Here is a 456,543-nt window from a genome sequence, read left to right as displayed (position 1 = left end):
GGCACCGACCCTGGCCTCGGCGCTGGCGACCTCGGCGTTCAACGTCGGAACCGCCATCGGATCTGCGATCGCCGGTATCGCCCTGGAGTCCGCGCTGGGCGCGACCGGCCCGGTCATCGTCGGCGCGGCGATCGCCGCGCTGTACTTCCTGCCCCTGGGCGTGCTCATCGTCAAAGACCGCCATCCCGTCCGGAAGGCCACCCCGGTCGCCGTCTGAGCCACGCCCCCTCCCTCTCACCTGTTCTGTCACAAAGGAGAATCCGATGCGCACCGTCAACGCCTACGCCGCATTCGCCCCCGCCGATCCGCTCGCTGCGACCACGATCACCCGGCGTGATGTCGGTCCGAAGGACGTGCTGATCGAGATCGCCTGGGCCGGGGTGTGCCACTCCGATATCCACACCGCCCGCGGCGAGTGGGGCGAGATCGCCTATCCGCTCGTCGTCGGCCACGAGATCGCCGGCACCGTCACCGAGGTCGGCGCAGAGGTGACCCGGTTCGCGGCCGGGGAGCGGGTCGGGGTCGGCACGATGGTCAACTCCTGCCGGGAATGCGACAGCTGCCGTGACGGGCTGGAGCAGTATTGCCTGAACGGCAACACGCAGGCCTACGGGTCGGTGGATCGCGACGGCACGATCACCCAAGGCGGCTACTCCACCCATATCGTGGTCGACGAGGACTTCGTCCTGCGCCTGCCCGAGCAGATCCCCTTCCACGCCGCCGCGCCGCTCCTGTGCGCAGGGATCACCACGTACTCGCCGCTGCGGCACTGGGGCGCGGGCCCGGGCAAGAAGGTAGCCGTGGTCGGGCTCGGCGGGCTGGGCCATATGGTAGTCAAACTCGCCAACGGTCTCGGCGCGGAGGTCACCGTCCTCTCCCGCACCCTCGCGAAGCAGGACGACGGGCGGCGCCTGGGCGCAGACCACTACTACGCCACCGAGGACCCGGCGACCTTCACCGAGCTGGCGGGCACCTTCGATCTGATCGTCAACACCGTCAGCGCGCCCCTGGACATCGACGCTCACCTCTCGCTGCTGGCCCGCGACGGCGCCCTGGTCAACGTCGGGCACCCGCGGACCCGCAGAGCCTGCACGTGGGCTCCCTGATCGGCCGGCGACGCACCTACGCGGGCTCAGCCACCGGATCGATCGCCGAGACCCAGGAGATGCTCGACTTCTGCGCCGAAAACGACATCGCCCCCGACGTCGAGGTCATCGCCGCCGATCAGATCAACCAGGCCTGGGAACGGGTACTGGCCTCGGACGTGCGCTATCGCTTCGTCATCGACGCCTCAACCCTGGCCTGACCCAGGACACCACAGAACGGAGACGTGATGGCACGCATCCTGATCACCGGGTCCTCGACAGGCCTGGGCCACAGCGCCGCCGAGGCGCTGCTCGACCACGGCCACCAGGTCACCGTGCACGCCCGCAACGAAGAGCGCCTGGCCGCTGTCGGCGATCTGATCGACCGCGGCGCGAGCAACGTCACCGGAGACCTCGGTGATCTCGGCGAGACCGTGCAGCTCGCCGAGCAGGCCACCGCTCTCGGCGCCTTCGATGCGGTCATCCACAACGCCGGAGTCATCGACGGGTCGGGTCTGCTGCCCGTCAACGTCGTCGCCCCCTACGTGCTCACCGCACTCGTCCCGGCCGGTCGGCTGATCTATCTCAGCAGCAGCATGCACCGCGGCGGCAGCCCGGATCTGACCGGGATCGACTGGACCGGGGCACGCCCGAATAGTTCCTACTCCGATTCCAAGCTGTTCGTCACTACCCTGGCTGCTGCGGTGGCGCGACTGCGGCCCGAGACCGTGGTGCACACCGTCGATCCGGGCTGGGTGCCCACCCGGATGGGTGGCTCCCAGGCCAGCGATGACCTGCGCGAAGGCCACCGCACGCAGGTCTGGCTGGCCACCACCGACGATCCCGCCGCGCTGGTGAGCGGAGGCTACTGGCATCACCACCGCAGGCAAGAGCCCCACCCGGCCGCGGGCGATGACGCCTTCCAGGATGCGCTGCTGGCCAGCCTGACCGAGCACACCCGCATCGCCCTGCCCCTGTCCTGATCTCCGCACCCGTGATAGCGGATGAGCGCTGCCGGGGAACTCGACCACGCCCGGGAGCCGTCGGCCCGAGGACGTCCCGTCTGTGTTGCTCAGGTGCGCGTCGGCCCTGACTCACTCGTCGTCTCTTGCGCTCGCATCTCCGAGAGCTCAGAGGCGGCCCAGGAGGCGAGCAGCGCCATCCGCTCGGCGGAGTCCGACCCCGGCTCAGCGGTGTAGATCGTGACTGTCAGACCGGGTTCGGCTTCCATCTGCATACCCTCGTACGCCAGGGTCATCTCACCGACCACCGGGTGATGGAAGGTCTTGAACCCGGAACCGTGGTGGCGGACGTTGTGGGCTCCCCAGCGGCGACGGAACTCGTCACTGCGGGTGGAGAGTTCCCCGATCAGATCGTGGAGTTCCTTGTTATGCGGGTCGCGGGCGGCCTCGGTGCGCAGGATCGCCACGGTGACATCGGCGAAGGCATCCCAGTCTGGGTAGAACACCTGGGCACGGTCATCGAGGAACGCGTGCCTGGCGATGTTCGGCGGTTGACCGGGCATGTCGTAGAGCTCGGAGTAGAACGCGCGGGCCAGTGGGTTCACCGCGAGCAGGTCCATGCGGCCGTTACGGACGAAGGCGGGGCCGGTGGTCACCGCGTCCAAGGCCCATTGCAGGGCCGGATGCGGGCTCCAGCACTTCGATGGGCGCTTCCGGGGAGGCCGAGCGACTGGATTAGCCGCATGGGCCAGGTCGAACAGATGGGCTCGCTCGGCGTCGTCGAGGCGCAGGGCCTTGGCGAGGCTGTCGAGGACCTCCGGGGACGCGCCGCTGATCGCTCCGCGCTCGATGCGAGTGTAGTACTCGACGCTGACCCCGGCCAGGGTGGCCACCTCGCTGCGGCGCAGGCCCTTGACCCGTCGGTTGGTCCCCGCTGGCAGGCCGACCTGTTCGGGGGTGAGCTTCTCGCGGCGAGTGATCAGGAACTCACGAACCTCGACTCGGTTGTCCATACCACCACCGTAGGCCACGCCACGGTCGTGAAGGAGACCCTGACGATACCCCCCTGGACGGGGACTCCCATACGCGTTGAATCAATGATGGAGTATATGCAGATCAATCTGAGACGACGAGACAAAAGGAGTGCACATCATGCGTGGTGTCATTATGGACGCCCCCGGTCAGATCAGCGTGACCGAGCGCGAGGACCCGCAGATCATCGACCCTACCGATGCGATCGTGCGGATCACTGCCGCGTGCATCTGCGGCTCAGACCTGTGGCCCTACCGCGGTGTGGAGCCGGCCGATCATCTGCTCATGGGCCACGAGTACGTCGGCATCGTCGAGCAGGTCGGCGACGAGGTGACGACCGTGACGCCCGGAGATTTCGTGGTGGGTTCGTTCGTCATCTCCGATGGCACCTGTGAGATCTGCCGAGCCGGGTACCCGTCGAAGTGCGTGAATGCCGAGTTCGTCCACGGCGGTATCGGCACTCAGGCCGAGAAGGCTCGCATCCCGTATGCCGATGGCACCCTGGTCGCCACGCCCGGTCAGCCCGATGAAGATCTCATCCCCTCGTTGCTGGCTGCCTCCGATGTCCTGGGCACCGGCTGGTTCGCTGCCGATGCCGCTCAGGCAGGCCCCGGCAAGACCGTCGCGGTGGTCGGCGACGGAGCAGTCGGGCTGATGGGGGTGCTCGCGGCCAAGCAGCTCGGGGCTGAGCGGATCATCGCCATGTCCCGGCATGCCGACCGGCAGGCCCTGGCGCGTGAGTTCGGCGCGACCGACATCGTCGAGGAGCGCGGCGAGGCCGGTGTGGCAAAGATCAAAGAACTCACGAACGGGCTCGGGGCACACAGCGTGATCGAGGCTGTCGGCACGGAGGAGTCGTTCATGCAGGCCATCCACGCCGCCCGCGGGGGTGGACATGTCGGTTTCGTCGGTGTCGCCCATGAGGGCGTGAAGCTGCCGATGGACGAGGTGTTCTTCGCCGAAGTCCACCTCCACGGCGGTCCCGCTCCGGTGCGCCGCTACCTGCCGGAACTGATCGACCTGATCTGGAAGCGCGAGATCAACCCCGGCACGGTCTTCGACCTCACCCTGCCGTTGGATCAGGCCGCGGCAGGCTACGAAGCGATGGTCGAGCGCCGCGCGACCAAGGTGCTGCTCACCCTCTGACTAGTAGTCGGCGGGCTCGATGCCGGCCGGTTCCTCGTCGCCGATGCCCGACTCTGAGGCTTCGGGCAGGATCACAATGCATACCAGATTTGACAGGAGTGTCTTCTATGTCCATCACGTTTGACTTCACTGACAAGACCGTGTTCATCACAGGTGCCGGCAGCGGTATCGGCCGGGCGACTGCGGAGGCCTTCGCCGCAGCCGGCGCCGATGTCGCGGTCACCGGCACTGAGGAAGAGCCGCTGCGCGAGACCGCGAAGCTCGTCGAAGGCTACGGCCGGAAGGCCCACGTCGCGTTGGCCGACGTCACCGACAGCCACAGCGTCGAGCAGGCTGTGAAGTCCGCCGTCGAGGCGCTGGGCCCGATCGATATCGGCGTGAACAACGCTGGTATCGAGCAGCCGCCGAAGCCGCTGACCGAGACCAGCGACGAAGAGTGGGACAAGCTGATTGCGGTCGACCTGCGCGGGGTATTTGTGGCGATGAAGCAGGAGATCCTCGTCATGAGCGAAACCGGGGGCTCCATCGTCAACATCTCCTCCGGTGCCGGTGTCATCGGCATCAAGGGCCAAGCCGCCTACGCCGCGGCGAAGCACGGCGTCCTCGGGCTGACGAAGTCCGCAGCTCTCGACTATGCCGATCAGGGCATCCAGATCAACGCGATCTGCCCCGGCATCATCGAAACGCCGATGATGGGTCGTTTCTCCGGCGGCACCCCAGAGGGCCGGGCCAGGGTCATCGCCCAGGAGCCCATCGGCCGCATGGGCACGCCCGAAGAGATCGCCTCGGCTGTCCTGTGGCTGTGCTCCGACCTCGGCGGCTTCACCATCGGCCACGCCCTCGTCGTCGACGGCGGTCAGACCATCGGCATCAGCTAAGGAGCACGTTATGAGCAACGTCCTCATTGTCGGCGCGAACGGCCGATCCGCTCGGCAGATCATCCCGCGCTTGGCCAAGCAGGACGACGTCGCCCTCACCCTCTTCCTGCGCAATCCCGAGCGTCTGTCCGCCGTTGCCCCCGAGACAGCGACGCTCGTCGCCGGCGACGCGCACGACCGGGACGCGCTACGCAATGCACTGGCCGGGCAGCACATCGTCATCGTCGCGCTCGGCGGCAGCGATCTGGACGAGACCACCGCCAATGTCGTCCGCGCTGCGGAGGAGACTGGTGCCGGCCGGATCATCACGATCAACGCCGGAGGCGTCTACGACGAACTGCCCGAGCCCTTCAACACCTGGGACTACGAGCATGCCGGGGCGACCCGACCTGTCAACCTGCGCGCAGCCGAGGTGGTCGAGCAATCGTCGCTACACTACACGATTCTGCGACCGGTCTGGCTTACCGACAAGGACACCACTGAGGTCCAGCTCACCCGCAAGGGCGAGACGTACAAGGGCACTGAAACCTCACGGGCAAGTCTGGGAGCGTTCATCGCGGGTCTCGTTGCAAACCCCGAGGAGTACGTCGGCGAGAACCTCGGCATCACCCAGCCCGGCACCGAAGGCGACAAGCCTGCTGCGTACCGATGAGTTCGCCGAAATGGGGCACGTTCGAGAGAGGCATTGGAGCGTATTCTGGCGCTGGTCCAGTCCAAGCACCACGCCGAAGATCGTCCTTCGCAAGAGGAAAAGTTCCGAAGCGCGCACAGGCTTGCCAACTCTGACCACGTGCCGATCCTCACCACCAGTCCGCTTGGACGGCGAAGGTATATGGGTTGCCGACCAGCGCGGTGCGGATGACCGATGCGTCTAGCACCCGGAACCGCCCTACCTCCGTTCTGACTATGGCAGACGACGATTCACGGGCGTCCATGTGCTCACTCGGTGATCGGCGTGAACCCGTCTTTGATGCGAAGCACGGGGCGGCCCACGTTGGTGCCTGCCGCTATCGCGCTGACGACCTCGGGCAGCTCAGATACGGGGTACTCGGTCGTCAGGAGATCGAGGTGCTGTGGTCGTAAGTCATCGCTCAGGCGGTTCCACAGCTGCCGTCGTTCCGTGATCGGCACCTGCACGGAATCGATGCCGTGCAGAGTGACCCCGCGCAGAATGAAGGGAAGCACGGTCACCGGAAGAGATATCCCGGCGGCGTTCCCGCTCGCGGCGACGTGGCCACGGTATTTCAGCGTGCGCAGTATGTGCGCGAGCGTTTCCCCTCCTACCGTGTCGATCGCCCCGACCCAGGAGGCCGATTCCAGCGGTCCGGACTTTGCGTCCGGATCTTCAGGGATGCGACCGATCACCTGTGCCGCGCCCAGCTTCCGGAGCAAGTCGCCTGCTCCGTCCTTACCACTGGAAGCGGTGACCGTGTATCCCAGCGAAGCGAGGATGTCGACCGCGACAGTGCCCACACCTCCGCTTGCTCCGGTCACCAGTACCGGGCCGTCATCGGGACGTATCCCGGCGTCGAGCAGGGTCACGACGCTCATTGCGGCGGTGAACCCTGCCGTCCCCAACGCCATCGCATGCCAGGTCGTCATGCTGTCGTGGAGGGGAACGACCCACTCGGCGGGAACTCGGGCGTATTGCGCGTAGCCGCCGGCTCTCGCCGTGCCGAGCTGGTAACCATGCGCGACAACCGGCTGCCCGACACGCAGCGAAGCGTCCGTGGAGCTCACCACAGTCCCGGCGAGATCGATCCCCGGAACGATGGGGTATCCGCGCACTACCTTCCCGTTCGGTGTCAGCGCGAGCATGTCTTTGTAGTTGACCGTGGAGTATTCGACTTCGATGACCACCTCACCCTCAGGAAGAGTGGAGCTCTGGATCATCTGGGGCGCGAAGGCAATTTCGCCACCCTGGTCTTCGGCGACAACGGCCTGAAAAGCTTCCGGGAGCACTGCTTCTACTTCACTCGTCCCACTCATGCATCTGCCCCGATCATTGCGTCCGTGGCAGAGAACTCGTAGACGACGTCATGGAACGAATTGACGGCGAAAACGTAGCTGAAGTGCAGGGGCTCCTCGCCATCGTTCCTGATCCCGTGCTCGCTTCGAGAGGGGATAAACACGACGCTGCCCGCGGACACGGGATAGGGCACTCCGTCGATGGTGACTGTTCCCTGGCCGGACGTGATCAGGTAGACCTCCGCGGGGTCGTGGCGGTGCTGCGCGAGCCACCCGTTGACGGGGACCTCGGCGCTGCCCGCGGTGAAGCTGTGGGCGTGGAGCTCGCCGTCTCCGAGCAGCGTGCGAAACGAGATCAGCCCGCGGTCAGGGTGATCCCATGTCTCCACTGGTGCGGACATGGCTGTGGCGACGAAGGGGTTGGGGGTCATGGGCACCTCCTTGCGGCGGAGTTAGATAGCTTCCGCCTCGGGCTCATAAGGGTTCTGGTCACCACCCACAGGTGCAGAGCCGCTCACCGATGGTGTCGGAGTACGGACTCTCCACTGGGGCGTTGAACACCAGCATGACACCCATGCTGCGGTAAGAAAAGTTCGCTCTACTACCCCTGTGATGTAGTCTGGCTGAATGCCAATGGATGCGCATCGCCTACTGGTCCTTCGAGCGGTCTCGCGCACCGGGAGCGTCGCCGCAGCCGGCCGCGCACTGCACCTGACACCCTCGGCCGTCTCCCAGCACCTCGCCAGATTGGAAGCCGAGGCAAAGGTCGAGATCATCGACAGGACCAAACGCGGGGGCGGGCGCCCTGTCACATTCACCGTCGCCGGCCGCGCCCTGGCCGAACAAGCAGAAAACATCGCTCAAGCTCTCGTGACAGCAGAGCGAGAACTCGATCGCTACCGACACCGCCGGCATGGAACCGTCCGGATCGGCGGCTTCGCCAGCGTTCTTACTGCCCTCGCGGCACCCGTCGTGGCGAACCTGGCGATCTCCGATCCTGAGATCGAGCCAGAGATCTACGAAGTCGACGAAGACGAAGGCATCGACTCACTGAGAACGGGTGCCCTTGACCTCCTTCTCGCCGAACGCACACACCCGGATCGCGAGATGCATCTGCGTGGCCTGCAAGAGACGTTCCTGCAGCGCGACCCCTACCGAGTCGTCGTTCCGGCAGCTTGGCCCTTCGAGATGAGCCAGGTTGAGCTCTTGAGTGCGCCATGGGTGACCTCCGACGCAGAGAACGCATCGCGGAGAACACTCGAACAACTCTGCGCAGAGAACGACCTGCGACTCCACGTCGCCCACCGATGCCGCGAGTCCGGAACGATGCTCAGCCTCGTTGCAGCAGGCCTGGGAGCCGCACTGGTTCCTCAGCTCACATTGAACCGGCAGATGCCATCGCAAGTGCGTCTGGACAGCGGACGACTCGAAGTCGGCGCCCGCGGGCTCAGCGTGCTGCGCACGCGTACAGGTGCCGCCTCGCCAACGACTTCCTACATCGTCGACCAACTGATCGGACTCGCGACGCATGGCGGCTCCGAATAAAAGATTCGGGAAGAGCGGCCCACGCATTGGGGTGCATCATTTCCGCTGTGCTGCCATCGTCCAAATGGGTTAGGAAGCACGCCCCTTTCGCTGATGCCGCCCACTCGTCTCACGCGCGACATCAGACGCCTTGCTCGGCCATTGGTCTCCGCTAGCTCCACACCTTCCATACGCAGATCGCTCCTTGCCGCCGACTCCTGTTTCTCCCGCATGCCTCTTCTCTTCTCTTCTGAATGGACGTATGCTACCATGGTAGGTAACAGAGTTGCTGTACTAGAAACATCAGGTGGTGATCCTCATGCATGGCGGCGTGATCCTGTTCCGGGGAACCGGAGCCGACGCGCGCCGTTATGTCGAGTCTGACCGTTCCCGCGCCGATGACTACTACCTCGGCGACGACGCCTCCGTTGCGCAGTTCACGACCCTCGACAGTGAGGGCAACGTCACCGCTGCGCTCGGGCTCGACCCGGAGGCCTACGCCGGATGGGTGGACTGGACGAACCCGGTCACGGGCGAGTCGATGGGAAAGCCGCGACTGCCGGGTCAGGGGCGGCAGGGGTCGCCGCGGTTCGCGGAGATGGTCGTCAACGCCCCGAAGTCCTTGACGATCGCCGCGGCGTTGCACCCGGAGGTCTCCGATGCTCTCGATCTGGCGCAGCAGGACGCGGTAGCGGAGATTCAGCGATGGATTGCCCAGCACTCTGTCACTCGCGTCGGCCCGCGTGGGAAGCAGGAGGTCGTGCCCGCCCGCGAGGTGCAGACGGTGGCGGTGTCGCACCGCACGAGCCGTGCGGGTGATCCGCATCGGCATATCCATTTCCAGATCGGCACCCGCGTGCAGGCGGCCGGGAAATGGCGTGCGCTCGATACGGCGGCGTTGTTCAAGCAGCAGGGCGCGATCCGTGCCCTCGGCACCGCCGTCATCGCCGCGCACCCCGAGCTCGCTTCGGTGCTCGATCGTCACGGCCTCACGCTCGACACGATGACTGGGGAGGTGGTCGAGCTCGAACGGTTCAACCCGGTGATGAGCAAGCGCGGCGAGCAGGTGCGCAAGCATCTGGAACGGTTCGAGGCCGAGTGGGAGGCGGCGCATCCGGGCGAGACGATGGGGCCGGTCGTCTCCGCCTGTCTCGCGGCGAAAGCGTGGGCGCACGAGCGCCCCGCGAAGAAGCCCACCACCCTGCACGAAGAACAGGCGTGGATCGCGGAGTTGCGGGAGGCCGGCTACGACTCCGACACGTTGCAACGACCAGCCCCACGTGCACGAGTAAGGCTCGATGACCTCTCTGTGCAGGAGGTGGCGAGTCGTGCGCTGGATCGGTGCGCGGCGGGCGGGTCGGCGTGGACGCGGCACACCGTGCAGGAGCACGCGACTCGCATCATGACCGACTACGGCGTGCACGCAACCCCTGCCGAGATTCGCGAGTTCGTCAGTATCGCAACGGGGTTGGCGTTGGAGGATTGCTTCTCGATCCTCCCGCCCGGCGCACCGACCCCCGAGCATGTTGCGCACCTCACGAGCCTGCGGGTGGTGCAGGCCGAGACCGAGCTGCGCGACCTCCTCACCCAGCGCACGCCGAAGCGCGAACCGCGCCACCCCGACCTGGGCGCGACCGCGCACGCGCACGGCCTGGACGCCGGGCAGACAGTCGCGGCTGCGGCAGTGGCATCGCGTGATCCGCTCGTGGTTGTGGAGGGTGCTGCCGGGGTGGGCAAGACCACGATGCTCGGCGCGGCAATCGAGGTCGCAGCGCAGCACGGTCGGGCGGCGCGGGTGGTGGCGCCGACGTTGCGTGCCGCGCAGGTCGCGCATGACGAACTCGGCGTGCCCGCGACGAGTGTCGCAGCGCTCGTGCACGCCCACGGCTGGCGCTGGAACGACGACGGCGTCTGGACGCGCCTCACCCCCGGCGATACCGACCCGGAGACGGGCCGCACCTACAACGGCCCGAACAGAGAGGCGCGGCTTGTGCGGGGTGAGCGGGTGATCGTGGACGAGGCTGGAATGCTCGACCAAGACACCGCCCTCGCCCTCTTCACCATTACCACCGAAGCAAAAGCAACGGTCGCTCTTGTTGGGGATCGTGCGCAGCTTCCCGCGGTCGGGCGTGGCGGGGTGCTCGATATGGCCGCGCAGATTCGGGGGCGCACGTTCGACATGGCCGAGGTGCACCGCTTCACCGGCCCCGCCTACGCCGACCTCACCTTGCAGATGCGCGACAGCCGCGACCCAGGCGACGTGTTCGACCGACTCGCACAGCAGGGCCTCGTGCGGCTTCACGCCAGCAGCGAGGACGCGCACGCCCATGTCGCCCGGCAGCGGGAGGATGGGGAGGCGGTGACGGTGAGCACGAACGACGAAGCCCGCACCGTCAACGCCGCCATCCGCGAGGAAAGGGTCGCTCAGGGTCTCGTCGACGACACCCGCACCGCCTACGGCAGCGACGACCTCACCATCGGGGCGGGTGATCTGATCCAGACGCGGCAGAACGACTCCGGTCTTGGGGTGGCGAACCGGCAGCAGTGGCTCGTGCAACGAGTTGAGGACGACGGTGCGCTCCGCGTCCGCGAACACGGGAACGGGCGCAAGCAGCAGCACACCGTACGCCTGCCCGCCGAGTACGTGGCCCAACACGCGCACCTCTCCTATGCGGCGACCTCCTACGGGGTGCAGGGCGCGACCGTGGCCGGAGCGCATACGCTCCTCACCGATACCACGAGCGCCGCGGGCGTCTACGTCGGCATGACCCGTGGCCGCGAGACGAACCTGCTGCACGTCGTCGCGGAAGACGAGGCGGATGCGCGGGCGCAGTTCATCGAGGCGATGGCACGCGACCGCGCCGACCGCGGCCTCACCACCGCCACCCAGCGCGCCACGGAAGCCGTAGCCGGGCTGACCGACGACGGGCCGGTGAAGTTCGTCAACGAGGAGATCGCCGTGCTGATGCACCGCGCCCAAACTGCCGAGGCACAGGTGGAACGGTGGCAGCGGGTCGGCACCACTCTCGCCGACCTCCGCGAACGCGAGGGCGCGACGCGGGAACGGGCACACGCCGCTGAGGAAGCAGCGAAACAGCGTGTCGCGGAGGTACGTGCCGAGGTCGCCGCCCCGATCGTCTCAGCGGCAGAGGCGGCGCTGAGCGGCTGGCAGGACGCCGACGCCTCCGCGCAAAGGGCAAGCGATCAAATACAGGCGGCCTCGTGGTTTGGGAAGCGTCGCGCCCGCACCGACCACGAGACCACCCAAGCCCGCGCCCAGCAGGCACGCCAGCACCTCACGGACGAGTGGGGCGGCCCGCCAAGATGGAGTGAGACGAGTGAGGCGTGGGTGCAGCGCGTCACCAGGCCGCTGGTCGACGCCGACTCTCGCGTGACCGACGCCGAGCACGAGCACCGGGAAGCACGCGATGCCCTGATCGGTCGGCCCGAGCAGGCGCAGATGGCTCGGTTGGCCGCGTACGCGCGCGTGTTCGGCACAGACAACGTGCTCCGCAATCGACAGGGCTACCTCAGCGCCAATCCCGCCCAGCAGGGGGCGCGGGCGGCGCAGGCCGCGAAGCAGGCGCGGGAGGAAGCCGAGCTGCTCGCCACCCTCACCCCGGCTGAGGCGACGGCGAGGATCGAGCAGACCCGCGCTGAGCAGGACGCTCGCATGGCACAGCGTGCCGAGCGTGAGCGCGCGCTTCTGCACGATGTCGAGCAGGGGCACCGCACCACTCCCCGCCCTGAGGGGCCGGGTCTGAGCCTTTAAGAGAGCGCGTTATCGTCCGAGGGTCGGCGGTTCGCGGCGGCTGGTCGGGCCGGAGTGTTCCGGCCAGTCCGGCAGCTCAGGCGGCGCTGCGGGCCGTCTTTGGGGCGGCAGTAGCCCGTCCGGGAGCGCCCGTTCCAGATGCGTCCGCCGTGCCCGTTGTTCCCGTTCGAGTTGACCGAGCGGTGCGCCGGGCGTCTGGGTCAGGGTGTGGATCATGGTCTGCGCGTTGCCTTGGAGGCGGACATAGGCCGGTGCGGTTTCCTGTCCGAGGTAGCCGGGGCGTGCCTGGGCTTTGGTGAACACGGCGGCATAGTCCTGCAACCAGTCGAACGCCTCACGTACGTCCAGGGGGCGGTGCTGTTCCCGGCGGAGCGCATCTGCTGCCTCAGCAGGCTGTGCCCATTCCCCGGCGTCGGTGCGGGCGTTGTCGAACAGGAGCTGTTCGCGGGAGAACACCTGCATCCGTTGGACGTGCGGGAGTGCTTCGAGCGCGGCCACGACACCCGCCGACCCTGCCAGGGCGGACTCGTGGGCTTGGGGCGGTGTCCAGCGACCCACGGCCGGGTATCCGGCGTCGAGGGAACGCATCTCCGCCGACAATCTGGATACCGCGGCCGGGGTCGCCACGGCGACGACCTCGACCCGATACCCGGCTTCGGCGAACCGGATTGCGGGCTCATCGCAGATGAGGGTGTAGCAGGGGTCTGAATCCTCCAGTGTCCAACAGTGCTCGGGTGATGTAGTTAGTGAGGTTTCGGAAGCCCAGGGCGGTGCCGCGTAGGTGCTCCAGCCGTCCGTTGATCGCCTCAGTGGGCCCGTTGGAAGTGCCGGGCCTCTCGAAATAGGCCAGGATGTCGACTGCCCGGCGGTTCAGGGTCCGGCCCAGCTTCTTCAGCTCGACCAACCTGGCGGGGATCCCGCGCCGCAGCGAGCTGATCACTTCTTCGAGCATCGCCTTGCCGGCAGGCTTGGAGCCGCACCGGTAGGCGGCGACGACCTTCTGATACACGCTCCAGGTGGCCTCGACCTCGACATGCTCATCAGAACCGAAGACTCGATCGAGCTTCTCGCCCTGGTTGAGGGTGAGCAGATCGGCCCCGGTGCGCAGCGTCTTCCGTGCCCCGTAGAGCGGATCTCCCGATCGGCCCCGGTGGCCGGTGGTCTCACGCTGGATGCGTTGCCGGGCCTGGTCCAGGGCGTCGCCGGCCAGTGCGACCACGTGGAAGGGATCCATCACCGCAGCAGCCTCGGGCAGTTCCTCGGCTGCGGCGGTCTTGAACCCGGAGAATCCGTCCATGGCCACCACCTCGACCCCAGCGCGGAATGCTGTGCTGCGGGCGGAGAGCCAGGTGGTGAAGATCTTCTTCGAGTGTCCTTCGACCATGTCCAGCAGCCGTGCTGGACCGGTTCCATCACGGATCGGGGTCAGATCGATGATCACGGTCACGTAGTGGGATCCGCGGCCGGTGTGGCGCCAGCAGTGCTCATCGACCCCGATCACCGCGACCCCATCGAACCGGGCAGGGTCATTGATCAGCAGCTGACGGCCGGCGGCGAGCACCGCCTCGTTGACGGTGTGCCATGAGCAGTCCAGCGCGGCGGCGACGCGTGCGATCGACATCCTGTCGATGACTACAGACTTCAGCGCCCAGAGTACCGCGTGCCGGGAGAGCTTCGCCCGCGGGGCCGCAGCCTCGGTGGTGTCCTGGCGCCAGACTCGGGCACAGTCGCGGCACCGGTACCGGCGCACCCGCACCCACAGGGTGGTCGGCCGCCACCCCAGCGGCAGATGCGCCAGGCGACGGACCACCGTGCCGCATGGCACCCCCTCTCCGCCGCAGGCCCGGCACCACGGATCATCGGCGGTGACGCGACATTGAAGCACTGCTCTCTCGGGTTCGAGGTGCTGGCCGGTGACGGTCAGGCCGAGCGCGTCGACCATGCAGAAGGTGTCGAGATCTGGGGCGGTGAACGTAGGCTGGGGCACGTCGAGGTCTTCCAGGTGGTCAGTGTAGGAGCTTCCATCGTCGGAAGGCCTCGACCTCTATCCAGGCACCGCCACGCCCAGACCATTGGGCCCTGCCTCTACACCCTCATCTGCGAAGAGCCGGATTGCGGTGGCGGTGACCATGCCCGCGTCGCGGAACGTGCCCTCCAACAGCACCGAGTACCGATGCGCGAGCGCGTGGTCCAAGGCCAGGCTGACGAGGCCGCCGGAGACGGGGGCGGTCGCGGTGGGCATCTCGAGCGGTGCGTGATCGGCCAGGCGCGCATAGTCCGGGTGATACTCGCGCAGATCATCGCCGGTGATCTCGACCAGATCATCGGCGGCGTGCTCGCGGAGGATCACCTGTTGTGCCCGTGTCTTGCCCGCTGCCGGTTGTCCGCCGAGGAGCACCAGCACGGGGGCGGCTTGGTCGGGTGCGTGTCCGGTGAAGAGTTCGTCGCGGGCGTCAGCGTTGAAGACCTGGGTGAGCCAGGCTTGGGAGCCGACCGGTTCGGTCACTCGGTGCCGGTGAGGGCGAGCTTTTCCAGCCGCCACACTTCGTCTTGCGCGATGAGCCCGGCCCGATCGTCCGCGTCCAGCGCACGCACTTGCTGCTTGACCAGGCGGCGGCGCGCGGCCCAGTGGTCGCGCTCGGCATCGTCGGCGGCAGTGTTCTTGCGGGTGAGGAGGATCGAGGAGAGCACCGAGGCGGTGTGCCGGGCGATGTCGTAGAGCATCGCGTCGGAGACGTGATCGAAGTCGGCCCGTGCCTGCGGCGGCTGGGTCAGGATGGTGTCACTCATGCGTTCCTCCGTTCCTCTCTACCCATGAGTTTACCGCGGTGGGCTGACCGTGCCCAGGGCGGTGGTGCCGAATCGGCACGCCCGGCCCCGCCTCATTGATCGTCGGGGCGGGCGTCGGCGAACAGGGCGAGGAACTTCTCGCGCGGGATCACGACACGGCGGCCGAGCTTGACCGAGGGGATGGTGCCCTCGTTGATGCTCGTGGTGATCGTGCGGGGATCGACCCCGAGCGCTTCGGCGGCTTCTTTCCGGGTGATGACCAGGCTGCGTCGCCTGCGCAGGTCTTCCATGTCGAGAGTGCTCTGCCGCATCATCACACCATCCGTTCCAGTTACGCGCGCGAGGGGTGCATACCAAGATAGAACGACAGGGCTTGCACTGTCAAGCATAGCGTTGTAGATTTCTTGCATGGAAACAGAACGGGTGCGGGGTAACCCCGCAGGCATCACGAACACGCACGTCGCCACCAACATCCGCACCGCCCGGCAGGCGATCGGCATGGACTTGCGCACCCTCTCAGACGGGATGGCGCAGGCCGGGCGGAAGCTCTCGCCATCGGGGATCAGCAAGCTCGAAGCCGGAGACCGCCGCGTGGACGTGGACGACCTCACCGTCATCGCGTACCTGCTGCGCACCACCCCAGCCGCGCTCCTGACGCCACCGGACGAGCAGACGACACTCACGGGCGTACCCGACGACTACGAGCCGGAAGAGATCGACCGATGGATGCGCGGGGAACTCGTGCTCACCGACGAGGGCCTGTTCAACTATTGGCAGCAGGAATGGGTGATCTGCACCGACCGCATTAACTACCTCGAAACCACGCTCGCGGGCATGACCGCACCGAGACCGGACGAGCCGGAAAAGACGCGAGCACACCCCAAGACGATCGCCGCGTATCAAGAACGCCTCGAAACCGCGCGCGAACGCGCGCGCGTCATCCAGGAACGTGGGGTGCAGATCGACCCCGAAGGGCGTGTGTTCAACGCCGCCGACTACAGCGCGAACTACGCCGACACCCACCAGCCCGGACAAGTCACCGCGAGGAAGACACTCTCATGACCACAAGGAAGCAGCCCGACCAGCCCAGCGGCGGGGGTGAGAAGCAGCAGCGGCGCTCCCGTTCCCGGCAGCCCGGTTCGATCCAGGACTACGACACCGACAAGGGCAAGCGGTGGCGGTTCCAGATCTACGTCCTGAAAGACCCCGAGTACCCCGAGATGGGATCACGACGCCTGACCCGTTCCGGGTTCACCAGCACCGACGAGGCCAACGACGCCTTGCAGGAGGCGTTGAAGCAGCGCAAGCAGAACGAGAAGTTCGGCAACAAAGTACCCACACTCGGCGTCTACGCCGACGAGTGGGCGGCGGGGTTGAAGCTCGCAGCGTCCACGATCAAGGGGTACAAGAAGATCATCCGCAACCACATCAAGCCACAGCTCGGCATGATCCGGCTCGACAAGCTCACCGCCACGAGGATCGCCCGCCACTACCGCGACCTGGAGAAGTCGGGGCGCAAGGACGAGTACGGCAAGGGCAAGCCGCTGTCGGCCAACAGCGTGCATAAGGTGCATGTCGTGCTCGGAGCGATCCTCGACGCCGCGATCGACGACGGGCACCTGACGGTGAACGCGACGAAGAAGAAGCGCACCGTCAAGGCCCCGACCACGAGCGAGGTACGAGCGCAGAAATCCGAGATCATCACCTGGACAAGCGAACAGCTCGCCCGGTTCCTCACCTGGAACGAGGACGAGCTGAAAGACGAGCTGTTCCCGCTGTGGCGACTTATCGCCTACACGGGCATGCGCAGAAGCGAAGCCCTCGCCCTGAAATGGTCAGACATCAATGCGAAGCGGATGACGGTCAGCATCCGCCGCGCGGTCGATACCGACGACTGGACGAAGACCAAGCCCCCGAAAACTGGCAACGCGCGCGTGATCGACGTAGACGAGGACACCCTGAAAGTGCTCGCCTCCTACAAGGTCGCCCGCGCGGAACTCTCGTTCACGCTCGCTAAGGCCGACGCCTACGTGTTCGGCGACGATGACGGAAAGCTGCGCTCACCCGACGCGATGACGAGCCGCTGGGATCGCCGCATGAACTGGCTCACCAAGAAGTACGACTCCATGCACCGAGTCACGATCAAGGGGCTGCGTCACACCCACGCGACCCTGCTGCTCGAACTCGGCGAGCACCCCAAGGTCGTCCAGGAGCGTTTGGGTCACTCGACGATCACGACGACGATGAACATCTACTCCCACGTCACCCCGACCATGCAACGGTCGGCTGTGACCCGCTTCGCCGCCCATCTGGGCAAGGCTTAGCACTTTTTCTAGCACTTCTGACGAGAACGACCCCCAACCCGAGAGATAAAATCCCAGGTCAGGGGCCATTTTCCATTCGTGCGCGAGGGGGGACTTGAACCCCCACGCCCGTGAAGGCACTGGCACCTGAAGCCAGCGCGTCTACCAATTCCGCCACTCGCGCGAGCTGCCATCCAGGAAGCTTCTCGGCCCGTTATCCCACCGTCACCGGCGGGCCTCGTTCCGTTCACTCCTTCGAACAGCGATATCCATCCTAACCACAAGCGTGGCCCATCGCCTAATCGAGATGATGTGACGCCTGACACGCCGTCGACCCACCTGTCAGCGGGCCTGCCGAGACCTCCTCAGCAGCTGAGGACGAAGGGGCCTCATCGCGCTGACCAGGGCGTCAGCCCTCCCCCACGACCCCCACGACGACGTCCGCGGACTCCAGGATCTCGGCCGGGATCTCCAGCCCCATCGACTCAGCAGCCTCCGGATTGACGTGGAGCTCGTGGTCCTCTGCGGTCTCCACCGGCATCACAGCCGGGTCCTCGCCGTCGAGCAGGATGCGCAGCGCCATCTGGCCGGACTGCCGTCCGATCGCGTGGTGATCGACCCCATAGGTGGCCACCGCTCCCCGCTCCACCGAATCGGCGTCGGCGGAGAACAGCGGGATCTGCCGCTGCTGGCTGAACTGGACCACCGACTCCAGGGCGGAGACCACCACGTTGTCCGTGGGGATCCACAGCGCGTCGACCCCGTCGAGCGACTCGACACCCTGCTGGACCTCCGCCGAATTCGTCACCGTGGCCGTCCGGAGGTCGAGCCCCAGCTCCTCTGCGGCCTCCTCGGCCAGGTCGACCTGCACCTGCGAATTCGTCTCGCCCGAGGCGTAGAGGATTCCCACGGTCTCCACCGATGGGTCGACCCGGGTGATCAGCTCGAGCTGATCATCCACGGGGTTCAGGTCAGAGGTCCCTGTCATGTGTCCCCCAGGCTCCTCCCAGGAGTCGACCAGACCCGCCGCCTCGGGATCCGTGATCACCATGAACAGGACCGGGGTGTCGCCGCCCTGAGTGGCTGTCGCCACCTGCTGCGACTGCGAGGTGGCGATGGTGGCGATGAGGTCATGGCCCCCGCCCGCCAGCTGCGCGGCGATCGTCGCCTCGGTGGATGCGTCCCCCTGAGCATTCTGCTCCTCCCAGTCCACCTCCACTCCGGCCTCCTCGAACGCCTCCTTGAAGCCCTCGCGTGTGGCGTCCAGGGAGGGATGCGCGACCGGCTGGGCGATACCGATCGAGAAGCTCTCCTCCGCCGAGCCGTCTGCGTCACCGGCGCCTCCTGCGTCACCGGCGTTGGTCGCCCCGCAGGCGCCCATCAGCAGGGCGAGCACAGTCAGGCCCGTCGATCCCGCCGCCCGAGGGCCCGTCGATCCGCCGACCCTGCCGTTCCTGCGTGCTCGGTTTCTGCGCCCGGTTCCGCGCATCCTGGTCCTCCTCTGCTCCGACGGAGGTCGATCGTCCAAAGTCTGGAACGAGCCTGCGCTCCCTGACCCTCACGAGACCGACCCAGTGATCAGCACATATGCTCCCACGGATGGCAGGATCGCCGACCTGTGCAGGCGCCGACCGCTGACGGTCCGGGTCGATCAGACTCGATAGACTCGAGTCGTCATGCCTGAATCCACGCGCACCTCCTCACGACGCCCCTCGCGATCCTCCGCACGGGGCAGGGGCCCCCGTCCCGCCGTCGAGCGCCGACAGTTCTCGGTCGAGGAGCTCAACTATCCCGCCGCCCTGCCCGTCACCGGGGAACGGGAGACGCTTCTGGAGGCGTTGCGAGAACATCAGGTGATCGTCGTCGCCGGTGAGACCGGATCCGGGAAGACCACCCAGCTGCCCAAGATGTGCCTGGAGCTGGGGCTGCAGCACCGCGGAGTCATCGGGCACACCCAGCCCCGCCGACTCGCGGCTCGCACCGTGGCGGAACGGCTCGCTGACGAGCTGGACACCAGCATCGGCGCCGACATCGGCTACCAGGTGCGCTTCACCTCAGAGGTCTCCGAGACCAGCGCGGTGAAGCTCATGACGGACGGCATCCTGCTCGCCGAGCTGCGTCGCGACCCGCTGCTGCGCCGCTACTCTGCGCTCATCATCGACGAGGCCCACGAGCGCAGCCTCACCATCGACGTCATCCTCGGCTACCTGAAGTCCATCCTGCCGAAGCGGCCGGACCTGAAGGTGATCATCACCTCCGCGACGATCGACCCGGAACGGTTCGCCACGCACTTCAGCTCGGATCCGGAGCATCCGACAGTCCCCATCATCGAGGTCTCCGGACGCACCTATCCGGTGGAGGTCCGATACCGGCCCCTGCGCGACGCCGAGGACCCGGAGTCCGAGGACGAGTTCGACGATGCGTCCGCCGGAGCAGGCTCCTCCGAGGAACGCGACATGATCGACGCCGTCGGGGACGCCGTGCAGGAGCTCGCCGAGGAGCCGGACGGCGACATCCTGATCTTCTTCCCCGGCGAACGGGAGATCCGCGACGCCGCCGACGCGCTGGCCGACGTCGTCCGCCGCGACCGTCGCCTGGCGGGCGCCGAGATCCTCCCGCTGTTCGGCAGGCTCTCCCTGGCAGAGCAGAAACGCGTGTTCACCCCCGGAGGCCGACGACGCATCGTCCTGGCCACCAACGTCGCCGAGACCTCGCTCACGGTGCCGGGCATCAAGTACGTCGTCGACACGGGCACGGCGCGGATCTCCCGGTACTCCACGCGCACCAAGGTGCAGCGTCTGCCCATTGAAGCCATCTCGCAGGCCAGCGCGAACCAGCGCGCAGGACGCTGCGGCCGCACCAGCGACGGCATCTGCATCCGCCTCTATTCGCAGCACGACTTCGAATCCCGCCCGGAGTTCACCGACCCCGAGATCCTGCGCACCTCGCTCGCATCGGTGCTGCTGCAGATGTCCGCCATGGGGATCACGCGCACCCCGGACGAGCTGCTGGACTTCCCGTTCGTCGAGCAGCCCGACGCGAAGGCCGTCAACGACGCCGTCCGCCTCCTGACCGAGCTGGGAGCACTCCACGCCGCCGGCACGGGCGGGTCCTCGCGAGGGCCGCGCCGCGGCACGATCACCGACGTCGGACGCGCCCTGGCCCAGCTGCCGGTGGACCCTCGGCTCGGACGCATGATGGTCGAGGCGGGGCGCCACGGCTGCCTCGAGGAGGTCACTGTGCTCGTGGCCGCCCTGTCGATCCAGGACCCTCGCGAACGGCCCGCGGAGACCCGCCAGCAGGCCGACGAGATGCATCGCCGCTTCGCGGACGACACCTCGGACTTCTCCGCCCTGCTGAACCTGTGGCGGCACCTCCTCGAGCAGCAGCAGGAGCTCTCCGGCAATCAGTTCCGGAAGATGTGCCGCCGCGAGCACCTCAACTACCTGCGCGTGCGCGAATGGCAGGACCTGGTGGTCCAGCTCGCCGATCTCGCCCGACAGGCCGACCTGGGCCCGATCGCCCGACCCCGTCGACGCAGCCAGATGCCCGTGGATCCCGCCGCCCGACACGACATCGTCCACCGCAGCCTGCTGTCCGGTCTGCTGAGCCACATCGGACTGTACAACCCGCGCACCCGTGACTACCAGGGCGCCCGGGGCACCCGCTTCGCCGTCTTCCCCGGGTCGGGACTGTTCAAGAAGAACCACGACTGGGTGATGGCCGCCGAACTGGTGGAGACCTCCCGGCTGTGGGCACGCACGGTCGCACGCATCGATCCTGCCTGGATCGAGCAGCAGGCTCCGCACCTGGTCACGCGCAGCCATTCAGAGCCGCGCTGGTCGGCGAGGAAGGGCGCCGCCGTCGCCACCGAGAAGGTCACGCTGTTCGGGGTGCCCGTGGTCGCGGACCGGCAGGTGCTCTACGGCCGCATCGACCGGGAGCTCAGCCGCGAGCTCTTCATCCGGCATGCGCTCATCGAGGGCGACTGGACCACCCGCCACCACTTCGACCGGCGGAATCGTCAGCGGTTCCAGGAGATCGAGGAGCTGGAGAACCGCACCCGGCGGCGCGATCTCAGAGCCTCCGACGACGAGCTCTTCGCCTTCTTCGACGAACGCCTGCCGCAGGACGTGGTCTCGCAGAGGCACTTCGACTCCTGGTGGAAGACCCAGCGCCACGAGACGCCCGAGCTCCTCGACCTCCCCCAGGACCGGCTCCTGGCCGAGACCGCGGAGCAGGTCGACGTCGACGAGTTCCCGGAGCACCTGGAGCTCGACGGCCTTGACCTCGAGCTGCGCTACGAGTTCAACCCCGCCACCTTCACCGACGACGCACGCGGCACCACGGCCGACGGCATCACCGTGAAGGTGCCGGTCCTCTTCCTCAACCAGCTGCGGCCCGAGCAGTTCGACTGGCTGATCCCGGGCCTCCGGACGGAGCTGATCACCCAGCTGATCCGCTCCATGCCCAAACAGCTGCGGAAGAACTTCGTACCCGCACCCGACGTCGCCGCCCAGGCCCGGCAGCGGCTCGAGGAGGAGTTCAGCGCCGGCGAGGATCCGCTGGCGCCGTCGCTGGCCGCAGTGCTCCAGCGCCTCCGCGGGGTCCGGGTCGAGGCCTCGGACCTCGGGCTCGACCAGCTTCCCGCCCATCTTCGCTTCACCTACGCCGTGGTCAGCGAGCGCGGCCGAGTGCTGGACACCTCGCAGGACCTGGGAGAGCTGCAGCTGCGCTTCGCCGAGCAGAACCGCGAGGCCATCGCTCGTTCACTGGCAGCAGGTGACGCCACGGCGTCGACGGCGGCAGAGGCTCAAGCTCCCCACCCGTCCGACGGCTCCCCCGCTGGACACGGAGGCCACAGAGGCCACGGGCCGAAGAACACGCCCTCGGGAGGCCCTCGACCCCGTGGGCGGGCCGACACGAGGCAGTCTGCCTCCCCGGTGCCCACGCAGCGCGAGCAGACCACCTGGACCTTCGGCGACCTCCCGCGTGAGATCACCCGACAGGTGGCAGGGCGCGAGGTCACCGGCTATCCCGCCCTGACCGCTGAGGAGCCCGGTCGCCGGGGGGTCCGCTGCACGATTCAGGACTCTGCCGCCGATCAGCTGCGCATCCACCGACACGGCGTGGTCGCCCTGCTGCAGGAGGTGCTGCCCTCTCCCCAGCGCTACGTCGTCGAGCACCTGAGCAATCGGGAACGGCTGGCCTTCGGCCGCTCGCCCCACGGGACCGTGGAGTCCCTGGTGGCCGACTGCACGACGGCGGCCCTGGACCATCTGGTCCCCGAGGAGCTGCCGTTCACCGCAGAGGCCTTCGACCGGATCTCTCGTCATGCCCGGGCCGAGCTGATCGAGACGGTGCTGGAGCTCACCGACGTCATCGCCCAGGTGCTCGGTGCCGCCGCCGAGCTGCAGGCCCGCCTGGACGCAGCGACCTCTCCGGCCCTGAAGCCCGCTGTGAGCGACATGCAGGCACAGGTGGAGGTGCTGGTGCACCCCGGATTCGTCACCGGCACCGGGGCCGCCCAGCTGCGGCACCTGCCCCGCTACCTGCGTGCCATGGCACTGCGCTTGGATCGGCTCGAAGCCGGTCAGGCGATCACCCGGGACGCCCAGGACATGGCCACGGTCCAGCAGCTGGAGGACGAATACGACGCCGCCGTGGAGGCCGTGCCCTCGCAGCTTCCGGTGCCCGCCGACCTGGCCGCGGTGAAGTGGATGCTGGAAGAGCTGCGTGTGAACCTCTTCGCCCAGCAGCTGGGCACGGCCCAGACCGTCTCCGCCAAACGCATCCGCCGGGCCATCGCTCGGGGGGCGCGCTGAGGAATGCCGCCCTGCGCGGCATTCCTCAGCGCGACGGCGGTGCTCAGCGGTCGGCAGTGGCCCGCTTCTTGTTCCAGACGTCGAAGGCCACCGCGAGCACCAGCACCACACCACGCACCACGTTCTGCGTGGACTGGTCGATGCCCATGATCTGCATGCCGTTGGACATCACCGCCATGATCAGACCACCGATGATGGCGCCCTGCACCTTGCCGACGCCTCCTGTGACGGCGGCGCCGCCGATGAAGGCTGCAGCGATCGCGTCGAGCTCGAACATGAAGCCGGCACCGGGTTGGGCGCTGTTGGAGCGAGCGGAGTAGACGATCCCGGCCACCGCAGCCAGCAGGCCCATGTTGATGAACAGCAGGAAGTTCACCCGGCGGGTCTTCACACCGGAGAGCTTGGCGGCCTGCAGGTTGCCGCCCATCGCATAGATGTGCCGGCCGAAGACGGTGCGCTGGGTGACGAACCCGTAGAGCAGCACCAGCGCGGCGAGCAGGATCAGCACGACCGGCGTCCCCCGGGCGTTCGCAAGGCGCCAGGCGAAGGCCATGATGATGGCCGCCACCAGCAGCACCCGCACAGCGAAGAGCCACAGGGCCTCCACGGGCTGCCGGTACTCCAGCTTGCGCATCCGATTCCGCCACTGGGACCAGGCGAAGCCCACCGCCGCCAGAGCACCGATGACCAGGGTGAAGACGTCATAGCCGGGGCCGCCAAGCAGCCCGTTGAGGAACCCGCCGGCGATGTACTGATACTCCGAGGGGAACGGGGACAGCGAGACGTTGTCCAGCGTCTGCATGGTCAGGCCGCGGAAGATCAGCATGCCGGCCAGCGTGACGATGAACGCCGGAATCCCGACCACCGCCACCCAGAAGCCCTGCCAGACGCCCACGAGCGCCCCGGTGATCAGGGCGGCGAGGACGCCCACCCACCAGGGCATGCCTTCTCGGATCACGACCACCGCCGAGACCGCGCCGGTGAACGCGACCACCGACCCTACGGAGAGGTCGATGTGGCCGGCGACGATGATCATCACCATGCCGATCGCCAGGATCAGGATGTAGGAGTACTGCAGCACCAGGTTGGTCAGATTGCCTGGGCTCAGCAGAGTGCCTCCGGTGAGGACCGTGAACAGCAGCACGATGAACACGAAGGCGATGTAGATGCCGCTCTGGCGCATGTTGCGGGTCAGCAGCTCCCGCAGGTTCGACGTGCCCGTCATCGGTCGGTCTCCTTGGTCATGAGTTCCATCAGCCCCTCCTGGGTGGCCTCCGCGGCATCCACCTCGCCGGTGATGCGTCCCACGGAGAGCGTGTAGATGCGGTCGCAGAGTCCGAGGACCTCGGGCAGCTCGGAGGAGATCACCAGGATCGCCTTGCCTGCCGCGGCGAGCTCGTTGATGATCGAGTAGATCTCGAACTTCGCGCCGACGTCGATGCCTCGGGTGGGCTCATCGAGGATGAGCAGCTCCGGCTCGGTGTAGAGCCATTTGCTGAGCACCACCTTCTGCTGATTGCCCCCGGAGAGCTTCTCCACGACGGAGAGCACGGAGGGGGACTTGATGTTCAACGAGCTGCGATACCGCTCGGCGACGGCGATCTCCTCGTTGGCGTTCACCCAGCCGGCCGGAGCCAGCTTCTTCAGGCCCGCGGCGGTGACATTGCGCCGGACGTCCTCGATCAGGTTGAGACCATACTGTTTGCGGTCCTCGCTGACGTAGGCGATGCCGTGCTCGATCGCGTCGGAGACGTCACGGATCTGCACCGGCTTCCCGTGCATGGACACGGTGCCGGTGATCTCCCGGCCCCAGGACCGTCCGAAGACGCTCATCGCGAGCTCCGTCCGCCCGGCTCCCATCAGCCCGGCGATGCCCACGACCTCTCCGGCCCGGACATAGAGGGACGCGCCGTCGACGACGACGCGATCCGGCTGGGTGGGGTGGGTGACGTGCCAGTCCTCGATCCGGAAGATCTCCTCGCCGATCTCCACCTCCCGCTCCGGGTACATGTGTTCCATGTCCCGGCCGACCATGCCGCGGATGATCCGCGCGGTGGTCTGCTCAGGAGTGGAGCCGTCGTGCATGTCGAGGGTCTCGATGGTGCTGCCGTCCCGGATCACCGTGGTGGAGTCCGCGACGGCGGCGATCTCGCCGAGCTTGTGAGAGATGATGATGCAGGTGACCCCTTCCTCGCGGAGGTCCCGGATGAGCCCCAGCAGGTGCTCGGAGTCGTCATCGTTCAGCGCGGCGGTCGGCTCGTCGAGGATCAGCAGTCGCACGTTCTTCGACAACGCCTTGGCGATCTCGATGAGCTGCTGCTTGCCGACCCCGAGGGTTCCCACCGGTGTCACCGGGTTCTCCCTGAGGCCGACCCGCTCCATGAGCTCCACAGCCTTCACGTTGGTCTCGTGCCAGTTGATCACCCCGGCGGTGGACTGCTCATTGCCGAGGAAGATGTTCTCCGCCACCGAGAGATGCGGCACGAGGGCCAGCTCCTGGTGGATGATCACGATGCCCCGAGCCTCAGAATCATTGATCCCGCTGAAGGAGACCGGCTCCCCCTCCAGGAGGATCTCGCCGTCATAGCTCCCCGCCGGGTACACCCCGGAGAGCACCTTCATGAGGGTGGACTTCCCAGCGCCGTTCTCCCCGCAGATGGCGTGGATCTCCCCGCGCTGGACGGTCAGCGACACATCCGAGAGCGCCACGACTCCGGGGAATCGCTTCGTGATCGAGCGCATCTGGAGGATGGGATCCTCCACATGGGTCCGTACTGTCATTGGTCTCCCTCTCTGCCCCATCGGAATCGTCCCCGGCAGGTCCGTCCGGGGCCGCAGCCCCGGACGGTGCCCTGCGACGACGACGTCCCGACCAGGACCCAGACTCCTGGCCGGGACCTCACCGGATCAGAGCTGGCCGGACTCGACCTGCTCCTCGGTGTAGTAGCCGGAGTCCACCAGGATCTCCTCGTAGTTGTCCTGGAGCACCATCTCGACGTCGAGGAGGTACGAGGGCACGACGATCTCGCCGTTGTCGTAGGTCTCGGTGTCGTTGGGCTCCGGCTCCTCCCCCTGGAGGTAGGCCTCGGCGGCTCGGACGGCCTCCTCGGCCAGCAGGCGGGTGTCCTTGAAGATCGTGGAGTGCTGGATGCCCTGTTCGATCAGGGAGATCGAGGCGATCTCGGCGTCCTGGCCCGTCACGATGGGCATGCCCTCCTCGATGGTGGGACCCTGGCCGTCATTGCGCAGCGCCGTGATGATCCCCCGGGAGAGCGGGTCGGCCGGGGTGAGCACGCCGTCCAGCTCGGTGTCTCCGCTGTAGTGGGTGGTCAGCAGGTTCTCCATGCGCTCCTGGGCCGTCTCCTGCTCCCACCGCTGCGTGGCGGCCTGCTGGATCGTGTCCTGACCGGAGGGGATCTCCAGCGTGCCGTCCTCCAGATAGGGCTCGAGCGTGTCGATCGCGCCCTGCCAGAAGTGGTGGGAGTTGCTGTCGTCCAGCGAGCCGGCGAACAGCTCGATGTTCAACGGGCCCTCGGGCGCATCATCGGCCTCGTCGAAGTTCTCATCCAGGATGCCGAGCCCGTAGAGAAGGGACCGGGCCTGGTTGACGCCGACCTCGTAGTTGTCGAACGTGACGTAGAAGTCCACGTCCTCGGAGTTGGTCAGCAGCCGGTCATAGGCGATCACGGGGATTCCTGCCGCCGCGGCGGCGTCGAGCTGACTGGTCAGTGCGGAGCCGTCGATCGAGGCGACGATCAGGGCGTCGACCTCCTGGGTGATCATCTGATCGATCTGCTGGGACTGCGTGGGGATGTCGTCGTCGGCGTACTGGAGGTCGACGGTGTAGCCGAGGTCCTCCAGCCCCTCTTCGATGTTGCCCCCGTCCTGCAGCCACCGCTCATAGGTCTGGGTGGGCATCGCCACACCCACCGTCATGTCCTCCGGTGCGGCGTCGGCATCTCCCCCGCCTCCGCCGCCTCCGGCGCCCTCGCCCTCACAGGCGGTGAGCAGCAGGGCGAGTGCAGCTCCCGCCCCCAGGATGGTCGTCGCAGTGGAACGCATGTCTCCTCCATTCGTGGCCCTGATGGGAGCCGGTGTGAGTGTCGGACCTGGATCGTCCTAGGTGTTGTCTATCACAGTCCCTGAGCCAGCCGGTGGTATGCCGCGTTCCACCGCAGCTCCTGCGCGAATCCGCGGGTGGTCACGCTCTCATCGATGACGGCCAGCTCCATCTGCGCGATCTCCGCCAGGTCCTCGAAGGCCTCCAGACCCAGAGCCGTGGAGAGCACCGTATGGTGGGCCGCACCGGCGGTGAGCCAGCACTCCGCCGAGGTGGCGAAGTCCGGGCGGGGCTCCCAGACCGCGCGCGCCACCGGCAGGTTCGGCAGCTCCTCGTCCGGCTCGACGACGTCCACCACGTTGGCGGTGAGCCGGAATCGTTCGCGCAGATCCGCCATGGCCACCACCACGCCCTGTCCAGGGTCGGTGTCGAAGACCATCCGCACCGGATCCTCGCGGTCACCGATGCCCAGCGGATGGACCTCCACCCGAGGTGTCGCGGAGGTCAGGCTCGGGCAGATCTCCAGCATGTGGGCCCCGAGGATCTTCTCCTTCCCCGGCGTCATCTCATAGGTGTAGTCCTCCATGAGGGAGGCTCCTCCGGGCAGGCCGTGGCCCATGACCTTGGCGGCGCGCACCAGCAGCGCGGTCTTCCAGTCGCCTTCGGCGCCGAATCCGTAGCCGGAGGCCATCAGCCGCTGGACGGCCAGGCCCGGCAGCTGTCGCAGACCCCCGAGGTCCTCGAAGTTCGTGGTGAAGGCGCCGAAGCCGCCTTCCTCGAGGAAGGAGCGCATGCCGATCTCCTGTCGCGCGGCGTAGGCCAGCGACTCGCGGCGCTCACCGGAGGCACGGAGCTCCGCAGCGACGTCGTAGCGCTCGTCGTACTCCGCCAGCAGCGCGTCCACCTCAGCCGGGGAGACCGACTCCACCCTCTCGACGAGGTCGTTGACGGCCCAGGTGTTCACCGAGACGCCCAGCCTGATCTCGGCCTCCGTCTTGTCCCCCTCAGTCACGGCGACGTTGCGCATGTTGTCCCCGAAGCGGGCCAGTCGCAGATTCCGCAGGGCGTCCCATCCGGCGGCGGCGCGTGCCCAGGTGCCGATGCGCCGGGCCACGCGGGTGTCCGAGGCGTGGCCGACCACCGTCTTGCGCGCCGTGCCCATGCGGCTGGCGATGTAGGCGAACTCGCGGTCCCCGTGGGCCGCCTGGTTGAGGTTCATGAAGTCCATGTCGATCTCGGACCAGGGCAGCGCGGCGTCGGCCTGCGTGTGGAGGTGCAGCAGCGGCACGTCCAGAGCGTCGAGGCCCTGGATCCACATCTTCGCGGGCGAGAAGGTGTGCATCCAGACGATCACCCCCAGACAGTCCGGGTCAGAGTTCGCCTCCAGTGCCGCCCGGCGGATGGCGTCGCGCTCCTTGAGGACCGGCTTCCACTCGATGGTGACGGGGATGTCGTCGGCGGCGTCGAGGGTGGAGGCCACGCGCTGGGACTGCTCAGCGACCTGGCGCAGCGTCTCGTCCCCATAGAGGTCCTGGGATCCGGTGAGGAACCAGATCGTCTTGCCGATGAAGGGTGAGGTCATGGGTGGGGTTCTCCTGATGGTGTGAAGGCGTGGTCAGGCGGCGGGTACGGGTCCTGCCGACTCAGCGGGAGGACCCTGAGGCCTGCCCGTAGACGTTCTGGTAGCGGTCGTAGAGGGAGTCGATCTGCGCCTGGTCGATGCGGGGCGGCTCCCCGTGGACCCGGGCGAAGTGGACCGTGCGGGCCACCTCCTCGCACATCACGGCGGCCTTCACCGCGGCGCGGGCGTTCCGCCCCACCGTGAAGGGTCCGTGCTGGGCCATCAGCACCGCCGGCGAGCGGGACTCGCGCAGCGTCTCGACGATGCCCCGGCCGATAGAGTCGTCGCCGATGAGCGCGAACGGACCCACCGGGATGTCCCCGCCGAACTCGTCGGCCATCATGGTGAGCACGCACGGGATCGGTTCGGAGCGCGCCGCCCAGGCGGTGGCGAAGGTGGAGTGCGTGTGGACGACCCCTCCGACCTCCGGCATGTGCCGGTACACGTAGGCGTGGGCGGCCGTGTCGGACGAGGGGCGCAGCGCGTCGGCGGTGCCGTCGTCGATCTTCTCCCCGTCCAGGCTGCAGACGACCATGGTGTCGGCGGAGAGGTCATCGTAGGAGACCCCCGAGGGCTTGATGACGAACAGTTCGGGCGCGCCTTCCGCCGCGTCAGGCAGCACGACGCGCTCTGAGACATTGCCGGCGGTCCAGACCACCAGCTCGTTGCGGGGCAGCTCCGCGTGCAGCGCGGCGACCCGCTCCCGCGCACGCGCCACGGCCTCCTGGACTCGGACGCTCTGCTCGGCGAGCCGGATCATGCCGACACCTCCTGGGTCGTCGTCTGCTGGTCCCCCGGCGCGGGCTCGGCACGGACCCCCGCATGGGCCTCACGGCGGATGCGCTTCAGGCGTCGCATGATGTCATCGCCGCCGCGTCCGAAGTGGTCATGCAGGGCCTTGTACTCCGCGAACAGGGCGTCGTAGGCGGCCGCGGCCGCCGGGTCCGGTGTGTAGGCCTCCTTGATGCGCCCTCCCATGATGGGAGCCGCCGCCCGCACGTCCGCATAGGCGCCCGCCGCCACCGCGGCATGGATGGCCGATCCGAGGGCCGGCCCCTGCTCCGAGGTGATCGTGGAGATCGGCAGACGGGTGATGTCCGAGTAGAGCTGCATGAGGAAGCGGTTCTTCAGCAGCCCTCCGGCGACGACGAGCTCCCGCACCGGCACCCCGGAGGCGTCGAAGGCTTCGATGATGGTGCGGGTGCCGAAGGCCGTCGACTCCAGCAGCGCGCGGTAGACGTCCTCAGGCCGACTAGTCAGGGTCAGACCGACCACCATCCCGGAGAGCTCATGGTCGACCAGGACCGATCGGTTGCCGGAGTGCCAGTCCAGCGCCACCAGCCCGTGGGCCCCCACGGGCTGGACCTCGGCCTTCTCTGTGAGCAGCTCGTGCAGGCTCAGTCCGCGGGACTCGGCCTCCTCTGCGTACTCACCGGGCACCTGGTTGGCCACGTACCAGGCGAAGATGTCTCCCACGCCGGATTGGCCGGCCTCGTATCCCCAGGCGCCGGCGAGGATGCCGCCGTCGACGACTCCACACATGCCCGGCACCTCAGCCAGGACGTCCGCGTTCATCACATGACAGGTGGAGGTACCCATGATGGCCACCATCTGACCGGACTCGACCGCGTCGGCGGCAGGAGCCGTGACATGGGCGTCCACATTGCCCACGGCCACCGCGATGCCCTCCGGCAGTCCGGTCCAGGCGGCGGCCTGCGCGCTGAGGCCTCCCGCCCGGTCACCCAGCTGGCCGATCTGGTGGTCCAGCTTGGTCTCCACGAAGTCGGCGAACTCCGGATTGAGCGCGGCGAGGAAGTCCTTCGACGGATACTGCCCGTCCTGGCGGATGCCCTTGTAGCCGGCGGTGCAGGCGTTGCGCACGTAGCGTCCGGTCAGCTGCCAGACGATCCAGTCGGCGGCCTCCACCCAGCGGTCGACGGCGGCGTAGACCTCCGGATCCTCCTCGAGGATCTGCAGGCCCTTGGCGAACTCCCACTCGGAGGAGATGAAGCCTCCGTAGCGGCTGATCCACGATTCGCCACGGGAATGGGCGAGGTCGTTGATGCGGTCGGCCTGACCCTGTGCGGCGTGGTGCTTCCACAGCTTCGCGTAGGCGTGGGGCCGTCCCGCGAACTCGGGGACCTCATTCAGCGGCGTACCGTCAGCCGTGGTGGGCACCATGGTGCAGGCCGTGAAGTCGGTGCCGATCCCGATCACCTGCTCGGCGGACACGCCGGCGGCGCGCAGTGCGGCCGGCACCGCGTCCTTGAGCACGTCGACGTAGTCGGCAGGGTTCTGCAGCGCCCAGTCCGGAGGCAGCGGCTCGCCCTGGTGGGCGGTCAGGGCGGAGTCCATCACCGCATGACGGTACTCATGGACGGCGGTGCCGAGCTCAGCGCCATCGGCGACGCGCACCACGAGGGCGCGGCCGGAGAGTGTGCCGAAGTCGACGCCGATCACCACGGAGTCGGGAGAGGTCATCGAGTGTGCGCTCCTTCAGGATCAGGTGGGCGGGTGAGGTCAGGACGTCCGGCCCCTCCGCGGAGGGCGCATCGGCCACCCGAGACGGCGTCTCGAGGCGGGTGACGCCGGACACGACGATGTTAACGTTAACATTGTGATGTGGCCTGCGCCACCCCCACCCTGCTCCGGCGGTCGACCTCAACCCGAGGCGCGGACCACCAGGCGCGGCTGGATCAGAGACGGCCCGCGGCTCGATCCGGAGGACGCCCCTCGACGCACCCGGGGCACGGTGGCGCCGTCGGGGCCCCCCGCGCCTGCTCCGAAGAGCGCCCCGAGGGCCGCGGCCCCGGCCTCTTCGAAGGGCTGGCGGACCGTGGTCAGCGGAGGGGAGAAGAAGTCGGCGCCGTCGACGTCGTCGAAGCCGACGACCGCGACATCCTCGGGCACGCTCAGCCCAGCCTCCCGCACGGCCTGCACGACGCCGAGCGCGAGGTGGTCATTGGCCGCGAAGATCGCGTCAGGGGCCCCGCCTCCCCCCTGATCGCCGCCCTTGCGGGCGAGCACCCTGCGGGCGGCGGCATGACCGTCGGCGGCCGACCATCCCCCGGCCCGAGCCAGCGGCAGCAGCGGCAGCCCGGCGTCACGCAGCTCCTCGCGCCATCCGATGATCCGTCCCTGGGCGTCGTGGTACTCCTCCGGGCCGCAGACATGGGCGATGCGCTCCCGTCCGCCCTGCCGGAGGTGCCGCACGGCCATCCGCGCCCCGGCGACCTGGTCGATCCCGAGCACCTGCATGTCGGGGGTCTGCTCGGCGGCGGAGGCCAGCACGACCACCGGGACGGTCCGGGAGATCTGCCGTGCCGCCTCGGCCATCGCCACCACCGGGGCGATGACGACGATTCCGTCGATGCCGCGGTCGAGGAAGAATTCGAGCGCCTCGTCCACGGAGGTCGGATCCGGGTCCCGGACCACGCTCAACGCTGTCGCATAGCCGGCCTCGCGGGCGGCCTCCTCGATCGCGAGCGTCATACGGCTGGGACCGAAGGTCGAGTCGCCGGGACTCACGACGCCGATGAGTCCGGTCCGGCGGGTCTTCAGGGCCCGTGCCGTGCTGTTGCGCCGATACCCCAGGCCGCGCATCGCCTGCTCGACCCGACGTCGGGTGTCCTCGCGGACGGCGTCCGGGGTGTTGAGCACCCGAGAGACCGTCTGATGCGAGACCCCGGCCGCCCGGGCCACGTCGATCATCGACGGCGCCCGCCCGGAGGGGCGCCGGGAGCTGCTCGCCATGGGCGTGGCGCTCAGTCGGAGGGCACGGAGTCGGCATCGCCCATCAGGCGCAGGGCCACACGCAGCTTCTCTGCGGCCTCATCCATGGCCTCGGAGTCGGGTGCACTGATCGCCCGGGCGAAGTCATGGTCCGCCATCGAGTTCGAGGGCCAGACATGCACGTGAAGGTGATCGACCTCGAATCCGGCGATCGTCAGACCGGCCCTCTGCGAGCCGAAGGTCTCCACCTGGGCCTTGCCGATGCGGTGGGCGACATGCATCAGATGGGCCACCAACGAGGCGTCGGCATCGGTCCACCGGTCGATCTCCTGACGCGGGACCACCAACGTATGCCCGTAGGCCAGTGGAGCGATGCTCAGGAACGCCACGCAGACCTCGTCCTGCCAGACGAAGCGACCGGGCAGCTCTCCCTGGATGATCTTGGTGAACACGGTGCTCATGATGCGGCTCCTGTCGGGTCGGTCGGCTGACGCTCCTGCTTCGATCGTACCGGCGAGGAGGACTCTCGCACCTGGAGGATCCACGGGATGGTCTCCTCCCGCCCGGCCGGCGGGGAGCCTGCCGTCGGACCGTCCTGACCTCCGAGGCGCTCCAGCAGCAGCTCCACAGCGCGCCGCGCAGTCCACGACATGTCAGGGGCCACGGAGCTCAGCGACGGCACCGCCATCGCGGCCTCAGGGATGTCGTCGAAGCCGACCAGCAGCAGATCCTCCGGCACGCGGAGCCCTCCGTCGGCCAGGCCACGGACCGCACCGAGAGCCACCGAGTCGGTGATCGCGAACGCCGCCTCGATCGGGTCCCGGCCCGCGGCACGATCGGCGAGGATCCTCTCGGCGACCCTCCGGCCTGCGCGTCGTCCGGCCTCCATCGTGACCTCGGGGGCCTCGAAGATCAGCTCAGGACTGCAGGCGAGGCCCGCATCCTGAAGCCCTTCCCTCCAGCCTCCCAGACGCAGGCTGTGGATCGTCTGCTCGGCCGTCTCGGGCCCTCCGATGAAGGCGATGCGGCCCGCACCCTGAGCTGCCAGATGCTCGACCGCCGCCCGTGAGCCGGCATGGTTGGCCATGCTGACATGGTCTGCCGCGGTGGGATTCTCCCGCTCCCCCAGCAGGACGATCGGGAACGCCTGGCCGACGTCGAGCTTCTCCAGGTCCATGCCGACGGTGCTGAGGATGAGTCCGTCATAGTCCATCGCCTGCGAGAAGCGGATGGCGGCGACCTCGCCCGCCTCCTTGGCCCCGGTCTGTTCGACGGCCACCCGATATCCGCGCCGCTCGGCCTCCTGGGCGACGTGGGTCGCCAGCGCGGCGAAGTAGGGCACATCATGGCCGGGGACGGCCAGCCCGATGACGCCGCTGTGCCCGGACCGCAGATTCCGTGCCGAGACGTTCATCCGATAGCCGGTCTCGGCGAGCTGCCGCAGCACCCGCCGCCGAACCTCCTCGCTGACCCCGGGCCGGCCGTTGACGACGTTGGACACCGTCATGGTGGAGACCCCGGCGGCCCGCGCGACGTCGCTCATCCTCACCGTGGCCACCGCAGTGCCTCCTGTTCGCCGTCCTGCCGCCGATCACGCTCCTGGGCCGGAGCCGCGCGCACTTGGCATGCTAGCAATCTCCCGCGCCGCCCCCGCCGAGGCCCTGCGGTCAGCTGATCGCGTCCTGCATCTCTGCGTGCATCCGCTCCGCCGCCTCCGCCGGGCTCAGCCGGTCGAAGAAGACCTCGTCGCAGTAGCGGTAGGCGATGTCCTGCAGACCCGAGAAGCCCAGGGCCGGCACGGGCTCAGCCTCGCCGATCTCATCCTCGACCTCCTCGATGAACTCTGCCACGGCCAGCTCCTGGCCCTCCAGCTGGTCGAGCACCACCTCCCGACTGACCTCATTGGCCGGCAGACCACGATCCATGCCCGTGATCTCCGCGGCCTCCTCGGAGTTCACCAGGAAGTCCACGAAGGCCTGCGCCTCCTCCGGGTGCTCCGTCTGGGACGTCACCGAGAACATCATCGTGGCCTTGAACCACAGGCCGTTGTCCTCACTGCTTCCGGTGGCCGAGGGGTAGCGCAGCAGCTCGAAGTCGACGCCGGCGAGATCCGAGAGTCCCGGGACCATGTTGCTCCACCACCGACCGACGGCCTGCTCGCTCTGCTCGAAGATCGACTCCCCCGGGGCCGCATTGGACTCCTCCTGCATGATCGAGGCCGGCGGGTAAGATCCCCGTTCCACGAGCTCCTGCTGGAACTCGAGGTACTCCTCGGCGTCTTCGACGGTGAAGCCGAGCTCTCCGTCGTCGGTGGTCAGGTTCTTGCCCTGCTGCCTCAGCCAGATCTGCAGGTCCACCGTCTGCGGGACGCCACCATCACCCCAGTAGCCGTCACCGAGCGTCTCATTGAGCTCGGAGGTGAGGTCGGCGTAGTCCTCCCAGGTCCACGTCGTGTCGTCGGGGATCTCCAGCCCCGCATCCTCGAAGAGGTCCGGGTTGGCCAGGACTGCCATCGTGTTGATCCCGGTGGTGATGCCCATCAGGCCGTCCTCGGTGGTGCCGTTGTCGACCACGTCCTGCTCGAACCCGGAGGTGTCGAGGTCGTCCATCGGCAGCAGCGCACCGCGGTCGGCATATTCACGCAGGTAGGTGTCGTCCATCTGGATGACGTCGGGCGCGCCTCCTCCGGCAGTCTGCGTGGCCAGCTGATCCCAGTACCCCTCCCAGTCCGAGTACTCGGTGGAGATCGTCACATGCGGGTTCTGCTCCTCGTAGAGTGCGACGATCTCCTCGGTGAGGGCGTTGCGGTGCTCTGCGCCCCACCAGGCGAACCGCAGCGTGACGTCGCCGCCCTCCCCCGAGGCTGCCCCACCGTCGCCCCCGCAGGCGGTGAGGGCGATGACGCCGGCGCAGCCGACGGCGGCGAGGCGCGTCCAGCGGGGCCGAGGCGCCGATGGGCCGGTGTCGATGGCAGAGTTCCTGGTGGTCATGTGCTTCTCCCCTTCGATGTCCCGACGCCGACCGTGCGGACGGCGCGGACCGCTCATGCGGTGCGTCTGGTCTCGGCCCGGGCCTCCTGCAGCGGCCTTCCCCGCCAGGAGGGCCCGAGCTCCTGTGGCGTGCATCACAGGTTTATCGTGACAGTATTTGAATCGTTTCACCGCGTCAAGGGGTCGACGCGGATCCCTCGATCCAGAGATCCGCCGCCTCGGCTCATCGGACCCGGGCCTCAGCCGACCAGACGAAGACTCACATAGGAGGTGGGAGGAAGCTCCAGACGCAGCGTGCTTCCCGACCAGGTCGCCCCCTCGAAGGGCACGGGCGCCACCCGCTCCGGCTCCTCGGCCGTGTTGTGCTCCCGAGGGTCTCCTGCGGTCAGGACCGACGCCTGGCCGAGCTCCAGCGGCCCATGGCCCCGGAGCCGCAGCTCCACCGTCGCACCGGCATCAGGATCAAGGTTCGCAGCGGTCACCGTCACGGCTCCTGCCTTCGTGGAAGCCGTGGCGGTGACCGTGGGCACGACCCGCCCGTCCGCTTCTCGCTGCGCGACGTCCCCGACCGGACGCACGGGCAGATGGGCGGCGTCATGATGACCCACGTCCATCGCGAAGGCGTGATAGGTCGGGGTGAGCACCAGCCGGTGCCCGTCGGTGAGCACCATCGACTGGAGCACGTTGACCGTCTGGGCGATGTTGGCCAACCGCAGACGATCGGTGTGAGAGTGGAAGGCCTCGAAGTGGACTGCCGCCACGAGCGCGTCGCGCAGCGTGTTCTGCTGGTGCAGGAAGCCGGGATTCGTGCCGGGCTCGACGTTCCACCACGTCCCCCACTCGTCCAGGGCGAGCCCGACCTTCTTCGTCGGGTCATAGGCGTCCATCACAGCGGCATGGCCGGCGATCAGCTCCCCCACCCGGTGGGCGCGGGCCATCGTCGCCCAATACTCCCGGTCTGTGAACTCCGTGGCCGAGCCCTTGTCCATCCAGGAGCCGGACATCGTGTAGTAGTGGAAGGAGATCGCTTGGTACAGGTCCCGCGGTGCGGGGTCTCCCAGCCCGCTCGCGAGCTGCTTCATGAGCACCTCGGTCCAGGCATAGTCAGCCTCGTTGCCCCCGGCGGCCACCCGATACAGACGGTCCTTCCCGTGGTCCCGGGCATAGGTGGCATGTTGCCGGGCCAGGGTGCTGAACTGGTCCGCGGTGAGGTTTCCTCCGCAGCCCCAGGGCTCGTTGCCGATGCCGAAGAAGGTCACGTTCCAGGGCTCCTGACGCCCGTTCTCACCCCGGAGTCGGGCCATCGGCGAGTCCCCGGCGCGGGTCAGGTACTCGACCCAGTCGCTGGTCTCCTTCACGGTCCCCGAGCCGACGTTGCCGGAGATGTAGGGCTCGGTGCCGAGGAGTTCACACAGCGCCATGAACTCATGAGTGCCGAAGTGGTTGTTCTCCTCCACGTCACCCCAGTGAGTGTTGACCATCCGCGGGCGCTCACGACGGGGGCCGATCCCATCGGTCCAGTGGTATTCGTCGGCGAAGCATCCACCGGGCCACCGCAGATTCGGGATCGCGATGGCGCGCAGCGCCTCCACCACATCGGCGCGGATGCCGCCGATGTTCTCGATCTCCGAGTCCTCCCCCACCCAGAACCCGTCGTAGATGCACCTGCCCAGATGTTCGGCGAAGTGCCCGTAGACATGGCGGCTGATGGTGGGGCCTGGGACGTCGACGTCGACAACAGCCGTCAGGGCGGGGGCCGGCACAGGGTCGGGTGCGGATACGTCGGCAGGTCCCGCCGCAGTGGTCGCGGGAGAGGTCACGGGGGAGGTCATCGGTCTCCTTGGTCGGGGGTGAGTGGGTGGGAGGCGGTCACGTCCGCCTGCCGCTGAGCCTGGGCGTGGAGTCGCAGCGCCCGGGACCTCGAGAGGTAGACGGCCAGGCAGACGCTGAACAGCAGCACGCTGACCACATCCCGGGTCAGGAATGTCCCGACCACACAGGCGATCAGCCACCAGGTGACCGCGCGGCTGTGCTGGAGCTTCAACCGCCAGGCGACGACGGCGGTCAGCAGCGCCCCGAGGAGCACGGCGATGCCGTAGGTGCGCACGACGGCGGCCACCTCGGTGACCATGGACGCCGAGCCGAGGGCCTCGGCGTCCTCCAGCCCCTGGTAGCCGCTGGAGGCGAACCAATACTGATACGGAAACAGCGTCAGGACGGCCAACAGCCCGTTCCATCCGGCGGCGACGGCCAGCAGCGCCCGCTCTGCGCGGCGGCGCGGCGGACGTTCACCACGGACAGGTGCCTCATGCGCCGCGGGCCCGTCCGAGGGATCGCACGGCGCACCCGCTGCGTCCGTCACCGGAGGCCTAAAGCGGCGGAGCAGGCCCATGGCGCTCACCCCTTGATCCCGGAGGACATGCTCAGCGAGCTGACGAAGTACTTCTGGGCCACCAGGAAGAGGATCAGGGTCGGAATCATCGCCATCACCGCCGAGGCCATGAGCTGCCCTGTTCGGTCGTACTCGGCCAGCATGTTCTGCAGCAGCTGGAGCCCGGCCGTGATGGGCATCTGGTCCACGTCGTTGAACACGATCAACGGCCAGAGGAAGTCGTTCCAGGAGCCGGTGAAGGCGAACAGGAAGATGACGATGAGGATCGGCCGGATCATGGGCAGCACGATCCGGAAGAAGATCTGGAAGTCGCCGGCACCGTCGATGCGCGCGGCGTCGTCCATCTCCTTGGGGATCCCGGCGAGGAAGGCCCGCACCAGGAAGATGTTCGCCACTCCCGCCAGGCCGGGGACGATCATCGCCCACGGAGAGTTTACCCATCCCAGTCGGGACACGATCTCGTAGAGGGGAATGAGGTTCGCGATGACCGGGAACAGCGAGATGGCCAGCAGCGTGAAGAACAGGACGTCCTTGCCCGGGAAGTCCAGACGGGAGTATCCGTAGCCGGCGATGGACACCACCACGACGGTCAGCAGCGCATGCATGGTGGAGATGAACATGGAGTTCCAGAACCACCGCAGCACCGGGTACCCGGCCACATCGTTGAGCAGCGAGACGTAGTTGTCGGCCACCCATTGGGCCGGCAGCAGCCGGAAGGACTCGAAGGCGAACTCGGTGGGCGATTTGAAGGAGGTGGACAGGGCGAAGACCACCGGCAGGAGCCAGATGAGGGCCAGCGCCAGCAGCACCACGTAGGTGATGGTCAGGGCCAGCTTGGAGCGCATGGGGCTGCCGAGGGTCGAGCCCTTCCCCGGCCGAGGACGCCCCGCCACCGGGTGCGGCTGCCCGGGGACGCCATCGGCGCCGCCACGTCCGGGCGCCCGCTGGTCGGTCTGGATGACGGCCGTGTCAGACATCGGTCCTCCTGTACATGATGAAGAACTGGATCGCGGAGATCGCCATGAGCACCAGCCCGAGGAGCACGGCCATGGCGGAGGCGACGCCCGCGATCGAGGGACCGCCGCCGAAGGCCAGGTCGCGGACCTCCATCATCAGCACCGTGGTGCTGTCGGCGGGACCGCCGTTTGTGAGCATCAGCGGCTGGGCGAAGACGTTGAAGGAGACGGTGGTGGTCATCACCGTGGTGTAGAGCAGCGGCAGCCGGATCGAGGGCAGCGTGACGTTGAAGAAGGAGCGCACCGCCCCGGCGCCGTCGATGGAGGCCACTTCATAGAGCTCCTGGGGCACGGCGGAGATCGCCGAGCGATAGATGATGAGGTTGCCCCCGATGCCGGCCCAGACGGTGAGCACGAAGATCGTCGTCCAGGCCCAGGGCTGAGTCGTCGTGAAGCTGATGTCCGTGCCCAGATAGTGGTTGATCGGCCCGAACTCGCGGTTGAACACCAGGTTCCAGGCGATCGCCGCGGCGGAGACCGCGATCAGGCCGGGCACGAAGAAGATGCCCTGGAAGACATTGGCTCCCCGCAGGTCCTTGCGGGACAGCATGACAGCCAGCACCAGGGGCACAGCGATCAGCAGCGGAACGCCCACGACCACGAAGAGGATCGTGTTCCACAGGCCGTTCATGAAGATGCGGTGGAAGGCATGGTCGGTGTCGAAGAGCACCCGGAAGTTGTCCAGGCCGACCCACTGCGGATCCCCGATGAGGTTCCACTGCGTGAAGGCCACGTAGATGCCGAAGCAGGCCGGGAACAGCCCGAAGACGGCGAAGAGGACCAGGTGAGGCCCCATGAAGGGAATCGCGCGGAACCAGGTCCGCAGGCCCTGCGGGAGACGGCTCGGCGGCCGGGTCGCGCGGCGGTCGCCGCCGCGCTGCGCTCGTGCAGTCGTGGTCGTGGTCATGGTGCCTCCACCATCTCGATGCGGGCCCGGGTGGTCTCGTTCATCCGCTCGACGGCCTGCTCGATGCTGTGCCGTCCGAAGGCCACGTTCGGCGTCTCGTCCCAGATCGCCTCCCCGACGTAGGGGGCGTACTCGAAGTTGTCCGTGACCAGCAGCTCCTCATTCTCCGGACGGGTGAAGAAGGACTGGGGGTGATCCTGGTAGGCCTCGCTGTCGAACGTGTCCCGACTGGCCACGATCTGCCCCGCCTCGGCCCAGCCCAGCGAATGGGTGCGGACGAACTCCAGGAAGTCCGCGACTGCTCGATCCCGCTCGGGATCGCGGTCGTCGTCGGCCATCTGGACGAAGGCATGGGACTCAAAGTGGTTCACGGCGTTCTCCGGATCGATCTGCATGCTGTGCGTCAGGTCCCAGCTGAAGCCCTCGACGTCGTCGTGGCCGCTGATCTCCCAGGTCCCGGAGGGGTGGAAGAGCGCACGTCCGCTGCGGAAGACCTGGGCGGAGTCGGCGTCCTCCGGGGCCATCAGCCCGGCCTCCTGCATGCCCTGGATGGCTTCGAGGGCCTGCACATAGGGCTCCGCAGAGAAGTCGATGTCCTCGGCGCCGTCCCCGACGCCCTCGCCGATGTTGTACTGCCAGTTGTAGACCAGCAGGGGGGCGAAGAAGGTCGTCGTCGCGTACACCCCTTCAGGGAGCTGGCCCTCGAGATCCATGATCTCCTCGACCGTGACGAGATCGTCATCGAGGATGTGCTCGAGATCCAGGTCCTCCAGGAGTTCATCGTTGTAATACGTGACCAGGCCATGGAGGTCCAACGGCACCGCCCATTGCGCCCCGTCATACTCCCCCGCCTGCCAGGCCGGCTCCAGGTAGTTCTCCGCGGTGAGCCCGGACTCCATCTCCAGGAGCGGCTCGATCGGCGTGAGGATCTCGTTGCTCGCCAGCTCCGCAATGGCCAGATTGTGGACGAGCACGACATCGGGGATGTCAGCACCAGCCCGGGCCACCGAGTACATCCGCATGTACATGTCGTCCCGCGGCGCGGGTTGGAAGGAGACCGGAATCTCCGGGTCCGTGGCGTTGTAGTCGGCGACGATCTGCTGCATGAAGCGACCGTCGTCCCCGCTGAGCAGGTTCCAGAACTGGAGCGGCTCCTCGCCTTCTCCCTCGCCGCAGGCCGCCAGCGGCAGCACCAGGGCTGCGGCGGCGAGTCCGGCCAGGCGGGATCGTCGTCTCATGAGCTTCCCTCCGACGTGTTGTGCAGACCACAATGATTTATCGATAAAGTAATGGAGGTCACATACCGGAGTCAAGGGTGCGAGGGAGTCAGCTCGTCGGCCCGGCGCCACCCGGACGCCCCGTGAGCCGCTGTTAGGCTGGAGGGATGCCGGAGCCCACCTCACCCGAGCGAGGACGAGACCTGTGACTGCTGAGAACGCGACGACGCCCCCTGTGCGGGGGCGCTCCACCCGCCAGAAGCGGGCCGTCTGGGCCGCACTGAACTCGCTCGAGGACTTCGTCAGCGCGCAGGACCTGCACCGCATCCTCGAGGACCGCGGCGAGAAGGTCTCTCTGGCCACCGTCTATCGGATCCTGCAGGCCCATCAGGAGGAGGGCCTGGTGGACGTCCTGCGCCCGGACGACACCGAAGCGGTGTATCGGCTCTGCGCCCGCGACGAGCACCACCATCATCTGGTCTGCCGCGGCTGCGGGCTGGCAGTGGAGTTCGAGGCGCCCGACATCGAGGAATGGACGGAGACGCTGGCGAGGCAGCACCGGTTCACCGACGTGCGGCACACCCTGGAGATCTTCGGCCTCTGTGAGGCCTGCGCGGCCAGGCAGGCAGAGCAGGGCGAGAACGCCTGAGGCGGTCCCGGCCGGGCCTGCGCCGGCCCGGTCTCCGTCAGGCGCGTGCGGGAACCGTCGGCGAAGGCTCCTCGCCTGCGACACCGACTCCGGCCGGTCCGCCACCCCCAGGGCCAGCCATGACCCGGGCCGCCTGCTCCTGCCGGCGCAGACGTCGCCCCCGACCGATGAACAGACACACCAGGTAGATCATGAATGAGATCGTGGTGATGTAGGGGCTGATCGGAATCTGGCCGGTCAGGGCCAGCATGATGCCTCCGACGGCGGAGATCAGGGCGAAGACCATCGACAGCGCCACCGCCATCCCCGGGCGTGCGGTGACCTTCAGGGCCGCCGCGGCAGGGACCACGAGCAGGGAGAGCACCAGCAGGGCGCCCACGACCTGGACAGACATCGCCACTGCCCCGCCCAGCAGCACCATGAACACGAGCGACAGGGCATTCACGGGCACCCCCCGCGCCCGGGCGAGCTGAGGGTCGATCGAGGAGAAGAGCAGAGGCCGCCAGAGGAGGGCGACCACCGCGGTGATCACCAGGGCACCGATCACCAGCGTGCGGGTCTGCATATCGTCCACGCCGACGATCTGCCCCGTGAGCAGGCCGAAGCGGTTGGCAGAACGACCCTGATACAGCGACAGGAACAGGATGCCCAGCCCCAGGCCGAAGGGCATCAGCACACCGGTCACCGCACTGGTGTCCTTGTCCTTGAGGCTCAGCACGCCGATTAGCAGCGCAACGCCCACCGCGCCGATGGCCGAGCCGAGCACGACGTCCAGGCCCATGAGCAGGAACAGCGCCGCGCCCGCGAAGGAGATCTCCGCGATCCCATGCACCACCAGGGCTGTGCGACGCAGCATGATCAGCACGCCGATGACCCCGCCCATCAGGCCGAGGACCGCAGCGGTGATGACGGAGTTGCGGACCAGGCCGAACAGCTCCCAATAGCCGTCAGTGCTGAACGAGGAGGAGATCTGCTCGATCATCGGGCGGCTCCTGTCCTGCGGCCGGGCGTCGCACGCTCGGCGACGTCATGCGGGGCGGCATGCTGATGGGTCTCGTGGTCGTCGTCGTGGATGTGGGGCCCGACGCCGACCCGCGGGTCCTCCGGCGCCAGGCCGCCGGGCTCCCCGCCGTGAGCGGCGCTCGGGTCGGCACTGTGACCGGGCGCGCAGTGGTGGCCTTCGAGATGATGGGACATCACCACCAGACGCCCTCGATGCTCGATCACGTCGATGGGTGCGTCGTAGAGCTCGCTGAGCACCTCGGAGCGCATCACGTCACGGGTCGGGCCGATCCGATGTCTGCCGCGAGCGATGTAGAGCACCCGGTCCACATGCTCGACGACCGGATTGATCTCATGGGTGACGAAGACGACGGCGGCGCCACGCTCCGTGGCCTGACGTTGGATGAGGTCGGTGATGGCCTGCTGATGATGGAGGTCCAGGGAGTGCAGGGGCTCGTCGCACAGCAGCACAGCGGGATCGGAGGCCAGGGCCTGGGCGGCGCGCAGGCGCTGCTGCTCGCCCCCGGAGAGGAGCCCGACCGGCATGTCGGCATACTCGGTGGCGCCGACCTCCTCGAGAAGCCCGTCGACCCGGCGGCGTTGGGCGCGGGGGCGCATCCGGAAGCCGAAACGATGCCCGTCCAGCCCGAGTGCGACGAGGTCGCGAGCGCGCAACGGCGTCTCCGCCGGCAGAGCGTGCTGCTGAGGGATGTAGCCGACGTCGCTGCTGCCACGGCGCACGGCACGGCCGGCCACACGGACGTCGCCGGCGCTGAGCCGCTGGAGGCCCAGGAGGACCTTCAACAGCGTGGACTTGCCGGCCCCGTTGGGGCCGAGCACGGCGAGGAACTCCCCCGGGGACAGGTCCAGGTCGAGCCCCTCCCACAGCGTGCGGCCGTGGAAGGCGATGCCGGCGCCGTCGAGGGACAGCGCCGCCGAGGCACCGGCGCGATCACTCACCGGCTGCCTCCACGATCTCCTCGACCTGGTCGATGTTGTGCTCCATCCACTCGAGGTAGTCGTCGATGTCGTCAGGGAGGGTCTCGGAGAACTCCACCACCGGAACTCCGGCATCCTCAGCGGCCTGGCGGATCTGCAGAGACTGGTTGGTCTCCGTCTGCTCGTTGTAGGCGAGCATGTCGATGTCATCACCGGTGGCCGTGTCAAGCGCGTCCTGATAGATGCGCGGTGCGACGTCGTCGCCGTGCTCCACCGCCGCCAGGAACTGCTCCTCGGTGAGATCGTCGAAGCCGGCGTCGAGCAGCAGGAACTGCGAGACGGGCTCTGTGGCCAGATAGCCGAGTCCGTCGGCATCGAGGGCACGGTTCCGATCATCCAGCTCCTCGAGCTGCTGCGCAGTCGACTCAGCATTCTCCCCGTAGAGGTCGGCGTTCTCTGGAGCGAGGTCGCTCATGTGCTCGCCGAAGTCGCGGACGACCTCGGCCATCAGGGGCAGGTCGTACCAGACGTGCTCGTTCTCGTAGCTTCCCGTCCACTCGTGAGAGTGGTGGTTCTCCCCATCGATGACCTGGTAGACGAGGTCGTCCTTGCCCGCAGAGGAGGCCAGCCGGGTGATGAAAGGGTCATAGCCTCCGCCGTTGGCGATGATCACGTCCGCCTTCTCGATGCTCAGGCGGTCCTGCGGGGTTGCCTCATAGGAGTGCGGATCCATCGCCGGGTTGTCCACCATGGCGTCCACCTCGGCCGTGTCGCCGACGACCTTCTCCGCCAGATCCGAGTAGACGTCGGTGGAGGCGATGATGACCAGGCCCGTGTCCTCACCGTCGCTGGAGCCAGCGTCGTCAGCGGTCTCGCCGCCGCCCCCACAAGCAGTCAGGGTCAGGGTCACCGCCGTCAGCAGCCCGGCGGCACGCAGGGTGCCGACGCGCGTCAGTCCGGACGCTCGGCCAGCGACGGTCACGGCGGGCGCGGAGTCTGCAGAACGGCTCAGGGTCATGGTCGGACTCTCTATCTCGGAGGGTGGGTCGACCGGCGGACAGCTGCATGCCCGCGGCGCACTACAGCGTACGCCTGCTCGATGTTGAGAACAAATCTCATCTGCGCAGTGAATGCCGTCCTCTGTGGTCCGCCCGCACGCCCTCAGCCGTCCTCGCCGACCCGGTGCCGGCGGCGTGAATCCCGAGACTGGGTGGCGTCGTGGATCTCCCCCACCAGCACCTCCAGGACGTCCTCCAGGAAGAGCACACCCCGCGTCTCGCCGCCGGCGTCGATGACACGGGCCAGGTGTGAGCCCGTGCGCTGCATCTGGGCCAGACAGTCCTCGATCTCGTCCGCCGGGGCCATGTTGCCCAGCGATCGGACCGCCGTCACCGGCATGGGCTCCCCCACCTGGGACTCGGGCAGGCTCATCACGTCCTTGAGGTGGACGTACCCGGTCATCTCACCGCCCCCGTCGACGACGACGAAGCGCGAGAAGCCCGTGCGTCCCACCGCCTTCTCCACCTGCTTCGGTGTGACGTCGGCCGGCACGGTGACCACATCCTCGACAGGAACCATCACAGACTCCGCCGTGTAGTCGCCGAAGACCAGGGCACCGGCGATGACGCCGGCGTCGTCATGGACCGTCCCCCCGCGGGTCGACTCGGCCACGATCGACTGCATCTCCTCCAGCGTGAACGTCGAGACGACCTCGTCACGGGGGGTGACACCGAACAGACGCAGCACGAGATTCGCCGAGACGTTGAGCAGGACGATCACCGGCTTGAGCATCCGATAGAGGACGACCATCGGAGGCGCCAGCATGAGCACCGCGCGGTCCGCCACGGAGACGGCGAAGTTCTTCGGCACCATCTCCCCCAGCGTCACATGGAGGAAGGAGACGATCACCAGCGCCACCAGGAAGGCCACCACGGAGGCCGCCGTCGGGTTCAGGCCCAGCCACATCAGCGGCTCGGTCAGCAGATGATGGATGGCGGGCTCGGAGACCTGCAGGATCAGCAGCGAGCAGACCGTGATGCCCAGCTGAGCGATCGCCAGCATCTGCGAGACGTGCTCCATGGCATAGAGAGCGGTCCGCGCGGCCGTGGAACCGCCCTCCGCCTTCGGTTCGATCTGGCTGCGTCGAGCGCTCATCACCGCAAACTCGCCGGCGACGAAGAAGGCATTGCCCGCAAGCAGGAGGACCAGCCAGACGATCCCCATCACGTCGGAGATCATCGCGGGTCACCTCCGTTCCGGTCGGCGGCGGCGCGCATGTGCTCCGCACGCTCCGCCGCTGCCCGCCGGGCACGCTCAGCGGCGGCCTCGGCGGCTATCCGACGGGCCTCGGGATCGGGGACGAAACGGATCCTGTCGATCCGGCGCCCGTCGACCCCCGCGACGACGAGCCTGCCGCCTTCGACCTCGGTCTCGTCACCCACGCCCGCCACGCGGCCCAGGCGGTCGAGCATGAAACCCGCAGCGGTCTCGTAGGCCGGGTCCTCAGGGATGTCCAGCTCGAGGATCTGGGGGTTGATCTCATCGGGGCGGAGCAGCCCCGGGAAGTACCAGTCTCCGTCAGCGGCCTGGAGCACTCCGGGCGTGAGCCGGTCATGCTCGTCGGCGACCTCACCGACGATCTCCTCGATCAGGTCCTCCAGGGTGACGACGCCTGCCGTGCCCCCGTACTCGTCGACGACGACGGCGACCTGCAGCGGAGCCTCCCGGAGCACCGAGAGCAGCGAGTCCAGATGGATGGTCTCAGGGATCCGCGTGATCTCGGTCATCACGGTCGCGGCCACCAACCCGGCGCGCTTGTCACGCGGCACGGCCACGGCCTTCTTCAGATGGGCGATGCCACGGACGTCGTCCACGGACTCCCCCAGCACGGGGAACCGGGAGTAGCCGGTGCGCCGGGCGACATCGATGAGCTCGGTCAGCGGGGCCTCTGCGTCCACGGTCACCATACGCGGCCGCGGCGACATCACGTCCGCGGCTGTGCGCTCCGAGAACCGCAGGGTCCGGTCCAGATAGGCCGCGGTGCCCTCGTCGAGGGTGCCCAGCATGGCGGAGCGGCGCACCATCGAGGACAGCTCCTCCGGGGTGCGGGCGCCCGAGAGCTCCTCCTTGACCTCCAGGCCGAAGCGGTGGAGGACCTGGTTGGAGAATCCGTTGAGCACCACGATCAGCGGGCGGAAGATCGCGGTGAAGACCAGCTGCGGGCGGGCCAGCGCACGCCCGATCGCGAAGGCCTCGGCGATGGCGAGGTTTTTCGGGACCAGCTCGCCCAGGAGCATGGTCACCAGCGTCGCGATCGCCATGGCGATCGTCAGCGAGACGGCGCCGACCGCCTGGTCGGGCACGCCCAGCATGTCCAACGGACCGGCGAGGAGCACCCCGAGGGCAGGTTCGGCCACATACCCGGTCAGCAGCGTGGTAAGCGTGATGCCCAGCTGACAGCTCGACAGCTGGGTGGACAGCGACTTCAGGCAGCGCATCAGCGGCACCGCCCGGCGATCGCCGTCGTCGATGGCGCGCTGGACCGTCGGCTGGTCGAGGGCTACGAGGGAGAATTCGACGGCGACGAAGAATCCGGTGCCCAGGATGAGCAAGAGTCCGACGCCCAGGAGAATCCATTCCACGGGGTCAGCTGCACCTCCGCGACTCCGCGGACCGGCATACGGACGCCGGAGCACGGTCGGGGAAGCGGGGTGGTCCGGAACGGCTGCGGGCCGAGGCCCTGCAACCGGTGGACGGGACCGGAAGGCGAGCAGGAACAGTGAGAATCAGGCGCGAGCCCGGTTGTCGACACTCCATAAGACTTCGCAGTGTAGCGCGGGACGCCGGGGCCGCACCACTGCGTCCCCCGGCGCTGCGCCTCCGCCGCCCGGATCACCACGTCGTGGGGACCGGCTTGCCCTCCTCGTAGCCTGCCGCCGACTGCACACCTGCGACCGCCTGCTCGCGGAAGCGCGGCAGATCCCGGGCGCCCGCATAGGTCATCGACGAACGCACCCCGGCGGTGATCGAGTCCAGCAGGTCCTCCACACCCGGCCGCTGCGGGTCCAGGTACATCTTCGAGGTGGAGATCCCCTCCTCGAAGAGACTCTTCCGAGCACGGGAGAAGGCGTCCTCACCGGCGGTGCGATGCTGGACGGCCCGGGCGGAGGCCATGCCGTAGCTCTCCTTGTACCGGCGCCCGTCGGCTTCGGCGATGAGATCACCGGGGCTCTCGAACGTCCCGGCGAACCAGGAGCCGACCATGACCTGCGAGGCACCGGCGGCCAGCGCCAGTGCGATGTCCCGCGGGTGCCGCACACCGCCGTCCGCCCAGATGTGCCGTCCCAGCTCGCGGGCCGCGGCCGCACATTCGAGCACCGCGGAGAACTGCGGCCGCCCCACGGCCGTCATCATGCGGGTGGTGCACATCGCCCCGGGCCCCACCCCGACCTTGACGATGTCCGCGCCGGCGGCGACCAGGTCGCGCACCCCCTCAGGGGTCACCACATTGCCCGCGACCACGGGGACCGTAAGACCGCCCTCGGCGTGGGAGTCCACCACGGCGCGGACGGCCCGCAGCGCCTCGAACATCTTGCGCTGGTGGCCGTGGGCGGTGTCGACCACCAGCACGTCCACACCGGCGTCGAGCAGCGACTCCGCCCGCCCCGCGACATCCCCGTTGATCCCGACGGCGGCGGCGACCTTCAGCCGTCCCGCCGAGTCCAGGTTGGGGGCGAAGAGGGTGGAGCGCAGCGCACCGCGCGGCGTCAGCACGCCGGCCAGGGTGCCGTCGGAGGTGGTCACCGGCGCGTAGTCGCAGCCGAGCTCGTCCATGGCCAGGAAGGCCTGCCGGAGCCCGGCGTCCAGAGCCTCGGCGTCCTGGGCGCCGGCCTGCTCCTGAAGCCCCAGCTCGGCCGTGGTGAACCGCACCTGCGGCATGCGCATCACCGAACCGACGGAGGAGAAGCGGTCACGTCCCTCGCCGTCCTCGGCGGTGACGATCCCCGCCAGGCGCAGGTCCTCGTCCACCACGCAGACCGAACGATGGTTCCGCTTGTCCAACAGGTGCAGCACGTCGAGGATCGTGTCCTGGGGGCCGACCTTCAGCGGCGTCTCGAAGACCGGGTGGCAGGACTTCACCCATTCGGTGACCTGCCGGATCACCTCCAGCGGGATGTCCTGAGGCAGCACTCCGAGTCCGCCGCGGCGCGCCATCGTCTCGACCATGCGCCGGCCGGTCACCGCCGTCATGTTCGCCGCGACCAGCGGAATGGTCGATCCGGTGCCGTCGTCGGCAGAGATGTCCACCTCCATCCGCGACATCGCCTCGGACCGGGAGGGGACGAGGAAGACGTCGGCGTACGTCAGGTCGGTGGTGGGCTCGTTGAGGAACTTCATGGGGGTGGTCGTCCGCCCTTCGGGGTCTCGCGCTCGCGCCGCGGGGACACCGCCCCTCTGAGGACGTGTCGCACGGCATCAGACACGATACCGCGCACGGTGGCGGCTCCGTCAGGAAAGTCACTATGCTGGGACGAGGTGACCGAGAGGGTCTCCGGCCAGCCGGGGCGAGAGCCCGGCGGACGGCGAGGACGCCGTCGTCGTGACCCTCCTGGTGGGAATATCGCACCGCCGGCCGAGCATCTCGGCCGGACATGCACGCGCACGGTGCGGCGAACCGACACAACACATATGGAAGAGGCGTATCCACAGTGCCAGAGCTAACGTCCAGCCGTCTCGCGGAGGAGTTCCCCGGAAACGAATGGTTGGTCGCCGACATATACGACAAGTACAAGGCGGACCCGGACTCCGTGGACCGCAAGTGGGCTGACATCTTCCGTCGACTCGAGGGCGAGTCCCCCGCCGAAGACGCTCAGGCAGGCAACGGCGCCTCCGGAAGCTCCGCCCCCGCCTCCTCCGCCTCGTCGACCCCGGCCGGCGGCTCCGGCAACGGCACCGCAGCCGAACGTCGGGCCGCTGCGACGAACCAGCAGGACTCCCGGCAGGAGAGCACCCCGATGACGGCCACGCCCGCCGAGCCGGAGCACCAGCAGAAGCCCGCCACGGAGAAGTCCCCCACCGGCACCCGCCCCGTGGCGCCCAAGCAGCCCACCACCAAGAAGTCCAAGGACTCCGGTACCACTCCCATCCCCTCCGAGCCCTCCGACTCGCGGGGCGACGAGGCGCCGAAGGAGACGAAGCAGGACGAGGTCACCGTCCTGAAGGGGATGTCCAAGGCCATCGCCGCCAACATGGACGCCTCCCTGTCCGTGCCGACGGCGACCACGGTGCGGGCCGTGCCCGCGAAGTTGCTGATCGACAACCGCGTGGTCATCAACAACCACCTCAAGCGCACCCGGGGCGGCAAGGTCTCCTTCACCCACATCATCGGCTACGCCATGGTCAAGGCGCTGCGCGCCCACCCGTCGATGAACGTCACCTACACCGTCAAGGACGGCAAGCCCGCCGCCGTGCAGCCCGCGCATGTGAACTTCGGGCTCGCGATCGACATGCCCCGGCCCGACGGCACGCGCGCCCTGGTGGTGCCCAACATCAAGGGCGCCGAGGACATGAGCTTCACCGACTTCTGGGCGGCCTACGACGACGTCGTCAAGCGCGCCCGGGACAACAAGCTCACGCCCGACGACTACGCCGGCACCACGGTCTCCCTGACCAACCCCGGCGGCATCGGCACCGTGCACTCCGTGCCCCGGCTCTCCCAGGGGCAGGCCTGCATCGTCGGCGTCGGTGCCCTCGAGTACCCGGCCGAGTTTCAGGGCGCCTCTGAGAAGACGCTGAACAAGCTCGCCGTCTCCAAGGTCATCACGCTGACCTCCACGTATGACCACCGGGTGATCCAGGGCGCCGGCTCCGGCGAGTTCCTGAAGACCATCCACCAGCTGCTCCTGGGCGAGGACGGCTTCTACGACGAGATCTTCGAGGCGCTGCGCATCCCGTACCGTCCCGTCCGCTGGTCGGCTGACATCCAGGTCAACCCTGAGGACCAGATCAACAAGGTCGCCCGGATCCAGCAGCTGATCCACGCCTACCGGGTGCGCGGCCACCTCATGGCCTCGGTGGACCCGCTGGAGTACCGGATGCGGGAGCACCCGGACCTCGAGATCGAGTCTCACGGCCTGACCCTGTGGGACCTGGACCGCGACTGGCCCACAGGAGGGTTCGGCGGCAAGCAGATGCTGCCGCTGCGCAACATCCTCGGCGTGCTGCGGGACACCTACTGCCGCAACACGGGCATCGAGTACATGCACATCCAGTCTCCGGAGGAACGCCAGTGGTTCCAGGACGAGATCGAGCACCCCTACTCGAAGCCGTCGCGTGACGAGCAGTTCCGCATCCTGGGACGCCTCAACGCCGCCGAGGCCTTCGAGACCTTCCTGCAGACGAAGTTCGTCGGGCAGAAGCGTTTCTCCCTGGAGGGCGGCGAGTCGCTGATCCCGCTGATGGACGTGATCCTCTCCGAAGCCGCCGACGAGGGACTCGACGAGGTGGCCATCGGCATGGCGCACCGAGGTCGTCTCAACGTCCTCGCCAACATCGCGGGCAAGACGTACGCGCAGATCTTCCGCGAGTTCGAGGGCCGCGAGGCGGGCATCGGTTCGGGCGACGTGAAGTACCACCTCGGCACGCGCGGCTCGTTCACCTCTGACCGTGGCAATTCGACCAGCGTCTACCTGGCTGCGAACCCCTCCCACCTGGAGGCGGTCAACCCGGTGCTCGAAGGCATCGTGCGTGCCCAGCAGGACCGCCTGGACAGAGGACCCGATGGCCTGAGCTCCTTCTCGGTGCTGCCGCTGCTGGTGCACGGCGACGCCGCGTTCGCCGGGCAGGGCGTGGTCGCCGAGACGCTGAACCTGTCCCAGCTGCGCGGCTACCGCACCGGCGGCACCGTCCACGTGGTGGTCAACAACCAGGTCGGCTTCACCACCGCGCCGCAGTCGGGCCGTTCGATGACCTACTGCACGGACATGGCCAAGGCCATCCAGGCCCCGATCTTCCATGTCAACGGGGATGACCCGGAGTCGGTCGCGCGTGTGGCCTCGCTGGCCTTCCAGTACCGGCAGCGGTTCAACAAGGACGTCGTGATCGACCTCGTCTGCTACCGCCGCCGTGGCCACAACGAGGGCGACGACCCGGCGATGACCCAGCCGAAGATGTACAACCTCATCGAGGCCAAGCGGTCGACCCGTCGGCTCTACACGGAGAATCTGGTCGGTCGTGGCGACATCACCCAGGACGAGGCGGACCAGGCTCTGCAGGACTTCCGCCAGCGCCTGGAGCGTGTCTTCACCGAGACCCACGCGGCTCAGACCCAGCCGGTCTCGACCGTCAGCGTGCCCAGCGGCGGCGGCGACATCGTCGCCCCGACGGCCTCGGAGCTGGAGGAGGACACCCCGATCCGGGCTGCGGACGACACCGCGGTCTCCGAGGAGTCGCTGGCACACATCGGCGAGGTGCACACCAACATCCCGGACGGCTTCACCGCCCACCCGAAGCTGAAGTCCCTGCTGGAGAAGCGGGCGAAGATGGCCCGCGAAGGCGGCATCGACTGGGGCTTCGCCGAGATCGCGGCCTTCGGCTCGCTGCTGATGGAGGGCATCGAGGTCCGCATGGCCGGTCAGGACTCACGGCGCGGGACCTTCGTCCAGCGGCACGCGGTGTTCCACGACCGGGTCAACGGCGACGAGTGGTACCCGCTGAAGAACCTGACCGAGGACCAGGCGCGGTTCTTCATCTACGACTCGCTGCTCTCCGAGTATGCGGCCCTGGGCTTCGAGTACGGCTACTCGGTGGAGAACCCCCAGGCCCTGGTGCTGTGGGAGGCCCAGTTCGGCGACTTCGTCAACGGCGCGCAGACGGTGATCGACGAGTTCATCGCCACCGCCGAGCAGAAGTGGGGCCAGCGCTCCTCGGTCGTGATGCTGCTGCCGCACGGCTATGAGGGCCAGGGCCCGGACCACTCCTCCGGTCGGCCGGAGCGCTTCCTGCAGCTGTGCGCGGAGGACAACATGACCGTGGTCATGCCCTCCACCGGTGCGAACTACTTCCACCTGCTGCGCCGTCAGGCGGTGGCACGGCCCCGCCGGCCGCTGGTGGTGTTCTCCCCCAAGCAGCTGCTGCGTCTCAAGGCCGCCGCGAACTCCGTCGAGGACTTCACCACCGGCACCTTCCGTGAGGTCATCGGAGACGACGGCGTCGACAAGTCCCAGGTCAAGCGCGTGCTGATCACCTCGGGGAGGCTGTACTACGACCTCGTGGCCACGCGGGCCAAGCACGACGACCAGACGACGGCGATCGTGCGGCTCGAGCAGCTCTACCCCCTGCCGGTGGACCAGCTGCGCGAGGAGCTGGACTCCTACCCCGCCGACGCCGAGTTCATCTACGCGCAGGACGAGCCCGTCAACCAGGGTCCCTGGCCCTTCCTGGGGCTCAGCCTGGTGCCGCTGCTCGACCAGGAGCTTCAGCTGGTCTCCCGCGGGGAGTCCGCGGCCACGTCCGTCGGTCAGGCCCGGCGTCACGCCAAGGAGCTGGAGACGCTGCTCGCCCAGGCCTTCCCGCACCTGGACCTGTGAACGACGATCGCCGCTGAACGACGGAGGCCGCCGACCCGGAGACCGGGTCGGCGGCCTCCGTCGTTCCGGGGCCGCGACGATCTGTCCCCGTGGCGCGTCCGAGGCCGGCCCGGCGGCTCGGACGCGGTAACGTCAGGGGAGGAAAAGTCGGTGTCCGCCGGCCCTCCCCCGGGTTCCCGGGATCGGATGGCCACACAGAGGAAGGGACGACGTGGAACGCAGCATCAGAATCGTCGCCGTCGGCAATGAGCTGCTCACCGGAACTGGTGATCCCCGCGCACTGGGATGGCTGGGACGGGTGCTGGCGAAGACGCCCACCGAGGCGGTGCACCTGGAACACTATGTCCTCGCCATGCCCGGCGAGGGGACGGAGGCGCTGTCCCACCGCTGGCAGGCCGAGGCCGCACCACGCTTCTCGGAGGGCGCGGAGAACCATCTGATCGTCGCACTCAACGACATCGACCTGGACAGCACCTCCTCGTCGGCCCGTTCCCGACTCAACCTGGCCAACATCCTGGACCGGGCCAGTCAGGAGGGGATCCGGTGCCTGGTCGTGGGACCCGTCCCGGGGCTGGACCCCGAACGGAACCAGCGACTGGCGGAGCTCAACGTCGCGTACCAGGACGTGGCGTCGCGCCGCTCCCACGTCTACGTCGACACGTTCTCGCCGCTGGTCCAGCATGACCAGTGGCGCCATGATCTCGCAGCCAACGACGGCGCCCCCGGCCAGGCCGGCTACGGGCTGATCGCCTGGCTGGTCCTCCACCGGGGGTGGTTCCAGTGGCTGGGCCTGCGCGAGCCCTCTGCGTGAGACCCGCCGGCGCGGAGCACCACCTCCCCGGGCACCGCACCGATGGCCCCAGCACCACCGTCCGGTAGGATGGGGCGAAGCCGACGAAAGGAGTTCACCATGAGCAAGCGTGGACGCAAGCGCAAGGACCGCCGCAAGAACAAGGCCAACCACGGCAAGCGCCCCAACTCCTGACCCGTTCAGGTCCCTCACGGGCCCCTGACGCTCAGCAGCGGGCCGCCGTCGAGCGGCCGCGGCGCGCGCCGTGCGTGCTCCGGCGACGGAGCGCCACGGACAGCAAGCGCACACAGAAAGGCAGAGCCCCCGCGGGATCATCCCGTCGGGGGCTCTGTCATGTCGGACCTGTCATGCCGGAGGCGAGAGGGACGTGCGCGCTCCGGACCGGCAGACCCCTGGTGCGCGCTCCGGGTCGGACTCCCGGTGCGCCCCGGCTCAGCGGCTCTCGTGGCCAGCTTCCACGCGGATCTCGCTGATGCGCTCCATGATGGTGACCTTCAGAGTGTCGGGGGCACGTTCCACGCAGGACCGCCGGACCACGGAACGGATGATGCACTCGAGGTCGTACTCGGAGGCGCAGTCCGGGCAGTCGTGGAGATGGCCCCGGACCTCCGCGAGGTCGTCCCGGCTCAGCGCACCGTCGAGGTACTCGTAGATGCGCTCCATCCGCTCCTCGGCCTCCCGGCAGTCACCGCCGGGGCACTCATCCGTGGTGCGGTCTTCGCTCATTTTCGAGCCTCCTGCTTCTTGAAGCCTCGCTCGCGGGCGTAGTCGGTCAACAGTTCACGCAGCAGCTTGCGGCCGCGGTGCAGCCGCGACATCACCGTGCCGATGGGAATGTTGAGGATCTCGGCGATCTCCTTGTAGGCGAATCCCTCGACGTCGGAGAAGTAGACCGCCAGGCGGAACTCCTCCGGGATCTGCTGCAGGGCGTCTTTGACGTCCGAGTCCGGCAGATGGTCCAGGGCCTCCGCCTCGGCCGAGCGCAGTCCGGTGGAGGTGTGCTCCGCTGCCTGGGCCATCTGCCAGTCCTCCACGGTGTCCGTGTTGGCCTGCTGCGGCTGCCGCTGCTTCTTCCGGTAGATGTTGATGTACGTGTTGGTCAGGATGCGGTACAGCCAGGCCTTCAGGTTGGTCCCCGGCTTGTACTGGTGGAACGCGGAGTAGGCCTTCGTGTAGGCCTCCTGCACCAGGTCCTCGGCGTCCTGCGGGTTGCGCGTCATCCGCATCGCCGCGGAATAGAGCTGGTCGACGTACTGCAGCGCATCGGACTCGAAGCGGGCGCGACGCTGTGCGTCGGTCTCCTCGGCCACATTCACGTTCTCGTCACGGTCTTCCATCACAGACGAGTCTACGCGCACCCGGCGGATCGGGGCCTGCGTGCGCGGCTGAAGCGTGGCTGTGGTCATGGACAGGACAACGACCACGCGTGCTCTGCAATTCCCCGACAGGGGCTGATTGGGTAGATTGTCTTCTGGACGATGCCGAACGCCGCATGTTCCGGCACGCACAGCTCAACCGAGTTCACCGCACGTGGAGCCGGGGACGACCCCGACGCCGCGCCGCCACAGGAGGATTCCATGTCCCTGATCCGCAAAGTCGCCCGCCCGCTGCTCGGTGCCGGCTTCATCGCCGACGGCATCGACCGCCTCCGCAACACGGAGGAGGCCGCCGACAGGCTGGAGCCCACCCTGGAGGAGCTCGGCTCCCTGGTCCCCCAGGCGGAGGTCATCACCTCGGACCCCCGCCGCACCGTCCAGGTGCTCGGCGGCATCGAAGTCGTCGCCGGGGTCGCACTGGCGATCGGCAAGTGCCCCCGCATCGCCGCATTCACCCTGATGGGGGTGCACAAGGTCAACTCCTATGTGGAGATGCGCGCCGCAGGCCTCGATTCGGTGGAGGACCTGACCGCCCAGCGGGACACTCTGCTGAAGAACCTCGCCGTCCTCGGCGGCCTCGGGCTTGCCGTCGCCGATCTCGCCGGCAAGCCCTCGCTGAGCTGGCGTGCTGAGCACCTGGCGAAGCAGTCGAAGAAGAAGGGCGCCCAGTTCCGGGACAAGACCTACAAGTGGGCCGAGGAGTTCGGCGACGACGCGGTCAAGACCGCCAAGGCCTTCGAACGGGACGCGGCGAAGAGCTTCAAGCGTGCGGAGAAGGAGGCCGTCAAGGCCATCTCCGCAGCCGCCAAGGAGGGGAAGAAGAAGGCTGAGGACGCGCTCTGAGCACCGCCATGTCATCTGACGCTCTCCGGGTGCCCCCGACACCGTGGCCTGCGCCGCGAGCGGGGGCACCGGTGCGTGGAGAGGTCGTCGTCCCCGCTTCGAAGTCCCTGACCAACCGGCTGCTGCTGCTCGCAGCTCTGGCCGACGGCCCCTCCGTGGTCGTCAACGCGCTGGAGTCCCGCGACTCCTCCCTCATGCTCGCCGGACTGCAGCGGCTCGGGGCGCGCGTCGAGCACCTCGCAGACGGCGGGGGCACCGGTGAACCGGCCGTGCGGATCACTCCGCTGCCGCTGGCCGCACCCCCCGCCGCACAGGCACACGACGCCTCAGACGTGCAGGTGGACTGCGGGCTCGCCGGCACTGTCATGCGTTTTCTGCCGGCGGTCGCCGCCCTGACGGGACACGCCGTGCACTTCGACGGCGATCCCGAAGCGCGGGTCCGGCCCATGGGCGCCGTGCTCGAAGGGCTGGCCGAGCTCGGTGTGGACGTCCGCGACCCCTCGGCCCCGGAGGGCGCCGCACCGACCACCCTGCCCTTCACCGTCAGCAGCCCTGCTGGGCTGACCGGCGGCGAGATCTCCATCGACGCCTCCGGCTCCTCCCAGTTCGTCTCCGGGCTCCTGCTGGCGGCCCCCCGGATGACGGAGGGCCTCACGCTGCGCCACAGCGGCACCTCGGTGCCGTCTCTGGAGCACGTGGAGATGACGTTGACGGTGCTCGAGCAGCTCGGCGTCTCCGTCAGCTCTCCGGCCCCCTACACCTGGCGGGTGGAACCAGGCGCCATTCCGGCGTTCACCGCGCGGGTGGAGCCGGACCTGTCGAATGCGGGACCGTTCCTCTGCGCGGCCGCAGTGACCGGCGGAGAGGTGGTCATGCGAGGCTGGCCGAAGGACTCCACACAGATCGGGCGGCGCTGGACGCAGCTGCTGACCGACTTCGGAGCCGAAGTGGACTCCGTCGAAGAGCCCGGCGGGGAGACCGTCACGCTCACCGTGCGCGGCCCCGAACGCCTGGTGACCCCGGGCACCGTGGACGGCACTGCGGAGCTCACCCCCACCGTGGCAGCGCTGGCCGCACTGTGCGACGGTGAGACGACGTTCACCTCGGTGGCCCATCTGCGCGGCCACGAGACCGACCGCATCGCCGCACTGGTGGCGGAGATCCGCCGTCTGGGCGGAGCGGCGGAGGAGACCGATGACGGCTTCCGCGTCCTGTCCCCCATCTCCCACGGCGGCCTGGTGCACAGCTACGCCGACCACCGCATGGCGACCTTCGGCGCCGTCCTCGGACTGGCCGTGGACGGCGTGGAGGTCGAGGACATCGGCTGCACCGCCAAGACGATGCCCACCTTCCCTCAGCTGTGGGAGCGGCTGGTCCCGTGAGCCGCTGGGACAGCTGGGACGAGTCACGTGCCCGGGTCCGGCCGAACAAGAAGGGTTCGCGCCCCCGGACGAAGGAGAAGCCCGAGCACGCCGACGCGGAGCTGGGCCGGATCGTTCAGGTCGACCGCGGGCGCTACACCGCTGCCCTGGTGGACTCGGGGCAGGTGGTCACCGCCGTGCGGGCCAAAGCCCTGCGGCGCACCCCGGTGGTTCCCGGCGACGTCGTCGCACTCGTGGGCGACACCTCGGGCGAGGAGGGGACGCTGGCCCGGCTGGTGCGCATCGAGGAACGCTCCACCCTGCTGCGTCGCAGCGCCGACGACTCCGACGACGCTGAGCGCGTGGTGGTCGCGAACACGGATCAGCTGCTCATCGTGGTCGCCGCGGCGGATCCGGCCCCGCGCACCGGCTTCATCGATCGGGCCCTGGTCGCCGCCTACGACGCCGACATCGTTCCCATCCTCCTGATCACCAAGGCGGACCTGGCCGAGGATCCTGAGGATCCTGCAGGGCTGGTGAGCCACTATGCAGAGCTGAGCCTGACCACGGTGATCTCCGGCCATGCCGGTACCGAGGTCGGCGGAGGCGCCGACGCAGAGCGCACGCCGGGCTCCGCCCCGGGCTCCACACGGGATCCGGTTCTGGACCCGGCGGCCGTGGCCCGTCTGCGGTCCCTGCTGGCCGGGCACGTGACCGCGATGATCGGCCACTCCGGCGTGGGCAAGTCCACCATGGTCAACGCTCTGACCGGGGCGGATCGCGCCACCGGAGGCGTCAACGCCGTGACCGGCCGCGGCCGCCACACCTCGTCCTCCGCCGTCGCGCTGACCCTCGAGCCGTCGGAGGATCCGACATCTCCGCTGGGTGACCAGGACGCCCAAGAGTCCTGGATCGTCGACACCCCGGGGATCCGGTCCTTCGGCCTGGCCCATGTCGACCCCGATGACGTGCTCGCCGCCTTCGAGGATCTGGTGGAGGGCTCGGTCGACTGCGAGCCGGGATGCGCCCACGCATCGCCCGAGGGCGGCTGCGCCTTGGACGCCTGGGTGCAGGCAGGACATGCCGGCGCCCACGGACCGGCACGCCTGGCCTCACTGCGCGGGCTGCTCGCCTCGCTGGCCGGGTCTGCGGAGGAACAGGAGGAGAAGCGACTAGGGTTGAGCCCATGAACCATCGCACGAGCGCCTATACCGAGGACCTCCGCCTGGCCCACATGATCGCCGACTCGGTGGACGCCCAGACGATGTCCTTCTTCCAGTCGATGGACTTCGAGGTGGAGACCAAACCCGACCTCACCCCCGTCACCGAGGCCGACCGGAAGGCCGAGGAGACCATCCGTGCCCAGCTGAGCCGGGTCCGGGGGCGGGATGCCGTCTACGGCGAGGAGTTCGGCTCCTCGGGATCCGGACCTCGGCGCTGGGTCATCGACCCGATCGACGGGACCAAGAACTTCGTGCGCGGGGTCCCTGTGTGGGCCACCCTCATCGCACTCGTGGACCACGGCGAGCCGGTGGTCGGCGTCGTGAGCGCCCCCGCCCTGAACCGCCGGTGGTGGGCCGCCGCCTGCGGCGGGGCCTACACGGGCAAGTCGCTGGCCTCGGCCCGTCAGCTGGGTGTCTCCAAGGTCTCCACCTTGCAGGACGCCTCCTTCTCCTATTCGTCGCTGACCGGCTGGCGGGAGATCGGCCGGATCCACAACTTCCTCGAGATGACGGATTCGGTCTGGCGCACCCGGGCCTACGGCGACTTCTGGTCCTACTGCATGGTGGCCGAGGGATCTGTGGACGTGGCCGCTGAGCCCGAGCTGGAGCTCTATGACATGGCGGCCCTGGTCCCGATCGTCACCGAGGCCGGTGGCAAGTTCACCTCGCTGGACGGCGAGCCGGGCTGCTCCGGCGGTAATGCCCTGGCCACCAACGGACTGCTCCACGAGGCCGCGCTCGGTGCCCTGGCCCCGGACAGCCCCACCCCCTGGTCCGACGCCGGTTCGCGGTCCGAGGAGTCGGCTGATCCAGAGTCCTCACCCGACACGGCGGGCTCGCCCGCACTCTGACGCTCTCTCTGCCGCGCCCAGGGGCCGGGTCCGGTCCTCCAATCGGGAGGCCCGGACCCGGCCCCTGCTGCGTCCAGGCGGCGCGCCGGTTGCAGTTTTAGGTATGCCTAAACCATACTGGGGGCATGCCGCACACCACGACGACGACGTCCGCCGCTCTCCTGGCTCTCAGCACCCTGCTCGTGACCTCGTGTGCGAGCGCCGACGGCTCCGGCGACCCTTCCGAACGCCAGGGAGGCGTCGAGGAGCGACCTGTGGTGCTGACCACCTTCACCGTGCTCCAGGACATCGCGTCCGAGGTGGCCGGGGACCGCGCAGACGTCCGCTCCATCACGCCGCACGGTGCGGAGATCCACGAGTACGATCCCACTCCCGGAGACGTGCGCGACGCGGCCGAGGCCGACCTCATCCTGGCCAACGGCCTGGGTCTGGAGGCCTGGCTGGAGCAGTTCCTCGACCAGTCCGATGCTCCGACCGTCACGGTGACCGGGGACATCGAGCCGTTGCCGGTGACCCGGCTGCCCGGCCACCCCGATGATGCCGCGGAGATGCCCGTCAACCCGCACGCCTGGATGTCTCCCCGTCAGGGCATGAGCTACGTGGACGGCGTCGAGGACGCCCTGTCCGAACTCTCTCCCGAGGATGCCGACGTCTTCGCCGAGAACGCCGCGGCGCTGCGCGACGAGCTGGCGGCCCTCGACGTTGAGGCCCGCGAGCGCGCCGAGGAGCTGGAGGAGGTGCATCTGGTGACCTGCGAAGGCGCTTTCAGCTATCTGGCCGACGATCTGGACCTAGGCGAGCATTACCTGTGGCCCGTCAACGCCGATGACGAGGGCTCGCCCCAGCAGGTCGAGGCGCAGATCCGCTACGTCCGCGACCATGAGGTCCCCACCGTGTTCTGCGAATCCACCGTCAACGATGCGGCCCAGCAGCAGGTCGTCCAGGAGACCGGTGCGGAGCTGGGCGAGCCGCTCTACGTGGACTCTCTGACCGAGGCGGACGGCCCGGTGCCCACCTACGTGGACCTGCTGCGCCACGATCTGGAGCTGATCCTCGCCGGCGCTGAGGACGACGGCCGATGATCCCCACCGAGACCACCACTGCCATCTCGGTGGAAGGGCTCAGCGCCGGATATCCCGGGGTCCTGGCCCTGCAGGAGGTCAACCTGACCGTCCGGTCGGGGCGCATCTGCGCCCTGGTCGGGGCCAACGGCTCCGGGAAGTCGACGCTGTTCGCGGCCCTGCTGGGGCTGCGCTCCCCGGCCCAGGGTCGAGTCCGACTCTTCGGCCGCAGCCCCCATGCGGCGCGACGGAGGAACCTGGTCAGCTACGTCCCGCAGCATGACCAGGTGGATCCGAGCTTCCCGGTGACGGTGGAGCAGACCGTGATGATGGGACGGTACGGGCATCTGGGGTTCACCCGTCGCCCGCGGGCGGCGGACCGGGAACACGTCGAGTCCGCCCTGGAACAGGTCGGCCTGGCGGGCCTCCGCTCGCGGACCATCGGGGAGCTCTCGGGCGGGCAGCGACGGCGAACCTTTCTGGCGCGGTCGATCGCGCAGCGGGCGCCGCTGATGCTGCTGGATGAGCCGTTCGCCGGAGTGGACCGCGTCTCCGAGGAGCTGATCGTCCAAGTGCTGCATCAGCTGCGTGATGCCGGCACCACGCTGCTGGTCTCCACCCACCACCTGGAGGGGATCCCCGACCTCGCCGAGGAGGTCGTGCTGCTGCACCGCACGGTGCTGGCCGCCGGTCCTCCAGGGGAGGTCCTCACCGAGGAGCGGATGGCGGACGCCTTCGGCACCGTACTGGGACTCGGTGCGGCATCGGCCGAGCGGAGGCAGCCATGATGGACCTGCTGCGTGAGCTTCTTCTGGCCCCCCTCGAGTTCGGCTTCATGCAGAATGCGCTGCTGGTCTCCGTGGTGGCCGCCGCGGTATGCGGTCTGCTGTCCTGCTGGCTGGTGCTGATGGGCTGGTCGCTGATGGGCGAGGCGGTGGCCCATTCGATCCTGCCGGGGATCGTGCTGGCCTACCTCTTCGGCGTCCCGATGGCGGTGGGAGCCTTCGTGTTCGGCATGCTGGCGGTCGCCCTGATCGGCGGCATCAGCACCTCCTCCACGGTGAAGCATGACACGGCGATCGGCGTGGTGTTCACCTCGCTGTTCGCTCTGGGCCTGGTGCTGATCTCCCGGACGCCCAGCGAGACGCATCTGCAGCACATCCTCTTCGGCAACGTGCTGGGCACCTCCCGGACGGATCTGATCCAGGTGCTGTGCCTGGGTGCCCTGACGGCCGCAGTTCTGCTGATCAAGCGGCGGGACTTCACGCTGCTGGCGTTCGACCGCACCTTCGCCCACACCATCGGACTCTCTGCCACGGGTCTGTCCGCCGTGCTGCTGATGCTGCTGGCGCTGACCACGGTCACGGCCCTGCAGACCCTGGGGATCATCCTGGTGGTGGCCATGCTGGTCATCCCGGGAGCCACCGCGATGCTGCTCACCCGGACCTTCGGTCGGATGCTCATCGTGGCCTCGGCCTCGGCCGTGCTCTCCGCTCTGGTCGGCGTCTACCTCAGCTACTGGGGTGACGTCGCCACGGGCGGCACCATCGTCCTGGTCCAGTCCGCGCAGTTCGCCATGGCCTACCTGTTCGCCCCACGCAAGGGCGTCTTGGGGCGACTGGCGCACCGTCGTCGTCGACCGGTGGCCCATAGACTGGATCAGTCAGCCGCGACCATCGAGAGGATCCCATGACCCCGCGCACCTCCGCCCAGGGCCGGTCCACCCGCACGGACTCCGCGACGACGTCGGTGGAGGACTACGCCAAGACCATCTACGGCCTGGCGGAATGGGATGACACGGCGGTCTCCGCCTCGGCGCTGGCCAAGACGCTGGGGGTCTCCAACCCGTCGGTGACCCTCATGGTGCGCAAGATGGCGGATCTCGGCCTCGTGGACCACCAGCCGTATGCGCCGATCCGACTCACCGAACAGGGGCGGCAGCTCGCACTGGCGATGGTGCGGCGGCATCGGCTCCTCGAGACGTGGCTCGTCCGGGAGCTCGGGTACGGCTGGGACGAAGTGCATGACGAGGCCGAGCGCCTGGAGCATGCGGTCTCAGAGACGTTCGTGGATCGCTTGGACGCCCGGCTCGGCCACCCACGGGTGGACCCTCACGGCGACCCGATCCCCGGGCCGGACCTGTCCATGGACCACCCGGACACGGAGCTGCTGTGCCGGGTGCCGACCTCTTCCGCGGTGCGTCTCGAGCAGGTGGACGACTCGGTGCCGGACGCGCTGCGGGTGCTGGCCGAGCAGCAGGTGGAGATCGGTGCCCAGGTGCATGTCACCGCCTCGGAGTCCGGCGACGTCGTGGTGGCTCGCACCGACGCCGGAGAGGGAATCCGCCTGGCTCACGAGCTGGCCCATGCGATGCGGGTCTCCGTAGTGCGCTCTGACGGCTCCGGGGCCTCCGGTCCGGGGGACCTCGAGAACTGACGGCCTCCCCCGGGGTGCCCTGACCTGCCGGGCGCGACCGGCGTATTAGGCTTGGACAGTGCCTACGCGAGTCAATCCCGCCCCCGCCTCTGCGGCGCCGACGGCTCCCCCGCTGCCGGCGCTGATCCTGCTGGTCGCCTGCGCGGGTGCGGCAGGTGCACTGCTGCGGCTGACGATCGGGCAGATCATCCCGGAGCACGGGATGAAGTTCCCCTGGACCACGCTGGCCATCAACATCTCCGGATCCGGCATGCTGGGCCTGCTCACCGGCGTCGCCGCGGCCAGGCCGTGGCTGCGGCGCTGGGTGGTGCCGGTGCTGGGTACCGGCCTCCTGGGCTCTTACACGACCTTCTCCCTGGTGATCGTGGCGACCATGCCGTCTCTGCCCGGAGGCACGTTCGAGGGCCTGAGCGCCGTCACCTATGTCAGCCCCGGCACCCTGGAGATGCTGTTCTACCTGCTGATCAGCGTCATCGCCTCCACCGGGGCGGCCGCGGCGGGCGTCACTATCGGCCGTGCGCTGTTCGGCTGCGTGGAGGACCCCTACGGCCTCGGCGCGGTGGCTGCGCCGCCCGCCCGCGAGGCCGGGGACGGATCCGCCGACGCCGGAGGCGGGGCCCGATGACCACCACGCTCTCTCTGGCCGTGGTGCTCGGTGTGGCCCTCGGCGGCGCCGCCGGTGCCGTGCTGCGACTCCTGCTGGACCGGTACGCACGCTTCGGCATCCTCGTGGCCAACACGCTGGGCTGCCTGCTGCTGGGCTTCCTCTACGGCGAGTTCTCCGCGCTGACCTCGGCGGACGCCGTGCCGGACAACGGCCTCTTCTCCCCCGGCGTGGTCACCGTGATCAGCTATGGGCTCATCGGTGCGCTGAGCACCTTCGCCACCGTCTCGCTGCGCGCGGCTCAGCGCTGGGTGGACGGCCATCGGATGCAGGCCGCCTGGATCTGGCTGGTCAACGTGGTGTGCGGATTCGTCGCCGCGGGGATCGGCATGGGGCTCTCCGGACTCGTGGAGCTCTGAGCGGCACCTGCGCGAGCAGCGACCCCTGTGCCTCCCCTGACCATCAGGGTCACCAATCTCGGGGATCGTTCACCGACCCCGGAGATCCGCGAGTCGACGCACCACCGGGATGAGGTCCATCAGCGGCGATGACAGCCGCCGAGCCCCGAGGTTCAGCTCCGCACACAACCGGAACGCAAGCGCCCGACCCAGCATCTCGGCGGAGGCGCCGACCTGCACCGCCGCGCCTCCGTGTCCGGTTTCCCAGCCCATGACGTCGAGGGCGAGGACCGCCTCCGCCCAGGCGACCGGACGCCGATAGAGGCTGAGGTCGAGCACGCCGAGCCCGTGGACCGGATGGTCGATGATGTTGCCCGCCAGGTCCCCGTGCACGATCTGGAGGGGCTGCTCAGTCACGGGCAGCTGGTCCAGCAGCTCAGCCAGCGCCCCCGGTGCCTCCGGTGGCAGATCCTCCTGACCCCAGGCCTGCCGGTCGGCCCGGGCCCAGGGGTCCTGTCGAGTCGGCAGGTCCGCCGGTGCGGCCCCCGTCGCCCGGTGAAAGGCCCGGGCGGCCTCCGCGCGACGCCGCAGACTCAGCCCGGCCCCGGAGCCGGGCATCCAGCGGTTCGCGCCCCAGCCGTCCACCAGCAGGGACCCGTCGGATCCCGCCACGGGCAGCGCGATCCTCAGTGCCGTCTCACGCGGCAGTGACGGAGCCAGCCGGTGGTGCAGCCACGACCAGGTCTCCTGGCCCTGGACGGGCACCGGCTTCAGCACGATGTCTCCGGCCCGCCATGAGGTGCCCTGTCCCCCGCTCAGCGGCACCGCGGATCCGTGCTGCCCGAAGGCTCGCAACACGTGGTCCGGGACGGAGAGGCGCATCCATCCATCACATCATGGGGTTGACCATCGACCACGAAAGGACGTGACGCCCGCCACGTCCGACCCTCGGGGTGTATGATGGACAGTCGGCTCTCCGGCCGGCCATGCGGCCGTGAGCACAGATCGACCCTGCTGCGAGGAGGTGGCACCATGGCGAAGAAGAACGCCCGGAAAGGTCAGAAGGACCCGAACAACCACGTGGTCGCCACCAACCGGCGGGCTCGGCACGACTACACGATCCTGGACCGCTACGAGGCCGGGATGGTGCTCACCGGCACCGAGGTCAAGTCTCTGCGGGAGGGCCAGGCGTCCCTCACCGACGGGTTCGCCGCCTTCTCCGACGCCGGCGAGCTGTGGCTGGAGCAGGTGCACATCCCGGAGTACCTCAACGGCACCTGGACCAATCACAGCGCCCGCAGGAAGCGGAAACTGCTGCTGAACCACAAGGAACTGGTGAAGATCACCCGGCAGATCGAGTCTCCGGGGCACACGATCGTGCCGCTGCAGCTCTATTTCAAGGACGGCCGGGTCAAGGTCGAGATCGGCATCGCCCAGGGCAAGCGCGAGTTCGACAAGCGGGAGACCCTGCGACGCAAGCAGGACGAGCGGGACGCCCAGCGAGCCATGCGCTACCGCAACCGCGGCGCCGCCTGAGCAGCCCGGGAGCTCCCCCAGACACGACGAAGGGCCGCCGGCCGATGAGGAGATCCTCATCGGCCGGCGGCCCTTCTGGTGTGGTGGAGACGGCGGGAATCGAACCCGCGTCCGATCTGGCATCACATGGACTTCTCCGGGCGCAGTCTGCGCATCGGGTGTTGCTCGGCCCCAGCCATCTTGCAGACAAGTGGCTGACCCGGGCCCAGTCGTGTGATCGTCGAGCGACGCCCCCACGACGAAGGCGGCGCTCCAGTGGCTATCTAGCTGATGCCAGCTGCTGAGCCGATAGCAAGCTCAGGCTGACAGACTCGCGGTCGCTGCTATCAGGCAGCGAGGGCGAAGTCAGTGCGCTTAGAATCGGCACTTATTGGTGTGCAGAGGGGTTTTAGCGAGGGCACTCTACATCCTCGGCCCGCTTCCCCATGCTCAACTCAGATCGTCGAAACCGATCGTCCCCGTATGCGGTTGTCAAGAACCGTACCTGCTGGTCCACAGGCCGTCAGCAGGCCTTTCAGTATAGGACAACCGGCGTCCCGGTCACAATATTCCTGTCGGGCTCCGTCCTGCCGCCTGGTCCGCAGCCGATGTGGCAGCCCAGTGGCTCGGGTGTGGCCAGTCGCCGTCGTGCTGGCTCAGACACGCAGGTAGCGACGCACCGTCAGCCACGAGGACAGGACCGCCAGCAGCACGCCGACCAGCACCAGGCCCGGCATGATGATCCAGGACGCGGAGGAGTCGATGAAGGGGATCCCCGGCACCTGACGGGTCAGCCATTGACCCAGCAGGAACTCAGCCATGACCCAGGTGGCCGCGCAGGCCAGCAGCGAGCCGACGAGGGCGGCGATCACGCCCTCGAAGACGAACGGCAATCGGATCATCGACTTCGAGGCGCCCACCAGTCGCATGATGCCGGTCTCTCGGCGTCTGCTGAAGGCGGACAGGCGGATCGTGGTGGAGACCAGCAGCACCGCGCAGACGATCATCACCGCCGCGATGATCAGCGCCACAATGGTCAGGCCGTTGAGAATGGCGAAGACCTGATCCATGACCTCCTGCTGATCGGCGACCGTCTCCACGCCTGGAGCGGACGAGAACAGCTCCGTGACGATCGGGTACTGCTCCGGCTCGTGGAGCAGCACACGGAAGGACTCCGGCATGTCCTCGGCCTCCAGAGAGGCGGTCCGCGCGGTCTCGCCACGGGACTCCAGGAAGTTCTCCAGCGCCTGCTCCTGTGATTCGTGCCGGAAGCTGGACACGTACTGGCTGGCCGCCCCCTCCTCGAGTGAGTGCTCCAGTGCGTCGCGCTGGTCAGCACTGATCGCACCGGTCGGGCAGGCGGTCTGGGTGGAGTTGTCCGTGCAGAGGAAGACCGAGACCTCCAGCCGGTCATAGAAGTCATCGGTCATCCGGTCGACCTGGGTCTGCATGAGGGCGGCCGCCCCCACGAAGGTCAGGGAGATGAAGGTGACCAGCACGACCGAAGCCACCATGGCGACGTTGCGACGCAGCGAGGTGAACGTCTCGCGCAGCATGTGCAGCAGGCGATTCATCGTCTCCTCCTCAGCCGCCGCCAGAACGAGCGGCGCTCTCCGGTGACGCCGAGCTGTTCGGCGGTGCGACGGGTGTCGGCGTAGGTGGACTGGGACGCCGAGGACCGGGGCCGCGGCACCTGGGGCGATGCCTCGCCGGCCTCAACAGAGTCGGCATCGACGGTCTCGACGCTGGACGACGCCGACCTGCCGGATGCTGCTGATTCGCCTGCGGAGTCCTGGTCTGGGCTGTCCGGGTCTACGCTGTCCGGGGCGCCGGGGTGAACCTGCGTCGGTACCCCCTCCGTGAGATCCTCCACCTCCTCACCGTCGACGTCCACCGGCCGCGGCGGACGGTCGTCGAGGATCGGCGGCTCACCCTCCTCCGCCTCGAGCGGGGCGGACCGCGCAGAAGAGTGCTCGGACTCCGCCTCGGAGTCCAACTCCCGGACCTGCTCCGACGGCGGTTCCGGCTGCGGTTCCGGCTGCGGTGCGTCGGAGCTCTCAGACTCTCGATCAGGTTCGGCCAGGTCCTCCAGCACTTCCGGAACGTCTGCCGCACCGGGCTCGGCCGGGGTGGCCGCCGTGACGGCGGGCAAGGGCCTCGCCAGGCCGCCGTCGTCCCGGTCCGCCGGCGCCTCAGCCTCGGCGGGCGAGGCCGGAACCGGTGCGCGACGCCGCGGACCCTGCCCTCGGGTCAGAGGCAGGTCAGGATCGTGCACCGGGGGCTCGTCGTCGCCGCTCTGTCTGCGCAGCCGCTCGTCTTCGATCTCGTCCCCCCGGGCCTTGGCCGAGCCCGGTGCAGCCGGAGTGGCCGCGCTGCCGGGCCGATCCACCAGGCCCGGGGCCGCGTGGGTGAACCATGACTCGTGAGGATGCTCCGCCACGCCGTCCGGGCCCGCAGACATCTGGACGTGCGAGGACACTGCCTGACGCAGGGCATCGCGCAGCCGTTCGGGATCGGCGCCCTCTCCCTCGGGCTCCGTGTAGCCGTCACGCGCGAGGTTCGGCATCTCCGACCCGTCGAATCCGCCGACAGGCTCCGGAACGTCGGGGCCGTGCTGCTGGGGTCGCAGATGCTCCGGCCAGCGTACGCGCACCGGCTCGGCGAGGGACTGTGGTGAGGCGGTGTCGGCCGCGGTGCCGTCCGGCGCGGAATGCTCGGCCGTCGGTCCCTCCTCGGCGGAGGCACTCCCCTGGGCTCGGGCAGCGTGCTCCACAGCGTCGGCGGCGACCGGTACGTCTCGCCCGGCCGCTCGGGCGGCGTCGGCGGTGAGGGCTTCCGGTCCCGGCGCGGTGGCGCCGCCGTCGCCCTGCTCGCCGAGATCATGGGCGCGGGGGTCCTGGACACGGAGCGCCCCGCTGGACTCCCGCTCACGCAGAACGGTCCAGGCCTGCGAGCCCCGCGGCGGATCGTAGGTGCCGCGCTCGTCGTCGCGGACCAGTGCGCCGTCGTGGAGCTGGACCACCCGCCGGCGCATCCGGTCGACGATCACCCGGTCGTGGGTTGCCATGATGACCGTGGTGCCGGAGGCGTTGATCCAGCGCAGGATCTTCATGACCTCGTCCGAGGCACGAGGGTCCAGGTTGCCGGTCGGCTCGTCGGCCAGCACGATGGCTGGCTCGTTGACGATGGCGCGGGCGATGGCGGCGCGCTGCTGCTCGCCGCCGGAGATCTCGTGCGGGTACCGGCGGGCGAGGTCCTCCAGTCCGACTCTCTCCAGGACCTCGGTGACACGCTCGCGGATCTGGGTGCGCCTGGCCCCGATCACACGCATGGCGAAGGCGACGTTGTCGAACACGGTCTTGTCCGGCAGCAGGCGGAAGTCCTGGAAGACCATGCCGATGCTGCGCCGATAGTCCGGCACGCGGCGTTCGAGCATGAGGCCCAGGTTCTGCCCGGCCACGGTGACCTTGCCGCGCTGGGGCAGACCCTCGCGCAGGATCATCCGCAGCAGCGTGGACTTGCCGGAGCCGGACGCCCCGATCAGGAAGACGAAGTCCCCACGGTTGAACTCCACCGTGACGTCGTCGAGGGCCGGTCGGCCGTCGGGCTCATAGCGCCGTGTGACGTGTTCGAAGCGGATCATCTCTCACCAGCTGCCCCGACACGCACCGGCCGTTCGGGGCACAGGTCGGGGAAGACGGGCCGGTACGCTCTGAGCCTAGTTCAGCCGCGAGGTCTTCGGGACGATCAGGGGCGGCGTGCCGGAGACTTCTGTGCGCGTGGTCCCCCGGCGCGGGCGATCAGTTCTCCAGCAGAGACTGCGCGCGCCACCGGATGCCCGCGTCGATGAAGCCGTCCAGGTCGCCGTCGAGCACAGCCGAGGTGTTGCCGACCTCATGCTCAGTGCGCAGGTCCTTGACCATCTGGTACGGGTGCAGCACGTACGACCGGATCTGATCGCCCCAGGAGGCCTTGATGTCACCGGCGAGCTCCTTCTTCTCGGCGGCCTCCTCCTGCTGCTTGAGCAGCAGCAGACGGGACTCCAGGACCCGCATGGCGGCCGCACGGTTCTGGATCTGCGACTTCTCGTTCTGCATGGAGACCACCGTGCCGGTGGGCAGGTGGGTGATGCGCACCGCCGAGTCAGTGGTGTTGACCGACTGCCCTCCCGGCCCCGACGAGCGGTAGACGTCGATCTTCAGGTCGTTCTCGTCGATCTCCACGCTGTCCGTGCCCTCGATGAGCGGGATGACCTCGACGGCGGCGAAGGACGTCTGGCGTCGGCCCTGGTTGTCGAACGGACTGATGCGCACCAGACGGTGCGTGCCCGCCTCCACGGAGAGCGTGCCGAAGGCGTAGGGAGCCTTGACCTCAAAGGTGGCGGACTTCAGTCCGGCCTCCTCCGCGTAAGAGGTGTCCAGGACCTTCACCGTCCAGTCGCGGCGCTCCGCCCAGCGGGTGTACATGCGCAGCAGCATCTCCGCGAAGTCAGCCGCGTCCACACCGCCGGCTCCCGACCGGATGGTCACCACGGCGTCACGCTCGTCGTACTCCCCGGCGAGCAGGGTGACGATCTCCAGCGACTCCAGGGCCTTGCGGATGGAGTCGATCTCCTGGACGGCCTCGGTGAGGACATCGTCATCGCCCTCGTCCTGGGCCATCTCCACCATGAGCTCGACGTCGTCGATGCGCCCGGAGAGCTTGGTGAGCCGCTCCAGCTCGGACTGCTTGTGGCTCAGCTGGGAGGTGACCTTCTGGGCGTTGGCCTGGTCGTCCCACAGGTCCGGAGCCGCGGCCTTCTCGCTGAGCTCGGCCACCTCGGCCCGGAGCTTGTCCACGTCGGTGACGTCGGTGATGCGGGTCAGGGTGGAGCGCAGGGAGCGCAGCTCAGTGGGGAAATCAGTCTCTGCCATAACGACACCACCCTACCGGCTGGCGCGACGATTCGCCGCTCCGGCGCCGCCCGTCTCGGCGTCGGATCCTCGGCAGCCTCCGCGTCCGGTCGGTCACCGGTTGAGGCTCACTCTCGCATGGGACTCCGCGCTGATGGGCACCTCCGCGGGGAGGAACCAGCTGAGCAGCGGAAGCTCGGCAGAGGCGCCGAGCCGCACGTGTGCGGTCTCGCCGCCGTCAGCCACCCAGGCGTCGACAACCTCCACGCCGCCGAGCCTCCCGTGCGCGCCGGAGTCATCCAGGTAGCCCTGCGCCCTGGCCCGGACCTGAGAGGCCGTCAACGACGGCGCGGTCCCACCTGCCGCGGCACCCTGCGTGGCTGCCGAGGCCGCACCGTCGGCCACCGAGAGCAGCCGACGGGCTTCCAGGTTGACGGCCGTGGCTCCGGCCACCACGGAGACGAGCATGAGCACCACCAGGACCATGCCCAGGATCAGCACCGTCGACTGTCCGGCGTCCTCACGATGGGAGGCCTCGATGCGGGCACGGAGACGGCGCCACGCCGCGCGCAGGGGGGAACAGCTCAGCCCGATCATGACGCCATCAGCCTCCTTGGACCTGGACGGACGTGGACGAGACCGTGACCAGCGTGGGCTGCCAGTCGCCGAATCCCGGGAGCAGCGGCACCGGCACCCGGACCTCCACGGTGAAAGCCACGAGGTCACCGTCGGTGGTGCAGGTGCCCTGCGGGCAGGTCCGAGAGACGTCGGCACGATCCGGGTCGATGGAGAAGTCCTGCAGGGCGGCGAGCACGGCGGCCTCGCTGCGCGCGTCCGCCTCGGGGTCGCCGGCTTCGGCGGACACGTACATCTTCGCGGCCTGGTCGGCGGCTCCCGTCGTCGCATAGGCCGCGCCCTGCACCGCCGAGAGTCCCAGCACGAAGTACACGATCGGGATCAGCAGCAGGGTCGCCAGCATGATGAACTCCACGATCGACGAGCCTCCCTCGTCATCGGCGGAGCCGAGTCGTTGGGACAGCATCGCGCGAAGGCGCGCAGACGGACCAACGCGAAGGCGCGGAGACGGACCGCTCCGACCTTCCGGGGTTCTCCGGTCACTCGAAGTCATAGGCCCGCCCCTGCACCTCCAGCGTCCCGACGCCCGGACCGAGCCCGACCAGCGGGACTCCGGAGCGGACCGTGATCCGCAGCGTGCGCCCCTCCGCGGTGTTGACATAGGCATAGCTCACGTCCTGGGCGTGGTCCGCCGCGGCGGATGACGCGATCAGAGACCGCGTGCGTTCCACGCCGTCCTCAGCGGTGCGGTCGTGGAGGGCGCCGAATCGCGCACCGGCAGAGGCGGCGTCGATCAGAGTGTTGCGCACATGGACGTACGTGGTCAGCTGCATGACTGCCAGCGTCAGCAGGACCAGGAGCGTCGCGACCATCGTGAACTCGGCCGTTGCCGCACCCTCTTCTTCCCGGAGCCGCGCGCGGACCCAGGACCGACAGCCCCCGTCCTCCGTGTTCGCCGTGGCCACGCCTGGGTCAGCGGGAGACCTGGTCGATCGCATCGCTGAACAGGCCCTGCAGGGCAGGCTGGGCCACGGCCAGCAGACCTGCGACCAGCACCGCGCTCATCAAGGTGATCATGACCCAGCCCGGGACGTCTCCGCGTTCTTCGGTGTGCAGGCGTCGAAGCAGCGACGTCAGGCCCTCTCCAGCGGTGAGGGCGGCGCGGCCGGGGCGGCCGGCACGGACTGAGGCAGGGTGCTGATTCTTCATGGGGGTTCCTCTCTGTGGTGGATGGGTCGTTCAGGAATGGGAGGGTCGACACGTGGTGCGAGGTCGTCCTGTGGCGGGAGGTCGAGACGAGGAGCGGCGGCGCCCGGCGCGGCCGGCGGTCTCGGCTGATGCCAGTCATATGCCGATCGAGAGCAGCTCGAGGCCCGGGTACACGGCGAAGATCACGGTCAGGGGCAGCACCCCGAAGACGAGCGGCACCAGCATCGAGATCTCCTTCTTGCCGGCGGTCTCCATCAGGTCCCGCTTCGAGAGGTCCCGGACGTCTTGGGCCTGGGCCCGCATCACGTCGGCGAGCGGGGTGCCGCGTTCCATGGCCACGATGATGCCCTCCAGGAAACGAGAGATGGGCGGCGACTGGACCCGCCGTGACATCGCCTTCAACGCTTGGGAGAAGCCGTGCCCCGCCTGGGTGTCGTGCAGCACACGCGTGAGCTCGACATTGAGCTCACCTCGGGACACTCGGCTGACCCGTTCGAACGCCCCGGGGGCGCTCTCCCCTGCGCTCACGGCGAGCGCGATCATCTCCGCCACGGTCGGAAACTCCGAGAGCATGCGACGCTGACGTCTGCGGATCTGGGCGGAGAGCAGATTGTCCCGCAGGGCGAACCCCAGGACCGCCAGCACCAGGACGCTGAGGGCGGCCAACAGTCCATGGAACTGCCCCGAGACGAAGGCCACCAGATTCAGTCCTGCACCGAGCAGGGCGCCCGCGGCCGCCATGGCGACCTGCTGCAGGCGATATTCGGTGGGCGAGATCGAGGAGTCTGCCTGCTCGAGGCGACGCTGCAGAGCCGCCGTGTCGAAGCTGAACCGGTCGAGGTGGGCCACGGCGGCCTTCAGCAACGGTGCGAAGAGTCTCCCCACTGCCCCCAGGGGCATCACCGGGTGCCGGTCCGAGGTGAAGAGTCCCGAGTCCATCCCGGTGGAACGCAGGGCCGGAGCGACTCTGTCCACGAATCGGGTCCTGTTCATCGCCGGCAGGGAGAAGATTACGGTCACCAGGCCCAGTCCGAGTCCGAGACCTGCGATGACCGCCCAGGTGGTCGTCACCGTCACAGCAGCACCCGCTCTTCCTCCGGGAGCGCCCCGATCCGCAGCATGAGCCGGTAGCACACCAGAGAGACGACCAGGCCGACCGCCAGGACCGCCAGCCCTGTCATGCCGCGGTAGGCCTCAGCCGCCTCCGGCTGCGTGGAGAGCAGCAGGACGACGATCCAGGGGGCCGAGACCGCCAGTTTGGCGGCATTGACGGTCCAGGACTGCCGAGCTTCCAGTTCGCTGCGAGTCCGGGCGTTGTCCCGGAGGAACTCCGCCAGGGTCCCCAGCAGGCGGCCCAAGTCCGATCCGCCGACCTCGCGGGTGATGGTCAGAGCGACGATGATGCGGTCCCCGACCGGATCGGCCAGTCTCTCCTTCAGCCGGCGCAGGGACGTCTCCATGTTCTGGCCGGCCCGGTAGTCGCGGGTGAACTCCACGAAGGGCTCACGCAGCTGCGACGGACCGGATGTGCCCAACTGCATGATGGCCTCAGGAAGCGACATCCCGGCCCGCACGGCGGACCGCAGGTGGTCGACCACATCCGGCCAGATCTCGCGGAGCACTGCCCGCCGTCGCGCCGCCTGCCAGCGCAGGACCACCACCGGCAGCGTGGCGGCGAACAGGGCGAAGCACAGGGCCACCGGCACCGCCGTCGTCAGCAGCATCACCAGCAGGAACGCCGTGACGGCGCAGGCCGCGATCGCCGCGACGACGCCTGAGGCTCCGACCTTCTGGTGCCCCGCCTCCGCGAGCAGCCGGTGGATCCGTCCCGGGCGGCGACCCCGGCGGCTCCGCGTCGTCGCCGTTCGTGGGAAGAAGGACCACCAGACCAGCATCAGCCCCATCCCCAGGGCCGTCCCCAGCAGCAGACTCATCGGAGCACACCTGCCCGGGTGAGCTGTCCACGCTCCTCCTCGGAGAGCTTCGGAAGGTCGAACACCGCGCTGGGACTGACCTGCAGCTCACCATCGACCCGGTGGAACAGAGTGGAGGTCTCGATCCGGTCCTCCTCGACGCGGGAGCCCACGGCCAGGATCTCCTCCACGTGGCGGTGACCCGAGCGATCCCGTCCGCAGTGGACGACGAGGTCCACGCAGGAGGCCACCGTGGGCACGATGAACCCTCGGTCGATGTTCTCCCCCGCCAACAGCGGAAGCGTGCAGATCTTGGTGAGCGCCTCGTGGGCGCCGTTGGCATGGACGGTCGCCATCCCCGGAAGACCGCTGTTCAGGGCGATGAGCATGTCGAGGCTCTCGGCCTCACGCACCTCTCCGACGATCAGTCGGTCGGGCCTCATACGCAGCGCCTCCTTCACGAGTCGCCGCAACGGGATCTCGCCCTCGTTCTCGAGGTTCGGCTGTCGACATTGCAAGCCGACCACGTCGCGCAGAGGCAGCCTCAGCTCGAAGATCTCCTCAACCGTGATGACGCGTTCTCTGGCTCCGATGGCCGAGGCGAGGCAGTTCAGCATGGTGGTCTTCCCCGCCTGCGTGGCTCCGGAGACCAGGACGTTCATGCCCGCGGCCACGCAGGTCTCGAGGAACCGCGCACCCGACGTCGAGAGGGAGCCAAGTCTCACCAGATCGTCGAGGCTCGCGGCCCGGGCGATGAACTTGCGGATGTTCACAGCCCAGTGGCGCCGGGTGATGTCGGGGATGGCGACGTGGAGCCGCGAGCCGTCCGGCAGCGCGGCGTCGACGAACGGCGAGGACAGGTCGAGGCGGCGGCCGGAGGTCTTCAGCATCCGCTCGACGAGGTCCCGGATCCGGTCCTCGGTGAGCGTGATCGACGTCAGCTCCGATCGTCCGCCGCGGGCAAGGAAGACCTCCTGCGGCCCATTGATCCAGATCTCCTCGACAGAGCCGTCGTCGAGCAGCGGTTGGAGCTCCCCGAAGCCGGCCACCGCATCGAGCACATGCTTGACGGCGGCGTCGAGCTCGCCGACGAGTGGGAGGGAGCTCACCAGAGACCGTCGGTCATACTCGGAGACCGCCGCCTCGACCATGTCCCGCAGCTCCGCCAGATCCTCGGCCGGATCCAGTCCCCGTCGCCGGATCTGTTCCCGAACCTCGTCCTCGACAATCGTCAGGGCCTCCACGGGCCTTCCCCCTCCATGACATGTTCCTCGTGCCATCCCCCAGCGACTCTCCGGTCGACGAGGATGTGCGCCGACCGGCTCCGGTCGGTGTCACAGTGCAACACCCTAGCCAGCAGGGGCGACGTCGGCGACGCAGATGACGCAGGTTGTGGAGAAACCCAACCATCCCTGGGGACGGCACAGCGGTTCTCCACAGCCTGCCGCAGGTCGCTGTTCTGTGATGCTCCTGATGCCTAGGCTGAAGCTTTCAACCATGATCCGGACGCCGCTGAGGAGGACCGATGTCGATGTCGCTGACCGTGGTGCGCGCTCCCGGTGCACTGTCAGAGGCGCGATGGCGCGAGTTGCGCGATCAGTCCCCCGGACACGGCGTACATGACATCCGCCTGCGTGTCGACGGCACCTCTCAGCCCTCCGGTGCGCAGCTCGCCGAAGCACTGGCCACCTGGATGGGTCGCTGCGACGCTCCGGTGACCGGTGTCGTCGACGGCATCCCGTTGGCGTCTCTGCCTCGAGGGGCCCGCCAGATCCATCCGGGAATGGTCGTGGTGCTCCATCCTGGCAACACGCCTCCCGCGGGCCCGGGACATGGGTCCCTCGCTGCACAGCCCGGCGGAGCCGCACCCGCGCTGCAGCTGTGTCTCGACGAAGGGCCCGACGCTGGGCGGCTGGTGCCCCTGCTGCGGGGCCGGTACACCGTCGGGCGAGGCTCGGTCGACATCGCCGTGGCGGATCCGGACATCGCGCGGGAACACTGTGTGATCGATGTCGGCGAGCGCGCCGTCACTGTGTCCTCGCCCGATCAGCCACAGGGCGGGAGAGGCGCTGTCCGTTGGAGCGACTCTGAGCCGCTGCAGGTGGGGGACTCGACGTTGCGCCTGCTCACCGACGGTCCGCCTCCGGCGTCTCAGGGCAGCTGGCCGCCCCCGCCGGTGGCGGTCGACGAGGACCCTCCCGAAGGCAAGCACCGGATGATGCTCGTGATGGCCTGCGTCCCCCTGCTCGTCGGGATCGTCCTGGTCCTGGTCACCGGCATGTGGTTCTTCCTCCTGTTCTCCGCGGTCTCCGCGCTGGTGGCCGCGGCGACAGTCGTCGACGCTGCCCGCCGTCGTCGGAAGTTCCGGGCGGCCGTCGACGCCGCCGCCGGCCGTTGGGCCGATCGCAGTGACGCGCTCCTGGACACCCCGGGCGACCTCATCAGGCGCCTGCGTGAGCCTCCGGGGCTCAGCCCCGGCCCGGCGAGCGCGGCACCACACGACGCGGCGAACCCGTCGGCTGCGGCCCGGGCCCAGGACTCGGCAGCGGCCCGTCGTGTCCCGGTGGTCCGTCTGGGGCACGGCATCACGCGCCCCGCCGTCGACACCCCAGCCTCGACACGACGGGTCGACGCCGTGTCGGTGCACAGCGGGGTGGGAGCCCCACTGCGCCCTGGAGAGGTGGTCCACCTGGCCGGTCCGAGGCGACTGACTCGTCGTCTCCTGCGCTGGTTCCTGGCCCAGCTGGTCATCCGCCCTCGTCCGCACAGACCCGAGATCCACCTTCTCGCGGAGCCGTCGCAGTGGCCTCGTGTCCTCCTCGACGACCACGGAGTGGGTCTGACTCCCGGCGAGCAGGCCGACGTCGCGGACCTGCCCACAGTCGGTGGCCCTGCAGTGCTGCTCGTGGACGTTCCCGTGCCCACGGAGCTCATCGACGCGGCTCTCCTCGACGGCTGGTGCGTGGTCCACGTCGACGAGCCTCCGGGACCGTACCCGGCCGGGGAGGTCCCCGGCTGGGAGATCGACCTGACCACCCGGAACCTGCGTCGAGTCGCCGACGCCGCGCCGGCCTCCGCCGCCGACGAACCCTCAGACCGGTCCACGGATGACGCTGACCCGACGCTGACCGCCGGAGCCCACGACCTGGTGGCCGACGGGGTCTCCCGCCAGACCCTGGACCAGCTGCTGCGTCTGGCGCTGCCTCGAGGCGGCCCCATCGAGGGCACCGGGCAGGTCCCGGAGCGGCTCGAGATGCCGCTTCCCGCCGACCTGATGTCCCGCAGCGCCTCGACCTCCCTGACGTCGGTCCTGGGACGCAGCGCCACTGGTGAGGAGCACCTGGATCTGGTGGAGGACGGTCCCCACATCCTGCTGGCAGGGACCTCGGGGTCGGGGAAGTCCGAGCTGCTCAAGGCTCTGCTGCTCGGCTGGGCCGCCCGGTACAGTCCCACAGAGCTGTCCTTGGTGCTCTTCGACTTCAAAGGTGGCGCGACCTTCCAGCATCTGACCGAGCTGGAGCACTCACTGGCCCTGATCACCGATCTCTCGCAGGCGCAGGCGGAGCGCACGTTGGAAGGCATCCGTTCCGAGCTGGTGCGTCGGGAGTGGCTCTTCCTCGACGCCGGGGCCGGAGACTATCCCGAGTACCGGCGGCTGCGGCCGGATGACCCGTTGGCGAGGATCCTGGTGGTCATCGACGAGTTCCGGATCTTCTCCCACGAACTGCCCGAGACGATGGACGAGCTCATGCGCCTGGCCACGCTCGGCCGCTCCCTGGGCCTGCACCTGGTGCTGTCCACCCAACGCCCTCAGGGAGTCGTCACCGCAGACATCCGGGCAAACATCGGCAGCATCGTCACCCTGAGGCTGCGCAGCGAGGACGAATCACGGGACCTCGTCGGGACGGTGGAGGCAGGCAGGATCCCCCGGAACCTCCCCGGCCGGGGGATCCTGCGCCGCCCCGGAGACGAGCCCGTGGTCTTCCAGACCGGGCTGCTCTCCACCGCCGAAGCCCCAGTGGCCCTCCGACCGGCAGACCACCGGCCGCTGTCCCGGACGGTGTCGGCCACAGGGGCCTCCGCCCTCGACGTCGTCGCCGCCCTGGGCCGGGCCGTCGACGCCGGAGGGCTGACCCGCCGGCACACTCCCCTGCTGCCGTCTCTGCCGGAGACCATCGACGCCGACGCCGCCCGTGGCGGCCGTTCGGGGCCGCCTGCCCTGGGGAGACTGGACCTTCCGGCCGAGCAGGATCAGGTCCCGCTGCTGTGGTCCCCCCGGCAGGACGGCAGTCTGGGCCTCATCGGCGAAGGCGGCTCCGGTGGGCGGGAGGCCGTGGCGGCCCTGGCCGCGCAGCTGCTGCGGCCACCGTCGCCGGCCGACGCCCCAGCGTGGCAGGTCCACCTCCTCGACGGCGACCGCTCGCTGCAGACCTTCGCCGCGGACGCCCGCGTGGCGAGCCTGCTGACGGACGAGGACATGCCGGAGGTCGTCCACCTGCTGCAACTGCTGGTCGACGAGCTCACCTCCCGGCGCACCGACCCGTCCCTCCGCACCACCGAGGTCCCCGAGATCGTCGTGCTGGTCAGCGGCTACCCTCAGTGGCATCAGTCCCTTCAGGGCCCCAGCGGGGGCATGCTGGAACACCTGCTGGGGACGCTGATCAGCGACGGTGCCGACGTCGGGATCTCCGTGCTGCTCTCCGGGGGGCGCGAGCTGGCGAGCGGACGGGTGGGCTCACGGCTGCCCCGCCGGATCTACCTGCCGCACGGCGTCTCGCAGGACACCCAGATGCTCTGGCCCCGTCTGCGTCCGGTGGACCCTCTCCCCGGCCGCGGGGTGCTGATCAGTCCCGGGCACCCTTCCCCCGGCGTGGAGGTCCAGTTGGCGTCCTCACCCACCTCTGCGGAGACGGATCCCGCCGATGAGGGGGCCCCTGGCGCCGTCGACACGCCGAGCGTCTCGGTCCGGCCGCTGCCCCAGAAGGTCCGCCTCCACGATCTGCTGTCCTCAGCTCAGGAGCACCGGTCTCCCGACGCACCCGGGGATCCGGTGATCGGCGTCGCTCAGTTCACCCAGGCCCCGGTCCTCTGGAGGCGGGGTCCCGCCACGCTGGTCCTCGGAGCCCCGGGCACCGGTCGGTCGACGTGCCTGGAGGTCCTGCGCCAGGTGCTGCCGGACGCGACGCTGCTCTCTCCGCAAGGAACCTGGACTGAGGAGCCGGAGACCACGACCGTGCTGCTGGACGATGCAGACCAGCTCGATGCTCAGCGGCATCGCAGCGTCGATCGCTGGATCCAGTCCGGGATCCAGGTGGTCGGCGCCGCACAGCCGAGCGGGTCTCTGTACTCGCAGATACCGTGGTCGCATCATGCACGGTCGGCCCCCGGGAACATCCTGCTCAGCCCGACGCATCGGTCGCAGGGAGACTTCTTCGCCACGAGCGTGCCGGTGCTGGATCGGCCCATCCCCGGACGGGCGGTGCAGCTGCGAGCGGAGGGGCCCCGCATGATCCAGTGGGCCCTCCCCGGATGATCGTCGGCGCAGCTCTGCTCCTGGAGGGAACATCCAGGGACCATGGAGGTCTCCACGATAAGGATGGAGTCATGTTCAGTTCTTCCCGCAGCTCTGCAGCACTGGTCGCGATCGCCGTCTCGGCGAGTCTTCTGGCCGGGTGCGGCTCCCCCATCGACGAGGACGCCGCCGCACCCGAGGACACCGAGGGCGAGGCGCCCACACCGTCGAACGAACCGTCGGCGGAGAACCCTTACGACGCCGACGACGTCGACCTGTCCACCGATGTCGCGCTGCGGGCGGTCAATACGGCGCTCGGCGAAGACGGCGGCATGGCCGTGGGTTTCGACAAGGAGACCGACGAGGAAGCCGGGATGGAGGTGCAGCTGCTGGTGGACGGCCAGGACCTGCAGACCGTCGTGGTCGACCAGGAGGGCGCCTCCGAGGTGGACAGCCGGGACTCCGGTGAGGCCGAGGACTGGATGCAGGAGGCGGCGGAAGAGGTCCAGGTCCCGCTGCTGCGCGCCCTGCAGATCGCCCAGACGGAGTCCACCGGGGTGATCCTTGCCGCCGAGCTGGAGACCCGCGACGATGACCTGCTGGTGTGGAACGTCACCATCGAGGGCGCCGCCTCGGAGAACACGGTGATCATCGACGCCCGCAACAGCGCCATCGTGCCGGTCGGGGACAACCCGGTGGAGGACAACAACATCGGCGGAGATCCTGACACGCTCGACGATGACGAGTCCGACTGAGGATCCTCCGGCTACGGCGTCGCCGGCTGCCGCGTCGCCGGCTCGGCTCTCCACGAGTCGGTTCTCATCGAGATCTCACCGATCTCTCATGGCCTTCTCATCTGGGGTTCTGAGAATGATGGTCATGCAGCACGACAACATCCTGTCGGCCCCGAGCACCGCGCGGGCCGGCTCCTTGAAGGAGAACACCATGACCCGAACCCTGTCCCGCCCCACCGCCACCGCCCTGTCGGTCACAGCTCTGGCTTCCCTGGCACTGACCTCCTGCGGCCTTGATGACACGCTCGACACCTCCGCTGACGGGGAGCCCAGCACCGCGGTGACGATCAGCGCCGACGACGCGGCTCACGACGACGCGGCCGCTTCGGAGGACGGCTCGGCCGATGCAGGCGGCTCCGAGAGCTCACGCCCGGAGCACGACGCCCCAGCCGAGGGTGAAGGCACGGACCCGAGCGACGACACCGCGACGGACGCCGCCGCGGAGACCTCCCCCGCGGACTCCGACGACCACCCGCTGTACGGGGGCCTGGAGACGGTCCAGGCCGAGTACCCGGAGGGCGTGGTCTTCGAGGTGGAGTCCGATGACGGCCGCTATGAGTGGCACGTGCTCGTGGACGGCATCGAGCGAGAGGTGCACACCGACAAGTCCAGTCTGGAGATCGTCTACACCGAGGACGACGACGCCCCGGACAGCGACGACCTGCGAGAGATCGACTCGACCGAGATCGATATCGCCGAGGCTTTCCGGATCGTCGAAGACCGGGTCGGCGACCCCTCCGGCGCCTTCGTCGACGAGGCGCAGCTCGACTCCGAGTCGGGCACCGTCGTCTGGGAGATCGAACTCGACAACGGCCAGGAGATCGCTGTGGACGTCGTCACCGGCGACCTGGTCCAGGTGGACGACTGAACCGACCCGCCTGAGTCCCCGGTGCCGTAGACTGGACGAGCTCGAATCAGTCGCACGATCAGGGGACGCAGGAGGTGGCCGCGTGGACGCCGTCGCTGGCGAAGACGCCCAGGAACCTCAGGACGCCGCCCCTCCGGCACGGGACCTCACCGGCACGTCGCCCAAGGCGAAGGCGTGGCGCACGTTCCTGGAGACCTCCGCCATCGTCAGCAAGACGATGGAGAAGGGCCTCCACGCCGCCACCGGTCTTCGGCTCTCGGACTACAACCTGCTGCTGGTCCTCGCCGAGGCGGAGGGCAACCAGCTGCGCATGGGGGAACTCGCCGAGCGGATGATCTTCTCGCCGTCACGCCTGTCCTACCAGGCGAAGTCGCTGCAGACCCGGGGGCTCATCACTCGATGCGCCGACCCCAGCGATCGGCGCGGCATGACGGCCCAGCTCACCGACGAGGGACGGCGGGTCTTCCGGGACGCTTCACAGGTCCACGCCCGGCACATCCGGCAGATCTTCCATGAGACGCTCGACGACGACGAGGCCCTCGCCCTGCAGCGCACCTGCATGAAACTGCTGCAGACCGCCCAGGACACCGAGCTGACCTGAACTCCTGCGGCAGCACCCTGCGCCGGACGCCAGACGTCCCGTCGCCCCAGCGCCGACGCCTGTGAATCACCCGACGTCGCGCGCCAGGACCACCTCGACCGAATCGGCCTTCTCCTGCAGCGCCGGAACATCCTGCAGGCAGGCCTGCACGCTGGCCAGCGCCAGGCGGGCATCAACGGCGTCCACACCCGGCTCCAGCACCACACCGATGCTCAGCTCGGGTCCGCTGCCGCCGCCGGCCACGGGCGCTCCGGAGGCCGTCGCGGTGGCCACACCTTTCCCCGGCGCCACGACCAGCCGCACCACGCCCAGGCACTGGTCCACCACGTCCTGCAAGGCATCAGCCACCTGCGGGTCGCGGTAGGACGGCGTCCACAGCCGGCCCTGAGCCAAGGCCGCCACGGCCGGGCTGCGCACCACGAAGGTGAGCTCCGCCCCTGGATCCAGGACGACGAGCTCGGCTCCCTCAGCCAGCGCGGCCAGCATGACGCGCTCCGCTTCGGCGGCCACCGGGCGCGCTTCGGCGTGCCAGGCGGTCATCGACTCCACTGAGCTGAACACCGGCATGGTGGGACGCCCCGACGCCGAGGTGATCGTGACCAGGGCGATGTCCGCCTCCTTGTCCCCGGCCGGTCCGCCCGAGGGGGCATGACCGTGCTCGGCCACGGTGGCGATCACCGGTACGAAGAGGCGCTGACCCTGCAGGGACTCGACGAAGCCTGCCTCATCGAGGTCTCCGGCCAGCAGACGGTCCTGGGCCTCCTGGATCTGCGGGGCGATCAGCCCGTCGTCTCCGTCGAAGGTGTGCAGCGGGTTTCCCCCGCCGGAGAGGTCCCGCCCCTCCCAGGGGACGCCCGCCGAGTCCGCGGCTCGTCCGTCCGCCGAGCGGGCCTGCCGCTGCAGCAGCTTCGCGATGTGGGCCGGAAGCTCCCGACGGTCGGCGGCATCTGCGCCGTGGTGGTCGCCGTGGTGACTCATGCCGACGCGGCGGCCGCCTTCAGTGCCTCCGGGAAGGTGAACTTTCCAGCATAGAGGGCCTTGCCCATGATGGCACCCTCCACGCCGTGGGAGACCATCTGCGCCAGGGCGGAGACGTCCTCCAGCGACGAGATCCCGCCGGAGGCCACCACGGGCTTGGCGGTGCGGCGGCAGACCTCGGCCAGCAGCGCGGTGTTCGGTCCACGGAGGGTCCCGTCCTTGGTCACGTCGGTGACCACGTAGCGCGGACACCCGGCATCCTCCAGTCGTTCCAGGACCTCCCAGAGGTTGCCGCCCTCCTTGGTCCAGCCGCGGGCCGCGAGCGTCTCCCCCCGGACGTCGAGCCCCACCGCGATGGCCTCTCCGTGGCGTTCGATCGCCCGGGCGGTCCACTCCGGATCCTCCAGTGCGGCGGTGCCCAGGTTCACGCGGGTCGCCCCGAACTCCAGAGCGCGGTCGAGAGACTCATCGTCCCGAATACCGCCGGAGAGCTCGATCTTGATGTCCAGCTCGCGGACCACTCGGGCCAGGACCTCGCGGTTGTGGCCGCGACCGAAGGCGGCGTCGAGGTCCACCAGGTGGATCCACTCGGCGCCGTCCTGCTGCCAGGTCAGCGCCGCGTCCAGCGGGTCGCCGTAGCTGGTCTCGGAGCCGGCCTCGCCCTGCACCAGACGAACGGCCTGACCGTCGGCGACGTCGACGGCGGGCAGCAGCTCCAGGGCGGGCACGGTGGCGATCTCGGGGGCGTTCTCAGCCATGGGGTCGGGTCTCTCTTCCTGGGACAGGGTCGGGTCGGTGGTCAGCGGATCGGGGCCATGGCGGCCGGCCCGGGCTCTCAGAGGCTGTCGATCCAGTTCTTCAGCAGCTGCATGCCGGCGTCGCCGGACTTCTCCGGGTGGAACTGCGTGGCCGACAGGGGTCCGTTCTCCACCGCGGCGATGAAGTCCGCGCCGTGGTGGGACCAGGTCACCTTCGGCGCAGCCATCGATTCGACGGTCTGGTCGAAGTCCCAGGACTGCACCGCGTAGGAGTGCACGAAGTAGAACCGCTCATCCTCGATGCCGTCGAACAGCACGGTGCCCTCGGGGGCCCGGACCGTGTTCCACCCCATGTGCGGCACCACGACGTCGTCCGGCAGAGCGGTCACCTCACCAGGCCACTCCCCCATGCCGTCGGCCGCGATGCCGTGCTCCACTCCACGTTCGAAGAGGATCTGGTGCCCCACGCAGATGCCCAGCACGGGTCGGCCTCCGGCGATGCGGCGTCCGATCCAGCGTGGCCCGTCGATCGCCGTCAGCGCGTCCATCACAGCGGCGAAGGCTCCGACCCCGGGAACCACCAGGCCGGCGGCCTCCTGGATCCGGACCGTCTCGCGGGTCAGAGTCACCTGGGCACCGGCACGCTCCAGGGCACGGACGGCCGAGTGGACGTTGCCGGAGCCGTAGTCAAGGACGACGACGTCGGGCTTGGCCATCAGAGCGCTCCCTTCGTGGAGGGGATGCCCTCCACCCGCGGGTCCGATTCGACGGCGGCGCGCAGCGCACGGGCGAAGGCTTTGAACTGGGCCTCGACGATGTGGTGCGGGTCGCGGCCCGCCAACACGCGCATGTGCAGGCAGATGCCGGCGTGATAGGTGATGGCCTCGAAGGCGTGGCGCGTCATGGAGCCGGTGAAGTGACCGCCGATCAGGTGATACTGCTGCCCCTCCGGCTCGCCGGAGTGCACGAGGTAGGGACGTCCGGAGACGTCGACGACGGCGTGCGCCAGGGCCTCGTCGAGCGGGACGGTCGCCTCTCCGAAACGGCGGATTCCGGCCTTGTCACCCAGCGCGGTGCGCAGCACCTCGCCGAGGACGATCGAGGTGTCCTCCACCGTGTGATGCACATCGATGTGGGTGTCCCCGGTCGACTCGACCGTCAGATCGATCAGCGAATGCTTCGCCAGAGCGGTGAGCATGTGGTCGAAGAACGGCACCGTGGTGGAGATCTCCGAGGTGCCTGTTCCATCGAGGTCCATGCGCACGCGCACGCTGGACTCGGAAGTGACTCGTTCCATCTGGGCCGCGCGGCCCGAGATCAGTTCTGCTCCCATGGCTCCTGCTCGTGGGTACGGGGTGAAGGGTCTGATGACGCCGTGGACCAGTCTACGCACCGGCCTTCACGGCGTTCAGCGGCCTCGGGCGGAGTCTCAGCGGCCGAGATGCCGAGCCAGGGACTCCAGGAAGGCGGTGGTCTCCTCCTCGGTGCCCGCGGTGACCCGCAGGTGGCCGGGGATGCCGACATCGCGGATGAGGATGCCGTCGTCCAGCAGATGCTGCCACGCGGCCTTCTCGTCCTCGAGCCCGCCGAAGAACACGAAGTTCGCGTCTGACGGGGCGGGGCTGAGCCCGTACCGCGTCAACGTGTCGACGATGCGGTCACGCTGAGTCTTGATCCGCTCCACATTGGCCATCAGCGCCTCGCTGTGATCCAGGGCCGCCTCGGCCGCGGCCTGGGTGATCGCCGACAGGTGGTAGGGCAGGCGCACCAGCCGCAGCGCGTCGGTGACCTCCTCGGCCGCGGCCAGGTAACCCAGCCTCCCGCCCGCCAGGGCGAAGGCCTTGGACATGGTGCGGGAGACGATGAGCCGTTCACGCCCGGGCAGGAGCTCCAGCGCGGACGGAGTGCCGCTCTGCCGGAACTCGCCGTAGGCCTCGTCGACGACCACCATGGTGCCACCCTCGACGGCGGCATCGTAGGCCGCCTCGACGACGTCGAGCCCCAGCGCCGTGCCCGTGGGATTGTTCGGCGAGCAGAGGATGACCACGTCAGGCCGGTGCTCTCGGATCTGCCGGGCCACGTCCTCCGCGCCCTGGGTGAAGTCCTCGCCCCGGGTCCCTGCGATGTACCGGCTGTAGGTGCCTCGCGCATAGAGGGGGTACATCGAATAGGTGGGAGGGAAGGCCATCACGGAGCGACCCGGACCGGCGAAGGCCTGCAGGATGTGCTGCATGATCTCATTGGAGCCGTTGGCCGCCCAGATGTGCTCGGCGGTCAGCCCATGGGCCAGGTACTCGGCGAGCTTCTCCCGCAGACGGGTGAACTCCCGATCCGGGTATCGATTCAGCGTCTGAGCCGCATGCCTGACTTCCTTGGTGATGGCGTCCACGACATCAGCGGGGACGTCATAGGTGGTCTCGTTGACGTTGAGCATGGCCCACACCGGCAGCTGCGGCGCGCCGTAGGGCTCCTGGCCGCGCAGCTCCTCGCGGAGCGGCAGGCGCGCCAGGCGCTCTGATCTGCTGAGGCCGGCCGTCGACGTGGATCCGCCGACGCCGTTCTGGGGAGGAATCACGCGTCCATCCTACTCATCGGAGCCGTGGCGCTGCGGCGCCGTCACGGCGCTCCCGTCCCACCGCGTCATCTCTGTCCTGCTCCGACCTGCTCCGTCCCGCTCGGCTCTGATCGCCCACGGAGCCGCGAGTGATCTCCGCCGGAGCAGAACGCGTCCACCGGGCGCGACCTCAGTCCGCCACCGGAACGTACAGCGTCTGCCCGGGATGGATCTCGGAGCTGGTCAGATCATTGAGCTCAGCGATCTGCGTGATCAGCACCTGGGTGTCCTCCCCGGTACCCAGGCCCGAGGCCACGCTCCAGAGGGTGTCCCCGGGTGCCACCGTGACTTCGACAGCGGCGACTCCCGGCGCCCCATGGCTGGTGGCCTGCGCCATGTTGACGAAGCTGCCCACCAAGAGCGCCACGCCCACCAAGGCGGCGACGAGCAGCGTCAGCGCGGGAACCCCGAGGATCACCAGGCGGCCCCGCCGGGTGAGGTTGAGACGTCCTGGTGCACCGGCGGAAGAGGCGACGTAGGCCTGTCCGGCCGCGGAGGTGGTGAAGGAGGTGTGCGAGTGACGCATGGGGAAGAACCTCTCTCGTGCGGAATCTCGTCTCGGCATGGATTCGAAGATGTGTTCTATTTCTAGCACAGATGTTCGACCGGGCACCAGACATGCGTTCGAATATGCTGGTCTCGGCCGTCCGGATCCCGTAGCCTGAGACACATGTTCGAACCGAGTTTCGGATGCGATGTTCGACCGGATGTCCATGCAGGAGATTCCACCAGGACCCTCTGACATGACGAGCGGACGACGGGACCAGACCCTGCGGAGAGAGGCGTGAGAGATGGCCGTGGACAAGCGACCAGCCGAGGATTCCCAGCCGACGGAGACACCGGGGGACGCCGCGCCCCGGCTCACCGACCGGCAGCGCGGCATCGTCGACGTCATCCAGGAGGCCCTCGCAGAGCGTGGATACCCCCCGTCGATGCGTGAGATCGGCGACGCCTGCGGGCTCGCCTCGCTGTCCTCTGTGACGCATCAGCTCGCCCGCCTGCAGCAGATGGGCTACCTGCGTCGGGTGCCCGGCAAGCCGCGCGCCATGGAAGTCATCCGTGATTCCTCAGGCCGCCTCATCGCTGCGGACGTCCCGGACGAGCCGGCGTTCCCTCCCCCGAGCTCTTCCCCGGCACGTCAGGCCTCCGATGACGGTGCGGTCGTCGATCTCGACGCCTACCGCGAGCAGACGGACAGCCGGACGACCGACATTCCGGTGGTCGGTCGCATCGCTGCAGGTGGTCCCATCCTGGCCGAGCAGCAGGTCGAGGACGTCATGCCGCTGCCTCGCCAGCTCACCGGCGAAGGTGAGCTGTTCATGCTCCAGGTACGCGGCGACTCGATGATCGAGGCCGGCATCTTCGAGGACGACTGGGTGGTGGTGCGTCGCCAGCACACGGCCGAGAACGGAGACATCGTCGCCGCCCTGCTCGATGATGAGGCGACCGTGAAGACTCTCCGGCGGCGCGACGGGCATCAGTGGCTGCTCCCGCAGAACCGCAGCTATGAGCCGATCCTCGGGGATCAGGCCACCATCATGGGCAAGGTCGTCACCGTACTGCGGAGCCTCTGAGCCACGCAGCCTCGAGACCAGGCACCCTCACGGCCCCCAGCGCCGCCCGGAGACCATCCGGCAGGCCCGCACAGAAGGAGGGGCGCCGACCGCACGGTCGGCGCCCCTCCTTCTGTGTCCTTCTGCGCACGAGGACGCCGGTCAGGCGCTCGGATCGAGCCCCTGGCCGGCGAGCCGCCGCAGTGCCCCTCGCGCGACGTCTCCGTCGACAGTGGGCCAGAACTCCGGCATGGACTTCTTCAGGAAGCCGCCGTACCGTGCGGTGGCCAGGCGAGAGTCCAGGATCGCCAGCACGCCCCGGTCCTCGGCGCTGCGGATCAGTCGCCCAGCCCCCTGAGCCAGCCGGGTGGCGGCGTGCGTGGCCGCGACCTGCATGAAGCCGTTTCCACCGTTGCGCGCCACTTCCTGGGTGCGGGCGCTCATCAGCGGATCGTCGGGTCGGGGGAACGGGATGCGGTCGATCGCCACCAGTCGGCACGATCGGCCCGGGACGTCCACCCCCTGCCAGAGGCTCATCGTCCCGAACAGACAGGACTCTTCATCCTCGGCGAACTGGCGGACCAGGGCCGACATGGTGGCGTCACCCTGACACAGAATCGGCACCTCCAGGCGTTCCCGCAGCTCCTCGGCGGCCTCTTCAGCGGCGCGGCGCGAGGAGAACAGGGCCAGCGTCGCGCCCCGTGACGCCTCGATGAGCCCGGCGAGCTCGTCCCGCTGCCGATCAGCGGTCTTCAAGGACGGCGCGGGGAGGTCCTTGGCCACATAGAGCACGCCCTGCTTCGGGTAGTCGAAAGGGCTGCCGACGTCGATGGCGTCCCAGGCGGGGGCATTCTCCCCGCCCAGCCCGAGTGACCCCGCCACCGGGTCGAAGCTGTCGCCGATGGTCAGCGTGGCGGAGGTGAGCACCACCGTGCGCTCTCCGAAGAGGCCCTCCCGCAGGCGACCCGCCACCGACGTCGGTGCGACGTTCAGGATCGGCGGCTCCGTGATGTCTGCCTCGCGGTATCCCACGCCCGGGCTGAAGCTGCCCGGGCGGGTCAGCCAGATGACGTCCGGCGTCTCCCGGGAGTTCAGCATGCGCTCAGCGGTCTCCTGCACCGCCTGGACCCGTGCCCGTGCGGTGGAGCGTCCGGTGTCGGCCTCGGCCTCGCCGGACGGCTTGCTGTCAGACAGCGCGGTGCGGGCGGCGTTGCGGGTGATCTCCAACGCCTGGCTCTGCTGGGCGTCCAGGCCGCGTGCCAGCAGCCCCGACTCCTTGCCGTGGAAGGCAGCGTCGACGGCGATGGCCGCCGCCTGCAGGTCCTCGCCGCTGAGCGCGGTGTGACGCCGCAGCGTGGCCGCGGCCGTCTGGATCATCTGGACGGAGAGCTGTGCTGTGACCGCCGAGGTGACGCGATCAGCCAGCTCATGGGCCTCATCGATGATCACCGCGTCGTGCTCGGGCAGCACCTGCAGCCCCTCGAAGGCGTCGATGGCCAGCATGGCGTGGTTGGTGACCACGATGTCGGCCTCCTGAGCCTGCTCCCGCGCAAGCTCGGAGAAGCACTCAGCCGCCATGGGGCACTTCCGCGGACCGATGCAGTCGACGGCATTGACGGAGACCTGACGCCACGCCTTGTCCGAGACGCCCTCAGGCAGGTCGTCTCGGTCTCCCGTGGAGGTCTCTTCGGCCCATTCGCGCAGCCGCACGATCTCACGCCCCAGCCGTGAACCCGGTTCCGGCACGGAGTCCACGGCAGGCTCGTCGCCGAAGGAGAAGAGCGCCTGCTCGTCGTCCTGGTCGGGGAACCCGCCGTCCAGCTTGTGCCGGCACAGGTAGTTTGCCCGTCCCTTGACCAGGGCGATGGAGACCTCCTCCTCCAGCTCCTCCCCCAGATGGTCCAACAGTCGGGGCAGATCACGGCCCATGATCTGTGCCTGCAGCGCCAACGTCGCGGTGGAGATCAGCACCGGACGGTCCGCCTCCAACGCGTGCACCACAGCGGGCACCAGGTAGGCCAGCGACTTGCCGGTCCCGGTGCCCGCCTGCACGAGCAGGTGACGACGCCGGCGCAGGGCGTGGCTCACGTGCCGTGCCATGTCCATCTGCCCTTCGCGGTGCACGCCGCCCATCGCGGAGACCACATGATCCAGCAGCTCCGTGGAGCGCAGGTGCCCGGTGGACTGTGTCGTCGGCGCCTCCGGACTCACGCGGCGCCCGGCTCGTCGGTCGCCGCGGAGGCACCGCCGATGACATGCTCCTGCAGCTCCGCGGCGAGACTCGGGCGCACCTTCACGCTCATGCGCGTGCCCTCAGCCAGGTACTCGGTGCTCAGAATCTCCGCATCCGCCTCATGCAGTCGAGAGACCACGTCTCCTGCTGCATACGGCACCAGCAGCTCCAGGGACACGTCCGGCCGCGGGATCGACTCGCTGATCAGCTGCCGCAGCTCATCGATGCCCTGACCCGTGTGGGCCGAGACCAGCACGGTCCGCGGCTCGCGCCGTCGGATGCGGTCGACGACGACGTCGTCAGCCATGTCTGCCTTGTTCAGCACGATGATCTCGGGGACCTCGTGGGCGTCCACCTCGGCAAGCACGGTGCGCACCGCGCTGATCTGGCTCTCCGGCTCAGGATGCGAGGCATCGACCACGTGGAGGATCAGGTCGGCGTCGGCGACCTCCTCCAGCGTGGAGCGGAACGCCTCCACCAGCTGAGTGGGCAGCTGACGCACGAACCCGACCGTGTCCGAGAGCGTGTAGCCGATGCCGTCCGGCGTCACGGCCTTGCGGGTGGTGGGGTCCAGGGTGGCGAACAGGGCGTTCTCCACCATCACGCCGGCATCGGTGAGCCGGTTCAGCAGGGACGACTTGCCGGCGTTGGTGTAGCCGGCGATCGCCACCGACGGCACGGCATGCCGCTTCCGGTTGGCGCGCTTCGCCTCACGGGCCGGCTTCATGCCAGCGATCTGTTTGCGCAGCTTGGCCATGCGCGTGTTGATGCGGCGCCGGTCCAGCTCGATCTTGGTCTCACCGGGTCCGCGAGAGCCCATGCCGGCCCCGGCGCCGCCGACCTGACCACCGGCCTGCCGGGACATCGACTCGCCCCAGCCGCGGAGACGCGGCAGGAGGTATTCCAGCTGGGCGAGCTCCACCTGCGCCTTGCCCTCCCGAGACTTGGCATGCTGGGCGAAGATGTCCAGGATCAGGCCGGTGCGGTCGATGACCTTGACCTTGACGATGTCCTCGAGGCCACGACGCTGCGAGGGGGCGAGCTCGGAGTCGACGACGACGGTGTCCGCGCCCAGTTCGGCGACGGCCTGACGGATCTCCTCTGCCTTGCCGGAGCCGAAGAATGTCCCCGGGTCCGGGGTGGAGCGGCGCTGGACGAAGCCGTCCAGGACGGTGGAACCCGCGGTCTCCGCCAGTGCGGCGAGCTCCCGCAGCGAGTGTTCCGCCTCGGCGATGGGGCCCTCAGTCCACAGTCCTGCCAGCACGACGCGTTCGAGGCGCAGCTGGCGATACTCGACCTCAGTGACGTCTTCGAGCTCCGTCGAGAGACCCTCGACGCGGCGCAGCGACCGGCGCTCGAGCAGGTCGAACTGGTCGCCGTCGGCCTCGGTGTGCTCGGTCCTCAGATCGGAGAGCTCACGGGCCTGTTCCTCCAGCACGGAGCGGCGGCGCCGCTCCGCATCCTGGTCCTCGCGTCGATGCCCAGGGTCGGCGACGAAGCGGGTCCGCCCCGAGCGGGCGACCGTCTCGGCGCGTGCCTGGTCGGCGGCCAGGATCCGTTCGATGGTGGCGTCCACGGATGCCTGGTCCCCGCTCTCGGCCGCCGAGCCGGAGCCCGCCTGGTCCTGGGGCTGCAGGTCCTCGTCGCCCGTGCTGGGTGTGATGCTGTCATGGTGCGTGTTCGTCATAGTCTCCTCAAGGGGATCGCCGGTCAGCGGCGGATCCCGCGATGCCGGATCTCGGCTCCGGCGCACCCTCGTCAGAGGGTCCTTCCATCCTACGGCGCGGCCGTGCAGGGGCACTAGCGACCAGTGCCATCTGTGGACGACGAGGCCGTGGTCGCTTCGCAGGGCAGCCGTCGTCGTGGAGGCGTCTCAGTGGAAGGGTCGCCCGGACCGGGCCGCCCGGCGGGTTCGCCTGCGGCGGGCCGACCACGGGGACGGCTGGTGGGGCGCGGATTCGAGAGGTGGTGGTCCCGGGCCGTCGCGACGGAGCTCGCCGAGGGGCCGGGCGGATGATCATGCTGGCGGATGGTCGCGGGCTGGGCCGACTGTCCGCGTCAGCGCAGAGTGCCGGGTCGTCCGCGTGCTCGACCGTGGGCGGCCAGGCCGCCTCTCACGGGAGCATCAGAGGTAGATAATCCACATGGTGCTCCATTCTACGGGTTCTGACGGTGGACAGCGAATCCTGGACCGTGCAGGAGATAGCATCGACGGGTGAGCTCACAGCACTACTTCTCCTCCGCACCCTCGGGCCCCCTGAAGCGGCGCGAGATCGACGTCGATCTGGCAGGCCGTGCCGTCTCGGTGGTCACCGCCGGCGGCATCTTCTCTCCCGAGGGCATCGACAAGGGCACCGCCGTACTGCTCAAGCACGTCCCGGACCCTGCTCCCGCAGGGCATCTGCTGGACATCGGCTGCGGGTGGGGGCCGATCGCCCTGACGATGGCGCTCCGCTCGCCGGAGGCGGCCGTCTGGGCTGTGGACGTCAACGAGCGGGCCCGTGAGCTGTGCGCGGAGAACGCGCGGCGGCTCGGGCTGGACAACGTGGAGGTCCTCTCCCCTGACCAGGTGCCCGCGGGCGTCCGGTTCGACACCATCTGGTCCAATCCCCCGATCAGGGTGGGCAAGGCCGTGCTGCACGAACTGCTGGAGCTGTGGCTTCCCCGGCTGGCCGATGATGCCGAAGCCTGGCTGGTCGTGCAGAAGAACCTCGGCGCCGATTCGCTGCTGACCTGGATCCGTTCGATGCTGGCCGCCGTGGGCGACGACTTCGACGCGGACCGGCCAGAGACGGATAAGGGGTTCCGCCTCCTGCGGGTGACGCGGACCGGCGGCTGAGCCTTCCCGTGAGCGCTCATCCTTCTCGCTCCCCCGCGTCCCGAGTCCGCACGATCAGATGATGGTGCCGCGGTAGACGTTCTCTGCCGGGCCCGAGAGCTCCACGTCCTCCGCCCCGTCGGCACGGGAGAGGAAGCGCACACGCAGCCGCCCTCCGGGGACCTGGACGGTCCAGGTGTCGACGCCGTCCTCGGCCGCCCAGACCCGCACGGCGGCGGCCGCCGCACATGCACCGGTGCCGCAGGACAGCGTCTCTCCCACGCCGCGCTCGTGGACGCGCAGGCGGACCTGTCCCTCGCCGTCGACGACGAGAGGATCGGCCGGCACGACGAACTCCACATTGGTCCCGTCCGGCGGCACCGGGTCCACCTGGGGCGCCTGGTTCAGGTCCAGGTCCTCGAGCGCCTGCTCCGCGGACAGTGCGACGACCGTGTGCGGGTTGCCCATCGAGATGCTCAGCGCGGGCCGCGGGTCGGTGAGCCCCTGGGCGATGACCAACGAGTCGGAGGCGTTGGAGCTGGCGAGTTCGGGATCCAGGAAAGACCAGATGCCCATGCCGATGGCATAGCCCTCCGGGACACGTCGTACGGTCCGCGCTCCGGCCCGCGTCACCACCGGCAGCTGCTCCTCCTCCTCGAGCTGGACGAGGTCCTCGGAGACCAGGAAATGAGCGAACGCCCGCACACCGTTGCCGCACATCTCGGCCACTGTGCCGTCGGCATTCCAGTAGTCCATGAACCACAGGTCCTCGCCGCCATGCGCCGAGAGGTCTTCATCAGCGGCAGCGATGTCGCGCGCCTCCGCGACGTGCCGGACCGGGACGGCGCGGATGAGCCCGTCGCCGCCGACGCCCAGGTGCCGGTCGCACAGGGCCTTCACCACCTCGGGTGTGATGTGCCGTGTGCCGTCAGGGTCCGCGAACATCACGAAGTCGTTGCCTGTGGCGTGGGCCTTGGTGAAGGGGGCGCCACGCAGCGCGTCGAGGGCGGAGAGGTGGTGGGCCACAGGGGCTGCCTTCCTGAAGGGGTGGGGGGGGGTGAGATGCGGCGGGTGCGCTGCAGGCTGCAACTGCGCTGCAGGCTACAACGTCAGGAGGACTCCGGTCCTTCCCGCAGCGCGGGCTCAGCCTGGTCGGCGAGGGATCCGGCGACGTCGTCGGCCTCCAGGTCCACGGGAAGCCAGCGGATCCGTGGATCGGCGCGGAACCAGGTGTCCTGACGTTTGGCGAAACGACGGGTGGCCACGGTGGTGTCCTCCACCGCCTCCTCCTGGCTGATCCTGCCGTCGAGCACGTCGAGGAACTGCTGGTAGCCGATGGCCCGCGAGGCGGTGCGGCCCTCGCGGAGGCCTCGATCCTCCAGCGCCCGGACCTCCTCGAGGAGACCGTGGGCGGCCATCTCCTCGACGCGGGCGGCGATGCGGGACTGCAAGGTCTCCCGGGGAAGGCTGAGGCCCAGCTGGACCACCGGCTCCACCGTGGGCTCGTGGATCCGTCGCGGCATGAAGGAGGAGAAGGTCCGCCCGGTGATGGAGACGACCTCCAACGCGCGCACCAGCCGACGGTCGTCCTTGATGACGGCGGCCGACTCCGGGTCTGCCCGGCGCAGCTCCTCCCGCAGCGCGCCCGCACCCTCGTCCTCCAGCCGTTGGGTGAGCCGGCTGCGCACTCCCGGCTCGGTGGGCGGAAACTCGATGGCGTCGACGACGGCGCGCACGTAGAGCCCGGAGCCCCCGACGAGGATGGGTGTGCGGCCGCGCGACCGGATCTCACGGACCAGTTCCCGCGCCCGGTCCCGATAGACGGCCACGGAGGCCTCCTCGGTGACGTCGAGGACGTCGAGCAGGTGGTGCGGGACTCCGCGCCGCTGGTCCGCCGTCACCTTGGCGGTGCCGATGTCCATGCCGCGGTAGAGCTGCATCGAGTCGGCGTTGATGACCTCACCGTCGAGCCGACGGGCGAGCTCCACGCCGAGGGCGGACTTCCCGGTGGCGGTCGCCCCAACGACAGCGATCAACGGCGGACGGGAGGAACTCGCCACCGGCTCAACCGTCCGAGCGCAGCGTCGGCATGCCCAGGGAGACAGCCCCGGGCTGGGCGCCTCCGACCTGGGTGGTGCCGACTCCGCAGGATTCTGCCTGCGCACGATCCCACGCGTCGCCGGCCCGGGACCGGCGCAGATGGTACTCCTGGGCGGAGGCGGGATCGGCGAGCAGGTGGTGGGATCCGGCGTCGGTGATCGTCACGGAGACGAAGTCCCCTGGGCGGGGCGACTCGGCACCTGCGGGGACCGAGAAGTGCACCAGCCGGTTGTCCGCTGCGCGGCCCGAGAGGCGGCCGGTCTCCGACCCCTTGGTCCCGGCGTCGGCGGTGACCAGCAGCTCCTGCGTGGTGCCGATCTGGCGCTGGTTCTCCTCCGCGGTGATCCGATTCTGCAGCTCCACGAGTCGCTCGAAGCGTTCCTGGACGACCGCCTTGGGGATCTGGTCCTCCATGGTCGCCGCCGGCGTGCCCGGCCGCGGCGAGTACTGGAAGGTGAACGCCGAGGAGAAGCGAGAGGCCTCGACCACCCGCAGCGTGTCCTCGAAGTCCTTCTCGGTCTCCCCGGGGAAGCCCACGATGATGTCGGTGGTGACCGAGGCATGGGGCATGCGCTCCCGCACCTTGTCGAGGATGCCCAGGAACTTCTTCGAGCGGTAGGACCGTCGCATGGCCTTCAGCACGGTGTCGGAACCGGACTGCAGGGGCATGTGGAGCTGCGGCATCACATTGGGAGTCTCGGCCATGGCCTCGATGACGTCGTCGGTGAAGGAGGCCGGGTGCGGGCTGGTGAACCGGACCCGCTCCAGGCCGTCGATGTCACCGCAGGCACGCAGAAGCTTCGCAAAGGCCCCACGGTCTCCGAACTCGACTCCGTAGGTGTTGACGTTCTGCCCCAGCAGGGTGACCTCCACAGCGCCGTCGGCGACGAGCGCCTGGACTTCGGCGAGGATGTCGCCAGGGCGCCGGTCACGTTCCTTCCCCCGCAGCGAGGGAACGATGCAGAACGTGCACGTGTTGTTGCATCCCACGGAGATCGACACCCAGCCGGAGTAGACGGCGTCCCTCTTGGTGGGCAACGTGGAGGGGAAGGTCTCCAACGACTCGAGGATCTCGATCTCGGCGTCCTGATTGTGGCGCGAACGCTCCAGCAGAGTAGGCAGCGAGCCGATGTTGTGGGTGCCGAAGACGACGTCCACCCAGGGCGCCTTCTCCAGCACCGTGTTCTGGTCCTTCTGCGCCAGACAGCCGCCGACGGCGATCTGCATGCCCGCGTGCTCCCGCTTGGTGCCGCGCAGCATGCCGAGGTGTCCATAGAGTTTGTTGTCCGCGTTCTCCCGCACGGCACAGGTGTTGAAGACCACCAGATCCGGGGTGGCGTCCTCTTCCGCCGCCACGTAGCCGGCATCCTCCAGCAGCCCGGAGATGCGCTCAGAGTCATGGACGTTCATCTGGCAGCCGAACGTGCGGACCTCATAGGTGCGGCTCTGGGATGCCAGGTCCAGGCCCGCATCCACAGCAGAAGCCGTTGCGGAGCCTCGTGCCGGGTGGGCGGGGTCGGTGCGGTCCAACGTCGTCTCGGTCATGGTCACGCTCGCAGATCTCACGGGGGCGGTCTCGGACTCGGGCGCGGTCTTGAGCCGCGGTGCCGGTCAATTCTACGCGTCCAGGCAATCTGCTGCGGCCAGACGTCGGTGCTGCGGCTCAGCCACTGCCCCTCGAGACACGAGCGCCGCCTTCAGGACATCCCCTCGGCAGTGTGCTCCTCCAGTGCCTCACGCACCAGCTGGAAGGCCGCCCCGGGGCTGTGTCCTCGGCGAGCCAGCATCGAGACGAGGCGACGAGTCTGACGGTCCCGCTCCTTCCGGGCGGCGGCGTCATGGCCGGCAGGCAGAGCGACCCCGCGCAGCCTCTTGCCGATCAGCTCCCGGGCCATCGCATCCTCGTCCGCGACACTGAGCTGCTCGAGGGCCTCCTCGGCGAGTGCCTCCGCGATGCCGCGATCCTTCAGCTCACGCCGCAGGGCGGCACGCCCGAGGCCGCGCGTCTCATGCCTGGTCCGCACCCACATGCGTGCGAATGCGGCGTCGTCGATGAGCTGGACCTCCTCGAGACGGTCCAGGACCGCCCCGATGACGCTCTCGGAGAATCCCTTCTCTCGCAGAGTCTCCGAGAGCTGGTGGCGGCTCTTGGCCGAGCCGGTGAGCTTGCGCAGCACCACAGCGCGTGCCCGCTCGTGGTCATCGTCTCTGGGACCATCGCCGCCGATCGCGCCTACGGGCTCTGCTGACGGGGTTGTCTCTGCTGACGGAGTTGTCTCCGCCGGTGGGGATGACGCTGCCGGCGGGTTCGGCTCCGCCGTACCCGCCTGAGCCGAACCCGCCTGATCGGGCCATCGCGGCGCGACGGGAGCATCGGAGGACACGTCCGCGGACGAGACGGGGGCGTCGCCAGGCCCCTCCTGAAAGAGGGTCGAGGTCGTCCCCCCCGTCTCGAGGCGCGTCAGCTCCTTCCGCAGTGACGCGATGGTGTCCTCACGGGAGGCACGGGTCGGGTCCGGGCTCGCGGGGTCTGAGCTCGCAGGGTGTGGGCTGACAGGGTCCGGGCTGGCGTTCATCGGCCAGGATCAGGCGGGACCGTCGACGGCCTTCAGGGCCGGCCCGTCCTCGTCGGCGTCCGGGGCGATGATGCCGAGCTTCTGCTTGATGCGTCGCTCGATCTCATCGGCAAGATCCGGATTGTCCTTGAGGAACTGCCGCGCCTTCTCTTTGCCCTGACCGAGCTGGTCGCCGTCGTAGGTGAACCAGGCTCCGGACTTCTTGACCAGTCCGTTCTCCACGCCGACGTCGATCAGGCCTCCTTCGCGAGAGATCCCCTCGCCGTAGAGGATGTCGAACTCGGCCTGCTTGAAGGGCGGGGCCATCTTGTTCTTCACGATCTTGGCGCGCGTCCGGTTGCCCACCGCATTGGTGCCCTCCTTGAGGGTCTCGATGCGGCGCACGTCCACCCGGACAGAGGCGTAGAACTTCAGCGCCTTGCCTCCTGAGGTGGTCTCCGGGGAGCCGAAGAAGACTCCGACCTTCTCACGCAGCTGGTTGATGAAGATCGCGGTCGTCTTCGTCTGGGCCAGGCGTCCGGTGATCTTGCGCAGCGCCTGCGACATCAGACGGGCCTGGAGCCCGACGTGGCTGTCCCCCATCTCACCCTCGATCTCAGCGCGCGGCACCAGCGCCGCCACCGAGTCGATGACGACGATGTCCAGGGATCCGGAGGAGACCAGCATGTCCATGATCTCCAGCGCCTGCTCGCCGGTGTCCGGCTGGGAGACCAGCAGCGCGTCCGTGTCCACTCCGAGCTTGGCCGCGTAGGTCGGGTCCAGCGCATGCTCCGCGTCGATGAACGCCGCGATGCCGCCGTTCTTCTGCGCATTGGCCACCGCGTGGAGTGCGACCGTGGTCTTTCCGGAGGATTCCGGACCGTAGATCTCCACGACACGACCGCGAGGGAAGCCCCCGATGCCGAGCGCGGCATCCATCGAGATGGAGGAGGTGGAGATGGTCTCGATCGGCGCCCGGGTCTCGTCCCCCAGGCGCATCACCGAGCCCTTGCCGTACTGCTTGTCGATCTGGGCCAGGGCGGCTTCGAGAGCCTTCTCCCGGTCGGGGCTGACTGCCATGGTTCACCTCTGTGACGTCGTCTGTGCTGATGGACTCGCACCTGTGCGGTGCTGACTTCTCTGACACTACGCACCACCTCTGACACATCCGAGACGGTCAAGCCATCCTGTGGACGGCCAGGCGTGGCGCTCGTCGTCTGCAGCACCTTCTGTGGAGAACACTACCGCACTGCATCGAACACAGCTTCGAACTCGGCGCGCGTGTCGGTCCTCGCTGTGAGGTCGTCCGGAGGCCGCCGCGCGGTCACCCTCGGGACCGCTCCACGCTCAGCGCTTGGGCGGAAGGTCCCGGCCCAGGCGCCGTGAGGCGGGCACGTCCTGCTGATCGCAGACCGCTTCCCACACGTCACGAGGGCTGACGCCGGCGTCGAGGGCCTGCAGCGCCGTCTTCTGATAGTCGCTGAGCACCAGCGAACCGGCCAGCACATGGGCATACCCGGAGCCGAACTCCTCCTCCATGAGGAACCAGAATCTGCTCAGCCGCATGGGCGCGTCCTCTCCGTCGGCGCAGGGGCCGGCCAGGTCATGTCATGTCGAACGGGCGTCACCCGTCTCCAGCCCGGCAGCCGCGGGGCCGTGGCTCGGCACAGCACAGCCCCGCACAGTGCAATCCGGAACAGTGCGATCCGGAACAGTGCAGTCGGGATCAGTGCAGTCCGGATCCGATCAGTCCGGGGAGGCGGGAGACGCGACGTCGTCGCCCTCCGACTCCTCAGCACTGGCGGCGGCGGATGCACCGGCACCAGTGGGATCCAGCTCCGCATAGGTTCGGTTGAGCTTGGCCACCAGGGAATACAGCGTCTCGATCTCGTCCTCGCTCCAGGACTGGAGCATCGTCAGATAACGCTCGGCGCGCTCCTGCTGGGCGGCCTCGAGGCGGCGGCGGCCCTCGGAGGTGAGCGTGATGGTCTGAGCTCGGCCGTCGGCGGGATCCGTCTCCTTGCTCACCCATCCGCGGGACACCAGCGTCGTCAGCTGGCGGGACAGCGTCGGCTTGCCGATCCCCAGATACCGTGCGATCGACGTCATCCGGGCCGGGCCCTCGTTCTGCAGAGTGGCCAGCACGGAGTAGGAGGCGGGCTCGATCTCCGGGTCGATCCTTCGGGCCAGCTGCAGGGCGTTGAACCGGCGTCGTACGAAGAGCCGGTTGAACTCCCGCTCCAGCTCTCGGACCAGGGCAGGGCGGTCGGGCGTATCCATGCGCCTCAGTCTAAGGGGTGGAGAGCCGGATCACGGACCCGGGCGCGCGAGAAGACACGAGAGGGCCGCCCCGGGGCGGGGCGGCCCTCTCGGCTGTCAGGGGAGGCTCAGCCGCAGGTGCGGGCGAACTCCTCGTGGGTGAACTCCTCGGGGATGCCGTCGGGCACCACCCCGTGACCGAACTCCCGCTGGAACTCGGTGGGCACGGTGTCCGGCACGTGCAGCCCTTCCGCGACGGCGACCCGCTCGGCCACCTGACCAAGCATCGCCGACAGCGGCACGTCCAAGGCGGCGCAGATCGACGCCAACAGCTCAGACGACGCCTCCTTCTGGCCGCGCTCGACCTCGGACAGGTAGCCCAGCGAGACCCGCGCGCCGTGCGAGACATCGCGCAGCGTGCGGCCTTCGGCCTGGCGGATGCTGCGCAGGACATCGCCGATCTCCTGACGCAGGACCACAGCCTTGGCCTCCTTGGACTCAGCGGCCGGGGCGGCGTCGACGTCCAGGTCTTTCCAACGGGTGACGCCGTTGACGGTGACTGGCTGTCTCACCATGGGCTTTCTCCTTCGTGGACTCCGATGGCCCTCACTGCGTCTGCTCCTCGGTCAGGTGCTGGACCTTACCAGGAACGGTGCGATGCAGACGCTTCACCGGACGACAACTCGGTCGGGCCCGGTTTTGTTCCCCACTTTAGCGGGGATCGCCGAATCCGGGCGGCTCGGAGAGCAGAAGCTCCTCCACCAGTTTCAGCGCCCCCTCGACGCTCGCATCCCGGATGGCCGCCCGGTCGCCGTCGAGATCGAGCAGCAGGGAGCCGGCGATCCAGGACTCCTCCGCACCAGGGGCGTCGGCAGCCGAGGAGCCGCCCTCGTCGGGTTCACAGGACTCCGGAAGGCGGAGCCCGAGCCGCTCAGCGTCGCCCTTCCTGCAGGCCAGCCCCACATACACGGTGCCGACGTCCTTGCCCTCATGAGGCTCGGGCCCGGCGACGCCGGTCGTCGAGACGCCCAGCGCGGCCCCTGTGGCCCCGGCCGCACCTCGGGCCATCGCAGCGGCCACGGCAGGATCGACCGCGCCGCGCTCCTCGAGCACATTCTCGTCGACGCCGAGCAGCTGGTGCTTCACCGGATTGCAGTAGGCGACGACTCCGCCGACCAGCGTGGCGGAGGCGCCGGGCACATCGGCCAGGCGCGCCGCGAGCGACCCGGCGGTCAGCGACTCAGCCGTGGCCACGGTCAGACCACGATGCGCGCAGCGCTGGATGATCTCCACCGGGTCCGTGCGCCGCTCCGCCTCTCCCGCGATCTGCCGCGCTCCACCCGAGACCCTCCGGCCGTCATCGGCCCACCGTTCATGGGCCACGGCGGGATCCGGCCGATGCTCTCGGACCGGTGCCGGTTCCTGCGCGCGGTCCGGGCCTCGAGTCCCCGGACCACCGGGGCCGCGCTCAGCTCCTGTTGCCATGGTCACGCCTCCTGTGCGGATCAGCGGGCCTCACGGCGCAGCCTGATGGCCGAGAACACGTAGTCGATGCCGGTCACCACGGTGACGACCAGCGCGGCCATCATGATCCAGAACGCGACGTCGGAGAGCCAGCCGGCGATCACCACCAGCGGCAGCAGCATCAGCTGCAGACCGGCCGACTGCAGGACCGTCTTGAGCTTCCCACCCCGGGACGCCGGCATCACACCGTAGCGGATGACCACCATGCGCAGCACGGTGACGCCCAGCTCCCGGGCCAGAATCACGATCGTCACCCACCAGGGCAGCTCACTGAGGATCGAGAGCATCACCAGCCCCGCGCCGATGAGCAGCTTGTCCGCGATCGGGTCGGCGATCTTGCCGAAGTCGGTGACCAGGTTGCGCGCCCGGGCGAGGTCGCCGTCGATCTTGTCCGTGATCATCGCGACGGCGAACACTCCGGCGGCGGCCCATCGCCACCCCCCGTTGGTGGCCTCGATCCCGCCGGCGGCACCGCCGTCGGCATCCAGCAGCAGGAACCAGACGAACAGCGGCACCAACGCGATGCGCAGCATGGTGAGCACATTGGCGATGTTCAGCAGCGGAGGCTGTGCGGCGTTCGCCGGTTCAGGGGTGGACGGGCTCACGAGGCTCCTCTTCTCGGCGGGTCAGGGCGCGGCCCGGGGCTCGGTCTGAGCAGCTCATCGACCGGTGAGCTGCCAGGCGTCCTCCGAGGCGGTGGAGTCGTGTCCGTCATGATAGTCCCTCGCCTCCGGCAGAGCAGCAGTGCGCTCGGCCAGGTCGCGAGCGATCAGGTCCGCGGAACTCATGCCGGACATGGTCGCACCGCCCGACGGCGGCGCCCCCTGGCCCCGTGGCTGGCGGGTCGGCACCGCGTCAGAGCGCCCCCCGCCGCCGTGATGCTCCGCCTGCGGCGCCGCCTCGGTGGGCCCGGTCGGGGCAGGAGCTCCCGTCGGCACACCGGAGGCGGGATCCAGATCCACCGGGGCACCCTCATAGGCGCCCGGCGCATCCTCCGAGGGCGCCGCCGTGGGCGGGTCCTCGCCGCGGATGGTGGCCAGCACGCCGGGAAGCTCCTCCGGCGAGACGAGCACGTCCCGAGCCTTCGACCCTTCGGAGGGACCGACCACCCCGCGGGACTCCATGAGGTCCATCAGGCGTCCGGCCTTGGCGAATCCGACGCGCAGCTTGCGCTGCAGCATCGAGGTGGAGCCGAACTGCGTGGTGACCACGAGCTCGGTGGCCTGCAGCAGCAGGTCGAGGTCGTCACCGATGTCGGCGTCGATCTCCCGCTTCTTGGGCTCCATCGCGGCGACCGCGTCCTCGCGGTACTGCGCCTTCAGCTGCGACTTCACATGCTCGACCACCCCATGGACCTCGGACTCGTTGACCCAGGCACCCTGCACACGCATCGGCTTGTTCATGCCCATCGGCAGGAACAGGGCGTCACCCTGGCCGAGCAGCTTCTCCGCTCCCACCGAGTCCAGCACCACGCGGGAGTCCGTGGCCGAGGAGGTGGCGAAGGCCATGCGGGACGGCACATTGGCCTTGATGAGTCCGGTCACCACGTTGACCGAAGGCCGCTGGGTGGCCAGCACCAGGTGGATGCCGGCGGCACGCGCCAGCTGGGTGATGCGCACGATCGAGTCCTCGACATCGCGCGGGGCGACCATCATCAGGTCGGCGAGCTCGTCGACGATCACCAACAGATACGGGTAGGGGCGCAGATCCCGCTTGGAGTCCGGCGGCAGCTGGATCTTCCCGTTGCGCACCGCCTTGTTGAAGTCGTCGACGTGCTTGTACCCGAAGTGGGCGAGGTCGTCGTAGCGGTTGTCCATCTCCTTGACGACCCACTGCAGGGCCTCGGCGGCCTTCTTCGGATCCGTGATGATGGGGGTGACCAGGTGCGGCACACCCTCGTAGGCGGTGAGCTCCACGCGCTTCGGGTCCACCATGACCATCCGGACCTCGTCCGGAGTGGCACGCATGAGCACGGAGGTCACCATAGAGTTCACGAACGCCGACTTTCCGGCCCCGGTGGCGCCGGCGACCAACAGGTGCGGCATCTTCGCGAGGTTGGCCACCACATAGCCGCCCTCGATGTCCTTGCCCACGCCCATGATCATGGGGTGCTCGGTCTTGCGCGCGGCGTTGGAGCGCAGGACGTCGCCGAGGGCGACGACCTCCTTGTCCTTGTTCGGGATCTCGATGCCGATCGCGGACTTCCCCGGGATGGGGCTGAGGATGCGAACCTCGTTGGAGGCCACCGCCAGGGAGATGTTCTTTTCCAGGGAGGTGACCTTCTCCACCTTGGTGCCCGGTGTCAGCTCCACCTCGTAGCGGGTCACCGTCGGTCCCCGGGAGAACCCGGTGACCTGGGCGTCCACCTTGAACTGCGAGAACGTCTGGTTCAGCGCGTCGACGATCTCGTCATTGGCGCTGGTGTGCTCCTTCGGCGGCGGACCGGACGGCAGCATGCCCTGATCGGGCAGGGTGTAGGTGACATCACCGGCGAGCTCCAGCTGCTCCGAGCGGACCGGAAGGTCACTGACCGGGGCGGGGGTCTCCGCAGGGGCGGAGGGCACGACGGCGGGCCGGGCCGTCGCGGCCGGCTGTGTCGACGGCTGGGGGTCCGGCTGGGCAGGAGTCCCTTCGAACGCGCCCGCGTGAGCGCTTCCTGCGCTCCCGGCGACGTCCGCGGCGCTGGTCGCGCCCGGCACTTGGCCGGACTCGGCGGCCTTCTCCCGGGCCCGCTGGATGGCCAGTTCCTGGGCTGTGGGGCGGCGCACTCCGGGTGGGACCGTCGGTGCGGAGGCCTCCGTCCCCTCCTCAAGCACGGGGCTGTCATAGGCGCCCTCGCCGGCGAGTGCGGCCTGGTCGTGGTCCGCTGAGCCGAACTCCTGCGTCGGTTCCTCCGGTTCCGCCTTGGACCCGAGGATCTTGGCGAGCAGGCCCTTCTTCCCGGGCTCCGGGCTGTCCTCGAAGACGTCCTCAGCGCCGGCGTCGGCAGGTGCGGCATGCTGAGCTCGGGACCGCCGAGGCTTCCGAGCGGGCTTCTCCGCGGCCGCGGGGGCCGCGGTGTCCTCCTCCAGCGGCTTGGTCTCCGGCAGGGGCTCGGGCTTCTCCCCCACCACATAGGCCTTGGCGACGGCGACCCGCTGGGGGATGCGTCGCAGCGGAGTGTCGGTGAGAACCAGGATGCCCGCCAGAAGGGTCAGAGACAGGATCCCCCACACGGGGTAAGGAGTGATGAGGGTGGCCAGGGGCACGGTCACCAGGTATCCGATGATGCCGCCCGAGGCGAGCATGTTCTCGAAGGCGGCGTTGAGGGCCGGCATGCCGTGGGCCAGGTGCGCCAGCCCGGCAGAGGAACACAGGATCAGGGTCAGCCCGATGGCGACGCGGCTGTTGCCCTCATGCTCCTGGGGGTGACGGATGTAGCGGACCGCGGTGATGAGCAGCACCACCGGCAGCAGAGCCGAGGCCCAGCCGAAGGTGCCGGCGGTGCCGTTGTGGACGATGTCGATGGTCCAGTGGTCGTGCTGCCGCACGCCCCACCAGTCCACGACGGCCGTCACGAGGGCCAGCAGGATGAAGACCAGCGCCGCGCCGTCGCGTCGGTCCTCCGGATGGATCTTCACCTGGCGCCCGATGCCGCGGATCGCCGAGGCGACCGGGGTGGCGAACGCCATCCAGAGGCCGCGCAGCGCGGAGGCCACGAGGTTGCCCCGCTCCGGGTCCTGGGCCGTGGTGCTCTTCTTCGACGTCTTCGCGCGGCTGCCAGCGCCGGTGCCGGATGTCTTCTTGCGTCCGTCCGTGCTGGCGGCGCGCGAGGGGGAAGTACGTGTCGCCATACCCGCCAACTTACCCCGGAAGCGCCGGGATCACGGTGATGGCCACACCTTTGGGCCCAGATCGGCCGGCCCCGGGACCACGGCGGGAGCCCCGACGTCGACCCGGCGGCCGGCTGCTGTCGGGATCAGGTCTCCACGACCACCGGGACGATCATCGGCTTGCGACGCAGCTTCCGGTTGACCCAGGAGCCGATGGTGCGCCGGACGATCTGCTGGAGCTGATGGGTGGTGTGCTCCTTGTTGTCCTGGATGGCCTCGGTCAGCGCCCGGGCGATCTTCTCCTTGATGTCCTTGAAGACCTTCTCCTCCTCGGCCACGCCGCGGGCATGGATGTCCGGGCCGGAGACGATCTGACCGGTCTGACGGTTCACCACCGTGATCACCGAGATGAATCCCTCTTCGCCGAGGGTTCGGCGGTCCTTCAGGTCGGCGTCGGTGATCTCCCCGATGGAGGAGCCGTCCACGTAGACGTAGCCGCATTCGATCTGCCCGGTGATGCGGGCGACGCCGTCGCGCAGATCCACGACGGTGCCGTCCTCGCACTGCAGGATCCGCTCGGGGTCGATCCCGGTCGACTCCGCGAGCCGACCGTTGGCGATCAGGTGCCGGGTCTCGCCGTGCACCGGCATGACGTTCTTCGGCCGGACGATGTTGTAGCAGTAGAGCAGCTCACCGGCCGACGCGTGGCCGGAGACGTGCACCTTGGCGGTGCCTTTGTGCACCACTTCGGCGCCGAGCTTGAGCAGCCCGTTGATGACCCGGAAGACCGCGTTCTCGTTGCCGGGGATCAGCGAGGAGGCGAGGATGACGGTGTCGCCCTCCCCCACCTGGATCTGGTGGTCGCCGTTGGCCATGCGCGAGAGCGCCGCCATCGGTTCGCCCTGCGAGCCTGTGGACATCAGGACCACCTCGGAGTCGGGGTAGCTGTCCACCTTCTTCATATCCACCAGGATGCCCTCCGGCACGTCCAGGTAGCCCAGCTTGGCGGCGATGCCCATGTTGCGCACCATCGAACGCCCCACGAAGGCCACCTTGCGGTTGTGCGCGTGGGCGGCGTCGAGCACCTGCTGGACGCGGTGGACATGGGAGGAGAAGGAGGCCACGATGATGCGCCGGCTGGACGTGCCGAAGAGCTGGTCCAGGGTGGGGCCGATCTCCTTCTCCGGCGTGGTGAAGCCCGGGACGTCGGCGTTGGTCGAGTCCGTCATGAACAGGTCCACGCCCTCTTCGCCGAGCTTGGCGAAGTGCCGCAGGTCGGTGATCCGTCCGTCCAGGGGCAGCTGGTCCATCTTGAAGTCGCCGGTGTGCAGCACGGAGCCGGCTTCGGTGCGGATGTGCACCGCCAGCGCGTCAGGGATGGAGTGGTTGACCGCGACGAACTCACATTCGAAGGGCGCCAGCTCTTCGACGTCGCCCTCCTTGACCGCCAGGGTGTAGGGCTTGATGCGATGCTCGGCGAGCTTCGCCTCGATCAGCGCCAGCGTGAGGGTGGAGCCGATCAGCGGGATGTCCGGCTTCCTGCGCAGCAGGTAGGGCACCGCACCGATGTGGTCCTCGTGCCCGTGGGTGAGCACCAGCCCGACGACGTCGTCCAGGCGGTCCTCGATGTAGCTGAAGTCCGGCAGGATGAGGTCCACGCCGGGCTGCTCCTCCTCCGGGAAGAGGACGCCGCAGTCGACGATGAGGATCTTGCCGTCGAGCTCGAACACCGCCATGTTGCGCCCGACCTCTCCAAGACCACCGAGAGGCACGATGCGCATCGTGCCCTTCTTGAGCTTCGGCGGGGTGATCAGGCGCTGTGCTGCCAAGGTGATGGACCTCCTGGGTAGGGTGTCAAGTCTGCGATATGCGTGCCTTCGAGCCTACGTGCTCCTGGTGCTCCTCACCTAGGCAGTCCCTCAGACCGGCCCCGGTGGCGAGAGTGGGTCAGAGGTTCCAGCCGGCCTCACGGAGGTCGGCCAGGACCAGCTCCTTCTCGGTCTCATTGGCCTGTACGAGCGGAAGCCGCACGTCGGGGGCGATGGGGAAGCCGAGCCAGTCCAGGACCAGCTTCGAGGAGACCGCACCTTGGACACGAGTCATCATGGCGCGGATGACCGGGCCCAGCTCGCCGTGGACGATGCGGGCCTCCTTGAGGTCGTAGTTCAGCACCGCGTCGATCATCCGGCGGAAGTGCGGGCTGGCCACGTGCGAGGTCACCGAGACGACGCCGACCGCTCCCATGGCCATCCAGGCCAGGACGTTCTGGTCGTCGCCCGAGTAGACCTCCAGCTCGGTCTTGGTGAGCACCTCGGTGGTCGCGGTGATGTCGTTCTTCGCGTCCTTGAGCGACATGATGTGCGGGTGCTCGGCGAGCTTGAGGATCGTCTCGGTCTCGATGGCGATGCCGGAGCGGCCCGGGATGTCGTAGATCATCAGCGGCAGGTCGGCGGCATTGGCGACGGCCTCGTAGTGGGCGAGCACGCCGTCCTGGCTGGGCTTGTTGTAGTACGGGGTGACCACGAGCTGGCCGTCGGCCCCGGCACGCTCGGCACGCCGGGCCATCTCCAGGTCATGCGAGGTGTGGTTGGTGCTGGTGCCGGCGATGACCTTGGCACGGTCCCCGACGGCGGACTTCGCCGCCCGGACCAGGCCTTCCTTCTCATGGTCCTCCAGCGTGGAGGTCTCCCCGGTGGTTCCGGAGACCACGAGCGAGTCGTTGCCCTCCTCCACCAGCTTGACGGCGAGCGCCTCGAAGGCCTCGTAGTCGACGCGGTCATCCGAAGTGAACGGGGTGACCATCGCGGTGATGAGATGCCCGAAGTGCGGATCGGTCTGATCCGGGTGCTTGACCTCGCCCTCGGTGAGGTGAAGGTCGAACTCGTGTGTCAGCTCGTTGTCGCTCGCCATAGCACGTAGCCTACCGTCTGTGGACAGCCCCAGCACCGCCGGCTCGGCCCCGCGTCGCCGCCGCGCCCTCCGCTCCCCCTCCCGCATCTCCGGGGTCGACTCGGCCCGATGTCTGGCCCTGCTGGGCATGATGGCCGTCCACGTGCTCTCCACCACCGATGAGTTCACCGGTGACCCGACCGTCGCGGGGTGGCTGTTCACGGGCAGGCCCTCCGCCCTGTTCGCCCTGCTGGCCGGGGTCGGGCTGGCGCTGCTCTGCGGCGGAGCCGCGGGACCGGGCACGCGGGAACGCATGACCTGGAACCGGAAGGCGGTGGCGGTCCGGGCCGTGCTGATCCTGGTGATCGGTCTGGCTGTGGCGATGTTGGAGACCTCGGTGGCGATCATCCTGGTCCACTACGGGCTGCTGTTCCTCCTGGCGCTGCCGTTCCTCGCGCTGCAGGCCCGTCCGCTGCTGATGCTGGCCGCCATATGGGTGGTGCTGGCGCCGGTGGCGTACCGGCTGGTCTACCTCGCGCTGAGCGCCGAGCTGGACCATTTCGCGGAGTCCTGGCGGCTGTGGCACTCCCCCGAGTTCAGCGATCTGGCGCAGCCGGGTCTGCTGGCGATGGATCTGGCGGTGTCGGGCTACTACCCGCTCATCATCTGGCCGGCCTACCTGTTCACGGGTCTGGCGATCGGCCGCCTGCGGCTCACCGAGACGGCGGTGGCGGTGCGGATCGCCGTCGTCGGCGCGCTGCTGGCCGCCGGCACCTACCTAGTGGGACGGGTGACGCTGGCGGTCAGCGACATCGTGCCGGACCTCTCCGCGGCCACCGGCATGCCGGAGCCGGTGGTGCGCGGCGAGCTGCTCACCGGCACGCTGCTGCCCCTCATCGAGGATCTCCGCTGGCACCTGCTGGCCACGCCGCATTCGGGCAGCTCCCTGGACGTGCTCCACACCGTAGGCACCTCCCTGGCGGTGCTGGGCGTCTGCCTGCTGGTCACGGATCGGCTCGGCGCTCTGGCCGCCCCCGTGGTGGGCGCCGGCGCGATGCCTCTGACTCTGTATGTGGGGCACCTGGTGGTGCTGCACCTGTGGCGGGACGACGACGGCCCCCTGAACTCCCCGGAGGTCAGCGGGCCTGTGATCATGGTCCTGCTCACGGTCCTGGCCCTGGCCGGCGGGCTGCTGAAGCACGCGCTGGGACGGCGCGGCCCCTTGGAAGCGGTCACGCATGCGGCCGGAGCCGCGGCGGCAGGGCCCCGCCCCGCGTGAGGTGCACGGGTGTCCTGAGACCCGCCGCCGGACGGCTCGTCATCGCATGCCGTCGACGTCGCTGGTGGACGATACGCTGGTGTCCATGAGCCGAACTGAGATGCGTGTGGCGGTGCTCGGTGCCCGAGGGCGCATGGGCACCGAAGCGGTGAAGGCGGTCGACGGAGCCGATGACATGGAGCTGGTCGCCCAGCTGGGCCGGGGCGACGCACTGGAGGAGATCCGCGAGGCCGGTGCGACCCATGTCGTGGACCTCAGCGTCCCCGACGCCACCGAGGACAACGTCCGCTTCGCCGTCGAGCACGGCATCCACGCCGTGGTGGGCGCCACCGGCTGGGACGCCCCGCGCCTGTCCCGCCTGGAGGAGCTGCTCGCCCAGCGCCCGGAGACCGGGGTGCTCATCGCCCCGAACTTCGCCCTGGGCTCGGTGCTGGCCACCGCATTCGCCGCCAAGGCGGCCCGGTACTTCGAGTCGGCGGAGATCATCGAGCTGCACCACCCGGACAAGGTCGACGCCCCCTCCGGCACGGCGGTGCGCACCGCGGAGCTGATGGGGCGGGCCCGCCGCGACGCCGGCGTCGCACCTTCCCCCGATGCCACGGTCAAGGACCCCGACGGCGCCCGCGGCGCCGTGGTGGAGGACATCCACGTCCATGCGGTGCGGCTGCGCGGGCTGGTGGCCCACCAGGAGGTGCTGCTCGGCTCCGCCGGGGAACAGCTGACCTTCCGCCACGACTCCTTCGACCGGGCGTCCTTCATGCCGGGCGTGCTGCTGGGGCTGCGCACCGTCGCCTCCCGACCCGGGCTCACCCACGGCCTGGACGGCTACCTGGACCTGGGGCTGTAGGTCGCGGTGAAGGCGAAGATCTGGACCTCGCTGGTCATCCTGCTGCTGATCATCTTCCTCGGCGCGGCCGGGTACAACGCCTGGCGGCTGCTCACCGCGGAGGAGACCGCCGCGCAGCTCATCGGCGTCGGCGCGGTGCTGGTCATCGCCCTGGGCGCCTGGGTGCTGGTCCGTGAGCTGCTCTTCGGCCTCGGCTCCGAGCGGCTGGGGCGCATCCTCGACGCGGAGGGCGGCCTGCCGGAGGACACGGTGGAGCGCTCCCCCGGCGGCCGGCCGAACCGCCAGCAGGCCGACGAGCAGTTCGGCCGCTATGCCGCCGAGGCTGAGGCGAACCCCGAGGACTGGCGCAGCTGGTTCCGACTCTCGGTGGCCTATGACGTCGCCTCAGATCGCAGCCGGGCACGAAAGATGATGCGACGGGCCATCCGGATGCAACGGTCCGAGTCCCGCAGCTGAGGCTCGCCCGGTGACCAGCACCACCGCCTACGTCTGCGTCCACGGCATCGGGGTCCACGAGTCCGGTCATCTGGCCGCCCAGACCCACGACTCTGCGCGCCGCGGCGCCGAGGCCGCCGGTGGGACCCTCACCGACCTGCCCGTGGACGCCGCCGCTCCAGCAGAGCTGAGCCACCGGGCACGCGTGGAGCTTCCCGGACGCGAGCCATTCATCGCCGAGTTCCACGACGGCTGGTGGGACTCTGGGACGCGAGCCCCACATTTCTGGGCGGTGCTGATGTGGCTGCTGGAGGTCGCACCCTTCGCCCTGATCAGCGGCGTCGGCGGCTGGTGCGGCGACCGTTGGAGGGAGGCGGGCGACGGGGCCCGGCCCCAGACGGTGGCGGGACCGCTACGCACCGCGGGCCGCCGGGTGGGCGCCCTGGTGACCTCAGCGGCCATGCTGGCCGCAGTTCCGCCGGCGGCGCTGGTCCTGCTGGTGCTGCTGCCCCTGGCCGGGCTCATCCCGGCGTGGCGGCGTCGTCTCCGCCCGCTGATGGTCGAGGTCATCGGCGACGCCTGGCTGTACCGGTCGGCGGCCCTGGACGAGACTGTGCTGCCCCGACTGCGGCGCATCGTGGAGGAAGCCTCGGCCCGCGCCGATCGTGTGGTCCTGGTCGGACATTCCCAAGGCGCGGAGCTCAGCAGGCGAGTGGCACTGCAGACGACGGCGGCCGGGTGCGTCTGGCTCGGCTCCGGGGAGCACCAGCTCAACACCGTCCGCATCGTCGCCGCCTCCGGCTGGCCGACCCTGCTGGTGTGGCCCGCGGTCCTGGCCTGGCCGGCGCTGGTCCACCTGGTGATCTCTCGCAGCGGGGACGTGGTGGCGCTCGTCGTCGCGCTGCTGTACCTGCTGATCACAGCGAGTGTGGTGCGTTGGGTGCGCCGGCGACCGGACGACGTCGGGCAGGTCCCGCAGAGTCGGATCTGGCACGTGAAGTCCCTGCTGGACCCCGTCTCCTGGGGCACGGTGTTCCCCGCCCGGCTGGAGGCCGCCAGGGAGCAGGACGAGTCCGCCTCCCCCGGAGCCGGCGCTCTCGAACTACCCGTGGTGTGCGTGCGCTATGTCCCCAAGCACCCCCACCGTCCCTGGTGGGCGGAGCATGTCACCTACCTCGATCGGGCCGCCACCGGTGCGGTGCTGATCGAGGCGGGGCTGCCGCGCCCCGTCCCCGTGCTGCCGCCCACGCCGGCCCGGGTCCGCACCTGGGTGGTGCTCGCCGCGGCCTGCGCAGGCATCGTGCTGCTCTGGACCACCGCCCGACTCACCGCCTGGCCGCTGCTGATGCTGGGCTGAGGCGCTGGTCCGTTCCGCTCACCAGACCCGTCAGCGACCCGCCGCGTAGCCCTGCGCGCCGCGCGGGTTCGCCGCGGCCGCCAGTCGGCCTGTCTGCGGATCCCGGGTGACCACGGAAAGCCTCCCCAGCGACCACTCGCCGGCGCGAGTCACCCGGTGGCCGCGTCGCTCCAGTCCGCGGATGACCTCCTCGCCGAGCCGGTCTTCCACGACGGCGCCTCCCGGCTCCCAGGTGCGCGGCCAGAAGGACCCCGGTGCGGAGGTGGTGTGCAGGCTGGGCGCGTCGATGGCCTGCTGAGGCGTGTGCCCGCCGATGAGCAGCCGCAGCAGCAAGGGCAGCTGCCACTGGTCCTGCTGGTCCCCTCCGGGTGTGCCCATGGCCATGACCGGCTGTCCGTCGGTGAGGACCAACGTCGGCGACAGCGTGGTGCGGGGGCGCCGCCCCGGCTCGAGGCGAGACGGCGAACGCTCGTCCAACCACGTCATCTGCAGCCGGGTGCCCAGGCAGAATCCCAGCCCGGGGATCGCCGGGGAGGACTGCAGCCAGCCGCCGGAGGGGGTCGCCGAGATCATGTTGCCCCAGCGGTCCACCACATCGATGTGGCAGGTGTCGCCGCGGCTCGCCCCATCGGCGCCGACCGTCTGTTCTCCCGCCCGGCTGACGGTGGGCTCGCCGACGCCGGCCGGCCCTTCGGAGTCGCCGGCCTCGCGCAGGGGCGGCAGGACGGTCTCACGTCCGGGCAGGTCTCCGGGACGGAAGTCGACGGCGGCGGTCTCGCCGATCAGCGCCCGCCGGGCGGCCGCATGCTCGGCCGAGAGCAGGTGGTCCAGGTCCACGTCGTCGTGTCCGTAGTGGGCGTCCCGGTCGGCCAGGGCGAGCTTGAGTGCCTCCAGGACGAGGTGAGCTCCACGCTCGGTGCCGGGGTCCAGCTCTGTGTCGTCGTAGGCCTCGAGGATCTTCAGCGCCTGCAGGAGCACCGGCCCCTGCCCCCACGCCGGGGTCTTGGCGATCGTGTGGCCGCGGAACTCCACGGTGGCCGGTGCCTCGTAGCCGGCGTCGAAGGCGGCGAAGTCCTCGGCCGTGATCACCCCGGCGTGCTCTCCCCTGTCGGAATGCCGGTGCGGCGACGCAGCGAACGCCGCGGCCTTCTGCGCCACCCGTCCGGTCTTCCATTCGGCGCGGGCGGCGTCGATCTGGGCGGCGCGGTCGCCGGTGTCGGCGCCGGCGGCGATCAGCCCCCGCAGCACCCCGGCGTACTCCGGGTTGCGCATCAGGCTCCCGGCGGCGGGCACGATTCCGTCGGGCATCCACAGGGCGGCCGACGTCGGCCAGTGCTGGGTGAACAGGCCGGCCACGCTGCGGATGGTCGCGGCGATGCGGTCCAGCACCGGCGCGCCATGCTCGGCCAGGTCGATCGCGAACTCCAGGACCTCGGACAGCTCCCAGGTGCCGTGGTCGCGGAGCAGCACCAGCCACGCATCCACGGCTCCGGGCACGGCCGCGGCCAGGGCTCCGGCACCCGGGACGGTCTCCAGACCGAGCCCGCGGTAGTGCTCGATGGTGGCCGCCGCAGGGGCCGGCCCCTGGCCCATGAGGATCCTCGGAGATGACGGCTCCTCCGCCGTGGCGAAGACTCCGGTCATGTCCCCGCCCGGACCATTGAGGTGCGGCTCGACGACGTGCAGCACGAAGGCGCCCGCCGTGGCGGCGTCGAAGGCGTTGCCACCGCGCTCCAGCACGGCCTGAGCGGCGGCGGTGGCGAGCCAATGGGTGGAGGCCGACATGCCGAAGCGCCCCTCCAGAGTGGGGCGGGTGGTGTCGGCCGTGGCGTGGGTGAACGTGGTGCTCATCGGCGAGCAGGTCCTTTCGGCGTCAGGGGCCGCCCTGTCGGCTCCTGCGCGGAACCCGGGCGGGACGACCTTGGTTGTCCACCGCAACAGTATCGGATCGGGCGCGACCGCGGCCGCTCGTCACACCCGGACCTCGTCACACCCGGAGGTTCAGGCGATCCCCACCCATTCCTTCTCACCGTCGGCGAAGAACTGTTCCTTCCAGATCGGCACCTCCGCTTTGATCTGCTCAACCAGCTCCGCGCAGGCTGCGAAGGCCTCCGCACGGTGGGCAGAGGCGACGGCGGCCACGAGGGCGTGGTCGCCGATCCGCAGGTCGCCGATCCGGTGGGCGGCCCAGATCCGCACGCTCGGATGCGCGGCGGCCACGTCCCGGGCAACCCGGGTCAGCACCTCGTCCGCGCTGGGGTGGGCGGTGTAGGACAGCCGGTCCACCGAGCGGCCGCCGTCGTGGTCACGCACGATGCCGGAGAAGTCCACCACCGCCCCCGCCGTGGCGGCCCAGACCTCGTCGTGAGCCTGACGCGGGTCCAGCGGCTCCGCGCTCAGGGCGGCGCGGACCACCCGCTCCTCGGCGGGCAGCGCCTCGGCGTCGTGCGGGGCGCCCTCGCGGCTCAGCGGGGCGTGCGGCTCAGCGGTCACCGTCAGTTCCCCATTCGTCATGCTGGCGCAGGTCGGCCACCTGATCGCACAGATGCGGGAGGATGTCCACCAGCACCTGCATGCCCTCTCGGACGGCCTTGGGCGAGCCGGGCAGATTGACCACCACGGTGCCCTCCGCGACGCCCGCCACTCCCCTGCTCAGCGACGCCAGCGGATTGTGCGCCCGCCCATGGGCGCGCACCGCCTCCATGATCCCGGGGATCTCCTTGTCCAGGAGCGGCAACGTGTATTCGGGGGTGAGATCGTCAGGGGTCAGCCCGGTCCCCCCGGAGGTGATGATCACCGCTGGAGCCACCTGGACGAGCAGCTCGGAGAGCGCGGCGAGCACCCCCTCGCCGTCGGGGATGATCACCGGCGGCCGACAGCCGAAGCCGATGGAGTCGGCGAACTCGGCGATGATCGGCGCGCTGTGGTCCTCCCGCACTCCCTGGGCGGCGCGGGTGGAGACGATCACAGGGGCGATGATCCGTTCGCGGCTGCGGTCGTCCTCGGCGGGAGTGGCCGCTGAGAGGTGCTCATGGTCAGTCATGTCTGGTCCATTCTCCATGTCGTCCACCCGATTTGTGAATCACCTGCTGGTCGGTGATCACAGCGGCGCGGTCCACCGCCTTGATCATGTCGTAGAGGGTCAGCCCTGCCACAGACACGGCGGTGAGCGCCTCCATCTCCACCCCGGTGCGTGAGGTGGTACGCACCTCGGCGGTGATCAGCACGGCTCCGGGTTCGGGCTGATCGACGTCGAGGTCCACGGTGACCTTGCTCAGCGGCAGCGGATGGCACAGCGGCACCAGCTCGTGGGTGCGCTTGGCTCCCATGATCCCGGCGATGCGGGCGGTGGCCAAGGCATCCCCCTTGGGCAGCGCCCCGTCGGCGAGCTGGGCGGTCACCTCTGCGCGGGTGCGCAGGATCGCCTGGGCCCGCGCCGTGCGGGCGGTGACGTCCTTGTCCGAGACGTCCACCATGTGGGCGCTGCCGTCCTCGCGGACATGGGTCAGTCCGGTGCTGGACGGCTCGGCGGACGAGCTCTCAGGCTGGCTCATGGCAGTCTCCTTCCGGTGAGCAGCAGGGCGTGGCGTTCAGCTCCTGCCGGCACGTGGGTGTCGTCTTCGGTGAGCTCCACCAGCACGTCGGCGCGTGCCAGATGCCCCAGCAGATGCGAGCTCGGCCCGCCCACCAGGCGCACCGTCGGCGGCTGGGCGGCGTCGTCGGTGGAGGCGGGGCAGAACTCGGCGCGGCGGTACTGGGTCACCCCGGGACGGGACTCCACCGCCTCCGCCAGGGTGACGGCGATCCTGTGCGGCGGCGGACACGAAACGTCGAGGCTGGCGAGCGCCGGCCGGAGCAGGGTCTCGAGGCTGACCGCGCAGCTGACCGGGTTGCCAGGCAGGCAGACCACGGCGACGGCGGGTCGCCGCCCGTCGGCGGGGATCAGCCCCCATCCTTGGGGGCCGCCGGGCTGCTGGCGGATGGAGCCGAACTCGATGCCACGGTCAGCCAGGGACTGGCGGACCACCTCGAAGGCGCCGGCGCTGATGCCGCCGGCGGTGACCAGCAGCTGGGGGTCGTACTGACTGATCAGCTCCTCGACCACATCGGTGAACGTGGCGACGTCGTCGGAGGCCGCCGAGGCCGCATGGGCCTCCACTCCCAGGCTCTCCAATCCGGCCATCAGCAGCGGGGTGTTGGCATCATGCAGCTGGCCCGGTCGCAGCGTGCTGCCCGGTCGGCGGACCTCGTCCCCGGTGGAGAGCACGAGGGCGCGCGTACGGGGCCGGACGGACACCGTCGCCCGCCCCAGGGCGGCCAGCAACCCGAGCCGGGCCGGTGTGAGGACCTCACCGGCGCGCAGCACCGTCTCGCCGGCTTCGACGTCCGATCCGGCGGGACGGATGAAGCGTCCCGGGCTGAGATCCTCGGCGGTCAGCTCGGTGAACGTCACCGACCTCGCAGTCCAGCCGCTGGGCGGACCGGAGGCTCCGGGGTCTGACTGCGGCAGCAGATCCTGGAAGTTGCCGGCGGTGGTGAGCTCCACGGGGATGACGACGTCGGCGCCCTCCGGGAGCGGCGCGCCGGTCATCACCGCCGCCGTCGCGCCCTCGGGCAGCGACGGCGCGGCGGATCCGGCTGGGACGACGCCGGCCAGGGGCAGCGACCGTTCCTCGCCCGGGGTGAGGTCCGCGGAGCGCACGGCGAAGCCGTCCATCTGCGAGTTGTCGAAGCCCGGCAGCGGGGCCTCGGCGATGACATCGGCAGCCGCGACTCGGCCCACCAGACCGGGTTCGGTGACGCGGAGGGACTCCCCGCCGTGTCGCGCCGGGTCCTGCAGGGCGGCGGACAGCACGGTGCGCAGCCGGCCCACATGCTCGCTGACGGAGGCGCGCTCACGGGTGGTCGCCGACCCAGTGGTGGGCCGTGACGAGGGCCTGGGTGAGGAGGGTGACGGTGAGGAGGATGCGGGGGCGGGCGCCATGCCTGCGAGTCTAGTGCCCCGCGATGACACGGGTGTCCCCCGCGATGGCGGGGACGTCTCCCCGCGATGGCGCGGACGTTTCGCCGTCAGCCTCCGCTCCCCGGCCTGTCTCGGGGCGGATCCCGCAATGCGTACGACACACTGTGACCCGTAGCATGGAGGGCATGGAGGAACTGGCCGCCGACGCCCCCGACGCCGCCGATGCGCTGGGCCCCACCGTGATGCCCGACGACGGCGGATCCGTGCCTGCCCTGGCCGCTCCGGCGCCGGTGTCTCTGGGGATGCCGAGTCTGCCGTCTCGGCGCGGCGAGCCGCTGCCCGGCGCGGAGGCCGCCGACCCTGCGCGCGGCCTCATGGACAGCTTCGGACGGCGCGCCACCGATCTGCGGATCTCGCTGATCGACAAGTGCAATCTGCGCTGCACCTATTGCATGCCCGCCGAGGGACTCCCCTGGCTCTCCCGCGATCAGCTCCTCACCGCCGAGGAGATCCGTCGCCTGGTGCGCATCGGGGTGGACACCCTCGGAGTGCGGGAGCTGCGGCTCACCGGCGGGGAGCCCCTGGTTCGGGCCGATCTGGTCGACATCATCGCCGGGATCCGTGCCGACCACCCGCAGCTGCCCATCGCCATGACCACCAACGCGATCGGCCTGGAGCGCAAGGCCGAGGAGCTGGCCCGGGCCGGACTGGACCGGGTCAACGTCTCCCTGGACTCCCTGCATCCCGAGACCTTCGCCCAGCTGACTCGGCGGGACTCGCTGGACAAGGTCCTGGTCGGCGTCGAGGGGGCCGCGGCGGCCGGGCTGACCCCGTTGAAGATCAATGCGGTGCTGATGCGCGGGATCAACGACCACGAAGCCCCTGACCTGCTGGCCTGGGCCCTCGAGCAGGGCTTCGAGATGCGCTTCATCGAGCAGATGCCGCTCGACGGCGACCAGAACTGGCGTAGGGAGGGCACCGTCTCTGCCGCCGAGACCCGCGCGCTGCTCTCCGAGAGGTTCCAGCTGCGAGCCGACGCCCTGCCCCGGAACGGCGCTCCGGCGGAACGCTTCGACGTGCTCGACCTCGACGGGACCGTCCTCGGGCGAGTGGGGGTGATCGCCTCGGTGACCGAGCCGTTCTGCGCCGACTGCCGACGCACCCGCATCACCGCCGAGGGCAAGGTGATGAGTTGCCTGTTCTCCCGGGAGGAGTTCGACCTCGCCCCTCTGCTGCGCGACCCCGAGGCCGGTGATGAGGACGTCGCCCGGCGCTGGGCGGAGGCCATGTGGCTCAAGCCAGCCGCGCACGGCACCGACCGCCCCGGCTTCGACCTGGACAGCTTCACCCGCCCGGACCGTTCGATGTCCGCGATCGGAGGATGACCCGATGACCAGCACCCCACCGGTGAGCCGCGCCCGTGTGGACGGCTCCGAAGAGAGCACCGCCGGAGAACGCACCGCCTCGACGCTGACGGTGCGCCTCTTCGCCGCGGCCGCCGAGGCCGCCGGCGCCGAGACGCTTCATCTGCCCCTGGAGCACCCCGCTGCGCTGGGGACGGTGCTCGATCGGCTGCCCGCCAGCGCGTCCTCAGGTGATGGCGAGCAGCTCGGGCGCGTGCTGCGGCGCTGTTCCTTCCTGGTCAACGGAGTCCGAGCACCGTCGAACGATCGGGAGCTCGCCCCCGGCGATCAGCTCGACGTGCTGCCGCCGTTCGCCGGCGGCTGAGTCGCTCTCGAGGCCTGTGCCCGTCCAGGAGTCAGTTCCCCGCACATCTCCGAGTGCCTGACACGTCTCAGGGCTTCGCGGCGTACGGGATTCTGACCCCTGGATGCCCCACGAGCCCGATCAGTGGAGCTCGACGTCCTGCAGCTCGACCACATTCCGGTCGCCGAGCGGCTCCTCCAGCTCCACCACCACGGAGACGTAGACGGCCTCCTGCGTGCAGGGCTGGTCCTCCGCCTCGGGCAGTCGGCCGGAGACCGTGGCGATGCGGACCTCCTCGGCATCCTCCTCCACCACGGAGCGGACCCCGTAGCAGCTCAGATTGCCGGAGTAGAACATGACCTCCAGCTCGGTCTCGGAGATCTCCTCGTAGTCCTCCCAGGTGGCCTGCACCTCGCCGACCAGCTCGGGGGCCTCGTCCACCTGCCGCGCCTCGGGCTCCGGCAGGGTGGTCTCGCCGTCGTCAGCATCACCGTCGTCGCCCGAGGCCTGGCCGTCGTCGGTCGGCTCGTCGAGATCCGTCTGGGCGATGTCGGAGTCGGGCTCCTCCGGCGCGTCATCATCAGTGTCCTCCCCTGCCCCGCCGCATCCGGTCAGCAGCAGGGCGGCCAGGGCGGGCAATACCCACACCGCCGCAGGAGGGCCACGGCGCGCGCGACCCTCGGCCGCCCGAGCGCGAGGGGCGGTCTCATCGGGGGTCAGGCTGTGCTTGAGGTTCATGGGGCTCTCCTCGGCTCGGGGGAAACGGTGCGCAAGGTGTGCTCTCCGGGCCAGTGGGCGCTGAGCGCATGCATCGCGGCGCGCGGGTCCTCCACGCTGATCACCGCGGCACCGTCATCGGTGACCACGCGCAGGGTGGGGCCACCGACCACATACTGATCCTCGCCGGCGTTGCGTCTCCGGCCCAGCGGCGCGGTGAGTCGCGTGCGGCCGCCGGTGCGGATCTGCCGGACGGCGTCCCAGCCGATGGTCTCCGAGAACCAGACGCCGGCACGCAGGCGCAGGCCCGAAGACGTCACACTCAGCCGCACGCGCAGCACCGTGGACCAGGCGAAGATCAGGCAGCCCAGCAGAATCCCGGCCAGAATGGGCAGCGCACTGCCCGTGGACCACCCCCAGGCCAGGGCCGGCAACGCCACTGCGACGGCAGCCAGACCGGCGATCAGCTGCTGCCGCCCGGAGAGTCCGACGTCACTGATGAGGGTCTCCTCGCCGCGGCGGTCCGCCGTCATCTGCGCTCCTCTCCGGTGCTCGGCTGCGGGGACTCTCCAGTGTAGGAGCGGACCCGCGGCACGTCACCGCCTCAGCGGTCACCTCAGGGCCGCACCACGGTGGTGGCCCGCGGCGAGTCTGCCAGCCGAGCCGCCACCTGACGCACATCTTCGGCGCTGACGGCCTCCAACTGGGCCAACGTGTGGGAGACGTCCACGAACTCGCCACGGACCAGTTCGGCCCGGCCCAGCCGGGACATCCGGGAGGAGGTCTCCTCCATGCCGAGCACTGTGCCGCCGCGCAGCTGTCCCTTGGCGCGGTTCAGCTCCTCCTCGGTGACCGGTTCGGTGGCGATGCGCTCGAGCTCGGCGGCCATGACGTCGATGACACTGTCCACCTTCTCCGGCAGGCAGCCTGCGTAGAGCCCGTAGCAGCCGGCGTCGGTGTAGGCCGCGGAGAAGGAGTAGGTGGAGTAGGCCAGGCCGCGGCGTTCGCGGATCTCCTGGAACAGCCGGGACGACATGCCGCCGCCGAGGATCGCGTGCATTACGGAGAGGGCGAAGCGGTCGTCGTCGGAGGCGGAGAGGCCCCGCCCGCCGAGGATCACCTGCGCCTGCTCCACCGGCTTGACGTGGTCCTCGACCCCGGCGCGGACCGGGATCTCCACGTCCTGCCCCACTCGGCGCGGCGCCGGGTCCCGACGGATGCTGGTGTCCCAGGCGGAGGCGTCCAGGGCGGCGTCGACCATGCGGCAGAGCTCGTCATGGTCGAGTCCGCCGGCGGCGGTGATGACCAGCTCGTCGGGCCGGTACCAGCGGGTGAAGTGCGCGTGGACGTCCTCCCGGGTGGCGGCCCGGATGTCCTCGGGCGTGCCGCCGATGGGGCGGCCCAGCTCGTGGCCGTCCATGACCTGGGCGGCGAACCGTTCGTGGACGACGTCGTCGGGGTCGTCCTCCGCCATGGCCAGCTCCTCGAGGATCACCCCGCGCTCGGTCTCCATCTCCTGGGGGTCCAGGGAGGCGGAGGTGACCATGTCGGTCAGCACCTCCACCGCCATGGGCAGGTCCGCGTCCAGGATCCGCGCGTAGTAGCAGGTGGACTCCTTGCCCGTCATCGCGTTGGACTCGCCGCCGACCGCGTCGAAGGCGGCGGCGATGTCCAGGGCGGAGCGGCTGGGGGTGCCCTTGAACAGCAGGTGCTCCAGGAAGTGGGTGGAGCCGTGCTGATGCCCGGCCTCGTCCCGGGAGCCCACGGCGATCCAGAAGCCGATGGTCACCGACCGCTGCCCGGGCATCTCCTCGGTGAGGACTCGCACGCCGGAGGGCAGCACGGTGCGCCGGACGGTGGAGCCGGCGTCGGAGTTCAGGATGCCTTCGGTCCGGGGTTCGATGGTCACGCGCATGGGGTGGGAGTGCTCCTGGCGGGTGGTCGGCACGGCACGCCGGGCGGGCTTGCCTGGCAAGGTGCCAGGGTAACGCAGGCGCCCGTGCCAACGGCACTCACGACGACGGCGCCCGCGCCCACCGCACCAGGATGACCCGCCGGCCGCCGGTGCAGTCCTGGGCTCAGTCCTGCCCTGTAATCAGTCGTTCCCTGGGCGCCCGCCCCAGCCGGCGAGCACCTGCTGGGCGTGTTCCCCGAGGACGACCTGCAGCAGCGGACCGAAGCTGACCCGGGAGACGCCCAGCGCGGTGAGCCGTTCCAGACCGAGCCCGTCCGGAATGGCGCCGCGCTGCGGGTGCGCGGTGACGTTGACCGGGGTGTCCACCGCATCCAGGATCGCGGTGAGCACGTCCTCGCTCGGCAGGCCCACCGGGTAGAGACTGTCGGCGCCGGCCTGCTCCAGCAGGGCGAGTCGGTGCAACGTCTCCGCGAGCGGGTCGGCGAAGTCCCCGGCGTGCTTGTAGACGTCGGTGCGGGCGTTGATGACCAGGTGCACCCCGGCGGCGTCGGCCGCCTGCCGGATGGCGGCGATGTAGTCGGCATGCTCTTCGGCCGAGCGCATGGCTCCGCGGGAGTGCACGGTGTCTTCGATGTTGATGCCCACCACACCGGCCTCCAGGGTGCGCTCCACCAGCTCACCGGCCGGGGTGTCGTAGCCGGACTCCAGGTCGGCGGAGACGGGGAGGTCCACGGCGCCGGTGATGCGGGCGATCGCCGTCAGCGCCTGGGCCAGGCTCATCTGCTCCCCGTCGCCCGCTCCCAGGGAGTCGGCGAGCGGGTGGCTGCCGACGGTCAAGGCGGAGAAGCCGGCGTCGGCGATCTGCCGGGCGGACCAGACGTCCCAGGCCGTGGGCAGCACCACCGGAGCATCCTGGTGGTGGAGGTCGAGCAGGGTCTGAGCGCGGGCGGCGAGTGCGGTGCGGGGGTCTGTCATCGAGGGGTCCTGTCTGTGTGTCTGGTGTCTGTCTGGGGTCTGTGGGTAGTCAGTGGGAGGTCAGTGGGTCAGCGTCCGAGCACGTGGCGCAGCCCTTCGGCCAGGGTGTGGTGACGGAAGGCGTAGCCGAGCTCGAGCGCCTTGTCCGCACTGACGCGCTGATCGGCCATGACGAGCTCGCGGGCGCCCTGGGCGCCGAGCAGCAGCTTCGGCCCGAATCTGGGCACAGGCACCGCGGAGGGGCGCCGCAGCACCGCACCCAGGGTCCGGGCGTAGTCGCGGGCTGTGACGGGTTCCGGAGCCACGGCGTTGACCGGTCCGCGGGCCGCCGGGGTCAGCGCGAGATGGACGATGAGCGCTGCGACGTCGTCCAGGCTGATCCAGCTCTGCCACTGTGACGTCCCCAGCGGGCCACCCAGGCCGGCGGCGAACAGCGGCAGCATCTGCTGCAGGGCTCCCCCGGAGGGCGACTGCACGATGCCGGTGCGCACGGTGACCACCCGCACCCCGGAGCTCTCCGCGCGCCGGGCGGACTCCTCCCAGGCCCGGCAGGCCTCGGCCAGGAAGTCGGTGCCGCAGCGCAGGTCCTCGGTGAGCATCTCGGCCTGCTGGGTCCTGTCATCCGGGGTGGCCCCGTACCAGCCGATCGCCGAGCTGCTGATCAGCGTCCGACCGCGCGGCTGGGCGGCCTCCAAGCGGGCCAACGCATCGGCGATCAGGGTGGTGCCGTCCACGCGGGAGGCTCGGACCTTGCGCTTGTGCTCCTCCGTGAAGCGGGCCGCCAGAGGGTGGCCGGCCAGGTGGATGACGACGTCGACGTCGGCCAAGGCCTCCTCATCCAGCAGACCGGAGTCGGGGTCCCAGCGGATCTCGGCGGGATCGTCGGGGTCGGTCCCGGCCCCGCGGACGAGACGCCGCACCTCCAGTCCGGCTCCGCCGAGCAGCGCGCACACCTGGGTGCCGATCATTCCGGAGGCGCCGGAGACGGCGACCACCTGGGGGCCCGGAGTAGCGTCCTCGGTGTCGGAGTCCAGGTGGGAGCGGCGCTCGCGCTGCTGGGAGGCCAGGTGGCCGGTGCTCTGGTGGAAGGCCAGGTCTTGGACGCTCTGGTGCGCGCGGTGGTCGATGATGCGGCGCAGCTCGGCCTCGAACACCCGGTGGATCCGGCGTCGCACGGGTCCGGGCAGCCGTGGCGCGGCGGGCATCTCGTAGGTGATGGTCTCGTGGAGGACCGTGCCGGGGCCGTCGTCGTGGAACTCGCGCTCGTGCCGCCAGCTGCGCATCGGTCCGGAGACCATCACGTCGGTGAATCCGTGGCCCGGGCGGAAGTCCTCGTGGCGGGACACCCAGGTCACTCGGCGGGGGATCCTGCCGGGGAGCACGGTGCCCAGCATGCCCGCGGCGGCGTCGGCGCCGGTGCCCAGCAGGGTGGGGAGGGTGAGGCTCAGCCGGGAGATGGCCCCGTCGACGGGTCCGTCGACGGGCTCTTCGAGGACCTCGCCGGCGAAGGGCGGCACCAGGCGGGTCAGCGCGCCGGGGCGGGTGTACCAGGCGAAGACGTCGTCGCGGGCGAAGGGAAGGTAGGTCTCCTGCTCGAAGCGCGGCATCGTGCCTCCCTGGACTGGAACGTGCCGCCTGCGCACCGGCGGGACGCTGCGGCTCCCCGTCTTGGTGAATCTACCACTGCCCGCCCCTTCCTCGGGATGCCCCGACGGCGGCCGAGTCCCACACCCGGTTGCCGGGGTTTCGGCCCTCCGGGAGCGTGTCAGGCCCCTGTGGCAGAGTGAACGGCGTGAGCAACACGCAGAGCACAGACCCCGCCATGTCCCCTGTCCACCCCGACGACGGCGTCGGTCCGGCCCCGTCCAGCGTCTCCGTGGACGCGGCCTTCCACGCCGAGGCCCGCGAGCGCCTGGCCGCTCTGACCGGCCGAGACTCGGACTTCCGCCCCGGCCAGCTGGAGGCCATCGCCGCTCTGGTGGAGCAGCGCCGGCGGGTGCTGGTCGTGCAGAAGACCGGCTGGGGCAAGTCTGCGGTGTACTTCCTGGCCGCACATCTGCTGCGCCGCCGGGGCCGCGGGGTGAGCCTGATCGTCTCCCCGCTGATCGCGCTGATGCGGGATCAGATCTCCGCGGCGACGCGGGCTGGGGTGCGGGCCCAGGCGGTGAACTCTGCCAATGCTCACGAGTGGGACACGGTACTGGAGGCGCTGGCCGCCGATGAGCTGGACGTGCTGCTGATCTCCCCGGAACGGCTGGCGAACCCTCGATTCCGTGATGAGGTGCTGCCCGGGCTGCTGGATCGGCTGGGGATGCTGGTGATCGATGAGGCGCACTGCATCTCCGACTGGGGGCATGACTTCCGCCCGGACTATCGGAGGATCGGGGAGATCGTGCGCAATCTCCCGGCGGCGGTGCCGGTGCTGGCCACCACGGCAACGGCGAATTCCAGGGTGGTGGACGACGTCGCCGCCCAGCTCAGCCCGGCCGGGGATGCCAGTGGCAAGGAGGTCATGGTGCTGCGCGGCGGCCTGAGCCGGGATTCGCTACGGCTGGGGGTGCTGATGCTGCCGGACTCAGAGCAGCGGATCGCCTGGCTGACCCAGCATCTGGGCTCGCTGACCGGCAGCGGGATCGTCTATGCGCTCACCGTCTCTCAGGCTCAGGACCTGACACGGGATCTGCGGGAGCACGGCCATGAGGTGGCCGCCTACACCGGGCAGACGGACCCGGATGAGCGCCAGCAGCTGGAGGCCGCGCTGAAGGAGAACCAGGTGAAGGCGCTGATCGCCACCTCGGCTCTGGGGATGGGCTTCGACAAGCCGGATCTGGGCTTCGTGGTGCACCTGGGGGCGCCGTCGTCGCCGGTGTCCTACTACCAGCAGATCGGCCGTGCGGGCCGTGCCGTGGATAACGCGGATGTGCTGCTGCTGCCCGGCCGGGAGGATGTGCGGATCTGGGAGCATTTCGCGCAGGCCTCCATGCCCACGCAGGAGCGGGCGGATGCGGTGCTGGCCGCATTGGCCGAGCATCCGGACGAGCCGCTCTCGGTGGGTCGGCTGGAGGCGATGGTGGAGATCCGCCGGTCGCCTCTGGAGCTGCTGCTGAAGGTGTTGGAGGTCGACGGCGCGGTGCACCGGGTGCGCGGCGGCTGGGTGACCACGGGTGCGGGCTGGCGGTACGACGCCGAGCGCTATGACACAATCCTGCGGCTGCGCCGGGATGAGCAGCAGGCGATGTTGGACTATGAGCGGCTGCCGGCCGGTCAGTGCCGGATGGTGTTCCTGGCCGCCACGCTCGATGACGCCGCGGCCGTGCCGTGTGGGCGCTGCGACACGTGCGCGGGTCCCTGGTACCCGACCGCTCTGGATCAGAGCACGGTCTCGCAGGCGCGGGCCTCGATGGACCGGGTGGGGGTCGAGATCGCTCCGCGGAAGCAGTGGCCCACCGGGCTGGCGGCCCTGGGCATCACGCTGAAGGGTCGGTTGGGCCCCGGGGAGGTGGCCGAGGAGGGTCGGGCGCTGGCCCGGCTGTCCGATCTGGGCTGGGGACCGACGGTCCGGGAGGCCGTCCAGGGTGAGGACGCCGAGGTCCCGGACCGGCTGGCTGGCGCCGTGGTGAGGGTGCTCTCCGAATGGGACTGGTCACGCCGCCCAGACGTGGTGGTGTCCGTGCCGTCCCGGCGGCATCCGCGTCTGGTGGACTCGCTGGCCCGGGGCGTGGCCCAGGTGGGGCGGCTCCCCTACGCGGGCTCCTTGGAACTGGTGGACGGCGGACCCTCCAGCTCCCCGGAGGCCAACAGCGCGTTCCGGCTCTCGGGACTGCTGGGCCGGTTCCGGGTCCCGCAGGACATGGCCTCCCAGATGCAGGGGGCCGCGGTGCTGCTGGTGGACGATGAGGTGGTCTCCCGGTGGACGCTCACCGTGGCGGCCCGGGAGCTGCGCGGTGCCGGGGCCGAGCTGGTGCTCCCCTTCGCCCTGGGCATGCGCGGCTGACGGGGTCACCGGGGCGCGGTCCCTGTGAGGGGACCCAACACTCCCGGGGCTGTCAGCGCCGTGCGCCTGGCGGTGACTCACCGGGTGCGCCGGGCCCGCAGGAGACCGGCGACCGTGGCGACGATGAAGATCGCCGACCAGACGCCGAGAGCCTGACCTCCCGTGGGCTGGGACTCCTCGCGCGCGACGAACTTCCACCCGATCAGCAGAACTCCGGGGACTGCCACGACTGCCTGCCAGGTCGCCCAGAATGTCCGTGTCGCTGGGCTCTTGGCGTCAGGACGGGACAACTCGTCACCTCTCCCACGTGTCAGGGCTGCGGTTCGCGTCTCTCCGGGCATCGCCGTGCCGGGCCAGCAGGTTCAGTGCCGACGCAGCACGACGTCGGCGGCATCCTCCCGGCCGAAGGCCCAGAGGATCAGCTCGCCCGGGGCGCCTTCCAAGGAGATCATCGGGTCTTTGGAGGACCCGTGGGTGACCGATCCGTGACCGGGGCTGATGAATGTGATCCGCCGTCGGTGCTTCCGCGCGGCGGCCAGGAACAGGGTCCGGGAGGCCTGCCGCCACAGGCGCCGCTGGACCTCCTCAGGGACCCGGCGACGGCGCGGCTGCAGGGCGGTGACCGCACCGGCTGAACCGGCGTCGTCGGAGGGGGCGTCGCTCTCACCAGGTTCGACGTCAGCAGTGCCGCCGTCCCCGGTCTCACCCGGCGTGATCTCGGAGGCCACCCGGACGTCGGCGCGCAGCACGTCCTCGGTGTGGACGAAGAACTCCACCGTGTTGACCGCGTCGTCCACCGCCCGCGTCCGTGCCGGATGCCAGGAGGGCACGCCGTCCGCGATGCGGTCCATCAGCTGCTCGAAGCTCATCTGCTCGAACTGGTGGTACTGCTCCAGGGCTTTGGCCCCGACCACCGGCAGCTCCTGGCCGAACACCAGGTGGGGCCGCGCGTCACGGGCCGCCACATGCACGGCGAGGTCGTGGGTGGTCCAGCCCTCGCAGAGGGTGTCGGCGGTCGGGCCCTTCTCCCGCAGGGCGCGGACCAGGGCCTGACGTTCGGCTGCAGCGGTGGAGGTTCGGGGCATGCAGGGCTCCTGTCGATCAGCGGGTACGTATCGGTGCGTCACTCTTCGCAGTGACGTCCGGGAGATCTGTCTTAGGCCGGGCACCGGGAGCGATGTGCGGTGTGGGCCAAGACGCCCGACGCCACAAACAGCGCGGCGCCCAGCGTCTGCAGCGCCCCGGTGAGCACGGCGCCGTCCAGAAATCCGAGGACCGCAGCGACGCTGAACAGGGCCGCCGCGATCCCGCAGACGGCGGCGAGCGGCGTGGTGCGCGGCATCAGCGCCTCCTTTCGTCCGTCGCCGATCAGCTTATCGTCCGGCGATCCACCACGCCTCGGGCGGCTCACCAGGGCCGGGTCAGCGGCGCTGGCATTCCCGGGTGACCCTTGGGCGCGACCCACAGCTGCCCACCCACCGTGACCCGGCCGACCGCGTAGGCGTTGCGCAGGGAGGGCTGATTCTCCGGGTGGATCGTGCCCCACAGCACCGTGCCCGGACCTGGCGTCGGAAGGACTTCACAGAGGCGTTGCAGCACCGCCGGGCCGTAGCCGCGGCCACGGTGCTGCTCGTCCAGGCAGATCTCTTGGACCATGTGCCCGGTGAGTCCGAAGTCGTCGTCGCGGGGCGCGGAGACGACTCCGGCGGGCTCGCTGTTGGCGAAGATCTCGAACAGGGCGCCGTCTTCGGCTGCCTCGGCCAGCTCCTCTGCGCTGGCCGCGGTGGCCCACCGGCCGCTGTCGGGATGGGCCGCGTAGATCTCCTCGACCCTGGCCGCTGCCAAGGTCACGTCCATCGGCTCCAAAGAGATGCGCCGGTGCGAGGCTACCCGGGTGCGGTGGTTGATGTCCCGGACGAGCCCGGCCACCACATGGTGGTCCACTGAGACCGGGCCCGAATCCGGCAGCTCGTCGATCCCGGTGCGCAGCCCTTCGAGCTCCCCCACCGTCAACCGTGCCGTCAGCGGGCGGAAGGCGGCCAGATCCTCCACCGCGTCGGCGGCGATGGTCAGGACGTTCTGCGAGGTGGGGCTCAGAGTGGAGGCGATCACATCCACGAACGGGCAGGTGAGGTCTCGGCCACGGAACCTGATGCCGATCACGGACCAGCCGCCGTCTTCGTGGGTGATCCGCCGATCCGCCCAGAGCAGCGGATCCTCGACGTCGACGTGGACGTCCTCCGCGGAGGCGGACTCGTCAGCCTGCACGAGGTCGCGAACCTCCGCGCCGAACTTAGAGTTCTCCAGGCGCTCGGCATCGGGCTCCAAGGCGGTGCGCAGCTGGTCGATCAGCACCTCCTCGGCGTACCAGTCTGTGAGCTGCGGACCGATCCAGGCGGCCCGGGCGGCGGCGAGGTCATCGAGCAGTTGTCCCATGTCACGACACTACCGAAGATGCCGGACCCGCCCGAAGGACCGTCGCCCGCCGCCTGCCCGCCGTCTGCCTGCCGTCAGGGTCAGAACAGCTGCCTCCAGTTGGCCCGGCCGAGGTCCACCAGCTCGTCCCCGCGCCCCGAGAGCACCGTGCGGATCGCGTAGAGCGTGAAACCCTTGGCCTGCTCCGCGGTGATCGCCGGCGGCATGGACAGCTCCTGCCGCTCGGTGACCACGTCCAGCAGGGCGGGGCCGTCGTGGGCGAAGAACTCCTCCACCGCGGCGGGCAGCTGCTCCGAGGACTCCACCCGGATCCCGCGGATGCCCATGGCCTCGGCGACGTCGGCGAAGTTGGGGTTGGTCAGCCCGGTGCCGTAGTTCACGAAACCAGCGGCCTTCATCTCCACCTCCACGAAGTTCAGGGAGGAGTTGTTGAACACCACGGTCTTCACCGGCAGCTGGGCCTGGGTCAGTGTGAGCAGCTCCCCCATCAGCATGGTGAGCCCACCGTCGCCGGCCAGCGCCACCACCTGACGGTCCGGGTCGACCGCAGAGGCCCCGATGCCCTGGCTCAGCGCGTTGGCCATGGAGCCGTGGCTGAACGAGCCGATCAGCCGGCGTCGTCCGTTCATGGTCAGGTAGCGGGAGGCCCACACCACCGGGGAGCCGACATCAGGCAGGAACACGGCATCGTCCGCGGCGGCCTGGTCCACCAGCCGAGCCAGGTACTGGGGATGGATGGTCCGTTTGGACGGCGTGGCCAGCGAGTCCAGATCCTTGCGGGTGCGCCGGTAGTGCTTGGTGGCGGAGTCCAGATGCTTGGAACCCCGGTGGGCGTCCAGGCGGAGCAGCAGCGCCTGCACGGTCTCCTTGACCCCGCCGACCAGACCGACGTCGACCGGGGTCCGCCGGCCGATCTGCTCGCCGCGCACGTCCACCTGCACCACGGTGGCGTCCTGCGGGTAGAACTGCTGATACGGCAGGTCCGAGCCGAGTACCAGCAGGGTCTCGGCGGCCTCCATGGCGTGATATCCGGAGGAGAAGCCGAGCAGGCCGGTCATGCCGACGTCGTAGGGGTTGTCATACTCCACGTGCTCCTTGCCGCGCAGCGCGTGGACGATGGGGGCCTGCAGCCGCTCGGCGATCTGCAGCAGCTCCTCGTGGGCGCCGGAGGTGCCCGCGCCAGCGAGGATGGTGACCCGCTCGCAGCCGTTGAGGGCCTCGGCCGCGGCGGCGAGGTCTCCTTCGGCAGGGATGACCTGAGAACTGGCGGCCCGGATGGCCTGGGGCTCGGCCTTGATCTCCTGCAGGGCGACGTCTCCAGGGATCACCAGCACGGCCACGCCGCGCTTCTCCAGGGCCTCACGCATGGCGATGCGCAGCAGCCGCGGCATCTGCTCCGCGTGGGTGACGTGCTCCACGTAGACGCTGCACTCCCGGAACAGCTCCTGCGGGTGGGTCTCCTGGAAATAGCCGGAGCCGATCTCCTCGCTGGGGATGTGGGCGGCGATGGCCAGCACCGGGGTGCGCGAGCGCTGGGCGTCGTAGAGCCCGTTGATCAGGTGCAGGTTGCCCGGGCCGCAGCTGCCGGCGCACACCGCCAGCTCCCCCGTGAGCTGCGACTCCGCGCTGGCCGCGAAGGCGGCGGCCTCTTCGTGCCGGACCTGGACCCAGTCGATGGTCCCGGAGGCGCGCAGCGCGTCGGTGAAGCCGTTGAGCGAGTCTCCGGGGATCCCGTAGACCCTCTGGACCCCACTGGCGTGCAGGGTGTCGACGATGTGGCGTGCGGCTGTCGGCATGGGAGGTTCCCCTTTCCGTGACGGATCGCGGCCTCGGCTCGCCGGATCCTCGGCGGGGGCCGCCTCGGGCCGAGTCTAGGACTGTGCACCGCTGATGGCTATGAACGCCGTCACGGCGCTGCGGGCAGCTGCCGTCGTCTTGCGCGGGTTCGTCCCCGTGGACACGCCGCCGAGACCGCGGGCCCTGTGCGAGGTCCTAGCGGAGCCCACCAGCTAGCATGCAGGGATCACCCAGCTTCCGAGGACGTGAGCAAGGAGCACCCGATGATCGAGGTCTATATCCTCCTTCCCCTGGCGATCGCGGCGCTGACGGCGTTCGCCTATCTCCACACCGGACGTCAGGAGCGCTGATGGGCACCACACTGACCGCGTTCATCATCTACCTCGCCCTCATCTTCGCCGTGGCCATCTGGGCCGCCGTCCGAGGTAACCACACCACCACCGACTACTTCCTGGGCGGCCGCGGCATGCAGACCGTGGTGGTGGCGCTGTCGGCCGTGACCTCGGGGCGCAGCTCCTGGCTGATCCTCGGCGTCACCGGCATCGCCTTCATGGTCGGCGTCTCCGCCGTCTGGTACGTGGTCGGGTACATCGTGATGGAAGTGCTGCTGTTCTTCTACGTCGCCCCGAAGGTGCGCCGATTCACCGGGCGGATGGAGAACGTCACCCTCACGGACTACTTCGTCTCTCGGTTCGGTGGAGGCAAGGCTCTGCGCGCCGTCATCGCCACGGTGCTCCTGCTGTTCATGATCGCCTACGTGTCTGCCCAGTTCTCCGCCGGCGGCACCGCCCTGGCCGGGACCTTCGGGCTCGACCCGGACCTGAGCCTGGCGATCACTGTCGCGATCGTCCTGCTCTATGTGTTCATCGGTGGGTACGTGGCAGTGGCCTGGTCGGATGCCATCCAAGCGGTGTTCATGATCTTCGGCCTGGTGCTGCTGCCCCTGGTGGTCCTCAGCCAGCTGGGCTGGGAGCCCATGCTCGCCACCGTCCGAGCCCTCGATCCCTCCCTGCTGGACGCCTGGGCCCTGGCCACTGGTGCCCTCGTCTCCGCCATCGGCATCGGCCTCGGCTCCCCCGGCCAGCCGCACCTGGTGGTGCGCTACATGTCCATCGACGACCCCAAGAACCTGCGGGCGGCAGGCATCTGGGGCACGGTCTGGAACGTGCTGATGGGATGGGGCGCGGTCACCATCGGCCTGTTGGGCCGGGCGGTCTACGAAGACGTCGAGGGCCTCCCGGGCGCCCACCAGGAGCAGACGTTCCTGGCGTTGGCCGGCGACTACCTGCCGGCGATCGTCACCGGACTGCTGGTCGCCGCGATCTTCGCCGCGATCATGTCCACCGTGGACTCGCAGCTGCTGGTCAGCGCCTCCACAGTGGTGCGTGACTTCTATCAGCAGCTCATCCGCGCCGACCGCCCCACGGATGAAGCGGCGATGGTGCGCCTGTCCCGGCTGGCGGTGCTGGCCATGACGGGCCTGGCCGTGGCGTTCATCTACACACCCGGCGCCTCCGACCTCGTCTTCGAGCTGGTCCTCTTCGCCTGGGGCGGCCTCGGAGCCGCCTTCGGGCCCACCCTGCTGGCCTCGGCGTTCTGGACCCGGACCACCAGCAGCGGCGTCATGGCCAGCGTCCTGACCGGCACGGCCGTGGTGATCAGCTACTTCTACCTGATCAAGCCGATCATCGCTGATTGGCAGGCAGACGGGTCCTGGGAGTCTTTCCCCAATGATGAGCTGGTCTGGGGATTCCTGGTCTCTTCACTGGTGCTCATTCTCGTCAGCCTGGCCACCTCCCCGCCGGCAGACCGCGAGCGGATCAGCGCCGCTCTGACACCCGGTGGAGCGTCCGCCCCGCTCAGCGGCCGCTGAGAGCGCACGTCCCGCTCCTGCCGGCGCTCAGACCGACCCGGCGGTCCCGAATGACCCGTTCCTCGCATTTTTATACTGACCAGTCAGTTTAAGAGTATGCTGGGGTACATGCTGGAACTCCACGACGTCGCCTTCGATGGTCATCATGGCCGCCTGGTCGAGCCGACCTCCTTCTCCGTTCCCGACGGCGGGCTCGCCGTCCTGCAGGCGCCCACCGCCATGATGCGCACCGCCCTGGCACTGATCGCCTCGGGCCGCATGGCGCCGGATGCGGGCGAGGTCCGCATCGACGGGGTCGCCGAGCTGCGTCCGCTGCGGCTGCGCACGGCCCTGGTGGATGCGCCCACCATCACGGCCCCCGAGCACCACATGACGGTGAAGAACGTGGTCTCCGAGTTCCTCGCACTGCGCCCGCTGCGCAGCCGCGTGGGCAAGAAGGCCCGCCGCATCGGGGTCCGCGCCTGGCTGGCCGAGCACGACGCCGAGGATCTCGCCGGGGCTCGGATCGACACGCTGGAGCCCTTGGAGCGCGTCGGGCTGCTGCTGGAACTGGCCTTCTCCGACCCGCAGGTGCGCTTCGCCGTCGTGGACTCCCCCGACCGTCATGAGGTGGACCGCGACCAGCTGCTGGACTTCCTGGAGGACCGGTGCAGCGTGGAGCACGAGCGTGCCGTGCTGGCGGTGCTCGAGGAAGCGCCGGCCCGGGAGGACATTCCCTGCGGGTTCGCCGGGCACCACGAGGGGCCGTTCGTGCTCAGCGCGGAGCACGCCGAGGACCCCGAAGCAGAAGCTGCGGGCGTCACAGATGCTGCAGGTGAGACTGCAGCCGCAGCCCAGACGACCGACGATGACGTCGAGGCGACTGCTGCGGAGGAGATCGCCCCGGACGACACAACCCCGGACGAGACATCACCGGACGACACGGAACCCGACGACACAGCCCCGGACACCGACCTGGACGACCTGCTGGAGGACAAGCGATGACGTTCCTGCGCCTGGTGCGCTCCGAGTTCGCCCGGATGACCAGCAGCTTCACCCCGCTGATCACCATCTTCGGGCTGGCCCTGGTGCCGGTGCTCTATGCGGGCATCTACCTCTACGCCAACTGGGACCCCTACGACAACCTGGAGGGCGTGGATGCGGCCCTGGTGAATCTGGACGAGGGTGCGGACTTCGACGGCGAGCATCGCACGGTCGGTGACGACGTCGCCGAGGAGCTGATCGACGACGCCTCCTTCGGCTGGGAGGAGGTCGACTCGCGGGAGGCCGCGGAGGCCGGCGTCGCCTCGGGGAAGCACCAGTTCGCGCTGATCATCCCGGAGGACTTCTCAGAGGCGTTGGCCTCGCCGTCGAGCTTCGAGTCCGCCGATCAGGCGATCCTGGACATCACCACCAATGAGGCGAACAACTACCTGCTGAGCAACATCGTCTCGGTGCTGGCCTCGGAGATCCATGAGTCGGTCTCCAGCGAGGTCGGGCAGGAGACCGCTGATGCGATGCTGACCGGCTTCGGGCAGATCCACCGGCAGCTGGTCGACGCCGCCGACGGCGCCACCCAGCTCCACGACGGTGCTGGGGAGCTGCGCGACGGCATCAGCGAACTGCATGACGGCTCGGTGGAGCTGGCCGACGGCGCCGGGGAGCTGGACGACGGCGTGGACGAACTCGCCCTGGGCCTGGGGCAGCTTTCCGAGGGCACCGAGCAGCTCTCCGACGGTGCGAGCCAGCTGTCCACCGGCGCCTCGGAGCTGTATTCCGGCATGTCTGACCTGCAGGAGGGCGCGGATGCGGTGGACACTGCCGCCGGGCAGCTCTCCGACGGCGCCTCCGAACTGAACACCGGGATCAGCACGCTCCACGACGGCGCCGAACAGGTGGCCGACGGCAATGAGGCGCTGTCCGCGGCCTCCCATGAGGCCAGTGACATCATCTCCGAGTTTGAGGCCTCGGCCGAGGGGCGTGTGGATCAGGCGGTCCAGGATCTGCTGGACGCAGGCGTGATCGAACAGGAGCAGGTGGAGGAGGCGCACGAGGCGCTGGGCTCAGTGGCCGAGGATTCGGAGCTCCTGACCCGAGCCCAGGAGGCCCGCAGCGAGCTGGGTGAGGCGCAGGAGAACATCGACGCTCTGGCCGCCGGCTCCCGGGAGGTCGCCGACGGCGCCTCGGAGCTGCTGACCGGAAGCTCGGCGCTGGCCGACGGTGCCGCTGAGCTCTCCGCCTCCACCCCGGACCTCTCCGACGGTGTGGGCACCGCCCGTGATGGTGCCCTGCAGCTGAGCTCCGGCGCCTCGGACCTGTCCGACGGGGCCGATGAGGCCCACCAGGGGGTGGGCCAGCTGATTACCGGCACCGGTGAGCTCAACGAGGGCGCCACGGCGCTCTCCGACGGCGCGATCGCCCTGCGGGACGGGCTCGCCGAGGCCTCCGACGGCTCGGTGGAGCTGACCGACGGCGCCCAGGAGCTGGCTGAGGGACTCGACGACGGCGCGGACGAGGTGCCTAACCCTGACGAGGGTGAGCGCCAGGAGATCAGCGAGGTGATCGGCAATCCGTTGAAGGTCAATCAGACCGCGCAGGCGGAGGCCGGCAACTACGGGGCCGGGATGGCGCCGTTCTTCCTGGCGCTGTCGCTGTGGATCGGTGCACTGGTGATGCTGCAGGTGCTTCGGCCCACCTCCCCCCGGGTGTTGGCCTCGAATGCGCCTTCGGCTTCGATCGCCCTGGGCTCCTGGATTCCGTTCCTGCTGCTGTCGCTGACGCAGAGCCTGCTGCTCTACACCGCCGTGGTGCTGGGGCTGGGCCTGACCCCGGCGCATCCGTGGCTGGCGCTGGCGCTGCTGTTCGCCGCCTCCATGGCGTTCTCCGCCCTGGTCCAGGGCGTGGTGGCGCTGCTGGGGAACCCGGGCAAGATGCTGATGATCCTGCTGCTGGTGCTGCAGCTGGTGGCCTCCGGGGGCACATTCCCGCCGCAGACACTGCCGGAGCCGCTGCAGGCGCTGCACCCGGTGCTGCCGATGAGCTACGTGGTCGACGGGCTGCGGCATGTGATCTACGGTGCCGACCTGGCCACCCTGTCCACGGTGATCGCCGCGCTGCTGGCCACCACCGGTGTGGGGCTGACCCTGCTGGTGCTGGCGATCCGGAAGAAGAAGATGTGGAGCCTGAAGCGGCTCCAGCCGGCCATCGAGGAGGCGGCATGAGCGCGAGCACGGTGGAGCGCCCTGCGGGGCGGGTGCGCCGCGGCTCGGCCCGGGTGCGTCTGCTGCAGGCGCTGATGTCCCTGGACGATCACCGCAGTGTGCAGGAGCATTCGGTGGACGAGCTGGCGGCGATCGCCGGTGTGGCCAAGGGCTCGGTGTACTACCAGTTCGGTTCCAAGGAGAACCTGGTGCGCCAGATGCTGGTGCATGGGGCCGAGGAGCTGCAGCGCATCATGGATGAGCTCGACGACGGCGAGGGGTTGGCTGCCGTCCGGGCCAGCCTCACTGCGCAGATCCGTGCGGCTTTCGCCTTCCTGCGCGAGTACCCCTCCTTCACCGGTCTGGTGGCCTATGCGTTGGCCCGACGCCGGGACGACGAGTCCCAGCAGCTGCGCGCCGAGAAGGAGGCCATCGTGGGTCTGCTGACCGACCGGCTGGCCCGCCTCGACGCGGCGAAGGTGGCCGAAGGGCTCGCGGAGGCGCCGTCGTCGGCGGCCCGGCTGGAGATCATGGCGACCTCCCTGCTCTCGGCGGCGGTGACGTTGAGCATCGAACAGCACACCACCCACCAGGAGTGGTCCGAGGAGGACTGTGTGCAGGCGCTGGTGGCGATGTCCGCCGGCGGGCTGGGGTGAGTAACGTCGGGGCTTCAGCCAGACACGATGAATCCAACCATTGAGCATTCTCAGCTCAAGAGTTCCATACCCAGGTCAGGTCGCATGATCGTGATGAGCCCAAGTGTTCCCACTGCAACCAAGAAGACTGCTGTCGCGATTCCAAGAGCCACGAAGCTCCACTTGCGAGCTGTGCCGGAGGCCCCTGAATCCATGAGCGTGGCCATCGCGAGCAGACCTCCTACCGGGGGCACAACCGCCAACCACACACTGACCTTCGCCTGACGCTCCAACGGCCCCCCTGTCCTTCCCGCATGAGGCCGGTCAGCCGACGCCCTACGGTACTGACGCCAGCTTCTGGAGATTGCAAAGCTTCTCAGTGCGCCAGGTCCGAAGGAGGACATCCTGAGCGACGCGATCGTCACCGCCCCGGTTAGCAGAATCACCACTAGTAGCGCTATTGGAAGCACTCCGAGATGCTCGAACTTGACACCGTATCCTGCGCCGTGTGCATGCGAAACCATTGATATGCTCATCACAATCAATGCCAATATAATAAGTGATCCCATAATAAGCACGAATCCAAATATAGTCCAGTCTGCTCGTATTGTTGAAACCACGCCGGAATACACCGTGAAGACCACGACAGCAGTTGACAACACACTCAAGACAGCAAGCGGTCCTCTGGCGTATTGAATAGGAAACGTCAACAGTATCAAGACACTTGGAACAAGGAGCACACCGGCACCTATGGCAGCCTCGACGCGAAGTGCCGATTTCCCAAGAACCCTCCTCACATGAAGCGCGAGCTTCCCCCTCCCGACACACCAAGATGAACGCCCTCGAGCATGACCACCAGTGAACGAAGCTCTGGAAGGACGCTTTACCAGGCGCCGATATTCATCCCTCTTTCGAGAGACGAAGCGCTCACGTTGAACCTCTCCGAGAGTCTTCGGGTTGACGTGATCGTTGATCGCGAGGCTGGCATCAGCTGCGAAAACGGCCAAGATCAGGCCCGCAACAAGTGGGGTAAAGAGCTCCAAGAGAGGGATCTCATTGGGTGCTCTGCTCAACACGGATCCAGCCGCGTAAATTCCAGCGCCCAGTGATACTGGAACGAATGACCATGCGATTTTCGACAAGGCGCTCCTGCGAGCCAAACCTATATAGTCATCATCACTACTCAGGGCAATCCGGGTAGCTACTTTCAACGAAACGATCGATGCGAGCAAGAACGAAAAAACCACCTCATGACTGATGGAGGAAGGGTCCCGAACTGTCACCCGAGGTGAGCTGAATTGAGTAATGAACACGGAGAAGCCGATGCCGCCACCGGAAACTGCTACCACCAGGAGCCCCCAGGCGATCGCACGGACGATTTGCAATCGGTACTCGTCTTCAGTCACCAACAATCGGGCTGGTTCACATGTTCTCGAGCGCTTCTGTGCCATGCCTCAGATATAGCATCGTGCTCTGACAGATCATGCGATGCCGAGCACGCGACTTCATGCCTGGAAGAAATCTACGCACCCCTACGTTCATACTTGTAGCAACAACCAACCGGTGGCCGGACTGCGGGCACCGCCGACGCCGCAAGGATGAGCTCTCATGCCGAACGTCTCCCCCGATCCCGCCCCGGCCGCTGACGGCCGCGCGCTGAACCCTGCCACTGCCATGGATGCGGTCACCCTGCGGGTGGGCGATCTGGAGGCGATGTCCGCCTACTACGAGACCGCCCTGGTGATGGAGCCGTTGCAGGAGCGCACTCGGGGCCGGGAGGTCCACCGGGTGCTGGGCCGCGGTGCCACGCCGATGGTGCGCCTGATCCATACCCCGGATCTGCCCGGGGTGGACCCGCACGAGGCGGGCCTGTTTCACACGGCGTTCCTGTTCGAGGACGAGGCCTCCCTGGCGGCGACCGTCCATCGGGCCGCGCAGCACCCGCAGTCCCGGTACGTCGGCTCGGCCGATCACCTGGTCAGCGAGGCGTTCTACTTCACCGACCCGGAGGGCAACGGCATCGAACTCTACCGGGACAGACCCCGGGAGACCTGGGAGGCCACTGGGACGCAGGTCCGCATGGACAATCTGCCGCTGGACCCGGCCGCGTACCTGCGCCGCCACCTGGACCAGGAGGTGCTCGACGCCGGCGCCGCCCGCGCCGGGAGGGTCGGACATGTGCACCTGCAGGTGGGCGACGTCGCCAGGGCGCGTGAGTTCTATGTGGGCACGGTGGGCTTCGATCCGACCGCCAGCTGGAACAGCGCCCTGTTCGCCTCGGCCGGCGGGTATCACCACCACGTGGCGATGAACACCTGGAACAGCCGCGGGGCCGGGCCGCGGTCCTCTCGCCTGGGGTTGGGTGATCTGGCGATCACTGTGCCGGGCCGCGAGGATCTGGACGCCCTGGTGTCCCGGTATCGCGCGCAGGGCCTCGGCTTCGCCGACGAGGGGCACCGGGTGGTCACCGAGGACCCGTGGGGCACCCAGGTCTCGGTGGCCGTGCCGGGCACAGAGACCGAGGAGCTGCTCAGCCGGTGAGGCGCCCTATTCCTGGATGTGCATCGGCGCCACGTTCCCTCGAAGCCTGGGCCGACTGAGGCCCCGCCGGTGTAGGGTCAGCCCGAGTTCGCCGAGGATCCGGGAGGCGTCCCTGCCGGTGGAGGCGGGGACATGGGCGGCCATCCAGAGGACTCCTCCGTCGGTCGGCGCGACGCCGGGCCGGCGGGTGATGAGCACGGAGGTCCAGCCTTGGCCGCCCTCTCCCCTGCTGGCAGCCTGCCGGGATTCCAGCCCGGAGACCGTCCACTGCGGGACCTTCTTCGGCCCGTAGCCGGGCAACGCCCAGGCCAGCCCTGACGGTTCGAACACCTGGGACATCCAGCCCAGAACGCAACGTGCGGCTGCTGGGTTCAGTCCGAGCATTCCTCGGTCCGGCACCTCGACTTCCAGGAGTCCGCCGGAGGCGACCAGCATCATCAGCAGCTGGCGCAGCTCGTGGGCTGAGGTCTCCCCGGTCAGCAGGTCGCCGCGGGCGGTCTCGAGGTCCTCGAACCCGGTGATCTGGGTATGGAACGAGGGTTCGTCACGGAGCCTGAACCTGTCGAAGAATGCCCGGGTCTCCGCCGCGAGGTCCACTCCCCTGGTCTCCAGGGCGGCCCGGACGGCCAGGGACGCTGCGGCGTCGGCGGTGCCGATGATGAGTCCGAGCCCGTCATGCAGGCTCAGCGTCATCTCACCGGCCTGGTCGTCGGCGTGCCGCCCGGAGCCGGCCGGGAGCCGCAGGGGCCCGACGACAGCGGCGCACCGGTGCTCGGCGGCGATGGGCACCGGCATCTCCAGCAGGCCGGGGTCGGCGGCCTCCATCTCAGCAAGGGTGACGGCGGCGAGCAGCTTCCCCGCCCCGGCCAGCGGGTGGAACTCCCGATGGCCGAGGACGTCACGACCCACGGTGCCGCCGTCATCCCCTCCGCCGGTGACCCCACCGATGGCGGAAAGGACGCCGGGGTGAGCCGCTGTGGCTTCCCGCTGTGCGTCGCTGCCCGAGACGTCCTCAGGGATACGGAGCAGGCTCGAGACCCGGTCGGGCTGCGTGTCCCGCGCGTCCGACGGGGCGCGGAAACCCTCCCCGCGGCCGACTCCGTCGTACCAGTCTTCGATCGCCCGCCCGATCTGCCCGAAGAGCTCGTAGGCGGCGATCCGGCCGGGTGTGCCGTCGGGAAGCTCGGTGGGGATAGTCTCGGCGTAGACCGCGACGGCGGCGACCGGGGCGCCGTCGTCGGTGGCGGCCAGCCCGATCTGGGAGAGGCTGCGCAGCCCACGCCCGTTCTTCTCGGCGACGCGCAGCCGGGTGGTCTGCGCGTCGAGCAGCGGGGTGTAGAGCCCGTGCATGAGTTCGACCGCGAAGCGGCACAGCTGCGGGGTCAGGTGCAGAGCCTCGGCGGCCTTGGTGTTCTGGGTGCCGCGGCCGAGCTGGGCGAGCAGGTGGGCCTGGTCGGCGGCGGTGGTGACGGTCATCTGCTCGATGCTGTGGTGCCAGGTCAGCTCACCGCTGCGGGGGAAGATCTCCCGGTGGAGGGTGCTCCGCATGCCCACCCAGGCGCAGTAGTCGTTGACCTGCTGCAGCGCGGCGGCGGCCCGATCGTCATGGTGCAGGCTGGCAGGCCGGGCGGCCCCGCCGATGGCGTCGAAGACCAGCTGGGTGCAGATGTTGTCCGAGGTGATCATCATCTGCCGGAGGTGGTCCTCCAGGGTGAGCTCGACGCCGGGGGCGAGGTCCTTCATGATGCCGGCCTGGACGCCGGCCTTGAGGTCCTCGGTGATGGGCAGTCGCATGTTCAGGACCAGCCTGCCCTGGTGCACCAAGGAGAGGCAGGCCAGCAGGACGCTGACCTTACGGGTGCTGAAGGAGGGCACCTGGGCGTGGGCGCCGTCGCCGATGGTGGTGGGTTCCTCGGAGGTCAGGTCGCGGAGCTGCCAGTGGACCGCGAAGGGCTGCCCTGCAGTGAGTGCGTGGATCCGCTGCTCGAGGTCAGTCCCCTGGTCTGGCGCGCTCATCTCACTCCTGAAGGTTCCGGCAGTCCGCCCCGTGCTGGGCGCCTACTCCTCGACGCTACACGGTGGTGCTGACCTGGGCGCAAGAGTTCTTCATCAAGAAATGTCAGTGGTGGGTCTCATGATTTCTGTACGCGGAGAACCCGGGTTCTCGAGAGTGATTCCATCACCCGCTTCCCCATCGACGTCAACGGGTCTTCGCGCATGATGCACCGCACCGTTCTGTGAGGAGAAGACCATGTTCACCACCATCAGCGACCCGTTCAGCACTGGCACACGGACCCGGACGACGGCGCCCCGTCGCCTCGCCGCGGGATCCATCCCCCTGCTGGCGGCGTCCTTCGTCCTGACCGCCTGCACCGAGGCGGAGCCGGAAGTGGTCACCGAGACGGTGACCGAAACCGTCACCGAGGAGGTCGAAGTCGAGGTCGAGCCGGAGGACCTGGAGGAGCAGCGCGAGGCTGCCGACGCCCGGGACGAGGAGCTGGACACCCGTGAGACCGAGCTCGAGGAATGGGCCGAGGAGCTGGAGGAGTTGGAAGAGTCCCTCGCGGCGCGGGAGTCCGACGTGGAGACAGCCGAGGAGGCCGAAGTGGAGCCCGAACCGGACCCTGACGACAAGTCAGAGGCCTCCGGGCCGACGATCCCCGGTGACGGCGTGTACATGGTCGGCACCGACGTGGAGCCCGGCACCTACACCACACAGCCAGGCTCCTGGGGCTGCTACTGGGCCCGCCTGAGCGGCACCAGCGGCAAATTCCACGACATCATCACCAACGGCTTCGTCGACGACGGCCAGGCCCTGGTCACGATCGCCGAAACCGACGTGGCGTTCGAGACCTCTGGATGCGGGGTGTGGGAGAGGCAGTGACGAACATTGCGATCACGCTCGACTCATCCAATGCGATGCCTCTATAAGCGACTCATTGTCCGCTCGTGGCCAGTTTCTGGATGACAACGAGCCCTCGGATCAAGACTGCGACTGGAAGGGGATAATCCCACAGTTCTGAAGTCGAATGAGCTCAGCGTCTTCCCAGCACGGAGAGCGAATCTATATCACGCGAACGAGGAATTATATTAGGCTTACGACTAACTGTTCCACGCAGGACATTCACACTACGGAATCGCTGCTCAAGCGAAACTCCTGCGCTCGCCACACATGCAAGTGAAAACGGCTACCAGTATATCGCCACAACCTCAACATCAACCATCTTTAAGTCGGTAAAGTCCTCATGGGTCGCTACGTCAGCGACTCCGCCACCGGCTGCGGAGCTCGCATTTGGCACGGCCCCTTGGAATGTCGTCATAAGCCCAGCGTGCGCCCGTGCTCGTTGGCGGGCATCCCGATCCTGCTCTGGGGTCATGGCAAGGTCCGGATTCTGCAGGTCGATCAGTTTCCTGACGTCTGCGAATGCCCGCCTCTGTTCGCTTGGCGATGCCTCGTCAGAAACCTCAGCAGCGACTGCGATCAACTCGCTGACTTGAGGGGCTTCGAACGATTGGGAGTTGGCCGACTTGATCTCGTCAACGTACGCAGCAAGAGCGCGAACGAGAGCCAATTGAGGTTGACCGACGGACAGACTGGAGCCGCCGGAAGTTCCAACTCTTCCGGCTGCCTCGATTTGCTCGACCAGAGTTGGTGCAACATCACCGAATAGGTGCGCGACCTTGACCGGATTCCACGACTCATGAACACCAGACCGCGAAAGACGGCACAGCAGCTTGAACTGCCCCGATGAGAAGAGAACTCGGCGGATGTCCTTCCAGTAGCCGAGGTGCTCAGTCACGCCGACGATATCCAGCGGCTGAACTGCAAGGTCGAGTGCGTCGGCATCGGTGATTCGGACGATGAACCCCCTGTCGCTCACGGTCACGACCGAGAAATTGCAGGCACGTGCCCTGATGGGTATCAGCCCCGCCAAAAGTCGATCGAGGACCTTGTTGATGGGATCCACCTCGGCCAGCATTGCAAGACCGCCACGTCCGGCCATCTGGGGATACTCCGCAGCCATTGCTGAGAACTCCGAGACCATCGTCCCGAGTTTGTAGACCGGATCAGCATCGAGGACTGCCTCTACCTCAATCATCCGGCCACGGTGCAGGTCCTCAATAGGCCAAGCGCCAATCTCGTCAGCCCCCGGGAGCGCCACCGGCCCCTGGGCGTCTTCGGTCAAGAAGATCGGCAATGCATCGTCGTCGCGCAGTTCGTTGAACAAGGTCTGCACGACGGCCTTCCGCGAGCTCTCGACCGAACTTGAGTTGGCCGTCTGGTACCTCGTTGCACTTTCAACTCTTGCCGCGACAGCATCAACCGACGCTCGCGATGAGATCTCAGCTTGCTCCGAGGACGTGCGCCCGCTCGTCACGTGTTCGGGTACTGTGTCGCGCTGAGACACAAGCAAACTTGTCAGGCTGACCTCATCAAGATAGATGAACTCACGCAGTGGCCGATCTCTCTTGATTGGATTCTTCGCACGACGGTTCCGCCACCAATCCCGAACGGATCTCAACCAGCCCTTAAGCGCCATTGGTCTCTCTCCTAACCTCCCGCACGGGGCGGCCTGCGACTCGCTCGAAGGCCTGAGCGACGTCCTCGTCCACGATGGCCTTCCGCTTGTCAGCGGCCGCCAACAAGGCTGCTTCGGTCCATAATGACGAGAGTCGAGCGGCCGACCAGCCGTCGCTCGCGGCAGCTACTTTTTCCAACGACAGCGCACCGTCGGTCGTCATCTGGCTCGCCCCGAGCCGCAAAATCTCGAGCCGATCTTCATAGGTCGGCATCCCGAAAGCGATCTCCCAGTCGAACCGTCCCGGGCGAAGTAGCGCCTCGTCTACGCTCTCGATCCTGTTGGTGGCAGCGATAACTACCAGGTTCGCGGTACTCTGGTCGAAGCCATCAAGTTCTGTTAGTAACTGCGCCACCAGTCGCCTGGACGCTTCGTGAGACTCCTCGGTCCGACGCTCCGCGATGCTGTCGATCTCGTCGAAGAAAACGATCGCGCCTCGCTCGTGCTTCGCTGCAGCCCTGAAGATCCGGCGGATTGCCTGTTCGCTGTCCCCGACCCATTTGCTGACGATCGATGGCCCACTGACGAGGTAGAACGCTGCGCCTGACTCGTGAGCAATCACACGCGCGAGGTGAGTCTTGCCTGTCCCTGGCGGGCCTGTGAAGATCACGCCTTTTACCGGGCGGGCGCCGAGCGCAGCCAACTGCTCTCGATTCTGCAGTTGAGTCTCAATCAGCTCGACAGCTCGGCGGCGAACGTCGTGATATCCGGCGAAGGAAGCGAAGGTAGGACCATCGCCGTCCGGCTGGATGAGGTACTCGTCCAAGCTGCCATCGTCGGTACCCTCGTCTCGGTATCGGACTGGCCGTTGGTCGAGCACGCGAGTTATGCCGTCGACTTCGCTGAACTGCACAGTGTTTCCAACAGCCACGTCGACCGAAGGATTACCGGCGAGGTACCGGATCCCAGCACCATATTCGATCAGCAGCCCGTCCTCAATAATCCGCCGAACGATCGCAACTTCGGGAATCTCAGACCAAGCTGTATCGGGTAGCACCTCCCAAAAATCATCCCCAACGTATACAACTGAGCCTCTGCCGATATCTGCCCGCTGACCGAGCGAGAATCGGGCGGTGTTTCCGTTTGGGAGCCGACCGAGAAACGCCTCACCGCCATCGAGGGCCTCTATGACCTTGATCACGAGTCCGTCGACGCGCTGCTGTAGGTCGCCGGATGACGCGGTCATCCCCATACCTCCTCGGCCAGTGGAGATCCGTTCAGCTGGTCACGGCGGCTGCGCCAGTCGGGCAAGAGTCCGTCCATGAGCTTAGTGAAGCGTTCGCCGTGGTTGCGTTCGAAGTAGTGGGCCATCTCGTGGACGACGATGTACTCCAGGCAGTCGGGGTGCTTCTTGGCGAGCTCGACGTTGAACCAGATGTGGCGGGTCTCGCGGTTACATGACCCCCACTTGGTCTTCATGCGTCGGATTGTCCACTTGGGCACCGACACTTCGAGCTTGGCTTCCCACCTCGCGATGATGTCCGGAAGAACCTCGCGGAGCTGCTCGCGGTACCACTGGTCGAGGTTCTCGCGTCGTCTGTCGGCAGTGCTGTCGGCAGGCGTGTAGAGCACGAGCCGTTCACCATCGACCTCGAGGTGGGCACGCCCAGGTCGTTCCACGACCTTGAGTCGACGCCGAACGCCCCATACGTAGTGCGACTCTCCCGTCACCATCTCTCGCTCAGACTGGCGTGGCGTGTCCTGCAACTCCTTGCGTTGCCGCTTGATCCACGGCAGCCGCTGGATCACGGCCAAGCGGACTTGGTCGTCATCGAGCCGCTGCGGTGCGGCGACGCGGACGCGCCCCATCGGCGGGTAGACGCCGATGTGGAGGTTCTTGATGTCCTTGTAGATGACGTCGACGTCGATGCCACGGACGGTGAGGTAGGCGCTAGCGGTACTCATCGCGGGCCTTCAGCAGTTCGAACAGTTCATCCATCTTGTCGTAGTCGGCAGGGAGCTTGACCTTGATCGCATTGCGGACCAGGCGTTCCTTCATCGGGTTGCCGACCCAGTCGTGCGGCTTGTGCTGTAGGACCGCCTCGTCGATCTCGACCGCGAGGCTCTCGTCGGGGAATAAGAAGTCCACCAGTGCGCGCCGGGCGCCATTGTTTGCCCAGGTCGGGTACTTGGTGCCGGACTCCTTGGTGCCGAGCTTCTTCGCCGCGTCGAGCAGTCTGGCGAGGTACTCCTTGTACTCGATGGCGCCCTTGCGTCGCTCTTCGATGATGGCGTCGAGCAGTTCGCTCATGCGGTCGTAGTACTTCGGGTTCATCGCGCGCTCGTCGATGATCACCTTGCGCATGTTGTTGGTGATCGTCTCTGCGACCGCTTCGGGGTCGTTCTTGATGCCCTCGGGCAGCTTGTCGATCGCGCCCGCGCCGAGGTTGACGATCAGGTCGATCAGACCGGCGTCCTCGAAGTCCGAGACCGTCTCCGACGCACTGGCCTGGATGTAGGTGTCGAGCAGGAACCGCATGCCGGCTTCGTACTGCTTGAAGTCCACGTCCTCGCCGGCACCGAGCTTCACCTCGGCGCGAACGTCGACGTAGTGCGCGATCTCCTTCATGATCGCCTGCGCTTCGGCGTCGCTGTACCCGGCGGCGGTCATCTCGTTGGCGAGGTTCCCGTAGGCACGGCTCACTGCTGCGACGGCCTTGTAGAGCTCGACGCGCTTTGGCTCGTTGGCCTTGAGCTGTTCAGCGTTGCCGGACTCCGTGGCGCAGAAGTACTGCTGGTACTGCAGCGTGCCCTTGGGCGGAGCGACTGGCTCGCACAAGGCACGAATCCGCTCCAGGGCTTCATCGAGGTTCTCGCGCGCCTTGTCGATCCGGTCGGTCAGCAAGCCGTCGATGTCGCTCTTTTCGTAGCCGTCGAGTGCGCCTGAGGTGTAGTCGGTGATGGCACCTTCAAGCGAGTTGAAGAGGTCTTGGTAGTCGATGATGTAGCCGTAGTCCTTGTCCTCACCGTCGAGCCGGTTGACCCGGCAGATCGCCTGGAACAGGCCGTGGTCGCGCATCTTCTTGTCGATGTAGAGGTAGGTCGCAGACGGGGCGTCGAACCCGGTCAGCAGCTTGTCGACCACGATGAGGAGCCGCATCTGGCCAGGGTTCTCGATGAATTGCTTCTTGACCGCAGCCTCGAACTCCTCGACCTTGCCCATGGCGACCTCTTCGGGTTCGTCGAAGTAGTCGGCCAACATCTTGCGGTAGATGTCGTACTTGCGGATCTTCTCGGTCTTGCCCTCGCCGGAGTCTTCCTTGGAGATATCGCTGGCGTTGGGTTCGTAACTGGTGACGATGGCGCACTTGCCCTTGAACCCGGCCGCGACGAACATCTCGTAGAACTTGCACGCCTGATAGACGCTGCCGCCGACGAGCATGGCGTTGCCGCGCCCGTTCATCAGGCGGGGCTTAGTCTCCATGTCGAGCAGGATGTCGTTGACGATCTGTTTGGCGCGCGGCTCGCTGGAAACGACCTTCTGCATGGTGCCCCAGCGCTTCTTGAGCTCGGCCTTGGACAGGTCGGTCATGCCCTTGGTCTTGACCTCGAACCACTTGTCCACCTGCGCTGGGCTCGTGAGGTGCTGGTCGATGTTGCGGGCCTCGTACTGCAGATCGAGAACCACGCCATCAGTCACGGCCTCGTCGAACTTGTAGGTGTGGATGAAGGACCCGAAGGTCTCGATGCTGGTGGCCTTGTCAGCCTTCAGCAAGGGGGTGCCGGTGAAGCCGATGAACATCGCCTCGGGCAGGAGCTGCTTCATGGCCCGGTGCATCTTGCCCGACTGGGTGCGGTGAGCCTCGTCAACGAAGACGAAGAGGTTGCCCCTGGCCTTGAAGTCCTTCGGCATGGTCGCGTTGAGCTCTGCGATGAAGTCCTCGCTGGCCTCGTCGAGCGCCTTCTCGTCGTCGGGGCCGCGGAACTTGTGCACCAGCGAGCAGACCAGCCACTCCTGGCTCTTGTTCAGAGTGTCGAGCAAGTCGGCACCACTCTTGGTGCGGTAGATCTGCTCGTTGACGCCGTTGAAGACCTTCTCGATCTGGTCGTCCAGCTCGGTGCGGTCGGTGATCAGCAGGACCCTCGCATCGTCCTGGTTCTCACGGAGCCACTTGGCCAACCACACCATGGTCAGGCTCTTGCCCGACCCCTGGGTGTGCCAGACGATGCCGCCCTCGCGCTTGGCGATCCGCTCCTGGGCAGCCTTGACGCCAAAGAACTGGTTGTGCCGCGGGCCCTTCTTCACACCTGCGTCGAACACGATGAAGTCATGGATGAGCTCGAGGAACCGCCCCTGGCCGCACAGCTGCAGCAGCGCCCGATCCAGCGGCTCGGCGACGTCGGAAGGTTCCTTCCACTCCAGCCAGTACTTCTCCGGGGTGTCAATCAGTCCGTATCGCAGCCCCTCGACATCGTTGCCAGCGAACAGGAACTGCACGGTTGAGAAGAACGGACGGATGAACTCGTGCTTCTGGTTGCCGATCGACTGCCGGATCCCCTCAGTCACCGACACCTTCGACCGCTTCAGCTCCAACACACAGAGCGCCAAGCCGTTGACGTAGAGCACGACGTCCGGGCGTTTGGTGTGTTGTCCGAGGACGGTGACTTCCTCCGCGACGGCGAAGTGGTTGGCCCCGGGGTTGGACCAGTCGATCAGCCAGACCGTCTCGGTCTGCTCACCGACGCCTGGCTTGACCTTCACCCCGTAGCGCAGCAGCTGATAGACATCGCGGTTCGCCTCGTACAGGTCGTGGCCGGTGCCAACCGAGGCGGCCTTGCTGACCTGGTCAAGTGCGCGGGTGATCAGGTTGTCGTCGTACCTACGAGCGTGGAGGTTCTGGGTGAGCAGATCGGTCTCGATGCCCGAGGTGCGGTTGCCGTCGTGCCAGTCACCGAGGTACTCGTAGCCAAGCTCATCCCGAAAGAGTCTGACGACGCGCATCTGCGCCCTTCGTTCCACTTGTCCAACGGTGGTCATCTGGCGCCTCCGACCTCGACGTTGAGAAACTGGCGGATCACGGCCTTTTTCTCCTCGACGACAGCTGCTACAAACTCGTCGAACGTCTCATCGGGGTAGGCCGCGTTGCGCTCCCTCGTGTACATGCCCGCGTTTAACATCTCCGTGAGCGACGCGAATGCACTTCGGGTGTGAACGCGAGAAATCGCACCGTACAGCACCTTCAGGTGATCTAGGTGTTCGTCGAGGTCCATCGCTGGGTTCGATGAGTGGCCGGTCTCGATGCGCCGGCTGATGAGCCGCTGGAGATCGGCGTGAGTCGCGGGGCGGGACGAGGTGCCCTTGCGAACATAGACAGCCTTCGCCGAGATACCTTTGCCGTCCTTCTCCGCGAGGAACGGCAACTCCTCGGGCTTGTCCTCGACAACGAGGACCTGAAACTTCTTACCTTTGATCGCTGCGTACTCCGAGTCGTTGTACTCGAAGTCCAGCGTCACGTACTCAACGGTGTCAGGCAGGAAGGGTGCCACGCCTGAAGCCACATCAGCCTTATCGACAAACTCGGTTACCCCTATATGGTCCGCGCTACCGCCCTCGTTCTCGGCAACCCCGATCACCATGCAACCTCCACCAGAGTTCGCCAGTGCAAGTACGTGGCAGGCGACCTTCGGCCACTCGGGCCACATCTTCTTGAAGTCCATTTGGTCGAGCTCACCGTGATGTGTACGCAGCACATCCCGCAGGCCCTCCCGCGAGGGCTGTTCGAAGAACTTCGCAAAGTCCTCCTGGTACGCCTTCTTGCCAGTCATGCTGCGCCCTCCGCGACGGCCAGGCGGGTGCGGCCGGTCAGCAGCTCCTGCATCATGCCGGTCTTGATGCCTCGGGCCTTCTCCAGGCGGCCCTGGAGCAACGTCAACTCTGCCTCAGCGTCGTCCAGCGCATCAACGATGGCTTGCTGCTCATCGAGCGACGGCAATTGAAGCTCGAAGTTCTTGAATGTGGGCAGCCTGAGCGAGTCCACGGTTGCCTTCACGCTGTTCTCCATGGCATGGAGGCCGAAGTACTGATGCATGAAGTGGTATACGAAACGGCCACTTGCATCCAGCGCGAAGTCGCTGATCTTGTAGACCCGCTGGTGGACCTCGAATTTGCCATTGATGTAGTGGTAGATCGAACCGATACCTCCCTCGCCAGGAACGAGGATAGCCTCGCAGTCATATGAGTATGAGTCGATCCGTTCAACCGTAGCGGACCGGACGAAAAACGGATACCGACCGCTAGCCTTCTTGTCCTGGTTGTTTCTGGAACCAGTCTTGATCCGCGCCACGTCACCGAGAGAACGCTCGCTCCACGGCTCAGTGAAGCCGGGAAGGCGGGTCTCGCCGGTGAGAAGCTGCTGCATCATGCCCTGCTTGATCGCCTGCTTCTTGGCGATTATGCGTTCGAGGGTGGCGATCAGACCGTCAACATCTGAAAGGACACCGGCAATACGAGCTTGCTCGGCCTTGTCCGGGTACAGGAACCGCAGGGTCTTGAGTGTTCTAATCGACAGCTCCTGGCGCGTTGTGCCCACGGCAGCAATTTGCAGCGTCTGCTGAGCATGTTCCGACCGGAGAAGATGGAGCCAGTAGCGCGGATCGTGCTCGTCTCGCAGCCTGACTCTGGCGACGTCTCGGCTGATGTTCCCCGCGAATCCAGCTGGAACGATCCCGACACGTCCGGTGGTGCCCTTGACAGAGATCAGGACGTCTCCACCGCGGACCCGGCTTCGGCGGTACTGTGCTTCGATCTTCCGCGAACTGCGATGCAACGAATGCTCAGAAGGACTCAGCAGGTCGCGAATGGCCAATACCGGAACGCCATCACGGTCGTAGGGTCCGACCTGGACGATTCCGTATCCGATTGGAGCGTCCGGGCTCGCGGCTTCGGCCAACGATGCCTCATGCCACTGATCCGTAGTCTGACTCATGCCTCGAACCCCATGTCAGCGAGATGGCCAGCGACTTTCGCCTCAAGCTCCTCCAATGCAGCGTCAAGGTCGCCAACGGTCTCGGCGTAGCGTTCCCCGAGTTGCTGGATGCGAGCAACAAGGGCGAGCGTCAGTGCGTTGACCTCGCCGTCGATCCGCTTCGCGATCGTCGCGCGCCATTTGTCGTCGAGGACGAGCGTCTGGACATCCGCGTCGGTGAGGTCGCCGTACTTCTTGAGCGTGGCGGTGTCGAGCTCTGCCTGAGCTTCCTTTGCGGCCTTCTTGGCGGCGGCCTCGGTCCTCAACAGGTCAAGCGCCTTTTGAAATGCGGCCGCGCCTTCTTCGTCGCCTGCCGCCTTGACTGTTATGAGCTCGGCTTTCACCGCTTTCTGAGTGAGTTTGCCTTTGTCGTTGACGGCTTCCCATACGACCCCGTCTTCGGCCCCATGCTCCTCTGCGTACTCCACAACCGCTTGCGTGGCAGCTTCAGCATCAGCGTTCAGCTTGTCAACCCGGGCCTGGTTGCTCTCGAAGTACCGGGCGACGATGAGGTCGGGCGGGACGAGGTCCATGACCCATCGCTCGGTCTTCTTGCCAATGCCGCGCTTGAGGTGGATGTTCTCGTACTTGTTCGCGCCCTTGTCTGTTTTTCCGATGATTCGAGCCGGTCGAGGCTTGGCAGCCTCTGTCCAGCCTTCGTTCATGAGCAGGAAGGCGTCGTCGTGCATGACGTCGTGCCAGTAGGTCATGAGCTGCTGGTAGGCGTCGTACTCGTTAAGCAGCACGACAGGCTTGATCCGCTGGAGGAGGTCTTCGCTCATCTCGGTGATCAGGTCGGCGGGTTTGGTGTCGGCGCTGATGTCGACCAATCGCGGCCGCCAGGCGGCGAACCAGTCGTCGACGATGCCTGTGACTTCGTCCCGAAGCTTGTGGAAACCCGGTGCATCGAGGATGGCCTGCTGCACTTCGCTGACGTCGATGGCGAGGTCGCTGTAGCCGGGACGGTTGGGCTTGAACAGCTGGTCGCGGAGTTGTGGGAACGGATCCCAGTACTCATGCAGCGCGTCGAGGTCGCTGTTCGGGATGCCGCCGTGCAGGTGGGCGGAGAGGCATTGCAGGTCCTCGGGCTCGGATGAGTCGATGTAGCGAGGGATGTTGAGGTTGTAGTAGCTCTTCGGATCGGCGATCTCGCTCATCGGCACCATGCGTGAGTAGCGGTCGATCTCCATCTGCTTATTGAAGGTGTCGACGATCTTGTGGATGTCTTGGCTGCGGAGGCGGTTCTTGTTGCCGTCCTTGATGAAGCCCTTGGAGGCGTCGACCATGAAGACGCCGGTGCGGCTGACGGCGTTCTCCTTGTCGAGGATGACGATGCAGGCTGGGATGCTGGTGCCGTAGAAGAGGTTGGCCGGCAGGCCGATGACGCCCTTAATGAAGCCTTGCTTGAGCAGCCGCGTGCGGATAGTGGCCTCAGCGTTGCCGCGGAACAACACGCCGTGCGGCAGGATGATCGCGGCCTTGCCGGTGCTCTTGAGCGACTTGAGCGCGTGCAGCAGGAAGGCGTAGTCGCCGTTCTTCTCCGGCGGGCGGCCGTACTCGAAGCGGTCGTAATCGCTCTCCAAGCCGTTGCTCCACGACTTGACCGAGAACGGCGGGTTCATGACGACGTAGTCGAAGGTCTTGAGCTGCGTGCCGCTGGTGAACTGTGGGGTCGTGATCGTGTCGCCCTTGGCGATCTCGGCGATCTCGTTGCCGTGCAGGATCATATTCATTTTGGACAGCGCCCAGGTGGCGTTGTCCTTCTCTTGACCGTAGATCGTCATGCCACGCGGCGCTTCGTCGGCAGCCTTCAGCAGCAGCGAGCCAGAGCCACATGCCGGGTCGAAGACCGTCTGGTCCTGGCGAGTCTCACGGCCGATGCCGACGACCTTGGCGAGGACTCGGGAGACCTCGGCAGGCGTGTAGAACTGGCCCTTGCTCTTGCCGGACTCGGTGGCGAAGTGCCGCATCAGGTACTCGTAGGCGTCGCCGAGGAGGTCGTCGCCCTCGGCGCGGGATCCGCGGAAGTCGAGGTCGTTGAAGATGGTGACGAGCTTGGAGAGGCGGTCTTGCATCTCCTTGCCCTTGCCGAGCTTCTCCTCGTCGTTGAAGTCGGCTTGGTCAATGACGTTGCGCAGCCCGTTGGCCTCGGCGAGGCGACCGATGATCTTGTTGAACCGGTCGCCAATCTCCTTGTCGCCCTTGGCGGCGAGCATGTCATCGAAGGAGCCACCCTCGGGGACATCGATCAGGGAGCTGGGGTCGGTCTTGGCCTTGTCGGAGACGTACTTCACGAACAGCAGCGTGAGGATGTAGTCCTTGTACTGCGAGGCGTCCATGCCACCTCGAAGCTGGTCGCAGCTCGCCCACAGCGAGCTGTAGAGGTCTGACTTCTTGAGTGCCAACGCTAGCTTTCCTCACTCTCACGTTCCAGACTCACGGAAGGGCGTGAACAATCCCTCGTCGAATCTAGCGGCAACGATGTTCCCAAGCATCCGAATCATTCCAGTCGAGCCGAAGCCAGACGCTCGGTCAGGCTTCAGGATGGCACAGACACGCGCCGTCTTGCTCAGCTGGAGCGCAACCAGACTTGCCGAGCCGCCCGGACACACCGACAGTTCACTATAACCTCGCTCATGCATCCCCTTTATGGCTGGTTGAAATACTATCCGAATTCTGGGACTAATCGGCCATCTCTTTCAGCAGGGGGGGGTCAACGTCAGCGTGGATTCTACGTCGTGGTGGGAGTCTCATGATGTTTAGCCAGTCCCACAACCCCACGCACCAACCGCATCGCCAGCCCTTCCACCTGTTCGACCAACGCCTTGGGCGGCTGGTCCAGGTCCAGCGCATGCGCATGGATCTGGACGTCCGCTCCCGCAATGTCATGGATTGCTGGGTCCTCCGCCCCCTGCGCATAGATCAGGTGACCTTCCCGCAGTCCCATCACCGTGCAGTAGGCCAGCAGCTGATACAGGTCCGCGTTCGGGAACCCGGTGGGCTTCTCCGCCTTGTACTTCATGTCCGCCACCAGCGCCGGGACGCCGCCGCGGGTCCACACGAAGTCAGGGCGCATGGCCACCGTCCGGGCCTCGTCCAAGTGCAGGCGGTGCTGCAATGAGGACTCACCGCCGAAGGCTCCGAGGGCTTCCCGCATCGCCACACCGACGAAGTCCTCATAGATGCGCCACATGTCGAACAGGAACCCGGAGACCTGCAGATCCCCGGTGCGGTGCTCGAAGGACTGTCCGGCGAGCACCAGCTCCGCCAGGTGCAGCGCCGGTTGGTATCGCACATTGAGCCGCGAGGGCCGCCACGCGGGCATCCCGGTCCCCCGTGGCGGGAGCGTGACGTCGGCGAGCTGCAGCCTCAGCCGCTGCAGCCGACGTCGTGCGGTGGCGCTGACACCCATCCGCAGCAGCTGCACTGTGGCGGCCAGCAGCAGCCGGTTCTCCGGAATGTCCGCACTGAACTCGTCGTACCGGACCTCCAGCGGGAGGTTGCGTCCATAGCGGCGGCTGATCTGGTCGCCCACCCGGATGCGGCCGCGCATCACCGGCAGCGTCTCCTCCACCTCGCGGTAGCCGTGCAGCAGCCCTTGCTCCAGTGCTCGCGTCGCCAGCCGACCGAAGGCTTCGGCGAGCGCCTCGGGGAGGTCCTGCTCGACGTCGACGGCCACGGTGTGGTCCCGCCAGAAGTCCGGGGCCTGCGCGTAGCCCATCATGAACACCAGACGGTCGATCCGGACTTTGGGGGTGATGGCCAACTGCACCTCCCTCACCCGGGCGACGCCGATCTTCCGGCCGGCGGCCACACGCCACTGCCCGTGGCCTGCTGGTGCGATCTCGACGATGCCGCTGTCCGCGAGCGCCTGGGCGATCTCATCCGGCAGCTCCCAGGTGACCGGTGGAGCGCCCTCAGTCAGATGCAGCGTCTCCATCGCGCTCACCACCGTCGTCACCCTCCTTGGCAGGCGGCATCTCGGCGGAGCCGTCCTGCCCGGAGCTCCGGGTGACGGCGGCCCGGATCGAGCTCAACCCGTAGACCTGCTCGACGTCGACGCCGTCGCCATAGTGGTGCTCCTCCAGCAGCGGCAGGATCGACGTGCTCCAGGTGCGCTCCAGCCCGCCGGGCTGGGCGACGGCGTCGCGCATGAAATAGGACGGGCCGACCTTGAAGTCCGGATCCTCGATCCGCCGGTTCAGCTCCTCCAGCAGGTGCGCGTGCTCCGCAGGCTTCCCCTGGGCGGTGAGCCAACTGGCCAGCAGACCCGCCGTAGGTTCCTCCGAGGGATGCAGTGCGATGAAGGAGAACCGGCGCCTCATGGCGGAGTCCACCAGCGCGATCGACCGGTCCGCGGTGTTCATGGTGCCGATGACGAACACGTTCGGCGGCAGGGTGAACCCGGCGTCATCCGGGGCGTACATCAGGTCCACCGCCTCATCCCGGTATTCGAGCAGGAAGTACAGCTCACCGAACACCTTGGCCAGATTGCCGCGGTTGATCTCATCGATGATCAGCACATGCGGTGTGGCCGGGTCCTCCGGCGCCTGGTCCACGATGCGCCGCATCGGCCCTGGAGTGAGCGCGAAGCCGCCCTCCGGGGTCGGTCGATAGCCTTCGAAGAAGTCCTCATAGGAGTAGGCAGGATGAAACTGGACGAGTTTGACCTTGGAGGAGTCCCCTGCCGCCAGGTGCTGGGCGATCTTCTGCGCCAGATACGTCTTGCCCGTGCCGGGAGGGCCGTAGAAGATCACCTGCGGCCGGTCCCGCAGCAGCTCGATGACCTCCTGGATCCAGGATCGATCGACGTGGAGCCGGTCCGCCAGCTCGGCCGTCGCATCCGGCAGGATGAGGTCCTCACCCGTCCTGGTGGCGGCCTCCGACTCCTCAACGTCGAGCAGCTTCTTCAACGCCGCCATCTGCTGAGTCAGGTCGAGGACCTCATGCGGGGCCCGCATCCGGGCGGCCAACTCTGTGGGGAGGTCCGCGCTCGGGACCCCGCGAGTCGGCCCCACCCAGGTGACCGCCCGGCGGAGGTTGGAGGCGTCGTCGTCGCTGACGACCTGCTCCGGGGCGCCGACGATCTCCCCGATGTGGATGAAGCCCTGGCTCTCGGTGACCACGAGGTCACCCTCCTGCATCCTGTTCAGAAAGGTGTCGAACTCATCCAGCCGGGCCTGCTGGGCGGAATACCCGGCATGCCCGTAAGCGCTGGCGACGAGCTCCTTCAGCTCCTCCCGCGTGGCGCCGTCACCGACCGCCGGCAAGTACGCCGCAGCCAGGGAGACGAAGCCGGACTGCAGCCAGCCAGGGATGAGATCCTGCCCGCCGACGTTCGATCCGCGGACCAGCCACGCTCGAGTCTGCTCCCGCGGCGGGTTCCATCGCTCCAGCAGGGGCGGCAGGTAGAAGTCCACCCGTCGGTCGGGGTCCTCAGCCTGCAGGGCGTCGCGGATCTGCAGGAGCTGCTCGTCCCGGCTGGCGCTTGTGTCACGGACGTAGCCGCTGAACGCGGCACGGATCTCGTCCCGGTGGCTCTCGCTGACGACCTTGAGGTGATGGTCCGGGAACAGCATCCACCGCAGCGCGTGCCGCTGGGCGGGCTCCTTCGGCTCCGGCACACTGGCCAGCACGGCGTCGAACCGCATCGGATCCTCCACGGCCGCCACACGCTCGTCCTTCTCCAGGGAGAACAGGGCGTGGGCGACCTTCACCAGCAGCGCCAGCTGGAAGGGGCGGCGCGTCTTGAAGGCCACGCCGCCGCTGAAGGCCCGGGCATCCAGAGCCGCATCAACCGACACCGGCAGCTGGACAGGACGCTGCATCCGCTCCAGAACTTCCGTCACGAGCTTCCGCTTGGTGACGGGTGCGTAGTCCGCCAACGGTGCCAAGGACAGGCACCAGAGCTCAGCGAACAGCTGCACAGCGGTGTCCGATACGCCGTGGAGCTGGGCGGCAAGCTTCTCCTCGAAGGATCGGCTCCCGACGTCTGGCCGATCGACGAACGCCGCCTTGAGCTCCTGGGCCGCTTCTGAGGTCCACACCGGGGTTCCGGGAGAGAACACCGAGTCTGCGGCGATGATCGCCTCACGGTACGCGTCAGTGAGCGGCCTCAGCAGCTCCAGCGAGGTCTCCGGGTCGGCTCCCCGGGCGGTCGACGGGGCGTGGTCGCCGACGCGTAGGGCGGCACAGGTGGTGCACCACTCCCTCAGCGCATCGGCCGCCCCCTCCTCGCCCGAGTCCGTCGGTGCGGCATGCCAGCGTTCGATGACCTCGTCTCGCGGGATCACCGTGAACTGCGTCGACCCATGCCAGCACGAGGGGACATGGAGCTTATGGGACGCCATGTTCTGGCGATACTCTGGCGCATCGGCCAGCTCGTAGAGCATCTCATCGTCGAACCGGCGAAGCGTCCCGGGAACCGTCTGCACTGCCTCCTGCGTCATGACTCTCACGCACCCCTCCTGCGGACGTCGTGCCGCGTGGAAACTGGACATCTGCTGAAAAGCGTATCTTCCACCCCTGACAAACCCCAGGCCTCAAACAAGCTAGTCATGACCATCGAACATAGTTTCGATTCGATTAGAAACTCCCAAAGATGTCAGACGTGGGCCATAGTGTCGCCTCACACCACTCGCATTGCAGGAGGAGACATGAAGACTTATCCGGACACCCATGACGACGAGGTCATCGTCATGCCTGACGACGCCGACAACGCCACGCCGAAACTCCGATCGACCGGCGCCCCGAGCGTGAAGATCATCCGCACGCTCTGGCTGACCGTGATCGGAGTCAGCATGGTCGCGGTCTTCGTGACCGCTGCCGGAGCGGCCCTGCAGGGAGGCTCCGAGCAGTGGTCCGAGGAGGTCTCCGCGGCAGATCTTCGCCAGCAGCTCAACGAGGACAGCGCCACCGGGGCACCCCAACAGTCGGTGGTCAACGGCTGGCACACCACCGACCTGCTGGAGATCCAGATCGAGCAGACTGCAGATCATCTCGCCCTGGCCCAGGGACTGGTCACTCTCGCGCTGCTGCTGGGCCTCGGCCTGCTCGGCGACCGGGCGCTCAGTCTTTGGGACCGGCCCAGCGCCTCCGGTGCCGCGCCGTCGTCGCCAGCTGAACCGGCCGACGTCGCCGGCCCCACCGCCCCGGCCAGCGGCCTCCGCTCCGGGCCGATCGTGGGTCCAGCTGGGTCAGCGACTCAGGATGAGAGGCACCACCGATGACGATCGAACCACCGCCAGACCCGTCCGCAGACTCCGATTCCATCACCGGGTCCTGCTCCTTCGTTCTGCTGTTCCCCGTGCTGATGCTCATCTTCCTGGGGCTCATCGGACACCACATCGGCTTCCACGGATTCGGTGGGGTGGTGATCTCGCTGCTCGGCACCGCGGTCGCCTCGTTCTTCTGCTCCCTGATCATCGCCGGAATCGTCTCGGCCATCATGGGAGGGCCTGACGAGCCACCACAGATCGAATCCGCCGAAACCCATCCCCCGGCGATCCACTCCCCCGGACCCGGCACCCCAAAGCAGACCCCGAAACAGACCCCGAGGCGGACCGCGAAGGCACAGCCGGACCCGAAGCCGAGCTCCGCGCACACTCCGGACCGGGGTCGTCAGACACCGCCCACCTCGGCGCCGCGCGCCGCCAGCGTGTGGCGAGCTCACCTTCGCCGTCACGAGCCCGATGTGGACCGGGAACTGCGCAACATCGAGCTCATGGTCCGCGAGCGCCCCGAGTTCACCGGCGTCCAGCAGCAGAAGGTCCGCGACGCCGTCGCCCGCTTCAGCCGGCACCACCGCGAGCAGCAGCACATCCTCCAGGACTCCTCCCACCCGGACCACGTCATGGTCACGATCGAGATGGGTCGCTACCGCCGCACCGTGCTGAAGCTCCTGACGCTCCGCCGCGAGGAACTCGCCACCGGCGCCTACGGCGGCTTCGACTACCGGGAGGACCTGCGTGCCGCCGAGGGGATGGTCGAGATTTTACAGGACGAGTTCGAGCAGCTCCGACGCGACGCCGAAGACCACTGATCACCACGGCACCACCACAACCACAACCACAACCACAACCACCACCGCCACCACCATCTGAGGAGACACCATGACCACCCACCGAGCTGCACCCGCCGCACTCGTCGCCCTGCTGGCCCTGACCGGCTGCGGCTCCGGCGACTCCCCCACGGTCAGCGAAGCACCATCGGAGACGCCGGAGACCTCCGAGGCTCCCGAGCCAACTGACCAGCCGGAACCCGAGGAGGACCCCGACCTGCCCAGCGAGGACCAGCTGCAGGAGTTCGTCGACGCCATCGCGGCCAGCACGCCCAGCGCACTGCGGGACGCCGCCGACCTGGTGATGCCGGACTCGCCGGCTGCTGATTATCTGACCTACTACACCCACAACATCGAGGCCAGCATCGACGCTGGTCTCACCGAAGACGGCGGTGAGTCCTCTGACATCGAGGACGGCTACGAGGCCTGCGCGACCTACGACGGCGAGACCAGCTGCACGGCCTATACCGAGTCCACCGGCCGGGACGGTCAGATCTACAGCTTCCTCGTCGAGGGCCGGGAGATCGAGGACCGGCTCATCGTCGGTTCCGGGGAGTCCGTCGAGACCCTGGGCGGGTCCACCGTCGAGTTCATCGCCGCGTACCTCAACGCCAACGACACGCACCTGCTGGTCGCCTACGAGCTGCACACCGGCGACGCGCGACTGCAGATGCCGCTGACCAGCTACCGCGGCCCGTCAGGACGCCAGTCCCAGTCCGACGGCGATTGGGGCGCCCGGAGCCTTTCCCCCGACTCGATGAGCCACTACGTCGCTTCCTTCCCCAGCGCCGAGCTCGGCGGGGAGCTGCACCTGGAGCTGGTCGACGAGGACGGATGGGACATGGAGACAGTGGTGCTGCCGACGTCGGGGTGACCACAATGGAGTCCGGCACTTGAGCCCGACCAGACCGTCAGCCCCTGCGTGTCAGGGCGACGCGCGAGACGCTACTCCGCGACCTCGGTGTCGTCGTCCTCTGGTGAGAGCCCCACCGCCAGGGCCCACATCGTTCCTCGAGCGTCCGTCCCCTGCAGATGGATCTCCGTGCCGGTATAGGCATAGTCGGCCACGATCTCGCTGACCTCCCCCTCCTCGGAGCAGGGAAGCTCGCCGATCTCCTCGTCATCGATCGCCACCTCGGGGCCTGCGTCGTCGCCCTCGCACCACGCGAAGACCGCGGCTGTGCCCTCACGGGGGAGCGCGCTCGTCGTGCCTGTCGCAGGCCCTTCCCCGTAGCTGTGGAATGCGAAGGTGAACTCGTATCCCTCCTGCTCCAGGGCCCGCTGGGCTGCGGCCATACGTTCTTGGGCGCCCTCAGTGGGATCGACATGCTCTGCCCCACACGAGGCCAGCATCAAGGCGACGGTCGTCATCCCGAAGTATCTCAAGGTTCGCATCCTTCATCGTCCCAGATCACGGGCCCGCATCAAGCCCGTCGGTCTCTGTCGACGACACCGCCCCTGGACTGTTCCGCTCCTCCGCGACCAGGATGGGCGGCACACCATCCCCACGGCTCCGCGGAGGACACCATGCGCTCTCACTGGCTCGACGCCTCCCCCGCCATCAGCACGTCCGGCTCCGAAGGCCCCTACGAATGGCACGACGTCGTCGTCGCAGGGGCCGGGCTGACCGGGCTGACCACTGCGGTGCTGCTGGCTCGGGCCGGCAAGGACGTCGCCGTGCTGGAGGCGCGCAGCGTCGGGGCGCTGGCCACCGGGAACACCACCGGCAAGGTCTCCCTGCTGCAGGGCAACGTGCTCTCCCGCATCCGCGAGCACCAGTCAGATGAGATGCTGCGTGCCTATGTGGAGGCCAACCAGGAGGGCCAGGCCTGGCTGCTGCGTCACCTGGACGAACATGACGTCCCCTACCAGCGCCGGGACGCCTACACGCTGGCGTTCTCCGACGACGGCGTCTCCGCCCTCCGTGCGGAGCTCGCCGCGGCGCAGGCCGCCGGGCTCGACGTCGACTGGGCCGAGCCCACGGACCTGCCCCTCGACGTGGCCGGAGCGATCCGGTTAGCCGACCAGGCGCAGATCAACCCCATAGACGTGCTGCAGGTCCTGGCCGAGGAGCTGCTGGACCGCAACGGGCTCATCGTGGAGGGAGTCCGCGTCACCGGGCTCGGCACCCATCAAGAGGAGTACCTGACCGTCGACACCAGCGCCGGGCACGTCCACACCTACCACCTGGTGCTCGCCACCGGGGTGCCCGTGCTGGATCGCGGCGGACACTTCGCCACCGTCTCCGCCCACCGGTCCTACGCCTCCACCTACCGCCTGCCCGCCGACCTCACACCCCCGCAGGGCATGCACCTGACCGTCGACTCCCCCGACCGCACGCTGCGCAGCGTACCCACCCGCGACGGCGAGGAGCTGCTGCTGGTCGGCGGCAACGATCACCCCGTGGGACGCGCGGACTCCCCCGCAGCGGCCGTCGAGGACCTGGGCGCCTGGGTCCAGCAGCACTACCCCGGCGCCCAGCGCACCCACTCCTGGTCCGCCCAGGACTACCGCAGCATCCACCAGATTCCCCTGGTCGGCGCCCTGCCGCACACTGAGGAGCGGGTCCTCTCCGCCACCGGCTACGCCAAATGGGGCATGACCAACGCGGTGGCCGCAGCCCTGGCGATCACCGCCGAGATCCATGACCACATGCCCCGCTGGGCGGAGACCCTGAACGCGCACGCCACCAGTGCCGCCGACGTCGCCACCGGGATCAAGGACAACGTGCTGGTGGGGGCGCAGATGGCCACCGGATGGGCCTCCGCCGAGTTGACCTCCCTGCCGCATGAGGCTCCGGCTGAGGGTGAGGGCGTGGTGGGACAGCGGCACGGCAGGCCGCTGGGGGTCTCCACCGTGGACGGCACCACCTGCGCGGTCTCGGCGGTGTGCCCGCATATGGGCGGGATCCTGCGCTGGAACGACGCCGAGCTCTCCTGGGACTGCCCACTGCATGCCTCCCGCTTCGCCCCGGACGGCACCCGCCTGGAGGGCCCGGCGCTGCACGACCTCTCCCGGCCCCGCGAGGAATGAGACCACCTCCCGCGGGGGCGCCCGCTACCGGATGAGGTGATCGGTGCAGCGGATATGGAGCGCGCGCAGGACCGCGACGACGACGGCGGCCCCGGCCAGCACCACCAACGGAAGCGACGGGCCCCAAGCGGGGTCGAGAGCCTCCAGCAGCACGGGCAGCCCGAAGCCCAGATAGGTGAAGGTGTAGTACACCCCGATGACCAGACCCCGTGACGCCGGCGGAGCCAACCTGTCGACGTCGACGAGCCCTTCCCGCAGGCACAGCCCATAGGCCGCGCCCAACAGGACGATCGCGCCGAGGAACAGCCCTACCGACGGCACCTGACCACCCACGGCCACCAGGACGAACCCCGCGGCCGCCAGCAGCGCGCCGGCCACACCGGCGAACGGCCCCCAGCAGCGTCGCCGGGCCATCACCTGCACACCCAACCCCGTGGAGAACGCCAACGCGGCCGCAGCCCCGGGCAGCAGCATGCGCAGCTCCTCGGAGGCCGGCAGCCGAGCCGGCAGCACCACAAACGCCACAGTGGCGCAGGAGAACACCCACAGCGCCATCGGCAGCGCCGCCGCCAGCGCCCTGAACCCTCCACGCTGCGGCCCCGGGGCAGACCGGGGCTTCTCCCCCGGCCCAGCTCCGGGCCCAGAACCAGGACTCGGCGCGGTGGCGCCCTTGCCGGCGCGCAACGCCGCAGCCACGGCAAGAAGTGACAGCGCCGCCGTCGTCGCATACGGCACCGTCAACCGCGCGGCACCTGGCAGCACCGCGGCGAACGCCCCGGTGATCACCGGCCCGGCGGCGAAACCGGAGGTCAGGACCAGCCCAGCCAGGGCCGCACCGGGTGTGCCGCGCAGACCCGCCGCCCACGCGGTTCCCGCGCTCACCGCCAGGCCCACCCCGACGCCGACGATGAGCCGGCCGGTGAGGATGAACGGTTCGGTGAATCCGAAGATCATCACTACGTTGCCCGCCGCTGCGGTGAGGCTGCCGGTGAGGACCACCGGCCGCGGCCCGAATCGATCGGCGAGACCACCGCCGCCCAACAGCCCAGGCAGCAGACCCACCGCATAGACACCGAAAGCCGAGTTCACCGCCACCGCAGAGAGCGGGCCCTCCACGCGCAGCACCGGCAGCATCGAGGCGAAGTGATTCGCGGCCCAGCCCGCGCTGAACAGCAGCAGGGCCACGACCCAGAAGGGTGCGCCCGCTGCGCCGCGCTGCGCCTGTGCCATCTGCTCCGCCTCTCGTGTCTGCTGTGCACAACATACAAGCAGATGGGCGCCGGAGATTCGCGGGCCAGAGTTAGGCTGGCCCCATGGCGCTCCACGACACCCCTGCCCAGCACCCGGTCGACGCCTCGCGCCTCCACCATGACGCCCGCCTGTTCGCGCTGGTGGAGGACGAGTTCCGCTTCGGCAAGGCCCAGCAGACCCTGCACCGCGCGTACCTGAAGCACCTGGGTGCCGTGGCCGTCCTGCCGGTGGACGAGCAGGACCGGGTGCTGCTGATCCGCCAGTACCGGCACCCGGTGCGCATGCACCTGTGGGAGGTGCCCGCTGGGCTCCTCGACGTCGACGGCGAACCCATGCTGGAGACCGCCCAGCGGGAGCTCCTCGAAGAGGCCGATCTGCGCGCCGAGACCTGGCACACCCTGGTGGACTTCTACTCCAGCCCTGGCGCCTCCAGTGAAGCGATCCGCGTCTATCTGGCCGAGGGGATCAGCGAGGTGCCCGAGGCCGAGCGGCACACCCGGGACGGCGAGGAGGCCGAGATCGTGCCCACCTGGGTGCCCCTGGATGAGGCGGTCGCGGCCGTACTGTCCGGGCAGATCCACAACCCGTCGGCCGTCGTCGGCCTGCTGGCGCTGCACGCCGTGCGCACCGGCGGAGGACAGCTCCGGGACGCCCGCGCACCCTGGAAGGATCAGCCCCGCGGCATCGCTCCATAGACACGGCTCAGCCCAGCGCTGAGCCCAGTCGCTCCGGCTCCCACCGTTCAATTCCCCGGCCGCGGCTGTCGGTGAAGTCCTCGATGGTGGACTCCGGGTCCACGATCACGATGCGGTGCCCCTCGTCCAGCAGCTTCGCGGCCATCTCCGAGGAGGTCCGCCGGGCCACCGGAAGCACCTCGTCGACCCGGCTCATGTCGAACACGACCATCTCGGTGGTCGGCGGGGACTGGATGAGCTCATGGACCAGCGCCTCGATGCTGCTGAGCACCAGGTCCCCCTGCAGCACGTAGATGGTCGCCGGCTGGTCCTCCAGGGTGACGCGCAGCGTCTCCCGCAGGGCCGACCGGGCCGGCCTGCTCGCCTCCATCAGATGCAGGCCCAGGTCATCCGAGAGCCGCTGCATCATCTCTACACCACGCACGCTGTTGCCGTGCTGGTCCAGCCGTGGGGAGAAGACCGCCACGCCCACCTGCCCCGGCAGCACACCGATGATGCCGCCGGCCACACCGGACTTGGCCGGGATCCCCACACTGGTGAGCCAGTCCCCGGCGGCGTCGTACATCCCACAGGTGGCCATCACACTGAGCAGGTGCCGGGTGCTCTCCCGGCACAGCAGCCGCTCCCCGGTGCGCGGCTGGACACCGCCGTTGGCCAGGGTGGCCGCCATGAGCGCCAGGTCCGAAACCGTCACCGAGGCGGCGCACTGCCGGATGTACCCAGTCACCGACTCCTGCGGGTCCCCGGCCAGCTGCCCGGCGGAATGCAGCAGATACGCCAACCCGAGGTTCCGGTCCGCGGTGGCCAGCTCAGAGTCCGCCACGGCCTGGTCGAGCTGGACGTCCCGGCCGGTCAGCCGGCCGAAGAAGTCCATGACTCTGCCCAGGGCCGGCTGATCCTCCGAGCCGATCAGCGCATGGGTGGCGATCGCCCCGGCATTGATCATCGGGTTCCGCGGCCTGCCCGACTCCGGGTCCAGGGAGAGCTCGTTGAAGGCCTCCCCGCTGGGCTCCACGCCGATCTTCTCGCGGATCCCCTCCAGCCCGTGGTCCTCGATGGCCAGCGCGTAGGCGAACGGCTTGGACATGGACTGGATGCTGAAGTGATGCTCGGCGTCCCCGCTGGCATAGACGGTGCCGTTGACGGTGCACAGGGCCACGGCGACCGTGTCCGGGTCGGCAGCGGCCAGCTCCGGGATGTAGTCGGCCGGCTCGCCGTCCACGATGTGGTCGGTCTCGGCGATCAGGGTGTCCAGGTAGTCCAGGATCGGGGAACGCATGAGCTTCCTCTCGTGCAGTACGACGACGGCGGGCCGCTTCGGTCCGCAGGTGAGAGCCCGTTCAGAGCACCCCGTTCATCATCAGCCCGACCAACACCCCTGAGCAACCCCACCGGGTGACCCCACCGTGTGGCCATGAATCCCGGCATCTGACCTCTGACACGCCGAGAAGAGACCCGAGATACCGGCATTTGTGACCACTCGATGCCGGAGCCCCGCCCGGCACCCAGCATCGCCCAGACACGACGACGGCCGGCGGCCGCTCCCCGTGAGGGGAACGGCCACCGGCCGTCATCTGGGCTGACCCGGAGGTCAGCGCGGTGCTGGCGTCAGCTCAGAGCTGGCGTCAGACCAGCGGAATCACTCGGCGTCGACCAGGACCTGGTTGACCGACTGCTTGTCGTTGCCGTCGGTGTCCTCGTCCACCACCGGGGCCAGGGACAGCTTGCCGCGGTCGTCGATCTTGGTGATCTCGACCTGCAGCTTCTGGCCCACACCCACGACGTCCTCGACGTCGTCGACGCGCTTGCCATCGTTGAGCTTGCGCAGCTCGGAGATGTGCAGCAGCCCGTCCTTGCCGGGGGTCAGCGAGATGAACGCACCGAAGGTGGTCAGCTTGACCACGGTGCCCAGGTAGCGCTCACCGATCTCCGGGACCTGCGGGTTGGCGATCGCGTTGATCGCGCTGCGCGCGGCCTCCGCGGCCTCCCCGTTGGTGGCACCGATCAGCACGGTGCCGTCGTCCTCGATGGAGATGTCCGTGCCGGTGTCCTCCTGGATCTGGTTGATCATCTTGCCCTTCGGGCCGATGACCTCACCGATCTTGTCCACCGGGACCATCACGGAGATGATCCGCGGAGCGAACTCCGACATCTCGTCCGGAGCGTCGATGGCGGCGTTGATGACACCCAGGATGTGCAGACGAGCCTCGCGAGCCTGCTTCAGGGCCGCACCCAGCACAGAGGCGGGGATGCCGTCGAGCTTGGTGTCCAGCTGGATCGCGGTGACGAACTCCTCGGTGCCGGCGACCTTGAAGTCCATGTCGCCGAAGGCGTCCTCGACGCCGAGGATGTCGGTCAGCGCGGCGTAGCGGGTCTCGCCGTCGACCTCGTCGGAGACCAGACCCATGGCGATGCCGGCCACCGGGGCCTTCAGCGGCACACCGGCGTTGAGCAGGGACAGCGTCGACGCGCAGACCGAGCCCATGGAGGTGGAGCCGTTGGAGCCCAGCGCCTCGGAGACCTGGCGGATCGCGTAGGGGAACTCCTCGCGCGACGGCAGGACCGGGACCAGCGCGCGCTCGGCGAGCGCACCGTGGCCGATCTCGCGGCGCTTCGGGGAGCCCACACGACCGGTCTCACCGGTGGAGTACGGCGGGAAGTTGTAGTTGTGCATGTAGCGCTTCTTGGTCTCCGGCGACAGGCTGTCGATGGACTGTTCCATCTTCAGCATGTTCAGCGTGGTGACGCCCATGATCTGGGTCTCGCCGCGCTCGAAGATCGCCGAGCCGTGCACCCGCGGCAGCACCTCGACCTCGGCGGTCAGCTGGCGGATGTCCGTCAGCCCGCGGCCGTCGATGCGGACCTGGTCGCGCAGGATGCGCTGGCGGATGACCTGCTTGGTCACCGCGCCGAAGGCCTTGCCGACCTCGCCGCCGCGGCCCTCGAACTGCTGGCCCTCGCCGGCCAGCTTCTCGACCAGCTCGGCCTTCAGCTCGGCGTCGGCGGTCTCGCGGGCCTGCTTGTCCGCGATCTGGTAGATGCTGGTGAGCTTCTCCTCGGCGGCGGCCTTCACGGCCTCGAGGACGTCGTCCTCGTAGTCCAGGAAGAACGGCACCTCGACGGGCTCCTTGGTCGCGCGGGAGGCCAGGTCGGCCTGGGCCTCGCACAGGACCTTGATGAACGGCTTGGCGGCCTCGAGACCCTCGGCGACGATCTCCTCGGTGGGGGCGGTCTTGCCCTGCTCCTTGATGAGCTTCCAGGAGTTGTCGCTGGCCTCGGCCTCGACCATCATCACGGCGATGTCGTCACCGACCACACGGCCGGCCACGACCATGTCGAACACGGCGTTCTCCAGCTGCGAGTGCTTCGGGAACGCCACCCACTGGGGGCCCTCGGAGTCGTGGATCAGCGCCACACGCACGCCGCCGATCGGGCCGGAGAACGGCAGACCGGAGAGCTGGGTGGAGGCGGAGGCGGCGTTGATGGCCACGACGTCGTAGAGGTCGTCCGGGTTGATGGACAGGATGGTCTCCACGACCTGGACCTCGTTGCGGATGCCCTTCTTGAAGGCCGGACGCAGCGGACGGTCGATCAGGCGGCAGGCCAGGATCGCGTCGGTGGTGGGGCGACCCTCACGGCGGAAGAACGAGCCGGGGATGCGCCCGGCGGCGTACATGCGCTCCTCGACGTCCACCGTCAGGGGGAAGAAGTCGAAGCCTTCGCGCGGGGACCTGCCCACCGTGGTGGCGGACAGGATGGTGGTCTCCTCGTCGAGGGTGACCAGGACCGACCCGGCGGCCTGCTTGGCCAGCCGTCCGGTCTCGAACTCGATGGTGCGGGTGCCGAATCGACCGTTGTCGATCACGGCCTCGGCATAGTGAACCTCGGGACCCTGCATGGCAGGTGTCTCCTCTCTGTTGTCGAACAGACAGGCACGGTCGCCGGTGGGAGGAGGTGGATCAGGCCATATGACGGCCATCGATCGAAGCCCACGGGCTGCCTGCGCATCACGCGCGGCTCCCGGAGGCCACTACCGAGGACCGGAGCATATGGGGTCCAGCTCGGCACCGGCGTGCCTGTCTCTCATAGTCTCGCATACAGAACAGGTGACTCCCACGGTCATTCGACCGCGTGTGGAGCCACCTGTTCCGTCAGCTTGGTATCAGCGTCTGCACGCCTGCTCTGGTGCCTTCAGACACTCAGCGGCGGATGCCGAGGCGCTTGATCAGCGCACGGTACCGCTCGATGTCAGTGTTCTGCAGGTACTTGAGGAGGCGGCGACGACGACCCACCAGGATCATCAGGCCACGACGAGTGTGGTGGTCCTGCTTGTGCGACTTCAGGTGCTCCGTGAGGTCGCTGATCCGACGGGTCAGCACGGCGACCTGGACCTCAGGCGAACCGGTGTCGCCCTCGTGGGTCGCGTACTCCTTGATGATCTCCTGCTTGACAGCGGGATCCAAAGCCATGGGATTGCTCCTTGATGGTTGTACCGCGATCAGGTGCCGGAACCTGGGGAGCATCCGCCCCACAGGCATCCGGTGCTGGCCACCGCGGACTGCAGCACAGCAACGCTCCACTTTACCGCACATGCCCGGATCGGAGCGAATGGAGCCCTCAACGGTGCAGGCGCGAACCCTGCACCCAGCATGACAGCTGGATGTGATCCAGATGTGAGGAGGGTCCGTCACAGTGGTGCTCTCAGCGGCAGCGCCCCTGCCTGCCGCCACGAACGGACCCCTGACGAAAGGACTCCCATGAGGCATCACCGCAGACTGCTCATCACGGGCGCACTCACCGGCGCCGCCCTGTTCTCCGGAGCCGCACTGGCATCGGCCGCCACCGACGATGCCCAGCAACCCGACTACGACCGGGTGGGCGACGTCGAAGACATCGACTGGGGCCTGCTGAGCCCGTCGGAGCCGAACGCCCCCTCCGGAGAAAGACAGGCGTGAACAGCATGTGATCAATGTGTGAGGACGTTCAAGGATGCTGATGGTGTCCCCAAGAAACAGGCCCGCTCCGGGCCGCGGCCCATGAAAGGAACCCCCATGCGAACCATGACCAAGACCCTCTCCCTGGGCGCGGTCGCTGCACTCCTGCTGGCTCCGGCCGCCGCGGCGCATGCCGACAACGCCGGACCTCCGGAGGACGGCACCGCATCCCACTCATCCGCCGGCTCCGGATGGGACGAGGTCAACGCCGAGAATCCCTTGGCCCTCAGCTCGTCCGGAACGCAGGAGGTCCAAGCCTCCACCGGCTGCTACACGAACGCGGTGACGAGAAGTCGGAGCCACGCTCGCAGTGGAGTCATCGTGACATCACGCAATCTCACCACCAGCAGCCGGTGCCGCGACATCAATGTCCGCCACACTCTCGGCAGCGAGAATCGAGTGGAGGCTCGGGTGTGCTTCCTTCCCAGCTCCGGAGGGCGCACCTGCCAGTCGAGCTGGACCGACATCACCAGCGGCTGGCGTGTGGTCGCCAGCGACGTGATCACTGGCACCGCGTACGAGGTGCAGACTCGTGTCCGCTCGTTCGAGCCTCCGCCCACGGATCCTCCGATGGACCCCGACACCTATCCCTGGCGCGTGCACTACGCCTCGTGAGCGAGCCCTGACAGCGCCCGCCCCTGCCGGACCTCACCGGCGCCGCGCGGTGTGCAGCACGGTGAGGTACGGCAGCTCGACGACGTCGTCGCCGGCCAGCCCGGTGTGCTCGTCCAGGTACCAGTCCAGGTTCTCCCGACGCCGGGCACGTTCCTTCGGACCGGCCCGGAGCCAGGAGCTCATCGTGGCGGCCAGGCGGCGGACGCCGTCGGCGGTCAGCCGCCGCGACCAGGTGAACTCCTCGGTGCGCGGCGGCGCGAACAGCCGCTGGTCCAGCGGAGGGCTCCAGCCGGGACGGTGCACGTCCCCGGCGCGCATGATGCGGGTCAGCCGGTGCACCCACGGGTCCGAGGTGTCCAGGTGGTTGGATACGATCGCCAGCCCTCCACGCTCGGCCAGGATCCGATGCGCCTCCCGCTGCACGGCCCCGGTCTCGAACCAGTGCCAGGCCTGGGCGGCGACCACGACATCGACCGCGCCCTCCTCCAGCCCGGTGTCCTCCGCCGAGGTGAGGTGCACCTGCAGCCTGCGTCGCAGCTCCTCGTCGTCGCCAACGGTCTCCTGCAGCACCTGGGTCATCGGGCCACTGGGCTCCACCCCGTGCACGCGCACCACACGATCCTCGCCCGCCGCCAGCAGCTGGCGCGTCAGGATGCCGGTGCCCGCCCCGACGTCGGCCACCCGCAGCGAGCCGGCGGCCCTCGAGACCGACCCGAGGATCGCCTCCACGGCCTGCTGCGGGTACCGCGGCCGCAGCTCGTCATACTCACGCGCCGCCGCGAGACCCATCTGCTCGCCGTACGCCCCGCCCAGCAGGCGGCGTCGATCGGGATCGGCGATGATGACCTGCTCCCCCGGTCTCAGCTTCGGCCGATTCGGGACGGCACGGTGCGGAGGGTCCGCGGCGGGACTGCCCGGCTCAGGAGAGGGCGGCAGGGCTCAGCCCTCCACCGCCGGGACCGGCCGCGCATCCAGGTGCTCCGGGTCGTCGGTGCCCAGCGTGAGCTTCGCGCGCGCCACGTCCTCCTCCATCTGGCTGATCAGCTGTGGGATCCCCTCGAAGGCGACCATGCCGCGCAGGCGGTCGATGAATTCGACCCGCACCTGCTGGCCGTAGAGGTCGAAGTCCTCCACCTTCTCCTTGGGCCTGCCGATCACGAAGGACTCCACCACGCGCTGCACGCCGTCGAAGGTGGGATTCGAGCCCACCGAGATCGCTGCGGGCCAGCGCCTGCCGTGCCCATCGGTGAGCCACCCGGCGTAGACGCCGTCGGCGGGGATCATGCCCTCCGAGTCCTGCCCCAGATTGGCGGTGGGGAATCCCAGCTCCCGCCCTCGAGCGGCCCCGTGGACCACCTCGCCGAGCACCGCATGGGGCCGGCCCAGCACCTCGCGGGCCGAGGCGACGTCACCGGCGGCCAGCGCCTCCCGCACCCAGGTGGAGGAGCACCGGCGGTCCCGGCCGAAGTCCTCGACACCGACCACGGTGAACCCGTACTGCTCCCCCAGCTCCACCATCGTCTCGAAGGAGCCGGTGTTTCCGCGTCCGAAGCGCACATCATGGCCGACCACCACCACTCGGACGTTCAGCGCGTCCACGAAGTACTGCTTCACGAACTCGGCAGGGGTCAGGGCGGCCAGGTCGAGTGAGTAGCGGATCATCAGCATCGCATCGATGCCGGTGGTGGCCAGCCGATAGATCTTCTCCTGCACCCCGGTGATCATCTCCGGGCACTGGTGCGGCCGGTGCACCTGCGCCGGGTGCGGGTCGAAGGACACGGCGACGGCGGAGGCCTCATGCTCGGCGGCCGCGGCGGCCAGCTGGGTGAGGACCTCCTGATGCCCCAAGTGGACGCCGTCGAAGTTGCCGATGGTGACCGCCGTCGGACCGAGGTCCGCGGGAACCTCATCCAGGCCGTTCCAATAGTGCACGTGTCTCCTCAGTTCTGCAGGTGGTGCGTCGGCGTCATTGCCGCTCCCCATTATGGAGCACTCGTCAGCCGGCGCCCATTCCCGACGACGGCGGCGCCCCCGGCGCGTCCCGCCCCGGACGATGGCGCCACAGCCAGTACAGGCCGATGAACGGCAGCACCAGGGGCACGAAGCCATAGCCCTGCCCGAAGTGCGACCACACCGTGGCCTCGTCGAACAGCTCCGGATCCAGATACGTCCAGGCCCCGACGCCCAGCACCCCGACCATCTCGATCAGCACCGCCACCAGCGCGGCCCGCCACGCCAGTACCGACGTGCGGGCCAGGGCGAGGGTGGCGAACATGTAGACCAGAGCAGCGAACGCGCTCAGCAGATACGCCACCGGGGCATCCTCGAAATGCGCGAGGATCTGATAGAGCGCCCGCGCGGTGGCCGAGACCGCGAAGATCCCATAGGCGGTGATGATGAGCATGCCCACCCCCCGGTTCCGGGGTGTGGGTGATGACCGCCGCTCGACGCCGGGGGCCGAGTCGCGGCCGTCCTCAGAGCTCAGATGCTTGTGGACCATCACTCTCTTCTCTTCAGCAGGCGCAGGGGGCCGTCGCATTCCCCCACCAGATGACTTCCATGCGGTAGACCATCACGAACACCACCAGGCCGACGAAGCTCATCACCAGGTTCGACCAGCGGGTCTTGTCGATCATGGCCCAGACGAACACTCCCGCCGGCAGCAGCAGGGCGGTGAACACGTAGCCCCAGAACTCCCAGGCCTCCCCCGCGATGGACGCATCGAAGCCCAGCTGACGCACGGCGGCGTAGATGCCGTAGACCACCAGGAACAGCTCCACGGCGGCGAGGCTGATGATCGAGGAGTCCGCCGGGTGGCGGCGCAGCGCCGTCATGACCCAGCAGATCAGTGTGGAGGCGGCACACACGACCGTGCCGATGATGAACATCAGGGTCATGCTGCTCCTCCTGCCGGACGGTCCTGGACGATTCTCTCAACCTCTACAACCTGTAGAAACTTACGCCCTACTGCGGGGCGAACACCAGCTCCGGCTTCGCCTGGAAGCTGACCTGCTCCGCAGCCGCGGCGCGGGCCGCATCGCCCGAGGCAGAGGCGCCCTTCTTCGCCGGCACGTCCTGCAGCAGTGCGACCAGCTCACCATCGGGCCCGAACGCCGCGGTGAGCCGATCCGGCTCCCCCGCAGCCCCGGTGCCGGAGGCGGTGATCCGGCGCCCGTGGCCCAGGTTCTCCGCCTCCTCCTGGGTGAGCTCGCGCCGGGAGAAGATCCTCGCGGCCGCCTCCGCCAGACCGACATAGCCGAAGTCCTCAGCCAGCTGCTCCAGGGTCAGCGCATTCTCGATGCGGTACGGCCCCACCGCGGTGCGACGCAGCGCGGTCAGATGCCCGCCCACCTCCAGGGCCTCCCCCAGATCACGGGCCAACGCCCGCACATAGGTGCCCGAGGAGACGTCCACCTCCACGTCGACGTCGACCATCCGGCCGCCGTCGAGACGGCGCACCTCCAGCACGTCGAACCGGTGCACGGTCACCGGGCGGGCCGCCAGCTGCACGTCCTCGCCCCGGCGGGCCCGATCATAGGCGCGGCGACCGTCGACCTTGATCGCCGAGACCGTGGAGGGCACCTGCTGGATCTCCCCGGTCAGCGCCGCCACCTCGGCGTCCAGCCGCTCCCGGGAGACCGCATTGGCGAACCGCGTGGCCACCACCTCGCCGTCGGCGTCGTCAGTGGTGGTGGACTGGCCCAGCCGGATGGTCGCCGTATAGGTCTTGGAGACCCCCACGATATGGGTCAGCAGCCGGGTGGCTCGATTGATCCCGACCACGAGCACCCCCGTGGCCATCGGGTCGAGGGTGCCGGCGTGGCCGACCTTGCGGGTGCCCGCCAGCCGACGGATCCGCCCGACCACGTCATGGCTGGTCCAGCCGGCCGGCTTGTCCACCAGCACCAGGCCGGAGCCGACGGCGATCTCCTCGGCGCGCTGCTTCTTGCCCATAGGTGCGGCAGCCCCTCAGCGTCCGTCAGCGGAGTCGGTCCCCTCGGACGCGGCGCCCTCGGCGCCGGACCCTGCGGACTCACCCTCGGCGAGCGAACGGTACGGGTCCTCCCCTCCGGCGGGAGCGGCCTGCTCCCGCAGAGCGGCGACCTTCTCGTCCTGCTCCTTGGCCTTGCGCAGCAGGTCCTCCAGATGCGCGGCGGACTCCGGGATCTCGTCGGCGACGAACTCCAGAGTCGGGGTCAGGCGGATGGTCAGCTGCCGGCCGACCTCGTGCCGCAGCACACCCTGGTGCGCGGCGAGCACCTCCTCGGCACTCCGGCGGGCGTCGTCGTCGCCCATGACGGTGTAGTAGACGGTGGCATGCTGCAGGTCATTGGTGACGCGTGCGTCGGTGACCGTGATCAGCTCGGCGCGCTCGTCCTTGACCCGACGGCGCAGCGCCTCGGCGACGATCACCTTGATGCGCTGCGCGAGCCGTGCCGCGCGTGCTGGATCAGCCATGATGGCCTCCTCGAAAAGTCGAAAGATGAAACCCAGCCTAGGACAGTCCCAGACCAGACAGGGACACCTCCGGGGACCGCATCGCGTGGATGCAATCCCCGGAGGTGTCAGGCGTCACAGGACGCTCAGGAGCGCGGAATCTCCCGCATCTCCCAGGTCTCGATGACATCGCCTGCATTGATGTCGTTGAACGACCCCAGGCCGATACCACACTCGAAGCCGTCGCGGACCTCGGTGGCGTCGTCCTTGTAGCGGCGCAGCGACTCGATGGCCAGGTTGTCCGCCACCACATTGCCATCGCGCACCAGACGTGCCTTGGCGTTGCGGCGGATGACGCCGGACCGGACGATCGAGCCGGCGATGTTGCCGAACTTGGAGGAGCGGAAGACCTCGCGAATCTCCGCGCTGCCCAGCTGCACCTCCTCGTACTCCGGCTTCAGCATGCCCTTCAGCGCGGCCTCGATGTCATCGATGGCGGCGTAGATGACCGAGTAGAAGCGCATGTCCACGCCCTCCTGGTCAGCCAGGTCCTGGACGCGCTCCGCAGGACGGACGTTGAACCCGACGATCACCGCGTTGTCCACAGTGGCCAGGTTGACGTCGTTCTGCGTGATCGCACCCACGCCGCGGTGGATGACCCGCAGCTGCACCTCGTCGCCGACGTCGATGCCCAGCAGCGCGTCCTCCAGCGCCTCGACGGCACCGGAGACATCGCCCTTGAGGATCAGGTTCAGCGTGTCGATCTTGCCCTCGGCCACCACCTGGTCGAAGTTCTCCAGGCTCACGCGCTTGCGACGCTTGGCCAGCATCGCGTTGCGCTCGGCGGCCTCACGCTTCTCCGCGATCTGACGGGCCGTGCGGTCGTCCGGAGTGACCAGGAAGCTGTCACCGGCGCGCGGCACCGAGGACAGACCCAGCACCTGCACCGGACGTGACGGCACGGCCTCCTCGACCGCGTTGCCGTTCTCGTCGAACATCGCACGCACACGACCGAAGGCGGTGCCGGCGACCATGTTGTCGCCGACCTTCAGGGTGCCGGACTGCACCAGGACGGTGGCCACCGGACCGCGGCCCTTGTCCAGGTTGGCCTCGATGGCGACGCCGCGGGCCTCCTTGGACGGGTTGGCGGTCAGCTCCAGCGCCGCGTCGGCGGTCAGCAGGACCGCCTCGAGCAGCTGGTCGATGTTCGTGCCCTGGATCGCGGAGATGTCGACGAACATGGTGTCGCCGCCGTACTCCTCCGGGATCAGCTCGTACTCGGTGAGCTGACCACGGATCTTGTCCGGGGCGGCGCCCTCCTTGTCCATCTTGTTGACCGCCACCACGACCGGCACATCGGCCGCCTTGGCGTGGTTCAGCGCCTCCACCGTCTGCGGCATGACGCCGTCGTCGGCGGCAACCACCAGCACCGCGATGTCGGTGACCTTCGCACCACGGGCACGCATGGCGGTGAACGCCTCGTGACCGGGGGTGTCGATGAAGGTCAGGCCGCGCTCCTGGCCGTCGTGCTCCACGTGGACCTGGTAGGCACCGATGTGCTGGGTGATGCCTCCGGCCTCACCCTCGGTGACGTTGGAGTTCCGGACGGCGTCCAGCAGACGGGTCTTACCGTGGTCGACGTGACCCATGACGGTGACCACCGCGGGGCGGGCCTCCAGGTCGTCCTCGTCCTCGGCCTCGGCCTCGGCCGCCAGGTCGATGTCGAAGGACTCGAGCAGCTCACGGTCCTCGTCCTCGGGCGAGACGATCTGGACCTTGTAGCCCAGCTCCTCGCCGAGCAGCTGGAAGGTCTCCTCGTCCAGGGACTGGTTGGCAGTGGCCATCTCGCCGAGCTTCATCAGCACCGTGACCAGTGCTGCCGGCTCGGCGTTGATCTTCTCCGCGAAGTCGGCCAGGGAGGAGCCGCGACGCAGCCGCAGGATCGTGGTGCCGTCGCCCTTGGGGACGCGGACGCCGCCGATCTCACGGGTCTGGCGCTGCTCCATCTCCTGGCGCTTGGCGCGCTTCGACTTCCGGGACTTCGAACGGGACGGACCGCCGCGCCCGAAGGCGCCCGCCGTGCCGCCGCGTCCACGTCCACCACGACCCCGCGGCGGACCGCCGGCGGGAGCACCAGGACGGCCGGGACCGCCGCCGGGCCCGCCACGACCTCCTGCCGGAGCAGGGGTCTGGCCGGGCATCATGGACGGCTTCGGACGAGCTCCGCCGCCCTGGGCCGGGCCCGGACGCGGACCGCCGGGACGCGGGCCGCCCTGCGAGGGGGCACCCTGCCGGCCGCGGCCACCGCCGGGACGGGGGCCGCCGCCACGCTCGGAGCGCATGCCCTGCTGCGGGGCGAACGGGTTGTTGCCCGGGCGCGGGCCCGGACGAGGACCGGGGCGAGGGCCTCCGGATCCGCCCGGACGCGGAGCCGGACGCTCGCTGCCGCCCATACCCTGCTGCGGGGCGAACGGGTTGTTGCCCGGACGCGGACCCTGACGGGAGCCGCCGGGCTTCGGAGCGCCGGCACCCGGCTTGGCGCCGGGCTTGGGCGCGCCCTTCTGGGGGGCGTCGGTGCCCTGGGCGGGCGCCGAGGGGCCGCCGTCTTCGCGAGGAGCCTTCGGCGCCTGAGCCTGAGGCTCCTGGGCCTGCGGCTCCTGGGCGGCGGGCTTCTGCTCGGCCGGGCCGGGAGCAGGCTTCTGCCCCGGCTTGGGACCGGGCCTGACCGCACCGGGCTTGACCGAGCTGGGGGTCGGCGCAGAACCTGCGCCGGGCTTCGGGGCAGGCTTCGATGAGGCGCCTGCCGGGGACCCGTCCTTCGACGCGGGGGCGCCGGAGCCCTTAGAGGACTCCTTCTTGGCGCCGTCCTTCTTCGCGCCGGGGAACGCCGCGCGGAGCTTCTTGGCCACCGGGGGTTCCACCGTGGATGACGGGGACTTCACAAATTCGCCCATCTCCTGCAACTTGGCAAGAGCATCTTTGGACGTGATGCCGAGCTCCTTGGCGAGCTCGTGTACGCGGGCCTTGGCCACATTACTCCTTGTCTGGCCCGCACAGTGCCCCGCCGAGATCAGCGGGGCTGATGTCAGCGGTTCACCGGACGGAGCCGTCGAACGTTCTGAGATTCATGACGGAGTCACTCAGGGATGTCTTCACTGGGCACTCATCCGTCGGTGCTCATCGGGTGTCCATCTCTTTCCAACCCGCTTTCATCTGGTGTGTGCTGGGACATCGTCAGCTTCGGCGTCTCGACCGCGCGGCGGCCTCGACGTCGTCGAAGCTGAGGGACTCGACGCTGACAGGTCGGCGGAACGCCCTCGAGAAGGCCTTCCGCCGCACTGCTGTGTCGAAGCATTCCTGCTCCGGATGGATCCACGCCCCGCGGCCGGGCATCCGACCTGCGGCGTCGACCACCACGCGTCCAGGCTGTGAAGCCTCACGGCGCCGACCGGGCGACCGGTCGACATCGGGCTCCGCGGCCTCGGGCGCCAGCGCGAGTCTCACGACGTCTCCCTGCTCAACCCGTCGGCGACAGCCGACGCAGGTGCGGACAGGGACCATGACAGTCTACCCCCTCAAGGTGGTCACTGGAGAATCATCCTGCGACACGTCCCCCACGGGCGGCGCCGGTCACCGTCATGGCGGCGGTCCACCGGTGGGTCAGGGGACGCGGCGACTCCTCAGTCGTGATGGGTCAGGGGGCGTCCGGCGCAGCAGGGGCCGCCGGCGTGTTGGGGGCGGCGTCGGAGGCGATGTCGATCCGCCAGCCGGTCAGCTTCGCGGCCAGGCGGGCGTTCTGCCCCTCCTTGCCGATGGCCAGCGACAGCTGAGAGTCCGGGACGATCACGCGGGCGGAGCGGGCGTTCTCGTCCAGGATCGTCACGGAGGTGACCTTCGACGGCGACAGCGCGTGGGCGATGAACTCCGCCGGGTCGTCGCTGTGATCGATGATGTCGATCTTCTCCTCGTTGAGCTCCGTGGTCACCGCCCGGACCCGCGAGCCCATCGACCCGATGCAGGCGCCCTTGGCGTTGATGCCGGGCTGCGTGCTGCGCACTGCGATCTTGGTGCGGTGGCCGGCTTCCCGAGCGATCGCCGTGATCTCCACTGTGCCGTCGGCGATCTCCGGCACCTCATGCTCGAAGAGCTTCTTCACCAGGCCCGGGTGCGAGCGGGACAGCGTGATCGAGGGACCCTTGAGCCCCCGGTGGACGTCGACCACGAAGGCACGAAGCCGCGAACCGTGCGAGTACACCTCGCCGGGGACATGCTCCTGCGGGGGCAGCACCGCCTCGACCGAGCCCAGGTCCACCTGCACCATATGGGGGTTCCGCCCCTGCTGGACGATGCCGGAGATCAGCTCGCCCTCGCGGCCCTTGAACTCGCCGAGGACCTGATCGTCCTCGGCGTCCCGGATGCGCTGCATGATGACCTGGCGGGCTGTGGAGGCGGCGATGCGGCCGAAGTTCTTGGGAGTGTCATCGAACTCGCCCAGGACAGTGCCGTCCTCGTCGAACTCCTTGGCCCAGACGGTCACATGACCGGTGGACTGATCGATCTCGGCCCGGGCGTGCTTCAGGGCGCCCGGAGACTTGTGGTATGCCAGCACGAGTGCCTGCTCGATGGCCGGTATCAGCTTCTCGAGGGGAATGTCACGCTCTTTGACGAGCATGCGCAGGGCGCTCATATCGATATCCACTTGTTCCTCCAGTTCGCCCGGACATCTCTGGCCCGGTCCGATCGTTCTGTGCTCCGTCGCTGGTCATCCGACCGGGGGTCCGGTCGGCTCATCGCTCGGTATGGTCACTCCGTGTGGGAAAACTCTACCTGCACCCGGGCGCGGCTGATGGCATCGAAGGGAAGCTCCACCGGCTCGCTGTACTTCACCGGCATCCCCTTCTTCGGCGCCGGCCGCTGCTCGGCGACCACCACGCCGTCGTCGGTGACCTCCTGAAGACGGGCCAGCATGTCCGGCTGTCCCTCCCGCTCCAGCTCCAGCAGCCGGCCGATGTTGCGGGCGAAATGCCGCGGCTCGGTCAGCGGACGGGTAGCCCCGGGCGTGGAGACCTCCAGCTCGTAGGAGGTGAGGTCCTCCAGCGCCTCCGCCTCGTCCAGCGCCGCGGAGATCGCTTCGGAGACGGCGGCCACGGAGTCCAGGTCGACCTGCTCGGTCCCGGTGGCGTAGTCGACGACCACCCGTACCGTGGCGGTGGCCCCGTCGACCAGCTCCACTTCCTCCAGGAGCAGGCCCTGCGCAGCGACGATCGGCTCGATCACGGGGAGCAGCTCCGCGGCGCGGGGGTCGCGGGCCTTCTCCCCCTCACGGGGTCGGCGAGGGGCGGCCATGGTGTCTACCTCCGACATCGGGTGCTGGTGCGCCTCGATTGTATCGGTGCAGGACGCAGCGGCCGGGGCCCACAGTCCGCCTCACCCAGTCATGATGATCACACCCGCGCGCTGCGGTTTGTCCCCGTCGTCTTCGTCTGTCCCCTCCCGATTCGACGAGGACAGACGAAGACGACGGGGACTAACCGCAGGTGTTTTCCACAGATGCGCTGCTCGCACCCCATGGAGCATCGTCAGCGGTGACAGTTGAGTCATGAACGCTGCAGACCCGCCGACCAGCCATCCCCTCATCCACGCAGCAGATGCCGACGACGCCGCACTGGCCTCCCAGCGACTCAGCCGGGCTGTCGAGTCCGCCGAGCTCCTGCGGCTGCGCCGCGGCGTGTACGTGGACCCCGCCACCTGGCTGAGGTCCGCACCCTGGGACAGACATCTTCTGGCCACGGCTGCCACACACCTGGCCGACGACGGCGCCGTCTTCCGCCGCGAGACCGCCCTGGCGGTCCACGGCGTCCACCAGCTGCGCTCCCCCGAAGCCGTCCATGTGAGGACCTGGCGCCGGCAGGAGGCAGGCACACAGCGCCATCCGCCCATGACCGGCTCAGCCGCTCCCGCACGCGTCGACGCCGTGCTGCGCTCGACGCCGGGGCCCCACCGCGGTGTGCGACGCCGCGACACCGGCCCCGCGGACCTGCAGGGCGTGCCAGCGAAGAAGGTCTTCGCCTTCAGCACCATGCGTCGGCTTGCTCAGCGTGGACGCGTCCCGGACCCGGTGCGGCACGCGATGCCGGGGATCGACGAGCACACGCTGGACACGCTCTTCCCGAGGGTCGAGCCCCTGGGACTGGTCCTGGCTGACACGGTGTCACGCATGGACTCCACCTCGGCCGCCGTCGTCGTGGACTCTGTGCGCTCAGGGCGCTGCACCGGGGGCCACCTGTGGACCCGTGAGGACATGGAGCGGTGGCTGGCGATGATCCCCAGCAAGCGCGGGATGCTGCGTTGGGAGCAGGCCTGGGACCGCTCCGCCGCGGGCGCGGAGTCTGTCGGAGAGTCCCTGCTCCGGTTGCGGGCTGAGCAGCTCGGATTCGAGGTCCCGGAGACCCAGGTGGAGTTCGCCCTGCCCGATGGCCGTGTGGCTCGCGTGGACGCGTACTGGCGATCGGTGGGGATCGTCGGAGAGTTCGATGGCTGGACGAAGTACACGCGCAACGGGGTCCTCCAGGGGAGGGACGTCTCCGAGGTCGTCTATGGAGAGAAGGTGAGGGAGGACGGGCTTCGCGCGCTCGGACTGGGAGTCGCCCGGTTCACCTGGCAGGACGTGCAGTCGCTGAATCGGCTCAGCCGGAAGCTCAGCACAGCCGGGGTCCCCCGCGTCTGAGGCGGATTGTCCCCGTCGTCTTCGTCTGTCCCCCTCGACTTGGACGGGGACAGACGAAGACGACGGGGACAAACGGGAGGAGGAGCCGCTCAGCCGAACCAGGTGAGGATGAGGTCCCAGCTGAGATTCGCCACCAGCGCGAAGACCACGACCAGGAACACCACACGCACGAACCGCGACCCCTTGGCGATCGCCATCCGCGCGCCGGTGTATCCGCCGAGCATGTTCGCCACGCCCAGCAGCAGTCCGATCGCGATCAGCGCGTGGCCGGCGGGTCCGAAGTACAGCAGCGCGCCGAGGTTCGTGGCCGCGTTGACGATCTTGGCGTGCGCCGAGGCGTTGAGGAAGCTGTACCCGAGCACGGTGACCAACCCGATGATCAGGAACGTGCCCGTCCCCGGGCCCAGCACACCGTCATAGAAGCCCACCAGCAGGCCGATCAGCACCGCCCGGGAGACGTGCCCGAGCCCCACATGGCGCAGCTTCTCCAGCTGGCCCACGTTCGGCTTGGCCGCCGTGAAGATGCCCACGGCCAACAGCGCCAGCACGATCAGCGGCAGGATCACCGCCTCCGGAAGCCACGCGGCCACCATCGCCCCGCCGAAGCTCGCGCACAGGGCCGCGAACGCCGTCGGCCCGGCCGTGGTCAGGCTGGGTTTCACGCGGCGGATGTAAGTGATCGCCGAGGTGGTGGTGCCGAAGATCGACCCCAGCTTGTTGGTGGCCAGCGCCTGCACCGGGGTGATGCCCGGCACCGTGAGCAGCACGGGCAGCTGCAGCAGCCCACCGCCGCCGACGACGGCGTCCACCCACCCGGCGGCGAAGCCCACCACCACCAGCAGCAGGATCGTCAGCGGCGAGATCTCGGCGAATGAACCGAGAACGACCTCCACGTGCGCCGGCCGTCAGCGCAGCGAGGAGACACGCTCGACGACGGCCGTGACGGCGTCGTCGACCGGCACCTGCTCGGCCTGTCCGGAGCGGCGGTCCTTCAGCTCGATCGTCCCCTCGGCCAGGCCGCGGCCGACCACCACGATGGTGGGCACACCGACCAGCTCGGCGTCGGAGAACTTCACACCCGGCGAGACCTTGGGCCGGTCGTCGAACATCACGGACACACCCTGGGCCTCCAGCGAGGCCACCAGGGTCTCGGCGGCCTCAGCGATGGCCGGATCCTTGCCGGTGGCCACCACATGAACGTCGGCCGGAGCCACGGAGCCGGGCCACACCAGGCCCCGCTCGTCGTTGTTGGCCTCGGCGATCGCGGCCAGCACACGGGTGACGCCGAAGCCGTAGGAGCCCATGGTGACCGTGGAGAGCTTGCCGTTGACGTCCAAGACCTGCAGCCCCAGAGCCTCGGCGTAGCGCTTCCCCAGGTGGAAGATGTGCCCCAGCTCGATGCCGCGGCGGGTGCGCAGCAGCCCGGAACCGTCCGGAGCGGGGTCACCCTCCTGGACCACCACAGACTCGATGACGCCGTCCCAGGTGAAGTCCCGCCCGGCGACGAGACCGAAGACGTGCTGGTCCCGGTGGTTCGCTCCGGTGATCCATCTGGTGCCCGGCACCACGCGCGGGTCCACCAGGTACGGGATGCCGCTGGCGGCCTCCTCGCCGAGCACCTGCTTCTCCAGCTCCAGGCCGGGCCCGATGTACCCGCGGACCAGCAGGGGGTGGGCCTCCAGGTCCTCCGCGGTGGCCGCCTCCACGGTGACCTCACCGGCCGCACCGAGATGCTCGCCGACGGTGGCCTCCACGCGCTTGAGGTCCACATCGCGGTCACCGGGCACGGCGATCACCGCCACGCGCCGCTCCCCGTCGGGCATGACGACGGCGATGACCACGTTCTTCAGCGTGTCCGCCGCCGTCCAGGGCCGGTCGGCGCGCGGGTGGTCGGCGTTCGCCGCAGCCACCAGCGTCTCGATCGTGTCGGTGCCCGGCGTGTGGTGCACCTCGGCCGGGGGCAGGCCGTCGACGGAGATCTCCTGCGGGGGCACCGTGGTGACGGCCTCCACGTTGGCGCGGTAGCCGCCGTCGGACTCCACGAAGGTGTCTTCGCCGATCTCACAGGGGAAGAGGAACTCCTCGCTGGCGGAGCCGCCCATGGCCCCGGAGACGGCGTCCACCGGGACCACGTCCAGCCCCAGGCGCTCGAAGATCCGCAGGTAGGCGGCCCGGTGCGCGTCATAGGCTGCTCGCTGGTCCTCCTCCTCGAGGCAGAAGGAGTAGGAGTCCTTCATGATGAACTCGCGGCCACGCAGCAGCCCGGCCCGAGGGCGGGCCTCATCCCGGTACTTGGTCTGGATCTGGTACAGCGAGACCGGCAGGTCCTTGTAGGAGGTGTAGAGGTCCTTCACCAGCAGGGTGAAGATCTCCTCATGGGTGGGGGCCAGCAGGTAGTCCGCGTCCTTGCGGTCCTGCAGCCGAAAGATGTTGTCCCCGTAGTCCTCCCAGCGACCGGTGGCCTCATAGGGCTCCTTGGGCAGCAGTGCGGGCAGGTGGATCTCCTGGGCCCCGATCCGGTCCATCTCCTCCCGGACGATGGCCTCCAGCTTGCGCAGCACCATGATCCCCAGCGGCAGCCACGAGTAGACCCCGGGCGCGGCACGGCGGATGTAGCCGGCGCGCACCAGCAGCCGGTGGCTGGCCACCTCGGCGTCCGCGGGGTTGTCACGCAGAGTGCGGAGGAACAGATTCGACAGTCTCAGGGGCACGGTGAACTCAATTCCAGATCGTCGGGACTGCTGCCGAGAGGGAAGTCTACTAGGGCCCACCGTCAGTCCTGACCGTCAGGAGTCCTAGTCAGCGGAGTCCTCGTCAGCATCGGCGTCGGCGGCGTCGTCGGCACCCTCATCCGAGTCCTCGCCGTCGGAGTCCTCCTCACCCTCGCCGTCGGAGTCCTCCTCACCCTCGCCGTCGCCGTCGGTGTCCTCCTCATCCTCCTCCAGCGACAGGTCGTCGCCGGTCAGCTCCGAGAGCACCGCGGCCGCCTGCTCCTGAAGGTCTTCCACCAGATCCTCGACGTCGTCGTCCTCCGGTTCCTCATTCGGGGCTTCGGCCACGAGGACGATCTGCGAACCCTGGCGCAGCGCGACTGCGACCAGGTGGGTGCTCTCGTCTCCGACCGTCATCTCCTGGGTCAGTCCCAGCCCGGCGTCTGCGGCGGTGCCCACCGAGAGGAGCTCCAGCGCCACCTCCGTGGAGGGGGACTCGTCGCCGCCGACGTCACGGGTGACGGTGTAGGACTCGCACAGCTGCAGGCCGTCCTCCTCGCCCGCCAGGTAGGCGTCGGCAGAGCGCCAGTCCGTGAAGGAGTACACGGTGACCTCCCGCGCGCCGTCTGCCCCGTCGCTGTCAGAGTCGCCGTCCGTGTCGCTGTCAGAGTCGCCGTCCGTGTCGCCGTCAGAGTCACCGTCCGTGTCGCCGTCGGAGTCGCCTGACTCGCCGTCGTCCTGCTGGATCGCATGGGCCATCAGCGCACCGTCGGGCAGCGGGCTGGCGGACTCCACCACATACTGCTTGCACTCCTGAGGATTCACCCGGAGCCGCTGCAGCTCCGTCTCCAGGTCACGCAGCCCCGGCAGCACATCGTCGGTGTCCGTGATGCTCGCCCCGGAGAACTCGCTCTCGAGCGCCTCCCGCATCTCCTCATGGGAGAGCTGACTGCCCTCGGGCTCCGGAGCGCTCAGCTGCTGGGCACCACCCGGATCCCCGATGGCCCCTCCCCCGCCGCCGGAGTCCCGGACCGCGACGTCGTCCGCGCACCCGGTCAGCACCAGCGCCCCACCCACGGCCAGAACCGGGATGACACGACGGCGGCGGCCTGGGGCTGACTGGGACATCTCAGGGGCTCCTCGCAGGGACGGCGGACGGCTCGGCAGAACGCTGCGGGGCCCGATCGGCCCTCGCTCGCAGGACTCCGTGTCCAGTATGGGCCCCGCCGCTGGGCGCCACCTGACCCGACGCGCGGACGGGCCGCGTGTCAGCCGAAGCTCACACGCGGCCCGTCGTCGCCCGCTCCCTCAGGCGGTGGCGACGTCCAGCTGCACCACCGCCCAGGACAGCGGCGGCAGCGTCGCCCGCAGCGCGCCGTCCTCCAGCCCCACCTCACGCAGGGGGGTCAGCCCGACGGCGTTCTGGTCGTTCAGCACATTGGCGGCCTTGCGGTCACGGCCCTCCGGGATGCTCAGCACCTCGGCTGAGACCACCGCCGTGGCATCCAGCCCGTGCAGGTCCAGGGTGAGGTCGTTGGTCTCCTCCAGCGAGCGGTTGGCCACGAACAGCGAGAGCTTGCCGGTGGTCTCGTCCCAGGTGGCGGCGGCGTCGACGACGTCGACGTCACCGAACCTCGCCGTGGAGACCTGGTCGGCGTCCACCGCCAGGCGCAGGATCTGTCCACGAGCCATCGCGGCGATCCGGGCGAAGGGCCAGAAGATCGACTGCCGCCAGGCCGGGCCGTCCTGCTCGGCCAGGATCGGGGCGATCACGTTGACCAGCTGCGCCTGGTTGGCGATGCGCACCCGGTCACCGTGGCGCAGCAGCGAGTGCATCAGGGTGCCGACCACCACGGCGTCGGTGACGTTGTAGGAGTCCTCGATCAGCCGCGGGTGCTGCTGCCAGTCCTTCGCTACGTTGTGCGGCTGGTCCTCGGTGTCCAGGCCCCGCTGGTACCAGACGTTCCACTCGTCGAAGGAGATGTCGACCTGCTTGCTGTGCTTGCCGGCGGCCTTGACGGCGTCGATGGTGGAGACCACGCCGTCGATGAAGGCGTCCATGTCCACGGCCTCGGCCAGGAAGGACGCGGCGTCGCCGTCGTGCTCCTGGTAGTAGGCGTGCATGGAGATGTAGTCGACCTCCTCGTAGGCGTGGGAGAGCACCGTGTGCTCCCAGGACCCGAAGGTGGGCATCCCCCGGTTCGAGGAGCCGACGGCGACCAGCTCCAGCGTGGGATCCACCAGCTTCATGGCCTTGGCGGTCTCCTGGGCCAGCCGGCCGTACTCGTCGGCCGTCTTGTGGCCGATCTGCCAGGGGCCGTCGAGCTCGTTGCCCAGGCACCACAGCTTGATGTCGAAGGGATCCTGCGTGGTGCCGGTGGCCGCGCCGTTCTTCCGGCGCAGGTCCGACCAGTAGGTGCCGCCGGGGTGGTTGGCGTACTCCACCAGGGCGCGGGCCTCCTCCACCCCGCGGGTGCCGAGGTTGACCGCCTCCATGACCTCGACACCGGCCTCCCGGGCCCAGTCGACGAACTCGTGCAGGCCGAAGGCGTTGGTCTCGATGGTGTGCCAGGCGCCGTCGATGCGCACCGGTCGATCCTCCACCGGGCCGACGCCGTCCTCCCACAGGTAGCCGGAGACGAAGTTCCCGCCGGGGTACCGGACCACAGTGGGGCCCAGCTCCTTGACCAGGGCCATGACGTCCTGGCGGAAGCCGCGCTGGTCAGCCTGCGGGTGGCCGGGTTCGTAGATGCCGGTGTACACGCACCGACCCATGTGCTCCACAAAGGATCCGAAGAGCCGGTGGGGGACATCCGCGACGGTGAAGGCGCGGTCGACGGTCAGATGGGCCTTGGACATGAGTCTCCTGTTCTTAAAGGGTGAGGGGATGTCTGGAGAGAGCTGGGCGCCCGGCGGCACCGCCGTACGACGGCGCCGCCGGGGTGGGGAGGTCACTTCCCGCCGAAGCCGGTGGTGGCCACACCCTGGACGATCTGGCGCTGGAAGAAGAGGAACACCACGATCAGCGGCAGCGCGGCCAGCACGGCCTGGGCCATCACCTGGGCATAGGCGACGCCGTAGGCGCTGATCACGGTCTGCAGTCCGACCGGCAGCGTCATCAGCAGCGTGTCGTTGATGATGATGAACGGCCACAGGAAGTTGTTCCACGCTTGGATGAAGACGAAGATCGACACCGCTCCGAGGATCGGCTTGGACAGCGGCAGCACCACCGACCAGAAGACCCGCAGCCGTCCGGCGCCGTCCACCCGGGCGGCGTCCTCCAGCTCGATGGGCACTGCGTCGAAGAACTTCTTCAGGATGAACACGATCGGCGCCATGACCACCTGCGGCAGGATCAGACCCCAGTAGGTGTCGACCATGTTGAACGCCAGCATCTGGTAGTACAGCGGGATGATCAGCACCTGCGGCGGCACGATGATCGACGCGATGACGGCGAAGAACACGGTGGCCCGGCCGCGGAACTGCATCCGGGAGAACGCGTAGGCGGCCAGCGCGGAGATCGCCACGGTGAGGAAGGTGATCACCGCCGAGGTCCAGAAGCTGTTCCACGCCCAGATGTAGACGTTGCCCTCGGAGAGGACCGTGTCGAAGGCCGCGAAGGAGATGCCCTCCGAGCCGATGAGCGTCAGCCGACCGGAGGCGGCGTCGGTCTCGGTCTTCAACGAGGTGGCCACGGCCCACACGAAGGGCAGGAGCCAGACCAGAGCCATCACGGTCAGGGCGATGAAGGCCAGGATGCGGGCCGGTGTGAAGGGCCCCTCCCCCGGCTTGTAGCTGCGCTTGACGCTCCCGATCTGCGGGAGTGCTGCCGTGGTGGTCATCGCTGCCCCTTCCTGCGGTTGAGGATGCCCATCTGGATCACGCCGACCACGACGATCAGGGCGAAGAACACGTACGAGATGGACGCGGCATAGCCGAAGCGGTAGCCGACGAAGCCGGCCTCGAAGATGTACTGCACGATGGGCCGCGAGGTGTCCGAGGAGATCCCGCCGAGCATCTGGTAGGCCTGGTCGAAGAGCTTCAGCGAGGCCAGGATCTGCAGGATGAAGATCACCCCGGTCACGGGCAGCAGCTGCGGAATCGTGATCGACCACAGCTGGCGCCAGCGGCCGGCGCCGTCCACCGCCGCGGCCTCGTACTGGCTCTCCGGGATGTTCTGCAGTGCGGCCAGGTAGAGCAGGAAGTTGAAGCCGACCGTCCACCACACGGTGGCGATGGTGATGGAGATCAGGTCCAGGTGCGGGGTCTGCAGCCAGGCCAGCGGCTCCAGTCCGACGGCGGAGAGCACCGCGTTGGCCGCGCCGATCTCCGGGTTGAAGATCCACGCCCAGATCTGTGAGATCACGGTGGAGGCCAGCAGGAACGGCATGAAGAAGGAGAGTCGCCACAGCCACTGCCCCGGCAGGCCGGTGTTGACCAGCAGGGCCATGACCATCGCGAAAAGCACCAGGGGCACAGTGGAGATGATCGTGAACCACACGGTGTTGCGGATCGCGCCCCACATCGTGGAGTCGGCGAAGGCCTCGGCGTAGTTGTCCAGGCCCACGAAGTTCCCGCCCGAACCGGCCAGCGACTGGTCGGTGAAGCTCAGCCAGGCGCCGTGGAGCATCGGCCAGACGACGAACATCAGGAACGCGATCATGAAGGGGGCCAGAAAGGCCCAGGCCACCAGGCGCTCCTTCCGGCGTGCGGCCCGTTCGCCGACCTGGGCGATGCCGGTGCCGGGCGGTGCCTTCTCGTCGAGGCGGTCGGTCTTCTCGGTGGTGGTCATTCGGATGTCGCTCATACCTGCTCAGCCCCCTCCGGGTCCACGGGGTTGGGATTGGACAGGATCGAGTTCACGTAGGAACGGAACTGGTCCAGGGCGTCCTCGAAGCCGTCTCCGGCGGTCATCGCGCGCTGGAACATCTGCCCCAGCTCGTTGACGAAGTTCGACCCGGATCCGGTGAACCAGGCGGTGGGGTCGTAGACGATGTGGTCGGCGGCGTCCGCGTAGTTGGCCTGCGGCAGCAGCTCCTGATACTCCGGGCTGTCCACCACGGGCAGATAGGCGGCGATATGGCCGGCGGTCGCCCAGTTCACGGAGTCTTTGAGCAGCTGGGCGACGAACTCGTAGGTATGCTCGCGAGCCTGAGGGTCCGGGCTGAGCTGGTGCGGCAGCACGAAGGAATGCGAGTCCGCGTAGGTGATGGGCTCGCCGAAGATCGGCGGAATCATGTCCATGTCCACCGGGATGCCGGCGTTCTGCATCGTGGGCAGCTCCCAGACGCCGCTGAAGAACAGCCCGGTGCTGCCGGAGGAGAACTCCGCGACGGCGGAGTCGTAGTTGCCGCGGCTGGAGGCGATGGCCCCGTCGACCAAACGGCTCATGTACTCCAGGGAGCTGAGGAAGGCGTCATCGTCGATGACGGCTTCGCCTCCGTCGGGGAACTCCATGGTGACCCCGTGCTGGGCGTAGAAGGTGTAGAAGAGTCGCCAGATCTGCGGAGCGTCACCCAGGAATCCGTAGGACAGCGCGTTGCCGCCGGTCACTCCTCCGATCTCCTCACACAGGGAGATGAACTCGTCCGGGGACTGCGGGACGCTCAGGCGTCCGTCGCCTTCGAGGACGCCTGCCTCCTGGCAGATGTCGCGGTTGAACATCATCAGGAACGGATGGGCATCGAGCGGCACGCTGTAGAGCTCGCCGCCCACGAGGCTGTTCTCCCACATGGGGCCCGTGAAGGTGGACTCGTCGACGCCGAGCTCGGCGAGCTGTCCCTCGTCCCACGGGTCCAGGAGGCCGCCCGGCACATAGCCGGGCACCCGCGTGGAGTGCATGATGGCGACCTCCGGGGCCCGGCCGCCCGCGCCGGCCATGGCCAGCTTCGTGTAGTACGGGGTGCCCCAGGCCAGCACGGTGGGGCGGACGAAGAAGTCGTCCTGGGAGTCGTTGATGCCGTCCAGCAGCTCGGCCATGGTGATGCCGTCGCCGCCGCTGAGCAGATGCCAGAACTGCAGGGTGGTCCGGTCAGCGGGCCCGACGTTGGGCGCGCATCCGGCCAGCGCGGCAGCTCCTGCGCCGGCGAGCGCGCCGCCGAGGAGCTGCCTCCTGCTGAGGATGGGTCGTCTCATAGATGCTCATTCCTTGGTCGGGACCATGGGGTCCGCAGGTGCGCCCCCATCATCTTTACATCGATGTAATTCTGCCTCGGAGAACCCAGCCCCTTCCTTCCACGCTCGGCCGAGCGTGATCGAAGACAGGAATTCCATCGATGGAACTACGCCTCAGAGAATCTCCCTGTGGCGCACATCACGATGGGCACCATGCTACTGGAGACCTGACGCCCGTCAAGGCGAGCCCGTCGGGACATACCCCGCGGGGGTGCCCTGGGTGGACTCGCGGAGCACCAGCCGGTGCGGGATCACCACCGCCTGAGAGGGGCCATCGTCGCGCCGCCCCACCCGTTCCTCGAACCGCGCTGAGAGCAGGTCCAGGGCGGCACTGACGTAGTCGGTCCGGGTGAAGGCCACGGTGGTCAGCGGCGGCAGGGTGAACGCCGCATGCTCCACGTCGTCGAAGCCGGTGACCAGCACGTCCTCGGGCACACGGAGCCCCGCCCGGTGCAAGGCGTGCAGCGCACCGAAGGCCAACGTGTCGGTGAAGGCGACGACGGCGTCGAAGGGCACCTGCCGGGCCAGCAGCTCCTCCACAGCTGCCGCGGCCCCGCCGATGGTCCACTGCTCCACGTCCACCTGCAGCTGGGGGTCCGCCTCCAGGCCGGCATCGCGCAGAGCGTCCAGGTATCCCAGCAGGCGCAGACCGGCGGTGGCCTTGCCGTCCTGCCCGCGCACCGCGCCGCCCAGCGCAGCGATGCGACGCGCCCCGCGGGACAGCACATGCTCGGTGATCTCCCGGGAGGCGACGCGGCTGTCCACGTACACCCGATCAGCGCGATGCTGCTCCACCTCGCCGATGAGCACCACGGGCGGCAGATGGTCCACCCGTTCGATCACCGAATCCTCCAGACGGACCGGGTTGAGGATGAGCCCGTCGATCAGGTGGGTGCGCGCCCGGGAGACCAGGTCATGCTCCCGCTCCGGCTCGGCCGCGGTCTCCTCGAACTGCACGGCCAGACCCCGCTCATGGGCCTGCTCCACGATCGTGTGGGCGAGGTCGGCAGAGAAGGCCGTGGCGAGATCCGGAAGCGCCACCCCGATGATGCCGGTGCGCCCGTTGCGCAGCCCGCGGGCGCTCAGGTTCGGGACGAAGTCCAGCTCATCCATGGCCGCCTGCACCCGCTCCCGGGTCCCCTCCCGGACGGCCACCGCGCCAGTGAGCACGTTGGAGACGGTCTTCGGGGAGACTCCGGCGAGCTGGGCGACGTCCTTCATGGTGGCGCGCGTTCGAGGGTGAGGCATGGCTCCAGCCTACGCATCACCACCCGGGCGCGGATCGACCCGGGCCGTGTCGAGGAGACCGGCCTGTCAGAACAGGACCGTGGCGAAAGTGCCCACCTGGCGGAACCCGACGCGCAGATACGCTCGAAGGGCCGCGGTGTTGTAGCTGTTGACGTACAGGCTCACCGTCGGCGCCAGGGTGAGGGCATGGGAGACGACGGCGGCCATGCCGGTGGCCGCCAGGCCGCGCCCCCGGTGGTCCGGCCGCACCCAGACCCCCTGGATCTGCACGACGTCGTCGGTGACCGCCCCGTACTCAGCCTTGAAAATGACCTCTCCGGTGGCAGGATCCGTGAACACCTGCGAATGCCCTGCCAGGATCAGGGCGCGGATCCGCTCGCGGTACTGGGCCGAGCCCTGAGCATAGGGAGAGAAGCCCAGTTCCTCGGTGAACATGGCCGCACAGGCGGGCTCCACCTGGGGATAGTCCTCCACGGTGGCGGTCCGCACCCCGGGCAGGGGCTCCACCGTCGAGGACTGGGTGATCGTCAGCAGCGGCTGGTCGGCACGGACGTCGCGAGGACTGAGCCACCCGACGGCGTCATAGAGCTCCAGCACGGCCTCGGCGGGGCCATAGATGGATGAGACCCGGCGCCGCATGGCCCCCACCGCCAGGCCGAACAGCTCCGCCTGGGCGAGGTCGGCGCCGACCGGATTGATGTTGGACCCCACCCAGCAGGCGGCCGCGAGCTCCTTCCGGGTGACGGTGCCCCCGACGGCCGGACCCTCCTGTCCGGGCGGCCGCGTCGTCTCCGGGGGCGCGTCGATGCCCAGGAAGACCGCACCGTTGCGCCCCTTCCCCGGCCCGGCGCCGCCGCGGGCGGCGAGCGTGGTGATCACCGAGACGTTGGAGACGGGATCCGCCGCCATGAGTCGGCGCAACGCCGGGGTGTCTCCGGCGTCGAGCACACGGACGACCCCGCCGGTGGCCCGGTGGATCCGGCCGGCGAGGGTGTTAGCTGACGGAGACCACAGGGGCACCCGTTGCCTGAGCATCTCCATCGGTGTCCAGATCCATCTCTTCAGCGAGGCGGTTGGCCTCTGCGATCAGCGTCTCGACGATCTGGTCCTCCGGCACGGTCTTGATGACCTCACCCTTGACGAAGATCTGTCCCTTGCCGTTGCCGGAGGCCACACCGAGGTCGGCGTCGCGCGCCTCCCCCGGCCCGTTGACCACGCAGCCCATGACGGCCACGCGCAGCGGGACCTCCATGCCCTCCAACCCTGCGGTGACCTCGTCCGCCAACGTGTAGACGTCCACCTGCGCGCGTCCGCAGGACGGGCAGGAGACGATCTCCAGCTTCCGGGGCCTCAGGTTCAGCGACTCCAGGATCTGGCTGCCCACCTTGACCTCCTCGGCCGGCGGAGCGGACAGCGAGACACGGATGGTGTCACCGATGCCCTTGGCCAGCAGGGCGCCGAAGGCCGTCGCCGACTTGATGGTGCCCTGGAAGGCCGGCCCGGCCTCGGTCACGCCCAGATGCAGCGGCCAGTCGCCACGCTCGGCGAGCATCTCGTAGGCCTGGACCATGATCACCGGGTCGTGGTGCTTCACGGAGATCTTGAAGTCGTGGAAGTCATGCTCCTCGAACAGCGAGGCCTCCCAGACCGCCGACTCCACCAGCGCTTCAGGGGTGGCCTTTCCGTACTTGTCCATGAGCCGCTTGTCCAGGGACCCGGCGTTGACGCCGATGCGCAACGAGGTGCCGTGGTCCTTGGCCGCCTTGGCGATCTCGCCGACCTTGTCGTCGAACTTCCGGATGTTGCCGGGGTTCACGCGGACCGCACCGCAGCCGGCCTCGATCGCGGCGAACACGTACTTGGGCTGGAAATGGATGTCCGCGATCACCGGGATCTGCGACTTCATCGCGATGATCGGCAGCGCCTCGGCGTCCTTGTCCGTGGGGCAGGCCACACGCACGATGTCGCAGCCCGAGGCGGTCAGCTCGGCGATCTGCTGCAGGGTGGCGTTGATGTCGTGCGTCTTGGTGGTGGTCATCGACTGCACGGAGATCTGATGATCACTGCCGACGCCGACGCTGCCGACCTGGAAGTTCCGCGTCTTCCGGCGCGGAGCCAGGACGGGCGGAGGGGCGGACGGCATGCCGAGGTTGATGGCGGTCACGGACTCTCCTGGGGTGTTGACTGTGCTCGCGGGGAGGTTGTCCCGGCTGCTCCCATGGTACGCCGCCGAGCTGACGAGCTCCCATTCCTGGCCGCAGGGGTGGCCAGGCTCACCGTGTTCGGGTCGAGCCCGACCGCCCCTTCACGCTGACCGCCCCTGCACGCTGACCGGCACGGCTGCCCTGCCCGTTCGCCTACTGATTCGAGAAGGCGGCGTCGAAAGAGGCCTCAGGACGCTTCCACAACAGCGAGCGGATCCGCCCCACCGCCTCGGCGGCACCGTGGAGGCGGTCCATGCCGGCGTCCTCCCACTCGATGGAGATCGGTCCGGAGTAGCCGATGTGCTCCAGCGCGCGGAAGGCGTCCTCCCAGGGGACGTCCCCGTGGCCGGTGGAGACGAAGTCCCAGCGGCGGCGCGGGTCACCCCACGGCAGATGGGAGCCCAGGATGCCGTTGCGGCCGTTGGGCGGACGCAGGCGGGTGTCCTTGCAGTCGACGTGGTAGATGCGGTCAGCGAAGTCGGTGATGAACCCGACGGCGTCGATCCCCTGCCAGAACATGTGGGAGGGGTCCCAGTTCAGGCCGAACGCCTCCCGGTGGCCGATCGCCTCCAGCGCTCGGACGGTGGTCCAGTGATCATAGGCGATCTCGGAGGGGTGCACCTCCAGAGCAAACTTCACCCCCTGCTCATCGAAGACGTCCATGATCGGGTTCCAGCGGTCGGCGAAGTCCTGGTAGCCGGCGTCGATCACCTCGGCCGGCACGGGTGGGAACATCGCCACGTACTGCCAGATCTTCGAGCCGGTGAACCCGACGACGACGTCCGCACCGAGCTTGCGGGCCACCCGCGCCGAACGCTTCATGTCCTCCGCGGCACGCTGACGCACGCCTTCAGGGTCGCCGTCGCCCCAGACATAGTCACGCAGGATCGCCTGGTGACGGAAGTCGATGGGGTCGTCGCAGACGGCCTGGCCGCCCAGATGGTGGGAGATCGCCCAAACCTTGAGCCCGTGACGCTCCAGGACCTCCAGGCGCGAGGCCACGTAGTCGTCGTCCTCGTCGGCGCGTTTCAGGTCCAAGTGGTCTCCGCTGGCGGCGATCTCCAGGCCGTCATAGCCCCATTCGGCGGCGCGGGCCGCCAGCTCCTCGAACGGCATGTCGGCCCACTGTCCGGTGAACAGGGTGACGGGATGGGAGGCGTGTTCTGTGGTCATGTCTCTCCTTCTCAGATCCAGGGATCGGGGATTCGATGCGGTCGCTCCGGCGGAGGTCGCTGTGATCACAGGGCAGTGACCGCCTCGCTGACCGGTTCGCCGACCGGTGCGACGTCCACCCAGGCGCCCGACTCCGCGGAGGCCAGCACAGCGTCGATGATCCGGTTGGCCCGGGCACCGTCGGCGAAGGTCGGCAGCCCCGGGAGATGTTCCCCGCCGATGCGGGCGTAGGTGTCCCTCGCGAAGGCCGTGAAGGCGTCCAGGTAGCCCATCGGGTGGCCCGAGGGCACCACGGAGAGCCGCGAGGCGTCCTGACCCATCGTCGCCGGGTCGCGAGAGATCGTCACCGAGCCGTCGGTGCGGCCCAGCCACAGCTCGTCCGGGTGCTCCTGGTCGAAGAACACGCTGCCGTCAGCGCCGGCGAGCTCCAGGGTGAGCTGGTTCTTCCGCCCGGCGTTGACCTGGGAGACCATCAGGCTTCCCAGGGCCCCTCCTGAGAGCTCCACGTTCAGGGCGGCGGCGTCCTCGGTGACCACCTCGACGCCGCCCCGGCGGGGGTGGGCGATCGCGGTGGCCGCGCTGAGCCGGACGATCCGCTCTCCGGAGACGAACTCCAGCAGATCCACCAGGTGGGACCCGATGTCCCCGAAGGCCCGCGAGCGCCCCGATACCTGCGGGTCCACCCGCCAGTTCGACTCGCCGGCGTCCAGCAGCCAGTCCTGAAGATAGGCCCCCCGGACGGTCAGCAGTCGACCGACCCGACCCGACGCCGTCTCCTCCCGGGCCTGCCGGGCCATCGGGTGGAACCGGTAGACGAACGGCACCGAGGCGACCACACCGGCTTCTTCGGCCAGCGAGGCCAGGGCGGCGGCCTCCTCGGCATCGACGGCCAACGGCTTTTCGCAGACCACGTGCCGTCCCGCCTGGAGAGCAGCCCGGACATGCTCGGCGTGGCGGGCGTTCGGCGAGCACACGTGGACGACGTCGCTGCGGGAGATCAGCTCCTCCACACCGGCGACGGGCTCCACCCCCAGCGGCGCGGCCGCCGCCGCGCTGCGCTCCGGCGACGAAGAGGTCAGTCCCACGACCTCGGCGCCGGCCGCGCGGGCGGCGGCGGTGTGGGTACGGGCCATGAACCCGCCCCCGATGATGCCGACTTTCAGGTTCTGCATGGATGTCTCTTCCTTCTGTGGACCACGTCTGTGTCTGTCGTCCGGGCTGCTCAGCCCGGGATGCCGTCGTCGGGGACGGACCTCACTTCACGGCCCCGGCCGAGAGTCCGGTGACCAAGTGCCGCTGGACCAGCATGAAGCCGAGCAGCACGGGCAGGGAGACCACCACGGAGGCGGCCATCAGCTGGTTCCAGAACACGTCGGTCTGAGAGGCGTAGGCCCGCAGCCCGATGGCCAGGGTGCGGGTGTCCGCGTTGGTCATCACCGAGGCGAAGAGCACCTCGCCCCAGGCGGTGATGAAGCAGTACACCGAGACGGCGATGATCCCGGGCCGTGCGACCGGGAGCACCACTCGGATGAGCGCCCCCATGCGTCCGGTGCCGTCGATCATGGCCGCTTCCTCCAGATCCTTCGGGATGGAGGCGAAGAACCCGCTGAGCATCCAGATCGCGAACGGCAGCGAGAACGTCATATAGGTCAGGATCAGCCCCAGATGTGTGCCGTTGAGCTGGATCCCCACGGTGCGCTGGATCTGCGTGAAGATCAGGAACAGCGGCAGCAGGAACAGGATGCCCGGGAACATCTGGGTAGAGAGCACCATCATGGAGAAGGTGCGCGCCCCCTTGAACGGGAATCGGGACAGCGCGTAGGCGGCCAGGACCGCCAGCACCACGGAGCAGATCGTCGCGGTCACCACCACGATCAGGCTGTTGACGAAGTAGTGTGCCAGCGGAACGGTCGACCAGATGTCCAGGTAAGGCTGCAGGGTGACGGTGGTGGGCCACCAGCTGAACATCCCTCGCACATCCTCCAGCGGCTTCACGCTGGTCACCACGACCACATAGAGCGGCAGCACGACGATGGCGGTGAGGAAGGTCAGCCCCACGGCACGCAGGATCTTGAATCCCCGGGTCTCAATCATGGAGTGCCTTCCCCTTCGGCATGACCAGCTTGATGTAGAACGCCGAGGCGATCACCAGGGCCACCAGCAGCAGCACGCTCATCGCACCGCCGACGCCGAAGTTCCAGTAGTTGAACGACTGCTCGTAGATCAGCGGCGAGATCAGGGTCGCCTCCGGCGGTGAGGCCGGACCGAACAGCACATAGGGGATGTTGAACTGGTTGAAGATCCACAGCGAGAGGATCAGCAGCATGACCACATTGGCCTGCCGGATCATCGGCAGGGTGATGGAGGTGAACTGCTTCCACAGGCTCGCCCCGTCCATGGCGGCGGCCTCATAGACCTCGTCCGGGATGTTCTGCAGAGCGGCCAGCAGCATCAGGAACGCGAAGGGCCAGAACTGCCAGACGGTGACGATGACGGTCACCCAGAACGCGTTGCCGCCCAACAGCCAGAACGGTCCGGAGTCCAGGATCCCCAAGTCATGGACCAGGATCCGGTTGATGACGCCGTCGCGCTGGTTGAACATGAACGCCCAGGCGATGGCCCCGACGTACTGCGGCAGCGCATAGGGGGTCAGGAACAGGGTGCGCAGGAAGCCTCGACCCTTGACCTTGGAGGTCAGCAGGACGGCGGCGAACATCCCCAGGGCCCAGGCCGCGCCGACGCTGATCACCGTGTAGACGACCGTGCGCAGCAGCGCGGCGTAGAACTGGCTGCCGATCGGACCCTCCGGGTCCAGACCGGTGACGAAATTCTCCAGGCCGACGAACGGCGCCTGCAGCCAGTTGCCGATGGTGAACTGGTTCAGCCCCAGGAAGGCGATGTAGACGCCCAGCACCATCGGGATGATGTGGATCAGCATCTCCATGACGCTGGCCGGGGCGATCAGTCCGTACGGGAACAGCCGCGACCGGCGGCTGGCACCGGCAGTCTGCACCACCTGACTGGCGACGGCGGCCTGGGCACGACGCTGGTTCCTCTCACCGGGCGAGGGGCGCGTCGTCGATGCCTCCCGCCCTGCCCCGGCGACGCCCTGGTCAGGCTCCGGCGGGTCCTTCAACTTCGGTTCGACCGGCATGCTCAGCCTCCGTCACATCTGCGATTCGGCGGTGGTCAGAGCGTCGCGCACGTCGTCCTCGGTCACCTCGCGGCCCTGGGCGACGTCGGCGAGCAGGTCCCGCATCGCCGTGCCGACCACCGTCTCCATCTGGCTCTCGGACGGATAGAGCGGCATCGGCTGGGCGTGGTCCTGCAGGATCTGCTGCTTGAGCTGGATCTCGTCGGACTGGAACGCCTCGTCCTCATAGAGGTCGTTGACCACCGGCAGCCCGGTGAACTCCTGGTTCAGGTAGGTCTGCTCCTCGTCGCTGGTCATGTGGGCGACGAACGCGACGGCGGCATCGATGTTGTCGGAGTTCTCAAAGACACTCATGTTGATGCCCGCCACGTGAGACTGAGTGGCCTCCAGGCCGGTGGCGTCGGCGTCGAGCATCGGCATCGGGGCCGCCTGGTAGTCCTCGAAGCCGCGGTTGTCGAACACGTTGCCGGGCGCTTGGTCGAAGACCATCGCGGCCTGTCCGCTGGCGACCTGCTCCACGGACTCGGCGCCGTTGACCAGCTCCGCATCCGAGGGCGAGACCACGCCGTCTGCGCCCATCAGCTGAATCCACTCGTTGACCCCGGCGACCACGGCGTCATTGGTGAAGTCCGGCTCGCCGTCGTCATCGTAGAGCTCACCGCCGTGCTGCAGGCCCCTGATGAAGGCGGCATGCGAGTTGTTGGAGATGCTGGCCCCGGCCATGGTGAAGCCCCACTGATCGATGCTGCCGTCGTCATTGGTGTCCTGAGTCAGCTCCTGGGCGACCTCGACGAACTCCTCCCAGGTCGCCGGAGGCCCGTCGATGCCGTTCTCCTCGAAGATCTCCGTGTTGTAGTACAGCGAGTAGCTCAGCGCGTACAGCGGCACGGAGGTGGGCGCCTGGCCCTCGGCGCCGCCGGTGGCCCAGCTGGACGGGATGAAGCGCTCCTCACCGCCGATCGCCTCCAGCGCCTCACCCTCCCACTCGAGGAACGCCCCGGTGGCCTGCAGCGAGGTGGCCCAGGTGTTGCCGATGTTGAGCACATCCGGGGCGTCGCCGGAGGACACGGCGGTCAGGATGCGGTTCTGCAGGTCGTTCCACGGAATGACCTCCAGCTCCACCTCCACGCCCGTCTCGTCGGTGAACCGTTCGATGGTCTCGGAGAGGACCTCTTCGTCCTGGGTCACCGACTCGCCCTGGTTGGAGGCCCAGTAGGTGATGCTGCCGGAGAGGTTCTCCGTGTCCACCTCCTCAGCGGGGCTGGAGCCGCAGGCGGCCAGGGAGCCGACAGCGAGCACAGCCAGCGGCAGGGTGGTCATACGGCGGAGAGTCCGGCGCCGGAGCGCGGAACGACCGGTGAGTGCCATGACAGGGTCCTTTCATCAGAGGTGAGAGTGGTGACGAGCGATGGTGAGGGCCCTTGCTTCAGGGGCCCGGGAGAGCTCAGAGAGACGGCTGGGTGGGGTCCCAGTCGGCGTCGAGAGGGGCGGAGGACTCCACGGTGCTGGTGACCTCCACGAACTGACCGGACTCCACGGATTCGGCGATGGAGACCATCGCGTCCAGCACGTGGAAGGCCAGGTCGCCGGGGACGCGTTCCCGGCGACCGGCGCGGATGGACTGGGCCAGCTCCACCACCCCGGTGCCGCGGGTATGGAAGGAACCTGCGGCCGGGATCACCTGAGGCTCCTCACCGCCGGTGTGCAGCGTGGTCTCGCCGTCGAACATGTTGGGGTCGGGGAACACCGCGGTCCCTTCGCTGCCGGCGATCTCCACGAAGCCCGCCCGGGGCAGCTTCGAGTCGAAACTGAAGACCGACTGGGCGCTGGCCCCGGACTCGAACTCGATCAGGGCGCTCACGTGGGTGGGGACCTCCACCGGGAACTCCGTGCCGGCCTTCGGGCCGGAGCCGATGACCCGGGTGGCACGGGCTTGGGACCCGGTGGCGGCGACCCGCCGGATGGGCCCGAACACCTGGACCAGAGTGGTGAGGTAGTAGGGGCCAATGTCGAACAGCGGGCCGGCCCCGCGGGCGAAGAGGAACTCCGGGCTGGGGTGCCAGGACTCGGGACCGGGCACCTGGAAGAGTGTCAGCGCGGTCAGCGGTGTGCCGATGGAGCCGTCGCGCACGCTCCGCAGCGCGGTTTGCAGACCCGCCCCCAGGAACGTGTCCGGCGCGACGGCGACCCGCACCCCGGCCTGCTCCGCGGCCTCCTTCAGCCGGCGTCCGGACTCCCGGTCCAGCGCATAGGGCTTCTCCCCCCAGACGTGCTTGCCCGCGGCCACAGCCTGAAGGGCCACCTCCACGTGCACCGCCGGGATGGTCAGATTCACCACGATCTCGATGTCGTCACGCGCCAACAGCTCCTCATAGCTGCCGGAGTGCGGCACGCCCCAGGCCTCAGCCTGCTCGGCGGCCCGCTGCGTGTCGATATCAGCGATGAACCGCACCTCCAGATCGGCGAAGGCGGTCAGGTTCTTCAGGTACTCGTTGCTGATCACACCGGCGCCGACGACGCCGACGCCCACGCGGCCTCCTGCCGGGGAGGTCTGCTCGGCCGTCGGGGAGGCAGCAGTGGTCGTGCTGAAAGCCATGGGGGTCTCCTTGTGTCTTCTCATGGGGTGGTTCATCCTGCTCCGGTGGGTCAGGCGCCCTGCGGGGTGCCCGCCAGGTGGGCGTGGCTGGCGACGACGGCGTCGAAGATCTCCCCGGCGAAGTCGTCCAGCTCGACCACCGGCAGGGCCTGCGGGGCGGCAGCGAGGATCTCGGCGATGGGCATGCTGCCGGAGCCGACGGCCACCTGATCGGTGTTCTCCTTCGTCTTCGGCCCGTCCTTCACATGGATGGCCACGACGCGCTCCCCCAGACGGCGGAGCAGGTCCGGAGCGGACTCTCCGCCGACCTCGGCCCAGTAGGTGTCCACCTCGAGGTCGACGGCATCCCCTGCCGCCTCCGCGAAGACCTCGAGGGCGGGGACGCCGGCGATCCGGTTCTCCAGCTCGAAGGCGTGGTTGTGATACCCCACGCGCAGGCCCTGGTCGGCGGCGCGGGCCGAGGCCTCGCGCAGCTCGCGCGCCACCCCCTCGACACCGTCTCGGCTGCTCCAGCGGGCGGGGTCGATCATCGGATCGACGACGGTGCCGACGCCGAGCCGACGGGCGGCGGAGAAGACCGCATCCAGGTCTGCCCCCGCGAGCTTGACGTGGGCGGTGGGCGCCGAGAGCCCCAACCGGGCCATGGGCTCGGCAAGCTGATCGGCGAAGTCCACGAGACCGAAGGGCTCCACCTGGGTGAACCCGATGCCGGCCAGACGCTCCAGAGTCTCCCCGGCGTCGGCGGTCAGGTGGTCTCGTACCGTGTAGAGCTGGATGGACAGAGAGTTCACGATGATGGTGCTCCTTCGGGAGGGTGGACGGATGATGCGGGCGGCGCTGGTCGAATGCTGATGAGAGCGATCTCTCCCAGCTGTGAGGCGGGTCACTCTGCGTTCTCTGCACACAGTAGACGCACTTCTGTCGATCGTCAACAGAACTGTGACTCGGATCTTCAGAGGCGCCGCAGAATTCGATGGAAGTGTGCTTGACTGGTCCCATGCACGTGGCCAGAAGCATCAACGCCCTCGGCGGAACAGGAGCCTCCGACGTCTTCCAGCTCCTGCGTGACGGCGTGCCCAAGAGCCGCACCGAGCTGGCCGCGCTCACAGGGATGGCCCGCTCCACCGTCAACGACCGGCTCTCCGCCCTGACGGAGCTCGGGCTGATCGGCCCGGCCGCCGACGGCGTCTCCACCGGAGGCCGTCCCCCGCGGAGAGTCGCCCTGCTGCCGGACGCTCGTCTGGCGCTGGCCGTGGACCTCGGCGCCAGCCATGTGCGTCTGGCGGTGGTGAACCTGCTCAATGCCCAGCTGAGCGCCCATGAGGAATCTCTGGACATCGCCGCCGGCCCGGAACCGGTGCTGGCCCGGGTCATGGAGCTCGCCGACGAGCTGCTCGCCGGGCTCGGACGGGACCGCCAGGACATCATGGCCGTCGGCATCGGCCTGCCCGGTCCGGTGCACTTCGACTCCGGGCGCCCCTCCCGCCCCCCGATCATGCCCGGCTGGGACGGCTTCGACGTGCCCGGCTGGTTCCACCAGCACGTCCGCGTCCCGGTGCTGGTGGACAACGACGTCAACATCATGGCGCTCGGCGAGCACAGTCGGCTCTCCCGCCCGGTGGAACACTTCCTGTTCGTCAAAGTCGCCACCGGGATCGGCGCCGGGATCATCTCCGGGGGCCGCCTGCAGCGCGGCGCCCAGGGCATCGCCGGCGACATCGGGCATGTGCGGGTCCGCTCCGGCGACGGCGTCTTCTGCCACTGCGGCAACGAAGGCTGCCTGGAAGCGGTCGCCTCCGGCTCACGACTGGCCGAGCAGCTGCGCCGCGCCGGCCACCGGGACATCTCCGGCGGCCGGGACGTCGTGCGGCTCGTGGACGCCGGCGACCTGGACGCCATCCGCGCGGTGCGTCAGGCGGGCCGCGACCTCGGCGAGGTGCTGGCCGCCAGCATCAGCTTCCTCAACCCGGAGGTCATCGCCGTCGGAGGTCGCATGGCGGGCGCCGGTGAGCACCTGCTGGCAGGGGTGCGCGAAGTCGTCTACCAGCGAGCCATGCCGCTGGCCACCCAACGCCTGGACATCCACACCGCCGCCCAGACGCGCGACGCCGGCCTGCTCGGCGCCAGCCTGCTGGCGCTGCACCACGCGCTCTCCCCCGCCGGCATCGACGCGCTGGCCGACGCCTCCTCCGCCTGAGCCGTCGCCGCGCCTCCGCGGAGCCGGGCCAGTCCCGTCCGGGTCAGTCGCTGGGTCAGCCGAAGAGGCGTATGGGGTTGACGATGTCGGCATAGATGAGCAGCAGCCCCATCACCAACAGCATCCCGGCCACCACATAGGTCAGCGGCAGCAGCCGCGAGATGTCGAACGGTCCAGGATCCGGACGCCCGAACAGGCGCGCGAGACGCCGCCGGAACGCCTCATACAGGGCACCGGCCACATGCCCGCCGTCCAGCGGCAGCAGCGGGATCAGATTGAACACCATCAGCGCCACGTTGACGCCGGCGATCAGCGAGATCAGGGAGGCGAAGCGGGACTCCAGCGGGATCTCGTCCTGCACAGAGAGCTCCCCGGCGATCCGGCCGACGCCGACCACGCTCAGCGGCCCGTCCGGGTCACGCTCGGCCTCGGTGAAGGTGGACACGGCCACGTCATAGAGCCGCACCGGCAGGTTGGCCACCACTTCGAGCACAGCCTTGGACTGCGTCCACACCATCGGGCCGGCCTCCCAGGCGGGCTGGCGGACCAGCTCCTGCTCGGCCCCCATGCCGATGAAGCCCACCGGCTCGGTGACCAGCGCCCCGTCGCCGTCGCGTTCGACGCGCCCCAGCCCGTCCAGCACGGGACGCTCCGTGAGAATCGGGGTCAGGGCGGTGCTGTGCCGCTCGCCGTCGCGCACGTACTCCACGGGAGTCGAGGCACCGGCCGAGTCCCGGATCAGCCCGGTCAGCTCCTCCCAGTCCTCGACCTCTTGTCCTCCGTAGGCGACGATCTCGTCACCGGGCCGCAGGCCGGCCTCATAGGCGGGACCGGCGGGGTCGTCGTCGGTGCAGGCGGTCTGCCCGGCGTCGGCGGCCTCGGCCGAGACCACACACTCGTAGACCTCGCGAACCTGGGTGTTCGGCTCAGCGGTGCCGTGGACGGTGATCATCCCGGCGGTGAGCACCAGCGCGATCAGCCCGTTCATCGCCGGTCCGCCGAGCATGATGATGATGCGCTTCCACACCGGCAGACGATGGAACATGCGGTCCTCGTCGCCGGGCTGCAGCTCCTCGGCGGCCACTTCTCTGGCCTCGGCCGACATCTGCTGGAACAGCCCGGTGGACTGGGAGCTCACCGTCCGCACCGGGGCGTCCCCGGCGTCGGCGGAGCCTGGCACTGTGCCCGGTCCGTCCTGCGCGCCCGGCTGATCCTGCGTGCCGGGGCGGTCGGGGTCCGCGTACTGCGCACCGATCTCCCGAAGATACGGATCGGTGGGGCCATCGTCGGGAGCATCCGAACCCTGAGCCTCCGAGCCCTGAGCGTCCGTTCCAGCGTCCTGCTCCGGCGGCGGATACATGCCGATCATCGCCACGTAACCACCCAGCGGCACCGCTTTGACGCCGTATTCCGTCTCACCCCGGCGCTTCGACCACAGGGTGGGCCCGAAACCGACCATGTACTGGGTGACCCGGACCTTGAACAGCTTGGCAGGCACCAGGTGCCCGATCTCATGCAGGGCGATCGACAGGATGATCCCCACGGCGACGACCAGGATGCCCAGCGTCATGAGCAGAACGGTCATGCCTGGCCCTCCCCCACCTCGACGGCGCGGGGCGCCCGGTGCGTGGGCACCGTCACCGCGGCGGCGGCGATGAGCTCATCCGCGTGGGCCCGTGCCTCACGTTCCACCTCCAGCACCTCGTCCAAGGTCGGCGTCCCGGTGCCCGCCGCGTGAGCGGCGAGCACCTTCTCCACTGTCGGCAGGATCTCCGTGAAGCCCAGCGCACCGTCGTGGAAGGCGTCCACCGCCTGTTCGTTGGCGGCGTTGTACACGGCCATGTGGGTGGCGGAGGCCGCACAGGCCTGCTTGGCCAGACGCACGGCGGGGAAGGCGTCGTCGTCGAGGGGCTCGAAGTCCCAGCGCATCGTCTGGGTCCAGTCGATGGCGGTGTCCACCTGCGGCAGCCGCTCCGGCCAGGAGAGCCCCAGAGCGATCGGCACATACATGCGCGGCGGCCCGGCCTGCGCCAGAGTGGAGCCGTCCTGGAATTCCACCAGCGAGTGGATGACCTGCTGCGGATGCACCACGGCGGTGACGTCCTCCAGGGGGACGTCGAAGAGCAGATGGGCCTCGACCACCTCGAGCGCCTTGTTGACCATGGTGGCCGAGTTGGTGGTGACCACCCGCCCCATCGCAAAGTTCGGGTGACGGAGCGCCTGAGCGGGGGTCACTTCGGCCAGCTGAGTGGGGCTGCACCCGCGGAACGGACCGCCCGAGGCAGTGACGATCAGCCGACTCACCTCGCTGCGTCCGGTGACCACCGGGGCACAGAGGCCACGCTCGTGCCGTCCGGAGCTGAGCGCCTGGGCCAGGGCGGAGTGCTCGGAGTCCACCGGCACCACTTGGCCGGGACGCCGCTGGGCGGAGGCCACCAGCGCCCCACCGACCACCAGGGACTCCTTGTTCGCCAGGGCCAGCGTCGCCCCGGAGGCGAGCGCCGCCAGCGTGGGCCGCAGACCGATGGAGCCGGTCATACCGTTGAGCACGACGTCGGCGCCCAGCTCCCCCGCAGACACCACGGCGGCCTCTTCCCCGGTGAGGATCTCGACCTCGTGGGTCACACCTGCGTCCCGCAGCGCCTGGGCCAGGGGAGGCTGGTCCGGATTCGCCGCCGTGCCGCCGTCGACGGCGATGCCTGCCGCCCGGGCCCCGGTGGCGCGCACCTGGTCGGCCAGCAGCCGAGTGTTGGTGCCCGCAGACAGCCCGACGACGTCGAAGCGCCCGGGGTTCGCGGCGATGACCTCGAGCGCCTGGGTGCCGATGGAGCCGGTGGAGCCCAGCAGGACCACACGGGACGCGCCGTCGTCGCCGGGTCGGATTCTCGGCGCGGGATCCGGACGCTGCGGCCCGGCAGGATCGGAGGCGGGGTGGGAGGACATGGCCCTATTATCACGGTCCCGCCTGGATATCCGGGAATCGGGGGCCCGTCCCTGATGACGCCTGATGCCCCGGCGAGGAGACCTGATGCACGTCCGTGGAGCTTGTGCCGGTACCCTGGACGCACTGCACCTGTCCCCACCTTCGGCCGTGCTGCCGACGACGAGGAGCCACATGATGATCACGCTGCGGGAAGTACAGCCGAGCGACCTGGATCAGTTCTTCCTGTTCCAGCAGGACGCCGACGCCGCCCACATGGCCGGCTTCGCCTCCACGAACCCGACTGACCGCGGCGTCTTCGACCACCACTGGGGCGAGCTGCTGAACTCCCCAGACACGATCGTGCGCACCATCGACTTCGAGGGCCAGCCGATCGGCTCCATCGCCGCCTTCGAGGACGACGGATCCCGCGAGATCATGTTCTGGACGGACAAGCAGTTCTGGGGCCGCGGCATCACCACCGAGGCCGTCTCCAAGTTCCTCCACGATTTCCCGGAGCGCCCCGTGCGTGCCCGCGTAGTCGTGGACAACGTGGGAACCCTGAAGATCCTGCAGGCGCTGGGCTTCGTGGAAGTCGGCGAGGAGTCGAACTTCTCCAACGTGCGGGCCGCGGTCGTGCAGGAGAAGATCCTCCAGCTCAGCTGATCCCGGCGCACGCGGCCTCCTGACCACCGCGGTTCGCTGCTGGGGTTCACAGCGGAGCATGACGGGCGGCTCGGGCCCCGCGCAACGGCGAGAACACGATGATCAGCGCGGCCACCACGAACACCGCCACGGTGATCCAGAGGGTCTCCTGCAGGCCCAGCGCCCCTGCCGCTGCACCTCCCAGGACCGCACCGGCAGCCCCACAGCCCCGGTTCGCCGTCCGCATGGTGGAGTTCATCCGCCCCAGCATGCCCCGCGGCGTCACCGACTGCTGGAACCCGGCCTCGGCAGGATCCTCCACGCCCATGGCCAACCCATAGAGCGTCTTCGCCCCGGCCAGAGCCAGCACGGAGCCCGCTGAGGCGTCCGGGACCAGGATCACCGCCGTCCAGGCCAGGGGCATCAGAGTTCGCCCGAGCAGCACCGTGCTCCCCTCCCCCAGGCTGCGGGCGATCCACGGGGCCGCCAGCGCTCCGGCGAGTCCGCCCACTCCCGCGCAGGCCAGGACGACGCCGTAGAGGGCCGGAGAGATCCCCAGGTACCGCAGCGCGTAGAGCGCGAACACCGTCATCGCTGCACTGTTGGCCAGGAACCAGACGTGGGTGGACAGCGCCAGGGGCGCCAACGTCCGATGCCGGTACACGAAGGCCAGACCCTGACCCATGGAACGGGTGAGGCCGCCGTCGAGACCGCTCCGGCCACGGTCGCGGGACGGCGCGGGCCCCATCGCCACCGTGGCCAGCAGCCCCGCGGAGACGAGCCGGCCTCCCGCTGTGAGCAGCAGGGTCATCGGCGCGCCGACCCAGGCCACGAGCACACCGGCGGCGGCCGGCCCCGAGGTCTGGGCGACCGTGCGGGCCTGGCCCAGCCGGGCGTTGGCGAGCACCAGCTGCTCACGGCCCACCAGGTCCGGCACCGCAGACTGCTCGGCCGCCACGCTCATGACTCCGCAGGCGCCGACGAGGAACAGGACGGCCGCCGTCGTCGGCAGCGTGAGGTGCCCCAGCCACCAGAGCATCGGGACGGTGAGCAGAGCGAGACCTGCGGCAGCGTGAGAGACGACCAGCACCGGACGCCGCGGCCACCGGTCCACCAGGGCGCCGGCCAGCAGTCCCAGGAGCAGATACGGCAGGAACTGCACGGCGCGGATCAGCCCCACCTGCTGCTCGGTGGCCTCCAGCACCTGGACCACCAACACGTCCACGGCCACCACGCTGATGCTCAGCCCTGCCGCGGTGATGGCATCGGCAGAGAAGAAGCGCAGGAACGGCCGACGTCGCAGGGGCTCGGCCGGGGCTGGACGCGTCTCCCGCTCCCCCATGCGCGATCCCCCCCCCTCGACTCACCGTGCGTGTTCCTCGACCTCTGCACTGACCTCTGCACTTCTCCACGTGCATGCTGCACGCCTGCGGCAGGACCGCGGCAGGATCGCGGCAGGATGGCGGCGGCGTGATCATCATGCCACACAGGTGACGCGCATCACTGGCAAGCGCATTCCTCGGGTAGACTCGCCCATCATGACGTCATCACTGAGCTGGGGAATCATGGCCACCGGCGGGATCGCCCGCTCCTTCGCCGACGACCTGCATGCCGTGGAGATGGAGGTGGCGGCAGTCGCCTCCCGGAGCCGAGCCTCGGCTGACATCTTCGCCCGTCACCATGGTGTCCCCCGCGCCCACGGCTCCTACCAGGAGCTCGTCGAGGACCCAGGCGTGGACATCGTCTACGTGGCCACGCCCCACCCCTTCCACGCCGAGCACGCCCGTCTGGCGCTCGAGCACGGCAAGCACGCCCTGGTGGAGAAGCCCTTCGCCCTGAACCGGGCCGAGGCCGAGCAGCTGCGCGACCTGGCCCGCGAGCGCGGCCTGCTGGTCATGGAGGCCATGTGGACTCGACACCTCCCCCATATGGCCAGGATCCGTGAGCTGGTCAACGGGGGCGCGATCGGTGAGATCCGCGCCCTGTTCGCCGACCACACCCAGCGACTGCCCACCGAGCCGAGCCATCGGATCAATGACCTCGCCCTGGGTGGAGGGGCCCTGTTGGATCTGGGGGTCTACCCGATCTCCTTCGCCTGGGATCTGTTGGGCGCCCCCACCTCGGTGACGGCCCAGGCGCGCCTCGGAGAGACCGGCGCCGACACCGAGGTCGCCACGATCCTGCGGCACAGCGGCGGGGCGCTCTCGACGTCGTTGTCCTCCTCCCGCGGCGTCGGTCCGAACACGGCGCACGTCGTGGGCTCGGAGGGCCGCATCGACGTCGATCGGGTCTGGTACACCGCGGCGAACTTCACCGTCTCCGCGCCGGACGGCACCGTGGTGGAGCGCTATGAGTCCGACGTGGTGGGACGGGGGATGCATCTGCAGGCCCGTGCCGCCGAACGGTACGTCCAGCAGGCCACTCTCGACGGCGATGTCCTCACGGTGGACGACTCGGTGGGCATCATGGGCACCCTGGACGAGATCCGTGCCCAGATCGGCCTGCGCTACCCCTCCGAGTCCTGACCTTCGGGATCTCCCCACCCGGACGCGGATCACCGATCTCAGCCCGCAGGATGATGACACCGCGCCGCGACCCCTGATGAACTGGCCCTCACGGGGCGGAACGGACGGTCGCTGACGAGAGTCGGCTCAGCGAGGCCCCACAGCACAGACGAGGGGATGATCACTGTGCCCGTTGACCGCTCGATGACCAGGCCCTCCCCGGCTTCGCACCCCGAGCCGCCCGCACGGCTGCGCATCTGTGAGAGCTCGCTGGAGACGGTCTCGCGCCCGGAGCACGCCGCCTACACCTTCACCCTGTCGGTCATCGCGATCATCACATTCCTGCCGCTGGCCGTCCTCGGCGTCGCGCAGCTGGCACCGGGGGCGGAGCCGATGAGCTCCTGGACCCTGCCGACGCTGCTGGTGAGCTGCGCTCTGCTGGGGGCCGGGCTGTGGTGGATGATCAGCGCCTCCACCATCACAGTGCGCGCAACGGTGGAGGACGGCGTCGCAGTGCGCACGTGGCGCGTCGTGCGCACCGAGATCCCCTGGCAGGCCATCGAGTCGGTGCGCCCCGGCCCGACGGGAGGAACCATGGAGGTCGGTCCACGCTGGTACGGCCCCGGGCGCATCGGCTACACGGGCGGGAGCACCTCGGTGGTCATCCGCATCCACCCGCTGTATCGCAAAGCGGCCCGCCAGGGAAGCATCGGAGGAGACACGGTGCGACGACTCGCCGCCGAATATGTGGTCTCAGTCCCGGAGCCCGAGGCCGTGGCCTCCAAGCTCACCGCCCTGCGCGCCCGGGCACTCGACGCCGCATGAGAGTTCAGGTCCGGGCAGCACCGCCGCCGGCCGACTCCGCGGCGGCCCGCCGGGCGGCGTGATACGCCTCATCCAGGCGCTCCAGCACCGAAGGCCCCTCCGGGCCGGGACCGGCCTGCTCCTGCCCGAGGTGGTGGCGGCGCAGCTCATCCATGAACTCCTCCCACAGCTGAGGGCCGCCCTCCTCGAGCAGCTGCGCCCGGACGCTGAGCTCCTCCGTGGCCGGTCGATGACGTCGCCCCCAGGCGCCGAGCTGCACCAGCACAGGAAACAGCTGGATGCCGGCTTCGGTGAGGCTGTAGATGCGGCGCTGCCGATGAGACGGGTCGGGCTCACGAGTGAGGACCCCCGCTGCCAGCAGCCGCTTGAGGCGATCGCCGAGGATGTTCGAGGCGATGCCCTCCTCGGACTCCTCCAACAGGCGGCGGTAGTGCCTGCGGTCTCCGAAGATGATGTCTCGGATGATGATCAGCGACCAGGTGTCCCCCAACGCCTCCAGCGTGAGGTTGATGGGGCAGCCGGAGCGGTGCTCATGGGCGGGATCAGCTGACATGGACGGCGCCCTCCTTCCTCAGGGACAGGACTGCTTGCATTCTACACCCGGTTATGCTGGGATGTGACTCACCGCATGCACCACGCAAGCAGTTGTCCCACACATCTGGAGGCACCATGCAGTCCCCGTCCGAGACGACCTCCTCCACGCGGAAGATCTTCGCCTTCCTGTTCATGTCTCTGGACGGATACGTCGAAGGCCCGGACGGCGAGCTGGACTGGAACCTGACCGACGAGGAGTTCTTCACCTGGAACATCCGGCAGTCCCGCGAGATCGGCGCCCTGCTGCTGGGACGCCGCACCTTCGACCACTTCGCCGAGTTCTGGACCACCCCCTCGGCGGCCGCTGCCATGCCGGAGGTCTGGACCTTCATGAACACCGTGCAGAAGACCGTCGTGACCGGCCGCGACGCCCCGCCGCAGGACTGGGACGGAACCCGTGTGGTGGACGGAGACGACCTGGCCGGCGTCGTCGGCACGCTCCGCGACGAGACCGGCGGGGACGTCACCGTCCTCGGCAGCCCGACCCTGACCTGCGCACTGCTGGAGCAGGGCCTCATCGACGAACTGCGGCTCCTCGTCCACCCCGTGCTGCTCGGCGGCGGCCGCCGGCTCACGGACGCCCTGCGGCACCGGGTGCTGCTCGACGCCGGCCCCACCACCGTCTTCCGTTCAGGCAACACGTTGCTCACCTACCGCCCCCGCACTCTCGAGAGGACACCATGACGCGCCACACCGCCACACACCTGCTGATTCACCGCTTCGTCCCCGGCACCGGGCCCCAGGAGGGCACCACCGAGCTCGACGACGAGATGAGCGCCTGGGAGGCTCTGGACACCGAACTGCGCGAAGCGGGCCAGCTGGTGGCCGCCTACGCACTCCAGGAGCAGACGGTGCGCTTCGGCGCCGGGACTGACGAGGTCTCCGAGACCACCGACGCCGAGGCCACTGAAGGCCGCAGCATCGTCTTCGCCGTCCATGCCGTGGCCACCGCCGACGACGCCGAGGCCCACGCCATCGCCGAGAAGATGCCGCATCTGGACTATGGGTCCACCGAGGTGCGCCCCCTGATGACGGACCAGCGATGACGCAGTTCCTCTACGCAGCCACTGCGACGGTGGACGGGCGGATCGCCGGTGCCGACGGGGACATGTCCTGGCTCCTCCCCCACATGGGCCCCGACCCGATCCTGGACCGGCTGATGCCGCAGATCCAGGCCCTGCTGGTGGGGCGCACCACCTACGACGGGGACGACCCGCATGCCGGGGACACAGAGAAGGAGGGCGCATTCGAGGGATCCTGGTCGGGCCCGCAGGTGCTGCTCACCCACCGGCCGCCGGCCACGCCGCCACCGGGGATCACCGTCACCACCGACCTCGACGTCGCCCTGAGCACGTGCCGCGCCGCCGCCCCGGACGGCATCGTCTCCATCCTGGGCGCCGACGTCGCCCGTCAGTGCCTCGAGGCCGGAGCCGTGGACCTGGTGATGGTGACCACCGTGCCGGTGATGCTGGGCCAGGGGACACCCCTTCTTCAGGGCTCGACCGGCCAGATCGACCTGGACGTGGTGGACGAGAGTCCCCGCACCCGGCTCTTCCGAGTGCGTCGGGACGGGGAACCTCGAGACCGCAGCGACAGCTGACGGACCCCGGTGGAGCCCTCGGCGCCTCACCGCGAGAGGGCCTGGGCGGCCTCGGGCAGATGAAGGCGGGCCAGCACGGCCTCGGCACTGTGCGGCGGCGACTGCCGACCGAATCGGCTCACCGCCACGGTGAGGAGGAAGGACAGCGGGATGCACCACAGTGCCGGATACAGGAAAACCTGCGCCCCAGCCGTGTGCTCCCCCAGCCCCAGCCCGATGACCAGGGACAGCGACGACACCACCGCCCCGGAGACTATGCCCGCGATCGCACCGGCTTCGGTGAGCCCGCGCCACCAGATCCCCAGCAGGATCAGCGGACCCAACGCGGAGGCGGTGAACGTGAACACCATCGCCACCGCACCGGCGAGCGCCACCTGGCTGGTCACGGCGCCGACCAGCAGCGGCAGGCCCACCGCCGCCACGGCCCCGAGCCGGAACCCGCGGACGGTGCCGGAGAAGAACTCCTGGGACACGACTCCGGCGATCGAGACCACCAGACCGGAGCACGTGGACAGGAACGCGGCGAAGGCCCCACCCGCGACCACCGCGACCAGCACATCGCCGGCCGCGCCCTCGAAGACGGCAGCGGGCAGACGCAGCAGCGCCGCATCGGCGACTCCTCCGCCGACGTCCGCGGCGGTGCCGCCGGACGGCGCCGGGGTCACGGCGCCGCCGTCGTCCGCCGCGGGCCCCAGGCCTCCTTCGGCCACCGGCAGCACCAGCCGGGCCAGCACCCCCAGGATCACCGGCAGCAGATAGAACATCGAGAGCAGGCTGAGCAGCAGCAGCGTCGTGCGCCGGGCCGCGGCCCCGTCCGGGTTCGTGGAGAACCGCACCAGCACGTGAGGCAGCCCGACGGTGCCCATCATCAGCGCCAGCGCCAGCGATGCGGTCTGGTACAGGCCGGCGCCGCCGTCGAGGGCCTGCGGCAGCAGCCCGGTCTCCCAGACGTCGCCGAGCGGGGGCAGCGCGTCGGCCAGCGGAGAACCTCCGGTCGATGCGTCGCGCTGCAGACGGATCAGGATGAACACGCACGGGATCAGCAGGGCGCACAGCTTCATCCAGTACTGCACCGCCTGCGCGACCGTGACCGACCGCATCCCGCCGGCCAGCACCGTGGGCAGCACCACCAGCACCACCACCAGCGGGCCGACCCACCCGGGCATCCCCGCCGTCGTGCTCAGGGTCAGGGACGCGCCGTGGAGCTGCGGCACGACGTAGAGCCAGCCGGTCATGATGACGATCAGCGCGGTCAGGCGCCGCAGCTGCGCGGAGCGGAACCGCAAGGTGGCGAAGTCCGGCAGCGTATAGGCCCCGGAACGTCGCAACGGGGCGGCCACGAACAGCAGCAGCGTGAAGAAGCCTGCCGTGTAGCCCACCGGGAACCACAGTCCCTGTGCCCCGTAGGCGACGATCAGCCCGGCCACCCCCAGGAAGCTGGCCGCGGAGAGGTAGTCCCCGGCGATGGCCGAGGCGTTCATCCACGGCGGCACCCGCCGGGAGGCCACATAGAAGTCACTGGTGGTGCGCGACCGCAGACCACCGACGCTGATCGCCACCGAGAACACGCAGACCAGGGCGACCGCGAGAAGCACCGCAGACGGGGAGCTCATGGCCGCCGCTCCACCCCCTGCGCCTCTGCCGCGCCGATCGTGGTCAGCAGGCGACGCTCGGCGGCATCGCTGGCGCGCACGTGCAGCCAGCCGCCGAGGATCAGCAGCGGATAGAAGCAGACGGCCGGCACCACCCACGGCAGCGGCACCCCCAGCACCGTGACGTCCGCGAGCCCCGCCACGGTGGAGAGCAGCAGGTAGAGCACCACCACCAGCAGGAAGAAGCCCAGGCCCAGCAGCACGCCCAGTCGCAGCTGGTGCCGGATCAGCTCCCTGACCTGTCCGGGGGTCGCTCGCCTCCGGACATGCCCGCGCCGTGGGGCGAGCAGGACCTCCTCCTCCTCCGGAGCCGTCGCTGGCCCTCGCACACGCACCCGGGCCGCCTGCTGGGCGTCCAGGTGCTCTGCCCCGGACGGGTCAGGATGAGCCGGGTGGGTCATCCCTGACCGCCTCGACCGGCGCCGCGGACCCTGTGGACCTCCAGGCGTTCCCGGACGTGGTGCATCAGCCGGCGGCTGACCGCGATCTCCTGCTCCGTGCCGGCAGGATCCCGCAGCTGCACCGACATCCGGCCCTGACGGTGGAGCACCCGACGGACATGGTGGAGGTTGACCGCCGAGGAACGGTGCACCCTCACGAAACCGTGCTCGGCCCACTGCTCCTCCAGGTCGCTCAAGGCGATCCGCAGCAGATAGGAGCCCTCGGCCGTGTGCAGACGGGCGTAGTCCCCCTGTGCCTGGACCCAGCGGATGGAGGCGATGTCCAGCAGCACCGTGGTGTCACCCTGCAGCACCGAGACCCGCTGGGGCGCGCTGTCCGGCGCGGGTTCGGCGGCCGGCCGCAAGGCGTCGGACGCACGGCGCAGCGCCTCAGCGAGTCGAGCGGCGCGCACCGGTTTGAGGAGGTAGTCCCGAGCCGCGAGTTCGAAGGCCTCCACCGCCGGCGCGGCGTCCGCGGTGACGAAGATGATCTGCGGTGCGGCGTCGTCGCCGGGCAGCTCACGGGCCAAGGCCAGACCGGAGGGGCCCGGCATGTGGATGTCCAGCAGCACGACGTCGATCCGGCGGGTGTCCAGCTGGTGCTTCGCCTGAGCAGCATTCGATGCGGTGTGGATCTCCCCCACCTGCGGGTCGGCCTCCAGCAGCCACTGCATCTGTGCGACCGCCGGCGGCTCGTCATCGACCACGAGGACCCGCAGCGCCCGCTCCTGCGGAGCCGATCCCGACCGGGACGCTTCAGGACGGGACGCTCCTGACGGCACGGCACTCATGGGGCTCCCACCTCCGCGTCCGGGGCCTGCTGCGGCTGGAACTTGGGGATGCGCATGGACACCATCATGCCTGCTCCCACGGCGGTGTCGATCACCAGACCCTGGCCGCCGCCGTAGGCCTGGCGCAGCCGCAGGTCCACATTGCGCAGCCCGATGTGCGAGCCCTCGGCCCGACCGGCCAGCACGCATGCCATATGCTCCGGGTCTGCCCCGACGCCGTCGTCCTCCACGGAGATGAGCGCGTGGGTCCCGTCGTCGGCAGCCTTCAGCCGCACCGTCACCTGTCCGTCCTCGGAGTCGAGACCGTGTCGCACCGCGTTCTCCACCAAGGGCTGGACCGCCAGGAAGGGGATCTGCACTCCCAGGACCTCAGGAGCGACCTGCAGCTCCACCTGCACCCGGTCCTCGAAGCGTGCCTGCTCCAGCAGCACGTAGCGTTCGACGGCGTCCAGCTCCTCCTCCAGCGTGGAGAAGTCCCCCTCGGCCCGCAGGCTGTATCGCGTGAAGTCTGCGAAGTCCAGGACCAGCTCCCTGGCGCGGACAGGGTCCGTGGGGATGAACGCCGCGATCGCGTTGAGACTGTTGTAGATGAAATGCGGAGAGATCTGGGCCCGCAGCGTGCGCAGCTCAGCCTCCACCAGCTGTCGACGGCGCGACTCGGCCAAGCGTCGGTAGTCCGGTCCCTCCGCCTCGGCACCCGCGGCGCCGCCCTGACCGTCGGCGTCGGCGCCCTGGGCGCCCTCCGCGGCTGCGGCGGGTCCTTCAGACGGGCTGGTGCGCCGTGTGGCCAGCAGCAGCACGCAGGCGGTGAGGACACCGACCAGGCCCATCAGGGCGACCATCGCAGGGCTGACGTCGAACATGGGGACCATCGTAGGCCAGCCCTCCGTCCCCTCCTGCTGAGCTGCGGTGACCGCCGACGAGGACATGACCGCTCATCGCACGGATGGCGCCGCTCGTCGCAGGCACCCCGTGATCCGCTTCACGTGACCTGGATCACTGCGGCACTGTGGTCAGCGTGCACTGACGGGGAGACCCCTGTCACCGACCCGCGACGCCGCTGCTGCGGCGCCGCCCCGCCGACCGCTGACCGGGCGGCCGGCGCAGCGATGACCACGAGGAGGAGCGATGAGCTCACCGACCGCGACGCACGCGGCGACCGTCGACTATCAGGAGGTGCAGAGCCGGCCTGAGTTCCAGGAGCTGAAGAGGACCCACCGGAGCTTCGTGTTCCCGATGGCGGTGGTCTTCCTCGCCTGGTACCTGGCTTATGTGCTGCTGGCCGCCTTCGCCCCGCAGATCATGGCCATCCCGGTGCTGGGCAACATCAACCTCGGCATCGTGCTCGGACTGGCGCAGTTCCTGACCACCTTCCTGATCACCGCGGCCTATGTCTCGTTCTCCACCAAGGCCCTGGATCCGAAGTCCAGCGCCATCCGCCATGAGCTGGAGGCCGCCGGCGTCGGGCTTCCCGACGAGACCCCCACGGCCGCCGACAAGTCCGAGCCGACCCCGACGACCCCCGCAGGAGGAGCGAGCCGATGACCGACGCCCTGACATCATCGACACCCCTGGCAGCCCTGCCGAGACTCAGCGCCTCCGGCGAGGAGGAGGTCCTCTCCACCGAGGTCGGCAGCCCCTGGGCGAACATCGGGATCTTCCTGGTCTTCGTCGGCGTGACCCTGTTCTTCGTGCTGCGCGCCTCGAAGAACAACAACACCGCCGCCGACTACTACGCCGGCGGACGCTCGTTCTCCGGGACCCAGAACGGCACCGCGATCGCCGGGGACTACCTCTCGGCGGCCTCCTTCCTGGGGATCGTCGGAGCGATCGCCGTCTACGGCTATGACGGGTTCCTCTACTCCATCGGCTTCCTGGTGGCCTGGCTGGTGGCGCTGCTCCTGGTGGCGGAGCTGCTGCGCAACACCGGCAAGTTCACCATGGCCGACGTCCTGAGCTTCCGTCTGCGCCAGCAGCCGGTGCGCATCGCCGCCGCGGCCTCCACCCTGGCGGTGTGCCTGTTCTACCTGCTGGCCCAGATGGCCGGCGCCGGCGCGCTGGTCTCCCTGCTGCTGGGCATCGACTCCCATGCCGGGCAGTCGCTGATCATCGCCGTGGTCGGCGCGCTGATGATCGTCTACGTGTTCATCGGCGGTATGAAGGGCACCACCTGGGTGCAGATCATCAAGGCTGCCCTGCTGATCGCCGGTTCCGCGATCATGACCGTCTGGGTGCTGGCGCTCTACGGCTTCAACTTCTCCGACCTGCTGGGCGACGCCGTGGACCGCACCGGCCAGGAGGCCCTGCTCGAACCGGGGCTGCAGTACGGGCTGGACTTCCTGACCAAGATGGACTTCCTGTCCCTGGGCATCGCCCTGGTCCTCGGCACCGCCGGCCTGCCGCATGTGCTCATCCGCTTCTACACGGTCCCCACCGCCAAGGACGCCCGGAAGTCCGTGGTCTGGGCGATCTGGCTGATCGGCGCCTTCTACCTGTTCACCCTGGTGCTCGGGTACGGGGCCGCCGCCATGCTGAACCAGGAAGACATCCTCTCCGCCCCCGGAGGCCAGAACTCGGCCGCCCCGCTGCTGGCCTATGAGCTCGGGGGCACGCTGCTGCTCGGCGTCATCGCCGCCGTCGCCTTCGCCACCATTCTGGCCGTGGTCGCAGGCCTGACGATCACCGCCTCCGCGTCCTTCGCCCACGACATCTATGGGCAGGTGATCAAGAAGGGGAAGATCGACAACAAGGGCGAGGTCCGCGCCGCCCGGATGACCGTGGTGGTCGTGGGGATCCTCGCGATCCTGGGCGGCATCGGCGCCCAGGGCCAGAACGTGGCGTTCCTGGTGGCGCTGGCCTTCGCGGTGGCGGCCTCCGCCAACTTGCCGACCATCCTGTACTCGCTGTTCTGGAAGGGCTTCACCACCCGGGGCGCCCTGTGGTCCATGTACGGGGGTCTGGGATCCTCCATCCTGCTGATCGCCTTCTCGCCGGTCGTCTGGGGTGCCGAGACCTCCTTCTTCCCGGAGATCGACCTGGCCCTCTACCCGCTGACCAACCCGGGCCTGGTGTCCATCCCGCTGGCCTTCCTGCTCGGCTGGATCGGGTCGAAGACCTCCACAGTCCTCGAGGACCCCGCCAAACAGGCCGAGATGGAGATCCGTTCGCTCACCGGCGTGGGCGCGGAGAAGGCCTCCGAGCACTGACAGGCGGCTCCTCCGGCCCACTCCCGAGCGCACCGGAGCGCAGACGGCGAACGGCCCCCGCACGCGACGTGCGGGGGCCGTTCGCCGTGGATGCGGCGGAGAACTCCTGGCGGCAGGAGGATGAGACGCTCGCTCAGCCCACTGAGGCCATGATCTCGGTCATGCGATCCAGGAAGGCGTCCACCTGGGCCTCGTCGTAGCCGTTGGATCCATGCGCGCCGGCGAAGATGATGGTGCGGACCTCGTCAACACTCATCGGGTTCTCGCCGTCGAGGTACTGCTCGAGCTCACGGCAGAGCTCGTCCACCTGCTCCTTGCGGTAGCCCAGCGCCGAGGAGTGCGCAGGCTCCCGGAACCGCTTCCCGTCGGGACGCTCCAACCGTACGCGCAGGGGCGCGGCCCGCTCGGCCAGCAGCTCGTACCAGGCGTCCTCGCCGTGCTGCTCGATGTACCGGTCCCGCTCGGCGGCGGCGAAGGCGTCCTCCAGGCGGTCCAGGGCGCCGTCGACCTCCGCGGGGTCATAGCCGCCGGAGCCCATGGAGAAGCTGGCCTCCCGGATCTCCGAGAGCGCCATACCGGTGCCGGAGTCGTAGGCCACACGAGCTCGGGCCATGAACTCGTCGACCTCGTCGCGGTTGTAGCCCTGCTCCTCGGGGTCGAGCAGGGTGAACAGTGCGTTCTCTGTGTGCGCCATGTTCTCAGCCTAATGGAACTCCCCCGGAATCCCGGGTGAGCGCCACGATCACGAAATAGGCGGTGGGCATCGCGAACACCAGGGAGTCCAGCCGGTCCATCACTCCCCCGTGTCCGGGAAGCACCTGGGACATGTCCTTGAGCCCCAGCTCCCGTTTGACCATCGACTCGGAGAAGTCCCCTGCCGTGGCGGCGACGACGACGGCGGCGGCCAGCAGGGCCCCGACGTGCAGGGGTTCGTCGAAGATCAGCCATGAGGCCAGCACCCCGACGACGATGGAGCCGCCCATCGAGCCGGCGAAGCCTTCCCAGGACTTCTTCGGGCTGATCTTCGGGGCCATCGGATGCTTGCCGAACAGGACGCCGACGATGTAGCCGAACGTGTCATTGGAGACCACCAGCAGCACGACGACGGCGAGTCGCCACTGCCCGTCGGGCTGACTAAGCAGCAGCACCGCGAAGGAGATCAGATAAGGCACCCAGCAGGCCACGAACATCGAGGACATGATCGACCGTCCGGGGTCCTCCACATGAAGCAGCGCGGCGGTCACCGCGATGGCGGTGCAGGTCACCATCAGTGCCAGGGTGAGCGCCTCCACCCCGCCGAAGTAGGCGGACAGCGGCATGGCGGCCGCACCTAGGAACAGCGGCACCTTGGGCAGCCGCAGCCCCTGCGTCTCCAGGGCTCGGGCCACCTCCCAGACGCCCATGGAGAGCAGCACGACCGCCACCATGATCAGCAGCAGCGGGAAGAACATGATCCCCAGCACCGCCGGGATCAGCAGGGCGGCGCCGGTGATGATCGCCGCGGGCAGGTCCCGTCCTGCCCGCGGCGTGCGCACCGGCTTCGACGCCTCAGACGGCTCGTCGGTGCGCTCGGGTCCTGTCATGGGCCTCAGACCTCGAGGAGCTCGGCTTCCTTGCGCTTGGCCATCTCATCGATGCGCTCCACGTGCTTCTTCGTGGCCGCCTCGAGCTCCTTGAGGCCCCGGTCGCGCTCGTCCTCGCCCACCTCGCCGTCCTTGACGGCCTTGTCCATGGTGTCCTTGGCCTTGCGGCGTGCGTTGCGGACCGAGACCTTGTGGTCCTCGCTCTTGGCCTTGATGAGCTTCACGTACTCCTTGCGGCGCTCCTCGGTGAGCTCCGGCATGGTGATGCGGATCTGCTTGCCGTCGTTGGACGGGTTCGCCCCGATCTCGGAGTCCGAGAGGGCCTTCTCGATCTCTCGCATCGCGGAGACGTCATAGGGGGTGATGAGGATGGTCCGCGCATCCGGGACCGTGAAGGAGGCCAGCTGCTGCAGCGGCGTCGCGGCGCCGTAGTAGTCGACCATCACCTTCGAATACAGCGCGGGGTTGGCGCGGCCGGTGCGCACCGTGGCGAAGTCTTCACTGGTGGCCTCCACGGCCCGCTCCATGAGCTCTTCGGCTTCAACCAGGGTCTCGTCAATCACGTCGGTCTCCTTGAGGTGGGAACTTCCGTCTCAGTCTACGTGGTGCGGACCCGCTGAGGCGGGCCCACACCGGGGGTCGGCATCCGGCGGGGCCGTGCTGACCTGCACCGGGGCCGTCCGCCTCGCTCAGGTGGTCACCAGGGTGCCGATCTCGTCGCCCAGCAGCGCGCGGGTGACGTTGCCGTCGCCCTCCATGCCGAACACCCGCATGGGCAGCTCGTTGTCGTTGCACATGGTCATCGCCGTCTGGTCCATGACTCGGATGTTGCGCCGCAGCGCATCCGTGTAGGTCAGGTGGTCCAGCTTCTCGGCGTCGTCGTTGGTCTTCGGGTCCGAGGTGTAGACGCCGTCTACTCCGGACTTCGCCATGAGCACCATGTCCGCGCCGACCTCCAGGGCACGCTGGGCGCAGACGGTGTCCGTGGAGAAGTACGGCATCCCGGCTCCCGCACCGAAGACCACCACACGCCCCTTCTCCATGTGGCGGATCGCCCGGAGCGGGATGTAGGACTCGGCGACCTGCCCCATGGTGATGGCGGTCTGGACGCGGGTCGGCTGTCCGGCCTGCTCGAGGAAGTCCTGCAGGGCCAGGCAGTTCATCACGGTGCCGAGCATGCCCATGTAATCGGCGCGCGCCCGGTCCATCCCCGCCTTGGAGAGCTCGGCGCCACGGAAGAAGTTGCCCCCGCCGACGACGACGGAGACCTCCACCTTGCCGCCGACTGCGGCGATCTGCTCGGCGATCCCTCGCACGGTGGCCGGGTCGACGCCGACGCTGCCGCCGCCGAAGACCTCCCCGGAGAGCTTCAGGAGCACGCGACGACGCTCGACCCCCTCGGGGAGCTCGAGGTCGGTGGACTGGGCGGAGACGGGGACGGCAGGCTGTGTGGTCATCGGCGTCAGAGTCCTTTCGGGGCTCAGCCCGTCCGCTGGGCCGCTCCAGCGATGCTCGGTGCTGCAGACAGGATCGGCGGCGGGCGGCGAGAAGACGGTGTGGGCGAGGAGACGGTGTGGGCGAGAAGACGGCAGGGACGAGGGGTCGGCGTCGTACGGATGTGGTCGGGTTCCGGGCATGGAAAGGGGGTGACCACCGCGTGTGCGTGGCCACCCCCTGACGTCTCAGATCATGTGCTCTGCCTCATTGTAGGCATGAGCACGGTCCGAGACGAGCACCCGACGACGGGGTCGGGGTGCGTGGAGTGCGGGGCGTCAGTTGCCGACCCGGAAGCGGGCGAAAGCGGTCGCGCCGGCGCCGGCGGCCTCAAGGACCTGGGCGACGGACTGCTTCGGGTCCTTGGCGAACGGCTGGTCGACCAGGACGTGCTCCTTGAAGTACGCGTTGGTGCGACCCTCGATGATCTTCGGCAGGGCCTGCTCCGGCTTGTTCTCGGCGCGGGCGGTCTCCTCGGCGATGCGACGCTCGTTCTCCACGGTCTCAGCCGGGACCTCGTCACGGGTGAGGAACTGCGGCACGATGGCGGCGGCGTGGACGGCCACGTCGTGCGCGGCGGTCTGGGCCGCCTCGGAGTCGGAGTCCACCGCGAAGAGCACGCCGACCTGGGCCGGCAGGTCCTTGGAGGTCTTGTGCAGGTAGGCGTCCACGTAGGCGCCCTCGACCTTGGCCAGACGGCGGACGACGATCTTCTCGCCGAGCACGGCTGCGCCCTCCTCGGTCACGAAGTCGGAGACCTTCTTGCCGTCGACGTCAGCCTCCAGGAGGGCTTCGACGTCGCCGAGGCCGTTGGCCACGGCCACCTCGAGGACCTTCTCGGCCAGGCCCACGAACTTGTCGGACTTGGCGACGAAGTCGGTCTCGGCGTTGACCTCGAGCAGGTAGCCGGTGGTGCCGTCGACGACCTTCGCCAGCACCAGGCCCTCGGCGGCCGAGCGGCCCTCGCGCTTGGCGGCGCCCTTGAGGCCCTTGATGCGGATGGCCTCGATGGCCTTGTCGAAGTTGCCGTCGGCCTCGTCCAGTGCCTTCTTGACGTCCATCATGCCGGCGCCGGTGCGCTCGCGCAGTGCCTTGATGTCAGCGGCGGTGTAGTTCGCCATAAGTCCCGTCCTCCGTTGGGGTTCGATGGGGATCGATGAATCGGATCAGATCGATGAAAGTGCACTCTGCACAGCCCTCACGCCCGCCACCTGGACGGCGAAGCCCAGGTGACGAGCGTGAGGAGCTGACGCGACGAGAGTCTTACTCGGCGTTCTCGGCGGGTGCCTCGGCGGCAGCCTCGGCCGGGGCCTCGGCGGCCTCGCCCTCGGTCTGGCCGGCCTTCTCGGCGGCGTGCTGCTCAAGCAGCTCGCGCTCCCACTCGGCCATCGGCTCGGCGGCGGCGCCGGAGCCCCCGCCGCGCTTCTCCTCGCGGGCGATGAGGCCCTCGGCGACAGCGTCGGCGACCACACGGGTGAGCAGGTCGACGGAGCGGATGGCGTCGTCGTTGCCCGGGATCGGGTAGTCGACCTCGTCCGGGTCGCAGTTGGTGTCCAGGATGGCGATGACCGGGATGCCCAGCTTGCGGGCCTCGTCCACGGCCAGGTGCTCCTTCTTGGTGTCCACGACCCACACCGCCGACGGCGTCTTGGTGAGGTTGCGGATGCCGCCCAGGTTGGCCTGCAGCTTGTCCAGCTCGCGGCTGAGCAGCAGCAGCTCCTTCTTGGTGTGGCCGGAGCCGGCGACGTCGTCGAAGTCGATCTCCTCGAGCTCCTTCATGCGCTGGACGCGCTTGGAGACCGTGGCGAAGTTGGTGAGCATGCCGCCCAGCCAGCGGTGGTTCACGTAGGGCTGGCCGACGCGGGTCGCCTGCTCGGCGATGGCCTCCTGCGCCTGCTTCTTGGTGCCGACGAACAGGATGGAGCCGCCGTGGGCGACGGTCTGCTTGATGAAGTCGAACGCGCGGTCGATGTAGGACAGCGACTGCTGCAGGTCGATGATGTAGATGCCGTTGCGCTCGGTGAAGATGTAGCGCTTCATCTTCGGGTTCCAGCGGCGGGTCTGGTGGCCGAAGTGCACACCGGAGTCCAGGAGCTGGCGCATGGTGACGACAGGCATGGTGTTCCTTTCGATGCCGGGCTTCGAACACGCGGTAGACCGATCATCAGGATCGGAACAGGTGCGTGCAGCACCGGCTGGTTCTTTTCGGTTGGTCGGGTCGTGCCACCCCGTTCTCCGGGGCTCCTGGCAGAGCAGGGATGCGAGGATCGTGGATCCGACCGCACCGGACCCATGACGGGTCGGCCCTGGAGGGGCCATCCGATGCGGACCGAGCGGATCACCCTCCCTGCGACGCCCCAGGCGACGCGAAGGAGGCAGGCTCTGCGCGTAGTCAGCGTCTGCGGGCGCTCGTCCCTCCCGGATTCCTTGACGGGAAAGTCCCAGAAGTGGGCAGGGCGATAGAACGTCAGCGTCAACTGCTGGGGATCAGTGTACTACAGACGGATCGCATCCCCCGGCGCGCAGTCCTCCACAGCGCGACGGGTGACCGCGGTGACACGCCGGCCCCTCCACAAGGATGGCCGCGGCCGTTCCGAGAGACCGGCGAGCGGGCCAGCATGGCGCCATGGATCAGCACCCCACTCGCCGCTCCGGCATCCCCTCAGCAGACCTCTCGAACCGCCTGCCGGCCGGCACTGCGGAGGTCCGTGCGCCTCTCCCTCCCACCGGCGCCACAGTCTCCCGGAGCATGCCGAGCGGCCCGGCGGCCGCATGCCAACCGGTCGAACTCGTCTCGCCGCTGACCACGCCGCCGCGTGCGGGAGCCGTGCTGATCGTGGTGCTGCTGGCCTTCGCTCTGATCGGCGCCGGCGGTCCGGCGCCCTCGGCCACAGCCGCCCCGACGGAGCCCGTCGCACCCGTGTCACGGATCTCGGAGGGCCCCGGTGGGGCGGGGCCGTCCACCCCAGGGGCCTGGCGCCCTCCCCTCAGCGGAGCCCTGGAGGTGATCCGTCCCTTCGCCGCGCCGCCCTCTCCCTGGGCGGCCGGACACCGAGGCGTGGACCTGGCGGCCGCATCAGGCGACGTCCGAGCCCCCGCCGACGGCGTGGTGAGATTCACCGGTGTGGTGGTCGACCGGGAGGTGCTGACCCTGGACCACGGCGGCGGTCTGGTGAGCTCCTTCGAGCCGGCCCCGTCGGAGCTCGCCGCGGGCGACACCGTGGCGGCCGGCGACGTCGTCGCGGAGCTGGGAACCTACGCCGACGGAGGCCACCACTGCGACCGTCGATGCCTGCACTGGGGCGTGCGGCTCCAGGGGGAGTACATCAACCCGCTGATGCTCCTGGGCGACCTGGAGCCTTCCGTGCTCCTGCCGCTGGAGGCGGGTTGAGGGCCGCTCCGTCTCAGCGCCGTCTCCGCTCCGTCTCGGCACGGCGCCCGGCGGCTCAGTCCCAGGGATCGCTCCGTCGTCGCCACCGCTGCGCGAGGCCGTCGGCCAGGCGCACGAGCCGATCAGCCGAGTCCTCCCAGCTGAAGTCGAGGCTCCTGGCGCGGGCCGCCCGGGAAGCGGCGGCGAAGACCCCGGGCTCGTGCAGCCGGCGGACGGCGGCGGCGAAGGCCTCCGGGTGATCCGGGTCCACACACTGGGCCCCATGTCCTGCGCCCGCCTGCCCGACGATCTCCCGGAAGATCGGCAGATCCGAGACCACCGTGGGCGTCCCCTGAGCCATCGCCTCGATGACGGGCAGGCCGTAGCCCTCCGCGCGGGACAGCGTCACGAGGGCCGCGGACTCCCGGAGCAGCTGCCGGTACCCAGACTCGGAGATCCCGTCGTGGAAGATCAGCTGGTCCTCCCGCGGCGCGAGGTCCACCAGCTCCGCCCGGCGACGGTCGTCGATCGGGCTGCACAGGTGCAGGGTGTGGTCCGGCAGGCCACGCAGCCCGCGGATCACCCCCTCGACGTTCTTGTAGTCCATGAAGGATCCCATGTAGACCAGCTGCCGGACCGGTGCGACGTGCGGGTCGCGCGGCCGCTGGACCGGTTGCGGCGCGTTCGGAATGACCTCTATCGGCCGGCGAGTGAGCCGGTGGGCGCGCATGAGCCCGCGCGTCGTCTCGGAGACGGTGGCGACGGCGTCCGCTTGGTCCAGCACGAGCCGCTGCGGCCACGGACTGAGGTGGTACAGCCTCCAGCCCATGCGGATGGGAGCGGGCAGGTCCCGGGGAGGCGTGCGGTGCTCGTAGTAGATGAGGTCGTGCAGCGTGAGGATCAGCGGATAGCGCCGACCCCAGCCGCCCATGGTCTGCATCGGGGAGAAGACGACGTCGGGACGGTGCGGGTTGATCTGCCGGGCGACCCACGGCTCGGCCGCCGAGGTGGGGGCGCTGATCCGCAGCCAGGGCACCCCCGCGGGCAGCAGGCGCAGCTGCGCGGGATCGCTGATGAGCATGGTGACGTCCGCCCGGTCGGCGACCGCCTCGACCAGAGAGGCGGAGAAGCGGGAGATCCCGTCGTGGACCCGGGTGCGGGTGTATCGGGCGTCGAAGAAGAGTCGCAGCACAGGTGCCATTGTGCCAACCCGACGCGGTCCTCCCCTCCTGCACCGTCATTCCTCGGCGGGGCGTTCCAGTGTGCGGATGTCCACACCGAAGGAGAACGTCACCAGGGCCAGGCCCAACGCCACCGGAAGGGCCCGCAGCAGCAGCTCCAGCGGGAACTCCACCTCCCCCAGGTGCCACGGAGTCAGGTGCCACGGCGCCAGTGCGGCCAGCACCAGGATCCCCGGTGCCATGCCCAGCACCTTCCGTCGTCGGGAGTCCGGCAACGGGCGACGCCAGGCCGGTCGGATCCGAGCGCCCAGGGCGAAGCCGGGCCGCAGCAGACCCAGAAGTGCGGCCCACCATCCGACGGCGAGCGCGGCGGCCAGCGCGAGCACCATCAGCACCACAGCATCAGTGGTCTCGTCGTACCGGGCTCCGGCCGACGTTCCTCCCGCCCCGGCCCGGGCCACCGCGCCGTCGAGCCCGTCCATGAGGAGGATCACCCCGGCCAGCAGGATCAGCGGAAGCGGGAGACCGACGCCGGTGGGCACCGGGAGGTCACCGGACGCTGCGACCACCCCGGCGGCGAAGATGCCCAACAGCCCCGAACGCAGCAGGGTGACCGCATCGGCGGCACGGAATCCCCCGGCCCCACGGACCGCGTGCAGCTGGCACCCGGCGAAGGCCAGCAGCCCCGCCCCCACGGCGAGGCCGCCGAATCCCTCATGGGCCACGGGGCCGCCGTCGGGCCCGCGGGAGGATCCGGCCGTGAGAGCCGCCGCCAGGTGATCGCCGAGCCCCAGGAGGGCGAGCAGCAGCAGCGCCGCTGCCAGCAGGACGGCGAGGGTGCCGAGCACAGGCCGACGGCGATGATCCATGCCAGCGATCATAGGCCCGGCCGCCTCCGCACATCTCAGGGGCTCGCCCCGCGGCGGCCATGTCCTCCGCCCCCGCTGACGTGGCAGGATACGACCATGGAGGAACTGCACCAGAGCCCCGGCACCTCGCCGTCCGGCGCCCTGCGCAGCCGCCAGTACTGGACGACCGCCCCCGGGCGGGGTGAGGTCGTCAGCGCCCCCGTGCCCACACCGGGCCCCGGCGAGGTCCTGGTGGAGACTCTCCTGTCCGGGATCTCGCGCGGCACGGAGAGCCTGGTCCACCGGGGCATGGTCCCCGACGATGTGGCCGGGATCATGTGCGCTCCGCATCAGCTGGGCGAGCTGCCCCATCCGGTCAGCCACGGGTACCTGAACGTCGGCATCGTCCGTGACGGAGAAGGACCCGACGCTGCGGCTCTCCGCGGACGGACGGTGTTCACCCTGGCCGGCCACCGGGACCACGTGGTCGTCCCCGCCCAGGACTGCCACCCACTGCCGGACGGCTGCTCCGCGGAGCGGGCCCTGCTGGCCGGAGCCGCGGAGACCGCCCTGAACGCCCTCTGGGAGGCCGGCATCAGTCTGGGCGACCGGGTCACGGTGATCGGCGGCGGCATGATTGGCCTGAGCACCGCCCTGCTGGCGCACAGGATCCCCCTGGAACGGCTCGAGGTCGTCGACGTCGACGAGGACCGGCGGCAGCTCATCGACGCCCTGGGACTGCACGCCGTCGCTCCCGGGGCGGCCGCACCGGACAGCGACGTCGTCCTGCACTCCTCCGCCACCGCCGCGGGCCTTGCCGAGGCGCTGCGTGTGGCCGGCGACGACGCGCTGATCATCGAGCAGTCCTGGTACGGCGACGAGCGTCCGCAGATTCCGCTGGGAGGCGACTTCCACGCCCGCCGGCTGCGGATCATCGCCTCCCAGGTGGGCGAGGTGGCTCAGCCGCGCCGGCTGCGTCGGGACCGCCGCGCACGCCTGCGCCTGGGGCTGTCCCTGCTTGACGATCGCTTCGACGCCCTGATCACGGGACGCTCTCCCCTGGAGGACCTCCCACAGGTCATGGATGCCCTGGCCTACGGCGACCCAGCCTGGGCAGGGACCATCTGCCACGTGGTGGACCACCGATGAGAGCCAGCGCCTCCCGCGCCCACCCGCCGCCAGACGCCGACACGACAGGAGCACCCATGAGCACTACGAGCACGCCGTCGATGACCCGTTTCCGGCTCACCGTGGACGACCACCTGATGATCGCCCACAGCCTGGCGGACCCGTTCTTCGGGCCCGCCCAGAACCTGCACGGAGCGACCCTGCACATCCGGACGACCTTCGAACGCCCCGGGCTGGATCCGCACGGGGTGGTCATGGACATCGGAGCCGCCGCCGAGCTGCTCTCCGGCGTCCTGGATCCCCTGCGGCACCAGAACCTGGACGAACACCCCGCCTTCGAGAACAAGCTCAGCACCACCGAGGTGATCATCGCCTACCTGGCCCAGCAGCTGGCCCAGGTGCTGCCGGCCGACCACGGGCTGACCGCCATCGAGGTCGAGGCCGAGGAGAACCCGCGGGCCAGCGCCTCCGTGCGGATCGAGCTGTGACTCCTCCGGACCGACTGATCTGGGTCGAGCCGGATCTGCCCGGCCCCAGCGGAGGCTCCCTGTACAACGCACGGGTCATCGCCGGCCTGGACCGCCTCGGCCTGCCCACCGAGGTTCTGCGCATCCCTGGCGCCTGGCCCTCCCCGGACGAGGACAGCCGCGCGGCGCTGAGAACCACCCTCACCGCCCGACGGACTCAGCACCCCGCCGCGGCCGTGGTGGTGGACGGTCTCATCGGCTCAGCCGCACCGGAGCTGTTCAGCCCGGACCCGGACGGTCAGGCGCGCCCCGTCGCCGACATCCTGCTGATCCACCTGCCGCTGGAGGCCGAGCACGAACGCCCCGGAACGGAACCCGCCCAGGTCCCGGGGCCGGCGCCTTCCGATCAGTCGGCGGCCGAGCAGCGAGCGGTGACCTCCGCCGACCGGGTGGTGACCACCAGTCAGTGGGCCGCCGAAGACCTGCACCGACGTCACGGACGGGACGACGTCGACGTCACGGACGGGACGACGTCGACGTCGTAGTCCCCGGGGCGGACCCTGCCGATGCGCCGCCGGGGCGCACCACCCGGGCTTCCGGGGACGACGGGCCGTGGCGGCTCACCGTGGCGGCCTCCCTGACGCCGCGGAAGAACCATCTCCTGCTCGCCGAGGCCCTCGGGAGCCTGCTCGACCAGCCCTGGGTCCTCCAGGTGGCGGGCCCCGGCGGCGAGACGGACCACGGCTCCCACGTGCTGACGGTGCTGCGACGCCGCCTGCCCGGCCGGGTGATCCACCACGGTGCCCTCACTCCAGGGCAGATGAAGGCCCTGTGGGAGGACACCGACCTGGTGCTGCTGCCCTCCTGGGCCGAGACCTACGGGATGGTGGTGGTCGAGGCCTGCGCCCACGGCGTGCCCGGGATCGTCTCCGCCGGTACCGGCGCAGTGGAGGCGCTCGGCGCCGCCGGCGATGTCGCGGACCCCGCCCGGCCCGAGCAGTGGGCCCTGCGTCTGCGCCGTTGGATGGAGGATCCCAGCCTGCGCGGCCGGTGGGCCGAGGCTGCCCGCACCCGAGCCGATAGTCTGCCCACATGGGAGAAGACCGCGAACCACTGGCATCGGCTGATCGGATCTCTGCCGAATGGCTGAGCCTCCGCGAAGCCGCCGACGCCGCCGCCCGGGAGCCCACACGCCCAGAGGTGGCCGCCCTGCTGGCCGAGCTGCGTCCCACCACGGTGGTCGACGTCGGCTGCGGCACAGGGGCCGGCGGCCGGTGGCTGCTGCCCCTGCTGTCCGGCGATCCGGGCTGGCTCCTGCTGGACCATGACCCAGACCTGCTCGCCGACACCGCCGAACGTCTTGCTGCGCGGGGTGCGACGGGTCCGGTGGAGACGCGTGAAGCCGACGTCGCCGACCTCGACGCCGCGCTGGACGGCGCCGCCGGGCACACCCTGACGATCGCCTCCGCACTGCTGGACCTGCTCACCCCCTCCCAGGTCCAGGAGCTGGTGCACACCTGCATCCGGCGCGGCGCTCCCCTGCTCGTCGCCCTCACCGTGACCGGCCGGATGACGGCGGACCCCGGGCACCCCGAGGACGGACTGGTCACCGAAGCCTTCAACCGCCACCAACGACGCGGCGGCCGCTGCGGGCCCGACGCCGTCGCCGTCCTGACGGAGGCCGCCCGCGGCCAGGGGACTCCGGTGCGCACCTGGGAGACCCCCTGGCGGCTCGGCCCAGACGACGCCGTTCTCCTGCGGCAGCTGGTGGAGGACCGGGCCGCCGTCGCCGCGGAGCAGCTGGACGCTGAGGGAACCGCCCCTGCCGACGGCGCCGAGCGGGCGCGGCGCTGGCGCGACGACCGGCTGGGGCAGCTGGCGGCCGGCCGGCTCCACCTGGAGATCGGCCACCAGGATGTGCTGGTGGGGCGTGCGGGGCTTGAACCCGCGACCAAAAGATTATGAGTCTTCTGCTCTGACCAGCTGAGCTAACGCCCCGGATCGGTCACCCGTCCCGGCGCCTGGACGCCGAGGGGGAACCGAGGACATCCTATCGGGTGCGCCGGCGGCGCGGGCGGCGAGCCGCCGGACGCCACCCCTGAGCCTTGCCGTACTGCCCGGGGTCCACCCAGTCGGCACCGCGATAGAGCTGTTCGAAGGCCTCCATGGTCTTGGCGATGCTGTGTCGCGAGGCGATCTCCCGGCTGCGACGACCCATCGCCTGCCGCTGCTCCGGGCTGCGGGTCACGATGTCCTCCAGCTTCGCCGCCAGGTCTGCGGCGTCCCCCGGGGCGAACAGGTGCCCGTTGACGCCAGGCTCCACCAGATGCGGCAACGCCAGGGCGTCGGCCAAGACCACCGGGCGGCCGGCCGACATCGCCTCCAAGGAGACCAGTGACTGCAGCTCGGCGGTGCCCGGCTGGCAGAAGACGTCGGCCTCCAGGTACGCCAGGCGCAGCTGGTCCTCGTCGACGTGGCCGCGCATGCGCACCCGGTCCTGCAGGCCCAGCGCCAGGATCTTCTCCGCGAGCACATCACGCTGCTCGCCGTCGCCGACGATCTCCAGTCCGATGTCGAGGGCAGGATCGGTGGCGGCGACCGCGTCGATGAGCACATCGACGTTCTTCTCCACGGCCAGCCGACCCACGAACAGCACGGTGGGCCGCTGCCCAGGTGCGATCTCCTCGCCCGGCCGCAGCTGATAGTGGTCCACGTCGATGCCGTTGGACAGCGGCAGCACGTGGTCGAAGCCGGCACGCTCCCGCATGGTCTGCGCGGCCAGAGGCGTCGGGGTGGTCACCACCGAAGCCTTGCCCATCAGCCGGCCCATGTCCCGCCAGGAGTTCTCGGCCACGATGCGGCAGAACCAGTCGGGGAACGGCAGGAACGGGTCCAGGTTCTCCGGCATGAAGTGGTTCGTCGCGATCGTGCGGATCCTCCGCCGCTCAGCGGCCTCGATCGCGGCCTTGCCGATCATGTAATGGCACTGGACGTGGACGACGTCGGGCTGGACCTCCTCCATCAGCCGGTCCATGGCGGGTTCCACGAGCCAGGGCAGGCACAGCCGGTAGTACTCGTGCGTGGGAGCCTTGAAGGACCGGAACCGGTGGACCGTCGCATCCTCGGTGTGCTGGACCAAGTCCGGTCCGGAGTCGTTCCGGGCCGCTGCGATATGGACCTCGTGACCCATGCGGGTCATATGCCGAGCCAGCCGATGACAGAACACGGCCGCCCCGTTGACGTCCGGCGGGTAGGTGTCCGCCGCGATGAGGATGCGCAGCGTGTCCTGGGTCCTGGGCATGAGCCGCTCGTGTCCTCCTGGGATAGTCACCCGCCCGACTCCCGCGCCCACTGGGCACGATCGCGGGGCCTGATGCCCCGGCTTCGGAGCTGGCGCGCTTTGCGGTGCGCCTTCACAAGATAATCGATGGACGCCAGGATGTGCATCAGACATCCCGCCGCGAGCACCAGCTCCGCCGTGATGACCAGCACAGTGCCCTCCAGCTGCGGTGTGCGGCCCAGGAGGATCAGCGGCGCACCCACCAGCAGACAGGCGGTGCGGATCTTGCCCAGCACCGAGACGGTCAGCTGCGGGGAGCCGGCGAAGCGCACGGCCGCGTGGACGAACAGCACCAGATCAGGGATCACCACAGCGAGCACCACCCACAGCGGCGCCACCGAGAACACCACCAGCGTGATGGTGACGATCACCAGCGAGAGCCGGTCCGCCAGCGGGTCCAGCCACTGCCCCACTGTGCTGAGCTGGTCGAAGCGCCGCGCGATGTACCCGTCCACCCAGTCGGTGGAACTCAGCACCGCCAACACCCAGAACGCCCCGAGATAGGAGCCGGTGGCGACCAGCCACACGAAGACCGGAAGCAGCAGAAAGCGCACGACCGTGACGACATTCGGAACGGTCCAGAATGTCTCATGCAGGGTGTACTCGAAACCCTCCCGGGTTCCGGCACCGATGAATCTCACAGGGTCCTCTGCTGGTCTCGGCGGGGAACCCCGTCGACGATCGCCGACGGGGACGGGTCGTGTGAAGTTGTGGTCAGAGGCAGCGCGACCGTGTCACGCGAGCTCGAGTCTGCCAGGTCCGTCTCAGCCGAGTCCCGTGCTCAGCGCTTGGTCAGTTCACGCAGGAACACCGCGCCGGCAGCCGCGGAGGCGCCCAGCACCGCCAACGGCTTCCACCGGGCCGCGACGAAGTCTCCTGCCGACGGTCCCTCGTGGTCGGCGCCCGAGCCCTGTGGGGCGTCACCGGCATCGGCGTCGCCCGCGGAGCGGCCGGCGCCGCGCAGCTTCTCCTTCAGGCCGGCCACGCCGCCCTGGGCCTCGGACTTGAGCGACTCCTTGTCGCTGCGCTCACGGATCTCATCATGCAGGGACCCCAGGTGCTCCCGTCGCTGAGCGGTGCGCCGCAGCAGCTCCCGGTAGCTCGGCTTCTTCGGGCTGCCCTCGCCGGGAGTCTTGGCCTGCTGCTTCTTGCGCTCCTGGGCCTCCCGCTTGGCCTCCTCCTTCTTCCGGCGACGCTCGGCATCCTGCCGGTCCAGCGTGCGCGGGTCGAAGCTGCTGCCCTCCTTGGCCACCCCCAGGTCCAGTCGGAGCCCTCGGATCGCGTCCTCGGGCATCAGCGGCATGGCTTTCTTCAGGCGCAGCAGGCCGATGAGCACGAAGACCGCCGCGATCAGCAGGAAGATCCCGGCGACGATCAGGGCGGCCGCCCAGAGCTCGAAGATCAGTCCGAAGGCCGCCACGGCGGCGACGATCAGGGCGACCACCAGGAAGGTCAGAAAGACCAGGCCGACGACCATCAGGGCGGCGGCGATGCCTGCCGCGATGCCCTTGGTCTTCATCTGGCCGATGGCCAGCTGGATCTCGTCATTGATCTGCTTCGGCCCCAGGCGCAGGACGACCTTGATCAGGTCGACGAGCGATGGGCGGGGGGCAGCGGTGCGGGTGTGCCCTGCTCCTTGCTGAGCCAAGACAGCGCCTCCATCCTGAAATGACTGGTCGGACCTGTGGGACTGGCACAGCGGGCTGCGCAGCCTTCCGTGACCAAACTACCACCAACGCCCCTGGTGACCGGGACAGGGCTCCGCCGCCACCATCCCGTGCGCCGAGCGCTGGGCGGCGGGCACTACCATGGAGGCATGCCCGAGCAGCTGGACCTGAACGAGCTCTACGCGAACACCTTCACAGCGGAGGATCGCGCCGCCTTCGAAGCGCAGCCCACGTCCGAGAAGAAGTTCCTCGTCGCATGGGCGTTGGCGCTGTTCCTCGGACCGATGGGCGCCCAGCGCTACTACCTGGGCCGACTCCCCACCGGGGTTCTCAAGACCCTGATGTTCGGCACCGCGATGGTCGGCTTCGCCACGGGCGCGGTCAACCTCGGTTTCATCTTCATGGGCGTGGTGGGCGCTTGGACGATCATCGATCTGTTCCTGCTGCTCAGCGGCACGATGTCCGACCGTCAGGACGTGCGGCTGGACGGCTTCCGCCGTTGGGCCGGTCCCTGCGCCGCCGTGACGGTGCTGTTCCTGGTGGGCCTGCTCATCGCCGCCCTGGTCATCGGCACCAGCTCAGCGGTCAGTGGCTGAGCATCCTTCGTACGCCGACCCCGGTCAGGCCGGGTCGATCTGACCCACCGGGGTCCGCTTCTCCGCCTGGAACTGGTCCTCCACGCGCCCGAAGGCCCAGTAGGCCGAGAGCGACATCCCCCGGCGGGGCAGTCCCCGCTCCTCGACGAGCAGCCGTCTCATCCGCTTCATCTGCTCACGCTCTCCGTGGACGAAGACCTGCACGTCCCCGGCAGGGATCTCCAGGCTCGCCACCGCCTCGACCAGCCGGGTGCTCTCCGGCGTGAACTCGCCGCCGCGATGCAGCCAGCGCACCTCCACCCCGTCCGGCGCAGCCAGCGACACCTGGTCTTCGACGGAGGGCACTTCGAGCACGACGACGCCGCGGGCGTCGGCCTCCAAGGCTTCGACCGCCGCCGCGATGGCCGGCAGGGCGGACTCATCCCCGGCCAGCAGGTGCCAGTCGGCCTCCTCGCGCGGTGCGTAGGCGCCCCCGGGCCCGAAGAAGCTGATCAGCTCCCCCGGGCGGACCTGCTGGGCCCAGCCGCCGGCGAGGCCCTCCTCGCCGTGGGTGACCATGTCGACCCACAGCTGGCCGGCGTCGTGATCGATGTGACGGACCGTGTAGGTGCGGGTCACCGGCATCTGCTCCATCGGCAGACGCTCCCGCAGGGCATCGAGGTCATAGGGCCGATCGAGCCCCAGCGCCGGATGAGCGAAGAGCATCTTGATGTACTGGTCCGTGGCGTCCTTGAACTCGAGGGCTGCGCACCCCTCGCCGCCGAGCACCACACGCACCAGGTGCGGAGACAGCCGCCGCACCTGCTGGACCGTCAGCACATGCTGGACCCGGGGCTTCCGGGCACCGCCGGCGTCGGGTCGCACAGGCGCCGGCTGATCCGGTGCGGACGGTGGGGTCTGAGGAGACATACGGCAGGTCCTTTCCACGGGTTCTGCACCGCGGAGTCTACAGGAAAGGCATGCCTCACCTGCCTGGCCCCGATAACGTCACTCATCCGTAATGGAATCCATGCCCGTCGGGCCGTCGCTCAGAAGACGATGGTCGTCTGGCCGTTGCGGATGACGCGGTCCTCGCAGTGCCACTGCACCGCCCGGGACAGCACTGCACGCTCCACGTCAGCGCCGAAGCGGGTCAGCTGCGCGACGTCGTCCTCATGGGAGACCCGGATGACGTCCTGCTCGATGATGGGCCCCTCGTCCAGGTCCTTGGTCACGTAGTGCGCGGTGGCGCCGATCAGCTTGACCCCGCGCTCCTTCGCCTTGCGGTACGGTCCGGCCCCGATGAAGGCGGGCAGGAAGCTGTGATGGATGTTGATGACCGGGGCGCCCACCTCGCGGAGGAAGTCCTCGGAGATGATCTGCATGTAGCGGGCCAGCACGATGAGGTCCACATTGCCCTTCAGCAGCTCCAGATGCCGGGCCTCGGCCGCTGCCTTGTCACCCTTGTCCACCGGCACGTGGATGTAGGGAATGCCGAAGGGCCGGACGTCGTCGGCGAGGTCCGGGTGGTTGGAGATCACCATGGCGATGTCCATCGGGATCTCCCCCCGGCGGTGCCGCCACAGCAGATCCAGCAGGCAGTGGTCCGCCTTGGAGGCGAAGATCGCCACGCGCTTGGGCGTGCCGGCGTCGGTGAGACTCCACTCCATGTCGAAGCGCGCCGCCAGACGCGTCTGGACCGCCTCCTCGATGCTCGGCCGGGCGGCGGCGAGTCCGGGCAGGTGGAAGACCGTGCGCTGGAAGAAGCGCCCACCCGCGACACCGGTGCTGTACTGGTCCAGCGAGATGATGTTGCCGCCGAGATCGGTGATCACATCCGAGACGGCGGCGACGATCCCCGGCTGGTCCGGGCAGCTGATGATGAGCCGGGCGATGTCGGTCGGCGACGCGTCGACGGAGGTCATGGTCACTCCTGAGGTGAAGGCGGCGGGGCGGTCCGAGGACGACGACGGCGGCGACGCCCCGATGAGGAGCGGCCCGACCGGCGTCGGGGGTCGTGGGAGAGGATAGCAGTCGCTCCGAGGGCGACGGCCTCAGGCTTCCGGCGGTGTCGGCTCCAGTGACACGAACGCCCGCAGCCCTGTCGGCGAGACGTCCCGGACCTCGGTGAACCCCAAGGCCTCGTAGAAGGCCCGCTGCCCGGGCTCGGAGTCGGTGAGCAGGACCCTCTGCCTCACCTGACGCACCGGCGCCAGCACCTCCTCGACCAGGCGTCGCGCGATGCCGCGACGGTGCAGCTCCGGCCGCACCAGCACGTCCTGCAGATAGGCGATCGTCTCACCGTCGCTGAGGATCCGGGCCAGGCCGACCAGGCGGCGTCCTCCGTCGGCTCTGTCGGCTCTGTCGGCTCTGTCGGCTCCGTCGGCTCCGTCGGCTCGAGGAGCCGAATCGGAGGCCCAGGCGGTGGCCACCGCGAAGGAGCCCGCCACCGCTCGATGCAGCCGGGCGGGGTCCCCGGTGTAGGCGGTCCATCCGACGGACCCGTAGAGGTCCTCCAGCTGGGCGGCCTCGGGGACCTCTCCGGCGAGGATCTCCACCTCCGGGTCGGCCATGGGACTCAGACCTCCGTCAGATCGGTCACGGAGGCGGCCAGCCTGTCCACAAGTTCTGGGACCTGATCGTCGACGATCAGCGCCTCCCGCCGGGGACGGGTGAGGAATCCGGCCTCGACCATGTGGTCCACCATGGCCAGCAACGGCTGCCAGAAGCCTCCGACGTCGAAGAGCGCGACCGGCTTGCGGTGGAGGCCCAGATGCTGCCAGGTCCACACCTCGAAGAGCTCCTCCAAGGTGCCGGCGCCGCCCGGCATGGCCAGGAAGCCGTCGCCCAGCTCGGCCATGCGGCGCTTGCGCTCGTGCATGTCGGCGACGACGTCCAGACGCGTCAACCCGGGGTGGGCGACCTCACGGTCCACCAGCCCCTGCGGCATCACGCCGTGGACCTCTCCCCCGGCCCCCAGGGCGGCGTCGGCGAGGACACCCATGAGCCCGACGTTCCCCCCGCCGTAGACCACCGTGATGCCGCGGCGCCCCAGCAGAGCACCCAGACGGCGCACCGCACGGGCGTGGGCCGGGTCATGCCCGTGCCTGGACCCGGTGAAGACGGTCAGGGATCTCACGCCCTGGTCTCCTCGCCCTTCAGCGCCGGGAGGACCTCCTCGGCCAGCAGGGGGGCCAGGTCTTCCGGCATCGGCTCAGCAGCCGGGGAGAGCCAGCGCAGCTCGGCGATCTCGGACGCCGGGGCGGCGTCGACGGCGGCAGGTGCGGCGTCGTGGAGGAAGATCTCTCCGGTGACCAGCCGACCGGGCTCATTGGCCGCTGCGGCGTGGAAGGTCCCCAGCTCCCGCAGATCCTCCGGCCAGAGCTCCACGCTGAGCTCCTCAGCACATTCACGCACCGCGGTCTGCACGGGGGTCTCGCCGGGCTCCGGCTTGCCGCCGGGCAGCATGAACCGGTCGGTGCCACTCTTGCGCACCGTGAGCACTTCGCCGTCCGAGTTGCGGATGACCACCGCACTCACATGGATGGCGTCGGCGGACTCTTCCCGCCCCGGAACGGGCGCCGTCAGCGCCACGTCCGAGAGGGCCGCATGCCTCGGCGGGGAGGCGTCCTGGGGATGTTCAGTGGTCAGCACGGCGTCCATGGTAACCACGGATCATGGCGAGGTCAGGCCTCCTGCCGCCTGCAGACCCGTCGTAGAACGTGATCAGCGGCACGGTGGCAGTCCGCCGCCGCCGCGTGATTCCGCGGGTCTCGACCCTCGGCAGAGGCTCGGCGAACCCCAGCACCCCCGCCCGGCGTGTTGTGATGTGCGCCTCCTCGGCCCGTCCGATTTCCCTCGGCCGAGATTCGACTGCTACACTCTTTCAGTCGCAATCCTCCATAGCTCAACGGCAGAGCACTCGACTGTTAATCGAGGGGTTGCTGGTTCGAATCCAGCTGGGGGAGCTCATCGCATGAGGGCCTCGACTCGCCACGAGTCGAGGCCCTCTGCCATTGCCGCTCGCTGACACCGTCGCCCTCTGCTCTCGTCATCGCCGGCGCCTATCGCCGCCGGGACTCCTCGCATCGCCGGTCAGAGCCGAGCAGCCACCCCATCGCGGATCCGTCGGACGGACACCGTCCCCGGGCAGGCGGTCGCCACCACATCCCCGTGAGGGATGATCTGAGTCTGCGGGTCCAGACCGCGCTCGCGGCATATCCGGGTGCACAGCTCGATGGAGATCTCGTAGGTGTCCTCGCTCGGCGCCCGCTCCGGGTCCGCAGAATGCTCGATGCCGATGCTGCGCCGATTCATCGCCAGGTCCCCCGCATGCCAGGCGGTGTTGATCTCGCTGACGTACTGGTGCAGAGCGCCTTCACCGATGCCGTAGTGCGCGCTGACCCCCGAGCCCGGGTCGGCGAACGTCGCATCCGCCGCGGCCAATGTGCCGACGATGTAATGGATGACGATGCGGTCCACCGACGTGCCCTCGCGTCCCGCCGAGTAGTTCTCCGTATGCTTCCACACCGGCTCCATGGCTCAGTCCCCTCGGCCCAAGGGGCACCCCAGGGCGTTCGCCGGATTGCGGCGCCGCCCGTCCTCGTCATACGCGGTGGGCCGGATCAGCCCCTCAGCGCCCTGACCCGGATCCGTCGAGGAGCTCGCATCGGACGCACGGGCGGGGGCAGCCCCGACGCTGAGCCCGACGGCCGCCGCTCCGGCACCGCTGACGAGGAACAGAGTTCGCCGTGTGAGATCCATGGGGTGCAAGCTACTGGAGCGTTGCGCAGGGATCAAGGGGTCAGGAGGCGGGTCACAACGGATCATCGGGCGCGGAACGTCGCCGGCACGTCCCCGTCGCCGGTCGCCGCGGCCAGGACCAACTCTCCGAGCAGCGGGGCGAACTTCGCCCCATGACCTGAACAGGGCGAGACCACGGTGACCCGCTCATGCCGGTCGATGAGGAAGTCCTCGTCGGCGGTGGTGGTGAACAGACAGGTGGTCTCCGCATACGGGGTCGGTTCCACCCCGGGCAGCCTGTCGGCCACGAACCTGGTCACCCGGGCCCGTCCGGCGTCGTCGATCCTGCCGTCCTGATCCGCGGCAGACCCGATGACCTTGCCGCCGTTGAACTCGGCGACCTTCTGGCCCCTATGGTCGGCGTCGCGCCCGCCGGGCAGCCCATAGACGGTGATGTCACGGTCCCCGTGGATGAACGTGGGCCGGGCGGAGGCCTCCGCCGCTCCCCCGCGGTAGGGGTAGTGGAAGGCCTGCTCCTGCCGGACCGTCAGCCGGCGGTTCGCCGGGAGGAAGCCGGCGGGCAGCGGCAGCTCCCCCAGAAGCCGCGGAAGCCAGCCGCCCGCGCAGACGACCAGATGCTCGGCATCCCAACGGCGCCCGTCCGAGGAGGTCAGCCGGACCCCGGAGGCGGTCTCCTCCACCCGGCTGACCTCCCAGCCGGTCTGCAGCCGCGCACCGGCCCGCTGGGCCATCCGCAGCATGGCGGCCACCGTACGTTCGGCGTCGAGCACCCCTGCCCCGGGGTGCCACAGCACCTCCGAGTCGAAGGCGAACATGGGCCACCGGTCAGCGGCCTCGGCGGCGCCGAGCAGCTCGTGGTCGACTCCGGCCCCGGCGAGCACCTGTGCCAGCTCAGCGGGCCTGCGCGCCTCCCCGTGGTCCACCGCCCCGGTCAGGGTCAGCAGCGGCTCCTCCGCCTCGCGCTCCAGCTCCTGCCAGCCCGCGGCCGCCTGCACCACCAGATCGGCGTAGAACCGGTCCGGATAGGCGTAGCGAAAGATGCGCGCCGATCCGTGGGAGCTGCCCAGAGGCCCGGCGGGCACGTCCCGCTCCAGGACGGCGACCTCGTGCCCGGCCTGCGCCAGGCGCCACGCCGCCGAGGCCCCGGCCAGACCCGCCCCGATCACCACGTGACGGCTCGACTCCCCCATACGTCCCAGCTCCCTTCACCGTCGCCGGCAGACACACACCCCGGTGAGACCGGTGTGCCTCCGGCCGGTCACAGGAACCGGCCCAGGGTGACCACGTCCTGCTCGGTATAGTCCAGACGATCATAGAAGGCATGCACCGCCTGGTTCTCCCGGCGCACCATCAGCATCAGCTTCGGGATGCCCCGGGCACGGAGCCAGTCCTCGGCGGCTCTGACCAGACGCTCACCCAAGCCCTGACCCCGCAGATCATCACGGACGGCCAGATAATAGATCCATCCCCTGTGCCCGTCGTGGCCGACCATGACGGTGCCGCGCAGCCGACCTCCGCTCGCCCCGTCAGAGGCCCTCGACGTCGGCAGGCACAGCACTGTGGACTCTTTGCCCTCGAGGGCGCGACGGCAGTCCCCCTCCGGGTCGTTCCACGGTCGGGTCAGACCCGCCTCATGCCACAGCGCAACCGCGTCCGGCACGGCGTCGGTCGGGAGCTCGACGACGTCTCCGGGAGCCGCTCCCGCCGGCTGACCGGTCACCGGTGCACCGGCCGGATGGAGAGCTCCTCCACCATCGAGGCCTCCGGCATGTCCACCGCCAGTCGAACGGTGTCCGCCACGGACTGCGGGGCGATGTAGATGCTGCCGTCATAGTCCGTGTTGCCCATCTGGGTCTGCAGGTCACGTTGCATGTCCGTGTCCACCCTGCCCGGATGGATCGAGGTCACGCGCACCGTGCCGCGCTCTTCGTCACGCAGCGCGTCGGTCAGCGCCCGCAGGGCGAACTTGCTGCCGGAGTAGATCCCTCCCCCGGCCCGGGACGAATAGCCCGCGCCGGAGTTGATGGCGATGACCTGGCCGCGGGCCACCCGCAGGGCCGGCAGAGTCAGACGGGTGAGCTCCGCCACGGCGAACACGTTGACCTCGAACACGTGCCGCCACAGCTCCGACGTTGCCGCGCCGACCTCTCCGGAGTCGGCGACGCCGGCGGAGTGGACCAGCACGTCGAGGCGCTCGAGCCCGGCCGCCTCGACGGCGGCGGCCACCGCGGCGGAGTCGGTCAGATCCACCGCGAAGCCAGAGGCGCTCGGCAGCGCGGCGACCACGGCCCCGACACGATCGGGCGTCGTCCCGCCGACCAGCACGTGATGGGTGCGGCCGAGGTCCTCGGCGATGGCCCGGCCGATGCCGCGCGTCGCGCCGGTCACCAGCGCCAGGGGACGTTCAGTGGCTGCTGCAGTCGATGTGCTCATGGGCCTCAGCCTATCGAGCTGGACTGACCCGTGCTCACGGCATGTCAGGCGCGGGCGGCGCCGTGGTCGGCCGGGTCCGTGCCGTCGGAGACGCCGCGGCTCGAGTCGGAGGCCGCCCCGGGCCCGCGCGAGGCCCCGCGACGCACGATCTGCATGATCACCGCGAGGCCCATGGCGGCCAGCCCGGGCATGGAGACCAGCAGATCGGGATAGATCAGCGCCAGGCCGCCGCCGACGAGCAGGAACCGTTCGGGCAGCGTGCCGCGCACCACCAGATGCCCGGCCAGCCCCGAGGAGACTCCGACCATGCCCACGATCACCGTGCTCAGGGCGATCACCAACTCCTGCCAGGAGCCCTCCAGCAGCAGCGCCGGCTGGAGGATGAACACATACGGGATGAGGAATCCCGCGATGGCTATTCGCAGCGCCGAGACGCCCGCCGCCATCGGATTGGCGTTGGCGATGCCCGCACCCGCATAGGCGGCGAGACACACCGGTGGCGTGATATCGGCGAGGATGCCGAAGAAGAACACGAACAGGTGGGCGGCGATCAGCGGGACGTCGAAGTTGTTGTAGAGGATGGGTGCGGCCACCGTCGCGGTGACCACGTAGTTCGCCGTGGTGGGCAGCCCCATGCCGAGCACGATGCAGGCCACCATGACCATCACCAGGACCAGCAGGAAGCTGCCTCCGGCGATGTCCACCAGGCCCCGCCCCAGCTGCCCTCCCAGCCCGGTGGCGGTCACCGTGCCGGCCACGATGCCAGCAGTGGCACAGGCCGCGATCACCGGCAGGGCCGTGCGCGCACCGGCCACCAGCAGCTCCACCATGCCCCGCGGCCCCAGCCGTGTGGAGGAGCGCAGGAAGCTCAGCACGAACGCGGTGGCGATGCCCAGCAGGGCCGCCCGCATCGGCGACATCCCCGAGAGCAGCGTGCCGATGATGACCGCCAGAGGCAGCAGCAGGTCCGCCCGGGTGATCAGCGACCGCAGCGAGGGCAGCTCATCGATCGGCAGTCCCTTGATGTGGTTGCGCTTCGCCTCGAAGTGGATGGAGAGGAACGCGCCCAGGAAGTACAGCAGGGCCGGGATCACGGCGATGACGATCAGGTCGTTGTACTCCACGTCCGGCACGTTCTGCGCCATGATGAACGCCGCGGCGCCCATGATCGGCGGCATCATCTGTCCACCGGTGGAGGCCGTGGCCTCCGTGGCGGCCGCCACATGAGGCTTGAACCCGGCCTTCTTCATGATCGGGATCGTGAAGGACCCCGACGCCACGGTGTTGGCCACCGAGGAGCCGGAGACCATCCCCTGCAGCCCCGAGGCCGCGATGGCCGCCTTCGCCGGTCCGCCGGTGAACCGTCCGGCCGCGCGGAAGGCCAGGTCGTTGAAGAACTGACCGATGTTGGTGCGCAGCAGCACCACGGCGAAGAACAGGAACAGGAAGATGAAGTTCGAGGACACCTGGATCGGCGTGCCGAAGACCCCCTGACCGGTGGACAGGAACGTGCTGGTGGCGAAGTTCTCCACGGACATGCCCCGATGCGGGAACAGCGGGCTGTGGTTGCCGAAGATCGCATAGACCATCGCCAAGGTCGCGATGATGACGATCGGCAGGCCCACGCAGCGCCGCGTGGCCTCCAGCACCAACAGGATGCCGGCGACGGCGACGACGTGGTCCAGGTCCGAGTAGCCCAGGATCTGCACGGCGTTGCCGGTCAGGCGCTCATACTCGACGAAGATGTACAGGTTGCAGTACACGCCGGCCGCGGCCAGCAGTGCGTCGTACCACGGCACTCCGCGGCCCCGCCCGAGCAGCGTGTCCTTCCAGAGCACCCCGGTGGCGGGGCGGTCCAGCAGACGCCTGCTCGCCGGGTACAGCAGGAAGATCAGCGACGTCGCCCCCGCGAGATGGAGGGAGCCGTGCATCCAGTTGTTGAACGGTCGCTCCAGCGCCGCGTACAGGTGGTAGAGGGTGAAGACGACCGAGATGGCCCCCACGAGCCAACCCCACCAGCCCAGGTCCGTGCGGAACCGGCTGGAGGTGTCGTGCTCGCGGAGGACCTTCTCGGCCTTCGCCTCTGCGGCAGGATCGACCTGCCCACCTGCCGGGAGGGCGTCCCGACCAGGTGCGTCGCTCACGGCAGGTCGATGCCCTGCTCGTCGTAGTACCGCTCAGCACCGGGGTGCAGCGGCACGTCACCGATGCCCAGCAGGGCCTCCTCCATGTCGATCGACTCCCCGACATCCAGGGTGATCTCGTCCGCGTGCTCGAAGATCGCCGCGGTGATCTCGTAGCCGAGGTCCTCGCTGACCTGGGTCGTGGAGGCGGCCAGGGCGGCGAACACCGACACGGTCGCGACATCCTCGTCGAGGAAGTCGTAGGCCTCGGCGGAGATGTCATACGGCTCCGCACCGGAGTCGCCGGAGATCTCGTCGGCGATCGCGTCGTCGAGGCCCAGCAGATCCACATCCGTCGACGCGGCCAGCTGCGTCAGCCCTGCCACCGGGGTGCCGACGACGAAGATCGAGGCGTCGATCTGGTTGTCGGCCAGCATCTCGGTGGAGGCCCCGAAGTCGGTGACCTCCGGGGTGTAGTCCCCTTCCTCCAGCCCGTGGGCCGCGAGGATGGCGTCGGAGATCGCGCGCGTGCCGGAGCCGGCGTCGCCGACGGCGATGGTGGCGCCCTCCAGGTCATCGACCGAGTCGAAGCCCGAGTCCGCCCGCACCACGATGTGGGCGGCCTCCGGGTAGAGGTTGGCGATCCAGCCGATGTTGTTCAGCTCGACGCCGTCGAGGTCGTCCAGCTGACCGTTGACGCCGTCGTTGGCGGTGTCGTTCTGCGTCAGGCCGAGCTGCCACTCCTCCTGGAACATCTGGCCCAGATTCTCGCCTGAGCCCCCGGACTCGACATAGTTCACCGAGTCAGCGCTGGTGTTGGCCTCGAAGATGTCCGAGAGCTCACCGCCCAGCGGGTAGTAGGTCCCTGCGGTGCCCCCGGTGCCGAAGGTGAGATCGGTGACGAAGTCCTCCTCGCCGCCGACCTCCACGTCCTCACCGTTTCCCTCAGCGTCGTCGCCGCAGGCGGACAGGGCGACCATGGCTGCGGCCGCTGTGACAGCGGCGGCAGTGCGTCGGATCCTCATGGGGTGTCCTCCTCATTCACGTGTGCGAGCAGGTCAGAACGGGGGTCCCCCTTCTGACCTCGTCCAGTAAGGCTATGCGGACACAGCGCTCTGCAGGAGGATGGGAGGCCCTGGTTACGGAATCGTTACCTCCGCCACATCGGCCCCGACGGGATCGTCACCGTGCCAGGTCAGACGGATCGGCGCTGTCGGCCCGGCCGACACGCCCCAGACATCCCGGTCCCCAGAGCAGCCGGCGACTGGGTCCTCAGAGCAGCCAGCGGCGCATCGACGCCAGGCACGCCCGCAGATCTCCGGCCGTGACGTGCTCGTCGTCGGTGTGGGCCAGCAGCGCGTCGCCCGGGCCGAAGTTCACCGCCGGCACGCCCAGCGCGGAGAACCGGGCCACGTCCGTCCATCCGTACTTCGGCTTGGGCTCCCCGTCGACGGCGGCCAGGAAGGCCTCCGCGGCGGGATGCTCCAGGCCCGGCCGGGCCCCGGGAGAGGAGTCGGTGACCTCGATGAGCTCCTCGTCCACGCCGGCGGCGCGCAGCACCTCACGGACGTGGTCGTGGGCCTGCGCCTCGGTCTTGTCCGGGGCGAAGCGGTAGTTGATCTCCACGGTGCAGGCGTCCGGGATGACATTGCCGGCGATGCCGCCGGTGATCGAGACCGCGTTGAGGCCCTCCCGATACGCCAGGCCGTCGACGTCGACTGTGCGCGGCTCATACGCCTCCAACGCGGCGAGCACCGGCGCGGCGGCGTGGATCGCGTTGCGACCCTTCCACGCGCGGCCCGAGTGCGCGGCGACCCCCGGCACGGTGACACGCAGCCGGCACGTGCCATTGCAGCCGCCCTCCACGGCACCGTGGGTCGGCTCCAGGAGCACCGCGAAGTCAGCCTCCAGCAGCTCCGGAGTGCTCCGCAGCACCCGCCCCAGGCCGGATTTGGCGGCCTCGACCTCCTCGTGGTCGTAGAAGACCCAGGTGACGTCGCATGCCAAGCTCTGTGCGGCCGTCATCGTCCGCAGCCGGTCCGCGACGTCGGCGGCCAACGCCAGCTGGACGGCCACCCCGCCCTTCATGTCGGTGGCTCCGCGACCGTAGAGGACGTCGCCGTCGGGGCGCTCGCCGTCATCGGCGGATGCGTCCGCACCGTCTGCGGCGACCCACTGCGGCGGGACCGTCCCGCGGAAGCCCGGGGTGCCACGGGTCTCCGGGTCGCTGGGCAGCGGCACCGTGTCCAGGTGCCCGGCCAGCACCACCCGCTGGTCCGCGCCGGTGTCGGTGCGGGCGATCACCGTGTCGCCGTCCCGGTGCACCCGCAGGCCGCCCAGGCCCAGCAGGGCAGACTCCACCGCATCGGCCAACCGGGTCTCGTTCCCGGAGACCGACTCGCAGGCGATCACCTGTTCGGTCAGCTGGGTGATCTCTGCGGTGAGGTCCAGCATCAGCGGAGCGGCGGGGGCGGAGGCACCGCCGGGAGCAGAGTCGGAGGACGTGGCGGAGGAGGTGCCGGAGGTTCTGTCAGCGGAGGTCTCATCGACGGGCATGACCCCACTGTAATCCGTAAGATGGGCGGCATGACTTCGACCGACACTGCTGCATCCGCCTCCCGCATCGCCTCCGGCCACGGCCTGGCCACCGTCACCGCCGACGGGACCGTGCTCGACACCTGGTTCCCTGCCCCCGTGCTGGCGCCGCTGGCCCAGAACGAGGACGCCGCGCTGCTGGCCTCCCTCGAGGCCGCCGTCGGCGAGGACAGCGACCGAGGAGTGCGCACCGAGGTGGTCTCCGTCGAGGCGGACCTCGACGCGCCGGCCGCCGGCACCTCGGACGTGTGGCTGCGTCTGCACCTGCTCTCGCACCGTCTCGCCCAGCCGAACACCCTCAACCTGGAGGGCATCTTCGGCCACCTGACCAACGTGGTCTGGACCAACTTCGGGCCCTGCGCGGTGGACGGCTTCGAGGCCACCCGTCTGAAGCTGCGCTCGCGCGGTCACGTCACCGTGCACAGCATCGACAAGTTCCCGCGCCTGGTGGACTACGTGACGCCGGTGGGCGTGCGCATCGGTGACGCCGACCGCGTCCGTCTCGGCGCACATCTGGCTGAGGGCACCACGGTCATGCACGAGGGCTTCGTGAACTTCAACGCCGGCACTCTCGGGGTCTCCATGGTGGAGGGCCGCATCTCTGCAGGCGTCGTGGTGGGCGACGGCACTGACGTCGGCGGCGGCGCCTCGATCATGGGCACCCTCTCCGGCGGCGGCACGGAGCGTGTGGCCCTGGGTGAGCGGGTGCTGCTCGGCGCCAATGCCGGCGTCGGCATCTCCATCGGCGATGACTCGGTGGTGGAGGCCGGCCTGTACGTCACCGCCGGCACCAAGGTCTCCGTGCTCGACGACCACGGCAACGTGGTGGAGGTCGTCAAGGGCTCTGCCCTCTCCGGCGTCCCGAACCTGCTGTTCCGTCGCAACTCCGTGTCCGGCCGCCTGGAGGCCGTGCCGCGCAAGGGCCAGAAGGTGGAGCTCAACGCGGCCCTCCACGCCAACTGAGCCGCAACGTCGTGACGCCGGACCGCCCGCCCCTTGGGCGTCCGGCGTCACGACGGTGGGCGGTTCCTGACACTGCGGCGGAGACGGACGAACACCTGATGGTGAAGCAGAGATGATGAGCAGACACCGGGCGGAGCGCCCGATCGTGGCGACCCGCGAGATGGTCCGCCGCCGGCGCCGTCGCCGCGCCCTGGCGGTGCTTGTCCTGCTGGCGATGGTCCTGGCGGGCGTCGTCTGGGCCACCTGGCGTCACATCGACGAGCAGGAGTATCTGCTGGACGCCCGCTGCGAGGTGCAGGTGGGCGGGGAGCTCCACGTGCTGACCCCGCACCAGTCGGCGAATGCCGCACTGGTGGCGGCACTGGCGGTGGACCGGGGACTTCCGCGGGAGGCCGCCGCCGACGCCTTGGCCATCTCCCTGCAGGAATCTGACCTGCAGGTCCTCGAGGCCACCGACGAATACGACGCCCGCGAGCTGTTCCGCAGCGGGTCACCCAGCTGGTCGGACGATGACGGCCCGGTGGAGGTCGCAAGCTCCGTGGAGGGCTTCTACGACGCCCTGGAGTCGGCTCGGGACCACGAGGACGACCCGTGGACGCCTGAGCTCAGCGTCTCCGAAGCCGCCGACGTGCTGGAGCGTCCCATGGACCCCAGCTTCTACTCACGCCACGCGGAGCGCGGCAGGGCCTTCGCGGCGCCGCTGACCGGTGCGCAGCCGATCGGCATGACCTGCCGCCTCACCCGCAAGGACGCCCCCAACCCGGACCCTGACGGCCTCGCCCACGAGGTGGCGGGGGTCCTGGGCACCGCCCTTGAAGTGCCCGACGACGCCCAGGAGGCACTGGAGGCTCTCGGGTCCGAGGACGAGGACGAGGGCGCCGATGAGGACGAGGGCGCCGATGAGGACGCGCGGGACGAGCTCGAGGAGTTCGGGCCGATCCTGATCGACCGCAGCGCCGCCGCCGGTGATGACGCGGACGGTGCCGGTCCAGAGGCCGGGACCGTCGTCACGGTGAGCATGCCCGGCGGCGATGAGGACGACGAGCAGGCCGACACGACCCGGGAGCTGTGGACCCTGGCGCACTGGGCCGTGGCCACCGCCGACGTCTACGGCACCCAGACGGTCCACGCCGGGGCCTTTGAATGGAGTCGCGACTCCGGACGCTGGTCACGGGTGGAGGAGATCTCCGACGACGCCGTCGTCATCGGCTTCTGAGCGGCCCGCACCACGCAGATCGAGGCGTCACTTTCCCGGACAACTCCTGGTACTCAAGCGCTTCGCCTGGCGTGCGATCTGCGGGAAGATGACTCCTCGTACAGCTCCCTGCGGCGGCTCTGCCGCAGGCCCCACCCAGACCGCGGCCACCCGCGCGATACCCGTGCGACCCACGACAGCAGAAGACCCCGCCGCCGTGCTCCGGCTGCGGGGTCCTGCACTGACGGCGCCTCGGCCTCGGGTCAGGCGCCCGGGTAGCTGCGCTCCGGCTCACCGATGTAGAGCTGACGCGGTCGCCCGATCTTGGTGGAGGGGTCCCTCATCATCTCGCGCCACTGGGCGATCCAGCCGGGCAGGCGACCGAGGGCGAAGAGCACGGTGAACATCTTCTCCGGGAAGCCCATCGCCTTGTAGATGAGGCCCGTGTAGAAGTCGACGTTCGGGTAGAGCTTGCGCTCGATGAAGTAGTCGTCCTCCAGCGCCTTCTGCTCGAGCCGCTGGGCGATGTCGAAGAGCTCGTCGTCGCCGCCGAGCTTGGCCAACATGGAGTCGGCGATGCCCTTCACCACCCGGGCACGCGGGTCGTAGTTCTTGTACACGCGGTGCCCGAAGCCCATCAGACGGACGCCGTCCTCCTTGTTCTTGACCTTCTCCATGAAGGCCTCGGGGCTGACGTCGCCCGCCTGGATCTGGCGCAGCATCTTCAGCACCGCTTCGTTCGCGCCGCCGTGGGCCGGGCCGAACAGGGCGTTGATCCCCGCGGAGATGGAGGCGAACATGTTCGCCTGCGAGGAGCCCACCAGACGGACCGTGGAGGTGGAGCAGTTCTGCTCGTGGTCGGCGTGCAGGATCAGCAGGGTGTCCAGCGCCTTGACGATCTCGGGGTCCAGCTCGTACTGCTCGGCGGGCACACCGAAGCAGCCGCGCAGGAAGTTCTCCACCAGGTCCAGGTTGTTGTCCGGGTAGAGCATCGGCTGGCCGATGGACTTCTTGTACGCGTAGGCGGCGATGGTGGGGACCTTCGCCAGCAGTCGGTAGGTGGAGCGCTCGACGTGCTCGTCGTCGAAGGGGTCGAGCGAGTCCTGGTAGAAGGTCGACAGGGCCGAGACGGCCGAGGACAGCACCGGCATCGGGTGGGCGTCACGCGGGAAGCCGCCGAAGAAACCCTTGAGCTCCTCGTGCAGCAGCGTGTGGCGGCGGGTGACGTTGTCGAAGGCGTCCAGCTGCTCCGCGGTGGGCAGCTCGCCGTAGATGAGCAGGTAGCTCACCTCGAGGAAGTTCGAGTGCTGAGCGAGCTGCTCGATCGGGTAGCCGCGGTAGCGCAGGATCCCCTCGGCACCATCGATGTAGGTGATCGCCGACTTCGCGTTCGCGGTGTTCATGAATCCGGGGTCGTAGGTGACCGCCCCGGTGGTCTTCAGCAGCGGAGCGATGTCGAGCCCGTCATTGCCTTCCACGGCATTCTCGACGGGTAGCTCGAGCTCCTGGTCCTGATAGCTCAGGCGGGCTGCTGTCTGCTCAGTCATGCGGTCTCCTCATCAGAAACACTCGTACGCAACTCTGACAACCTACCTGGTCGTCACGTCGCGTCGCCAGTTGTGTCACGTTTCACGTCGGGCGCCGGGACGGGCCCGGCGCGGGGTCATCTCAGCCGTGCGGAGGCGGCGGCGATCCGCTCATCGGAGGCGGTCAGCGCCACCCGGATGAACCCGTCCCCGTGCTCCCCGTAGAACACACCAGGGCCGACGACGATGCCGCGCGCGGCCATCTGCTCCACCAGCGTCCACGAGTCGGAGGCGCCGTCGGTGCACCACAGGTAGAGCCCGGCGTCGGAGTGCTGCACCTGCAGACCGGCGGCCTGCAGGGCGGGCAGCAGCCGCTCCCGTCGCCGACGGTAGACCTCCCGCTGGGCGTCGACGTGCGCGTCGTCGCTCAGCGCCACCCGCAGCGCCTCCTGCACGGGTGCCGGCATGATCATCCCCGCATGCTTGCGGGTGTTGACCAGTCCGGCGATCAGCTCCGGGCAGCCGGCGACGAACGCCGCACGGTACCCGGCCAGGTTCGACTGCTTGGAGGCCGAGTAGACCGCCAGCAGTCCCGTGTGATCGCCGGCGCTGACCCGGGGGTCGAGCACGGAGGGGACGTCGTCGACCGTCCACGGCAGCTCGGCGTAGCACTCGTCGGAGGCGACGACGGCGCCGAGGCGCCGAGCCAGCCGAACCACCGCGGCCATGCTCTCGACGCCCGTGACCGCACCGGTCGGGTTCGACGGCGAGTTCAGCCAGATCAGCTTCACCCGTGACAGGGTCTCCTCGTCGACCTGGGCCGGGTCCTCGACCGCCAGCGGGGTGGCCCCGGCGATCTGGGCCCCGATGTCGTAGGTGGGATAGGCGACCTTCGGCCGCAGCACGACGTCGCCCTCCCCCAGCCCCAGCAGGGTCGGCAGCCAGGCGACGAGCTCCTTGGAGCCGATCGTGGGCAGCACGGCCTCCGGGTCCAGGCCCTCGACGCCGCGGCGCCGAGCGAACCAGGAGACCACCGCCTCGCGCAGCTCACGCCGTCCGTGGGTGGTCGGGTATCCCGGTGCATCCGCGGCGGAGGCCAGTGCCTCCCGGATCACTGCGGGAGTGGGATCCACGGGGGTCCCGATGGAGAGGTTGACCGCGCCGTCGGGGTGGGCGGCCGCCTGCTCCAGGTACGGAGCCATGGCGTCCCACGGGTAGTCAGGAAGCGTGAGCATAGGCGGCAGTCAGTGCTCCTGCGGAGGCAGTGCGGAGATGACCTCGTGGTCCTTGGCGATCATGCCGACCTTCGCCGCACCGCCCGGAGAGCCGATGTCGTCGAAGAACTCGACATTGGCCCGGTAGTACTCGGACCACTCCTCCGGGACGTCGTCCTCGTAGTAGATGGCCTCCACCGGGCAGACGGGTTCGCAGGCGCCGCAGTCTACGCACTCGTCGGGGTGGATGTAGAGCGACCGTTCGCCCTCATAGATGCAGTCCACCGGGCATTCCTCGATGCAGGCCTTGTCCTTCAGGTCCACACAGGGAAGGGCGATGATGTAAGTCATGGACTCCTCTGTCTCTCCTGGCCACCGGACGGTGACCCGGGAATGCCGGTCGGTGGGCGAGGCGACCGGCGACTGTACTCAGGTGCACGCGGCACATGGCGTGCCGGTGGACTCCAGTCTACCGATCCGGAGCTGCGGATGTCCCAGCGGGCGCCGGTCTCTGCGTCACATGAGGAAGCCCTCGCCCGGGGTCGGGCGGGAGCGGGCGACGGCGGCGTCGCGGGCGAGGATCCACTTCACCAGCACCATGGACACCAGCGTGATGCCCGCACTGCCCAACCACCAGATCAGTGAGGCGATCGTCGGCCCGGGCAGCAGCTCCATCGCCTCGGCGCTGTAGGGCACCATGAGCTGGTCCGGACCCGGCCAGAGATAGGCGACGGTGGCCACGGTGAAGGTGGTGATGCCCATGAGGGTGGGCTCCAGCAGCGAGTCGGCCCGCAGGCCGGCCCAGAGCTGGGCGAGCAGGCACAGCAGCAGCGCCACCGCCGCGCCCCAGGGGATCACGAACCCGCTGTGGGTCTCCCCCAGCATCCACAGGTTGCCGTGCACCGCAGTGCCCAGCACTCCGATGACGGCTCCGGCGGAGAAGCAGATCCCCATCAGCACGGGGCGGTTCCGCGGGCGGTTGCGCGCGATGCGCTCCGGACCTGCCGGGTCCGAGGTCGCACCGTGGGCTGATCCGTCCGCTGCTCCGTGCTGATGGGGAGGGGTCGTCACTGGGCCGCGCTCTTCTTCTTCCGGGATTCCTTCAGGCGGTCCGAGGCGTTGAGGGTGACCTTGCGGATCCGGATGGACTCCGGGGTGACCTCCACACACTCGTCGTCGTTGGCGAACTCGAGGGACTCCTCCAAGGTGAGCTTGACCGGCGGGGTCAGGCCCTCGAAGCTGTCGGCGCTGGCGGCGCGCATGTTGGTCAGCTTCTTCTCCTTGGTGATGTTGACCTCCATGTCCTCGTTGCGGGAGTTCTCCCCCACCACCTGGCCCTCATAGACCTCGGACTGGGCCTCCACGAAGAAGGTGCCGCGCTCCTGAAGGTTGATCATGGCGAACGGAGTGGCCGATCCGGCGCGGTCCGCCACCAGAGAGCCGGAGATCCGGTACTCGATCTCGCCCTTCCACGGCTCGTATCCGGCCGCGTAGGAGGAGGCGATGCCGGCCCCGCGGGTCTCGGTGAGGAACTTGGTGCGGAAGCCGATGAGCCCGCGGGCGGGAACCATGAACTCCATGCGGATCCAGCCGGTGCCGTTGTTCGTCATGGTGGTCATGGTGCCCTTGCGGGCGGCCATGAGCTGGGTGATCGCACCCATGTGCTCTTCGGGGGCGTCGATGGTCATGTTCTCCATCGGCTCGTGGAGGACTCCGTCGATCTCACGGGTGACCACCTGCGGCTTGCCCACGGTCAGCTCGAAGCCCTCACGGCGCATCTGCTCCACCAGGATGGCCAGGGCGAGCTCGCCGCGGCCCTGGACCTCCCAGGTGTCAGGACGCTCCGTGGGGAGCACCTTGATGGAGACGTTGCCGATGAGCTCCTTGTCCAGTCGGTCCTTGACCTGACGGGCGGTGACCTTCGCGCCCTTGACGCGGCCGGCCATCGGGGAGGTGTTGATGCCCACCGTCATGGAGATCGCCGGGTCGTCCACGATGATGTTCGGCAGCGGCTTCGGGGACTCCAGGTCGGTGAGGGTCTCGCCGATCATGATGTCCTCGATGCCGGCCACTGCCACGATCTCGCCGGGCCCCGCGGACTCGGCGGAGACCCGCTCCAGGCCCTTGGTGGCCAGCAGCTCGGTGATCTTGACGGTCTTGACCGAACCGTCCTTGCGCGCCCAGGCGACCTGCTGGTTCTTCCGCAGTGTGCCGTTGAAGATGCGCAGCAGCGCCAGGCGGCCCAGGAACGGCGAGGCGTCCAGGTTGGTCACGTGGGCCTGGAGGACCTCGTCGGCGTCGTAGCGCGGGGCCGGGACGTGCTCCAGGATGGTGGAGAACAGCGGTTCGAGGTCCTCGTTCTCCGGCAGACCGCCGTCGGCGGGCTGCTCGGTGGAGGCCCGGCCGGCCTTGCCGGAGGCGTAGACCACGGGGACGTCCAGCACGGAGTCCAGGTCCAGGTCAGGGTTCTCCTCGGCGACGTCGGAGGCCAGCCCGAGCAGCAGGTCCATGGTGTCGGAGACGACGCCGTCGATGCGGGCGTCGGGGCGGTCCGTCTTGTTGACCACCAGGATGACGGGCAGCTGGGCGTTGAGCGCCTTGCGCAGCACGAAACGCGTCTGCGGCAACGGCCCCTCGGAGGCGTCGACGAGCAGCACGACGCCGTCGACCATGGACAGCCCGCGCTCGACCTCGCCACCGAAGTCGGCGTGTCCGGGGGTGTCGATCACGTTGATGGTGACCTTCTCGGTCCCGGCATGCTCAGCGGCGGCCGGACCGGAGTAGAACACGGTGGTGTTCTTGGCCAGGATCGTGATGCCCTTCTCCTTCTCGAGGTCCCCGGAGTCCATGACTCGGTCCTCGAGGTCGCCATGGCCACCGACGGCCTTGGTCTGACGCAGCATGGCGTCGACCAGGGTGGTCTTGCCGTGGTCGACGTGGGCGACGATCGCGACGTTGCGCAGGTCCTGACGCTCGTCAGTGCCTGCTTGTGCGCGTACGGCAGCAGTGGTCATGTCGGGGCAGCGCCTTCCGGAGTAGAAAGAGGTGTGGATGGGGCCCCGCACCGCCGCTGAGCGGCGCAGGCACCCGATCCAGTGTACTGCCCCGGTGCAAACCGCCGGTGCGGCGTCGATCACCGTTCCGATCGGCTCGGGGCCGCACGCCCCGGGAGGCGGCCCGGTGGTCGCACCCTGTCCCACCGGGCCGCCGGTCCATGGACCGACGCGATCGCAGGTCAGCCGGGCAGCCGCCCCTGGTCGGCGAGCAGACGGAGCCGTGCCGCGCGACGTTCGGCCTGGGTCACGGGGTTCGGGACGGGCGCGGCGGCCAGCAGACGCCGGGTGTAGTCCTCCCGGGGCGCCCGCAGGATCTGGTCCTTGGTCCCCTGTTCCACGACTCGTCCGTTCTGCATCACCAGGATCTGGTCGGCCAGCTGGTCCACCACGGCGAGGTCATGGGTCACGAACAGGCAGGCGAAGGAGAACTGCTCCTGCAGCTCGGCGAACATCTCCAGCACGCGTGCCTGCACGGACACGTCCAGGGCGGAGGTGGGCTCGTCGGCGATCAGGATCGACGGGCTCAGGGAGAGTGCTCGGGCGATGCTGATGCGCTGCCGCTGGCCTCCCGAGAGCTCGTGCGGATACCGGTTGATCACGCTGGTCGGCAGCTTGACCGCCTCCAGGAGCTCCTCAGCGCGCCGGATGCGCTCCTGGGCTGTGCCCACCTTATGGATCACCATCGGTTCGGTGATGATGTCGCCGATCGGGAATCGGGGGTCCAGGGACGCCGCAGGGTCCTGGAAGACGACGCCGATCTCGCGCCGCAGCGCCTTGCGCTGCTTCCGCGGGAGCCGGGGAAGGTCCTGACCGCGAACCAGCAGCTCCCCCTCCTCGACCTCCAGCAGTCCCAGCACCGCCTTGGCGACGGTGGACTTGCCCGACCCCGACTCGCCGACCAGTCCGAGGATCTCGCCCGGCTGGACCCCGAAGTTCACCCCTTCCACCACGCGGATGGACTTCCCCCGGAACCTGTAGGCCAGAGCGAGGTCCTTGCCCTGCAGCGCGAACTCCGGCTCGATCGCTGCGGGGATCTCCTGCTCGCGGACCTCCACGGCGTGCTCACCGAGGTGCGGCATGGCGTCGAGCAGCCGCTGCGTATACGGGTGCTGCGGTCGAGTGAGGATCTCCTCGGCGGTTCCGTGCTCCACCACTTCGCCGTGGAACATCACCACGACACGATCGGCCATGTCCGCCACCACTCCCATGTTGTGGGTGATGAGCACGATGCCGGTGTTCAGCTCGTCCTTCAGCCGACGCAGCAGGTCCAGGATCTCCGCCTGGACGGTCACGTCGAGTGCCGTGGTCGGCTCGTCGGCGATGATGACTTTCGGCCCGCAGGCAATGGCCATCGCGATGACGATGCGCTGCCGCTGGCCTCCGGAGAACTGATGCGGATATTCGTGGATCCGTTTCTCCGGGTCAGGGATGCCGACCTGTTCCAGCAGCTCGATTGACCGCCGCAGCGCGTCCGTGCCGTAGGCCTTCCCATGGATCTCCAGCACCTCCACCATCTGGGTGGAGACCTTGAGCACCGGATTGAGGGCAGTCATCGGCTCCTGGAAGACCATGGAGATGTCATTGCCGCGCAGCTTCCGCAGCTGAGACGCCGACATCGCCGTGACGTCCTTGCCGTCGAGCAGCACGGTGCCCTCGACGGCGGCATTGTCCGCCAGCAGGCCCATGGCGGTCGAGGAGGTCACCGACTTCCCGGACCCCGACTCTCCGACCACGGCGACGACCTCACCGGGGTGCAGGTCGAAGCTGACGCCTTTGACGGCGTCGATCTCCCCGAACTCCGTGGCGAAGCGGACCTTGATGTCCTGATAGCTCAGGATGGGCTGAGTCACTTCTTCCTCCTGCTCCGCCGCGTCGCCGCGGTGGGATCGGTGACCGAGGGGGCGGTCGTGGAACTTCCCGGGCCTCCCGGGGCCTCCCCGGCTCCGCCGATCCGCGCCTTGTGGCGCTGGGAGAACCCGCGCAGGCCCAGGGCGGTCAGCAGGCTCGGGCGCCGGTCCCCCACACGCTGCTGGCGCGGGTCGTAGGCGTCCCGCAGCCCGTCCCCGATGAAGTTCACGGTCAGGGCGATGATGATGATGAAGATGCCCGGGAACCAGAACAGCCAGGGCCGCGTCCCCGAGGCGTTCTCATAGGTGGTGATGAGCAGACCCAGGGAGGTCTCCGGAGCCTGGACGCCCAGGCCGAGGTAGGACAGCGAGGACTCCAGCAGCACCGCTGCGGCGATCGAGAACGTCGCGTTGACGATGATCACGCCCACACTGTTGGGCAGCATGTGCTTCAGGATGATCCGCGACGGGGAGGACCCCATCGCCACGGCGGCGGAGACGTACTCCTTCTCCCGCAGGGAGAGCACCTCTGCCCGGACGAGCCTGGCGAGCCCGGTCCACGTGAAGCAGCCCAGGGCGAAGCCCAGCAGCACGATGTTGCCCTGGACCATCTGCCCGGCGATCGCCGCGAAGACCAGCAGCGGCACCACGATCACGAGGTCGGTCAGGCGCATCAGGATCGTCTCGATCCACCCGCGGAAGTATCCGGCCATCGCGCCGACGAGCACTCCGATGCCCGTGGAGACGACGCCGACCATGAAGGCGATGGTCAGCGACTGCTTCATCCCCTGCATGGTCAGGGCGAAATAGTCGCGTCCCAGGTTGTCCTGACCGAAGGGGTGTTCGCCGAGGATGGCGCCGTCCCGGAACATGGTGGGCACTCCGCCGTCGAGGATGGGTCCGGTCTCCCGGTAGCCCTTGTCCCACCAGCCGGGAATCCCCAGGAACCCGAGGGAGCTGAACGCGATCACTGTGCAGAACACCAGCACGATCAGCGAGATCACGGCCGGCTTGTGGGCGAAGAAGCGACGGCGCACCAGCTGCGCCTGGGAGAGGGACTGGCCCTTCTGCTCCAGCTTGGAGTCCTCGACCTCGGTGAGGTCGACCATCTGCTGGTCCAGGCCGTCGGCCGGGAGGTCCTGACCCGGCTGAGCCGACTGGTCCAGGTCGTCGGGGGGTCTGTTGATCGTGTCGCTCATACTCGAATCCTCGGGTCCAGGACGGCGTACATGATGTCCGCGATGAAGTTGAAGATCACGGCTACGAAGCCGGTGATCATCACGAAGCCCATGACGGGCGCAGGGTCCACGTTGCGCAGCCCGGTGATGAAGACTCCGCCCATGCCGTTCCAGTTGAAGATCGACTCCACGATGACGGTGCCTCCGATCAGTCCGGCGAAGTCGAAGGCCACGATGGTCGCCAGCGGGATCAGCGCGTTGCGGAAGGCGTGCTTGAAGACCACGGTGCGCTCGTTGGCTCCCTTGGCCCGGGCGGTGCGGATGTAGTCCTGGCGTGCCACCTCCAGCATCGAGGCGCGGGTGTAGCGGGTGTAGGTCGCCAGCGAGACGATCATCAGCAGCATCGTGGGGATCCACAGCTGGGTCAGCTGGTCCAGAGAGACCTGCCAGAAGGTCACGTCGTCCTCGGTGAACCGCCGGGTGTGCGAGCCGATGGTGCTCACCGGTCGGGACTTCAGGCTCAGCAGGCTGGGCCAGTGGTACATGAAGTGGTCCAGCAGGATCAGCCCGGAGGTCAGCATCCCGGTGATCACCGCGACGGCGGTCGCCTGCCCCTTGGCGTAGCCGCCCATGGTGCGGGCCAGCACCAGGCAGATGGCGATGGTCAGCAGGAACAGCCCCAGCAGCAGGAACCACCCGCCGGCGGGTTCCGCGAGCAGCTCCCAGGTGGCGTAGTAGGACACGATCCCCAGGCCCGACACGGTCAGTGCCGTATAGAGCACCCTGCGGTTCCCGAGCCCGGCGAGCAGCGCCGTGAGCCCGACGGCGAGGCCGAGGCTCAGCACGATGATGCCGACCGCGCCGAGGCGCGGCTCATGGGCGAAGTTCGAGGCGTCGAAGTACCAGAGGGCCCCGACGCTCGCCACGAACGTCATGCCGGCGGTGATGACCCGGCGGAGAGGCTCCCCTCCGATGATCAGGGGCAGGGCGATGGCCAGGACCACGGATATCCCGAGCATCTGCCCCCAGCTGTAGCTGCCGTCAGCCATCCAGTTGTTGTAGCGGATGGCCAGCCACTCCTTCCCGAGCACCGCGGCCCAGAAGATCGGCAGGGAGAAGAACACGAACACGATGAACGAGACCGTGTAGTCGAACAGGGAGTACTGGCGGATCGCGGAGATGATCCCGATGAGGATGCCCAGCACGATCGAGGCGATCGTGGCGATGAACACCAGGCGCAGAGAATCCTGAGCGGCATTGGCCAGGATGCTGTTGAGATGCTGGCCGTCCCGATTGGTGCCGAAGTCGCAACTCAGGGTCACGCAGCCGGCCACGCCGCGGAACCACCACCAGTAGCGGATGTACCAGGGCTGATCCAGATTCATGGCCTGGGTCCGCTGCTCCATCTGGTGCGCGGCGTCAGGATCGTTGCTCTCGCGGAGGTCGGACAGAGGGTCGCCCGAGTGGACGACCATGAAGAAGACCAGGACGGAGGCCCCGAACAGCACGATGATCGTGCTGCCGAGGCGTTTGAGGATGTATGTCAGCACAGCTGAGGTTCGCCTTCCAAGGGTCGAGGAGACGGGGCGGCGGGGCCTGGCAGATTTGTGGTCTGTCAGACCCCGCCGCCTACGTGCTCAGCAGGAGAGCGGTCGCCGCTCCTGCCGTCTCGGCTGGTGAGAGTCAGTCAGGGACTGGTTCTCACTCAGCGCTGCGCTGCCACTGATCGGCGTTCCACGTGATGCCTGTCTGGGCGGAGGTGGCCCGCACGTTGTAGATCTCCGCATCCGAGGCGAAGATGCCGGGGTGGACGTAGAGCGGGATGCTCATGAGGTCATCCCACAGGATCTGCTCGATGCCCTGCAGCAGCGGGATGCGGTCCTCCTCGTCCATGGTGATCACCAGCTCGTCCCAGAGCTCGTCCAGCTCCTCGTTGCTCCAGGAGCCGTCGTTCTGGCCGCCGGTGGAGTGGTACATGTTGCGGCCCGAGGCGATCTGCCCGGAGCCGGCCCAGGCGAACATCGCCACGTCCCAGTCCCCGCTGGGGATGACCTCGGCGAAGAACGCCTCATGACCACCGTCGGAGATCTCGAAGCCGGCCTCTCCGCAGGCCTCGGCGATCAGCTGCACCTGGTCGGAGCGCCGCGGGTTGGGCGACTGGTAGCCGATCTCCACCTCGGCGCCGACGGCGTCGGCCTCTTCGAGGAGCTCGGCGGCGCGCTCGATGTCCTGCTCATCGTAGCGGCCGTCGTAAGCCTCGCTGATGACCTCGTCATAGGTGTCCTCGAAGTTGAGCACTTCGCGGCCGTTGAGCAGCTCAGCCTCCGGGTAGAGCGGCTCGATGAGGTTGTCCAGGATCAGCTGGCGAGGCACGCAGAGTGCGAAGGCCTCACGCACGGCGTGGTCCTGGAAGACGGAGTCCTCGCTGTGGTTCATGTCCAGGTGCTCCCAGGTGGCGAGCTCCTGCTCGTGGATGACGATCTGGTCGCCCATGTTCTCCAGCTGCTGGAGGGTGTCCAGCGTGGCCTGGGGCGCGATCACATCGAGGTCGCCGTTCTCCATGGCCTGCGGCATGGATCCGTCGTCCACGAAGTGGAAGGTGATGCGCTCGGTGCCCGGAGGGGTGCCCCAGAAGTCCTCGTTGGCGACTAGCGAGACGTACTCACCGCTGACGAAGGAGTCCACCACGTACGGACCGCTGGACGGCATGAGGTCGGCGTCGGGGAGGTCGCCGTCCTGCACGTGCCACCCCTCGTTCCAGAACTCTGCGGCCTCCTCCAAGGACGCGGAGTCCTGGTCGCGGAACGCCTCGGAGAGCTCCTCCACGCTCATGCCCGCCTGCTCGGCCACGATGTGCGCCGGCTCGGGCCAGGTGATGATCAGCTGCCAGTCGACGTAGGCGTAGTGGTCGGAGTACTCGACGGTGAACGTCTTGCCGTCCAGGTCGCCCTGCGGGCCGTCCGGAATGTAGGTGCCGAAGTTCTTGCTCACGGAGTCGAACAGGTAGTTGGCCTCGCCGTCTTCGGTCTCCGGCTCGTCCTCGTTCACGATGCCGGGGTGCTGAGCACCCCAGGTCAGCACGTAGTCGGCGACGGTGATGGGAGTGCCGTCGGACCAGGTGGCGTCGTCACTGATCGTGTACTCCACGATCAGCGGGGTGGACTCCTCCTCGTTGATGACCGGCTCACCGGTCTCCTCATCGAGCAGCGTCTCGCCGTCCTCGTCCTCCTCGTAGACGGTCTCGCCCTCCTGGGTGATCTCGAAGGAGCCGAACTCCTCGTTCTGGTTGATCGAGAGGTCTGTGCCGTAGTACCAGAAGCTCGAGCTCTGCAGTCCAGCGATGGCCGAGTTCGTCGTGTTGTTCGACGTCCGGGCGTTGTTGTTGTAGGAGACGTACTCCACGTCCGCCACCGCGACGTTGATCTCATCGTCGGTGGTCTCGAAGTCCTCGAAGGAGGCGCGGGTGCCGTCGGTCGGCTCGACGGTGTACTGCTGGCCCTCCTGGGTCTGGTCGGCGGCCGCGCCGTTGCCGTTCTCCTCCGCGTCGCCGTTGCCGTTGTCGTCCGAGCCCGGGGTGCACCCCGAGATCACGAGTGCGCCGGCGGCGGTCATCGCCACGGCGGCTGAAAGCTTCCTGATCTTCACAGCTTCTCCTCACTGCTGATGCGAGTGTTCACCGGTGCCGAGACGTCTGCCGCGCCTCCCTGCGGCGGACCGCGGGCAGGAGGTGGGTCGTCCCTTCGGGCTCTCGCCCGACGCGACCGTGACTGTGACGCATCTGACACCGGATCAAGGTGTGCACCAGAATACGGGCGCAGGGAGACCTGCCCGCACCCCCACAGGACCCGTGATCGAATTGTTACTGCGGTCACATTTTCGCCCAACAGGCCTGATAGGACGCGGGAGGTCACTGTCAACCCCACGCCGTCAACATGAGCGAAACACAGCCCCGATCAGCAGACGTGCAAGACATCTTTCAGAGTTCCGCGTCATTCCAGGGATCCAGGCATCCAGATCATCTCCAGTCGTCGCACAGCTCGTGTTCACCATCACATTTGTCTCATGGGGGCGCGAAACATCGCCGTCACAGCAGCGGGGCCCCGGAGTGTTCCCCGGGGCCCCGCTGCTGTGACTGAACATGTCAGGATGTTACGGACCAGTCGTCGCCATCATCGGGCGCTCGCCCAGATGCTGCGCCGAGAGGGCGCTCACGCCGTCACATCCTCGTTGGCCTTGGCGTAGTGACAGGCCGCCTGCTGAGTGATGCCCGGCCGGGTGATGAGCTCCGGCACCTGCGTCTCACACAGGTCTGTGGCCATCCAGCACCGGGTGCGGAACCGGCACCCCGAGGGCGGGTTCGCCGGGTTCGGCGGATCGCCCTTCAGGACGATCTGCTCCCGCTGACCACGCAGTGTCGGATCCGGCACCGGCACCGCCGAGAGCAGCGCCTGGGTGTAGGGATGCGCCGGGGCCTGGTAGATCTCCTGCTCCGTCCCGATCTCCGCCAGCTTGCCCAGATACATCACACCCACGCGGTCGGAGATGTGGCGGACCACCGAGAGGTCATGGGCGATGAAGATGTACGAGAGCCCCAGTTCGGACTGCAGGTCCTCCAGCAGGTTCATCACCTGAGCCTGGACGGACACGTCCAGTGCGGAGACCGGCTCATCGCAGATGATCACCTCCGGGTTCAGGGCCAGGCCGCGGGCGATGCCGATGCGCTGCCGCTGACCCCCAGAGAACTGGTGCGGATAGCGGTTGATGTGGTCCGGGTTCAGGCCCACGAGGTCCAGCAGCTCCTTCACCCGAGGCCGGATCCCCTGCGCCGGTTTCGCATCGGGGTGCAGCCGGAAGGGCTCCCCGATGATGTCGCCGACCGACATGCGCGGATTCAGCGAGGTGTAGGGGTCCTGGAAGATCACCTGGATCTTGCGGCGCAGCTTCCGCAGCTCCTCCCCCTTCACCGCGAGGAAGTCCTCTCCGCCGAAGCGGATTGAGCCCTCATCCGGCTCCTCCAGGCGCATCAGGAGTTTGGCCAACGTGGACTTGCCGCAGCCGGACTCTCCCACGATGCCCAAGGTCTCGCCCTTGCGCAGCTGGAAGCTCACACCGTCGACGGCTTTGACCGCCCCGATCTTCCGCTGGAAGATGATCCCCTGCGTCAGGGGGAAGTGCTTGACGAGGCCGTCGACGTCCAGGACCACCTCTGCGTCCGCGAACGGATCGGCCGGGCGGCCAGCCGGGCTGTGGTCATACAGGCTCATTCTGGGCCTCCTCGAGGGTGTGGATCTTCTCCGCGTAGTGGCAGGCCGAGGTATGGCCCGAGGCCACCTGACGCAGCTCGGGCCGCTCGGTGCGGCACCGGTCCGTGGCGAACTCGCAGCGGGGGTTGAACGGACAGCCGGGCGGCATGTCGGTCAGCATGGGCGGGAGCCCGGGGATGGCCTTCAGACGGTCCTCCTGGCCGTCCACCCGGGGGATCGACTGCAGCAGGCCGCGCGTGTACGGGTGGGCCGGCTGCCGGTAGATCTCATAGACGTCGGCGGTCTCCATGACGCGGCCGGCATACATGACCGCGATCTTGTCGGCTACATCCGCCACCACGCCGAGGTCATGGGTGATGAGGATCAGCCCCATGTTGTACTCCACCTGCAGCTCCTTGAGCAGCCGCATCACCTGCGCCTGGACCGTCACGTCCAGGGCGGTGGTGGGTTCGTCCGCGATCAGCACGTCCGGGTCCAGCGCGATGGCCATGGCGATCATGATGCGCTGCCGCATCCCGCCGGAGAACTGGTGGGGGAAGTCCCCCACGCGCTCCTCCGCGGCCGGGATCCCGACTCGGCGCATCATCTCGATGGACTTCTGACGGGCCTCCTTGCGCTTCATCCCCCGGTGCACGCGGAACATCTCCGCGATCTGCCAGCCGACCGGCAGCACCGGGTTCAGCGAGGACAGCGCGTCCTGGAAGATCATCGAGATGCTGGCGCCGCGCAGCTTCCGCCGCTTCTCGGCCGGCATCGTCAGCAGGTCCTCGCCGCGGTAGCGGATCTCTCCGCCGGCGATGTGCCCTGGGGGCATGTCGAGGATCCCCATGATCGTCTGGGCGGTCACGGACTTCCCGGAGCCCGACTCCCCTAGGATCGCCAGGGTCTCTCCGGCGTTGAGGGTGAAGTTCAGGCCGTTGATGGCCTGGGCGACTCCCGCTTTGGTGCGGAACTCGACCTGCAGGTCCTTGACCTCCAGCAGGGGGCCGTGGCCGTTCTTGGCCTGCCCGGTGGCAGGCTGTGTCTGATCCATGCTCATGCTCTCCTGCCTCACTTCTTGGCCTTGGGATCGATCGCGTCCCGCACCGCATCACCGAGCGTCATGAAGCCGAAGACGGTCAGCCCCACGAAGATCAGCGGGAACAGGATCAGGTGCGGATGCGACTGCAGGTACGGCTGGGCGTTCTGCAGCTGCAGGCCCCAGGAGATGGAGGGCAGCTGAAGCCCGACGCCCAGATAGGTCAGCGTCGCCTCCGCGCCGACGATGATCCCGACGAACACCGTCGCGTAGCCGATGACCGGACCCAGCGAGTTCGGCAGGATGTGCCGACGCATGATGGTCAGATGCCCGGCACCGAGAGCCCGGGCGGCCACCACGTACTCGCTGTTGACCACCGAGAGCACCGAGCCTCGCATCAGACGCATCATGGTCGGCCAGGTGAAGAAGATCAGGATCCCGGCCACTTCCGTCACGCCGCGGTCCTCGATGGAGTTCAGGAAGACCAGGGCGCCCAGGATGTAGGGCACGGCGAAGACCATGTCCGCCGTGCGGGCGAGCACGGTGTCCACCATGCGGCCGAAGTAGCCGGCGAGCAGACCCATGACCACCGCGACGACGAACACGCCGATGGTGGTGATGAAGCCGATCGCGATGGAGTTCCGGGCGCCATAGACCACGCGGGTGTAGTAGTCGCAGCCCTGGACGTCGGTGCCGAACCAGTGCGCGGCCGACGGGCTCTGACGGCTGCGGCTGAGCAGGCATTCCCGCGGATCCGTGTTCGTGAAGAGCTGGGGGAAGATCGCCATGGTCAGCAGCACCACCAGCAGCGCCGCGGCCACGATGAACCAGGGGTTCTTCCGCAGCGTGCGCCAGGCATCGGCCCAGAGGCTGGCCTCTTCGGTGTGCTTCGCGTCCTGCACCTCAGCCTGGCTGGGCTGGTGGGGGTCGCGGGAGGGGTCCTGGGTGTGCAGTGCAGTGTCACTCATAGCGGATCCTAGGGTCGAGCAAGCCGTACAGGAGGTCGACGACGAGGTTCACGACGACGAAGAACATCACGAACAGCGTCACGATGCCGACGACGACGGTCCCCTCCTGCGCCTGGATGGACTGGAACACCTGATTGCCCAGGCCCGGCAGGTTGAAGATCGATTCGACCACGATGGAACCACCCATCATGGTGGCCAGGTCGGCGCCGAGGAACGTCACCACCGGGATGAGCGAGTTGCGCATCGCATGACGTCCCACGACGCGGCCCCGCTTCATGCCCTTGGCCGTGGCGGTGCGCACATAGTCCGAATGAAGGGCGTCCATGAGCTCGCCGCGCAGCAGCCGCGCCACCATCGCAGTGGAGACCGCGGCCATGGTGAGCCCAGGCAGGACGAAGCTGACCAGCCCCTCGCGGGCCCCAGCGATCGGGAACCAGCCGAGGTTCAGGCCGAAGACCAGCTGCAGCAGGAAGCCGATGGCGATGACCGGCAGCGCCACGACCACGACCGTGGAGACCTGGACGAGGCGGTCGATGAACCGGTCACGGTAGATGGCGGCCAACGCGCCGGCGATGATGCCGATCACGGCCTGGATGACCAGGGCGACGGCGGCCAGCTGCAGCGTCACCGGCAGGCGCTGCTGGATGATCTCCAGCACGGGACGCCCGGTGAAGGTGGTGCCGAAGTCGGCGGCGGTGAAGACTCCCCAGATGTACTTGCCGTACTGGACGAGGAAGGGGTCGTTGAGGTTGTACTGCTCACGAAGCGTCTCCCGGACCGCGTCGCTCATGGGCCGGTCGCCGGCCAGGGCGCGGATCGGGTCTCCCGGCATGAGGAACACCATCGCGTAGACCAGCAGGGTCGCGATGAGGAGTACCGGGATGAACTGGAGCAGACGCCGAATGATGTAGCGGGTCATTGGTGTCCTAGGGTGGGTGCGCTTACAGAGGGCTTGTCAGGCGGAGGCCCGACGTCTCAGACCGCGAAGGGTCCGTGACGCCGGGCTCGGCCGCGAAGGTCAGGTGGTCTCTCAGTCGGTCACCGTCACATCCTCGACACGCACGAAGCTGCGCAGATCCATGTCCACATCAGTCACACGGTCGCTGTGCACGATGAAGTAGTCCTGGAACCAGAGGGGAATGACCGGCAGATCCTCCAGAAGCACGTCCTCGGCCTCCTGATAGATCGTGTCGGCCTCCTCGACGTCGGCCGCGTTGGCCTGGTCGATGAGCTCATCGAACTCCTCGGAGGCGTACCCCGAATAGTTCGACGGCGCCCCGGCGGAGTACAGCGGCTCCATCGCGTACTGCGGGCTGGGATAGGCCAGCAGCCAGCCCAGCCGGTACGGGCCCGTGACGCCCTCGGACTCGTGCAGGTCCAGGTACTGGGCGAAGTCCAGCGACTCGTAGCGGATCTCCTCGATGCCCAGGTTCTGCCGCCACTGATTGCCGATGGCCTCGACGTACTCATCATGTCCGGTGCCGGAATCGGTGTAGAGCGTCAGCTCGGACGGCCCTCCCGCGTCCTCGTACAGGTCTGCCGCCGCCTCGGGATCGAAGTGACAGTGCTCGCAGGCGTCGTCGCGCCCCTGCGGCAGCACCGGCGGCAGGATGGACCGGGCCGGGGTCTGGGAGCCGTCGAAGATGTTCTCGATGATCTCCTCGCGGTCGATCGCCAGGGACATCGCGTGACGAAGGTCCGGGTCCTCGAACTCCTCCTGGTACAGCGGGAAGCCCATGTACACGAAGCGTGAGGACTCGTGCTGGGACCAGTTGCCCCCGAAGTCGTCCTCGACGCCGGCGATCCGGTGCGGGGGAACCTCACCGAGGATGTCCAGGTTCCCGGCGAGCACATCGGTGTAGGCGGTGTCGACGTCGTTGTAGATCATCCACTCGATGCGCTGCGGGGCACCCGGGTCCTCCCCCGGCCACTCCTCGTAGCGTTCCATGGCGATCTCGACGTCGTGGACCCACTCGCCGTCCATCTGGTAGCGGCCGTTGCCGATCGGGGAGCTCTGGAACGCCTCCATATCGTCGAAGGCGACCTCGGGCATGGGGAAGAACGACGTGTAGGTCAGCACGACAGGCAGCTGGCCGAACGGCTCGCTCAGCTCCAGTTCGAGCGTGTGCTCGTCGACGGCGCGCACCCCCTCCATCTCCTGAGCCTCCCCTTCGACGACATCGTCATAGCCGACGAACTTGTCATGGAACGTCGCGCCGGCCTGGGCGTTGTCCGGATCCACCACCCAGTTGAAGGTGTCCACGAAGGTCTGCGCGGTGACGGGGTCCCCGTTGTGGAAGGTGAAGTCGTCCCGCAGGTGGAAGGTCCAGGTGGTCTGGTCCTCGGTCTCCCAGCTCTCGGCGACCGCAGGCACGGCCTCGTAGGTCTCGTAGTCGATCTGGGTGAGCCCGGTGAACAGCTGCTCCAGGACCCGGGAGCCGCAGTTCTCGGTGTTGTTCCCCGGCATCAGGTTCTGCGGCTCGCAGTTGTAGATGCTCAAGGTTCCGCCGTCCTCGGCGGACGCGGTCTCTGCGCCGTCGTCGCCACAGGCGGTCAGCAGCAGGGCCGCGCCGGCTCCGACGGCGGCGAGGCGGGAGCCTCCGGTATGCGTCCTCATCAGGTGGTCGCCTCCTTCAGGCGTGTCACTCGGTGACCGTGATGGACTCGACGCGCGGCAGCCCTCGCGGGCTGACCTCGACGTCGGTGATGCGGTCAGTGTGGACCACGTGCTGCTGGTTGAACCACAGCGGAATCACCGGCAGATCCTCAAGCAGCACGTCCTCCACCTCGTGGTAGAGCGGCTCGGCGTCCTCGACGTCGGCCGCATTGGCCTGCTGGATCAGCGAGTCGAACTCCTCGCTGGAGTATCCCGCGTAGTTGCGGGAGGCCCCGGTGGAGTAGATGGGCTCCATCGCGTACTGAGCGCTCGGCGAGGACAGCGTCCAGCCGAGTCGGAACGGCCCGGAGGCGTTCTCCTCCGCGAGATCGTCGAGGTACTGGGCGAAGTCCAGGGAGCGGAAGGTGATGTCTTCGATGCCGAGATGCTGCTGCCACTGATTCGTCACAGCCTCCACCCAGTCGTCATGCCCCGCCCCCGAGTTGTAGTAGATCTCCATCTCGGAGGGCCCGCCGGCAGCCTCATAGAGGTCTGCGGCTGTCTCCGGGTCATACTCGCAGGCGTCGCAGGCGTCCTCGCGACCCTCGGGCAGCACGGGAGGGATGATGGACCGGGCCGGCTGCATGCCGCCGTCGAAGATCGTCTCCACGATGGAGTCGCGGTCGATGGCCATCGACAGCGCTCGGCGCACGTCCGGGTCCTGGAAGTCCTCCTGGTACAGCGGGAAGCCCAGATAGGTGAAGGTCCCGGTCTCGAAGGCTCCCTGGTTCTCGCCGAAGTCGGCCTCCATGTTCGGGATCTGCTCCGGCGGAGCCTGCTCCAGCAGGTCGAGCTGACCCGCCTGGACGTCCATATAGGCGGTGCCGACGTCGGAGTAGATCCTCCACTCGATGCGTTCGGCATTGCCGGGCACCTCACCCGGCCAGTCCTCGTGGCGGGTGACGGCGATCTGCTCGTCATGCACCCACTCGCCGTCCATCCGGTAGCGGCCGTTGCCGATCGGCGCCTGCTCGAAGGCGTCCATGTCCTCGTAGGCCGCCGAGGGGATCGGCGAGAATCCGAGCAGTCCCAGATGAACAGGAAGCTGACCGAAGGGGTCGGAGAGCTCGATCTCCAGGGTGTGGTCATCAATGGCTCGCACGCCGGAGAGCTCGTCGACGTCGTCGTCCTGCAGCTCGTCATAGCCGGCGATGATCTCGTAGAACTCCGAGTTGACCTGGGCGTTGGACTCGTCGGCCGTCCAGGTGAAGGTGTCCACGAAGGTGTGGGCGTCGATCTCCTCACCGTCGTGGAAGGCGTAGTCGTCGCGCAGGTGGAAGGTCCAGGTGATGTTGTCCTCGGACTCCCAGGACTCCGCCACTCCCTCGGTGGCCTCGAAGGTGTCGTAGTCGATCTCGGTGAGACCGGTGAAGAGCTGCTCGAGCACACGGGCTCCGCAGACCTCCGAGGTGTTGCCGGGCGTGAGGCTCTGCGGCTCACACGTATAGGCGGTGAACTCGCCGCCGTCGGCGGAGGCGTCTTCGCCGCCGCCTCCCTCGGCACAGGCGGTCAGCAGCAGCGCGGTGCTCAGCCCTGCGCCGGCGAACAGACGGCCGCGGGCGGGCGTTGGACTCGGCGTCGGCTGAGATCGCTGGTCGGAGGCGGACAGTGCAGTCGGGGGCGGCTGAACGTTCGGCTCGGGGTTGTTCACGGGGCTCCTCGCTGGGTCCGGCTTGTGGCCGGCCCGGTCGGGGTCATCGGTGCGTGGCGGGCAGGGTGTGCCGCGGATGACGCCGCGGCAGTGCGGCAGTCGTGCCGGAGAGGCGTGAAGGGTGGACACCTCCCCGGCATGGGACGCGGCCCGCACGGGCTTCTGGGCCGGTACGGGCCGCGTCCTCAGGGGTGCTGCGGTGGCTGGCTCAGTCCTCGGTGACGACGAGCTGCTCGACGCGCAGGAAGGTGCGCGGGTCCATCAGGACGCTGTCACCATCGATGTTCTCGCTGTGGACCACGCCGAAGTTCTGGAACCACAGCGGGATGACGGGCATGTCCTCCAGCAGGATGTCCTCGGCCTGCTGGTAGAGCTCGGCCGCCTCGTCCTCCTCCAGGGCGCCGTTCGCCTGGTCGATGAGGTCGTCGAACTCCTCGTTGGAGTACCGCGCATAGTTCGAGGAGACACCGGTGGTGTAGATGGGCTCCATCGCGTACTGCGGCGAGGGGTACGAGAGCACCCAGCCCAGACGGTACGGGCCGGTGACCTCTTCGTTGTCGTGCAGGTCCAGGTACTGGGCGAAGTCCAGCGACTCGAAGCTCACGCTCTCCACGCCCAGGTGCTGCTGCCACTGGTTGGTGATGGCCTCGACCCAGTCCTCGTGACCGGCGCCCGAGTTGAAGTACACCGTGATGTCCGTGGGACCGCCAGCCTCCTCATAGAGGTCCGCGGCGGTCTCCGGGTCGAACTCGCAGTACTCGCAGGCGTCCTCGCGGGCCTCCGGGAGCATCGGGGGGATGATGTTCGACGCCGGGGTGAACGCCCCATTGTGGATGGTGTCGATGATCTCCTGACGGTCGATCGCCATGGAGAGCGCGTGGCGGACGTCCGGATCCTCGAAGTCCTCCTGGTAGAGCGGGAAGCCCATGTAGGTGAAGGAGGAGGTGTCGAAGGTGTGCTGGTTGTCGCCGAAGTCCGCCTCCATGTTGGGGCGCAGATGCGGCGGCACGGTGTCCATGATGTCCAGGTTCCCGGCCTGCACATCCATGTAGGCGGTGTCGATGTCCGCGTAGATCTTCCACTCGATGCGCTGCGGCAGACCCGGGTCCTCGCCGGCCCAGTCCTCGAAGCGCTCCACGGCGATCTCCTCGTCGTGGACCCACGCGCCGTCCATCTGGTACCGGCCGTTGCCGATCGGCGCCTGCTCGAAGGACTCGATGTCCTCGTAGGCCTCCTCCGGCAGCGGGTAGAAGCCGGTGTAGGAGAGCATCAGCGGCAGCGGGGAGAACGGCTCCGTCAGCTCGAGCTCGAGGGTGTGGTCGTCCACGGCACGGACGCCTTCCATCTCCTCGGCATCGCCGGCGGCGACCTCGTCATAGCCGACGAACTTGTTGTGGAAGTTCTCGTTCTGCTGGGCGTTGTCCGGATCCACCACCCAGTTGAAGGTGTCTACGAAGGTCTGGGCGGTGATCTCTTCGCCGTTGTGGAAGGTCCAGCCGTCCCCGAGGTGGAAGGTCCAGGTGACGTTGTCGTCAGTGTCCCAGCTCTCGGCCACACCGGGGCCGGCCTCCATGGTGTCGTAGTCGACCTGGGTGAGACCGGTGAACAGGTTCTCCAGGACCCAAGATCCGCAGACCTCGGTCGAGTTGCCCGGGACCAGGAACTGGGGCTCACAGTTGTAGACCGACACGGTGCCGCCGTCGGCGGCCGCCTCACCGTCGCCGGTGCCGCCGTTGCCGCCGCATGCAGTCAGCGTCAGGGCCGCCGCCGCAGAGACGGCCACCGCCCCGCGGCTGAACGTCGTATGTGTTCGCATCTGCGATTCTCTCCTCATGGGTGCGAGCGGCAGAACCTGACCAGACTCTGCCGCGACTGCGGTCGAGCGGATCGTCGGTGCGGCGACCCGCTCAGGGGTGCGGTGAGCTACGCCGTCCTGCCACGCGCCTTCGCGTCACGATGTTGCGTACGTCACCTGGTGATCGGAGTCTATCAAGCAAATCTTTCACAAGTGTTTCAGGACTGCACCATCAGCCGTGGTGCAGGTTACGATCCGGTCACCGTCGCCAGACCTCGTCAGGATCAGCGGTCCGGCCACCGCTGAGCCGCAGAGCCTGGCCCTGGGCCACCATCCGCTCGTGCTTGGCGGCCGCCTTCTCGGCAGCCTTGACCGCGCGCGGGGTGAGCATCAGCGTCCGCTCCGCCTCGATGCCGGCCTGCAGCTGCCGGCCCCGCTCCAGCTCAGAGTCGAGTTCAGCGCCGAGGAGGAGCACCACGTTCATGATGTAGATCCAGAACAGGAAGATGATGATCCCGGCCAGCGCACCGTAGGTGGCCTCGTAGTTCGCGAAGTTCCCGATGTAGAAGCCGACGCCCATGGTGGCCAGCACCATCACCAGGATGGCGACGACGGCGCCCGGCGCGATCCACAGCGGGCCAGGCTGCCGGATGTTCGGCGTGGCGTAGTAGAGCAGGCCGATGCAGGCCGCCGCGACCAGCAGCAGCGCCGGGTAGGTGGCATAGTCCCAGACCACTACGGCCGTCTCCCCCAGACCCACGGTGCTGCCGATCGCCTCCGCCAGCGGCCCCGAGACCACCAGCATCACCGCCGAGAGTGCGACCAGGACGATCAGTCCCACCGTCACCGAATACAGGATCGGCCGCAGCTGCAGCATGGAGCGGCCCTCCTCCACCTGGTGGATGCGGTTCATGGCGCGGGAGAAGGCATTGACGTAGTTCGACGCCGTCCACATCGCCACCAGGATGCCGACCGCCAGACCCAGCCCCGCCCCGGGCGCCGAGGTCACCACGCTGACGATGTTCTCCACCGTCTCCATGAACTCGTCCTCCACGAGCTCGTCGAGCGTGCCCAGGATGAAGTCCTGCGTGCGCTGGGCCTCTCCGATCAGCGAGAGCAGCGAGACGAAGGCGATCAGCGCCGGGAACAGCGAGAGCACCGCATAGTAGGTCAGCCCGGCGGCCAGATCGGTGCACTGGTCGCGCCCGAACTCGGACAGGGTCCGTTTCAGGCTGTACCGCCAGGTGGACCCCGTCAGCCGCCACGGGGCGCGAGGCCTGACCGGGACGTCGTCGGACTCGGCGAACTCCAGACGCTGGAGGTCCTTGACACGATGCGGCTGGTCCGCGGCCGCCGCCACCGTGCCGGGCCGGGCGCCGTCCTCATAGGTGGCCTGCTCGTCCGCGACGTCGGAGGGTTCCTCCTGCGTCCGCCGCACGCGGTGCGGGGGCAGGCCGTCGTCGGAGGTCCGGGGGTCCTGCTGCGACTCCGTGCTCATGGGGCCACACTAGCGGCAAAGACGCCCCAGGTCAGCGGGTGATGCCGAGTTCGTGATCGTACATCTGCTCGAGGAGTCAGTCAGCGGTGGCGTCTCGCCGCGTCAGGCGCAGCTCATCAATGTGTGTGATGGCCGCGGGCAACGAGTTGTTGAGGTAGCCGGACCGGGCGATCGCCATGGACCCCACCGCTGAGGTCAGCAGCTGCGCGATGACCGCGATGAGGGCCTTGACGAGGTTGAGCCAGGAGAAGTCGACCAGCAGTGCGCCGACCACGATCGTCGCCACCCCCAGGCCCGCGGAGGTGCCCACGCCCGAGGCCCGCAGGTACAGGTCCGGGAGCTTGAAGAGGCTGATCGCCGAGACCATGATGATGAAGATCCCGAGGAAAACCAGCACCAGGCCCACCACGTGGGCGCTCATGTCGAGGATGTGCAGATCCATCAGCGCTGTCCCCCCGATCCGAGTCGTGCCATGGAGATGGCGGCCATGAAGCCCAGCAGCGTGGCGATGAGGATGATGTCGAACAGGGCCTCGATGTCGATCCTCAGGCCGATGAGCGCGATGAAGCCGATCATCGCGAAGAAGATGAGGTCCGAGGCGACCGCGCGGTCCGAGGTGCGGGGCCCCAGGAACCCGCGGACGCCGGCGATGAGCATGGCCGCGCCGAGCAGGACGAGAGCCAGCTCCAGAGTGATCTCCGTGATCACAGCGGATCACCTGCCTCGTCCTCGTCGACGTCCACCGGGGCCACCACAGGAGCCTCCAACGGACGGGTCAGGTCGCCGACGTCGCGACGGGTCGCATGCAGCAGACGGTCCTCCATCTCCTGGATCTCGGTGACCAGCGACTCGCGGGTGTCCACGAACATGCCGTGCACGTAGAGGATGCCGTGCTCCTTGGACAGGGTGATGGTCAGCGTGCCGGGCGTCAGCGTGATCAGCGCCGAGATGAGCGTCCATTCGGTGTCAGTGCGGGATGCGGCAGGCACGGCGACGATCGCCGGGGTCATCCGCATCCTGCGGCGCGGACGCAGCACGTCTGCGGTGACCTTGAGGTTCGCCAGGAGGAACTCCTTGGCGTACCAGAGCAGGAAGCTCAGGATGCGCAGCGGCCAGGGCTGCCGGGAGAGTCTCTGGATGCTCATGCGCCGCTCACCGCCCTGACGTACTCGATCGGGTTCAACAGGTTCTCCGCCGCCGTGGCCGAGAGGCTCATCAGCAGCTCCGCGCCCAGCCCGAAGAACAGCGTGACCGCGGCCAGCAAGGCCCCCGGGATGATGAGCTTCGGCGGGATCTTCACCGCACGCTCACCGGCCAGGACCTTCGTGGTGGTGGTCGTCGGCGGCCCGATGCTCAGCGTCGGCGTCTCCGCCTGGGCCTCCACCCGCAGGTATCGCCTCCCATGGGTGCGCTGCTGGTGGATGAGAGCGCGCTTCTCCAGGTTCTCCGGCTCGGAGCCCATGAACACCCCGGTCCAGATCTTCAGCATGGAGAGCAGCGTGAACACGGAGACCACGACGGCGGTGGCCGCCACCCAGTAGTGCGACTGCTCCAGCGTCCCCTGGATGATGGTGAACTTCGCGACGAACCCGGAGAACGGCGGCAGGCCCGCCAGGGACAGTGCGGCGACCATGAAGGTGATCGCCACCAGCGGCTCCCGCTTCAGCATGCCGCCCAGCTTGTCGATCTCCCCGGTGCCGTAGGTCTCCTCGATCGCCCCGGTGGAGAGGAACAGCGAGGCCTTCACGATCATGTGGTGCAGCAGGTAGAAGATCGCCGCGGTCAGCCCCAGCATGGTGAACAGCCCGACGCCGATGAGGATGTAGCCGATCTGGCTGATCATGTGGAACACCAGGATCGAGCGTGTCGTCTTCTCCCCGATCGCGCCCAGCACACCGATGAGCATGGTGAGGCTCGTGATGAGCAGCGCCACCCACAGGAAGCGCTGGTCGCCGTCGAAGAGGAGCGAGTAGATGCGATAGATCGCGTAGATGGCGACCTTGGTGTGGATGCCGGAGAACAGCGCGGTGACCGCCGGCGAGGTCAACGTGTAGGTGCGGGTCAGCCAGCCGTGCACCGGCACCACGGCGGCCTTGATGGCGATCGCGGTCAGCACCACGCCGCCGCCGACCGCCACTGCAGGGTCGTCCACGGCCGCACCGTGCAGCTCAGCCAGGTTGACCGTGCCGGCGGTCGCATAGACCAGCCCGACCCCTGCCAGCAGCAGCGTGGAGGCCATCAGGTTCACCGAGACGTAGATGCGGGCCCCGTGCGCCCCGAGCTTCGCCCCCATCATGGAGAGCAGCCCGTAGGAGGGCAGCAGCATGACCTCGATGAACACGAACAGGTTGAAGATGTCGCCGGTCATCAGCGCCCCGGAGACGCCGGCCATCAGGACCAGGACGAAGGGGTGATAGAACCGGGCGCGAGCCTCGTGGGTGGCCATCGCGAACAGCACCGAGGCGATGCCGAGGATGGAGATGATCATCAGCACCAGGGCGGAGAGCGCGTCGACCACGAAGGGGATGGAGACCCCGTAGTCCCACAGCCCCACCTGGTGGGCGATCACCGTGCCGTCATGGGTGACCACGACCAGGAGGATCGAGAAGGCGAAGAGGGCGGCCAGAGTTCCGAGGCTGATGATGTGGCGGACCAGCTTGTTCTGCCGGAACAGCGCACCCAAGGCGCCCAGGAACAGCGGGATGCCGACCAGCAGGGGCAGCAGCGGGGCCAGAGTCTCGCTCATCGGGGACCTCCGTCTCCGCGCTCAGGGGCGCCGTTGCCGTGCCCGGGGAGCACGTCAGGGAGATCCTCCGGGCCCTCGAAGTCGTGGACCGGGCTCAGCGGGCTGGCGTGCGCCCCGCCCGTGCCCGCGCCCGCGGCACCGGTGCACTCGACGTCGTGGCGCATCATGCCGGCGTCGTTGATGTCGCCGGTGCCGCCGGTGAGCACCATGATCGGCGACTCCTCCTCGTTCTCGGTGTCGTCGTCGGTGGTGGTGGTGATCGCCAGGGTCACCATGAACATGGTGATGGAGAAGGCGATGACGATCGCGGTCAGCACGAAGGCCTGGGGCAGCGGGTCGGCCTGCTCCCCCACCTCACCGGAGCCGATGTAGGGCACACCGCGGTAGGCGACGTTGCCCGCGGAGAACAGCAGCAGGTTCGCCGCATGCGAGGCCAGCACGAAGCCCAGCACGATCCTGACCATGCCGCGCTGCATGAAGAGGTAGACGGCCGCTGCCGTCAGGACCCCGATGGCGATGGCGATGCTCATCGGTCGCTCACCTCCTGCATGCTCGTCGTATCCTCTCCGGCCGTCGGATCCACCTCGAGGGGCACATCTCCGGGGTCCACGTAGCGATGTTCGGAGTTGTGCGGCTGGCCCTCCGGTGTGCCGAAGGCCTTGCGGTGGGCCCGCAGGAGCTCGGCCGGGTAGCGCTGGGCCTGGCCGAGCCGATCCAGCGCCACCAGGACCGCACCGATGACGGCGAGGTAGATGCCGACGTCGAAGATCAGCGCCGTGGTGAAGGTGAACTCCCCGCCCCAGGGCAGCGGAATGTCCCACATGATCGGCCGCAGGTAGGAGCCCTCCAGGAAGCCGAGCAGGCCCACCGCCGCGCCGGTCATGATGCCCCCGACGATGACCATCGCGTAGTCGAAGCGCAGCTTGACCGCGGAGTCCGACGGCGCCACCAGGTACCGCAGGGCGAAGAAGCCGCCGGCCACCAGTGCGGCGATGAATCCGCCGCCTGACTCGTAGTGGCCGCGGACCAGCAGCACCACCGAGAGCAGGATGATGAACGGCGCCATCCAGTTGAACACCATGCGCATCGCCGTGGTGTTGTCCTCGGCGTTCGAGATCGGGGTGCCGACCCACAGCCGGGAGGCGGCTGGGGCGTTGTCCGAGGTGGAGAACGCGGAGTTCAGCAGTGCCAGGATCGCGAACCCGGCGACGCCGAGCACCGTCAGCTCGCCGAACGTGTCCAGGGCGCGGAAGTCCACCAGGATCGAGTTGACGATGTTGGTGGCCTGGGCCTCCTCGTAGGTGTTCTCCAGGTACCACTCCGCCACCGGGGACTGGCCGCGGCGGCCCGTCAGAGCGAAGGCTGCGATGAAGGCCATCACACCGAAGGCGATGGCGACGGCGGCCGAGACCACGGTGCGGGTGCGGGAGACCTCGTGGAAGCGCTTGGGGAGCTTGCGCATCACCAGCACCAGCACCACCACGGTGAGGATCTCCACCAGCAGCTGCGTCATGCCGACGTCGATGGCGCCGAGCAGGAAGTACCAGGCGGCCACCACGAAGCCGGCACCGCCGACCAGCACCACGGCCGCGGTGCGGCTCTGGGTGACGACGGAGCCGATGAGGAAGGCGACCAGCAGACCGATCAGCACCCAGTCGGTCATCCGCGTGTGCCCGGGGGTCAACTCTCCCACGAACGGGGCGGCCACGATGCCGGCGACGAAGATGCCGCCCAGCAGGATGCCGGGCACGGTCAGGTGCAGGCCATGCACATCGGTGCGGGTGATGTCTCCGACCCGACGCCCGAAGGCGATGGAGCCGGTGCGCAGCCGCTCGACGACCTGCACCCCGGTGAAGGGCAGGATGGTGCGCGGGATGAGTGAGTCCACCCTGGTCCTGGAGAGCACCAGCACGACGCCGACCACCATGACTGTGGCCGAGAGGGCCAGATCCACGGTGAACCCGTGCCAGAGGAGGAAGTGCGCCTCATACTCCACCGTGGAGGCCGCCGAAGCGGCCGCGCTGACCAGCCCGTCGAAGATCTGCGGCGTGAAGCCCAGCATCAGGCCGGCGACCGCCGGAAGCAGGGCAGGCAGGTAGAACGACAGCGGAGCCTCGTGGCTGGCGTCGGGCCGCATGGGCTCCAGCGCCTCGTCCTGACGGCCGGCGCCGGTGTAGGAGGTGAATGAGCCCAGGACGATGCGACCGCAGTAGGCGAAGGTGCCGACGGCCGCGAGCACCATCAGCCCGGTGATCAGCCACGTGAGACCGGCGCCGAACTCGGCGGAGAGGAAGCCGGCCAGCAGGTGTTCCTTGGAGACGAAGCCCATCAGCGGCGGGATGCCCGCCATGGACAGGCAGGCGATCAGCGTGATGACCCCGGAGACGCGCATCGTCCGATGCAGGCCGTTGAGCTTGCGGATGTCCCGCGAGTGCGCCTCATGCTCGATGATGCCCACCATCATGAACAGCGAGGACTTGAACAGGGCATGGGCGATCACGTGGATCGTCGCAGCCGCCAGCGCCGTCGGGGTCCCGACGCCGATCACGGTGACCAGGAAGCCCAGCTGGCTGACCGTGGAGTAGGCCATGATCTCTTTGATGTCGTGCCGCTGCATGGCGAACAGAGCACCGATGAGCGCGGTGATGAGTCCGCAGACGATGAGCAGGGTCTGCCAGATGACCACTCCCTCGAACGCCGGGGAGAACCGCAGCAGCAGGTAGATGCCGGCCTTCACCATCGCCGCGGCATGCAGGTAGGCGGACACCGGGGCGGGTGCCACCATGGCGTCCGGGAGCCACAGGTGGAACGGGAACTGCGCAGATTTGGTGAACGCTGCGAGGACCACCAGCACCGCCACGACCGAGGTGAACACGCCGTCCTGCTGCCAGACCTCATGCTGCAGGGCCTCGGAGATCCGCGTGGTGCCGGTGGCCACGATGGTCAGCAGCACCGCGGTGAGCAGGCCCAGCCCACCGGCCATGGTGATCAGCAGCGTCCGCTGCGCCGGTGCAGGAGCCTTGTCCCCGGACCGGTTGATGAGGAAGAACGAGCAGAGAGTGGTGAACTCCCAGAAGACGAACAGCAGGATGAGGTCATCAGCCATGACCATGCCGCTCATCGCAAAGACGAACAGCAGCATCCAGATGTAGTAGTCATTGGTGCGTTTCTGGGCTGAGAAGTACCGGGCACTGTAGGCCATGACCAGCGCCCCGATGAACAGCACCAGCAGCAGGAAGACCATGCCGAGGCCATCCAGCCGCAGGGAGATCCCGACGTCGACGGTGGGGATCCACGGCAGGTGTTCCTCGAGGACCTCTCCCTCGACGATCGGACCGATCCATGGCAGCGCCGCGGCGCCGAGGCCGATGAGAGCGGCAGCGGCGAACCACCCGGTGTCGCGGCCCAGGACACGATGCACGGCCGCGGAGACCGGCACGAGGACCAGCGAGAGGAACAGCAGCACCATGACCGTCATCAGCAGCCCACCGCCCGGATCCGCCCCGGCCTGCGCTCAGCGACAGACCCGCAGGGGGCCTGAGGTGCGCAGGAGGGTGGCGTGCAGAGGGGCAGGTGCATGGTGCGAGCCTCCTGTCGGTGCGGGGAACATGTCGCCAGCGGTCCAGGCGTCATCATCGTGCGGGAGCGTCTGTGGGCAGGACCGGCACGGGTGACGAACCGGTTCTGCACCCACTCGTCCCAGACCACGCGCTCTGCACACAGAATCTGCTCTTCGCCGACCAGTCTTCCCGGCACACCGAAGGCGACTATATCGAGCGCGGCAGAGCCCGAGCAATTCCCCGCACGGGCCGTCCCGGCCTGCGAGACCCATCGAGGTCGGCCGGCCATGCCCGGCATGACGCGGGTGAGGGCGACCACAGGCCGTCCCGCCTGCCCCTCTGACATGGGCGGGGGCCTATGGCAGAGGTCACAGGAGGACCGTGCTCACGATCCCTCGACGACGCCGCAGGCGCTCCGCTCACCGGCATCTCCGGCGCCGCGGGTCTCCTCATCCGGCCCCTGCGGGGCGTAGCGCTCCGGAATGTTGGCATGGTTGTCGGCACCGGCGTGGATGATGACCGCCGTGCCGTCCCCCTCCAGGAGCAGCTCAGGGTCCAGCCGGTCCGTGACGACGCTCATCCGGGCGGTGCCGTCCTGGGCCACGAGGAGGTTCGGCAGGTCCCCGGCATGTCCCGGATGGTCGGCACCGGCCTGGACATCCTCAGCGTCCTGCGGATCCCCGTCCGGCACCTCGGCCTCCTCGGCGTCGTCGGTCTCCGGCGCCTCTTCGCCCTCGACCAGACCGTGGTCCTCCTCGCCCTCCCCGGGCAGGTGACCACCCGCGGAGAGGAAATCGCCAATGTCGCCGTCATCGTTCGTGGACTGCGGTTCGCAGAGGCCGTGCTCGTGGATGTGGAAGCCGCGGAATCCGGACTCCAGGTCATGCACCTGCACCTCCACCAGGACTCCCGCGTCGACCTCGCTGAACGTCACCTCGCCGACCTCATTGCCCACAGCGTCGGCCAGATCGGCGGAGGCGAAGGGTTCCGCAGAGGCCTCATCCTCACCGGACGGCTCTCCATCGTCGGTCGCCGCGTCGGCAGGATCCTGATCCGCGGCGTCCTGGCCTGCGGCGTCCTGGTCCGCGCCGGGCGATTCCTCGCCGCCGCAGGCGGTGAGTGCCAGCCCCAGGCTCAGGGCCAGCCCCACCAGCACACGAGGGGATGCGGCACGCGGGCCGCCGTCGAGGGGGTACGTCACGTCAGGGATCATCCGGTCACTCATGATGACAGGATAGGGGGTCGACATCTGCTCCTGGCAAGCAGGTCCCCTACACGATGACACTCACGGCGCATCAGCCCCGGATCGGGCACGGCGCACGCAGGGTCCTCGACCACTGCGACACCCCGTGGATCCCCGCCATGACGGGGATCCACGGCTATGATGATGCTGTCATGAGCACACAGCACACCTTCTCTGTCGACCGGCCCGGCCTGCCGCCCCGGTCCTACCGTCTGCCGCCCTCCTGGCCGCACAGCGTCGGTGACTTCGTCCCCCGCCGTGCCCTCCACGCCGTGCTGCGCGTGGACCACATGCCGCTGGTGCCCCGCATCGCCTATGTGGGCATGCTGGCCATGACTCTTTTGACCCTGGTGTTCCTGGTCCCGGGGTTCCTGATCTACCTGACGGGTCTCCACACGATCTCGCAGGTCGCGGGCCTTGTGCCGGGGCTCGTCGGCCTGGTGGTCATCATGGTGTCCCTGGTACTGGGGATCCTCCAGGTCGCTCTGGTGCTGAAGATCCCGGAGCGCCGGGAATGGGTCCGATTCCTGCTCACGATCCTGTTGGCGGTCTCCGTCCTGGAGGCGCTGCTGCGCAGCTGGGCGTACCCGTCGGTGCTCGCCATGGGCATGCGCTGGGACCTGGTGATCATCGCCGCGATGGTGGCGCTGCTGTGGCTGCCCTCCTCGAATCGGTGGTTCGTCGGCCGCTGACGGCCGCATGCACCGGCAAGGAGGCTCCGCTGCTGGTAATGCCTCTCAGAGGCAGTCGCAGCTTGGGCGTCTCGGTCCGCCTCTCCTTATGCTGGGATCCCGCTCGACACAGCGAACAGCCAGCAGAAGGCACAGGAGGACGGCGCCGATGGGCTCCCACCATGGACACAGCCATGCCGAGGCGTCCACCCACCGTGGGAGCCTGGCGGTGGTGTGCGGCATCACCGGCGTCGTGGTCATCGCCCAGTTCGCCGGCGCCTGGCTCACCGGCTCCTTGGCGCTGCTGACGGACGCGGTCCATTCGCTCACCGATTCGATCGGACTCCTGGTGGCCCTGCTCGCCGCCGTGCTGATGGGCCGCGCCCCCACCTCGACCCGCACGTGGGGCCTGCGACGCGTCGAGGTGCTGGCCGCCGTCGTCCAAGCGCTGCTGCTGCTGGGCATCGGGGTCTATGCCGCCGTGGAGGGCGTGGCTCGTCTCAGCGCGGCCCCGACCATTCCGCCCCTCGAACTGCTGATCTTCGGCGCTGTCGGACTCGTCGGCAATGTCATCTCCCTGCTGGTGCTCCGCGCGGGACGCCGCAGCAGCCTGAACATGCGCGCGGCCTTCCTGGAGGTCGCCGCCGACGGACTGGGATCGCTGGGGGTGATGGTGGCCGCCGTCGTCATCGCACTGACCGGCTGGCACCAGGCCGACGCAGTGGCCGCCCTGGCCATCGCCGCGCTGATCCTGCCGCGAGCCGCGCTGCTGCTGCGGGAGGCGGTGCGCATCCTGCTGGAGTTCACACCTCGCGGCATCGACCTGGAGGAGGTGCGCGAGCACATGCTCACCCAGCCGCATGTGCGGGAGGTCCACGACCTCCACGCGTCCACCGTGGCCTCCGGACTCCCAGTGATCACCGGCCATGTGGTGGTCGATGACAGCTGCTTCCGCGACGGCCACGCCCCGGAGATCCTCGAACACCTGCGCACCTGCGTGGCGGAGCACTTCCCCGTGAGCCTGGAGCATTCCACCTTCCAGATCGAGACGGCAGCGGTGGCCGCCCGGGAGAGGCACCGACACCGCTGAGCTCGCCCGCATCGCCCGCCGCACCTGGTCCAGCGGGCGCGACCTCGGCGCCTCGGCCTCAGGACCAGACGCCCGAGGACCCCCGGCGATGAGACCCGACCACGTGGGTGTCCACGATGCCGACGGCTTCCATGAGCGCGAACATGGTGGTCGGTCCCACGAACCGGAACCCGGCCGCGCGCAGCCGCGCCGCCAGCGCCTCCGACTCCGGCGAGCGCGACGGGACCTCCGCCATGCTCCGCGGCACCGGGGTGGCCTCGGGCCGGTGGGACCAGATGACCTCGGGCAGCCCTCCCTCGGCCCGCAGCGCCACCGTGGCGCGGGCGTTGCCGATGGTCGCGGTGATCTTGCCGCGGTGCCGGATGATGCCGGCGTCCTGCACCAGACGCTCGACGTCGGACTCGTCGAAGGCGGCGACGACGTCCGGCTCGAAATCCGCGAAGGCTCGGCGGAAGTTCTCCCGTTTGGCGAGGATGGTCGCCCAGGAGAGGCCCGACTGGAATCCCTCCAGACTCAGCCGTTCGAAGAGCCCCCGCTCGTCCCGCACGGGCATGCCCCATTCGGTGTCGTAGTACTGCCGCATCATCTCGCTGCCCATCGCCCAGGCGGTGCGGGCCAGCCCGTCCTCACCGATGACCAGGCCTTCGTCGCCCTCCCCTGAGCCAGCCCCCGCCACGGTGCTCTCTCCCGGGACTCTGTCGGCATCGAGATGATCCTCCGCGGACCGCCTGAGATCGCGCTGCTGTGCTGCCTGTCGCTGTGCTGCCTGTCGCTGTGCTGCCTGTCGCTGTGCTGCCTGTCGCTGGTGTGCCATGTCCGCACAGTAGCCCAGACCGGGGACATCTCCCTGGCCTCAGGCCGGGTGGATCTCCAGACGGCGCCCGTCAGGGTCCTGCACCACCAAGGCGGAGACCGGGCCCTCCGCTCGATGGACGGGGTGGCCGGCGGCCTCGAGACGTGCAGCCAGTGCGTCGAGCTCCTCAGGGGTCTGGAAACCCAGCAGCACCGGGGCGTTGAGTCCGGCCGGATTGTGTCCGCCCGGAGGCGGTTCGACCGCCGGTCCCGGCTTGTCTCCGCCGGGAGCGTGAAGACCGATCATCCCGCTCGGAGCCTCCGGCACGGCCAACGGCACCCACCCCTCGGCCTCCTGGCCCGGAATCGGCTCGTAGCCCAGATGCGAGAAGAATGCGACATCCGCACCCGGGTCCTCAGAGCTGCGCACCGCCACCACGGTCAGACCGTCCACCGCGCCCACCGGCGGTCCCGCGGTGCAGAGATCAGGCTCCTCGTGGAACCAGACGCCCTCCCCGGACGGCCCGGTGACCCCGGCGTGGCGTCGCTCCGCGTGCTCCCACCACAGACTGCGCAGCCCATCCTCCTGGAGTCGGGCCGCGGTGTGACGCGCGTCTTCGGCCAGGAAGACCAGATGGGTCTCTCCGTGCACGGCCCCGGTGACGGCCGGACGATCCGGGGCCAGCTGATGGAGGGCCACGCGGCCGGCAGCGGCCCTGAGGATGCCGGCGTCGCCCTCCCGGGAGGGCCTCTGCGGCGTCATCCCGAGCAGCTCCAGGAAGTCGGCCATCGCCGCGGGCCGTTCGGTGAATCGGCGCAGGCACAGCGGATGGGCCGGTGAGCCATTGGCATGGTGCGTCATCGCAACTCCTCCTTGATGTGGCCGGTTCGTGCCGTCGCCGGATCTCCCCGTCCTGATGTCACAGCTGCGCCCGACCTCCGGCGCAGAGGGCCGCCGCGGGCGGCCGGCCCGCCGACTCACCCACCATCGGTTGCGTCACACAACATTCTGGCGGCGTTCCGGTGATACAAAGTTCCCATGACCGACGCCGCAGAAGAAGACTTCCACGACCTCGACCGCTACGTAGCCCTCCCCCGGCTTCAGGGTCTGACCATGAGCCCCGACGGCCGCCGCCTGGTCACCACGGTGACCACGCTCGATGAGAAGGGCACGGGCTACGTCAATGCGCTCTGGGAGATCGACCCCCTCGGCGAGCGCGACGCCCGGCGGCTGACCCGCAGCGCCCGGGGCGAGGCAGGCCCAGCGTTCTCGGCCTCCGGAGACCTCTGGTTCACCTCCGCCCGCCCCAGCGAGGAGGGCGACTCCTCGGACACGGCGCTGTGGCGCCTCCCGGTCTCTGGCGGCGAGGCCGCCCTGGTCAACCGGCGTCCCGGCGGCGTGAGCCGCGTGCACTGCGCTCCCGGCGCCGACGTCGTCGTCGTCACCGCACCGCTGCTGACCGGCGCAGCAGATGAGGACCAGCACGCCGCCCTGCACGCAGCCCGCGAGGACGCCTCGGTCAACGCGATCCTCCACACCTCCTATCCGGTCCGCCACTGGGACCACGACCTGGGCCCGGCACGGCCCGCACTGTTCACCGTGGACGAGGAGCAGACGCCGACGGCCTCGCGCCCTCGCACCGGAGACGAGCTCCCCCGCCGGCTGCGCCACGTCACCGAGGGCCTCGGCTCCCTCTACGGTGAGGAGGTCACGCTCAGTCCCGACGGCACCGGGGCGCTGATCTCTGTGCACGTCCCGGAGGCTCGCGCGGACCGTCGCACCGCCCTGGCCCTGGTGGACCTGGCCAGCGGAGAGCGCCGCATCATCGCCGACGACGTGGAGCATGATCACACCCCAGGACCCATCAGCCCTGACGGACGCACCGCCGTGGTGACCATGACCCGGCGCCCGGTGCCCTCCCGGGCACCCGTGCCCCGCCTGCACCTGATGGACCTGGAGACCGGCGAGCTCAGCCCCACCGGGCACGCCGACCTCTGGCTGGCTCCCTTCGACTGGCTGCCGGACGGATCCGGATTCATCGCCGGAGCAGACGCGGACGGGCGCGGCCCGCTGTTCCGAGTGGACGTCGCCGACGGTCGCGTCACCCAGCTGACCCACGACGATGCCACCTATTCGACCGCCGTCGTCGCCCCTGACGGATCCGCCGTCTATGGCGTGCGCGCCAGCTACGCCTTCCCGCCCGAAGCGGTCCGGGTGGCTCTCACCGACGGCGCCGTGACCCGGCTGAAGAACCCGGTGCCGCGTCCGGAGCTTCCCGGTCGACTCACCGAGGTGGAGACCACCGCTGCCGACGGCGTGCGACTGCGCGCCTGGCTGGCCCTCCCGGAGGGCGCCGACGCCGAGGCTCCCGCCCCGCTGCTGCTGTGGATCCACGGAGGCCCCTTGAACTCCTGGAACGCCTGGTCCTGGCGGTGGAACCCCTGGCTCATGGTCGCCCAGGGCTACGGCGTCCTGCTCCCTGACCCGGCCCTGTCCACGGGCTACGGCCAGGAGTTCGTCCAGCGAGGCTGGAACTCCTGGGGAGACAAGCCCTTCACGGACCTGATGAGCATCACCGACGCCGCCGAGGCCCGAGAGGACGTCGACGAGACCCGCACCGCCGCCATGGGCGGATCCTTCGGCGGATACATGGCCAACTGGGTGGCCGGGCACACCGATCGGTTCTCCGCGATCGTCTCCCACGCCTCCCTGTGGGCACTCGACCAGTTTGGACCCACCACGGATGCGTCCTTCTTCTGGCGCCGGCAGATCGACGCCGCCATGGAGGAGAAACACTCGCCGCACCGCTTCGTGGAGGAGATCGTCACCCCGATGCTCGTGATCCACGGGGACAAGGACTACCGCGTGCCCATCGGGGAGGGCCTGCGGCTGTGGTACGAGCTGCTGGAGCGCTCCGGGCTCCCGGCCGACGCCGACGGCAGCACCGTCCACCGGTTCCTCTACTACCCGCAGGAGAACCACTGGATCCTCACTCCGCACCACGCGAAGATCTGGTACGAGGTGGTGCTCAGCTTCCTGGCCGACCACGTCCTGGGCGACGAACGGGCGCTGCCCGTCCAGCTCGGGCTGACTCCGCCGCCGTCGGGCGCCGAGGCGCGGAGCAGGGAGTCAGCACCCGAGGACGACGCCCTGCCGCACGCGGCCTCCAGCTGACCTGAGACTGCCCCGATCAGCCTGACGGCCCGGGGCAGGCTGACGGGCCGGCGCGGAGCCCCGTCCCCTCAGCGGCGGATCTCGAACCCGGAGTCCGGGAGGGCTGCCAGCTCGTCAGCGGTGGCCGCCCGTTCCTCCACCTGGTCCACGCGAGCGTTCTTCGGCCCGTGGTGGCACCAGCGGATCAGGGCGTCCACGGCAGGGCCCTGGCCTCCGACGACGATCTCGACCGCGCCGTCCTCCGTGTTGCGCACCCAGCCGGTGAGGCTGAGGTCCTCGGCCTCGGCCTGGGCGGAGGCCCGAAAGAACACTCCCTGGACCCGGCCGGTCACGCGCAGCATCCGACCGGTGGTGCATCGGCTCCGAGGAGTCTGGTGGTCTGCCATGTCACCAGTGAACCAGGCCGTCCCGCGGACCACCACCCCGGTGGTAATGTGCCGCACATGTCATCGCTGTCTGAGCTGCTGAGCCCTGAGGGCATCCGCCTCGACGCCGAGGTCGCCGACTGGCGGGAGGCCGTCCGCACCGCCGGAACTCTGCTGGAGGCCCAGGGAGTCGCCGACACCGACTACACCCGGGCCATGATCACCACGGTCGAGGAGAAGGGCCCCTACATCGTGGTGGCCCCCGGCTTCGCCCTCCCCCACGCCCGCCCCACCGACGGCGTGGCCCGCACCGGGCTGGCCTGGCTGCGGCTGGCCACGCCGGTGCCCTTCGGACATGACTCCCACGACCCGGTCTCGCTGGTCGTGGCCCTGGCCGCCGTGGACTCCTCGGCCCATACTCGGGCCATGGCGCAGCTGGCCCGCAGACTGGCCGAGCCTTCGACGCGGGAGGCGCTCGACCTGGCAGGATCCGCGCAGGAGGTCCTCCACGTGCTCGACGGCGGAAAGGCCTCCGGAGAACGGCACCACCGCAACACCCCGGACACGGCCGCAGAGGCCGAGGACCGGCATCTCATTCTCACCGTGTGCGGCAACGGACTGGGCACCTCCCTGTTCCTCAAGAACACCCTCGAGCAGGTGCTGGACACCTGGGGCTGGTCCCGGCATGTGACCGTCGAGGCCACCGACACGATCTCCGCCCGGGGACGGGCGTCCGAGGCGGCGGCGATCCTCACCTCCGGGGAGATCGCGAAGACGCTCGGCGACGTCGGCGTGCCCGTCCGTGTCGTGGAGAACTTCACCAGCACCGGCGAGCTCGACGCCGCCCTGCGCGACCTCTACGACATCTGATAAGGACCCCGCATGGATCTTCTGATCACCGCCGCCCAGTTCCTCGTCAACGAGGTCCTCAGCGTGCCCGCGTTCCTCATCGGCATCATCACCGGCGTGGGGCTGGTGGCGCTGCGCCGCTCCGCCGGGCAGGTCATCGGCGGGGCGCTGAAGGCCACTCTCGGCTTCCTGCTCATCGGCGCGGGCGCCACACTGGTGGTCGCCTCCCTGGACCCGCTGGGGGTCATGATCCAAGATGCCACAGGTGCTCACGGCGTCGTCCCCACCAATGAGGCGATCGTCGGCATCGCTCAGGAGCTCCATCGTGCGCAGGTGGCCTGGTTGATGATCCTCGGCTTCGCCGTCTCCCTGGTGCTGGCTCGGTTCACCCCGCTGCGCTATGTGTTCCTGACCGGTCATCACATCCTGTTCATGGCCACCCTGCTGACCATCGTGCTGGCCACCGGCGGGTACTCCGGCGCCGTCACCGTCATCGTCGGCGGTGCGCTCCTGGGCATCCTGATGGTCTCCCTGCCCGCCTTGGCACACCCCTGGACTCGCCGCATCACGGGGGACGACTCCATCGCCATCGGGCACTTCGGCACCGCCGGCTATGTAGCCGCCGGAGCGGTCGGCCGGCTGGTGGGCGGGCGGTCCAGCCGCTCCACCGAGGAGCTGAAGCTGCCGGAGTCGCTGCGCTTCCTCCGCGACTCGATGGTGGCCACGGCACTGTCCATGGTGCTGATGTATGTCGTCGTCGCCGCGATCTCCGTGGCCCGCGAGGGCGAGTCCGCGTACGAGGCCTTCGACGGCGGGGCGGAGAACCTGGGCAACTTCCTGATGCAGGCGGTCACGCAGGGGCTGCAGTTCGGGATCGCGGTGGCGGTGATCCTCTTCGGGGTGCGCACCATCCTGGGCGAGATCGTGCCGGCGTTCCAGGGCATCGCGGCCAAGCTGGTGCCGGGCGCGATCCCGGCGCTGGACGCTCCCATCGTCTTCCCCTACGCGCAGAACGCGGTGCTGGTGGGCTTCCTCTCCAGCTTCACGGGTGGGCTGCTCGGGCTGGCTGTGCTCTCGCTGTGGCTGAACCCTGCCTTCGGCCTGGCCCTGATCCTCCCCGGGCTGGTGCCGCACTTCTTCACCGGCGGCGCCGCCGGGGTCTACGGCAATGCGACCGGCGGACGTCGGGGTGCGGCCGCCGGAGGCTTCGTCAACGGGCTGCTGATCACGTTCCTGCCGGCCGGGCTGCTGCTGGTGCTCGGTGACTTCGGCGAGGCGAACACCACCTTCGGCGACACCGACTTCGGCTGGTTCGGGATCCTCATCGGCTTCGGCGCCTCGATCGGCTCGGTGGGCGGGCTGGTCGTGGTCTCCGCCCTGGGCCTGCTGGTGCTGGGCTCGGCGATCCTCGTCCAGAAGAAGGTCGTCGACGTCGGCTGGGACCCCTCCCCGCATCGCAGCCGACCGGGTACAGCCCTCGACGGCGAGACAGACTCCTCGGCCGACGCCGACACAGCGACGACCGACTCAGGGGCATCTGCCGCGCCACCGCCGAAGATCGCTCCGCCGCGTGGGGCCCCGGCGCCGCCGCCGCGCCCGTGAGCACGACGGCGGCGGGTGACGTCGGCCGGTGCCCCGTGACGTCCGATCTGCCCGACGGCCCGCCCGCCGCTCACCAGCGTTCCAGCACCGTGCCCGTCCGGGTCTGCTCGTCGTAGCTGTAGACCTCCCGGCCGTCGATCCAGGTGCGCAGCACCCGGTTCCGGGTGTCCAGCGGGTCGCCGGACCAGAGGACCACATCGGCGTCCTTGCCGACCTCGAGGGAGCCGATGCGCTCGGCGGCGCCGATCACCTCCGCCGGGTTGATGGTGACCGCCTTCAGCGCCTCGGCGGGGTCCATCCCTTCGCGGACAGCCAGCGCCGCCTGGTGCATCAGAAAGTCGATGGGCACCACCGGGTGGTCGGTGATCAGGGAGACCTTGACACCGGCCTCCGAGAGGATGCGCGGGGCCGCCGCCGTGCGGTCCCGCACCTCGACCTTGCTCCGGGAGACGATCATCGGCCCGTAGAGCACCGGGATGCCGCGGGCGGCGATGACATCGGCGATCTTGTAGGACTCGGTCCCGTGGTCCAGCACGAGCTCATAGCCGAACTCGTCGGCCAGCCGGATGGCCGTGGCGATGTCATCGGCGCGGTGGCAGTGCTGCCGCCACGGGATCTCGCGGTCCAGGACCTTCACCAGAGCCTCTGAGATGAGGTCGGCGTCGCGCTCGCCCTGGGGCTTCTCCGCCCACCGCCGGGCCTCGGTGAACGCCTTGCGCATGGTCATCGCGACGCCCAGGCGGGTGTTGGGCGTCTTCTTCTGCTCGCCGTACACCCGCTTGGGGTTCTCCCCGAGGGCGGCCTTGAGCCCGGACGGCGACCGCAGCACCATCTCATCGACGATCCGGCCGTGGGTCTTGATAGCCACGGCGAGGCCTCCGATGGGGTTGGCCGATCCGGGATTGACGTTGACGCTGGTGATCCCACCGGCCAGGGCGTCGTCGAAGCCGACCTCGGTGGGGTTGATGGCGTCCAGGGCACGGGCCGCGGCGGTGACCGGGTCGGTGGTCTCGTTGACGTCGGCGCCGGCCCACCCTTCGCCCTCCTCATGCACGCCGAGGTGGACGTGAGCGTCCACGAGACCGGGCAGCACCCAGCGGCCGGCGGCGTCGATGACCTCGTGACCTGCGGGGATCTCAGCCTCAGCACCGAGCGCGGCGATCCGACCCTCGGTGACCACGATCCGACTCTCGACCGGCGCGGAGGTGACCGGCACGAGGTGCGCATTGTCGATGACATAGTTTCTCTCTGCAACCATAAGGGAACTCTAGCATCGACGGTTGCAGCGAAGAACTGAGCTGTTAGGGTCCGTAGGTGGCGGCGCCGGAGCTGCCCCATCGGCAGGCGCCGCACCGGCCGCCCCTCTGACAGGAGGCGGCCCCTACGGAACGTCCCACGATGAAGGAGGTCTTCGCATGACGACCACCGTCCACGACGTGACGGACCAGTACCCCACCCGCCAGGGCGACGCGCCCCGGGTGATCCCCCGCCAGGACCCGGTGGTGCAGGGCACCGCCGACCAGGGCCCGATGGACGCCGCCACACTGCGCGGCTTCGACGAGAAGGGCTACCTGACCATGGAGAAGCTCATCAGCGACGAGGAGCTGACGCTCTTCCGCGACGAGCTCGCCCGCCTGGCCGACGACCCGGAGGTCAAGTCCGACGAACGCACCGTCGTCGAGGCCACGTCCCAGGAGGTCCGGTCGATCTTCGACATCCACCGCAGCAACGAGGTGTTCCGGAGGATCGCCCACGATCCGCGGATCGTGCGGAGGGCCGAGCAGATCCTGGGCTCCCAGGTGTACATCCACCAGAGCCGGATCAACTACAAGCCCGGATTCGTGGGCAAGGACTTCACCTGGCACTCGGACTTCGAGACCTGGCATGCCGAAGACGGGATGCCGACCCCGCGGGCGGTGAGCATCTCGATCTCCCTGACCGACAACTACTCCTTCAACGGCCCGCTGATGATCATGCCCGGATCCCACAAGCACTACATCAGCGCGGCGGGCACCACGCCGGAGGACAACTTCAAGCAGTCTCTGGTCATGCAGGGCGCCGGTGTGCCCGACCCGGAGACGCTGACGGAGTTCGCCGACCGTTTCGGCATCGATGTGCTGGAGGGTCCGGCCGGCGGAGCCATCATGTTCGACTCGAACTGCATGCACGCCTCCAACGGCAACGTCACCCCGTACCCGCGGTCCAACGTGTTCATCGTCTACAACTCGGTGGAGAACGCTCCGGCAGAGCCGTTCGCCGCCCCGGCGCCACGACCCGAGTTCCTCGGAAGCCGCGACGTCACACCGATCGGCTGAGCACTCAGAACCCCTCCCCGGGACCCGCTGACCGGCCCTCGGGACGGGCGATGGCCCCATCGCGCCCGCGGTGGGGCCATCACTGTGCTGACGTCGCCACGACGCCAGGCCCATGGACTCGCAGGCGCCACTCAGCGGGGTCGCTGCAGGGCGATGACCGCGTCCATGTCATCATCCGGGGCCAGCCGATTCCGGTCCGTGACCCCACAGGCGGTGCACCGGTGGATGAGGATGAAGCCCTTCTTCCCGGAGTGGTCGACGCCGACCGGCGCCATCACGGCCCCGCAGTCGGCAGACCGGTCCCCCGGCACGACGTCCACATGCCGTGAATGCAGGCAGAACGGGCAGTGGTTGCGGTAGCTGCCCCCGGAATGTCGGCTGACCTCCCGGCCGCAGTGCCCGCAGACGAATCCGGTGTTCTCCACCTCTCGACCGCCGGGCGCGTAGCTCATGGAGTCTCCCCCACGGCACCTCCGGCCTCAGCGCGCGCCATGGCTGAGGCGTAGAGGCACACGGTGGCCGCGGTGGCGACGTTCAGCGACTCTGCCTGCCCGTAGAGCGGGATGGAGACCCGACGATCGGCGAGCCCACGCTGCTCGGAGCTGAGCCCGTGGGCCTCATTGCCCAGCAGCCACAGCGTCGGGGATCCGAGATCCTCCATCTCCGGCAGCGGGACCTCTCCTCCGCCGTCGGCGGCCAGCACCTGCAGCCCCGCGCTCCTGGCGGTGGCCACCAGCCGCTGCGGGTCCGTCCCGGTGAGCAGCGGGAGGTGGAAATGCGAGCCCGCAGCGGAGCGGACCACCTTCGGCGCCCAGGGATCCACGCTGCCCGGCGTGAGCACGACGGCCGCCGCACCGGCGGCGTCGGCGGTGCGGATGATGGTGCCGGCATTGCCCGGGTCCTGGACTCCGAGCAGGCCTGCGACCAACCCAGCCGGCGCTCCTGGGCTCTCGGGCCCGCCGAGCAGGGACTCCAGCGGATCGGCCCCGCCGTCGCTCGCCCCCGTCTGCGGGATGCGGCACACGGCCAGCACTCCCTGAGAGGTCTCGGCGTCTCCCATGGCTGCCAGGACCTCCGCAGTGGCCTCGCGCAGGAAGAACCGCGCCGGCCGCGGAAGGGCGGCCTGCGGGTCGAAGAGAACACCCCGGGCCTGGTCCAGCAGCGCCTGGAGATCCGGATGGGCGCTCAGCGCCTCGGCGTCGAAGAAGAGCGCGTCCAGCTCCGGCAGGCCCTTGACGGCGGAAGCCGGGTGACGCGCCGCGCCGTCGGGGACGCCCTCCCAGCGGCGCAGCCACAGGGTCAGCGCCTCCCGCACGGGCTGAGGACCTTCGGCGAGGAAGAGCCGCTGACGACGCCGGCCCGCCCGGGTCGCCAGCGAGGCCACCTTCTTCACGCGGTCCGCATGGGGGTTGTTCAGCACTGCAGGATCAGTCATGGTCCTCATTCTTCCTCACCGGTGGCCGCAGCGGCCCCGACGTCGCCGATCCGTCAGAGCTCCCTGCGCGGACATGACGACGGCGCCCGCCCCTGGTGTCCAGGGGCGGGCGCCGTCCACAGCTGGTCTCAGCCGATCAGGCTCAGGCGGCCTTCTTGGCGTTGACGTCCTGCGGCAGAGCCTTGCGCGCCACGTCAACCAGGGTCTCGAAAGCCTTGGCGTCGGAGACGGCGAGCTCAGCCAGCATGCGACGGTCGACCTCCACCTCAGCGGCCTTCAGGCCCTGGATGAAGCGGTTGTAGGTCAGACCGTGGGCGCGGGACGCAGCGTTGATGCGCTGGATCCACAGGCGGCGGAAGTCGCCCTTGCGCTTCTTGCGGTGCTGGTAGTTGTAGGTGTAGCTGTGCAGCAGCTGCTCCTTGGCCTTCCGGTAGAGGCGGGAACGCTGACCGCGGTAGCCGGAGGCCCGGTCGAGGACCTTGCGGCGCTTCTTGTGGGCGTTGACCGCCCTCTTCACTCGTGCCACGTGAAATCTCCTAGTGCAGTGAGTCTTCTGGTGTTCATAGGCCCGGGAGGCGGCATGCTCATCGGCATGCCACGCCGCCCAGAGGCCCGGTCATCGGGATCGAGGTCGCAGGACGCTCAGATGCCCAGCATCCGCTTGATGCGCTTCTCGTCGGCCTTGGTGACGATGCGGTCACCGGCCAGACGACGCGTCAGGCGGGAAGACTTGTGCTCCAGGTAGTGGCGACGGTTGGCCTGCTGGCGCTTGATCTTGCCGGAGCCGGTCAGCTTGAATCGCTTCTTGGCCCCGGAGTGGGTCTTCATCTTCGGCATGGTGCCGTTCTCCTTACATCGTGCGGACCTGCAACGCCTACGAGGCCCGTCCGTCGACCCCGGAACGTATCCGAGGCCTCGGCCGGGCAGCGGCGCAGAGGTGGGGCCGACCGGCGTCGCGTCTCCGACGTCCCGGCGAAGGACGCCGTGGACGAGGGTGTCGCGGGCCTCGGCCCCCTTGTCATAGGAACGACAGGATGTTGACGCGTGACGCGCAGGCACATCCTGCCGTGAACCCGAAGAGCCATTCTACGCCATGCGGCACCGGAAGGCATGTTGGGCATGCAGTGGCCCTCCGTCGCAGATCCGACGGAGGGCCACTGTGATGATCTTCTGCGGCGGACCGCAGAGATCTAGAGGTTCTTCAGCTCGTCCGGGAGGTAGTCAGCCATGGAGTTGGACAGCGGCTTGACGTCCTTCTTCTCCGTGGAGACCCGCTCCTGGTTCTTGCGGGCACGCTTCGAGGGGGTGCCCTTGGGCTCCGCCTCTGCGGCCTCGGCCGCTGCTTCGGCGGCCTCCTGCTTCTTGACCTCTGCCTTGGTCTTCAGCGGTCCGACGACCATCACCATGTGACGCCCGTCCTGACGCGGGGAGGACTCGACCGAGCCCAGGTCCCCCACGTCCTCCGCGAACCGCTGGAGCAGTCGGACACCCATCTCCGGGCGCTGCTGCTCACGACCGCGGAACTGGATCATGGCCTTGACCTTGTCACCGGCGGAGAGGAATCCTCGGGCGCGGCTGACCTTGGTCTCATAGTCGTGGTCGTCGATCTTGAGACGGAACCGGACCTCTTTGAGCGTGGTCGTGGTCTGGTTCTTCCGGGATTCACGAGCCTTGACAGCGGCCTCGTACTTCCACTTGCCGAAGTCCATCAGCTTGCAGACGGGAGGCTTCGCGCGGGGCGCGACCTCGACCAGGTCCAGACCGGCCTCGGAGGCCAGCCGCTGGGCGTCCTCGATCCTGACGATGCCGACCTGCTCCCCCTGCGGGCCGACCAGGCGGACCTCCGGAACTCGGATCCGTTCGTTGATGCGTGGTTCGCTGATCTGTCCAACTCCTGTTTGATGACGATGGCGAGTGGGCGTCGTCGGTGTGGAACCCCGATGGCGGGGTGCGAGATGACGCCCGCTTCGGCGCTCAGGGCGCGCATCGCGCGCCTACCGAGACATGTGACAAGCTTACCAGCATGCAGAGTGACCAGAACAACCGTCCCGACGCCACCCCCTCCTCCGAGGGGCCCGACGTCGAGGGGATCAAGCAGGCCCGAGACATCGCCGAAGTCCCGGCCGTGGAGCTGATCAACACCGTGGCCGTGCACCTGATGAGTGCGGCCGCCGTCAAGACCGGCCTCGCCGACGACCCGGAGGCCGAGGCGCTGAAGGACCTGGACGAGGCACGTAAGCTCATCACTGCCCTGGCCGGCCTGGTCACGGCGGCCGCCCCGGAGGTCGGCTCCACCCACGCCGCGCCGCTGCGCGACGGCCTCCGCTCGCTGCAGCTGGCTTTCCGCGAGGAGTCGCTCGTGCCGGACGCACCGGGCAAGGGCCCCGGCGAGAAGTGGACCGGTCCGGTCAACTGACCCGACGCCGCTGACCGTCCCAGCGCAGCGCCCACCCGGCCCGAGGGCCGACTCAGGAGGGAGCGCCGTCTCCGGCGGCGAGCCATGCCTGAGTCGGCCCCACGAAGGCCAGCACCAGGGCCACGGCGGCCGGGACGAGGAACAGCGCACCGACCTGCCACACCCCCGAGGCGAAGAAGCTGAACGAGAGCACCACGATCATCAGCTGCAGGACCATCGCCGGAGTGCGGGCACCGGGCGCCCCCATGAACAGCCGGAAGCCCAGCAGGATCAGCACTGCCGCCAGCAGCAGATAGAGCACCAGCATCGCGATGTAGCCGACAGTGTCGAGCTGCTCAGGCTCCGAGGCGACGAACTGCGCCACGGAGCTGAAGCCCACGGCGAGCCCCTGCATCAGCAGGATCAGGAAGATCAGCCACACCGGCCACGGCCGCGGCCTGGCCTGGGTGAAGCGTCGGGGCCCCTGCGGGGCATTGAAGTCCGGCTGGGGAGAGTCCTTCTCGGGCATGCCCACCATTGAACCACCCGGGCCCTATGAGCGCCCGGCCGGGGAGTCCCTCCGGCGGCATTCCGTCCAGTCCGCCCGCCCTGCCGGACCGCCGACATGGCCGCACCCGACGTCCGACCTCTCCGGCAACCCTGCCGATGCTCGGGGGCCCAGGGCCGTCCACCAGACTGTGACGCCCCTTGAGGACCGCACGCGGGGCACACGCAAGTCGCCCCAGGTCAGCCCGGGAGGCCGCCGAGGCGACCTCTCTGCGCCCGCCGGATCACACTTTCTGCTGTGAGCAATGCCACAGCGTTTCGGGCGTATTTCTGCCCTGCGAAGTCTTGTTTGCATCCTGTTAACGTGTCAGCCTTGAACACGTACTTCTCCGGGTTGGCAGTCCTCTGGCTCTGCCTGCGCGACTGCGCCCTACGGTCAGGTCCCGCACCGACAACTGAAGCTTCTGCCTTCCGGAGGCGGCACGGACTCCCCGAGGCCTACCCCTGGGCCCCGGGTCGAGGAACTGCCGCAGCACCCCACCCGAGCAACAGCGTCCCACCACCGGACGCAAGGAGTAGTGATTCCCATGGATTGGCGCAGCCGAGCAGCGTGCCTGGACAAGGACCCCGAGCTCTTCTTCCCCGTGGGCAACACCGGCCCCGCCCTGCTCCAGATCGAGGAGGCCAAGAGCGTGTGCCGCCGGTGCCCCGTGATGGACACCTGCCTGCAGTGGGCGCTGGAGACCGGCCAGGACGCCGGCGTCTGGGGCGGCATGAGCGAGGACGAGCGCCGAGCGCTGAAGCGTCGCGCCGCACGCGCGCGCCGGGCCTCCTGAGGCCCGCGTCCGGACAGGACGCCGCAGCAGCCCACCACGGACGACGGGGCGGGACTCTCCTCTCGGAGCAGTCCCGCCCCTTCGTCTGTCGTTCGCCTGTCGTACGTCTGTCGCTGCACACCGCAGCGCCCAGGACGGATCAGTGGTGCTGCGGGCCCAGGATCGGCGCCTTCAGCACCGCACGTGTGCCGACCGGTTCGCCGTCGGGTCCCTCACCGTGGTCCCAGTCGATCACCCCGGAGAGCTCTCCCCGCACCAGCGTCCTGACGATCTGCAGGCCCAGGCCCGGCTCCCAGTCCGTCTCCGGCAGCCCGACGCCGTCGTCGACGATCTCCAGCTCCAGCCGCTCCCGGCCGGCCGCGTCCGCTGAGCGACTCACCACCATGCGTACGGTCAGGCTGCGCCGGGTCGGATCCGGGCCGAAACCATGCTCCACGGCATTGGCCACCACTTCGGTGATGACCAGCGCCAGCGGAGTCACCATGTCCGGCGGCAGCTGGCCGAAGCTCCCCTCCAGGTGCGTCTCCACCCTGCGCTCGGACTGGGCCATCTCCGCGGCGAGCCTCAGCTGCCGGCGCATCAGCTCATCGACGTCGACGCTCTCCTCCAGCCCCTTCGACAGGGAGTCGTGGACCATCGCGATGGTCTCCACGCGACGCATCGCCCGACGCAGCCCGGCCCGGCCCTCCTCCGAGTCCATGCGCCGCGACTGCATCCGCAGCAGCGCCGAGACCGTCTGGAGATTGTTCTTCACCCGGTGGTGGATCTCCTTGATGGTCGCATCCTTGCTCATCAGCTGGCGATCACGGCGCCGCAGCTCGGTGACGTCTCGGCACAGCACCAGGGCGGCGAACCGCTCGCCGTCCTTGTACAGCGGGATGGACCGCAGCGTCACCGCGGCCCCGTGGGCCTCGAGCTCAGCACGCATCGCCCGGCGACCCGTCAGCAGCAGCGGCCGGGTCTCATCCACCACACCACCGGTGGAGCGTTCGAGCTCCGCCCCGATCCCGGCCAGGGAGCGGCCCTCCAGCGAGTCCGCCACTCCCAGCCGGGACAGCGCGGAGACGGCGTTGGGGCTGGCGAAGGCGATCTTGCCCTCGACGTCCAGACGCAGCAGCCCGTCCCCCACCCTCGGGGCTCCGCCGTAGGCGCTGAACTCCACGTGGGTCTCCGGCCACCGCCCCTGGCCCACCATGACCAGCAGATCGGCGGCGCAGCGCCGGTAGGTCAGCTCCAGCCGGGACGGGGTGCGCAGGGCGGTGACCGAGAAGTGCAGGGTCATCACCGCCAGGGTGCGACCCCCGCGGATCAGCGGGATCGCGGTGACCCGCATCCGGGCCGGGGCGGGCCGGCCCTCATCCGAGGAGTTCGTCTCCACCTGATAGCGCCAGGCCCGTTCCACCATGGGTTTGAGGTCCGCACGGATCCTGTCCCCGACGACGTCACGGTGCACCACCGTCTGTGTCGTGGAGGGGCGCGCCTGGGCCAGCGCGATGAAGGACCTGTCCTCCGCGGAGACGAATCCCTCCACGGTGTGAGGAAACCACAGGACCAGGTCGGAGAACGCCAGGTCAGAGAGCATCTGCCAGTCCGCGACCAGCGCATGCAGCCAGTCGGCATCCCCGTCATGCAGGTGCGGGTGGTCGATGAGCGGATCCTCGAAGACGGCCACGGCTCAGGCTCCGATGAGACCGCGCAGGTGCCGCAGCAGCACCGTCAACGACGCGATGTTGTCCGTCTTGAGCTGGTCCACCTCCGCCACCAGCCGCTCTGCCCGACTGATCTTCGCCTCGTTCTCCCGGCGCCAGGCCGCCATGCGCTCATCCGGCGTGCCCGGTTCGGTGCTCTTCAGCACCGAGGTCGTGACATCCCGGATCGCGTGGTAGAGCTCGTCACGCTGCGCGCCGCGGGCCAGCGCCTGCCACTTGTCCTTCCGCGGCAGCCCCGTGATGCGCTCCAGGAGCGAATCGGCGCTGAACTCGTCGTAGACCGTGTAGTACACACCCGCCACCTCGGCGGAGTCGACGCCGAGCTCCCGGGCCACGTCGGCGACGTCGAGCAGCGAGAACGTCTCGAACAGCTCGGAGACCCAGCGTGCCAGGTCCTCCGGCATGCCGGTGGCCAGCACCTCCTCCTTCTGCTGCAGAACGCGTTCCCGGTCCCCGCCCCGCAGGTGCTCCGAGAGGTTGCCGTACAGCGGTCGCAGGTGCTCGGCGAACAGCTCGACATCCTGCTGCACCGTGGTGCCCCGGGGGGCGTGGTTGACGCACCACCGGACCGCGCGGTCCAGCAGGCGCCGCATGTCAAGGTAGGTCAGCGCCCACCGCTCGCGGGGGAAGCTCACCGGCAGGCTGCGCATCGCGGCGTCGAACTCATCGAGGCGGAACAGTTCCCGCACCGTGGCGAAGGCCCGCACCACCTGAGCCTCCGAGGCGAAGGTCTCCTCCATCGCGCGGAAGACGAACGTGGCCCCACCCATGTTGATCACGTCGTTCGCCAGCACAGTGGCGATGATCTCCCGATGCAGCGGATGCCGTGGCAGCTCCGAGGCGAAGCGGGAGGTGATCTCCTCGGGGAAGTAGTCCTCCAGCAGCGAGGTGAACCAGGCGTCGTCGGGAAGGTCCGAAGCCACCAGCGCACCCTTGAGCTGGATCTTCGCATAGGCCACCAGCACCGCCAGCTCCGGGGAGGTCAGCGGCTGGGACGCATCCCGCCGCTCCTCGAGCTGAGCGTCGGAGGGCAGCACCTCCAGCTCTCGGTCCAGTCCGGCAGAGTCCTCCAACCAGCCCATGAGCCGCTGGAAGCTCGGCGACCAGTCGCCCATCCGATGCCGGTCGGTCATGAGCAGGATGTTCTGGTCCCGGTTGGTCTGCAGGACCAGCTCGGCGACGTCGTCGGTCATCTCCCGCAGCAGCTCGTCCCGCTCCTCGGCCGCCAGGTGGCCCGAGGAGATCAGCTGGTCCACCAGGATCTTGATGTTGACCTCGTGGTCCGAGCAGTCCACGCCGGCGGAGTTGTCGATGGCGTCGGTGTTGAGCCGCACCCCCTGCTGGGCCGCCTCGATGCGGCCGGCCTGGGTGAGACCCAGGTTGCCGCCCTCGCCCACCACGCGGGCCCGCACCTGCCGACCGTCGACGCGGATGCCGTTGTTCGCGCGGTCGCCGACCTCCTCGTGGGTCTCGTGCGAGGCCTTCACATACGTGCCGATCCCGCCGTTGTACAGCAGGTCCACCGGGGCCTGCAGCAACGCATGGAGCAGCTCCGGCGGCGTCATGACCTCGACGCCGGCCGGAAGGTCGAACCGCCGTCGCATCGGCTCCGTGATGGTGATCGTCTTCGCCGTGCGGGAGAAGACGCCGCCGCCGGCAGAGATCAGCGACTCGTCGTAGGCGTCCCAGCCGGACCGTCCGGCCGTGAACAGCCGCTGGCGCTCCCGGAAGGATGCGCCGGAGTCGGGGTCCGGGTCGATGAAGATGTGCAGGTGGTTGAACGCCGCCACCAGCCGGATGTGCTCCGAGAGCAGCATTCCGTTGCCGAACACGTCCCCAGACATGTCACCGATGCCGATGACGGTGAAATCCTCGCTCTGGGTGTCGTGGCCCAGCTCCGAGAAGTGCGACTTCACCGACTCCCAGGCGCCGCGGGCGGTGATGCCCATCGCCTTGTGGTCATAGCCCACTGAGCCGCCCGAGGCGAAGGCATCGCCCAGCCAGTGCCCGTACTCGGCGGAGACCGCGTTGGCCGTATCGGAGAACGTGGCCGTGCCCTTGTCCGCGGCCACCACCAGGTAGGCATCGTCGCCGTCGTGCCGGACCACGTTCTCCGGTGCCACGATCTCCATCTGCCCGTCGCGCTCCAGCTGGTTGTCGGTGATGTCCAGCAACCCTCGGATGAAGACCTTGTAGGCCTCGCGACCGGCTTCGAACCATGCCCCGCGGTCCTCCGCCGGGTCGGGCAGCTGCTTGGCGTAGAAGCCGCCCTTAGCGCCCGAGGGCACGATCACCGCGTTCTTCACCATCTGTGCCTTCACCAGACCGAGGACCTCCGTGCGGAAGTCCTCCTGACGGTCCGACCAGCGCAGACCGCCACGGGCGACCTTGTCGAAGCGCAGGTGAACCCCTTCCACCTGCGGCGAGTACACCCAGATCTCATGGGCCGGACGGGGCTGCGGAGCCGAGTCGATGGTGCCCGGCGTCAGCTTCAGGGACAGCCAGTCCCGGCCCTGGTAGGCATTGGTCCGCTGCGTGGAGTCGATGAGGTTCAGGAACGTGGAGAGCACGCGGTCGGCGTCGAGGGTGCGCACATTCTCCAGCGCGTCCAGGATCCGCTGACGGGTCTCCTCCATCCGCTCGGCGCGGTCTTCGTCCAGCTGCGGGTCGAAGCGGGCCTCGAAGTAGGCCACCAGCGCGGCCGAGACCTCCGGATTCTGCAGCAGCGCCTCCGCCAGGAAGGCATAGGAGTGCGCGGACCCCAGCTGACGCATGTACTTCGCGTAGGCGCGCAGAACCGTCACCTTCTGGATGGACAGCCCGAGCTGCAGGACCAGGCGGGAGAAGATGTCCGACTCGGCGGTGCCCACCAGCACGTGGCTGTAGGCCTCCTTGAGCAGCTCGATCGTCGTGTGCGGATCCACTCCCGCCGGGTAGCAGAGGCCCAGGTCGTACAGGTGGAAGGTCGTGCCGTCGTCGCAGGTCAGCGTGTAGGAGCGCTCGTCCAGGATGGAGAGGCCGAAATCGTCGAGGATCGGCAGCGTGTCCGTCAGCGTCTTGGGCTCGGAGAGGTAGAGCTTCAGCCTCATATGCGCCGAGTCGTCCCCGCGAGGCGGGTAGAACTGCATGCGTGGGCCGTCCTCGGGGTGCCGCTCCAGCGTCTCGAACTGAGTGATGTCCGCCAGGGCGTCGGAGACCTCGTAGAGCACCCGGTAGTCCTCCGGGAAGGCGTCGCCCCACCGGCGGGTCAGGTCCTCCGCCCGACGGCCGGAGTACCGTTCCTCGGCCTCCTGGGTGATGCCCTCGGCCCAGGAGCGGATGGCCCGGGCCAGCCTGTTCTGCAGCTCGTCGACGGTGATCCCCAGCTCGGCGGCATCGCCCGAGAGGCGCATGCGGAAGAACACCCGAGCCAGGACGGATTCGGTCAGCAGGACGTTGAAGTCGATGGACTCCGCGTCGATGTGGCGCCGCAGCTCCTGCTCCACCCGTTGACGCACCGCCGTGTTGTACCGGTCCCTGGGCAGATACAGGATCGCCGTCATGAACCGCCCGTAGTGGTCCTTGCGAAGGAAGAGCTTCACCCGCCGGCGCTCCTGCAGCTGCAGGATCTGCCAGGCAGTCTCCTCGATCTCCTCGATGTCCATCTGCAGCAGCTCGTTGCGCGGATAGATCTCCAGGATCTGCATCAGGTCCGAGCCGGAATGGGAGTCCGGACTGAACCCGGAGCGTGCCAGGAGCTGCTGGGCCCGCGAGCGCAGCAGCGGGATGTTCTGGATCGACTGCGTGTAGGCCCGCTGGCTGAACAGACCCACGAAGCGGCGCTCTCCGCGCACCGACCCGTCCGGGCCGAAGGTCTTCACCGCGACGTAGTCCATGTAGGTGCGGCGACGCACCGTGGAACGGGAGTTCGCCTTGGTGATCACCAGCGCCCGGCGCTCCCGGGCCCTGGCCCGGCCGGCCTCGGAGAGCTCCGTGGTCCGGTGCAGGGTGCCCTTGCCGCGCACCTGGGAGAGGATGCCCAGCCCGGTCTCCTCCAGCGGCTGCAGGTGCACCGAGTCGTCATCGTGCTCATCGAGCTCGTACTCCCGGTAGCCGAGGAACAGGAAGTTCCCATCGGCCATCCAGTCGAGCAGGTCGGCCGACTCCTGGGACTCGTGAAGGCCTTCGGCCTCGCGCAGCAGCCCCGCTGCCCCGCGGGCCTTGCCGATCATGCGGTTCTGGTCCCGGTGGCTCGACTTCACGTCGTCGACGACGCTGTAGAGGCCCCCCACCAGCGCCTCCACCTGCTCGGCGGTGATCACCCGGTCCAGCTCCACGGCGATCCAGGACTCGACGTCGGTGCGCTGCCCCTCATCGGTCAGCACGGAGAGGTCCGGCAGGGTCTGGGTGTCGCCCGAGGACATGCCGCGCTGCGGAGCCGGGACGGAGCGCACACCCAGGACGTCGGAGCCTTCCGGGGTGCGGCTGACCAGGAAGATGGGGTGGACCACCAGGGACATGGCGTGCCCGTTCCGGGAGATCTCGGCAGTCACCGAGTCCACGAGGTGAGGCATGTCGTCGGTGACGACCAGCACGACGCTGCGGCCCTCCACGGTGACGACGTCCGCCTGCGGCGAGGAGTCCCTGCGGCGGCGGGCGAGCTCCAGATGACGAGCCACCCACTCTCTCTGATGCTCCGAGCTGACGGACCACAGATCCTCCGGAGCGACGTGGGCGAAGTACGCGCTCTCCAGAGTCTCCAGATCATCGTCACCACGAGTCCAGAGGGACTTCTCACCGGTCATGTGCACTCACTCTTTCTGGGTCATCGATGCCCCGGTCATGGGCCGGACCACGGTGTCCGACCGCCCGCACCCAGCCTACCGCCTCAGCAGGCGCCTCCGGCGCGTCGGAAGGGTCGCCCCGGCCAGGTCCGCGATCGCGTGGCGCAGGGCCGACTGGGGAGCCGACTCCGCCAGGACACGGCCGGTGAGCAGGGCGTCATCGCAGGCTGCACGGTCCCAGGGCAGGAAGGTCTCCAGCGCCTCGCCGGACCCGAACCGGTCCCAGGCCTCACGCAGCTGGTCCTCGGGGGCGCGGCCGACCGCCTCGCGCCGAATCTGGTTGATCAGCACCTGAGGCTCAGGGGTCTGCGGCAGGTTGAGCCGCAGGTCGTCCAGCGCCTTGACGAGGCGCGGGAAGGAGACGGGATCCGGCCCTCCGACCGCCAGCAGCGTGTCCGCCTCCTCCACGGCGGTGATCGTGGCCGCGTGCCGCTGCGGGGCGCGGGTGTCGAAGGTCAGCTCCTCGTCGTGCTCCGTGGGTGCGGCGACGTCGACCACCACGTGGGAGAAGTCACGGGCCGCCCGCTGCAGGACCTGGCGCAGGGCCCCGCCCCGCAGTTCGGGCCACCGATCGGCGCGCGGGAGTCCGGTGAGCAGGTGGAGCCGGTAGCCGCAGATGTCCACCACGGTCAGGGCCCGCCGCAGCCGTGCCGCATCGAGCCGCCCGAGGTCCGCCTGGCGGCAGGCCTGCGCCAGCCCTGCCGACTCCTCGAGAAGGCCCAGATGCGTGGCGGCCGAGGATGCGACGGTGTCAGCATCGATCAGCAGCACACGGGCGCCGGTCAGAGCCAGCTCTGCGGCCAGATTGACCGCCACGGTGGTGCGGCCCGGACTGCCCGGAGCTCCCCAGACGGTCGTGATCCCCGGACGTCGCAGCGCGGCACCGGAGTCCTCCTCTCCGGCGTCCTCCTCGGCGGCTGCCCGCAGGTCCGCATTCTGCGGTCCGGCGTCGTCCCGCCCGGTGGTGCCCCGCCGGGCGGCACCAGCTGCGCGTACGGCATCGTCGTCCCGTGCGGAACCGGTTCCGGCTGCCGCCAGGGGCCTGTCGTCCGGTGTGTGCTCCTCCTGTGTGGGCTCCTCCTGTGTGGGCTCCGCCGAGGCGGCCTCGCGCCGGCTCCGGGTCGTCTCGGCCGCGCTGAGCAGTTCGGCCAGCTCTGCGTCCAGCGGGTGCTGCCCTCCAGGAGCGCCCTCACCCTCCTGTGTGCGCCCCGGAGGCGCCTCCGACTCCGCACCGGAGTCGTGCACTGCAGCAGCCTGTACGTCCGCCGGGTCGACGGGGACGTCATCGAGCTCCTTCCCCACCGCCGCTGGAGCGCCCAGGAGATCCTCATCGGCCGACTGCTCGGGGACCGGCAGTCCCCGCAGCGCGTCGGTGAGCGTCTTCGCGTCCACGGTGTCAGGCAGCGCCACGATTCCCAGAGCCCGCAGTCGGGCACGTTCCTCGGAGACGTCGGACACCGCCACCACGACCAGCCCCGGCTCGGTGAACTCCGTCAGCAGGCTTCCCGTGATGGTCTCGGTCTCCCCGATGATCAGAACCGCATCGGCCTTTCCTGTCCGTGCGGCGGCCACCAGCTCTGCGAGGTCTGCGCACCGCCGATCGATAGTCACCGGACCATGGAGTCCCTCGACGGCGGCGATGTGATCCCGCTGAAGGTGACCGGCGGTGATGACCGAGCAGCGCCTCATGGCGCCTCCTCCTCGCCGCCCTCATCCTCATCGGCGTCCTCGCCCTCCGTGGACTCGCCGTCGGGGGCCGATTCGCCCTCATGGTCGGCGGCCGCCGGGGCTGCGCCCGCGGGCACGAGGGACAGAGCCGCCGCCGAGCTCCGCGCAGCGAGCACCTCGGGAAGGTCGTCGGGGGCCACCAGCAGCTCCACCGTGACCGCCGACTGGGCGCCGAAGGTCGAGCTGGACTCTGTCACCGCGGAGACCTCGGCCCCGGCGACCACCTGGTCCACGCGGGCACCGGCGTCCTCGCCGATCGCGCCGGGGGTCGTGGTCCACAGGTCCACCGCCCGACCCGGCTCGACCGCACGGGCGAGAGTGTCCTCGATCTCCAACGTGACCGCCTGCCGTCCCAGAGGGTCGACCGCGTCGACCGCTCGCGCGGGCACCAGCTCCCCCTCCTCCACCACGGAGACGAACTGCAGATCCGCAGGAGGCTCCCGGTCAGCGCTCAGGTACTGACCCGAGACGTCGTCCAGTCGCACGTCCACAACACGGAGGTCCTCAGCCGAGACCGGTTCGCCGACCGAGATCGTGCGGTCAGCCGCGTACACCGGGGCGGTGCGATCCTGGGAGCCGACCAGCGCCACGACGCCCGCCATCGAGACCACCACCAGGAGGACCCCCACGATGAGCCGCGGGTCCTTCCAGCTGGGCCGTCTCAGCCGATCCGCAGCCTCTGCCGCGGAGCGCGGCGCGGCGTCTGGGTGCTGTTTCTCTGAGGTCATGGATGTGCCCCTCGAAATCCGTTCCGTGCGAGTGGATGCGAGATGCCGTCGACATGGCATCGCCTCGCCTTCAGCGTACCGAATCCACCATCACCGCCGGGCTGCGCATGACAAGCTGTGGATATCCGCATCAACTGTGGACGAATCCCATCGAAGCCCACCGTCTGTGAGAGAATCACCTCATCGGGACGCGGCCGACAGGCCTGTCCCGACTGTCCGTGACGCCGTTCGAGTGAAGGAGACCGATGCGTCGCTTCCTCACCCTCCCCGACGTGGCCGAGATTCTGAACATCTCCATGGACCAGGCCCGCAGCCTCGTGCGCAGCGGAGACCTCGAGGCCATCCAGGTCGGAGGCCGCGGTCAGTGGCGGGTCGAGGAGGCCAAGCTCGATGAGTACATCGAGCGCCAGTACGAGGCCCAGCGCCAGGCGCGTCAGCAGCGCCGACGCACGACCCGCGCCGACTCGGAGTCCTCCGCCTGAATCAGACCGGGGGTCGGCCCTCCGCCCGAATCTCCGACATCGCAGCAAACGGCACGGTCCGCAGCCCGCGGGCTCCACGAAGCCGAGGCACCTCACCCGCGATGGTGAGGGCGACCTCGCAGTGGTCCCGACCCACGCTGAGCAGCAGCCCGTGGACGAGTACCTCACCCGCTGTGCCTCGGATCTCCACGACGAGGCGATCGCGCGCCAGCCGTCGAAGCACCGCAGCCATCCCCAGACGTCGACGCACCGAGCTGCGCTCACGCTCCGCCCGCCGAGGCAGACCGTCGATCGCCTGGACTGCCACCCGGGGGATCACCACGCCATGATGCCCCTCGGCTCCGGCGATCCACTCCTCGCCCACGGCTCCTAAGCTCAGCTCCACCACGCGCCCTCCGGGCAATGTCACGGCCACCGTCTCCCCGAGGGCCGCCCGGAGACGATCTCCGAGGTCCACCGAGGCCGTCTCATGACGTGTGAACTCCGCGATGTCCCGGCCCAACTCAGCTGCGGCCTCCCCCGCCCACTGGCTCTCGAGGTCGGCGAACAGCGCGTCCCATCGCATGTGATCCCCTCCTCAGGCCCCACCGCCCTTGTCGTTGCGGGACCACACTATCCGAATCGGCCTGTCCCGTGTAACATTCAAGACCACCAAACCACATCAAATCGCATCATCTGATTACACTCTGGGTCATGTCCTCCAGACGGCGATGAGGAGATGTGGATGAGCAGAAGGGATCAGGAAGGCCCATGAGCACGGCGACGCCTCTACGACGACGAGATCTTCACCGACCCGATCCACGGGGGCGGGCTGCACGGCGTGAACCGACCCGCAGCTCTGCCCGCCGCACCCGGCCCACCCGCACACGGACGATCCGGCGCGACGCCGGGCTGGAGGTGCCCGCACGGAGCGACCGCCTGCAGGACATGGTCCTCACGCTGCTCACCGTGGCGCTCGGCCCGGTCCTGCTGATCAGCGGTGCGGCCATCCTCGGGGTTCCCCTCGCGTCCATGCTCACGCCCCAGGCCCCGACGATCATGATGGAGAACCTTCCACGACTCGACGCCGGCCTGCGGGACGTCGAGCGAGTCGTGGGACTGGGCGCCGCGGCCGTGGGGCTGCTCCTGAGCGTGGCCTCACTGATCGCCGTGCTGGCCACAGCGCTGCTGGTGGCCCTCAGCCGGCTGGGTCGCGGCGAGGGCGGCCCCGCCCGGGCGCTGTTGGAACGACTCTCCCCGGGCTTCATGCGACGCAGTCTCGTGGTGGCTCTGACCGCCCAGCTCGCCGTCGGCGGCGCGGCCGTGGCGACCCACCTGCATCATCAGCCGACCGACCAGACACCCGTGGCCTCCGCTCCGCAGGAGACCGGAGGACCCGAGTCCGGACCGATCCATGACGACGCACGAGGAAGCTCGGACGGACAGACGCCGCTGGATGAGACGCGCTCGGCAGCCTCAGACCGCCAGAACGCTCCAGGCGACTCAGGAGATCCCGGGTCCGGCGGAGACCTGACGGACGACAGGCCCGACGCGCACACCACCGAGCACGAGACGACACAGGAGGAGGACGTCGTGAGTCCACTGTTCACCCCGGACGCCCCTGGTCCGGAGAACGACCGTCACCAGGGTGTGGAGACTCGCGAACGGGCCGCCCAGGAGGTCACCGTCCGTGCCGGCGACACCTTGTGGAGCATCGCCGCCGACCATCTGGGGCCGCAGGCCACCGAATGGGAGATCGCCGAGGCCTGGCCGCAGTGGCACGAGGCCAACCGGGAGATCATCGGTGAGGATCCGCACAGCCTCCTGCCTGGCGCCGTGCTCACGCCGCCGGATGACGACGGCCCCGCCTGAGCGGACCGCGGGAACAGATCTACTCCCGGAGGCGGGGCTGAACCCGATCGATGACGCAGACGACACGAGCTCGGAGCCTTCGACCGCCCGAGCCGCATCACCAGAGAGGACCTGACTATGACTGCGACCCTGTCCGAGCAGCACCCTGAGACCACCGTCCCGGAGCAGGCATCCGGCACCGCCCCTCACCTGAGATCCAGGCTCGCGCGCCGTCAGCGTCCCGCAGAGCCCGGGCCGGCAGAACCCCTGCTGCGACTCGACGCCACGGTGAGGGATGATCCTGAGGCCCGATGGCCCGGAACGCCGCTGCGTCGCCTCAACACGTTCCGACTGCAGCGTGAGGAGCAGGTCCAGCGTCTGCTCCGCCGACGAGAGGCCGCCGACGCGCTCTCTGCGGCCGGCGCCGAGGACACGGACGGCCGACGTCCCACAGAACTGGCCACACTCCGCGAAGAACGGCGCCAGGTGACCGCAGTCGCGCGCCTGGTCTGCCAGGCGACCATGGAGACGCTGGCCGGACAGCGCCCCGTCCAGCAGCTGGAGCGCTGGCTGGACCCAGGGGTCTTCGACAAGGTGCGCGAACGCGCAGAGCTTCTCGCGCACGCTCGGCGAGTCGACGCCGCCGACGACGCAGTCGCGGCCGCACGGGGCCCGCTCAGCCTGAAGCGACTCCGGTGCTGCGGCGTCTCCCGAGGCGTGTGGGAGGTCGCGGTGGTCTTCGCCGGCGAATCCCGGACCCGGGCCTGCGCGATGCGGCTCGAGGCGCACCGAGGCCGGTGGCGGGTCGTGGCCCTGGAGCTGGGCTGATCAGCTGGCAGGCTGATCAGCTGGCGCTGCGGGGCTCCGTCTGCTTTCCGCCCGTCTCCGTCGGCGCGGTGAAGTTCAGCTTCACCCGGCCCGGTTCCTCCTTCAGACCCGGAACGCTGACCTCTTTGCCTGCGGCGGCCACGCGCCCGTCCTTGACACCCGGCAGCTTCGTCGCCTGGGTCTTCGCGGCCGAAGAGGTCACCTCGGCGTTGAACAGGTAACGGACCGAGTCCTCACGGATCGAGTCGGCCATCGTCTGGAACAGCAGATAGCCCTCGCGCTGATACTCCACCAGGGGGTCGCGCTGAGCCATCGAGCGGAGACCGATTCCGGACTTCAGGTAGTCCATCTCGTAGAGATGCTCCTGCCACTTCTCGTCGATCACCGAGAGCAGGACACGACGCTCGAGCTGGCGCATGGCGTCCTCCCCGAGCTCCTCCTCCTTGCTCTCGTAGGCGATCTTCGCGTCAGAGACGACCTCCCGCTTGAGCATCTTCACGGTGATCTGATCGATCCCGCCGGCCTCCTCGACGATGTCCTCCACCGTCAGCGAGATCGGGTAGAGCGACTCCAGCTCCTCCCACAGGCCCTCGAGATCCCAGTCCTCCGAAGAGTTGGCCGTGGTCTTCTCGTCGATCATCAGACCGATCGCATCCTCGATGAAGTGCTGGACCTTCTCGTGGACGTCGTCGCCCTCCAGGATGCGACGGCGGTCGGAGTAGATCGCCTCACGCTGACGGTTCATGACGTCGTCGTACTTGAGCACGTTCTTGCGGATCTCGGTGTTCTGACCCTCACGCTGCTGCTGGGCATTGGCGATCGCACCGGAGACGAACTTGTGCTCCACCGGGATCTGCTCGTCCATGGCCTTCGAGTTCATGATCCGCTGAGCTGCTGCCTGGTTGAACAGGCGCATGAGGTCATCGGTCAGGGAGATGTAGAACCGGGACTCGCCGGGGTCGCCCTGACGGCCGGACCGGCCGCGGAGCTGGTTGTCGATACGGCGGGACTGGTGACGCTCCGTGCCCAGCACGTAGAGGCCGCCGAGCTCGCGGACCTCGTCGCCCTCCGTCTCCGCCTCCTCCTTGGCCGCAGTGAAGACCTCGTCCCACGTGGCCTCGTACTCCTCGGCGTCCTCCACCGGATCCAGGCCCAGCTTCTCCATCGCATGGACCGCGTTGAACTCGGCATTGCCGCCGAGCATGATGTCCGTGCCTCGGCCGGCCATGTTGGTGGCTACGGTGACCGCACCCTTGCGACCCGCCTGGGCGACGATCGCCGCCTCCCGCTCATGGTTCTTCGCGTTGAGGACCTCATGCCGGATGCCGGCCTTCGCCAGGAGCTTGGAGAGGTACTCAGACTTCTCCACGGACTCCGTGCCGACCAGGACAGGCTGGCCCTTCTCGTGCCGCTCGATGATGTCCTTCAGCACCGCGTCGAACTTCACGACCTCGTTCTTGTAGACCAGGTCATTGTGGTCCACGCGCTGTCGCGGCTTGTTCGGCGGGATCGGGACGACGCCGAGCCCGTAGGTGGACATGAACTCGGCGGCCTCGGTCTCCGCGGTGCCGGTCATGCCGGAGATCTTCTCGTAGCCACGGAAGTAGTTCTGCAGCGTGACGGTGGCGCGGGTCTGGTTCTCCGCCTTGATCCGCACACCCTCCTTGGCCTCGATGGCCTGGTGCAGCCCTTCGTTGTAGCGGCGGCCCTTGAGCATGCGGCCGGTGTGCTCGTCGACGATGTGTACCTCGTTCTTCACGACCACATAGTCGGTGTCCCGCTTGTAGAGCTCCTTGGCGCGGATCGCGTTGTTCAGGTACTGGATGAGGGTGGTGTTCTGGGTCTCGTAGAGGTTCTCGATGCCCAGATAGTCCTCGACCTTGTCGATTCCGGGCTCCAGCACGCCGACGGTGCGCTTCTTCTCGTCGACCTCGTAGTCCTCGTCCTTGTGGAGCTTCTTCACCAGAGTCGCGAAGTCGGTGTACCACCGGGAGATGTCGCCGGAGGCCGCGCCGGAGATGATCAGCGGCGTGCGGGCCTCGTCGATCAGGATCGAGTCGATCTCGTCGATGATCGCGTAGTGATGCTCCCGCTGGACCAGATCGTCCAGGGACTGAGCCATGTTGTCACGCAGGAAGTCGAAGCCGAACTCATTGTTCGTGCCGTAGGTGATGTCTGCGGCGTAGGCCTCACGCCGCTGAGCCGGCCGGAGATCGTTGGTGATGGTTCCGGTGGTCATGCCCAGGAAGCGGAAGACGCGGCCCATCAGGTCCGACTGGTACTTCGCCAGGTAATCGTTGACCGTGACGACATGCACGCCCTTGCCGGTCAGCGCGTTCAGATAGGCAGGCAGAGTCGCCACCAGCGTCTTGCCCTCACCGGTTCCCATCTCTGCGATGTTGCCCAGGTGCAGCGCGGCGCCTCCCATGAGCTGGACGTCGTAATGGCGCTGCCCCAGGGTGCGCTGCGACGCCTCACGGACGGCGGCGAAGGCCTCCGGCAGCAGAGAGTTCAGCGACTCGCCGTCCTGGTGGCGCTCACGATAACGGTCCGTCTCGGCGCGCAGCTCGGCGTCGGACAGCTCCTTGAACTCATCCTCCAAGAGGTTGACGGCGTCCGCGTAGGCGCGCAGCGTCTTGAGGATCTTCTTGTCCCCGGTCTTGAGGATTCGTTCGAGCAGAGTAGGCACGGCCGGTTCTCCATCAGGTGTGTATCGGTGCTCGGCTCATCCACTGGCGCTCCCATGTGTCGGGGACCACCTGCACGGAGCCGCGTGTCAGTCTACGCGCTGAGGCTGGACTGCGCCTAAAGACTCCCAGCACGGTCGCCGGGGCTCTCGAGCCCCGGCAGGTCGACGGGGCCCGGGCGTCTCGCCCGGACCCCGTCGTCCTGATCATTGCGTCACTGTCGACGGTGACCTTCTCCGGTCCGGCCCGTCAAGGTCGGCCGAGGGGTCCTCCGTTCAGGCCACCCCCACCTTCCGAGGGGAGGTGCCGTTCTCCGGCCGGTAGCTCCGCTCCTCCGTGATCGGCGTGTCCGTCGAGTGCTCGGCATCGAGCGAGATGACGCCGTAGGTCCACCCACGACGTCGGTACACCGCCGAGGGCTGTCCCGTCTCGGCGTCGACGTACAGGTAGAAGTCGTGTCCCACCAGCTCCATCGCGTCGACGGCGGCATCGACGCTCATCGGCTCGGCAGGAAACACCTTGCGCCGGATCTTGATCGGCGCGCTGTCCCCATCATCCTCGCCCGGCGGCTGGTCGTCCGCGGCGGCCGCGTCCAGCACCTGCTGATAGAGGGGCCGGTCGGTGGGGACAGGTTCGAGTCCGGACATCGCGGTGGCGACGTCGGGGGCTCCGTTGCGGGAGGCGTTGTGAGCGCGGGACTTCTTCCGGTCCCTGGCGCGCCGGAGACGCTCGGTCAGCTTGTTGAGCGCGATCTCGAACGCTGCGAACTTGTCCTCGGCCTGGGCTTCCGAGCGCACCACCTTGCCTCGACCGATGACGGTCATCTCGACGGTCAGCGCCGTGTCGGCGCGACGGTGGGAGTTCTCGGAGGCGACTTTCACTTCCAGGCGATGGCCCTTGTCCGCGAGCTGCTCGATCTTGTCGAGCTTGTCCTCGACGTGCTCCTTGAAGGCGGAGGGGATCTGGATGTTCCGTCCGGTGTAGCTGACCTGAAGGGTCATGGTGTCCTCCTCGTTTCCGATGACAGCACAGCGGCCGACCAGGACACTCGTCCCGTCGCCGTTGCGATGGGACCCATCGTGAAGATACCCATACTCCACCCTAGGACGAATCGCTCCATTCGTCACGGGGGAATCCGGAACTCTCCGAGGGCTTCCGAGCAGGCCCTCCCCCGGCGCTCCTGTCCCGACGCGCGGCGGCCACCACCGCGGCCCCGGAGACATCCGCGCCGACCTCGCGGAGCACGCGATGCAGCTCATGCAGGGTGGCCCCGGTCGTGAGCACGTCGTCGACGAGGAGCACCCTCGCTCCGGGCAGCCTGCGGCGTCCGGCGGCCGTCACCCGCAGCGTGCCGCGCAGGGCCCGTCGTCGAGCCACCGATCCGCGGGTCTTCTGGCGGCCGCCCGGCAGCAGCGAGCGCAGCGCCGCGGAGGGCGTCACCGTCACCAGTCCGCCGGTGGGCCTCAGCCCGACGGCGCGCAGCAGATGATCGACAGGCCGGTGGCTGCGGCGCAGCAGGGACGCCGGCGTCGGCGGAGGTGTGACCAGCAACGGCCCAGCCTGCTGCACCCGCCCCTGGAGCCCCGCGTCCCACCCCGGATGGCCCTCACCGTCCCGTGCCCTCTGAGGTTCGCCCACAGTCTCGACGGCGGCGCGCAGCGCCGGCGCCAGCAGGCGCGACAGGCCGACCACCTCGTGGTCCTTGAACGCCAGGATCGCGCGGGCGACGACGCCGTCGTACGATGCGGCGGCGACCACGGGCAGCACACCCCTCCCGTCGTCCTCCCCCGCCGACGAGGGCACCAGCGGCAGCGCCAAGGCCTGGTCCTCCGCCCGAAACGGCGAACTCGTCCTCTCGGCCAGCAGCTGAGCACAGTCGCGGCACAGCACCGTATCCTCCCGGCCGCATCCGGCGCACCAGACCGGAGACAGGACACCGGCCAGCTCACGTGCCGCGCGGCGCAGCGAGGACGTCCAGCCCGTGGGCCGTGAGGAACGGTGGGCACCCATGCCGGCATCCTCCCCGACCGCGGTCACCGGCAGGAGCCTCCTGCCATGGACTGTGGAGAGTCTGGCGTGTCCTCGCCGGGCCGACCGCCGCTGGGGAGGAGCGTGCCACGCGGCAGACGACGAGCGCACCCGACCGGGGCCGCAGCACACCGGGGCCGCAGCACACCGGGGGCCGCAGCACACGGGGCCGGAGCGCAGGATCCGTCATCCGGGGAAGGCGTAGTCCCGGACCTCCACCTGCTCGTTGATGTCCCAGCTGTCTCCGCTGCGGGAGTTGTACGGGGCGTCCACCCGCTCGGCGAAGACCGTGCGCACCCCTTCACCGGCCGAGATGTTCTGCAGTCCCAGCAACGGGCTGCCCATCGCCTGACTGGAACCGTTGAGGTTCACCCGTTCGGCGGTCTCCGCCGAGTCCTCCGAGTTCGCCCAGGCCACCAGAGCGTCCGACTCGAGCCACCGCACATCGTCCGGGGGCGTGGTGGTCTGCAGCGCGATGGGCTCTCCCAGCCCGCGCGGCGTCCCGGAGGAGTCGCGGACCACGCCGGCCAGGTAGAGCCCGGACTCGCCGCCGTCGTCGGCCACGACCACGGCGCGCGCACCGTCCTGCGAGACTCTCAGAGCCTCGACGTCGAGCGCCTCCAACCAGTCGGCGCTGACCTCCAGCGTCGACTGGGAGAGCGTCTCGTCATAGGCGGCCACGTGGACGTGGGAGCCGTCATCGTCCCGGGAGGTCGTCCAGGTCCATCCGAAGTTGTCCATGGAGGGCCGGGTGAGGTTCTCTCCGGTGAGCACGAGGTCCGGGTCACGGTGCGGCCGCAGATGGTAGAGGCGCTCCCCCTCACCGTCCAGGAAGGCGAAGATCTCCTCCGCCTGGGCGGGCACGGCGGGCTTCTGCGGCTCCAGCTCCGAGATGTCCGGCAGGCTGCCGATCGACAGGGTCTGCAGATCCTGCACGCGGACCAGGGTGTCGTCGAGGACTCCGACCTGGGTGTTGCTGACGCTGGGGTCCCGTTCGATGTCCAACGTGTCGGTGGGCTGCTCCGGCATCTCGTACTCGGTCTGGCCGGAGATGATCTCCACCTCCCGCACCGTGGGCAGGTCGAGGAGCACCATCTCCAGCTGATGCTTCATCAGGAGCCTCTCCTGGGCCGTCGCTCCGCGCAGGTGCTCGGCGTCCAGGTCCACCACGGCTGTGCCGTCCTCCACGGGGACCGTGGGCCTCTGCAGCTCCGTGCCGTCGGAGAAGGCCGACGTCACCGCGGGCTCCAGATACGTGGCCGGGCCGTCGAGCAGCGCACTGACGATCTCTGTGGGGACGCCTGTGCGGCTGCTGCGGAACCAGCGGATGTCCGGCACGGCGTACCGCTGCTGCGGATCATAGAAGTAGAGGGTATGGGACTCGTACACCGTGGGGAACGATCCGGAGGTCACCATCGTGCCCTCGGGCGCATCGGCGATGCGCCACTCGCCGTCGACCTGCTCCAGTTCGAACTCCTCGGTCTGGGTCTGCCCCTCCGGGAACTGGGTGAGGATCCCGGTCTCGTCCACCGCAGACTCCACCTCCATCTGCACCGAGTAGCTGTCATCACCCATGGAGAGCACATTGGGGTCCCCCGAGTAGACCAAGGTGCGTGCGCCCGAGCTCCATCGGGCTCCTGCCTCGTCGGTCATGTACTCCCGGGCGACCTCGTACTGGTTGGTCGGCTCCACTCCGGCGTTGATGAAGCCCAGCACGATCTCTTCCGGATCCATGCCCTGCACCGGAGAGGCCGCCTGGATGGAATAGGCGGGGTCTCCGCCGACGTCGAGCTCGGAGGTGCCCACCGGCCCGTCGGTGGGCACCATGGGCGTGCAGCCGGAGGCCACCAGGGCGGCCCCGGCCAGGGCGGCGATCAGAGCGGCCAGGCGACGGCTCATCCTCAGCTCCCCTCCTTCGGCTCGAGCAGCGACTGTTCGGCGATCCGGTCATGGTCGACCTCCCCGGTGACGGGTGTGCCGTCCACGGGGGTGGCGATGCTTCGGCGGTCGGAGGACCGATAGACCGGCGGCAGCGCCAGCGGCGAGGCACGGTACGGCTCCCCCAGCCTCCGGGGCAGGACCAGCCGGAAGCAGGAGCCCTGCCCCTTCTGGCCCCACGCGTCGAGCGCGCCCTGGTGCAGTCGGGTGTCCTCCGTGGCGATGGACAGGCCGAGCCCGGAGCCGCCGGTGGTGCGGGCCCTCGCAGGGTCCGCACGCCAGAACCGGTCGAAGACATGCGCCACCTCCGACGGGCTCATGCCGATCCCGTGGTCCCGCACGGCGACCCCGACGGCAGTCGGCGAGGAGGCGATCACCAGGTCCACCGGCCGCGCCTCAGAATGCTCGATGGCGTTGTTGATCAGGTTCCGCAGGATCCTGTCGATGCGCCGCGGATCCGCCTCCACGACGAAGTCCTCCCCCTGGACCACGATCGACAGCTGCGTCCGGGACTGGTCTGCCAGCGGCAGGGCCGCAGTCAGGGCGTCCTCGGCGAGGCTGCGCAGGTCCACATCGGCGAGGGCGAGCTCGGCCGCGCCGGCGTCGAAGCGCGACATCTCCAGCAGGTCCGAGAGCATCGCTTGGAAACGCTCGACCTGGTGATAGAGCAGCTCCGCGGAACGCTGGTTGACAGGGTCGAAGTCCTCCCGCGACTCGTGCAGGACCTCAGCCGCCATGCGCACCGTGGTCAGGGGTGTGCGGAGCTCATGGGAGACGTCGGAGACGAATCGCTGCTGCATCTTGGACAGGTTCGCCAGCTGGGTGATCTGCTCCTGCAGATTCGAGGCCATCCGGTTGAACGAGATGCCCAGCCGGGCGATCTCGTCCTCTCCACGCACGGCCAACCGCTGGTCGAGCTGGCCCGCAGCGATACGTTCGGAGACTTCGGCGGCCTGCGAGATCGGTGAGACGACGGAGCGGGTGACCCAGGCCGCCACCGCCATGTTGAGCACCAGCAGCGCCAGTCCGGCCAGCAGCATGATCCTGGTCAGGAAGGCCAAGGTGTCCTGGACGGTGGAGAAGTCGTAGAGGAAGTACAGGCCCATGATGTCCCCGGAGGGCAGCGTGACCTGAGTGCCGAAGATGACTCCGGGCACCTCCACTCCATCCCGGGTGAAGCCTACGGACTGCCAGTACTGGCCAGTGCCGCCGGCCACGGCGTCGCGCAGCTCCTGGGACACCACCTCTTCAGCGGCGACCTCGTCGCCGATGGGGATCCGACCGGCCACCGCACGGGTGTCGGACTCGTCGTCCAACGGGAGCAGGTACACGTAGCGCCGCACCTGGGAGCCGGTGTCCTCCTGCTCCGAGAGGGTGGACTCCACCAGACGGTCGGCCTCGCTGCGGTCGGCGGTGGAGGCCGAGCTGAACTCATTGCGGATCCGCTGCATGCCGTTGGCGGCTTCGAGCTCCACCTGGTCGAAGCGCTCCTGGAACAGACCCGTGGTCACCTGCTGCGCCAGGAAGGCCGCCACCAGGCCCGTGCCGAGCATGGTCAGCAGGCCCGTGAAGGCCACGGCGCGGAACAGCAGCGAGCGTCCCCACAGCCGCGGGATGCGGGCCAGACGTCGACCGGCACGGCGGAACAGCCCGGCAGCGGGCTCCCTCTCCCGGACCTCCGGTGTCTCCGCCGTCGTCGGCGCCTCGGTGCGGGCCTGCCGGATCACCGGGATGGATCCGGTCGTGGACGCTACTGCTCGGGAGGCGGAGGCGCGGCTCTCGTCCTCGGTGATGTCCTACCCCTGTCCGCCGGCCTTGTATCCCACGCCCCGGACGGTCTGGACGATCTCCGGGTGCTCGGGGTCCTTCTCGATCTTGGAGCGCAGGCGTTGGACGTGCACGTTGACCAGGCGGGTGTCGGCCTGGTGCCGGTAGCCCCATACCTCCTCGAGGAGCATCTCCCGATTCCACACCTGCCAGGGCTTCTTGGCCAAGGCGGTGAGCAGGTCGAACTCCAGCGGGGTCAGCGAGATCCGCGTCTCGCCGCGGCGCACCTCATGACCGGCCACATCGATGGTGAGGTCGCCGATGCTCAGCTGTTCGCTGTCGGGCCGAGTCTGCGTCTCAGCCGGGCGCAGCCGAGCCCGGACCCGTGCCACGAGCTCGGCCGGCTTGAAGGGCTTGGGCACGTAGTCGTCGGCACCGGCCTCAAGGCCCCGCACGACGTCGGCGGTGTCCGACTTCGCGGTGAGCATGATGATCGGGGTGTCGGCCTCGTCGCGGATCTCGCGGCACACTTCGATGCCGTCCTTGCCGGGGAGCATGAGGTCCAGCAGCACGACGTCGGGCTTGGTGCTGCGGAACTCGTCGAGGGCGGCATCTCCTGTGGTGCAGAAGGTGGGTTCGAAGCCGTCGTTGCGCAGCACGATGCCGATCATCTCGGCCAGCGCCTCATCGTCGTCGACGACCAGAATCCTGGCTTTCATCAGCTCTCCTGTTCCTCTCGTCCAGCCCGCGCACGGTCCGTCCCGCCAGGATATATGACGGGGCCCTCACGACCGACCGCCGTGCATGTCATAGGGGTGTCAGCCGAGGGGCCCGGGCTATAGGGTGAAAGTCTCAGCCTAGTCCGCAGATGTGATCGCAAGGGGACCCATGACCGCACAGTGGAGCACCGAGGAGCCGACGTCCGCCCGGCCAGGGGCGGTCTTCCCGATCCGTCGCATGACCCTCGGCGAGGTCCTCGGCGGCGGGTTCTCGATGATCAGACACTCCCCCAAGGCTGTGGTCGGCGTGCCGTTCGCGGCCGGCATGATCAGCTTCCTACTCTCTCTGGTGATGTACGCCACGATGCCCATGGGCGGATTCATGCGACTGATGTATGACCCCATGGCCTTCGAGGACGAGGAGCTGCTGTTCTCGCTGTTCTCCAGCATGGGGTTCTGGAGCGGGATGATGGCGATCTCCGTGGTCCAGTACCTCGTGCTCACGGTGGCCTTCGCACTGATGGTGATCCCGACCCTCCGCGCCGCCTACGGCTATCGGACGGGTTTCATGCAGGTACTGCGCCTGCGCGCTGACAGGATCGGCTGGCTGCTGCTGCACATCGTGGTCATGAACGTCCTGCTCTTCGTGGTCGGTCTGGCGGTCATCGCCACGACGGTGATCACCGCCGTCGTCACCATCGGGTTCGGTCTGATCGTGGCGTTCCCCGGCCTGCTGCTCCTGGCGGCCTGGCTCACGGCGGGACTCATGTACGCCCCCCTGGTGGTCCTGGTGGAACGTCGGGGCCCTCTGGCGGCGATCGCTCGCTCCTGGCGGCTGAACCGCGGCCGGTGGTGGATCAACATCGGCACGGTGGCTCTGATCTATCTGCTCCTGGTCGTGATGACCCTGGTGGCCTCCCTGCCGATGGGCATCGTCGCCGGCATCGGCGGAGAGATGGCGATGACCTCTCCGGAGGGAGGCACCGGTGCCTCGACGGTGCTCTTCGTGCTCGCCTCCTTCTTCGATTCCGCGGTCAGCGCGATCTTCCTCGGCCTGGCTGGTGCTCTGGTCTCGGTGATGTATCTGAACTGCAGGATCCACCAGGAGTCCGCGGACGTCACCCTGCTGGCCGCCGCCGAGGGCGCCTCCGACGACGGCACGGTGATCCCTGCCTCATTGGAGCATCTGGGCGAGCCGACCGTGACCTCGGGGCCCCCGTGGGGAGCGCCGCAGCCGGGGTGGGCGGGCTACGGACAGGGGCCCTTCGGCCAGCCGGGCCCCGGTCCGAACCCGTACGGGCAGACCCCGTATGGCCAGTCTCCGTATGGCCAGTCTCCGTACGGGCAGAACCCTTATGGCCAGGACCCCTCCGGCCAGGCGCCTGCTGGCCAGAATCCCTACGGGCAGAATCCCTACGGGCAGAACCCTTATGGACAGAACCCTTATGGACAGAACCCTTATGGACAGAACCCGCACGAGCAGGATCCCTCGGGCGAGGACCCTTACGGCAGGCCGCCCCAGGACCCCCACGGCCAGCCCGGGTCCGACGACTCCGGCCGTGACGGGCAGGGCCCGGACTTCGGGCAGCCGAGGTGAATCCCGCCCATGCTCCTGGTCGCCATCACTCCTCCGAAGGACCTGCCTGGTCCGGTGCCGTCGCCGCTGAGCGCCTCCACGCCCCTGGCGCCCAGCCCCGATGAGGGGCGGGAACTACTGGAGCGCGAGCTCGCGGACCCGACGTACCAGAGGGAGTTCACCGGGCCGGTGCGACAGGCGATCGAGGACTTCCTCGCGTGGCTCAGTGACCGCATGGGCTCCATCGGCGGCGTCGACATCCCCTATGGTCCGCTCATCATCATGGTGCTGCTCATCGCGGCGATCGTGCTCATCATCCTGCTCGTCCGACCGCGGCTGCAGCGGACCGGCGGCGCCGACGAGGCGCTGACGATCGAACCGGGCATCAGCAGCGACGAGCTGCGCGCTCGGGCCGAGGAACACCGACGGGCCGGCCGCACCGACGAGTGCTTCCGGGACCTGTACCGTGCGGTGGTCCGGGCTGCCGAGGAGCGAGAGATCCTCACGGAGCTCATGGGACGCACCGCCACGGAGGCGGCCCGTGAGCTCAGCGCTGTCTTTCCCTCCCATGGGCCGCGGATCGGAACCGCCGCCGAGCTGTTCAACCTCTCCCGCTATGGCGGCCGCTCACTGACCGCCCAGGACTGTGAGGACCTGAGTGGGCTCGACGCCACGCTCGCTGCGGCCGAGCCCCAGACATCCCAGTCCCCGGCAGCGCCTCAGGTGGTGGCGCCACGATGACCGCACCGATCCCGCAGCGGTCCGGAGCCCCGTCCTCCCCCGTCCTCCCGGCGCCGGACGACGCCGCGCCCCGTGAGTCCCAGAGCCGGCCGCCCACGGTGCGAAACCTGTCCGCCGCGCTGCGCTCGACCCTGCGTCGCTGGCAGTTCTGGCTCCTGCTCGTCATCATCGGGGTGCTGTTCTCCGTCGTGGTCCAGCTGCTCTCCGTGGAGGACCAGGAACGTTACGGGCTGAACAACACCGAGCTGGACGGCTATGCCGCGATTGCCGCGGTCCTCGAGGACCAGGGAGTGGAGATCCATCCTGCCTCCACAGCAGAGAGCGCGCGCGCTCTGCTGGAGGACTTGCCCGAGGCCTCGATCGTCGTCCACGAGGACCGCTGGGAGGCCAGCCGCTCCCTGACCCGCGATCTCCGTTCCCAGGATCGGCCCCGAGTGTGGATCACCCCGTCGGCCGCCACCCGCGAGGAGGCGCTCGGCGGGCTGGCCCCCGCCCGGGCGATCCCGCACTCCTCCACGACGGACGTGCCCGAGGTGCTCGACGCCGGGGAAGACTGCACGGTGCCCGCGGCTCAGCGCGCGGAGACGATACGCGCCCCGGGCCAGCTGTACGACGTCAAGGCGGGGTGCTTCCTGGGGCGGCCCGACCCCACGCAGGACGACGTCGGTCGCGTGCTCGCGGCCACCGACGCCGGCCTGGTATTCGGTGCTCCCGATGCCTTCACCAACCGCCACATCACCTCCGAGGGGAACGCGGCGCTGGCCCTCGGCCTGTTCGGCGAGCAGTCCGATCTGATCTGGTACACCCCGTCCGGCGTGGACACGCTGTCCGCCGACGAATGGGCCTCCCCCTGGGACTTCATGCCGGACTGGGTGGACATGCTCACCTGGTGGCTGTTCGTCTGCGCGCTGCTGCTCATCCTCGTGGCCGGACGCCGCCACGGCCCGGTGGTGGTGGAGCCGCTGCCCGTGGAGGTCCCCGCCTCCGAGTCCGCCGAAGGGCGAGGCCGGCTCTACCAGCAGGCGGACGCCTCCACGGAGGCCTCACGGACGCTGCGCTCCGCGCATCTGCTGCGCCTGGCCCGGCTCCTGCGACTCGGCCCGGGCACTCCGGAGCAGCAGGTGATCGGCGCCGTCGCGGCCCAGACCGGACGGAGCGAGCAGGAGATCGCCCGCACCGTGGACGCCGCTGCCGTCAGCGGCAACACCGCCATGGTGAGATATGCCCAGGGGCTGGCCGCCCTGGAGGACGAGGTCCGGATCCGGCTCGGCCATGGGCCGCGTCAGATCCTCCGTCCGTCGCAGACGCCGCCCGCCCCGCAGGATGCCGCAGCATCGCACGACGGCCCGACACCACACGAAGACCCCACACCGCCGACCACGCCGAGGGAAGAAGCACCGTGACCCCACACCAGTCCGACCAGACTCCGCCACAGGCCCCCGCTCCCCAGGCCCCTGCTCCCCAGGGCTCCACCCCGCACCCGGCAGCAGCGGCCAACTCCGGGGTCGGCGCCATGGACACGCTCCGCGACCGTTTCCACCAGGTGCGGCACGAGGTCGCCAAGGCCGTGGTGGGCCAGGACGGGGCGGTCACCGGTGTGCTCATCGGGCTTCTGGTGCGCGGCCATGTGCTGCTCGAAGGAGTGCCCGGCGTGGCCAAGACGCTGCTGGTCCGGGCGATGTCGGCGTCGCTCTCTCTGAACACGGCCCGGGTCCAGTTCACCCCGGACCTGATGCCCGGAGACGTCACCGGCTCGCTGGTCTACGACTCGGCCACCGGTGACTTCACCTTCCGGGAGGGGCCGGTCTTCACCAACCTGATGCTGGCCGACGAGATCAACCGCACTCCGCCGAAGACACAGGCCTCCCTCCTGGAGGCCATGGAGGAACGGCAGGTCTCGGTGGACGGGATCGGACGCCCTCTGCCGGACCCCTTCCTGGTGGCCGCCACGCAGAACCCAGTGGAGTACGAAGGCACGTACCCGCTGCCGGAGGCGCAGCTGGACCGCTTCCTGCTGAAGATCACCCTCGAGCTGCCGCAGCGCGGCGAAGAGATCGAGGTCATCCGCCGCCACGCGGCCGGCTTCAACCCCTCCGACCTGGCCGACGCGGGGGTGCGTCCGGTCGCCTCCGAGGAGGACGTCAGGGCCGCCCGCCGGGAAGTCTGGGCCGTGTCCCTGGCTCCTGAGGTGATCGCCTACATCGTGGACATCGCCCGGGCCACCCGCCAGGCGCCCAGCTTCCAGCTGGGGGTCTCCCCGCGCGGAGCGACCGCGCTGATGAACTCCGCGAAGGCGTGGGCCTGGCTCTCCGGGCGGGACTTCGTCACTCCCGACGACGTCAAGGCGCTGGCGCTGCCCTGCCTGCGGCACCGCGTCTCGCTGCGCCCGGAGGCTTCCATGGACGGAGTCCGCGTCGACGATGTGCTGCAGGGCATCCTCGCCACCGTGCCGGTGCCCCGCTGAGCCCTCGCCGCCCTGTGCCCTTCTCCCTCCGACCACCTGATGTGAGGATCCCTCCATGGTGCTGACCCGCCGCCTGCTGTACGTCGCTCTGGCGCTGAGCGTCGTGGTCGTCGCGCTCCCCGTGGCCTGGGCATGGTGGACCTGCCTGACGCTGCTGGTGGGGCTGGTCGTCGTCGACATGATGCTGGCCGGCTCCCCACGGCAGGTCCGGGTGGAGAGGGTCCCCGGCGCGGCGGTCCGGCTGAGCCGCACGACGACGGCGGAATCGGTGCTCCATCACAGCGGCCGCCGGCGGCTGCGCGGCTCCGTGAAGGACGGCTGGCAGCCCTCGGCCGGGTCACTGCGACCGGTGACCCCCGTGGACATCCCGCCGGGCGGACTGCGGCGGGTCAGCGTACCGCTGCGCCCGAGCCGCCGCGGCGACCTGGTGAGCAGCACGCTGGCGGTCCGTTCCCTGGGCCCGCTGGGGCTCGCCGGCCGGCAGGTGGTGCACCGTTCCAGGCACCTGCAGCGGGTGCTGCCTCCGTTCCGGTCCCGCAAGCACCTGCCGTCGAAGCTGCAGAGGCTGCGTGAGCTCGACGGCCAGACCGCGGTGCAGATCCGCGGGGCCGGCACCGAGTTCGACTCGCTGCGGGACTACGTGCGAGGTGACGACGTCCGCTCCATCGACTGGCGCGCCACCGCCCGTCGGCGCACCGGCGCCGGACACAATCTGGTGGTGCGCACGTGGCGCCCCGAACGTGACCGGCGGGTCATCCTGTGTCTCGACTCCTCCCGCACGTCCGCAGCCCGCATCGACGACGAGCCGCGGCTCGACACGGGCATGGAGGCCTCCCTGCTGCTCGGGGTGCTCGCCGCCGGGGCCGGAGACCGGGTGGACTTCATCGGTTTCGACCGCGGCATCGTGGCGCGCGCCCGCTCGTCGTCGTCGGGTGACTTCCTGCACCAGATGGTCAACGCGATGGCCACCATGGACCCGGAGCTGGTGGAGGCGGACTTCTCCCAGCTGCCCTCGCATGTGGAGGCCATCAGCTCCCAGCGCGCCCTGGTGGTGGTGCTGACCTCGTTGGAGTCCGGCTCCCTGGAGGAAGGGCTTCTGCCGGTGCTGCCGGCCCTGACGGCCAAGCATCTGGTGCTGTTGGCCGCAGTGCGCGATCCCGACCTGGACCGGAGGACGGTGGAACGGGCCACCGCCACCGAGGTGTACCGCGCGGCTGCCGCCGAACGGGAGATCATCGAGCGAGAGGCGAAGAAGGCGCAGCTGGTCTCGATGGGGGTGGAGGTCGTGGACGCGACTCCGCATGAGCTGCCGCCTCAGCTGGCCGACACCTACATCCGGCTCAAGGCCACCGGTCGGCTGTGAGCCTTATGTCCGCCCCACCTCAGCGGGCCGCCACCGCCCCTGCTCCTCCGGACTGGGAGCGCACCGGGCGGCTGTGAGACCCTGGAAGGCGTCATGAAGGTACTTGCTGCGATGTCCGGAGGCGTGGACTCGGCCGTGGCGGCCGCCCGCGCCGTCGACGCCGGCCACGAGGTGGTCGGCGTCCATCTTGCCCTCTCCCGCATGCCAGGGACCCTGCGCACAGGCTCCCGCGGCTGCTGCACGATCGAGGACTCCTCCGACGCGTGGCGCGCCTGCGAGAAGCTCGGCATCCCGTTCTACGTCTGGGACTTCTCCGAACGCTTCAAGACCGACGTGGTGGACGACTTCATCGCCGAGTACGCGGCCGGTCGGACCCCCAATCCGTGCATGCGTTGCAATGAGAAGATCAAGTTCGAAGCGCTGCTGGACAAGGCGATCGCGCTGGGCTTCGACGCCGTGGCCACCGGCCACTACGCCTCGATCGTCGACCGCCCCGACGGCACCCGGGAGCTGCACCGGGCCGCCACCTGGACCAAGGACCAGTCCTATGTGCTGGGCGTGCTGACCACCCAGCAGCTGGCGCACTGTCTGTTCCCGCTCGGCGACACCCCGTCGAAGGAGCTGGTGCGCGCCGAGGCCGCCGAGCGTGGCCTCTCCGTGGCGAAGAAACCGGACTCCCATGACATCTGCTTCATCCCCGACGGCGACACCCGCGGCTGGCTGGCCGAGCAGATCGATCTGCAGAACGGCCCCATCCTCGATCCGGCCGGTGAGCAGATCGGCGAACATGAGGGCTCCCAGGCCTACACCGTGGGTCAGCGGCGCGGGCTGAAGCTCGGCCGCCCCGCCCCCGACGGCAAGCCCCGGTTCGTGCTGGAGATCCGGCCGAAGGACAACACGGTGGTGGCCGGCCCCCAGGAGCTGCTGGAGATCGACCGGCTCACCGGCATCCGACTCTCCTGGGCCGGCCCCGCCGTGCCGGAGGCCGAGACCGGTGACTGGTTCCCGGTGGATCTGCAGATCCGGGCCCACGCTGACCCCGTCCCGGCCCGAGCGCGGGTCCAGAGGGCCGACGACGCCGTCGGCTCACCCGACAGCGACGGCCTGGACAGCGACGCGGGCGGGAACAGCGTGGAACGGCTGGTGGTCGAGCTGGAGGAGCCGCTGCGCGGCGTCGCTCCGGGACAGACCGCCGTGATGTACCAGGGCACGCGGGTGCTGGGCCAGGCGACGATCGACACCGCCCGGTCGAAGAACTACCAGCCCGCCGTCGGCGCCTGAGGCGGTTCTCCGGCGTGTCTGAGGGCAGATCCCGACCGTGGGCGCCGCCGGATCGACGTAAGCTGGAACCATGACTTCGAGCCCTGATCAGCGCGCCGGCGACGCCGCCCAGCACGTGGACCCGGAGGTCCTGGAGGATCTGTTGGCGATGCGCGCCAGCATCGACAACATCGACGCCACGCTCGTGTATCTGCTGGCCGAACGGTTCAAGGCCACCCAGCGGGTGGGGGTGCTCAAGGCCCGTCATCAGCTGCCCCCGGCGGATCCGGCCCGCGAGCGAAACCAGATCGCCCGGCTCAAGCGCCTCGCCGAAGACGCCCAGCTGGACCCGGAGTTCGCGGAGAAGTTCCTCAATTTCATCATCGAGGAGGTCATCCGCCACCATCAGGCGATCTCCGCCTCCGAATCGACCCCCGACCCGTCCCGCCCCGGCGGCTCCCGTGAGGTTCGATGAGCGGGCGTACCCGACCCGAGGCTGAGCAGGCCGAGGGCACACGCCCACAGGCGGTGCTCGCCACGGCCGACGGCGTGATGCCCGGCGACCAGTCCCTGGTCTCCTCCCAGCGGTTGGAGGAGGAGCTCTCCGGCCACCTGCCGGCCCTGGCCGAGCTGCCCGCCCGCGGCCACCACGCCACCCTGCGCGGACGCGCGATCGCGATGCTGGCCGAGCTGCCGGCGGAGCTGACCTCCTACGGCTGGCGGCTGGTGGACCGGCCCGGGGCGGACCATCGGCGTGCCGTGCAGCTGCTGCGCGCCGACGTCGACACTCTCGCCGACGTGCGAGGGGCGCGCGCGGAGGACGGCGGCGACGACCAGCCCGCGGAGCTGGTGCTGCACCTGCTGGGACCGGTCAGCCTGGCCGCCCAGCTGGCGCTGCCGGGCGGGGAGAAGCTGCTGGTGGACCACGGGGCCCGCCGTGATCTGGCCGACTCGCTGGCCGCGGGAGCCGCCGAGCACCTGGCCCACGTGCGCCGGTCCTGCGCTCCTGCCGCGCTGCGGGTGGTGCTCCTCGAGCCTGACCACCAGCGGGTGCGCACCGGCTCGGTGCCCACGGTCAGCGGCTACCGGACCATCCGCGCCCTGCCCCGGGATGAGACCCGTCGCATGATCGGCGTGGTCGTGGAATCGCTGCGCGCCGCCGGGGCTGACGAGGTGCTGCTGGACCTGGGCGAGGCGCCCCTGCTGGAGCATGTGGAGGACCACCGAGCCCCCACCGGCACCCGGGTGGACGGCTTCGGCCTGCCCGTGCCGGCCCTCACCACCGGCGACTGGGAGCGGGTTGCCGGGCTCGTCGAAGAGGGCACCCGGTTCCATGCCGGCCTGCTGCGCTCCGTCCCCCGGTCGATGCAGGAGACGCCGCAGGTCAGCGTCCTGGCCCGGCGGCTGAGCGAGCCCTGGCAGGCGCTGGGGATGCCGTCGTCGTCATTGGCGGCGCTGTCCGTGACGCCCCTGGCCTCTGCGGCCCGGGACCAGCTCGCCGCGGTGAGCGAGACCGATGCCCTGCGGCTGGTCAGCCGCACCCGGAACGCCGCCGAGGCGCTCACCGACCAGATGACGGCATGACCAGATGACGGCATGACCAGATGGAGGCATGACATGAGGACGCCCACCAGCACTGATCTGCGCGACGAGATCCTCCTGCGCTTCATCCTGCAGAAGTTCGACCAGCTCGTCACGCTGGTGGGGTCCCTGGAGGAGGCCGACGCCGGCCGCGACCTCGGCGAGCACACGGGCCCCGAGGTCTCGACGAACTCGGCGGTGCAGCTGCTGGTCCATGTCTGCGGCGTCATGCGCCGCTGGTCGTCGTCGGTGAACCTGGGCGTGCCGGTGCCCCGCGACCGAGACGGGGAGTTCACCACGCAGATGCCGGCCGCCCAGGCGCTGGAGCTCGCCGCACGGGCCCGGGAGGCCTTCCTCGACGACATCGCCGCCACCGACTGGTCAGCGGCGCCCGCCGCCCTCCCCGCGGGCCGGGACGAGCAGTGGACCGTCACCTGCCATGGTGTGCTGCTTCATGTCTTCGAGGAGATCTGTCAGCACCTGGGCCACGCCGAGATCACCCGTGACGTGGTCACCGCCCGGCGGCCATCCCTGCCGCCCGAGCCTGCGCGATGATTCTCGGCAGGGCGGCGGCGAGCGCCTCGACGTCGTCGGCGGTGGTGGTGTGCCCCAGAGTGAGGCGCTGGGCGCCGCGAGCCTGATCCTCGCTGAGCCCCATGGCCAGCAGCACATGGGAGGGCCGCGGCACACCGGCGGTGCAGGCAGACCCGGTGGCGGTGTCGAAGCCGGCCATGTCCAGCATGAACAGCAGCGAGTCCCCTTCGGCGCCGTCCACGGTCAGGTGCAGGTTGTTCGGCAGGCGGCGCTCCGGGTGGGTGCGCGGGTCCGGACCGCGCAGGGTCACCCCCTCGACGTCGATCACGGCCTCCAGCAGCGTGTCCCGCAGCGCGGCGATCCGGGCCGACTCCTCCACCCGCTGGGCGACGACCTCCTCGGCGACGGCGGCGAAGGCGCACAGTCCGGCGGCATCCAGAGTCCCGGAGCGGATGTCCCGTTCCTGTCCCCCGCCGTGCAGCACCGGAGTCAGGGGGACGTCCCGGCGCACCAGCAGCGCGCCGATCCCCACGGGGCCGCCGATCTTGTGCGCGCTGACCGCCAGCGTCGCCGCGCCGCTGGCGGCGAAGTCCACCGGCTCCGCTCCGACGGGCTCGCCGCCGAAGGCCTGGACGGCGTCCGAGTGCAGCGGGATGCCGTATGCGGCGCAGGCCCGGGCGAACGGGGCCACCGGCTGCAGGGCCCCGGTCTCGTTGTTGGCCCACATGAGGGTCGCCAGCGCCACGGACTCCGGCTCCTCGGCGATCAGCTCCTCCAGCAGGGCGCAGGAGGCCTCGAGGTCCAGCACACCGTCAGCGCCCACCGGCAGGAGGACCAGTTCGGCGTCCTCCTGGGACTCGAGCCACTCGGCGGTGTCGAGCACGGCATGGTGCTCGATGCCGGGCAGCAGCACCCGACGACGGCGGGGATCCTCCGCTCGGCGGCTCCACCAGAGGCCCTTCAGCGCGAGGTTGTCCGCCTCGGTGCCGCCGGAGGTGACGATCACCTCGCTGGGGTGGGCGCCGAGCGTCGTCGCGAGACGGGCCCGGGCCTCGTCGACCTCCAGGCGGGCACGGCGTCCGGCCCCGTGCAGCGAGGCCGGGTTGGCCAGCCGGGGCATCATCTCGGTGAGCACGCGCACTGCGGTGTCACGGACCGGTGTGGTGGCGGCATGGTCGAAGTACCGGGAAGGACTCGTCATCGTCCCCTGATTCTACGAGCTCCCCGGCGACCGGGCTGGCAGGGCTCTCACCGCCGATGTCCGCGGTGGGCTGATCCGTGGCCGCCGACGGGCGAGGCGGCAGGATCAGGCGCTATCGTGAGGGAGCGATGAGCAACCAGTCCTCCCCCGGAGTCCCCGGCGCAGACCTCTACGGCGTGCTCGGCGTGCCTCCGGAGTCCGATCTGAAGACCATCCGGATCGCCTACCGGCGCCTGGCCCGGGACAACCATCCGGACAGGGGCGGCTCCGCTGAGGACTTCCACCGGATCCAGGCGGCCTGGGAGGTGCTGCGCTCCGCGGAGTCCCGGGCCGCCTATGACCGGACCCGCCGCGACGGCGGCACCGGCACCGGGGAGTCGACCGACGACGTCGACGCCGTCCGCTACGGTCCCTCCGGCACCTGGTCGGCTCCCAGCGGCCGGAGCCGCGGCAGTTCGGAGCGGGGGGCCCAGCGCACCGCCTCGGGCGCTGCGCATCTGCCTCCGGAGTACCGGCCGGCGCTCTCCGATCCCCGGCCGCTCTCCCTCTCTCTGACCAGCCAGCGCGTCCACGGCGAGTTCCGGTCCCACGGGCTGTTCGGGCGCAGCCGGGTCCAGCGCCGACACGAACGGACGATCGAGGTCCTGCAGCGCCACGTGCTCGACGAGCTGCCGGCGGCCCGGCTGTTCAACGACGTCCACCTCGACGCTCCGACGGTGGATCGTCGGGGGCGCCGTCGCTCCTCAGGAGGCGAACGCGCCGAGCATGTGGTCGTCTGCGGCGACCGGCTCACCGTGGTCTTCGCGCTCGAGGTGCCCACCCCGGCCGCGTCATGGGACGGGCAGGTGCTGCGCGCCGCCGGACGCAGTCTGGCCCTTCCGGATGTCGGCGCTCAGGCTCGCCGGCTCCGGGAGACGCTGACCCAGCGGCTGCTCGACGAACGGGGTCACGAGGTGGTGCTGACCGTGGATCACCAGGTGATGCTCCACTCCCCCGACGGCAGCCTGCTGTCCCCGGTGGTGGAGGCCTCCCGCGGCGGCGCTTCAGCCCCGTCGGCGGCCGGACGCGCCGCGCGAGCGATCGTGGGCCAGCTCGGCACCTCACCGCGGGCCAATGTGGTGGACCGCCATCTGCTGGGGGTCCTGCGAGACCAGCTCGCCTCCCCCGACGAGACGTAGCGGGCGGCGCGCCGGGCCGCCGCACGCGTCGTAGGATGGTCGCCGTGGAGAATCCGATCCGAGTGCTCGTGGACCAGCCGGAGATTCCCGGGAACACCGGGAACCTCATCCGCCTGGCGGCGGTGACCGGCATGCAGCTGCACCTCGCCGAACCTCTCGGCTTCGACTTCGCCGATGCGAAGCTGCGCCGTGCCGGACTCGACTATCACGACCTCGCGGTGATGACCGTCCATCCGAGCCTGGAGGCGGCCTGGGAGGCGCTGGCCCCCGAGCGGGTCTTCGCGTTCACCGGAGACGGCGACACCGGGCACACCGCCGTCGACTACCGACCCGGCGACGTGCTGCTCTTCGGCCGGGAGTCCACCGGGCTGGACGACCACGTCAAGGACGACCCCCGCATCACCGCGAAGGTGCGCATCCCCATGCTGCCCTCGCGGCGTTCCCTGAACCTGGCCAACTCGGTCTCCATCGCCGTCTACGAGGCCTGGCGTCAGCACGGCTTCGACGGCGCCCGCTGAACCTCCTCCGGACCTCCTCCGGACCTCCGTCCAGCGGTCCGCCGGCCGACATCCCGCCGACTCCGAGCGTCGGTCCCGGGCGGGGGCGGTCCCGGTCGCTAGACTCACGGAACATGGAGACTGCTTCCCCGCGCCGTGACGGCGACCAGCCTCACCCCGAGGACCAGGAGACGTCGGGGGTGTCCGTCGCGCCTGACGACGCCCCGGGACACGATCCGCGGCAGGATCCCGGCGCACACACCGGGGAGCCTTCCCGGAGCGCCGAGCCGACGACGGCGCCGCAGCTCTCCGAGGACCCGACGCTGGGCGAACTGCTGACCGCCACCGCCCATGGGGATCAGGCCTCCTTCGCAGCCTTCTACGAGGCCACCGCCGACGTCGTCTACGGTCTGGCGCTGCTGATGCATGAGGATGCCGCCGGCGCCGACGCATCCTTGGTGGCCGTCTATCACCACCTGTGGGACCAGGCTGACGTGCGGGCTCGCGACCTGCGGCTGCAGACCGCCGCCTCCGAGACCCTCACCGACGAGCACGCCGAGGCGGAGGCCGACTACCGCCCCAGCGAGTACGAGCTCGTGTTGGAATGGCTGGTGCCGCTGGCCCACCGGATCATGGTGGACAGGTTCCGGGACGGCTCCGTGGCCCCGATCAGCCTCGCGGCGATCTCCGACGGCGGCGGCGTGGCCGGGCTCCCCGAGGAGATCCTCGGCGACTTCGAGGTGCTCTCGGACTCTCAGTCCCAAGCGCTGGCGCTGAGCTACCTCACCGGGCTGACCCACCGACAGATCGCGGAGACCGTCGGCGCCGCCATCCCCGCGGTGAAGTCCCGGCTGCGCGACGGCATGACCCGGCTGCACACCCAGCGCAGCGCCCGCGACGAGGAGTTCGATCCGATCCTCCGGGCCGCCGTCACCCGGCGGGACCTGGAGCGCGGCACCGGGGTCAACCGCAACTTCACCCGGGAGATCGCCGCAGACCTGGACAAGGACCTGCTGGTCGAGCTCGCCGAGGTCTACGCCCTCGACGCCGTCGACGACCGGGAACGCTCCCTGCTGGACGAGATCGTCCTGGATGCTGACGAACGCACCGCCCAGCAGTGGGACACCAGGGTGCTGGCCGCGCGCCGCACCCTGGCGGAGATCTTCACCGCCCACCCGACGGTGCCTCCGGCCCACCTGCTGGAGGAGGTGCTCCTCGACCTCGGGGATCAGGAAGTCGGCATGGGCATGGTGGAGGAGTTCTCCACCCACACGGAGGAGACCGCCAAGCGCGAACCGATCATGAAGCGCTGGATGGTGCTCACCGGACTCGCGGTGGTGGTGCTGCTGGCCGTCGTGCTGGTCTGGCGGTTCACCGGCGGCCAGGACGTGGTCGCCACCGCCGACGGTGCCGAGGACGCCCGGGTGCTCGACGGGCTCGAGCTCGCGGAGGGCGGGACCGCCGAGGCGGTGCTCTCAGCCTCCGAGGACGTCGGCTATGTGGACTTCCAGGATGTGGCGGACCTGGACGGGCTCTCCTACCAGGTCTGGCTGCTGCCCTCCGACGAACGTCCTCCCAGCTCCCTGGGAAGCTACAGCGCCGAAGAGCTGGAGGAGGAGATCATCACGCTGCGCGCCATCGGCGGCTATGAGCAGCTGTTGGTCACCGCGGAGCAGATCCGCGGGGAAGAGAGGCCCACCGGCGAAGTGATCGTGGAGATCCCGCTGCGCGACCGCATCACCGAAGGCCCCCAGTACGGGGGCGGCACGTCCGCCGGCGAGGACGAAGACGACGAGGAATGACCTCCAGGAGGAGTCGACGATGACCGCTGAGTTCACCACCTGCGATCTCTATGACGCCGATGAGAGCCTGCAGTCGGTCTCCCTGCAGATGCAGGACCTGGGCGGGCGGACCCGCTTCGCCGGACCGGTCCGCACCATCCGCTGCTTCCGCGACAACGCCCTGGTCAAGACCACGCTGAACAGTCCGGGCGACGGAGCGGTGCTGGTGGTCGACGGCGGCGGCTCCCTGGAGTCCGCCCTCATGGGCGACATGATCGCCGAGGCGGCAGTCGCCCACGGGTGGGCGGGGGTCGTGATCAACGGCGCCATCCGCGACCGGACCGCCGTCGCTCAGCTGGACCTTGGTGTCAAGGCGCTGGGATCGAATCCGCGCAAGTCCTCGAAGGAGGGCACCGGCGAGCAGGATGTGCCGGTCGAGTTCGGGGGTGTGGTGTTCCGTCCCGGCGCGATGCTGCACGCCGACGAGGACGGCGTCCTGGTCGAGCCCTGATCCTCGGTCGAGCACTGTTCCTCGATCGAGCACTGCTCCTCCCGGAGGGGCCGGGCAGTGTTCAGAAGCCGGCGAAGGTGTCCGGCCCGTTGACCACGACCCAGTGGAAGTCCTCAGCCAGCCCCCCAGCCAGTCCCTCTGCCGGTCCCTCGGAGGACGTGTCGACGATGCCGGCGGCGGCATGGATCCGCCGCAGACGGGTGAGCACGAACTCCTCCATCCGTGCGGGATCAGGGTGCTGGCTGAAGTGCTGGCGCAGCGCCTCCAGCTTCCTGTCCTCGTAGCCGCTGACTTCCACGCGCAGATTGACCCGCTCCTCCGGGGCGGCCATGAGCATCAGGTGTCGGATCTTGAAGGCCTCCAACCCCTCCTGCTCCGCCAGCTCCGGGAACGCGAAGGGGTTCTCCACTGCCGGATAGCAGGCACGAACCACCGCCTCGCCGCAGGCCAGATGGTCCGGGTGGGACTTCTGCATCCTGTCCCAGGCCCGCTCCGGGTGCGGGGACATCACGACGTCGGGCCGCACCTGCCGCATCACCCGTACGATCTGGCGGATCAGGTCAGCCGTCGGCTCCACCCAGCCGTCCTTCTCGTCCAGGAGGATCACCTCGCGGACCCCGAGGACGGCGGCCGCCTCCTCCTGCTCGGCCTGGCGACGACGCGCCATCTCGACTCGGTCATGCCCGGTCTCGAAGCCGCCGGCATCGCCCGCGGTGAGCAGACAGAGGGTGACGTCCACTCCACGCGCGGCCAGCGCCGCGACGGTGGCGGCCGCGCCGAAGTCGACGTCGTCGGGGTGGGCGCCGAAGGCCAGCACGCGGCGGGCTCCCAGCACGTCGATCAGGGCGTCCGGGCTGTGCAGGGTGGAGCGCCGGTCACGGGTCATCGGAGCCTCACATCCCGCCGAGGGTGACCTCGGCCTCGTGCTCGTCGCCGTCGCGCAGATAGGTCACGGAGACGGTCTCCCCTGCCCGGTACTCGCGGACCGTGGCGGTCAGGGTCAGGCTGTCGTCGATCCGACGGTCGTCCACGTGGGTGACGATGTCGCCCTCCTGAAGCCCGCCCTCAGCCGCCGGGGACCCGTCAGCCACCTCCTCCACGTAGGCACCGGTGGTGAAGCTGCCGCCGGACTCCAGCGGCTGCTCGCCGGCGCCCGCGGCGTTCACGGTGACGCCCAGCAGCCCGTGGGAGGCCTCGCCGTCGGCGATGATGTCCTCGGCCACACGCTGGGCGTAGTCGATGGGGATGGAGAAGCCGACGCCGATGCTGCCGGCCTCCGCCTCGGAGATCCCGCCGCCGGTGGAGGCGATGGCCACGTTGACGCCGATGACCCGTCCTTCGGAGTCGACGAGGGCGCCGCCGGAGTTCCCCTGGTTGATGGCGGCATCCGTCTGGATCACGTTGAGGTGGATGGACCCCTGGGACGGCGAGGTCTCCAGGTCGGGGAAGTAGAACTCGAAGCCCTCACCGTCCTCTTCCTCCTCGGGCTCGGGGGCGTCCGGGGTATCCTCCTCCACGGCGGCGGAGGCCACCGAGATGGTCCGGTCCAGGGTGGAGATGATGCCGTCGGTCACGGTGCCGTCGAGCCCCAGTGGTGCGCCGATGGCGATCGCCTGGTCGCCCACGTTCAGGTCGGAGGAGGTGCCCAGCTCTGCGGGCTCGATGCCTTCGGTGTCCTCCAGCTGGACCACAGCGAGGTCGGAGAGCGGGTCCGTGCCGACCACCTGAGCGGTGCGCACCGAGCCGTCATAGAGCTTGACGTGGATCTCCGCCTCGGCAGTGGCCCCACCGAGGGTGACCACGTGAGTGTTGGTGAGGATGTGGCCCTCGTCGTCCAAGATGATGCCCGAGCCGGAGCCGGCCGCAGTGGAGCCGGCCACCGACAGCGTCACCACCGACGGCGAGGCCTTGGCTGCGGCCGCGGTCACCGCCGTGGCACTCTCCGGGTTGTTGATCTGGATGCCGGAGCCGCCGACGTCGACCTGCTGGTCCCCGCCGAGGAGTCCGACGGCGCCCGCACCTACTCCCCCGCCGATCAGGCCGGCCGCCAGCACGCCCACCAGGAACAGCGGCATGCCGACTCCGCGACGGCTCTTCTCCGGCTCAGCGGGAGCCCCGTGGTGGCCAGGGCCTCCTGGACCACCGCTGCTGCCACTGCCACCGGGGCCGCTGGGGCCGCCGTACCATGGCTGGCCGGAGTGCGGGGGCTGGCCGGAGTGCGGGGACTGGCCAGCGTGCGGGGACTGGCCGTAGGGGGCCACCTGTGCCTGGTGCGGGTGGGCGGCCGCCCCCGCAGAGGACGAAGCGGACGGCGCTGCCGGAGGCGGGAATCCGGGCTGGGCAGGGCCAGCCGGCCGATAGGGCTGCATCGCCGGGCCGGACGCGTAACCATGCGCCGAAGATGCCGGAGACCCCTGCTGGGGAGAGCGGGGCGCGGCCGTTCCGGGCGCGGGCACGGATCCCGCGGCGGCCGCGGCCCCGGCGGCCGGCGCCGCCGCGGCGGAGGGAGCCGACGACGCCTCGGCGGTGGCCGCTGAGCCCGGCGACCCAGCCTCGGGAACGAATCCACCACGCGGGCCGTGCTGGCCTCGGTCATTTCCAACGCGGTCAATGTCGGCTGGGTCGTGCTCGGCTCGGTCATGCTGGACGAGGGGCCGGGTCGGCTCAGGCGGCGCGGCGGGGATCCGCTGAGTCTGCTCCTCGCTGTCAGAGCCGCGCTCGGGCCCCGTGCCGGGCGTCGTCGTGCCAGGCGTCGTCGTGCCAGGCGTCGTCGACTCCTGGTCGAGCTCCGCGGACTCCGCGCGGTCCTGAGGATCTGTAGTCATGAGAAACCTGCCTTCACACCTGACGAGGCGCCCGCCGGAGCGAGCGCTGGATCTCCGGCCTCCGCGCGGTGCCGCGGGGGCGCACTCGAAGCATTGTGCTCGCCCATCCTGTACCTTCGACGATAACTTCCTGAACGCCTCCTGGGCGATTCCTGCGCTCCGTGTGACGCCTCTCCACCCTCATCGCTCCTCCTCAGCGGGCACACCCTGTGCGAAGCATGCAGGAGGACCCGTGTTCTCTGCCAACGTACTCGCCACCGTGGACGCACCTCGGGGGTGCTCATAGACTGACCCCATGCTCGAAGCCTTCGCGACGTCTCTGCCCGTCACTGTGGGAGCCGTCATCGTCGGCCCCCTGCTCATCGGGGCGGGAGTACTCGTGCTCATCGGGCTCGGCGCCATGTACCTCTCCGGCGGCAGGAAGCAGACCCGTCAGCTCTCCTCCGCTCCCGGGTCCCGCGCCATGGGGGCGGCCGGGGGCCAGGGCTCCGAGCAGCCCGCCGCGCCGGACCCTCGGGACACCATGCCCTACGGGCAGCTGCGCCAGCAGGCCGGCTCCATGCTGGTCGCTGCGGACGAGGCCGTGCGCTCCTCCGACCAGGAGATCCTGTTCGCCCAGGCCGCCTACGGGGACGAGGCCGTGGAGGTCTTCCGCCAGGACATCCAGAAGTCCAAGGACCACCTGCGTGATGCCTTCCGGCTCCAGCAGCAGCTGGACCAGCAGCCGCCGCAGGACGAGACCGAGGCGCGCCGGATCGTCCGGCAGATCATGGAGCACTGCGAGCAGCTGGACGCGTCCCTCGACGCCCACCGCCAAGAGTTCGAGGGGCTCCGCGACCTGGAACGCAGCCCCGGCCCGGCCGCCGCGCAGCTCAATGAACGCCTCGCCGACCTGCGGACCCGGCTGCACGCCGCCGCAGCCGAGCTGCCGCAGCTCCAGAAGCGCTACACCGGGGAGCCGTTGGAGAGCCTGCAGCAGAACCTGGACCGCGCCGAGGGCCTGCTGGAGGACGCGCAGTCCCACGGCGAGACGGCCGCGCAGGCCGCCGAGGCGCACCGCGCCTCCGACGCCGTGGTGGCCATCCACGCCGGAGAGCGGTCCGCCGCTGAGGCCGCCGCGCTGCTGGACTCCGCCGACCAGACCTCCTCCCGGCTCCAGGACGCCCGCCGGAACCTCGACGTCGGAGTGGCGCAGACCGAACAGGACGTCGCCCAGGCGCGCGCCACGCGTGATGCCGGGCAGGCGCCCGAGCTGGCCGGGCCGATCGCCGCCGCAGAGGCCGCCGTCGCCCGCGTGCGGCAGACCATCGACTCCGGCGAACGCTACGACCCTCTGGAGCTCCTGCTGGGATTGGAGCTGGCCCACCGGGAGCTCGATGAGCCGCTCAACGCGGTGCGGGACCGTCAGGCCCAAGACCGACGCGCCCGAGAGATGCTGCAGACCGAGCTGCTGACCGCCCGCAACCAGGTGCAGTCCTCCCAGGACTACCTCCGTTCCCGCGCCCACCGGGTGGGCACCACGGCACGGACCCGCCTGGCCGAGGCTGAGCGGTGCCTGTCCGAAGCTCAGGCCTTCGCCGACACGCAGCCCGCACGCGCGCTGGACTTCGCCACCCAGGCCAAGACGCTGGCGGTGCAGGCCGCCCAGATCGCCGAACAGGACCGGGCCGAGGAGAACCTCATGAACACCGGAGGGGGCTTCGGCGGCTACGGACGCCACTGGGGCGGCGGCTACGGCACCGGCTACGGCGGCGGGTATGGCACCGGGTATGGCTATGGCGGCGGCTACGGCCGTCGTCGCGGATCCGGCCGAGCGGGACGCCGCATGCTGCGCTACGGCATGCGCCACGGGCGCCGTCGGTGGTTCTGAGTGCTGACGACCTGTTCACCCGCACCCCCTGTGACGGGTGATCCTCGATGACTAGACTGATCTGAAAATCTCCAGGAAAGGTGATCACCGTGTCCAAGCAGTCCATCTTCGGCAGGATGTCCCAGCTGATCCGCGCGAACGTCAACGCGATGCTGGACCGTGCCGAGGACCCCGAGAAGATGCTCGACCAGATGGTCCGGGACTTCACCAACAACATCGCTGAGGCCGAGGAGGCGGTGGCCCAGACCATCGGCAACCTCCGGATGATGGAGGACGACTACCGGGAGGACCTCGACACCGCGCGCTCCTGGGGCCAGAAGGCGCTGGCCGCCTCCCGGAAGGCGGACGAGTTCCGCACCTCCGACGACGACGCCAACGCGCAGAAGTTCGACAACCTCGCCAAGGTCGCCATCCAGCGACAGATGGACGCCGAGTCCTCGGCCCGCACGGCAGAGCCGACGATCCAGTCCCAGCGGGAGATCGTGGACAAGCTCAAGCAGGGCCTCGAGCAGATGAAGACCAAGCGTCAGCAGCTCATCAGCAAGCGCGACGAGCTGGTGGCCCGGTCCCGGGCGGCCCATGCCCAGTCGCAGGTGCACGATGCGGTCAAGTCCATCGACGTCATGGACCCGACCTCCGAGGTGGGGCGCTTCGAGGAGAAGATCCGCCGCGAGGAGGCGCGGGTCCGCGGCCAGAACGAGCTGGCCGCCTCCAGCCTGGACGCTCAGTTCGAGTCCCTCGAGGACCTCGGCGAGCAGGCGGAGATCGATGCGCGGTTGGCCGCGCTGAAGACGGGCTCCACCTCGCCCGCCCTGGGCACCGGAGCCGAGCAGGGCGCCCTGGGAGCAGGGTCCGGCACCGGTGTCACCGAGGCCGACCTCGCCGAGCTCGACTCCGCCCTGGAGGGCAACGAGCAGCAGAAGTGAGCCGGGCCGCTCCGGGGCTCGGAGCCGCCACAGGGCGCTGATGCGCGCCAGCTCCACACCGGGAGGGTCCCAGATGACGTCTGGGGCCCTCCCGGTCTCTGTGGCAGGGGAATCTCTGCTTCAATGGATGTCTGGCAACCGTCACCTGGATCCATCGATGAGGAGTCCATCCGTGTCCACTGAGAACACTGAGTCCCCCGTGTCCGCCGAGCAGGGCGCGACCACGGTCAACACCGGCTTGGCCCACATGCTCAAGGGCGGCGTCATCATGGATGTGGTGACCCCCGAACAGGCGAAGATCGCCGAGGAGGCCGGCGCTGTGGCCGTCATGGCTCTGGAGCGGGTCCCCGCGGACATCCGCGCCACCGGAGGCGTGGCTCGCATGTCGGATCCGGACCTGATCAGCGGCATCATCGAGACCGTCTCCATCCCTGTGATGGCCAAGGCCCGGATCGGCCACTTCGTGGAGGCCCAGGTGCTGGAGCACCTGAAGGTGGACTACATCGACGAGTCCGAGGTGCTCTCCCCCGCCGACTATGTCCACCACATCGACAAGTCCAAGTTCTCGGTGCCGTTCGTCTGCGGCGCCACCAATCTGGGTGAGGCCCTGCGCCGCATCACCGAGGGCGCCTCGATGATCCGCTCCAAGGGTGAGGCCGGCACCGGCGACGTCTCCGAGGCGATGAAGCACATCCGCACCATCACGGCGGAGATCGCCGAGCTCAGCTCGAAGGCCGAGGACGAGCTCTACGTGGCGGCCAAGGAGCTGCAGGCCCCGTACGACCTGGTCAAGCAGGTGGCCCGAGACGGTCGTCTGCCGGTGGTCATGTTCGTCGCCGGCGGCGTGGCCACCCCCGCCGACGCGGCCATGATGATGCAGATGGGCGCCGACGGCGTCTTCGTGGGCTCCGGGATCTTCAAGTCCGGGAATCCGGCCGCCCGCGCCGCTGCCATCGTCAAGGCCACCACCTACTACGACGACCCCGCGGTGATCGCTGAGGTGTCCAAGGGCCTCGGCGAGGCCATGGTGGGCCTGAACGTGGCCGACGTCCCCGCACCCCACCGTCTGGCCGAGCGCGGCTGGTGAGCCCGCAGATCGGTGTCCTCGCGCTGCAGGGGGCGGTGGCCGAGCATGTTCGTGCTCTGACCGCCTCCGGCGCAGAGGTCCGCACGGTCCGGCGGCCGGCTGAGCTCGACGGCCTTGACGGCCTCGTCGTCCCCGGCGGGGAGTCGACGGCCATCGCGCGGCTGGCCGCCCCCGTGCAGATGATGGAGCACATCCACCGGGCGCATCAGGACGGGCTGGCGCTGTTCGGGACCTGCGCGGGGCTGATCCTGATGGCCCGCGAGGTCTCCGACCCTGCCGCCCTGGCCGGCTTCCCCCGGATCGGTGGACTCGACGTCGTCGCCCGTCGCAACGGCTACGGCAGCCAGCTGGACTCCTTCACCGAGCAGCTGGACGTCACCGGGCTGGACGAGCCGCTGGAGGCGGTCTTCATCCGCGCTCCGGTGATCGAGGAGGTCGGGGACGGTGTGGAGGTCCTGGCGGAGTCCCGCGGACTGCCGGTGGCGGTCCGCGAGGGTCGGGTCCTGGCGACCAGCTTCCACCCCGAGCTCACCCCGGATCATCGCCTCCACCAGCTGTTCGTGGACATGGTCGGCGCCGTGTGAGGTGCGTCTCGTCCATTCGGGCTTGTAAGCTCGTGTCCGATCGCTGGACCTGCTTCATCACCGCCCGCCGCGCCCCGAGGAACGCATGACTGCACACGACGACGTCGCACGGATGGCCGCCGACCCGGCCACGGACTGGGACACGCTGCACTGGATCGCAGAGAACCATCCGGAGCTCCGCCCTGTCGTCGCGGGCAATCCGAACACCTATCCGGAGCTGCTGGAGGCCCTGGCCGATCTGGATGATCCGGCGATCAACGACGTCCTGATGCGGCGGTTCCTGCCCCCGGACCAGTGGCCCGAGCCCGAACCGGAGCCCGAGCCGGAGCCCGAGCCGGAGTTCGAGACTCAGGACGAGGAGCGCGGGGCGGCCGCGGGCCTCCTGCTTCCCGGAGACGACCTCCCGGAGGAGCAGCAGCCGGACCAGCAGGATGCTGGCGCAGTCGGTGCAGTCGGTGCAGTCGGCGCGGCCGGGCCGGGGGCCGATGCCGCCGCGGGGGAGCCCGCAGATGCCGAGGCCGACGACGACCAGCCCCACCGCCGCCGTCGGGTCGCCGTCGTGCTCCTGGCCGTGCTGCTGCCGCTGATCGCGATCGGTGCGGTGGTCGTGCTGGGGCTGATGATCCTGGGCGATCGAGGCGCACCTGTGGCCGAGCAGACCCCGGCGCAGGAGCCCACCGCGTCCGAGCCGGAGGAGGCCGAGCCGTCGCCCGAGCCGGAGCCTGAACCGGAGGGCCCTGACCTCGACGAGCTGCGCGCCGCGCTCCAGGAGGTTCCCGAGGAGAGCGAGTGCGAGGACCCGCGGGCCGATGCGGAGTCCTTCGAGCTGCTGGCCGAGGCCGGCGAGGAGCAGGACGAGTGGAGTCAGGAGGACGAGGGGCTGGTCCAGGAGACGCTGGAGGATCTCCGCACCGCCTGTGACGACCCCTATGCGGCTCATGTGTATCTGCTGCTGGGCGGCGAGGAGGCCTCCTCCGACGAGCTCAGCGCCGCCGTCGCGGACATGGGGATCGACTGGTTCAACTACGCCTTCCCCGCTGGCGACGCCGCCGAGATGACCTCGTTCTCCTCTCCCACCGGCAACGTCGTGTGCGAGATCGGCGACTCGCTGCGCTGCCGGGTGCTGGAGCACAGCTTCGACGCCCCGGACGGCTGCGAGGACGGCACCACGTACCGGATCCAGGTGGACGTGGGCCCCGAGCCTGACTGCGAGGACCAGCTCGCGCCCGAGGACGAGCCCCAGGTGCTGCAGTACGGCCAGACCGCGCAGAACGGATTCTTCGCCTGCGCGTCGTTCCCCGCGCAGATGTCCTGCTGGAATCAGCTGACCGGTGAGGGCATCAACCTCTCCTCCACCAGGAACAGCGTCTACTGAGGCCCCGGCTTCGGGGGTGATCATGTCTGAGCATCGACCCCCGCTGCCACCCTGGCCGGAGGACCCACCACACCCCGGCGCGGTGACGCTGCGCGCGGTCCAGGACGCCGACGTCGAGATGGCCCGTGAGCTGTCCGAGGACCCGTACGTGCCCCTGATCGGCACCCTGCCCGCCCACGGCTCCGGGGAGGAACTCACAGCCTGGATCCGGCGTCAGCAGGGCCGGCACGCGGAGGGCACAGGCTTCGCCTTCACCATCACCGACGCCGACGACACCCCGGTGGGCCATTGCGGCCTATGGCTGCGGAACCTGCACCAGGGCCGGGCCTCCGCCGGATATGCGATCACCCCCTCTGCCCGAGGCCGAGGCCTGGCGGCGGACGCCCTCAACGCCCTCACTCGATTCGGGTGGAGCCTGGAGGGCCTGCACCGGATCGAGCTGTTCATCGAACCGTGGAACACCGCCTCCGTACGCACTGCGGAACGGGCAGGCTATGTGCGGGAGGGCCTGCTGTGCAGTCATCAGGAGATCGGCGGCAGGCGCCGGGACATGCTGCTCTACGCGGCGGTGCGGCCGTGAGCCGGTTCCCCGAGGCTCGCCCGCGAGCCTCGGGACCCTGTCGACGATGCTCGTTGCGAGGGCGAGCACTCCGCGGCCCACGGCCCGGGGTCAATCGTTCGGGCATGCGCGAAGGGCCCGACCGGAATCTCTTCCGATCGGGCCCTTCGGCTTCTCGTTGCGGGGGCAAGATTTGAACTTGCGACCTCCGGGTTATGAGCCCGGCGAGCTACCGAACTGCTCCACCCCGCGTTGACTTGTATTACTTTACCGGCGCATGAGCCACACGCAAAATCGAGACGAACGAACGGCCTGTGATCTCCGTCTCCCGGGCCGCAGAACCGTGACGTCCCAGGTCAGCCTCGGGTAGCGTCGGTGCCTCCACCGACAGTGACCCTCGTGACGCCGCCGGAGGCTCCCGTGATCTTCGATCTGCCGCTTCACCCGCTCGTCGTCCATGCCGTGGTCGTGCTGGTGCCGTTGGCCGCACTGCTGCTGGTCCTCGCGATCTGTGTGCCCCGTCTGCGCGCGGTCTGCGGACCGCTGGGGGTGATCCTCGCCGTGGCGGGGGCGATCTCCGCCGTCGTCGCGGACCAGTCCGGTTCGATCCTCACCGAGTACGTGGGCACTCCCGAGGAGCACATCCGCTGGGGGCTGCCCACCGTGTTCTCCTCCTCAGCGATGGCGCTGTCCTCGCTGCTGTGGTTCTTCCTGCGCGGCCGGCGTCTCCCCCGCCTGCTGTTCGGCGCCCTGACCATCCTCGGCGGAATCGCCGCGGTGACCTTCACCATCCTGGCCGGCCACAGCGGAGCCGAGGCCGTCTGGGGCGGGCTCAGCTGACCCGACGCTGCTGCTCCAGACCAACTCAACGTCACGAGAACCCGCACTGACACTGAGCCCAGAGACGACGGCGGGGCCGGCTCCCCGTGAAGGGAACCGGCCCCGCCGTCTGCGGTCCAGCTGGAGAACCCCGCTCCGGGGTTCCGCGGCCAGCTCCGGAGGCCGGAGCCTCCGGAGCTGTGAGGATCAGTCGCCGGCGATGGCCTCCTCGGCCGCCAGTGCGTCCTCCACGGCCTGCTGGAGCTCGGCCTGCGCCTCACCGTAGGCGGAGAAGTCACCCTCCTCCAGAGCCGCCTGCGAGTCCTGCATGGCCTGGTTGGCCCGCTCCAGGGCGTCGGCCAGCTGCTCCTCCGGGGATCCGGTCGGGGCGTCCTCCACCGTGGGCTCGTCATCCTCGGTGGTGGCGTCCTCATCCTCGGTCGGGGCCTCGAGGTCCTCGTCCTCGGTCGTGGCGTCGTCCCCGGTCGGGGCCTCCACGTCCTCGTCCACGGCCTCCCCCTCGACCCCGGCACCCTCGGCCACGGCGGCACCGGAGTCGCCGCCGAAGACCTGGTCCAGCGCCTCGCCGAGGGTGTCGGCGAAGCCGACCTCCTCGCCGTAGGAGACCAGCACCTTCCGCAGCAGCGGGTAGGCGGTGGCACCGGTGGACTGCACGTACACCGGCTGCACGTAGAGGATGCCTTCACCGGCCGGCAGCGTGACCATGTTGCCGTTGATCACCTCGGAGGCACCCTGACGCAGCAGGTTCAGCTCCTGGGAGACCACCGAGTTCGAGTCGAAGTTCGCCTGGGTCTGACCCGGGCCCGGCACGGCGGTGTCACGGGGCAGCTCCAGCAGGTGCAGGCTGCCGAAGTCCTCGTCCTTCACGCCGTCCTCGCCGGTGCCGGCGTCGCCGTTGGCGGCCAGGAAGCCGTAGAGCACGTTGCGCTGCTGGGCGCCCTCGGTGATCTGCGGGATGAACGTGGAGGTCAGGGAGAACTTCGGCTCGTCCTGACCCGGCATCTGCAGGGTCATGTAGTACGGCGGCTGCTTGACCGCTCCGTCGCCCTGGGTCGGGTCGTCCGGCACGGACCAGGCGTCGTTGTTCTCATAGAACGCACCCGGGTCGGTCACGTGGTACCGGCCCAGCAGCTCACGCTGCACCCGGAACATGTCCTCCGGGTAGCGGACGTGGTCCATGAGCTCCGCGCTCATGTCCGAGTACGGCTGCAGCGACTCGGGGAAGACGTTCTCCCAGGCCTTGAGGATCGGGTCCTCGTCATCCCAGGCGTAGAGCGTCACCGAGCCGTCATAGGCGTCCACGGTGGCCTTCACCGAGTTGCGCATGTAGTTGACCTGGCCGGAGAGCACCTGGCCGCCCTGCGTCAGGGCGTCGGTGGTGGCCGACTCCAGCTGCTGCTGCATGGAGTACGGGAAGTTCGCCGAGGTGGTGTAGCCCTCCACGATCCACTTCACGCGCCCGTCCACGATGGCCGGGTAGATGTTCTGGTCCACCTCCAGGAACGGAGCGACCTTCTCCACACGCTCACGCGGATGCCGGTCGTAGAGGATCTGCGACTCCTCGTTCATGTCGCCGGAGAGCAGGATCTCCGGGGACTGGAACTGGATCGCGTAGACCAGCCGGTTGAACAGGTTGCCCACAGAGGGGCCGCCCTCGCCGGAGAAGGTGTAGACCGTGTCCGCATCCGAGTTGCCAGAAGCGGGGCGGTCCAGCTCCATGGGGTCCGCACCCTCCGGCGCACCGACGATGGAGAAGTCGGTGGTGTTCTCGCCGAAGTAGATGCGCGGCTCGTAGTCCTCGTCGCTGGCCAGCTGGCCGCGGGTCGGGATGTCTCGCAGGGTGAAGTCGGGGCGACCCTCCGGGGTCACCGTGGAGGCGTTGGCCGCCACCAGACCGTAGCCGTGGGTGAAGATCAGGTGCCGGTTCACCCAGGAGGCGTCGTCGGCCACGTTGACCTCGCGGGCGGCGATGACGGTGTCCTCGCGCTCCCCGTCGACCTCGTAGCGGTCGAAGCTCAGCGTGTCGTTGAACGCGTAGTACTGACGGAACTGCTGGAGCTGGCCGAAGGAGGCCGAGACCAGGTTCGGGTCCAGCAGACGGATGTTCTGCGTGTTGGCCGCGTCCTCGGCGAGCGCACCTTCGGCAGCCCGCGTCTCGGCGTCGTAGTCGTCCTGAGTGATCTCATCGAACCCGTAGGCGAAGCGGGTCATCTCCATGTTCCGCTCGATGTACGGGCTCTCCAGGGTGCGCTCCGAGGGACGCACCTGGTACTCCTGCACCAGGAAGGGGTAGACCGCGCCGCCGACGATCGCGGTGACGATCAGCACGGCGGTGCCGATGATGCTGAAGCGCCAGCGACCGGTCACGGCGGTGACGATGAAGATCCCCGCCACCAGGACTGCGGCGACGGCCAAGATGGTCTGCGCCGGGATGACGGCGTGGACGTCGGTGTAGAGGGCGCCGGCCCAGTTGCCGTCCTGGTTGGTCAGGGTCGCATAGCGGTCCAGCCACCAGTTGACGCCCTGCAGCAGCACGAAGATCGCCGCGGTCACGGCGATGTGCCAGCGGGCGGCCTTCTCGATCACGAATCGGCCGCTGGGCTCGATCCGGATGCCGCCGTAGAGGTAGTGGCAGATGATCCCGGCGATCCCGGCCACCAGGACGGCGGAGATGAGGAAGCCGTTGATGAAGCCCAGGAACGGCATCGTGAACACGAAGAACGCGAAGTCCAGGCCGAACTCAGGGTCCGTCATGCCGAACGGCTCCTGGTTGAAGAACAGCAGCACCTCCTCCCAGGCGCCGGAGGCCGCCGTCCCGGCGAAGAAGCCCATCAGGACCGGCAGGCCGATCATCAGCAGGCGACGCATGGAGGTCAGCGTGTTCTGGTAGCGCTGGATCGACTCGTTCATCTGTCGATCCAGGGTCTGCGGCCGGCTGCGGAAGGCCAGGAAGAGGCTCAGCCAGACCAGGGCACCCATCACCAGGAACCCGGCCAGGAAGATCCCGAGCCGGCTGAGCCGCTCGACCCAGAAGACCTCCGAATAGCCGACCTGGTTGTACCACATGATCTCGGCGTAGAAGCCGGAGGAGATCACGAACGCGCCGATCAGCACCGCGATGATGATGATCGTCAGCGTCAGCGCGGACGGACGCCGCGGACCGCTGCGCTGCGGACGCTGCGATCCGCCGCCGCCGGACCCCCCTCGGCCGGAACCGCCGTCGTCGTCAGAGCCGCCCGAGCCGAACAGGCCGGAGCCGCCGAAGGGGTTCGTCGAACCGAATCCCTGGGAGAAACTCACATCTACCCTCTCTTCGTCCCGGCCGGCGTCGTCGGTGCTCGATCCGTCCGGGACGTTGTGCTGTTGTGCTGGTCTGCTGCTGGTCTGGTCGAGTTGTTCAGGTGTCGTCGTCGTGGTCGGGGCCGCCGCAGGCTGCGCGGCGGGGTGCCGAGGTCTCAGCTGCCACAGACCTCGAGGGAGGCGAGGTAGGCGTCATCGTCATCCCGAACCGCCTCCACGATCTGCCGAGCCTGGTCGACGTCGTCCACCCCGTGGAGCTCCAGGCCCCGGGGCGTCCGGCCCTCGAGCTCCGCGCAGTTGTCCCGCGGGACCAGGAAATGGTCAGCGCCGGCGTCCCGCGCTCCGACCACCTTCTGCGCGATCCCGCCGATGGGACCGACAGTGCCGTCGGGATCCACCGTCCCGGTGCCGGCCCAGTCCTCGCCGCCGGTCATCGACTCCTCGGTGAGACGGTCGATGATCCCTAGGGAGAACATCAGCCCCGCGCTGGGGCCCCCGACATCCTCCAGAGTGATCTCGACCTCCACCGGGAAGTCGAAGTCGCCCTGGAGCATGATGCCGACGTAGTAGTCGCCATCCGCCTCCTGGTAGGTGGGGACCTCGACGTCGAACTCCTCACCGTCCCTGGTCACTGTCAATTCTACCGGCTGACCTGCGGCGTCGTTCACAGCTTCGCGAAGTCCCTCGACGCCGGAGACCGGGTCGCCTCCTGCGGCGAGCACTTCGTCGCCGACCTCGAGCACCTCAGTGGTGCCGACGTCGGCGGCCTGCGGGGTGAAGTCGATGACACGCAGCCGCTGCCCGTAGTCGACGCCCAGCGCGTTCAGGGCCGCCGCCGTCGCCAAGTCCTGGGAGCTGGTCATCGCGGCGGTGTTCATCTGCTGGACCTCCTCGGCGGTGGTGCCCGAGGGGTAGACCAGCTCCTGCGGGAGCACGTCCACGGTCGGATCGAACCAACCGCGGACGACCTGCGGCACATAGACCACCGATGTGGGGGCTCCGTTGACGTAGACGGTGGTCATGTTCAGCGACCCCTCGGTGGAGTGCGTCTCCGCCCCGTCGATGCTGATCATCGGCTCGTCGCCGCGCTCCCCGATGGTGTCGAACACTGGTCCGGGAGATTCGGTCAGATACGGGGCGGGGGTCCCCAGGAGGGCCGCTCCGAGGACGACGGCTCCCAGACCGGAGGCCAGCTGCACAGTGCGACGCACGGTCCAGCTGTGGGTGGGGCCCGCTGGGGGCGCGTCAGGGTCCCAGGGCGGCGGGATGGATGCGGCCACACCCACCTGCGGAGCCGGCTCCGTGCCCGTGCCGTATCCCGGATGCGGGGGCTCTGCCGGCCGCCCCGAGGCAGTGAATCGTCCAGTCATAGTGATCCGGGCCATTGTCTCATCACCCGCGGAGGACGGCGAACTGGGCTGACGGCCGCTGCCGCGGGAGCTGCCGACGGCCGCCGGGCGGCGTGCCCTCGTCGGCGTCGTCCTGGTGATTCGCCGGCGCCGCCCCGGCACGGGACGCGCGCTTCCTCCCTGCGCGAACTGGCCCACGCGCCCACAGACACCGTCCATGGCCCGGCAGTAGGCTGGGAGATCCAGAGACCCAGGCGGATCGACCACTCAGGAGCAGCTCATGAATGCCGACGATTCCGGACGCCGCGGCGAGGACCGCGACGACGAGGGCCGCGAGGAGAACGAGGGCGACCAGCCCCAGGACCCCATGGAGGAGATGTTCCGCCGCATGTTCGGCGGAGAGCCCGGGCAGGGCAGCTCTGCAGGGCAGGGCCCGTCGATCGGCTTCACCGGCACTCCGGGCCAGGGCGGGCCCCAGCTGCCCGAAGGCTTCGACCCGTCGCAGCTGGGTCTGCCGCAGATGGATCCCCAGATGATGCAGCAGATCATGGGACAGGTCCAGGCGATGTTCTCCGCCATGCAGAGCTCCTCCGAGGAGGACCGGCAGGGCCCGGTCAACTGGACCATGGCGAAGCAGGCCGCCCGCCAGGCCGCGGCCGGCGACGACCCGAGCGTTTCTCCGGCCCAGAGCCGCGCCGTGGACGAGGCCCTGCGCCTGGCTGACATGTGGCTCGACGGCGCCACCGGCTTCGAGTCGGTGGGCCAGATCGGTCAGGCCTGGGCCCGGGCTCAGTGGGTGGAGGAGACCTTCGACTCCTGGCGCCGCCTGACGGAACCCGTGGCCGAGTCGGTGGCCGAGGCGCTCTCCGGAGCCATCAAGGGCCAACTCGACGAGCAGGGCTCGGGGATCCCCCCGGAGATGCAGGCCATGATGGGCGGGGCCGGGGCCGAGCAGATCAGCGGCATGATCCAGTCCATGGGCGGCATGGCCTTCGGCATGCAGCTCGGCCAGGCGGTGGGTGCCCTGGCCAAGGAGGTGCATTCGGCCTCGGACATCGGCCTGCCGCTGGCCGGGCGCACCATGGCGCTGCTGCCGAAGAACGTGGAGGAGTTCAGCGCCGGCCTCCAGGTGGACAAGCAGGAGGTCCTGCTGTTCCTGGCCCTGCGGGAGGCCGCAAGGATGCGGCTGTTCGCCCAGTGCCCGTGGCTGGAGCAGGACCTGTTCAATGCGGTGGCTCAGTACGCCGCCGGGATCCACATCGACATGGGTCGCATCGAGGAGGCCGCCTCGCAGATCGACCCGACCAACCCGGAGGCGATGCAGGAGGTCCTCGGCGAAGGGCTGTTCACCCCGGAACGGACCCCGATGCAGGACGCCGCTCTGCGGCGCATCGAGACCACCCTCGCCCTGGTGGAGGGCTGGGTGGACGACGTCGTCTCGCAGGCCGCCGAGCACCTGGAGTCGCTGCCTGCACTGCGCGAGACGCTGAACCGACGCCGGGCCACCGGCGGCCCGGCGGAGCACACCTTCGCCGCGCTGGTGGGCCTGGAGCTGCGTCCGCGCCGCCTGCGCGATGCGGCCGCCCTGTGGGCGCACCTGCGGGAGACCTCCGGGATGACCGGCCGGGACGAGGTGTGGGCTCACCCGGACGTGCAGCCCACCGAGGAGGACCTGGACGACCCGCAGGGCTTCCAGGCCCGCCAGGAGGAGCGCGCCGCCGAGTCCGCCCGCATCGACGAAGAGCTGCAGAAGCTGCTCGACGGCGGCTACGACGGCCCCAGCAGTTCGGGCGGTCCGGGCGGCTCGGGCGGTCCAGGCGGCTCGGGTGACTCGGGTGACTCCGGGGGCTCGGATGACTCCGGGGATGATCCGAAGAGTTCGGACTGAGCCCGGCACGGGCAGTCCGACGACGGCAGCACGGGGCGCGCGCTGATCGCCCCGGTGCCGCCGTCGATCCACAGCACAGCATCCGTCAGCGCCGGCAGCTGCGGGCCGGCGAGCAGCTCCCCCAGCTGGTGGATGAGCAGATGCGCCGCCATGCCCTGCAGCGGCCAGACCGCCGCACCGGAGGCGAAGAACGCCATCGGGGCACCATCGTCTCCTCCGTCTGCTCCCCCGACTCCGAGGCTGCTTCCCTGCCGCTGCAGGCAGTCTGGGCAGGGTGCCGGCCCGCCGTCCGAGATGACCGGGCCCAACATCATCCCGTCAGCTGTGGTGAGGACGGGCAGCACGCGGCGTGACTCCCGCAGCCCGCCGATGAGCACCTCCCGCCTCGGCCAGCCCGGGGCGCCGGCGTCGGTCTCCCGGATGAGGACCTGCACGTCCGCGGCCTGCACCACGCCGTCCGGCGGGCAGGACAGCACCGTCACCCCGTCGGCGGTCTCGGCGAGCGCGTCGGCGAGGTCCTCCGCCCGCAGACGGTCCGGGCCTCCCCCGTGCCGTCGGCCAACCTCCGGCGGCGGATCGACCGGGGCGGCGTCGCGCAGCACCACCGTCCCCACGCCGTGGCGCACCAGCAGATCAGCCAGCGCTTCACCGCACGGCGTCAGCCCGTCCACCAGCACACAGGACTGGGCCAGCCGGGTGCGGCGCACCTCGGCTGCCGATACTCCCGTCTCGCGCTCGAGCACTCCGTGGTTCCACAGCCGCTCCACCACGCGCGGAGCGGCATCCACCGGCACCCCTCTGTCCAGCTGACGGGCGACGGCGAGCAGCGCCTCGGCGTCTCCCTCCAGGAGCACCGAGGCTGTCCCTGAGCGCAGGTGGAGCGTGGTCTCGCCCACGCCGGTGACGGTCGCCCGGGGCGGCAACCGGTACACCGGGCCGGCAGCGCCGAGCTCCAGATCCACCTTCTCCAGGTCGTCGGCGCCGGCGGCGTCCACAGCGGTGAGGTCCATGACGACATCCTGGCAGAGTTCAGGCACCGACTCTCAGAGTTATCCACAGGCTGCTCTGACCTGGGGTGATGGGCGGTGACCATGCGGCTCCCCTCATGGGGAGGTCCCCTGTCACCGGCCGCCGCTAGACTCTCCTGCGACCGCCCCACACACACCACCGCGCCTCTCCCACAGCACAGCCCCGGGCAGCACAGCACAGCACCAGCACCAGGAGGACAGATGCCTCGCAGCTCCACCGATCGGCGCCGCGGCTCTGCCGGACCGCAGGACGCCCAGCGGATCATGGTCGACGGCGATGAGGTGCTGGTGATCCGCTCCCCTCGCAGAACACGCACCGTGACCGCCGACCAGTTGGACGGCACGCTGCGGCTGCGGGTGCCGTCCCGACTCAGCCGCGCCCAGGTGGATGAGCATGCGCGGGCCTTCCAGCAGAAGCTCCGGCGCCGTGCGGAACAGCGCCGACGGACCGACGAGGAGCTGATGCGCCGCGCCCTGGAGCTCTCTCGAGAGCATCTCGACGACATCCCCCGGCCGACCTCGGTGGTGTGGTCGGACCGGCAGACGACCCGCTGGGGCTCCACGACCTCCACGGAGGGGACCATTCGGCTGTCGTCGCGTCTGCAGAAGATGCCGCTGTGGGTCCAGGACGCCGTGCTGGTGCATGAGCTGGCGCACCTGATCGAACCGGGGCACGGGCCGCGGTTCCAGGCCCTGGTGGCCCGCTATCCCCGCACCCGGGAGGCCGACGCGTTCCTCGAGGGCGTCAGCTTCGCCTGGAGCCATCCCCAGTGAGGGCCAGAGTCTGACGGAGACCCGATGATGCCGGGACGCCCCAGCGACGCGCCTCATCGGCGCCTCAGCGACGCGTCTCAGCCGCGGCGGGCCTGGGCCGCCTCGCTGAGGACGGCTTTGAGCGCCTCACCGTGCTTCTCCAGCTTCCTCTCCCCCACCCCGGGGACCTGCAGCAGCTCGGCGTCGGTGCGCGGCAGCCGCTCGGCGATGACCTCCAGGGTGGCGTCGGTGAACACCACGAAGGCCGGGACGTCGAGCTCCTTGGCGTGCGAGGACCTCCAGGAGCGCAGTCGCTCGTAGAGCTCCTCGTCGTAGCGGGCCGGACAGTCCTCGCAGCGGCGGCGCTTGACCTCGGTGCCGGTGGTCAGCACGGTCCCGCAGGAGGAGCAGGTGGCGGTCCTCTTCTTCGCCCGCGAGTTCGGGTTCACCGTCCCCGACGACGGCGCGATCCGTCGGGTGGGCTCCTCCAGCCCGAGCTCACGGCGCAGCGGCCGCAGGAACCTCGACGGGCTGCGTCGGCCCCGGCCCCCGGAGTGCCGGGACTGGGCGGAGGACATGTACAGGTGCTTCCGGGCGCGGGTGATGCCCACGTAGAGGAGTCGGCGCTCCTCATCGATCTCCCGCTGGGTCTTGGCGAAGGTGATCGGCATCAGCCCTTCGCTGAGTCCGGCGAGGAAGACCGCGTCCCACTCCAGGCCCTTGGCCGAGTGCAGGGAGGCCAGGGTGACGCCCTCCACGGTGGGGGCGTGCTGAGCGGCCGAGCGCTCCTCGAGCTCGGTGATGAACTGCCGCATGGTGAGCGTCTCGTCGAGCATCTCCCGTTCGGCGTGCAGCTGATCGGCCAGGCCCACCAGCGCGGACATCGACTCCCAGCGCTCCCGCACCGCACCGGTGCCCTCGGGGGCCTCGCGGCGCCAGCCGTGGGAGGAGAGGATGTCACGCACGGTCTTGGGCACGCCGTCGCCGCTCTCCTCCACCAGGGAGGAGGTGCGCAGCGCGGCGAGCGCCTCGCGGACCTCCCGTCGGGAGAAGAAGCGTTCGGAGCCGCGCAGCTGGTAGGAGATGCCGGCGGTGGCGAGCGCCTGCTCGAAGGCTTGGGACTGCCCGTTGGTGCGGTAGAGGATCGCGATCTCGCTCAGCGGCACCCCGGAGTCCCGCAGCGCGACGATCTGCTCGGCGATCCAGCTGGCCTCGGCGTCGTCGTCGGCATGCTGGGTCAGCGACGGGGCCGGCCCGTGCTCGCGCTGAGAGATCAGTCGCAGCGGATCCGGCCACGCGGGCGGCTGCTCACCCTGGGCCTGCATCTGGGCGCGGATCTTCGCCTGCTCCCGGGTGCGGTCGGCCAGCAGCACGTTGGCCAGCTGCACCACCTGCGGGGTGGAGCGGTAGTCCCGCACCAGGCGGACCACCTTCGCCTGCGGATGCCGGCGGGTGAACTGCAGCAGGTGGTCCGGGGTCGCGCCCGTGAAGGAGTAGATGGTCTGGGCTGCGTCTCCGACCACGCACAGCTCCTCCCGGCCACCCAGCCACAGATCCAGCAGACGCTGCTGCAGCGGGGAGACGTCCTGGTACTCGTCCACCACGAAGTGCCGGTACTGCTGACGCACCTGCGCGGCGACCCGTTCGTCGTCCTCGAGCATGCCCACCGTCAGCAGCAGCACGTCCTCGAAGTCGATGAGGTGCTTGTCCAGCTTGACGTCCTCATAGGACTGGTAGAGCTTCGCGAAGGTGCGATGGTCCACTCCCCCCGGTTCGGGGCGGTGGGCGGCGAGCTCCAGGTAGGAGTCCGGGGTCAGGGTCGAGACCTTGGCCCACTCGATCTCGGAGGCCAGGTCCCGCAGGGCGGCCCGGTCGGTGGAGATGTGCAGCCTCCGGGCCGCCTCGGTGAGCAGGCGGACCTTATGGTCGAGGATCTCCGGCATGGTGCCACCGATGGCCATCGGCCAGAAGTACTGCAGCTGGCGCAGGGCGGCGGCGTGGAAGGTGCGGGCCTGCACGCCGGGGGCGCCCAGGGCGTTGAGCCGTGAGCGCATCTCGGCCGCGGCCCGGGCGGTGAAGGTCACGGCCAGCAGCCGGTGGGGATCGTAGACGCCGGCGCGCACTCCGTAGGCGATGCGGTGGGTGATGGCGCGGGTCTTGCCGGTGCCGGCGCCGGCGAGGATGCACAGCGGCCCGGTCAGCGTGCTGGCGGCCTCGCGCTGCTCGTCGTCGAGCCCGGCGAGGACCGCGTCCGGAGCCTGAGGATCGGACGGGGTCGAGGTCATCGCGCTCCTCTGCTCCAGATGTCGACGTCGGGCAACGTGCCACCGTACCAGTGTTCGATCAGCCCTCGGGAGATCGAGGACCGCGGCGGGATGCCGATGCGGCCCTCGGCGACCTGCTGGTGGAGCTCCTCCCGGGTGAACCAGCGGACGTCGCGGATCTCATCCTCATCGGCATGGGCCACGGCGTCGCGGGTGTGGGCCAGGTAGCCCAGCATCAGCGAGCGTGGGAACGGCCAGGCCTGGGAGCCGATGTACTCCACGCGTGCGACGGCGGCGCCGGCCTCCTCGGCGACCTCGCGCACCACCGCGTCCTCCAGGGACTCGCCGGCCTCCACGAAGCCGGCGAAGGTGGAGTACATGCGGGCGTCCCAGCGGGTGGCAGAGCCGAGCAGCAGTCGGTCCTGGGGATCTACGACGGCGGTGATGACGGCAGGGTCGGTGCGGGGGAAGTGTTCGGCTCCGCAGGCCGGGCACTGCCGCATCCAGCCGGAGCTGCGTACCTCGGTGACGGCGCCGCAGCGAGGGCAGTGCGCGGAGTTCGCATGCCAGTTCAGCACGGCGGTGGCCTGGGTGAGCAGTTCGCCCTCCAGCGCGGGCAGGTGGGCGCCGACGGAGCGCAGGTCCGCCCAGCGCAGGACCGGGTGCTCGGTGTCGGAGACGCCGTTCCGATCGCCCGACTGACGCATGACTCCGCTGTCTGCGTGGCCTGATGGCCGGGCGGAGGACGACTCGGTGACGGACGCCAGGTCGCCGTCGTGGGCCTGCCCGGGGGCGGGCACGGCGATCAGGTGCCGCGGACGTTCCTCATGAGTGGCCTCTGAAGCGGCTCCTAGGGGTGCCGCTCCCAGGTAGACGGCGTCTTCGGGCAGCGGGCCCTCGGGCGCCTCGAAGACCAGGCGCAGGCGCGAGGTGTGCGCGACGTCGTGTTCTGTCCCGTTCCGGGAGCCTTCGGCGTCAGGGCCGCCGTCGGAGCGGGCGGCGCGCACCGGGGCGCGGCCGCCGTCGAGCCGGAGCACACCGGTGCCGGGAGCCGTCCAGACCTCCGCCAGCCAGTCGGGACGCTGTCGATCCTGGTCCCGCCGGTCGATGCGGGGACGGGTCAGCGGGAGGTCGAGAACACCGGGTGCAGACTGCATGGATCTACCGTAGCGCTCGGCGGTGGCTGGTCCGAGCCTGAGGAATTGAGGAACACGGCGTGGCCTAGCGGTCCCGGAGCACCCCGAGACCATACGCTGGTGACCGTGCGATGGACATCGATGGAACTGGCGGCGCTGGCCACCGCCGCCGTGCCGGGCCTCTCCCCGACCGGCGTGGCCGCCGTCGCCGACGACGCCCGCGACTTCACCTCGGCGATCGTCATCGATGCCGAGGGCAACCGGTGGCGCATCCGGTCTCCGCAGCACCAGGAGGCGGCGATGCGCCTGGAGACCGAGCTGCAGGTGCTGCGCGGCTTCTCCACCGCCATCCGCGCCGAGCTGCCCTTCCGGGTCCCGTCGGTGGCCGGTGCGGTGCGCCGCGGCGAGATGCGCACCTTCGTGTACAACCATCTTCCCGGCCAGACCCTGGAACTCGAAGAGCTCACCTCCTCCGGCGCCGAGGTGATCGGCGACGTCGGCCGCACGATCGCCGCGATCCATGATCTGGACGAGTCCGTGGTGGACAACGCGGACCTGCCCCGTTATTCGGCCGAGAGGTTCCGGCAGCGTCGCCTCAACGAGCTCGACCAGGCCGCCACCACCGGGCAGATCCCCTCCACCCTGCTGCGCCGCTGGGAGCACGCCATGGAGGAGAAGGAGCTGTGGGACTTCACCCCGGCGGTGGCCCACGGTGACCTGCACGAGGACAACCTGCACGTGGACGGCGAGCGCGTGGTGGCCGTGACGGGGTGGACCGACCTGCACATCGGGGACCCCGCCGACGACTTCGCGTGGCTGACCGCCACCCCTGACCCTGACTTCGCCCAGGCGGTGCTGACCGCCTACCAGGAGCATCGCCGGGGGCCCAGTGATCCGCACCTGATGCGCCGGGCCGCACTGACCGCCGAGTTCGCCCTGGCCCAGTGGCTGGTCCGTGGACACGCCACCGAGAACCGGGAGATGATCGACGAGGCGTTGAACCTGCTGCGGCAGCTCGAGGAGGACATCGAGGCCCACGGCGGGCAGCCGATCGCCCTGACCCCGATGGAGGGTGAGGAGCCCGCGGAGGCGCAGGACTCGCGTCCGGTGGCTCGCGCCGGGGCGGCCGCCACGGTGGCCGACACCGGCGAGTGGGCCGACTCTGGAGCAGGCGATCACGAACCCGCGGTGATCACCGACGCCTCGGCCGATGAGGACGCCTCCGCTGAGGGCTCCCCCGACGAGGACGGTGCTGCGAACCAGGACGCCGAGGACTCGGACGCCGGGGCCGCAGCCGAGACCGGTGCTCAGGACCAGGGGGCCGGTCAGGCTCGGGCTGATGCTGCGGCCGAGGCGCCGACCGAGTCCGAGTTCGACGACGAGACCCCGACAGGGCAGTTTCCCGCGGTCTCGGCCGGCTCCCCCGGCATGGCCGGGGCTCCCGCGGACGAGCAGCCCACCGGTGCGATCCCCCAGCAGGTGGACGATTCGCACTTCCTGGATGACGACGACGTCCCCACCGGGACGATCTCCCCGGTGCCGCCGGCAGGAGCCGGCTCACCCGGCGCTGAACGGCACCCGTCCTCGGGTTCACTGCCCATCCTGCCGGATGAGGAGTCCGAGAAGCGGTCCAAGCAGAAGAACTACTTCCCGGCGAAGTCCGCCGACAGCGCCCGTTCCGCGGACAGTGCTCGCTCCGCGCCCAGCGCCGACACCGGCTCCCATGCGGTCGTCGCCGACGCCACCGGAGCCGACGATCGAGCGGATTCCCCAGACGCCGTCGGGACCGCTCATGACAGCGAGGCCCCGGCGACGGAGCCGAAGACAGCCGAGGTCACCACCTCGGCCGAGACGCCGACTCCCGGCCCATCAGGCGAGCAGTCAGGCTCCGGTGAGGCGCCGTCGTCGTCCGGCACGCGAGACTCGGTGTACTCGGCGTATCCGGGGCTGCGCCCGCCGGGCTCCTGATCCGCCCCCTGACGGGGACCTTCCGGCGCCGTCGCGCTGGCTCGCTTCCCTTGGGCCAGCCCGACGGCGCCGGTGCTGTGCCAGCTATGTGACAGCTATCTCCTTGCGGGAGGGAATGTGTGTCCCGTACCGCGGGTTGTCGCCTGCGTGTTCAGCACACCGGTGTGCTCTCTTCTGACGAACGCAGTCCTGTCTTCCGCGCCGCCCTCGGCGTGCACACCTGATTGACGAGGGGATTCTCCGTGCCGACCTCCCACCATGCTCCGCAGACCGATTCCGCGCACCCCGCCACCAGCGACATCCCCCTGGTGACGGAGGACCCGCGGTTCTCCCGACGGCAGATCGCCATCGCGATCGTGGCGCTGTCTCTGGGCGGCTTCGCGATCGGTGTCACCGAGTTCGCGATCATGGGCCTGCTGCAGGAGGCCGTGGCCGATCTGGGGATTACCATCCCGCAGGGCGGCCACCTGATCAGTGCTTACGCCCTGGGTGTGGTGGTCGGCGCCCCGCTGCTGTCGCTGCCCGGGGCGACCCGGGAGCGGCGCAGCTATGCGCTGTTCCTGCTGGGGCTGTTCGTGATCGGCCACGGGCTGAGCCTGGTGGCGCCGAACTACGAGACGATGCTGGCCGCCCGGTTCATCTCCGGGCTGCCGCATGGCGCCTTCTTCGCAGTGGCGGCACTGATGGCCGCGCAGATGGCGGGTCCCACCCGTCGGTCGAAGGCGATCGCCGCGGTGCTCGGCGGCCTGGCGATCGCCAACGTCATCGGTGTCCCGGTGGTGACGTGGGCCGGTCAGCAGTTCGGGTGGCGCTGGATGTTCGCCATCGTGATCGTGCTGGCGCTGATCACCATGGCGGCCGTCGCCGTCTTTGCGCCGCGGCAGATGCCGTCGAAGCACGCTTCGATCATGGGCGAGCTGAAGGGTCTGCGGTCCCAGAAGCTGTGGGTGGGGATCCTGCTGGCCGTCATCGGGTTCTGCGGCATGTTCGCCCTATACTCCTACATCTCCCCGGTGATGACCGACGTAGCCCTGCTGGACCCCCGCTACCTGCCCTATGTGGTGGGGCTCTACGGGGTCGGCATGGTGGTCGGCAACTTCGTGGGCGGCTGGGCCGCCGACAAGTCGGTGCTGGGGACCGTGATCATCTCCATGGCGCTGATCGCCGTGTTCATGGTGCTGTTCGCCTCCACCGCGCATGTCGTGGTGCTGGCGCTGGTGTTCCTGTTCCTGGTGGGGGCCTCTGCCTCCTGCCTGAGCCCTGCCATGCAGACCTTCCTGATCGACTCCGCGCCGCGGGCACCCCAGCTGGCGGCCTCGCTGCATCACTCGGCGTTCAACGCCGCCAACGCCCTGGGCGCCGTGCTGGGCGCGGCAGTGATCGACGCCGGTTGGGGTCTGCGGGCACCCAGCTATGTGGGGGCGGTGGCCGCCGGTGTGGGTGTGCTGATCGCCGCCTATGTGATCTGGCTCAGCCGCCGGGAGGCCGCGCGGGTCTGAGACTGCTCAGCGCGCGACCCACGGGCTCTGCGGAGCAGCCGGGCTTCCGGGAGGTGGCTGGCATCGGGGGCAGAAGTAGATGACCCGATCCTCCTGGGCGGCGCGTCGCTGGGCCGCTTCTCCTGACGTGGCGCGCTCGATGCGTCCTCGGCAACGCAGGCAGGGCTTTCCCCCGCGGCCGTAGACCCACAGGTCGGTGCCGCCGCCAGGGGTGCCCGTGGTGCAGCGTCGAGGGCGCAGCTTGTTGATGCCCAGGAGGCGGTGTGCGAGGGCCAGGACACGCTCGAGGTCTGGAACGCTGCGGACGGGAATCTCCGGGTGGAACCCGGCGAGGAAGCAGATCTCACTGCGGTAGACGTTCCCGACGCCGGCCAGGTTCCGTTGGTCCAGCAGCGCGACGCCGATGGCCCGATCCGGCTGGGTGAGCAGGCGGCGCCAGGCCTCGCCGGCGTCCCAGTCGTCTCCAAGGGGGTCTGGCCCCAGGTGTGCCAGGTGCTTCTGTGCCTCGGCAGGGCTGAAGACGTGGAGCTCCCCCAGGGAGAATCCCACCGCCTGATGGCCAGCGGTGGTGAGGACACAACGGGCGGTGTGGCCGGGGCGCCTCCAGTGGGGCCTGCTGCCGTCCGCCGGGAGGCCGTAGACATGCCAGGTGCCCTCCATCTTCAGGTGCGAGTGCAGTACGGCCTGAGGCAGGTGGATCAGCAGGTGCTTCCCTCGGGAATGGACCCTCTCGATGGTCTGACCAGCGACGTCGACGGCGGCAAAGGCCGGGACGCGAAACTCGGAGGCGAGCAGGGTTCTGCCCGCCAGCGCCCCGTGCAGGAGCGCGGCCTCGCGGTAGATACTGTCACCTTCGGGCATGGGTTCAGTATCGGGGATACTCACTGATCGCGGCGAACGCGTGCTGGTGAGGTGCTGAGTGGGTCCCTGACGCCTGACTCAGTACACCTAGGATGTTGCCATGACTGGCGTTCCGTTCACCACCACTGCCGATGTCCACTCCGAGTCCTTCGCTGGCCGGCTGCGGGCCGCCTCCGCAGAGGACTGGGAGGCCGCGGTCCATCACCGGTTTGTGAAGGAGCTGTTCGCGGGAACGATCAGTGATGAGGTGCTCGCGCGCTATCTGGTGCAGGATTATCAGTTCTTCGACGCCTTCGTGGCGATGCTGGGCGCCTGTGTGGCGACCACGGGCTCGCGAGCCGCGCGGCTGCGCTTCTCCCAGCAGTTGGGGATGCTGGCAGCTGACGAAGACGGGTACTTCCGGCAGTCCTTCACGGAGTTGGAGGTGCCGCAGCAGGAGGTGGAGAACCCTGCATTGGCCCGCCCCACGGAGGAGTTCGTGACGCAGATGTGGGAGGTCGCACACGCGCGGGACTACGCCGACCTGTTGGTGGTGTTGGTGATCGCAGAGTGGCTATACCTGGATTGGGGCGAGTTGGACCGTGAGTTGCCCACGACGCCCACACACCGCGGTTGGATCGATCTTCACCGTGGAGATGAATTCCGCGCCTGGACCCAGTTCCTGATCGATGAGCTCAATCGCGTGGCCCCTGAGCACGACGACGACGCGGCCGCGCGCCTGGCAGATCGCTGGCACCGGGTGGTGGGCATCGAGCGCGCGTTCTTCGACGCTGCGTACGAGGCGTGAAGTGCGGTAGTCACCTCACACTAGCCAACGGGCGCAGCATCCTTGAATGTATCGAATCGCGCCTCCACATAGTCACGGCGCGGCTGCCACTTGCGCGGCGTGGGGAGAACCCGCAAAGACTGCCCTTCATGGCCCTGCAATCCGTGCCTGAGCATCGGTCCGTCGACTTCTTCAAGAATGTCCCGTCGGATATGGATCCGGTAGTCGGGAGAGATCCCCATAATGTTGGCGTCGTACGCGGCATGGTGGATTTTGCACATGGCCAGCCCGTTATTGACGGCGGCACGCCCTCCATCGCTGTCGGGGATGACGTGGGCGGCGTCAAGTAGCGAGCCATGCCTGAGTTCACAGACGGCACACCGGGTTCCATAGGCCGCCAACACGATTGCTCGGAAGTCTTCCTGATGGTCCCGAGACATGATCATTCGTTTAGTGTGCCTGGTGGCGATCTCCACGGCATTGGGAGCGAAACCGATGTCGACAGGTGACCCTGGTGTCCACGTCTGTGAGACGTCCAGGAGGAAGTCACCCTGCGCCGCGTCGTACCCGACCACATAGGTGGGATAGATAGCGCGGTACTGGCCTTGCGTAATACCTCTGAAGTAGACAAGGGGCATCCTGAGCTCATGAGCCTTGTGTAACCATCCGTTGTGAGTCTGGTTCGTGGCTTGTTCTTTGTACCGCGCGATGCCGTCAATAGGCGTTCCATCGTCATATACGAACTTCCGGTCGGTCCGTGCCTCCTCAGGCTTTGTCTTGATGGACAGCGCAGCCGACATGACACGAGGCTTAAAGATCCCCTGCGGACGCAGCGCCAAGGCCACTCCATACGGATTCTCCTGGCTAAAGGCCAGAATGTCCTGCCATGTCAGTGCTTCGTGACCTCCCCTGGTCTTTCGATCGAGCCAGGAGAATGCGTAGTCGCGAATAGCTGCATCGAGTTCGAGGTCTTCACTGCCCATGAGCTTCTCCAGTCTGATGCCGGTGCCTGAACGGTAGTCCTTCTACGACTGCCTGACGAGCGCCTTACTCCCCGAAATGTCTCCGGGCCCCACGGATGTGCGCTTCCAATGCGTCCGCCTCGGGCAGGTCTGTGCCGGGCACCGTGACCCCGTGCTCCACGTAGAAGAACGAGGCCTCGATCTGGTCCAGCGGCACCCCGTAGAGCCGATGGAAGGCCAACCGGTACACCGCCAGCTGCAGCTGCTTCTCCGTGAGGTCCTTCCCTGTGGGCACCATGCCGGTCTTCCAGTCGACCAGGTGCCACTGGCACTGCTGCATCTGAGCGTTTCGTTCTGCACTCGGCATCAGCTCCCAGCGGTGGTGGTCCTGAGCGGTGAGGTCCCGACCGTCCTGGTCACGGCCGAAGACGGCGTCGATCCGGCCGCGCACTACCACACCATCGATGGAGGTCTCCACCGGGATCTCGGCAGCGTACAGCTGACGCTGCGCCCACTCGGTGTCGGTGAACTGGTCCTTGACCTGGGCGAGGTCGAAGGCGTCGTCGAGCTCTTCATCGCCCCTCCCCGGCTCTTCGATGTCCGGGAGCCGACTGCGGGTCTGGTAGAACTCCTCGATCCATTCGTGCATCACCGTGCCGCGGCGGGCCGCTTGGGAGGGCTTCACCGGCACGGGCCGGCGGGCGAACTCCGCCACGCCTTTGGCGTTCTGCGCGAGGCCGACCACCCCGGAGACGCTGATGTGTGACGGGAAGGAAGGTAAGCCGCTCCCCCGCCGCTGGGAGCGCACCCTGTCGACGATCCACTGGGCTTCCTGCTCCCAGGGCGTCAGCTCGGCCTGGGCCTGAACCCCGGCGTCGGCCTCCAACTCGGCCGCAGCGGTGCGCACCAGGTCGGCCGAACGTGTGAGGGCCGGGCGGCGCCCCGGTACCTGCGCTGGTGCTTCGATCAGCTCCATCGTCGCCAGTCGGGCCTCACCTTCAGGCGCTTCCTGCTGCCGGTAGCGGGCGATGGGCATCGGAGCCAACGGATCATAGGGCCAGTGCGCCCCAAGCACCTGCCCGGCCAACGGGTTGGCGGTGAGGTCCTCGACCTCGGCCCACGCCAACCGGTTCTGACCAGCCCCGCCGTCGGCGTCGACGACCTCGCGGATCTCTTCCAGGAACTCGGAGGGCTCCTGGCCCTTGCTCGGTCCGTAGAAGCAGGCCCCCGTGCAGATCAGCAGGTGCCTCGCCCGGGTGACCGCCACATAGGCCAGGCGTCGCTCCTCCTCCCGGGTGAAGTCCCGGACGTCCTGGGAGTAGACGGGGTTCTCCTCGGTGAACTGCTTCCAGGCGCCGAACCCGGCGGACACAGCCCAGGCCCGCAGCTCCTCCTGGTCCGACTCCCACTGCGGGATGCTGCGGCGATCACCGCGGAGACGGGCCGGCAACATCCCGTTGCTTCCGGTCCAGCGATCAGCCTGCTTGCTGGGGAACTTCTCCTCCCGCAGGCCCGCCACCACGACCACATCCCATTCGAGTCCCTTCGAGGCGTGCACGGTCAGCAGCTGCACCGCCCCGGGCCGGGGCTCGACGTCGGCCTGCTCGAGTCCTCGCTCGCGCTCCTCCGCGGCATCCAACCAGTCCAGAAAGCTGCGCAGGTCCGGGGTGGTCTCGGTAGCTGCGTAGCCCTCGGCCTCATCGATGAGCGCATCCAGCTGCCGAGCCGCATGGTGCTGCTCCTCCCAGGGCCGGGCGGCGACCTCGATGTCCAGGCCGGTGTCGCTGATGACTCGTTGGATCAGCACACCGATGTCCAGCCCGGTCCACTGACGCAGACGCCGGATCTGATTCTTGGCCAGCACCAGGCGGCGATGGCCCTCAGCCGACAGTCCGAGCCTCTCCGCCTGCTGCGGGTCGTCCTGGAGACGCTCCAGGGCTTCCACCAGGGACGAGCGCTCGTCCATCTCCAGTGCAGTGGACTCGTACCGGTCCTCCGCATCCGCACCGTCGGCGGTCTCCTGGTCGGCATCGGTTCGCAGACGCAGACCTTCCAGGTCACGGGCCGCACGCTGCAGCTGGACCAGGTCCTTGGGCCCGATACGGTACCTAGCTCCGGCCAGGATCCGGATCAGCGCATCAGAACGGCCGGGGTCCGCCACCACCCGGAGATAGGCCAGCACTTCGGCCACCTCCGGGGTCCTGAGCAGCCCGGAGAGCCCCACCAGCTCGTACTCGATGCCGGCGGCCCGCAGGTGCTCCGCCACCGTCTCCAGCTGGGCGCGGGTCCGGGAGAGCACCGCGCAGCTGGGACGGTTCGCACCAGGCAGCACGTCAAGGGTGTCAGCCAGCTGGGCGGCGATGGCCTGGGACTCCTCCGCCTCGGAGCTGAACCAGCCGACGCGGACCGTGCCGTCCCCCGCGCTGTCCGGGGAGCTCAGCGGCTTCAGCCGGGCACGCAGATGCGCATTGTGCTGCCGCCAGGGCTTGCCCAGGGAATCGGCCGAGTCCGGGCGAAAGGGCTCCACGATCCGATTGGCGACCTCAAGGATGGTGCGGCCGTTGCGCCAGGCGACGGTCAGCTGCTTCAGATCGGCGGCTCGGCGGTCCCCAGTGGCCGGATCCACAGCAGGGAAGGCCTGGGGGAAGTCGAAGAGCTGCCCGGCTGAGGCGCCGCGGAAGCCGTAGATCGACTGGTTCGGATCCCCCACAGCGGTCACCGCGTGCCCCACGCCGCCGGATTCTCCGCGCCCGTCGATCCCGGCGCCGTACAGGTGGGAGAACAGCGCCAGCTGGGCGAAGGAGGTGTCCTGGAACTCGTCGAGCAGCACCACCTTGTACTTCTCGCGCTCGGCGGCTCCCGCGCTGGGCACGTCCATGGCGATCTGCGCGGCGAAGCGCAGCAGGTCCCCGAAGTCCATGAAGCCCTCGTGACGCTTGGCCTCCTGGAAGCGACGCACCAGCTCTGCCATTTCGCGGCGCACACGCAGCGACTGGGCGAGAGCGATCTGTTCCTTCTTCGGTGAGGCCCCATCGGCGACCCACCCGTCGTAGCGGGCGAGCTCCACATCCAGGTGAGCCTCGACGTCGTCGGGGGTGCGCAGATGCTCCGCACAGTCCGAGGCGAGCTGCATGACCTGGCCGGCGAGGTTCCCCGCAGACTGCTCCGCGTCCACGAGCACCTGGGCCCGCTCGTAGCTGCTGGCGATGCGGTGCACCATCTGCCAGGCCTTGGCCTCCCCGATCAGCTGGGTCTCCGGCTCCAGGCCGATGTGCAGCCCGTACTCTCCTACCAGGGTGTTGGCGTAGGAGTGGTAGGTGGACACCGCCGGGGCCAGCAGCTCCGAGATCGACTGGGTCCGGGCGTCATCGACAAGCTCCGGAGGGACGATGTCCTCGGGGGCGATCAGGTCCGCTTCGATGAGTTGACGCAGCCGCCCGGTGATGCGCTCCTTGAGCTCACCGGCGGCCTTCTTGGTGAAGGTGACTCCGAGGATCTGATCGGGCCGAACGAGGCCGTTGGCGACCAGCCACACGACCCGGTCCGCCATCGTGGCGGTCTTCCCCGAGCCGGCGCCGGCGACCACGAGCATCGGATCAAGGCCGGCTTCGATGACGTCCTGCTGCTCCGGAGTGGGATAGAGACGCTTCTCCGGCGGGGTGTCCCGCTGGAGGGCATCGGCGATGTCCCGGGCGCTGTGGCGGACGGTGGCCACACGGGCAGCGGAGTCTGCGTCGGGCACGGTATCTCCTGTGGCGAGAGAGGACGAATTCATGGCTGGGTCACCTGCTTCGCGTCAGTGCAGAGCGGGCAGAGGGCGCCGATCCGGCAGCCCCGTCCTTGGGAGGCATGGAAGGCGTCGTACCGGGCCCCGGACATCACCTGAGCCGCCAGGGTGACCTGCTCCAAGGGCCAGCTGTCTCCCTCCCCCAATGCCGTCTGGCCCTGGAGATCGATCTTCCTGACCCCGGTCCCCACGTGCAGCAGGGCCGCACCCAGGCTGCCGGAAGGTCGCTCGGGCCGTGCTGTGCCGGAGCCCTGGTCCTCTCCTGCCGCGCTGGTCAGGGCCTGATCCACCGCTCCCAGGGAGACCAGCAACTGGTAGGCCCCGAGCTGGGCGTGGGTGACGATGTCATCCTTGGTGGGCTTGCCGCGCCCGGTCTTGAGATCGATGACGAACAGTTTCCCGTCGGCGGTCCGCTCGACTCGGTCGATCACCCCGCGGATCTGGACGGTACGGGTCGGGTCAGGCCGAGCCTCCGGAGTCACGGCACCGTCCTCGTCAGTGTGCTGGGCCTCGGGCACGGGCACCTCGAGGGTCGCCTCGACCTGCAGCTCGCGGGCTTCGACCTCGCGGCCCTCCTGCTGGGCGGCGCGGAAGTACTGGGCGAGCTTGCCGATCATGGTCTCGGCCCGACGGCGGTCCCTCTCAGCCTCCCAACCCTCGTCCCGGCCGAGGCTGTGCCACCGTTGCTCGAGCTCCTTGAGCAGCACGTCCACTTCCGTCTCGGTCGGGTGATGTTCGGCGATCTCGTGGATGAGAGAGCCGAGCATGCGGCTGAAATCGGTGGCCTCCACTCCCCCGGCGGCGCTGGTGAACCACTGCAGCGGGGACTCCACGGCGGTCTGCACGCTGGAGGGTGAGACCCGCACGACGTCCTCGGGGCCGAGCAGCGGATCCTCGGTGCTGAGTTCAGGGAGCCCCCACCACTGGTCCGGGTGGGCTCCGGTGAGCCCGTCGTGCGCCAGCCGGGCGAGCGCCCGGGCGGCGGCCTCACGTTCCTGCTCATCCGCCGGTGAGGCGGTGGCGCCGTCGAGCTCGCGCTGGAAGCTGTGCTCCAGGTGGCGGCGGAGCTCCGCGATGAGCCGCGGGGCGGTGATGGGCCGTGGGATGGCCGATCCGCGGGCCGTGCGCTCATTCGGGGGGACGACCAGGTCCAGCAGCATCGAAGGGCTCTCCTCCTGCCCGTGGACGGCGACGGCGAAGAGCCGGCGCTTGGCGCGGGAGACGGCGGAGGCGAAGAGCCGGTACTCGTCCTGCAGCACGGACATGCGTTTCACCAGCGGAGACTGTGCAGAGGTGTCCGTGCGGCCTTCGACGACGTCGACGAGCTGGCCCCCGCCGAGAAGCTGACCGCGGGGGTTGAGGTTGGGCCAGGCCCCCTCCTGGAGTCCGGTGAGGATGACCGTGTCGAATTCGCGGCCGGCCGCACTGGCCGGGGTGAGGACCTCCACCGCCTGATCCCCGGCGGAGGTCTTCGCCAGAGTGTCCATGGGCAGCTCGAGGCGCTCCATGTGGTCCACGAACGCCTGAGGCGTTGCTCCCGGGTTCTGGTCCGCGAAGCGTTCAGCGGCCTGGAACAGCGCCATGACAGCGTCCAGGTCCTGATCCGCGACCCTCCCTTCGGCGGTCGGCTTGCGGGAGACACCAGCCCAGTGGGCGCTGACCCCGGCCGCGTCCCAGATCGCCCACAGCAGCTCTTCGGGCCCGACGGAAGCACCGAAGGCCGCTCGCCCGGACTGGATCATGGCGGCGATGCGCACGGCGCCCCGAGTCAGGTGGCGGTAACGTTCCTGCGCCTGCACTGCGGCGACGACCGGATCTTCTGGGGTGTTGATGGCCGCACACAGCAGCTCGTCCGAGCTGCGCGGCTCGCCGACGGCACTGCGTCGTTCCTGCTGTCGCAGCACCTGGCGCAGGCTGCGCAGGGTCATGGAGTCGGCTTCCCCGTACCGGCTGGTCAGCAGGGTGAGCGCCTCTGGCAGCTCGACGGGCTGCGCCTCGGGATCGGCGACGACGTCGAGGATCCGCAGCAAGGGATGGACGGCCGGCTCCTGGTTGAGGACCACATCGCTCATGGACTGCCGGACGGGGACTCCCTGGGCCTGGAACATGCGCACGAGGCGCTGCAGCATGGCCCCGTTGCGCGCGATGACGGCGATCTCGTCGAACGGCACACCGGTCCGGTGGTGACGGTCCAGGACCTCCTGGAGGACGAACTGCTCGGCCAGGTAGTCCTGGGGCACGATCTCCACGGCGCAGGAGCCGGGTGCGGCGTGCGGCGCAGTGTCGGCGCCGTCGCCCAGGAGCTTCAGCCACGGCTGGCGGGGCTCCTGGGGGCCGATGGGAGCGAGGCGACGGACTGCTCGCGCGTAGGCGCGGCCCACCTCGGGGGCGATGCGGTGATTCCCCCGCAGCACCATCACTGAGGGGGCTGCGCCGGGGAGTCCGCCGTGCGGGTCTGGGGTCATCGCTCCGGAGACGCTGCGCCGCACGACGCCGTCGATCTCCAGGTCCGTCTCCGGGTTGAGCGTCATGCCGCTGCGTTCTGCCGATTCAGCGGTGAGGCGCTGCGGGGCGATCGTCCAGCTGCGCAGCTTGTCGGGGCGAGCGCCGCGGAACCCCTGCACCGCAGTCTCTGGGGTGGCGAAGGCGATCACGTCCTGGCCTGCTCCGATGAGTCGCAGCAGACGGAACACGCTGGGGGTCGCCTCGTGGACGTCGTCGACGACCACCCGTTGCAGCCGGAGCCGTTCATCGTCGAGGAACTCCGGATTCTCCTCCAGCAGGTTGCAGGCCTCGTTGATCAGCCCGGCGGGGTCGAAAGCGTCAGCGTTGGAACCGGCGTCGAGGTCCTCGCGGTAGCTCTCATAGAGGTCCGCAGCGGCCCGCCATTCAGGGCGGCCGCAGGCGTCTGCGAGTGCCCGCAGCTGGCCCGGGGAGACCCCGTACTCGGCAGCGCGGTCGAAGAGCTCACGGATCTCTTTGCGGAATCCGTCGGTGCCCGCCGCTTCACGGAGCGCGGAGGGCCAATGAACGGCGGCCAGTCCCGTGGTGGGGTCCGGCGCGAGCAGCTCGCGAATGATGCTGTCCTGCTCAGCACCGGAGAGCAGGCGTGGCTGCCGGGCTCGGAAAGAGAGGATCTCCCGGCGTCGCGCCTCGCCGAGGAGCCAGAAGGCGTAGGAGGCGAAGGAGCGCGACGGCTGCTCCGAGAGCGACCCGCCCCGACCGGTGCTGTCGCGGCGCGCCCAGGAGGTCTCGATCTCGTCCCGCAGCGCCGCCGAGGACGCCCGAGTCGGCGAGAGCACGAGGAGCCGGTGCGAGTCCAGGCCGGCTTCCAGATGCCGCAGGGCCAGTTCAGCGGTCAACGTCGACTTGCCGCTGCCAGGGCCCCCATGAACCAGGACGGGGCCGTGTCCGGGCTCGGCGACTGCGGCGAGGACCTGACCTTGGGACGCATCGAACTCCATGCCACTCATTCAATCAGAGGGGTGTGACATGTCTGGTTCAGGGGGAACAGAGCCAGGTGATTCCGGGAATCAGGGATGCTCGCCGATCCAGTTGCCGTGCTCGTCATACTGATCCTGGAAGATCTTGGGCGGCCTGTCTCCGGGATCCAGTTCCACCGGCCCGTTGCAACCCCACTCCTCCTGGCTCCGGCAAGGACCCGAGACATTGCGGCTGGACTGTCGCCAGATGTCGGCCTCCCCCGGCGACGAGGCGACGTCCGAGGCCCCCGGGATCACGACCCACTCTCCGCCGTCGACGCGGTACTGGCCGGAGAACGTCGTGGTCAGAGTGACGTCGAAGACCCCGGTCTCGGTGTACACATGGCTGGTCGGCGTCTCAGCATCCGTCTTGTCCACCGGTTCACCCGCCCAGTACTCCGGCAGCGGCTCGCCTGGCTGATAGGTGGTGCGCTGGTTCCCGTCGCCGTAGTCCCACTGGAAGCTCTCAGGGATCGCGCGGATCTCCACGTCGAAGCCCAGCAGCTCCGTCTCGACGATCTGTTCCTCCACGTCCGCGAACATGTGCGTGTGTCGATCGAGATAGCCGAAACCCAGCAGCGACTCTTCGAAGGACACCGAGCCGCCGTCGATCTGCAGAGTCGAGAACTCCTCCTCCACGGCACCCGGTAACTGGGCGAGAAGGTCGACGACGTCATCCTCCTCGTCGTCATCACCGATGATCCCGCCAGTGGTCACACACCGGAGGCCCGCATTGCCCTGATCGTCCTCGACAGACCCCACATTTTGACCTTGGTTGTAACACAGGCGACTCAGGGTCTCACGGCAGGATTCCAGCGCACTCCCCACCTCACCTGCGCAGTATGCGTCAGTATCGAGTTCCGTTCGGTCTTCCGCGTACGATTCGTCTTGGGGAGGCAAATTGCCAGCATTGGATTCGTTGTCCCGCGATGATTCAGGGTATCGATCTTCGTTTTGCTCGGTATAATTATCAGCTTCACTTGGAACCTCGTCACGAACGCCGCGAACCTCAAGACCATCGCCTCTCATTTCACCCAAGAAATCCTCTTCTCCAGAGTTGGATCCCCAAGCATGATCGGCTCCAAGTAACACCCCACACGTCACCAGATAGAAAAACGCAATGGCATGCAAGCGCGGATTGATCAGGGAATTACCAGCCTCCAGCCGCATAATCACCCTTCCGGAGGGATGACGTTGATCTCCTGGACTAGCCATCTTCCATCCACATAGTCGAGGGCAGCTTCGCAGAGATCGAAGTCCGATCCACCACCTTGGCCTAGCTCATCCCCGTTCTCATAGGCGACGAATCGACCTTCATAGAATTCGAACATGACATAAGCTCGGCCATCGAGCACGTTAGTTGCATATGCGCTGTCGATGGACGAACCTTCGCTCTCGTACCAGTGATCCCCAGTGGCGTAGACCCCGGTCATCCGCTCCGTCACGTTCTGACAGAGCTCACAGTCTTCAGATGAGATTTCCCACATGGGCTCGTCATCTCCGGTGAGCTGCAAGTAGTTGCGAGTCTCGACCCAGTGCTCCAACATGGCGATCGCCCCGTCCCCGGTCTCCTGATACACCTCATCGGGAACCTCAGGCTCGGGCCAGTTCTCCGCCGGGCCCTCCGAGGACGCCGGCACCGGCTCCGGTTCCGGGTCAGGCTCAGCCTCTGCAGCCTCATCCGTCACCTCGCCGCTCTCGCTGCCCTCATCCACCTGATCGGTTTCCGTCGAGGCCGTGGATTCCGGCCCCTCAGGTTCATCAGACGGCCCGCACCCCGTCAGCAGCATCCCGCATACCACTGCCATGCTCAGCGACCCCACTCGCCTCTGCGCGACCTTTCGTCCTGCTCCGTTCACGTCACTCTCCATGAGTCGTTCAGTTCTGCCACCATCACACCCTAGCGACACCGGCCATCGCGTGGGCCCTCATGTCCTGGCCTGTGGAGAACTCAGGAGTGTCGTCCTCCGATCGCGGCACGCCGCGACCAGCCGTGTCACACCCCCGAGATAGTGTGGAGGTGTGGACAACCCGATGCTCTTCGACCTCCCCGCCAACGGCGACTCCTGGCACCTGGGCCGCCGGGTCGGCTTCGACCTGGAGACGACCTCTCGTGACCCCCGGGTCGCCCGGATCGTCTCTGCCGCCGTGGTGATCTTCGAACCTCACGACGAAGTCTCCCCGGGCCTGACCGCGCCCGCCTCCTCCGTCCGAGTGCAGGAGTGGCTGGTGAACCCGGGTGTGGAGATCCCGGCCGAGACCACCGCCATCCACGGCATCACCACCGAACGGGCACAGGCCGAGGGCCAACTGGCGGCCGAAGCGATCCCCCAGATCGTCTACGCGCTCTCCCAGGAGTTCGCCTCGGGCACACCGGTAGTCATCTTCAACGCCCCCTATGACCTCACCGTCCTGGCACAGGAGGCTCAGCGCCACGGCGTCGGTTTCCCCACCGCCATCCCGGTCATCGACCCGCTGGTCATCGACAAGCAGGTCGATCAGTTCCGACGCGGCAAGCGCACGCTGGGCCACCTCTCCACGCACTATCAGGTGGAGCTCGACGACGCCCACTCGGCCGCCCCGGACGCCTTTGCCGCCGTCGAGGTCGGCAACGCCCTGGCCGCTCGATACCCGCAGATCCAGATCCCCGCAGCGGACCTTCATCAGCTGCAGATCGGCTGGAAGGCCGAACAGGCCGCGTCCCTGCAGGAGTACTTCCGCAAGACCCGCCCGGACGCCGTCGTCGATCCCCGCTGGCCCGTGTGACAGGCTTGAGTCATGGAGGGTCCCACCAGACGCACCCAGACCGTGACCAGCGCCGTTCCGCTCCGGCGCACCAGGCCCGCGCTCGGCTCACCCCACGACGGGTGGGCCACCGTGCTGCTCACGGCCGCAGTGGCGCTGTTCTTCTTCGGCATGACCCTGGCCCGGAGCTGGCCGCCGGCCCTCGCTGACGCTTCGTGGTCCCCCATCCTCGCCGGCGTCGTCCTCACACCGCCGCTGCTGGCCTCCTTCCACTACTACCGCCGGGCCCACGGGTCCCGCCTGCGCCGCGCCGCCGGCCTGCCGTTGGTCGCACTGATCATCGCCGCCGGCATCCTCCAGCTGGCAGTCTTCCCCGCCCTGTACGACAGCCTCGGCAGCATCCCTCTCTTCGGCCTGTGCTGCCTGACGATCGCCACCGTGGCCATCGCGCCGCTGCAGATGGTCATCAGCCACGGCGCAGAACAGAGCACCAGTCCGCAGCCGGGGTCCGAAGCCGCCGCCAGCCACTGAGAACCCCATTCATCGCACCTGCCGCATGCCGACAGCGCCTGCCGAGGACCACCGCATTCAACAGCCCCTCACCGGCTCAATGCCACCCGGAACCCCGCATGCCCCAAGGACGTGTCCGCCGTCGCGGAGCTGCGCGCCGAGGTCCGGTATCTCCGGCAATAGGACTCGTGGCACATGTACGACCCACCCCGCATCACCGGCTCGTCCGAGTCCCCAGACCACCTGCTCGCCGTCCATTCCCACACATTGCCGGTCACGTTGAACAGTCCGTAGCCGTTCGGCTCGAAGAACCGTACCGGAACCGTCCCCACCGGGCCGCCCGGCTCATCCGGGAAGGTGCCCGGGAAGATGTTCATCCGCCGCACACCGTCCGGGTCGAGCACCACACCCCACGGGTAGGGCTGCTGGTCCAGACCCCCGCGGGCGGCGAACTCCCACTCCTGCTCCGATGGCAGACGGGCGCCCAGCCAGGCCGTATAGGCCACCGCATCCCGTTGCGAGACATGGGTGACCGGGTGGTCCTCTCTGCCACGCACCGAGGACCCTGGCCCTTCCGGGGTGAACCATGTCGCCCCCGGCACCTGGCACCACCAAGGAGCCTCCGCCACCCGGGGCAGCCGTTCAGCCGCCTGGGGCGCCAGCTTTCCGGCGAACACCAGGGAGTCCCCACACCGCTGAGCATCGGTGACGTGCCCGGTGGCCAGCACGAACACCGCGAACTCCGCCACCGTGACTGTGGTCGCCGAGATCGCGAAGGGCGCCACCTCCACCGACCGCACCGGTCCCTCCCCGTCCTGCGGGTAGGCCAGCGCATCCTCACTGCCCATCCGGAAGGCCCCGCCGTCGAGCCCCACCAGGGCCAACTCGTCCGGAGCCGCGGCGGCCAGTGTCTCCAGCTCAGCCCTGCTGGGGCCCGGCACGGCAGAGCCCACCGCACCGCCGTCGTCGGATAAGACATCAGAAGCCGCGGGAGAAGCAGGACCGGACGCCCCACGGGAGGCGGCACAGCAGGGAGGCGCATCATCTGTCGAAGCCATCCCCACCACCTTAACCATCGCGAACATGTACGCTGGCCACGGCCCGTGCCTCCACGGGCGTCCACACTCACGCGCAGACCCAGAAGGAGGGATGCAGGATGACTGAAGAGCACGTCTCCCACCACGACGGAACCGTGTCTCCCCCTGCTGACGGAGCCACCGTCTCCCCTCCGAACATCGTGGTCATCCAGGCCGACCAGATGGCCGCCCAGGCCCTGGGCGCCTACGGCGACGAGGCAGCCAAGACGCCGCACATCGACGCGTTGGCCGCCGAGGGCGCGGTCTTTGACCGGGCCTACTGCAACACTCCGCTGTGTGCGCCGTCCCGTGCCTCGATGATGACCGGCACCATGCCCTCCGAGCTGGGCTGCTTCGACAACGGCGATGACTTCGCCTCCTCCGAGCCGACCTTCGCGCACCACCTGCGCAACGCCGGCTACCACACCGCCCTGGTGGGCCGGATGCACTTCATCGGCGCCGACCAGCACCACGGATTCGAGGAGCGGCTCACCACCGACGTCTACCCGGCGGACCTGGACATGGTCCCGGACTGGGACCTGCCCTTCGACCAGAAGCTGCAGTGGTACCACGACGCCGAGGCCGTCTTCGACGCCGGGGTCTCAGAAGCCTCGGTCCAGCAGGACTTCGACGACGAAGTGGCCTTCCGCACGCTGCGCCATCTCAACGACCGGGTCCGGGCCCGCCAGTGGGCCGAAGCCCACGGAGAGCAGGCCCGGCCGTTCCTGATGGTCTCCAGCTTCATCCACCCGCATGACCCCTACGAGCCTCCCCAGGAGCACTGGGACCGGTTCGGCGACGGAGACATCCCGGACCCCGCCCATCCGGAGGTCCCGGACCCGGCCTCCGACCCGCACAGCCACCGGCTGCGGGCAATGAGCGGCTTCGACCTCCTAGACCCCGGCATCGACGAGGTGCGGCGGGCCCGTCACGCCTACTACGCGGCGGTCAGCTACATCGACGACCACGTGGGGCGGATCCGGGCGCAGCTGGAGAAGCTGGGGCTGATGGACAACACAGTGATCATCGTCACCTCCGACCACGGCGACATGCTCGGTGAGAAGGGCCTCTGGTACAAGATGTCCCCCTACGAGCAGTCCGCACGAGTCCCGATGATCATCCACGGACCGGAGCACCTGGTGCCGAAGGGCCGGTACCGGACCCCGGTCTCCCTGCTGGACCTGATGCCCACGCTGCTGCAGCTGGGGCAGGCCCCCGCGGCAGAGACCCGCGGGGACTCCATGCTGGAGATCGCCCAGAAGGAGGCCGCCGGAGAGCTCGACCCGGACAGCCGGGACGTCGTCATCGAGTATCTCGCCGAAGGCACCGTGCGCCCGCAGCTGACCATCGTCCGTGGGCCGCACAAGTTCATCACCTGCCCCGGCGACCCGGATCAGCTGTTCGACCTGCAGGCCGATCCTGACGAACTGCGCAATGTGGCCGACGACCCGGCCTACGCCGACGTCGTCACCGCCCTGCGCGGTGAGCTGGACGCCCGCTACGACCTCGCCACGCTCGAAGACCAGGTCCGAGCCAGCCAGCGCCGGCGGCGTCTGGTGGCCGAGGCGCTGAGCAAGGGTCAGGCGCGCAGCTTCGACTTCGACCCGGACCCGGAGCAGCGCTACGTGCGCGGAGACTTCTGGTCCGCCCTGAAGTACGGCACCATCCGCCAGTCGGCGAGCTGACGCAGCCCGCAGAACAACGAGTGGCCACGAATCACCGGATCTCCCGGGTGACACGCCGTGCGTGCCCCGGAGATGCCGGGATTCGTGGCCACTCGATGCGTCTTAGGCGGCTGCGGCAGCCTCGGCCGCCTTCGGCAGCGCGTCCAGGATCCGCTGGACGGCGGCGTCGTCGTGGGCGGCGGAGAGGAACCAGGCCTCGAACACGCTGGGCGGCAGGTACACCCCGGCCTCCAGCATGGCGTGGAAGAACGGCCCGTAGCGGAAGGCCTCCTGAGCCTGCGCCTGCGCGTAGTTGCTCACTCCGGCGGCCGAGGTGCCGAAGGCCACGGAGAACAGGGAGCCGACCTTCTGGATGGAGTGGTCCACCCCGGCGGCGTCCAGCGCCTCTCCCAAGGCGAAGGCCACGACGTCGGCCTGCCGGTCGATGTGCTGGTACACCTCCGCGGTGGCGTGCTCGAGGGTGGCCACACCGGCGGCCATCGCCACCGGGTTTCCGGAGAGCGTGCCCGCGTGGTAGACGGGCCCGGTGGGCGCCAGGTGCTCCATGATCTCGCGCCGTCCGGCCACCGCGGCGGTGGGAAGCCCCCCGCCGATGACCTTCGCGAACGTGAACAGGTCCGGGAGCCAGCCCTCCACCCGGCCGGAGGCGCCCCAGTACCCGGCCTCGGTGATGCGGAAGCCGGTCATGACCTCGTCGAAGATCATCAGCGCACCGTGCCGGGAGGTGATCTCCCGGATGAAGGCGTTGAAGCCCTCCCCCGGGGGCACCACGCCCATGTTCGCCGGGGTGGCCTCGGTGATGACGGCGGCGACGTCGTCGCCCCGCTCGGCGAAGACCTGCTCCAGGGCGGCGCGGTCGTTGTACTCGATCACGATGGTCTCGGAGGCCTGCGCCTCGGTCACCCCGGCCGAGCCGGGCAGCCCCAGGGTGGCCACGCCTGAGCCGGCGGCGGCCAGCAGCCCGTCCGAATGCCCGTGGTAGCAGCCGGCGAACTTGATCACCAGGTTCCGTCCGGTGGCGCCTCGGGCCAGGCGGATGGCCGTCATCGTGGCTTCCGTGCCGGTGGAGACCATGCGGATCATCTCCGCGCCGCTCCCGGCCTCATCCTGAACCCGGGAGCGCACCAGCTCGGCCAGTCGCGTCTCGGCGGGATGGGAGGTGCCGAAGCCCAGGCCGGCGTCGACGGCGGCGTGCACGGCCTCGATGACCTGCGGGTGCTTGTGCCCCAGCAGCGCCGGCCCCCAGGAGCCGACGAGGTCCACGTACTGCGTGCCCTCGGCGTCGGTGAGGTAGGGCCCCTCGGCGGAGACCATGAACGCCGGGGTCCCTCCGACCGAGCCGAAGGCCCGCACCGGGGAGCTCACCCCGCCGGGCATCAGGTCGCGGGCGGAGTCGAAGAGCTGCTGGTTGGTCTGGGGGTTCGTCACGGAGTCCTCTCGCATCACAGGGTCTACAGGTCAGGAATTCTCGCGCAGCCAGCCGGCGATCTCGGCGGCGTGATAGGTCAGCACGTTCGTGGCGCCGGCGCGGCGGATGGCGGTGATGGACTCCAGGATCACGGCCCGGCGGTCGATCCACCCCTGGGCGGCGGCGGCCTCGATCATCGCGTACTCACCGCTGACCTGATAGGCCGCCACGGGCACGTCGCTGATCTCGGCGACGTCGGCCAGGATGTCCAGGTAGGCGGTGGCGGGCTTGACCATGATCATGTCCGCACCCTCGGTGATGTCCAGCTCCGCCTCGCGCAGCGCCTCTGTCCGGTTGGGCGCGTCCATCTGGTAGGTGCGTCGGTCCCCGGAAAGCTGGGAGTCCACCGCCTCCCGGAAGGGACCGTAGAAGGCCGAGGCGTACTTGGCCGAATAGGCGAGGATCGGCACCTCCTGGTGGCCGGCGTCGTCCAACGCCTGGCGAATCACCGCCACCTGGCCGTCCATCATGCCGGAGGGCGCGACGACGTCGGCGCCGGCCTCGGCCTGGGCCACACCCATCTGCGCGTAGATCTCCAGCGTGGCGTCATTGTCGACCGCCCCGTCGGCGGTGAGCACCCCGCAGTGGCCGTGGTCGGTGAACTCGTCCAGGCAGAGGTCGCTCATCACCGGCAGCTCCTCCCCCACACGCTCCTTCACCGCCCGGATGCTGCGGTTCAGGATGCCCTCCGGGTCCAGGGATGCCGTGCCGGAGGCGTCACGGACGGCGGGGATTCCGAAGAGCATGATCCCGCCCAGGCCCAGCTCACGCGCCTCATCGGCGGCCTCGAGCAGCGTGGCCTCGGTGTGCTGCAGCACCCCGGGCATAGAGCTGATCGGGCTGGGCTCGGTGAGCCCCTCGCGGACGAACACCGGAAGGATCAGATCGGCCGGGTGCAGCCGGGTCTCGGCCACCAGGCGGCGGAGTGCAGGGGTGCGGCGCAGGCGACGCGGGCGGCGGGCGGGGAAACTCACGCAGGAACTCCTGGGGTCTGGTGGACAGGACACGGCGGACTGGTCCGAGGGACACCCGGCACATGCGGCGGCACTGCCAGCGACATCCCCGCCCATTCTAGTGAAGCGGCCGGAGCGCTGCCGTCAGCTGCGCTGAGTGTTCGCGCACAGCGCCCGGGCCCCATCCCGACGACGGCACGCCCCTCACCCTCGCCGCAGCGCGCGCATCACCGCGCCGGCCGACACCCCGTCCAAGGTGCGTGCCGGGAGCCCCAGCTCAGCCAGCGTGACGGCGGTCGGCCGCCCGATCGCCAGCAGCCGTGGCCTCACGCCGTCGGCGAGCTTCAGCTGCGACCACGCCCGGGCCGCGGACGAACTGGTGACCAGCACGACGTCGGCGTCGGTGAGATCTCCCGGCCCCAGGGCCCCGGGGTCCTGCGACGGCGGGAGACCCCCGTCCGTCACCCTGCTGACCGTCTCATAGGCCGTCACCTGGGTGACGTCACGACCGGAGGCTCTCAGCCCCTCCACCAGCTGCGGCCGGGCCTGCGCCGACTGCGGCAGCAGCACCCGCTCTCCGGGCTCAGCGTCCGGGAGGCAGGTGAGGATTCCCGCAGCGCTGGCCTCGCGGTGCGGCATCCACACGTCTTCGGATCCGCGGGGCAGAGCCTGGGCGGTGCCGGACCCGGTCACCCCGATCCTGGTCCCCGACGGCACAGTGCCGTCCCAGCCCGCCTGCTGCAGAGCCCAGACGGTGGTGCGTGATGTCAGCAGCAGCCAGTCGACACGTCCCGCGGCCAGGTCGGCGACGGCGGCCTGCAGCTCCCCGAGGTCCTGAGGCAGCCGCTGCTCGGTCACCGGGAGGAACCCGACGTCGACCCCGACCTCGCGCAGCCCGGCCTCCAGCTGCCCGGCCTGATGGGGCCAGCGGGTGAGGACGATGCGCACAGCGACTCCTGAGAAGTGGTCGGCGGACAGGGCCTCTCCGAGCCTAGTGGCATCGGTCCAGGACGGCCCAGTCCGCAGCGGCCTGCTCAGTCCGAGGCCGTCTCCTCAGACGGCGATGACCCGACGAAGCGTGGGTCGGCTGGCGAGCACGCCGAGCAGCACCACCAGCACACCGAGCACCAGCACCCCGGCCACGGTGGCGGCTGAGGCCGGAGCCAGCAGCACCGCAGCACCCACCAGCGGCAGCGCCGTCGTCGCCGCGGCCAGCACGGCGATGAGCACCACCGCCAGCAGCGAGCGCATCACCGCCAGCCGGCGGATGGCCGCCAGCTGGGGCAGTTCGAAGCCCATCTTGGCCAGCGAGGAGTACAGGTCCCGCCGGTCCAGCACCTGGGCGGTCTGGCTGATGCCTACCGCGCAGGCTGTCATCACGAACGACACCGCCAGCGTCAGCAGCACGCCGCGCTGGACATCACCCAGCAGCATCAGGTCCGTGGGGTCCACCGAGCCGCTCGCCCCGAGGGAGGCCAGGCCCATCCCGGCGCCGGCGATCACCCCCACATAGGTGGTGATCGCGACGCCGCCGACCTGCTGCCACATCTGCTGCGGCGACTCCAGCACGCTGCGCGCGGCGATGAGCCGTTCCGCCGTCCCCGCCCGGCGGAGCTGCCAGCCGGTGACGATCTTCAGCACCCACGGCCCCAGCAGGTGGATCGCCACCAACGGCACCGCGATCGCCGCCAGCACCATGGTCAGCACCACGGCCATGGACCCCACGCCCAACACTTGAGCCAGCGTCTGGGCGATCACAAAACCCGCACCGGCGAGGAGCAGGCGTACCCAGTGGACGCGGGCCGGCAGGGTGCGGGTGCGCACGCCCAGAGGCGTGATCTCGATGCGTCGCATCCCGACCGCCGCACTGGCCACCGCCACCAGCACCAGCACGGCCGCGGTGCCCACCAGCATGAGCGGGCCCATCCACAGCCCGTCCACCCCCATGCGTTCGCCGGCGAAGGGCAGCAGCCCGACCAGCGGCATCAGCGCCAGGTACAGGACGGCCCCACCGACGACGCCGGCGACCGCCAGCACCGCGGACTCGGCCAGCGCCAGACCGCGCAGCTGACGGCCGGAGGCTCCGAGCAGCCGCAGGCTGGAGAGCCGTTCGTCCCGACGGCGGGCCATCAGCCGCGCAGAAGACGCCATGAGGAGCACCATGGGCACCGTCAGCAGCACCAGCGCGACGGCGGCCAGCACCATGTAGAGGCCGGCCAGCTCCCCCTCGATCCGGAAGAACCAGGCCGCCCCGCCCACCACCATGTAGGCGATGCCGCTGGTGATCGAGAAGGCCGCCACCGGCAGCGTCCAGACCTCCCGCTGGCTGAACAGCCGAGACAGGAACAGGCGGTTCATGCGGCCACCTCCGCGGAGTCGTGGACCACGCGGCCGTCCTGCAGGCGGATCAGCCGCGAACAGCGGGCGGCCACGGACTCGTCATGGGTGACCATGACCAGCGGGGCTCCCCGCGAGACGGTGGAGCTCAGCAGGGCGTCGAGCACCGACTCGGAGGTCGCGGAGTCCAGCGCACCGGTGGGCTCGTCGGCGAACACCACGGCCGGCTCGTTGACCTGGGCCCGGGCGATGGCCACCCGCTGGGCCTGTCCGCCTGAGAGCTGCCCGGGGCGGCGCTGCTCGAATCCGGCCAGGCCCAGGGCGGCGAGCCAGCCGACCGCCCGCTGCTCGGCCGCGGCCCGCGGCGTGCCCGAGACCATGAGCGCGACGGCGACGTTCTCGAGGGCGGTCAGCTCGGGAAGCAGCAGCCCCTCCTGGAACACGAAGCCGATGTGCTCCCGGCGCAGCCGGGCACGCTGCTCGGCGTCCATGGTGGACATCCTCAGAGGGGCCTGTCCCGCCGCGGGGCTGAACTGCACCTCGCCGGTGTCCGCAGGCAGGATGCCGGAGAGCACATGCATCAGAGTGGTCTTGCCGGACCCGGACGGGCCCATGATGGCCACCGACTCCGAAGGGCGGACGGTCAGCCCGGCGTCGACCAGCGCCTGGGCGGAGTCATAGGTCTTGGACAGCGAGTGGGCCTGCAGCACAGGCGGAGCGGAAGTGATCATGCCTCCAGCATCCGCCGACGGGCCGCCCCGGCACATCGGAGCAGAGGTGGAACCTGGGCTCATCCTGCAGGATGAGCCGCTCCGCCCTCCGGAGGGGCTCAGGTGTCGATCACATGGGCGAGCAGCCCGGTGTCCTCGGCGATCAGCTGCTCGGCCACCTGCGTGCCGAGCTCCACGGCCCGCGGCACCGGCCCCCCGGCCGCGGCGAGGGGCAGCTCGGCCTGGGCCCGCTGCACGGCCGAGCCGTCGGGTGCGCACACCACGGCGCGCAGCTGCAGCACGGCGGGCCCGTCGGTGTCCTCGGAGAAGCGGGCGAGCCCGCCGATCGGTGCGGAGCATCCGGCGTTGAGCCGGGCCAGCAGCGCCCGCTCGGCGGTGGTCTCCAGACGGGCGGCGATGTCGTCGTAGTCCTGCAGCGCCGCAGCCAGCGGCGCCTGGCCGACGGCGTCCTCGGCACGGACCTCGACCGCGAGCGCCCCCTGCCCCGGTGCGGGCAGCATGACCGCCGGGTCCAGCAGCTCGGAGATGTGGTGCTCCAGCCCCAGCCGGCGCAGCCCCGCCCCGGCGAGCACGACGGCGTCCAGGTCGCCCCGCGCGGCGTCGGGCGCCTGGGTGGAGACCTCCGCGGCATCCTCCCGGCCCCGCACGCGTGCCAGCCGGGTGCCGACGTTGCCGCGGATGTCGACGATCTGCAGGTCGGGGCGCGCTGCCAGCAGCTGGGCGGCTCGGCGCGGGGAGCCGGTGCCGACCTTCGCCCCGTGGGGCAGCTCGGTCAGTGGTGCCTCGCCGGCGGAGCACAGAGCGTCCCGGACGTCCTCCCGTGCGGGCACGGCGGCGATGCTCAGCCCCTCGAGGTCCTTGGCCGGCAGGTCCTTCAGCGAATGGACGGCCACGTCACAGGTGCGGTCGAACAGGGCCTGGCGCAGCGCGGAGGCGAAGACGCCGGTGCCGCCCATCTGGGCCAACGGGCCGGTCAGGACGTCCCCGTCGGTGCGCACCGTGATGAGCTCATGGCCCAGCCCGGAGGAGTCGCTCAGCGCCTGGGCCACCGTGGTGGTCTGGGTCATCGCCAGCCGACTGCCTCGGGTGCCGACGCGGAACTGTTCCATCACTCGTCCTCCTGCGGATCATGCGGCGAGGGCCTCCGCTCCCGGTGGAGCGGAGGCCCTCCGCGGCGGATCGGTGCTGCCTGTTCCGGCAGCGGCCACGGCGTGGTGCCGGGACCATCCTCTCAGGCGGAGGGGTCCTCCAGCGGGGTGCCCCAGCCGCCGTCGCCGGTGAGGTCGCTCCAGTCACCGGGCACGGTCTGCTCGCCGGCGGCCAGCGGACGGCCCTCGGCGTCGAGCATGTACTCCCCCAGGATGTCCACCAGACCGGAGACGAACGCCGGGTGCACACCGGTGGTCGGCGCCCGGTGGAAGGCCAGGCCGTGCTCCTCGGCGGTCTCCTTGGCCTCGGTGTCGAGGTCCCAGATCACCTCCATGTGGTCGGAGATGAACCCGAAGGGCATCACCACCACACCGGCGTAGGACTCCGCGTCCTCCTCGATCTGGTCATTGATGTCCGGCTCCAGCCACGGAGTGCGCGGATCGCCGGACCGGGACTGGAACACCACCTGGTGGTCCAGCCCGGCGGCCTCCTCCACGGAGTCCATGAGGTGGTCGGCCAGGGCCTGGTGCTGGGCGGTGTAGACGTCGGTGCCGAAGATCTCCTTGATCCGGGCCGGACCCTGCCGTTCCGCCACCGCCGTGGGGATCGAGTGGGTCACGAAGAGGACCTTGATGCGGCCCTCGGGCTTCCCACCCGCCTCCAGCTGGGCCCGGACGTCCTTGACGCCGGCAGCCAGGAACTCGGCGTTGGGATGGGTGAAGGCCTTGTCATAGAAGAACTGACGGACCTTCACCAGGGTCAGCTCGCCCTCCAGCCCGGTGTCCTTCAGCGTCCGCTCGAAGTCCTCCAGGTACTGGTCGTTGCTGGAGTACCCGGCGTAGGCGGAGGTCACCAGCACCAGCACGCGACGGTGGCCCGCGTCGTGCATCTGGCGGAAGGTGTCGGTGAAGTAGGGGCCCCAGTTGCGGTTGCCCCAGTACATCGGGACGTCGATCCCGCGCTCAGCGAGCTCCTGCTCCAGCGCGCTCTTGAGCTGGCGGTTCTGCTCGTTGATCGGGCTCACGCCGCCGTTGGCGCGGTAGTGGGTGGCGACCTCCTCGAGGCGCTCGTCCGGGATCCCGCGGCCGACGGTGACGTTGCGCAGGAACGGGATGACGTCGTCCTGACCCTCCGGACCGCCGAAGCTGGCCAGCAGGACGGCGTCGTAGACGGCGCGCTCGCCCTCGGCGGGGGGCTGGGGGATGCTCTCAGGTGCGGTGGTCATGTCAGATGAGAACCTCAGCAATCTCGTCAGTGCTCTTCAGGCGGCGTCCGGTGTAGAACGGAGTCTCGTCCCGGACGTGGTATCGGGTCTCCGACTCGCGCAGACGACGCATCATGTCCACGAGGTCGGTCAGGTGCGGCGACTCCAGGCCGAGCAGCCACTCCCAGTCGTTCAGGGCGAAGGCGCTGGTGGTGTTGGCCAGCACGGAGGGGAACTCTTGGCCCAGCATGCCGTGCTCGCGCAGCATGGTGCCGCGCTTCTTCGGGTCCATGAGGTACCAGTCGTAGGACCGGTTGAAGGGGTAGACGACCAGCCAGTCCTCGGCGTCCACGCCGAGGGTGAAGGCCGGCACGTGACTGCGGGCGAACTCCGCGGTGCGGTGCACGCCCATCGCCGAGAACACGATGCGGGAGGAGCCCAGCAGCCCGGTGCGGTGCAGACGGCGCAGCGCCGCCTGCAGGGCCTCGGCGGAGTGGGCGGTCAACCACGTCATCACATCGGCGTCGGCACGCATCCCGGAGACGTCGTACACGCCGCGCAGGACGACCTCGTCCTCGGCCAGGGCGGCGACGGCGTCGTCGAACTCCCGGGCCCGCGGGGCGATCTGTTCGGTGCCGGCCTGCGGGCCGCGGACGGCCTCCGCCGAGCTGTCCGTGCGGGCGAAGACCGTGTACAGGGTGTACCAGTCCTTGCCCGAGCTGTTGACCTCTTCCGGGGTCCTCTGCGCGTTGCGGCCGTAGCTCATGCTCTCCTCCTGCTTCTCGGCGCCGCCCCAACCCTATCGGGAGGGCCTGACACGGCGCGCGATCGTTCTTCTACATTATGTAGAAAATCTGTGGTCCGTGACAGACGGACCCGGTCTCATGTGGCGAGTCTCATGTGGCGAGAATCTCGGCGGCGGTCGCGCGCGCATCCGGCACCACCCGGGCCAGACCGGTCCCAGAGAACCAGCTGCCCACCACGCTCACCGCGGAGCCGGCCAGCTCGCCGCGCATCCCCCGAATGCGCCGGGCATGCCCGGCCGTGGCCTGCGGCAGCGCCTTCTCCCAGCGCACCACATCAGCCTCCGCGACCCGATCCCCGAGTCCACCGATTCCGCACAGCGTGCCGACGTCGGACCTGGCGGCAGCCAGCAGCTCCGCGTCGCTCGAGTGCATCCCCAGCGCTCCGGAGCCGGGGGCGTCGGTCACCCGTCCGTAGGACAGGCGCACCAGATGCCGGCCGGCGCCCAGCGCCTCCGCCACCCACGGCCATTTCGCCGAGACATGCGTCATCGCCTTCGCCCCGACGCCGTCGACGCCCGGGGCCACCAGCATGCCGGTGCCCCGCGGGCGCCCGTCCAGCTCCGGGGCGTCCAGGAGCATCGAGACCAGGGCGACGCCGCGGCCGCGAGGCTCCGGCGCTCCGGCTCCGAATCCGGATCCGGATCCGGAGCCGCCCGGCACGTCGGCGTCGGCGCCCTCGGCTGCGATCGGGCCCAGAACAGGCTCCACCAGGCGTGCGGCGGCCGGAGCGTCCACGGCGAGGACCACATGATCATGGGCGGCGCGCAGCCCGGCGAGCGCGGTGACAGGCTCCCGCAGGCGGATGTCCGCCCCACCGGCTCGCAGCTGCTGCTCCAGCGCCCGGATGAGCGTGGCCATCCCGCCGTGCAGCGAATTCACCGCAGACCCCGGCGGTGCCTGCGCACGCACCGCGGCCACCCCGCGGGCCAGGGACCCCTCCCGCAGCATCGCCTCGACCAGCCCGGGCGCCGCGTTGCCGACGTCGAGCTCCTCCGGACGGGCCGAATGGACCCCGGAGACGATGGGGGTGACCAGCCGCTCCAGCACCTCGGGCCCCATCCGGTCGAGGACCAGCTCACCGACGGTGATGTCCTCCCGGTGCCGCCATGCCTCCACGGGCTCCGTGAGATCGGCGGAGGCGCGTTCCGCGGCCTCACGCCCGAGGATGCGCACCACGTCATCGGCCAGCGGGTCGGCCGGGATGCCCAGGATCCCCGTGGCAGGCAGCGGCGCGGCCAGATCCGGCAGCTGCAGCCAGGCACCGTCCGGCGTCGGCGCGATGACCTGCTCACCCAGGCCGAGCTCCTCGACGAGCCGCGGCACGGCGGGCGAACGCGTGGCGAAGGCCTCCGCGCCGGCGTCGACCTCGATCCCACCCAGCCGGTGGGTGCCGATGGCTCCGCCCAGACGCGGCTCCGCCTCCAACAGCGTCACCTGCCAGCCGCCGCGGAGCAGATCCCAGGCGACCACCAGGCCGGCGATCCCTCCCCCGACGACGGCGACGGAGCGGCTCATGCGCGCGTCGGCTCGATCTCCGCCGGAGAGATCGAATGGATCAGCGATACCACGCGGGTCAGGACCTCCGGGTCCGTGCTCGGCGGCACTCCGTGGCCCAGGTTGAGCACATGCCCGGCCGCACCCGAGCCGGCGGCGACGACGTCGCGCACATGGGCCTCGAGAACGTCCCAGTCGGCGGTCAGCAGCGCCGGGTCGATGTTGCCCTGCAGCGGGGTCTGCGCACCCAGGCGGCGCGTGGCCTCGGCCAGGTTCACCCGATAGTCGATGCCCACGACGTCCGCCCCGGCCTCCTTCATCAGGTCCAGGATCTCGCCGGTGCCGGTGCCGAAGTGGATCAGCGGGGCGCCCAGTCCGGCGACGTGGGAGAACGCGGCGGCGGAGTGCTTCTGCACGTGGGCGGCGTAGTCGTCCCGGCCCAGAGAACCGGCCCAGGAGTCGAAGAGCTGCGCGGCGGAGGCCCCGGCCATCAGCTGAGCGCGCATGAAACGGCCGGAGACGTCGGCGGCCCAGGAGGCCAGGGCGTCCCAGGTCTCGGGGTCGGCGTGCATCATGGTGCGCGGGCCCAGGTGATCCCGGGAGGGCCGCCCCTCCACCATGTAGGCGGCCAGCGTGAACGGTGCTCCGGCGAAGCCGATCAGCGGAGTGGAGCCCAGCTGCTCCACGGTCCGGGCCACCGCCTCGGTGATGGGCGCGAAGGCGTCGTCGTCAAGCTGCGGGAGGGCCTCCACATCGGCGCGGGTGCGCACCGGGTGGGCCAGCACCGGGCCCACGTTGGGCACGATCTCCACGTCGATGCCGGCCAGGCGCAGCGGAATGACGATGTCGGAGAAGAAGATCGCCGCGTCGACGTCGTGGCGACGCACCGGCTGCAGTGTGATCTCTGCCGCCATCTCCGGGTCCAGGCAGGCGTCCAGCATGGAGGTGCCTTCCCGCAGGGCGCGGTACTCCGGCAGCGAGCGGCCGGCCTGACGCATGAACCACACGGGGCGGCGGCCAGGCCGCGCGGGGTCTCCGGCGGCGTCGCGTCCGCCGCGATACTCCACCAGCAGCGGGGATTCCGCGGTGACGCCGCTGGTCAGCGGGTGGTCGGCGGGCAGGACGTCGCCGGCCTGAGCCTGCGCCTGAGCGCGGCGGACCGCGGAGGTCCGCACGGGCGCGGTCATCGGCGAGGAGGCGGCCATGCCGGAGAATGTTTCAGAAGCCATGCCCCCAATTCTGCCTCTTTCTACGACGGGTTGTAGAATTGAGCCTGTCGTGACTCTGTTCTCCCTCGTGGCTACCCACGCCGACCTCGATCTCGAGACCGTCGGCATCCTCAGCTCAGGAGCGGCCGATGTGGCCGGTTCTGTCGATGTGCCTGCCGTGACGCTGGCGACCTGCAACCGTCTGGAGATCTACGCCGAGGCCTCCTCGGACGATCCGGCCGCTCTGGAAGCCAGTCGTGAGGAGCTCATCGACGCCGTCGCCGAGACCTCCGGCGTGGACCGTGACACCATCGCCTCCACCTTCCGCACGCTGGTGGAGGACGACGCCGTCAGCCACCTCTTCCAGGTCGGCGCCGGGCTGGACTCGGCCGTCATCGGCGAACGCGAGATCGCCGGCCAGGTCCGCAAGTCTCTGGCCGACGCGCAGAACGCCGGGACCGTCTCCGGGAACCTCACCCGCCTGTTCGAGACGGCCACCCGGACGGCCAAGGACGTGGGAGCGCGCACCGCGCTGGGCTCCCGCGGCCGGTCCATCGTCTCGGTGTCCCTGGACATCGCCGGGGACATGCGCGGCGATGGTGCCGCGTTCTACCGCGACGCCTCCGTGGTGCTGATCGGCACCGGCGCCTACGCCGGGACCTCCCTGGCCCAGCTGCAGGAGCGCGGCGTGCGCGACATCGCCGTGTTCTCCGGATCCGGCCGCGCCGAGCAGTTCGTGGCCGAGCGCGGCGCCGCAGCCCGGGCGCTGAAGATGGAGGAGCTCTCCGAGGCCTTCTCCGCGGCGGATGTGATCATCGGCTGCTCCGGCGGGAACCGGCAGATCACCGCCCAGGAGATCCGGACGCTGGCCGGCATCGGACCCGAGGGCCGGGAGAAGGACCTCACCGTCATCGACCTGGCCCTGTCCCATGACTTCACCCCTGAGGTCGCCGACCTGCCCGGCGTCGAGCTCATCACTCTGGAGTCGGTGAAGATGGCCGCCCCGGCGGAGACCGAGGACTCGCTGGAGCAGGCTCGCGAGGTGGTGTACGCCGCCGTCCAGGAGTACCTGACCGAGCGGCAGCAACGCAGCGCAGACGACGCCATCGTGGCCCTGCGCCGCCACACCCAGTCCGTCCTGGACGCGGAGATGGAGAAGGTCCGGAAGCAGCATGGCTGCACCGCCGCGGCCGAGGAGGTCGAGTTCGCGGTGCGGCGGATCGTGCGCAAGCTGCTCCACACCCCCACAGTCCGTGCCCGGGAGCTGGCGGCCGAGGGCCGGACCGAGGACTACGTGCAGGCCCTGCAGGACATCTTCGGGCTGGAGGTCGAGCCGCGGGAGCGGCCCGAGCGGGAGCAGCCCGCCAAGCGCCGTCGCGCCGAGGAGTTCACCCCGGCGGAGCTGGCCCAGATGGCCGCCCACCTGCAGAAGGTCCCCGACGGCGGCTTCTGCCCCCATCACCGCCCCGGCGAGTTCGCCGTGGAGCGCCTGGAGGTCGCGCAGCGGCTGACCCAGGCCCAGGCGTCCTGACCACGGCTCCCTGGAGCCCGCCCCTCTCGCCTTCTCGCCTTCCCGCCCGCTCGCCCTCCTGTCCGCTCGCCCTCTCCCTCTCGTGAGTTGGTCTGGAGTTGTGGGTACTCGACTCGATCGAGTCGAGTACCCACAACTCCAGACCAACTCAGCGGGGCGTGGGGCGGGGGGGGGGGTGGGAGGGAGGGGGGCGTCGTCGTTGAGGATCAGGAGCCCATAGTGGCTTCCCATGCGGCGTGCAGCTTGGCGTAGTACCCGCCAGCGGCGATGAGCTCCTCGGGGGAGCCGTCCTCCACCACACGCCCCTCGTCCACCACCAGGACCCGGTCGGCGATCGCCACGGTGGAGAGCCGGTGCGCGATGATCAGCGCCGTCCGGTTCCCCAGCAGCCGCTGCAGCCCCTGCTGCACCAGCTGCTCGCTGGGCAGGTCCAGGGAGGAGGTCGCTTCATCCAGGATCAGCACCGCGGGATCCGCCAGGAAAGCGCGGGCGAAGGAGATCAGCTGCCGCTGTCCGGCCGAGAGCCGACCCCCGCGCTTGTTGACGTCGGTGTCGTAGCTCTCGGGCAGGTCCATGATGAACTCATGGGCGCCCACGGCCTGGGCAGCGGCGATCACGTCCTCCTGCGGGGCGTCGGGGCGGCCCAGCGCGATGTTCTCGGTGATCGTGCCGGAGAACAGGAACGCCTCCTGGGTCACCATCGCCACGTGACGGTGGTGGTCCTCCAGGGAGAGCTTCCGCAGGTCGACGCCGTCGAGGGTCAGACTGCCGGAGGTGACGTCGTAGAACCGGGCCAGCAGCTTCACCAGCGTGGACTTGCCCGCTCCGGTGCGGCCGACGACGGCCACGGTCTGCCCGGCGGGGATGTGCAGGTCCATCCGATGCAGCACCACGGGACCCTCAGACGTATAGCGGAACTCCGCCTGGGAGAACTCCACCTCGCCGCGGCAGGCGTCCAGACGCTCCGGCTGCGGGTCCTCGGTGACGGTCGGCTTCTCCTCCAACAGGCCGGAGACCTTCTCGAGCGCCGCCGTGGCCGACTGCAGGGCGTTGTAGAACATGGCGATCATGTCCAGCGGCTGGAAGACGCGTTTGGTGGCCAGCAGTAGCGCCACCAGCACACCCACCTCCAGGTCTCCCTGCAGCACCCGGAAGCCGCCCCAGATCAGCACGGCGGCCACGGTGAGGTTGCCCAGGGCCAGCAGGGCGGGCTGCAGGATCCCGAACAGACCCAGGGAGCGGACCATGTCATCCCGGTAGCTGTGCGCCAGGCGCTGGTACTGCCGGGACCGCGAGGACTCACGACGGAACGCCTGCACCGCGCGGATGCCGGTCATAGTCTCCACGAAGTGGACGATCATGCGGGCCGAGGAGATGCGGGTCTGCCGGTAGGCGACCTCGGAGCGCCGCTGGTACCAGCGGCCCAGCAGGGCGATCGGCACGGCGACGGCGACCAGCAGGAGCCCGGAGCGCCAGTCCAGGATCACGATGGAGATGGCGGTGAAGGACATGAACATGATGCCGGAGACCAGCGAGCTGATGCCCTGGTCGAGCAGCTCGCGCAGCGACTCCAGGTCCGAGGTCTGCCGGGAGATGACCTTCCCGGAGGTGTAGTCCTCGTGGAAGTCGAGGCTGAGCTGCTGGGTCTTGCGGAAGACCTCGCCGCGCAGGGTGAACAGCATCTGCTGGGAGACCTCGGCGGTCATCCGGGTGTAGGCCCAGGTCAGCACCCCGGCCGACACTGCGGCGGCCACATAGGTGACCCCGGGCAGGATCATGCCGGAGCTCTGGCCCTCCATCATCCGGGGCAGTCCCCAGTCGATGGCCCAGGCGATGATCAGCGGAGTGGCGGCCTGGGCGGCCTGGGCGACCATGACGAACAGCGCGGTGATCAGCAGCTTCAGCCGCACGCCCTTCGAGAGGTGCACCAGCAGCTTCCAGGAGCGGCGGCGGATGAACTTCCGCTCCTCAGCGTCCATGTCCACCTGTTCCTCGCCCGCGGTGCCGCGCAGATGGTCGAAGCGCGGGTCCTCCGGTGAGAAGCTGCCGTGGCGGATGGCCTCGGGCACGGTGGTGCGGGTGGTGGCGGCGACGGGATCGACGTCGAACTCCGGCACATCGTTCTCGGAGCGTCGGCCCGAGGAGCCCCGATCCGCGGAGCCGCGGTGGCCGTTCTGGGTGGTCTCAGCCATGGGTGCTGACCTCCTGGATGGAGCCGGTGTCGGTGCGCTCATCGGCGGGGATGGAGTCCATGATCTCCTCGGCTTCGGGGGTCGTGCTCATCACATCCCGGTACAGCGCTGACCGGGCCAACAGCTCCTCATGGGTGCCGACGTCGGCGATGCGGCCTTCGTGCAGCAGGGCCACCCGGTCCGCCAGGGCCACGGTGGAGGGGCGATGAGCGACGATGAGCGTGGTGGTGCCGTCGAGCACCTCGCGCAGCCGCTCGGTGACCCGTTCCTCGGTGCGCACGTCGAGCGCGGAGAGCGGGTCGTCGAGCAGCAGCACCGACGGCGCGGCGGCGATGGCGCGGGCCAGGGCGAGTCGCTGCCTCTGACCTCCGGAGAGGCTGAGGCCTTCCTCCCCGATGGCGGTGTCCACGCCGTGGGGCAGGTCCTCGACGAACTCGGCGTCGGCCGTGCGCAGCGCGCGCTCGAGCACCGCGTCCAACTCCTCCGGCCCGGGCGCGCCGTCTCGGTGGGGGTGCTGCGGGTCGTCCTCGTCACGGTCGTGTCCGGTGCCCAGCAGCACGTTGGCCCGCACCGAGGAGGAGAACAGCGTGGGGTCCTCGAAGGCGACGGCGATGCGGGAGCGAAGGTCGGCCAGGTCGAGGTCCCGGACGTCGGCGCCGTCGACACGGACGGTCCCTGAGGTGACGTCGTAGAGCCGCGGGATGAGGTTCAGCAGGGTGGAGGTGCCGCCCCCGGTGTGCGAGACCAGGGCCATGGTCTCGCCGCGTTCGATGCGCAGGCTGACGCCGTCGAGCTGGTCCCGTTCCTCCGGCTTGGCGTCCGGGTAGCGGAAGTGGACGTCGTCGAGCTCCAGGGTTCCGTGCTCGGGGACCCGCACCGGCTCCTCCGGCGAGGTGATGGTGTTCTCGGTGTCCATGACGTCGGCGTGGCGGTCGATGGCGGTCTTGGCCGTGAACGTCATGCCCAGCAGCATGCCGACGCCTTCGATGGGGCCCTTGAGCACGGCCGCGGTGGCGAAGAACGCGGCCAACGCGCCGACGGTGACGCCGGTGGTCTCCTCGTGGGCCACCTGCCAGAGACCGATGAACAGGCAGATCCCCAGCACGGTCTCGGGCAGGGTGATCATCACCAGCAGGAAGCGCGCCAGGGTGCGGGCCTTGGCGACCTCGGTGGTGCGCAGCCGGTCGGCCTGCGTCACGAACCCCTTGAGGGCGTGGTCGCCGCGCCCGAAGGCCTTGAGCACCCGGATGCCGTGCACGGACTCCTCCACGGCGGTGGCGACGTCGCCGGCTTGGTCCTGGGCGCGGCGGGAGTAGAGGACGAACTTGTTCCGGAACTTGGGCCCGTAGACGATGATCGGGATCGCGGCGGCCAGAAAGACCACGGCCAGCAGAGGGGAGAGCCGCATCATCAGGGTGAAGCCGACGATCACGCTGATCACCGAGGAGATGAACATGATCGAGCCGAAGGCGAACCAGCGGCGCAGCAGGTTGAGGTCGGCGATGGCGCGCGACTGCAGCTGACCGGCGCCCCATGCGGAGTGGAAGGATGCCGGCAGGTCCTGGAGCTTCTCGAACAGGCGGGTGCGCATGGCGGTCTCCGCATCCGAGGCCGGCGGGAGCACGAAGTACCGACGCAGGAAGAACAGGAAGGCCTCCAGCAGGCCCAGAGCGAGGATGATGCCGGCGGCGGTCCAGACGGCCGAGGCCTCGGCGCCTTCGGCGAGCACGGAGTTGACCAGCACCTGGAGGACCTGCGGGATGGTCAGCGCCACGATGCCTGCCCCGACGGCGGAGATCAGGCCCAGGGTCCAGCGCAGGCGGATGCCCTGCAGGTAGGGGTTGAGGCGCCCCAGCGCCTGCCACAGCGAGCGGCGGCGGGTGGAGTTCTCTGATTCCAGGTGTCTTGCGTCTCGTTGCATCAGACAACTAATCCTAGTCTAAAGGAGTGGGCGGGGGAACTCCCTGGGGCGGAGAGCTCCTGGTCTGCCGGGCATGCCGGCGGGGCGGTCCCGACGGCGAGGTGCCGCGCTGAGGCTGGGCGGAGCCGTCGCTGGAACGGCACCGCCGCTGGAACGGCACGGGAGCGTTGGTGCCAGTGCGCACCAGAACCCCTCCGGTGGCACCGGTGCAGTCACGCCGCTCCCCGGCTGCGGGGGCCCACGGGCCGGGGCGTCACGCGGCCGGCTGCGCGACGGGACCGATGGCCCTGGATGACGTGGTCACGCGCCGTGGGGACGTACCTGGTCATGGGTCCGTTCCCGGCCCAGCGGCACGTCGTACCTCGCCCCGTCGTACCTCACCTCGTCGTGCCTCGCCTTGTCGTGGCTCGCGTCGAGGTGCGGCGCTTCGAGATGCCGCACTCCGAGGGGCTCGACGCCGCGGTGCCTCATTCCGCAGTGCCCAGGCCCGTCGGCTCCACTTCGTGCAGCGCCGGCGGGGGTCCGTCCATTCCCCGCCCCGCTGTGCATCGGTGATTCTGGGAGGAGCATCGGTGGTTCCAGGCGGAGCGCTGCACCGTCCGGCCTGGAGGGCACCCCATCCCCGTCAGAACAATCGCGCGTCAGGTCTCCCGTGTGACACATGCTACCCCTCCGTGCTGACAGATTCCTCCGGCGGGCTCCGGCGCACGGGGTGCATGATTCCCGGAATATCATCGACAGGCCTGGTCAGCCGCGGTGTTGAGGCCCTGGACGGTGGTTTCCTGCAAGAACTACTGTGGACGGCATGACGCGAGGACATCAGTCCAGCGAGGGGACCCATGACAGAGCAGATCGGCGCCGGTGGAGGTTACCCGGGGAGCCAGAAGTCGCGGATGGATCCGACGGCGCGCCGATGCGTGGGGTGGGCCGTGGCCTGCCTCGTGATCGGTTCCCTGGTGGTGGCCATCTTCCCGCCTGTGCTCATGTGGCTGGCGACGTCGGCCGGGCAGCCCGGCCAGGTCCTGCTCACCGTCGTCGAGCCGGTGGTGTCGATTCTGCGCTGGTCGCTGTTCCCTCTCGGCGCCGCGCTCATCGGGGCCGCCGTCGTGATCCAGTGGCTGGCCACCCGGCTTCGGTTGGAGGTCCGTCAGCGCCGCTGAGGCCCGAGCCGCACGTCACCGGTGGGGGAACAGATCCAGCACAGTCGCCTCCGGCGGGCAGTTGAACCGGATCGGCGCCGTGGCCGAGGTGCCGATGCCGGCGGAGACATGCAGCGGCACCTTTCGCCCGCCGGTGGAGGTGACCGTGGACAGGCCGCTGGCCTGCGTGGTCGGCAGATCGCAGTTGGTGGTCAGCGCACGTCCGCCCGGCAGGCAGACCTGGCCGCCATGGGTATGGCCGGACAGGATCAGGTCCGCGCCCGCGTCGGCGAATCGGCTCAGTATGCGCGAGACCGGAGCGTGGGCCACACCGAGGCGCAGAGCCTTCGACGACGCCACGCCTCGCGGCCAGCCGGAGAACCGGTCGCGTCCGATGTGCGGATCGTCCACCCCGCTGAACAGCACTGGAGTCGCGCCCACCGTCATCGCGTGATGTCGGTTGCTCAGGCTCACCCAGCCCGAGGCCCCGAAGGCGGCGAACAGCCGCCTCCAGGGCAGCTCCAGCCGGTCCGGCTCGTGTTCCGAGGGCGCTCGCAGGTAGCTCAGCGGGTTCTTCAGCCGCGGACCGTAGTAGTCGTTCGACCCCGGCACGTAGACCCCGGGGAATCGGCGCAGCGGGGCCAGGGCCTCCAGAACCTCGTCCACGGCGTCCGGGTGGGAGAGGTTGTCCCCGGTGTTGACCACCAGGTCAGGCTGCAGCTCGGCCAGGGCCCGCAGCCACGCGAACTTCTTCTCCTGCCCCGGCACATAGTGGATGTCGGAGATGTGCAGGATCCGCAGCGGGACCTGCCCCGTGGGGAGGATCTCCAGCTGCTCGAAACGCGTGGTGAATCGGGTCAGGCCTACACGATGCGCATAGGTCATCAGGCCGGCCCCGACGACGGCGCCCACGCCCGCCGCAGCCAGGCCCCACCGGGTGGCGGTGCGCAGGCTGGACGGAACGGCCGACGAGTGGCGGGAGGGCAGCCGCGAGGGCAGGGACGGATCAGGCGTCGACGGGCTCATCGTGAGGAGGAGCTTCAGTCGTCGTCCGAGTCGGAGTCATCTCCGTCGTCGTCGCTGTCGCTGCCGTCACTGTCACTGCCGTCAGCGTCGTCGATGTCCGGGACGTCGTCGCTGTCGGAGCTTCCGCCGCCACGCTCGGTGCCGTCGTTCTCCCAGGAGTAGCGGTCGGAGGACTCCGGGTCGTCCCAGGGGGAGTCCTCGGGCTCCGGGAACTCGTCGGTGGAGTAGTTCGGGGCCACCTGGTTCATGTAGTCCAGCCACATGGGCCCGGCGATGATGGAGCCCCACACGTCGTCGAAGAAGACGCCGCCGATGGTCTCACCGTTCAGGGAGTAGTCCTCGCCCACTCCGTTCGGGTTGCCCACCCAGCTGGCCGTGGACAGGCCGCGGGAGAAGCCGATGAACCAGGTGGAGGACTCGAAGTTGTTGGTGCCGGTCTTCCCCGCCATCGGGAACTGCGGGTCGCCGTCGGCGGTGCGATCTTCGGCGATGCGGATGAGCGTCTCGTTCAACTGGGCGACGACCTCCTCATCGATGACCTGCTCGCAGTCAGCCTCCGGGGTCTCGTACGTGTTGCCGTTGGTGTCCGTCACCTCGGCGATGGCCCGGGGACGGCAGTATTCGCCGTCGTTGGCCAAGGTGGCGAAGGCGCTCGCCTGGGTCAGCGGAGAGACCTCCTGGGCGCCGAGCACGAACGACGGGTGGCTCGGGTCCAATCCGCTGCCATCCCGTGCCGAGTGGTATCCGACGCGGTTCATCAGCCCTGTGATGTCGCACAGGTCGAGCTCGTGGGCGGTGGCCACCGTGGCCGTGTTAATCGACCAGTAGAGGCCGTAGTCCACGGTCATCTCACGCTTCATGTCGCGGATGGCGTTGTTGATGGGCCAGCGGTCTGTGTTCCGGGCGATGCCGTTGTCCAGGCAGCTCGCCTCCCACGACTCCAGGGCCGGATACTCGTCGACGCTCGCGTCGATCTTGTCCCCCATGGAGTTGCCGTCCTCCAACCAGGCAGCGGCGACGAACGGCTTCAGGGTGGAGCCTCCCTGGAAGCCACCGCTGCTGCCGTAGTCGAAGTCAGTGTTGTAGTTGACGTTCGTCCCGCCGGTCTGTTCGGTGTCGTACGGCGTGTTCTGGGCCATCGCCTTGACCTCACCGGTGCCCGGCTCGACGGAGACCAGCGCAGCGGCGGCTTCGGAGGGGTCGCCCGCCGGCACAGCGTTCTGCGTCTCCTCTTCAGCAGCCTCCTGGGCATCGGGGTCCAGTGTGGTGGTGATGCGCAGGCCGCCGCGCTCCAGCAGCTGCTCACGGGAGGCGCGGTCCGGGCCGTAGGCGTCGCTGCTCAGGAACAGCTCGACCACGTAGTCGCAGAAATGGTTGGCCATGGAGGCGTTGAAGCAGCCGGCGCTCTCCGGGTTGGGGTCCAGCGACTCCTCGAGATCCACCTCGACGGCGTCCTCGTACTCCTCCTGCGTGATGTAGTCATTGCGCAGCATGGCGGAGAGCACGGTGTTGCGACGGTTCTCCGCGGCGTCGGGGTTGACCAGCGGGTTGTAGCCGTTCGGCGACTGCACGATGCCGGCCAACGTGGCGGCCTGGGCGACGTCCAGATCCGCCGCGGAGACGCCCCAGTACGCCTGGGCGGCCGCCTCCACGCCGTAGTTCCGCCCACCCAGGAGCACGATGTTCAGGTACCCCTCGAGGATCTCGTCCTTGGTCATCTCCTGCTCGATGGAGACCGACAGCTTCATCTCGCGGAGCTTGTCCGCGTAGGTCTTGGAGCCGGAGATCGTCAGACGGTCCTCGCCGCGGAGGAAGTCCGCATTGATCAGCACGTTGTTCACGTACTGCTGGGTGATGGTGGAGGCGCCCTGCTGGGAGTCCGAGGTGACGTTGTGCACCATCGCACGGCCCAGTCCGCGGGCATCCACACCGCCGTGCTCGTAGAACCGCTCGTCCTCGATGGCGACGATCGCGTCCTGCATCTCCTGAGAGATGTCCTCGATGCCCACCGGCTTCCGGTTCTCCGCGTAGAACTGGGCGATCTCCGTCCCGTCCTCGGCGAGGATGTGGGAGGGCACCGACAGCGGCTCCTCGCGCAGCTCGGCCGGCAGCTGCTCGAGCATCTCAGAGCCGGCCGCGGCAGCGGCACCGCCGGAGGCGGCGAGGGGGAAGATGAGACCCGCGGCCAGCACGCCGCACAGCGCACTCACGCCCAGGAAGGACATGATCTTGCCGAGCGTCGTGGCAGTGTCGAAGAGGGGAGATTTACGGGGCGCCATAGGCTCCATGGTAGCGGGCACGGTCAAACCCGTCCCTGGGAGGTTCCTGGAGGTTAGGCTGGGCGCATGACTTCTGTGACCCAGTGGGAATACGCCACGATTCCGCTCATCATCCACAACACGAAGGCCATCCTGGACCAGTGGGGCGAGGACGGCTGGGAGCTCGTCACCGTGCTCCCCGGTCCGGACGGCAACGCCCCGGTGGCCTACCTGAAGCGGCCGAAGAACGTCTGACCCGCGCATCTGACCGCACGTCTGATCGGAGCCCCATGACTGAGACCAGCCAGACCAGCACCGTGGAGGCCCGCCTGGCGGACCTCGGCCTCACCGTGCCCGAGGTCGTCCCGCCCGTGGCCGCCTACCAGCCGGCCGTCGTCGCCGACGGCGTCGTCTACACCGCCGGCCAGCTCCCGCTGGTGGACGGGACGCTGCCGCTGACCGGCAAGGTGGGCGCCGAGGTCACCGAGGAGCAGGCCTACGACCTCGCCCGGCAGTGCGCACTGAACTGCCTGGCCGCGCTGAGGCACGCGGTGGGAGACCTCGACCGCATCACCCGCATCGCCAAGGTGGGCGGATTCGTGGCCTCCGCACCCAGCTTCACCGGTCAGCCGAAGGTGCTCAACGGCGCCTCCGAGCTGTTCGGGCAGGCCTTCGGAGACCTGGGGCAGCACGCCCGCAGCGCCGTCGGTGTGGCCGTCCTGCCGCTGGACACCCCCGTGGAGGTCGACGTCATCGCGCACTTCCGCTGAGTGAGCGAGTCCACACGGAGAGATCGTCTCTTTCTGAGAGATCGCCCCTGAATCCAGCGACGATCTCCCAGGAAGACACGATCCTCGGGTGGCTGTCGACATCGCGCACGTCCACAGACACGATGCAGCAGACACGACGAAGGGGACCGGATGATTCCGGTCCCCTTCGTCGTGCTCGCCCCTGGGGCAGGTGATGCGTGTGCTGCGGTCAGCGGGAGCGCTGGCGGATCCGCTGGATGTCCAGGATCACGACGGCGCGGGCCTCCAGGCGCAGCCAGCCGCGCTGGACGAACTCGGCGAGCGCCTTGTTCACGGTCTCGCGCGAGGCGCCGACCAGCTGGGCCAGCTCCTCCTGGGTGAGCTCGTGGGCCACCAGCACACCATCCGGGGCGGGACGGCCGAAGCGGTCCGCCAGGTCCAGCAGAGCCTTGGCCACACGGCCGGGGACGTCGGAGAACACCAGGTCGGCCAGGGACTCGTTGGTGCGGGTCAGGCGCTTGGCCAGAGCCTGCAGCAGCTGCACCGAGACCTCAGGGGTGGAGGTGATGACCTCGCGCAGGCTCTCGTGCTTCAGGCCCGCCAGGCGGGTCTCGGAGACCGCAGTGGCGGTGGCAGTGCGCGGCGCCGGGTTGAACAGCGCCATCTCGCCGAAGATCTCACCGGGGCCGAGCACGGCCAGCAGGTTCTCGCGGCCGTCCGGAGTGGTGCGGCCGAGCTTGATCTTGCCCGAGACGATGAAGTAGAGCTGATCGCCCTGGTCACCCTCGTGGAAGATGGAGCTCCCGCGGGAGAGATCGACCTCGGAGAGCTCCGCGGTCAGTGCGGCGAAGACGTCGTCGTCGACAGTCGCGAACAGAGGCGCGCGACGCAGTACTTCAAGATCCATGGTCTTCCATTCTTCCTCTCCGAGATGCATGCTGTCTCGCTGGTAAGAAAGTATCAGGTCAGCGGCGAAGTGGGAAACGTCCAGGATAGCCGTGGCGTGCCCCTGGAGCCGTATCCGGGGCGTGTCAGGCGGGTGTGTCATCCTGGTGCCTGCTGTTCAGACCCCTCCCGAGAGGAGCCCTGAGATGGGTGTCACCCTGCTCGACGTGATCCTGGTGCTCGTCCTGCTCGGGTTCCTGATCGCCGGGCTGCGCAAGGGCATCTGGATCACCGTGGGGGGCCTCGCCGGCTTCCTCGTGGGTGCCGTCGCGGCGTTCTTCTCCATCCCGCTGGTGGCCGGATGGGTGCCGGATCCGCTGTGGCGCATCGTCGCCGTCATCGCGACCGCCATCGTCCTGGTCGTCGCCGGGCACGCACTGGGGACCACCGCCGGCGCGGAGGTGCAGCGGATGTTCCGCTCGCCCACCGTCCGGACCTTGGGCTCGCTCGTCGGAGGTGCGCTCAACGTCGTCGTCGCGGTCTTCGTCATCGCCGCGCTGTCGCTCTCTGTGGGCGCGATGGGTTTCCCCCAGGTCAACCAGCACATGCGCCAGTCCAGCGTGCTGCAGGGCATCACCTCGGTGATGCCGGAGCGGGCGGAGGCGTGGATCGCGCAGATCCGCGCGCGCGTCATGGAGTCTGACATCCCGGAGCTCGCCCAGACGCTCGTGCCGGAGAGCGACGAGGCCCCGGACAGCGAGGACCTCAGCGCCGCGGCCGACCAGGCTTCCCAGTCGGTGGCCAGGATCACCGGCGTGGCGGATCAGTGCGGGCTGAGCCAGTCCGGCTCGGGCTTCGTGGTCTCGCCCACGCGTGTGGTCACCAACGCGCATGTGGTCGCCGGGGTCAACGAGCCTACCGTGGAGCTGCGGGACGGGCAGGTGGCCTCCGCCCGGGTGGTGCACTTCGACGCCGCGGAGGACCTCGCGCTGCTGGCCGTGGACGGCCTGGACGCGGCCCCGCTGGAGATCGGCGACCCGCTGGACCCCGGGGACACCGGATTCGTCATGGGCTATCCCGCCGGCGGGCCGTTCCATGCGGGCACCGCTGTGGTCCAGGCCCGGGACGTCTCCCAGGTCAACAACATCTACGGCAGCTCGCCGTCCTCCCTGGAGATCTATCAGCTCAACGCCGACGTCCGGCAGGGCAACTCGGGCGGGCCGCTCATCGACGCCGACGGCGACGTCGCCGGTGTGGTCTTCGCCCGCGCCATGGAGGGCAGCGCAGTCGGCTTCGCGCTCACCGCCGAGGAGGCCGGGGACGTGCTGACCAGCCCGGACTCCTACACGGAGGCGGTCTCCACCGGGCAGTGCGTGGAGCGCTGAGCCAGTTTCCTCCGCCTCTGCGGGGCGGCGGCCAGGATGGCTCCGGCATCGGCTCCCGGGATGACGACCGGGGCGAACAGCGGGGCGATCAGCTGCGCAGCGTGTCCGCCAGCAGCTCGATCGCGAAGCGGTAGCCGGCCACCCCGGCGCCGGCGATGACCGCCTGGGCCAGCGGGGAGACGAAAGAGTGCCGGCGGAACTCCTCGCGGGAGTGCACGTTCGACAGGTGCACCTCCACCACCGGCAGGGCCACGGCCCGCAGCGCGTCGGCGATCGCCACGGAGGTATGGGTGTAGGCCGCCGGGTTGATCACGATGCCCGCCGCCGTGCCCCGTGCGGCCTGGATCGCATCCACGAGCTCCCCCTCGTGGTTGGACTGGACCACGTCGACGGCGAAGCCCTGTCGTGCGGCGGTGCTGCGGCACAGCTCATGGACGTCCTCCAGGGTCTCGGAGCCGTAGATCCCCGGCTCCCGAGTGCCCAGCAGGTTCAGGTTCGGCCCGTTGACGATCAGCAGCCGGCCGGTGCCGGAGGCGCCGTGCTCGGACGGGGTGCTGGTCTCTGCACTCATCGGTGCTCCTCTGCGGTGGTGCGCGGGTGGTCTGGCTCCGCCGACGTCGTCGTCGGTCCGCCGGTCATCAGCCTAGCCGCACCGGCGGCTCGGACGGCGAGTCCTCGGGCGACTCATGCTGTGCCGATCCAGCATGACCTCTCCCGCAGGTCAGCGCGCCGCGGTAACTTGTCGACCCATCCCAGCCTGTGACGCCAGTCACTGCTCTCGATGAGGAGACTCCACGATGACCTCGACCGCCCTCTCCCGACGCGCCCTGCCCGACGGCGCCCTCTCCCGACGCACAGTGCTCAGCACGCTCGGTCTCGCCGCTGGAGGGACCGCCGCCCTGGCGGCCGGGATGCTTCCGGCTCCCCAGGCCGCGGCGGCCCCGACCTCGAGCGCTCCAGGGCACCGCGGCCCGGTCGCGTTCGTGGTGGGCGACTCCACGGCCTCCGTCTATGAGCAGGAGATCCGACCGCGCGCCGGCTGGGGGCAGGCGCTCCCGCTGCTCATGGGTCGCGGCGTGACCACCTTCGACTACGCCTGGTCCGGAGCCTCCTCGAAGAGCTTCTTCGAAGCCGGCAAGCTCGACGTGGTCCTGGACCTCATGCAGCCCGGAGACCTGCTGCTGATCTCCTTCGGCCACAACGACTCCAAGATCGAGGACCCGGACCGTGGCACCGATCCGGACACCACGTTCAAGGAGTATCTGACCCGCTATGTGGAGGGGGCCCGGCAGCAGGGCGGAGCTCCAGTGCTGGTGACGCCCGTGGAGCGACGTCGCTTCCACGCGGACGGGACCGCCGGCGACTCCCATGGAGACTATCCGCGGGCCATGAAGGAACTGGCCGAGGAGCTCGAGGTCCCCCTGGTGGACCTGACGGCGAGCTCGCGAGCGCTGTGGGAGGGGCTCGGACCTGAAGGGACGAAGGGGCACTTCATGCACCTCGAGCCCGGTGTGCATCCCCAGCATCCTGAAGGGGCCGAGGACAATACGCACTTCCAGGCCGTCGGGGCGCTCGCCGTCGCGCGGCTCGTCGCCCAGGGTCTGGTGGACCAGCAGATCGTGTCCGGCAGCTGGTTCACCCGGCTGGAGCGGGAGATCGATGCGGAAGCGGAGATCCACTGGCCCGCTGAACGGACCATCGACGACGCCCTGATCCTTACGGTGGGCCCTGGAAAGGCTCACTCCACCGTCCAGGACGCCGTCGACGCCGCCCCTCGCGGGGCGGGCAGGCGCACCATCATCGCCATCGACCCCGGGGAGCACCGAGCGGTGGTCCATGTGCCCTCTGACGTGCCGCGGCTCACCTTCCTCGGGATGGGGGAGCGCCCGGAGGACACTGTGCTGGTCTACGACAAGGCCAACGGCACACCCCATCCCGACGGCGGCACCTACGGCACCACCGGCAGCTCCACGGTCCGGGTCCACGCGCCCTTCTTCGAGGCCGAGAACCTGACGTTCGCCAATGACTTCGACCCCGCCGCGCATCCGGAGATCTCCGGAACCCAGGCGGTCGCCCTGCTGATCTCCGGCGACTTCTCCGTGCTGAGGAACGTGCGCTGCCTCGGCCGGCAGGACACGCTGTATGTGAACTCTCCGGGCACCGGGGTCCCCGCCCGGCACTACGTCACGGAAAGCCACGTCACCGGGGACGTGGACTTCATCTTCGGCCGCGGCACCGCGGTGTTCGACGCCTGCCGCATCGAGTCCCTGGACCGGGGCGAAGCCAACAACGGCTATGTGACCGCCAGCAGCCTGGACGGCTCCCTGCGCCACGGCATCCTCTTCGACGACTGCGCGTTCACCTCGACGGCGCCTCGGCGCACCGTCCATCTGGGGCGGCCCTGGCATCCCGGCGGCGATCCGGAGGCGAACCCGCAGGTGCTGGTCCGTCGCTGCCACCTGGGAGCCCACATCATGTCCAGCCCGTGGACCGACATGAGCGGGTTCTCGTGGCGCGACGCCCGCTTCGTCGAGTTCGAGAATCGGGGTCCCGGCTCACAAGTCACCGAGGATCGACCTCAGCTGCCGGTCGAGTCTGCCCCTGAGCACACTGTGGCCGCGTATCTCGCCGCCGACGACGGCTGGGCTCCTCAGCTGGCCGGCACGCCGGCCGACGCCTCGGCGCTGCTCGACGCCCGGGAGAGGGTGGCCCGCGGCGGGTGATCGGGCAGGCTGAGCGGGACGGTCAGGCAGGCCCGTTGGGCAGGCCTGGTGAGCAGGCCGGGTGAGCAGACAGACGGCGCCCACCTGCTCCCTGCGGAGCAGACGGGCGCCGTCTGGCGGATCGGCAGGGTCGTCCGGGTCAGGCGTCCGCCCCGTGCTTGGCGCGCATGTCCTCAGCGATCTGCTGCATCACCGAGGGGTCTGCCAGGGTGGAGGCGTCACCGGCCTCGCGGCCCTCGGCGACGTCCTTGAGCAGTCGGCGCATGATCTTCCCGGAGCGGGTCTTCGGCAGCTCCGGGACCACCAGCACGTTGCGCGGCTTGGCGATCGGGCCGATCTCCTGGCCCACATGGGCGCGGAGCTCCTGCTCCTTCTGCGCGGGATCGCCGCCCTCGGCGTCTCCGCGCAGGATCACGAAGGCGACCACCGCCTCACCCGTGGTGGCGTCCTTCGCCCCGACGACGGCGGCCTCGGCCACAGCCTCGTGGGAGACCAGGGCGGACTCGATCTCCGTGGTGGAGAGCCGGTGTCCGGAGACGTTCATGACGTCGTCGACGCGGCCCATCAGCCAGATGTCGCCGTCGTCGTCGGTGCGGGCGCCGTCGCCGGCGAAGTACACGTCCCCGAATCGCGCCCAGTAGGTCTCCTGATACCGCTCTGGGTTCTTCCAGATGCCGCGCAGCATGGAGGGCCACGGCTCCTTGATGACCAGCAGACCCGCCTCGCCCGTGCCCAGCGGGGTGCCCATCTCGTCCACCACGCCGATCTCCACGCCGGGGACCGCGGTCTGGGCGGATCCGGGCTTGGTGGCGGTGACCCCCGGGAGCGGGGCGATCATGTGGGCCCCGGTCTCGGTCTGCCACCAGGTGTCCACGATGGGCGCGGGGTGCTCCTTGGGCGGGTTGCCCGGCCCGTTGTTCGCGCCGATGACCTCCCGGTACCACATCCAGGCCTCCGGGTTGATGGCCTCGCCGACGGTGCCGAGCACGCGCAGGCTGGAGAGGTCGTACTGGTCGGGGATCTCGCGGCCCCACTTCATGCAGGTCCGGATCAGCGTGGGGGCCGTGTAGAACTGCGTGACCCGGTACTTCTGGACGATCTCCCACAGCCGGCCCTTGTGCGGGGAGTCCGGGGTGCCTTCGTAGACCACCTGGGTGGCGCCGTTCACGAGCGGGCCGTAGACGATGTAGGAGTGCCCGGTGACCCAGCCGACGTCGGCGGTGCACCAGTAGACGTCCTGCTCCGGCTTCAGGTCGAAGCTGTCCCGGTGGGTGACCGCGCACTGGGTCAGGTAGCCGCCGGTGGTGTGCAGGATGCCCTTGGGCTTCCCGGTGGTCCCCGAGGTGTAGAGGATGAACAGCGGGTGCTCGGAGTCGTGCGGCACGTAGCTGTGCTCCGTGGACTGCTGCGGCACCAGGTCATGCCACCAGGTGTCGATGTCGTGGACCGGGACGTCCTCCCCGTTGCGCCGGACCACCACCACGTGCTCCACGCTGTGGCCCGGGGCGGAGAGCGCCTCGTCCACGGCGGGCTTCAGCGGGGAGGGCTTGCCGCGGCGGTAGGAGCCGTCCGCGGTGACCACCAGCTTGGCCTCGGCGTCGTCGATGCGCGAGCGCAGCGCATCCGAGGAGAAGCCGCCGAAGACCACCGAGTGGATGGCGCCGATGCGGGCGCAGGCCAGCATGGTCACGATGGTCTCGGGGATCATCGGCATGTAGATCGCCACACGGTCGCCCTTGGCCAGGCCGAGCGACTCGAAGGCGTTGGCGGCGCGGGCGACGTCGTCCTTCAGCTCCGCGTAGGTGATGCTGCGGGAGTCGCCGGGCTCGCCCTCGAAGTGGATGGCCACCCGGTCCCCGCGGCCGGCCTCCACGTGGCGGTCCACGGCGTTGTAGGCGGCGTTGACCTCACCGCCGACGAACCACTTCGCGAAGGGAGCCTCGGACCAGTCGAGGGTCTCGGTGAAGTCGGTGTCCCAGCTCAGCACGGAGCGGGCCTGGTCCGCCCAGTAGCCGAGGCGGTCCGCGGCGGCCTTGTCATAGCGGTCCGCCGTCGCGACGGCGTGCGCGGCGAACTCCTCGCTGGGCGGGAACGCCCGAGTCTCCTTGAGCATGCTGTCCAGCTGGTTGTCTGCCGGGGGAGTGGGGGTCATGCGCTGTCCTCCTTGGGTGCTCCAGGTGCGCCGCAGTGCACCCGTCCCCGCCCGGTGACCCCCGGGTCGGTCGGTGCGCGCGACGCCGTCCGACACCTTGCTGTGTCGCCGATCACAATACCGCGCGGGGCGTGCCCAAAGCGAGGTGCGCACCACGTCGTGACGCACGCCATAGCTCGCTGACCTGGGATTTTCCGTGAGCGGTCATGACGAACGGTAGGTATTCTGCGACGAACGGTTCTCCCGGTGGGGGTCCGGCGGCGGCGACGTCGCCCGTAGAATGACCACGATGATGCGCGAGGAGACCCCGCTGGCGACCACTCGCCGGGTGCGGAAGATCAACAGGGTGCTGGCTGAGACCTACCCCTATGCCGTGGCCGAGCTCGACTTCGAGAACCCCTTCGAGCTGCTGGTGGCCACCGTGCTCTCCGCCCAGACCACGGATGTGCGCGTCAACCAGGTGACGCCCTCGCTGTTCGCCCGCTTCCCCGACGCCCATGCCATGGCGGTGGCCGACGAGCGCGAGCTCTCCGAACTGATCCGGCCCACCGGGTTCTACAAGTCCAAGACCCGAGCCCTGCTCGGCCTCTCCCAAGCACTGGTCGACGAGCACGACGGCGAGGTCCCCGGCCGCCTCGAGGATCTGGTGAAGCTGCCGGGGGTGGGGCGCAAGACCGCCTTCGTGGTGCTGGGCAACGCCTTCGGCGAGCCCGGGTTGACGGTGGACACCCACTTCGGGCGGCTCGCCCGTCGGCTCGGCATGACCGAGCAGGAGGACCCGGTGAAGGTGGAGCGCGACGTCGCCGCCCTCTTCGACCCCAAGGACTGGACGATGCTGTCCCACCGGCTGATCTTCCACGGACGCCGGGTCTGCCATTCCCGCCGACCGGCCTGCGGCGCCTGCCCGATCGCCCGCTGGTGCCCCTCCTACGGCGTCGGCGAGGTGGAGCCCCAGGCGGCGCGCGAGCTGCTCAAGTACGAGCTCGCTCCGGGTCGGGAGGAGCTGCTGGAGAAGATGCGGGCCGGGTGGAGCCGCCGCAGGCTGCGCGAGGAAGGTTACTCGCTCAGTGCCTGAGCCGCAGAGGGGAGACGTCCGCCGAGATGGGCGCCGAGACCAGCAGGGGATGGCCGCCCGGTATCGGGTGGCCGAGGACCTGACGCGCCTGGTCGCCGAGGCGGCGGACTACAGCGCGAACCATCCGGAGGCCGCTGAGCTGGGCGGCTGGTGGTGGACCCCGGAGCCGGCTCTCGAACCGCCTGCCGAGCCCGCCATGCGCGTCGGCGAAGGCCGAGAGGCTGCGGTGCTCGCCCTGTTCTGCCTCGAACCGCACTCCGGCGACGGCGTCCCGGACGTGCCGGGCGTCGTCGAGGCTCCCTACCTCCTGGTGACGGAACGCTCCCGGGGACTCGCGAAGCACCCGGAACAGGTGGCATTTCCCGGTGGCGCGCTCGAGGCCTTCGACCATGGCCCAGGGGCTGCTGCGCTGCGCGAGGCCCACGAGGAGATCGGACTGGACCCTGCGCGGGTCGGGGTGATCGGGCTGCTTCCTCCGGCGCCCGTACCGATCAGCGGCTTCATGGTCACCCCGGTGGTCGGGGTGACCGAGGATCCGGGTCTGCTGACTCCGCAGGCTGGGGAGGTGGAGGCTGTGATCCGGGTGCCGGTTCGCCGGCTCGTGGACCCTGCGAACCGGACCACCTCGGTGATCCGTCGCCACGGCACCACGCATCGGGCGCCGGCGTTCGTGGTGGACGGCACGCTGATCTGGGGTTTCACGGGGATCCTGCTGGACCGCATCCTCAGCAGGCTCGGCTGGGAGGAGCCCTGGGACCAGGAGGCCAGTGTGGACCCGCGGGAGTACCAGCCGCTGTTCTGATCGGCCTGCGCGGACCCTGGGGCGCTGATCCGCTGCGGGGAGCGTTCCTCCACAGGCTCCGTGACACGCCGACCTCTCCACAGGGCCGCCCCGGGCCCTGGGGGTCTGCCGTGCCTCCCGAGATGCTGGGGCCATGCCGCTGCTCAGGTCAGATCGTCCCCGACCCTCCGTTCCGCCGGTCGGCGCCGAGACGGAGGATCCCTCGCTGCTGCTGGTCACCGCCGAGCCGACCCTCCGCGACGACGTGGCCCTGCTGGCCGCGGTCGTCGGTGCTCGCCTGGAGACCTTCTCCACCTGGCAGGAGGCGCCCAACCGCCAGTGGGCGGCGGTGCTGTGCGGACCGGACGCCCCGCCGCCGGAGAGCAGACGCGACGAGGTTCTGCTCGTCATCGGCGAAGGAAGCTGTGCAGACCCTTGGGCCCTGGCCGCTGAGCATCCCCCTCTGCGGCCTGTGCCCCTGCCGGCCGGGGAGCAGTGGCTCGTCGACCATCTGGCCGCCCAGGTCATGGACCGACTGCCCGGGCGCGTGGTGACGGTGCTGGGTGCCCTGGGCGGCGTCGGAGCCTCCACGGTCGCCTATCTGACGGCCGCCGAGGCGGCTGCCCGCGGGATGGGAGTGCTGCTGGTGGACGCCGACGCCGGGGCCGGCAGCGGGCTGCGTGCCCTGCGGGAGCAGGCCCGACGCGCCGGAGTGCTCACCGGGGCGTCGAGCGCCCTGGACTGGGAGGAGCTCGATGCGCTCGACGGTCCCCTCTCGGCGGCCCAGCTCACCGCTGCGCTCGCCGAGGTGGACGGGATCTCGCTGCTCACCGGGGAGGCCTCCGAGGATGACGCCGGTCCCCGAGCCTTGGCGGCGGTGGTCACCGCCGCTCGGCGTGCCGTGGACCTGGTGGTGGTCGACGCCGCGCGACGCCCGGGCGTGCTGGAGGCCCTCGGGGGAGCGCCGGAGGCGGGACTGCTGGTGACCGAACCCTCCGCACGCGGCGCGGTGGCCGTCGCGGAGATGCCGCTGCGCGGCCATGACGTGGACTGGTCCCTGGTGATCAACGGCGCCGCCCGCGGAGGGATCACGGCCGCGGAGCTGACCCGTCGTCTGGGGATCCCGGTGGCCGCCGAGCTCGCCGAGCAGCGGTGGCTGCGGCGGGCAGAAGAGTTCGGGGAGACCTACGAGGTGCTGCGCAGCCGACGGGGCGCGTCCTTCGCGCAGGCGCTGTTGGAGGCTGTCGGTGTGGGGACCCAGGGGCCTGACGCCGTCGTCCGGAGGATGGGCGGAGGTGGCCGGGATGCCTGATAGGAGCCATCGACCGCCGCTGGCCATCGGATCGCGGTCAGGAGGCTCCAGGGCCGGGGACGCGCGACGCCAGGGGCCGCCGCGGGACGGTGGCCTGGAGGAACTGCAGGGCCGGCTCCGCGAGGAGCTCACGGCGGGCACCGAGCCGCTGACCGCGGCCCGGATCGCTGAGGCGGTGCGGGGCTCCGGGGTCGCCCTGGGCGCTGAGACCACGCGTCGCCTGGTGGGATCCCTGCGGGACGAATTGGTCGGGATGGGGCCGCTGCAGCGTTTCGTGGACAGTCCCGGAGTCACCGACGTGCTGGTGGACGGCCGGCGGCGCGTCTGGGTCGACGGAGTCGAGGGGCTCGCCGACACCGGCGTGCGGCTCGACTCGGAGGAGCAGGCACGGGGCTTGGCGCGGCGGCTCATCTCCCTCTCCGGCGGGCGGTTGGACGAGGGCCACCCCTGCGCCGACGGTCGCCTGGGACCCTGCCGCATCCATGCCGTGATCCCGCCGGTGGCGGTCGAGGGGACGCTGATCTCCGTGCGGATCTCCCGCGCGGCGCAGGCCGGTCTCGATGACCTCGCCCGGCAGTGGCACGGACCGCGGATCTGGCTGGAGCTCATCCGGGGCATCGTCGGCGCCCGGCTGAACGTGCTGATCTCCGGGGCCACCGGCTCCGGAAAGACGAGCCTGCTGGCCGCCATGCTCGGTGAGGCTCCCCCACAGGAGAGGATCCTCATCGTCGAGGACACCGCCGAGATGGTCCCGGACCACCCGCACGTCGTCCATCTGCAGGGTCGGGCCGGCAACGTGGAGGGCGCCGGACGCATCGAGATGGGCGACCTGGTCCGCCAGACGCTGCGGATGCGGCCCGATCGGCTCATCGTCGGTGAATGTCGCGGCGCGGAGCTGCGCGACTTTCTGGCTGCGATGAACACCGGGCACCACGGGGCGGCCGGCACGGTGCACGCCAACTCCCCCGACGCCGTCCCGGCTCGGCTGGCCGCCATGGGCGCGCTGGCGGGCATGCCTCCGGAGGCGGTGGCGCTGCAGGTGGCGGCCGCCCTGGATGTGGTCGTCCATGTCGAGCGGCGCGGAGGCCGGCGGATGCCCGTAGCGGCCTCCGTGGTGCGGCAGCGGCAGGGTCGCCTGCACATGGAGCCCGCCCTCAGCATGGAAGGCCCTCTGCCGGGAGCCGGTGAGGTGAGGCAGGGGCCGGCCTGGGAGGAGCTCGCTGCGCGCAGCGGAGCCGCGGGAAGCCTCCACGGGACACGGCAGCCCCGGTCGGACGACGCGTCGCAGGGGTCGAGATGATCGATGCCGTCCTGCTGATCTCTGCGGGGACGCTCGCGGCCGGAACCGTCCTGCTGCTCCTGCCGGGGGCCGCCGCGCCGGAGATCGTCGGAGAGGCCGCCGGGCCGATGCCGGGCCAGATCAGACGGGTGCGCGGACTCCTCGATGGCGTCCGGGGGCGGCTCACCGGACGGGCGCGGGGTGCAGACGTGATCCGAGAGTCCGCGACGCTGCTCAGGCAGCTCGCCGCCCTGCTGCAGTCGGGACGAGGGCCTGGCCGGGTCTGGGACGATCTGGCCCGGAGATGGGCGATGGCCGATCGGGGAAGTTCCTCGGGACCGGCGGCCGGGGTGGCGACCCGCGGCGCGCACCCCCTGGCTCAGGTGTGCGCTCGGGCCGCGGCCGCCGACCGCATGGGCAGGGGTGCCGCAGACGGACTCGAACGATTCGCCGGCGAACTGCAGGCCCGGCTCACGCACGGGAGGGCCGCCGGGGCGGGGTCTGCGCGAGGTTCCCATTCATCGGGGCCCCGCCGGTGGGGACGGGCAGGCGGGCGGCGAGGTCCGGTCCGATCATGGGTCACCGGCTCGCGGCGTGAAGACCAGAGGCTGCTCGACGTCGTCGGCCGTCTTGCCGGGCTGCTGAGGCTTTCCGAGGAGACCGGAGCTCCACTGTCCCGCCTGGTGGAGGAGCTGGCCGCCACTCTCGACGACGACGGTGAGGCCGCCGCGGCGATAGCCTCCGCCGCGGCCGGGCCGCGTCTGACCCAGCGGGTCCTCGCGGGGCTGCCGCTGGGTGGCGTCCTGGTCGGCCAGCTCATCGGTGCGGATGCGGTCGCGGTGCTGCTGGGCAGCGCCCTGGGGGCCGCCTGCCTCGTGGCGGGGGCTGTTCTGATGGTGCTCGGGATGCTGTGGAGCCGACGGATGATCCAGGCGGTGGAGAGCCATGCATGAGCTGCTGACGACGGCCCCGAGCATCCTCCTGGCAGCGGCTGCGGCGTTGTTGATGGTCCCTCCGGCCCCGAGCCTGCCCGATGCGGGTCCGGGGCGGGAGCCGGGACCGTCGCGGATCGCGGCCGGCATCACCGCTGAAGGCCCAGCGGTGGAGGAGCTGCGGACTGCCCCGGATGCCGCGATGCTGCTGGATCTGACCGCCGCGCTGCTGACCTCTGGGGTCGGTGTCGAGGCCGCCCTGGACCGGCTGGCCCGGACAGTTCCCGGGGCGGAGCCGCTCGCGACGGTCCACCGCGCCCTGGTGGCGGGTGCCGGGTGGGAGGAGGCATGGTCCGGACAGGACCGGGAGCTGGCGGAGCTCGGTGCGCAGCTCTCCTTCGCCCACGCCACCGGAGCTCCCACGGCTGAGCTGCTGCAGGCCGGGGCGCAGCAGCTGCGGCGGCGACGTCGTCATGAGGCCCAGCGACGCGCCGAGGAGCTCGGAGTGAAGATGGTGATGCCGCTGGGGGCCTGCTTTCTGCCCGCGTTCATTCTGCTCGGCGTGGTGCCGGTGCTGCTCGGGCTGCTGCCGCAGGTGTTCAGCCTGTGAGTGCCCAGATCCGGCCGGTGGGCGAACCGGGGCGGGCGGCCCCGGGGCGAGCGGTCAGCCGCCCCTCGGCAGCCGGGCGAGCGTCTCATGCCGCGGTCCGCCGCCCGGGCCAGCCCCGAGCTTGGAGAGCATCAGCTGTGCCTCGTCCACGCTCCAGGGCGGACCCTCATAGACGGCCAGGGCCTCGGCCAGCCGATGCAGCTGCTCGGCGGCGTCGGCTCCCGGTCCGCGGTGCCGCCCTCTGCCGTTCCCCGCACGACCCCGGGCTCGGGCCAGGGTGAGGTGCGCTCGTCGCCGCTCCGGGCGCTCCACGGTGGAACCTGCCGCTCGACCGGCGCGCTCGCAGGCCGCCATGAGGTCCGTCAGGGGGCCGTTGCGGCGGCTGTGGGCGGCAGGCGCCAGGTCCTGGACGCCGGCCCACAGCGTCCGGGAGGAGAACACGCCTGCCCCGCGCAGCCGAAGCTCCAGGGGAGGACACTCCTCCATCACGACGCCGAGCGCGTCCCGGAGCTCCTCCACCGCACCAGCCGGGAGCTCTCCGAAGAAGGCCACGGTGATGTGGCGCAGCTCCTCCGGCACCCAGCGCAGCGCGGGGGGACCGTGTCCGGTCTCCAGGGGAACCAGGGCCCGCACCGATTCCAGGGCGTTGTCCAGATGGTCCAGCACCTCCGGCGGCGGGGTCAGCGACACGAAGAGCCTCATGAGGTCAGCATGCCCTGGCGTGCCGTCCGAGGAAAGGCCAGGGGGACGCCACCAGAGGATTCAGCGCAGATGCACGGAGAGCCCGGTCTCGCCGGGACGTACGTCGGGCTGGAGCTCCCACTGGTCGGTGTAGTCACCGGTGAACTGCTCCCGGTAGGGCAGCGGGGCCTCGTCGAAGATCCCCTCGAGGCGACGTGCCAGCGACTGCGCCGCCGCAGCGTAGGACTCGGAGTCCGTGAAGTCAGCACTGGGCAGTGCCCATGGAGACAGAGGTGCCATGCCCGTGTAGGCGAAGGTGCCGTGGAGCAGACTGAACAGCAGCTCGTGGAGCTCGCCGCTCTTCCCCCGCGGGCCGATCGAGGCCGGACGGTCCCCCAGCGTGGTCACCACCAAGGCGCGGGTGCCCCGGAAGGGGCCCTGCTCGAAGCGGAGTCGGCGCCCGGTGACGGGGTCGGTCCCGAAGGCGAATCCTGAGACGAAGACCCGGTCGAACCAACCCTTCAGCATGGCTGGCATTCCGTACCACCAGAGGGGGAACTGCACGATGACGGCATCGGCGCCGCGCAGCTTCTCCTGCTCCGCGGCCACGTCGTCACACGGTGCACCCTCGAGCTGGGCGCGCCGCCCCGCCGCTGTGACGCGCACCGGGGCGTCGGTGCCTCGCCGGTCCAGGTTCTCCGCGCGCACCACAGGATCCCAGCCCATGGCGTAGAGATCGGACTGGATCACAGCGTGGCCGCGCCGGCTGAGCGCCTCGATGCCGTCACGCCGGAGCCGTCCGGTCAGCGACTCCGGCTCAGGATGGGCGCTGACCCACAACACAGTGCGACCAGACACGGAGGAGGAAGAAAGCGACGGAGCTGACATAGGAGCAGTCTGCTCCGCTAGGGTGAGAATCACCAGTACGGACATTCTTGTCCCTATAGGGATCCACGGTGCCGTGTCCTTCTGCCGATCGGAGTCTGTGATGCGCCTCCCCGTCCGACGCGCCGTCGAGGTCTGCCCCGTGGAGGTGGCGGTTTCGATCCTCGGCGGCACCTGGAAGCTCACGCTGGTCAAGCACCTGACCGCCGGTCCGCTGCGTTTCGGCGAGCTTGGCCGGCGCGTCCCGGCCGCGAACCGCAAGACGCTCACCCGTGCCCTGCGCGAGCTGGAGGAGGACGGAATCGTCCACCGCGAAGTCCACGCGGAAGTCCCTCCCCGAGTGGAGTACTGCCTGACGACGCTGGGCGGAACTCTCGCTCCGATCGTCGAGGCCATGGACAGCTGGGGCGCGGCCTACGCCGCTCGTCTCGCCGCCGACCCGCTCCAGGGGCACGGCTCCACCCGCTCTGCGTGAGCACGCCGCGCCGACCAGGAGCACGAACCCGCCGGCCTCACCCCGGCAGGATCCGGATCTGCTGCTGGCCTCCGGCACGGTCGCGGACCATCACACCGTGGGCGGCCAGCTGATCGCGCAGCACCTCAGCCTGGGCGGCATCGCCGGTCTCGAGCGCGCGTCGTCGGTCCCGCAGCATCGCATGCATCTCGGCATCCAGCTCCTGGCTGCGGTCGACCCACGGGTGGAACTCGACATCGCGGGGATCAGTGGTGCCGGACCAGGGCAGGCCGAACATGGTGAAGGCCTCCTTCAGCTCGGAGGCCAGCCCGTCCTCCGCCGGGGTGCGGGCAAGCTCGTGCCCGGCACGGCCCAACAGCACCAGGTCCGCGTCGTCCAGGAAGACCTCGGTGATGTCCCGGTGCTGGAACGCCGCCGGCCCTTCCGGGCGGTCCACGGTCACGGTCTGGGAGTCGATCGTCAGCCGTCCTACCCGCCGGTCCCGAGCCGAGGAGACCCACAGGCCGATCACGGCACCCAGGGCCATGAGGACCGGGACCGACCAGATCAGGCGCACCTGGTCCATCATCTCCACCAGGGTCGGCGGAGAGTCCAGCCGGGTCATGAGCCAGGCGGCGGTGGGGCCGATCGCCATCGCGACCAGGCCTCCCATGGCCGCCCCGGCCACGGTGAAGGCCAGGACCAGGCGGGACCGTAGACGCACCGTCACGGGTGCTTCCGGCGTCGTCGGGGATGGTGTCGTCGGGACCATCGTCGGCCTCCTCTCCCGCGGGGACAGCTCGTGGGTCCATTGTCCTCCTGGCGTCCACGGGTCTCCAAGGGTCGACGGTTCTCTCAGCCTGTCCAGAGCGCGCGGTAGAACTCGATCCGCTCCGCATCCGGCTCCACCCCGTAGGCGTCGAAGAACAGGTCGTCGTGGCCGGGGCCGAAGTTGACGTCCCAGCTGATGCTCATCGAGGCGATCGCCAGGTCGGCCCACCGGTCTGCCACGCCCAGCGCGCCGAGGTCCACATGGGCGATCGCCTGGCCGTCGGAGTCCAGCAGCGTGTTCGGCACGCACGGGTCACCGTGGCAGACCACCAGCCGCTCCGGCTCAGGGGCGTCGGCCAGCCGCCCGTCCAGCCACCGGCAGGTGAACGGGCAGTCCTCCACGGGAAGGGCCTCGTGAAGTCGCCGCAGGCCCCGCGCGATGGCCGGCACGGCCGTGGCCGGGTCCGCCGTCCAGCCGCCAGTCAGCGGGTTCTCTCCCGGCAGGCCCGAGGTGAGCAGCCAGGTTCCGAAGGTGCCAGCACCCCGGGCGGCGCCGTCGTCGATGTCGCGGGACTCCGGCACGGCCTCGACGTCCGGCACCGTCCCGACATCCGGCACGGCCTCGACGTCCGGCACGGCCTCGACGTCCGGCACCGTCCCGACATCCAGCACCTGCGGCACGGTGAGGAATCGGCCGGCCCAGTCCAGCCGGCGCGCCTCCTCGGGCAGGTCGACGTCGGCCAGCAGCGCGGAGGAGAGCCCGTCATGCGGCTGCCACTTCAGGTACCGCGCCCCGCCGTCGAGTCGGAACGTCCGTCCGCCGAGCTCATTGGTCCACACCAGCTCAGCGGAGCGGCCGAGCCGCTCGAGGACCGCAGGGGGAAGTCCGGCGACGTCGTGCGCCTCCCTTAGGTGCGGGGTGTCCGTCATGGGTCCGTCCGTTCGTCGTCAGGCGCAGGCACGCGCCACGTCAGGTCAGTGCCGCATCGGTCAGTGCCGCATCGGTCAGTGCGGCATCGAGTCAGCGCCGCCTCAGGTCGGCCTCGCATGAGGTCAGAGCCGCAGCGCCGAGACGAGGCGCGCGGCAGTGGCCCGGGGGTCGTCGAGCGGGCGGTCCTCGTAGGCGGCGAGGAAGGCCTCGTGGAACGCCGCGCCGACCAGCAGCTGGGCGGCTGCGTCCGGGTCCACCTCGGGGGAGATGCCCCCTCGGGAGATCTCGGTGGTCAGCAGGTCGGCCACCGCTGCAGACGGCGCCCGGGGTCCGGCGCCCCGGGCAGCCAGGGCATCCCGGTGGAGCGTGAGGAGGCCCCGATCGCCGAAGAGCGCGGCCGCCATCGGGAAGTTCTGCGCGTAGAACTCCAGAAGTCGGGAGGTGATCGCGCAGAGGCGCTCGCGGGCGTCGCCGTCGTCGGGCCCTGCCGGGGTGAGCCGGGGGGAGCGTTCCTGGAGCACGGCCAGGAAGAGATCTCGTTTGTCGGGGAAGTGCTTGTACAGCAGCGCTTCGGAGCACCCCGCCGTGCGGGCGATGAGCTTCGTGGTGGCGCGCACCAGGCCGTCCTCGCGCATCACCTGGGCGGCGGCGTCGAGGATGCGCTCGCGGGCGGGTCGAGGGTGCCCCTGCTCTGGACTTCTCACCATGGGGCCAGCATACTGGTCGTTCGAGAGGGTGAGTGAACGCTTACTCACCTCCTCATGATGGCTGGTGTCGACACGAAGGGAGATCCCCATGGACGCGTCGGAGGTGGGTGTCGGACCTCGCCGCCACCGGGTCGAGCGGCGTCGCGCTGGTGATGGCGGTGCTCTGGTGAGGGGTCGGCTCGTTCCCCTCGCGGCGGTGGCGATGGTCCTCGTCGAAGTGCTGGCGTTCCTCGGCGACCTCGGCAGTGATCCCGTCGCCTTCGGCCAGGGATGGGGGCCGACGCGCGCGGGGGGACTCGCCGCCTGGTTCCTGCTCGCCGCGGTCTGCCTGCCGATGCTCGGGCTGCCTCGATGGCCCGCTACGGCCGCATGGATCAGCACCACGGCATACGGGGTCGCCGTCGTCACCGACCACGCGTTCGGTCTCACGCTTCCGCCCATGCTGGCGATCCTCGTACTGGCCGCCCGACGTCGGCGGGCTCCGGCCTGGCTGCTGGCCATGGTGGCCCTGGCCGCTACGCTCCTCTGGGTCCATCGTCGCGCCGTCGGCATCATCGATCCTGAGATCGGTGTGCTCGTCTGGATCTCCTTCGGCGTGGTGAGTGCCATGTTCTTCCTGGGATCCGCGCTGGTCGGCGAGCTGATCGCCGCGCACAGCTCGCGTCCGGCTGAGGGTCCTTCTCCTGTGCTCAGCCCATCGGATGGACCGTGACGCCCAGGGCGTGGGTGACGCCCTCGACGCCGGAGGCCGCCCCGACCTCCGCGGTGAATCCCTCCAGCATGCCGCGCACGTCGAACTCTCCGCCCAGGGCGGCCAGGTACTGCTCATGGGCTTCCAGGGAGGCGACGCCCTTCTCGAGGGGCTCTCCGGTGACATCCACCAGGTGCGTGGGCTCCCCGCCGACCACGATCAGTTCCTTCGCGCCCCAGGGTTCCAGGCGTTCCTGCTCCAGCAGTTCACGGAACACCCAGGGGTTGTCGGCGTCACGCACGGCGTCCACCGTCGCGATGCCGGCGGCCCGGTGATCGGCATGGTTCAGTCCCCAGTCGACCTGAAGCTCCCAGGGCTGGGTGACGACGACGTCGGGCCGCACCTGCCGGATCCGGCGGGCGATCTGTCTCCGGGTCTCCAGGTCCGCCTGCAGCATGCCGTCGGGCAGGTCCAGGATCACCAGGTCCTCGACTCCCACAATCGCGCAGGCCTGCCGTTGCTCCTCGGCCCGCAGCTCGGCGACCTCCTCCGGGTCCCGGTCCCGCATCCCGGCCTCGCCGGCGGTGAGGAGCAGATAGGAGACCTTCACCCCGCGGGCCGTCCAGCGGGCGACCGCAGCCGAGGCCCCGTACTCGAGGTCGTCCGGGTGGGCGACCACGCACAGCACATGGCTCAGTGAGGCGTCGTCGTAGAACGGCAGGGCTCTCTCTGCAGCGGTGTCCATGCGGGTCAGCGTAGTCAGCGGCGCCGGCGTGGTCACCGGTGCCCGGCCGCGGGGGCCGAGCAGGTCGGCCGAGCGCCGTCGGAGCCGCGTGATCAGGTGGCCAGCAGCCCGATCCCGAGAGTGGCCAGGCCGGCGACCAGGAAGCCCGCACCGATCCACAGCAGTACGATCAGCCGGTTCGGCTCGGTGCGGCCCGGGCCCAGGACCGAGAGGAAGAATCCGGCCGGCATCAGGATCGCGGAGATGAGCACGCCGGTCCGGGCCAGCCACTGCCAGGCGCCCGTGAGTCCGGTGGCCTCCGTGAGCAGCAGGCAGATCAGCCCCAGCATGATCAGGCTGGCGGCATGGGCGTGCCCTGCTCGGAAGAAGGAGACCTGCAGTTCGGTGGCGGGGACCTGCCCGCGGACCACCTTGGTGAGGAAATGGCCGCCGGTGGTCACGGTGATCGCCGCGAGGATGACGATGCCGGCGGTGGTCTGTGCGGCGGGGGAGAGCTCGAGCATGGTCGACTCCGATCGGGAGGCTGCGCTGGGTCGGGCGTGAGGGCCCGTCAGTTTCATGACACTGTTATATAACGCTGTGAGAAAACCTGGTGTCAAGGGTAGACTCCTGCCATGGCCCGGCCCCGCACCCACGATGAGACCGTCAGGACCCGCCTGCTCGAGGAAGCCTCCCAAGTCATCGCCGATTCCGGAGCCCAGGGGCTCTCGCTGCGATCCGTGGCCCGGTCGTCCCACACCACCACCGCCGCGGTCTATTCCCTCTTCGGCGGACGCGAGGCGCTCATCCAGGCCGTGGTGGAGGAGGGCTTCCGCCGCTTCGGCGCCGTGCTCGCCGCCGTCGAGCACACCGACGATCCCGGGGCGGACCTGCTGGCCCTCGGGATGGCCTACCGGGAGTTCGCCCTGGCAGACCCGCACTTCTACCGGGTCATGTTCGAGTCCCTCGGCGACGGTCTCTCCCGCCCCGAGACGCCGGCCTCCCCGACGTTCCAGGTGCTGCGCGCCGCGGTCGCCCGCGCCATGGGCCTGCCGCAGGACGACTCCCGTGAGCCGGGTTCCAGCCCAGATCTGGACCCCGCCGGGCGCGCTGCCCTGCGGCTCTGGGCGCTGGCCCACGGGCTGATCAGCCTGGAGCTCACCGGCCTCGTGCCCGGGGACGCGGACGCCCGGCGTCGTGACTATGCGGCCACGCTGCGCGCCGCCCGCGGGCTGGTGGCCGGCTGAGCCGACCGCACGCGCAGCGCCACCACGGTGAACGCCGCCAGCGGGATCAGGTGCAGCAAGGCCAGTGCGGCCGCCGTGATCCCGTCATGGGCCACCGACGGCGGCACAGCACTGGTGGGGCCGACGATGACCAGCGCGGCGACCAGCAGCACGAGCAGGCCCCTGCGCGAGCGGCGCAGCAGGGCCACCAGGCCGATGCCGATCGCCAGCGGCACGGCGGTCTTCCACGCGACGTCGACCCACCGGAGCAGGTGGCCCGGCTCCTGTCCCAGAGGATCCAGCCGCAGGGAGGCACCCAGGGCCTGGGCGGCGAAGAACACACCGAGGTTCAGCAGCGTGGCGACCAGCACGACGACGGCGCCGAGGGTGAGCAGCGGGCGCCGGGGCTCTGAGCTTCGGCCGGACGTGGTGCTCATGATGACCTCCTTCAGGGGTGGGACGGCAGGTGGGTCCCGCCGCCTCACCCTTCAGGACGATCGGGCCGCGGCCGCTGTGACATCGGCGCCTCGCGCTGTGACATCGACGCCTCACGCTGGGACGCCCGAGCCTGCTGGAACTCCTCCTTGAGCCGCCAGATGTCGCTGACCGGCCCCAGATGACGCAGCTTGTCCGGGTTGCTCACGGCACGGATCATCTCCACTCCGTCCTCGGAGATCTCCAGGATGACCGCATTGACGATCTCGCCGTCCTCGGTCCGGGTGAGCAGGCCGGAGGAGCCGTTGATCTCCCGGGACTCCAGGCGCACTCCGATCGCGGCCATCGGCGCGCCGACCGAGGCCAGCAGGCGAGCGACCTTGTCCCGGCCGGACACCGGATGCGGCACCGACGGAGCCTTGCCGCCGCCGTCGCCGACCATGGTGACCTCCGCGGTGAGGAGATCCCGAAGCCCCTCCAGATCACCGTGTCGGAAGGCGGCGATGAACCGACGGGTGAGCTCCAGCCGGGTCTGAGGGTCGGCGGCGTAGCGGGGGCGGGGCAGGGCCATATGCTTCCTGGCGCGGACGGCCAGCTGCCGGCATGCCGCCTCGGAGCGTTCCACGGTCTCGGCGATGTCCGCATAGTCGAAGGAGAAGACCTCCCGCAGGACGTAGACCGCCCGCTCCAGCGGGCTCAGGCGTTCCAGCAGGAGCAGCGATGCCATGGAGATCGACTCGTCCCGCTCGGCCGCCGCGGCGGGGTCGTCGTCGTGATCGGTGAGGACAGGCTCCGGCAGCCAATGCCCCACATAGTGTTCGCGCTGGAGCCGGGAGGACCGCAGAACGTCCACGGCGAGCCGGGTGACCACAATGGTCAGGAAGGCGCGCGGCGTCTCCACGACGGCGTCGGTGCGCGCATAGCGCAACCAGGCGTCCTGGAGGACGTCCTCCGCCTCGGCGGCGCTGCCGAGGATCCGGTAGGCCAGGGAGAACAGCAGTGGACGGAGCTCGGTGAACTCCTCGGTGCGCTGGTGCTGCGTCCCCATGGGTCCTCCTCGTGTCGACGTGTTCTCAGGGGGCCCGGGTCGTCTGCGCGGCGGGGTCAGAGCTCTCCGCAGCCTCGAGGGGGAGGCGCCAGACGGAGACGTGCTGCTCCGAGTCTGCGGTGAACTCCGCGCCGTGCCAGTCGGCGGTGCGTCGTTCCAGCTCCATCCCGGCCATCTGGGCCATCAGGTCCAGCTCGGCGGGCCAGGCGTAGCGCTGTTCGCTGCGGCCCTGCTCGCCGCGCCGAGGCCAGTGGTGGTAGGAGGTCAGCCGCTGGGTGACCGGGTCGATGACGTCGAAGCCCAGGTGCTCCTCAGAGACGTCGAAAGGGCAGGTCAGCTGGCCGGGAGGCAGTCGACGCAGCGGTGGGACGCCCAGCTCCACCACGAAGCGGCCGCCCGGCATCAGGTGGCGGGCCGCGTTGCGGAAGCAGGAGACCTGCTCCTGCTGGGTGAGCAGGTTCGAGATCGTGTTGTACACCAGGTACACCAGGCTGAACCGGCCCGGGACATGTGTGGTGGCCATGTCGCCCACGGTCACCGGGATCCTCTCGGCGCCGGCCTTGGCGCGCAGCTGCTCCACCATCGGCTCCGAGAGCTCGATGCCGTGGACCGGGACCCCATGGGCGGCCAGGGGAACGGCGATCCGCCCGCTCCCCACGGCGAACTCGAGAGCGGTGCCGCCGTCCGCCAGCTGTTCCAGCAGGTCGACGGCGGGCTCCACAGCCTCCGGCGTGCCCATCCACCCGAGCGTGTCGTCATAGCGTGCGGCGGTGTGCGTATCCCATCGCTGGCTGCTGGGACCAGGAGCGGCCTGGTCGGCTGACAGGGGAGGATGCGATGACGTCATGGACCGGAGCCTATCCGGGCGCCCCCGGACGCGGAACGTCTGGCGGCTCAGTCGGGCGCTGAAGGTGCGGGGCGGAGAGCGCCCCGGAGCACCCCGGAGCAGAACCGGAGCAGAACCGGAGCAGAGTCGGAGCGGGGGCGCTCCAGGATCGGTGGCACAGGCACACCACCGATCAGGAGGAGATCATGACCGTCACCGACCAGAGCACCGCGACCACCAGCCGCATCACGGACCAGGACGCCCCCGGGCTGCCGCGGCTGGCGGTGATCATCGGCAGCACCCGGCCGGACAGGTTCGCCCCCACGCCGGCCGGGTGGTTCGCGGCCGAAGCAGGGACCCACGGCCAGTTCGACGTCGACCTCATCGACCTGGCCGAGTTCGATCTGCCCGCCCAGCTGGGCGGCAACGATCCCGACGCCGCGGCTCCCGAGGACGTCAGGCGGCTGGGCGAACGACTGGCCCGCGCTGACGCCTTCGTGGTGGTCACCCCGACCTACAACCGCAGCTATCCGCCGGCCCTGAAGGCCGCCATCGACTGGTTCTACAGCGAATGGAGCCTCAAGCCCGTCGGTTTCGTCGCCTATGGAGGTCATTTCGGGGCGTTCCCGCCCATCGAACACCTGCGCGGCGTGTTCGTGGAGTTCCATGCGGTGCCGCTGCGCGATGCCGTGGTGCTGCAGGACTTCTGGGAGCGCTTCGACCATGACGGCCGCGCCGTCGACGCTGAACGGATGGGCCGCTGGGCGCATCGGATGCTGGACCAGCTGGGCTGGTGGGCGCTCTCCTTGGCGGAGTCGCGCCAGCGGCGGCCCTACCCGGAGGGGATCGCAGAATGAGCACCGCGGAGACGACAGCGGCTCGCGACGGCGGCGAGGCACCGGTCAGGGCCACGGCCCGCCAATGGGTGGGGCTCATCGTCATGGTCATCCCCCTGTTCATGCTCGCCACCGATGTGACCGCCCTGTACTTGGCGATGCCTGCGATCACCGCCGATCTCGCCCCGGCGGGGTCCCAGTCCCTGTGGATCCTGCACATCGGCGAGTTCCTGACGGCGGCCACGATGATCACCTTCGGCCTGCTCACCCAGCGTGTGGGCCCCCGGCGGCTGCTGCTGGGGGCTGTGGCGGCCTACGGACTCGCCTCCCTGGTGGCGGCCTTCGCCGGAGAGGCAGAGACGCTGATCGGCGCCCGGGCGGCGCTCGGGATCGCGGCGGCGGCCTTCACCCCGGCGGGCCTGGTGCTCATCCGCACCACGTTCCGGGACGAGCGGCAGTACGGGGTGGCCTTCGCCCTGTTCATGGCCGCATTCGCCGGCGGCATGGCCGCAGGCCCCGCGGTCGGAGGGTTCATCCTGGAGCACTTCTGGTGGGGTGCGGTCTTTCTGATCAATGTGCCCATCGCGGGAGTGCTCGTGCTCTCTGGGCCGTTCTTGCTGCCCCGGAACCATGCTGACCCGACGGTGCGCCTCGACGTCGCCAGCGTGGCCCTCTCCGTGGCCGCCGTGCTGGCGCTGGTGTACGGGATGCAGGAGATGGCCGACGCCGGCCCGGCACCGGCGCCGATGCTCTCGGCCGCAGCCGGCCTGGTGCTGTTGGCGCTGTTCATCCGACGGCAACGGCGGGCCGCCCATCCGCTGCTGGACCTGGCCCTGTTCCGCAGCCGGACGTTCCGCACGCTGATCCTGGTGCTGTTCCTGCTCTGCCTGGGGGCCGGGTTCGTCGACATGCTCATGGCTCAGCATCTGCAGGTGGTCCGTGGGCTCCGCCCGTGGGACGCGGGGCTGGTGCTGCTGGGGCCCGCCGTGGCCGGCACGGTCGGCACGGCGGCGACTCCGCTGGTGGCCCGCCGCGGGCCCGGGCTCGCTGTGGTCCTCCTGCTCGTGGCCGGCCTGGTCGGTGTGGTGCTGGCCGTCCGTCTGCCGGCGGCCTCCGCACCGGAGGCGGCGGTCCTGCTGACAGTCATCGCGCTGCTGGTCTCCCCGCTGATGACGCTGCTCTCCCAGCGGATCATCGGGGCCGCACCCCTGGAGAAGACAGGTCCGGCCACGGCGGTGCAGGAGATCTCCGCGAGCCTCGGCGGGGCGAGCTCGATCGCGGTGTTGGGCTCCGGCGCGCTGTGGGTGCATCGCGGAGTGCTCCGTCAGGAGGTCTCCTCGGACGTGGAGCCCTCCGCGGTCGACGCCGCGGCGGAGACCTTCGGTGCGGGTCCCGCTGTGGCCGCCACGTTGCCCGCGGCAGAGGCTGAGGCGCTCACCCAGGCGGCGGACGTCGGCCTGACCGTGGCGACCCAGGCGGGGTATGTGGTCTTCGGAGCGGTCCTCCTGCTCGGTGCGGCAGGTGTGCTGCTCTGGGGGCGACTGATGCGTGGCGACCACGTCGACAGGAGAGTGGACGACGGTCTGGGCGCCGGGGCGGAGGCCTCACGACCCGCTCAGGACGGACGGCTCGCTGAGGATGCGCCGGAGCCACCGTTCCGCGGTGGGTGAGACCGCGCTGTCCCGCAGCGCCGCCGCGCGAGCCTGGTCACCTTCGCGGGCCGCGAGCTCAGCCAGCCCGAGTGTGGCGAACCCGGCCTCGATGTCGGACCCGATGGTGCGCCCCAGCGCCAGGGAGCGGTCCAGGTGGCCGTGCGCTCCGGTGTGGTCGCCGGCGTCGAGGGCGTGGAGTCCTTGGATGGCCTCCCAGAAGCACTCCTCGCCGCGGGCGCCCAGCCGGCGCGACAGGTCCGTGGCTTCTCGGGCTGCGGCCGCGCTGACCTCCCGATCCCCGTCGCGCTCCGCCTGGATGTGACGCATCCCGAGGACCTGCGTGAGCCCGTAGTCGTCCCCGTGCTCCCGCAGGATCTGCTCGGCATCATGCCCGTCCGGCATGCCGACGGCCGGTTCGCCGGCGTCGAGGAGGAACCAGTCCCGCTGGGTGGAGGCGAAGGCGGCCGCGGGCAGGTCGCCGAGCGCGACGAGCCCCTCCACCGCCTCTCCCGCCACCTGCCGCCCCTGGGCACGGGACTCGGGCACGACCAGCAGCGGGGTGGCCGCGAACCATTGGACCTGCAGCCGGGATCGCTGCGCTCTGTGGCTCGGGCCCCCCGGAGAGCTCTCGGTGCGGTCACGGAGACGGTCCAGGGCCTCGAGGATGTCCGCGGTGCTCTCGCCGGGGCTGCCGGACAGCACCGCGATGAGGACCTGCACCTGGGCGTGGGCCCCGTCGTGAGGTCCTGGGCAGGCCGCCGCCTGCCGCAGCTCGTCGAGCAGGCCTGCGGTCTCCCCGGTGATCCATCGGTGCCAGAACCAGGCGAGGATGAGGTCGACGGCGGCGGCTCCGTCCTGGACGGCCACGGCCTCCGCGAAGGCGTGGCGCAGATGGGCCCGTTCGGCGCGTATCCGGCGGACCCAGTCGCGGGCGTGGGCGGAGAACAGATAGTCCTGCGCGCAGGAGATCTCGGTGCGCCAGTGCTCCCGATGGAGGCGGGCGATGTGCTCGCGCTCGCCGGCCAGGCGCAGCTGCTCCGCCGCGTAAGCTCCCACCGACTCCAGCAGCCGGTAGCGCGTGCCGTGTTCGGTCGGTTCCGCCACCACCAGGCTGCGGTCCACCAGGCTCACCAGTGCGGGGACGACGGCCGCGCATCGCAGGGGTCCGTCCTGGCTGTCCGCGCAGACCGACTCGACGGTCTCCACCGTCCAGCTGACCGGATGGACCGCCAGCCTGCGCAGCAGGACCCGCTCCGGCTCGTCCAGCAGGGACCAGCTCCAGTCCAGCATGCCGCGGAGAGTCTGCTGGCGCCGTGGTGCCCCGCGTTCGGGGCGGCTCAGCAGGTCCAGCCTGTCGGTGAGACGGTCCAGCAGCCTCGTCGGGTCCAGGGCGGCGGTCTGGGCCGCGGCGAGCTCGAGGGCCAGGGGCAGACCGTCGAGGCGTCGGCACAGCTCGGCGACGACAGCCAGTGTGTGCGGGTCCTCCGGAAGGTCAGGGGTGACGGCCCGGGCCCGGTCGAGGAAGAACGTGACCGCGTCGTCGTCGGGTGCCTGTGCTGACAGCGGGGTCAGCGCCAGGCGCTGCTCACCGGGAAGCCCGAGCGGCTCTCGACTGGTGGCCAGGATCGTCAGCGCGTTCCCTGCGGAGAGCACGGCGTGGGCGAAGCGGGCGGCCTCATCGGCGACGTGTTCGCAGTTGTCGAGCAGCAGCAGGCCTCCGGTGGCCTGCAGGGCCGCCGTCAGCCGGTCGAGGAGGTCCCGGCTCTCCTCGCGCAGCTGGGTGAGCCCGATGCTCTCGGCAACCAGCCGAGCGACCCGAGCAGGACCCGTGTCAGGGGGCGGGCAGGCGTCGAGCGAGCTGAGGTCGACGAACCACGCCGCGTCCCCCGACTTCTCCGTCAGCAGCTCGGCGGCACGCACCGCCAGGCGGGTCTTCCCCACGCCGCCGATCCCCAGGACGGTCACCAGCGGACCGCGGGTGAGTCGCAGCTCCACCTCGCGGAGCTCGGGCGTGCGGCCCAGGAAGGACGAGGCGAACACCGGCAGCCGTGGCGTCGGCGCGGCCGCCGGGCGGTGCGCCGCAGCGTGGGGTCGGGGCAGCGCAGAGTCACGATCCTGCGGACGGTCCTGCAGCCGGGGGTCCTGCTGAAGGATGCGCACGTGCAGGTGGGAGGTCTCCGGATCCGGGTCCGCTCCGAGCTCCTCGGCCAGGTGACGTCGATGCCGTTCGTAGACGCCCAGCGCGTCCGGGTGGCGATGCGCCCGATGCAGGGCCAGCATCAGGGCACGGGTCAGGCGGGCGCGCAGGGGATGGTGCGCGGCCAGGGGCTCCAGCACGGTGACGGACTCCTGTGCCTGACCGGCCTCGAGCAGCGCCTCTGCCAGCGATTCGGCGGCCTCCAGCCGCAGCTCGTGCAGCTGTCCGATCTCCGGGGCGAGCCAGGTGGCGTCCCGGAGCTCCGCATAGGGCTCACCGCGCCACAGCTGCAGGGCCGCACGCAGCAGCTCGGTCCGCTCGGCGAGGGCCTCCGATCCGCGGGCGCGGACGATCAGCTGCCGGAACTCCTCGGCATCGACCTCCACCTCAAGTTCCCTCTCGGGCTCCTGAGCACCTCCGGAGCCTCCCGCTGCGGGTGCCGGGGCGCTGGTGGAGAGCCGATGGCCGCCCGGCCCGCTGCTCAGCAGGGCTCGGCCCCCGGGCTCGGTCTCGTCCAGAGCCGACCGCAGCTGAGACAGCTTGGCCTGCAGCACACGGGTCGGGTGGGCCGGGAGGTCCCCGCCCCAGACGCGATCGATCAGGGTGTCAGCAGGCACGGCGTCACTCAGGTCCACGGCGAGAGCGGCCAGGACGGCGCGGACCTTGCGCTCGCGGACCTCCACCGCCTGACCTGTGGAGGTCCGCAGCCGGATGGGGCCCAGGACCTCGATCTTCATGAGCCCCAGTCTAGGTCCGCCCCGGGTTCCAGCCGCTGCATTCCGTGGACGCATCACCTCAGCCCCAGGCATCCGCCGGTGGCCCGGCTCGTGCGCTGCCGACAGCCTCCCACCCGCGGCCCGCAGAGCCCGGGGGCTCCGCGCCCGGCCCGAGCAGCGTCGGCAGGACCGGGACCACCACCTCCACCACGGCCTCGGTGCCGTGGTCTCCGGTGATCACGCAGTGCCGCAGCATCACGCCATTCCGGGTGGCGACGTCGTCAGCCACGGTGCACGGGTCGCCGGCGGTGAGGCCTCGGGCGGCGTCAGCCGCCGCGAGCGCCGCGAGATCCGCCCCGCGGGCGGCCTGGGCGGCCGCCACAGCCGCAGAGCCGACCACATGGACCACCCCGATGAGCATCATCAGGGCAGCGATCGCCGCCAGGGTCAGCACCGTCCCGGAGCCACGCTCCTCCTGGTGGGCGATCATGGCGGCCCACCCGGAGGCGCGCCGCCCAGGGAGGGCTGCTCCACGCGGGCCGAGGCGTCAGCGGTCTGCTCAGCGGAGAGCTCCACGAGTCCGAGGAGCCGCACCGGGCGGACGAGCCTCACCCGGGCATGCTCGCCGTCGCGGGAGATGCTGACCTGCACGGACTCGCCCGCCACCCGCTGGACGGCCTCCCGCGCCGAGGCTTCGGTCTCACCCCGGGCCAGTTCCCGAGCGGCCGCGCGGGCGCCCTCTTCGAGGGTCACCTGCGCGGCCGCGTGCATGCCCAGCCCGAGGAGCAGCGTGAGGATCAGGACGGCGGCTGGGAGCGCGGCCGCGAACTCCCCGCTCACCGCACCGCCGTCGTCGTGGATCCCCGGGGCTCGGCCCCTGGGTCGGCTCCTGGGCCGGCCCACGTCGTCCTCCACTCTCATCGGCTGCACCTCTGGCTGCCTGATCAGAGGGTGAGGGCCCGCTGGACGATGCCGGCGAGCATCTCCCGAACCTCACCGGAGGACAGCACCGCCACCAGCAGCCCGGCGAAGCCGACGGCGGCCAGCATGACGATGCCGTATTCGGCAGTGGCGAGACCGTCCTCCTCCTGATGGAGCTCTCGGAGAAGCTCCTCCATGCCGGAGTCTCGGCGGCCCGCCGGCGGGCGGTCCTGTGAGGGGAGCATCGTGAGTGACGCCATGGTGATCAGTCCTTCCAGATCCTGCGGTTCGATGGCTCCGCCCGGGGCCGGGCGGTCCTTCGATCCTGGTCCCCGGGGGACGGGGGCAGAAGGGCGAGCCCGTGCCCTGTGGACAGCCCCGCGTGTCCCACGTCTCGTCGTGCAGCTGTGGAGGAGCTCCGGACCCCGCCGACGGTGCGAGCCAGAGCCCGGCTGGGGGCTGTGACCCACACGCCATCTGTGACGCCGCGCGACGACGGCGCACCCGCCCACATGACGGAATCCTTCAGCCTCCGCTAGGCTGAAGGATGCTTCACGAGCAGTGACCCGGGGCCCGCGCCCCGACCGATCCACCGAAGGTCACTCACCAACCCCATGTTCACGGGTGGTCAGGATCGACAGAAGCGGCCCGTTCTCGCTGGTCCCCAGCACTGGATGGAACGGGCAAGAGCAGCGACGAAAGGATCGATGAGGCCGGCACAGCCAGGTGCCCTGCCCCACTGACACTCCATCTCACCCCGCGCCGCCGAGGGCCCACGACCTGCGCCCCGCGACGCTCCCATGCCCAGACCTGTGCCCGGCCCCGCGCCGGGCCGCCGTGCAGGAGCCACGCCTCACAAGGGCGCCTGCCCACACCCAGAATCCATGGAGTCCGCATGATCGAACTGACAGACGTCAGCAAGGTCTACCCCGGCGGGGTGACCGCGCTCGACTCGGTGAACCTCACCATCCCCGACGGGGAGATCCACGGCATCGTCGGCCGCTCCGGCGCCGGCAAGTCCACCCTCATCCGCTGTCTGACCGGGCTTGACCCGGCGACCTCGGGCAGCATCAGCGTAGACGGCGTGGATCTCGGCCAGGCCCGCGGCGGCGCTCTTATGAAGGCGCGCCGCAGCATCGGCATGGTCTTCCAGCATCACAACCTGCTCGACTCCCGCACCGCGGAGAAGAACATCTCCCACCCGTTGGAGATCGCCGGGGTGCCGGCCAAGGAGCGGAAGCGCCGCGTCGAGGAGCTGCTGGAGCTGGTCGGCCTGACCGACCGTCGTCGCAACCACCCCTCCCAGCTCTCCGGCGGGCAGCGCCAGCGCGTCGGCATCGCCCGCGCGCTGGCGGCCGAGCCGCGGGTGCTGCTGTGCGACGAGCCCACCTCCGCCCTGGACTCCGGCACCACCCGGCAGATCCTGGAGCTGATCCGCCGGCTGCGGGACCGGCTGGGCATCACCGTCATCATCATCACCCATGAGATGTCCGTGGTCCGCGAGATCTGCGACTCCGTCTCCCTGCTCTCCGAGGGTCGCATCGAGCGCTCCGGCGCCCTGCTGGACGTCATCCAGGACACCGGCTCCCCGCTGTCGAAGGAGCTCATCTCTCTTCCTCCGACGGCGGCGCTGCGGCCCGGCGACACCCTGGTGGAGGCGCTGATGGCCGAGAGCAGCCAGTTGGCCGACGTCGGCCAGCTGTTCTCCCTGCTGTCCTCCCATGGGCTCGACGCCCGTGTCGAAGCCGGCACCATCGAGACCATCCAGGGCCGTCAGGTCGGCCGTCTGCACATCAAGCCGACCACCCGCGCCGAGGCCGAGCAGATCGCGGCGGTGCTGCGTGACCACGGCATCCACGCCGAGCTGACCACCGGCGCCGAGGTGGAGGCTGAGCGGGCTGCGCATGAAGAGGACGACGCCCGCGCCGAGCAGCAGGAGGAGAACCAGTGAGCATCACCGCATCCGGTCTCGCCGCCGCGACCCCGCTGGCCTCGGGGCGTTTCCTGGACAACCCCGTCTTCCACAACCAACTGCCGGACGCCGTCCTGGAGACGATCTTCATGACGGCGGCCACGGCCGTCATCGTGGCGATCTTCGGTCTGCCGCTGGGCATCCTGCTGCACAACCTGGGCCCCAAGGGGCTCTCCCCGAACGCCCCTGTCTACCGAGTGGTCTCCCTGGTCGTGGACCTCGGCCGGTCCATCCCGTTCATCGTGCTGATGATCTCGCTCATCCCCTTCACCCGGTTCATGGTGGGCACCGCGCTGGGCTGGCAGGCTGCCGTCGTGCCGCTGTCCATCGGGGCGATCCCGTTCTTTGCGCGCCTGGTGGAGAACGCGCTGCGCGAAGTCTCCTCCGGGAAGGTGGAGGCCGTGAAGATGATGGGCGCCTCCTCAGGGCACATCATGCGCCAGGTGCAGGTCCGTGAGGGCCTGCCGGGCATTGTGGGCGGCTTCACCGTCACCGTGGTGGCGCTGATCAGCTACACGGCCATGGCCGGCGCGATCGGCGGCGGCGGACTCGGGGCGCTGGCCTACAACTACGGCTATCAGCGGTACCAGGGCGACACGATGCTCGCCTGCGTGATCCTGCTGGTGATCATCGTCGCCGTCGTCCAATGGGTCGGCGACCGTGTCGCCCGCGGGATCGACCACCGCTGACCAGCTTCGTCATCACTGCTCGCACACAGAAAGGCACACACATGGCATCTATGCACACCTCCCGCGCGGTGCGGCTGTCGGCCGTCGTCGGCGTCTCCGCACTGGCCCTGACCGGCTGCGGCCTCTTCGCCGACGACGAGGTCGCCGTCGGCACCGAGAACGAGGACGGCACCATCACCCTCACCGTGGGGGCGACCCCCGTCCCGCAGGGCGACATCCTGCGCTTCATCGACGAGGAGCTGGCCGCCGACGCCGGTCTGGACCTCGAGGTCGTCGAGTACCAGGACTACACCGAGCCCAACCCGGCGCTGGTCGCCGGGGAGCTGGACGCGAACTACTTCCAGCACCAGCCGTGGCTGGAGTCTGAGGTGGAGGGCCAGGGCTATGAGCTGGCACACTACGACGGCGTACACGTGGAGCCCTTCGCGCTGTTCTCCGAGCGTCACGACAGCATCGAGGACCTGCCTGAGGGCGGCCAGATCGGCGTGAACAACGACCCCTCCAACCAGGGTCGCGCGCTGGCCATGCTGGCCGACGCCGGACTGATCGGCCTCGCCGACGGTGTGGACCCGGCCGAGGCCACCATCAACGACATCGCGGACAACCCGTCTGAGTTCGAGTTCATCGAGGCCGACGCCGCCTCCCTGGCGCGCACCCTTGACGACGTCGACGCCTCCGTGATCAATGGCAACAACGCCCTGGAGATCGGGCTCTCCCCGACCCAGGACAGCCTGCTGGTGGAGGACCCCGAGGGCAGCCCCTACGCCAACTTCCTGGCCGTGCGTGAGGGCACCGAGGAGGACGAGAACCTGCTGAAGCTCGACGAGCTGCTGCACTCCGACGAGGTCCGTGAGTTCATCGAGGAGACCTGGCCCGACGGCGAGGTCGCCCCGGCGTTCTGATCGGCTGAGCCGCACTGAGCTGAACGGTTCAGCGTTGAGTGGATCAGCGCTGAGCTGAGCCGACGTCGCATCTCGGAGGCCCCCGCACCAGCCGGTGCGGGGGCCTCCGTGCGTCCATCCGCCGTCTACGGGGCTGGCCTGCACTGGGCTCGACCGGCGGCCCGATCCGGGCCCGTGACCTTCTGCGGCAGACCTCCACTCACTCCGGGGCCGGTCGGTTACAGTGGAGATGCTTCACGAGCAGCGACCGGAGGGCGCCCGCCCTCCATGATCCGCCAGCGGTCGCTCGCCAACCCCATGTTCACGGGTGGTCTCGGATCACGAAGCGGCCCCTCTCAGCGCCGCGGCCTCACAGTGGCCGTCGCAGACCGGATGGGGCAAGAGCAGCATGAAAGGAACTCTCCCGGGCTCGATGCTCGCCGCGACGACGGCGCCTTCCGTCCCGCTGACGATCCGTCACGGACTTCGCCTGCCAAGACCTCGCCCTGCCCCGGCCAGGTCCGACGGGCCCGGCTCCTTGGAGGAGCCACGCAAGATTCCACCCCGGCTCATCGAAGGAGCACACGCTCATGATCCCGTTCACCACACCTGTCGGCTCCACCGTCCGCGGCCCCCGTCGGACCGCCTTCTCTCTGACCGCGCTGGGCCTCACCATCGCCCTGACGGCCACCGGCTGCACCGTCTTCGGCGGAGGTGACGACGCAGCCGACGACGAGACCTTCCGCATCGGTGTGACCGCCCAGGACGAGACCAACCAGCTCCTGGCCGACATCGCCGCCGAGGAACTCGGCTATGACGTGGAGATCGTCAACTTCGACGACTACAACGTCCCCAACACGGCATTGAGCAACGGAGACCTCGACGCCAACTGGTTCCAGCACATCGCCTACCTGGCCAACTACAACGTCAACAACGATGACGATCTCACCATGATCGGCGGCACGGAGATCGTCCCACTGTCCCTGTACTCCGAGACGTATGACTCGGTGGAGGACTTCCAGGACGGGGACACCGTGGCCATCGCCAATGACGAGATCAACCAGGCTCGAGGCATCAACGTGCTGGTGGCCGCCGGGCTCGTCGTCCTGGAGAACGACGTGCCCGAGCCCCGTCCCGCGGACATCGACGAGGACGCCTCCACCGTCTCCGTGCACCCGGTCGACGCCGCGCAGACCGTCAACGCCCTGCAGTCGGTGGAGGGTTCGGTGATCAACAACAGCTTCATCAACGACGCCGGCATCGACCCCAACACCGCCCTGTTCGCTGATGATCCGGAGGACCCGGAGGCGTTCCCCTACATCAACGGGTTCGTGGTCCGGGACGAAGACCGAGACAACGAGGCCCTCCGGGAGATCGCTGCCCTCTATCACGACCAGCGTGTCCTGGACTCGGCGGCCGAGATCTCCGAGGACACTTCGGTGCCTGCCGACCCGAGCATCGAGGAGCTCGAAGCTGGTCTGCAGGAGTACGAGGACTTCCTCCGCGGTGACGCGACCGACGCCGAGGACGCAGAGACCGACGAGGACGAGGACGAATGAGCGGCGGCGCCGCGGGCGCCGACCCGCTGATCGAGTTTCGCCACGTCACCCGGAGGTTCGGGAAGGGGGAGAAGGCCGTCACGGCGGTCGACGACGTCTCTCTGCATGTGGACCGTGGCGAGGTGTATGGCGTCATCGGATTCTCTGGGGCGGGGAAGTCCACGCTCATCCGGATGATCAACGGACTGGAGAAGCCCACATCCGGTTCGGTGCACGTCCTCGGAGAGGAGATCTCTGCACTGTCCGAAGGCCGGCTCAGCAAGGTGCGGTCCCGGATCGGCATGGTCTTCCAGCAGTTCAACCTCTTCCATTCCCGCACGGTGGCCGGCAACGTCGGCTACCCGTTGAAGGTGGCTCGATGGAAGAAGGCCGATCGGCAGGCTCGGGTGTCCGAGCTGCTGGAGTTCGTCGGCCTGGCCGACAAGGCTGACCAACATCCGGAGGAACTCTCCGGCGGCCAGAAGCAGCGCGTCGGCATCGCCCGAGCCTTGGCCGCCAAACCGGACATCCTGCTGGCAGACGAATCGACCTCGGCCCTGGATCCGTCCACGACGGCGGAGGTCCTCGCTCTGCTGCGTCGCGCGAACGAGGAGTTGGGGATCACCATCGTCGCGATCACGCATGAGATGGAGGTCATCCGTGCCATTGCGGACCGGGTGGCCGTCATGGATCGCGGCAGAATCGTGGAATCCGGCCACGTCTATGACATCTTCTCCAATCCACGTGACGGGGAGGAGGCCAGCTTCGTCGGGGCCGCATTGAAGGACCGACCGTCGCCGGAGGACGTGCTGCGCATCCGGCAGCACACCTCGGGGCGGCTCGTCACCGTCTCATTGAAGGACTCGGTGGCCGTCGGGAGTGTGCTCGGCCAAGCCGGTCAACATGGGGTGGGCTTCGAGATCGTCCACGGGGGAATGAACACCACCAAGGACGCCGCCTACGGGCTGCTCACGTTGGCCCTGACCGGTGAGTCCGACGCAGTGGAGCAGTTCGTCGGGGCGCTGTCTGCGGCCGGCGCCGTCCAGGAGGTGGCGGCGTGATCGAGACGTACCGCGACCTGGACTGGTCCTATTACGGGCCGACGCTGCTGGAGGCCATCGGGGACACCATCTACATGGTGGCGTGGAGCTTCGTCTTCGCCGGTCTCATCGGCCTCGCCATCGGCGTGACGCTGTACACCACCCGTGACGGCGGCCTGCTCGCCAACCGGCCGGTGTGGCTGCTGACGAACTTCGTCGTCAACCTCATCCGCCCGATCCCGTTCGTGATCCTCATCGCGGCGCTCCAGCCGGTCACGATCTCCGTGGTGGGCAAGGGTATCGGTAATGATGCCGTGATCTTCGTGATGATCTGGGCCTCCACGTTCGCGATCGCGCGCATCGTGGAGCAGAACCTGGTCTCCATCGACCCGGGTGTCATCGAGGCGGCCCGCGCCATGGGAGCCTCGCGGACACGCATCATCATGACGGTCATGCTGCCCGAAGCACTGGGACCGCTGATCCTGGGCTACACCTTCGTGATCATCGCCCTGACCGACATGTCGGCCCTCGCCGGCATCATCGGCGGCGGCGGGATCGGCAACTTCGCGATCGTCGAGGGGTACAACAGGTTCCGTCCGGAGGTGACCTGGTTGGCCGTCATCGTGGTCATCATCTTCGTGCAGTCGCTGCAGATCATCGGCAACTGGGCGGCCCGGAAGGTCATGCGCCGCTGATGGGCCAGGCGCGCCCCTGCGGCATGTGCCGCAGGGGTGCTGCTGTGTCGGGGGCTCCGCCGTCGTCTGGTGCTGTCGCCCCGTTCTGATCGCAGAACCCCGAGAATCGTGAGGAGGATCTGTGATCAGGACGGGGCGTGACGGCGCCGGCCCCACTGCCCGCTCCACCTCACTCGTGCGCTTCAGCGATGACTCTGACGTGCACGGACTCTCTCAGTGATACCCATTGCGCATCTGCGTTGTACCTGGCGAGCGCCTTCCATAGGGTCATTGCAACGTTTCAATACGTGACGTGAATCACCCGACCGCTTCACTGAGGGAGTTGAGCATGTCGAGCGCATCGACACCGAGGCCCCGGCCTCTGGGTAGGACGAGTACCCGCGGCAGGCGCCGCAGCGCGCTGGCGACGGCGGCCGCGCTGGCCCTGCTGGCGCCGCTGGGAGTCGCCTCCAGCACGGCGGCCAGCACCGCCACGAACACGGCGACCACCAGCCCCGCATCCGCGATCCAGCCAGCAGACGGCATCCCGCCGGGCGAGGTGCTGGCCTTCGACTTCGGCTGCGCCGGCGGGCCGGTCGCCGAAGGCCATCACGAGGTCACCGAGTCCACGCTCTACGACGCCGAGTCCGGCTTCGGGCTCAGCGCCCCGGTCGCCTGCCGGGATCGTGGCGCGCCGGATGCCATGCGCCGCGACTTCGTCCTGGCCGGAGGCGAGCAGTTCCAGGTGGATCTCCCCGACGGCGAGTATCACGTCACGGTCATCTCCGGTGATGAGATCGCCTCCAACAACACCCAGCTCACGGTCCAGGGGGAGTTTCAGGGCAGCCTGAGCCCACGCGGCAGCGGGGAGTACGCCGAGCACAGCGTCTACACGGAGGTCACCGACGGCTCCCTGGTGCTGGAGGTCTTCGGGGACGGGCGGTTCAACGGCGTCGAGATCTCCCAGGTGGCCCCGCCCACCGGGCTGGAGGCCGCCGAGGTGAGCACCGAACCGCCGTCGGCCACCCTGGCCTGGGACGAGGCCATCGGCGCCGCCGAGTACACGCTCTATCGCTCCGCCCACGGGGAGCAGGACTTCCAGGCGGTGGGCAGCACCGAGGGCACCAGTCTCCTCGATGAGGACGTGGAGCTGGGCTACTCCTATGACTACGCGGTCACCCAGACCAGCGCCGCCGGGGCGGAGTCCGGGCACAGCGAGGTCCTGACCGTCTCCATCGTGGATCCGGAGGTCGCCGCCCCGTCAGCGCCGCAGGACCTCGCGCTGGAGAAGGCGAACCCGTCGCGGACCACCATCTCCTGGACCGGTGACGATGCGGCGGACGAGTACCACGTCTACCGCTCGCTGAACGCTGACCGGGGCTTCGAACGCATCGCGGAGACCACGGACACCACCTACACCTCGCCGGGCGAGGCCGAACACAACTGGTACTACACCGTGCTCGCCGTCAACCCCGGCGGTGTCTCGGAGCGGCCCGAGCCGCTGCTGACGCCGGTTACTGCCCGCGGGGACAACAGCAATCCCTTCGAGGAGTGCACCACTGACGGCGCCGACGCCGTCGTCACGCGTCACGGGGACACCTGGCGGGCGGCCAATGACGGCGAGACCGTGCTGGAGACCTATGCGATGGTCGAGGCCATGCAGGCCGCCGTCGACAGCCTCACCGAGGGCCGCACGGAGCAGGAGTCCGTGGTGGTCCGCGGCTCCGGCACCATGACCGCCGACGCCGCCGTCGACCTTCCGAGCCACACCTCCTTCTCGGTGTGCGGCACCATCCACGTGGCCGGCAACGAGTCGAACTTCAGCTATGAGGACCACACCGGCGTGGTGCGGATCCGTCACGCCGAGGACGTTGCCGTACCGTTCCTGTCCCTCACCGGCAGCCCGAACTTCGGTGTGTACCTGCGCACCTCCTCGGACGTGCACTTCGGGCAGATGGACCTGCGGCTCTCCGGCGGGCACGGGATGCGGATCGACAGCCGCGACGACGACTCGGTGCGCGAGGCTCGCAACATCACCATCGACGACGTCTATGTCTCCGGCACGCAGACCCACGGGGTGGAGACCTACGGGGTGGACGGGCTGACCATCGGCACCGTCACCGCGGTGGACACCGGGCATGCCGGACTGCTGCTCAATGACACGGTCAACGCCGACATCGAGCGGATCGTCGGCGACGGCGCGGCGGCCGGCACCGGCTACGCCACCTTCCGGACGGCGAACCGCAACGGGCAGATCGACGGCGAGTACCCCACCAACATCCGGGTCGGGGAGCTGATCGTCGACGGTGGCGGTCGCGGGTTCTTCTGCGTCTCCGAGTCCGGCGGCGTGGAGATCGAGACGCTGGAGATCCGGGACACCGGGTCCAACGCCATGCTGCTCGAGAACTGCCACAACATCACGGTGGCCAGTGAGGAGGGCTACGTCTCGGGGCCGGGCGACCTGCGCATCTCGGCGCGCAGCGAGTTCGCCAACACCTCGGACATCCGGTTCGCGAACCTCACTCTGGAGGACACGGCGATCAACGAGAGCCCGTGCGGAGAGAACATCACCGCGGAGAACATCACGCTGATCGACTCGGAGCTCAACCTCTGCGAGTGATCTGAGCCCCCTCCGACGCGCGGTCTGTCCCCGTCGTCTTCGTCAGTCCCCGTGAAACCCGGTGGGGAAAGACGATGACGACGGGGACAGACGTGTCTGCCGGAGCCCACGCGGGCCGCGCCGCGTCTACGGCGCCGCTGCCAGCAGCGCTTCCAGCAGATGCAGCGCGGCGATCTTCTCCAGCGGCGCGTTCCGGTTCCCGCATTTGGGGGACTGCACGCAGGAAGGACACCCGGTCTCGCAGCCGCAGCCGCGGATGGTCTGCGCGGTCGCGGCGATCCACTCCCGCACTGCCGTATGCCCGCGCTCGGCGAACCCGGCGCCGCCGGGATGCCCGTCGTAGACGAAGATCGTGGGCTGCTCGGTGTCGGCGTGCAGCGCGGTGGAGACCCCGCCGATGTCCCAGCGGTCGGAGGAGGCGATGAGCGGCAGCAGTCCGATCATCGCGTGCTCGGCGGCGTGCAGTGCCCCGGGGACCTGCTCGGGCACCACCCCGGCGGCCGCCAGCGCGGTCTCGGGCGCGGTGATCCATACCGCCTGGGTCTGCAGGCGCGACGGCGGCAGGTCCAGCGGCTCGTCGGAGAGCACCTCGGAGGTGCCCAGCGCCTTGCGCTGGAATCCGACGACGGCGGAGGTCACCTCCACCTGTCCGAGGTGCAGGCCGAACCGGTCCCACGCCTGAGAGGCGGAGGTCTCGAGCACCTCGATCGACGTCGTCTCTCGGGCCTGGGTGTAGTACGGCGGGTTCGCCCGGGAGACCAGCACCACGCCGTCGTCGGCGGCCAGGTCCTCCACGATGAACGTCCGGCCCTGGTGCACGTACACGGCTCCGGGGTGCGCCTGAGGCTGAGCCTGGGCGGCTCCCATGTCACCGATCACCGAACCGTCCTCGGCGTCGACGATCGTGTACGGCCCGCCGCCGTCGGAGCGCAGGCGCACCCAGTCGGCGGCGGAGGCGTCGTCGTGGGCGAAGAACCAGCCGCGCGGTCGGCGTCGCAGATGTCCCTGCTCGGTGAGCGCGTCGATCAGCCATCGGCCGGGTTCGAACAGCTCGACGTCGTCCAGGGTCAGCGGCAGCTCCTGCGCGGCGGCCAGCAGGTGCGGGGCGGCCACATGCGGGTTGGAGGGGTCGATGACGGCGTCCTCCACCTTCGCGGAGAAGATCGCCTCCGGGTGCTCCAACAGGTAGGAGTCCAGCGGGTCGTCCCCGGCGATGAAGAATGCGGCCCCGCGCTGCCCGGAGCGCCCGGCGCGTCCCAGCTGCTGGAAGAAGGAGGCTCGCGTGCCGGGCCAGCCCGCGATGATCACCGCGTCCAGACCGGAGATGTCGATGCCCAGCTCCAATGCAGGGGTGGAGGCGACGCCGAGGAGCCGGCCGTCGCGCAGCGCGTCCTCCAGGGTGCGCCGCTCCTCCTTCAGGTACCCGGATCGGTAGGCGGCCACGCGTCCCAGCAGGTCGGTGTCGATCTCGGCCAGGTTGTCGGCGGCGATCCGGGCGATGGTCTCGGCGCCGCGCCGGGACTTGATGAACGCCAGCGTCCGGTGCCCGGCCACCATGAGGTCGGTGAGGATGTCGGCGGCCTCCACGGTGAGGCTGCGTTTCAGCGGGGCACCGCCGTCGCCGGTGTGTTCGGAGAGCGTGGACTCCCACAGGTAGACGTCCACGGCTCCGTGGGGCGAGCCGTCCTCGGTGACAGCGGTGACCTCCTCGGCGGGAAACCCGATGAGGCGGGAGAACGACGACGCCGGATCGCCGCTGGTCGCCGACGCTGCGGCGAAGACGGGCTCGGCGCCCCGGCGGTAGTGGGCCACCACGCGGCGCAGCCGGCGCAGCAGCAGGGCCACGTGGGAGCCGAAGATGCCGCGACAGCTGTGCGCCTCATCGATGATGACCAGTCGCAGGCGGGCCAGGAAGCGGGCCCAGGCCCGGTGGTTGGGCAGGATGCCCACGTTGAGCATGTCCGGGTTGGTGAGCACCACGTTGGCGTGCTGGCGCACCCAGCGGCGCTCCTCGGGGTCGGTGTCGCCGTCATAGGAGGCGGCGCGGATCCCGCCGTCGGCGGTGTGCGTCTCGCTGTCGGCCAGGGCGTGGTCCACCTGGCGGGCGAGCTCGGTGAGCGCGTCGAGCTGGTCGGCGGCCAGGGCCTTGGTGGGGGAGAGGTAGAGGACGGTGCCGCCCTCGGCGAGCACGGCGGCCAGACCGGGCAGCTGGGTGCCCAGGGACTTGCCGGAGGCGGTGCCGGTGGCCAGGATCGTGTGCCGTCCGGCCCGCAGGGCCTCGGCGGCGTCGACCTGATGCGTGTAGAGCTGTCCGATGCCGACGCCGGCGTAGCCCTGCGCCAGCGGCTCCGGAACCCACTCGGGCCAGGGCGCGGTGCGGGCGGTGCGGGCCTCGAGGGTGCGGACGTGGCGCAGCGGGCCCTCGTCGCTGACCGTGGCGGGCAGTCCGGCGCGGCGCAGCAGCGTGAGTGCGGCGGAGGGGTCCTCGGCGACGTCGTCAGCGGGGTCGGCGGCGGGGCGGGTCATCCCGTTCAGGGTACTCGCCCCGCCGCCGCAGTCGCCGTCTGAGGCCCGGCCGCCCGGGCCCGTCGTCGGCCCCTGTCGTCAGGCCCTGGAGCCGAGCTCCGCGATGTGCTCGGGCAGCCGGTCATGGGAGCCGTACATGAAGTGGTTCTCCATGCGCTCCGAGTAGCGGCTGGCCTCGGTGGTGCGGCCCACCGCCTCGGCCACCTGGCGGATGTGCATCGGGGACGCTCCGCAGCACACGCCGAGGTAGTTGATCCCCAGGGCGTGCGCCTCGGCGGCGAAGGCACCGATCTCATAGCGGTTGGTGAAGAGCGGGTCCAGCGCGGTGGGGAAGGTACGGCCATGCGGGGAGGGCACGGCGGCGCCGTCGTCGGAGAGGTTGAAGAAGGTGGGCTCCGCCTCGGTGGTGCGGTAGGGGATCGGCAGCGCGCCCACGTGGCAGGACACGGCCTCGCGGATCTGTCGCAGCCAGGACATCATGGTGGCCGGGCCGCGGAAGCAGTTCAGGCCGACGACGTCGGCCCCGGCCTGCTCCAGGCGCTGGCAGGTCTCCACCACGCCCAGGCCGTCGGCCATCTCCTCGAAGGCCATCGGCGCCAGCGTGAGCACCACCGGCAGCTCGGCGGAGCGGGCGATCTCCAGGGCGGCGAGCGCTTCGCCGGCGTAGTAGAAGGTCTCCCCGATGATCAGGTCGGCGCCCTCCTCGACGGCCCAGCCGACCATCTCCTCGAACATTCCGCGCACCTCGGCCTGCTTGGCGGGGTCGGCGGGGTCCCAGATGTTGGAGTTGGAGATGTTGCCGGCCATGAGGTCGCCGGGGCGCGCGTCGGCCACCTCGCGGGCGATCTGCAGGGCTGCGCGGTTCAGCGGCTCGAGCAGCTCCTCCTTGCCGATGACGCGCATCTTCTCGCGGTGTCCGTTGTACGTGAAGGCCTCGACGACGTCGGAGCCGGCGCGCTGGAAGTCCACGTGCAGCGCGCGCAGCGCCTCGGGGTGCTCGAGGGCCACCTCGGGGACGAATTCCCCGGCGGTGAGGTATCCACGGCGTTCCAGTTCGAAGAGGAACCCTTCGGCGCAGATCACCGGTCCGGCGTCGAGTCGGTCTGTGAACGATGGCTGGGCGGTCATCACCGCTCCTCTCAGTCATGGGATGTGACGTGCCACGGGTGGGAGCGGCCGATGCGAGGCCTCGCGTCTCCGGCCGGGTGGGTCGATCTGTCGTGGCGGTGACGCCGACTCTACAAGAATGATCACGTCGATGGGAATTATGTTCATAGAGTGACACGGAGGATCGGGAGGACGCGGCTTCAGACGACGACGGGCCGCCCCCTACGGAGCTCCGCCGGGAAGGGCGGAGCCGCAGGAGACGGCCCTCAGGTCGGCGCGGCGGTGCCGCCGCGCAGGAACGGTCGGAGGCTCAGGCCTCGCTCTTGAGGTCGTCGAACTGGGAGTGCGAGGGGCGGATGCGTTCGCTGCCCGGGGCGCCGTAGACGTAGACGTCGCCCAGCAGCGTCCAGCCCAGATACTCGTAGAGCTCCAGGCCCTCGGCGTTGGCCACCAGCAGGCCCTCCTCGACGTCGCCCTCCAGGGCGATGGCCACCAGGGCGCGGGTCACGAACGTGCCCAGGCCCTGACGGCGGAAGTCGGGATTGGTGTAGATGCGGTCCAGGACGGCGTACTCGTCGACGACGGCGACGCGCCCGCGGGCGGCCACGGTGTCGCCGGAGCAGACGGTGAACAGGGTCCAGCCGTCGAAGTCCTCCCGGGTGGTGGTGTAGCCCTCCGGGGTGATGGGGTCCTCGACGTCCTGGGTGCCCATGTCGACGACCATCAGCTTCTCTTCGTCGCTGATGCGCTCGAGGCCGTTGATGGAGTCCTTCAGGGACTCGTCGCCGGGCTCGGCAATCAGCGTCAGCAGTCGCCCCGGGCTCTTCGTGACCGCCGAGATGACTTGGCGCAGAGCGGTCTCGTCCGGGGCGTGGAGGACGTATTCCCAGTCGTCCGAATCGCCGGAGCGCAGGGCGGAGTGGACGGCTCCGTCGTGGTCGACGTCGTAGTCGTGGGTCCGGGCCCAGCCGGTCACCCAGGTGCGGACGAGTGCGTCGTTCAGCTCGGAAGTCATGAGACGACTATATGAGTTCAGACCGGGGGTGTGGGAGGGGCCACGGCAACGAGTTCATAAAGATCGATGCGCTGAACCCCGTGGTCAGCACGATCTGCGGGCGACTGACCAGGGGCGAAGGATCTGTCCGGATCGTCGGTGTGCGCCGGTATCCTGGTGCCCCGTGAGCATCTCGCGGATCGTCCTCTACTACGCCTTCACCCCGCTGTCCGACCCGGAGGCCGTACGGCTGTGGCAGCACACGCTGTGCCGGGAGCTGGGGCTGAAGGGTCGCATCATCGTCTCCCCCCACGGCATCAACGGCACCGTCGGCGGAGAGCTCTCAGCGGTGAAGCAGTACGTGAAGCAGACGCGTTCCTACGGCCCGTTCCGCGGCATGGAGTTCAAGTGGTCCGACGGCGGTGCCGAGGACTTTCCTCGACTCTCGGTCAAGGTCCGCCCCGAGCTGGTGGCCTTCGGGGTCCCGGAGGAGATCGAGGTCGACGAGCAGGGCGTGGTCGGCGGCGGCGAGCACTTGACTCCGCAGCAGGTCCACGAGCTGGTGGAGGCCAAGCGAGCCGACGGTGCGGAGGTGACCTTCTTCGACGGCCGCAACGCCATGGAGGCCCAGATCGGCCGGTTCAAGGACGCCGTCGTCCCGGAGACCGAGACCACTCGGGACTTCATCGCGGAGCTGGACTCCGGGAAGTATGACCACCTGAAGGACCAGCCGGTGGTCACCTACTGCACCGGCGGCATCCGCTGCGAGGTCCTCTCCGCGCTGATGAGGCGGCGGGGCTTCGAGGAGGTCTATCAGATCGACGGCGGCATCGTCCGCTACGGGGAGACCTACGGTGATTCCGGCTACTGGGAGGGTGAGCTCTACGTCTTCGACGGGCGCATGAACACCCGGTTCAGCCAGGAGGCCGTCACCCTGGGCGAATGCACCGCCTGCGGAGGGCCCACCAGCACCTTCCACAACTGTCGGGACCGTGGATGCTCCACGCTCATGCTCTACTGCGAGGACTGCCGCCACATCCCTGAGACCACGCGCTGCGCGGACTGCGAGGCCCGACTGAGCGCGCACCCGCAGGACCCCAACTCCGGACACCTCGAGAGGCCCCGACGCCGATGACCCGCCTGTCCCGCGAGGCTGCGGCCGCGCTGCCCGCCCCCCGTTCCGAGAGCGACGCCGCGGTTGCCGCCGTCGCTGTGCTGCGTGCCGAGCTTCAGGCCGCCCGGTTCACCAACGCACGGGTCTCCGAGCTGCTGGGTCCCGAGGCCGTGGCCGCCCTGGACCGGGAGCAGATCGCCCCGGGCCAGCTGGTGGTGTCCCGGCTGCTCCAGCAGGAGCGACCGGACCCCTGCGCGGTGTTCACCGCCCTGTGGCTGCTGGACATGGAGGTCGATGCCGACGTCGTCTCCGCCGCGCTGCCGCGGCTGGGAGCAGAGGGCCTGGAGACGCTGGGCCTGGCCCACCGCGACGGCGGGACCTGCCGTCCGTCGGTAGATCTGCGCCCCTATCAGGTCCAGGGCCGCGAGGGAGAGTCGGACCTGTGGGTCACCTCCGACCTCTCCGCTCATCAGGTGGACGGTCCTCTGCCTGCGGAGCATGTGCTCGGTGTCGGTCAGGCCAGTCTGACCCTGGCGTCGATCACCCACCGTCGCCCGGTGCGCCGGGCGCTGGACATCGGCACCGGCTGCGGCATCCAGCTGTTCCATCTGCTGGACCATGCTGAGCATGTGGTGGCCACCGACCTCTCGGACCGTGCGCTGGCCTTCACCCGCTTCAACCTGCTGCTCAATGCGCCTGCGCTGCGCCTGGACCCGCGCCGGCTGGCCGATCGGGTCGAGCTGCGTCGCGGGAGCCTGCTGGACCCGGTGGCCGGCGAGACCTTCGATCTGGTGGTCTCCAATCCGCCGTTCGTCATCACCCCGCGCGTCACCGAGGCCCGCGTGGGGGAGCGGTACACGTACCGCGACGGCGGCCGCACCGGCGATGAGCTCATGGCCGAGCTGATCGGGGGTCTGCCGGCGGTGCTCGCACCCGGTGGGACCGCCCAGATGCTGGGCAACTGGGAGGTCCATGGGGCCTCGGACTGGCAGGAGCGTCCCCGCGGCTGGGCTCAGGAGGCCGGTCTCGACGCGTGGTTCGTCCAGCGCGACCTCCAGGACGGGCCCGGCTATGCGGAGACCTGGCTGCGCGACGCGGCCGAGGAGCGTGACCTGGACGACTACCGGCGCCGTTACGCCGAGTATGTCGAGGACTTCGCGACCCGTGGCGTCACCGCCGCCGGATTCGGCCTGATCTGGCTGCACCGGCCCCGCGCCGGCGCGGGGCCGTCCTGGGTGCGGCTGGAGGAGATCACCCACCCCGTGGATCAGCCGCTCGGCCCGATCCTGGGGCATGCCGCTGAGCGGGCGCTCGCGGCGGCCGCCGACCCCGCAGCGGTGCTGGATCAGCGGCTTGTCGTCGCCGGGGACGTCACCGAGGAGCGGCATCAGCGGTTCGGCGCCGCGGACCCGGAGGTCATCCTGGCGCGTCAGGGCGGCGGTCTGCGCCGGGCGCGTCCCGTGTCCTCGGGGGCCGCGGGCGTGCTGGGCGCGGCGGATGGGGACTTCGAGGCCGGGCAGCTCATCACCGCGGTCGGGGCGTTGCTGGACGACGGGACGGTCGACGTCGAGCAGCTGACCTCCGCCCTGCGCGAGGAGGTCCTGGAGCTCTACGTGGACGGGTTCCTCACCGAGGCGTGAGGCGGCTGCGGGCGTCCTCGGATGACGCGCGATGATGTCTGCGTCACATCCGCTCGTCTAGACTTCCCACCATGTCACCTCGCGCCGCACTCGCAGACCACGATGACGCCGCGACAGGTCCGGCGGCCCCGAGGAGCGGGCACGACCATGAGGACCTGCCGCCGTCGGTCGTCATCGAGGACGTCCAGGCCATCCGTGCGCTCGCCCATGAGGCGCGGCTCACCGCCCTGGACGAGCTCTTCGGGACCCATCGGGTCTACACAGCCACGGAACTGGCGGCCCAGTGCGACATCTCGCCCTCGGCGATGAGCTACCACCTGCGGGCATTGGAGAAGTACGGATACATCCGGCGGGTGGAGCATGCCGGGGACGGACGCAACCGGTACTGGCAGGCCGCCGCCCGGCGGCTGCGGATCTCCGGGTTCGACTCCTCGGCGCACGCCAAGAACGCCTACGCCAACGCGCAGATCAAGTCGCTGCAGCGACGCATCGGGGACGAGATCCTGCGGCGTGAGCAGCGCGGTCCCAGCTCGGTGGAGCTGCACCCCATCCTGTCTTCGGGCATCCTGTCGCTGGATGAGGATCGTGCTCAGGAGTTCAAGGATCGGCTCTACGCCCTGGTCGCCGAGTACGAGCAGGCCTGCTCGGAGCACCCTGAGGAGGACCCGGCCAGTCGACTGCACTACTTCGTCTCGGCCATCGAGGAGCCGGTCCGCCGGGCTGCTCCGGAGGGGCCAGAAGAGCCCGCGGATTCCGGGGACGGGGCCGATGAGACGGGGTCGGAGGCCGACGACGGCGCCGTCTGACGGCACTGATATATTGAGCACCGCCGCCCACCCAACCCGACGTCGAGGAGTGCAGTGCCCCCCAAGGCCGCAGCAGGCAAGAAGCTGGTGATCGTCGAGTCGCCGGCCAAGAGCAGGTCGATCGCCAAGTATCTGGGCGACGACTTCATCGTGGACGCCTCGGCCGGGCATATCCGTGATCTGCCGCAGCCCTCGGACCTGCCGGCGGAGATGAAGAAGGGCCCGTTCGGGAAGTTCGCGGTCAACCCGGAGGACGGCTTCGAGCCGTACTACGTGATCTCCGAGTCCAAGAAGAAGAAGGTCTCGGAGCTCAAACGGGCGCTCAAGGAGGCCAGCGAACTCTACCTGGCCACTGACGCCGACCGCGAGGGTGAGGCCATCGCGTGGCACCTGCTCGAGGTGCTCAAGCCGAAGGTGCCGGTCTACCGGATGACCTTCACCGAGATCACCCGGGAGGGGATCACCCGCGCCCTGGACAACGTGCGCCAGATCGACGAGGACCTGGTCGACGCGCAGGAGACCCGGCGCATCCTGGACCGCCTCTACGGCTATGAGATCTCCCCGGTGCTGTGGCGCAAGATCGGCCGCGGCCTGTCCGCAGGCCGGGTGCAGTCCGTGGCGACCCGCCTGGTGGTCGAGCGGGAGCGGGAGCGCATGGCGTTCATCCCCGCCTCGTACTGGGACCTGGCGGGGACCTTCACCACCGACGCCGGCGAGTCCTTCGCCGCGAAGCTCCACGCCGTCGACGGCGCCCGGGTGGCCACCGGGGCGGACTTCGACGACCGCGGGACGCTGAAGTCCACCCGGTCGAAGTCCGAGGTCACCGTCCTGGACCGGACGGCCGCCGAGTCGCTCGCCGAGGGGCTGACCCAGGCGCGCTTCGAGGTCGACTCCCTCGAGGAGAAGCCCTACAGCCGCCGGCCGTCCCCGGCCTTCACCACCTCCACGCTGCAGCAGGAGGCCTCCCGGCGTCTGCGGTTCTCCTCCCGCGTGACCATGCAGGTCGCCCAGCGTCTCTATGAGAACGGCTACATCACCTATATGCGCACCGACTCGGTGACGCTGTCGAATGAGGCGATCACCGCGGCGCGCCGTCAGGCCTCCGAGCTCTACGGCCCCGAGTCCGTGCCGGAGAAGCCTCGGCACTACGCCAAGAAGAACGACTCCGCCCAGGAGGCCCACGAGGCCATCCGTCCGGCGGGAGACCACTTCCGCACCCCGGGCCAGGTGGCCGGGGAGCTCTCCAAGGAGGAGTTCCGCCTCTACGAGCTGATCTGGAAGCGCACCATCGCCTCGCAGATGGCCGACGCCAAGGGCTTCACCGCCTCGGTGCGGCTGACCGGTCAGGCCTCCGACGGGAGGCGCGCCACGTTCGGTGCCTCCGGAACCGTCATCACCTTCCCTGGCTTCCTGGCCGCCTATGAGGAGGTCAAGGAGAAGACCGCCGCCGAGGGCGAGGAGCAGGGGGAGAAGGACGACGCCGCATCCTCGGACCGGCGGCTGCCCAAACTGGAGCAGGGACAGAACCTCACCGGCGAGGACGTCCGGGCCAAGGGGCACGAGACCACGCCGCCGGCCCGCTACACGGAGGCGAGCATCGTCGCCGAGCTGGAGAAGCGGGAGATCGGTCGCCCGTCCACCTATGCACCGACGATCTCCACGATCATGGATCGCGGCTACGTGACCAAACGCGGGGCGGCCCTGGTGCCCTCCTGGACCGCCTTCTCCGTGATCCGGCTGCTGGAGGAGCACTTCGGCCGCTACGTGGACTATGACTTCACCGCACGCATGGAGGACGACCTCGACCAGATCGCCCGCGGAGAGATCGAGCGGGAGGCGTGGCTGCAGGGCTTCTACTTCGGAGCCGACAGCGGCGCCGAAGGGCTGCGTCACGTCGTCGACAACCTCGGGGAGATCGACGCCCGGGCCATCAACTCCATGGAGATTGCGGAGGGCGTCACCCTGCGTGTGGGGCGGTACGGGCCCTACCTGGAGCGTCCGAACCCCGAGGGCGGGGAGGGCGCAGAGCCGCTGCGCGCCAACATCCCCGAGGACCTTGCTCCGGACGAGCTGACCGCCGAGCGTGCGGAGGAGCTCTTCGAGAAGGCCCAGCACTCCGGCCGGGTGCTCGGACATGACCCGGAGACCGGCCGGGAGATCGTCGCCAAGGACGGCCGCTACGGCCCCTATGTCACCGAGGTCATCGAGGAGATGACCGAGGACCAGGTGCAGGCGTATCTGGACGCCCAGCCCACCGAGTACTACAAGAACGGCAAGCCCAAGCCGAAGAAGAAGCCCAAGAAGGAGAAGCCCCGCACGGGCTCCCTGCTGAAGTCGATGTCGCTGGAGACGGTGACGCTCGAGGACGCGCTGAAGCTGCTCTCCCTGCCGCGGGTGGTCGGCGTCGACGCCGACGGCGAGGAGATCACCGCTCAGAACGGGCGCTTCGGTCCCTACCTGAAGAAGGGCACCGACTCCCGTTCGCTGGAGTCGGAGGAGCAGCTGTTCACGATCACGCTGCAGGAGGCCCAGGCGATCTACGCCCAGCCCAAGCAGCGGGGTCGGCGTCAGGCGGCCGCACCCCTGGCCGAGTTCGGGCAGGATCCCACCTCGGAGAAGCCCGTGGTGGTCAAGGACGGCCGTTTCGGTCCGTACGTCACCGATGGGGAGACGAACGTGACGGTGCCGAGGGGGACCTCGGTGGAGTCGCTCACGAAGGAACGGGCCTTCGAGCTGTTGGCCGAGAAGCGCGCCAAGGCGCCGGCGAAGAAGGGCGCACGGAAGTCCGGCACCTCCACGAAGTCCGGTTCGTCGAAGTCCTCGAAGTCCTCCGGGGCGAAGTCCACGACGACGAAGAAGTCCTCCAGTGCCAAGCCCGCCACCGCAGGGTCGGGGAAGTAGGGGTCTCATGCGACTGGGCGTGCTCGACATCGGCTCCAACACCGTCCACCTGCTCCTGGTGGACGCGCACGTCGGAGCCAAGCCCGAAGCCTTCGCCTCGCATAAGCGGCCGCTGTCCCTGGTCCGTCACTTGGACCCCGAGGGCGCCATCACGCGGGCGGGGCAGGACGAGCTGATCGGGTTCATCGACGAGGCCGCCCGCTTCGCCGCCCGGCACCGGGCCGAGGATCTGCTGTCCTTCTGCACCTCGGCGATCCGCGAAGCCACCAACGGGGACGAGGTCCTGGCCCGCGTGGCCGCTGAGACCGATGTGGAGCTCATGGAGCTCACCGGGGCGCAGGAGTCGGCCATGACGTTCTTCGCCGCCCGTCGGTGGCGCGGCTGGAGCGCGGGCCACATCCTGAACTTCGATATCGGCGGCGGCTCCTTCGAAATGGCCTACGGGCAGGACGAGCTGCCCAGCACGGCGATGTCGGTGCCGCTGGGCGCGGGTCGGCTGACCCGGGACTGGCTGACCGAGGATCCCCCCACCAAGGAGCAGATCAAGGCGCTGAAGACCTATGTGCGGGAGGAGATCGCGGCCGCCCGCCTGGAGTTCCCGATGCTGAACTCCCATACCGAGGTGCTGGCCACCTCCAAGACGTTTCGTTCTCTGGCCCGGATGACTGGCGCGGCACCGTCGGCCTCCGGCCCCTATGTGCGTCGTACGCTGGCGCATAAGGACCTCAAGCCGCTGGTCAAGCGGCTGGGCCAGATGAGCGCCACCGAGCGGGCGGAGCTGCCCGGCGTCTCCGTCGTGCGCGCGCGGCAGGTCTTCGCCGGTGCGCTGGTGGCGGAGGCGGCCATGAAGACCTTCGGCATCGACGAGCTGCAGATCTGCCCCTGGGCGCTGCGGGAGGGGCTGATCCTGCGTCGGCTGGACGCCCTGGTGCGGGAGCACGGCGTCGAGGTCGCCCACGCGCCCGGGGTGGGCCATGTGGACCTCGCCCGCGAGCTGAGGCGGCCGACGCGCCGCGACGTCGCGGCGACTCGAGCGGCGGTCGAACATGCCCACCGCTGAGCCGCGCATCCCGGTGGCGCTGTCCACGTCCTCGGTCTACCCCCTCGGGGCGGCTGAGGGCTTCTCCATGGCGGCCGATCTCGGCTACGACGGCATGGAGGTCATGGTCACCCACCGGGCCGAGACGCAGCAGGCCGACGTGCTCAACGAGCTGTCCTGGCGCTTCGGGCTGCCGGTGATGGCCATCCACGCGCCCACGCTGCTGCTGACCCAGCAGGTGTGGGGCTCCGCCTGGGAGAAGCTGCGGCGCAGCGCCAAGCTGGCCGCCGCCGTCGGGTGCGCCACGGTGGTGGCGCACCCCCCGTTCCGCTGGCAGGCCGGCTACGCGGAGGGCTTCGCGGACGGCATCGCCAAGCTGGAGCAGGACACCGGGGTCCACTTCGCAGTGGAGAACATGTACCCGTGGAAGGCCGGAGGGCGCACCGCGGCCATGTACCTGCCGCACTGGGACCCGGTGGGTCAGGCTTACCCCCACGTGACCTGGGACTTCTCCCATGCGGCCACCGCGGAGGCCGACTCGCTGGACTCCTGCCGCCGGTTGGGCGGCCGGCTGCGGCATGTGCACCTGACGGACGGCTGGTCCAACGGCTTCAAGGACGACCACCTCATCCCCGGCCACGGCGAGCAGCCCGTCGCGGAGACCCTGGAGCTCATCGCCTCTCCCGACTTCGCCGACGGGCAGGGGTTCCGAGGCGTGGTGGCGGTGGAGGTCGCCACCCGTGCGGCCAAGCAGGTGGGTGAGAAGGAGCGTTGGCTGGCAGAATCACTGGAGTTCGCCCGCCGCCACCTGGCGCGCGGCGCGGCCTCGGCCGACGGGGCCGGGGTCGATGACACGGCTGACGCAGCTGACACGGAGGAGGAGAAGTCCTGATGCGCATCGCGATGCTGGGGCTCGGGTCCATGAACGGCGCCATCCTGTCCGGCTTTCTCGCCTCGGGGGTCTCGGCCGACGACGTCGTCGCCACCTCGCGTTCGGCGGCCTCCGCCCGGGCGCGGGCCGCTGAGCATGGCGTGACTGTGCTGGCGGAGGAGGACGACGCCGAGGCCAACCGTCGCGCGGCCGCCGAGGCCGACGTCGTCTTCCTGGGCGTGAAGCCGCATGGGATCGTCGCCCTGTGCACGGAGATCCGGGACGCGCTGAGGCCCGAGGCGGTGGTGGTCTCGGTGGCCGCCGCGGTGGACCTGCAGATGATGCAGGACGCCCTGCGCGCGGGCCAGCCGGTGATCCGCTCCATGCCCAACACGCCGCTCTCCGTGGGCCTCGGTGTGGTCGGCCTGGTGCCGGGCGCCCACGTCACCGCGGACCAGACTGACCGGGTGAAGGGCCTGCTGGAGGCCTGCGGGGCAGTCCATGTCATCGACGAGGCCCAGATCGATGCCCTGACCGGCATCTCCGGCTCCGGGCCGGCCTACGCGTTCCATCTGGCGGAGCACATGGCCGCCGCCGGCGTGGAGCTGGGGCTGGATCCTGAGCTGGCCGCCGACCTCGCCGCCCGGACCGTGCAGGGCGCGGGGACGATGCTGGTGGAGAACCACGTCTCGGGCGCCGCCGATGCGGCCGCCCTGCGGCGAGCGGTGTGCTCGCCCAACGGAACCACGGAGCGGGCCATCGGCCAACTGGACGCCCATGGCGTCCCGGAGGCCGTGGTGGCTGCCGTGAAGGCCAGCGCGGACCGGGCCGCGGAGATGACCGCACAGCTGCGAGAACAGGTCTAGGCTCTCTTCCATGGTGAGGGACCGACAGCCGCAGGCCCGAGGGGGCCTGTGGTCAGACTTCATGGGGTGGATGAAGGCCATGGCCGGGGCGTCCCCGGCCCGCGCGGCGCTGCTCATCTTCGCCTTCGCGATCGCCTTCTTCACGTCGCTGCTCATGATGCCGTGGGCCACGGCCAGCGGGCGTCCGACATCTCTGCCGGACGCCCTGTTCGTGGCCACCTCGGCGGCCACGGTGACCGGGCTGACGCCGGTGAACACGGCGGACCATTGGTCTCTGGCCGGGCAGATCACCATCATCATCGCCATCCAGCTGGGCGGCCTCGGCATCCTCACCGTGGCCTCCGTGCTGGCCGCGAGCGTGTCTCGCAGCCTGGGGGTGCGCACCAAGCGGCTGGCCCAGGAGGGTTGGAAGACGGATCAGCTCGGTGAGGTCGCCAGCCTGATCCGCATCATCATCATCATCTCGCTGGCCATCGAGGCGGCCCTGGCGGCCGTGCTGGTGCCGCGGCTGATCGCCATCGAGGGCGACGTCGTCACCGGCTTCTGGCACGGGATCTTCTATGCGATCTCGGCGTTCAACAACGCCGGATTCGTCATCCACTCCGAGGGGCTGGCGGACATCGGCTATGACCCGATCTCGGTCTGGGCGATCATGATCGGCGTCTTCATGGGCAGCCTGGGCTTCCCGGTGCTGTATGTGCTGTGGCGGTTCCGCTGGCACTACCGCAGCTGGAACCTCCACGCGAAGCTCACGGTGGAGGTCACCACGCTGCTCATGGTCGCCGGCGCCGCGATCTATGCCTTCCTGGAGTGGAACAACAACGCCACCATCGGCGAGATGCCGATGTGGGAGAAGCTGCAGAGCTCGCTGTTCGCCTCGGTGAACATGCGCTCGGGCGGATTCGCCGTGGTGACCTCGAACGACGAGAACTCCACCACCATGCTGATCTCGGACGCCCTGATGTTCGCCGGGGGCGGTTCGGTCTCCACGGCGGGCGGCATCAAGGTCACCACGATCGCGGTGATCTGGTTGGCGTTCCTGGCCGAGGCCCGCGGTGACAAGGAGTCGGTGGCCCATGAGCGGACCATCCCGGGCTCCGCCGTGCGCGTGGCGGTCTCGGTGGTGGCCATGGGTGCCACGCTGGTGCTGATCTCCACGCTGGCGCTGATGCACATCACCGGCCAGGACATGGAGCGGCCGTTGTACGAGTCGATCTCCGCCTTCGCGACGGTGGGGCTGACGTCCGGGCTCTCGGAGGAGCTGCCGCCGTCGGGCCTGTACATCCTGACCGCCTTGATGTTCGCCGGCCGTGTGGGCATCATTTCATTCGCGGCGGCGCTGACCGTGCGTCAGCGCACGACGCGCTACCGCTATCCGGAGGGGAGGCCGATCCTTGGGTGATCGCCGTCAACAACGCAATCGTCCCGTGCTGGTCGTGGGGCTGGGACGGTTCGGCATCGCGCTGGCCGAGCAGCTCATGGCCCAGGGCAAGGAGGTGCTCGCCGTCGAGCGGCACCGGGGGCTGGTCCAGAAGTACTCGGACACGCTCACCCATGTGCTCGAGGCCGACGCCACCGACATCGAGGCGCTGCGCCAGATCGGCGCCGACGAGTTCGACTCGGCGGTCGTCGGCGTGGGCACCTCCATCGAGTCGTCGGTGCTGATCGCGGTGAACCTGGTGGACCTGGGGGTCCGGCACGTCTGGGCGAAGGCCATCAACCCCACCCACGGGAAGATCCTCAAACGCATCGGGTGCCATCACGTGATCTATCCGGAGCACGACGCCGGCGTGCGCGCCGCGCACCTGGTCTCCGGGCAGATGATGGACTTCATCAAGTTCGACGACGACTTCGCCATCGTCAAGATGCGGCCGCCGAAGGACCTGCAGGGCAAGACGATCGACCAGTGCCAGCCGCGGCGTCGACACGGGGTCAATGTGGTCGGCGTGAAGTCCCCCGGCAAGGAGTTCGTCTACGCCCAGCCGGACACCCTGGTGTCGCCGGGGGACACGATCATCGTCTCCGGAGACGTGACGAAGCTCGAGCACTTCGCCGAGAGCGCCTGATCGCCTATCCGGGTCGTCCTGTCGTAGGCTCGGGCGTGTGACACAGCCCTCGTTCCACGCCGCCGTTCCCACCACCGTGATCTGGGATCCGGCGCTGCTGGAGTACCGCTTCAACGCCACCCACCCGATGGATCCGGTGCGCCTGGACCTGACCCACAGGCTCTGCCGCGAGTTCGGGATCCTCGACGACCCTCTGGTGCGTCTCGTCGCGCCCGGCATCGCCGACGACGCCACCCTGCTGACGGTCCACGACGCCGACTATGTGGGGGCCGTCAAAGCCGCTTCGGCGGACGGTCTCCCCGCCCCGCAGCACGGGTTGGGCACCGAGGACACCCCGGTGTTCCCCCAGCTGCATGCCGGGGCGGCGCGGATCGCTGAAGGCGGCCGACTCTGCGCGGAAGCCGTGCTGACCGGGGAGGCCGTCCATGCGGTGAACTTCGCAGGGGGCCTGCACCATGCCGGCCCGGCGCGGGCGGGCGGCTTCTGCGTGTACAACGACGCGGCCGTGGCCGTCCAGCGGCTGCTGGACGGCGGGCTGTCCCGGGTGGTCTACCTCGACGTGGACGCCCACCACGGCGACGGCACCCAGGACATCTTCTACGACGACCCCCGGGTCATGACGATCTCGCTGCACCAGACCGGGGTCTCGCTGTATCCGGGCACCGGGTTCCCCGATGAGACTGGCGGTACTGCGCCGGACGGCACGAGTGCCGCCGGCACCGTGGTCAACGTGGCGCTTCCGCCCCACACCGGCGACGCCGGCTGGCTGCGGGCCTTCCATGCGGTGGTGCCGCCGCTGGTGCAGGCCTTCGCCCCGGAGGCGGTGGTGTCCCAGCATGGCTGCGACACTCATGAGGAGGACCCGCTGACGGACTGTCGGCTCAGCATCGACGGGCAGCGTCAGCTGGCCTTGGACGTCGCGCATCTGGCGGAGGAGCACTGTCAGAACCGCTGGATCGCCACCGGCGGGGGAGGGTATGAGGTCCACCGGGTGGTGCCTCGCAGCTGGACGCATCTGGTGGCGATCGCCGCCGGCGATCCGCTGCCGCTGCGCACCGCGGTGCCCGAGCCCTGGCGGGACTACGTGCGGCGCACTTGCGGTGTGGAGACCCCGGAGCGGATGCACGACGACGCCGAACTGTGGTGGCGCAGCTGGGAGCTCGGCTATGACCCCGCGGACGCGGTGGACCGGGCGGTCATGCAGACGCGCAAAGAGCTGTTCCCGCACTACGGGCTCGACCCCTGGTTCGACTGACCAGGCGCTGAGGGCCGATTCCAGGCATGGGCCCAGTAACCGCTACACTGTTCCGAGACCTTTCGACTATTCACCGACAGACAAGGATCTGCTCCCTATGGGCTCAGTGATCAAGAAGCGCCGCAAGCGTATGGCGAAGAAGAAGCACCGCAAGCGTCTGCGCAAGACTCGCCACCAGCGGCGCAACAAGAAGTAAGCTCAGCTGAGCTGACACAGACCCCGGAAGCGTCCGCGCTCCCGGGGTCTGGTCGTCTCCGGGGAGGTCCGGGGCGGCTGAGTCTCATCGACGACCAGGAGGCTGACTGATATGGATCCGTCCCAGGAGCAGAGTGCGGTGAGCCCGGGCGGCGCGGGGGACCGCGGCGTCCTCGTGGAGGTGCTGACCAAGCCGGGCTGCCATCTCTGCGAGGAGGCGCTGGCGGTCACCGCCGAGGCCTGTGCGGAGTTCGCGTTGGAGCCGGTGGAAGTGGACCTGAGCGCCGATCCGGAGGCTCTGGCCCGCCATGCTGAGGAGATCCCGGTGCTGCGGATCGACGGTCGGGTGCGCGATTTCTGGCGCTTCGATCCGATCCGGCTGCGGCGGATGCTGCGGGAGGCGACCGCTCGCTGAGCGGCGGCCCTGGCCTGCGGGTCGTGGGTGCCCCCGCAGATACGAGGAGGGCCCAGCCGATCTCTCGGCTGGGCCCTCCTCGCAGGAGCCGACCGCACGGGTCGGCCGGAGCGGATGCTCAGTGGCCGTCGTCGTCCGGGTCGTGGTGTGCGGCCCCGGAGCCCCAGGTGTCCGGTCCGTGCTCGAGGTGCTCCACCACGGCCTCGTCGTAGCCGTCCGGGAGCAGGGCCCGGTACTCGGGCAGCACGCCGTCGAGCACGGTGGCGCCGATGTCCTCCGTGTCGCCGTCGACCGTGAGGGTGACGTCGTGGATGCTGCCGGGGGCTCCGCTGAAGCCCTCGACGATGAACTCCTCATCGTTCTCCAGGGAGACGGCCTGGCCGGCCGGCACGGTGAAGGAGTGGGACTGGCCGTCGGCGCTGATCTCGACTTCGACGTCCTCGACTCCGCCGTTGTTGACGGTGCCGATGGCACGGGCGGGTCCGCCCTCCTCGGCGCCGACGAAGGCGATGTGCCGGAACTTCACGTCGTCGATGTCGACGCGCACGCCGTCCGACCCGGAGTACTGGTGCGTGGTCGCCTGGTAGTTGATGGCGCTGCAGCCGGTCACGCCGATGACGGCGACGGCGGCCAGGGATGCCGCGGCCGCGCGGCGGACCTGGGAGGGGGCGAGCTTCACGTCGAGAGTCTCCTCACGATGTCGGTGCGACGATGATCGCCTCCAGACTACGTCATCTGTGTCCGTGTCAGGAGGCGTCACGCCGCAGATGTGGCCGCGCGGAGAATGGTACGGACGCCGCCGGGGAAGGCGGTGACCAGGCCCGAGGTCGACGTCGACCCCAGGTCCGCGCGGAAGGCGGGTGTCAGCCGTGATTCTACAGGTTGTCGAAGAACTGCGGCCGCACACCTTATGCCGTGTGACGGCAAGGGTGGGATCCGACACGCTGTCGCGCATGTGATCCGTGATAAACTTGTCCGCGGGAAAGGGGAACAATTACATGATTTTTGAGGTCGGCGAGACAGTCGTATACCCGCATCACGGAGCGGCCACCATCGAAGAGGTCAAGATGCGTACCATCAGGGGCGAGGAGAAGATGTACCTCAAGCTCCGCGTCTCCCAGGGCGACCTGACGATCGAGGTTCCGGCGGAGAACGTCGACCTGGTCGGCGTGCGTGATGTGGTCGGCAAGGAAGGCCTGGAGCATGTCTTCGATGTGCTGCGTGCCGAGTACACCGAGGAGCCGACGAACTGGTCGCGTCGGTACAAGGCGAACCTGGAGAAGCTGGCCTCCGGCGATGTGAACAAGGTCGCCGAGGTGGTCAGGGACCTCTGGCGCCGGGAGAACGACCGAGGCCTCTCCGCGGGGGAGAAGCGGATGCTGGCCAAGGCGCGGCAGATCCTGGTCTCCGAGCTGGCTCTGGCCAAGAAGCTCGAGGAGGACGAGGCGGAGAAGCTGCTGGACGAGGTGCTGGACGAGGCGCCCAAGCCGCAGGACGCCGACGCCGCGTCGGCGAAGAAGTGACCTGAGGCCCGACCACGGAGCGAGGCACACAACAGGTGAATCATCAGGTGGGCCCCCAGGTCGCACCGGCTGAGACGAAGCGCCCGGATGCTGAACAGCACCGGGCGCTCGTCATTGTCGCGGCCGGAAGCGGACAGCGTCTGGGGCACGGCATTCCCAAGGCTCTCGTGGAGCTCGGCGGCCGTCCGCTGCTGGCGCATGCGCTGGACTCTCTCGGCCCGCTCCGGGCGCCCGGCCTCGGCATCGACCTCGTGGTCCTCGTGCTGCCGGGGCTGCCGCCGGCCCGGGAGCGGCTCGCGGCGCTCGGCGCCGAGCATGCGCGCCGCGCGAGCATCCCGGTGATCGTCCGCGACGGCGGCCCCTCCCGTCCCGCCTCCGTGGCGCGTGGTGTGGACGCCGTGGCCGAGCAGGCCCGGCACCATGGGTGGGATGAACGCTCCCTGACCGTCCTGGTCCACGACGCCGCCCGGCCGCTGACCCCCGCGGACGTCGCCGAGCGGGTGGCCCGACAGGTGGAGGCCGGTTCGGTCGCCGTCGTGCCAGCGGTCCCCGTGACGGACACGATCAAGCGTGTCGATCCGGCCGGACGCCTCGGCCACCACTCGGAGCAGGCCGAGCAGGTGCGCGAGACCCTGCCTCGGGCCGAGCTGCGGGCTGTGCAGACGCCGCAGGGCTTCACCCTGGAGTTCCTGCTGCGGGCCTTCGCCCATCTGGGGGAGCTGAAGGCGGAGGAGGCCGAGGCGCTGACCGATGAGGCCATGGTCGCTGAGGCCCTCGGGGTCGACGTCGCCGTGGTCTCCGGGGACGCCCGTGCGCTGAAGATCACGACTCCGGCGGATCTGCTGGCCGCCGAGGCGCTGCTCGCCGAGCGCGGCTCTGAGCCGTCCTCGCCGGGCACGGACCCTGCGGGGAGGCCCCCGGCCGTCGTCGTCCCGCGGGTCGGCATCGGGCATGACGTCCACGCTGTGGCATCGGCGGGGGAGCCTCGGGAGCTCTGGCTGGCGGGCCTGCATTGGCCCGGCGAGCAGGGACTCACCGGGCATTCCGACGGCGACGCGGTCGCCCATGCCGCCTGCGACGCCCTGTTCAGCGCCGCCGGTGTCGGAGACCTCGGCGTGCACTTCGGGGCGGACACCCTGGGCACGGACCGGGAGGACATGGAGGGAGCCTCCGGTGTGCGACTGTTGGAGGAGGCGGCGCGGATCGTGCGTGAGGCAGGATTCGAGATCGGCAGCATCTCGGTGCAGTTCGTGGCGAGGCGCCCCAAGTTCGGTCCGCGGCGCGAGGAGGCGCAGCGGGTGCTCTCGGCGGCGGCCGGGGCCCCGGTAGCGCTCAGCGCGACCACCTCGGACGGGCTGGGCTTCACCGGCCGCGGCGAGGGTGTGCTGGCCACCGCCACTGCCGTGCTGATCCCGCAGTCCCCGTCGCCAGCGGTCAGTTAGGCTTTCCCCGTGGCACTGCGACTCTATGACACCAAGACGGCGACCGTCCGCGACTTCGAGCCCCTCCAGCCGGGACGGGTCTCGCTGTACTACTGCGGGGCCACCGTGCAGGGCCGCCCGCATGTGGGCCACGTCCGCTCGGCGGTGGCCTTCGACATCCTGGTGCGCTGGCTCGAGCACAGTGGATACGACGTCCTGTCCGTCCGCAACGTCACCGACATCGATGACAAGATCCTGGAGAAGTCTGCCGCGTCGTATGCCGCGGACTTCGTGCCGGATGAGGACTACCCGGCGGGGGAGCCCTGGTTCGCCCTGGCCTATCGCTTCGAGCAGGCCTTCCATGAGGCCTATGACGCCCTGGGTGTGCGTCGGCCCCGGTATGAGCCGCGCGCCACGGGCCACATGACAGAGATGTTCACGCTCATCCGCCGGCTGATCGACGCCGGCCACGCCTATCCGGCCACCGACGACTCCGGCGACGTCTATTTCGACGTCCGTTCCTGGCCCGCCTACGGGGAGCTGACCCGCCAGCGGGTGGAGGACATGCAGGACGCCCCCGATGCTGATCCGCGCGGCAAACGGGATCCGCGCGACTTCGCGCTGTGGAAGGGACATAAGGACGGGGAGCCGGAGTCTGCCTCCTGGGACTCGCCCTGGGGTCGTGGTCGGCCGGGCTGGCATCTGGAATGCTCCGCGATGTCCACCAAGTACCTGGGTCCGACCTTTGACATCCACGGCGGCGGCCTGGATCTGCGCTTCCCGCACCATGAGAACGAACTGGCCCAGTCGGCCGCGGCCGGCGACGGCTTCGCCCGCTACTGGCTGCACAACGGCATGGTCACCTACGAGGGCGAGAAGATGTCCAAGTCGGTGGGCAACACGATCTCTCCAGAGGAGATGCTGGCGTCGGCCCGACCGGTGGCGGTGCGGTATTTCCTGGGTCAGGCGCAGTACCGCTCCCAGCTGGACTACCGGCCGAGCTCCCTGGCTGAGGCCGAGGCCGCCGTCGACCGCATCGAGACCTTCCTCGCCCGTGCAGGCGAGGTCGAGGAGATCGCTCCCGGCGATGCCGTGCCCGAGGGGTTCGCCGCGGCGATGGACGACGACCTCAACGTGCCTGCGGCCCTGGCGGTGCTGCACGACACTGTCAGGGCCGGCAACACCGCCTGGGATGCGGGAGACCGCGGCACAGCCGTCGCCCGTGTTCGGGAGGTGGCGACGATGGCCTCGGTGCTCGGCCTGCTGGACGTCCCGTCCCCGAGCCGCGCTGCGGACGACGCCGGCCACGCCGCCCTCGCTTCCCTGGTGGAGGGTCTGCTCGAGGAACGGGCCGAGGCCAAGGCGGCGAAGGACTATGCGCGCGCGGACGCCATCCGTGACCGGCTGACGGCGGTCGGGGTGCAGATCGAGGACTCCCGCGACGGCGCCCGCTGGTCCCTGGCCCGTGGAACCGACAAGGAGGCCGCTCATGGCTAAGGACTCTCGACCGAAGTCCGCCGCAGTGCGGAAGAAGCAGAAGAAGGGAGCCGTCGTCGGCTCCGGCGGGCAGGGGCGCCGCAAGCTCGAAGGCAAGGGCCCCACTCCGAAGGCGGAGGACCGGGTCTATCACAAGGCCCACCGGCAGAAGAAGCTGGCGGAGCGCGCCCAGGCCAAGCAGACTCAGCAGCAGTCCCGCGGCCGGCGCGGCTCCGGGCACGGAGCCGATGACGTCGTCGCCGGGCGCAACGCGGTGGTCGAGGCGTTGGCCGAACGGGTGCCGGCCCGCGAGCTGCATATCGCCACCGACATCGACTCGGACGGACGGGTGCGTGACGCACTGCGCCATGCCGCGGAGCAGGGTGTGCGTGTCAAGGAGGTGGCGCGCCGTCAGCTGGACACCACCACCGGCGACGCCGTCCACCAGGGCGTTGCTCTGGTGCTGGAGCCCTATGACTACGCCGACCCGGTGGAGCTGACCGAGTCCCTCCTGGAGAGCGCGAAGAAGGGCCACATCCCGCATCAGCCGCTGCTGGTGGCCTGCGATTCGATCACGGACCCTCGTAACCTGGGCGCCATCCTCCGTGCCTCGGCGGCCTTCGACGCCGACGCCGTGATGATCCCGGAGCGTCGCAGCGCCGGCGTCACCGCCACGGCGTGGAAGACCTCGGCCGGGGCGGCGGCACGGATCCCCGTGGCCCGTGCCAAGAACCTGACTCAGGCGCTGAAGGAGGCCAAGGATCAGGGATACTTCGTCCTGGGGCTCGACGGCGGCGGAGAGGTCGAACTGCCCGGGCTGGAGCTGGCGCTCGAACCGATCATCCTGGTGGTGGGCTCGGAGGGCCGCGGGCTGTCGCGTCTGGTGCGCGAGACCTGCGACCAGATCGTCTCGGTGCCGATCGCCTCCTCGACCGAGTCGCTGAACGCCTCCATGGCGGTGGGGATCTCCCTGTATGAGGTGGCGATGCGTCGTCGGCGTGCCGACTGAGCGCGCGGATCGCCACGAGATCGGGGTCACCCTGCGGTAACGTCGGTGAGGGGGCGGGCAGGCCCGTCCGGATCTGAGGTGTGAGGAGGCACGGATGGCGCGAGTGCGTGGTGAGGAGCAGCCTGGCTTCCTGGAAGTCATGGAGAACTGGCTGGTCCACCAGCCGTGGTTCCCTGCGCGCCGAGGTCGTCGCGTCTTCACCCGCGTGGGCGGTCTCCGCCTTCCGACTCCCGCCGGCGATGCCGACCCGGAGCTGTTCCTGGAGGTGCACGTCTTCGACGTGGACCACGTCGCGTCTCGACGGGAGCGTCACCGTGACCAGGTCGCCGTTCCGGTGGCCGTGCGCAGTCGGCCCTCCGCCCTGGCGGGGAAGAACGCCTTCATCGGCCGGCTGGCCCGAGCCGACGGCGCTGAGGTGTGGCTGTACGACGGCGCCCGGGACCGCGCCTTCCTGGCCGCCTGGCTGGAGATGGCACGACGCCGGCAGGGCAGTCGCAATGGGCGGTCCAGGGGAGAGGCCATGGCCGGGTTCGATCAGTGGTCCCCTTTCACCGTCCAGCTGCGCCGGACGGCGAGCGAGTCGAAGCTCCGCCCGGTGACCCGCACGATGGTCACCCCTGAGGGGCTCTCCGACGACGCCGGTCTGTCCCAGCGCGCCGTGGTGGAGTTCCAGCGACGCCCCCGTTCCGTGCGGGACATCGAGCTCGAGACCGCGATGACGCTGACCGAGTCCGACTCGTCCTCGATCGCGAAGGTGCTCGGCGTGGTGAGCTGTTCGTGGGAGGACCGCACGGCCGCACTGGCAGAAGGCGTGGAGGAGGCCTGGGCCACAGGTGACCTGGCGATCATCCGGGAGGCGATCGGCCAAGCCCCCGATGGACGGACCCTGGCCAGGAAGGCGATGGCAGAGGGGAAGACCTTCAAGCGCCTGGCTCGGCGGATGGGTCGTGCCCTGGGTGACTTCCACGCGGACCTGGCGACGGCGTTCGGCGGGCACCCGCAGAGCCGGGAGCAGCTGAAGGTGATGGCGGACCAGGCACGCACCGATCTGCGGGCCCACTGGGAGCAGGTCCGTGAGGAGTTCGACGACGATGAGCGCACGGACATGGCGGAGGTCGTCGACCTGATGCTCTCCGAGCTGCGAGAGGTCGACGAGCCTCTGCAGGTGCAGCGCATCCATGGAGCCTTGGGCCTGGCGCACACCCACCTGGCGGATCCGGAGTCGGAACGATGGATCTTCAATGAGGACGGCGGCATGGCAGACCAGGCTCTGCCGCTACGGGACGTCGTCACCATGCTGATGTCCTTCGCCAACGTGGTGATGGAAGCCGCGAGCGAGGGCCACCAGGGCAAGAAGCCGGCCGAGGTGGACGCGGTGAACTTCGGACAGTGGTACGAGGACGTCTCCGAGGTGTTCCTTGAGGGCTACCGGCAGTCTGAGGCAGACACCACCGGAGTGGACTCGGTGTTCTTCCGAGCGGCCATGCTCTCTGAAGCGATGGACCTGTTCTCTCGCTGGCAGGGGCAGTGGGTCTTCCGGCCCTCGATGCTGCTGCAGGCGGAGTCTTGACCAGGGGGATGTCGCGAGCGTGAGCCGTGCGTCGCGAATTGTGACCACGGTCTCATCCGCGTGCAGCTCCCGGAGAGGGGCCCTGACAGGGCTGGATCCCAGTGCTGGCGCGGATTTCGGGGCGCTGTTCACGCCGAGTTTACATTCGCTCAGAGATGGTGCTAGAGTTTCATTCCGCGCCGGGGACGACGGCAAGGCCGACGGGCCTGGCGCAGGCTTCGAAGTCTTCGAGGCCATCCTGATGAGATCGAGCAGCTCGGATCGAGCGGGTTTGACAAGCAGGATGGATCAGGTAAGATAGAG

At 69.3% G+C, this 456,543-nt stretch carries 398 protein-coding genes, 4 tRNA genes, 1 other RNA gene and 1 pseudogene (1 of these 404 only partly in view); 152 read left to right on the top strand and 252 right to left on the bottom strand.

The genetic code is table 11. The annotated features are described in order from the left end of the window. The 3 genes and pseudogenes from Q7C18_RS02010 to Q7C18_RS02000 all read left to right on the top strand — a co-directional run. Positions 1 to 217, top strand: partial view of an MFS transporter gene (locus Q7C18_RS02010; protein ID WP_311023896.1) — the 3' portion only. 1,001 nt of this gene lie to the left of the window's left edge; 217 of the gene's 1,218 nt are visible here — the last part of the coding sequence; its start codon lies beyond the left edge, outside the window; it ends in the stop codon at positions 215 to 217. Between the two features lie 46 nt (positions 218 to 263). Next, positions 264 to 1,306: pseudogene (locus Q7C18_RS02005) on the top strand (NAD(P)-dependent alcohol dehydrogenase). A 27-nt stretch (positions 1,307 to 1,333) separates the two neighbouring features. Next, positions 1,334 to 2,068, top strand: a complete 735-nt coding sequence (locus Q7C18_RS02000; protein WP_311023894.1) for an SDR family NAD(P)-dependent oxidoreductase — start codon at positions 1,334 to 1,336, stop codon at positions 2,066 to 2,068. An 89-nt stretch (positions 2,069 to 2,157) separates the two neighbouring features. Here the strand turns inward: Q7C18_RS02000 and Q7C18_RS01995 are convergent, their stop codons facing one another. Next, complete coding sequence (locus Q7C18_RS01995) at positions 2,158 to 3,060, bottom strand: helix-turn-helix transcriptional regulator (RefSeq protein WP_311023893.1); 903 nt, start codon at positions 3,058 to 3,060, stop codon at positions 2,158 to 2,160. Positions 3,061 to 3,199: 139 nt separating this feature from the next. On the opposite strand from Q7C18_RS01995, the gene Q7C18_RS01990 reads away from it, so the two are divergent. From Q7C18_RS01990 to Q7C18_RS01980, 3 genes are all read left to right on the top strand, one after another. Further along, entirely contained in the window at positions 3,200 to 4,225 is a 1,026-nt protein-coding gene (locus Q7C18_RS01990; protein ID WP_311023892.1) for a zinc-dependent alcohol dehydrogenase family protein, read from the top strand. 107 nt (positions 4,226 to 4,332) lie between these two features. After that, positions 4,333 to 5,103: an SDR family oxidoreductase gene (locus Q7C18_RS01985; protein WP_311023891.1), complete on the top strand. Its 771-nt coding sequence runs from the start codon at positions 4,333 to 4,335 to the stop codon at positions 5,101 to 5,103. A gap of 10 nt (positions 5,104 to 5,113) precedes the next feature. Continuing rightward, the gene (locus Q7C18_RS01980) at positions 5,114 to 5,755 is read left to right on the top strand and encodes an NAD(P)H-binding protein (RefSeq protein ID WP_311023889.1); all 642 of its coding nucleotides are present in this window, start codon (positions 5,114 to 5,116) and stop codon (positions 5,753 to 5,755) included. A gap of 287 nt (positions 5,756 to 6,042) precedes the next feature. Here the strand turns inward: Q7C18_RS01980 and Q7C18_RS01975 are convergent, their stop codons facing one another. Continuing rightward, positions 6,043 to 7,092 carry an acryloyl-CoA reductase gene (locus Q7C18_RS01975; RefSeq protein WP_311023887.1) on the bottom strand — a complete coding sequence of 350 codons (1,050 nt, stop codon included), beginning with the start codon at positions 7,090 to 7,092 and terminating at the stop codon, positions 6,043 to 6,045. Next, entirely contained in the window at positions 7,089 to 7,502 is a 414-nt protein-coding gene (locus Q7C18_RS01970) for a cupin domain-containing protein (protein ID WP_311023886.1), read from the bottom strand. The genes Q7C18_RS01975 and Q7C18_RS01970 overlap by 4 nt, the downstream gene beginning before the upstream one ends. 196 nt (positions 7,503 to 7,698) lie before the next feature. Here Q7C18_RS01970 and Q7C18_RS01965 point away from each other — a divergent pair, with 196 nt between their 5' ends. Next, the gene (locus tag Q7C18_RS01965; RefSeq protein ID WP_311023885.1) at positions 7,699 to 8,616 is read left to right on the top strand and encodes a LysR family transcriptional regulator; all 918 of its coding nucleotides are present in this window, start codon (positions 7,699 to 7,701) and stop codon (positions 8,614 to 8,616) included. A 286-nt stretch (positions 8,617 to 8,902) separates the two neighbouring features. Further along, entirely contained in the window at positions 8,903 to 12,367 is a 3,465-nt protein-coding gene (gene mobF, locus Q7C18_RS01960) for a MobF family relaxase (RefSeq protein WP_311023883.1), read from the top strand. Positions 12,368 to 12,376: 9 nt separating this feature from the next. Here the strand turns inward: mobF and Q7C18_RS01955 are convergent, their stop codons facing one another. The 5 genes from Q7C18_RS01955 to Q7C18_RS01935 form a co-directional block, all read right to left on the bottom strand. After that, positions 12,377 to 13,036 (bottom strand): zeta toxin family protein, encoded by a 660-nt coding sequence (locus tag Q7C18_RS01955; protein ID WP_311024427.1) that lies wholly within the window; start codon positions 13,034 to 13,036, stop codon positions 12,377 to 12,379. Positions 13,037 to 13,043: 7 nt separating this feature from the next. Further along, positions 13,044 to 14,354 (bottom strand): ISL3 family transposase, encoded by a 1,311-nt coding sequence (locus Q7C18_RS01950; RefSeq protein WP_311023881.1) that lies wholly within the window; start codon positions 14,352 to 14,354, stop codon positions 13,044 to 13,046. A 57-nt stretch (positions 14,355 to 14,411) separates the two neighbouring features. Then, on the bottom strand, positions 14,412 to 14,873 hold the full coding sequence (locus tag Q7C18_RS01945; RefSeq protein ID WP_311023879.1) for a zeta toxin family protein: 462 nt from the start codon (positions 14,871 to 14,873) through the stop codon (positions 14,412 to 14,414). Next, positions 14,870 to 15,157, bottom strand: a complete 288-nt coding sequence (locus Q7C18_RS01940) for a hypothetical protein (protein ID WP_311023878.1) — start codon at positions 15,155 to 15,157, stop codon at positions 14,870 to 14,872. Before Q7C18_RS01940 ends, Q7C18_RS01945 begins: the two co-directional genes overlap by 4 nt. 92 nt (positions 15,158 to 15,249) lie before the next feature. After that, complete coding sequence (locus Q7C18_RS01935) at positions 15,250 to 15,471, bottom strand: helix-turn-helix domain-containing protein (protein WP_311023877.1); 222 nt, start codon at positions 15,469 to 15,471, stop codon at positions 15,250 to 15,252. A 94-nt stretch (positions 15,472 to 15,565) separates the two neighbouring features. On the opposite strand from Q7C18_RS01935, the gene Q7C18_RS01930 reads away from it, so the two are divergent. Continuing rightward, the gene (locus Q7C18_RS01930; protein WP_311023875.1) at positions 15,566 to 16,219 is read left to right on the top strand and encodes a helix-turn-helix transcriptional regulator; all 654 of its coding nucleotides are present in this window, start codon (positions 15,566 to 15,568) and stop codon (positions 16,217 to 16,219) included. Continuing rightward, positions 16,216 to 17,481, top strand: a complete 1,266-nt coding sequence (locus Q7C18_RS01925; protein ID WP_311023873.1) for a tyrosine-type recombinase/integrase — start codon at positions 16,216 to 16,218, stop codon at positions 17,479 to 17,481. Before Q7C18_RS01930 ends, Q7C18_RS01925 begins: the two co-directional genes overlap by 4 nt. A 79-nt stretch (positions 17,482 to 17,560) precedes the next feature. On the opposite strand, the gene Q7C18_RS01920 is transcribed toward Q7C18_RS01925, so the two are convergent. After that, a tRNA-Leu gene (locus Q7C18_RS01920) sits at positions 17,561 to 17,644 on the bottom strand. Positions 17,645 to 17,869: 225 nt separating this feature from the next. Further along, positions 17,870 to 18,856 (bottom strand): ABC transporter substrate-binding protein, encoded by a 987-nt coding sequence (locus Q7C18_RS01915; RefSeq protein ID WP_311023872.1) that lies wholly within the window; start codon positions 18,854 to 18,856, stop codon positions 17,870 to 17,872. Between the two features lie 280 nt (positions 18,857 to 19,136). On the opposite strand from Q7C18_RS01915, the gene hrpA reads away from it, so the two are divergent. Then, positions 19,137 to 23,285: an ATP-dependent RNA helicase HrpA gene (hrpA, locus tag Q7C18_RS01910; RefSeq protein ID WP_311023870.1), complete on the top strand. Its 4,149-nt coding sequence runs from the start codon at positions 19,137 to 19,139 to the stop codon at positions 23,283 to 23,285. 43 nt (positions 23,286 to 23,328) lie between these two features. Here hrpA and mmsB read toward each other — a convergent pair whose 3' ends face one another. The 15 genes from mmsB to Q7C18_RS01835 all read right to left on the bottom strand — a co-directional run bounded on the left by mmsB (position 23,329) and on the right by Q7C18_RS01835 (position 41,241). Further along, positions 23,329 to 24,510, bottom strand: coding sequence for a multiple monosaccharide ABC transporter permease (gene mmsB / locus Q7C18_RS01905; RefSeq protein ID WP_311023869.1), 1,182 nt, complete (start codon positions 24,508 to 24,510; stop codon positions 23,329 to 23,331). Next, positions 24,507 to 26,066: a multiple monosaccharide ABC transporter ATP-binding protein gene (gene mmsA, locus Q7C18_RS01900; RefSeq protein ID WP_070161722.1), complete on the bottom strand. Its 1,560-nt coding sequence runs from the start codon at positions 26,064 to 26,066 to the stop codon at positions 24,507 to 24,509. The genes mmsB and mmsA overlap by 4 nt, the downstream gene beginning before the upstream one ends. Before the next feature lie 126 nt (positions 26,067 to 26,192). Continuing rightward, complete coding sequence (gene chvE / locus Q7C18_RS01895; protein ID WP_311023866.1) at positions 26,193 to 27,347, bottom strand: multiple monosaccharide ABC transporter substrate-binding protein; 1,155 nt, start codon at positions 27,345 to 27,347, stop codon at positions 26,193 to 26,195. Between the two features lie 71 nt (positions 27,348 to 27,418). Further along, on the bottom strand, positions 27,419 to 28,927 hold the full coding sequence (gene araA, locus Q7C18_RS01890) for an L-arabinose isomerase (RefSeq protein ID WP_311023865.1): 1,509 nt from the start codon (positions 28,925 to 28,927) through the stop codon (positions 27,419 to 27,421). 61 nt (positions 28,928 to 28,988) lie between these two features. After that, entirely contained in the window at positions 28,989 to 29,726 is a 738-nt protein-coding gene (locus tag Q7C18_RS01885) for an L-ribulose-5-phosphate 4-epimerase (protein WP_311023864.1), read from the bottom strand. Beyond that, positions 29,723 to 31,447, bottom strand: a complete 1,725-nt coding sequence (araB, locus tag Q7C18_RS01880; RefSeq protein WP_311023862.1) for a ribulokinase — start codon at positions 31,445 to 31,447, stop codon at positions 29,723 to 29,725. The genes Q7C18_RS01885 and araB overlap by 4 nt, the downstream gene beginning before the upstream one ends. 180 nt (positions 31,448 to 31,627) lie before the next feature. Next, positions 31,628 to 32,719, bottom strand: a complete 1,092-nt coding sequence (locus tag Q7C18_RS01875) for a LacI family DNA-binding transcriptional regulator (protein WP_311023860.1) — start codon at positions 32,717 to 32,719, stop codon at positions 31,628 to 31,630. Between the two features lie 11 nt (positions 32,720 to 32,730). After that, complete coding sequence (locus tag Q7C18_RS01870; protein WP_311023858.1) at positions 32,731 to 33,159, bottom strand: HIT family protein; 429 nt, start codon at positions 33,157 to 33,159, stop codon at positions 32,731 to 32,733. Further along, complete coding sequence (locus Q7C18_RS01865) at positions 33,156 to 34,256, bottom strand: LacI family DNA-binding transcriptional regulator (RefSeq protein WP_311023856.1); 1,101 nt, start codon at positions 34,254 to 34,256, stop codon at positions 33,156 to 33,158. The genes Q7C18_RS01870 and Q7C18_RS01865 overlap by 4 nt, the downstream gene beginning before the upstream one ends. A gap of 109 nt (positions 34,257 to 34,365) precedes the next feature. Further along, positions 34,366 to 35,688, bottom strand: coding sequence for an ABC transporter substrate-binding protein (locus Q7C18_RS01860; protein WP_070161774.1), 1,323 nt, complete (start codon positions 35,686 to 35,688; stop codon positions 34,366 to 34,368). Between the two features lie 239 nt (positions 35,689 to 35,927). After that, entirely contained in the window at positions 35,928 to 37,520 is a 1,593-nt protein-coding gene (locus tag Q7C18_RS01855; protein ID WP_311023853.1) for an alpha-L-arabinofuranosidase C-terminal domain-containing protein, read from the bottom strand. Then, entirely contained in the window at positions 37,517 to 38,050 is a 534-nt protein-coding gene (locus Q7C18_RS01850) for a hypothetical protein (RefSeq protein WP_070161730.1), read from the bottom strand. Before Q7C18_RS01850 ends, Q7C18_RS01855 begins: the two co-directional genes overlap by 4 nt. Before the next feature lie 35 nt (positions 38,051 to 38,085). Beyond that, positions 38,086 to 39,057 carry a carbohydrate ABC transporter permease gene (locus Q7C18_RS01845; RefSeq protein WP_311023850.1) on the bottom strand — a complete coding sequence of 324 codons (972 nt, stop codon included), beginning with the start codon at positions 39,055 to 39,057 and terminating at the stop codon, positions 38,086 to 38,088. After that, positions 39,050 to 40,003, bottom strand: coding sequence for a sugar ABC transporter permease (locus Q7C18_RS01840; protein WP_311023848.1), 954 nt, complete (start codon positions 40,001 to 40,003; stop codon positions 39,050 to 39,052). The genes Q7C18_RS01845 and Q7C18_RS01840 overlap by 8 nt, the downstream gene beginning before the upstream one ends. Then, complete coding sequence (locus Q7C18_RS01835; RefSeq protein ID WP_070161732.1) at positions 40,000 to 41,241, bottom strand: extracellular solute-binding protein; 1,242 nt, start codon at positions 41,239 to 41,241, stop codon at positions 40,000 to 40,002. Before Q7C18_RS01835 ends, Q7C18_RS01840 begins: the two co-directional genes overlap by 4 nt. Positions 41,242 to 41,425: 184 nt before the next feature. Between Q7C18_RS01835 and Q7C18_RS01830 the strand changes: the two genes are divergently transcribed. Beyond that, complete coding sequence (locus Q7C18_RS01830; protein ID WP_070161734.1) at positions 41,426 to 41,869, top strand: Fur family transcriptional regulator; 444 nt, start codon at positions 41,426 to 41,428, stop codon at positions 41,867 to 41,869. Between the two features lie 37 nt (positions 41,870 to 41,906). Here the strand turns inward: Q7C18_RS01830 and Q7C18_RS01825 are convergent, their stop codons facing one another. The 6 genes from Q7C18_RS01825 to Q7C18_RS01800 form a co-directional block, all read right to left on the bottom strand. After that, positions 41,907 to 42,851, bottom strand: a complete 945-nt coding sequence (locus Q7C18_RS01825) for a metal ABC transporter permease (protein ID WP_311023845.1) — start codon at positions 42,849 to 42,851, stop codon at positions 41,907 to 41,909. Further along, complete coding sequence (locus Q7C18_RS01820; protein WP_237089925.1) at positions 42,848 to 43,831, bottom strand: metal ABC transporter ATP-binding protein; 984 nt, start codon at positions 43,829 to 43,831, stop codon at positions 42,848 to 42,850. Before Q7C18_RS01820 ends, Q7C18_RS01825 begins: the two co-directional genes overlap by 4 nt. Further along, a complete protein-coding gene (locus Q7C18_RS01815; RefSeq protein WP_311023842.1) occupies positions 43,824 to 44,828 on the bottom strand; it encodes a metal ABC transporter solute-binding protein, Zn/Mn family in 1,005 nt (334 codons plus the stop codon). Before Q7C18_RS01815 ends, Q7C18_RS01820 begins: the two co-directional genes overlap by 8 nt. A 143-nt stretch (positions 44,829 to 44,971) precedes the next feature. Beyond that, positions 44,972 to 46,048: a hemolysin family protein gene (locus tag Q7C18_RS01810; RefSeq protein WP_311023840.1), complete on the bottom strand. Its 1,077-nt coding sequence runs from the start codon at positions 46,046 to 46,048 to the stop codon at positions 44,972 to 44,974. Next, positions 46,045 to 47,451, bottom strand: coding sequence for a hemolysin family protein (locus Q7C18_RS01805; protein ID WP_070161739.1), 1,407 nt, complete (start codon positions 47,449 to 47,451; stop codon positions 46,045 to 46,047). Before Q7C18_RS01805 ends, Q7C18_RS01810 begins: the two co-directional genes overlap by 4 nt. Positions 47,452 to 47,701: 250 nt before the next feature. After that, positions 47,702 to 49,207 (bottom strand): GuaB1 family IMP dehydrogenase-related protein, encoded by a 1,506-nt coding sequence (locus Q7C18_RS01800; RefSeq protein WP_311023839.1) that lies wholly within the window; start codon positions 49,205 to 49,207, stop codon positions 47,702 to 47,704. 311 nt (positions 49,208 to 49,518) lie between these two features. On the opposite strand from Q7C18_RS01800, the gene Q7C18_RS01795 reads away from it, so the two are divergent. From Q7C18_RS01795 to Q7C18_RS16735, 3 genes are all read left to right on the top strand, one after another. Further along, positions 49,519 to 53,397 carry a multifunctional oxoglutarate decarboxylase/oxoglutarate dehydrogenase thiamine pyrophosphate-binding subunit/dihydrolipoyllysine-residue succinyltransferase subunit gene (locus Q7C18_RS01795; protein ID WP_311023838.1) on the top strand — a complete coding sequence of 1,293 codons (3,879 nt, stop codon included), beginning with the start codon at positions 49,519 to 49,521 and terminating at the stop codon, positions 53,395 to 53,397. A gap of 211 nt (positions 53,398 to 53,608) precedes the next feature. Continuing rightward, positions 53,609 to 54,208: a GDSL-type esterase/lipase family protein gene (locus Q7C18_RS01790; protein ID WP_311023836.1), complete on the top strand. Its 600-nt coding sequence runs from the start codon at positions 53,609 to 53,611 to the stop codon at positions 54,206 to 54,208. Between the two features lie 99 nt (positions 54,209 to 54,307). After that, positions 54,308 to 54,382 carry a 50S ribosomal protein bL37 gene (locus Q7C18_RS16735; protein WP_014300525.1) on the top strand — a complete coding sequence of 25 codons (75 nt, stop codon included), beginning with the start codon at positions 54,308 to 54,310 and terminating at the stop codon, positions 54,380 to 54,382. 258 nt (positions 54,383 to 54,640) lie between these two features. Here the strand turns inward: Q7C18_RS16735 and rsrA are convergent, their stop codons facing one another. Both rsrA and Q7C18_RS01780 read right to left on the bottom strand, forming a co-directional pair. After that, entirely contained in the window at positions 54,641 to 54,934 is a 294-nt protein-coding gene (rsrA, locus tag Q7C18_RS01785; protein ID WP_070161746.1) for a mycothiol system anti-sigma-R factor, read from the bottom strand. Next, positions 54,931 to 55,545 (bottom strand): sigma-70 family RNA polymerase sigma factor, encoded by a 615-nt coding sequence (locus tag Q7C18_RS01780; protein WP_070161779.1) that lies wholly within the window; start codon positions 55,543 to 55,545, stop codon positions 54,931 to 54,933. Before Q7C18_RS01780 ends, rsrA begins: the two co-directional genes overlap by 4 nt. A 240-nt stretch (positions 55,546 to 55,785) precedes the next feature. Between Q7C18_RS01780 and Q7C18_RS01775 the strand changes: the two genes are divergently transcribed. From Q7C18_RS01775 to Q7C18_RS01730, 10 genes are all read left to right on the top strand, one after another. After that, positions 55,786 to 56,427, top strand: coding sequence for a DoxX family protein (locus Q7C18_RS01775; protein ID WP_311023834.1), 642 nt, complete (start codon positions 55,786 to 55,788; stop codon positions 56,425 to 56,427). Positions 56,428 to 56,456: 29 nt separating this feature from the next. Next, on the top strand, positions 56,457 to 57,809 hold the full coding sequence (gene aroA, locus Q7C18_RS01770; protein ID WP_311023832.1) for a 3-phosphoshikimate 1-carboxyvinyltransferase: 1,353 nt from the start codon (positions 56,457 to 56,459) through the stop codon (positions 57,807 to 57,809). Continuing rightward, the gene (locus Q7C18_RS01765) at positions 57,806 to 58,978 is read left to right on the top strand and encodes a GTPase RsgA (RefSeq protein WP_311023830.1); all 1,173 of its coding nucleotides are present in this window, start codon (positions 57,806 to 57,808) and stop codon (positions 58,976 to 58,978) included. The genes aroA and Q7C18_RS01765 overlap by 4 nt, the downstream gene beginning before the upstream one ends. Beyond that, positions 58,975 to 59,862, top strand: a complete 888-nt coding sequence (hisN, locus tag Q7C18_RS01760; RefSeq protein WP_311023829.1) for a histidinol-phosphatase — start codon at positions 58,975 to 58,977, stop codon at positions 59,860 to 59,862. The genes Q7C18_RS01765 and hisN overlap by 4 nt, the downstream gene beginning before the upstream one ends. A 125-nt stretch (positions 59,863 to 59,987) precedes the next feature. Next, positions 59,988 to 60,944, top strand: coding sequence for a metal ABC transporter solute-binding protein, Zn/Mn family (locus Q7C18_RS01755; protein WP_070161751.1), 957 nt, complete (start codon positions 59,988 to 59,990; stop codon positions 60,942 to 60,944). After that, complete coding sequence (locus Q7C18_RS01750) at positions 60,941 to 61,711, top strand: metal ABC transporter ATP-binding protein (protein ID WP_311023826.1); 771 nt, start codon at positions 60,941 to 60,943, stop codon at positions 61,709 to 61,711. Before Q7C18_RS01755 ends, Q7C18_RS01750 begins: the two co-directional genes overlap by 4 nt. Beyond that, positions 61,711 to 62,616 carry a metal ABC transporter permease gene (locus Q7C18_RS01745; protein WP_311024426.1) on the top strand — a complete coding sequence of 302 codons (906 nt, stop codon included), beginning with the start codon at positions 61,711 to 61,713 and terminating at the stop codon, positions 62,614 to 62,616. Before Q7C18_RS01750 ends, Q7C18_RS01745 begins: the two co-directional genes overlap by 1 nt. Next, complete coding sequence (locus Q7C18_RS01740; RefSeq protein ID WP_311023825.1) at positions 62,613 to 63,359, top strand: metal-dependent transcriptional regulator; 747 nt, start codon at positions 62,613 to 62,615, stop codon at positions 63,357 to 63,359. The genes Q7C18_RS01745 and Q7C18_RS01740 overlap by 4 nt, the downstream gene beginning before the upstream one ends. Before the next feature lie 58 nt (positions 63,360 to 63,417). Next, positions 63,418 to 63,984, top strand: a complete 567-nt coding sequence (locus tag Q7C18_RS01735) for a CrcB family protein (protein ID WP_085437127.1) — start codon at positions 63,418 to 63,420, stop codon at positions 63,982 to 63,984. After that, positions 63,981 to 64,382, top strand: a complete 402-nt coding sequence (locus Q7C18_RS01730) for a CrcB family protein (RefSeq protein WP_311023823.1) — start codon at positions 63,981 to 63,983, stop codon at positions 64,380 to 64,382. Before Q7C18_RS01735 ends, Q7C18_RS01730 begins: the two co-directional genes overlap by 4 nt. Before the next feature lie 69 nt (positions 64,383 to 64,451). Here Q7C18_RS01730 and Q7C18_RS01725 read toward each other — a convergent pair whose 3' ends face one another. After that, the gene (locus Q7C18_RS01725) at positions 64,452 to 65,243 is read right to left on the bottom strand and encodes a phosphotransferase (RefSeq protein ID WP_311023821.1); all 792 of its coding nucleotides are present in this window, start codon (positions 65,241 to 65,243) and stop codon (positions 64,452 to 64,454) included. Positions 65,244 to 65,393: 150 nt separating this feature from the next. On the opposite strand from Q7C18_RS01725, the gene smpB reads away from it, so the two are divergent. After that, the gene (smpB, locus tag Q7C18_RS01720) at positions 65,394 to 65,897 is read left to right on the top strand and encodes an SsrA-binding protein SmpB (RefSeq protein ID WP_070161762.1); all 504 of its coding nucleotides are present in this window, start codon (positions 65,394 to 65,396) and stop codon (positions 65,895 to 65,897) included. A gap of 81 nt (positions 65,898 to 65,978) precedes the next feature. On the opposite strand, the gene ssrA is transcribed toward smpB, so the two are convergent. From ssrA to Q7C18_RS01665, 11 genes are all read right to left on the bottom strand, one after another. Continuing rightward, positions 65,979 to 66,357, bottom strand: a transfer-messenger RNA (tmRNA) gene (ssrA, locus tag Q7C18_RS01715). A gap of 175 nt (positions 66,358 to 66,532) precedes the next feature. Continuing rightward, on the bottom strand, positions 66,533 to 67,450 hold the full coding sequence (gene ftsX, locus Q7C18_RS01710; RefSeq protein WP_070161764.1) for a permease-like cell division protein FtsX: 918 nt from the start codon (positions 67,448 to 67,450) through the stop codon (positions 66,533 to 66,535). Beyond that, positions 67,447 to 69,519, bottom strand: a complete 2,073-nt coding sequence (ftsE, locus tag Q7C18_RS01705; protein WP_311023819.1) for a cell division ATP-binding protein FtsE — start codon at positions 69,517 to 69,519, stop codon at positions 67,447 to 67,449. The genes ftsX and ftsE overlap by 4 nt, the downstream gene beginning before the upstream one ends. 157 nt (positions 69,520 to 69,676) lie before the next feature. Continuing rightward, positions 69,677 to 70,789 (bottom strand): peptide chain release factor 2, encoded by a 1,113-nt coding sequence (gene prfB / locus Q7C18_RS01700; RefSeq protein WP_070158670.1) that lies wholly within the window; start codon positions 70,787 to 70,789, stop codon positions 69,677 to 69,679. 93 nt (positions 70,790 to 70,882) lie between these two features. Then, complete coding sequence (locus Q7C18_RS01695; RefSeq protein WP_311023818.1) at positions 70,883 to 71,365, bottom strand: hypothetical protein; 483 nt, start codon at positions 71,363 to 71,365, stop codon at positions 70,883 to 70,885. A 7-nt stretch (positions 71,366 to 71,372) separates the two neighbouring features. Next, positions 71,373 to 71,810, bottom strand: coding sequence for a hypothetical protein (locus Q7C18_RS01690; protein WP_070158668.1), 438 nt, complete (start codon positions 71,808 to 71,810; stop codon positions 71,373 to 71,375). A 73-nt stretch (positions 71,811 to 71,883) separates the two neighbouring features. Then, positions 71,884 to 72,342 (bottom strand): TadE/TadG family type IV pilus assembly protein, encoded by a 459-nt coding sequence (locus Q7C18_RS01685; RefSeq protein ID WP_311023817.1) that lies wholly within the window; start codon positions 72,340 to 72,342, stop codon positions 71,884 to 71,886. After that, entirely contained in the window at positions 72,317 to 72,553 is a 237-nt protein-coding gene (locus tag Q7C18_RS01680) for a hypothetical protein (protein WP_070158666.1), read from the bottom strand. The genes Q7C18_RS01685 and Q7C18_RS01680 overlap by 26 nt, the downstream gene beginning before the upstream one ends. A 135-nt stretch (positions 72,554 to 72,688) precedes the next feature. Next, positions 72,689 to 73,630 carry a type II secretion system F family protein gene (locus Q7C18_RS01675; protein ID WP_311023816.1) on the bottom strand — a complete coding sequence of 314 codons (942 nt, stop codon included), beginning with the start codon at positions 73,628 to 73,630 and terminating at the stop codon, positions 72,689 to 72,691. Further along, positions 73,627 to 74,487: a type II secretion system F family protein gene (locus tag Q7C18_RS01670; protein WP_311023815.1), complete on the bottom strand. Its 861-nt coding sequence runs from the start codon at positions 74,485 to 74,487 to the stop codon at positions 73,627 to 73,629. The genes Q7C18_RS01675 and Q7C18_RS01670 overlap by 4 nt, the downstream gene beginning before the upstream one ends. Then, positions 74,484 to 75,710: an ATPase, T2SS/T4P/T4SS family gene (locus Q7C18_RS01665; RefSeq protein WP_311023814.1), complete on the bottom strand. Its 1,227-nt coding sequence runs from the start codon at positions 75,708 to 75,710 to the stop codon at positions 74,484 to 74,486. Before Q7C18_RS01665 ends, Q7C18_RS01670 begins: the two co-directional genes overlap by 4 nt. A 281-nt stretch (positions 75,711 to 75,991) precedes the next feature. Here Q7C18_RS01665 and Q7C18_RS01660 point away from each other — a divergent pair, with 281 nt between their 5' ends. The 4 genes from Q7C18_RS01660 to Q7C18_RS01645 all read left to right on the top strand — a co-directional run bounded on the left by Q7C18_RS01660 (position 75,992) and on the right by Q7C18_RS01645 (position 82,241). Then, on the top strand, positions 75,992 to 79,999 hold the full coding sequence (locus Q7C18_RS01660; protein WP_311023812.1) for an FtsK/SpoIIIE domain-containing protein: 4,008 nt from the start codon (positions 75,992 to 75,994) through the stop codon (positions 79,997 to 79,999). A 71-nt stretch (positions 80,000 to 80,070) separates the two neighbouring features. Next, complete coding sequence (locus Q7C18_RS01655; RefSeq protein WP_311023811.1) at positions 80,071 to 80,733, top strand: hypothetical protein; 663 nt, start codon at positions 80,071 to 80,073, stop codon at positions 80,731 to 80,733. Between the two features lie 190 nt (positions 80,734 to 80,923). After that, the gene (locus Q7C18_RS01650) at positions 80,924 to 81,640 is read left to right on the top strand and encodes a PepSY domain-containing protein (RefSeq protein WP_311023809.1); all 717 of its coding nucleotides are present in this window, start codon (positions 80,924 to 80,926) and stop codon (positions 81,638 to 81,640) included. A gap of 82 nt (positions 81,641 to 81,722) precedes the next feature. Continuing rightward, complete coding sequence (locus tag Q7C18_RS01645; RefSeq protein WP_083277420.1) at positions 81,723 to 82,241, top strand: MarR family winged helix-turn-helix transcriptional regulator; 519 nt, start codon at positions 81,723 to 81,725, stop codon at positions 82,239 to 82,241. A gap of 66 nt (positions 82,242 to 82,307) precedes the next feature. On the opposite strand, the gene Q7C18_RS01640 is transcribed toward Q7C18_RS01645, so the two are convergent. The 6 genes from Q7C18_RS01640 to Q7C18_RS01615 all read right to left on the bottom strand — a co-directional run bounded on the left by Q7C18_RS01640 (position 82,308) and on the right by Q7C18_RS01615 (position 87,117). Beyond that, positions 82,308 to 83,219, bottom strand: coding sequence for an SseB family protein (locus tag Q7C18_RS01640; RefSeq protein WP_311023807.1), 912 nt, complete (start codon positions 83,217 to 83,219; stop codon positions 82,308 to 82,310). Next, positions 83,216 to 83,977, bottom strand: coding sequence for a bifunctional 1-(5-phosphoribosyl)-5-((5-phosphoribosylamino)methylideneamino)imidazole-4-carboxamide isomerase/phosphoribosylanthranilate isomerase PriA (gene priA, locus Q7C18_RS01635; protein WP_311023805.1), 762 nt, complete (start codon positions 83,975 to 83,977; stop codon positions 83,216 to 83,218). The genes Q7C18_RS01640 and priA overlap by 4 nt, the downstream gene beginning before the upstream one ends. Positions 83,978 to 84,054: 77 nt before the next feature. Further along, positions 84,055 to 84,693 (bottom strand): imidazole glycerol phosphate synthase subunit HisH, encoded by a 639-nt coding sequence (gene hisH, locus Q7C18_RS01630; RefSeq protein WP_311023804.1) that lies wholly within the window; start codon positions 84,691 to 84,693, stop codon positions 84,055 to 84,057. Next, entirely contained in the window at positions 84,693 to 85,310 is a 618-nt protein-coding gene (hisB, locus tag Q7C18_RS01625; RefSeq protein ID WP_070159463.1) for an imidazoleglycerol-phosphate dehydratase HisB, read from the bottom strand. Before hisB ends, hisH begins: the two co-directional genes overlap by 1 nt. A gap of 96 nt (positions 85,311 to 85,406) precedes the next feature. Further along, positions 85,407 to 86,552, bottom strand: coding sequence for a histidinol-phosphate transaminase (locus Q7C18_RS01620; RefSeq protein ID WP_396954318.1), 1,146 nt, complete (start codon positions 86,550 to 86,552; stop codon positions 85,407 to 85,409). A gap of 169 nt (positions 86,553 to 86,721) precedes the next feature. Then, positions 86,722 to 87,117: a LysM peptidoglycan-binding domain-containing protein gene (locus Q7C18_RS01615; protein WP_170922561.1), complete on the bottom strand. Its 396-nt coding sequence runs from the start codon at positions 87,115 to 87,117 to the stop codon at positions 86,722 to 86,724. Positions 87,118 to 87,472: 355 nt separating this feature from the next. On the opposite strand from Q7C18_RS01615, the gene lexA reads away from it, so the two are divergent. Beyond that, on the top strand, positions 87,473 to 88,165 hold the full coding sequence (lexA, locus tag Q7C18_RS01610) for a transcriptional repressor LexA (protein ID WP_396954333.1): 693 nt from the start codon (positions 87,473 to 87,475) through the stop codon (positions 88,163 to 88,165). A gap of 141 nt (positions 88,166 to 88,306) precedes the next feature. Here lexA and Q7C18_RS01605 read toward each other — a convergent pair whose 3' ends face one another. Together Q7C18_RS01605 and hflX are read right to left on the bottom strand one after the other, a co-directional pair. Further along, positions 88,307 to 90,355: an ATP-dependent DNA helicase gene (locus Q7C18_RS01605; protein WP_070159466.1), complete on the bottom strand. Its 2,049-nt coding sequence runs from the start codon at positions 90,353 to 90,355 to the stop codon at positions 88,307 to 88,309. Next, positions 90,352 to 92,064 (bottom strand): GTPase HflX, encoded by a 1,713-nt coding sequence (gene hflX / locus Q7C18_RS01600; protein WP_311023800.1) that lies wholly within the window; start codon positions 92,062 to 92,064, stop codon positions 90,352 to 90,354. The genes Q7C18_RS01605 and hflX overlap by 4 nt, the downstream gene beginning before the upstream one ends. Before the next feature lie 528 nt (positions 92,065 to 92,592). Here hflX and Q7C18_RS01595 point away from each other — a divergent pair. Next, positions 92,593 to 93,216: a methyltransferase gene (locus Q7C18_RS01595; RefSeq protein WP_311023799.1), complete on the top strand. Its 624-nt coding sequence runs from the start codon at positions 92,593 to 92,595 to the stop codon at positions 93,214 to 93,216. A gap of 54 nt (positions 93,217 to 93,270) precedes the next feature. On the opposite strand, the gene dapF is transcribed toward Q7C18_RS01595, so the two are convergent. From dapF to dapA, 13 genes are all read right to left on the bottom strand, one after another. Beyond that, positions 93,271 to 94,221 carry a diaminopimelate epimerase gene (dapF, locus tag Q7C18_RS01590; protein WP_311023797.1) on the bottom strand — a complete coding sequence of 317 codons (951 nt, stop codon included), beginning with the start codon at positions 94,219 to 94,221 and terminating at the stop codon, positions 93,271 to 93,273. A gap of 83 nt (positions 94,222 to 94,304) precedes the next feature. Next, entirely contained in the window at positions 94,305 to 95,255 is a 951-nt protein-coding gene (gene miaA / locus Q7C18_RS01585) for a tRNA (adenosine(37)-N6)-dimethylallyltransferase MiaA (RefSeq protein ID WP_311023796.1), read from the bottom strand. A 4-nt stretch (positions 95,256 to 95,259) separates the two neighbouring features. Further along, positions 95,260 to 96,840, bottom strand: a complete 1,581-nt coding sequence (gene miaB, locus Q7C18_RS01580) for a tRNA (N6-isopentenyl adenosine(37)-C2)-methylthiotransferase MiaB (protein WP_311024425.1) — start codon at positions 96,838 to 96,840, stop codon at positions 95,260 to 95,262. A gap of 152 nt (positions 96,841 to 96,992) precedes the next feature. Next, complete coding sequence (locus Q7C18_RS01575) at positions 96,993 to 97,475, bottom strand: regulatory protein RecX (RefSeq protein ID WP_237089923.1); 483 nt, start codon at positions 97,473 to 97,475, stop codon at positions 96,993 to 96,995. Positions 97,476 to 97,880: 405 nt separating this feature from the next. Next, the gene (recA, locus tag Q7C18_RS01570; protein ID WP_070159473.1) at positions 97,881 to 98,930 is read right to left on the bottom strand and encodes a recombinase RecA; all 1,050 of its coding nucleotides are present in this window, start codon (positions 98,928 to 98,930) and stop codon (positions 97,881 to 97,883) included. Positions 98,931 to 99,197: 267 nt separating this feature from the next. Next, positions 99,198 to 99,416, bottom strand: coding sequence for a DUF3046 domain-containing protein (locus tag Q7C18_RS01565; protein ID WP_070159475.1), 219 nt, complete (start codon positions 99,414 to 99,416; stop codon positions 99,198 to 99,200). 180 nt (positions 99,417 to 99,596) lie between these two features. Next, on the bottom strand, positions 99,597 to 100,130 hold the full coding sequence (locus Q7C18_RS01560; RefSeq protein WP_070159477.1) for a MarR family winged helix-turn-helix transcriptional regulator: 534 nt from the start codon (positions 100,128 to 100,130) through the stop codon (positions 99,597 to 99,599). Positions 100,131 to 100,237: 107 nt separating this feature from the next. Then, positions 100,238 to 100,684: a helix-turn-helix domain-containing protein gene (locus tag Q7C18_RS01555; protein WP_070159479.1), complete on the bottom strand. Its 447-nt coding sequence runs from the start codon at positions 100,682 to 100,684 to the stop codon at positions 100,238 to 100,240. 136 nt (positions 100,685 to 100,820) lie between these two features. Beyond that, a complete protein-coding gene (locus Q7C18_RS01550; protein ID WP_311023792.1) occupies positions 100,821 to 101,594 on the bottom strand; it encodes a CinA family protein in 774 nt (257 codons plus the stop codon). 20 nt (positions 101,595 to 101,614) lie between these two features. After that, entirely contained in the window at positions 101,615 to 102,238 is a 624-nt protein-coding gene (gene pgsA / locus Q7C18_RS01545; RefSeq protein ID WP_311023791.1) for a CDP-diacylglycerol--glycerol-3-phosphate 3-phosphatidyltransferase, read from the bottom strand. A 54-nt stretch (positions 102,239 to 102,292) separates the two neighbouring features. Next, the gene (locus tag Q7C18_RS01540; RefSeq protein WP_311023790.1) at positions 102,293 to 105,466 is read right to left on the bottom strand and encodes a DNA translocase FtsK 4TM domain-containing protein; all 3,174 of its coding nucleotides are present in this window, start codon (positions 105,464 to 105,466) and stop codon (positions 102,293 to 102,295) included. Between the two features lie 125 nt (positions 105,467 to 105,591). Then, positions 105,592 to 107,226, bottom strand: coding sequence for a ribonuclease J (locus tag Q7C18_RS01535; RefSeq protein ID WP_070159488.1), 1,635 nt, complete (start codon positions 107,224 to 107,226; stop codon positions 105,592 to 105,594). Positions 107,227 to 107,392: 166 nt separating this feature from the next. Further along, the gene (gene dapA / locus Q7C18_RS01530; protein WP_083277424.1) at positions 107,393 to 108,355 is read right to left on the bottom strand and encodes a 4-hydroxy-tetrahydrodipicolinate synthase; all 963 of its coding nucleotides are present in this window, start codon (positions 108,353 to 108,355) and stop codon (positions 107,393 to 107,395) included. 19 nt (positions 108,356 to 108,374) lie between these two features. On the opposite strand from dapA, the gene Q7C18_RS01525 reads away from it, so the two are divergent. The 4 genes from Q7C18_RS01525 to Q7C18_RS01510 all read left to right on the top strand — a co-directional run bounded on the left by Q7C18_RS01525 (position 108,375) and on the right by Q7C18_RS01510 (position 112,252). Further along, positions 108,375 to 109,613: a heparan-alpha-glucosaminide N-acetyltransferase domain-containing protein gene (locus tag Q7C18_RS01525; RefSeq protein WP_311023787.1), complete on the top strand. Its 1,239-nt coding sequence runs from the start codon at positions 108,375 to 108,377 to the stop codon at positions 109,611 to 109,613. A gap of 85 nt (positions 109,614 to 109,698) precedes the next feature. Beyond that, entirely contained in the window at positions 109,699 to 110,460 is a 762-nt protein-coding gene (gene dapB, locus Q7C18_RS01520) for a 4-hydroxy-tetrahydrodipicolinate reductase (RefSeq protein WP_311023785.1), read from the top strand. Between the two features lie 6 nt (positions 110,461 to 110,466). Continuing rightward, positions 110,467 to 110,916 carry a hypothetical protein gene (locus Q7C18_RS01515; RefSeq protein ID WP_311023784.1) on the top strand — a complete coding sequence of 150 codons (450 nt, stop codon included), beginning with the start codon at positions 110,467 to 110,469 and terminating at the stop codon, positions 110,914 to 110,916. A 10-nt stretch (positions 110,917 to 110,926) separates the two neighbouring features. After that, complete coding sequence (locus Q7C18_RS01510; protein WP_311023783.1) at positions 110,927 to 112,252, top strand: hypothetical protein; 1,326 nt, start codon at positions 110,927 to 110,929, stop codon at positions 112,250 to 112,252. A 30-nt stretch (positions 112,253 to 112,282) separates the two neighbouring features. Here the strand turns inward: Q7C18_RS01510 and Q7C18_RS01505 are convergent, their stop codons facing one another. The 5 genes from Q7C18_RS01505 to glp form a co-directional block, all read right to left on the bottom strand. Continuing rightward, entirely contained in the window at positions 112,283 to 114,103 is a 1,821-nt protein-coding gene (locus Q7C18_RS01505; RefSeq protein ID WP_311023782.1) for a gamma-glutamyltransferase, read from the bottom strand. Positions 114,104 to 114,253: 150 nt separating this feature from the next. Beyond that, positions 114,254 to 114,685 (bottom strand): molybdenum cofactor biosynthesis protein MoaE, encoded by a 432-nt coding sequence (locus Q7C18_RS01500; RefSeq protein WP_311024424.1) that lies wholly within the window; start codon positions 114,683 to 114,685, stop codon positions 114,254 to 114,256. 49 nt (positions 114,686 to 114,734) lie between these two features. Then, positions 114,735 to 115,295: a MogA/MoaB family molybdenum cofactor biosynthesis protein gene (locus Q7C18_RS01495; protein ID WP_311023781.1), complete on the bottom strand. Its 561-nt coding sequence runs from the start codon at positions 115,293 to 115,295 to the stop codon at positions 114,735 to 114,737. Beyond that, a complete protein-coding gene (gene moaC / locus Q7C18_RS01490) occupies positions 115,288 to 115,806 on the bottom strand; it encodes a cyclic pyranopterin monophosphate synthase MoaC (RefSeq protein ID WP_311023779.1) in 519 nt (172 codons plus the stop codon). The genes Q7C18_RS01495 and moaC overlap by 8 nt, the downstream gene beginning before the upstream one ends. After that, complete coding sequence (gene glp / locus Q7C18_RS01485; RefSeq protein ID WP_311023778.1) at positions 115,803 to 117,236, bottom strand: gephyrin-like molybdotransferase Glp; 1,434 nt, start codon at positions 117,234 to 117,236, stop codon at positions 115,803 to 115,805. Before glp ends, moaC begins: the two co-directional genes overlap by 4 nt. Positions 117,237 to 117,517: 281 nt before the next feature. On the opposite strand from glp, the gene moaA reads away from it, so the two are divergent. Together moaA and Q7C18_RS01475 are read left to right on the top strand one after the other, a co-directional pair. After that, the gene (moaA, locus tag Q7C18_RS01480) at positions 117,518 to 118,600 is read left to right on the top strand and encodes a GTP 3',8-cyclase MoaA (protein ID WP_396954332.1); all 1,083 of its coding nucleotides are present in this window, start codon (positions 117,518 to 117,520) and stop codon (positions 118,598 to 118,600) included. A gap of 4 nt (positions 118,601 to 118,604) precedes the next feature. Next, a complete protein-coding gene (locus Q7C18_RS01475) occupies positions 118,605 to 118,943 on the top strand; it encodes a MoaD/ThiS family protein (RefSeq protein ID WP_311023777.1) in 339 nt (112 codons plus the stop codon). Between the two features lie 120 nt (positions 118,944 to 119,063). Here the strand turns inward: Q7C18_RS01475 and Q7C18_RS01470 are convergent, their stop codons facing one another. The 5 genes from Q7C18_RS01470 to Q7C18_RS01450 all read right to left on the bottom strand — a co-directional run bounded on the left by Q7C18_RS01470 (position 119,064) and on the right by Q7C18_RS01450 (position 124,136). Continuing rightward, positions 119,064 to 119,660 (bottom strand): hypothetical protein, encoded by a 597-nt coding sequence (locus tag Q7C18_RS01470; protein ID WP_311023776.1) that lies wholly within the window; start codon positions 119,658 to 119,660, stop codon positions 119,064 to 119,066. Beyond that, the gene (locus tag Q7C18_RS01465; protein ID WP_311023775.1) at positions 119,657 to 120,172 is read right to left on the bottom strand and encodes a PH domain-containing protein; all 516 of its coding nucleotides are present in this window, start codon (positions 120,170 to 120,172) and stop codon (positions 119,657 to 119,659) included. The genes Q7C18_RS01470 and Q7C18_RS01465 overlap by 4 nt, the downstream gene beginning before the upstream one ends. Positions 120,173 to 120,255: 83 nt before the next feature. Further along, positions 120,256 to 121,554, bottom strand: coding sequence for a pitrilysin family protein (locus tag Q7C18_RS01460; RefSeq protein WP_311024422.1), 1,299 nt, complete (start codon positions 121,552 to 121,554; stop codon positions 120,256 to 120,258). Between the two features lie 180 nt (positions 121,555 to 121,734). Further along, on the bottom strand, positions 121,735 to 122,529 hold the full coding sequence (locus Q7C18_RS01455) for an isocitrate lyase/phosphoenolpyruvate mutase family protein (RefSeq protein ID WP_070161273.1): 795 nt from the start codon (positions 122,527 to 122,529) through the stop codon (positions 121,735 to 121,737). Between the two features lie 68 nt (positions 122,530 to 122,597). Next, positions 122,598 to 124,136: a TIGR01777 family oxidoreductase gene (locus Q7C18_RS01450; protein ID WP_311023774.1), complete on the bottom strand. Its 1,539-nt coding sequence runs from the start codon at positions 124,134 to 124,136 to the stop codon at positions 122,598 to 122,600. Between the two features lie 215 nt (positions 124,137 to 124,351). Between Q7C18_RS01450 and Q7C18_RS01445 the strand changes: the two genes are divergently transcribed. Further along, the gene (locus Q7C18_RS01445) at positions 124,352 to 126,523 is read left to right on the top strand and encodes a RecQ family ATP-dependent DNA helicase (RefSeq protein ID WP_311024421.1); all 2,172 of its coding nucleotides are present in this window, start codon (positions 124,352 to 124,354) and stop codon (positions 126,521 to 126,523) included. A gap of 77 nt (positions 126,524 to 126,600) precedes the next feature. Here Q7C18_RS01445 and Q7C18_RS01440 read toward each other — a convergent pair whose 3' ends face one another. The 5 genes from Q7C18_RS01440 to poxB form a co-directional block, all read right to left on the bottom strand. Then, the gene (locus tag Q7C18_RS01440) at positions 126,601 to 126,813 is read right to left on the bottom strand and encodes a hypothetical protein (RefSeq protein ID WP_311023773.1); all 213 of its coding nucleotides are present in this window, start codon (positions 126,811 to 126,813) and stop codon (positions 126,601 to 126,603) included. 72 nt (positions 126,814 to 126,885) lie between these two features. Then, positions 126,886 to 127,608, bottom strand: a complete 723-nt coding sequence (locus tag Q7C18_RS01435) for a TIGR03085 family metal-binding protein (protein WP_311023772.1) — start codon at positions 127,606 to 127,608, stop codon at positions 126,886 to 126,888. A gap of 71 nt (positions 127,609 to 127,679) precedes the next feature. Further along, a complete protein-coding gene (locus Q7C18_RS01430; RefSeq protein WP_311023770.1) occupies positions 127,680 to 127,865 on the bottom strand; it encodes a hypothetical protein in 186 nt (61 codons plus the stop codon). A 65-nt stretch (positions 127,866 to 127,930) separates the two neighbouring features. Then, positions 127,931 to 128,959, bottom strand: coding sequence for a GNAT family N-acetyltransferase (locus Q7C18_RS01425; RefSeq protein WP_311023768.1), 1,029 nt, complete (start codon positions 128,957 to 128,959; stop codon positions 127,931 to 127,933). Between the two features lie 80 nt (positions 128,960 to 129,039). Then, a complete protein-coding gene (poxB, locus tag Q7C18_RS01420) occupies positions 129,040 to 130,755 on the bottom strand; it encodes a ubiquinone-dependent pyruvate dehydrogenase (RefSeq protein WP_311023766.1) in 1,716 nt (571 codons plus the stop codon). A 350-nt stretch (positions 130,756 to 131,105) separates the two neighbouring features. Between poxB and Q7C18_RS01415 the strand changes: the two genes are divergently transcribed. The 4 genes from Q7C18_RS01415 (at position 131,106) to Q7C18_RS01400 (ending at position 136,464) form a co-directional block, all read left to right on the top strand. Then, on the top strand, positions 131,106 to 132,629 hold the full coding sequence (locus tag Q7C18_RS01415; RefSeq protein ID WP_311023765.1) for a sodium/proline symporter: 1,524 nt from the start codon (positions 131,106 to 131,108) through the stop codon (positions 132,627 to 132,629). A 108-nt stretch (positions 132,630 to 132,737) separates the two neighbouring features. Further along, positions 132,738 to 133,613 carry a hypothetical protein gene (locus Q7C18_RS01410; RefSeq protein WP_311023764.1) on the top strand — a complete coding sequence of 292 codons (876 nt, stop codon included), beginning with the start codon at positions 132,738 to 132,740 and terminating at the stop codon, positions 133,611 to 133,613. Beyond that, positions 133,610 to 135,829, top strand: coding sequence for a YhgE/Pip domain-containing protein (locus Q7C18_RS01405; protein WP_311023763.1), 2,220 nt, complete (start codon positions 133,610 to 133,612; stop codon positions 135,827 to 135,829). Before Q7C18_RS01410 ends, Q7C18_RS01405 begins: the two co-directional genes overlap by 4 nt. Then, positions 135,826 to 136,464 carry a TetR/AcrR family transcriptional regulator gene (locus Q7C18_RS01400; protein ID WP_311023762.1) on the top strand — a complete coding sequence of 213 codons (639 nt, stop codon included), beginning with the start codon at positions 135,826 to 135,828 and terminating at the stop codon, positions 136,462 to 136,464. The genes Q7C18_RS01405 and Q7C18_RS01400 overlap by 4 nt, the downstream gene beginning before the upstream one ends. A gap of 50 nt (positions 136,465 to 136,514) precedes the next feature. On the opposite strand, the gene Q7C18_RS01395 is transcribed toward Q7C18_RS01400, so the two are convergent. Next, positions 136,515 to 137,894, bottom strand: coding sequence for a hypothetical protein (locus tag Q7C18_RS01395; RefSeq protein ID WP_311023761.1), 1,380 nt, complete (start codon positions 137,892 to 137,894; stop codon positions 136,515 to 136,517). A gap of 157 nt (positions 137,895 to 138,051) precedes the next feature. Here Q7C18_RS01395 and Q7C18_RS01390 point away from each other — a divergent pair, with 157 nt between their 5' ends. Then, positions 138,052 to 138,984, top strand: a complete 933-nt coding sequence (locus Q7C18_RS01390) for a VOC family protein (protein WP_311023759.1) — start codon at positions 138,052 to 138,054, stop codon at positions 138,982 to 138,984. Between the two features lie 6 nt (positions 138,985 to 138,990). Here the strand turns inward: Q7C18_RS01390 and Q7C18_RS01385 are convergent, their stop codons facing one another. Next, entirely contained in the window at positions 138,991 to 141,000 is a 2,010-nt protein-coding gene (locus tag Q7C18_RS01385; RefSeq protein WP_311023758.1) for a serine hydrolase, read from the bottom strand. Between the two features lie 235 nt (positions 141,001 to 141,235). On the opposite strand from Q7C18_RS01385, the gene Q7C18_RS01380 reads away from it, so the two are divergent. Beyond that, positions 141,236 to 141,868 (top strand): hypothetical protein, encoded by a 633-nt coding sequence (locus Q7C18_RS01380; RefSeq protein WP_311023756.1) that lies wholly within the window; start codon positions 141,236 to 141,238, stop codon positions 141,866 to 141,868. A 304-nt stretch (positions 141,869 to 142,172) separates the two neighbouring features. On the opposite strand, the gene Q7C18_RS01375 is transcribed toward Q7C18_RS01380, so the two are convergent. The 9 genes from Q7C18_RS01375 to Q7C18_RS01335 all read right to left on the bottom strand — a co-directional run bounded on the left by Q7C18_RS01375 (position 142,173) and on the right by Q7C18_RS01335 (position 156,978). Beyond that, positions 142,173 to 143,525, bottom strand: coding sequence for a hypothetical protein (locus Q7C18_RS01375; protein WP_311023755.1), 1,353 nt, complete (start codon positions 143,523 to 143,525; stop codon positions 142,173 to 142,175). Continuing rightward, complete coding sequence (locus tag Q7C18_RS01370; protein WP_311023754.1) at positions 143,515 to 144,750, bottom strand: ATP-binding protein; 1,236 nt, start codon at positions 144,748 to 144,750, stop codon at positions 143,515 to 143,517. The genes Q7C18_RS01375 and Q7C18_RS01370 overlap by 11 nt, the downstream gene beginning before the upstream one ends. Further along, the gene (locus Q7C18_RS01365; protein WP_311023753.1) at positions 144,747 to 145,469 is read right to left on the bottom strand and encodes a SprT family zinc-dependent metalloprotease; all 723 of its coding nucleotides are present in this window, start codon (positions 145,467 to 145,469) and stop codon (positions 144,747 to 144,749) included. The genes Q7C18_RS01370 and Q7C18_RS01365 overlap by 4 nt, the downstream gene beginning before the upstream one ends. Beyond that, on the bottom strand, positions 145,456 to 148,542 hold the full coding sequence (locus tag Q7C18_RS01360) for an HsdR family type I site-specific deoxyribonuclease (RefSeq protein ID WP_311023751.1): 3,087 nt from the start codon (positions 148,540 to 148,542) through the stop codon (positions 145,456 to 145,458). Before Q7C18_RS01360 ends, Q7C18_RS01365 begins: the two co-directional genes overlap by 14 nt. Further along, entirely contained in the window at positions 148,539 to 149,330 is a 792-nt protein-coding gene (locus Q7C18_RS01355; protein WP_311023749.1) for an ATP-binding protein, read from the bottom strand. The genes Q7C18_RS01360 and Q7C18_RS01355 overlap by 4 nt, the downstream gene beginning before the upstream one ends. After that, on the bottom strand, positions 149,327 to 150,490 hold the full coding sequence (locus Q7C18_RS01350; protein ID WP_311023747.1) for a restriction endonuclease subunit S: 1,164 nt from the start codon (positions 150,488 to 150,490) through the stop codon (positions 149,327 to 149,329). The genes Q7C18_RS01355 and Q7C18_RS01350 overlap by 4 nt, the downstream gene beginning before the upstream one ends. Next, positions 150,487 to 152,934 carry a type I restriction-modification system subunit M gene (locus Q7C18_RS01345; protein ID WP_311023745.1) on the bottom strand — a complete coding sequence of 816 codons (2,448 nt, stop codon included), beginning with the start codon at positions 152,932 to 152,934 and terminating at the stop codon, positions 150,487 to 150,489. The genes Q7C18_RS01350 and Q7C18_RS01345 overlap by 4 nt, the downstream gene beginning before the upstream one ends. A gap of 326 nt (positions 152,935 to 153,260) precedes the next feature. After that, positions 153,261 to 154,469 carry a 5-methylcytosine restriction system specificity protein McrC gene (locus Q7C18_RS01340; RefSeq protein WP_311023743.1) on the bottom strand — a complete coding sequence of 403 codons (1,209 nt, stop codon included), beginning with the start codon at positions 154,467 to 154,469 and terminating at the stop codon, positions 153,261 to 153,263. Next, entirely contained in the window at positions 154,447 to 156,978 is a 2,532-nt protein-coding gene (locus Q7C18_RS01335) for an AAA family ATPase (RefSeq protein ID WP_311024420.1), read from the bottom strand. Before Q7C18_RS01335 ends, Q7C18_RS01340 begins: the two co-directional genes overlap by 23 nt. A gap of 207 nt (positions 156,979 to 157,185) precedes the next feature. On the opposite strand from Q7C18_RS01335, the gene Q7C18_RS01330 reads away from it, so the two are divergent. The 3 genes from Q7C18_RS01330 (at position 157,186) to Q7C18_RS01320 (ending at position 159,462) form a co-directional block, all read left to right on the top strand. Beyond that, positions 157,186 to 157,758, top strand: a complete 573-nt coding sequence (locus Q7C18_RS01330; RefSeq protein ID WP_311023741.1) for a hypothetical protein — start codon at positions 157,186 to 157,188, stop codon at positions 157,756 to 157,758. Further along, on the top strand, positions 157,755 to 158,570 hold the full coding sequence (locus Q7C18_RS01325; protein ID WP_311023739.1) for a hypothetical protein: 816 nt from the start codon (positions 157,755 to 157,757) through the stop codon (positions 158,568 to 158,570). The genes Q7C18_RS01330 and Q7C18_RS01325 overlap by 4 nt, the downstream gene beginning before the upstream one ends. Before the next feature lie 70 nt (positions 158,571 to 158,640). Beyond that, the gene (locus Q7C18_RS01320) at positions 158,641 to 159,462 is read left to right on the top strand and encodes a hypothetical protein (protein ID WP_311023737.1); all 822 of its coding nucleotides are present in this window, start codon (positions 158,641 to 158,643) and stop codon (positions 159,460 to 159,462) included. A 71-nt stretch (positions 159,463 to 159,533) separates the two neighbouring features. On the opposite strand, the gene Q7C18_RS01315 is transcribed toward Q7C18_RS01320, so the two are convergent. Continuing rightward, positions 159,534 to 159,974, bottom strand: coding sequence for a hypothetical protein (locus Q7C18_RS01315; RefSeq protein ID WP_311023736.1), 441 nt, complete (start codon positions 159,972 to 159,974; stop codon positions 159,534 to 159,536). A gap of 141 nt (positions 159,975 to 160,115) precedes the next feature. On the opposite strand from Q7C18_RS01315, the gene Q7C18_RS01310 reads away from it, so the two are divergent. Continuing rightward, positions 160,116 to 161,621, top strand: coding sequence for an FAD-dependent oxidoreductase (locus tag Q7C18_RS01310; RefSeq protein WP_311023734.1), 1,506 nt, complete (start codon positions 160,116 to 160,118; stop codon positions 161,619 to 161,621). A gap of 24 nt (positions 161,622 to 161,645) precedes the next feature. Here the strand turns inward: Q7C18_RS01310 and Q7C18_RS01305 are convergent, their stop codons facing one another. Then, positions 161,646 to 162,851 (bottom strand): MFS transporter, encoded by a 1,206-nt coding sequence (locus Q7C18_RS01305; protein ID WP_311023732.1) that lies wholly within the window; start codon positions 162,849 to 162,851, stop codon positions 161,646 to 161,648. A gap of 83 nt (positions 162,852 to 162,934) precedes the next feature. Here Q7C18_RS01305 and Q7C18_RS01300 point away from each other — a divergent pair, with 83 nt between their 5' ends. Beyond that, the gene (locus Q7C18_RS01300) at positions 162,935 to 163,567 is read left to right on the top strand and encodes an NUDIX hydrolase (RefSeq protein WP_311023731.1); all 633 of its coding nucleotides are present in this window, start codon (positions 162,935 to 162,937) and stop codon (positions 163,565 to 163,567) included. 7 nt (positions 163,568 to 163,574) lie between these two features. On the opposite strand, the gene Q7C18_RS01295 is transcribed toward Q7C18_RS01300, so the two are convergent. From Q7C18_RS01295 to rpsO, 3 genes are all read right to left on the bottom strand, one after another. Then, complete coding sequence (locus Q7C18_RS01295) at positions 163,575 to 164,846, bottom strand: glutaminase (protein ID WP_311023730.1); 1,272 nt, start codon at positions 164,844 to 164,846, stop codon at positions 163,575 to 163,577. A 360-nt stretch (positions 164,847 to 165,206) separates the two neighbouring features. Further along, on the bottom strand, positions 165,207 to 167,465 hold the full coding sequence (locus Q7C18_RS01290) for a polyribonucleotide nucleotidyltransferase (protein WP_311023728.1): 2,259 nt from the start codon (positions 167,463 to 167,465) through the stop codon (positions 165,207 to 165,209). Positions 167,466 to 167,766: 301 nt separating this feature from the next. Continuing rightward, a complete protein-coding gene (gene rpsO, locus Q7C18_RS01285; RefSeq protein ID WP_179542370.1) occupies positions 167,767 to 168,036 on the bottom strand; it encodes a 30S ribosomal protein S15 in 270 nt (89 codons plus the stop codon). A 288-nt stretch (positions 168,037 to 168,324) separates the two neighbouring features. On the opposite strand from rpsO, the gene Q7C18_RS01280 reads away from it, so the two are divergent. Together Q7C18_RS01280 and Q7C18_RS01275 are read left to right on the top strand one after the other, a co-directional pair. After that, positions 168,325 to 168,522 (top strand): hypothetical protein, encoded by a 198-nt coding sequence (locus tag Q7C18_RS01280; RefSeq protein WP_311023727.1) that lies wholly within the window; start codon positions 168,325 to 168,327, stop codon positions 168,520 to 168,522. A 96-nt stretch (positions 168,523 to 168,618) separates the two neighbouring features. Beyond that, complete coding sequence (locus Q7C18_RS01275) at positions 168,619 to 169,176, top strand: hypothetical protein (protein ID WP_311023725.1); 558 nt, start codon at positions 168,619 to 168,621, stop codon at positions 169,174 to 169,176. Positions 169,177 to 169,209: 33 nt separating this feature from the next. Here the strand turns inward: Q7C18_RS01275 and Q7C18_RS01270 are convergent, their stop codons facing one another. The 10 genes from Q7C18_RS01270 to rimP form a co-directional block, all read right to left on the bottom strand. Next, positions 169,210 to 169,965, bottom strand: coding sequence for a class I SAM-dependent methyltransferase (locus Q7C18_RS01270; protein ID WP_311023724.1), 756 nt, complete (start codon positions 169,963 to 169,965; stop codon positions 169,210 to 169,212). A 150-nt stretch (positions 169,966 to 170,115) separates the two neighbouring features. Beyond that, positions 170,116 to 171,108 carry a bifunctional riboflavin kinase/FAD synthetase gene (locus Q7C18_RS01265; RefSeq protein WP_311023723.1) on the bottom strand — a complete coding sequence of 331 codons (993 nt, stop codon included), beginning with the start codon at positions 171,106 to 171,108 and terminating at the stop codon, positions 170,116 to 170,118. A gap of 64 nt (positions 171,109 to 171,172) precedes the next feature. Further along, positions 171,173 to 171,676: a hypothetical protein gene (locus Q7C18_RS01260; protein WP_311023722.1), complete on the bottom strand. Its 504-nt coding sequence runs from the start codon at positions 171,674 to 171,676 to the stop codon at positions 171,173 to 171,175. A gap of 13 nt (positions 171,677 to 171,689) precedes the next feature. After that, positions 171,690 to 172,073, bottom strand: a complete 384-nt coding sequence (locus Q7C18_RS01255; protein WP_311023720.1) for a hypothetical protein — start codon at positions 172,071 to 172,073, stop codon at positions 171,690 to 171,692. Between the two features lie 67 nt (positions 172,074 to 172,140). Beyond that, positions 172,141 to 173,130 carry a tRNA pseudouridine(55) synthase TruB gene (truB, locus tag Q7C18_RS01250; protein ID WP_311023719.1) on the bottom strand — a complete coding sequence of 330 codons (990 nt, stop codon included), beginning with the start codon at positions 173,128 to 173,130 and terminating at the stop codon, positions 172,141 to 172,143. A 15-nt stretch (positions 173,131 to 173,145) separates the two neighbouring features. Continuing rightward, positions 173,146 to 173,634: a 30S ribosome-binding factor RbfA gene (gene rbfA / locus Q7C18_RS01245; RefSeq protein ID WP_311023717.1), complete on the bottom strand. Its 489-nt coding sequence runs from the start codon at positions 173,632 to 173,634 to the stop codon at positions 173,146 to 173,148. Positions 173,635 to 173,759: 125 nt separating this feature from the next. Then, entirely contained in the window at positions 173,760 to 176,645 is a 2,886-nt protein-coding gene (gene infB / locus Q7C18_RS01240) for a translation initiation factor IF-2 (protein WP_311023715.1), read from the bottom strand. Between the two features lie 202 nt (positions 176,646 to 176,847). After that, the gene (locus tag Q7C18_RS01235) at positions 176,848 to 177,117 is read right to left on the bottom strand and encodes a YlxR family protein (protein WP_237090035.1); all 270 of its coding nucleotides are present in this window, start codon (positions 177,115 to 177,117) and stop codon (positions 176,848 to 176,850) included. A 190-nt stretch (positions 177,118 to 177,307) separates the two neighbouring features. Further along, positions 177,308 to 178,312: a transcription termination factor NusA gene (gene nusA / locus Q7C18_RS01230; RefSeq protein ID WP_070160088.1), complete on the bottom strand. Its 1,005-nt coding sequence runs from the start codon at positions 178,310 to 178,312 to the stop codon at positions 177,308 to 177,310. Positions 178,313 to 178,416: 104 nt separating this feature from the next. Next, on the bottom strand, positions 178,417 to 178,959 hold the full coding sequence (gene rimP / locus Q7C18_RS01225) for a ribosome maturation factor RimP (protein WP_311023713.1): 543 nt from the start codon (positions 178,957 to 178,959) through the stop codon (positions 178,417 to 178,419). Between the two features lie 253 nt (positions 178,960 to 179,212). Between rimP and Q7C18_RS01220 the strand changes: the two genes are divergently transcribed. Beyond that, entirely contained in the window at positions 179,213 to 180,340 is a 1,128-nt protein-coding gene (locus Q7C18_RS01220; protein ID WP_311023712.1) for a hypothetical protein, read from the top strand. An 89-nt stretch (positions 180,341 to 180,429) separates the two neighbouring features. Here the strand turns inward: Q7C18_RS01220 and Q7C18_RS01215 are convergent, their stop codons facing one another. The 17 genes from Q7C18_RS01215 to Q7C18_RS01135 all read right to left on the bottom strand — a co-directional run bounded on the left by Q7C18_RS01215 (position 180,430) and on the right by Q7C18_RS01135 (position 200,391). Further along, on the bottom strand, positions 180,430 to 181,233 hold the full coding sequence (locus tag Q7C18_RS01215; protein ID WP_311023710.1) for a TSUP family transporter: 804 nt from the start codon (positions 181,231 to 181,233) through the stop codon (positions 180,430 to 180,432). Positions 181,234 to 181,245: 12 nt separating this feature from the next. Next, positions 181,246 to 183,051: a proline--tRNA ligase gene (locus Q7C18_RS01210; protein WP_311023708.1), complete on the bottom strand. Its 1,806-nt coding sequence runs from the start codon at positions 183,049 to 183,051 to the stop codon at positions 181,246 to 181,248. Positions 183,052 to 183,135: 84 nt separating this feature from the next. After that, complete coding sequence (locus tag Q7C18_RS01205; protein WP_311023706.1) at positions 183,136 to 184,179, bottom strand: hypothetical protein; 1,044 nt, start codon at positions 184,177 to 184,179, stop codon at positions 183,136 to 183,138. Between the two features lie 180 nt (positions 184,180 to 184,359). Then, a complete protein-coding gene (locus Q7C18_RS01200; protein WP_311023704.1) occupies positions 184,360 to 185,910 on the bottom strand; it encodes an alpha-N-arabinofuranosidase in 1,551 nt (516 codons plus the stop codon). 92 nt (positions 185,911 to 186,002) lie between these two features. Then, positions 186,003 to 186,893, bottom strand: a complete 891-nt coding sequence (locus Q7C18_RS01195; RefSeq protein WP_070160079.1) for a carbohydrate ABC transporter permease — start codon at positions 186,891 to 186,893, stop codon at positions 186,003 to 186,005. Next, on the bottom strand, positions 186,890 to 187,858 hold the full coding sequence (locus Q7C18_RS01190) for a carbohydrate ABC transporter permease (RefSeq protein WP_237090036.1): 969 nt from the start codon (positions 187,856 to 187,858) through the stop codon (positions 186,890 to 186,892). Before Q7C18_RS01190 ends, Q7C18_RS01195 begins: the two co-directional genes overlap by 4 nt. Further along, entirely contained in the window at positions 187,855 to 189,186 is a 1,332-nt protein-coding gene (locus Q7C18_RS01185; protein ID WP_311023702.1) for an extracellular solute-binding protein, read from the bottom strand. Before Q7C18_RS01185 ends, Q7C18_RS01190 begins: the two co-directional genes overlap by 4 nt. Positions 189,187 to 189,402: 216 nt before the next feature. After that, the gene (locus tag Q7C18_RS01180; protein ID WP_311023701.1) at positions 189,403 to 190,473 is read right to left on the bottom strand and encodes a LacI family DNA-binding transcriptional regulator; all 1,071 of its coding nucleotides are present in this window, start codon (positions 190,471 to 190,473) and stop codon (positions 189,403 to 189,405) included. Positions 190,474 to 190,539: 66 nt separating this feature from the next. Further along, positions 190,540 to 191,514, bottom strand: coding sequence for a GNAT family N-acetyltransferase (locus tag Q7C18_RS01175; RefSeq protein ID WP_311023699.1), 975 nt, complete (start codon positions 191,512 to 191,514; stop codon positions 190,540 to 190,542). After that, entirely contained in the window at positions 191,468 to 192,637 is a 1,170-nt protein-coding gene (ispG, locus tag Q7C18_RS01170) for a flavodoxin-dependent (E)-4-hydroxy-3-methylbut-2-enyl-diphosphate synthase (protein WP_070160073.1), read from the bottom strand. The genes Q7C18_RS01175 and ispG overlap by 47 nt, the downstream gene beginning before the upstream one ends. Positions 192,638 to 192,830: 193 nt before the next feature. Beyond that, positions 192,831 to 193,850 (bottom strand): sugar phosphate isomerase/epimerase, encoded by a 1,020-nt coding sequence (locus tag Q7C18_RS01165; protein WP_070160071.1) that lies wholly within the window; start codon positions 193,848 to 193,850, stop codon positions 192,831 to 192,833. Positions 193,851 to 193,915: 65 nt separating this feature from the next. After that, positions 193,916 to 195,076: a Gfo/Idh/MocA family oxidoreductase gene (locus tag Q7C18_RS01160; protein ID WP_311024419.1), complete on the bottom strand. Its 1,161-nt coding sequence runs from the start codon at positions 195,074 to 195,076 to the stop codon at positions 193,916 to 193,918. A gap of 28 nt (positions 195,077 to 195,104) precedes the next feature. Beyond that, positions 195,105 to 195,944, bottom strand: coding sequence for a carbohydrate ABC transporter permease (locus tag Q7C18_RS01155; protein ID WP_070160069.1), 840 nt, complete (start codon positions 195,942 to 195,944; stop codon positions 195,105 to 195,107). Further along, a complete protein-coding gene (locus Q7C18_RS01150) occupies positions 195,937 to 197,004 on the bottom strand; it encodes a sugar ABC transporter permease (RefSeq protein ID WP_311023697.1) in 1,068 nt (355 codons plus the stop codon). The genes Q7C18_RS01155 and Q7C18_RS01150 overlap by 8 nt, the downstream gene beginning before the upstream one ends. Positions 197,005 to 197,016: 12 nt before the next feature. Next, a complete protein-coding gene (locus tag Q7C18_RS01145) occupies positions 197,017 to 198,372 on the bottom strand; it encodes an ABC transporter substrate-binding protein (RefSeq protein ID WP_201791098.1) in 1,356 nt (451 codons plus the stop codon). A gap of 76 nt (positions 198,373 to 198,448) precedes the next feature. Then, positions 198,449 to 199,600 carry a Gfo/Idh/MocA family oxidoreductase gene (locus tag Q7C18_RS01140; protein WP_311023695.1) on the bottom strand — a complete coding sequence of 384 codons (1,152 nt, stop codon included), beginning with the start codon at positions 199,598 to 199,600 and terminating at the stop codon, positions 198,449 to 198,451. Between the two features lie 50 nt (positions 199,601 to 199,650). After that, the gene (locus tag Q7C18_RS01135) at positions 199,651 to 200,391 is read right to left on the bottom strand and encodes a sugar phosphate isomerase/epimerase (protein WP_311023694.1); all 741 of its coding nucleotides are present in this window, start codon (positions 200,389 to 200,391) and stop codon (positions 199,651 to 199,653) included. 206 nt (positions 200,392 to 200,597) lie between these two features. On the opposite strand from Q7C18_RS01135, the gene Q7C18_RS01130 reads away from it, so the two are divergent. Continuing rightward, complete coding sequence (locus Q7C18_RS01130) at positions 200,598 to 201,797, top strand: ROK family transcriptional regulator (RefSeq protein ID WP_311023693.1); 1,200 nt, start codon at positions 200,598 to 200,600, stop codon at positions 201,795 to 201,797. Positions 201,798 to 201,852: 55 nt separating this feature from the next. Here Q7C18_RS01130 and Q7C18_RS01125 read toward each other — a convergent pair whose 3' ends face one another. Further along, positions 201,853 to 203,382, bottom strand: coding sequence for an RIP metalloprotease (locus Q7C18_RS01125; protein ID WP_070160062.1), 1,530 nt, complete (start codon positions 203,380 to 203,382; stop codon positions 201,853 to 201,855). Beyond that, entirely contained in the window at positions 203,379 to 204,740 is a 1,362-nt protein-coding gene (gene dxr / locus Q7C18_RS01120; RefSeq protein WP_311023690.1) for a 1-deoxy-D-xylulose-5-phosphate reductoisomerase, read from the bottom strand. Before dxr ends, Q7C18_RS01125 begins: the two co-directional genes overlap by 4 nt. Positions 204,741 to 204,912: 172 nt before the next feature. Here dxr and Q7C18_RS01115 point away from each other — a divergent pair, with 172 nt between their 5' ends. Next, on the top strand, positions 204,913 to 205,383 hold the full coding sequence (locus tag Q7C18_RS01115; protein WP_070160057.1) for a GNAT family N-acetyltransferase: 471 nt from the start codon (positions 204,913 to 204,915) through the stop codon (positions 205,381 to 205,383). A gap of 46 nt (positions 205,384 to 205,429) precedes the next feature. Here the strand turns inward: Q7C18_RS01115 and Q7C18_RS01110 are convergent, their stop codons facing one another. Continuing rightward, on the bottom strand, positions 205,430 to 206,704 hold the full coding sequence (locus Q7C18_RS01110) for an MFS transporter (protein ID WP_311023688.1): 1,275 nt from the start codon (positions 206,702 to 206,704) through the stop codon (positions 205,430 to 205,432). Positions 206,705 to 206,900: 196 nt separating this feature from the next. Between Q7C18_RS01110 and Q7C18_RS01105 the strand changes: the two genes are divergently transcribed. Both Q7C18_RS01105 and Q7C18_RS01100 read left to right on the top strand, forming a co-directional pair. Further along, positions 206,901 to 207,887, top strand: a complete 987-nt coding sequence (locus tag Q7C18_RS01105) for a Gfo/Idh/MocA family protein (RefSeq protein WP_070158982.1) — start codon at positions 206,901 to 206,903, stop codon at positions 207,885 to 207,887. A gap of 183 nt (positions 207,888 to 208,070) precedes the next feature. After that, positions 208,071 to 208,691 (top strand): hypothetical protein, encoded by a 621-nt coding sequence (locus Q7C18_RS01100; protein ID WP_311023685.1) that lies wholly within the window; start codon positions 208,071 to 208,073, stop codon positions 208,689 to 208,691. Between the two features lie 4 nt (positions 208,692 to 208,695). On the opposite strand, the gene Q7C18_RS01095 is transcribed toward Q7C18_RS01100, so the two are convergent. Next, positions 208,696 to 209,244: a helix-turn-helix domain-containing protein gene (locus Q7C18_RS01095; RefSeq protein WP_311023684.1), complete on the bottom strand. Its 549-nt coding sequence runs from the start codon at positions 209,242 to 209,244 to the stop codon at positions 208,696 to 208,698. 116 nt (positions 209,245 to 209,360) lie between these two features. Between Q7C18_RS01095 and Q7C18_RS01090 the strand changes: the two genes are divergently transcribed. Genes Q7C18_RS01090 through Q7C18_RS01080 form a run of 3 tightly spaced genes read left to right on the top strand, consistent with a single transcriptional unit; the run spans position 209,361 to position 210,885 of the window. Beyond that, positions 209,361 to 209,969 (top strand): dihydrofolate reductase family protein, encoded by a 609-nt coding sequence (locus tag Q7C18_RS01090; RefSeq protein ID WP_311023682.1) that lies wholly within the window; start codon positions 209,361 to 209,363, stop codon positions 209,967 to 209,969. Next, positions 209,966 to 210,331, top strand: a complete 366-nt coding sequence (locus Q7C18_RS01085; protein ID WP_311023680.1) for a hypothetical protein — start codon at positions 209,966 to 209,968, stop codon at positions 210,329 to 210,331. The genes Q7C18_RS01090 and Q7C18_RS01085 overlap by 4 nt, the downstream gene beginning before the upstream one ends. Then, the gene (locus Q7C18_RS01080; protein WP_311023678.1) at positions 210,328 to 210,885 is read left to right on the top strand and encodes a dihydrofolate reductase family protein; all 558 of its coding nucleotides are present in this window, start codon (positions 210,328 to 210,330) and stop codon (positions 210,883 to 210,885) included. The genes Q7C18_RS01085 and Q7C18_RS01080 overlap by 4 nt, the downstream gene beginning before the upstream one ends. Before the next feature lie 26 nt (positions 210,886 to 210,911). On the opposite strand, the gene Q7C18_RS01075 is transcribed toward Q7C18_RS01080, so the two are convergent. The 4 genes from Q7C18_RS01075 to Q7C18_RS01060 are packed head-to-tail and all read right to left on the bottom strand — an operon-like array spanning position 210,912 to position 214,631. Continuing rightward, entirely contained in the window at positions 210,912 to 212,498 is a 1,587-nt protein-coding gene (locus tag Q7C18_RS01075; RefSeq protein ID WP_311023677.1) for a cation acetate symporter, read from the bottom strand. Further along, positions 212,495 to 212,938 carry a hypothetical protein gene (locus tag Q7C18_RS01070; protein ID WP_311023675.1) on the bottom strand — a complete coding sequence of 148 codons (444 nt, stop codon included), beginning with the start codon at positions 212,936 to 212,938 and terminating at the stop codon, positions 212,495 to 212,497. Before Q7C18_RS01070 ends, Q7C18_RS01075 begins: the two co-directional genes overlap by 4 nt. After that, a complete protein-coding gene (locus tag Q7C18_RS01065; protein WP_311023673.1) occupies positions 212,935 to 213,768 on the bottom strand; it encodes a LytTR family DNA-binding domain-containing protein in 834 nt (277 codons plus the stop codon). Before Q7C18_RS01065 ends, Q7C18_RS01070 begins: the two co-directional genes overlap by 4 nt. Continuing rightward, positions 213,765 to 214,631, bottom strand: coding sequence for a sensor histidine kinase (locus Q7C18_RS01060; protein WP_396954317.1), 867 nt, complete (start codon positions 214,629 to 214,631; stop codon positions 213,765 to 213,767). Before Q7C18_RS01060 ends, Q7C18_RS01065 begins: the two co-directional genes overlap by 4 nt. Positions 214,632 to 214,896: 265 nt before the next feature. Between Q7C18_RS01060 and Q7C18_RS01055 the strand changes: the two genes are divergently transcribed. Together Q7C18_RS01055 and Q7C18_RS01050 are read left to right on the top strand one after the other, a co-directional pair. After that, positions 214,897 to 215,313: a DUF485 domain-containing protein gene (locus tag Q7C18_RS01055; protein WP_311023671.1), complete on the top strand. Its 417-nt coding sequence runs from the start codon at positions 214,897 to 214,899 to the stop codon at positions 215,311 to 215,313. Beyond that, complete coding sequence (locus Q7C18_RS01050; protein ID WP_311023669.1) at positions 215,310 to 216,974, top strand: cation acetate symporter; 1,665 nt, start codon at positions 215,310 to 215,312, stop codon at positions 216,972 to 216,974. The genes Q7C18_RS01055 and Q7C18_RS01050 overlap by 4 nt, the downstream gene beginning before the upstream one ends. A 133-nt stretch (positions 216,975 to 217,107) precedes the next feature. On the opposite strand, the gene Q7C18_RS01045 is transcribed toward Q7C18_RS01050, so the two are convergent. The 6 genes from Q7C18_RS01045 to rpsB form a co-directional block, all read right to left on the bottom strand. Further along, a complete protein-coding gene (locus Q7C18_RS01045) occupies positions 217,108 to 217,668 on the bottom strand; it encodes a DivIVA domain-containing protein (protein WP_070161987.1) in 561 nt (186 codons plus the stop codon). A 4-nt stretch (positions 217,669 to 217,672) separates the two neighbouring features. Then, the gene (locus Q7C18_RS01040; protein WP_311023667.1) at positions 217,673 to 218,557 is read right to left on the bottom strand and encodes a phosphatidate cytidylyltransferase; all 885 of its coding nucleotides are present in this window, start codon (positions 218,555 to 218,557) and stop codon (positions 217,673 to 217,675) included. Positions 218,558 to 218,562: 5 nt separating this feature from the next. Next, the gene (gene frr, locus Q7C18_RS01035) at positions 218,563 to 219,120 is read right to left on the bottom strand and encodes a ribosome recycling factor (protein ID WP_311023665.1); all 558 of its coding nucleotides are present in this window, start codon (positions 219,118 to 219,120) and stop codon (positions 218,563 to 218,565) included. A gap of 126 nt (positions 219,121 to 219,246) precedes the next feature. After that, positions 219,247 to 220,014 carry a UMP kinase gene (gene pyrH / locus Q7C18_RS01030; protein ID WP_070161985.1) on the bottom strand — a complete coding sequence of 256 codons (768 nt, stop codon included), beginning with the start codon at positions 220,012 to 220,014 and terminating at the stop codon, positions 219,247 to 219,249. 315 nt (positions 220,015 to 220,329) lie between these two features. Continuing rightward, positions 220,330 to 221,172 carry a translation elongation factor Ts gene (tsf, locus tag Q7C18_RS01025; RefSeq protein ID WP_070161983.1) on the bottom strand — a complete coding sequence of 281 codons (843 nt, stop codon included), beginning with the start codon at positions 221,170 to 221,172 and terminating at the stop codon, positions 220,330 to 220,332. Between the two features lie 142 nt (positions 221,173 to 221,314). Next, positions 221,315 to 222,169, bottom strand: a complete 855-nt coding sequence (gene rpsB / locus Q7C18_RS01020; RefSeq protein ID WP_070161981.1) for a 30S ribosomal protein S2 — start codon at positions 222,167 to 222,169, stop codon at positions 221,315 to 221,317. Between the two features lie 508 nt (positions 222,170 to 222,677). Between rpsB and Q7C18_RS01015 the strand changes: the two genes are divergently transcribed. After that, positions 222,678 to 223,442, top strand: a complete 765-nt coding sequence (locus tag Q7C18_RS01015) for a peptidoglycan DD-metalloendopeptidase family protein (protein WP_311023662.1) — start codon at positions 222,678 to 222,680, stop codon at positions 223,440 to 223,442. Positions 223,443 to 223,497: 55 nt separating this feature from the next. Here Q7C18_RS01015 and Q7C18_RS01010 read toward each other — a convergent pair whose 3' ends face one another. Continuing rightward, entirely contained in the window at positions 223,498 to 224,622 is a 1,125-nt protein-coding gene (locus Q7C18_RS01010; RefSeq protein ID WP_311023660.1) for a glycosyltransferase, read from the bottom strand. A 36-nt stretch (positions 224,623 to 224,658) separates the two neighbouring features. Beyond that, on the bottom strand, positions 224,659 to 225,471 hold the full coding sequence (locus Q7C18_RS01005) for a CDP-alcohol phosphatidyltransferase family protein (protein ID WP_311023658.1): 813 nt from the start codon (positions 225,469 to 225,471) through the stop codon (positions 224,659 to 224,661). Between the two features lie 96 nt (positions 225,472 to 225,567). On the opposite strand from Q7C18_RS01005, the gene Q7C18_RS01000 reads away from it, so the two are divergent. Genes Q7C18_RS01000 through Q7C18_RS16730 form a run of 5 tightly spaced genes read left to right on the top strand, consistent with a single transcriptional unit; the run spans position 225,568 to position 229,010 of the window. After that, the gene (locus Q7C18_RS01000) at positions 225,568 to 226,599 is read left to right on the top strand and encodes a zinc-binding alcohol dehydrogenase (protein ID WP_311023656.1); all 1,032 of its coding nucleotides are present in this window, start codon (positions 225,568 to 225,570) and stop codon (positions 226,597 to 226,599) included. A 56-nt stretch (positions 226,600 to 226,655) separates the two neighbouring features. Then, the gene (locus Q7C18_RS00995; protein ID WP_311023655.1) at positions 226,656 to 227,066 is read left to right on the top strand and encodes a 6-carboxytetrahydropterin synthase; all 411 of its coding nucleotides are present in this window, start codon (positions 226,656 to 226,658) and stop codon (positions 227,064 to 227,066) included. Further along, complete coding sequence (locus Q7C18_RS00990) at positions 227,063 to 227,590, top strand: hypothetical protein (protein ID WP_311023653.1); 528 nt, start codon at positions 227,063 to 227,065, stop codon at positions 227,588 to 227,590. Before Q7C18_RS00995 ends, Q7C18_RS00990 begins: the two co-directional genes overlap by 4 nt. Continuing rightward, positions 227,512 to 228,195, top strand: a complete 684-nt coding sequence (locus Q7C18_RS00985; protein ID WP_311023651.1) for a glycosyltransferase family 4 protein — start codon at positions 227,512 to 227,514, stop codon at positions 228,193 to 228,195. The genes Q7C18_RS00990 and Q7C18_RS00985 overlap by 79 nt, the downstream gene beginning before the upstream one ends. Then, on the top strand, positions 228,138 to 229,010 hold the full coding sequence (locus Q7C18_RS16730) for a methyltransferase domain-containing protein (RefSeq protein ID WP_396954331.1): 873 nt from the start codon (positions 228,138 to 228,140) through the stop codon (positions 229,008 to 229,010). Before Q7C18_RS00985 ends, Q7C18_RS16730 begins: the two co-directional genes overlap by 58 nt. On the opposite strand, the gene Q7C18_RS00980 is transcribed toward Q7C18_RS16730, so the two are convergent. The 4 genes from Q7C18_RS00980 to Q7C18_RS00965 all read right to left on the bottom strand — a co-directional run bounded on the left by Q7C18_RS00980 (position 228,967) and on the right by Q7C18_RS00965 (position 232,033). Further along, a tRNA-Ile gene (locus Q7C18_RS00980) sits at positions 228,967 to 229,043 on the bottom strand. The two genes, Q7C18_RS16730 and Q7C18_RS00980, sit on opposite strands and share 44 nt — an antisense overlap. Positions 229,044 to 229,095: 52 nt before the next feature. Then, entirely contained in the window at positions 229,096 to 230,346 is a 1,251-nt protein-coding gene (locus Q7C18_RS00975; RefSeq protein ID WP_311023650.1) for a glycosyltransferase, read from the bottom strand. Between the two features lie 26 nt (positions 230,347 to 230,372). Next, positions 230,373 to 231,026, bottom strand: a complete 654-nt coding sequence (locus tag Q7C18_RS00970; RefSeq protein WP_311023649.1) for a CDP-alcohol phosphatidyltransferase family protein — start codon at positions 231,024 to 231,026, stop codon at positions 230,373 to 230,375. A 140-nt stretch (positions 231,027 to 231,166) separates the two neighbouring features. Further along, positions 231,167 to 232,033 carry a phage holin family protein gene (locus Q7C18_RS00965; RefSeq protein ID WP_311023648.1) on the bottom strand — a complete coding sequence of 289 codons (867 nt, stop codon included), beginning with the start codon at positions 232,031 to 232,033 and terminating at the stop codon, positions 231,167 to 231,169. A 168-nt stretch (positions 232,034 to 232,201) separates the two neighbouring features. On the opposite strand from Q7C18_RS00965, the gene Q7C18_RS00960 reads away from it, so the two are divergent. Next, positions 232,202 to 232,648 carry a TM2 domain-containing protein gene (locus tag Q7C18_RS00960; protein ID WP_311023647.1) on the top strand — a complete coding sequence of 149 codons (447 nt, stop codon included), beginning with the start codon at positions 232,202 to 232,204 and terminating at the stop codon, positions 232,646 to 232,648. Between the two features lie 24 nt (positions 232,649 to 232,672). Here Q7C18_RS00960 and Q7C18_RS00955 read toward each other — a convergent pair whose 3' ends face one another. The 5 genes from Q7C18_RS00955 to Q7C18_RS00935 all read right to left on the bottom strand — a co-directional run bounded on the left by Q7C18_RS00955 (position 232,673) and on the right by Q7C18_RS00935 (position 236,290). Next, positions 232,673 to 233,557 carry a siderophore-interacting protein gene (locus Q7C18_RS00955; RefSeq protein ID WP_311023645.1) on the bottom strand — a complete coding sequence of 295 codons (885 nt, stop codon included), beginning with the start codon at positions 233,555 to 233,557 and terminating at the stop codon, positions 232,673 to 232,675. Between the two features lie 119 nt (positions 233,558 to 233,676). Continuing rightward, entirely contained in the window at positions 233,677 to 234,552 is an 876-nt protein-coding gene (gene purU, locus Q7C18_RS00950) for a formyltetrahydrofolate deformylase (RefSeq protein ID WP_070159315.1), read from the bottom strand. A gap of 129 nt (positions 234,553 to 234,681) precedes the next feature. Then, on the bottom strand, positions 234,682 to 235,200 hold the full coding sequence (locus tag Q7C18_RS00945) for a GNAT family N-acetyltransferase (RefSeq protein WP_311023643.1): 519 nt from the start codon (positions 235,198 to 235,200) through the stop codon (positions 234,682 to 234,684). Between the two features lie 5 nt (positions 235,201 to 235,205). Continuing rightward, on the bottom strand, positions 235,206 to 235,766 hold the full coding sequence (locus Q7C18_RS00940) for a TIGR00730 family Rossman fold protein (RefSeq protein ID WP_311023641.1): 561 nt from the start codon (positions 235,764 to 235,766) through the stop codon (positions 235,206 to 235,208). Then, positions 235,763 to 236,290, bottom strand: a complete 528-nt coding sequence (locus Q7C18_RS00935; protein ID WP_311024418.1) for an NUDIX domain-containing protein — start codon at positions 236,288 to 236,290, stop codon at positions 235,763 to 235,765. The genes Q7C18_RS00940 and Q7C18_RS00935 overlap by 4 nt, the downstream gene beginning before the upstream one ends. 233 nt (positions 236,291 to 236,523) lie before the next feature. Here Q7C18_RS00935 and Q7C18_RS00930 point away from each other — a divergent pair. Further along, positions 236,524 to 236,595, top strand: a tRNA-Asn gene (locus tag Q7C18_RS00930). A 127-nt stretch (positions 236,596 to 236,722) separates the two neighbouring features. Here Q7C18_RS00930 and Q7C18_RS00925 read toward each other — a convergent pair. The 8 genes from Q7C18_RS00925 to dapE all read right to left on the bottom strand — a co-directional run bounded on the left by Q7C18_RS00925 (position 236,723) and on the right by dapE (position 244,401). Then, the gene (locus Q7C18_RS00925; protein WP_311023639.1) at positions 236,723 to 237,157 is read right to left on the bottom strand and encodes a peptidoglycan recognition family protein; all 435 of its coding nucleotides are present in this window, start codon (positions 237,155 to 237,157) and stop codon (positions 236,723 to 236,725) included. Positions 237,158 to 237,169: 12 nt separating this feature from the next. Continuing rightward, a complete protein-coding gene (locus tag Q7C18_RS00920; protein ID WP_170922570.1) occupies positions 237,170 to 237,391 on the bottom strand; it encodes a hypothetical protein in 222 nt (73 codons plus the stop codon). A 62-nt stretch (positions 237,392 to 237,453) separates the two neighbouring features. After that, positions 237,454 to 238,581, bottom strand: a complete 1,128-nt coding sequence (locus Q7C18_RS00915) for an FAD-dependent oxidoreductase (RefSeq protein WP_311023637.1) — start codon at positions 238,579 to 238,581, stop codon at positions 237,454 to 237,456. 68 nt (positions 238,582 to 238,649) lie between these two features. Beyond that, a complete protein-coding gene (locus Q7C18_RS00910; RefSeq protein ID WP_311023636.1) occupies positions 238,650 to 239,111 on the bottom strand; it encodes a GNAT family acetyltransferase in 462 nt (153 codons plus the stop codon). Next, positions 239,108 to 239,824, bottom strand: coding sequence for an SDR family oxidoreductase (locus tag Q7C18_RS00905; protein WP_311023634.1), 717 nt, complete (start codon positions 239,822 to 239,824; stop codon positions 239,108 to 239,110). The genes Q7C18_RS00910 and Q7C18_RS00905 overlap by 4 nt, the downstream gene beginning before the upstream one ends. A gap of 44 nt (positions 239,825 to 239,868) precedes the next feature. Then, positions 239,869 to 241,968 carry a TRAP transporter permease gene (locus Q7C18_RS00900; RefSeq protein WP_311023631.1) on the bottom strand — a complete coding sequence of 700 codons (2,100 nt, stop codon included), beginning with the start codon at positions 241,966 to 241,968 and terminating at the stop codon, positions 239,869 to 239,871. Then, entirely contained in the window at positions 241,965 to 242,972 is a 1,008-nt protein-coding gene (locus Q7C18_RS00895) for a TAXI family TRAP transporter solute-binding subunit (RefSeq protein ID WP_070159302.1), read from the bottom strand. The genes Q7C18_RS00900 and Q7C18_RS00895 overlap by 4 nt, the downstream gene beginning before the upstream one ends. Before the next feature lie 247 nt (positions 242,973 to 243,219). Further along, positions 243,220 to 244,401 carry a succinyl-diaminopimelate desuccinylase gene (dapE, locus tag Q7C18_RS00890; protein WP_311024417.1) on the bottom strand — a complete coding sequence of 394 codons (1,182 nt, stop codon included), beginning with the start codon at positions 244,399 to 244,401 and terminating at the stop codon, positions 243,220 to 243,222. Positions 244,402 to 244,533: 132 nt separating this feature from the next. Between dapE and dapD the strand changes: the two genes are divergently transcribed. Next, positions 244,534 to 245,505, top strand: coding sequence for a 2,3,4,5-tetrahydropyridine-2,6-dicarboxylate N-succinyltransferase (dapD, locus tag Q7C18_RS00885; RefSeq protein ID WP_070159333.1), 972 nt, complete (start codon positions 244,534 to 244,536; stop codon positions 245,503 to 245,505). Positions 245,506 to 245,617: 112 nt separating this feature from the next. Then, entirely contained in the window at positions 245,618 to 246,721 is a 1,104-nt protein-coding gene (locus tag Q7C18_RS00880) for a hypothetical protein (RefSeq protein ID WP_311023629.1), read from the top strand. 242 nt (positions 246,722 to 246,963) lie between these two features. Here Q7C18_RS00880 and Q7C18_RS00875 read toward each other — a convergent pair whose 3' ends face one another. The 24 genes from Q7C18_RS00875 to Q7C18_RS00760 all read right to left on the bottom strand — a co-directional run bounded on the left by Q7C18_RS00875 (position 246,964) and on the right by Q7C18_RS00760 (position 277,902). After that, on the bottom strand, positions 246,964 to 248,247 hold the full coding sequence (locus Q7C18_RS00875) for a citrate synthase (RefSeq protein WP_070159300.1): 1,284 nt from the start codon (positions 248,245 to 248,247) through the stop codon (positions 246,964 to 246,966). A 116-nt stretch (positions 248,248 to 248,363) separates the two neighbouring features. Continuing rightward, the gene (dapC, locus tag Q7C18_RS00870; RefSeq protein ID WP_311023627.1) at positions 248,364 to 249,461 is read right to left on the bottom strand and encodes a succinyldiaminopimelate transaminase; all 1,098 of its coding nucleotides are present in this window, start codon (positions 249,459 to 249,461) and stop codon (positions 248,364 to 248,366) included. A gap of 9 nt (positions 249,462 to 249,470) precedes the next feature. After that, a complete protein-coding gene (gene fdxA, locus Q7C18_RS00865) occupies positions 249,471 to 249,791 on the bottom strand; it encodes a ferredoxin (RefSeq protein WP_070159298.1) in 321 nt (106 codons plus the stop codon). Between the two features lie 165 nt (positions 249,792 to 249,956). After that, positions 249,957 to 250,511 (bottom strand): hypothetical protein, encoded by a 555-nt coding sequence (locus Q7C18_RS00860; RefSeq protein ID WP_311023625.1) that lies wholly within the window; start codon positions 250,509 to 250,511, stop codon positions 249,957 to 249,959. Further along, positions 250,508 to 252,454, bottom strand: coding sequence for a translational GTPase TypA (typA, locus tag Q7C18_RS00855; protein WP_311023623.1), 1,947 nt, complete (start codon positions 252,452 to 252,454; stop codon positions 250,508 to 250,510). The genes Q7C18_RS00860 and typA overlap by 4 nt, the downstream gene beginning before the upstream one ends. Before the next feature lie 221 nt (positions 252,455 to 252,675). Continuing rightward, complete coding sequence (locus Q7C18_RS00850; RefSeq protein WP_311023622.1) at positions 252,676 to 254,346, bottom strand: ABC transporter ATP-binding protein; 1,671 nt, start codon at positions 254,344 to 254,346, stop codon at positions 252,676 to 252,678. Continuing rightward, positions 254,343 to 255,542 (bottom strand): ABC transporter permease, encoded by a 1,200-nt coding sequence (locus Q7C18_RS00845; RefSeq protein WP_311023620.1) that lies wholly within the window; start codon positions 255,540 to 255,542, stop codon positions 254,343 to 254,345. Before Q7C18_RS00845 ends, Q7C18_RS00850 begins: the two co-directional genes overlap by 4 nt. Further along, positions 255,539 to 257,071, bottom strand: coding sequence for an ABC transporter permease (locus Q7C18_RS00840; RefSeq protein WP_311023619.1), 1,533 nt, complete (start codon positions 257,069 to 257,071; stop codon positions 255,539 to 255,541). Before Q7C18_RS00840 ends, Q7C18_RS00845 begins: the two co-directional genes overlap by 4 nt. A gap of 151 nt (positions 257,072 to 257,222) precedes the next feature. Then, positions 257,223 to 259,166: an ABC transporter substrate-binding protein gene (locus Q7C18_RS00835; protein WP_311023618.1), complete on the bottom strand. Its 1,944-nt coding sequence runs from the start codon at positions 259,164 to 259,166 to the stop codon at positions 257,223 to 257,225. Positions 259,167 to 259,729: 563 nt separating this feature from the next. Beyond that, positions 259,730 to 260,785: an ABC transporter ATP-binding protein gene (locus tag Q7C18_RS00830; RefSeq protein WP_070159288.1), complete on the bottom strand. Its 1,056-nt coding sequence runs from the start codon at positions 260,783 to 260,785 to the stop codon at positions 259,730 to 259,732. Continuing rightward, entirely contained in the window at positions 260,772 to 261,818 is a 1,047-nt protein-coding gene (locus Q7C18_RS00825; protein ID WP_396954316.1) for an ABC transporter ATP-binding protein, read from the bottom strand. The genes Q7C18_RS00830 and Q7C18_RS00825 overlap by 14 nt, the downstream gene beginning before the upstream one ends. Positions 261,819 to 261,835: 17 nt before the next feature. Continuing rightward, positions 261,836 to 262,771: an ABC transporter permease gene (locus tag Q7C18_RS00820; RefSeq protein ID WP_311023617.1), complete on the bottom strand. Its 936-nt coding sequence runs from the start codon at positions 262,769 to 262,771 to the stop codon at positions 261,836 to 261,838. After that, positions 262,764 to 263,690 carry an ABC transporter permease gene (locus tag Q7C18_RS00815; protein ID WP_311023616.1) on the bottom strand — a complete coding sequence of 309 codons (927 nt, stop codon included), beginning with the start codon at positions 263,688 to 263,690 and terminating at the stop codon, positions 262,764 to 262,766. Before Q7C18_RS00815 ends, Q7C18_RS00820 begins: the two co-directional genes overlap by 8 nt. 111 nt (positions 263,691 to 263,801) lie before the next feature. Further along, on the bottom strand, positions 263,802 to 265,388 hold the full coding sequence (locus Q7C18_RS00810; RefSeq protein WP_311023615.1) for an ABC transporter substrate-binding protein: 1,587 nt from the start codon (positions 265,386 to 265,388) through the stop codon (positions 263,802 to 263,804). 25 nt (positions 265,389 to 265,413) lie between these two features. Next, positions 265,414 to 267,078, bottom strand: a complete 1,665-nt coding sequence (locus Q7C18_RS00805) for an ABC transporter substrate-binding protein (protein WP_311023613.1) — start codon at positions 267,076 to 267,078, stop codon at positions 265,414 to 265,416. A 208-nt stretch (positions 267,079 to 267,286) separates the two neighbouring features. Continuing rightward, the gene (locus Q7C18_RS00800) at positions 267,287 to 268,894 is read right to left on the bottom strand and encodes an ABC transporter substrate-binding protein (RefSeq protein WP_311023611.1); all 1,608 of its coding nucleotides are present in this window, start codon (positions 268,892 to 268,894) and stop codon (positions 267,287 to 267,289) included. Between the two features lie 238 nt (positions 268,895 to 269,132). Continuing rightward, positions 269,133 to 270,371 (bottom strand): YihY/virulence factor BrkB family protein, encoded by a 1,239-nt coding sequence (locus tag Q7C18_RS00795; RefSeq protein WP_311023609.1) that lies wholly within the window; start codon positions 270,369 to 270,371, stop codon positions 269,133 to 269,135. A gap of 76 nt (positions 270,372 to 270,447) precedes the next feature. Then, positions 270,448 to 270,813: a monovalent cation/H(+) antiporter subunit G gene (locus tag Q7C18_RS00790; protein ID WP_311023608.1), complete on the bottom strand. Its 366-nt coding sequence runs from the start codon at positions 270,811 to 270,813 to the stop codon at positions 270,448 to 270,450. Beyond that, entirely contained in the window at positions 270,813 to 271,079 is a 267-nt protein-coding gene (locus Q7C18_RS00785) for a monovalent cation/H+ antiporter complex subunit F (RefSeq protein ID WP_311023607.1), read from the bottom strand. Before Q7C18_RS00785 ends, Q7C18_RS00790 begins: the two co-directional genes overlap by 1 nt. Next, entirely contained in the window at positions 271,076 to 271,516 is a 441-nt protein-coding gene (locus tag Q7C18_RS00780; protein WP_311023605.1) for a Na+/H+ antiporter subunit E, read from the bottom strand. Before Q7C18_RS00780 ends, Q7C18_RS00785 begins: the two co-directional genes overlap by 4 nt. Beyond that, positions 271,513 to 273,117, bottom strand: a complete 1,605-nt coding sequence (locus Q7C18_RS00775) for a monovalent cation/H+ antiporter subunit D family protein (protein WP_311023604.1) — start codon at positions 273,115 to 273,117, stop codon at positions 271,513 to 271,515. The genes Q7C18_RS00780 and Q7C18_RS00775 overlap by 4 nt, the downstream gene beginning before the upstream one ends. After that, positions 273,114 to 273,647 carry a cation:proton antiporter subunit C gene (locus tag Q7C18_RS00770; protein WP_311023603.1) on the bottom strand — a complete coding sequence of 178 codons (534 nt, stop codon included), beginning with the start codon at positions 273,645 to 273,647 and terminating at the stop codon, positions 273,114 to 273,116. The genes Q7C18_RS00775 and Q7C18_RS00770 overlap by 4 nt, the downstream gene beginning before the upstream one ends. Then, positions 273,644 to 276,595 carry a DUF4040 family protein gene (locus Q7C18_RS00765; RefSeq protein WP_311023601.1) on the bottom strand — a complete coding sequence of 984 codons (2,952 nt, stop codon included), beginning with the start codon at positions 276,593 to 276,595 and terminating at the stop codon, positions 273,644 to 273,646. The genes Q7C18_RS00770 and Q7C18_RS00765 overlap by 4 nt, the downstream gene beginning before the upstream one ends. 467 nt (positions 276,596 to 277,062) lie before the next feature. Next, on the bottom strand, positions 277,063 to 277,902 hold the full coding sequence (locus Q7C18_RS00760) for a superoxide dismutase family protein (RefSeq protein ID WP_311023599.1): 840 nt from the start codon (positions 277,900 to 277,902) through the stop codon (positions 277,063 to 277,065). A 170-nt stretch (positions 277,903 to 278,072) separates the two neighbouring features. Between Q7C18_RS00760 and Q7C18_RS00755 the strand changes: the two genes are divergently transcribed. Together Q7C18_RS00755 and Q7C18_RS00750 are read left to right on the top strand one after the other, a co-directional pair. Next, entirely contained in the window at positions 278,073 to 278,612 is a 540-nt protein-coding gene (locus Q7C18_RS00755; RefSeq protein ID WP_311023597.1) for a hypothetical protein, read from the top strand. 148 nt (positions 278,613 to 278,760) lie between these two features. Then, complete coding sequence (locus Q7C18_RS00750; protein ID WP_070159272.1) at positions 278,761 to 279,681, top strand: cation diffusion facilitator family transporter; 921 nt, start codon at positions 278,761 to 278,763, stop codon at positions 279,679 to 279,681. 58 nt (positions 279,682 to 279,739) lie between these two features. Here Q7C18_RS00750 and Q7C18_RS00745 read toward each other — a convergent pair whose 3' ends face one another. Both Q7C18_RS00745 and Q7C18_RS00740 read right to left on the bottom strand, forming a co-directional pair. After that, on the bottom strand, positions 279,740 to 280,279 hold the full coding sequence (locus Q7C18_RS00745) for a DNA-3-methyladenine glycosylase I (protein ID WP_201791070.1): 540 nt from the start codon (positions 280,277 to 280,279) through the stop codon (positions 279,740 to 279,742). 255 nt (positions 280,280 to 280,534) lie between these two features. Then, positions 280,535 to 281,335, bottom strand: a complete 801-nt coding sequence (locus Q7C18_RS00740; RefSeq protein ID WP_311023595.1) for a hypothetical protein — start codon at positions 281,333 to 281,335, stop codon at positions 280,535 to 280,537. A gap of 177 nt (positions 281,336 to 281,512) precedes the next feature. On the opposite strand from Q7C18_RS00740, the gene Q7C18_RS00735 reads away from it, so the two are divergent. Then, a complete protein-coding gene (locus Q7C18_RS00735; protein WP_311023593.1) occupies positions 281,513 to 283,648 on the top strand; it encodes a S9 family peptidase in 2,136 nt (711 codons plus the stop codon). A gap of 68 nt (positions 283,649 to 283,716) precedes the next feature. On the opposite strand, the gene Q7C18_RS00730 is transcribed toward Q7C18_RS00735, so the two are convergent. Continuing rightward, on the bottom strand, positions 283,717 to 284,034 hold the full coding sequence (locus tag Q7C18_RS00730; protein WP_083277390.1) for an acylphosphatase: 318 nt from the start codon (positions 284,032 to 284,034) through the stop codon (positions 283,717 to 283,719). A 57-nt stretch (positions 284,035 to 284,091) separates the two neighbouring features. Between Q7C18_RS00730 and Q7C18_RS00725 the strand changes: the two genes are divergently transcribed. Then, positions 284,092 to 284,883 carry a PTS sugar transporter subunit IIA gene (locus Q7C18_RS00725; protein WP_311023591.1) on the top strand — a complete coding sequence of 264 codons (792 nt, stop codon included), beginning with the start codon at positions 284,092 to 284,094 and terminating at the stop codon, positions 284,881 to 284,883. A gap of 12 nt (positions 284,884 to 284,895) precedes the next feature. Then, the gene (locus tag Q7C18_RS00720) at positions 284,896 to 286,464 is read left to right on the top strand and encodes a PTS ascorbate transporter subunit IIC (protein ID WP_311023589.1); all 1,569 of its coding nucleotides are present in this window, start codon (positions 284,896 to 284,898) and stop codon (positions 286,462 to 286,464) included. A gap of 70 nt (positions 286,465 to 286,534) precedes the next feature. Here Q7C18_RS00720 and Q7C18_RS00715 read toward each other — a convergent pair whose 3' ends face one another. Continuing rightward, a complete protein-coding gene (locus Q7C18_RS00715; RefSeq protein WP_311023587.1) occupies positions 286,535 to 287,722 on the bottom strand; it encodes an amidohydrolase in 1,188 nt (395 codons plus the stop codon). A 157-nt stretch (positions 287,723 to 287,879) separates the two neighbouring features. On the opposite strand from Q7C18_RS00715, the gene thpD reads away from it, so the two are divergent. Further along, positions 287,880 to 288,779, top strand: coding sequence for an ectoine hydroxylase (thpD, locus tag Q7C18_RS00710; RefSeq protein ID WP_311023586.1), 900 nt, complete (start codon positions 287,880 to 287,882; stop codon positions 288,777 to 288,779). Between the two features lie 131 nt (positions 288,780 to 288,910). Here the strand turns inward: thpD and Q7C18_RS00705 are convergent, their stop codons facing one another. From Q7C18_RS00705 to infC, 5 genes are all read right to left on the bottom strand, one after another. Further along, positions 288,911 to 289,231 (bottom strand): RNHCP domain-containing protein, encoded by a 321-nt coding sequence (locus tag Q7C18_RS00705; protein ID WP_070159262.1) that lies wholly within the window; start codon positions 289,229 to 289,231, stop codon positions 288,911 to 288,913. Continuing rightward, a complete protein-coding gene (locus Q7C18_RS00700; protein ID WP_311023585.1) occupies positions 289,228 to 290,214 on the bottom strand; it encodes an RNA methyltransferase in 987 nt (328 codons plus the stop codon). The genes Q7C18_RS00705 and Q7C18_RS00700 overlap by 4 nt, the downstream gene beginning before the upstream one ends. A 142-nt stretch (positions 290,215 to 290,356) precedes the next feature. After that, positions 290,357 to 290,740 carry a 50S ribosomal protein L20 gene (gene rplT / locus Q7C18_RS00695; protein ID WP_070159259.1) on the bottom strand — a complete coding sequence of 128 codons (384 nt, stop codon included), beginning with the start codon at positions 290,738 to 290,740 and terminating at the stop codon, positions 290,357 to 290,359. Positions 290,741 to 290,856: 116 nt separating this feature from the next. Then, positions 290,857 to 291,051 (bottom strand): 50S ribosomal protein L35, encoded by a 195-nt coding sequence (rpmI, locus tag Q7C18_RS00690; protein WP_070159257.1) that lies wholly within the window; start codon positions 291,049 to 291,051, stop codon positions 290,857 to 290,859. Positions 291,052 to 291,404: 353 nt separating this feature from the next. Continuing rightward, positions 291,405 to 292,049, bottom strand: coding sequence for a translation initiation factor IF-3 (gene infC, locus Q7C18_RS00685; RefSeq protein WP_237089946.1), 645 nt, complete (start codon positions 292,047 to 292,049; stop codon positions 291,405 to 291,407). Between the two features lie 188 nt (positions 292,050 to 292,237). On the opposite strand from infC, the gene Q7C18_RS00680 reads away from it, so the two are divergent. Then, positions 292,238 to 292,630: a DUF1844 domain-containing protein gene (locus Q7C18_RS00680; protein WP_311023583.1), complete on the top strand. Its 393-nt coding sequence runs from the start codon at positions 292,238 to 292,240 to the stop codon at positions 292,628 to 292,630. 52 nt (positions 292,631 to 292,682) lie between these two features. Here the strand turns inward: Q7C18_RS00680 and Q7C18_RS00675 are convergent, their stop codons facing one another. Next, positions 292,683 to 293,138 (bottom strand): hypothetical protein, encoded by a 456-nt coding sequence (locus Q7C18_RS00675; RefSeq protein ID WP_085437163.1) that lies wholly within the window; start codon positions 293,136 to 293,138, stop codon positions 292,683 to 292,685. A gap of 565 nt (positions 293,139 to 293,703) precedes the next feature. Here Q7C18_RS00675 and Q7C18_RS00670 point away from each other — a divergent pair. Then, complete coding sequence (locus tag Q7C18_RS00670) at positions 293,704 to 293,952, top strand: WhiB family transcriptional regulator (protein WP_070159252.1); 249 nt, start codon at positions 293,704 to 293,706, stop codon at positions 293,950 to 293,952. Between the two features lie 139 nt (positions 293,953 to 294,091). Here the strand turns inward: Q7C18_RS00670 and Q7C18_RS00665 are convergent, their stop codons facing one another. The 4 genes from Q7C18_RS00665 to Q7C18_RS00650 form a co-directional block, all read right to left on the bottom strand. Then, entirely contained in the window at positions 294,092 to 295,624 is a 1,533-nt protein-coding gene (locus Q7C18_RS00665; protein ID WP_070159250.1) for a sensor histidine kinase, read from the bottom strand. Positions 295,625 to 295,627: 3 nt separating this feature from the next. Further along, entirely contained in the window at positions 295,628 to 300,445 is a 4,818-nt protein-coding gene (locus Q7C18_RS00660) for an NAD-glutamate dehydrogenase (protein ID WP_311023580.1), read from the bottom strand. Between the two features lie 75 nt (positions 300,446 to 300,520). Then, on the bottom strand, positions 300,521 to 302,173 hold the full coding sequence (locus Q7C18_RS00655) for a hypothetical protein (RefSeq protein ID WP_311023578.1): 1,653 nt from the start codon (positions 302,171 to 302,173) through the stop codon (positions 300,521 to 300,523). Continuing rightward, positions 302,170 to 302,940: a hypothetical protein gene (locus Q7C18_RS00650; protein WP_311023576.1), complete on the bottom strand. Its 771-nt coding sequence runs from the start codon at positions 302,938 to 302,940 to the stop codon at positions 302,170 to 302,172. The genes Q7C18_RS00655 and Q7C18_RS00650 overlap by 4 nt, the downstream gene beginning before the upstream one ends. 245 nt (positions 302,941 to 303,185) lie before the next feature. On the opposite strand from Q7C18_RS00650, the gene Q7C18_RS00645 reads away from it, so the two are divergent. After that, the gene (locus Q7C18_RS00645) at positions 303,186 to 303,422 is read left to right on the top strand and encodes a helix-turn-helix domain-containing protein (protein WP_070159245.1); all 237 of its coding nucleotides are present in this window, start codon (positions 303,186 to 303,188) and stop codon (positions 303,420 to 303,422) included. Between the two features lies 1 nt (position 303,423). Here Q7C18_RS00645 and Q7C18_RS00640 read toward each other — a convergent pair whose 3' ends face one another. Then, on the bottom strand, positions 303,424 to 303,987 hold the full coding sequence (locus Q7C18_RS00640) for a hypothetical protein (protein WP_070159243.1): 564 nt from the start codon (positions 303,985 to 303,987) through the stop codon (positions 303,424 to 303,426). A 362-nt stretch (positions 303,988 to 304,349) separates the two neighbouring features. Between Q7C18_RS00640 and Q7C18_RS00635 the strand changes: the two genes are divergently transcribed. Both Q7C18_RS00635 and Q7C18_RS00630 read left to right on the top strand, forming a co-directional pair. Next, on the top strand, positions 304,350 to 305,273 hold the full coding sequence (locus Q7C18_RS00635; protein ID WP_311023574.1) for a LysM domain-containing protein: 924 nt from the start codon (positions 304,350 to 304,352) through the stop codon (positions 305,271 to 305,273). A gap of 117 nt (positions 305,274 to 305,390) precedes the next feature. Then, a complete protein-coding gene (locus Q7C18_RS00630) occupies positions 305,391 to 306,080 on the top strand; it encodes an Rv3235 family protein (protein ID WP_311023573.1) in 690 nt (229 codons plus the stop codon). 16 nt (positions 306,081 to 306,096) lie between these two features. Here the strand turns inward: Q7C18_RS00630 and secA are convergent, their stop codons facing one another. The 6 genes from secA to mtrA form a co-directional block, all read right to left on the bottom strand. Further along, on the bottom strand, positions 306,097 to 308,769 hold the full coding sequence (gene secA / locus Q7C18_RS00625; protein WP_311023571.1) for a preprotein translocase subunit SecA: 2,673 nt from the start codon (positions 308,767 to 308,769) through the stop codon (positions 306,097 to 306,099). A gap of 273 nt (positions 308,770 to 309,042) precedes the next feature. Beyond that, entirely contained in the window at positions 309,043 to 309,768 is a 726-nt protein-coding gene (gene hpf, locus Q7C18_RS00620; RefSeq protein WP_070159321.1) for a ribosome hibernation-promoting factor, HPF/YfiA family, read from the bottom strand. 100 nt (positions 309,769 to 309,868) lie between these two features. Next, positions 309,869 to 310,777, bottom strand: a complete 909-nt coding sequence (locus Q7C18_RS00615; protein ID WP_311023569.1) for a phosphoribosyltransferase family protein — start codon at positions 310,775 to 310,777, stop codon at positions 309,869 to 309,871. 204 nt (positions 310,778 to 310,981) lie between these two features. Further along, positions 310,982 to 312,694 carry an LpqB family beta-propeller domain-containing protein gene (locus tag Q7C18_RS00610; RefSeq protein WP_311023568.1) on the bottom strand — a complete coding sequence of 571 codons (1,713 nt, stop codon included), beginning with the start codon at positions 312,692 to 312,694 and terminating at the stop codon, positions 310,982 to 310,984. Positions 312,695 to 312,696: 2 nt separating this feature from the next. Further along, positions 312,697 to 314,460, bottom strand: coding sequence for an MtrAB system histidine kinase MtrB (mtrB, locus tag Q7C18_RS00605; RefSeq protein ID WP_311023566.1), 1,764 nt, complete (start codon positions 314,458 to 314,460; stop codon positions 312,697 to 312,699). Positions 314,461 to 314,529: 69 nt separating this feature from the next. Further along, complete coding sequence (gene mtrA, locus Q7C18_RS00600; RefSeq protein ID WP_070159230.1) at positions 314,530 to 315,219, bottom strand: MtrAB system response regulator MtrA; 690 nt, start codon at positions 315,217 to 315,219, stop codon at positions 314,530 to 314,532. Between the two features lie 169 nt (positions 315,220 to 315,388). On the opposite strand from mtrA, the gene Q7C18_RS00595 reads away from it, so the two are divergent. From Q7C18_RS00595 to Q7C18_RS00555, 9 genes are all read left to right on the top strand, one after another. Continuing rightward, positions 315,389 to 316,816 (top strand): hypothetical protein, encoded by a 1,428-nt coding sequence (locus tag Q7C18_RS00595; RefSeq protein WP_311023563.1) that lies wholly within the window; start codon positions 315,389 to 315,391, stop codon positions 316,814 to 316,816. Positions 316,817 to 316,825: 9 nt separating this feature from the next. Next, positions 316,826 to 317,536, top strand: a complete 711-nt coding sequence (locus tag Q7C18_RS00590) for a DUF4129 domain-containing protein (protein ID WP_311023561.1) — start codon at positions 316,826 to 316,828, stop codon at positions 317,534 to 317,536. Further along, entirely contained in the window at positions 317,533 to 318,939 is a 1,407-nt protein-coding gene (locus Q7C18_RS00585; protein ID WP_311023560.1) for a DUF4350 domain-containing protein, read from the top strand. Before Q7C18_RS00590 ends, Q7C18_RS00585 begins: the two co-directional genes overlap by 4 nt. Positions 318,940 to 319,049: 110 nt before the next feature. Next, positions 319,050 to 320,000, top strand: coding sequence for a MoxR family ATPase (locus Q7C18_RS00580; RefSeq protein ID WP_311024416.1), 951 nt, complete (start codon positions 319,050 to 319,052; stop codon positions 319,998 to 320,000). Between the two features lie 55 nt (positions 320,001 to 320,055). After that, the gene (locus Q7C18_RS00575) at positions 320,056 to 321,363 is read left to right on the top strand and encodes a DUF58 domain-containing protein (RefSeq protein ID WP_070159223.1); all 1,308 of its coding nucleotides are present in this window, start codon (positions 320,056 to 320,058) and stop codon (positions 321,361 to 321,363) included. A gap of 93 nt (positions 321,364 to 321,456) precedes the next feature. Further along, positions 321,457 to 322,644, top strand: coding sequence for a tRNA 2-thiouridine(34) synthase MnmA (mnmA, locus tag Q7C18_RS00570; protein WP_311023558.1), 1,188 nt, complete (start codon positions 321,457 to 321,459; stop codon positions 322,642 to 322,644). Positions 322,645 to 322,714: 70 nt separating this feature from the next. Then, positions 322,715 to 323,098 (top strand): chorismate mutase, encoded by a 384-nt coding sequence (locus Q7C18_RS00565; RefSeq protein WP_070159221.1) that lies wholly within the window; start codon positions 322,715 to 322,717, stop codon positions 323,096 to 323,098. Continuing rightward, positions 323,095 to 324,207 carry a hypothetical protein gene (locus tag Q7C18_RS00560; protein ID WP_311023555.1) on the top strand — a complete coding sequence of 371 codons (1,113 nt, stop codon included), beginning with the start codon at positions 323,095 to 323,097 and terminating at the stop codon, positions 324,205 to 324,207. Before Q7C18_RS00565 ends, Q7C18_RS00560 begins: the two co-directional genes overlap by 4 nt. Positions 324,208 to 324,240: 33 nt before the next feature. Then, positions 324,241 to 324,759 carry a DUF664 domain-containing protein gene (locus Q7C18_RS00555; protein WP_311023554.1) on the top strand — a complete coding sequence of 173 codons (519 nt, stop codon included), beginning with the start codon at positions 324,241 to 324,243 and terminating at the stop codon, positions 324,757 to 324,759. Here Q7C18_RS00555 and Q7C18_RS00550 read toward each other — a convergent pair. Further along, the gene (locus Q7C18_RS00550) at positions 324,716 to 325,939 is read right to left on the bottom strand and encodes a cysteine desulfurase family protein (protein WP_311023552.1); all 1,224 of its coding nucleotides are present in this window, start codon (positions 325,937 to 325,939) and stop codon (positions 324,716 to 324,718) included. The genes Q7C18_RS00555 and Q7C18_RS00550 overlap by 44 nt on opposite strands. A gap of 128 nt (positions 325,940 to 326,067) precedes the next feature. On the opposite strand from Q7C18_RS00550, the gene Q7C18_RS00545 reads away from it, so the two are divergent. From Q7C18_RS00545 to rraA, 4 genes are all read left to right on the top strand, one after another. After that, a complete protein-coding gene (locus Q7C18_RS00545) occupies positions 326,068 to 327,117 on the top strand; it encodes a J domain-containing protein (protein WP_311023550.1) in 1,050 nt (349 codons plus the stop codon). A 44-nt stretch (positions 327,118 to 327,161) separates the two neighbouring features. Continuing rightward, positions 327,162 to 327,635 (top strand): tRNA (cytidine(34)-2'-O)-methyltransferase, encoded by a 474-nt coding sequence (locus Q7C18_RS00540; protein ID WP_237089938.1) that lies wholly within the window; start codon positions 327,162 to 327,164, stop codon positions 327,633 to 327,635. Positions 327,636 to 327,748: 113 nt separating this feature from the next. Beyond that, positions 327,749 to 329,416: an RskA family anti-sigma factor gene (locus Q7C18_RS00535; protein WP_139827590.1), complete on the top strand. Its 1,668-nt coding sequence runs from the start codon at positions 327,749 to 327,751 to the stop codon at positions 329,414 to 329,416. Positions 329,417 to 329,435: 19 nt separating this feature from the next. Next, on the top strand, positions 329,436 to 329,906 hold the full coding sequence (gene rraA, locus Q7C18_RS00530) for a ribonuclease E activity regulator RraA (protein ID WP_070158831.1): 471 nt from the start codon (positions 329,436 to 329,438) through the stop codon (positions 329,904 to 329,906). Between the two features lie 61 nt (positions 329,907 to 329,967). Here the strand turns inward: rraA and Q7C18_RS00525 are convergent, their stop codons facing one another. Together Q7C18_RS00525 and Q7C18_RS00520 are read right to left on the bottom strand one after the other, a co-directional pair. Then, positions 329,968 to 330,792 carry a PIG-L family deacetylase gene (locus tag Q7C18_RS00525; RefSeq protein ID WP_311023547.1) on the bottom strand — a complete coding sequence of 275 codons (825 nt, stop codon included), beginning with the start codon at positions 330,790 to 330,792 and terminating at the stop codon, positions 329,968 to 329,970. A 7-nt stretch (positions 330,793 to 330,799) separates the two neighbouring features. Next, positions 330,800 to 331,981 (bottom strand): trypsin-like peptidase domain-containing protein, encoded by a 1,182-nt coding sequence (locus tag Q7C18_RS00520; protein WP_311023545.1) that lies wholly within the window; start codon positions 331,979 to 331,981, stop codon positions 330,800 to 330,802. A 1,045-nt stretch (positions 331,982 to 333,026) separates the two neighbouring features. Here Q7C18_RS00520 and Q7C18_RS00515 point away from each other — a divergent pair. From Q7C18_RS00515 to Q7C18_RS00490, 6 genes are all read left to right on the top strand, one after another. After that, positions 333,027 to 334,601: a hypothetical protein gene (locus Q7C18_RS00515; protein ID WP_311023544.1), complete on the top strand. Its 1,575-nt coding sequence runs from the start codon at positions 333,027 to 333,029 to the stop codon at positions 334,599 to 334,601. A gap of 89 nt (positions 334,602 to 334,690) precedes the next feature. Next, entirely contained in the window at positions 334,691 to 335,527 is an 837-nt protein-coding gene (locus tag Q7C18_RS00510; protein ID WP_070159131.1) for a PspA/IM30 family protein, read from the top strand. A gap of 172 nt (positions 335,528 to 335,699) precedes the next feature. Continuing rightward, positions 335,700 to 336,614, top strand: coding sequence for a pyridoxal 5'-phosphate synthase lyase subunit PdxS (gene pdxS, locus Q7C18_RS00505; RefSeq protein ID WP_396954315.1), 915 nt, complete (start codon positions 335,700 to 335,702; stop codon positions 336,612 to 336,614). Then, positions 336,611 to 337,198: a pyridoxal 5'-phosphate synthase glutaminase subunit PdxT gene (gene pdxT / locus Q7C18_RS00500; protein ID WP_311023540.1), complete on the top strand. Its 588-nt coding sequence runs from the start codon at positions 336,611 to 336,613 to the stop codon at positions 337,196 to 337,198. Before pdxS ends, pdxT begins: the two co-directional genes overlap by 4 nt. A gap of 85 nt (positions 337,199 to 337,283) precedes the next feature. Next, on the top strand, positions 337,284 to 338,573 hold the full coding sequence (locus Q7C18_RS00495) for a hypothetical protein (protein ID WP_311023539.1): 1,290 nt from the start codon (positions 337,284 to 337,286) through the stop codon (positions 338,571 to 338,573). Positions 338,574 to 338,595: 22 nt separating this feature from the next. Then, positions 338,596 to 339,153, top strand: coding sequence for a GNAT family N-acetyltransferase (locus Q7C18_RS00490; RefSeq protein WP_311023538.1), 558 nt, complete (start codon positions 338,596 to 338,598; stop codon positions 339,151 to 339,153). Positions 339,154 to 339,310: 157 nt separating this feature from the next. Here the strand turns inward: Q7C18_RS00490 and Q7C18_RS00485 are convergent. Further along, positions 339,311 to 339,384, bottom strand: a tRNA-Met gene (locus Q7C18_RS00485). Positions 339,385 to 339,531: 147 nt separating this feature from the next. On the opposite strand from Q7C18_RS00485, the gene Q7C18_RS00480 reads away from it, so the two are divergent. Next, positions 339,532 to 339,972, top strand: a complete 441-nt coding sequence (locus Q7C18_RS00480) for a DUF2231 domain-containing protein (protein ID WP_311023537.1) — start codon at positions 339,532 to 339,534, stop codon at positions 339,970 to 339,972. A gap of 186 nt (positions 339,973 to 340,158) precedes the next feature. On the opposite strand, the gene Q7C18_RS00475 is transcribed toward Q7C18_RS00480, so the two are convergent. Together Q7C18_RS00475 and Q7C18_RS00470 are read right to left on the bottom strand one after the other, a co-directional pair. Then, on the bottom strand, positions 340,159 to 343,272 hold the full coding sequence (locus tag Q7C18_RS00475; RefSeq protein WP_311023535.1) for a UPF0182 family protein: 3,114 nt from the start codon (positions 343,270 to 343,272) through the stop codon (positions 340,159 to 340,161). A 155-nt stretch (positions 343,273 to 343,427) separates the two neighbouring features. Beyond that, entirely contained in the window at positions 343,428 to 344,642 is a 1,215-nt protein-coding gene (locus Q7C18_RS00470; RefSeq protein WP_311023534.1) for a S16 family serine protease, read from the bottom strand. Positions 344,643 to 344,901: 259 nt separating this feature from the next. Here Q7C18_RS00470 and Q7C18_RS00465 point away from each other — a divergent pair, with 259 nt between their 5' ends. Continuing rightward, on the top strand, positions 344,902 to 346,509 hold the full coding sequence (locus Q7C18_RS00465; RefSeq protein ID WP_311023532.1) for a zinc-dependent metalloprotease: 1,608 nt from the start codon (positions 344,902 to 344,904) through the stop codon (positions 346,507 to 346,509). A gap of 1,229 nt (positions 346,510 to 347,738) precedes the next feature. Continuing rightward, on the top strand, positions 347,739 to 348,311 hold the full coding sequence (locus Q7C18_RS00460; protein WP_311023530.1) for a M48 family metallopeptidase: 573 nt from the start codon (positions 347,739 to 347,741) through the stop codon (positions 348,309 to 348,311). Between the two features lie 77 nt (positions 348,312 to 348,388). Here the strand turns inward: Q7C18_RS00460 and Q7C18_RS00455 are convergent, their stop codons facing one another. After that, complete coding sequence (locus tag Q7C18_RS00455) at positions 348,389 to 350,575, bottom strand: ATP-dependent DNA helicase UvrD2 (protein ID WP_311023529.1); 2,187 nt, start codon at positions 350,573 to 350,575, stop codon at positions 348,389 to 348,391. Next, entirely contained in the window at positions 350,572 to 351,711 is a 1,140-nt protein-coding gene (nudC, locus tag Q7C18_RS00450) for an NAD(+) diphosphatase (RefSeq protein ID WP_311023528.1), read from the bottom strand. Before nudC ends, Q7C18_RS00455 begins: the two co-directional genes overlap by 4 nt. Positions 351,712 to 351,816: 105 nt before the next feature. Here nudC and Q7C18_RS00445 point away from each other — a divergent pair, with 105 nt between their 5' ends. Both Q7C18_RS00445 and Q7C18_RS00440 read left to right on the top strand, forming a co-directional pair. Further along, positions 351,817 to 353,658, top strand: a complete 1,842-nt coding sequence (locus Q7C18_RS00445; protein ID WP_311023527.1) for a phosphotransferase — start codon at positions 351,817 to 351,819, stop codon at positions 353,656 to 353,658. Between the two features lie 242 nt (positions 353,659 to 353,900). Continuing rightward, positions 353,901 to 355,157 (top strand): MFS transporter, encoded by a 1,257-nt coding sequence (locus tag Q7C18_RS00440; RefSeq protein ID WP_311023526.1) that lies wholly within the window; start codon positions 353,901 to 353,903, stop codon positions 355,155 to 355,157. A gap of 6 nt (positions 355,158 to 355,163) precedes the next feature. Here the strand turns inward: Q7C18_RS00440 and Q7C18_RS00435 are convergent, their stop codons facing one another. Beyond that, positions 355,164 to 356,018: a DNA-formamidopyrimidine glycosylase family protein gene (locus tag Q7C18_RS00435; RefSeq protein ID WP_311023525.1), complete on the bottom strand. Its 855-nt coding sequence runs from the start codon at positions 356,016 to 356,018 to the stop codon at positions 355,164 to 355,166. Between the two features lie 100 nt (positions 356,019 to 356,118). Between Q7C18_RS00435 and Q7C18_RS00430 the strand changes: the two genes are divergently transcribed. Further along, positions 356,119 to 356,805: a TenA family protein gene (locus tag Q7C18_RS00430; RefSeq protein WP_311023524.1), complete on the top strand. Its 687-nt coding sequence runs from the start codon at positions 356,119 to 356,121 to the stop codon at positions 356,803 to 356,805. A gap of 20 nt (positions 356,806 to 356,825) precedes the next feature. Here the strand turns inward: Q7C18_RS00430 and Q7C18_RS00425 are convergent, their stop codons facing one another. From Q7C18_RS00425 to Q7C18_RS00405, 5 genes are all read right to left on the bottom strand, one after another. Beyond that, positions 356,826 to 357,767, bottom strand: coding sequence for an HNH endonuclease (locus Q7C18_RS00425; RefSeq protein WP_070159365.1), 942 nt, complete (start codon positions 357,765 to 357,767; stop codon positions 356,826 to 356,828). 64 nt (positions 357,768 to 357,831) lie between these two features. Next, positions 357,832 to 361,488 (bottom strand): ATP-dependent DNA helicase, encoded by a 3,657-nt coding sequence (locus tag Q7C18_RS00420; RefSeq protein WP_311023520.1) that lies wholly within the window; start codon positions 361,486 to 361,488, stop codon positions 357,832 to 357,834. 29 nt (positions 361,489 to 361,517) lie between these two features. Continuing rightward, positions 361,518 to 364,997 carry an ATP-dependent DNA helicase gene (locus Q7C18_RS00415; protein WP_311023519.1) on the bottom strand — a complete coding sequence of 1,160 codons (3,480 nt, stop codon included), beginning with the start codon at positions 364,995 to 364,997 and terminating at the stop codon, positions 361,518 to 361,520. A 69-nt stretch (positions 364,998 to 365,066) separates the two neighbouring features. Further along, the gene (locus Q7C18_RS00410) at positions 365,067 to 365,777 is read right to left on the bottom strand and encodes a hypothetical protein (protein ID WP_311023518.1); all 711 of its coding nucleotides are present in this window, start codon (positions 365,775 to 365,777) and stop codon (positions 365,067 to 365,069) included. A 410-nt stretch (positions 365,778 to 366,187) separates the two neighbouring features. Next, a complete protein-coding gene (locus tag Q7C18_RS00405) occupies positions 366,188 to 366,874 on the bottom strand; it encodes a DUF6318 family protein (RefSeq protein WP_311023517.1) in 687 nt (228 codons plus the stop codon). A 163-nt stretch (positions 366,875 to 367,037) separates the two neighbouring features. Here Q7C18_RS00405 and Q7C18_RS00400 point away from each other — a divergent pair, with 163 nt between their 5' ends. Together Q7C18_RS00400 and Q7C18_RS00395 are read left to right on the top strand one after the other, a co-directional pair. Further along, positions 367,038 to 367,781, top strand: coding sequence for a 3'-5' exonuclease (locus Q7C18_RS00400; protein ID WP_311023515.1), 744 nt, complete (start codon positions 367,038 to 367,040; stop codon positions 367,779 to 367,781). 12 nt (positions 367,782 to 367,793) lie between these two features. Further along, positions 367,794 to 368,291 carry a hypothetical protein gene (locus Q7C18_RS00395; protein WP_311023514.1) on the top strand — a complete coding sequence of 166 codons (498 nt, stop codon included), beginning with the start codon at positions 367,794 to 367,796 and terminating at the stop codon, positions 368,289 to 368,291. Between the two features lie 68 nt (positions 368,292 to 368,359). Here the strand turns inward: Q7C18_RS00395 and Q7C18_RS00390 are convergent, their stop codons facing one another. Next, on the bottom strand, positions 368,360 to 369,223 hold the full coding sequence (locus tag Q7C18_RS00390) for a formylglycine-generating enzyme family protein (RefSeq protein WP_311023513.1): 864 nt from the start codon (positions 369,221 to 369,223) through the stop codon (positions 368,360 to 368,362). A gap of 203 nt (positions 369,224 to 369,426) precedes the next feature. Between Q7C18_RS00390 and betC the strand changes: the two genes are divergently transcribed. Continuing rightward, on the top strand, positions 369,427 to 371,031 hold the full coding sequence (gene betC / locus Q7C18_RS00385; RefSeq protein ID WP_311023511.1) for a choline-sulfatase: 1,605 nt from the start codon (positions 369,427 to 369,429) through the stop codon (positions 371,029 to 371,031). 102 nt (positions 371,032 to 371,133) lie between these two features. Here betC and hemL read toward each other — a convergent pair whose 3' ends face one another. The 10 genes from hemL to hemE form a co-directional block, all read right to left on the bottom strand. After that, a complete protein-coding gene (gene hemL, locus Q7C18_RS00380; RefSeq protein WP_311023510.1) occupies positions 371,134 to 372,474 on the bottom strand; it encodes a glutamate-1-semialdehyde 2,1-aminomutase in 1,341 nt (446 codons plus the stop codon). 15 nt (positions 372,475 to 372,489) lie between these two features. After that, on the bottom strand, positions 372,490 to 373,473 hold the full coding sequence (gene hemB, locus Q7C18_RS00375) for a porphobilinogen synthase (RefSeq protein ID WP_311023509.1): 984 nt from the start codon (positions 373,471 to 373,473) through the stop codon (positions 372,490 to 372,492). 183 nt (positions 373,474 to 373,656) lie between these two features. Further along, on the bottom strand, positions 373,657 to 374,400 hold the full coding sequence (locus Q7C18_RS00370; protein ID WP_070159351.1) for a uroporphyrinogen-III synthase: 744 nt from the start codon (positions 374,398 to 374,400) through the stop codon (positions 373,657 to 373,659). 105 nt (positions 374,401 to 374,505) lie between these two features. After that, positions 374,506 to 375,810, bottom strand: coding sequence for an FtsX-like permease family protein (locus Q7C18_RS00365; protein ID WP_311023508.1), 1,305 nt, complete (start codon positions 375,808 to 375,810; stop codon positions 374,506 to 374,508). After that, the gene (locus tag Q7C18_RS00360; protein ID WP_311023506.1) at positions 375,807 to 376,520 is read right to left on the bottom strand and encodes an ABC transporter ATP-binding protein; all 714 of its coding nucleotides are present in this window, start codon (positions 376,518 to 376,520) and stop codon (positions 375,807 to 375,809) included. Before Q7C18_RS00360 ends, Q7C18_RS00365 begins: the two co-directional genes overlap by 4 nt. A gap of 98 nt (positions 376,521 to 376,618) precedes the next feature. Beyond that, the gene (gene hemC / locus Q7C18_RS00355) at positions 376,619 to 377,629 is read right to left on the bottom strand and encodes a hydroxymethylbilane synthase (protein ID WP_311023505.1); all 1,011 of its coding nucleotides are present in this window, start codon (positions 377,627 to 377,629) and stop codon (positions 376,619 to 376,621) included. Positions 377,630 to 377,751: 122 nt separating this feature from the next. Further along, entirely contained in the window at positions 377,752 to 378,894 is a 1,143-nt protein-coding gene (locus tag Q7C18_RS00350; protein ID WP_311023503.1) for a ferrochelatase, read from the bottom strand. Position 378,895: 1 nt separating this feature from the next. Then, complete coding sequence (hemQ, locus tag Q7C18_RS00345) at positions 378,896 to 379,639, bottom strand: hydrogen peroxide-dependent heme synthase (RefSeq protein WP_311023500.1); 744 nt, start codon at positions 379,637 to 379,639, stop codon at positions 378,896 to 378,898. 130 nt (positions 379,640 to 379,769) lie between these two features. Beyond that, positions 379,770 to 381,194, bottom strand: coding sequence for an FAD-dependent oxidoreductase (locus Q7C18_RS00340; protein WP_311023497.1), 1,425 nt, complete (start codon positions 381,192 to 381,194; stop codon positions 379,770 to 379,772). Then, positions 381,191 to 382,360, bottom strand: a complete 1,170-nt coding sequence (gene hemE, locus Q7C18_RS00335; RefSeq protein ID WP_311024415.1) for a uroporphyrinogen decarboxylase — start codon at positions 382,358 to 382,360, stop codon at positions 381,191 to 381,193. Before hemE ends, Q7C18_RS00340 begins: the two co-directional genes overlap by 4 nt. A gap of 91 nt (positions 382,361 to 382,451) precedes the next feature. Here hemE and Q7C18_RS00330 point away from each other — a divergent pair, with 91 nt between their 5' ends. Further along, positions 382,452 to 383,912 carry a glutamyl-tRNA reductase gene (locus Q7C18_RS00330; protein ID WP_311023495.1) on the top strand — a complete coding sequence of 487 codons (1,461 nt, stop codon included), beginning with the start codon at positions 382,452 to 382,454 and terminating at the stop codon, positions 383,910 to 383,912. Between the two features lie 206 nt (positions 383,913 to 384,118). On the opposite strand, the gene Q7C18_RS00325 is transcribed toward Q7C18_RS00330, so the two are convergent. Together Q7C18_RS00325 and Q7C18_RS00320 are read right to left on the bottom strand one after the other, a co-directional pair. Beyond that, positions 384,119 to 385,891: an ABC transporter ATP-binding protein gene (locus tag Q7C18_RS00325; RefSeq protein ID WP_070160128.1), complete on the bottom strand. Its 1,773-nt coding sequence runs from the start codon at positions 385,889 to 385,891 to the stop codon at positions 384,119 to 384,121. 205 nt (positions 385,892 to 386,096) lie between these two features. Further along, a complete protein-coding gene (locus tag Q7C18_RS00320; protein WP_311023493.1) occupies positions 386,097 to 388,025 on the bottom strand; it encodes an ABC transporter ATP-binding protein in 1,929 nt (642 codons plus the stop codon). 839 nt (positions 388,026 to 388,864) lie between these two features. Between Q7C18_RS00320 and Q7C18_RS00315 the strand changes: the two genes are divergently transcribed. Further along, complete coding sequence (locus Q7C18_RS00315; protein ID WP_139827607.1) at positions 388,865 to 389,185, top strand: hypothetical protein; 321 nt, start codon at positions 388,865 to 388,867, stop codon at positions 389,183 to 389,185. 15 nt (positions 389,186 to 389,200) lie between these two features. On the opposite strand, the gene Q7C18_RS00310 is transcribed toward Q7C18_RS00315, so the two are convergent. After that, positions 389,201 to 390,190 (bottom strand): metallophosphoesterase, encoded by a 990-nt coding sequence (locus tag Q7C18_RS00310; RefSeq protein WP_311023492.1) that lies wholly within the window; start codon positions 390,188 to 390,190, stop codon positions 389,201 to 389,203. Between the two features lie 14 nt (positions 390,191 to 390,204). After that, entirely contained in the window at positions 390,205 to 392,469 is a 2,265-nt protein-coding gene (locus tag Q7C18_RS00305) for a transglycosylase domain-containing protein (RefSeq protein ID WP_139827608.1), read from the bottom strand. Between the two features lie 66 nt (positions 392,470 to 392,535). Between Q7C18_RS00305 and Q7C18_RS00300 the strand changes: the two genes are divergently transcribed. Both Q7C18_RS00300 and Q7C18_RS00295 read left to right on the top strand, forming a co-directional pair. Then, positions 392,536 to 392,703, top strand: a complete 168-nt coding sequence (locus Q7C18_RS00300) for a hypothetical protein (protein WP_170922583.1) — start codon at positions 392,536 to 392,538, stop codon at positions 392,701 to 392,703. A 35-nt stretch (positions 392,704 to 392,738) separates the two neighbouring features. Continuing rightward, positions 392,739 to 393,218 (top strand): RidA family protein, encoded by a 480-nt coding sequence (locus Q7C18_RS00295; RefSeq protein WP_311023490.1) that lies wholly within the window; start codon positions 392,739 to 392,741, stop codon positions 393,216 to 393,218. A gap of 208 nt (positions 393,219 to 393,426) precedes the next feature. Here Q7C18_RS00295 and Q7C18_RS00290 read toward each other — a convergent pair whose 3' ends face one another. Continuing rightward, positions 393,427 to 394,104, bottom strand: a complete 678-nt coding sequence (locus Q7C18_RS00290) for a Crp/Fnr family transcriptional regulator (protein ID WP_070160133.1) — start codon at positions 394,102 to 394,104, stop codon at positions 393,427 to 393,429. 184 nt (positions 394,105 to 394,288) lie between these two features. On the opposite strand from Q7C18_RS00290, the gene Q7C18_RS00285 reads away from it, so the two are divergent. Beyond that, positions 394,289 to 395,467 (top strand): MarP family serine protease, encoded by a 1,179-nt coding sequence (locus Q7C18_RS00285; protein WP_085437219.1) that lies wholly within the window; start codon positions 394,289 to 394,291, stop codon positions 395,465 to 395,467. A gap of 88 nt (positions 395,468 to 395,555) precedes the next feature. Here Q7C18_RS00285 and aroQ read toward each other — a convergent pair whose 3' ends face one another. Continuing rightward, entirely contained in the window at positions 395,556 to 396,038 is a 483-nt protein-coding gene (gene aroQ / locus Q7C18_RS00280) for a type II 3-dehydroquinate dehydratase (protein WP_311023489.1), read from the bottom strand. 226 nt (positions 396,039 to 396,264) lie between these two features. Between aroQ and Q7C18_RS00275 the strand changes: the two genes are divergently transcribed. After that, a complete protein-coding gene (locus tag Q7C18_RS00275) occupies positions 396,265 to 398,190 on the top strand; it encodes a pectinesterase family protein (protein WP_311023487.1) in 1,926 nt (641 codons plus the stop codon). A gap of 139 nt (positions 398,191 to 398,329) precedes the next feature. Here Q7C18_RS00275 and acs read toward each other — a convergent pair whose 3' ends face one another. After that, positions 398,330 to 400,342 carry an acetate--CoA ligase gene (acs, locus tag Q7C18_RS00270; RefSeq protein ID WP_070160105.1) on the bottom strand — a complete coding sequence of 671 codons (2,013 nt, stop codon included), beginning with the start codon at positions 400,340 to 400,342 and terminating at the stop codon, positions 398,330 to 398,332. A 280-nt stretch (positions 400,343 to 400,622) separates the two neighbouring features. On the opposite strand from acs, the gene nth reads away from it, so the two are divergent. From nth to Q7C18_RS00240, 6 genes are all read left to right on the top strand, one after another. Continuing rightward, complete coding sequence (nth, locus tag Q7C18_RS00265; protein ID WP_311023486.1) at positions 400,623 to 401,417, top strand: endonuclease III; 795 nt, start codon at positions 400,623 to 400,625, stop codon at positions 401,415 to 401,417. Beyond that, a complete protein-coding gene (locus Q7C18_RS00260; protein WP_311023485.1) occupies positions 401,410 to 402,219 on the top strand; it encodes a CoA pyrophosphatase in 810 nt (269 codons plus the stop codon). The genes nth and Q7C18_RS00260 overlap by 8 nt, the downstream gene beginning before the upstream one ends. Before the next feature lie 133 nt (positions 402,220 to 402,352). Then, a complete protein-coding gene (locus Q7C18_RS00255) occupies positions 402,353 to 403,510 on the top strand; it encodes a hypothetical protein (RefSeq protein WP_311023483.1) in 1,158 nt (385 codons plus the stop codon). Next, positions 403,503 to 404,810, top strand: coding sequence for a TadA family conjugal transfer-associated ATPase (locus Q7C18_RS00250; RefSeq protein WP_311023480.1), 1,308 nt, complete (start codon positions 403,503 to 403,505; stop codon positions 404,808 to 404,810). The genes Q7C18_RS00255 and Q7C18_RS00250 overlap by 8 nt, the downstream gene beginning before the upstream one ends. Beyond that, positions 404,807 to 405,742, top strand: coding sequence for a hypothetical protein (locus Q7C18_RS00245; protein WP_311023478.1), 936 nt, complete (start codon positions 404,807 to 404,809; stop codon positions 405,740 to 405,742). The genes Q7C18_RS00250 and Q7C18_RS00245 overlap by 4 nt, the downstream gene beginning before the upstream one ends. After that, positions 405,735 to 406,331, top strand: coding sequence for a type II secretion system F family protein (locus Q7C18_RS00240; protein ID WP_083277491.1), 597 nt, complete (start codon positions 405,735 to 405,737; stop codon positions 406,329 to 406,331). Before Q7C18_RS00245 ends, Q7C18_RS00240 begins: the two co-directional genes overlap by 8 nt. A 54-nt stretch (positions 406,332 to 406,385) precedes the next feature. Here the strand turns inward: Q7C18_RS00240 and thpR are convergent, their stop codons facing one another. Both thpR and Q7C18_RS00230 read right to left on the bottom strand, forming a co-directional pair. Then, positions 406,386 to 407,033: an RNA 2',3'-cyclic phosphodiesterase gene (gene thpR / locus Q7C18_RS00235; protein ID WP_311023475.1), complete on the bottom strand. Its 648-nt coding sequence runs from the start codon at positions 407,031 to 407,033 to the stop codon at positions 406,386 to 406,388. Positions 407,034 to 407,093: 60 nt separating this feature from the next. After that, positions 407,094 to 407,855, bottom strand: coding sequence for an NAD(P)H-dependent oxidoreductase (locus Q7C18_RS00230; RefSeq protein ID WP_311023473.1), 762 nt, complete (start codon positions 407,853 to 407,855; stop codon positions 407,094 to 407,096). A 145-nt stretch (positions 407,856 to 408,000) separates the two neighbouring features. On the opposite strand from Q7C18_RS00230, the gene Q7C18_RS00225 reads away from it, so the two are divergent. Then, positions 408,001 to 408,372, top strand: a complete 372-nt coding sequence (locus Q7C18_RS00225; protein WP_311023470.1) for a helix-turn-helix domain-containing protein — start codon at positions 408,001 to 408,003, stop codon at positions 408,370 to 408,372. 37 nt (positions 408,373 to 408,409) lie between these two features. Here Q7C18_RS00225 and Q7C18_RS00220 read toward each other — a convergent pair whose 3' ends face one another. The 3 genes from Q7C18_RS00220 to Q7C18_RS00210 all read right to left on the bottom strand — a co-directional run bounded on the left by Q7C18_RS00220 (position 408,410) and on the right by Q7C18_RS00210 (position 410,760). Then, entirely contained in the window at positions 408,410 to 409,123 is a 714-nt protein-coding gene (locus Q7C18_RS00220) for a hypothetical protein (RefSeq protein ID WP_311023469.1), read from the bottom strand. Positions 409,124 to 409,206: 83 nt separating this feature from the next. Then, complete coding sequence (locus tag Q7C18_RS00215; RefSeq protein WP_311023468.1) at positions 409,207 to 410,052, bottom strand: aminoglycoside 3'-phosphotransferase; 846 nt, start codon at positions 410,050 to 410,052, stop codon at positions 409,207 to 409,209. 123 nt (positions 410,053 to 410,175) lie between these two features. Further along, entirely contained in the window at positions 410,176 to 410,760 is a 585-nt protein-coding gene (locus Q7C18_RS00210; protein WP_070160140.1) for a TetR/AcrR family transcriptional regulator, read from the bottom strand. A gap of 88 nt (positions 410,761 to 410,848) precedes the next feature. Between Q7C18_RS00210 and Q7C18_RS00205 the strand changes: the two genes are divergently transcribed. Then, entirely contained in the window at positions 410,849 to 411,472 is a 624-nt protein-coding gene (locus Q7C18_RS00205) for a hypothetical protein (protein ID WP_311023464.1), read from the top strand. Here Q7C18_RS00205 and Q7C18_RS00200 read toward each other — a convergent pair. Both Q7C18_RS00200 and Q7C18_RS00195 read right to left on the bottom strand, forming a co-directional pair. Beyond that, positions 411,450 to 412,196, bottom strand: a complete 747-nt coding sequence (locus tag Q7C18_RS00200; RefSeq protein ID WP_311023463.1) for a PIG-L deacetylase family protein — start codon at positions 412,194 to 412,196, stop codon at positions 411,450 to 411,452. The two genes, Q7C18_RS00205 and Q7C18_RS00200, sit on opposite strands and share 23 nt — an antisense overlap. Positions 412,197 to 412,288: 92 nt before the next feature. After that, positions 412,289 to 412,699: a hypothetical protein gene (locus Q7C18_RS00195; protein WP_311023462.1), complete on the bottom strand. Its 411-nt coding sequence runs from the start codon at positions 412,697 to 412,699 to the stop codon at positions 412,289 to 412,291. A 111-nt stretch (positions 412,700 to 412,810) separates the two neighbouring features. On the opposite strand from Q7C18_RS00195, the gene Q7C18_RS00190 reads away from it, so the two are divergent. Next, positions 412,811 to 413,422, top strand: a complete 612-nt coding sequence (locus tag Q7C18_RS00190) for a TetR/AcrR family transcriptional regulator (protein ID WP_085437231.1) — start codon at positions 412,811 to 412,813, stop codon at positions 413,420 to 413,422. Here Q7C18_RS00190 and Q7C18_RS00185 read toward each other — a convergent pair. Genes Q7C18_RS00185 through Q7C18_RS00175 form a run of 3 tightly spaced genes read right to left on the bottom strand, consistent with a single transcriptional unit; the run spans position 413,377 to position 415,731 of the window. Next, positions 413,377 to 413,838 (bottom strand): DUF6069 family protein, encoded by a 462-nt coding sequence (locus Q7C18_RS00185; RefSeq protein ID WP_085437233.1) that lies wholly within the window; start codon positions 413,836 to 413,838, stop codon positions 413,377 to 413,379. The genes Q7C18_RS00190 and Q7C18_RS00185 overlap by 46 nt on opposite strands. 44 nt (positions 413,839 to 413,882) lie before the next feature. After that, complete coding sequence (locus tag Q7C18_RS00180; RefSeq protein ID WP_311023460.1) at positions 413,883 to 414,884, bottom strand: RNA polymerase sigma-70 factor; 1,002 nt, start codon at positions 414,882 to 414,884, stop codon at positions 413,883 to 413,885. A gap of 25 nt (positions 414,885 to 414,909) precedes the next feature. Beyond that, positions 414,910 to 415,731 (bottom strand): class I SAM-dependent methyltransferase, encoded by an 822-nt coding sequence (locus tag Q7C18_RS00175; RefSeq protein ID WP_311023458.1) that lies wholly within the window; start codon positions 415,729 to 415,731, stop codon positions 414,910 to 414,912. Positions 415,732 to 415,916: 185 nt separating this feature from the next. Here Q7C18_RS00175 and Q7C18_RS00170 point away from each other — a divergent pair, with 185 nt between their 5' ends. Together Q7C18_RS00170 and Q7C18_RS00165 are read left to right on the top strand one after the other, a co-directional pair. Then, on the top strand, positions 415,917 to 416,567 hold the full coding sequence (locus Q7C18_RS00170; protein WP_311023456.1) for an NAD(P)H-dependent oxidoreductase: 651 nt from the start codon (positions 415,917 to 415,919) through the stop codon (positions 416,565 to 416,567). Continuing rightward, the gene (locus Q7C18_RS00165; RefSeq protein WP_311023454.1) at positions 416,564 to 418,216 is read left to right on the top strand and encodes an MFS transporter; all 1,653 of its coding nucleotides are present in this window, start codon (positions 416,564 to 416,566) and stop codon (positions 418,214 to 418,216) included. The genes Q7C18_RS00170 and Q7C18_RS00165 overlap by 4 nt, the downstream gene beginning before the upstream one ends. Here the strand turns inward: Q7C18_RS00165 and Q7C18_RS00160 are convergent. The 4 genes from Q7C18_RS00160 to Q7C18_RS00145 are packed head-to-tail and all read right to left on the bottom strand — an operon-like array spanning position 418,151 to position 422,292. Next, complete coding sequence (locus Q7C18_RS00160) at positions 418,151 to 421,132, bottom strand: BTAD domain-containing putative transcriptional regulator (protein WP_311023453.1); 2,982 nt, start codon at positions 421,130 to 421,132, stop codon at positions 418,151 to 418,153. The two genes, Q7C18_RS00165 and Q7C18_RS00160, sit on opposite strands and share 66 nt — an antisense overlap. 58 nt (positions 421,133 to 421,190) lie before the next feature. Beyond that, positions 421,191 to 421,601: an Rv3654c family TadE-like protein gene (locus Q7C18_RS00155; RefSeq protein WP_311023452.1), complete on the bottom strand. Its 411-nt coding sequence runs from the start codon at positions 421,599 to 421,601 to the stop codon at positions 421,191 to 421,193. Continuing rightward, positions 421,598 to 422,032 carry a TadE family type IV pilus minor pilin gene (locus Q7C18_RS00150; RefSeq protein WP_311023449.1) on the bottom strand — a complete coding sequence of 145 codons (435 nt, stop codon included), beginning with the start codon at positions 422,030 to 422,032 and terminating at the stop codon, positions 421,598 to 421,600. Before Q7C18_RS00150 ends, Q7C18_RS00155 begins: the two co-directional genes overlap by 4 nt. A gap of 23 nt (positions 422,033 to 422,055) precedes the next feature. Next, the gene (locus Q7C18_RS00145) at positions 422,056 to 422,292 is read right to left on the bottom strand and encodes a DUF4244 domain-containing protein (protein ID WP_083277212.1); all 237 of its coding nucleotides are present in this window, start codon (positions 422,290 to 422,292) and stop codon (positions 422,056 to 422,058) included. 635 nt (positions 422,293 to 422,927) lie between these two features. On the opposite strand from Q7C18_RS00145, the gene Q7C18_RS00140 reads away from it, so the two are divergent. From Q7C18_RS00140 to Q7C18_RS00110, 7 genes are all read left to right on the top strand, one after another. Continuing rightward, on the top strand, positions 422,928 to 423,983 hold the full coding sequence (locus tag Q7C18_RS00140) for a methionine ABC transporter ATP-binding protein (protein WP_311023448.1): 1,056 nt from the start codon (positions 422,928 to 422,930) through the stop codon (positions 423,981 to 423,983). A gap of 2 nt (positions 423,984 to 423,985) precedes the next feature. Next, entirely contained in the window at positions 423,986 to 424,693 is a 708-nt protein-coding gene (locus Q7C18_RS00135; protein WP_396954330.1) for a methionine ABC transporter permease, read from the top strand. A gap of 50 nt (positions 424,694 to 424,743) precedes the next feature. Beyond that, positions 424,744 to 425,595 (top strand): MetQ/NlpA family ABC transporter substrate-binding protein, encoded by an 852-nt coding sequence (locus Q7C18_RS00130; protein ID WP_311024414.1) that lies wholly within the window; start codon positions 424,744 to 424,746, stop codon positions 425,593 to 425,595. 569 nt (positions 425,596 to 426,164) lie between these two features. Then, a complete protein-coding gene (locus Q7C18_RS00125) occupies positions 426,165 to 427,133 on the top strand; it encodes a MetQ/NlpA family ABC transporter substrate-binding protein (protein WP_311023445.1) in 969 nt (322 codons plus the stop codon). Continuing rightward, complete coding sequence (locus tag Q7C18_RS00120; RefSeq protein ID WP_070158487.1) at positions 427,130 to 428,173, top strand: methionine ABC transporter ATP-binding protein; 1,044 nt, start codon at positions 427,130 to 427,132, stop codon at positions 428,171 to 428,173. Before Q7C18_RS00125 ends, Q7C18_RS00120 begins: the two co-directional genes overlap by 4 nt. 74 nt (positions 428,174 to 428,247) lie before the next feature. Then, on the top strand, positions 428,248 to 428,847 hold the full coding sequence (locus tag Q7C18_RS00115) for a methionine ABC transporter permease (RefSeq protein ID WP_083277214.1): 600 nt from the start codon (positions 428,248 to 428,250) through the stop codon (positions 428,845 to 428,847). A gap of 328 nt (positions 428,848 to 429,175) precedes the next feature. Beyond that, positions 429,176 to 431,446: a hypothetical protein gene (locus Q7C18_RS00110; protein WP_311023441.1), complete on the top strand. Its 2,271-nt coding sequence runs from the start codon at positions 429,176 to 429,178 to the stop codon at positions 431,444 to 431,446. Between the two features lie 126 nt (positions 431,447 to 431,572). On the opposite strand, the gene Q7C18_RS00105 is transcribed toward Q7C18_RS00110, so the two are convergent. The 3 genes from Q7C18_RS00105 to Q7C18_RS00095 form a co-directional block, all read right to left on the bottom strand. After that, the gene (locus Q7C18_RS00105; RefSeq protein ID WP_311023440.1) at positions 431,573 to 433,972 is read right to left on the bottom strand and encodes a Zn-binding domain-containing protein; all 2,400 of its coding nucleotides are present in this window, start codon (positions 433,970 to 433,972) and stop codon (positions 431,573 to 431,575) included. A gap of 78 nt (positions 433,973 to 434,050) precedes the next feature. After that, positions 434,051 to 435,100 carry a homocysteine S-methyltransferase family protein gene (locus tag Q7C18_RS00100; protein ID WP_311023438.1) on the bottom strand — a complete coding sequence of 350 codons (1,050 nt, stop codon included), beginning with the start codon at positions 435,098 to 435,100 and terminating at the stop codon, positions 434,051 to 434,053. Positions 435,101 to 435,389: 289 nt separating this feature from the next. After that, positions 435,390 to 436,094, bottom strand: a complete 705-nt coding sequence (locus Q7C18_RS00095; RefSeq protein ID WP_311023437.1) for a GNAT family N-acetyltransferase — start codon at positions 436,092 to 436,094, stop codon at positions 435,390 to 435,392. A 163-nt stretch (positions 436,095 to 436,257) separates the two neighbouring features. Between Q7C18_RS00095 and Q7C18_RS00090 the strand changes: the two genes are divergently transcribed. From Q7C18_RS00090 to Q7C18_RS00035, 12 genes are all read left to right on the top strand, one after another. Continuing rightward, positions 436,258 to 437,208, top strand: coding sequence for a rhodanese-related sulfurtransferase (locus Q7C18_RS00090; protein WP_311023436.1), 951 nt, complete (start codon positions 436,258 to 436,260; stop codon positions 437,206 to 437,208). Further along, the gene (locus Q7C18_RS00085; protein WP_311023435.1) at positions 437,205 to 438,827 is read left to right on the top strand and encodes a methyltransferase; all 1,623 of its coding nucleotides are present in this window, start codon (positions 437,205 to 437,207) and stop codon (positions 438,825 to 438,827) included. The genes Q7C18_RS00090 and Q7C18_RS00085 overlap by 4 nt, the downstream gene beginning before the upstream one ends. A gap of 71 nt (positions 438,828 to 438,898) precedes the next feature. Continuing rightward, positions 438,899 to 439,633: a helix-turn-helix transcriptional regulator gene (locus Q7C18_RS00080; RefSeq protein ID WP_083277764.1), complete on the top strand. Its 735-nt coding sequence runs from the start codon at positions 438,899 to 438,901 to the stop codon at positions 439,631 to 439,633. A 54-nt stretch (positions 439,634 to 439,687) separates the two neighbouring features. Next, positions 439,688 to 442,534, top strand: a complete 2,847-nt coding sequence (gene topA, locus Q7C18_RS00075) for a type I DNA topoisomerase (RefSeq protein ID WP_311023433.1) — start codon at positions 439,688 to 439,690, stop codon at positions 442,532 to 442,534. 7 nt (positions 442,535 to 442,541) lie between these two features. Beyond that, the gene (locus Q7C18_RS00070) at positions 442,542 to 443,594 is read left to right on the top strand and encodes a Ppx/GppA family phosphatase (protein WP_311023432.1); all 1,053 of its coding nucleotides are present in this window, start codon (positions 442,542 to 442,544) and stop codon (positions 443,592 to 443,594) included. Next, on the top strand, positions 443,581 to 444,465 hold the full coding sequence (locus tag Q7C18_RS00065; protein WP_311023431.1) for a sugar phosphate isomerase/epimerase: 885 nt from the start codon (positions 443,581 to 443,583) through the stop codon (positions 444,463 to 444,465). The genes Q7C18_RS00070 and Q7C18_RS00065 overlap by 14 nt, the downstream gene beginning before the upstream one ends. Beyond that, positions 444,465 to 445,310: a pyrroline-5-carboxylate reductase gene (proC, locus tag Q7C18_RS00060; protein ID WP_311023430.1), complete on the top strand. Its 846-nt coding sequence runs from the start codon at positions 444,465 to 444,467 to the stop codon at positions 445,308 to 445,310. The genes Q7C18_RS00065 and proC overlap by 1 nt, the downstream gene beginning before the upstream one ends. A gap of 10 nt (positions 445,311 to 445,320) precedes the next feature. Further along, positions 445,321 to 446,712, top strand: coding sequence for a potassium transporter TrkG (locus Q7C18_RS00055; RefSeq protein WP_311023428.1), 1,392 nt, complete (start codon positions 445,321 to 445,323; stop codon positions 446,710 to 446,712). Next, positions 446,705 to 447,376: a TrkA family potassium uptake protein gene (locus tag Q7C18_RS00050; protein ID WP_083277765.1), complete on the top strand. Its 672-nt coding sequence runs from the start codon at positions 446,705 to 446,707 to the stop codon at positions 447,374 to 447,376. The genes Q7C18_RS00055 and Q7C18_RS00050 overlap by 8 nt, the downstream gene beginning before the upstream one ends. A 37-nt stretch (positions 447,377 to 447,413) precedes the next feature. Then, a complete protein-coding gene (locus tag Q7C18_RS00045) occupies positions 447,414 to 448,631 on the top strand; it encodes an acetoin utilization protein AcuC (protein WP_396954314.1) in 1,218 nt (405 codons plus the stop codon). Between the two features lie 97 nt (positions 448,632 to 448,728). Continuing rightward, entirely contained in the window at positions 448,729 to 448,827 is a 99-nt protein-coding gene (locus Q7C18_RS00040) for a 30S ribosomal protein bS22 (protein ID WP_081652675.1), read from the top strand. 111 nt (positions 448,828 to 448,938) lie between these two features. Beyond that, positions 448,939 to 449,241 carry a glutaredoxin family protein gene (locus Q7C18_RS00035; RefSeq protein ID WP_083277766.1) on the top strand — a complete coding sequence of 101 codons (303 nt, stop codon included), beginning with the start codon at positions 448,939 to 448,941 and terminating at the stop codon, positions 449,239 to 449,241. A 118-nt stretch (positions 449,242 to 449,359) separates the two neighbouring features. Here Q7C18_RS00035 and Q7C18_RS00030 read toward each other — a convergent pair whose 3' ends face one another. Continuing rightward, positions 449,360 to 449,920 (bottom strand): hypothetical protein, encoded by a 561-nt coding sequence (locus Q7C18_RS00030; protein ID WP_070162236.1) that lies wholly within the window; start codon positions 449,918 to 449,920, stop codon positions 449,360 to 449,362. A gap of 319 nt (positions 449,921 to 450,239) precedes the next feature. Here Q7C18_RS00030 and Q7C18_RS00025 point away from each other — a divergent pair, with 319 nt between their 5' ends. The 5 genes from Q7C18_RS00025 to Q7C18_RS00005 all read left to right on the top strand — a co-directional run bounded on the left by Q7C18_RS00025 (position 450,240) and on the right by Q7C18_RS00005 (position 456,240). After that, on the top strand, positions 450,240 to 450,764 hold the full coding sequence (locus tag Q7C18_RS00025; protein ID WP_070162238.1) for a CarD family transcriptional regulator: 525 nt from the start codon (positions 450,240 to 450,242) through the stop codon (positions 450,762 to 450,764). Positions 450,765 to 450,811: 47 nt separating this feature from the next. Continuing rightward, positions 450,812 to 452,206: a 2-C-methyl-D-erythritol 2,4-cyclodiphosphate synthase gene (gene ispF, locus Q7C18_RS00020; protein WP_311023420.1), complete on the top strand. Its 1,395-nt coding sequence runs from the start codon at positions 450,812 to 450,814 to the stop codon at positions 452,204 to 452,206. A 9-nt stretch (positions 452,207 to 452,215) separates the two neighbouring features. Further along, a complete protein-coding gene (gene cysS / locus Q7C18_RS00015) occupies positions 452,216 to 453,682 on the top strand; it encodes a cysteine--tRNA ligase (protein ID WP_311023418.1) in 1,467 nt (488 codons plus the stop codon). Beyond that, positions 453,675 to 454,670, top strand: a complete 996-nt coding sequence (gene rlmB / locus Q7C18_RS00010) for a 23S rRNA (guanosine(2251)-2'-O)-methyltransferase RlmB (protein ID WP_070158960.1) — start codon at positions 453,675 to 453,677, stop codon at positions 454,668 to 454,670. The genes cysS and rlmB overlap by 8 nt, the downstream gene beginning before the upstream one ends. A 94-nt stretch (positions 454,671 to 454,764) precedes the next feature. Further along, the gene (locus Q7C18_RS00005; protein WP_311023416.1) at positions 454,765 to 456,240 is read left to right on the top strand and encodes a maltokinase N-terminal cap-like domain-containing protein; all 1,476 of its coding nucleotides are present in this window, start codon (positions 454,765 to 454,767) and stop codon (positions 456,238 to 456,240) included. Positions 456,241 to 456,543: the final 303 nt, after the last annotated feature.

It is taken from the genome of Nesterenkonia sp. CL21, assembly GCF_031705515.1.
In the GTDB taxonomy this organism is placed as follows: domain Bacteria; phylum Actinomycetota; class Actinomycetes; order Actinomycetales; family Micrococcaceae; genus Nesterenkonia; species Nesterenkonia aethiopica.
This window is presented reverse-complemented; position numbering and strand designations above follow the sequence as displayed.

Excerpts from the sequence above, each read along its gene's own strand:
- Q7C18_RS01845 (WP_311023850.1), bottom strand. The coding sequence starts at position 39,057 with ATGTCTGACACGGCCGTCATCCAGACCGACCAGCGGGCGCCCGGACGT.
- Q7C18_RS01815 (WP_311023842.1), bottom strand. The coding sequence starts at position 44,828 with ATGACCCTGAGCCGTTCTGCAGACTCCGCGCCCGCCGTGACCGTCGCT.
- Q7C18_RS01995 (WP_311023893.1), bottom strand. The coding sequence starts at position 3,060 with ATGGACAACCGAGTCGAGGTTCGTGAGTTCCTGATCACTCGCCGCGAG.
- purU (WP_070159315.1), bottom strand. The coding sequence starts at position 234,552 with ATGACCTCCGTCGACGCGTCGCCGACCGACATCGCCCGGCTCATCATC.
- Q7C18_RS00660 (WP_311023580.1), bottom strand. The coding sequence starts at position 300,445 with ATGACCGGTGAGAAGTCCCTCTGGACTCGTGGTGACGATGATCTGGAG.
- Q7C18_RS00195 (WP_311023462.1), bottom strand. The coding sequence starts at position 412,699 with ATGCTCGAGCTCTCCCCCGCCGCACAGACCACCGCCGGCATCGTCATC.
- Q7C18_RS00125 (WP_311023445.1), top strand. The coding sequence starts at position 426,165 with ATGATCCCGTTCACCACACCTGTCGGCTCCACCGTCCGCGGCCCCCGT.
- mtrA (WP_070159230.1), bottom strand. The coding sequence starts at position 315,219 with ATGAAAGCCAGGATTCTGGTCGTCGACGACGATGAGGCGCTGGCCGAG.
- Q7C18_RS00875 (WP_070159300.1), bottom strand. The coding sequence starts at position 248,247 with ATGACTGAGCAGACAGCAGCCCGCCTGAGCTATCAGGACCAGGAGCTC.
- Q7C18_RS00610 (WP_311023568.1), bottom strand. The coding sequence starts at position 312,694 with ATGAGCCGTCGCCTGGCCGCTCTGATCGCCGCCCTGGCCGGGGCCGCC.
- Q7C18_RS01220 (WP_311023712.1), top strand. The coding sequence starts at position 179,213 with ATGAACGCTGCAGACCCGCCGACCAGCCATCCCCTCATCCACGCAGCA.
- Q7C18_RS01855 (WP_311023853.1), bottom strand. The coding sequence starts at position 37,520 with ATGACCTCCCCCGTGACCTCTCCCGCGACCACTGCGGCGGGACCTGCC.
- Q7C18_RS01190 (WP_237090036.1), bottom strand. The coding sequence starts at position 187,858 with ATGAGCGACATCCGAATGACCACCACCGAGAAGACCGACCGCCTCGAC.
- Q7C18_RS01775 (WP_311023834.1), top strand. The coding sequence starts at position 55,786 with ATGTCCCTGATCCGCAAAGTCGCCCGCCCGCTGCTCGGTGCCGGCTTC.
- Q7C18_RS01695 (WP_311023818.1), bottom strand. The coding sequence starts at position 71,365 with ATGATCGGGCTGAGCTGTTCCCCCCTGCGCGCGGCGTGGCGCCGTCTC.
- Q7C18_RS01090 (WP_311023682.1), top strand. The coding sequence starts at position 209,361 with ATGCAGTCCCCGTCCGAGACGACCTCCTCCACGCGGAAGATCTTCGCC.
- Q7C18_RS01260 (WP_311023722.1), bottom strand. The coding sequence starts at position 171,676 with ATGGTCCACAAGCATCTGAGCTCTGAGGACGGCCGCGACTCGGCCCCC.
- Q7C18_RS01055 (WP_311023671.1), top strand. The coding sequence starts at position 214,897 with ATGAGCTCACCGACCGCGACGCACGCGGCGACCGTCGACTATCAGGAG.
- hemC (WP_311023505.1), bottom strand. The coding sequence starts at position 377,629 with ATGGAACAGTTCCGCGTCGGCACCCGAGGCAGTCGGCTGGCGATGACC.
- mmsB (WP_311023869.1), bottom strand. The coding sequence starts at position 24,510 with ATGACGGGCACGTCGAACCTGCGGGAGCTGCTGACCCGCAACATGCGC.
- Q7C18_RS00590 (WP_311023561.1), top strand. The coding sequence starts at position 316,826 with ATGCTCCTGGTCGCCATCACTCCTCCGAAGGACCTGCCTGGTCCGGTG.
- Q7C18_RS00315 (WP_139827607.1), top strand. The coding sequence starts at position 388,865 with ATGACAGAGCAGATCGGCGCCGGTGGAGGTTACCCGGGGAGCCAGAAG.
- mnmA (WP_311023558.1), top strand. The coding sequence starts at position 321,457 with ATGAAGGTACTTGCTGCGATGTCCGGAGGCGTGGACTCGGCCGTGGCG.
- Q7C18_RS01455 (WP_070161273.1), bottom strand. The coding sequence starts at position 122,529 with ATGACAGACCCCCGCACCGCACTCGCCGCCCGCGCTCAGACCCTGCTC.
- Q7C18_RS00615 (WP_311023569.1), bottom strand. The coding sequence starts at position 310,777 with ATGGGTGCCCACCGTTCCTCACGGCCCACGGGCTGGACGTCCTCGCTG.
- Q7C18_RS01270 (WP_311023724.1), bottom strand. The coding sequence starts at position 169,965 with ATGGGTCTCGCGGCGGCGCGTGAGTATGACGAGCTGCGGCCGCGGTAC.
- Q7C18_RS01325 (WP_311023739.1), top strand. The coding sequence starts at position 157,755 with ATGACGATCGAACCACCGCCAGACCCGTCCGCAGACTCCGATTCCATC.
- Q7C18_RS01205 (WP_311023706.1), bottom strand. The coding sequence starts at position 184,179 with ATGTCCCAGTCAGCCCCAGGCCGCCGCCGTCGTGTCATCCCGGTTCTG.
- Q7C18_RS01750 (WP_311023826.1), top strand. The coding sequence starts at position 60,941 with ATGATCCCCACCGAGACCACCACTGCCATCTCGGTGGAAGGGCTCAGC.
- Q7C18_RS01680 (WP_070158666.1), bottom strand. The coding sequence starts at position 72,553 with ATGAAGAATCAGCACCCTGCCTCAGTCCGTGCCGGCCGCCCCGGCCGC.
- Q7C18_RS01185 (WP_311023702.1), bottom strand. The coding sequence starts at position 189,186 with ATGAGACGACCCATCCTCAGCAGGAGGCAGCTCCTCGGCGGCGCGCTC.
- Q7C18_RS00460 (WP_311023530.1), top strand. The coding sequence starts at position 347,739 with ATGCCTCGCAGCTCCACCGATCGGCGCCGCGGCTCTGCCGGACCGCAG.
- Q7C18_RS00115 (WP_083277214.1), top strand. The coding sequence starts at position 428,248 with ATGGTGGCGTGGAGCTTCGTCTTCGCCGGTCTCATCGGCCTCGCCATC.
- dapA (WP_083277424.1), bottom strand. The coding sequence starts at position 108,355 with ATGGCGAGCGACAACGAGCTGACACACGAGTTCGACCTTCACCTCACC.
- Q7C18_RS01730 (WP_311023823.1), top strand. The coding sequence starts at position 63,981 with ATGACCACCACGCTCTCTCTGGCCGTGGTGCTCGGTGTGGCCCTCGGC.
- Q7C18_RS00945 (WP_311023643.1), bottom strand. The coding sequence starts at position 235,200 with ATGGCCGACCCGGAGGTGGAGATCCTCGCCGGAGAGGTCCCCGAGGCC.
- Q7C18_RS00005 (WP_311023416.1), top strand. The coding sequence starts at position 454,765 with ATGGCGCGAGTGCGTGGTGAGGAGCAGCCTGGCTTCCTGGAAGTCATG.
- Q7C18_RS00705 (WP_070159262.1), bottom strand. The coding sequence starts at position 289,231 with ATGAGCTACGCGCCCGGCGGTCGAGAGGTGGAGAACACCGGATTCGTC.
- hisH (WP_311023804.1), bottom strand. The coding sequence starts at position 84,693 with ATGGCCAAGCCCGACGTCGTCGTCCTTGACTACGGCTCCGGCAACGTC.
- Q7C18_RS00560 (WP_311023555.1), top strand. The coding sequence starts at position 323,095 with ATGAGCGGGCGTACCCGACCCGAGGCTGAGCAGGCCGAGGGCACACGC.
- Q7C18_RS01425 (WP_311023768.1), bottom strand. The coding sequence starts at position 128,959 with ATGGGACAACTGCTCGATGACCTCGCCGCCGCCCGGGCCGCCTGGATC.
- Q7C18_RS01725 (WP_311023821.1), bottom strand. The coding sequence starts at position 65,243 with ATGCGCCTCTCCGTCCCGGACCACGTGTTGCGAGCCTTCGGGCAGCAC.
- dapD (WP_070159333.1), top strand. The coding sequence starts at position 244,534 with ATGACTTCGACCGACACTGCTGCATCCGCCTCCCGCATCGCCTCCGGC.
- Q7C18_RS00645 (WP_070159245.1), top strand. The coding sequence starts at position 303,186 with ATGCGTCGCTTCCTCACCCTCCCCGACGTGGCCGAGATTCTGAACATC.
- Q7C18_RS00100 (WP_311023438.1), bottom strand. The coding sequence starts at position 435,100 with ATGACCGCCCAGCCATCGTTCACAGACCGACTCGACGCCGGACCGGTG.
- Q7C18_RS00810 (WP_311023615.1), bottom strand. The coding sequence starts at position 265,388 with ATGAGGACGCATACCGGAGGCTCCCGCCTCGCCGCCGTCGGAGCCGGC.
- Q7C18_RS00305 (WP_139827608.1), bottom strand. The coding sequence starts at position 392,469 with ATGGCGCCCCGTAAATCTCCCCTCTTCGACACTGCCACGACGCTCGGC.
- hisB (WP_070159463.1), bottom strand. The coding sequence starts at position 85,310 with ATGGGAGCAGAACTGATCTCGGGCCGCGCGGCCCAGATGGAACGAGTC.
- Q7C18_RS00700 (WP_311023585.1), bottom strand. The coding sequence starts at position 290,214 with ATGACTGATCCTGCAGTGCTGAACAACCCCCATGCGGACCGCGTGAAG.
- Q7C18_RS01475 (WP_311023777.1), top strand. The coding sequence starts at position 118,605 with ATGACCAGCACCCCACCGGTGAGCCGCGCCCGTGTGGACGGCTCCGAA.
- Q7C18_RS00145 (WP_083277212.1), bottom strand. The coding sequence starts at position 422,292 with ATGGCGTCACTCACGATGCTCCCCTCACAGGACCGCCCGCCGGCGGGC.
- Q7C18_RS00975 (WP_311023650.1), bottom strand. The coding sequence starts at position 230,346 with ATGCCCAGGACCCAGGACACGCTGCGCATCCTCATCGCGGCGGACACC.
- pyrH (WP_070161985.1), bottom strand. The coding sequence starts at position 220,014 with ATGACCACACAGCCTGCCGTCCCCGTCTCCGCCCAGTCCACCGACCTC.
- Q7C18_RS01180 (WP_311023701.1), bottom strand. The coding sequence starts at position 190,473 with ATGCCTCACCCTCGAACGCGCGCCACCATGAAGGACGTCGCCCAGCTC.
- Q7C18_RS00165 (WP_311023454.1), top strand. The coding sequence starts at position 416,564 with ATGAGCACCGCGGAGACGACAGCGGCTCGCGACGGCGGCGAGGCACCG.
- araA (WP_311023865.1), bottom strand. The coding sequence starts at position 28,927 with ATGACCTCACCCTTCATCGGCAAGACGATCTGGTTCCTCACCGGATCC.
- Q7C18_RS01540 (WP_311023790.1), bottom strand. The coding sequence starts at position 105,466 with ATGGCGACACGTACTTCCCCCTCGCGCGCCGCCAGCACGGACGGACGC.
- Q7C18_RS01460 (WP_311024422.1), bottom strand. The coding sequence starts at position 121,554 with ATGCGCGTGACCATCGAACCCCGGACCGAAGGCATCCTGAACTCCGAC.
- Q7C18_RS01740 (WP_311023825.1), top strand. The coding sequence starts at position 62,613 with ATGACCCCGCGCACCTCCGCCCAGGGCCGGTCCACCCGCACGGACTCC.
- Q7C18_RS00185 (WP_085437233.1), bottom strand. The coding sequence starts at position 413,838 with ATGAGCACCACGTCCGGCCGAAGCTCAGAGCCCCGGCGCCCGCTGCTC.
- Q7C18_RS00495 (WP_311023539.1), top strand. The coding sequence starts at position 337,284 with ATGACTGCACACGACGACGTCGCACGGATGGCCGCCGACCCGGCCACG.
- Q7C18_RS01835 (WP_070161732.1), bottom strand. The coding sequence starts at position 41,241 with ATGAGACGACGATCCCGCCTGGCCGGACTCGCCGCCGCAGCCCTGGTG.
- Q7C18_RS00935 (WP_311024418.1), bottom strand. The coding sequence starts at position 236,290 with ATGGACGCCGTGCTGACCACTGAACATCCCCAGGACGCCTCCCCGCCG.
- Q7C18_RS01660 (WP_311023812.1), top strand. The coding sequence starts at position 75,992 with ATGTCGATGTCGCTGACCGTGGTGCGCGCTCCCGGTGCACTGTCAGAG.
- Q7C18_RS01690 (WP_070158668.1), bottom strand. The coding sequence starts at position 71,810 with ATGCTGTCCCAACGACTCGGCTCCGCCGATGACGAGGGAGGCTCGTCG.
- Q7C18_RS01280 (WP_311023727.1), top strand. The coding sequence starts at position 168,325 with ATGAGGCATCACCGCAGACTGCTCATCACGGGCGCACTCACCGGCGCC.
- Q7C18_RS00340 (WP_311023497.1), bottom strand. The coding sequence starts at position 381,194 with ATGAGCCGCTCCGTCGCCGTCGTCGGGGGAGGGATCGCCGGCCTGGTG.
- Q7C18_RS00085 (WP_311023435.1), top strand. The coding sequence starts at position 437,205 with ATGACCCGCCTGTCCCGCGAGGCTGCGGCCGCGCTGCCCGCCCCCCGT.
- Q7C18_RS00425 (WP_070159365.1), bottom strand. The coding sequence starts at position 357,767 with ATGGGCAGTGAAGACCTCGAACTCGATGCAGCTATTCGCGACTACGCA.
- Q7C18_RS01100 (WP_311023685.1), top strand. The coding sequence starts at position 208,071 with ATGACCAGGCCCTCCCCGGCTTCGCACCCCGAGCCGCCCGCACGGCTG.
- Q7C18_RS00760 (WP_311023599.1), bottom strand. The coding sequence starts at position 277,902 with ATGAGTGACCGGATGATCCCTGACGTGACGTACCCCCTCGACGGCGGC.
- Q7C18_RS00775 (WP_311023604.1), bottom strand. The coding sequence starts at position 273,117 with ATGAGCGAGACTCTGGCCCCGCTGCTGCCCCTGCTGGTCGGCATCCCG.
- Q7C18_RS01290 (WP_311023728.1), bottom strand. The coding sequence starts at position 167,465 with ATGCAGGGTCCCGAGGTTCACTATGCCGAGGCCGTGATCGACAACGGT.
- Q7C18_RS01310 (WP_311023734.1), top strand. The coding sequence starts at position 160,116 with ATGCGCTCTCACTGGCTCGACGCCTCCCCCGCCATCAGCACGTCCGGC.
- Q7C18_RS00735 (WP_311023593.1), top strand. The coding sequence starts at position 281,513 with ATGACCGACGCCGCAGAAGAAGACTTCCACGACCTCGACCGCTACGTA.
- Q7C18_RS00715 (WP_311023587.1), bottom strand. The coding sequence starts at position 287,722 with ATGGTTGCAGAGAGAAACTATGTCATCGACAATGCGCACCTCGTGCCG.
- Q7C18_RS01985 (WP_311023891.1), top strand. The coding sequence starts at position 4,333 with ATGTCCATCACGTTTGACTTCACTGACAAGACCGTGTTCATCACAGGT.
- Q7C18_RS00275 (WP_311023487.1), top strand. The coding sequence starts at position 396,265 with ATGACCTCGACCGCCCTCTCCCGACGCGCCCTGCCCGACGGCGCCCTC.
- Q7C18_RS00470 (WP_311023534.1), bottom strand. The coding sequence starts at position 344,642 with ATGACTGGACGATTCACTGCCTCGGGGCGGCCGGCAGAGCCCCCGCAT.
- Q7C18_RS01335 (WP_311024420.1), bottom strand. The coding sequence starts at position 156,978 with ATGACGCAGGAGGCAGTGCAGACGGTTCCCGGGACGCTTCGCCGGTTC.
- rimP (WP_311023713.1), bottom strand. The coding sequence starts at position 178,959 with ATGGCCGCCCCTCGCCGACCCCGTGAGGGGGAGAAGGCCCGCGACCCC.
- Q7C18_RS01200 (WP_311023704.1), bottom strand. The coding sequence starts at position 185,910 with ATGTCCAAGGCCCATCTGACCGTCGACCGCGCCTTCACCGTCGCGGAT.
- Q7C18_RS01990 (WP_311023892.1), top strand. The coding sequence starts at position 3,200 with ATGCGTGGTGTCATTATGGACGCCCCCGGTCAGATCAGCGTGACCGAG.
- Q7C18_RS01165 (WP_070160071.1), bottom strand. The coding sequence starts at position 193,850 with ATGACCACAGAACACGCCTCCCATCCCGTCACCCTGTTCACCGGACAG.
- Q7C18_RS01505 (WP_311023782.1), bottom strand. The coding sequence starts at position 114,103 with ATGAGCACCACGTTCACCCACGCCACGGCCGACACCACCCGCCCCACT.
- Q7C18_RS01685 (WP_311023817.1), bottom strand. The coding sequence starts at position 72,342 with ATGCGATCGACCAGGTCTCCCGCTGACCCAGGCGTGGCCACGGCGAAC.
- thpD (WP_311023586.1), top strand. The coding sequence starts at position 287,880 with ATGACGACCACCGTCCACGACGTGACGGACCAGTACCCCACCCGCCAG.
- Q7C18_RS01935 (WP_311023877.1), bottom strand. The coding sequence starts at position 15,471 with ATGATGCGGCAGAGCACTCTCGACATGGAAGACCTGCGCAGGCGACGC.
- Q7C18_RS01970 (WP_311023886.1), bottom strand. The coding sequence starts at position 7,502 with ATGACCCCCAACCCCTTCGTCGCCACAGCCATGTCCGCACCAGTGGAG.
- Q7C18_RS00245 (WP_311023478.1), top strand. The coding sequence starts at position 404,807 with ATGATCGATGCCGTCCTGCTGATCTCTGCGGGGACGCTCGCGGCCGGA.
- Q7C18_RS00555 (WP_311023554.1), top strand. The coding sequence starts at position 324,241 with ATGAGGACGCCCACCAGCACTGATCTGCGCGACGAGATCCTCCTGCGC.
- Q7C18_RS01330 (WP_311023741.1), top strand. The coding sequence starts at position 157,186 with ATGAAGACTTATCCGGACACCCATGACGACGAGGTCATCGTCATGCCT.
- Q7C18_RS00525 (WP_311023547.1), bottom strand. The coding sequence starts at position 330,792 with ATGACCCGTGACCGGCGCTCCACCCTGCACAGCCCGGACGCCCTGATC.
- Q7C18_RS00285 (WP_085437219.1), top strand. The coding sequence starts at position 394,289 with ATGGGTGTCACCCTGCTCGACGTGATCCTGGTGCTCGTCCTGCTCGGG.
- miaB (WP_311024425.1), bottom strand. The coding sequence starts at position 96,840 with ATGACCGAGACGACGTTGGACCGCACCGACCCCGCCCACCCGGCACGA.
- Q7C18_RS01010 (WP_311023660.1), bottom strand. The coding sequence starts at position 224,622 with ATGGCACCTGTGCTGCGACTCTTCTTCGACGCCCGATACACCCGCACC.
- Q7C18_RS01550 (WP_311023792.1), bottom strand. The coding sequence starts at position 101,594 with ATGGCAACAGGAGCTGAGCGCGGCCCCGGTGGTCCGGGGACTCGAGGC.
- rraA (WP_070158831.1), top strand. The coding sequence starts at position 329,436 with ATGACCGCTGAGTTCACCACCTGCGATCTCTATGACGCCGATGAGAGC.
- Q7C18_RS01370 (WP_311023754.1), bottom strand. The coding sequence starts at position 144,750 with ATGACCGCGTCATCCGGCGACCTACAGCAGCGCGTCGACGGACTCGTG.
- poxB (WP_311023766.1), bottom strand. The coding sequence starts at position 130,755 with ATGCCGACAGCCGCACGCCACATCGTCGACACCCTGCACGCCAGTGGG.
- araB (WP_311023862.1), bottom strand. The coding sequence starts at position 31,447 with ATGACCTCTCCCGACTCCGTGGTGATCGGCGTCGACTTCGGCACACTC.
- Q7C18_RS00640 (WP_070159243.1), bottom strand. The coding sequence starts at position 303,987 with ATGCGATGGGACGCGCTGTTCGCCGACCTCGAGAGCCAGTGGGCGGGG.
- Q7C18_RS01860 (WP_070161774.1), bottom strand. The coding sequence starts at position 35,688 with ATGACCACCAGGAACTCTGCCATCGACACCGGCCCATCGGCGCCTCGG.
- Q7C18_RS00825 (WP_396954316.1), bottom strand. The coding sequence starts at position 261,818 with ATGGATCAGACACAGCCTGCCACCGGGCAGGCCAAGAACGGCCACGGC.
- Q7C18_RS01940 (WP_311023878.1), bottom strand. The coding sequence starts at position 15,157 with ATGAGTGACACCATCCTGACCCAGCCGCCGCAGGCACGGGCCGACTTC.
- Q7C18_RS01555 (WP_070159479.1), bottom strand. The coding sequence starts at position 100,684 with ATGGTGAGACAGCCAGTCACCGTCAACGGCGTCACCCGTTGGAAAGAC.
- Q7C18_RS00750 (WP_070159272.1), top strand. The coding sequence starts at position 278,761 with ATGGGCTCCCACCATGGACACAGCCATGCCGAGGCGTCCACCCACCGT.
- Q7C18_RS00520 (WP_311023545.1), bottom strand. The coding sequence starts at position 331,981 with ATGCCGCTGTTCCTGGTGGGCGTGCTGGCGGCCGGCCTGATCGGCGGG.
- Q7C18_RS01565 (WP_070159475.1), bottom strand. The coding sequence starts at position 99,416 with ATGCGGCTGAGCAGATTCTGGTTCCTCATGGAGGAGGAGTTCGGCTCC.
- Q7C18_RS01640 (WP_311023807.1), bottom strand. The coding sequence starts at position 83,219 with ATGAGTCACCACGGCGACCACCACGGCGCAGATGCCGCCGACCGTCGG.
- acs (WP_070160105.1), bottom strand. The coding sequence starts at position 400,342 with ATGACCCCCACTCCCCCGGCAGACAACCAGCTGGACAGCATGCTCAAG.
- Q7C18_RS00080 (WP_083277764.1), top strand. The coding sequence starts at position 438,899 with ATGTCACCTCGCGCCGCACTCGCAGACCACGATGACGCCGCGACAGGT.
- Q7C18_RS00820 (WP_311023617.1), bottom strand. The coding sequence starts at position 262,771 with ATGAGTGACACTGCACTGCACACCCAGGACCCCTCCCGCGACCCCCAC.
- Q7C18_RS01925 (WP_311023873.1), top strand. The coding sequence starts at position 16,216 with ATGACCACAAGGAAGCAGCCCGACCAGCCCAGCGGCGGGGGTGAGAAG.
- Q7C18_RS01465 (WP_311023775.1), bottom strand. The coding sequence starts at position 120,172 with ATGACGGCGGACCGCCGCGGCGAGGAGACCCTCATCAGTGACGTCGGA.
- Q7C18_RS01870 (WP_311023858.1), bottom strand. The coding sequence starts at position 33,159 with ATGAGCACCGTGTTCACCAAGATCATCCAGGGAGAGCTGCCCGGTCGC.
- recA (WP_070159473.1), bottom strand. The coding sequence starts at position 98,930 with ATGGCAGTCAGCCCCGACCGGGAGAAGGCTCTCGAAGCCGCCCTGGCC.
- Q7C18_RS01060 (WP_396954317.1), bottom strand. The coding sequence starts at position 214,631 with ATGTTCGACGTCAGCCCTGCGATGGTCGCCCTGATGGGCCTGGTCGGT.
- Q7C18_RS01130 (WP_311023693.1), top strand. The coding sequence starts at position 200,598 with ATGCACGTGGCCAGAAGCATCAACGCCCTCGGCGGAACAGGAGCCTCC.
- Q7C18_RS00545 (WP_311023550.1), top strand. The coding sequence starts at position 326,068 with ATGAGCAACCAGTCCTCCCCCGGAGTCCCCGGCGCAGACCTCTACGGC.
- Q7C18_RS00360 (WP_311023506.1), bottom strand. The coding sequence starts at position 376,520 with ATGATCACTTCCGCTCCGCCTGTGCTGCAGGCCCACTCGCTGTCCAAG.
- Q7C18_RS00515 (WP_311023544.1), top strand. The coding sequence starts at position 333,027 with ATGCTCGAAGCCTTCGCGACGTCTCTGCCCGTCACTGTGGGAGCCGTC.
- Q7C18_RS00130 (WP_311024414.1), top strand. The coding sequence starts at position 424,744 with ATGCACACCTCCCGCGCGGTGCGGCTGTCGGCCGTCGTCGGCGTCTCC.
- Q7C18_RS01320 (WP_311023737.1), top strand. The coding sequence starts at position 158,641 with ATGACCACCCACCGAGCTGCACCCGCCGCACTCGTCGCCCTGCTGGCC.
- Q7C18_RS00670 (WP_070159252.1), top strand. The coding sequence starts at position 293,704 with ATGGATTGGCGCAGCCGAGCAGCGTGCCTGGACAAGGACCCCGAGCTC.
- Q7C18_RS00960 (WP_311023647.1), top strand. The coding sequence starts at position 232,202 with ATGCCCGAGCAGCTGGACCTGAACGAGCTCTACGCGAACACCTTCACA.
- Q7C18_RS00220 (WP_311023469.1), bottom strand. The coding sequence starts at position 409,123 with ATGGTCCCGACGACACCATCCCCGACGACGCCGGAAGCACCCGTGACG.
- Q7C18_RS00105 (WP_311023440.1), bottom strand. The coding sequence starts at position 433,972 with ATGACCCGCCCCGCCGCCGACCCCGCTGACGACGTCGCCGAGGACCCC.
- Q7C18_RS00650 (WP_311023576.1), bottom strand. The coding sequence starts at position 302,940 with ATGACCTCAGAGAAACAGCACCCAGACGCCGCGCCGCGCTCCGCGGCA.
- priA (WP_311023805.1), bottom strand. The coding sequence starts at position 83,977 with ATGGCTGAGAACGCCCCCGAGATCGCCACCGTGCCCGCCCTGGAGCTG.
- Q7C18_RS00905 (WP_311023634.1), bottom strand. The coding sequence starts at position 239,824 with ATGAGCACATCGACTGCAGCAGCCACTGAACGTCCCCTGGCGCTGGTG.
- Q7C18_RS01350 (WP_311023747.1), bottom strand. The coding sequence starts at position 150,490 with ATGAGTCAGACTACGGATCAGTGGCATGAGGCATCGTTGGCCGAAGCC.
- Q7C18_RS01810 (WP_311023840.1), bottom strand. The coding sequence starts at position 46,048 with ATGATCTCCGACGTGATGGGGATCGTCTGGCTGGTCCTCCTGCTTGCG.
- Q7C18_RS00795 (WP_311023609.1), bottom strand. The coding sequence starts at position 270,371 with ATGAGCACGGAGTCGCAGCAGGACCCCCGGACCTCCGACGACGGCCTG.
- Q7C18_RS00255 (WP_311023483.1), top strand. The coding sequence starts at position 402,353 with ATGCCGCTGCTCAGGTCAGATCGTCCCCGACCCTCCGTTCCGCCGGTC.
- Q7C18_RS00830 (WP_070159288.1), bottom strand. The coding sequence starts at position 260,785 with ATGAGCCTGTATGACCACAGCCCGGCTGGCCGCCCGGCCGATCCGTTC.
- Q7C18_RS00435 (WP_311023525.1), bottom strand. The coding sequence starts at position 356,018 with ATGCCCGAAGGTGACAGTATCTACCGCGAGGCCGCGCTCCTGCACGGG.
- Q7C18_RS00490 (WP_311023538.1), top strand. The coding sequence starts at position 338,596 with ATGTCTGAGCATCGACCCCCGCTGCCACCCTGGCCGGAGGACCCACCA.
- Q7C18_RS00845 (WP_311023620.1), bottom strand. The coding sequence starts at position 255,542 with ATGAGCGACACGATCAACAGACCCCCCGACGACCTGGACCAGTCGGCT.
- Q7C18_RS01650 (WP_311023809.1), top strand. The coding sequence starts at position 80,924 with ATGACCCGAACCCTGTCCCGCCCCACCGCCACCGCCCTGTCGGTCACA.
- moaC (WP_311023779.1), bottom strand. The coding sequence starts at position 115,806 with ATGAGCCAGCCTGAGAGCTCGTCCGCCGAGCCGTCCAGCACCGGACTG.
- Q7C18_RS00550 (WP_311023552.1), bottom strand. The coding sequence starts at position 325,939 with ATGACGAGTCCTTCCCGGTACTTCGACCATGCCGCCACCACACCGGTC.
- Q7C18_RS01355 (WP_311023749.1), bottom strand. The coding sequence starts at position 149,330 with ATGACTGGCAAGAAGGCGTACCAGGAGGACTTTGCGAAGTTCTTCGAA.
- Q7C18_RS00295 (WP_311023490.1), top strand. The coding sequence starts at position 392,739 with ATGACTGAGACCAGCCAGACCAGCACCGTGGAGGCCCGCCTGGCGGAC.
- Q7C18_RS00350 (WP_311023503.1), bottom strand. The coding sequence starts at position 378,894 with ATGACCACCGCACCTGAGAGCATCCCCCAGCCCCCCGCCGAGGGCGAG.
- Q7C18_RS00430 (WP_311023524.1), top strand. The coding sequence starts at position 356,119 with ATGACTGGCGTTCCGTTCACCACCACTGCCGATGTCCACTCCGAGTCC.
- Q7C18_RS00055 (WP_311023428.1), top strand. The coding sequence starts at position 445,321 with ATGGTGAGGGACCGACAGCCGCAGGCCCGAGGGGGCCTGTGGTCAGAC.
- Q7C18_RS01780 (WP_070161779.1), bottom strand. The coding sequence starts at position 55,545 with ATGGAAGACCGTGACGAGAACGTGAATGTGGCCGAGGAGACCGACGCA.
- prfB (WP_070158670.1), bottom strand. The coding sequence starts at position 70,789 with ATGGCAGAGACTGATTTCCCCACTGAGCTGCGCTCCCTGCGCTCCACC.
- dxr (WP_311023690.1), bottom strand. The coding sequence starts at position 204,740 with ATGTCCTCCCACCCCGCCTCCGATCCTGCCGGGCCGCAGCGTCCGGAT.
- dapB (WP_311023785.1), top strand. The coding sequence starts at position 109,699 with ATGAGCCGAACTGAGATGCGTGTGGCGGTGCTCGGTGCCCGAGGGCGC.
- hflX (WP_311023800.1), bottom strand. The coding sequence starts at position 92,064 with ATGACGAACACGCACCATGACAGCATCACACCCAGCACGGGCGACGAG.
- typA (WP_311023623.1), bottom strand. The coding sequence starts at position 252,454 with ATGACCACTGCTGCCGTACGCGCACAAGCAGGCACTGACGAGCGTCAG.
- hrpA (WP_311023870.1), top strand. The coding sequence starts at position 19,137 with ATGCCTGAATCCACGCGCACCTCCTCACGACGCCCCTCGCGATCCTCC.
- Q7C18_RS01255 (WP_311023720.1), bottom strand. The coding sequence starts at position 172,073 with ATGACCCTGATGTTCATCATCGGCACGGTCGTGTGTGCCGCCTCCACA.
- ftsX (WP_070161764.1), bottom strand. The coding sequence starts at position 67,450 with ATGAATCGCCTGCTGCACATGCTGCGCGAGACGTTCACCTCGCTGCGT.
- Q7C18_RS00155 (WP_311023452.1), bottom strand. The coding sequence starts at position 421,601 with ATGATCGCCCACCAGGAGGAGCGTGGCTCCGGGACGGTGCTGACCCTG.
- Q7C18_RS02000 (WP_311023894.1), top strand. The coding sequence starts at position 1,334 with ATGGCACGCATCCTGATCACCGGGTCCTCGACAGGCCTGGGCCACAGC.
- Q7C18_RS00585 (WP_311023560.1), top strand. The coding sequence starts at position 317,533 with ATGACCGCACCGATCCCGCAGCGGTCCGGAGCCCCGTCCTCCCCCGTC.
- Q7C18_RS00240 (WP_083277491.1), top strand. The coding sequence starts at position 405,735 with ATGCATGAGCTGCTGACGACGGCCCCGAGCATCCTCCTGGCAGCGGCT.
- Q7C18_RS00160 (WP_311023453.1), bottom strand. The coding sequence starts at position 421,132 with ATGAAGATCGAGGTCCTGGGCCCCATCCGGCTGCGGACCTCCACAGGT.
- Q7C18_RS00180 (WP_311023460.1), bottom strand. The coding sequence starts at position 414,884 with ATGGGGACGCAGCACCAGCGCACCGAGGAGTTCACCGAGCTCCGTCCA.
- Q7C18_RS01395 (WP_311023761.1), bottom strand. The coding sequence starts at position 137,894 with ATGGCACAGAAGCGCTCGAGAACATGTGAACCAGCCCGATTGTTGGTG.
- Q7C18_RS01415 (WP_311023765.1), top strand. The coding sequence starts at position 131,106 with ATGGGCACCACACTGACCGCGTTCATCATCTACCTCGCCCTCATCTTC.
- Q7C18_RS00535 (WP_139827590.1), top strand. The coding sequence starts at position 327,749 with ATGGAGACTGCTTCCCCGCGCCGTGACGGCGACCAGCCTCACCCCGAG.
- Q7C18_RS00300 (WP_170922583.1), top strand. The coding sequence starts at position 392,536 with ATGACTTCTGTGACCCAGTGGGAATACGCCACGATTCCGCTCATCATC.
- Q7C18_RS01065 (WP_311023673.1), bottom strand. The coding sequence starts at position 213,768 with ATGAGTGCCGTGCCGTCAGGAGCGTCCCGTCCTGAAGCGTCCCGGTCG.
- Q7C18_RS01000 (WP_311023656.1), top strand. The coding sequence starts at position 225,568 with ATGGAGGAACTGCACCAGAGCCCCGGCACCTCGCCGTCCGGCGCCCTG.
- Q7C18_RS00320 (WP_311023493.1), bottom strand. The coding sequence starts at position 388,025 with ATGCAACGAGACGCAAGACACCTGGAATCAGAGAACTCCACCCGCCGC.
- hemQ (WP_311023500.1), bottom strand. The coding sequence starts at position 379,639 with ATGAGCTACGGCCGCAACGCGCAGAGGACCCCGGAAGAGGTCAACAGC.
- rlmB (WP_070158960.1), top strand. The coding sequence starts at position 453,675 with ATGGCTAAGGACTCTCGACCGAAGTCCGCCGCAGTGCGGAAGAAGCAG.
- Q7C18_RS01095 (WP_311023684.1), bottom strand. The coding sequence starts at position 209,244 with ATGTCAGCTGATCCCGCCCATGAGCACCGCTCCGGCTGCCCCATCAAC.
- hisN (WP_311023829.1), top strand. The coding sequence starts at position 58,975 with ATGAACCATCGCACGAGCGCCTATACCGAGGACCTCCGCCTGGCCCAC.
- Q7C18_RS01390 (WP_311023759.1), top strand. The coding sequence starts at position 138,052 with ATGCCGAACGTCTCCCCCGATCCCGCCCCGGCCGCTGACGGCCGCGCG.
- Q7C18_RS00575 (WP_070159223.1), top strand. The coding sequence starts at position 320,056 with ATGGTGCTGACCCGCCGCCTGCTGTACGTCGCTCTGGCGCTGAGCGTC.
- Q7C18_RS01365 (WP_311023753.1), bottom strand. The coding sequence starts at position 145,469 with ATGAGTACCGCTAGCGCCTACCTCACCGTCCGTGGCATCGACGTCGAC.
- Q7C18_RS01800 (WP_311023839.1), bottom strand. The coding sequence starts at position 49,207 with ATGAAGTTCCTCAACGAGCCCACCACCGACCTGACGTACGCCGACGTC.
- Q7C18_RS00680 (WP_311023583.1), top strand. The coding sequence starts at position 292,238 with ATGCAGAGTGACCAGAACAACCGTCCCGACGCCACCCCCTCCTCCGAG.
- Q7C18_RS00225 (WP_311023470.1), top strand. The coding sequence starts at position 408,001 with ATGCGCCTCCCCGTCCGACGCGCCGTCGAGGTCTGCCCCGTGGAGGTG.
- Q7C18_RS00040 (WP_081652675.1), top strand. The coding sequence starts at position 448,729 with ATGGGCTCAGTGATCAAGAAGCGCCGCAAGCGTATGGCGAAGAAGAAG.
- Q7C18_RS01405 (WP_311023763.1), top strand. The coding sequence starts at position 133,610 with ATGACGTTCCTGCGCCTGGTGCGCTCCGAGTTCGCCCGGATGACCAGC.
- moaA (WP_396954332.1), top strand. The coding sequence starts at position 117,518 with ATGCCGAGTCTGCCGTCTCGGCGCGGCGAGCCGCTGCCCGGCGCGGAG.
- Q7C18_RS00630 (WP_311023573.1), top strand. The coding sequence starts at position 305,391 with ATGACTGCGACCCTGTCCGAGCAGCACCCTGAGACCACCGTCCCGGAG.
- Q7C18_RS01085 (WP_311023680.1), top strand. The coding sequence starts at position 209,966 with ATGACGCGCCACACCGCCACACACCTGCTGATTCACCGCTTCGTCCCC.
- Q7C18_RS01045 (WP_070161987.1), bottom strand. The coding sequence starts at position 217,668 with ATGGCGCACACAGAGAACGCACTGTTCACCCTGCTCGACCCCGAGGAG.
- rbfA (WP_311023717.1), bottom strand. The coding sequence starts at position 173,634 with ATGGCTGATCCAGCACGCGCGGCACGGCTCGCGCAGCGCATCAAGGTG.
- Q7C18_RS00725 (WP_311023591.1), top strand. The coding sequence starts at position 284,092 with ATGTCATCGCTGTCTGAGCTGCTGAGCCCTGAGGGCATCCGCCTCGAC.
- Q7C18_RS01375 (WP_311023755.1), bottom strand. The coding sequence starts at position 143,525 with ATGGCGCTTAAGGGCTGGTTGAGATCCGTTCGGGATTGGTGGCGGAAC.
- Q7C18_RS01825 (WP_311023845.1), bottom strand. The coding sequence starts at position 42,851 with ATGATCGAGCAGATCTCCTCCTCGTTCAGCACTGACGGCTATTGGGAG.
- Q7C18_RS00465 (WP_311023532.1), top strand. The coding sequence starts at position 344,902 with ATGAATGCCGACGATTCCGGACGCCGCGGCGAGGACCGCGACGACGAG.
- Q7C18_RS01470 (WP_311023776.1), bottom strand. The coding sequence starts at position 119,660 with ATGAACCTCAAGCACAGCCTGACCCCCGATGAGACCGCCCCTCGCGCT.
- Q7C18_RS01840 (WP_311023848.1), bottom strand. The coding sequence starts at position 40,003 with ATGACCACGACCACGACTGCACGAGCGCAGCGCGGCGGCGACCGCCGC.
- Q7C18_RS00765 (WP_311023601.1), bottom strand. The coding sequence starts at position 276,595 with ATGACGGTCATGGTGCTGCTGTTCCTCTCGCTGGTCCTCGTGCCGGTC.
- Q7C18_RS00780 (WP_311023605.1), bottom strand. The coding sequence starts at position 271,516 with ATGAGCATCCAGAGACTCTCCCGGCAGCCCTGGCCGCTGCGCATCCTG.
- Q7C18_RS00920 (WP_170922570.1), bottom strand. The coding sequence starts at position 237,391 with ATGGATCTCACACGGCGAACTCTGTTCCTCGTCAGCGGTGCCGGAGCG.
- Q7C18_RS01410 (WP_311023764.1), top strand. The coding sequence starts at position 132,738 with ATGCTGGAACTCCACGACGTCGCCTTCGATGGTCATCATGGCCGCCTG.
- Q7C18_RS00455 (WP_311023529.1), bottom strand. The coding sequence starts at position 350,575 with ATGACCTCGACCCCGTCCGATCCTCAGGCTCCGGACGCGGTCCTCGCC.
- Q7C18_RS01275 (WP_311023725.1), top strand. The coding sequence starts at position 168,619 with ATGCGAACCATGACCAAGACCCTCTCCCTGGGCGCGGTCGCTGCACTC.
- Q7C18_RS01305 (WP_311023732.1), bottom strand. The coding sequence starts at position 162,851 with ATGGCACAGGCGCAGCGCGGCGCAGCGGGCGCACCCTTCTGGGTCGTG.
- glp (WP_311023778.1), bottom strand. The coding sequence starts at position 117,236 with ATGGCGCCCGCCCCCGCATCCTCCTCACCGTCACCCTCCTCACCCAGG.
- nth (WP_311023486.1), top strand. The coding sequence starts at position 400,623 with ATGACCACGATGATGCGCGAGGAGACCCCGCTGGCGACCACTCGCCGG.
- Q7C18_RS00740 (WP_311023595.1), bottom strand. The coding sequence starts at position 281,335 with ATGACGCACCATGCCAATGGCTCACCGGCCCATCCGCTGTGCCTGCGC.
- Q7C18_RS01560 (WP_070159477.1), bottom strand. The coding sequence starts at position 100,130 with ATGGATACGCCCGACCGCCCTGCCCTGGTCCGAGAGCTGGAGCGGGAG.
- Q7C18_RS01445 (WP_311024421.1), top strand. The coding sequence starts at position 124,352 with ATGTCCCCTGTCCACCCCGACGACGGCGTCGGTCCGGCCCCGTCCAGC.
- Q7C18_RS01075 (WP_311023677.1), bottom strand. The coding sequence starts at position 212,498 with ATGAGCTCCCCGTCTGCGGTGCTTCTCGCGGTCGCCCTGGTCTGCGTG.
- Q7C18_RS01115 (WP_070160057.1), top strand. The coding sequence starts at position 204,913 with ATGATGATCACGCTGCGGGAAGTACAGCCGAGCGACCTGGATCAGTTC.
- Q7C18_RS00565 (WP_070159221.1), top strand. The coding sequence starts at position 322,715 with ATGACTTCGAGCCCTGATCAGCGCGCCGGCGACGCCGCCCAGCACGTG.
- dapC (WP_311023627.1), bottom strand. The coding sequence starts at position 249,461 with ATGCTCACGCTTCCTGACTACCCGTGGGACGCCATGGCTCCGTACCTG.
- Q7C18_RS00880 (WP_311023629.1), top strand. The coding sequence starts at position 245,618 with ATGATGAGCAGACACCGGGCGGAGCGCCCGATCGTGGCGACCCGCGAG.
- Q7C18_RS01975 (WP_311023887.1), bottom strand. The coding sequence starts at position 7,092 with ATGAGTGGGACGAGTGAAGTAGAAGCAGTGCTCCCGGAAGCTTTTCAG.
- Q7C18_RS00110 (WP_311023441.1), top strand. The coding sequence starts at position 429,176 with ATGTCGAGCGCATCGACACCGAGGCCCCGGCCTCTGGGTAGGACGAGT.
- Q7C18_RS01140 (WP_311023695.1), bottom strand. The coding sequence starts at position 199,600 with ATGGCTTTCAGCACGACCACTGCTGCCTCCCCGACGGCCGAGCAGACC.
- Q7C18_RS01040 (WP_311023667.1), bottom strand. The coding sequence starts at position 218,557 with ATGACAGGACCCGAGCGCACCGACGAGCCGTCTGAGGCGTCGAAGCCG.
- mmsA (WP_070161722.1), bottom strand. The coding sequence starts at position 26,066 with ATGACAGTACGGACCCATGTGGAGGATCCCATCCTCCAGATGCGCTCG.
- Q7C18_RS01430 (WP_311023770.1), bottom strand. The coding sequence starts at position 127,865 with ATGCCGCGCACCACGCCGCTCGCCGCCGTCTGCGGGATCGCGGCGGCC.
- Q7C18_RS00210 (WP_070160140.1), bottom strand. The coding sequence starts at position 410,760 with ATGGTGAGAAGTCCAGAGCAGGGGCACCCTCGACCCGCCCGCGAGCGC.
- Q7C18_RS00190 (WP_085437231.1), top strand. The coding sequence starts at position 412,811 with ATGGCCCGGCCCCGCACCCACGATGAGACCGTCAGGACCCGCCTGCTC.
- Q7C18_RS01070 (WP_311023675.1), bottom strand. The coding sequence starts at position 212,938 with ATGACCCACCCGGCTCATCCTGACCCGTCCGGGGCAGAGCACCTGGAC.
- Q7C18_RS01755 (WP_070161751.1), top strand. The coding sequence starts at position 59,988 with ATGCCGCACACCACGACGACGACGTCCGCCGCTCTCCTGGCTCTCAGC.
- Q7C18_RS01110 (WP_311023688.1), bottom strand. The coding sequence starts at position 206,704 with ATGGGGGAGCGGGAGACGCGTCCAGCCCCGGCCGAGCCCCTGCGACGT.
- Q7C18_RS00730 (WP_083277390.1), bottom strand. The coding sequence starts at position 284,034 with ATGGCAGACCACCAGACTCCTCGGAGCCGATGCACCACCGGTCGGATG.
- Q7C18_RS00395 (WP_311023514.1), top strand. The coding sequence starts at position 367,794 with ATGGAGGGTCCCACCAGACGCACCCAGACCGTGACCAGCGCCGTTCCG.
- Q7C18_RS00790 (WP_311023608.1), bottom strand. The coding sequence starts at position 270,813 with ATGGATCTGCACATCCTCGACATGAGCGCCCACGTGGTGGGCCTGGTG.
- Q7C18_RS00635 (WP_311023574.1), top strand. The coding sequence starts at position 304,350 with ATGGTCCTCACGCTGCTCACCGTGGCGCTCGGCCCGGTCCTGCTGATC.
- Q7C18_RS00120 (WP_070158487.1), top strand. The coding sequence starts at position 427,130 with ATGAGCGGCGGCGCCGCGGGCGCCGACCCGCTGATCGAGTTTCGCCAC.
- Q7C18_RS00150 (WP_311023449.1), bottom strand. The coding sequence starts at position 422,032 with ATGAGAGTGGAGGACGACGTGGGCCGGCCCAGGAGCCGACCCAGGGGC.
- Q7C18_RS01965 (WP_311023885.1), top strand. The coding sequence starts at position 7,699 with ATGCCAATGGATGCGCATCGCCTACTGGTCCTTCGAGCGGTCTCGCGC.
- Q7C18_RS01050 (WP_311023669.1), top strand. The coding sequence starts at position 215,310 with ATGACCGACGCCCTGACATCATCGACACCCCTGGCAGCCCTGCCGAGA.
- Q7C18_RS00290 (WP_070160133.1), bottom strand. The coding sequence starts at position 394,104 with ATGGATCTTGAAGTACTGCGTCGCGCGCCTCTGTTCGCGACTGTCGAC.
- Q7C18_RS00675 (WP_085437163.1), bottom strand. The coding sequence starts at position 293,138 with ATGCCCGAGAAGGACTCTCCCCAGCCGGACTTCAATGCCCCGCAGGGG.
- Q7C18_RS00170 (WP_311023456.1), top strand. The coding sequence starts at position 415,917 with ATGACCGTCACCGACCAGAGCACCGCGACCACCAGCCGCATCACGGAC.
- Q7C18_RS01885 (WP_311023864.1), bottom strand. The coding sequence starts at position 29,726 with ATGATCCGGCTCGCCGAGCAGAGCGTCCGAGTCCAGGAGGCCGTGGCG.
- Q7C18_RS00175 (WP_311023458.1), bottom strand. The coding sequence starts at position 415,731 with ATGACGTCATCGCATCCTCCCCTGTCAGCCGACCAGGCCGCTCCTGGT.
- Q7C18_RS01150 (WP_311023697.1), bottom strand. The coding sequence starts at position 197,004 with ATGCCGGTCGAACCGAAGTTGAAGGACCCGCCGGAGCCTGACCAGGGC.
- Q7C18_RS01340 (WP_311023743.1), bottom strand. The coding sequence starts at position 154,469 with ATGGAGACGCTGCATCTGACTGAGGGCGCTCCACCGGTCACCTGGGAG.
- Q7C18_RS00415 (WP_311023519.1), bottom strand. The coding sequence starts at position 364,997 with ATGGAGTTCGATGCGTCCCAAGGTCAGGTCCTCGCCGCAGTCGCCGAG.
- Q7C18_RS00655 (WP_311023578.1), bottom strand. The coding sequence starts at position 302,173 with ATGAGGCGCTGCTCGGTCATCACCGCCGGTCACCTTCAGCGGGATCAC.
- truB (WP_311023719.1), bottom strand. The coding sequence starts at position 173,130 with ATGGGCAAGAAGCAGCGCGCCGAGGAGATCGCCGTCGGCTCCGGCCTG.
- Q7C18_RS01360 (WP_311023751.1), bottom strand. The coding sequence starts at position 148,542 with ATGACCACCGTTGGACAAGTGGAACGAAGGGCGCAGATGCGCGTCGTC.
- Q7C18_RS01105 (WP_070158982.1), top strand. The coding sequence starts at position 206,901 with ATGACGTCATCACTGAGCTGGGGAATCATGGCCACCGGCGGGATCGCC.
- Q7C18_RS01450 (WP_311023774.1), bottom strand. The coding sequence starts at position 124,136 with ATGCCGCGCTTCGAGCAGGAGACCTACCTTCCCTTCGCCCGCGACGAC.
- thpR (WP_311023475.1), bottom strand. The coding sequence starts at position 407,033 with ATGAGGCTCTTCGTGTCGCTGACCCCGCCGCCGGAGGTGCTGGACCAT.
- Q7C18_RS01745 (WP_311024426.1), top strand. The coding sequence starts at position 61,711 with ATGGACCTGCTGCGTGAGCTTCTTCTGGCCCCCCTCGAGTTCGGCTTC.
- Q7C18_RS01295 (WP_311023730.1), bottom strand. The coding sequence starts at position 164,846 with ATGCGTTCCCCGATCCTGGACTACCTGGACACCCTGATCGCCGAGACC.
- Q7C18_RS01125 (WP_070160062.1), bottom strand. The coding sequence starts at position 203,382 with ATGACCGTTCTGCTCATGACGCTGGGCATCCTGGTCGTCGCCGTGGGG.
- Q7C18_RS01385 (WP_311023758.1), bottom strand. The coding sequence starts at position 141,000 with ATGAGCGCGCCAGACCAGGGGACTGACCTCGAGCAGCGGATCCACGCA.
- Q7C18_RS00755 (WP_311023597.1), top strand. The coding sequence starts at position 278,073 with ATGAGCACACAGCACACCTTCTCTGTCGACCGGCCCGGCCTGCCGCCC.
- Q7C18_RS00915 (WP_311023637.1), bottom strand. The coding sequence starts at position 238,581 with ATGGGGGAGTCGAGCCGTCACGTGGTGATCGGGGCGGGTCTGGCCGGG.
- smpB (WP_070161762.1), top strand. The coding sequence starts at position 65,394 with ATGGCGAAGAAGAACGCCCGGAAAGGTCAGAAGGACCCGAACAACCAC.
- Q7C18_RS00720 (WP_311023589.1), top strand. The coding sequence starts at position 284,896 with ATGGATCTTCTGATCACCGCCGCCCAGTTCCTCGTCAACGAGGTCCTC.
- Q7C18_RS01080 (WP_311023678.1), top strand. The coding sequence starts at position 210,328 with ATGACGCAGTTCCTCTACGCAGCCACTGCGACGGTGGACGGGCGGATC.
- Q7C18_RS01655 (WP_311023811.1), top strand. The coding sequence starts at position 80,071 with ATGTTCAGTTCTTCCCGCAGCTCTGCAGCACTGGTCGCGATCGCCGTC.
- Q7C18_RS00745 (WP_201791070.1), bottom strand. The coding sequence starts at position 280,279 with ATGGGCAGCGAGATGATGCGGCAGTACTACGACACCGAATGGGGCATG.
- Q7C18_RS01015 (WP_311023662.1), top strand. The coding sequence starts at position 222,678 with ATGGATCAGCACCCCACTCGCCGCTCCGGCATCCCCTCAGCAGACCTC.
- Q7C18_RS00325 (WP_070160128.1), bottom strand. The coding sequence starts at position 385,891 with ATGGACGCTGAGGAGCGGAAGTTCATCCGCCGCCGCTCCTGGAAGCTG.
- Q7C18_RS00250 (WP_311023480.1), top strand. The coding sequence starts at position 403,503 with ATGCCTGATAGGAGCCATCGACCGCCGCTGGCCATCGGATCGCGGTCA.
- Q7C18_RS00310 (WP_311023492.1), bottom strand. The coding sequence starts at position 390,190 with ATGAGCCCGTCGACGCCTGATCCGTCCCTGCCCTCGCGGCTGCCCTCC.
- Q7C18_RS01495 (WP_311023781.1), bottom strand. The coding sequence starts at position 115,295 with ATGACTGACCATGAGCACCTCTCAGCGGCCACTCCCGCCGAGGACGAC.
- aroQ (WP_311023489.1), bottom strand. The coding sequence starts at position 396,038 with ATGAGTGCAGAGACCAGCACCCCGTCCGAGCACGGCGCCTCCGGCACC.
- Q7C18_RS00070 (WP_311023432.1), top strand. The coding sequence starts at position 442,542 with ATGCGACTGGGCGTGCTCGACATCGGCTCCAACACCGTCCACCTGCTC.
- rpmI (WP_070159257.1), bottom strand. The coding sequence starts at position 291,051 with ATGCCGAAGATGAAGACCCACTCCGGGGCCAAGAAGCGATTCAAGCTG.
- tsf (WP_070161983.1), bottom strand. The coding sequence starts at position 221,172 with ATGGCGAACTACACCGCCGCTGACATCAAGGCACTGCGCGAGCGCACC.
- Q7C18_RS00995 (WP_311023655.1), top strand. The coding sequence starts at position 226,656 with ATGAGCACTACGAGCACGCCGTCGATGACCCGTTTCCGGCTCACCGTG.
- nudC (WP_311023528.1), bottom strand. The coding sequence starts at position 351,711 with ATGCAGTCTGCACCCGGTGTTCTCGACCTCCCGCTGACCCGTCCCCGC.
- Q7C18_RS01535 (WP_070159488.1), bottom strand. The coding sequence starts at position 107,226 with ATGCGCATCGTGCCTCTCGGTGGTCTTGGAGAGGTCGGGCGCAACATG.
- hpf (WP_070159321.1), bottom strand. The coding sequence starts at position 309,768 with ATGACCCTTCAGGTCAGCTACACCGGACGGAACATCCAGATCCCCTCC.
- hemL (WP_311023510.1), bottom strand. The coding sequence starts at position 372,474 with ATGCGAGAGGACTCCGTGACGAACCCCCAGACCAACCAGCAGCTCTTC.
- Q7C18_RS00895 (WP_070159302.1), bottom strand. The coding sequence starts at position 242,972 with ATGAGGATCCGACGCACTGCCGCCGCTGTCACAGCGGCCGCAGCCATG.
- hemE (WP_311024415.1), bottom strand. The coding sequence starts at position 382,360 with ATGACCGCGCCCGTGCGGACCTCCGCGGTCCGCCGCGCTCAGGCGCAG.
- Q7C18_RS00200 (WP_311023463.1), bottom strand. The coding sequence starts at position 412,196 with ATGGACACCGCTGCAGAGAGAGCCCTGCCGTTCTACGACGACGCCTCA.
- Q7C18_RS00095 (WP_311023437.1), bottom strand. The coding sequence starts at position 436,094 with ATGACTTCCGAGCTGAACGACGCACTCGTCCGCACCTGGGTGACCGGC.
- chvE (WP_311023866.1), bottom strand. The coding sequence starts at position 27,347 with ATGCGTTCCACTGCGACGACCATCCTGGGGGCGGGAGCTGCACTCGCC.
- Q7C18_RS00365 (WP_311023508.1), bottom strand. The coding sequence starts at position 375,810 with ATGAACCGCCTGTTCCTGTCTCGGCTGTTCAGCCAGCGGGAGGTCTGG.
- rpsO (WP_179542370.1), bottom strand. The coding sequence starts at position 168,036 with ATGGCTTTGGATCCCGCTGTCAAGCAGGAGATCATCAAGGAGTACGCG.
- Q7C18_RS01380 (WP_311023756.1), top strand. The coding sequence starts at position 141,236 with ATGTTCACCACCATCAGCGACCCGTTCAGCACTGGCACACGGACCCGG.
- proC (WP_311023430.1), top strand. The coding sequence starts at position 444,465 with ATGCGCATCGCGATGCTGGGGCTCGGGTCCATGAACGGCGCCATCCTG.
- Q7C18_RS00770 (WP_311023603.1), bottom strand. The coding sequence starts at position 273,647 with ATGAGCATCGCCATCGCCATCGGGGTCCTGACGGCAGCGGCCGTCTAC.
- Q7C18_RS01980 (WP_311023889.1), top strand. The coding sequence starts at position 5,114 with ATGAGCAACGTCCTCATTGTCGGCGCGAACGGCCGATCCGCTCGGCAG.
- Q7C18_RS00140 (WP_311023448.1), top strand. The coding sequence starts at position 422,928 with ATGATCGAACTGACAGACGTCAGCAAGGTCTACCCCGGCGGGGTGACC.
- Q7C18_RS01875 (WP_311023860.1), bottom strand. The coding sequence starts at position 32,719 with ATGGCGAGCAGCTCCCGGCGCCCCTCCGGGCGGGCGCCGTCGATGATC.
- Q7C18_RS01435 (WP_311023772.1), bottom strand. The coding sequence starts at position 127,608 with ATGCCCCGAACCTCCACCGCTGCAGCCGAACGTCAGGCCCTGGTCCGC.
- Q7C18_RS01615 (WP_170922561.1), bottom strand. The coding sequence starts at position 87,117 with ATGCGTCACTCGCACACCTCCTTCACCACCTCCGCGGCCGGACAGGCC.
- Q7C18_RS00065 (WP_311023431.1), top strand. The coding sequence starts at position 443,581 with ATGCCCACCGCTGAGCCGCGCATCCCGGTGGCGCTGTCCACGTCCTCG.
- Q7C18_RS00800 (WP_311023611.1), bottom strand. The coding sequence starts at position 268,894 with ATGCGAACACATACGACGTTCAGCCGCGGGGCGGTGGCCGTCTCTGCG.
- Q7C18_RS01155 (WP_070160069.1), bottom strand. The coding sequence starts at position 195,944 with ATGATTGAGACCCGGGGATTCAAGATCCTGCGTGCCGTGGGGCTGACC.
- Q7C18_RS01195 (WP_070160079.1), bottom strand. The coding sequence starts at position 186,893 with ATGACCACCACGGCAGCACTCCCGCAGATCGGGAGCGTCAAGCGCAGC.
- Q7C18_RS01005 (WP_311023658.1), bottom strand. The coding sequence starts at position 225,471 with ATGGATCATCGCCGTCGGCCTGTGCTCGGCACCCTCGCCGTCCTGCTG.
- rsrA (WP_070161746.1), bottom strand. The coding sequence starts at position 54,934 with ATGAGCGAAGACCGCACCACGGATGAGTGCCCCGGCGGTGACTGCCGG.
- rpsB (WP_070161981.1), bottom strand. The coding sequence starts at position 222,169 with ATGCCTGTCGTCACCATGCGCCAGCTCCTGGACTCCGGTGTGCACTTC.
- Q7C18_RS00815 (WP_311023616.1), bottom strand. The coding sequence starts at position 263,690 with ATGACCCGCTACATCATTCGGCGTCTGCTCCAGTTCATCCCGGTACTC.
- Q7C18_RS01300 (WP_311023731.1), top strand. The coding sequence starts at position 162,935 with ATGGCGCTCCACGACACCCCTGCCCAGCACCCGGTCGACGCCTCGCGC.
- dapE (WP_311024417.1), bottom strand. The coding sequence starts at position 244,401 with ATGCTGGACCTCACCGCAGAGATCACCCAGCTGACCGAACAGGTGATC.
- fdxA (WP_070159298.1), bottom strand. The coding sequence starts at position 249,791 with ATGACTTACATCATCGCCCTTCCCTGTGTGGACCTGAAGGACAAGGCC.
- Q7C18_RS01145 (WP_201791098.1), bottom strand. The coding sequence starts at position 198,372 with ATGGCACTCACCGGTCGTTCCGCGCTCCGGCGCCGGACTCTCCGCCGT.
- Q7C18_RS01400 (WP_311023762.1), top strand. The coding sequence starts at position 135,826 with ATGAGCGCGAGCACGGTGGAGCGCCCTGCGGGGCGGGTGCGCCGCGGC.
- Q7C18_RS00955 (WP_311023645.1), bottom strand. The coding sequence starts at position 233,557 with ATGTCTCCTCAGACCCCACCGTCCGCACCGGATCAGCCGGCGCCTGTG.
- Q7C18_RS01670 (WP_311023815.1), bottom strand. The coding sequence starts at position 74,487 with ATGAGTCTGCTGCTGGGGACGGCCCTGGGGATGGGGCTGATGCTGGTC.
- betC (WP_311023511.1), top strand. The coding sequence starts at position 369,427 with ATGACTGAAGAGCACGTCTCCCACCACGACGGAACCGTGTCTCCCCCT.
- Q7C18_RS01175 (WP_311023699.1), bottom strand. The coding sequence starts at position 191,514 with ATGGAGATGCTCAGGCAACGGGTGCCCCTGTGGTCTCCGTCAGCTAAC.
- Q7C18_RS01930 (WP_311023875.1), top strand. The coding sequence starts at position 15,566 with ATGGAAACAGAACGGGTGCGGGGTAACCCCGCAGGCATCACGAACACG.
- Q7C18_RS16730 (WP_396954331.1), top strand. The coding sequence starts at position 228,138 with ATGGGAGAAGACCGCGAACCACTGGCATCGGCTGATCGGATCTCTGCC.
- ftsE (WP_311023819.1), bottom strand. The coding sequence starts at position 69,519 with ATGATCCGCTTCGAACACGTCACACGGCGCTATGAGCCCGACGGCCGA.
- Q7C18_RS00580 (WP_311024416.1), top strand. The coding sequence starts at position 319,050 with ATGGACACGCTCCGCGACCGTTTCCACCAGGTGCGGCACGAGGTCGCC.
- Q7C18_RS00205 (WP_311023464.1), top strand. The coding sequence starts at position 410,849 with ATGGACGCGTCGGAGGTGGGTGTCGGACCTCGCCGCCACCGGGTCGAG.
- Q7C18_RS00215 (WP_311023468.1), bottom strand. The coding sequence starts at position 410,052 with ATGACGGACACCCCGCACCTAAGGGAGGCGCACGACGTCGCCGGACTT.
- Q7C18_RS00025 (WP_070162238.1), top strand. The coding sequence starts at position 450,240 with ATGATTTTTGAGGTCGGCGAGACAGTCGTATACCCGCATCACGGAGCG.
- Q7C18_RS00035 (WP_083277766.1), top strand. The coding sequence starts at position 448,939 with ATGGATCCGTCCCAGGAGCAGAGTGCGGTGAGCCCGGGCGGCGCGGGG.
- Q7C18_RS00595 (WP_311023563.1), top strand. The coding sequence starts at position 315,389 with ATGACCGCACAGTGGAGCACCGAGGAGCCGACGTCCGCCCGGCCAGGG.